The organism is Bacillus sp. S14(2024), from assembly GCF_050473785.1.
Taxonomy (GTDB): domain Bacteria; phylum Bacillota; class Bacilli; order Bacillales; family Bacillaceae_G; genus Bacillus_A; species Bacillus_A yunxiaonensis.
In genome coordinates this window covers 2,517,835-2,979,207 of record NZ_JBFLUP010000006.1, presented here as the reverse complement: position 1 = coordinate 2,979,207, position 461,373 = coordinate 2,517,835, and the positions used below count along the sequence as shown (strand labels likewise).

The 461,373-nt window shown below is 34.9% G+C and carries 439 protein-coding genes, 13 pseudogenes, 1 riboswitch and 3 other annotated features (1 of these 456 only partly in view); of the genes and pseudogenes, 342 read left to right on the top strand and 110 right to left on the bottom strand.

The annotated features are described in order from the left end of the window. Nucleotides 1-222 precede the first annotated feature (222 nt). Nucleotides 223-765 (top strand): DUF1003 domain-containing protein, encoded by a 543-nt coding sequence (locus tag AB1279_RS15315; RefSeq protein WP_336484284.1) that lies wholly within the window; start codon nt 223-225, stop codon nt 763-765. 181 nt (nt 766-946) lie between these two features. After that, on the top strand, nt 947-1,585 hold the full coding sequence (locus AB1279_RS15310; protein WP_429759698.1) for a hypothetical protein: 639 nt from the start codon (nt 947-949) through the stop codon (nt 1,583-1,585). Nucleotides 1,586-1,826: 241 nt separating this feature from the next. On the opposite strand, the gene AB1279_RS15305 is transcribed toward AB1279_RS15310, so the two are convergent. After that, nucleotides 1,827-3,194, bottom strand: a complete 1,368-nt coding sequence (locus AB1279_RS15305; protein ID WP_429759696.1) for an Nramp family divalent metal transporter — start codon at nt 3,192-3,194, stop codon at nt 1,827-1,829. Between the two features lie 650 nt (nt 3,195-3,844). Then, nucleotides 3,845-4,010: riboswitch (M-box (ykoK) riboswitch) on the top strand. A 369-nt stretch (nt 4,011-4,379) separates the two neighbouring features. On the opposite strand from AB1279_RS15305, the gene mgtA reads away from it, so the two are divergent. Next, complete coding sequence (gene mgtA / locus AB1279_RS15300; protein ID WP_429761432.1) at nt 4,380-7,079, top strand: magnesium-translocating P-type ATPase; 2,700 nt, start codon at nt 4,380-4,382, stop codon at nt 7,077-7,079. 68 nt (nt 7,080-7,147) lie between these two features. Beyond that, complete coding sequence (locus AB1279_RS15295; protein WP_429759694.1) at nt 7,148-7,546, top strand: hypothetical protein; 399 nt, start codon at nt 7,148-7,150, stop codon at nt 7,544-7,546. 327 nt (nt 7,547-7,873) lie between these two features. Here the strand turns inward: AB1279_RS15295 and AB1279_RS15290 are convergent, their stop codons facing one another. Then, nucleotides 7,874-8,671, bottom strand: a complete 798-nt coding sequence (locus AB1279_RS15290) for a hypothetical protein (RefSeq protein ID WP_429759693.1) — start codon at nt 8,669-8,671, stop codon at nt 7,874-7,876. A 401-nt stretch (nt 8,672-9,072) separates the two neighbouring features. Here AB1279_RS15290 and AB1279_RS15285 point away from each other — a divergent pair, with 401 nt between their 5' ends. From AB1279_RS15285 to AB1279_RS15265, 5 genes are all read left to right on the top strand, one after another. Further along, the gene (locus tag AB1279_RS15285; protein WP_429750554.1) at nt 9,073-9,648 is read left to right on the top strand and encodes an RNA polymerase sigma factor; all 576 of its coding nucleotides are present in this window, start codon (nt 9,073-9,075) and stop codon (nt 9,646-9,648) included. Then, complete coding sequence (locus tag AB1279_RS15280) at nt 9,633-10,661, top strand: DUF4179 domain-containing protein (RefSeq protein WP_429759691.1); 1,029 nt, start codon at nt 9,633-9,635, stop codon at nt 10,659-10,661. The genes AB1279_RS15285 and AB1279_RS15280 overlap by 16 nt, the downstream gene beginning before the upstream one ends. Nucleotides 10,662-11,525: 864 nt before the next feature. Continuing rightward, nucleotides 11,526-12,554: an ABC transporter ATP-binding protein gene (locus AB1279_RS15275; protein ID WP_429759689.1), complete on the top strand. Its 1,029-nt coding sequence runs from the start codon at nt 11,526-11,528 to the stop codon at nt 12,552-12,554. After that, on the top strand, nt 12,547-13,317 hold the full coding sequence (locus AB1279_RS15270) for an ABC transporter permease (protein WP_429759687.1): 771 nt from the start codon (nt 12,547-12,549) through the stop codon (nt 13,315-13,317). The genes AB1279_RS15275 and AB1279_RS15270 overlap by 8 nt, the downstream gene beginning before the upstream one ends. A gap of 5 nt (nt 13,318-13,322) precedes the next feature. Beyond that, complete coding sequence (locus AB1279_RS15265; protein ID WP_429759685.1) at nt 13,323-14,123, top strand: ABC transporter permease; 801 nt, start codon at nt 13,323-13,325, stop codon at nt 14,121-14,123. A gap of 466 nt (nt 14,124-14,589) precedes the next feature. Here AB1279_RS15265 and AB1279_RS15260 read toward each other — a convergent pair whose 3' ends face one another. The 5 genes from AB1279_RS15260 to AB1279_RS15240 form a co-directional block, all read right to left on the bottom strand. After that, nucleotides 14,590-15,525, bottom strand: a complete 936-nt coding sequence (locus tag AB1279_RS15260; RefSeq protein ID WP_429759683.1) for a metal ABC transporter substrate-binding protein — start codon at nt 15,523-15,525, stop codon at nt 14,590-14,592. Nucleotides 15,526-15,690: 165 nt separating this feature from the next. Next, a complete protein-coding gene (locus tag AB1279_RS15255) occupies nt 15,691-16,695 on the bottom strand; it encodes a CobW family GTP-binding protein (RefSeq protein WP_429759681.1) in 1,005 nt (334 codons plus the stop codon). Nucleotides 16,696-17,137: 442 nt separating this feature from the next. Next, nucleotides 17,138-18,034 carry a TIGR03943 family putative permease subunit gene (locus AB1279_RS15250; RefSeq protein WP_429759679.1) on the bottom strand — a complete coding sequence of 299 codons (897 nt, stop codon included), beginning with the start codon at nt 18,032-18,034 and terminating at the stop codon, nt 17,138-17,140. Between the two features lie 16 nt (nt 18,035-18,050). Further along, nucleotides 18,051-19,040, bottom strand: coding sequence for a permease (locus AB1279_RS15245; RefSeq protein WP_429761430.1), 990 nt, complete (start codon nt 19,038-19,040; stop codon nt 18,051-18,053). Between the two features lie 59 nt (nt 19,041-19,099). Further along, nucleotides 19,100-19,210 carry a GTP-binding protein gene (locus AB1279_RS15240; protein ID WP_429759677.1) on the bottom strand — a complete coding sequence of 37 codons (111 nt, stop codon included), beginning with the start codon at nt 19,208-19,210 and terminating at the stop codon, nt 19,100-19,102. Nucleotides 19,211-19,851: 641 nt separating this feature from the next. Here AB1279_RS15240 and AB1279_RS15235 point away from each other — a divergent pair. Continuing rightward, the gene (locus AB1279_RS15235; protein WP_429759675.1) at nt 19,852-19,980 is read left to right on the top strand and encodes a hypothetical protein; all 129 of its coding nucleotides are present in this window, start codon (nt 19,852-19,854) and stop codon (nt 19,978-19,980) included. 213 nt (nt 19,981-20,193) lie between these two features. Here AB1279_RS15235 and AB1279_RS15230 read toward each other — a convergent pair whose 3' ends face one another. Continuing rightward, entirely contained in the window at nt 20,194-20,736 is a 543-nt protein-coding gene (locus AB1279_RS15230; RefSeq protein WP_429759673.1) for a hypothetical protein, read from the bottom strand. 839 nt (nt 20,737-21,575) lie between these two features. Between AB1279_RS15230 and AB1279_RS15225 the strand changes: the two genes are divergently transcribed. Further along, nucleotides 21,576-22,088, top strand: a complete 513-nt coding sequence (locus AB1279_RS15225) for a GNAT family N-acetyltransferase (protein WP_429761428.1) — start codon at nt 21,576-21,578, stop codon at nt 22,086-22,088. A 142-nt stretch (nt 22,089-22,230) separates the two neighbouring features. Here the strand turns inward: AB1279_RS15225 and AB1279_RS15220 are convergent, their stop codons facing one another. Then, nucleotides 22,231-22,704, bottom strand: coding sequence for a hypothetical protein (locus AB1279_RS15220; protein ID WP_429759671.1), 474 nt, complete (start codon nt 22,702-22,704; stop codon nt 22,231-22,233). Between the two features lie 799 nt (nt 22,705-23,503). On the opposite strand from AB1279_RS15220, the gene AB1279_RS15215 reads away from it, so the two are divergent. Then, nucleotides 23,504-23,701, top strand: a complete 198-nt coding sequence (locus AB1279_RS15215) for a tautomerase family protein (RefSeq protein ID WP_377884189.1) — start codon at nt 23,504-23,506, stop codon at nt 23,699-23,701. Between the two features lie 1,172 nt (nt 23,702-24,873). Here AB1279_RS15215 and AB1279_RS15210 read toward each other — a convergent pair. After that, complete coding sequence (locus AB1279_RS15210) at nt 24,874-26,697, bottom strand: APC family permease (protein WP_429759669.1); 1,824 nt, start codon at nt 26,695-26,697, stop codon at nt 24,874-24,876. 445 nt (nt 26,698-27,142) lie between these two features. On the opposite strand from AB1279_RS15210, the gene AB1279_RS15205 reads away from it, so the two are divergent. Beyond that, a complete protein-coding gene (locus AB1279_RS15205) occupies nt 27,143-27,937 on the top strand; it encodes a polyphosphate kinase 2 family protein (RefSeq protein ID WP_429759667.1) in 795 nt (264 codons plus the stop codon). A 645-nt stretch (nt 27,938-28,582) separates the two neighbouring features. Then, a complete protein-coding gene (hflX, locus tag AB1279_RS15200; RefSeq protein ID WP_429759665.1) occupies nt 28,583-29,845 on the top strand; it encodes a GTPase HflX in 1,263 nt (420 codons plus the stop codon). Nucleotides 29,846-29,900: 55 nt separating this feature from the next. Here the strand turns inward: hflX and AB1279_RS15195 are convergent, their stop codons facing one another. After that, the gene (locus AB1279_RS15195) at nt 29,901-30,461 is read right to left on the bottom strand and encodes a GNAT family N-acetyltransferase (protein WP_429759663.1); all 561 of its coding nucleotides are present in this window, start codon (nt 30,459-30,461) and stop codon (nt 29,901-29,903) included. 265 nt (nt 30,462-30,726) lie between these two features. Between AB1279_RS15195 and AB1279_RS15190 the strand changes: the two genes are divergently transcribed. Both AB1279_RS15190 and cysK read left to right on the top strand, forming a co-directional pair. Next, a complete protein-coding gene (locus AB1279_RS15190) occupies nt 30,727-31,935 on the top strand; it encodes an MFS transporter (RefSeq protein ID WP_429759661.1) in 1,209 nt (402 codons plus the stop codon). Between the two features lie 26 nt (nt 31,936-31,961). After that, a complete protein-coding gene (gene cysK / locus AB1279_RS15185) occupies nt 31,962-32,879 on the top strand; it encodes a cysteine synthase A (protein ID WP_429759659.1) in 918 nt (305 codons plus the stop codon). A gap of 85 nt (nt 32,880-32,964) precedes the next feature. On the opposite strand, the gene AB1279_RS15180 is transcribed toward cysK, so the two are convergent. Together AB1279_RS15180 and AB1279_RS15175 are read right to left on the bottom strand one after the other, a co-directional pair. After that, entirely contained in the window at nt 32,965-33,858 is an 894-nt protein-coding gene (locus AB1279_RS15180) for a pentapeptide repeat-containing protein (protein ID WP_429761426.1), read from the bottom strand. A gap of 346 nt (nt 33,859-34,204) precedes the next feature. Continuing rightward, nucleotides 34,205-35,839: a putative polysaccharide biosynthesis protein gene (locus AB1279_RS15175; RefSeq protein WP_429759657.1), complete on the bottom strand. Its 1,635-nt coding sequence runs from the start codon at nt 35,837-35,839 to the stop codon at nt 34,205-34,207. Between the two features lie 481 nt (nt 35,840-36,320). Between AB1279_RS15175 and AB1279_RS15170 the strand changes: the two genes are divergently transcribed. The 3 genes from AB1279_RS15170 to speB all read left to right on the top strand — a co-directional run bounded on the left by AB1279_RS15170 (nt 36,321) and on the right by speB (nt 38,521). After that, nucleotides 36,321-36,584 carry a CD3324 family protein gene (locus AB1279_RS15170; RefSeq protein ID WP_336484305.1) on the top strand — a complete coding sequence of 88 codons (264 nt, stop codon included), beginning with the start codon at nt 36,321-36,323 and terminating at the stop codon, nt 36,582-36,584. A gap of 144 nt (nt 36,585-36,728) precedes the next feature. Continuing rightward, nucleotides 36,729-37,367, top strand: coding sequence for a FusB/FusC family EF-G-binding protein (locus AB1279_RS15165; protein WP_429759655.1), 639 nt, complete (start codon nt 36,729-36,731; stop codon nt 37,365-37,367). 212 nt (nt 37,368-37,579) lie between these two features. Next, nucleotides 37,580-38,521 carry an agmatinase gene (gene speB / locus AB1279_RS15160; RefSeq protein WP_336484307.1) on the top strand — a complete coding sequence of 314 codons (942 nt, stop codon included), beginning with the start codon at nt 37,580-37,582 and terminating at the stop codon, nt 38,519-38,521. 75 nt (nt 38,522-38,596) lie between these two features. Here speB and msrA read toward each other — a convergent pair whose 3' ends face one another. Next, entirely contained in the window at nt 38,597-39,133 is a 537-nt protein-coding gene (gene msrA / locus AB1279_RS15155; RefSeq protein ID WP_429759653.1) for a peptide-methionine (S)-S-oxide reductase MsrA, read from the bottom strand. A 175-nt stretch (nt 39,134-39,308) separates the two neighbouring features. Here msrA and AB1279_RS15150 point away from each other — a divergent pair, with 175 nt between their 5' ends. Both AB1279_RS15150 and AB1279_RS15145 read left to right on the top strand, forming a co-directional pair. Then, a complete protein-coding gene (locus tag AB1279_RS15150; protein ID WP_429759651.1) occupies nt 39,309-40,496 on the top strand; it encodes an FAD-dependent oxidoreductase in 1,188 nt (395 codons plus the stop codon). Nucleotides 40,497-40,524: 28 nt separating this feature from the next. Continuing rightward, nucleotides 40,525-41,715 (top strand): GTP-binding protein, encoded by a 1,191-nt coding sequence (locus AB1279_RS15145; RefSeq protein ID WP_377884204.1) that lies wholly within the window; start codon nt 40,525-40,527, stop codon nt 41,713-41,715. A gap of 256 nt (nt 41,716-41,971) precedes the next feature. On the opposite strand, the gene AB1279_RS15140 is transcribed toward AB1279_RS15145, so the two are convergent. Beyond that, on the bottom strand, nt 41,972-43,105 hold the full coding sequence (locus tag AB1279_RS15140) for a CapA family protein (RefSeq protein ID WP_429759650.1): 1,134 nt from the start codon (nt 43,103-43,105) through the stop codon (nt 41,972-41,974). 198 nt (nt 43,106-43,303) lie between these two features. Between AB1279_RS15140 and AB1279_RS15135 the strand changes: the two genes are divergently transcribed. Then, nucleotides 43,304-44,017, top strand: a complete 714-nt coding sequence (locus tag AB1279_RS15135; protein WP_429759648.1) for a DUF554 domain-containing protein — start codon at nt 43,304-43,306, stop codon at nt 44,015-44,017. Nucleotides 44,018-44,078: 61 nt separating this feature from the next. Next, the gene (locus AB1279_RS15130; protein WP_429759646.1) at nt 44,079-44,981 is read left to right on the top strand and encodes a GNAT family N-acetyltransferase; all 903 of its coding nucleotides are present in this window, start codon (nt 44,079-44,081) and stop codon (nt 44,979-44,981) included. A 127-nt stretch (nt 44,982-45,108) separates the two neighbouring features. On the opposite strand, the gene AB1279_RS15125 is transcribed toward AB1279_RS15130, so the two are convergent. Next, nucleotides 45,109-45,870, bottom strand: a complete 762-nt coding sequence (locus tag AB1279_RS15125) for a DODA-type extradiol aromatic ring-opening family dioxygenase (RefSeq protein WP_429759645.1) — start codon at nt 45,868-45,870, stop codon at nt 45,109-45,111. 221 nt (nt 45,871-46,091) lie between these two features. Here AB1279_RS15125 and AB1279_RS15120 point away from each other — a divergent pair, with 221 nt between their 5' ends. The 7 genes from AB1279_RS15120 to AB1279_RS15090 all read left to right on the top strand — a co-directional run bounded on the left by AB1279_RS15120 (nt 46,092) and on the right by AB1279_RS15090 (nt 52,352). Further along, nucleotides 46,092-47,015, top strand: coding sequence for an alpha/beta fold hydrolase (locus AB1279_RS15120; protein ID WP_429750472.1), 924 nt, complete (start codon nt 46,092-46,094; stop codon nt 47,013-47,015). 255 nt (nt 47,016-47,270) lie between these two features. Beyond that, nucleotides 47,271-47,750 (top strand): DUF2975 domain-containing protein, encoded by a 480-nt coding sequence (locus AB1279_RS15115; RefSeq protein ID WP_028399940.1) that lies wholly within the window; start codon nt 47,271-47,273, stop codon nt 47,748-47,750. A 10-nt stretch (nt 47,751-47,760) separates the two neighbouring features. Next, nucleotides 47,761-47,979, top strand: a complete 219-nt coding sequence (locus AB1279_RS15110; RefSeq protein ID WP_176524649.1) for a helix-turn-helix domain-containing protein — start codon at nt 47,761-47,763, stop codon at nt 47,977-47,979. Between the two features lie 333 nt (nt 47,980-48,312). Further along, nucleotides 48,313-48,759 (top strand): GNAT family N-acetyltransferase, encoded by a 447-nt coding sequence (locus AB1279_RS15105; RefSeq protein ID WP_429759643.1) that lies wholly within the window; start codon nt 48,313-48,315, stop codon nt 48,757-48,759. Between the two features lie 70 nt (nt 48,760-48,829). Next, nucleotides 48,830-49,162 (top strand): YunG family protein, encoded by a 333-nt coding sequence (locus AB1279_RS15100; RefSeq protein ID WP_429761424.1) that lies wholly within the window; start codon nt 48,830-48,832, stop codon nt 49,160-49,162. A 101-nt stretch (nt 49,163-49,263) separates the two neighbouring features. Next, nucleotides 49,264-50,571, top strand: coding sequence for a bifunctional S-methyl-5'-thioadenosine deaminase/S-adenosylhomocysteine deaminase (locus AB1279_RS15095; RefSeq protein ID WP_429759642.1), 1,308 nt, complete (start codon nt 49,264-49,266; stop codon nt 50,569-50,571). A 152-nt stretch (nt 50,572-50,723) separates the two neighbouring features. Next, the gene (locus tag AB1279_RS15090) at nt 50,724-52,352 is read left to right on the top strand and encodes a peptide ABC transporter substrate-binding protein (protein WP_429759640.1); all 1,629 of its coding nucleotides are present in this window, start codon (nt 50,724-50,726) and stop codon (nt 52,350-52,352) included. Nucleotides 52,353-52,486: 134 nt separating this feature from the next. Here the strand turns inward: AB1279_RS15090 and AB1279_RS15085 are convergent, their stop codons facing one another. Beyond that, complete coding sequence (locus AB1279_RS15085) at nt 52,487-53,782, bottom strand: Nramp family divalent metal transporter (protein WP_429759639.1); 1,296 nt, start codon at nt 53,780-53,782, stop codon at nt 52,487-52,489. Between the two features lie 451 nt (nt 53,783-54,233). Between AB1279_RS15085 and AB1279_RS15080 the strand changes: the two genes are divergently transcribed. After that, entirely contained in the window at nt 54,234-54,836 is a 603-nt protein-coding gene (locus AB1279_RS15080) for a DedA family protein (RefSeq protein WP_429761422.1), read from the top strand. 266 nt (nt 54,837-55,102) lie between these two features. Further along, nucleotides 55,103-55,963, top strand: a complete 861-nt coding sequence (gene phaZ / locus AB1279_RS15075; RefSeq protein ID WP_429759637.1) for an intracellular short-chain-length polyhydroxyalkanoate depolymerase — start codon at nt 55,103-55,105, stop codon at nt 55,961-55,963. A gap of 246 nt (nt 55,964-56,209) precedes the next feature. Here the strand turns inward: phaZ and AB1279_RS15070 are convergent, their stop codons facing one another. From AB1279_RS15070 to AB1279_RS15055, 4 genes are all read right to left on the bottom strand, one after another. After that, complete coding sequence (locus tag AB1279_RS15070) at nt 56,210-56,869, bottom strand: PspA/IM30 family protein (protein ID WP_429759635.1); 660 nt, start codon at nt 56,867-56,869, stop codon at nt 56,210-56,212. Nucleotides 56,870-56,872: 3 nt separating this feature from the next. Continuing rightward, on the bottom strand, nt 56,873-57,424 hold the full coding sequence (locus AB1279_RS15065; RefSeq protein ID WP_429759633.1) for a hypothetical protein: 552 nt from the start codon (nt 57,422-57,424) through the stop codon (nt 56,873-56,875). Nucleotides 57,425-57,679: 255 nt separating this feature from the next. Continuing rightward, nucleotides 57,680-59,047 (bottom strand): HAMP domain-containing sensor histidine kinase, encoded by a 1,368-nt coding sequence (locus tag AB1279_RS15060; RefSeq protein ID WP_429759631.1) that lies wholly within the window; start codon nt 59,045-59,047, stop codon nt 57,680-57,682. A gap of 31 nt (nt 59,048-59,078) precedes the next feature. Continuing rightward, nucleotides 59,079-59,762 (bottom strand): response regulator transcription factor, encoded by a 684-nt coding sequence (locus tag AB1279_RS15055; RefSeq protein ID WP_429759629.1) that lies wholly within the window; start codon nt 59,760-59,762, stop codon nt 59,079-59,081. Nucleotides 59,763-59,925: 163 nt separating this feature from the next. On the opposite strand from AB1279_RS15055, the gene AB1279_RS15050 reads away from it, so the two are divergent. Further along, nucleotides 59,926-61,581, top strand: coding sequence for a multicopper oxidase domain-containing protein (locus AB1279_RS15050; protein ID WP_429759628.1), 1,656 nt, complete (start codon nt 59,926-59,928; stop codon nt 61,579-61,581). Between the two features lie 167 nt (nt 61,582-61,748). On the opposite strand, the gene AB1279_RS15045 is transcribed toward AB1279_RS15050, so the two are convergent. Next, complete coding sequence (locus AB1279_RS15045) at nt 61,749-62,291, bottom strand: hypothetical protein (RefSeq protein ID WP_429754327.1); 543 nt, start codon at nt 62,289-62,291, stop codon at nt 61,749-61,751. 261 nt (nt 62,292-62,552) lie between these two features. On the opposite strand from AB1279_RS15045, the gene AB1279_RS15040 reads away from it, so the two are divergent. From AB1279_RS15040 to AB1279_RS14995, 10 genes are all read left to right on the top strand, one after another. Next, entirely contained in the window at nt 62,553-62,864 is a 312-nt protein-coding gene (locus AB1279_RS15040) for a metal-sensing transcriptional repressor (protein WP_429759627.1), read from the top strand. Between the two features lie 12 nt (nt 62,865-62,876). Next, nucleotides 62,877-65,273 carry a heavy metal translocating P-type ATPase gene (locus AB1279_RS15035; RefSeq protein ID WP_429759626.1) on the top strand — a complete coding sequence of 799 codons (2,397 nt, stop codon included), beginning with the start codon at nt 62,877-62,879 and terminating at the stop codon, nt 65,271-65,273. A 24-nt stretch (nt 65,274-65,297) separates the two neighbouring features. Next, nucleotides 65,298-65,501, top strand: coding sequence for a copper chaperone CopZ (gene copZ, locus AB1279_RS15030; protein WP_429750448.1), 204 nt, complete (start codon nt 65,298-65,300; stop codon nt 65,499-65,501). Nucleotides 65,502-65,762: 261 nt separating this feature from the next. Then, on the top strand, nt 65,763-66,686 hold the full coding sequence (locus AB1279_RS15025; protein WP_429759625.1) for a CobW family GTP-binding protein: 924 nt from the start codon (nt 65,763-65,765) through the stop codon (nt 66,684-66,686). A gap of 280 nt (nt 66,687-66,966) precedes the next feature. After that, nucleotides 66,967-68,190, top strand: coding sequence for a substrate-binding domain-containing protein (locus tag AB1279_RS15020; RefSeq protein WP_429761421.1), 1,224 nt, complete (start codon nt 66,967-66,969; stop codon nt 68,188-68,190). Nucleotides 68,191-68,372: 182 nt separating this feature from the next. Next, entirely contained in the window at nt 68,373-69,146 is a 774-nt protein-coding gene (locus tag AB1279_RS15015) for an ABC transporter ATP-binding protein (RefSeq protein ID WP_429759623.1), read from the top strand. Then, nucleotides 69,124-69,828, top strand: coding sequence for an ABC transporter ATP-binding protein (locus AB1279_RS15010; protein WP_429759622.1), 705 nt, complete (start codon nt 69,124-69,126; stop codon nt 69,826-69,828). Before AB1279_RS15015 ends, AB1279_RS15010 begins: the two co-directional genes overlap by 23 nt. 25 nt (nt 69,829-69,853) lie before the next feature. Further along, a complete protein-coding gene (locus tag AB1279_RS15005; RefSeq protein WP_429759620.1) occupies nt 69,854-70,714 on the top strand; it encodes a branched-chain amino acid ABC transporter permease in 861 nt (286 codons plus the stop codon). Nucleotides 70,715-70,721: 7 nt separating this feature from the next. Continuing rightward, nucleotides 70,722-71,723, top strand: coding sequence for a branched-chain amino acid ABC transporter permease (locus tag AB1279_RS15000; protein WP_429759618.1), 1,002 nt, complete (start codon nt 70,722-70,724; stop codon nt 71,721-71,723). 144 nt (nt 71,724-71,867) lie between these two features. After that, complete coding sequence (locus AB1279_RS14995; protein ID WP_429759617.1) at nt 71,868-72,587, top strand: 3-ketoacyl-ACP reductase; 720 nt, start codon at nt 71,868-71,870, stop codon at nt 72,585-72,587. 126 nt (nt 72,588-72,713) lie between these two features. Here AB1279_RS14995 and AB1279_RS14990 read toward each other — a convergent pair whose 3' ends face one another. Further along, the gene (locus AB1279_RS14990) at nt 72,714-73,358 is read right to left on the bottom strand and encodes a nitroreductase family protein (protein ID WP_429759616.1); all 645 of its coding nucleotides are present in this window, start codon (nt 73,356-73,358) and stop codon (nt 72,714-72,716) included. A 546-nt stretch (nt 73,359-73,904) separates the two neighbouring features. On the opposite strand from AB1279_RS14990, the gene AB1279_RS14985 reads away from it, so the two are divergent. The 9 genes from AB1279_RS14985 to AB1279_RS14945 all read left to right on the top strand — a co-directional run bounded on the left by AB1279_RS14985 (nt 73,905) and on the right by AB1279_RS14945 (nt 85,319). Then, the gene (locus AB1279_RS14985) at nt 73,905-74,852 is read left to right on the top strand and encodes a sugar-binding transcriptional regulator (RefSeq protein ID WP_429759615.1); all 948 of its coding nucleotides are present in this window, start codon (nt 73,905-73,907) and stop codon (nt 74,850-74,852) included. Nucleotides 74,853-75,170: 318 nt separating this feature from the next. After that, nucleotides 75,171-75,842 (top strand): deoxyribose-phosphate aldolase, encoded by a 672-nt coding sequence (gene deoC / locus AB1279_RS14980; RefSeq protein ID WP_429759614.1) that lies wholly within the window; start codon nt 75,171-75,173, stop codon nt 75,840-75,842. Nucleotides 75,843-75,954: 112 nt separating this feature from the next. Then, nucleotides 75,955-77,136, top strand: coding sequence for a NupC/NupG family nucleoside CNT transporter (locus tag AB1279_RS14975; RefSeq protein WP_429759613.1), 1,182 nt, complete (start codon nt 75,955-75,957; stop codon nt 77,134-77,136). Nucleotides 77,137-77,190: 54 nt separating this feature from the next. Then, nucleotides 77,191-78,492, top strand: a complete 1,302-nt coding sequence (locus AB1279_RS14970) for a pyrimidine-nucleoside phosphorylase (RefSeq protein ID WP_429759611.1) — start codon at nt 77,191-77,193, stop codon at nt 78,490-78,492. A 39-nt stretch (nt 78,493-78,531) separates the two neighbouring features. Beyond that, nucleotides 78,532-78,927 (top strand): cytidine deaminase, encoded by a 396-nt coding sequence (locus tag AB1279_RS14965; RefSeq protein WP_429759610.1) that lies wholly within the window; start codon nt 78,532-78,534, stop codon nt 78,925-78,927. Nucleotides 78,928-79,709: 782 nt separating this feature from the next. Beyond that, nucleotides 79,710-80,870, top strand: coding sequence for an HBL/NHE enterotoxin family protein (locus tag AB1279_RS14960; RefSeq protein ID WP_429750422.1), 1,161 nt, complete (start codon nt 79,710-79,712; stop codon nt 80,868-80,870). A gap of 54 nt (nt 80,871-80,924) precedes the next feature. Continuing rightward, the gene (locus tag AB1279_RS14955) at nt 80,925-82,127 is read left to right on the top strand and encodes an HBL/NHE enterotoxin family protein (RefSeq protein ID WP_429759608.1); all 1,203 of its coding nucleotides are present in this window, start codon (nt 80,925-80,927) and stop codon (nt 82,125-82,127) included. Between the two features lie 288 nt (nt 82,128-82,415). Continuing rightward, nucleotides 82,416-83,516: an HBL/NHE enterotoxin family protein gene (locus tag AB1279_RS14950; protein ID WP_429759607.1), complete on the top strand. Its 1,101-nt coding sequence runs from the start codon at nt 82,416-82,418 to the stop codon at nt 83,514-83,516. A gap of 330 nt (nt 83,517-83,846) precedes the next feature. Then, nucleotides 83,847-85,319, top strand: coding sequence for a protein adenylyltransferase SelO (locus AB1279_RS14945; protein ID WP_429759606.1), 1,473 nt, complete (start codon nt 83,847-83,849; stop codon nt 85,317-85,319). A gap of 395 nt (nt 85,320-85,714) precedes the next feature. Here the strand turns inward: AB1279_RS14945 and AB1279_RS14940 are convergent, their stop codons facing one another. From AB1279_RS14940 to AB1279_RS14930, 3 genes are read right to left on the bottom strand one after another with little or no spacing between them, the layout of a single operon-like run. After that, entirely contained in the window at nt 85,715-86,242 is a 528-nt protein-coding gene (locus AB1279_RS14940) for a permease (protein WP_429759605.1), read from the bottom strand. Continuing rightward, entirely contained in the window at nt 86,239-86,721 is a 483-nt protein-coding gene (locus AB1279_RS14935) for a hypothetical protein (protein WP_429759604.1), read from the bottom strand. The genes AB1279_RS14940 and AB1279_RS14935 overlap by 4 nt, the downstream gene beginning before the upstream one ends. Further along, nucleotides 86,714-87,055, bottom strand: a complete 342-nt coding sequence (locus tag AB1279_RS14930; protein ID WP_429759603.1) for a PadR family transcriptional regulator — start codon at nt 87,053-87,055, stop codon at nt 86,714-86,716. The genes AB1279_RS14935 and AB1279_RS14930 overlap by 8 nt, the downstream gene beginning before the upstream one ends. A gap of 526 nt (nt 87,056-87,581) precedes the next feature. Between AB1279_RS14930 and topB the strand changes: the two genes are divergently transcribed. From topB to AB1279_RS14900, 6 genes are all read left to right on the top strand, one after another. Continuing rightward, the gene (topB, locus tag AB1279_RS14925; RefSeq protein WP_429759601.1) at nt 87,582-89,726 is read left to right on the top strand and encodes a DNA topoisomerase III; all 2,145 of its coding nucleotides are present in this window, start codon (nt 87,582-87,584) and stop codon (nt 89,724-89,726) included. Between the two features lie 343 nt (nt 89,727-90,069). Beyond that, nucleotides 90,070-90,819 (top strand): sugar phosphate nucleotidyltransferase, encoded by a 750-nt coding sequence (locus tag AB1279_RS14920; RefSeq protein ID WP_429759599.1) that lies wholly within the window; start codon nt 90,070-90,072, stop codon nt 90,817-90,819. A gap of 19 nt (nt 90,820-90,838) precedes the next feature. Continuing rightward, nucleotides 90,839-92,941 (top strand): glycosyl transferase, encoded by a 2,103-nt coding sequence (locus AB1279_RS14915; protein ID WP_429759598.1) that lies wholly within the window; start codon nt 90,839-90,841, stop codon nt 92,939-92,941. 94 nt (nt 92,942-93,035) lie between these two features. Further along, nucleotides 93,036-93,995 (top strand): NAD-dependent epimerase/dehydratase family protein, encoded by a 960-nt coding sequence (locus tag AB1279_RS14910; protein ID WP_429761419.1) that lies wholly within the window; start codon nt 93,036-93,038, stop codon nt 93,993-93,995. A gap of 30 nt (nt 93,996-94,025) precedes the next feature. Next, a complete protein-coding gene (gene rfbG, locus AB1279_RS14905) occupies nt 94,026-95,105 on the top strand; it encodes a CDP-glucose 4,6-dehydratase (protein WP_429759597.1) in 1,080 nt (359 codons plus the stop codon). Between the two features lie 262 nt (nt 95,106-95,367). Continuing rightward, nucleotides 95,368-95,496, top strand: coding sequence for a hypothetical protein (locus AB1279_RS14900; RefSeq protein ID WP_302850598.1), 129 nt, complete (start codon nt 95,368-95,370; stop codon nt 95,494-95,496). Between the two features lie 47 nt (nt 95,497-95,543). On the opposite strand, the gene AB1279_RS14895 is transcribed toward AB1279_RS14900, so the two are convergent. Then, a complete protein-coding gene (locus tag AB1279_RS14895) occupies nt 95,544-96,395 on the bottom strand; it encodes a LysR family transcriptional regulator (RefSeq protein WP_429759596.1) in 852 nt (283 codons plus the stop codon). A gap of 99 nt (nt 96,396-96,494) precedes the next feature. Between AB1279_RS14895 and AB1279_RS14890 the strand changes: the two genes are divergently transcribed. Continuing rightward, nucleotides 96,495-97,628 (top strand): MFS transporter, encoded by a 1,134-nt coding sequence (locus AB1279_RS14890; RefSeq protein ID WP_429759594.1) that lies wholly within the window; start codon nt 96,495-96,497, stop codon nt 97,626-97,628. Nucleotides 97,629-98,021: 393 nt separating this feature from the next. After that, the gene (locus tag AB1279_RS14885; protein ID WP_429759593.1) at nt 98,022-99,833 is read left to right on the top strand and encodes an acyltransferase family protein; all 1,812 of its coding nucleotides are present in this window, start codon (nt 98,022-98,024) and stop codon (nt 99,831-99,833) included. Between the two features lie 313 nt (nt 99,834-100,146). Here the strand turns inward: AB1279_RS14885 and AB1279_RS14880 are convergent, their stop codons facing one another. Further along, nucleotides 100,147-100,923: an alpha/beta fold hydrolase gene (locus AB1279_RS14880; protein ID WP_429759592.1), complete on the bottom strand. Its 777-nt coding sequence runs from the start codon at nt 100,921-100,923 to the stop codon at nt 100,147-100,149. 1,147 nt (nt 100,924-102,070) lie between these two features. Between AB1279_RS14880 and AB1279_RS14875 the strand changes: the two genes are divergently transcribed. The 4 genes from AB1279_RS14875 (at nt 102,071) to AB1279_RS14860 (ending at nt 106,672) form a co-directional block, all read left to right on the top strand. Beyond that, entirely contained in the window at nt 102,071-102,967 is an 897-nt protein-coding gene (locus AB1279_RS14875; RefSeq protein ID WP_429759590.1) for a LysR family transcriptional regulator, read from the top strand. A 58-nt stretch (nt 102,968-103,025) separates the two neighbouring features. Next, nucleotides 103,026-103,859 carry a YitT family protein gene (locus AB1279_RS14870; RefSeq protein WP_429759589.1) on the top strand — a complete coding sequence of 278 codons (834 nt, stop codon included), beginning with the start codon at nt 103,026-103,028 and terminating at the stop codon, nt 103,857-103,859. Nucleotides 103,860-104,286: 427 nt separating this feature from the next. Beyond that, entirely contained in the window at nt 104,287-105,291 is a 1,005-nt protein-coding gene (locus AB1279_RS14865; RefSeq protein ID WP_429759588.1) for an LCP family protein, read from the top strand. Nucleotides 105,292-105,994: 703 nt separating this feature from the next. After that, nucleotides 105,995-106,672, top strand: a complete 678-nt coding sequence (locus tag AB1279_RS14860; protein ID WP_429759586.1) for an MgtC/SapB family protein — start codon at nt 105,995-105,997, stop codon at nt 106,670-106,672. A 160-nt stretch (nt 106,673-106,832) separates the two neighbouring features. Here AB1279_RS14860 and AB1279_RS14855 read toward each other — a convergent pair whose 3' ends face one another. Together AB1279_RS14855 and AB1279_RS14850 are read right to left on the bottom strand one after the other, a co-directional pair. Next, a complete protein-coding gene (locus AB1279_RS14855) occupies nt 106,833-107,801 on the bottom strand; it encodes a DMT family transporter (RefSeq protein WP_429759584.1) in 969 nt (322 codons plus the stop codon). Nucleotides 107,802-107,880: 79 nt separating this feature from the next. Beyond that, complete coding sequence (locus AB1279_RS14850) at nt 107,881-108,495, bottom strand: LysE/ArgO family amino acid transporter (protein ID WP_429759582.1); 615 nt, start codon at nt 108,493-108,495, stop codon at nt 107,881-107,883. A gap of 278 nt (nt 108,496-108,773) precedes the next feature. Here AB1279_RS14850 and AB1279_RS14845 point away from each other — a divergent pair, with 278 nt between their 5' ends. Beyond that, complete coding sequence (locus tag AB1279_RS14845; protein ID WP_429759580.1) at nt 108,774-110,225, top strand: PLP-dependent aminotransferase family protein; 1,452 nt, start codon at nt 108,774-108,776, stop codon at nt 110,223-110,225. A 32-nt stretch (nt 110,226-110,257) separates the two neighbouring features. Further along, complete coding sequence (locus tag AB1279_RS14840; RefSeq protein WP_429759578.1) at nt 110,258-110,425, top strand: DUF3933 family protein; 168 nt, start codon at nt 110,258-110,260, stop codon at nt 110,423-110,425. A gap of 199 nt (nt 110,426-110,624) precedes the next feature. On the opposite strand, the gene AB1279_RS14835 is transcribed toward AB1279_RS14840, so the two are convergent. Further along, nucleotides 110,625-111,593, bottom strand: coding sequence for a patatin-like phospholipase family protein (locus AB1279_RS14835; RefSeq protein WP_429759577.1), 969 nt, complete (start codon nt 111,591-111,593; stop codon nt 110,625-110,627). Nucleotides 111,594-111,695: 102 nt separating this feature from the next. Continuing rightward, complete coding sequence (gene yjcZ / locus AB1279_RS14830; protein ID WP_429759575.1) at nt 111,696-111,845, bottom strand: sporulation protein YjcZ; 150 nt, start codon at nt 111,843-111,845, stop codon at nt 111,696-111,698. Between the two features lie 248 nt (nt 111,846-112,093). On the opposite strand from yjcZ, the gene AB1279_RS14825 reads away from it, so the two are divergent. The 3 genes from AB1279_RS14825 (at nt 112,094) to AB1279_RS14815 (ending at nt 115,794) form a co-directional block, all read left to right on the top strand. Next, a complete protein-coding gene (locus AB1279_RS14825) occupies nt 112,094-112,867 on the top strand; it encodes a YwqG family protein (RefSeq protein WP_429759574.1) in 774 nt (257 codons plus the stop codon). Nucleotides 112,868-113,132: 265 nt separating this feature from the next. After that, nucleotides 113,133-114,299, top strand: a complete 1,167-nt coding sequence (locus AB1279_RS14820; RefSeq protein WP_429759572.1) for a transglutaminase domain-containing protein — start codon at nt 113,133-113,135, stop codon at nt 114,297-114,299. A gap of 415 nt (nt 114,300-114,714) precedes the next feature. Next, a complete protein-coding gene (locus tag AB1279_RS14815) occupies nt 114,715-115,794 on the top strand; it encodes an NlpC/P60 family protein (protein ID WP_429759571.1) in 1,080 nt (359 codons plus the stop codon). Nucleotides 115,795-115,884: 90 nt separating this feature from the next. Here AB1279_RS14815 and AB1279_RS14810 read toward each other — a convergent pair whose 3' ends face one another. The 3 genes from AB1279_RS14810 to AB1279_RS14800 form a co-directional block, all read right to left on the bottom strand. Continuing rightward, nucleotides 115,885-116,184 carry an ArsR/SmtB family transcription factor gene (locus AB1279_RS14810; RefSeq protein WP_429761417.1) on the bottom strand — a complete coding sequence of 100 codons (300 nt, stop codon included), beginning with the start codon at nt 116,182-116,184 and terminating at the stop codon, nt 115,885-115,887. A gap of 38 nt (nt 116,185-116,222) precedes the next feature. Further along, on the bottom strand, nt 116,223-116,447 hold the full coding sequence (locus AB1279_RS14805) for a hypothetical protein (protein WP_336484368.1): 225 nt from the start codon (nt 116,445-116,447) through the stop codon (nt 116,223-116,225). Between the two features lie 84 nt (nt 116,448-116,531). After that, entirely contained in the window at nt 116,532-116,879 is a 348-nt protein-coding gene (locus tag AB1279_RS14800; protein WP_336484369.1) for a DUF4257 domain-containing protein, read from the bottom strand. A gap of 311 nt (nt 116,880-117,190) precedes the next feature. On the opposite strand from AB1279_RS14800, the gene rsgA reads away from it, so the two are divergent. The 6 genes and pseudogenes from rsgA to AB1279_RS14770 all read left to right on the top strand — a co-directional run bounded on the left by rsgA (nt 117,191) and on the right by AB1279_RS14770 (nt 123,772). Next, nucleotides 117,191-118,243, top strand: coding sequence for a ribosome small subunit-dependent GTPase A (rsgA, locus tag AB1279_RS14795; RefSeq protein WP_429759569.1), 1,053 nt, complete (start codon nt 117,191-117,193; stop codon nt 118,241-118,243). A 336-nt stretch (nt 118,244-118,579) separates the two neighbouring features. Further along, nucleotides 118,580-119,623 (top strand): annotated as a pseudogene (locus AB1279_RS14790) (HAMP domain-containing protein); the annotation flags it as partial. Continuing rightward, complete coding sequence (locus AB1279_RS14785; RefSeq protein ID WP_429761415.1) at nt 119,615-120,562, top strand: methyl-accepting chemotaxis protein; 948 nt, start codon at nt 119,615-119,617, stop codon at nt 120,560-120,562. The pseudogene AB1279_RS14790 and the gene AB1279_RS14785, both read left to right, overlap by 9 nt. 228 nt (nt 120,563-120,790) lie before the next feature. Next, nucleotides 120,791-121,162 (top strand): DUF3979 family protein, encoded by a 372-nt coding sequence (locus tag AB1279_RS14780; protein WP_429759567.1) that lies wholly within the window; start codon nt 120,791-120,793, stop codon nt 121,160-121,162. A gap of 627 nt (nt 121,163-121,789) precedes the next feature. Further along, a pseudogene (locus AB1279_RS14775) lies at nt 121,790-122,833 on the top strand (HAMP domain-containing protein); the annotation flags it as partial. Continuing rightward, on the top strand, nt 122,825-123,772 hold the full coding sequence (locus AB1279_RS14770; protein WP_429761414.1) for a methyl-accepting chemotaxis protein: 948 nt from the start codon (nt 122,825-122,827) through the stop codon (nt 123,770-123,772). The pseudogene AB1279_RS14775 and the gene AB1279_RS14770, both read left to right, overlap by 9 nt. 48 nt (nt 123,773-123,820) lie before the next feature. Here AB1279_RS14770 and AB1279_RS14765 read toward each other — a convergent pair whose 3' ends face one another. Then, nucleotides 123,821-124,861 (bottom strand): YkvI family membrane protein, encoded by a 1,041-nt coding sequence (locus AB1279_RS14765; RefSeq protein WP_429750342.1) that lies wholly within the window; start codon nt 124,859-124,861, stop codon nt 123,821-123,823. A gap of 385 nt (nt 124,862-125,246) precedes the next feature. Here AB1279_RS14765 and AB1279_RS14760 point away from each other — a divergent pair, with 385 nt between their 5' ends. Next, nucleotides 125,247-125,705 carry a DUF3939 domain-containing protein gene (locus AB1279_RS14760; protein WP_429750341.1) on the top strand — a complete coding sequence of 153 codons (459 nt, stop codon included), beginning with the start codon at nt 125,247-125,249 and terminating at the stop codon, nt 125,703-125,705. 73 nt (nt 125,706-125,778) lie between these two features. After that, nucleotides 125,779-127,044: an MDR family MFS transporter gene (locus AB1279_RS14755; RefSeq protein ID WP_429750339.1), complete on the top strand. Its 1,266-nt coding sequence runs from the start codon at nt 125,779-125,781 to the stop codon at nt 127,042-127,044. Between the two features lie 147 nt (nt 127,045-127,191). Here AB1279_RS14755 and AB1279_RS14750 read toward each other — a convergent pair whose 3' ends face one another. Both AB1279_RS14750 and AB1279_RS14745 read right to left on the bottom strand, forming a co-directional pair. Beyond that, nucleotides 127,192-128,193: an LLM class flavin-dependent oxidoreductase gene (locus AB1279_RS14750; RefSeq protein ID WP_429759566.1), complete on the bottom strand. Its 1,002-nt coding sequence runs from the start codon at nt 128,191-128,193 to the stop codon at nt 127,192-127,194. Nucleotides 128,194-128,268: 75 nt separating this feature from the next. Continuing rightward, a complete protein-coding gene (locus AB1279_RS14745; RefSeq protein WP_429759565.1) occupies nt 128,269-128,679 on the bottom strand; it encodes a DUF1259 domain-containing protein in 411 nt (136 codons plus the stop codon). Between the two features lie 110 nt (nt 128,680-128,789). Here AB1279_RS14745 and AB1279_RS14740 point away from each other — a divergent pair. Then, nucleotides 128,790-129,066 (top strand): annotated as a pseudogene (locus AB1279_RS14740) (insertion element protein); the annotation flags it as partial. A gap of 302 nt (nt 129,067-129,368) precedes the next feature. Further along, nucleotides 129,369-130,421 carry an FUSC family protein gene (locus AB1279_RS14735; protein ID WP_429759564.1) on the top strand — a complete coding sequence of 351 codons (1,053 nt, stop codon included), beginning with the start codon at nt 129,369-129,371 and terminating at the stop codon, nt 130,419-130,421. Nucleotides 130,422-130,554: 133 nt separating this feature from the next. Here the strand turns inward: AB1279_RS14735 and AB1279_RS14730 are convergent, their stop codons facing one another. After that, nucleotides 130,555-130,752 carry a DUF3896 family protein gene (locus AB1279_RS14730; RefSeq protein ID WP_429759562.1) on the bottom strand — a complete coding sequence of 66 codons (198 nt, stop codon included), beginning with the start codon at nt 130,750-130,752 and terminating at the stop codon, nt 130,555-130,557. A gap of 180 nt (nt 130,753-130,932) precedes the next feature. Here AB1279_RS14730 and AB1279_RS14725 point away from each other — a divergent pair, with 180 nt between their 5' ends. Further along, a complete protein-coding gene (locus AB1279_RS14725) occupies nt 130,933-132,405 on the top strand; it encodes a flavin monoamine oxidase family protein (protein WP_429754323.1) in 1,473 nt (490 codons plus the stop codon). Nucleotides 132,406-132,444: 39 nt separating this feature from the next. Here AB1279_RS14725 and AB1279_RS14720 read toward each other — a convergent pair whose 3' ends face one another. Continuing rightward, a complete protein-coding gene (locus AB1279_RS14720) occupies nt 132,445-133,347 on the bottom strand; it encodes an aldo/keto reductase (protein ID WP_429759560.1) in 903 nt (300 codons plus the stop codon). 180 nt (nt 133,348-133,527) lie between these two features. Between AB1279_RS14720 and AB1279_RS14715 the strand changes: the two genes are divergently transcribed. After that, nucleotides 133,528-134,478, top strand: coding sequence for a CobW family GTP-binding protein (locus tag AB1279_RS14715; RefSeq protein WP_429759558.1), 951 nt, complete (start codon nt 133,528-133,530; stop codon nt 134,476-134,478). Nucleotides 134,479-134,843: 365 nt separating this feature from the next. On the opposite strand, the gene AB1279_RS14710 is transcribed toward AB1279_RS14715, so the two are convergent. After that, nucleotides 134,844-135,782: a metal ABC transporter substrate-binding protein gene (locus AB1279_RS14710; RefSeq protein WP_429759557.1), complete on the bottom strand. Its 939-nt coding sequence runs from the start codon at nt 135,780-135,782 to the stop codon at nt 134,844-134,846. A gap of 272 nt (nt 135,783-136,054) precedes the next feature. Here AB1279_RS14710 and AB1279_RS14705 point away from each other — a divergent pair, with 272 nt between their 5' ends. Then, entirely contained in the window at nt 136,055-136,198 is a 144-nt protein-coding gene (locus AB1279_RS14705) for a hypothetical protein (protein ID WP_429754455.1), read from the top strand. 77 nt (nt 136,199-136,275) lie between these two features. Beyond that, nucleotides 136,276-136,935, top strand: a complete 660-nt coding sequence (locus tag AB1279_RS14700) for an oxidoreductase (RefSeq protein ID WP_429759555.1) — start codon at nt 136,276-136,278, stop codon at nt 136,933-136,935. Between the two features lie 30 nt (nt 136,936-136,965). Here the strand turns inward: AB1279_RS14700 and namA are convergent, their stop codons facing one another. After that, entirely contained in the window at nt 136,966-138,006 is a 1,041-nt protein-coding gene (gene namA, locus AB1279_RS14695) for an NADPH dehydrogenase NamA (RefSeq protein ID WP_429759553.1), read from the bottom strand. 252 nt (nt 138,007-138,258) lie between these two features. On the opposite strand from namA, the gene AB1279_RS14690 reads away from it, so the two are divergent. The 6 genes from AB1279_RS14690 (at nt 138,259) to AB1279_RS14665 (ending at nt 143,259) form a co-directional block, all read left to right on the top strand. Next, nucleotides 138,259-138,711 carry a methylated-DNA--[protein]-cysteine S-methyltransferase gene (locus AB1279_RS14690; RefSeq protein WP_429759552.1) on the top strand — a complete coding sequence of 151 codons (453 nt, stop codon included), beginning with the start codon at nt 138,259-138,261 and terminating at the stop codon, nt 138,709-138,711. Between the two features lie 238 nt (nt 138,712-138,949). Then, nucleotides 138,950-140,602, top strand: a complete 1,653-nt coding sequence (locus AB1279_RS14685) for a peptide ABC transporter substrate-binding protein (protein ID WP_429759551.1) — start codon at nt 138,950-138,952, stop codon at nt 140,600-140,602. 319 nt (nt 140,603-140,921) lie between these two features. Further along, nucleotides 140,922-141,338 carry a FosB/FosD family fosfomycin resistance bacillithiol transferase gene (gene fosB, locus AB1279_RS14680; RefSeq protein ID WP_429759549.1) on the top strand — a complete coding sequence of 139 codons (417 nt, stop codon included), beginning with the start codon at nt 140,922-140,924 and terminating at the stop codon, nt 141,336-141,338. 23 nt (nt 141,339-141,361) lie between these two features. Beyond that, entirely contained in the window at nt 141,362-141,907 is a 546-nt protein-coding gene (locus tag AB1279_RS14675; protein ID WP_429759548.1) for a short-chain dehydrogenase, read from the top strand. Between the two features lie 14 nt (nt 141,908-141,921). After that, complete coding sequence (locus AB1279_RS14670) at nt 141,922-142,539, top strand: phosphoserine phosphatase 1 (RefSeq protein ID WP_429759546.1); 618 nt, start codon at nt 141,922-141,924, stop codon at nt 142,537-142,539. Nucleotides 142,540-142,737: 198 nt separating this feature from the next. Beyond that, nucleotides 142,738-143,259: a hypothetical protein gene (locus AB1279_RS14665; protein ID WP_429761554.1), complete on the top strand. Its 522-nt coding sequence runs from the start codon at nt 142,738-142,740 to the stop codon at nt 143,257-143,259. 17 nt (nt 143,260-143,276) lie between these two features. Here AB1279_RS14665 and AB1279_RS14660 read toward each other — a convergent pair. Continuing rightward, nucleotides 143,277-143,345, bottom strand: a pseudogene (locus AB1279_RS14660) (CotG/ExsB N-terminal domain-containing protein); the annotation flags it as partial. Nucleotides 143,346-143,611: 266 nt separating this feature from the next. Here AB1279_RS14660 and AB1279_RS14655 point away from each other — a divergent pair. Together AB1279_RS14655 and AB1279_RS14650 are read left to right on the top strand one after the other, a co-directional pair. Then, complete coding sequence (locus tag AB1279_RS14655) at nt 143,612-144,685, top strand: CotH kinase family protein (protein WP_429759544.1); 1,074 nt, start codon at nt 143,612-143,614, stop codon at nt 144,683-144,685. An 81-nt stretch (nt 144,686-144,766) separates the two neighbouring features. Beyond that, complete coding sequence (locus AB1279_RS14650; RefSeq protein ID WP_429761413.1) at nt 144,767-145,384, top strand: NUDIX hydrolase; 618 nt, start codon at nt 144,767-144,769, stop codon at nt 145,382-145,384. Nucleotides 145,385-145,422: 38 nt separating this feature from the next. Here the strand turns inward: AB1279_RS14650 and AB1279_RS14645 are convergent, their stop codons facing one another. Then, a complete protein-coding gene (locus AB1279_RS14645) occupies nt 145,423-145,806 on the bottom strand; it encodes a GNAT family N-acetyltransferase (RefSeq protein WP_429759542.1) in 384 nt (127 codons plus the stop codon). A 209-nt stretch (nt 145,807-146,015) separates the two neighbouring features. On the opposite strand from AB1279_RS14645, the gene AB1279_RS14640 reads away from it, so the two are divergent. From AB1279_RS14640 to AB1279_RS14620, 5 genes are all read left to right on the top strand, one after another. Further along, nucleotides 146,016-146,618, top strand: coding sequence for a DedA family protein (locus tag AB1279_RS14640; protein ID WP_429750313.1), 603 nt, complete (start codon nt 146,016-146,018; stop codon nt 146,616-146,618). A 347-nt stretch (nt 146,619-146,965) separates the two neighbouring features. After that, nucleotides 146,966-148,345 (top strand): putative polysaccharide biosynthesis protein, encoded by a 1,380-nt coding sequence (locus AB1279_RS14635; protein ID WP_429759540.1) that lies wholly within the window; start codon nt 146,966-146,968, stop codon nt 148,343-148,345. A 187-nt stretch (nt 148,346-148,532) separates the two neighbouring features. After that, nucleotides 148,533-149,474, top strand: coding sequence for a magnesium transporter CorA family protein (locus AB1279_RS14630; RefSeq protein WP_098310478.1), 942 nt, complete (start codon nt 148,533-148,535; stop codon nt 149,472-149,474). A gap of 211 nt (nt 149,475-149,685) precedes the next feature. Beyond that, nucleotides 149,686-150,582: a permease gene (locus AB1279_RS14625; protein ID WP_336480309.1), complete on the top strand. Its 897-nt coding sequence runs from the start codon at nt 149,686-149,688 to the stop codon at nt 150,580-150,582. Between the two features lie 3 nt (nt 150,583-150,585). Further along, on the top strand, nt 150,586-151,452 hold the full coding sequence (locus AB1279_RS14620) for a TIGR03943 family putative permease subunit (protein ID WP_336480310.1): 867 nt from the start codon (nt 150,586-150,588) through the stop codon (nt 151,450-151,452). Between the two features lie 236 nt (nt 151,453-151,688). Here AB1279_RS14620 and AB1279_RS14615 read toward each other — a convergent pair whose 3' ends face one another. Next, the gene (locus AB1279_RS14615; RefSeq protein WP_098310481.1) at nt 151,689-151,778 is read right to left on the bottom strand and encodes a YjcZ family sporulation protein; all 90 of its coding nucleotides are present in this window, start codon (nt 151,776-151,778) and stop codon (nt 151,689-151,691) included. A 159-nt stretch (nt 151,779-151,937) separates the two neighbouring features. Between AB1279_RS14615 and cls the strand changes: the two genes are divergently transcribed. Next, the gene (gene cls, locus AB1279_RS14610) at nt 151,938-153,125 is read left to right on the top strand and encodes a cardiolipin synthase (RefSeq protein WP_429759537.1); all 1,188 of its coding nucleotides are present in this window, start codon (nt 151,938-151,940) and stop codon (nt 153,123-153,125) included. A gap of 32 nt (nt 153,126-153,157) precedes the next feature. Further along, complete coding sequence (locus AB1279_RS14605) at nt 153,158-153,616, top strand: spore coat protein (RefSeq protein ID WP_336480312.1); 459 nt, start codon at nt 153,158-153,160, stop codon at nt 153,614-153,616. A gap of 80 nt (nt 153,617-153,696) precedes the next feature. On the opposite strand, the gene AB1279_RS14600 is transcribed toward AB1279_RS14605, so the two are convergent. Continuing rightward, nucleotides 153,697-154,482: an SDR family oxidoreductase gene (locus AB1279_RS14600; protein WP_429759534.1), complete on the bottom strand. Its 786-nt coding sequence runs from the start codon at nt 154,480-154,482 to the stop codon at nt 153,697-153,699. A 187-nt stretch (nt 154,483-154,669) separates the two neighbouring features. On the opposite strand from AB1279_RS14600, the gene AB1279_RS14595 reads away from it, so the two are divergent. Together AB1279_RS14595 and AB1279_RS14590 are read left to right on the top strand one after the other, a co-directional pair. Further along, nucleotides 154,670-154,867: a hypothetical protein gene (locus tag AB1279_RS14595; RefSeq protein ID WP_429759532.1), complete on the top strand. Its 198-nt coding sequence runs from the start codon at nt 154,670-154,672 to the stop codon at nt 154,865-154,867. Nucleotides 154,868-154,972: 105 nt separating this feature from the next. Next, a complete protein-coding gene (locus AB1279_RS14590) occupies nt 154,973-155,593 on the top strand; it encodes an NAD(P)-dependent oxidoreductase (RefSeq protein ID WP_429759530.1) in 621 nt (206 codons plus the stop codon). A gap of 25 nt (nt 155,594-155,618) precedes the next feature. Here AB1279_RS14590 and AB1279_RS14585 read toward each other — a convergent pair whose 3' ends face one another. From AB1279_RS14585 to AB1279_RS14575, 3 genes are all read right to left on the bottom strand, one after another. Continuing rightward, nucleotides 155,619-156,101 (bottom strand): DUF456 domain-containing protein, encoded by a 483-nt coding sequence (locus AB1279_RS14585; RefSeq protein ID WP_429759528.1) that lies wholly within the window; start codon nt 156,099-156,101, stop codon nt 155,619-155,621. Continuing rightward, nucleotides 156,098-157,411 (bottom strand): hemolysin family protein, encoded by a 1,314-nt coding sequence (locus AB1279_RS14580; RefSeq protein WP_429759526.1) that lies wholly within the window; start codon nt 157,409-157,411, stop codon nt 156,098-156,100. The genes AB1279_RS14585 and AB1279_RS14580 overlap by 4 nt, the downstream gene beginning before the upstream one ends. Nucleotides 157,412-157,744: 333 nt before the next feature. Then, a complete protein-coding gene (locus AB1279_RS14575) occupies nt 157,745-158,632 on the bottom strand; it encodes a hypothetical protein (protein ID WP_429759524.1) in 888 nt (295 codons plus the stop codon). A 265-nt stretch (nt 158,633-158,897) separates the two neighbouring features. Between AB1279_RS14575 and cbpA the strand changes: the two genes are divergently transcribed. Further along, a complete protein-coding gene (gene cbpA, locus AB1279_RS14570) occupies nt 158,898-159,545 on the top strand; it encodes a cyclic di-AMP binding protein CbpA (RefSeq protein ID WP_429750293.1) in 648 nt (215 codons plus the stop codon). Nucleotides 159,546-159,697: 152 nt separating this feature from the next. Continuing rightward, a complete protein-coding gene (gene csaA / locus AB1279_RS14565; protein ID WP_429759522.1) occupies nt 159,698-160,027 on the top strand; it encodes a chaperone CsaA in 330 nt (109 codons plus the stop codon). A gap of 153 nt (nt 160,028-160,180) precedes the next feature. On the opposite strand, the gene AB1279_RS14560 is transcribed toward csaA, so the two are convergent. Then, the gene (locus AB1279_RS14560) at nt 160,181-160,471 is read right to left on the bottom strand and encodes a hypothetical protein (RefSeq protein ID WP_429750290.1); all 291 of its coding nucleotides are present in this window, start codon (nt 160,469-160,471) and stop codon (nt 160,181-160,183) included. An 89-nt stretch (nt 160,472-160,560) separates the two neighbouring features. Here AB1279_RS14560 and spoIIP (AB1279_RS14555) point away from each other — a divergent pair, with 89 nt between their 5' ends. From spoIIP (AB1279_RS14555) to spoIIP (AB1279_RS14535), 5 genes are all read left to right on the top strand, one after another. Continuing rightward, the gene (gene spoIIP, locus AB1279_RS14555; RefSeq protein WP_429759520.1) at nt 160,561-161,715 is read left to right on the top strand and encodes a stage II sporulation protein P; all 1,155 of its coding nucleotides are present in this window, start codon (nt 160,561-160,563) and stop codon (nt 161,713-161,715) included. Between the two features lie 346 nt (nt 161,716-162,061). Then, nucleotides 162,062-162,802 (top strand): M15 family metallopeptidase, encoded by a 741-nt coding sequence (locus AB1279_RS14550; protein WP_429759518.1) that lies wholly within the window; start codon nt 162,062-162,064, stop codon nt 162,800-162,802. 725 nt (nt 162,803-163,527) lie between these two features. Continuing rightward, nucleotides 163,528-163,959: an NfeD family protein gene (locus tag AB1279_RS14545; protein ID WP_429759516.1), complete on the top strand. Its 432-nt coding sequence runs from the start codon at nt 163,528-163,530 to the stop codon at nt 163,957-163,959. After that, nucleotides 163,959-164,918: an SPFH domain-containing protein gene (locus AB1279_RS14540; RefSeq protein WP_429759514.1), complete on the top strand. Its 960-nt coding sequence runs from the start codon at nt 163,959-163,961 to the stop codon at nt 164,916-164,918. Before AB1279_RS14545 ends, AB1279_RS14540 begins: the two co-directional genes overlap by 1 nt. A gap of 209 nt (nt 164,919-165,127) precedes the next feature. Then, the gene (spoIIP, locus tag AB1279_RS14535) at nt 165,128-166,273 is read left to right on the top strand and encodes a stage II sporulation protein P (RefSeq protein ID WP_429759512.1); all 1,146 of its coding nucleotides are present in this window, start codon (nt 165,128-165,130) and stop codon (nt 166,271-166,273) included. A 138-nt stretch (nt 166,274-166,411) separates the two neighbouring features. Here the strand turns inward: spoIIP (AB1279_RS14535) and AB1279_RS14530 are convergent. Beyond that, nucleotides 166,412-166,871, bottom strand: a pseudogene (locus tag AB1279_RS14530) (DinB family protein). A gap of 166 nt (nt 166,872-167,037) precedes the next feature. Between AB1279_RS14530 and alr the strand changes: the two are divergent. From alr to AB1279_RS14495, 7 genes are all read left to right on the top strand, one after another. Then, a complete protein-coding gene (alr, locus tag AB1279_RS14525) occupies nt 167,038-168,213 on the top strand; it encodes an alanine racemase (protein ID WP_429759511.1) in 1,176 nt (391 codons plus the stop codon). Between the two features lie 316 nt (nt 168,214-168,529). Continuing rightward, nucleotides 168,530-168,733 carry a helix-turn-helix domain-containing protein gene (locus AB1279_RS14520; protein ID WP_429759510.1) on the top strand — a complete coding sequence of 68 codons (204 nt, stop codon included), beginning with the start codon at nt 168,530-168,532 and terminating at the stop codon, nt 168,731-168,733. Between the two features lie 254 nt (nt 168,734-168,987). Continuing rightward, entirely contained in the window at nt 168,988-170,304 is a 1,317-nt protein-coding gene (locus AB1279_RS14515; RefSeq protein ID WP_429759509.1) for an NAD(P)/FAD-dependent oxidoreductase, read from the top strand. Between the two features lie 13 nt (nt 170,305-170,317). Next, entirely contained in the window at nt 170,318-171,790 is a 1,473-nt protein-coding gene (locus AB1279_RS14510; RefSeq protein WP_429759507.1) for an aldehyde dehydrogenase family protein, read from the top strand. A 45-nt stretch (nt 171,791-171,835) separates the two neighbouring features. Further along, nucleotides 171,836-173,242, top strand: coding sequence for an MATE family efflux transporter (locus tag AB1279_RS14505; RefSeq protein WP_429759506.1), 1,407 nt, complete (start codon nt 171,836-171,838; stop codon nt 173,240-173,242). Between the two features lie 57 nt (nt 173,243-173,299). After that, a complete protein-coding gene (locus AB1279_RS14500) occupies nt 173,300-173,581 on the top strand; it encodes a cupin domain-containing protein (RefSeq protein WP_429759504.1) in 282 nt (93 codons plus the stop codon). A 153-nt stretch (nt 173,582-173,734) separates the two neighbouring features. Beyond that, on the top strand, nt 173,735-173,920 hold the full coding sequence (locus tag AB1279_RS14495) for a hypothetical protein (RefSeq protein ID WP_429759502.1): 186 nt from the start codon (nt 173,735-173,737) through the stop codon (nt 173,918-173,920). An 11-nt stretch (nt 173,921-173,931) separates the two neighbouring features. Here the strand turns inward: AB1279_RS14495 and AB1279_RS14490 are convergent, their stop codons facing one another. From AB1279_RS14490 to AB1279_RS14475, 4 genes and pseudogenes are all read right to left on the bottom strand, one after another. Next, nucleotides 173,932-174,486, bottom strand: coding sequence for a TetR/AcrR family transcriptional regulator (locus AB1279_RS14490; RefSeq protein ID WP_429750260.1), 555 nt, complete (start codon nt 174,484-174,486; stop codon nt 173,932-173,934). Between the two features lie 572 nt (nt 174,487-175,058). After that, complete coding sequence (locus AB1279_RS14485; RefSeq protein WP_429759501.1) at nt 175,059-175,931, bottom strand: GNAT family N-acetyltransferase; 873 nt, start codon at nt 175,929-175,931, stop codon at nt 175,059-175,061. Between the two features lie 16 nt (nt 175,932-175,947). Further along, nucleotides 175,948-176,370 (bottom strand): GNAT family N-acetyltransferase, encoded by a 423-nt coding sequence (locus tag AB1279_RS14480; RefSeq protein WP_429759499.1) that lies wholly within the window; start codon nt 176,368-176,370, stop codon nt 175,948-175,950. A 36-nt stretch (nt 176,371-176,406) separates the two neighbouring features. Continuing rightward, nucleotides 176,407-177,283: pseudogene (locus AB1279_RS14475) on the bottom strand (phosphotransferase). Between the two features lie 292 nt (nt 177,284-177,575). On the opposite strand from AB1279_RS14475, the gene AB1279_RS14470 reads away from it, so the two are divergent. From AB1279_RS14470 to AB1279_RS14460, 3 genes are all read left to right on the top strand, one after another. Next, on the top strand, nt 177,576-177,944 hold the full coding sequence (locus tag AB1279_RS14470; RefSeq protein WP_429759497.1) for an ArsR/SmtB family transcription factor: 369 nt from the start codon (nt 177,576-177,578) through the stop codon (nt 177,942-177,944). Then, the gene (locus tag AB1279_RS14465; RefSeq protein ID WP_429759495.1) at nt 177,941-178,381 is read left to right on the top strand and encodes a DNA mismatch repair protein; all 441 of its coding nucleotides are present in this window, start codon (nt 177,941-177,943) and stop codon (nt 178,379-178,381) included. Before AB1279_RS14470 ends, AB1279_RS14465 begins: the two co-directional genes overlap by 4 nt. A gap of 69 nt (nt 178,382-178,450) precedes the next feature. Beyond that, on the top strand, nt 178,451-180,193 hold the full coding sequence (locus AB1279_RS14460) for a SulP family inorganic anion transporter (protein ID WP_429759493.1): 1,743 nt from the start codon (nt 178,451-178,453) through the stop codon (nt 180,191-180,193). A gap of 90 nt (nt 180,194-180,283) precedes the next feature. Here the strand turns inward: AB1279_RS14460 and AB1279_RS14455 are convergent, their stop codons facing one another. Continuing rightward, a complete protein-coding gene (locus AB1279_RS14455; RefSeq protein ID WP_429759492.1) occupies nt 180,284-181,678 on the bottom strand; it encodes a PLP-dependent aminotransferase family protein in 1,395 nt (464 codons plus the stop codon). A 129-nt stretch (nt 181,679-181,807) separates the two neighbouring features. Here AB1279_RS14455 and AB1279_RS14450 point away from each other — a divergent pair, with 129 nt between their 5' ends. Then, nucleotides 181,808-182,239 (top strand): GNAT family N-acetyltransferase, encoded by a 432-nt coding sequence (locus AB1279_RS14450; protein WP_429759490.1) that lies wholly within the window; start codon nt 181,808-181,810, stop codon nt 182,237-182,239. A 21-nt stretch (nt 182,240-182,260) separates the two neighbouring features. Here the strand turns inward: AB1279_RS14450 and AB1279_RS14445 are convergent, their stop codons facing one another. Continuing rightward, nucleotides 182,261-182,410, bottom strand: coding sequence for a hypothetical protein (locus AB1279_RS14445; RefSeq protein WP_429759489.1), 150 nt, complete (start codon nt 182,408-182,410; stop codon nt 182,261-182,263). Between the two features lie 84 nt (nt 182,411-182,494). After that, entirely contained in the window at nt 182,495-182,689 is a 195-nt protein-coding gene (locus tag AB1279_RS14440) for a hypothetical protein (RefSeq protein ID WP_429759488.1), read from the bottom strand. A 319-nt stretch (nt 182,690-183,008) separates the two neighbouring features. Here AB1279_RS14440 and AB1279_RS14435 point away from each other — a divergent pair, with 319 nt between their 5' ends. From AB1279_RS14435 to AB1279_RS14410, 6 genes are all read left to right on the top strand, one after another. Further along, nucleotides 183,009-183,575 (top strand): GNAT family N-acetyltransferase, encoded by a 567-nt coding sequence (locus AB1279_RS14435; RefSeq protein WP_429750245.1) that lies wholly within the window; start codon nt 183,009-183,011, stop codon nt 183,573-183,575. After that, nucleotides 183,545-184,132 (top strand): 2'-5' RNA ligase family protein, encoded by a 588-nt coding sequence (locus tag AB1279_RS14430; protein WP_429759486.1) that lies wholly within the window; start codon nt 183,545-183,547, stop codon nt 184,130-184,132. Before AB1279_RS14435 ends, AB1279_RS14430 begins: the two co-directional genes overlap by 31 nt. Beyond that, nucleotides 184,129-184,614 (top strand): N-acetyltransferase family protein, encoded by a 486-nt coding sequence (locus AB1279_RS14425; RefSeq protein ID WP_429759484.1) that lies wholly within the window; start codon nt 184,129-184,131, stop codon nt 184,612-184,614. The genes AB1279_RS14430 and AB1279_RS14425 overlap by 4 nt, the downstream gene beginning before the upstream one ends. Nucleotides 184,615-184,630: 16 nt before the next feature. After that, nucleotides 184,631-185,074, top strand: a complete 444-nt coding sequence (locus AB1279_RS14420) for a GNAT family N-acetyltransferase (protein ID WP_429759482.1) — start codon at nt 184,631-184,633, stop codon at nt 185,072-185,074. A gap of 99 nt (nt 185,075-185,173) precedes the next feature. Further along, entirely contained in the window at nt 185,174-185,722 is a 549-nt protein-coding gene (locus AB1279_RS14415) for a GNAT family N-acetyltransferase (protein ID WP_429750238.1), read from the top strand. Nucleotides 185,723-185,786: 64 nt separating this feature from the next. Then, nucleotides 185,787-186,080: an antibiotic biosynthesis monooxygenase family protein gene (locus AB1279_RS14410; RefSeq protein WP_377884343.1), complete on the top strand. Its 294-nt coding sequence runs from the start codon at nt 185,787-185,789 to the stop codon at nt 186,078-186,080. Nucleotides 186,081-186,160: 80 nt separating this feature from the next. Here AB1279_RS14410 and AB1279_RS14405 read toward each other — a convergent pair whose 3' ends face one another. Next, nucleotides 186,161-186,946, bottom strand: coding sequence for a GNAT family N-acetyltransferase (locus tag AB1279_RS14405; RefSeq protein WP_429759480.1), 786 nt, complete (start codon nt 186,944-186,946; stop codon nt 186,161-186,163). Between the two features lie 134 nt (nt 186,947-187,080). On the opposite strand from AB1279_RS14405, the gene ytfJ reads away from it, so the two are divergent. The 4 genes from ytfJ to AB1279_RS14385 all read left to right on the top strand — a co-directional run bounded on the left by ytfJ (nt 187,081) and on the right by AB1279_RS14385 (nt 189,100). Continuing rightward, nucleotides 187,081-187,506 (top strand): GerW family sporulation protein, encoded by a 426-nt coding sequence (gene ytfJ / locus AB1279_RS14400; protein ID WP_429750234.1) that lies wholly within the window; start codon nt 187,081-187,083, stop codon nt 187,504-187,506. A 161-nt stretch (nt 187,507-187,667) separates the two neighbouring features. After that, complete coding sequence (locus AB1279_RS14395; RefSeq protein ID WP_336480362.1) at nt 187,668-188,444, top strand: oxalate:formate antiporter; 777 nt, start codon at nt 187,668-187,670, stop codon at nt 188,442-188,444. Nucleotides 188,445-188,496: 52 nt separating this feature from the next. Further along, complete coding sequence (locus tag AB1279_RS14390) at nt 188,497-188,817, top strand: hypothetical protein (protein ID WP_429759478.1); 321 nt, start codon at nt 188,497-188,499, stop codon at nt 188,815-188,817. Between the two features lie 73 nt (nt 188,818-188,890). Continuing rightward, complete coding sequence (locus AB1279_RS14385) at nt 188,891-189,100, top strand: hypothetical protein (protein ID WP_336480364.1); 210 nt, start codon at nt 188,891-188,893, stop codon at nt 189,098-189,100. Nucleotides 189,101-189,234: 134 nt separating this feature from the next. On the opposite strand, the gene AB1279_RS14380 is transcribed toward AB1279_RS14385, so the two are convergent. Beyond that, entirely contained in the window at nt 189,235-189,744 is a 510-nt protein-coding gene (locus tag AB1279_RS14380) for a hypothetical protein (RefSeq protein ID WP_429759476.1), read from the bottom strand. 360 nt (nt 189,745-190,104) lie between these two features. Then, nucleotides 190,105-190,443: a permease gene (locus AB1279_RS14375; protein WP_336480366.1), complete on the bottom strand. Its 339-nt coding sequence runs from the start codon at nt 190,441-190,443 to the stop codon at nt 190,105-190,107. 210 nt (nt 190,444-190,653) lie between these two features. Here AB1279_RS14375 and AB1279_RS14370 point away from each other — a divergent pair, with 210 nt between their 5' ends. From AB1279_RS14370 to AB1279_RS14355, 4 genes are all read left to right on the top strand, one after another. Continuing rightward, nucleotides 190,654-191,334 carry a class I SAM-dependent methyltransferase gene (locus AB1279_RS14370; protein WP_429759474.1) on the top strand — a complete coding sequence of 227 codons (681 nt, stop codon included), beginning with the start codon at nt 190,654-190,656 and terminating at the stop codon, nt 191,332-191,334. Nucleotides 191,335-191,415: 81 nt separating this feature from the next. Further along, nucleotides 191,416-193,104: a formate--tetrahydrofolate ligase gene (locus AB1279_RS14365; protein ID WP_429761411.1), complete on the top strand. Its 1,689-nt coding sequence runs from the start codon at nt 191,416-191,418 to the stop codon at nt 193,102-193,104. A gap of 90 nt (nt 193,105-193,194) precedes the next feature. Then, nucleotides 193,195-193,722 carry a hypothetical protein gene (locus tag AB1279_RS14360; protein WP_429759472.1) on the top strand — a complete coding sequence of 176 codons (528 nt, stop codon included), beginning with the start codon at nt 193,195-193,197 and terminating at the stop codon, nt 193,720-193,722. A 19-nt stretch (nt 193,723-193,741) separates the two neighbouring features. After that, entirely contained in the window at nt 193,742-194,911 is a 1,170-nt protein-coding gene (locus AB1279_RS14355) for a DEAD/DEAH box helicase (RefSeq protein ID WP_429759470.1), read from the top strand. 48 nt (nt 194,912-194,959) lie between these two features. Here AB1279_RS14355 and AB1279_RS14350 read toward each other — a convergent pair whose 3' ends face one another. Further along, nucleotides 194,960-195,580 carry a hydrolase gene (locus AB1279_RS14350; RefSeq protein WP_429759468.1) on the bottom strand — a complete coding sequence of 207 codons (621 nt, stop codon included), beginning with the start codon at nt 195,578-195,580 and terminating at the stop codon, nt 194,960-194,962. Between the two features lie 23 nt (nt 195,581-195,603). Continuing rightward, complete coding sequence (locus tag AB1279_RS14345) at nt 195,604-196,590, bottom strand: quinone oxidoreductase family protein (protein WP_429759466.1); 987 nt, start codon at nt 196,588-196,590, stop codon at nt 195,604-195,606. Nucleotides 196,591-196,802: 212 nt separating this feature from the next. On the opposite strand from AB1279_RS14345, the gene AB1279_RS14340 reads away from it, so the two are divergent. Further along, nucleotides 196,803-197,378 carry a sigma-70 family RNA polymerase sigma factor gene (locus tag AB1279_RS14340; RefSeq protein WP_429750217.1) on the top strand — a complete coding sequence of 192 codons (576 nt, stop codon included), beginning with the start codon at nt 196,803-196,805 and terminating at the stop codon, nt 197,376-197,378. Next, the gene (locus tag AB1279_RS14335) at nt 197,378-198,061 is read left to right on the top strand and encodes a DUF3600 domain-containing protein (RefSeq protein WP_429759464.1); all 684 of its coding nucleotides are present in this window, start codon (nt 197,378-197,380) and stop codon (nt 198,059-198,061) included. Before AB1279_RS14340 ends, AB1279_RS14335 begins: the two co-directional genes overlap by 1 nt. A gap of 193 nt (nt 198,062-198,254) precedes the next feature. On the opposite strand, the gene AB1279_RS14330 is transcribed toward AB1279_RS14335, so the two are convergent. Both AB1279_RS14330 and AB1279_RS14325 read right to left on the bottom strand, forming a co-directional pair. Further along, complete coding sequence (locus tag AB1279_RS14330; protein ID WP_429759462.1) at nt 198,255-199,226, bottom strand: MBL fold metallo-hydrolase; 972 nt, start codon at nt 199,224-199,226, stop codon at nt 198,255-198,257. An 88-nt stretch (nt 199,227-199,314) separates the two neighbouring features. Continuing rightward, nucleotides 199,315-199,524, bottom strand: a complete 210-nt coding sequence (locus AB1279_RS14325; protein ID WP_336480375.1) for a DUF3925 family protein — start codon at nt 199,522-199,524, stop codon at nt 199,315-199,317. 224 nt (nt 199,525-199,748) lie between these two features. Here AB1279_RS14325 and AB1279_RS14320 point away from each other — a divergent pair, with 224 nt between their 5' ends. The 3 genes from AB1279_RS14320 to AB1279_RS14310 all read left to right on the top strand — a co-directional run bounded on the left by AB1279_RS14320 (nt 199,749) and on the right by AB1279_RS14310 (nt 203,135). Beyond that, complete coding sequence (locus AB1279_RS14320; protein WP_429759460.1) at nt 199,749-200,225, top strand: glutathione peroxidase; 477 nt, start codon at nt 199,749-199,751, stop codon at nt 200,223-200,225. A gap of 123 nt (nt 200,226-200,348) precedes the next feature. Next, nucleotides 200,349-200,894, top strand: a complete 546-nt coding sequence (locus AB1279_RS14315; protein WP_429759458.1) for a hypothetical protein — start codon at nt 200,349-200,351, stop codon at nt 200,892-200,894. A 312-nt stretch (nt 200,895-201,206) separates the two neighbouring features. Continuing rightward, nucleotides 201,207-203,135, top strand: coding sequence for an LTA synthase family protein (locus AB1279_RS14310; protein ID WP_429759456.1), 1,929 nt, complete (start codon nt 201,207-201,209; stop codon nt 203,133-203,135). Between the two features lie 507 nt (nt 203,136-203,642). Here AB1279_RS14310 and AB1279_RS14305 read toward each other — a convergent pair. Beyond that, nucleotides 203,643-204,107 (bottom strand): hypothetical protein, encoded by a 465-nt coding sequence (locus AB1279_RS14305; protein ID WP_429759455.1) that lies wholly within the window; start codon nt 204,105-204,107, stop codon nt 203,643-203,645. A 109-nt stretch (nt 204,108-204,216) separates the two neighbouring features. On the opposite strand from AB1279_RS14305, the gene AB1279_RS14300 reads away from it, so the two are divergent. The 13 genes from AB1279_RS14300 to AB1279_RS14240 all read left to right on the top strand — a co-directional run bounded on the left by AB1279_RS14300 (nt 204,217) and on the right by AB1279_RS14240 (nt 223,467). Next, nucleotides 204,217-204,864, top strand: a complete 648-nt coding sequence (locus AB1279_RS14300) for an HD domain-containing protein (RefSeq protein WP_429759453.1) — start codon at nt 204,217-204,219, stop codon at nt 204,862-204,864. Beyond that, nucleotides 204,861-206,753 carry an ABC-F family ATP-binding cassette domain-containing protein gene (locus tag AB1279_RS14295; protein WP_429759451.1) on the top strand — a complete coding sequence of 631 codons (1,893 nt, stop codon included), beginning with the start codon at nt 204,861-204,863 and terminating at the stop codon, nt 206,751-206,753. Before AB1279_RS14300 ends, AB1279_RS14295 begins: the two co-directional genes overlap by 4 nt. Nucleotides 206,754-206,828: 75 nt before the next feature. Beyond that, entirely contained in the window at nt 206,829-207,560 is a 732-nt protein-coding gene (locus AB1279_RS14290; RefSeq protein ID WP_429750199.1) for a Bax inhibitor-1/YccA family protein, read from the top strand. Between the two features lie 466 nt (nt 207,561-208,026). Next, on the top strand, nt 208,027-209,385 hold the full coding sequence (locus tag AB1279_RS14285) for a tyrosine-type recombinase/integrase (protein ID WP_429759450.1): 1,359 nt from the start codon (nt 208,027-208,029) through the stop codon (nt 209,383-209,385). Next, the gene (locus AB1279_RS14280) at nt 209,378-211,780 is read left to right on the top strand and encodes a hypothetical protein (RefSeq protein WP_429759448.1); all 2,403 of its coding nucleotides are present in this window, start codon (nt 209,378-209,380) and stop codon (nt 211,778-211,780) included. Before AB1279_RS14285 ends, AB1279_RS14280 begins: the two co-directional genes overlap by 8 nt. Then, nucleotides 211,777-213,669 carry a tyrosine-type recombinase/integrase gene (locus AB1279_RS14275; RefSeq protein WP_429759446.1) on the top strand — a complete coding sequence of 631 codons (1,893 nt, stop codon included), beginning with the start codon at nt 211,777-211,779 and terminating at the stop codon, nt 213,667-213,669. Before AB1279_RS14280 ends, AB1279_RS14275 begins: the two co-directional genes overlap by 4 nt. After that, nucleotides 213,636-214,193 carry a hypothetical protein gene (locus AB1279_RS14270; protein ID WP_429759445.1) on the top strand — a complete coding sequence of 186 codons (558 nt, stop codon included), beginning with the start codon at nt 213,636-213,638 and terminating at the stop codon, nt 214,191-214,193. The genes AB1279_RS14275 and AB1279_RS14270 overlap by 34 nt, the downstream gene beginning before the upstream one ends. A 316-nt stretch (nt 214,194-214,509) precedes the next feature. Next, nucleotides 214,510-216,276: an ATP-dependent nuclease gene (locus AB1279_RS14265; protein WP_429759443.1), complete on the top strand. Its 1,767-nt coding sequence runs from the start codon at nt 214,510-214,512 to the stop codon at nt 216,274-216,276. Then, on the top strand, nt 216,273-217,634 hold the full coding sequence (locus AB1279_RS14260) for a UvrD-helicase domain-containing protein (protein ID WP_429759441.1): 1,362 nt from the start codon (nt 216,273-216,275) through the stop codon (nt 217,632-217,634). Before AB1279_RS14265 ends, AB1279_RS14260 begins: the two co-directional genes overlap by 4 nt. Nucleotides 217,635-217,952: 318 nt before the next feature. Continuing rightward, nucleotides 217,953-219,047, top strand: coding sequence for a YecA family protein (locus tag AB1279_RS14255; protein WP_429759439.1), 1,095 nt, complete (start codon nt 217,953-217,955; stop codon nt 219,045-219,047). A 524-nt stretch (nt 219,048-219,571) separates the two neighbouring features. Next, entirely contained in the window at nt 219,572-220,672 is a 1,101-nt protein-coding gene (locus tag AB1279_RS14250; protein WP_429759438.1) for an HNH endonuclease, read from the top strand. Nucleotides 220,673-220,854: 182 nt separating this feature from the next. Next, complete coding sequence (locus AB1279_RS14245; protein ID WP_429759437.1) at nt 220,855-222,657, top strand: tetratricopeptide repeat protein; 1,803 nt, start codon at nt 220,855-220,857, stop codon at nt 222,655-222,657. Between the two features lie 459 nt (nt 222,658-223,116). Further along, nucleotides 223,117-223,467, top strand: coding sequence for a hypothetical protein (locus AB1279_RS14240; RefSeq protein WP_429759436.1), 351 nt, complete (start codon nt 223,117-223,119; stop codon nt 223,465-223,467). Between the two features lie 128 nt (nt 223,468-223,595). Here the strand turns inward: AB1279_RS14240 and AB1279_RS14235 are convergent, their stop codons facing one another. Then, nucleotides 223,596-223,799 (bottom strand): hypothetical protein, encoded by a 204-nt coding sequence (locus tag AB1279_RS14235; RefSeq protein ID WP_429759435.1) that lies wholly within the window; start codon nt 223,797-223,799, stop codon nt 223,596-223,598. A gap of 228 nt (nt 223,800-224,027) precedes the next feature. After that, nucleotides 224,028-224,531 carry a GNAT family N-acetyltransferase gene (locus AB1279_RS14230; protein WP_429759434.1) on the bottom strand — a complete coding sequence of 168 codons (504 nt, stop codon included), beginning with the start codon at nt 224,529-224,531 and terminating at the stop codon, nt 224,028-224,030. 413 nt (nt 224,532-224,944) lie between these two features. Between AB1279_RS14230 and AB1279_RS14225 the strand changes: the two genes are divergently transcribed. From AB1279_RS14225 to argS, 13 genes and pseudogenes are all read left to right on the top strand, one after another. Further along, nucleotides 224,945-226,012, top strand: a complete 1,068-nt coding sequence (locus AB1279_RS14225; protein WP_429759433.1) for a Wadjet anti-phage system protein JetD domain-containing protein — start codon at nt 224,945-224,947, stop codon at nt 226,010-226,012. Between the two features lie 3 nt (nt 226,013-226,015). Continuing rightward, nucleotides 226,016-227,521 carry a hypothetical protein gene (locus tag AB1279_RS14220; protein WP_429759432.1) on the top strand — a complete coding sequence of 502 codons (1,506 nt, stop codon included), beginning with the start codon at nt 226,016-226,018 and terminating at the stop codon, nt 227,519-227,521. Then, nucleotides 227,514-228,254 (top strand): DUF6063 family protein, encoded by a 741-nt coding sequence (locus AB1279_RS14215; RefSeq protein ID WP_429759431.1) that lies wholly within the window; start codon nt 227,514-227,516, stop codon nt 228,252-228,254. Before AB1279_RS14220 ends, AB1279_RS14215 begins: the two co-directional genes overlap by 8 nt. A gap of 3 nt (nt 228,255-228,257) precedes the next feature. Further along, nucleotides 228,258-232,814: a hypothetical protein gene (locus tag AB1279_RS14210; RefSeq protein WP_429759430.1), complete on the top strand. Its 4,557-nt coding sequence runs from the start codon at nt 228,258-228,260 to the stop codon at nt 232,812-232,814. A gap of 471 nt (nt 232,815-233,285) precedes the next feature. After that, nucleotides 233,286-234,212, top strand: coding sequence for an HNH endonuclease (locus tag AB1279_RS14205; RefSeq protein ID WP_429759428.1), 927 nt, complete (start codon nt 233,286-233,288; stop codon nt 234,210-234,212). Between the two features lie 131 nt (nt 234,213-234,343). After that, the gene (locus AB1279_RS14200) at nt 234,344-235,540 is read left to right on the top strand and encodes a PD-(D/E)XK nuclease family protein (RefSeq protein WP_429759426.1); all 1,197 of its coding nucleotides are present in this window, start codon (nt 234,344-234,346) and stop codon (nt 235,538-235,540) included. Nucleotides 235,541-236,166: 626 nt separating this feature from the next. Beyond that, the gene (locus tag AB1279_RS14195) at nt 236,167-236,409 is read left to right on the top strand and encodes a hypothetical protein (protein ID WP_429759424.1); all 243 of its coding nucleotides are present in this window, start codon (nt 236,167-236,169) and stop codon (nt 236,407-236,409) included. Between the two features lie 300 nt (nt 236,410-236,709). Next, nucleotides 236,710-237,027 (top strand): annotated as a pseudogene (locus AB1279_RS14190) (single-stranded DNA-binding protein); the annotation flags it as partial. A gap of 63 nt (nt 237,028-237,090) precedes the next feature. Next, nucleotides 237,091-238,218: a conserved virulence factor C family protein gene (locus AB1279_RS14185; RefSeq protein WP_429759422.1), complete on the top strand. Its 1,128-nt coding sequence runs from the start codon at nt 237,091-237,093 to the stop codon at nt 238,216-238,218. Between the two features lie 5 nt (nt 238,219-238,223). Next, nucleotides 238,224-238,607: a thiol-disulfide oxidoreductase DCC family protein gene (locus tag AB1279_RS14180; protein WP_429750197.1), complete on the top strand. Its 384-nt coding sequence runs from the start codon at nt 238,224-238,226 to the stop codon at nt 238,605-238,607. A gap of 84 nt (nt 238,608-238,691) precedes the next feature. Continuing rightward, nucleotides 238,692-239,126 (top strand): BrxA/BrxB family bacilliredoxin, encoded by a 435-nt coding sequence (locus tag AB1279_RS14175; RefSeq protein WP_336480385.1) that lies wholly within the window; start codon nt 238,692-238,694, stop codon nt 239,124-239,126. 45 nt (nt 239,127-239,171) lie between these two features. After that, nucleotides 239,172-239,948 (top strand): class I SAM-dependent methyltransferase, encoded by a 777-nt coding sequence (locus AB1279_RS14170; protein WP_429759421.1) that lies wholly within the window; start codon nt 239,172-239,174, stop codon nt 239,946-239,948. A gap of 40 nt (nt 239,949-239,988) precedes the next feature. Next, nucleotides 239,989-240,206, top strand: a binding site (T-box leader). A gap of 48 nt (nt 240,207-240,254) precedes the next feature. Then, complete coding sequence (gene argS / locus AB1279_RS14165; protein WP_429759420.1) at nt 240,255-241,943, top strand: arginine--tRNA ligase; 1,689 nt, start codon at nt 240,255-240,257, stop codon at nt 241,941-241,943. 163 nt (nt 241,944-242,106) lie between these two features. Here argS and AB1279_RS14160 read toward each other — a convergent pair whose 3' ends face one another. Continuing rightward, nucleotides 242,107-242,796: a YjjG family noncanonical pyrimidine nucleotidase gene (locus AB1279_RS14160; RefSeq protein WP_336480414.1), complete on the bottom strand. Its 690-nt coding sequence runs from the start codon at nt 242,794-242,796 to the stop codon at nt 242,107-242,109. A 357-nt stretch (nt 242,797-243,153) separates the two neighbouring features. Here AB1279_RS14160 and AB1279_RS14155 point away from each other — a divergent pair, with 357 nt between their 5' ends. From AB1279_RS14155 to AB1279_RS14135, 5 genes and pseudogenes are all read left to right on the top strand, one after another. After that, entirely contained in the window at nt 243,154-244,743 is a 1,590-nt protein-coding gene (locus AB1279_RS14155; protein WP_429759419.1) for a PucR family transcriptional regulator, read from the top strand. Between the two features lie 339 nt (nt 244,744-245,082). Next, nucleotides 245,083-245,469, top strand: a pseudogene (locus AB1279_RS14150) (aldehyde dehydrogenase family protein); the annotation flags it as partial. After that, nucleotides 245,456-246,796, top strand: a complete 1,341-nt coding sequence (locus AB1279_RS14145; protein ID WP_429759418.1) for an aspartate aminotransferase family protein — start codon at nt 245,456-245,458, stop codon at nt 246,794-246,796. The pseudogene AB1279_RS14150 and the gene AB1279_RS14145, both read left to right, overlap by 14 nt. Before the next feature lie 206 nt (nt 246,797-247,002). Continuing rightward, nucleotides 247,003-248,619 (top strand): amidohydrolase, encoded by a 1,617-nt coding sequence (locus AB1279_RS14140; RefSeq protein ID WP_429759417.1) that lies wholly within the window; start codon nt 247,003-247,005, stop codon nt 248,617-248,619. Nucleotides 248,620-249,014: 395 nt separating this feature from the next. After that, nucleotides 249,015-249,872: a nucleoside-diphosphate kinase gene (locus AB1279_RS14135; RefSeq protein WP_429759415.1), complete on the top strand. Its 858-nt coding sequence runs from the start codon at nt 249,015-249,017 to the stop codon at nt 249,870-249,872. A 269-nt stretch (nt 249,873-250,141) separates the two neighbouring features. On the opposite strand, the gene AB1279_RS14130 is transcribed toward AB1279_RS14135, so the two are convergent. The 3 genes from AB1279_RS14130 to AB1279_RS14120 all read right to left on the bottom strand — a co-directional run bounded on the left by AB1279_RS14130 (nt 250,142) and on the right by AB1279_RS14120 (nt 252,746). Continuing rightward, entirely contained in the window at nt 250,142-250,786 is a 645-nt protein-coding gene (locus AB1279_RS14130; protein ID WP_429759413.1) for an ArsR/SmtB family transcription factor, read from the bottom strand. Nucleotides 250,787-250,860: 74 nt separating this feature from the next. Beyond that, on the bottom strand, nt 250,861-252,102 hold the full coding sequence (locus AB1279_RS14125; protein WP_429759412.1) for an MFS transporter: 1,242 nt from the start codon (nt 252,100-252,102) through the stop codon (nt 250,861-250,863). 407 nt (nt 252,103-252,509) lie between these two features. After that, on the bottom strand, nt 252,510-252,746 hold the full coding sequence (locus tag AB1279_RS14120; protein WP_429759411.1) for a hypothetical protein: 237 nt from the start codon (nt 252,744-252,746) through the stop codon (nt 252,510-252,512). A 263-nt stretch (nt 252,747-253,009) separates the two neighbouring features. Continuing rightward, nucleotides 253,010-253,252, top strand: a binding site (T-box leader). A gap of 54 nt (nt 253,253-253,306) precedes the next feature. Here AB1279_RS14120 and ileS point away from each other — a divergent pair. Both ileS and aspS read left to right on the top strand, forming a co-directional pair. Then, on the top strand, nt 253,307-256,408 hold the full coding sequence (gene ileS / locus AB1279_RS14115) for an isoleucine--tRNA ligase (RefSeq protein WP_429759410.1): 3,102 nt from the start codon (nt 253,307-253,309) through the stop codon (nt 256,406-256,408). Nucleotides 256,409-256,469: 61 nt separating this feature from the next. Beyond that, nucleotides 256,470-256,682: a binding site (T-box leader), on the top strand. A 109-nt stretch (nt 256,683-256,791) separates the two neighbouring features. After that, on the top strand, nt 256,792-258,084 hold the full coding sequence (aspS, locus tag AB1279_RS14110) for an aspartate--tRNA(Asn) ligase (protein WP_429759408.1): 1,293 nt from the start codon (nt 256,792-256,794) through the stop codon (nt 258,082-258,084). 52 nt (nt 258,085-258,136) lie between these two features. Here aspS and AB1279_RS14105 read toward each other — a convergent pair whose 3' ends face one another. Next, nucleotides 258,137-258,691, bottom strand: coding sequence for a MerR family transcriptional regulator (locus tag AB1279_RS14105; protein WP_429761409.1), 555 nt, complete (start codon nt 258,689-258,691; stop codon nt 258,137-258,139). An 88-nt stretch (nt 258,692-258,779) separates the two neighbouring features. Then, nucleotides 258,780-259,577: a lipid II flippase family protein gene (locus AB1279_RS14100; protein ID WP_429759406.1), complete on the bottom strand. Its 798-nt coding sequence runs from the start codon at nt 259,575-259,577 to the stop codon at nt 258,780-258,782. Nucleotides 259,578-259,762: 185 nt separating this feature from the next. Here AB1279_RS14100 and AB1279_RS14095 point away from each other — a divergent pair, with 185 nt between their 5' ends. The 6 genes from AB1279_RS14095 to AB1279_RS14070 all read left to right on the top strand — a co-directional run bounded on the left by AB1279_RS14095 (nt 259,763) and on the right by AB1279_RS14070 (nt 265,031). Further along, nucleotides 259,763-260,404 carry a class I SAM-dependent methyltransferase gene (locus AB1279_RS14095; RefSeq protein WP_429759405.1) on the top strand — a complete coding sequence of 214 codons (642 nt, stop codon included), beginning with the start codon at nt 259,763-259,765 and terminating at the stop codon, nt 260,402-260,404. Nucleotides 260,405-260,418: 14 nt separating this feature from the next. Next, nucleotides 260,419-261,084, top strand: a complete 666-nt coding sequence (locus tag AB1279_RS14090; protein ID WP_429759404.1) for an HAD family hydrolase — start codon at nt 260,419-260,421, stop codon at nt 261,082-261,084. Between the two features lie 187 nt (nt 261,085-261,271). Then, a complete protein-coding gene (locus AB1279_RS14085) occupies nt 261,272-262,468 on the top strand; it encodes an iron-containing alcohol dehydrogenase (RefSeq protein ID WP_429759403.1) in 1,197 nt (398 codons plus the stop codon). Between the two features lie 76 nt (nt 262,469-262,544). Then, nucleotides 262,545-263,984 carry a GntP family permease gene (locus AB1279_RS14080; protein WP_429759402.1) on the top strand — a complete coding sequence of 480 codons (1,440 nt, stop codon included), beginning with the start codon at nt 262,545-262,547 and terminating at the stop codon, nt 263,982-263,984. Between the two features lie 136 nt (nt 263,985-264,120). Next, entirely contained in the window at nt 264,121-264,594 is a 474-nt protein-coding gene (gene tsaA / locus AB1279_RS14075) for a tRNA (N6-threonylcarbamoyladenosine(37)-N6)-methyltransferase TrmO (RefSeq protein WP_429759400.1), read from the top strand. Continuing rightward, nucleotides 264,591-265,031 (top strand): N-acetyltransferase family protein, encoded by a 441-nt coding sequence (locus AB1279_RS14070; protein ID WP_429750167.1) that lies wholly within the window; start codon nt 264,591-264,593, stop codon nt 265,029-265,031. Before tsaA ends, AB1279_RS14070 begins: the two co-directional genes overlap by 4 nt. A gap of 178 nt (nt 265,032-265,209) precedes the next feature. On the opposite strand, the gene AB1279_RS14065 is transcribed toward AB1279_RS14070, so the two are convergent. Beyond that, nucleotides 265,210-265,755, bottom strand: a complete 546-nt coding sequence (locus tag AB1279_RS14065; protein WP_429759398.1) for an HAD-IIIA family hydrolase — start codon at nt 265,753-265,755, stop codon at nt 265,210-265,212. 230 nt (nt 265,756-265,985) lie between these two features. On the opposite strand from AB1279_RS14065, the gene AB1279_RS14060 reads away from it, so the two are divergent. From AB1279_RS14060 to AB1279_RS14005, 12 genes are all read left to right on the top strand, one after another. Next, complete coding sequence (locus AB1279_RS14060; protein WP_429759397.1) at nt 265,986-266,696, top strand: ABC transporter ATP-binding protein; 711 nt, start codon at nt 265,986-265,988, stop codon at nt 266,694-266,696. Next, nucleotides 266,689-267,951 (top strand): ABC transporter permease, encoded by a 1,263-nt coding sequence (locus AB1279_RS14055; RefSeq protein ID WP_429759395.1) that lies wholly within the window; start codon nt 266,689-266,691, stop codon nt 267,949-267,951. Before AB1279_RS14060 ends, AB1279_RS14055 begins: the two co-directional genes overlap by 8 nt. Before the next feature lie 378 nt (nt 267,952-268,329). Further along, nucleotides 268,330-268,905, top strand: a complete 576-nt coding sequence (locus AB1279_RS14050; protein ID WP_429759394.1) for a YpjP family protein — start codon at nt 268,330-268,332, stop codon at nt 268,903-268,905. 134 nt (nt 268,906-269,039) lie between these two features. Beyond that, nucleotides 269,040-269,669 carry an HAD-IB family phosphatase gene (locus AB1279_RS14045; RefSeq protein WP_429750157.1) on the top strand — a complete coding sequence of 210 codons (630 nt, stop codon included), beginning with the start codon at nt 269,040-269,042 and terminating at the stop codon, nt 269,667-269,669. Nucleotides 269,670-269,698: 29 nt separating this feature from the next. After that, nucleotides 269,699-270,091, top strand: coding sequence for a VOC family protein (locus tag AB1279_RS14040; protein WP_429759393.1), 393 nt, complete (start codon nt 269,699-269,701; stop codon nt 270,089-270,091). 124 nt (nt 270,092-270,215) lie between these two features. Beyond that, the gene (locus tag AB1279_RS14035) at nt 270,216-270,779 is read left to right on the top strand and encodes a DUF6241 domain-containing protein (RefSeq protein ID WP_429759392.1); all 564 of its coding nucleotides are present in this window, start codon (nt 270,216-270,218) and stop codon (nt 270,777-270,779) included. 166 nt (nt 270,780-270,945) lie between these two features. Further along, nucleotides 270,946-271,326 (top strand): VOC family protein, encoded by a 381-nt coding sequence (locus tag AB1279_RS14030; RefSeq protein ID WP_429759390.1) that lies wholly within the window; start codon nt 270,946-270,948, stop codon nt 271,324-271,326. Nucleotides 271,327-271,742: 416 nt separating this feature from the next. Then, nucleotides 271,743-272,336, top strand: coding sequence for a stage II sporulation protein M (locus tag AB1279_RS14025; RefSeq protein ID WP_429759389.1), 594 nt, complete (start codon nt 271,743-271,745; stop codon nt 272,334-272,336). Between the two features lie 317 nt (nt 272,337-272,653). Beyond that, entirely contained in the window at nt 272,654-273,151 is a 498-nt protein-coding gene (locus AB1279_RS14020) for an AAA family ATPase (protein ID WP_270709576.1), read from the top strand. Between the two features lie 425 nt (nt 273,152-273,576). Beyond that, entirely contained in the window at nt 273,577-273,777 is a 201-nt protein-coding gene (locus AB1279_RS14015) for a helix-turn-helix transcriptional regulator (RefSeq protein ID WP_377883003.1), read from the top strand. Between the two features lie 2 nt (nt 273,778-273,779). Continuing rightward, nucleotides 273,780-274,169 (top strand): hypothetical protein, encoded by a 390-nt coding sequence (locus AB1279_RS14010; RefSeq protein ID WP_429759387.1) that lies wholly within the window; start codon nt 273,780-273,782, stop codon nt 274,167-274,169. A 439-nt stretch (nt 274,170-274,608) separates the two neighbouring features. After that, entirely contained in the window at nt 274,609-274,770 is a 162-nt protein-coding gene (locus AB1279_RS14005) for a hypothetical protein (protein WP_429759386.1), read from the top strand. Between the two features lie 419 nt (nt 274,771-275,189). Here the strand turns inward: AB1279_RS14005 and AB1279_RS14000 are convergent, their stop codons facing one another. Both AB1279_RS14000 and AB1279_RS13995 read right to left on the bottom strand, forming a co-directional pair. Continuing rightward, nucleotides 275,190-275,711: a hypothetical protein gene (locus AB1279_RS14000; protein WP_429759385.1), complete on the bottom strand. Its 522-nt coding sequence runs from the start codon at nt 275,709-275,711 to the stop codon at nt 275,190-275,192. A 525-nt stretch (nt 275,712-276,236) separates the two neighbouring features. Beyond that, nucleotides 276,237-277,694, bottom strand: coding sequence for a serine hydrolase (locus AB1279_RS13995; protein ID WP_429759384.1), 1,458 nt, complete (start codon nt 277,692-277,694; stop codon nt 276,237-276,239). A gap of 269 nt (nt 277,695-277,963) precedes the next feature. Between AB1279_RS13995 and AB1279_RS13990 the strand changes: the two genes are divergently transcribed. The 5 genes from AB1279_RS13990 (at nt 277,964) to AB1279_RS13970 (ending at nt 283,478) form a co-directional block, all read left to right on the top strand. Then, on the top strand, nt 277,964-278,920 hold the full coding sequence (locus AB1279_RS13990) for a thymidylate synthase (RefSeq protein ID WP_429759383.1): 957 nt from the start codon (nt 277,964-277,966) through the stop codon (nt 278,918-278,920). Nucleotides 278,921-278,940: 20 nt separating this feature from the next. Beyond that, entirely contained in the window at nt 278,941-279,429 is a 489-nt protein-coding gene (locus AB1279_RS13985; protein ID WP_429759382.1) for a dihydrofolate reductase, read from the top strand. Nucleotides 279,430-279,684: 255 nt separating this feature from the next. Next, the gene (locus AB1279_RS13980) at nt 279,685-281,679 is read left to right on the top strand and encodes a penicillin-binding transpeptidase domain-containing protein (RefSeq protein ID WP_429759380.1); all 1,995 of its coding nucleotides are present in this window, start codon (nt 279,685-279,687) and stop codon (nt 281,677-281,679) included. 330 nt (nt 281,680-282,009) lie between these two features. Beyond that, nucleotides 282,010-282,645 carry an FMN-dependent NADH-azoreductase gene (locus AB1279_RS13975; protein ID WP_429750123.1) on the top strand — a complete coding sequence of 212 codons (636 nt, stop codon included), beginning with the start codon at nt 282,010-282,012 and terminating at the stop codon, nt 282,643-282,645. A gap of 113 nt (nt 282,646-282,758) precedes the next feature. Then, nucleotides 282,759-283,478, top strand: coding sequence for a lysophospholipid acyltransferase family protein (locus AB1279_RS13970; protein ID WP_429759379.1), 720 nt, complete (start codon nt 282,759-282,761; stop codon nt 283,476-283,478). A 30-nt stretch (nt 283,479-283,508) separates the two neighbouring features. On the opposite strand, the gene trhA is transcribed toward AB1279_RS13970, so the two are convergent. Beyond that, nucleotides 283,509-284,165: a PAQR family membrane homeostasis protein TrhA gene (gene trhA / locus AB1279_RS13965; RefSeq protein WP_429759377.1), complete on the bottom strand. Its 657-nt coding sequence runs from the start codon at nt 284,163-284,165 to the stop codon at nt 283,509-283,511. Nucleotides 284,166-284,380: 215 nt separating this feature from the next. Between trhA and AB1279_RS13960 the strand changes: the two genes are divergently transcribed. The 4 genes from AB1279_RS13960 to AB1279_RS13945 all read left to right on the top strand — a co-directional run bounded on the left by AB1279_RS13960 (nt 284,381) and on the right by AB1279_RS13945 (nt 286,784). Beyond that, nucleotides 284,381-284,557 (top strand): twin-arginine translocase TatA/TatE family subunit, encoded by a 177-nt coding sequence (locus tag AB1279_RS13960; protein WP_429759376.1) that lies wholly within the window; start codon nt 284,381-284,383, stop codon nt 284,555-284,557. An 82-nt stretch (nt 284,558-284,639) separates the two neighbouring features. After that, nucleotides 284,640-285,383, top strand: coding sequence for a twin-arginine translocase subunit TatC (gene tatC, locus AB1279_RS13955; protein ID WP_429759375.1), 744 nt, complete (start codon nt 284,640-284,642; stop codon nt 285,381-285,383). Nucleotides 285,384-285,537: 154 nt separating this feature from the next. Further along, the gene (locus AB1279_RS13950) at nt 285,538-285,789 is read left to right on the top strand and encodes a DUF2535 family protein (RefSeq protein WP_429750115.1); all 252 of its coding nucleotides are present in this window, start codon (nt 285,538-285,540) and stop codon (nt 285,787-285,789) included. Nucleotides 285,790-285,941: 152 nt separating this feature from the next. Next, complete coding sequence (locus AB1279_RS13945; RefSeq protein ID WP_429759373.1) at nt 285,942-286,784, top strand: DegV family protein; 843 nt, start codon at nt 285,942-285,944, stop codon at nt 286,782-286,784. Nucleotides 286,785-286,889: 105 nt separating this feature from the next. On the opposite strand, the gene AB1279_RS13940 is transcribed toward AB1279_RS13945, so the two are convergent. Then, on the bottom strand, nt 286,890-287,870 hold the full coding sequence (locus tag AB1279_RS13940) for an MBL fold metallo-hydrolase (RefSeq protein WP_429759372.1): 981 nt from the start codon (nt 287,868-287,870) through the stop codon (nt 286,890-286,892). A gap of 134 nt (nt 287,871-288,004) precedes the next feature. On the opposite strand from AB1279_RS13940, the gene AB1279_RS13935 reads away from it, so the two are divergent. Both AB1279_RS13935 and AB1279_RS13930 read left to right on the top strand, forming a co-directional pair. Next, nucleotides 288,005-288,463 carry a helix-turn-helix transcriptional regulator gene (locus AB1279_RS13935; RefSeq protein ID WP_429750110.1) on the top strand — a complete coding sequence of 153 codons (459 nt, stop codon included), beginning with the start codon at nt 288,005-288,007 and terminating at the stop codon, nt 288,461-288,463. Nucleotides 288,464-288,626: 163 nt separating this feature from the next. After that, entirely contained in the window at nt 288,627-289,214 is a 588-nt protein-coding gene (locus AB1279_RS13930) for an SCO family protein (RefSeq protein WP_429750108.1), read from the top strand. Between the two features lie 26 nt (nt 289,215-289,240). On the opposite strand, the gene AB1279_RS13925 is transcribed toward AB1279_RS13930, so the two are convergent. Continuing rightward, on the bottom strand, nt 289,241-289,699 hold the full coding sequence (locus AB1279_RS13925) for an Hsp20/alpha crystallin family protein (protein WP_429750106.1): 459 nt from the start codon (nt 289,697-289,699) through the stop codon (nt 289,241-289,243). A gap of 224 nt (nt 289,700-289,923) precedes the next feature. On the opposite strand from AB1279_RS13925, the gene asnB reads away from it, so the two are divergent. The 9 genes from asnB (at nt 289,924) to AB1279_RS13880 (ending at nt 298,447) form a co-directional block, all read left to right on the top strand. Continuing rightward, a complete protein-coding gene (gene asnB, locus AB1279_RS13920) occupies nt 289,924-291,825 on the top strand; it encodes an asparagine synthase (glutamine-hydrolyzing) (protein ID WP_429750105.1) in 1,902 nt (633 codons plus the stop codon). A gap of 97 nt (nt 291,826-291,922) precedes the next feature. Further along, the gene (locus AB1279_RS13915) at nt 291,923-292,282 is read left to right on the top strand and encodes a GNAT family N-acetyltransferase (protein WP_429759370.1); all 360 of its coding nucleotides are present in this window, start codon (nt 291,923-291,925) and stop codon (nt 292,280-292,282) included. A 16-nt stretch (nt 292,283-292,298) separates the two neighbouring features. Further along, nucleotides 292,299-292,787, top strand: coding sequence for an N-acetyltransferase family protein (locus tag AB1279_RS13910; protein ID WP_429759368.1), 489 nt, complete (start codon nt 292,299-292,301; stop codon nt 292,785-292,787). An 18-nt stretch (nt 292,788-292,805) separates the two neighbouring features. Next, on the top strand, nt 292,806-293,135 hold the full coding sequence (locus AB1279_RS13905) for a hypothetical protein (RefSeq protein WP_429761407.1): 330 nt from the start codon (nt 292,806-292,808) through the stop codon (nt 293,133-293,135). 210 nt (nt 293,136-293,345) lie between these two features. Then, on the top strand, nt 293,346-294,338 hold the full coding sequence (locus AB1279_RS13900) for an N-acetylmuramoyl-L-alanine amidase (RefSeq protein ID WP_429759367.1): 993 nt from the start codon (nt 293,346-293,348) through the stop codon (nt 294,336-294,338). A 954-nt stretch (nt 294,339-295,292) separates the two neighbouring features. Then, nucleotides 295,293-296,162, top strand: a complete 870-nt coding sequence (dat, locus tag AB1279_RS13895) for a D-amino-acid transaminase (RefSeq protein ID WP_429759366.1) — start codon at nt 295,293-295,295, stop codon at nt 296,160-296,162. A 188-nt stretch (nt 296,163-296,350) separates the two neighbouring features. Next, nucleotides 296,351-296,998: a nitroreductase family protein gene (locus AB1279_RS13890; RefSeq protein ID WP_429759365.1), complete on the top strand. Its 648-nt coding sequence runs from the start codon at nt 296,351-296,353 to the stop codon at nt 296,996-296,998. Nucleotides 296,999-297,279: 281 nt separating this feature from the next. Next, the gene (locus tag AB1279_RS13885) at nt 297,280-297,768 is read left to right on the top strand and encodes a hypothetical protein (protein WP_429750092.1); all 489 of its coding nucleotides are present in this window, start codon (nt 297,280-297,282) and stop codon (nt 297,766-297,768) included. A 130-nt stretch (nt 297,769-297,898) separates the two neighbouring features. Then, nucleotides 297,899-298,447, top strand: a complete 549-nt coding sequence (locus AB1279_RS13880; protein ID WP_336480456.1) for a cysteine hydrolase family protein — start codon at nt 297,899-297,901, stop codon at nt 298,445-298,447. Between the two features lie 41 nt (nt 298,448-298,488). Here AB1279_RS13880 and AB1279_RS13875 read toward each other — a convergent pair whose 3' ends face one another. Next, on the bottom strand, nt 298,489-299,079 hold the full coding sequence (locus tag AB1279_RS13875; RefSeq protein ID WP_429761405.1) for a class I SAM-dependent methyltransferase: 591 nt from the start codon (nt 299,077-299,079) through the stop codon (nt 298,489-298,491). A 1,228-nt stretch (nt 299,080-300,307) separates the two neighbouring features. Here AB1279_RS13875 and AB1279_RS13870 point away from each other — a divergent pair. The 17 genes from AB1279_RS13870 (at nt 300,308) to hcp (ending at nt 322,013) form a co-directional block, all read left to right on the top strand. Continuing rightward, nucleotides 300,308-300,892 (top strand): GrpB family protein, encoded by a 585-nt coding sequence (locus AB1279_RS13870; RefSeq protein ID WP_429759363.1) that lies wholly within the window; start codon nt 300,308-300,310, stop codon nt 300,890-300,892. Between the two features lie 483 nt (nt 300,893-301,375). Further along, on the top strand, nt 301,376-302,080 hold the full coding sequence (locus tag AB1279_RS13865) for an alpha/beta hydrolase (RefSeq protein ID WP_429759362.1): 705 nt from the start codon (nt 301,376-301,378) through the stop codon (nt 302,078-302,080). A gap of 792 nt (nt 302,081-302,872) precedes the next feature. Further along, nucleotides 302,873-303,970 (top strand): L-dopachrome tautomerase-related protein, encoded by a 1,098-nt coding sequence (locus tag AB1279_RS13860; RefSeq protein WP_335361056.1) that lies wholly within the window; start codon nt 302,873-302,875, stop codon nt 303,968-303,970. A 420-nt stretch (nt 303,971-304,390) separates the two neighbouring features. Then, nucleotides 304,391-305,509 (top strand): histidine kinase, encoded by a 1,119-nt coding sequence (locus AB1279_RS13855; protein ID WP_429759361.1) that lies wholly within the window; start codon nt 304,391-304,393, stop codon nt 305,507-305,509. 13 nt (nt 305,510-305,522) lie between these two features. Next, nucleotides 305,523-306,158 carry a response regulator gene (locus AB1279_RS13850; RefSeq protein ID WP_429750085.1) on the top strand — a complete coding sequence of 212 codons (636 nt, stop codon included), beginning with the start codon at nt 305,523-305,525 and terminating at the stop codon, nt 306,156-306,158. Nucleotides 306,159-306,321: 163 nt separating this feature from the next. After that, nucleotides 306,322-306,858 (top strand): NADPH-dependent FMN reductase, encoded by a 537-nt coding sequence (locus tag AB1279_RS13845; RefSeq protein ID WP_429759359.1) that lies wholly within the window; start codon nt 306,322-306,324, stop codon nt 306,856-306,858. Between the two features lies 1 nt (nt 306,859). Continuing rightward, entirely contained in the window at nt 306,860-308,089 is a 1,230-nt protein-coding gene (locus tag AB1279_RS13840; protein WP_429759358.1) for an MFS transporter, read from the top strand. Between the two features lie 438 nt (nt 308,090-308,527). After that, nucleotides 308,528-310,237, top strand: a complete 1,710-nt coding sequence (locus AB1279_RS13835; protein ID WP_429759357.1) for an alpha-keto acid decarboxylase family protein — start codon at nt 308,528-308,530, stop codon at nt 310,235-310,237. A gap of 356 nt (nt 310,238-310,593) precedes the next feature. After that, nucleotides 310,594-311,151 carry a YdcF family protein gene (locus AB1279_RS13830; RefSeq protein WP_429759356.1) on the top strand — a complete coding sequence of 186 codons (558 nt, stop codon included), beginning with the start codon at nt 310,594-310,596 and terminating at the stop codon, nt 311,149-311,151. A 103-nt stretch (nt 311,152-311,254) separates the two neighbouring features. Further along, nucleotides 311,255-312,244, top strand: coding sequence for an ABC transporter ATP-binding protein (locus AB1279_RS13825; protein ID WP_429759355.1), 990 nt, complete (start codon nt 311,255-311,257; stop codon nt 312,242-312,244). After that, nucleotides 312,231-313,721: an ABC transporter permease/substrate-binding protein gene (locus tag AB1279_RS13820; protein WP_429761403.1), complete on the top strand. Its 1,491-nt coding sequence runs from the start codon at nt 312,231-312,233 to the stop codon at nt 313,719-313,721. Before AB1279_RS13825 ends, AB1279_RS13820 begins: the two co-directional genes overlap by 14 nt. A gap of 240 nt (nt 313,722-313,961) precedes the next feature. Beyond that, on the top strand, nt 313,962-315,389 hold the full coding sequence (gene arcD, locus AB1279_RS13815; RefSeq protein ID WP_336481327.1) for an arginine-ornithine antiporter: 1,428 nt from the start codon (nt 313,962-313,964) through the stop codon (nt 315,387-315,389). 191 nt (nt 315,390-315,580) lie between these two features. After that, on the top strand, nt 315,581-315,841 hold the full coding sequence (locus tag AB1279_RS13810; RefSeq protein WP_429759354.1) for a LemA domain protein: 261 nt from the start codon (nt 315,581-315,583) through the stop codon (nt 315,839-315,841). Nucleotides 315,842-315,924: 83 nt separating this feature from the next. Next, on the top strand, nt 315,925-317,739 hold the full coding sequence (locus AB1279_RS13805; RefSeq protein ID WP_429759353.1) for an AAA family ATPase: 1,815 nt from the start codon (nt 315,925-315,927) through the stop codon (nt 317,737-317,739). Then, nucleotides 317,729-319,579 carry a hypothetical protein gene (locus AB1279_RS13800; protein ID WP_429759352.1) on the top strand — a complete coding sequence of 617 codons (1,851 nt, stop codon included), beginning with the start codon at nt 317,729-317,731 and terminating at the stop codon, nt 319,577-319,579. The genes AB1279_RS13805 and AB1279_RS13800 overlap by 11 nt, the downstream gene beginning before the upstream one ends. A gap of 444 nt (nt 319,580-320,023) precedes the next feature. After that, the gene (locus AB1279_RS13795) at nt 320,024-320,620 is read left to right on the top strand and encodes a hypothetical protein (RefSeq protein WP_429750069.1); all 597 of its coding nucleotides are present in this window, start codon (nt 320,024-320,026) and stop codon (nt 320,618-320,620) included. Between the two features lie 106 nt (nt 320,621-320,726). Further along, the gene (gene hcp / locus AB1279_RS13790) at nt 320,727-322,013 is read left to right on the top strand and encodes a hydroxylamine reductase (protein WP_429750067.1); all 1,287 of its coding nucleotides are present in this window, start codon (nt 320,727-320,729) and stop codon (nt 322,011-322,013) included. Nucleotides 322,014-322,064: 51 nt separating this feature from the next. Here hcp and AB1279_RS13785 read toward each other — a convergent pair whose 3' ends face one another. Beyond that, nucleotides 322,065-322,556: a chromosome segregation protein gene (locus tag AB1279_RS13785; RefSeq protein WP_429750065.1), complete on the bottom strand. Its 492-nt coding sequence runs from the start codon at nt 322,554-322,556 to the stop codon at nt 322,065-322,067. Between the two features lie 358 nt (nt 322,557-322,914). Between AB1279_RS13785 and AB1279_RS13780 the strand changes: the two genes are divergently transcribed. Continuing rightward, a complete protein-coding gene (locus AB1279_RS13780; protein ID WP_429759350.1) occupies nt 322,915-324,270 on the top strand; it encodes a hemolysin family protein in 1,356 nt (451 codons plus the stop codon). A 173-nt stretch (nt 324,271-324,443) separates the two neighbouring features. Here the strand turns inward: AB1279_RS13780 and AB1279_RS13775 are convergent, their stop codons facing one another. Further along, nucleotides 324,444-324,836, bottom strand: a complete 393-nt coding sequence (locus AB1279_RS13775; RefSeq protein WP_429759348.1) for a YueI family protein — start codon at nt 324,834-324,836, stop codon at nt 324,444-324,446. Nucleotides 324,837-325,012: 176 nt separating this feature from the next. Between AB1279_RS13775 and AB1279_RS13770 the strand changes: the two genes are divergently transcribed. Next, nucleotides 325,013-326,152 carry a BA2291 family sporulation histidine kinase gene (locus AB1279_RS13770; protein ID WP_429759346.1) on the top strand — a complete coding sequence of 380 codons (1,140 nt, stop codon included), beginning with the start codon at nt 325,013-325,015 and terminating at the stop codon, nt 326,150-326,152. Nucleotides 326,153-326,749: 597 nt separating this feature from the next. Here AB1279_RS13770 and AB1279_RS13765 read toward each other — a convergent pair. Then, a complete protein-coding gene (locus AB1279_RS13765; RefSeq protein ID WP_429759345.1) occupies nt 326,750-327,514 on the bottom strand; it encodes a DUF4397 domain-containing protein in 765 nt (254 codons plus the stop codon). A 560-nt stretch (nt 327,515-328,074) separates the two neighbouring features. Here AB1279_RS13765 and AB1279_RS13760 point away from each other — a divergent pair. The 12 genes from AB1279_RS13760 (at nt 328,075) to AB1279_RS13705 (ending at nt 340,385) form a co-directional block, all read left to right on the top strand. Next, entirely contained in the window at nt 328,075-328,227 is a 153-nt protein-coding gene (locus AB1279_RS13760) for a YjcZ family sporulation protein (RefSeq protein WP_429750055.1), read from the top strand. Nucleotides 328,228-328,448: 221 nt separating this feature from the next. Further along, entirely contained in the window at nt 328,449-329,921 is a 1,473-nt protein-coding gene (locus AB1279_RS13755) for an NAD(P)/FAD-dependent oxidoreductase (protein ID WP_429759343.1), read from the top strand. Nucleotides 329,922-330,727: 806 nt separating this feature from the next. Continuing rightward, the gene (locus AB1279_RS13750) at nt 330,728-332,038 is read left to right on the top strand and encodes an aspartate aminotransferase family protein (protein ID WP_429759342.1); all 1,311 of its coding nucleotides are present in this window, start codon (nt 330,728-330,730) and stop codon (nt 332,036-332,038) included. Continuing rightward, the gene (locus AB1279_RS13745; RefSeq protein WP_429750050.1) at nt 332,035-332,733 is read left to right on the top strand and encodes a 3-oxoacid CoA-transferase subunit A; all 699 of its coding nucleotides are present in this window, start codon (nt 332,035-332,037) and stop codon (nt 332,731-332,733) included. Before AB1279_RS13750 ends, AB1279_RS13745 begins: the two co-directional genes overlap by 4 nt. Next, nucleotides 332,718-333,380: a CoA transferase subunit B gene (locus tag AB1279_RS13740; RefSeq protein ID WP_429754314.1), complete on the top strand. Its 663-nt coding sequence runs from the start codon at nt 332,718-332,720 to the stop codon at nt 333,378-333,380. The genes AB1279_RS13745 and AB1279_RS13740 overlap by 16 nt, the downstream gene beginning before the upstream one ends. 15 nt (nt 333,381-333,395) lie before the next feature. Next, entirely contained in the window at nt 333,396-334,664 is a 1,269-nt protein-coding gene (locus AB1279_RS13735; protein ID WP_429750048.1) for a peptidase, read from the top strand. Continuing rightward, nucleotides 334,661-335,527: a putative beta-lysine N-acetyltransferase gene (gene ablB, locus AB1279_RS13730; protein ID WP_429759341.1), complete on the top strand. Its 867-nt coding sequence runs from the start codon at nt 334,661-334,663 to the stop codon at nt 335,525-335,527. The genes AB1279_RS13735 and ablB overlap by 4 nt, the downstream gene beginning before the upstream one ends. A gap of 343 nt (nt 335,528-335,870) precedes the next feature. After that, a complete protein-coding gene (locus tag AB1279_RS13725) occupies nt 335,871-337,250 on the top strand; it encodes a sigma-54 interaction domain-containing protein (RefSeq protein WP_429759340.1) in 1,380 nt (459 codons plus the stop codon). A 248-nt stretch (nt 337,251-337,498) separates the two neighbouring features. Further along, nucleotides 337,499-338,917, top strand: a complete 1,419-nt coding sequence (gene ablA / locus AB1279_RS13720) for a lysine 2,3-aminomutase (RefSeq protein ID WP_429750043.1) — start codon at nt 337,499-337,501, stop codon at nt 338,915-338,917. Beyond that, complete coding sequence (locus AB1279_RS13715) at nt 338,914-339,186, top strand: YokU family protein (protein ID WP_429750041.1); 273 nt, start codon at nt 338,914-338,916, stop codon at nt 339,184-339,186. Before ablA ends, AB1279_RS13715 begins: the two co-directional genes overlap by 4 nt. 74 nt (nt 339,187-339,260) lie before the next feature. After that, on the top strand, nt 339,261-339,476 hold the full coding sequence (locus tag AB1279_RS13710) for a YozE family protein (protein WP_429759338.1): 216 nt from the start codon (nt 339,261-339,263) through the stop codon (nt 339,474-339,476). Nucleotides 339,477-339,722: 246 nt separating this feature from the next. Further along, complete coding sequence (locus tag AB1279_RS13705; RefSeq protein ID WP_429750037.1) at nt 339,723-340,385, top strand: hypothetical protein; 663 nt, start codon at nt 339,723-339,725, stop codon at nt 340,383-340,385. Nucleotide 340,386: 1 nt separating this feature from the next. Here the strand turns inward: AB1279_RS13705 and AB1279_RS13700 are convergent, their stop codons facing one another. Further along, nucleotides 340,387-340,542 carry a DUF3930 family protein gene (locus tag AB1279_RS13700; protein WP_336480493.1) on the bottom strand — a complete coding sequence of 52 codons (156 nt, stop codon included), beginning with the start codon at nt 340,540-340,542 and terminating at the stop codon, nt 340,387-340,389. 154 nt (nt 340,543-340,696) lie between these two features. Here AB1279_RS13700 and AB1279_RS13695 point away from each other — a divergent pair, with 154 nt between their 5' ends. From AB1279_RS13695 to AB1279_RS13675, 5 genes are all read left to right on the top strand, one after another. After that, nucleotides 340,697-340,876, top strand: a complete 180-nt coding sequence (locus AB1279_RS13695; protein WP_098307290.1) for a YozD family protein — start codon at nt 340,697-340,699, stop codon at nt 340,874-340,876. A gap of 283 nt (nt 340,877-341,159) precedes the next feature. Beyond that, nucleotides 341,160-341,351 carry a hypothetical protein gene (locus AB1279_RS13690; RefSeq protein ID WP_429750033.1) on the top strand — a complete coding sequence of 64 codons (192 nt, stop codon included), beginning with the start codon at nt 341,160-341,162 and terminating at the stop codon, nt 341,349-341,351. Continuing rightward, nucleotides 341,351-342,169, top strand: a complete 819-nt coding sequence (locus AB1279_RS13685; RefSeq protein WP_429759336.1) for a serine/threonine protein kinase — start codon at nt 341,351-341,353, stop codon at nt 342,167-342,169. The genes AB1279_RS13690 and AB1279_RS13685 overlap by 1 nt, the downstream gene beginning before the upstream one ends. After that, the gene (locus AB1279_RS13680) at nt 342,151-342,909 is read left to right on the top strand and encodes a sporulation protein (RefSeq protein ID WP_429759334.1); all 759 of its coding nucleotides are present in this window, start codon (nt 342,151-342,153) and stop codon (nt 342,907-342,909) included. Before AB1279_RS13685 ends, AB1279_RS13680 begins: the two co-directional genes overlap by 19 nt. A 72-nt stretch (nt 342,910-342,981) precedes the next feature. Continuing rightward, the gene (locus AB1279_RS13675; protein ID WP_429750027.1) at nt 342,982-343,635 is read left to right on the top strand and encodes a phosphatase PAP2 family protein; all 654 of its coding nucleotides are present in this window, start codon (nt 342,982-342,984) and stop codon (nt 343,633-343,635) included. A gap of 51 nt (nt 343,636-343,686) precedes the next feature. Here the strand turns inward: AB1279_RS13675 and AB1279_RS13670 are convergent, their stop codons facing one another. Beyond that, on the bottom strand, nt 343,687-344,568 hold the full coding sequence (locus AB1279_RS13670) for a cation diffusion facilitator family transporter (RefSeq protein WP_429759333.1): 882 nt from the start codon (nt 344,566-344,568) through the stop codon (nt 343,687-343,689). A gap of 314 nt (nt 344,569-344,882) precedes the next feature. On the opposite strand from AB1279_RS13670, the gene AB1279_RS13665 reads away from it, so the two are divergent. The 3 genes from AB1279_RS13665 (at nt 344,883) to AB1279_RS13655 (ending at nt 346,499) form a co-directional block, all read left to right on the top strand. Further along, complete coding sequence (locus tag AB1279_RS13665) at nt 344,883-345,203, top strand: ArsR/SmtB family transcription factor (protein WP_429750023.1); 321 nt, start codon at nt 344,883-344,885, stop codon at nt 345,201-345,203. Between the two features lie 110 nt (nt 345,204-345,313). Continuing rightward, nucleotides 345,314-346,213 carry a DMT family transporter gene (locus AB1279_RS13660; RefSeq protein ID WP_429761401.1) on the top strand — a complete coding sequence of 300 codons (900 nt, stop codon included), beginning with the start codon at nt 345,314-345,316 and terminating at the stop codon, nt 346,211-346,213. 172 nt (nt 346,214-346,385) lie between these two features. Beyond that, the gene (locus AB1279_RS13655) at nt 346,386-346,499 is read left to right on the top strand and encodes a hypothetical protein (RefSeq protein ID WP_429750021.1); all 114 of its coding nucleotides are present in this window, start codon (nt 346,386-346,388) and stop codon (nt 346,497-346,499) included. Between the two features lie 122 nt (nt 346,500-346,621). Here the strand turns inward: AB1279_RS13655 and AB1279_RS13650 are convergent, their stop codons facing one another. The 3 genes from AB1279_RS13650 to AB1279_RS13640 form a co-directional block, all read right to left on the bottom strand. Next, nucleotides 346,622-346,936: a thioredoxin family protein gene (locus tag AB1279_RS13650; RefSeq protein ID WP_098307302.1), complete on the bottom strand. Its 315-nt coding sequence runs from the start codon at nt 346,934-346,936 to the stop codon at nt 346,622-346,624. A gap of 72 nt (nt 346,937-347,008) precedes the next feature. Next, a complete protein-coding gene (locus AB1279_RS13645; protein WP_429759332.1) occupies nt 347,009-347,248 on the bottom strand; it encodes a tyrosine-type recombinase/integrase in 240 nt (79 codons plus the stop codon). 216 nt (nt 347,249-347,464) lie between these two features. Continuing rightward, nucleotides 347,465-347,755, bottom strand: a complete 291-nt coding sequence (locus AB1279_RS13640) for a DUF308 domain-containing protein (protein ID WP_429759330.1) — start codon at nt 347,753-347,755, stop codon at nt 347,465-347,467. A 241-nt stretch (nt 347,756-347,996) separates the two neighbouring features. On the opposite strand from AB1279_RS13640, the gene AB1279_RS13635 reads away from it, so the two are divergent. Next, entirely contained in the window at nt 347,997-348,194 is a 198-nt protein-coding gene (locus tag AB1279_RS13635; RefSeq protein WP_336480502.1) for a hypothetical protein, read from the top strand. Nucleotides 348,195-348,411: 217 nt separating this feature from the next. Beyond that, nucleotides 348,412-348,657 carry a DUF3947 family protein gene (locus AB1279_RS13630; RefSeq protein ID WP_429759329.1) on the top strand — a complete coding sequence of 82 codons (246 nt, stop codon included), beginning with the start codon at nt 348,412-348,414 and terminating at the stop codon, nt 348,655-348,657. Nucleotides 348,658-348,893: 236 nt separating this feature from the next. Here AB1279_RS13630 and AB1279_RS13625 read toward each other — a convergent pair whose 3' ends face one another. Next, nucleotides 348,894-349,109 (bottom strand): spore germination protein, encoded by a 216-nt coding sequence (locus AB1279_RS13625; RefSeq protein WP_035434858.1) that lies wholly within the window; start codon nt 349,107-349,109, stop codon nt 348,894-348,896. A 176-nt stretch (nt 349,110-349,285) separates the two neighbouring features. Then, complete coding sequence (locus tag AB1279_RS13620; RefSeq protein WP_429759328.1) at nt 349,286-349,435, bottom strand: YjcZ family sporulation protein; 150 nt, start codon at nt 349,433-349,435, stop codon at nt 349,286-349,288. Nucleotides 349,436-349,858: 423 nt separating this feature from the next. On the opposite strand from AB1279_RS13620, the gene AB1279_RS13615 reads away from it, so the two are divergent. Next, a complete protein-coding gene (locus tag AB1279_RS13615; protein WP_230575800.1) occupies nt 349,859-350,038 on the top strand; it encodes a hypothetical protein in 180 nt (59 codons plus the stop codon). A 451-nt stretch (nt 350,039-350,489) separates the two neighbouring features. After that, a complete protein-coding gene (locus tag AB1279_RS13610; RefSeq protein WP_429759326.1) occupies nt 350,490-351,314 on the top strand; it encodes a GH25 family lysozyme in 825 nt (274 codons plus the stop codon). 148 nt (nt 351,315-351,462) lie between these two features. Here the strand turns inward: AB1279_RS13610 and AB1279_RS13605 are convergent, their stop codons facing one another. Then, nucleotides 351,463-352,104 (bottom strand): cupin domain-containing protein, encoded by a 642-nt coding sequence (locus tag AB1279_RS13605; RefSeq protein WP_429759324.1) that lies wholly within the window; start codon nt 352,102-352,104, stop codon nt 351,463-351,465. A gap of 407 nt (nt 352,105-352,511) precedes the next feature. Between AB1279_RS13605 and AB1279_RS13600 the strand changes: the two genes are divergently transcribed. From AB1279_RS13600 to AB1279_RS13560, 9 genes are all read left to right on the top strand, one after another. Beyond that, on the top strand, nt 352,512-353,828 hold the full coding sequence (locus tag AB1279_RS13600; RefSeq protein WP_429759322.1) for an MFS transporter: 1,317 nt from the start codon (nt 352,512-352,514) through the stop codon (nt 353,826-353,828). A 119-nt stretch (nt 353,829-353,947) separates the two neighbouring features. Beyond that, the gene (locus tag AB1279_RS13595) at nt 353,948-354,256 is read left to right on the top strand and encodes a DUF4870 domain-containing protein (protein ID WP_429750006.1); all 309 of its coding nucleotides are present in this window, start codon (nt 353,948-353,950) and stop codon (nt 354,254-354,256) included. 847 nt (nt 354,257-355,103) lie between these two features. Then, nucleotides 355,104-356,222 carry a citrate synthase gene (gene mmgD, locus AB1279_RS13590; RefSeq protein ID WP_429750004.1) on the top strand — a complete coding sequence of 373 codons (1,119 nt, stop codon included), beginning with the start codon at nt 355,104-355,106 and terminating at the stop codon, nt 356,220-356,222. 98 nt (nt 356,223-356,320) lie between these two features. Further along, complete coding sequence (gene prpD, locus AB1279_RS13585; protein ID WP_336480510.1) at nt 356,321-357,757, top strand: 2-methylcitrate dehydratase; 1,437 nt, start codon at nt 356,321-356,323, stop codon at nt 357,755-357,757. 17 nt (nt 357,758-357,774) lie between these two features. After that, entirely contained in the window at nt 357,775-358,683 is a 909-nt protein-coding gene (gene prpB / locus AB1279_RS13580) for a methylisocitrate lyase (RefSeq protein ID WP_336480511.1), read from the top strand. 406 nt (nt 358,684-359,089) lie between these two features. Continuing rightward, nucleotides 359,090-360,850, top strand: coding sequence for a sigma 54-interacting transcriptional regulator (locus AB1279_RS13575; RefSeq protein ID WP_429759321.1), 1,761 nt, complete (start codon nt 359,090-359,092; stop codon nt 360,848-360,850). 139 nt (nt 360,851-360,989) lie between these two features. Further along, nucleotides 360,990-362,699: an acyl-CoA dehydrogenase family protein gene (locus AB1279_RS13570; RefSeq protein WP_429759319.1), complete on the top strand. Its 1,710-nt coding sequence runs from the start codon at nt 360,990-360,992 to the stop codon at nt 362,697-362,699. Nucleotides 362,700-362,715: 16 nt separating this feature from the next. Further along, the gene (locus AB1279_RS13565) at nt 362,716-363,606 is read left to right on the top strand and encodes an NAD(P)-dependent oxidoreductase (RefSeq protein ID WP_429759318.1); all 891 of its coding nucleotides are present in this window, start codon (nt 362,716-362,718) and stop codon (nt 363,604-363,606) included. 44 nt (nt 363,607-363,650) lie between these two features. After that, nucleotides 363,651-365,111, top strand: coding sequence for a CoA-acylating methylmalonate-semialdehyde dehydrogenase (locus AB1279_RS13560; RefSeq protein ID WP_429759317.1), 1,461 nt, complete (start codon nt 363,651-363,653; stop codon nt 365,109-365,111). Between the two features lie 69 nt (nt 365,112-365,180). On the opposite strand, the gene AB1279_RS13555 is transcribed toward AB1279_RS13560, so the two are convergent. Both AB1279_RS13555 and AB1279_RS13550 read right to left on the bottom strand, forming a co-directional pair. Continuing rightward, a complete protein-coding gene (locus AB1279_RS13555) occupies nt 365,181-366,233 on the bottom strand; it encodes an enoyl-CoA hydratase/isomerase family protein (protein ID WP_429749991.1) in 1,053 nt (350 codons plus the stop codon). A 14-nt stretch (nt 366,234-366,247) separates the two neighbouring features. Beyond that, nucleotides 366,248-367,033, bottom strand: a complete 786-nt coding sequence (locus AB1279_RS13550; protein ID WP_429759316.1) for an enoyl-CoA hydratase-related protein — start codon at nt 367,031-367,033, stop codon at nt 366,248-366,250. Nucleotides 367,034-367,822: 789 nt separating this feature from the next. On the opposite strand from AB1279_RS13550, the gene AB1279_RS13545 reads away from it, so the two are divergent. From AB1279_RS13545 to AB1279_RS13500, 10 genes are all read left to right on the top strand, one after another. Beyond that, nucleotides 367,823-368,083 (top strand): hypothetical protein, encoded by a 261-nt coding sequence (locus AB1279_RS13545; protein WP_429749988.1) that lies wholly within the window; start codon nt 367,823-367,825, stop codon nt 368,081-368,083. A 416-nt stretch (nt 368,084-368,499) separates the two neighbouring features. Beyond that, nucleotides 368,500-368,739, top strand: a complete 240-nt coding sequence (locus AB1279_RS13540) for a DUF2584 family protein (RefSeq protein WP_429759314.1) — start codon at nt 368,500-368,502, stop codon at nt 368,737-368,739. A 21-nt stretch (nt 368,740-368,760) separates the two neighbouring features. Continuing rightward, nucleotides 368,761-369,918, top strand: a complete 1,158-nt coding sequence (locus tag AB1279_RS13535) for an exonuclease SbcCD subunit D (protein WP_429759313.1) — start codon at nt 368,761-368,763, stop codon at nt 369,916-369,918. Then, nucleotides 369,915-373,004 carry an AAA family ATPase gene (locus AB1279_RS13530; RefSeq protein ID WP_429759312.1) on the top strand — a complete coding sequence of 1,030 codons (3,090 nt, stop codon included), beginning with the start codon at nt 369,915-369,917 and terminating at the stop codon, nt 373,002-373,004. Before AB1279_RS13535 ends, AB1279_RS13530 begins: the two co-directional genes overlap by 4 nt. Before the next feature lie 499 nt (nt 373,005-373,503). After that, nucleotides 373,504-374,139 carry a TetR/AcrR family transcriptional regulator gene (locus AB1279_RS13525; RefSeq protein ID WP_429759311.1) on the top strand — a complete coding sequence of 212 codons (636 nt, stop codon included), beginning with the start codon at nt 373,504-373,506 and terminating at the stop codon, nt 374,137-374,139. A gap of 68 nt (nt 374,140-374,207) precedes the next feature. After that, nucleotides 374,208-375,455, top strand: a complete 1,248-nt coding sequence (locus AB1279_RS13520; protein ID WP_429759309.1) for an MFS transporter — start codon at nt 374,208-374,210, stop codon at nt 375,453-375,455. Nucleotides 375,456-375,551: 96 nt separating this feature from the next. Beyond that, on the top strand, nt 375,552-376,088 hold the full coding sequence (locus AB1279_RS13515; protein WP_429759308.1) for a DinB family protein: 537 nt from the start codon (nt 375,552-375,554) through the stop codon (nt 376,086-376,088). Between the two features lie 248 nt (nt 376,089-376,336). Then, nucleotides 376,337-377,407: a metallophosphoesterase gene (locus AB1279_RS13510; protein ID WP_429761399.1), complete on the top strand. Its 1,071-nt coding sequence runs from the start codon at nt 376,337-376,339 to the stop codon at nt 377,405-377,407. A 185-nt stretch (nt 377,408-377,592) separates the two neighbouring features. Further along, on the top strand, nt 377,593-378,225 hold the full coding sequence (locus AB1279_RS13505) for a YdbC family protein (protein ID WP_429759307.1): 633 nt from the start codon (nt 377,593-377,595) through the stop codon (nt 378,223-378,225). A gap of 101 nt (nt 378,226-378,326) precedes the next feature. Continuing rightward, complete coding sequence (locus tag AB1279_RS13500; RefSeq protein WP_336480527.1) at nt 378,327-378,734, top strand: NUDIX hydrolase; 408 nt, start codon at nt 378,327-378,329, stop codon at nt 378,732-378,734. 81 nt (nt 378,735-378,815) lie between these two features. Here AB1279_RS13500 and AB1279_RS13495 read toward each other — a convergent pair whose 3' ends face one another. The 4 genes from AB1279_RS13495 to AB1279_RS13480 all read right to left on the bottom strand — a co-directional run bounded on the left by AB1279_RS13495 (nt 378,816) and on the right by AB1279_RS13480 (nt 382,593). Continuing rightward, entirely contained in the window at nt 378,816-380,516 is a 1,701-nt protein-coding gene (locus AB1279_RS13495; RefSeq protein ID WP_429759306.1) for a pyruvate oxidase, read from the bottom strand. Between the two features lie 574 nt (nt 380,517-381,090). Then, on the bottom strand, nt 381,091-381,276 hold the full coding sequence (locus AB1279_RS13490) for a cold-shock protein (RefSeq protein ID WP_020061359.1): 186 nt from the start codon (nt 381,274-381,276) through the stop codon (nt 381,091-381,093). Nucleotides 381,277-381,363: 87 nt separating this feature from the next. After that, nucleotides 381,364-381,567: a cold-shock protein CspD gene (cspD, locus tag AB1279_RS13485; protein ID WP_090911503.1), complete on the bottom strand. Its 204-nt coding sequence runs from the start codon at nt 381,565-381,567 to the stop codon at nt 381,364-381,366. 273 nt (nt 381,568-381,840) lie between these two features. Beyond that, nucleotides 381,841-382,593: a class I SAM-dependent methyltransferase gene (locus AB1279_RS13480; protein WP_429759305.1), complete on the bottom strand. Its 753-nt coding sequence runs from the start codon at nt 382,591-382,593 to the stop codon at nt 381,841-381,843. Nucleotides 382,594-383,076: 483 nt separating this feature from the next. Between AB1279_RS13480 and AB1279_RS13475 the strand changes: the two genes are divergently transcribed. After that, nucleotides 383,077-383,961, top strand: a complete 885-nt coding sequence (locus tag AB1279_RS13475) for a GNAT family N-acetyltransferase (RefSeq protein ID WP_429749972.1) — start codon at nt 383,077-383,079, stop codon at nt 383,959-383,961. Between the two features lie 96 nt (nt 383,962-384,057). Beyond that, nucleotides 384,058-384,252: pseudogene (locus AB1279_RS13470) on the top strand (chloramphenicol acetyltransferase); the annotation flags it as partial. A 204-nt stretch (nt 384,253-384,456) separates the two neighbouring features. Here the strand turns inward: AB1279_RS13470 and zwf are convergent. Continuing rightward, nucleotides 384,457-385,971, bottom strand: a complete 1,515-nt coding sequence (gene zwf, locus AB1279_RS13465) for a glucose-6-phosphate dehydrogenase (protein ID WP_429759303.1) — start codon at nt 385,969-385,971, stop codon at nt 384,457-384,459. A 182-nt stretch (nt 385,972-386,153) separates the two neighbouring features. On the opposite strand from zwf, the gene AB1279_RS13460 reads away from it, so the two are divergent. Both AB1279_RS13460 and AB1279_RS13455 read left to right on the top strand, forming a co-directional pair. Then, a complete protein-coding gene (locus tag AB1279_RS13460; RefSeq protein ID WP_429749968.1) occupies nt 386,154-386,627 on the top strand; it encodes a GNAT family N-acetyltransferase in 474 nt (157 codons plus the stop codon). A 254-nt stretch (nt 386,628-386,881) separates the two neighbouring features. Beyond that, nucleotides 386,882-387,700: a DUF6414 family protein gene (locus AB1279_RS13455; protein ID WP_429749966.1), complete on the top strand. Its 819-nt coding sequence runs from the start codon at nt 386,882-386,884 to the stop codon at nt 387,698-387,700. Between the two features lie 211 nt (nt 387,701-387,911). Here AB1279_RS13455 and AB1279_RS13450 read toward each other — a convergent pair whose 3' ends face one another. Beyond that, nucleotides 387,912-388,238 (bottom strand): luciferase family protein, encoded by a 327-nt coding sequence (locus AB1279_RS13450; RefSeq protein ID WP_429749964.1) that lies wholly within the window; start codon nt 388,236-388,238, stop codon nt 387,912-387,914. 224 nt (nt 388,239-388,462) lie between these two features. On the opposite strand from AB1279_RS13450, the gene AB1279_RS13445 reads away from it, so the two are divergent. After that, nucleotides 388,463-388,822 carry a hypothetical protein gene (locus AB1279_RS13445; RefSeq protein ID WP_429759302.1) on the top strand — a complete coding sequence of 120 codons (360 nt, stop codon included), beginning with the start codon at nt 388,463-388,465 and terminating at the stop codon, nt 388,820-388,822. Between the two features lie 194 nt (nt 388,823-389,016). Here AB1279_RS13445 and AB1279_RS13440 read toward each other — a convergent pair whose 3' ends face one another. Both AB1279_RS13440 and AB1279_RS13435 read right to left on the bottom strand, forming a co-directional pair. Then, nucleotides 389,017-389,493 carry an excalibur calcium-binding domain-containing protein gene (locus AB1279_RS13440; RefSeq protein WP_429759301.1) on the bottom strand — a complete coding sequence of 159 codons (477 nt, stop codon included), beginning with the start codon at nt 389,491-389,493 and terminating at the stop codon, nt 389,017-389,019. Nucleotides 389,494-389,748: 255 nt separating this feature from the next. Then, nucleotides 389,749-389,925: a hypothetical protein gene (locus AB1279_RS13435; RefSeq protein ID WP_429759300.1), complete on the bottom strand. Its 177-nt coding sequence runs from the start codon at nt 389,923-389,925 to the stop codon at nt 389,749-389,751. Between the two features lie 210 nt (nt 389,926-390,135). Between AB1279_RS13435 and AB1279_RS13430 the strand changes: the two genes are divergently transcribed. The 11 genes from AB1279_RS13430 to AB1279_RS13380 all read left to right on the top strand — a co-directional run bounded on the left by AB1279_RS13430 (nt 390,136) and on the right by AB1279_RS13380 (nt 402,712). After that, a complete protein-coding gene (locus tag AB1279_RS13430) occupies nt 390,136-390,723 on the top strand; it encodes an O-methyltransferase (RefSeq protein WP_429749958.1) in 588 nt (195 codons plus the stop codon). A gap of 206 nt (nt 390,724-390,929) precedes the next feature. Further along, nucleotides 390,930-392,036, top strand: coding sequence for a toxic anion resistance protein (locus AB1279_RS13425; protein WP_429759298.1), 1,107 nt, complete (start codon nt 390,930-390,932; stop codon nt 392,034-392,036). A gap of 23 nt (nt 392,037-392,059) precedes the next feature. Further along, nucleotides 392,060-392,890 carry a DUF3974 domain-containing protein gene (locus AB1279_RS13420; RefSeq protein WP_429759297.1) on the top strand — a complete coding sequence of 277 codons (831 nt, stop codon included), beginning with the start codon at nt 392,060-392,062 and terminating at the stop codon, nt 392,888-392,890. Nucleotides 392,891-393,205: 315 nt separating this feature from the next. Then, nucleotides 393,206-393,919 (top strand): class I SAM-dependent methyltransferase, encoded by a 714-nt coding sequence (locus AB1279_RS13415; protein ID WP_429759296.1) that lies wholly within the window; start codon nt 393,206-393,208, stop codon nt 393,917-393,919. A 5-nt stretch (nt 393,920-393,924) separates the two neighbouring features. Continuing rightward, entirely contained in the window at nt 393,925-394,437 is a 513-nt protein-coding gene (locus tag AB1279_RS13410; protein ID WP_429759294.1) for a 2'-5' RNA ligase family protein, read from the top strand. Nucleotides 394,438-395,018: 581 nt separating this feature from the next. Continuing rightward, nucleotides 395,019-396,914, top strand: a complete 1,896-nt coding sequence (locus AB1279_RS13405) for an endonuclease MutS2 (protein ID WP_429759292.1) — start codon at nt 395,019-395,021, stop codon at nt 396,912-396,914. Nucleotides 396,915-397,112: 198 nt separating this feature from the next. After that, complete coding sequence (locus AB1279_RS13400) at nt 397,113-398,435, top strand: DEAD/DEAH box helicase (protein WP_429759290.1); 1,323 nt, start codon at nt 397,113-397,115, stop codon at nt 398,433-398,435. Nucleotides 398,436-398,704: 269 nt separating this feature from the next. Then, nucleotides 398,705-399,445 carry a 2,3-diphosphoglycerate-dependent phosphoglycerate mutase gene (gene gpmA, locus AB1279_RS13395; RefSeq protein WP_429759288.1) on the top strand — a complete coding sequence of 247 codons (741 nt, stop codon included), beginning with the start codon at nt 398,705-398,707 and terminating at the stop codon, nt 399,443-399,445. Between the two features lie 356 nt (nt 399,446-399,801). Beyond that, nucleotides 399,802-401,268, top strand: coding sequence for an aminoacyl-histidine dipeptidase (locus AB1279_RS13390; RefSeq protein WP_429759287.1), 1,467 nt, complete (start codon nt 399,802-399,804; stop codon nt 401,266-401,268). 196 nt (nt 401,269-401,464) lie between these two features. Next, nucleotides 401,465-402,172, top strand: coding sequence for an SDR family oxidoreductase (locus tag AB1279_RS13385; RefSeq protein WP_429759285.1), 708 nt, complete (start codon nt 401,465-401,467; stop codon nt 402,170-402,172). Nucleotides 402,173-402,247: 75 nt separating this feature from the next. Beyond that, nucleotides 402,248-402,712, top strand: coding sequence for a putative iron-sulfur cluster-binding metallochaperone (locus AB1279_RS13380; protein ID WP_429759284.1), 465 nt, complete (start codon nt 402,248-402,250; stop codon nt 402,710-402,712). Nucleotides 402,713-402,853: 141 nt separating this feature from the next. Here the strand turns inward: AB1279_RS13380 and AB1279_RS13375 are convergent, their stop codons facing one another. Together AB1279_RS13375 and AB1279_RS13370 are read right to left on the bottom strand one after the other, a co-directional pair. Continuing rightward, the gene (locus AB1279_RS13375; RefSeq protein WP_429759282.1) at nt 402,854-403,018 is read right to left on the bottom strand and encodes a hypothetical protein; all 165 of its coding nucleotides are present in this window, start codon (nt 403,016-403,018) and stop codon (nt 402,854-402,856) included. Between the two features lie 119 nt (nt 403,019-403,137). Beyond that, the gene (locus AB1279_RS13370; RefSeq protein WP_429759281.1) at nt 403,138-403,656 is read right to left on the bottom strand and encodes a DinB family protein; all 519 of its coding nucleotides are present in this window, start codon (nt 403,654-403,656) and stop codon (nt 403,138-403,140) included. Nucleotides 403,657-403,844: 188 nt separating this feature from the next. On the opposite strand from AB1279_RS13370, the gene AB1279_RS13365 reads away from it, so the two are divergent. Beyond that, nucleotides 403,845-403,979 (top strand): YuzL family protein, encoded by a 135-nt coding sequence (locus AB1279_RS13365; protein ID WP_098307419.1) that lies wholly within the window; start codon nt 403,845-403,847, stop codon nt 403,977-403,979. Between the two features lie 236 nt (nt 403,980-404,215). Here the strand turns inward: AB1279_RS13365 and AB1279_RS13360 are convergent, their stop codons facing one another. Together AB1279_RS13360 and AB1279_RS13355 are read right to left on the bottom strand one after the other, a co-directional pair. Next, complete coding sequence (locus AB1279_RS13360) at nt 404,216-404,653, bottom strand: ABA4-like family protein (protein WP_429759279.1); 438 nt, start codon at nt 404,651-404,653, stop codon at nt 404,216-404,218. Between the two features lie 33 nt (nt 404,654-404,686). Further along, nucleotides 404,687-405,580, bottom strand: coding sequence for a hypothetical protein (locus AB1279_RS13355; RefSeq protein WP_429759278.1), 894 nt, complete (start codon nt 405,578-405,580; stop codon nt 404,687-404,689). A 208-nt stretch (nt 405,581-405,788) separates the two neighbouring features. On the opposite strand from AB1279_RS13355, the pseudogene AB1279_RS13350 reads away from it, so the two are divergent. Then, nucleotides 405,789-406,397, top strand: a pseudogene (locus tag AB1279_RS13350) (SDR family oxidoreductase); the annotation flags it as partial. Between the two features lie 204 nt (nt 406,398-406,601). Here the strand turns inward: AB1279_RS13350 and AB1279_RS13345 are convergent. Further along, nucleotides 406,602-407,246 (bottom strand): formylglycine-generating enzyme family protein, encoded by a 645-nt coding sequence (locus AB1279_RS13345; protein WP_429761398.1) that lies wholly within the window; start codon nt 407,244-407,246, stop codon nt 406,602-406,604. Between the two features lie 133 nt (nt 407,247-407,379). On the opposite strand from AB1279_RS13345, the gene AB1279_RS13340 reads away from it, so the two are divergent. From AB1279_RS13340 to AB1279_RS13265, 16 genes and pseudogenes are all read left to right on the top strand, one after another. Next, on the top strand, nt 407,380-407,769 hold the full coding sequence (locus AB1279_RS13340; protein ID WP_429761396.1) for an SDR family NAD(P)-dependent oxidoreductase: 390 nt from the start codon (nt 407,380-407,382) through the stop codon (nt 407,767-407,769). A gap of 226 nt (nt 407,770-407,995) precedes the next feature. Next, nucleotides 407,996-408,724 (top strand): ABC transporter ATP-binding protein, encoded by a 729-nt coding sequence (locus AB1279_RS13335; RefSeq protein WP_429749938.1) that lies wholly within the window; start codon nt 407,996-407,998, stop codon nt 408,722-408,724. Next, complete coding sequence (locus AB1279_RS13330) at nt 408,724-409,743, top strand: ABC transporter permease (protein ID WP_429759277.1); 1,020 nt, start codon at nt 408,724-408,726, stop codon at nt 409,741-409,743. The genes AB1279_RS13335 and AB1279_RS13330 overlap by 1 nt, the downstream gene beginning before the upstream one ends. A 23-nt stretch (nt 409,744-409,766) precedes the next feature. Further along, nucleotides 409,767-410,420 carry a TetR/AcrR family transcriptional regulator gene (locus AB1279_RS13325; protein ID WP_429759276.1) on the top strand — a complete coding sequence of 218 codons (654 nt, stop codon included), beginning with the start codon at nt 409,767-409,769 and terminating at the stop codon, nt 410,418-410,420. Between the two features lie 4 nt (nt 410,421-410,424). Then, nucleotides 410,425-411,393 carry a YbgA family protein gene (locus tag AB1279_RS13320; RefSeq protein WP_429759275.1) on the top strand — a complete coding sequence of 323 codons (969 nt, stop codon included), beginning with the start codon at nt 410,425-410,427 and terminating at the stop codon, nt 411,391-411,393. A gap of 213 nt (nt 411,394-411,606) precedes the next feature. Next, entirely contained in the window at nt 411,607-412,752 is a 1,146-nt protein-coding gene (locus AB1279_RS13315; RefSeq protein ID WP_429759273.1) for an acyl-CoA dehydrogenase, read from the top strand. A 14-nt stretch (nt 412,753-412,766) separates the two neighbouring features. Continuing rightward, a complete protein-coding gene (locus tag AB1279_RS13310) occupies nt 412,767-414,104 on the top strand; it encodes an acetyl-CoA carboxylase biotin carboxylase subunit (protein WP_429749930.1) in 1,338 nt (445 codons plus the stop codon). Between the two features lie 27 nt (nt 414,105-414,131). Then, complete coding sequence (locus tag AB1279_RS13305; protein ID WP_429749929.1) at nt 414,132-414,347, top strand: acetyl-CoA carboxylase biotin carboxyl carrier protein subunit; 216 nt, start codon at nt 414,132-414,134, stop codon at nt 414,345-414,347. A 21-nt stretch (nt 414,348-414,368) separates the two neighbouring features. Further along, nucleotides 414,369-415,280 (top strand): hydroxymethylglutaryl-CoA lyase, encoded by a 912-nt coding sequence (locus AB1279_RS13300; protein WP_429759272.1) that lies wholly within the window; start codon nt 414,369-414,371, stop codon nt 415,278-415,280. A 4-nt stretch (nt 415,281-415,284) separates the two neighbouring features. Further along, a complete protein-coding gene (locus AB1279_RS13295; RefSeq protein ID WP_429759270.1) occupies nt 415,285-416,073 on the top strand; it encodes an enoyl-CoA hydratase in 789 nt (262 codons plus the stop codon). A 2-nt stretch (nt 416,074-416,075) separates the two neighbouring features. Then, a complete protein-coding gene (locus tag AB1279_RS13290) occupies nt 416,076-417,617 on the top strand; it encodes an acyl-CoA carboxylase subunit beta (protein ID WP_429759268.1) in 1,542 nt (513 codons plus the stop codon). Nucleotides 417,618-417,773: 156 nt separating this feature from the next. After that, nucleotides 417,774-419,717: an AMP-binding protein gene (locus tag AB1279_RS13285; RefSeq protein ID WP_429759266.1), complete on the top strand. Its 1,944-nt coding sequence runs from the start codon at nt 417,774-417,776 to the stop codon at nt 419,715-419,717. Between the two features lie 305 nt (nt 419,718-420,022). Beyond that, entirely contained in the window at nt 420,023-420,202 is a 180-nt protein-coding gene (locus tag AB1279_RS13280; RefSeq protein WP_429759264.1) for a small acid-soluble spore protein H, read from the top strand. A gap of 719 nt (nt 420,203-420,921) precedes the next feature. After that, nucleotides 420,922-421,017: pseudogene (locus AB1279_RS13275) on the top strand (histidine phosphatase family protein); the annotation flags it as partial. Between the two features lie 253 nt (nt 421,018-421,270). Beyond that, a complete protein-coding gene (gene iscB, locus AB1279_RS13270; RefSeq protein WP_429759262.1) occupies nt 421,271-422,518 on the top strand; it encodes an RNA-guided endonuclease IscB in 1,248 nt (415 codons plus the stop codon). A gap of 76 nt (nt 422,519-422,594) precedes the next feature. After that, nucleotides 422,595-423,048 (top strand): annotated as a pseudogene (locus tag AB1279_RS13265) (histidine phosphatase family protein); the annotation flags it as partial. A 333-nt stretch (nt 423,049-423,381) separates the two neighbouring features. Here the strand turns inward: AB1279_RS13265 and AB1279_RS13260 are convergent. Continuing rightward, nucleotides 423,382-425,793 (bottom strand): PAS domain S-box protein, encoded by a 2,412-nt coding sequence (locus AB1279_RS13260; RefSeq protein ID WP_429759261.1) that lies wholly within the window; start codon nt 425,791-425,793, stop codon nt 423,382-423,384. A gap of 304 nt (nt 425,794-426,097) precedes the next feature. On the opposite strand from AB1279_RS13260, the gene AB1279_RS13255 reads away from it, so the two are divergent. From AB1279_RS13255 to AB1279_RS13110, 30 genes and pseudogenes are all read left to right on the top strand, one after another. Further along, the gene (locus tag AB1279_RS13255) at nt 426,098-426,889 is read left to right on the top strand and encodes a phosphotransferase family protein (protein WP_429759260.1); all 792 of its coding nucleotides are present in this window, start codon (nt 426,098-426,100) and stop codon (nt 426,887-426,889) included. Nucleotides 426,890-426,964: 75 nt separating this feature from the next. Then, complete coding sequence (locus tag AB1279_RS13250) at nt 426,965-427,630, top strand: nucleoside deaminase (protein WP_429759258.1); 666 nt, start codon at nt 426,965-426,967, stop codon at nt 427,628-427,630. 2 nt (nt 427,631-427,632) lie between these two features. After that, the gene (locus AB1279_RS13245; RefSeq protein WP_429749910.1) at nt 427,633-427,773 is read left to right on the top strand and encodes a hypothetical protein; all 141 of its coding nucleotides are present in this window, start codon (nt 427,633-427,635) and stop codon (nt 427,771-427,773) included. A gap of 212 nt (nt 427,774-427,985) precedes the next feature. Beyond that, the gene (locus AB1279_RS13240) at nt 427,986-429,479 is read left to right on the top strand and encodes a M1 family metallopeptidase (RefSeq protein ID WP_429759256.1); all 1,494 of its coding nucleotides are present in this window, start codon (nt 427,986-427,988) and stop codon (nt 429,477-429,479) included. A 178-nt stretch (nt 429,480-429,657) separates the two neighbouring features. Beyond that, on the top strand, nt 429,658-430,494 hold the full coding sequence (locus tag AB1279_RS13235; protein WP_429759255.1) for a methyltransferase domain-containing protein: 837 nt from the start codon (nt 429,658-429,660) through the stop codon (nt 430,492-430,494). A gap of 84 nt (nt 430,495-430,578) precedes the next feature. Further along, the gene (locus AB1279_RS13230; RefSeq protein WP_429759254.1) at nt 430,579-431,076 is read left to right on the top strand and encodes an 8-oxo-dGTP diphosphatase; all 498 of its coding nucleotides are present in this window, start codon (nt 430,579-430,581) and stop codon (nt 431,074-431,076) included. Nucleotides 431,077-431,357: 281 nt separating this feature from the next. Next, nucleotides 431,358-431,921, top strand: coding sequence for an N-acetyltransferase family protein (locus AB1279_RS13225; RefSeq protein WP_429759252.1), 564 nt, complete (start codon nt 431,358-431,360; stop codon nt 431,919-431,921). A gap of 643 nt (nt 431,922-432,564) precedes the next feature. After that, entirely contained in the window at nt 432,565-433,269 is a 705-nt protein-coding gene (gene mtnN / locus AB1279_RS13220) for a 5'-methylthioadenosine/S-adenosylhomocysteine nucleosidase (protein WP_429759251.1), read from the top strand. Nucleotides 433,270-433,715: 446 nt separating this feature from the next. Then, entirely contained in the window at nt 433,716-433,997 is a 282-nt protein-coding gene (locus AB1279_RS13215) for a hypothetical protein (protein WP_429759249.1), read from the top strand. Continuing rightward, nucleotides 433,996-434,139: pseudogene (locus AB1279_RS13210) on the top strand (sporulation membrane protein YtaF); the annotation flags it as partial. The gene AB1279_RS13215 and the pseudogene AB1279_RS13210, both read left to right, overlap by 2 nt. A 381-nt stretch (nt 434,140-434,520) precedes the next feature. Then, a complete protein-coding gene (locus AB1279_RS13205; protein WP_265960221.1) occupies nt 434,521-435,177 on the top strand; it encodes a TetR/AcrR family transcriptional regulator in 657 nt (218 codons plus the stop codon). Further along, nucleotides 435,170-435,901: an ABC transporter ATP-binding protein gene (locus AB1279_RS13200; protein ID WP_429759248.1), complete on the top strand. Its 732-nt coding sequence runs from the start codon at nt 435,170-435,172 to the stop codon at nt 435,899-435,901. The genes AB1279_RS13205 and AB1279_RS13200 overlap by 8 nt, the downstream gene beginning before the upstream one ends. Further along, a complete protein-coding gene (locus tag AB1279_RS13195; protein WP_429759247.1) occupies nt 435,894-436,592 on the top strand; it encodes an ABC transporter permease in 699 nt (232 codons plus the stop codon). Before AB1279_RS13200 ends, AB1279_RS13195 begins: the two co-directional genes overlap by 8 nt. Before the next feature lie 16 nt (nt 436,593-436,608). Continuing rightward, nucleotides 436,609-437,286: a hypothetical protein gene (locus AB1279_RS13190; protein WP_429749881.1), complete on the top strand. Its 678-nt coding sequence runs from the start codon at nt 436,609-436,611 to the stop codon at nt 437,284-437,286. Between the two features lie 366 nt (nt 437,287-437,652). Beyond that, nucleotides 437,653-438,747, top strand: coding sequence for a hypothetical protein (locus tag AB1279_RS13185; RefSeq protein ID WP_429759246.1), 1,095 nt, complete (start codon nt 437,653-437,655; stop codon nt 438,745-438,747). Continuing rightward, nucleotides 438,747-438,875: a Phr family secreted Rap phosphatase inhibitor gene (locus tag AB1279_RS13180; protein WP_429759245.1), complete on the top strand. Its 129-nt coding sequence runs from the start codon at nt 438,747-438,749 to the stop codon at nt 438,873-438,875. The genes AB1279_RS13185 and AB1279_RS13180 overlap by 1 nt, the downstream gene beginning before the upstream one ends. Before the next feature lie 295 nt (nt 438,876-439,170). Then, the gene (gene murB / locus AB1279_RS13175; RefSeq protein ID WP_429759243.1) at nt 439,171-440,091 is read left to right on the top strand and encodes a UDP-N-acetylmuramate dehydrogenase; all 921 of its coding nucleotides are present in this window, start codon (nt 439,171-439,173) and stop codon (nt 440,089-440,091) included. A gap of 129 nt (nt 440,092-440,220) precedes the next feature. Next, entirely contained in the window at nt 440,221-440,469 is a 249-nt protein-coding gene (locus tag AB1279_RS13170) for a hypothetical protein (protein WP_336480577.1), read from the top strand. Nucleotides 440,470-440,484: 15 nt separating this feature from the next. Next, complete coding sequence (locus AB1279_RS13165; RefSeq protein ID WP_429759241.1) at nt 440,485-442,176, top strand: M3 family oligoendopeptidase; 1,692 nt, start codon at nt 440,485-440,487, stop codon at nt 442,174-442,176. A gap of 114 nt (nt 442,177-442,290) precedes the next feature. After that, complete coding sequence (locus AB1279_RS13160; protein WP_429759240.1) at nt 442,291-442,596, top strand: MazG nucleotide pyrophosphohydrolase domain-containing protein; 306 nt, start codon at nt 442,291-442,293, stop codon at nt 442,594-442,596. A gap of 325 nt (nt 442,597-442,921) precedes the next feature. Further along, complete coding sequence (locus tag AB1279_RS13155) at nt 442,922-443,755, top strand: alpha/beta fold hydrolase (RefSeq protein ID WP_429761394.1); 834 nt, start codon at nt 442,922-442,924, stop codon at nt 443,753-443,755. Between the two features lie 166 nt (nt 443,756-443,921). Next, complete coding sequence (locus AB1279_RS13150; RefSeq protein ID WP_336480581.1) at nt 443,922-444,299, top strand: FAS1-like dehydratase domain-containing protein; 378 nt, start codon at nt 443,922-443,924, stop codon at nt 444,297-444,299. A gap of 189 nt (nt 444,300-444,488) precedes the next feature. Continuing rightward, on the top strand, nt 444,489-445,082 hold the full coding sequence (locus AB1279_RS13145; protein WP_429759239.1) for a MarR family winged helix-turn-helix transcriptional regulator: 594 nt from the start codon (nt 444,489-444,491) through the stop codon (nt 445,080-445,082). Nucleotides 445,083-445,213: 131 nt separating this feature from the next. Then, nucleotides 445,214-445,714 carry a hypothetical protein gene (locus AB1279_RS13140; protein WP_429759237.1) on the top strand — a complete coding sequence of 167 codons (501 nt, stop codon included), beginning with the start codon at nt 445,214-445,216 and terminating at the stop codon, nt 445,712-445,714. Beyond that, nucleotides 445,711-446,577, top strand: a complete 867-nt coding sequence (locus AB1279_RS13135) for an SDR family oxidoreductase (RefSeq protein ID WP_429759235.1) — start codon at nt 445,711-445,713, stop codon at nt 446,575-446,577. The genes AB1279_RS13140 and AB1279_RS13135 overlap by 4 nt, the downstream gene beginning before the upstream one ends. Nucleotides 446,578-447,307: 730 nt before the next feature. Continuing rightward, on the top strand, nt 447,308-448,822 hold the full coding sequence (locus AB1279_RS13130) for a long-chain-fatty-acid--CoA ligase (RefSeq protein WP_429759233.1): 1,515 nt from the start codon (nt 447,308-447,310) through the stop codon (nt 448,820-448,822). Between the two features lie 37 nt (nt 448,823-448,859). Further along, a complete protein-coding gene (locus AB1279_RS13125; RefSeq protein ID WP_429759232.1) occupies nt 448,860-449,915 on the top strand; it encodes a TauD/TfdA family dioxygenase in 1,056 nt (351 codons plus the stop codon). A 135-nt stretch (nt 449,916-450,050) separates the two neighbouring features. Then, a complete protein-coding gene (locus AB1279_RS13120) occupies nt 450,051-451,340 on the top strand; it encodes an MFS transporter (protein WP_429759230.1) in 1,290 nt (429 codons plus the stop codon). Nucleotides 451,341-451,762: 422 nt separating this feature from the next. Next, on the top strand, nt 451,763-452,761 hold the full coding sequence (locus tag AB1279_RS13115) for a TauD/TfdA family dioxygenase (protein ID WP_429759228.1): 999 nt from the start codon (nt 451,763-451,765) through the stop codon (nt 452,759-452,761). Nucleotides 452,762-452,954: 193 nt separating this feature from the next. Further along, nucleotides 452,955-453,896: an alpha/beta hydrolase gene (locus tag AB1279_RS13110; RefSeq protein ID WP_429759226.1), complete on the top strand. Its 942-nt coding sequence runs from the start codon at nt 452,955-452,957 to the stop codon at nt 453,894-453,896. Between the two features lie 111 nt (nt 453,897-454,007). On the opposite strand, the gene AB1279_RS13105 is transcribed toward AB1279_RS13110, so the two are convergent. Beyond that, complete coding sequence (locus tag AB1279_RS13105; RefSeq protein WP_429759225.1) at nt 454,008-454,781, bottom strand: SDR family NAD(P)-dependent oxidoreductase; 774 nt, start codon at nt 454,779-454,781, stop codon at nt 454,008-454,010. Between the two features lie 1,115 nt (nt 454,782-455,896). Here AB1279_RS13105 and AB1279_RS13100 point away from each other — a divergent pair. The 6 genes from AB1279_RS13100 to AB1279_RS13075 all read left to right on the top strand — a co-directional run bounded on the left by AB1279_RS13100 (nt 455,897) and on the right by AB1279_RS13075 (nt 459,867). Further along, a complete protein-coding gene (locus AB1279_RS13100) occupies nt 455,897-456,256 on the top strand; it encodes a hypothetical protein (protein ID WP_429759223.1) in 360 nt (119 codons plus the stop codon). Between the two features lie 13 nt (nt 456,257-456,269). Continuing rightward, complete coding sequence (locus AB1279_RS13095; protein ID WP_429759221.1) at nt 456,270-456,398, top strand: hypothetical protein; 129 nt, start codon at nt 456,270-456,272, stop codon at nt 456,396-456,398. A gap of 166 nt (nt 456,399-456,564) precedes the next feature. After that, the gene (locus AB1279_RS13090) at nt 456,565-457,854 is read left to right on the top strand and encodes an MFS transporter (RefSeq protein ID WP_429759220.1); all 1,290 of its coding nucleotides are present in this window, start codon (nt 456,565-456,567) and stop codon (nt 457,852-457,854) included. Nucleotides 457,855-457,918: 64 nt separating this feature from the next. Next, the gene (locus tag AB1279_RS13085; RefSeq protein WP_429759219.1) at nt 457,919-458,140 is read left to right on the top strand and encodes a hypothetical protein; all 222 of its coding nucleotides are present in this window, start codon (nt 457,919-457,921) and stop codon (nt 458,138-458,140) included. 287 nt (nt 458,141-458,427) lie between these two features. Next, on the top strand, nt 458,428-459,216 hold the full coding sequence (locus AB1279_RS13080) for an SDR family NAD(P)-dependent oxidoreductase (protein WP_429759217.1): 789 nt from the start codon (nt 458,428-458,430) through the stop codon (nt 459,214-459,216). Between the two features lie 174 nt (nt 459,217-459,390). Continuing rightward, nucleotides 459,391-459,867, top strand: a complete 477-nt coding sequence (locus AB1279_RS13075; protein ID WP_429749852.1) for a 2,4'-dihydroxyacetophenone dioxygenase family protein — start codon at nt 459,391-459,393, stop codon at nt 459,865-459,867. Between the two features lie 69 nt (nt 459,868-459,936). On the opposite strand, the gene AB1279_RS13070 is transcribed toward AB1279_RS13075, so the two are convergent. Continuing rightward, entirely contained in the window at nt 459,937-460,842 is a 906-nt protein-coding gene (locus tag AB1279_RS13070; RefSeq protein ID WP_429759215.1) for a LysR family transcriptional regulator, read from the bottom strand. Nucleotides 460,843-461,077: 235 nt separating this feature from the next. Between AB1279_RS13070 and AB1279_RS13065 the strand changes: the two genes are divergently transcribed. Both AB1279_RS13065 and AB1279_RS13060 read left to right on the top strand, forming a co-directional pair. Next, on the top strand, nt 461,078-461,263 hold the full coding sequence (locus AB1279_RS13065; protein ID WP_429759214.1) for an SDR family NAD(P)-dependent oxidoreductase: 186 nt from the start codon (nt 461,078-461,080) through the stop codon (nt 461,261-461,263). A gap of 18 nt (nt 461,264-461,281) precedes the next feature. Continuing rightward, a protein-coding gene (locus AB1279_RS13060; protein ID WP_429759213.1) for an SDR family NAD(P)-dependent oxidoreductase crosses the window boundary here: on the top strand, nt 461,282-461,373 show its start. It continues 691 nt past the right edge of the window; 92 of the gene's 783 nt are visible here — the first part of the coding sequence; the start codon lies at nt 461,282-461,284; its stop codon lies beyond the right edge, outside the window.

Sequence of the window (461,373 nt, the reverse complement as noted above, 5' to 3'; positions counted from 1 at the left end):
TAGTCAGAAGAGACGAGATAGCATATAATGAGAAAGGATTTTAAAAAAAGGTGAGGTGGAACTGTTTTATGAGTAATCCTAGCATAGGAGAGCCAGATATAAGATCGACATCAGAGGCAGTCATACAACTGAATATCCGAAGCGGATTACTGCGTAAGAATAGTTTCTGCTTCATGTGAATTTCAGAAAGATGACTCCTCAATAAGTGAGGAGGTTTGTACAATGGTACAAAAAATCTGGAATCAAATTAAAGGACAAAAAGAAGAAGCTTCGAAAATCCAAGGTTTTGATATTGACTTAAACCAAGAAAGCTTAACACGTATTGACCGACTTGTAGATCGATATGAATCAGAAATCCTTCATCAACTTGATAGTGCATATACACAACGAACAAAGTGGGCAGACCGACTAGCTGATAAAATTGCACAGTTTGGAGGTAGCTGGCGATTCATTATCTGGTTTGCATGTTTTCTTGGTGTCTGGATTATTTGGAATAGCTTGTCTATCACAAAAGGAGCACACTTCGATGCTCCGCCATTCATTTTGTTGAACTTATGTTTATCGTTTATAGCAGCATTTCAAGCCCCTGTTATTATGATGAGCCAAAACCGTCAAGCTGCACGTGACAAACATGAATCTGTTATTGACTTTGCGATTAATTATAAAGCAGAGCAAGAAATTGATGATATGCAAAGTCATCTTCACCGTATAGAAGGTGAATTAAATGAAATTAAAGATTTATTGAAACAATTAAAGACAAAATAAATATATTGCTTTTATAAATCAAAAGCTAATCATCTATTTACAGAATATAAATAGATGATTAGCTTTTTTTATATTATTTGATGGAAGGTTCACTTTATATTGTTTAGTATACAATGCATATGTTACGCTATAACAAACATTTTAGGGAGATTACATATTGACTTGGAAAGGGGATATCAAAATGACAAAGAAAGTGTTTTGGGACAATCCTTATCTGACTGAGTTACAAACTCGAATTACGAGTGTAGACGGGGCTGATTTAACTGTTGAACAAACTATATTCTATGCCTTTTCAGGAGGACAAGAAAGTGATACAGGAACAATTGGAGCATATCATGTCTTACAAGCAAGAAAGCAAGATAAGGATATCATTTACACAGTAGAAGAGGGACATGCGGTGTGTGTGAACGATATCATTACAATGAAAATAGATTGGGATAGAAGATACAGATTGATGCGACTACATTTTGCAGCAGAAATCATTTTAGAACTCGTATATAAACGGATTGGAGACGTATATAAGATTGGTGCACATATTGCACAGGATAAATCACGCATCGACTTTGAAATGGATGAAAATATATCTACATACTTTCCACTTTTACAAAAAGAAGCAAATAGGTTGGTGCAAGCAAACTATGATATCATTAGTAGCTTTAGCGATGAAGAAAATGAGCGTCGGACATGGGAAATCAGTGGATTTGCCAAAGTTGCCTGCGGCGGAACTCATTTAAAGAAAACGGGAGAAATTGGAGAGATCACCTTAAAAAGAAAAAATATTGGAAAAGGAAAAGAACGAATTGAAATTTATGTTGCTTAGTCTTTTGTAAATGAATATAAGTCCCGATATAGTATGTAGTGATGAACCTACTATATCGGGACTTATGTAACCAAGGTGTTTCTGGTATTGTAAAAAAGTTGTTATAAAACCTTCTGGTCAAACAGGAAGTTTTTAATTATGGTAGTTGGTTTTTCGTTTCATTTTAATAAAGAAGATTGAAAATAGAAGAAGTCCCTTATTTTCGAAGGGACTTCTTCTATTTCAGTAGTGTAGATTACTCTTATCCTGAAAATGTAGTATAGAGTAGATAAGCATTTAAAACAGCGATAATAATGGCAATGAACCAAGCGATCACTTTGGTCCAAAGTGAGTTTGTAAATTCACCCATTTTCTTTTTGTCACTAGTAAACATAACAAGTGGAATAACGGCAAATGAAAGTTGAAGAGATAGGATAACCTGGCTTAATACTAAAAGATCCGTGGTTCCTTTTTCTCCATATATCAAGGTCACAATTACCGCAGGTATAATTGCAATTAAACGCGTAATTAAGCGGCGAATCCATGGTCGTAAACGAATATTTAAAAAACCTTCCATTACAATTTGCCCAGCTAAAGTTCCTGTTAACGTAGAATTTTGTCCTGAGGCTAATAAAGCAACTGCAAATAATACGCTCGCAATCCCGCTTCCAAGAATCGGATTTAACAATTGATAAGCATCTTGGATTTCTGCTACTTCGGTATGTCCTGTTTTATGAAAAGCAGACGCTGCTAATATTAAAATTGATGCATTAACAAATAAAGCCAACATTAATGCGATAGTAGAGTCAATCACTGAAAACTTAATCGCTTCTCGTTTTCCTTTAGGCGTTTCTTCATAATTTCTCGTTTGTACGATAGAAGAATGTAAATACAAATTATGTGGCATAACCGTAGCTCCTAAAATTCCAAGTGCAATAAACAGCATTTGTGGATTTTGAATAATCTCTTTACTTGGAACAAAGCCTTTTGCAATCTCACTCATTTGTGGTTGCGACATAAAAAGTTCCACACCAAAACAAACGGAAATTGTTACAATTAAACTAATGACAATAACTTCAATATAGCGAAATCCTTTATTTTGCAATAATAGTACAAGTAAGATATCAAATGAAGTAATGCATACACCCCATACAAGAGGAATGTGAAATAAAAGATTTAATGCGATAGCGGAACCTATTACTTCCGCTAAATCACAAGCTGCAATAGCCAATTCACATAACACCCATAAAGCAAACGATACAGGCTTACTATAATGATCCCGACATGCTTGCGCTAAGTCCCTTCCTGTTACAATCCCCAACTTTGCAGATAGTGCCTGCAAAATAATAGCCATAAAGTTAGAAATTAAAATGACAGATAATAACGTATAGTTATAAGCAGATCCTCCAGCTATCGATGTAGCCCAGTTTCCAGGATCCATGTACCCTACTGCAACAAGATAACCTGGCCCCATAAATGCAAGGAGCTTTCGAAGGGCATTCCCTTTCTTCGGTATCCTCATACTTTTGTGCACTTCTCGTAAACTAGGATCGCTGTTTTGTTGGCGCCACCCTTCCTGGTGCGACACAGCAACCGCATTTTGCACTTTGACTGTTTCTAATTCATCCATAACATATCCTCCCCCTTTTAACTTGTTTTAGTTTGTGAAATACAATATGGTATTTTTTTATTTGAAAACCTAAAATATGGTTTGATTGTTTCCTGTAGTCAAAAAAAATGGTGTTCTACTTTCAATTTTTACCTAGACCAACTTTTTTAGTCTAGTGTAAAATATGATATGTGATTCAATTTTATGCAAAAGGGAGAAGATAGGTGAATATAAATATGTTTACTTTTGTTATGAAACATATGTACTTATTAACAGACAACATAGGAAGTTTGAGAGGGGCTCAATTAGTATATGCTGTTGAGGTATATCTATCTCGTATGACTCAAAAGTTGAAACACGAATTCTCCTTGATTTGATGAGGAGGTGGTAGTACATCCATCCCTGTTAAATTAAGAGACAAATACAAAAAACGGGTTCCTAATGGGAACCCATTTAATGAATTTCCTTTTAATAATCACAATCCATTTAAAATAACGAGAATTGTGCTTTCCTCATGACCGATAATACAAAACTTCTATATAAGTTAAAATTGAGTGAAAAATTCATTCCTTCAATTCGTGATAGGTGACTGAAATATATATCAAATTTAAATTTTGCGAAAAGTATTGATTCTTATTTTTAGAAGGCGTATGATTGTAAATGGAAATTGAATATGTCTCTGTTAGGTGAGGCTCCTGTATAGAGAGACGCTACTGCCCAAAAATGTCGAGAGACGCCAATGGGTCAACAGGAAAGGTCGGAATGAAGGTCTTTTTTAATGTAGCTGGTTTGAACCTATGCTATACAGTGCTAAAGCTCAACGAGGGAGAGGTACGATTATGACTGATAAAAACTGCTTAAAATAAGTAGTTTTATTAGGCTGTGTTTAATGATGTATTGAAACCTTTACTCGTTGAGGAGTAAAGGTTTTTTTATTGTAATGATGCACCTTTCTTTTACACTTTACATAGTATATTCAAGATAATTGATTCGGATAAGGAGGTGGGGAACGATGTCATTTGGAGACCCAAGCCCGATACCCATATGTTTTACATTTATATTTCATCATGTAGGTAGGAAACGACTTGTTCCTCCCTCTCTAAAAAAGTAGATAGTCGAGAAACAACGAATTTCCTCCTACACATATAAAGGAGGAAACTACCAATGTTACGTGCAAAAAAACAAATTGAAGATGTCAAAGTGGACATGCATCAAACAAATAAAGGTACATCAAAACGAAACAAACAAACTTCTCATAATCAAGAAGTGATGAAGCAAAACAATGAAATATTAGTGGAAGTCGCTGCAAGAGATGTTCAATCAGCATTAGCTTTTTTAGACACAACTCCAAACGGAATTTCTGAAAAAGAAGCTGAAAGACGCATTGATACACACGGAAGAAATGAAGTGGTACATGAAAAGCCACCAGCATGGTATGTTCAATTACTTCTTTCGTTTAAAAACCCATTTATTTTCGTATTATTGGCTTTAGGAGTCTTATCCTTCTTGACTGATGATATGAAGGGGACAATTGTTGTAACTGTAATGGTTATCTTAAGTGCTACGATCCGTTTTTTACAAGAATTCCGTTCTCAGCAGGCAGCAGAAAAATTAAAAGCGATGGTGCGTACGACGGCTACGGTTTCGAGAACAAAAGAATTCACAAATAACACGGATAAAGAAGTTGATATAAATAACAACCAAACACTGGAGCTTCCTATTGAAGATCTTGTACCTGGTGACATTATCAAACTTTCTGCTGGTGATATTGTTCCAGCTGATGTTCGCATTCTTTCTGCTAAAGATTTGTTTGTAAACCAATCTGCTCTAACTGGGGAAGCCTTGCCTGTTGAAAAACATGAAAATTATCAAAATTCCAACATTAATACCAAAAGAAATGGTGACCCACTTGAAATGGAAAATTTATGTTTTATGGGAACAAATATCGTAAGTGGTACTGCAACTGCTGTGGTTGTATCAACAGGTGCAAATAGTTACTTTGGTTCATTAGCAAAGAGTGTAGTTGGAAAGCGTCCAGAAACAAGCTTTGATAAGGGAGTTAATAAAGTAAGTTGGCTTTTAATTAAATTTATGCTTATCATGACTCCTATTGTGTTTTTCATTAACGGGATTTCAAAAGGTAATTGGAATGAAGCGTTCTTCTTTGCAATTGCAGTTGCTGTAGGACTGACACCAGAAATGCTTCCGATGATTGTAACGGCAAACTTAGCTAGAGGTGCCGTGAAGATGTCTAAAAAGAAAGTAATTGTGAAACAGTTAAATTCGATTCAAAATCTTGGAGCAATGGATGTTCTTTGTACAGACAAAACAGGAACATTGACTGAAGATAAAGTCGTATTAGTCCGTCATCTTGATCCAACAGGAAACCAATGTAAAAGTGTATTACAACTTGCCTATCTAAATAGTTTTTATCAAACAGGATTAAAGAACCTTATCGATAAGGCAGTTATTAACCATACAGAAGAAAAATATCAATTAGATACAACAGAATTTCATAAAGTAGATGAGATTCCATTTGATTTTGCTCGACGTCGTATGTCTGTCGTTGTTAAAGATGCAAGCAATATGAACTTAATGGTTTGTAAGGGGGCAGTAGAAGAAATTTTATCTATTTGTACACAAACAGATATTAATGATGAAATACTTCCTCTTACGAAAGAAGCAATGAGCAAAATTAAGTATTTGAGTGAACAATTAAATGAAGACGGCATGCGCGTAATTGCAGTGGCTTATAAGTTTGAAGCACCTAATAACGAGAAAGCTTATTCTATTCAGGATGAATCAGATATGATTCTTGCAGGATATATTGGATTTTTAGATCCTCCAAAACCATCCGCAGCATCTGCAATTCAAACATTACAAAAACAAGGTGTACAAGTTAAGATTTTAACTGGTGACAATGAAATTGTAACGCGTAAAGTATGTAAAGAAGTAGGATTGGATATAGGAGAGCCTGTACTTGGTTATGAGATTGATGATTTACCTGAAAAGGCATTAGCACAATTAGCAGAAAGAACAACTGTATTTGCGAAATTAAATCCAATGCAAAAGTCGCGTGTCATTAAAGCATTACAAGCAAATGGTCATACTGTAGGTTACATGGGTGACGGTATTAATGATGCGGTTGCACTGCGCGATGCCGATGTAGGTATATCTGTTGATACAGCAACAGATATTGCGAAAGAATCATCGGATATTATCTTACTTGAAAAAAGCTTAGATGTACTGGAAAAAGGGATTATTGAAGGGCGTACAACATTCGGGAATATTTTAAAATATATTAAAATGACAGCAAGTTCTAACTTTGGAAATGTATTTAGCGTGTTAGTAGCGAGTGCGTTTATTCCATTTCTTCCGATGTTGGCTATTCACTTATTAATTCAAAACTTGTTATATGACTTATCTCAACTTTCTATTCCATGGGATAAGATGGACAAGGAATTCTTAGAGAAGCCTAGAAAATGGGACACTTCAAATTTGCGTAATTTTATTATCTGTATTGGTCCTATTAGTTCAATCTTTGATATTACAACATTTATTGTGATGTGGAATGTGTTTGGTGCCAATACAATTGCAAAACAATCCTTGTTCCAATCCGGTTGGTTTGTAGTAGGACTACTTACGCAAACATTGATTGTGCATATGATTCGTACACAAAAGATTCCGTTCATTCAAAGTACGGCTTCAATTCCAGTTCTATTATTAACAGTACTCATTATGGGGATTGGTATTTACGTTCCATTTTCTCCGCTGGGAGCTGCTGTAGGTTTACAACCACTTCCACTTAGCTATTTCCCATGGCTGGTAGGAATTTTAGCAGGATATGCCGTATTGACTCAATTTCTTAAGCAGTTATATATCAAGAAATTTCATAGTTGGTTATAACATCTTCTTTTCTGAACATGTAAATCTGATTGATTTAACGTGAATTTATCAGAAAGAAGGTGAGAAATATGCACTTTGAACATGCCCTCTTATTGCATATTTGTATCATTAATGGCGAAACGAAGCTCCCATTATCAAAGAAAGAACTCTTTACTTACCTCAATCAAAAAGGTCAAATAAAGAGAGAGCATTTTGATTATGCATGTGAATTATACGAGAAATATAAACGTTTTTCATCTGAATTAAAGCGAAAAGTAGCCCAAAATATAAAAGAATTTGAAGCAAATGCATATTGGATTCAGACTCGAAAAGAACCAGAAGAAGACAAAACAAAACGTTTTTTCATTAACGCAAAAAGATATGAAGAAGTAATGAATGAAATATTTGAAGAAACGACCTATCTTTCTAACAATATATCTCTAATCTTGTTAGAAATAAAAACATGGTTACAACAAAAAAATAAATAATAATCATTCTTGTAAAATAATACTTGTTACAAAGTTCATATGAGATAAAAGGAGGAGGCTTACTTCTATAATCCTCCTTTCCCTATGCATGGAAATTGGAGGTGGAAAATATGATTGCTGAATTACAAGTACGATAAGAAAAAAAGAAGGAGCAGCTTAGCTGTTCCTTCTTTTTTTGCTTGCAGCAAGATAAGAAGACGATAGCAAAGATATAATAAGTTTTCTAATGTGGTAAATATTTTGTGATTACTACACACATCTCGAGAGCGATGTGATGTGTAGTGTTTGCGAAGAAAAGGGGATTTAATATAAAAAAGAAGCTTAAAACTATTGAAAGGATCCTGTCGAAATTTTGTACGCTAATCGACTTTTTACATAGGAAAAGTCTTTTTTCTTTTCTTCAAGTCTAGCAGTTAATTCGTTAAAATTTTGAACCACATCTGGCATCGATAATTGCTTTGCTAATGAACGCCCTTTTTGAATGGATTTAGAGGCTTCTTCCAATACATTTGCTTTTATTTGAGCATCCGCAAGACAATACCAATAAAACCAGGCATCCATTTCTGAAATTTTATCGTTATAAAATTTTTCAATGGCCGGGTAGTATTGGGAATATAATTCTTCATTATAAGCCAAATTTTTACCGTTCCATTTTAATACATCTACAAGGTAGCTATCAGCAATATACCACTGCCAAACTACTAAACCTATCTGTTGATTTCCGTACAAAATATCCATCTTATGATAAGGAACATCTGCAATCTTTTTGAATGAGTTATTATTCCATTGGAAAACTTCAAGTTTATTTCCTGCTGCTGCACCAATCGTAACACCAAATAAATATTCTTTTATACCATCACCAGTAATATCAGCTAAGCCTGAAAACTCCAAACCCACACCTTGAGTTTTTGTATCCCAAATTTTTTGCCAATTATTATTTTCTCTCTTCAAAATCATTACTCCAAACTGAGAAGGTTGTTCTTTTGCTTTAATTTGAAAAGTAACGATTATTTCTTTCTGCCCATCCTGGTTGAAGTCGTAGAGTTGAATTGGCTTTGCAGAAAAAGGATTTTCAGGGCTTACAAGTAGCGAATTTGACGGTATAAACTCCGTAACAATTTTCATTAGATTTTCCTTCTGATTCTCGTTAGCGAAAACAAGTGTAGAAGAATTTAAAAATCCTAATGAGAGTAAGATTATTAGCGGTATTTTCATTTCAAAATATCCTCTTTAGAATGTTGTCAAAGATTATTATTCCCTAACATTGATTTGGGTATTATGGATGAATCTAGAAATCAATTATTCAACTAACTTGGCTCAGTCGTTAAAGAATAAGGGCAATTTCATTCTTTAACATAGCCTTAGTAAGAAATACGTAAATTTATCTTTTTCTCATAATACTTATAAAGTGACGTGTGATAGAGCGAGCAACGGAAGAAAAAATATGTAAATATTCGTAAGAAAGTGAACTTTTTTCAGATTTGATGGTAATAAGTATATAGAATGAAAAATAAGGAGGGGAGACTTTGGATGAGCAACAGTTAATTCAACAAGTAAAACAAGGAGATAATGAGGCATTTAATCAATTGTTGCAGCCCTATATACAAAGAGCATATCAAACATCTTATCTCATATTAGATGATAAGGGGTTAGCGGAGGATGCAGTACAAGAATCGCTGATACAAACATATAAATCTATTCATCGTTTTAATGAAGAGGTTGCCTCGTTTAAAACGTGGTTTCATCAAGTTTTAATTCATACAACATTAAAACAAAAACGGAAAAAACGTTTTTCTCTTTTACAACCTGAAACATGGTTTCGTATAAAAGATGGCAAAACACCAGAACATAATTGTCTCATAAAAGAAGAATCACAGATGATTCTAGATGCTGTGCAACAATTGTCTATTAAACATCAAATCGTTATTATTCTTTTTTATTATCAAGATTTATCCATCTTGGAAATTTCGGAAGTATTGGATGTGAAAGAAGGAACGATAAAATCTCGTCTTTATAAAGCAAAAGAAAAGCTGAAAGATCATTTAGCTCATAACATTTTTTTAGACCGTGATACGGAGGTGAGTGTATGGATCGAGAAATAAAGAAGGCATTTCGTGAAAAAGTAAATGGAACTTCATTTCCTCAATATGTGAATATCGAGAATCTTTTACATAGTAAGAAGAAAAAAATGAAAAAATGGAAACAAAATGTAGCAATAGCCTCCATCATAGTTGGTTTAATAGCTACAACGCTTGGATTAACGTTCCCAGCTTCTGCTGGAAGTATTCCTGTAATAGGAGATATCTTTAGATTTTTGGATAAGGGAGGAACTGAACTTCATGATGAAGTTAAAACGAATAAGGAGGAAGGAACTGGGGTTCATCGAGATTATAAGCAATACTCGAATGAAATCAATCTTATTCAAGAAAGTAATGGGGTCAAATTCACGATACATGATGCAATTTATGATGGAAAGACAGTATCTCTAACCTATTCTATTGAAAGTAATCAAGATTTAGGTGAAAACCCGTTTACTTCTGATTCTCTAAAAATAAAAGGGGGCACAGCCTTAGGCGGAACCAATGGAATTAAGAAAGTAGACGAACATAAATATGTAGGGTTATTAACTGCTAGTAACCTGGAAGCGAATGAAGAAGATATTGTAAACATAAAATGGGAAATAAACAGTATTAAGATTCCAGATAAGCAAAAAGAAATAAAAGGGAATTGGAACTTTGAAATTACTCAAAAGGCAACAGAAAGCAAATCGAAATTGATTCATAGTAGTGTAGAAAAAGATGGAGTAAAAGTGTCTATTGAGAAATTATCTATATCACCAATGTCATTTACTATTTATTACAACCACGAAATTTCCGAGAAAGTAAGAAATACATGGGATGAAGTATACGTTGATTTAACAATTAAAGATGACTTAGGGAATAGTTATTCAGGTGCAGGAAATGGAGGAAAAGGGGAAGGGGCTTATATGAGTTTGAGTAAAACGTTTCAAAAAATTAATCAGAATGCCACAAAACTCATTATAACTCCGCGTGTTATTTTAAGAGGTGAAGAGAATATGGTATTAAAAGACATTATTATTGAATTAGAGAAGTAACATAATCATTTGAAAGGACTGCCTTTTGTACAGAGGCAGTCCCTTGTGTTTTAGCAACAATTAGCCAATTCTACTTATTTAATTTCCTGTACATTTGTACCTATAGGAATAGAATCACTAGTTAATCTCTGACCGAATATCAATTTCCATTGATTTGATTCCTTAAACATAGGAATCGTTTCTGAAATCTTATAGTTACCAAAGTCTTGTTCTAGTTTAACTAAAGCTAAACTCTTTCCAACAACTGTTAACTGCTTAAGCTCTGTTTTTAACTAATCTCTAAGCTAGTTTGAGGAAAGGGATATAACTTTATGTATCATATAGGAATTTACACATAGCTATTTGTAATCAGTGTTATTGATATGCAAAGTTAAAATCTCTTGTCTTATAAAATATACACTTATTTGCCTGTACATTTTTGTTTCTACATAAGTATGTAAGAATAATTACCTGTCTCGTTGGACCAGTTTTGCAAATGGTTGCATATAAAATCTTTTCAATTGAAACGTTTAACCACAATACCTCTTTAATTTCTCACACAAGTACTGTTTGTAGACTTTCTTCAAATTTTATTTTATTTTTAGCACATCTCCGAGTTCCAGTGCCAACTTCATCATTATTAGCTCGTTGTGTAATGAATACCTTGCTTAATTTTATTGATAATATTTAAATGCTCCTGTAAAATTATACTAGTTTCCATTTATGCAAACGTTTTCGTAAAAAGAGGATGTTAGTTTATAATCTACAATAAATCTTTATTTTATAGGAGGCAGGTGTAGTAGGATGAAGGAATTTATTTGATTGCTATAATACTTTAGCTGTATAACGGCTGATATTTGTAAAAGGGGAAGTGGGGATTTATAAATGATTGAAGTAAAGAATGTTACGAAGAGCTATAAGATTTTAGAGCGAAAGCCAGGTTTAATGGGTGCAATAAAAGCTTTAATAAAACGTAAATATTATGATAAGCAAGCCGTAAAACCAATTTCTTTTTCTGTTGAAAAAGGAGAAATGGTCGGATATATCGGATTCAATGGTGCTGGGAAGTCAACTACTATTAAGATGTTGTGTGGAATCTTAACTCCAGATACTGGCGAAATTAAGGTGAATGGAATTATTCCATACAAAAACCGACAGGAAAATGCCAAAAATATTGGAGCCGTTTTTGGCCAACGTACACAACTTGCTTGGGATATACCGGTGCGAGAGTCTTTTGAACTATTAAAACATGTTTATGAGATTCCAGAAACAAAATATCAGGAAATGATGCATTTATTTGAGGATGTATTGGATTTAGGGACTTTAATGCCATTACCTGTTCGACAGTTATCACTCGGACAAAAAATGCGTTGTGAGTTGGCTGCTGCCTTTCTTCATCAACCTTCTGTTGTGTTCCTAGATGAACCTACAATTGGTCTAGATATTGATGTAAAGGTGAAAATACGTAGTTTTATTAAGGAAATGAATAAGAAACTGGGTGCAACAGTTGTATTAACTACACATGATATGCAGGATATAGAAGAGCTTTGCCAGCGGATTATTATTATTGATAAAGGGTCTATTATGTATGATGGGGACTTACAAGATCTTAAAGATCGTTTTTCTTATAACCGCATCCTATCTTTAGAATTAGAAGAGCACACAATGTTTGAAATTCCTGTATCATTACAAAATGATATCGTGATACATAAGAGTGAAGCAGAAAATTCATCTCACGTAGAGCTAAGTTTTCACACAAAGACTGTTTCATCTGAGTTTGTGCTTTCAGAACTCGCAAGACACAATAAAATATCAGACTTGACTATTTCAAATCCTAAATTAGAGACGATTATTAAAGATCTTTATCAGCATGGAGGTGAGGAATCCCTTGAGGAAATATTGGGAAATGCTTAAAGTGCAGATAAAGCTAGATACTTCTTATGCAGCATGGTATTGGGCAGGTACATTTGCGATTATTGTTAAATTATGTACGTTGTATTATTTTTGGACTGCTGTTTACGAGAATAAACAGACTGTTGGAGCACTTTCACTAACTAATATGCTAACTTATATGGTGATTGCTTTATTATTGGAACAATATGTATCAGGGGTTGGAGACAATTTAGCTAGAATGATTAAACAAGGTGACATAGCACTGGAACTTATGAAGCCGTACCATTTGTTAGACAAACTGGTAGCTATGGATATAGGACAAAAAGTTTCTAATTCTATTCGGACAACGTTTCCCATGTTACTGTTTTCCATTTGGTTTATAGGGATAGAACTACCACAATCATTAGAGTCTTTTGGATTATTTATCATCAGTGTAATATTAGGTGTTTTAATCGGGACGCAATTAGACCTTATTATTGGTATATTAGCATTCTGGACCGTTAACGTATGGGGGCTGCGCCTTCTGCGAGACTCTATTATTCAGTTCTGTTCTGGTGCACTCGTCCCATTATCGCTTTATCCACACTGGTTTCAAGAGATTAGTATATTCTTACCATTTCAGTCTATGGTCTATATACCAGTTTCTATTTATACAGGTGCTATTTCAGGTTCTGCGGCTTACATAGCCATTGCGACACAATTTATATGGTTCATTCTCATTGCAGTTCTTGCCCGATTCTTATGGGCTCTCGCAATTCGGAAAATCACAATATTTGGGGGGTGAGTAACGTGTTACACACTTTTAAACGGTACGCATTTTTGTACACTGTCTATTTTAAACAGCATTTAAAAGTTATGATGGAGTATAAAGTAGACTTTCTTATAGGGATTTCGTCTGTTTTCATTCAACAATTTGCATCTATTTTTTTCATAAAAGTGGTATTTGATCATATTGAAACTTTAAAGGGGTGGAATTTCTATCAAATCCTTTTAATCTATGGCATTGCCTTTGCGGGAAGGGCAATTCATCATATTTTCTTTGATAACTTGTGGACGATTGGATGGCAATACATTCGGACAGGAAATTTAGACCGTTTGCTTATTCGTCCTATTAACCCACTGTTCCAAATTGTAGCAGAGCGCGTTCAACAGGATGGATTTGGCCAACTTATAATAGGGGGAGTTGTTCTTTATTATTCCATTAGTCATCTAGATATCGCTATGACAGTAGGAAATGTATTAATGCTGCTTGTCATGATTATATCCAGTGGGTTTATTTTTGTTGCATTAAATCTGTTTTTTATTACGTTTTCCTTTTGGATGACAGATAGTATTCCTGTTGTATCAGCAGTATTCAGTTTAAGTGATTTTTCGCGGTATCCGATTACGATTTATAATAAAGTTATAGCATTTATTTTAACATTTATTATTCCTTACAGTTTTACATCTTTTTATCCAGCTGCATTTTTCTTTGATAAGGGGTATAAATGGATTTCTGTGTGCACACCATTCGTTGCCATAATACTATGTTTCATTGCATATCGTTTCTGGAAATATGGATTAAGTGTATTTACGAGTACAGGAAGTTAATTTTAATAGAATTTGAATGTGTTAGAAGAGAGAATATAAATTTATATGAAATAGATAATGCAGTATTTGAAATGAAAGGACCAAATGATATTTACTATAGTGCAGAAGAAATTTACTGGCTAACTTGCATGAGGAATTTGCTGCCATTCTTACGAGGAAAGAGATGCTGGCAGTTATGGAAATAGGTCTTTTAAAATAAATTCTTATAGGGGTGTATTACATTGTTATCATATTAATAATATGATGTGTAGTGTTTGCAAACATATGATTATAAAAAAACATAGGATATTTTGCTTATTTTAAATTTTATTCTTTGGATAAGTTTCTTCTATTTTATGTACAAGTTATTAGTTCTTCAGAAAAAGCGTTACATATCATTGATAGGTAGTTGACGAAATACACCTTTTTTCTTTAGGTACAAGTACAAAAAGTGCGTTTTACATGATTGTAAAACGCACTACCATTGCTATTGCATAACAGATTGTTTTAGTGCATCCAAATTCTTTTTCATATAGCTAATATAGTCAATTCCCTTGTCTTGTTCTTCTTTCGTAATTCCTTCAATTGGGCTTAATACAACTGTTTTTGCCCCTGTTTCATCCGCAAGGGTTTTTGCTATTTTTGGAGAAGCAATTTCCTCAAAATAAATGACCTTAATATTGTTGTCCTTCACATACTTTTGAAGTTCCGCCAACTTCGCTGGACTTGGTTCTTGGTCAGGAGCAAGTCCAGCAATTGGAATTTGAGTAAGACCGTATTCTTTTGCTAAGTATCCAAATGCCGCATGTTGCGTCACGAATTCTTTACGTTTTGCATTACCAAGAGTTGTTCTAAATTCATTATCTAAATCTTTTAGCTTTGCAGTAAATTGATCTGTATTTTTTTCATAGTCTTGTTTATGAGTTTGATCTGCTTCTATAACTGCTTGCTTAATATTTTCTACTTCTTTTTGGGCTAACACTGGATCTAACCATACATGAGGATCCATCGGGTGTTTTTGTTCCGTATCTTCTTCAGCAGTTCCTTCCATAAGTGAAATACCCTTACTTGCATCTACTACTTTTATGTTTTTATTATCAAGGCTTTTTAGTACTTTAGGTACCCATGTTTCCATGGAGTCACTGTTGTATACAAACACATCGGCACTTTCAATTTTAGCAATATCTTTTGGAGTGGGTTCAAAATCGTGTGGTTCTGTCCCCGCAGGAATTAACACATCTACTGTTCCATTGGAGCCAACCACATTTTTAGTAAAGTCGTACATAGGGTAAAATGTTGTTACGACCTTAAGAGACTTGTCTTGTTTTGTATTGCTTTTTGCCTCATTTTGTTTAGAACAGCCTGCAATAGCGGTCGAAAGGGCCAAAGCGGTTATTAATGCACCATATTTCCATTTTTTCATGATGTACTCATTCTCCTTTTGAAATTTAATATAAATAATAACTATTACGATTTATAAAAAGGGTAATATCACCTTTTATTCTTCAATTATCCATACTCATATGATTCTTTCCAATCAAAGGGTAGGGGAGCGCTTTTTTCATTTTCTATCAATCTCAAAATTCACTTATTGTAAAGAAAATTGAGACGTATAGGTGTTTTGAACGTCAGTAATATCTACATCTCGTCCAATTAAAACTATGCAAGGTTTCATAGTTTGCTCTTGAGGGAATTTACTAATGTACAATTGGTTGGAACTATATTGAAATGGATAAACACCTTCTCTTTCTTTTAATGCTATATATCCTTTGCCTCTCACTATACCTGCTGGTAAAGAAGTGAACCATTTTTTAAATTGCCCTTTAGATATTGGAGGTACATCCTGGATTGTAATAGTTTTAATTCCATTGTGATGTTCATTATGATGTGTATGATCATGGTCACAGGTGTGATAATCTTGCTCAGGATGATTGTGACTACATGTAGAAAGATGCGATGAATATACAATAGTATTTGCTCGCTTTTGTAATAATTCTTCTACATCTACACTTCCATAAGAAGCTTCCATCACCTGTGTATTTGCATCTATAACCTTCGCAAGTTTCATTTGAACTTTCTGTAATTGCTTTTGATTTACTAAGTCTACTTTATTTAGCACGACCACAGTGGCGCCTGTAATCTGATTCTTAAGTAACTCACGAATAGATTTAAATGAAAAAATACTTTGCTCATCTAAATAACTACTTGCATTAACAACACTAATAATAGATTGAACATCAAACAAATGAACAAGAGGTGGGCTAGCTATAGCTTCTACAATTTCTAATGGATTAGCAACACCTGTTCCCTCAATGAATAGAACATCTATAGGGCTTTTAACATGTGAATCTAAAAGGGAAGTCAATGTTGTCTTTAAGTCTTCTTGAATCGTACAACAAATACATCCATTTAATAGCTCGAATACGTGACTATCTCCAAATAAATGTGTCTCAACGTTAACTTTCCCTAGTTCGTTTAGTACAATGGCAGGTTTCATGTTCTTGGTTTTACAGTACTCTAGAATATGAGTTAATAGTGTTGTTTTTCCGCTTCCCAAAAAACCTGAGATGATATAAACGGGTATATTTTTCATATTTCTCCTCCTAATATCGGGGTTAAAACGTAATGATTACGATTTAAAGTATAACAAATATATAGCCATAAATATATACTATATACTGACAATATTTTATGAAAACATGGTACTACTTGTAAGAAAGAATTCTCGTATTATAGGGAATAGCTTATCTAGTAAGAAAAGTGAGTGTCTTTGAAATATATAAGTGTTCATAAGGTGGTTTCCTATTTATAGGAATAAGAAATCCCTTCAGCTCTCATGTCTGAAGGGATTTCTTCTATTCCAAATTGTTAACTTGATAGCGATGTGGTGTGACCACAACATCAAAAGGAACTTATCTACAAACGGTTCGAGTTAGATTTTTCCTCCTCGAATGCGAAAGAAACGAATGGCCCTGTGTTTCTAATAAATATTTTGCACTAGAGCCTTATTTTCAATCTTGATAACATAGCTTAACTTAAAACTTTTGATACACATATTGTGTTTTCGGAGGAGTAATTTTTTTTATTGCACTAATTTTTATAAGGGGTGATGAAGTATCCTTCTCGGTTGTTTGATCTAAAACACCTGTGGCCGTAACCCATTCTCCATTCTTTAGAGAGGATACTTCTTTACCTGTTGCTAACATCCCCCATACTGTGGCATCTGCCACGCAGCAGGTGATTTCATATCTTGCAATAAAAATTTCATTTTGACTATAATCTTTTCCTCTGAAAACAAATCCAGTAAGCGTAATGTTCTTTCCTTTAAAACCTGCGACATTTCCCAAAATTAGTTGCATTACGGGCAGATAATTATCATCATCTATCTGAATTGTATTCGTGCTCATCAACTTTTTTTGTAATGTATTATAATACTCTCCCGGAGATTGCTCTCCTCCGTCTGTGGACGATTGTGTTGTAGTGGAATCACCTGAATCCTGCCCTAATTGCTCTCCTGTATTTTGTCCTGATTGTCCATTTGAATCCAGTTTTGGTTGTCCCTGTGCTAAATTCACTCCGCGTTTCGCAGCGATGCTTGCATCAATTGTATGATCTGAAAACAGGAACGCTGTAATAATTGGAGTAAGAAAGAGAGAATAGAACAACAGGGCTCCTTTTTTAGTACGAGGGAGAGAATGATCATGATCACAGCACCCACACCCAGATTTATCCTTTTGACCACTTCTCCAGATTTGGACAATACCTAACAATGTCACAACAGAGAATGTAAAATAAATAAACTTTACCATTTTAGGAGCAATAAAGTTCTCAATGTTTCCCGTTATAAGTAACTTAAGCAGCAGCAATCCAAAACCGATTAAAATAATTCCACGAACGTACATATGAAACGATTGTGTTTCTCTGTGGCCCATACTTTTCTCTCCTCTCTCACTGTATTCCTATGAAAAGAATAGGAACATACAAAACGGCAATATATACAACTGCTGCAACAATACATATAAATTCTATAACAAACCCTTTTTTAAAATAAGCAAATAACATAAGGGTGTTTTTGAAATCAATCATTGGTCCAAACACTAAAAATGCCAGCAAAGAAGAGGTTGAAAATGTATGACTTAAAGAGGCGGCTATGAAAGCATCAGCCTCTGAACAAACAGAAAGTACGAATCCAAACCCCATCATGACAAGAGGGGACAGATGTATATTTGAAGCAAGTCCCATCAGAAAACTACGATCAAAAAACGTTTGAAAGAGACTAGCGGCAAAAGCACCTATAAGAAGAAACTTTCCTGTATCAAAAAATTCATCGCTGGCATGATACAATGTTTCTTGCCAACGGCTTCTATGAACATGATGAGTTCCATGATGATGTTTTTCTGGTTTCTTGCTTTCGCGTAATACATCTCTGTTTCCGTATAGAAAATAAACGATAAGTCCAATAATTACGGATACAAAACCTGCAAGTCCCAAACGATAATAAGTCATGTTGGGAAATGTTGAGAATGCATAGTACGTTGAGGCAAATACAATAGGATTAATAATAGGTGTACTTACTAAGACGACCATCCCAACATGAAGAGGCATTCCCTTCTTAATAAGCCTTCTTACAATAGGTACAATGGCGCACTCGCAAACGGGAAAAATAAGTCCTATGAATGCTGCAGGAATAATGGCAAGAAGATAATTCTTAGGAAGCACTTTTTTTAATGTATCCTCTGAAATAAATGTTTGGATAAAAGCTGAAATAAACACACCGATTAACACAAACGGAATGGCTTCAAAAAAAATACTTAAAAAAATCGTATTTACATTTAACCAACTTGTCGGAATGACGCTTTTTAAATAAGCAAGATTTGTATAATCAATAAAGAAAAAAAGAAATATAAAAAGTGCTATCAATAAAATTCCAATTATCATCTTATAATTTTTTAATAAAGGCAATGTAATTCCTCCTTGTTGTACTATCCAATTGTAAACTAAACCACGTTTAATACTCTTAGCTCTAAAAGGGAAGTTAATGTTGTTCTTAAATCTTTTTGGATTGTACAACAAACACACCCATTTAACAGTTCAAAAAACGTAATCATTTCGATTTGAATTATAGCAAGGATATAGTTATAGATACATACTCTATACTGACACTGTCTTCTGAAAATATTGTACTAATTGTAAGAATGGATTCTTGTACTACTAGGAAACAGCTTATCTAATGAGACAAATAGAGTGAACTGACTAATGGATAAATGAAATATCTTTTGTGTCAGTTTTTATAGTGTATTAGACACACTAAATTTCAATAATGAGATGTGTAGAATATACAGTTTATCTCGCATTAACGGGCAGTAAGACCCTCACCTCAAAATTGAGAGAAAAGCGAAGAAGATAGGTGAGTATAAAAATGTTCACTTTTTAATAGATAACACAGGGAGCGTGAGAGGGTCTCAATTGGTATATGTCTTTGAGGCTACTTTTAGTTGTATTTTGGTTGAATCGCAAGAATGTATTTCAAAATAAGGTGTGAAATTTTTTTATAATGTTTCGGATACAATGTGGTAAGGGATAGAAGAACAGAATTGATGGGTGAGCAAGGCTTACGAACAGATATCATTTATTACATACAAAATTTAAAAAGATTGAGATTAAAAATAAAAGGAAATTCAATGAAATATGTAAATGTAGAGTAGTCCATCAAACTTTTCTGCATATGGTGGGGATGAGGTGATGTCTCGTGACAAAAAAAGTATCCCCACTTAAACTTGGAAATGAACCATACGGCACAATAAAAGTTGAAGAAGCGTTTCTTCGAGCTTTAGAAGTGTATTTTATAAAGAAGAAAGATAGTAAATCTCCTAGTTGAGCAGGAGATCTTTTTTGGGGAATTTATGCCTTTTTTCGACAGGTAGCTATTTTTTTGTTATCAAATTTCAAATGTGATGTGTAGGGATTGCAAAAAAAAAGGTGAAAATCAGAGGGGATTTTTATAGGTTTCTAGATAGATTGATTTCTGATAGCGGGACTTACGTTAATTAAACAAACAAAGAGGTCTTAATAAACCTCTTTATTTTATTCATCACTCAATCGTATTTGCAATTTGGACTAAGACTTTTGATGAAGCTTTATCTAACCCTCTACTATCAATAATCAGCATATATTGCCAACCATTCCTTTCAAATGTAAGAGTATCAAGATTTGAACTTTCCCTTATACGAAATAATATTGCTTTCGATTTATCTTTCAGTGTATATACACCCTTAGTCAGTTCTTGTTTAATTGGAATTTTATACTTTAAAGGGCGGACTCTTATCATATAATGTTTCTTGCCCGTATGCTCATTTATATACTCAATTTCAAAACTGTCATTTACATTATATTCACTGTTATTACAACGTCCAAATTGATGAGTAAATTCTACTGATGGCACCATTGTCGGCAATGTAATACCTCGTTGAAATAATTTTTCGCATTCAGTTATTGCTTCTCCGATAGATTTATAACCAATCTTATACCAAAACTTTTCAAAAGACTGCTGTTCTTGAGCCCTAGCAGGAGTATTAATAACACTAATAATTAAAGCAAAAAGTATTGATATCAATATTTTATGTCTTTTACTCATTAATGGGTTCTCCTTAAAAATATTTGCAATATACTGTATTGTTTATCATGCCCTTTAATCTCAATATTATTTTTCACTTCCGATAACACTGATTATGTGAAAAAAAAGTAGTCTGTAATGTTTTCTTATATATAGTAGGGGTGAGGTAGTGTTTATGGGGAAAAAACATCCCATGTAAACTTTGAAGCGAAACATGGGGAATACCTAAAATTAAAGAAATGTTCCTACAAACTTTAGAATTGTATGTTATAAGATTGGCAGCCTTCTGAATTAATTAAGAGGATTTTTAGGCGTGGATCAAAACTATACATATAACTTACATCAATAAAAAATAATTGTTAATATAAAATTCCTAATATTTACGCTATGTCTATCTAAAAGGTGGGACAGCAGATGGATTATTTAATAACAAGGTTCTGTTAAAGTATGTTGTTGGTTTTCTTATTGAACCAAAGAAGCAGGTTAGTTAAATAAAAGATTCGTTTCTTTTTTATTTGCTAAATTACCAACATTATTCTTTAACAGAGCCAATAGCTAAAAGGCTTGTCCGTAATCATATTAGCAATGTGTAGTGTCGCAAAGAAAAGAAGAGAAAAGTGATTTGCACCCTAATAGTTAGACCAAAAATCTAACGATCGGGGTGTTTATTTTGGTTAAATATGATTTTGAATTAAAATTGCGTATTGTGAAGAATATCTTGAATGAGTTAGACAATGGATTAACCTATATAAAAAGTTTGGTGCTGAGGGACTAAAAAGAAAAATTCCTCTTACTCTATTCGATTTATTCTGAATGTTATAAACTGGAATAAAAAATGATATAGGAGAAAGATGATGACAATAAAATTAGTGAAACCAACACACCAGCATAGGAAACAAATTATGGCTTATCGGCAGGCATTTCTAAATTCAAGAGAACAGCTGCATGGTAGTTGTTCCTTACAACATTTTGATTCCATTGACGAATGGATTGAAAAAGTCAAAATTCAAGAAAAAGGAGAAAAATTACCGCTAAATCGAGTTCCATCCACTCAGTTTTTGAGTATTGAAAATGGGGAATTAGTCGGTTTAATCAATATCCGCCATCGATTAACGCCAGAACTACTGATGGAGAGCGGACATATCGGTTATAGCGTGCACCCCGCCGAACGTCGAAAGGGTTACGCCACTGAGCAACTTCGGCTTTCCTTATTTGAAGCGAAAAAATTAGGATTGGAGAAAGTGTTGATAACTTGTGACAAAGCAAATATTGGCTCTGCCAAAACCATTCAAAAAGTTGGAGGTCTCTTAGAAAATGAAGTAATTTCCCCTAATACTGGCGAAATTGTTCAGCGTTACTGGATAGAACTATGATTTAGTAAATTTTCAAAAAGCATACTTGAAATGGTATCGAAACTGGATAATAACGAAAAGAAAAATCGGAGTGAGGAATCACTCCAAAAAAAGTCCAACTTTTGGGGTTCAGTACACTTTATTAAGGAGAGCTTTTTATCATTTACTTTTGATCGAACACAAATATTTCTTTATATTTTCTTGCTTGTATCGTTTTACCATTAGACAATGTCTTAGGTAGCTCTTCCTGCCATGTAATGATAACAGTAATACCCCTTGCTTTTACTGACACAGGAAAGTTAGAAAAATGGCACTCATTATTTGGAACTGTTCTCTCAGTTTCTGGTGCGTCCATGTTTGCCCGCAAAATTTTAGAATCGTTAAAATTACTGTATATATCTACATCTAAATTATAAGCATTTTTTCCGAGATTCTTCACATCTAGACTATATGTATTAACTGTGCCTGATTTTGGTTTTGAAAGCCTTGGCTCATTGTCAGCTTTATTAACTTTTATATACCAACGGTCAGAGGACTTTGATATAGGAAGATTACTAAACGAGGAAGCTTTCGCTAATATATTGCTACCGAATATAAAACATATCATACCCAAAAGAACAACTGTTATCTTTCGCATATTCCAACCTCCAAAGTACAGGATTTTATCTTATTTACTATTTCCTGAAATAAAAGGTGATATGTACTAAATGATTAGCGAAAAAGTATGGGGGAATTGATATCTGATTCTGATAACACTGATTATGTGAAAGGAGAGTAGTCCGTAATGCTTTCTTGCATATAGTAGGGAGAAGATGAATTATTTAATAATAAGAAGGCTTGTCCGTAACTATATTAACAATGTGATGTGTAGTATTTGCAAAGAAAAGAAGTGCGTTTCGCGCTTCTTTTTGAGGTCTCGCCAACAAAACGTGGATTTTATACGCTAAGGATATGCAGGATTTCATGCAGGCTACGAGAACGGTTTGAACTGCCAAATGCTGTTGTGACAGGGATGTATGAAATCTTGCATACAGCGGAAGGAACGGAAGGCTGACAAACTATTGGTATGAATGGCTTTCTAGGATTTGGTTACTGCTGATAATGATGTGTTATGTAAACTTCACATGAATACGGTATGCATTGTTTCTTGTTCAACTAACGGGGCAGAATAGTTGAACAACTTCGCCGTTTATTAAAAGGAACTGCACTACATTAAACAATTACCATATAAAAGAGGTTTATAGCCCAACAAGGATAGATCTGTCTCATTACCTCATACGCACTAATATTGCTCAACTAAAGGAATTTGTTGTGGAATGATGCCATTGGTCCTTTCTTACGTGTTTATAGGAAGTGTGAAGAAATTCAATTAGAAGGAAAGAGATATGTATTAGTGGAAATAGCATTTATCAATGTAAATAATTGGAGGGGTAAATATGCCATATATTAATCTTCAAATAACGAAGGGTGCAACTCGTGAACAAAAAGCCCAAATAGTAAAAGAATTTACAACGACTCTTGTTAACGTACTCGGTAAAAAGCCAGAACATACTCATATCGTTATCCAAGAAATTGAGGATGAAAACTGGGGGTTTTCTGGAATATTGACGGATGATTTTCGAAAGATGTCGTAAATATTTTGCTATAGGGTCTCGAATGTTCAATAAGGCATTACAATGCTTTTCAACAATCGGGCGCCATTCTGTAGCAAGAATTGTGTTCGTTCTTTATGTATTGGGCCAGATAATTGAACTGGACGTAGATATTTATTTTAATAAATAAGGTTGTGAAGAAATGTACTTAAAGTAACGGGTGCTTTAAGTGAGCAAGAAACTAAAAACTTTTAACTTCTGAGAACGATAATTATGTAAATAAGCTGTCCATATGGGCAGCTTATTGTATTTTTTTGCTTAGCGTGTTTTTTTTCCAAAATGCTGGCGGTACCCTGTTAAGGAATTCACTAAAGGTCAAGATCGACTACAAGAGATTTTTAAATATAATCGTTATGCTGATGAAAGAGGGGATTAATGTGGCATTGATAGTTCCGAAATGCATCTACTGTAAGGAAGATATTAAAAAGGACGAACAAGCATTAGTAATCGTACCCTATCCTAAGAGAAAAGGATTTACAGAAATTAAAGCCTATTTAAATTTAGAGGGGAAATTTATTTGCGAGAACTGTAAAGACAAACTTAATATATAATCAAGGCTGTTTTTAATGATTTTCTTATTTCATTTCGGGACACTATCCCTAAATGAAATAAAAGATATACGGAAGAGTCAAAAGGGAAAATATCTCATATTATAAATACGGGAGAGGGTTTTGAAACCAGGAGATCCGTACTGGTAAAAATCACACTCTCGCAGGGGTTTTAGGAGTCAAAATGGGCATATCTCTAGATGATTAGGAAAGTAGAAGTTTACAAATCTGAATAATCCAGTATACAACTTGCGCGCCTGTCAGCAACAACGCAGCAATTGTTTGTGGATTGCTTTGTTTCTTCTTAGGAGGCGTCTGTTTTGTCTCTTTTTTTGATTAAGAGATTCGTTTCTTTTTTATTTGCTAAATTATCAACATTATTCTTTAACAGAGCCAATAGCAAAAAGGCTTGTCCGTAATCATATTAACAATGTGATGTGAAAACTAAGAGATAAGAGATGCATGTTCAAAAATTTCTCCGCATGCAAAATAGATACAGTGGGAAGAAGTATTAAAGACTGACTAGCAAAAACAAGAACCCTAACTTATTTATAGTTAGGGTTTTTGTTTTTGTAAAAGTATATAAAAAATTTAATAGTTTACTAGCTATTTCTTAAATCGAAACGGAACAGTTGAAACGATAACATTCTTTTTATATAAAAGGTATATTCTTAATAAAACACTTGATTGGTTGTGTAAGATGTTATGCCAACTTTTTTTGGTTATAAATTGCGGAATGAGCACAGTAACTGATTGATGATCTTCCTGTGCTTTATCTTGAATCATAGCTACTAATTTTGTAATAGGTCTCATTAAGCTTCTGTAAGAAGAAACCACTGTAATAAGACGAACATCTGGTTTCCATTCTTTCCATTTTTGTTGCATTTTTATTTCACTTTCTTTGTCGAAGGCTACATATACTGCGATGACAGTATCACCAATAGCTTCGGCATAATTAATGGATTGTTCGACTACTTTTGTGATTCCTGCAACGGGTACGATGACAATATTTCCTTCAAATTTGTGAGAAACTGCATTTGGATCGATACGTAGTTGTTCTCCAACAGCATCGTAATGTTTATAAATACGATGACAGGTGTACACAATAATTGGCAGGAATATAACGACAGACCATACTTGTGTAAACTTTGTGATAAAGAAAATCAATAATACAGATAGTGAAATAAGCGCCCCTACTAAATTTGTTAGTAATTTAGGTAACCATCCTTGTGGTTTTTCGCGTAACCATTTTACAATCATTCCTGTTTGCGACAAGGTGAAAGGAAGGAATACACCAACTGCGTATAGCGGGATTAGTTGTTCTGTTTTTCCTTGAAACGCAATTATTAAAATAATAGAAGCGATTCCTAGTGTCATAATTCCATTTGAGTATCCTAAGCGATCACCGCGCATTAAAAACATGCGAGGCATGTATTTATCTGATGCTAGGTTGTAAGCTAATAATGGGAATGCAGAGAATCCCGTATTAGCAGCTAATACTAAAATAAGTGCTGTTGTTCCTTGTATAAAGTAGTAAACATAACTTCTTCCGAATACATCTGATGCAATTTGAGATACAACAGTTTCAGTAGGCTTCGGAGCAATACCGTACCAAAATGCCAAAACCGTGATTCCAGTAAATAAGACTGCTAGAATTGTTCCCATCAAAACTAATGTTTTGGCCGCATTTTTAGCAGCGGGTTCTTTAAAATTAGGAATAGCATTTGAAATAGCCTCTACACCTGTTAATGCAGAACATCCAGATGAGAATGCTTTTAATAAAAAGAATAATGTAACTCCCGGTACTATAGTACCAATAGGTGTATGTAAGGTTGCTGGCGCTTGTCCAGTTACGATTTTAAACACTCCAACAGTAATTAATAAAATGAGTGCTAATACGAAGAGATAGACAGGATAAGCTAGAATAGAAGCGGATTCTGTTACTCCTCTAAGATTCAGGATTGTAATGAAAATAACAAGTATGACCGCGATTGGAACGGTATATTGATGTAAAACCGGAAACGCAGATGTAATCGCATCTGTTCCCGCTGATACACTTACAGCTACGGTAAGGATATAATCTACCAGTAAGGAGCCGCCAGCAACGAGTCCGGCATTTATACCTAAATTTGTCTTAGAAACAACGTAAGCTCCTCCCCCATGCGGATAGGCAAAAATAATCTGTCTGTACGATAAAATCAGTGCGGTTAATAAAATAAGAACCCCAATTGCAATTGGAATAGAGTACCAAAAGGCAATCGATCCAAGTGCTGCAAGAACAATTAAAATCTGTTCCGTTCCATAAGCAACAGAAGAAAGAGCATCAGATGAAAGAATAGCTAATGCCTTTAGCTTATTTAATTTTTGTTCGCCTAAGGCATTTGATTTAAGGGGTCTACCAATTAAAAACCTTTTGAACGATGAAAACATGGATGCACCACCAATATATAAATTTTCCAATGAACAGAATATCACAATTGATAGCGAGTGAATAGATATTTTTATTATGAATTCTTTATCATTTAATAATAAATTGACAAAACAGTGACAGAATAACCTCTTTACTACATAAAAAGAATGGATATAGAGGAGATAGAAGGGGAGAGATTAAGTCACTTTTCTTTGTATTGGGAAGCCGATGAATGATTGTATATATAGTAATTAGAAATAAAGTTCAACAAAACTCCTTTTCTATCATTTCGTATCATTCATTCTTGCATTGTATTATAAATAAGCAAAGTATCAAAGGTATACTACCTAAAGTAAATGGTATAGCTTGTGATACGTGTTGGTATTCTTTAGTGGGATATGTATACACAAAATACTGAAAATTATGTTAAAATAATGTTAATTGTTTAAAAAGGGGGATTCTATTATGAAAAAAGATCGTCTTGCAAAAGTAGATTTAACCAAAAAAATTGAATCGAAACAAAAATATAATAAGAAGCTTGAAAAGTATCAAATGCGTTTACTAGCGTTGCAGCAGATTTTACGAGAAGAAAAAATAGCCGTTATTTTGGCTATGGAAGGTTGGGATGCTGCTGGAAAGGGGGGAGCAATTAAACGAATTACCGAGCACCTTGATCCGCGCGGCTTGCAAGTAAATCCAATTGGTGCGCCTGCTCCTCATGAAAAACGTTATCATTATTTGCAACGATTCTGGCGCAAAATCCCGCAATATGGCCAAATCACTATTTTCGATCGCTCTTGGTACGGTCGTGTATTGGTTGAACGTGTAGAGGGTTTTGCTACAAAGGAAGAGTGGACTAGAGCATACGATGAAATCAATGATTTTGAAAAACTATTAACAGATGATCATTACATAGTAGCGAAATTTTTCTATCATATTAGCAAAGATGAACAGTTAGCGCGATTTAAAGAGCGAGAGCAAAATCCTCTTAAGAAATGGAAAATTACAGATGAAGATTGGCGCAATCGTGAAAAGTGGGATGAATATGTCGAGGCAATGGAAGAGATGTTTGAAAAAACAGATAAACCGAATGCAAGGTGGAATATTATACCTGGCAATGATAAATTGTATGCACGTGTAAAAACATTGAAAGTGATAATTTCATTAATTGAGGACTATTTCTTAGAACATGGTATAGAACTGCCATCATACTATCATGAAATGAAAGAAGCAAAGCAAGAGGAAACTGAACAAGCTTAAGATATAAGTTGCTAAATTTGTACGGAGTGAATCTTGTTAACTGATTATAGTGTTACCTTTATGTGTTAATATATATAGTGGGGCTAAGTGCTCATCGTATCTAAGTCGTTCTCTTTCGTTTGTTTTAGGAGTACTCATAATACGACGCATGCGCAAAAAATGATGAATAAAATAGAAAAATAACGATTTTCTTTGTGGAAGTAAATGGAGTTTATTCTTGTGTCAGCTATATAACTGTGCTAAAATTTATGTAACTTTTAATGAACGGAGGGGTCTCCTTTGATCTTAATCAGATTACGTCTCAATACTTTGTGCCAATAATTGAATAGCGCTCAAAGGCTCTGTCTGTGTGCAGAGTGAACGGGATTGGTCTGTCTCTTTAAAGGAACCCCATTAAACTTATATGTGAAAAGAGGGAGGGACGAATACGCCCTCTTTTTGTTTTGCCTTTAAAAACAGAATGATACGATGCATGTATACAAACAATTTTTAGAATTGGTGTATTATGCTGGGTTTGACGACCATTGAACAAGCTAGAGGCGATGTTTTTATGCTTATTTGTCGTACTCTCATCCGTTTATGAAAAACACAGGCAGTAGCTTGTGTTTTTTATTTTGCGCGTAATCGAAATGGAGGAATAAATATATGGAAAAATTAGTACAAAAAGCAATATTAGTCGGAGTGAATTTAAATAGTCAAAGTGATTTCGAATATTCGATGGAGGAGTTAGCGAATTTAGCGGAAGCGTGTGATGTGGAAGTGATAGGGCAAGTTACACAAAATTTACATCGTGTGAATCCATCCCATTATATTGGAACGGGTAAAATTGAAGAAGTGTCAGCGTTTGTGAAAGAAGTAGATGGAAATTTGGTAATTTTCAACGATGAGTTATCTCCTTCACAAATCCGAAATTTGGAAGCGGATATAGATTGTAAAGTGATTGATCGTACAATTTTAATTTTAGATATTTTTGCGCAGCGTGCCAAAACGAAAGAGGCGCAATTACAGGTTGAAGTTGCACATTTACAATATATGATGCCTCGTTTAATTGGCCTTCGTGAATCACTTGGAAGACAAAGCGGCGGTGTTGGTACGAGAAACAAAGGTGTCGGGGAAAAGAAACTAGAGCTTGATCGCCGTAAGATTGAAGAGCAAATTGCAGCGCTAAATAAAGAGTTAGAAGCACTTACCCTGCATCGTCAAACGCAGCGTAAACAGCGTAAGAAAAATGAAGTACCTGTTGTTTCGTTAGTAGGATATACAAACGCTGGTAAATCAACAACGATGAATGCGATGCTTGAAATGTTTAATGGATCTGCAGAGAAACAAGTATTTGAGAAAGATATGTTATTTGCGACGCTCGAAACAGCTGTGCGAAATATTCAATTGCCAGATAACAAATCATTTTTATTAACGGATACAGTTGGGTTCGTTAGTAAATTGCCGCATCATCTTGTGAAAGCATTCCGTTCGACGTTAGAAGAAGTGGCAGAGGCAGATTTACTCATTCATGTTGTGGATTATACAAATCCAAACTATGAGCATCTCATCGATATTACTAATCAAACGTTAAAACAAATCGGTGTTGAAAATATCCCAACGATTTATGCTTATAATAAAGCGGATGTTATGGATATTGAAATTCCAAAGGTTCAAGATAATCGTGTGTATTTGTCGGCTAAACAAAAAGTAGGTATGGATGAACTAGTACAAATGATTTGTACGCAAATTTATCAAGATTATACAAAGTGTGAAATGTTAATTCCTTATGATCAAGGACAATTAATTTCTTATTTTAACGAACATGCTAATGTTTTATCGACGGACTACGAAAATGAAGGTACGAAAATTACCGTGGAATGTAAAACGAGTGATTTTGAAAAATATAAAAAGTATGTAATATGTTAAAGAATTCGTATGAAATATGAAGAGAAGAGTTGCTGTATTGCAACTCTTTTTTTCGTTATTTTTTCTTTGCATATACACATGTATCTCGTAATTCAGCACCATCTACAGATACATTGTTATTCTCTAAAATCCCCTCCAACTTAAAACCTAACTTTTCTGGTATAGCACGGCTTTTTACATTTCTTGAGTCACAGCGAATTTCTACTCGATTAGCACTTAATTCTTTAAAGGCAAAATCTACAATTCCTGTAACGGCTTCTGTCATGTATCCTTGTCCGCTAAAACGGGAATGAATCCAATAACCAATCTCAAATTTCGGAATATCCCAGTTAATACGATGTAATCCTGAAGAGGCAACAAATTCACCTGTTTCTTTCAGAAAAACGAGTAAACGTAAATCTTCGCGTGCCAAGAATTTTACATGAGAATCTCTAATGTTTGCTTCTACTTCTTGTTCCGTTTGTTCTTTTTGAGCAAAAGGCATCCAAGGTTTTAATTCTTCAATAGACTCATTGATCGCTTCATATACTTCTTTTCCGTCTCCAGGTCTTGGTATTCGTATGAGAAGTCTCTCGGTATAAAATTCAGAAGGAAAGTTTAATAATAATGGATTCATATTAGATACTCCTTACTTGTTCTTTTATATTATGATACTTGAATGGATGTATATGGTAAATGACTTTCTGAATTTTAAAAACTAATAAAAAGGGTATTTACTAAATTTCAACTTTTATGTGTTTTTCATACGACAGTAAGCAGAGAAGTGGAAAAAGGTGAAAAAGAGGTATAAAATAGGTTTTGTTTAAAAAGTCAGAAAAATAAGCGGTGTATGAAATATATGCACAGGCTATTTTCAGCACAGAAGGAGAGGAGCGTGTAACATGCAGATAGCACAAAAGCCGAATGCGAGGACTGCACCAACGATTTACCGTATTTTATTTGCGATTAGCTTCGGTCATTTTCTTAATGACTCGATGCAGGCAGTTGTGCCAGCGCTATTTCCAATTTTGGAAAAGTCGATGAATTTATCTTATATGCAGGTCGGGTGGATTGCCTTTGCTTTGAATATGACATCATCCATTATGCAGCCGATGTTTGGAATGTATTCAGATAAGAAGCCTTCCCCGTATTTATTGCCACTTGGAATGCTCTCAAGCATGCTTGGGATGATTGGACTTGCGTTTGCACCGAACTTTTTTATTGTTATTTTATCCGTTTTATTTATTGGGCTTGGCTCAGCTGTGTTTCATCCAGAAGGTGCTCGAGTTGCTTATATGGCAGCAGGAGCAAAGCGTGGTTTAGCACAATCAATTTATCAAGTAGGGGGAAATACCGGGAATTCACTTGCGCCAATTTTTACGGCACTCGTGTTTGTTCCACTTGGTCAAATCGGTACTGTTTGGTTTACGGGCTTTGCGGTAGTTGGCATTGTTTTATTATACTTTGTTTCTACATGGTATAAAGGGGAGTTAGCAAGCGGGGCTGTAAGAAGGAAGAAACGAGCTGCACTAGAAGCTGAAAATCTAGTAATAAGCAGCCGTGTTAAGTTTGTTATTGTTTTACTTGTATTTTTAACGTTTGTTCGTTCGTGGTATGGAGCAGGGATAGGAAACTTTTATCAATTTTATTTAATTGAGCATTACGGACTATCTATTAAAAATGCACAGTTTTATGTATTTGCTTTCATGATTGCCGGCGTACTTGGAACGTTTTTTGGAGGACCGTTAGCTGATCGCTTTGGAAAGCGAAATATTATTGTCTTTTCCATGCTCGGTTCAGCGCCTCTAGCACTGTTATTGCCACATGTTTCGCTTGTTTGGGTTGTCCCGTTATTTCTTTGTATTGGATTTATTAGTTCTAGTAGTTTCAGTGTTATTGTTGTGTACGCGCAGGAGCTTGTTCCTGGAAAAGTTGGCATGGTATCTGGTTTAATTGTCGGACTCGCATTTGGACTTGGAGCACTAGGAGCAGTTGTACTTGGGAAATTGGCAGATATATATAGCCTTAACTTCATTATGTTGCTATGTAGCATGTTGCCGTTAATTGGTTTATCATCATGGTTACTGCCAAATGATCGTAAAACGATGTAGAAATGGATGGAATAGGAGCCTCGAATATGAAAATATATCATAACGTTACAGAGTTAATTGGAAATACACCTGTTGTGCGTTTATCGCGTATTGTTCCGGAAGATGCGGCTGATATATATGTGAAATTAGAGATGTTTAACCCGTCACGTAGTGTGAAGGACCGTGCGGCTTATAATTTAATTCATATGGCAGAAGAGAATGGATTTATACGACCTGGAGATACAATTATTGAACCGACAAGTGGTAATACAGGAATAGGGTTGGCAATGAATGCGGCTGCGAAAGGATATAAAGCAATTCTTATTATGCCAGACAATATGTCTAAAGAGCGCATTAACTTGCTGAAGGCATACGGAGCTGAGGTAGTACTGACACCAGCTGCTGAACGGATGCCGGGGGCAATTGCAAAAGCATTGGAATTGCAGCAGCAAATTCCAGGCAGCTTTATTCCACAGCAGTTTGAGAACAAAGCAAATCCTGATATTCATCGCACTACAACAGCAGTTGAAATTTATAAACAAATGAACGGTGAATTAGATGCATTTGTTGCAACTGCTGGAACAGGTGGAACCATTACGGGGACAGGAGAAACATTACGAGAAAGGCTTCCTGATTTATATATTGCAGTTGTGGAACCGAAAGGATCTCCCGTTTTATCAGGTGGTACTCCGGGCCCGCATAAATTAGTGGGAACAAGTCCAGGATTTATTCCAAAAAACTTGAATACAGAGATTTATAATGAAATTATTCAAATTGCTGATGAAGATGCAATTGAGACAATGAGAAAGCTTGCGAAAGAAGAGGGGATTTTAGTAGGACCATCATCAGGAGCTTCTGTGTTTGCAGCGATTATACTAGCGAAAAGACTAGGTGTTGGGAAAAAGGTATTATGTATTGCGCCAGATACAGGAGAACGGTATTTGAGTATGGGGCTATTTGAATGATTGCTATGAAGGAGGATGTATGTGAAACATACATCCTCTTTTTCTGTTTGTTACATATTTTCAGTATGTAACATCTTGGATTTTTTTAATTTGTCTTATTTGTTTTTTTACTCAGCACAGACCAGTGTGTTGGACGAGAAAGTAAGTGAGGCAATTTTGTGTGTGAATCGCCCTTCGCTGAGTTAATCTGAACTTGGGTGAGAAAGATACTCTCTGTGAGATTTGCTCCGCTAAGGTCGGCGTCTCGTAAATCAGCACCGATAAGGTCAGCCGCTCTCAAATCGGCGCCTCGGAGGTCGGCAGCAATAAGGTATGCTCCTCTTAAATTTGCTCCTCTGAGATCTGCTCCTTTAAGTTTTGCACCCATGAGATCTGCTCCCCAATGGTTAATTCTCTTGCTTTTTTTTGAATTCTTATGTTGGCGACATGCCTCCGTCCATACTAGTTCGCTTGTCTTTAAAAGCAGAGCGTTGACATTTGCTCGGTGTAATGGAACGTCTAGCTCTATGAGTGAATCGGGACTTAGTTGTGAAAGTCGTTCTGTCTCATCAAAAGCGAGGCTAAGCTCTCGGTGAATCGGACGAGTTACTTTCAATGTTAAGGCTTCAGTTAAATACCAGAGCATTTCATGGAGTTGTTGCATAATTGGAAACACATTGTACATTTTCTGCGCCTTTTTTGGATCTTTAAGCCAGTCTACTCCTTCGAAAGTGACTTGGGAAACCTTTTGTCCTGCGCCGAAGCATTCAAAAACGGTACATCCTTTAAACCCTTGCTGTCTGAGATCTTTATGAATACCGCAGCGAAAGTCCGATTGCAGATTAGGGCAAGGTTTGCCACCATCTTTATTAATTGCAAAATCTGCCGAAGCTGCGAAAGGTAGTGCAACACAACATAAGCCGAAACAGTTTTCACAGTCAGCGCGCAAATCGTTATGATTCAAGTCGTGTTTTGGATAATTATGATTCTCGATCAATATGTGGACCTCCTTAGTTTCCGTATTAATTTTATAAATTAATAGATAAGATTAATAGTTTGGTTGTTGCTTCATTTATGTTAAAAAGCGCCTTCCATTTTAAATGCTATTACTCAATAATTTCACAGTCAATTATTGGTTACATTTAGAGAGAGTTTTAGAAAAGATGTCTTTTAGATAAGTATTTACTATAACCAATCTACTACGTTAGTGCGATGTGAAAAAAATAAGTTGTTCAACTGTATTTTAAATAAATATTGTACATATTATATCACCTTCTAAAATGGTAGTTACTTTATTTTGATAAAAAAAGGTGTAACTTCAAATGTAAGTTACACCTTTTTAATGCTTATCGTTTTAATTTCTTCAGCAACGGCAGGCGATTGATACGATCACCAAGAATGTCAGAAGCAAGCCCGCTTGTAAATACAAAAGCGAAATAAACAAGTCCGCCAAGGGCACCGCATACGACTACAATTATTAAAGACTCTATATATGTTTGTCCTGGAATTAACCATTTCAATAACGTTTTTGCCCCAACTACTACAGCAGACATTGCTGCAGAGTATATTGTAATAAGTAATACGGTTTTACCAGTCTCTATAATGTTAAACTTTGTATATTTCACAATGCAGTATAACATGATTACATCAGAAACGAGGTAACCAAGTATAGTTCCTAATACAGCACCGTGTCCACCTAGTGCATATAGAAGTGGTGTATTGACAAGAACTTTTACAATGATCCCTGCAGTGAAAGCAATCATCGTTTTACGCTGATAATCAATACCCTGTAAGATAGCTGCTGATACGGTGAAAATGGCGCTCATTACAGCAGATGGTGCAAATGAGATCAAATATTGTGATCCGTCTAATGCTGTATTGTGATCAAAATAAACCATGCGAAATGCATCGTAAGCGATGCTAGCAAGTCCAAATGATGCTGGAATTGTGAAAAATAATAATATTGTAAATATCTTTTCAATTTGATTTTGCAATTCATCTAATTTTCCACCCGTAAATGACTGTGTAATTGCCGGGATGATTGAGAGCGAAAATCCTGTTGCCAGTGATGCTGGTATCATAATAAGTTTTTGAGCATAGTTCGTAATGTAAGCAAAAACAGCATTTGCTTTAGTTAGTGGTGTGCCTATTGCTTGCAGTGCATCGGCAACCGTATATTGATCCACTAATGTATAAAGTGGAATGGCAATACCGACAAAAACAATTGGAATCGCATAGCGAAGTAGTTCCATATACATCTTTGTTAAGGGAATCGAAGAAGAGCGCACTTTTCGTTCACCTTCTGGCGCGCGTAGTCCATTGTACTTTTTCCAATACATAACGAGCATGGAAACACTGGCAATTGCTCCAATAACAGCGCCAAATGTTGCGACTGCTACAGAAGATGCAACCGATCCGCCTAATAGTTTAGAAACAACAAAGCTTCCAACTAAAATAAATATAACGCGAGCAATTTGTTCTACAACTTGTGAAACAGCACTTGGTTTCATATGCTGAAAACCTTGGAAATAACCGCGTGTCACGCTCATTGCTGGCACGATAATAAGTGCAAAACTTAGCGCCCGCATTGTTAGTGTTACATCCGCAACGAATCCAGGATCTGGTGTTTTAGAGCGAATAATTAATTCGGATACATAAGGTGCCCCGAAAAATAAAATTAAGAAACCAAGGAATCCCATAACCAGCATTACTTTTAAGCTTGAATTATATAATTTTTTACTTGTGTTGTAATCTCCTAAAGCGTTATATTTGGCAACAAATTTTGAAACGGCGATAGGGATACCTGCTGTTGAAAAGCTTAATAAAATTCCATACCAGGAGTATGCATAAGAATATAAAGCAACTCCATCACTCCCAACTAAAGCTTGAAATGGGAAGAAATAAATAAAACCTAAAATACGTGAAATCATTGTGGCGCCGCTTAGTAAGGCAGTGCCTTTTAATACTTTTGAAGTAGACAAAATACTTCCTCCTACTCATGTTGCTTAAGAATCATCTTTTTCTACTATAAACTTGTCTTGGTATTTTATAAAGTAAAATACTAAAATAATTATTACAGTATTTTTACAAAGTGTGTTTGTTTGTGGGATTTTAGTAGGAAGTTCCAATTTTATAAAAAGTAGGATCATCTTTTTTGATTGTGGCTTAAACGCTTCTTAATAATACAATTTTTAAAAAAGCATGAAGATGCAAGTAGGGAGAATTTGTCATATAATAGGATTGAATCGAAAGGAATATTAGGAGGTGTTGATATGGCGATTACAATAAAATTGCCAGATACTGCAGCGTCTCATGCAAAGCCAATTATGGAAAAGGCGATACTTTGCATGAGGTAGACAAATAATCTAACATACAATCGCCTAAATGGAATTGTATCATTTCTCCTATAGTTGGCTTTGCACCTTATTTAGATGAAACATAAAAAATAAGGGGCGAGCGGAAATGAAATATGTAAAAGCAGCGACTGTTTTACCTGAAAAGTTGATTATAGAAATTCAAAAGTATGTGCAAGGAGAAACAATTTATATTCCAAAACTAGAAAATGCTCATCATAAGTGGGGCACGCGCTCTGGCGGAAGAAAGCAACTTGATGATCGAAATCAGGCAATTAAACATGCTTTTAAAGATGGAGTATCCATTCATCAATTAGCAGAAGAATATTTTCTTGCTGTTGAAACGATAAAAAAAATAGTGTATTCAAAATAGAAATTGTAAGCACTAATTATTGTATAAATAATAATTAGTGCTTTTTTGTGTAAAGTTTGTTTCTAAATTATACAATGCATTTTATAAAGAACATGCATTGTATAAAATATAAAATAGATAAACAATTTGTATGGAGTGATAAAAATGGAAGCTTTTATTAGAAGTGATCAATATAATTTTATAAAATCACAAGCTCATATTCTAGTGAATGGACATGCAACAGCAAACGATAGAGGCGTTATTGCCGCTCTAAAGTCTCTTGCGATAGAAAAAGTGTTAGATGTTTTTGAAAATCTTACTGATGACCAAAAAGAATTAATTGATATGATTTTGACGGTTAGAAATAGGGAGGACGCAGAAGCGTTTTTATTCAAGTTAAATCCGTATGTCATTCCGTTTCAGGAAGTTACGCCGCAAACGTTAAAAAAATTATTTCCTAAAGCTAAAAAATTGAAGCTTCCTGAAATGGAAGGAATAAATATGAAAGAGATGTCTTATCTAGGTTGGATTGATAAAGGCACAAGTAGAAAGTTTATTATAGCAAAGAATAATAATAAGTTTGTTGGTTTACAAGGCACATTCCAAAGTATAAACAAAAAAGGTATTTGTGCATTGTGCCATGGCCATGAAGAAGTAGGTATGTTTCTAGTTGAAATAAAAGGGGATGTACCAGGTACTTTTGTTCAAAAAGGAAACTATATTTGCCAAGATAGCGTAGTGTGTAATCAGAATATGACTTCACTAGATAAATTATATGATTTTATTGAGAGATTGAGAAAATAACTTATAGTAAAAAAATAAGTACAGAAAAGGGTGATCTTTTATCATCCTTTTCATGCTATATGGCATAATTTATTCAATTTTGCATAGATGAAAAAAGGTGGACAGTGGGGAAAGGATCATTTTTTGCATGGCATGATTTTTGCATTTTAATAAAAAAGATTCAGGAAAGTTTTTTGAATGTGAAAATTATGTTGATAAAGGGGAAATGACGTATGAAATATCCACTAACGCCAGATGTAAAACCAGAGTTTTGTACGACAGGTTCATTTATGAGATTACCATCAAGTAATGAACAAGCAAAGATTGCAATTCTAGGAATGCCGTTTGATACGGCTGCTTCTTTTCGCGTTGGTGCGCGTTTTGCCCCGCAAGCAATTCGTCAAGCGTCTATGACTTTGTTCCCATATCATCCGATTCACCATGTTTATCCGTTTGATGATACAAATGCAATTGATATTGGTGATGTGTCTGTAATCCCGCACAATATTCATCGTAGCTATGATGTAATTGAAGAAACTGTTTTTGGATTAATGCAACAAGGAATTATTCCGATAGGTCTTGGAGGGGATCATTCAGTTACATTAGCAAGTCTTCGTGCAGCAGCGAAAGTTCATGGACCTGTCGCAATGATTCATTTCGACTCCCACACAGACACATGGGATACATACTATGAAGAGAAATATTGGCACGGTTCCCCATTTATTCGTGCACATGAAGAAGGGTTACTACAACCTGAAAAAGTATTCCAAATTGGTATCCGTGGAACATTAAATCATCCTGGTGATATAGAAGCTAGTAATGATTTAGGGTATAACGTCATTACAACAGCTGAATTATGTGATCGTGGTTTTGAAAGCGTTCTTGAGCAAATGCGAGCAACGATTGGTGATACACCATGTTTCTTAACATTTGATATTGATTTTGTAGATCCATCTTGTGCACCTGGTACAGGTACGTTAGAAGTGGGGGGATTTAACAGTCGCGAGACTTTAAACATGGTGCGTTCATTAAGTGGATTTAATTATATCGGTTTCGACTTAGTTGAAGTATTGCCGCCATATGATCAAGCTCAAATTACTTCTCTTTTAGCAGCAACACTTGTGCATGATTTTGCTAGCTTAATTGCTTTACAGCTGAAAAATGAAGATAAGTAAGAGGATAATTATTACATTGAAATATAAAAAGACTGATGAAACAACTTTTCATCAGTCTTAAAAAATGTCCATTAATTATTTTTTCTGCCAATTTTCCTTGATAAAGTCTTCACGACCAGACTCTTTTCGTTCCAGGGCATATTTCTCTGGATTCTTTTTATAAAAATGTTGATGGTATTCTTCTGCTTCGTAAAATGGAACAGCTGGGCGAATTTCTGTTACAATGGGATCTTTAAACATACCGCTTTCTGTTAATGCTTGTTTTGATTTTTCAGCAAGCTCTTTTTGTGTTTCGGTGTGATAAAAAATTGCTGTACGATAAGATGGACCACGGTCAAAAAACTGTCCGCCATCATCAGTTGGATCAATTTGCGGCCAATATAAATCTAATAACTTTTGATAAGGAAATATAGTAGGATCAAATGTAATTTGAACAACTTCTAAATGTCCAGATTCCCCAGATTTTACATCTTCATATGTTGGATTTTCAACATGTCCTCCTGCATAACCTGAAATAACTTTATGTATACCGGGCAGTTCATCAAATGGCTTTACCATACACCAAAAGCAACCACCAGCAAAAGTTGCAAGTTCATATTGTTTTTCTTCCATCGCGTGTAATCCCCCTAAATTGATATGTTTTATATAGTATCGTATATGTTGTTTATCATAGCAAGAGAAAAGTCTAGAAGAAAAGCAAAAAATTCATTGACTTTTATATTATGTTCCTATTATCATTTCTTAAATAGGAATGATTACGATTTATAGTAGAGAGGAGAAAAACTTCTTGTTAGATTGGATTATTATTGGTGGCGGTATACAAGGTTGTACAGTAGCCACTTTCTTATTGAAAAGCAATAAGACAACAAAAAAACAGATATGTATTATTGATCCGCATTTTAAACCACTCCATAATTGGAGTTGTATGACAAATAGAATTGGAATGGAATTTCTTCGTTCACCATCTGTACATCATATTGATCCTGAACCGTTTCATTTACAAAAATTTGTCGGAAGTCGTGGGGAGTATAATCATTTTTATGGATCATATAAACGACCTTCTTTACAATTATTTAACGCGCATTGTCAAAGTATATTCAATGAAATTGAATTGAATGATTGTTGGAATCAAGGAAGAGTAAATCATATTATGAAAACAAGTAATGGATGGACTGTAACAACAGAAGATGGGACTGCTAGAACTGCAAAGCATGTAGTCATTGCAATTGGTGTCAATGAACAGCCATTTCTGCCAGAATGGGCAAAGCATATTCAAGATGTTTATCCAAATCATGCAGCTCATATTTATGATAAAAATTCACAAGAGTTGGATTTATTCGAACCACCATTTCTTATCATCGGTGGAGGAATAACTGCTGCTCATTTATCAATTACATTAAGTAGGCGTTTTCCTGGGAAGGTAATCTTATTAAAGAGGCATCCTTTTCGTATCTATGATTTCGATAGTGATCCTGGTTGGTTAGGACCTAAAAATATAAACGCTTTTCATAAGATAGAAGACTTTAACAAACGCAGGAAAGAAATTCAGCAAGCTCGTCATAAAGGATCTATACCAAACAATCTGTATCAGACGTTACGACAGCTTCAAAAAAAGGAAAAGCTCTGCATTATGGATGGTGAGGTAGATTCATTTTCCATAAATTTAAATGAAAATCACATATGTTTAGATTTAAAACAATCAGACGACAAATTGAATGTAAAAAGTATACTACTTGCAACTGGATTTCAAAATACTTTACCAGGTCAAGAGTGGCTATCTTCTTTAATTGAGCAAGAAGATTTAAGTTGTGCTGCATGTGGATATCCAATTATCACGAAATCTTTAGAATGGGCACCAGGTTTATATGTTGCAGGAGCTTTAGCAGAATTAGAAGTTGGGCCTGTGTCGAGAAATATTGCCGGTGCTAGAAAAGCTGCAGAAAAAATTATTAGTAGTATAAAGAATAAATCGTAATGATTACTATTATTGAAGAGGTGCTTATATGAACAAAAAGATACCAGTAACTGTACTTAGTGGCTATTTAGGAGCAGGTAAAACAACGATTTTAAATCATATATTGCAAAATAAAGAAGGTTTAAGAGTTGCTGTCATAGTAAATGACATGAGTGAGATTAATATTGATGCAGAGTTAGTACAACAAAGCGGCGGATTATCAAGGGTAGAAGAAAAGCTCGTTGAAATGTCTAATGGATGTATATGCTGTACGCTACGTGAAGATTTATTATGGGAAGTAGAAAGAATTTCAAAGGAAGGGAATATTGATTATATTGTGATTGAATCTACTGGTATTAGTGAACCAATTCCAGTAGCACAAACGTTTTCTTATATAGATGAAGAATTAGGGATAGATTTAACACGTTTTTGTCAATTGGATACGATGGTAACAGTTGTTGATGCAAATCGATTTTGGCAGGATTTTCATTCAGGAGAAAGCTTATTAGATCGGAAAGAAGCAGTAAGTGACCTAGATACAAGGGAGATAGCAGATTTATTAATTGATCAAATTGAATTTTGTGATGTGTTAATACTAAATAAGTGTGATTTAGTAGCAGAAGAAGAGTTAGACAAGTTAGAAAGGGTTCTTAAAAAACTACAACCAGATGCAAAATTGATTCGCACAATAAAAGGGAATTTTAATCCTAAGGAAGTGTTACATACAAATTTATTTGATTTTGAAAAGGCACAAGCTTCAGCAGGATGGATTAAAGAACTCACATCCGGACACCAGCATCATACACCTGAAACAGAAGAATATAATATTTCTTCTTTTGTATATAAAAGAAAGTTGCCATTTCATTCAGAACGCTTCTATCGATGGATACATGCAATGCCAAACCATATTGTACGAGCAAAAGGAATTGCATGGTGTGCAACAAGAAATAATATGGCCTTGCTTATGTCACAAGCTGGACCGTCTGTTTCAATTGAACCCGTATCATACTGGGTAGCCTCTTTACCTGAAATACAGAGGAAACAAATTTTAATAGAAAACCCGCACTTATTAGATGAGTGGGATGTTGAATATGGAGACCGGATTACAAAACTTGTTTTTATTGGAACAGATTTAAACCCACAGCAAATTACAGCGGAATTAGATAAATGTTTATTAACAATAGAAGAATTTGAATCTGATTGGAGTACCTTAACAGATCCATTTCAATGGGAGATGTAAATTGAAAAAATGGTAATGGAATAAGCGTATGAAAATCTTCGTTTTGTTGAAGGTATGGTACGATTTGTTGCAGCTGATTTCTCCCGGGCAGTATGACTCCCATCTCAAGATTCAGAGGAAAGCGAAGAAGATAGGTGGGGGATAAAGAAAACCCCCACTGATTATCAAATAATCTTTTTATAAATGTTTATATGCAAAATAAAGAGGAAGCCTTAAAAGGTTTCCTCTTTATTTTGTAGCATGTTATTCTGCCCTATTATTGTGTCTGTTTATTAATAATGTTTCCATCTTTATCGATTTGTACATTATTGGAAATAGACTGTAAATATTGCAGCATGTTTTGTTTTTCGGTATCTTGAAGCGGTGTAATTTGGTTATTACGAATCATATAAGGATTAAATGACATTTGTACGTTTTTTCCATTAAACTTAATTGTTAGTACACCAGTTTCTGCACTATGTCCTGTTACATAATCAGGGAAGAGGAAGTTTCCAAGTGAGTATGCAACAGGAACTTTGTTGTAATATTCAAAGCCTTGTAACCAGTGCGGATGGCTTCCGACAATTGCATTTGCACCTGCTTCTACCATTTTTTGTACATATTCTTTTTGATAGTCAGCTGGACGATTTGTTTTTTCGACACCCCAATGCATATACACAATCATATAATCGGCATCTTTCTTTTGTTCTTGAATTGTTTTTGTGACTAGGTTTAAATCGTAACCATTTGCAATACCAGGTTTATCATTTGTAGCTACCCATGCAGAATCAGGCATAAAACGAACAAATGAGATAAACTTGAATTTTTTACCTTTAATTGTAACTTCCCTTGCTGTATACGCATCTGATGCATTTTTGCCTGCACCGATATAGGGAAGGCCTATTTTTTCTACATGGGAAATTGTATCCAATAAGCCGTCTTGGTAATAATCGAGTGTATGGTTATTTCCGATATTAACAATATCATAGCCTGTATTTTTAATAGCTTGTAATGTGGAGGGATCACTTTTAATCCAAAATAGTTGGCCAGGATATTTTTTCTCGCGAGTTGTAAACGCAGATTCTAGATTTACAAATGAGTAGTCTGCTTTTTCTATTTCCGGTTTTACATGCTGAAATGGATAATCAGCACCTTTACTTTGAATAACAGGGCGTAGTTGCCAATCAAACATTGTATCACCCGAGAATGTAAGGGTAATTTCAGGATCTTCTTTCGGTTTTTTTGTTGGTTCTTTTCCTTTTGCTTTTTCTGTTTGCTTATTTTTTACTTTTGTGTTTTGTTCATTTTTCGTTTCTGAATTTAGCGCATAGTTGATCAATAAGATTATAGGGGTAAAAAGTATGGCTAACAGTAAGGTGCGTTTTAGTAATGTTCTTTGTCGGATTTTCATAAAAAACCTTCCTTATAGGTTAATAAAATAAATATATATCAGAATTATATTCTTATATATATTTATAATGATTTTCAATAATAAGGTAACATGAGTAGATTGATTAGGACAACGTGCAAAATGAAAATATTAAATTTTCGAAAAATAGTCTATAATTTTACTTATAATTTTATATATGGAAAGAATGGGTGGGAGAGAATGGTTTTACTTGGCGCTTTAGTAAATGGACTATGTATTATCGTAGGGACATTATTAGGTAGAATTTTTAGTGGTATTTCGGAAAATGTGAAGTCGACTGTTATGCATGCAATTGGTTTAGCAGTAACTGTGCTTGGTTTGCAAATGGGGTTAAAAAGTGAAAACTTTTTAATTGTCATTTTAAGTCTTGTCGTTGGAGCGGTAATCGGAGAATTGCTTATGTTAGAAGAAAAATTAAAAAATTTAGGAGATTGGCTAGAGAAAAAGGTAGGTTCAGGTGGAAAAGGGAGTATATCGCTTGGATTTGTAACTGCAACGTTAATATTTGTAATGGGAGCAATGGGAATTATTGGTTCTTTAGATAGTGGTATTCGTGGAAATCACAATGTTTTATATACGAAAGCAATTATAGATGGTTTTATTTCACTTATTTTAACGACTACGTTAGGAATAGGGGTATTATTTTCGGCTGTTCCCGTTATTTTATATGAAGGATTGATTGCTATTTTTGCTACGCAAATTGATCGTTTTGTACCAGAAACTTTAATGAATAATTTTATTGTAGAAATGACGGCAACAGGTGGAATCATGATTTTTGCTATTGGATTAAACTTACTTGAGATTATTAAAATTAAGGTAGCAAATTTATTGCCTGGTATACTTGTAACGGCTGTTCTTGTTTCTATCATGTATGGGTATACACATTATTTTTAATAAAAAGCAGGAAGATGCCTTGGTGTGGTAATAGTTATTTAAGGAAGGGAGTTGGGATGAAATGTATGAAATAAAATCGTTAGGCACATTATCATTCGAAGAAGCTACAAATTTGTGGAACGCTGGGTTCGAAGGGTATTTTATCGAAATTAAAATGACAATGGATGCTTTTTTAGCAAGAATGGCGCAGGAGGAATTGTCACCATCTTTTTCACTTGTAGCGTATTATAACAGTGAGCCGGTTGGCATTATCTTAAATGGAATTAGAATGATGCATGGTAAAAAAATTGCGTGGAATGGTGGAACAGGAGTTGTTTCTCAATTTCGTAATCGAGGAGTAGGCAAAGAATTAGTAAGAGCTTCCCTAGAGCTGTATAAAAAAGAGGAAGTAGATATCGCGACGCTGGAGGCAATTAGTAAAAATGATGCGGCTATTCATCTTTATAAAAAGATGGGGTATGAAGTAGTTGATCAACTTTTGATGTTACAGCATACAGAAAAACTTGAAGATGATGCTTTTCAGTCGCAACAGAGTAATACATACCATGTGAAAAGAGGTACAGCACAGGATATACATACTGTTCAAGTATCAAATAAAGAAATAAAACCTTGGCAGACGGAATGGATGAGTGTTAGAAAAGATGGGGAATTATTAACTGTGTATGATAATAAAAATGAGGAATTAGCGTATTTCCTTTATAAAAAAGTACTTGATCAGACAGGAAAACAACAGGCCACTGTATTGTATCAAAGCTATGTAGATACAAAGCGTCTAGATCAAGCGGAAATTGTTCGATTCGGATTAAGTGAAATATTTTCCCCTTTACAAGATCAAATAAAAAGAATGACAATGAATTTACCTGCTTCCAATGAGATGGTTGTTCGTATTTTAAAAGAAGCGGGATTCACAGTTGCAAATGAGCAAGTGTTTATGGTTCAATATTTATCCCGCATTAACGAGTGATAAATAGATGTGAAAATAGCTTCAATGAAAGTATAGAGTAAGTTTGTTTTGATAAAGGGGAACAAAGAAAAGTCCAGCGTTGAATTACTGGACTTTTTCCCCATTAATATCTCTATAATGTTAAGAATTAAAATTGTAAACAAAGATAGCTTAAAGTTCCATATTCATAGCTACGATGAACTACTTTTGGTTCTGCAGTGCCGCTTCCCATTGCAATGAAAAGAGGAACAAAGTGTTCTGCTCTCGGAACAGCTAAACGTGCATGAGGAGCTTCAGTTTCCCAGTTGAATAGGGCGTCGATATTGTTATTCTGAATTTGATCAATGAGCCATTCGTCAAATTCAACAGCCCATGGTTCAGGCGTAGTTTGTTCCCATTTCAACATTCGTAAATTGTGCACTGTAACACCACTGCCAATGACTAAAATATCTTCTTTTCCAAGTTCCTGAATGGCTTTTCCGATTTCATATTGCTCTTTTGCAGGAAGGAAAGGATTTACTGAAATTTGAACGACAGGTACATCAGCTTGCGGATACATACGGTGTAGAAGTGTCCAAGAGCCATGATCTAATCCGCGCGTTGTATCTTTTTGAACGGCAATACCTCGGTTTTTAAATTTCTCTTCTAGCATTGTTGCAAGGACGGATGACCCTTTTGCAGTATATTTTATTTCGTATAATTCAGGAGGAAAGCCACCAAAATCATAAATCGTTTCATATGCATTGTCTGAAGAAGAAATAGTTAAAATTTCACTTTCCCAATGAGCTGTAAAAATGACAATTGCTTTTGGTTTATATGTGTTACCAAGTGTTTTTAAAAATTTTGTATAGTCGGTATCTTCAATGGCTAACATAGGAGAACCATGTGCTAAAAATAATGATGGCATCATAATTATTTTACCTCCAATAATTAAATTACTTTATGTAAGTAACTATACAACTTTAAATTAATTTCGTCAAGAATGAAGTGGCAGGAATTAAAATATCATAATTTGTAAAAAGGAAAGCTTTTACATATAATTTATAGTAAGAAAAATGAATAGTGGTTCATTTTATAGGGGTATAGATTCATATTGCTGTGAAATAGATTATAGGGTTGGGGGAGTCAAATATGAATAGACAAGAAGGCTTCGTTATGACGTCGGATGGGTCGGAAATTTATTTACGTCAATGGTTACCAGAAAGTGAGCCTCGTGGGATTGTTCAAATTGCGCATGGTATGGCGGAACATGTTGGTGCATACACAGAATGTATTGAAGCGTTATTGGAAGCTGGATACGGGGTATATGCTCATGATCATCGCGGGCATGGAAAAACAGTAAAGCAGGAAGAAGATTATGGTCATTTTGAGCCGAATATAGGCTGGAATCAAGCTATCTCTGACGTAATCTTCGTTTCAGAGCTTATTCGTAAGGAACACATCTGTCCACTTTTCTTATTAGGGCATAGTATGGGATCTTTCATATCAAGACGTGCTGTGCAGCTCCGCGGTGAGTTATATAATGGATTTCTTATTTCAGGAACAGGTGGGAATCCAGGATTATTAGGAGTGGTTGGTCATAAAGTCGCAACAATTGAAATGAAACTTCGCGGTGCAAAAAAGAAAAGTCCAATGCTGAACTTCTTGTCATTTGGTAATTTTAACTCACACTTTAAGCCAAACCGTACGAAGTTTGATTGGCTGTCTTCGGATACGAATCAAGTTGATAGATACATAGAAGATTCACAATGTGGATTTATTTGTACAACGAGCTTTTATCGTGAATTATTTAACGGTGTACTGTTGGTAAATAAACTTGAAGAATATAAGAAAACACCAAAAGAGCTTCCCATTTATATTTTTTCTGGAGACCGTGACCCGGTTGGAAACATGGGAAAGGGTGTACAAGAAGTATATGATATGTATAAAAAATGCGGTGTTAAAGATGTAACAATTCGTTTATATGAGAATGGAAGGCATGAAATGTTCCACGAAGTGAACAGACAGGAAGTATTTCAAGATGTGATTTCATGGTTAAACGAGTATATTGTGTAAGGTGAAAGCCTCTCTTTTTATATAGACGTATCTTTAAAATAAAGTTTAACCGGTTTGAATTTATCAATAGCAACTAAATTTAACATTTTAAAGTAAGAGCATTTCTTTGTAATGAGAAATGCTTTTTATTTTTGTCAAAATTAAAAGGTTATTTCAATAACAATAATAACATAACGAAAAACAATACGAATTTATTGTAAAACGATAAATCGTATGCTAAAATCATGTTGTTATTAAATAAGTGAGGTGTTTATTTTGAGAGAAGTCACAACATTGTTTTTAAAAATAGCTGTTTTTATTATAGGACTACCGGTTCTTGCTTTATGTATATTTTTAGTGCCCCATATGGCGAATTTCGCAGCAAAATTGTATCCAAATATTGCCCCAATGAAATATCTCGTTTTCATCGTGATGTATGGAGCGGCTGTGCCTTTTTACTTTGCTCTCTATCAGGCTTTCAATCTTTTACGGTACATTGACGAGAACACAGCGTTCTCGGAATTATCTGTAAAGGCGTTAAAGAACATAAAGTGCTGTGCGATTACAATCAGTGGTTTGTATGTATTAGGTTTGCCACTCTTTCATTTTATAGCGAAGAAAGTTGACCCTCCTATTGCATTAATGGGACTCATCATCATTTTTGCTTCGTTGGTTATCGCCGTTTTTGCTGCTATCCTCCAACGGCTTCTACAAGAAGCGATTAACATAAAATCAGAAAATGATTTGACGGTCTGAGGTGGAGGATATGACAATTATTATTAATATTGATGTGATGTTAGCAAAACGAAAAATGAGCGTAACGGAGCTTTCGGAGAGGGTTGGAATTACTATGGCGAATCTTTCCATTCTGAAAAATGGGAAAGCAAAAGCGGTTCGTTTTTCAACATTAGAAGCGATATGTAAGACTTTGAATTGTCAGCCGGGTGATATTTTGGAGTACAAAAGCGACGAAGATACTCTATAAAAACAGACAACAAAACTACCGGGAGTCGACAGAGAAATTAAGGGATAGCTTAATGGCTATCCCTTCTTTGCGTTTATTGATGTTATTTACTCAGAGAATTCCATTGAGAATTGCATTGATATTAGTGACAAAAAATGTGATGTGATTTGCAATGCTTACACCTCAAAAGGGAACCCGTTAGCTTCATTTGCAGTATCTCCTTTTAAATATCCGCCATTTCATAATAAGATGAGGTTTCTTTTTTCAGGATAAAAAACAATTGTTATAATAAATATTCAGAAATAAAAGAATTTTATATTCTGTGTGCATAAAAGAGAAAAGGGAGAAAAATTAATGATTGTTAGAGAAGCGTTATTAAAAGAAGCAAACGAGCTAAGTAACCTCGCATTATCCTCAAAAGCAACTTGGAATTATAGCGAAGAATTTGTATTAGCGTGTAAGGAAGACTTAACAATTACGGAACAATATATTAAGAATAACTATGTTTATATTTTAGAAGAAAAACAAGAAACTGTCGGCTTTTTTTCTTTCCAAAGAAAAGAAATAGACAGTCTTGATTTTCTATACTTACACCCAAATTACAAAGGGAAAGGCTATGGCAGAATTCTTTGGGAAAGTGTTGTTCAGAAAGCATTGGAATTAGAAATTAAGAGTTTTACGATTGATAGTGATCCGAACGCAAAAGGGTATTACGTAAAAATGGGGGCGAAACAAATAGGGGAAATACCTTCTACTGTTTTTAAAAATCGCATGCTGCCGCTTTTACGGTATGATTTGTAAATGAATTCTCATTGGATATTTTGAATTTAGTTAGGAGATGCTAAATACGGTGTATACGAAAATAGAAAAAATGAGAGATATTTTATTTCAATCTTGGTCAATAGAGACGAGTTCAAAATGGACCTCGGATAATCCAGCGAAAGGGCAATGTGGTGTAACAGCATTAGTAATCCATGATTTATTTGAAGGGGAAATCATGAAGACGAAAGTTTCAGAAGGTTGGCACTTTTATAACATTATTAATGGTAAAAGATATGATTTCACAGCATCGCAATTTTTAGAAGAGATAATATATATGGACGTTCCTTCTAATAGAGAGGAAGCATTTGCAGATACAAATAAGACACAATATAATGCTTTAAAACAAAATGTTTATATCCATATAAAGGAAGTTATTTCGTAATAATTATCTTTTGACTCTTGTTGACCAATAAGTTACTATAGTCGTAGTAACTTATTGAGAAGGAATGTTTATATCAAAAAGAGTCGAGAGGGGAAATATTTTTGAAAACAGCATATGTAAGCGCCACAATCGTGACTTTAAATGAAAAGAATGAAGTATTGAAAAACGGATATATCATTGTAGAAGATGGTCAAATTATAGAAGTGCAATCAGGAGAATTACCTAGTGAGAAACAAGTGGATGAAGTTATTGATCTTCATGGAAAGTGGGTCTTACCTGGTCTGGTGAATACGCATACGCATGTCTTAATGAGTATTTTACGTGGAATTGGTGACGATATGCTCCTAAAGCCATGGCTTGAAACGAGAATTTGGCCACTTGAAAGCCAATTTACGCCAGATCTTGCTGTTGCGAGTACAGAGCTTGGTTTGTTAGAAATGGTGAAAAGTGGAACTACATCATTTTCTGATATGTTTAATCCAATCGGAGTAGATCAGGATTCTATTATGGAAGCTGTTCGTAAAAGCGGAATGCGTGCTGCTGTTTCGCGAACATTATTTAGCTTCGGAACGAAAGAAGATGAAAAGAAAGCAATTCATGAAGCGGAGAAGTATGTGAAACGTTATTACAATGAAGATGGTATGTTAACGACGATGGTCGCTCCACATAGTCCATATGCATGTTCTACGGAAATGTTAGAAGAGTGTGCACGAATTGCAGTGGAAAATAAGACGATGGTTCATATTCATCTTTCCGAAACAGATCGTGAAGTTCAGGATATTGAAGCGCAATATGGAAAACGTCCGGTAGAGTATGTAGCAGATTGTGGGTTGTTCAAGAGACCGACTGTAATTGCTCACGGTGTTGTGCTGAATGATAATGAGCGCGCTTTTTTAGCGGAAAACGATGTTCGCGTTGCTCATAATCCGATTAGTAATTTAAAATTAGGATCGGGTATAGCAGATATTCGAGCAATGTTAGAGAGCGGCATAAAAGTCGGAATTGCAACAGATAGTGTTGCTTCTAATAACAATTTAGATATGTTTGAAGAAATGCGTATTGCCACTTTATTACAAAAAGGTGTTCATAAAGACGCAACAACATTACCTGTTGAAACACTTCTCACATTAGCAACAAAAGTAGGTGCAGAGGTAATTGGGATGAACCAAACAGGTTCATTAGAAGTAGGAAAGTGTGCTGACTTTATTACAATTGATCCATCTAAAAAGCCGCATTTACAACCGGCAGAAGAAGTATTGTCACACCTTGTATACGCAGCGAGCGGAAAAGACGTTTCAGATGTTGTTATTAATGGAAAACAAATTGTTTGGAACGGTGAGTGTAAAACGTTAGATGAAGAACGTATTATTTTTGAAGCAAGCCGTTATAAACAAGGATTGAATATGTAAGTAATAAGAAAACGCTATCCTTTCATCAAATGAAAGGATAGCGTTTTTGTTTATATTTGAAAGAATAAAAATTCAGTGAAATGTAACACTTTTGAGATAATTATTCTGTTATAATATATAACGTTTTGTAATTTAATTAAAGGAGCCGATTTATGAAAGAAAAACTAATGATGGGAGTTATACTTGCCGCCTCTTTATTGATTTCAGCTTGTAGTAATAACTCGAGTAAACCGAAGGAAGTAAGTGAAAAACAAGTATTACATGTAACGATATCAGAAGAAATTCCGTCCTTAGATACTGCAAAATCCATGAACGGTACATCATCGCATGTAATGCAAAATATATTTGAAGGATTATATGTACTTGATGAGAAAGATAATCCAGTGCCTGGTGTTGCAAAATCTTTTGAAAAAAGTACAGATGGAAAAACATATATCTTTCATTTACGTAAAGATGCAAAATGGTCGAATGGGGATGCTGTAACAGCAAATGATTTTGTTTATTCATGGCAGCGTACAGTGAACCCGCAAACAGCATCGCAATATGCATACATGTTATTTTATATAAAAAATGCAGAAGCAATAAATAAAGGAGCATTAGCTGTAGATCAACTAGGTGTAAAAGCCATTGACGATGTTACATTAGAGGTACAGTTAGAGACACCGATTCCTTACTTCCTAAATTTACTGACACTTCCTATTTATTTACCACAGCACAAATCGTTTGTTGAGGAAAAAGGAAGTAAGTATGGATTAGAACCAGAAGACATGATTTATAATGGTCCATTTGTATTATCGGAATGGAAACATGAACAAGAATTTAAGTTGAAGAGAAATGATACATATTGGGATAAAAATACCGTGAAATTAGAAGAAATTAATTTTCATATTGTAAAAGATACAGCAACAGCTGTTAATTTATATGGAACTGGTAGTATCGATCGTACTCCAATTAATTCTTCGTTTGTTGATAAATATAAAGGGAAAAGTGATTTTTATACAACGAAAGATCCTGCTATAGCTATGTTACGTTTTAATCAAAAGAATTCTGCACTAGCAAATACAAAATTACGACAATCAATTTCTATGGCTTTAAATAAAGAAGCAGTAGTAAATCATTTTCTAAACAACGGTGCAACAGCAGCTCAAGGATTAATACCAGAAGGATACAAAAATGAAAAAGATGGAAAAGATTTCAGAAAAGAGAACGGTGACCTTGCCGTATATAATGTTGAAAAGGCAAAGAATTTTTGGGAAGATGCGAAGAAAGAGCTTGGTGTAGAACAGATAACACTTGAATTTTTAACGTACGAACAGGATCAAGCGAAGCAGACAGCGGAATATATAAAAGGAGAACTTGAAAAGAATTTACAAGGATTAACAATAAAAATAAAACCACAACCATTTAAACAAAAATTACAACTTGAACAAACAGGACAGTATGATATATCGATGGTTGTATGGGGACCGGATTACAAAGATCCGATTAGTTATTTAGAATTATTTACGACAGATAATCCAAATAATAAAATGAACTATTCTAATCAGCATTATGATGAACTGATAAATAGTGCGAAAAATGATCTTGTATTGGAAGAGCAAAAACGTTGGAAAGCTATGCAAGAAGCAGAGAGAATATTATTAGAAGACGCTGCTGTTGTACCGCTTTATCATACTGGTTCAGCATACCTTCAAAAGGAATATGTAAAAGGAATTGAAAAGCATGAATTTGGTGGTGTTTATACGTATAAACATGCTTATATAAGTCGAAAAGAGAAATAGGTAGGATATAAAAGGGCTAAGAGCTTTTGGGAAATCTTAGCTCTTTTTTAGTTTATTTCACAAATAGCGAAATAAAAAGAGAATGTCTTACAAATCCAACGCATTCAGATTTGTAGAAGACATCCTCTTTTCTATTAACCAACAAATGTTTGATACAACAAAAATATATTTAAAGCGATAATTAATACGGCAATCAACCATGCAAGTGTTGTTGTAACACGATGATTGACAAGACCACCCATAATGCTCTTTTTACTTGTGAAAACAATGAGCGGAACTAATGCAAATGCAATCCCAAATGATAAAATGACTTGACTCATTACGAGGGCGTGAGTTGGATTCACACCTAATGCAATAATAACAAGCGGCGGAACCATTGTAATAAATCGTCGCAAATATAAAGGGATATGCATACGGACGAATCCTTGCATAATAATATCACCGGACAGGGTACCCACGGAAGAACTAGATAAGCCGGCAGCTAGTAAACCAACCCCGAAAAGAGTTGCTGATGCAGATCCGACTAAGTGTTCAAATCCGTGAAAGGCAACATCTAAGTCTTCAATATGCATGCCATGTTTGAAGAACAGAGCAGCTGCTACAATTAACATACTTGCATTAATTACTCCGGCAATGACCATCGCAATTACAATATCGATAAATTCAAAGCGGAAAATCTTTTTTCGTTGTTCATCTGTCGTTCCTACAACGCGGCGCTGTGTTAAAGCAGAATGTAAATAAATCGCGTGTGGCATAACCGTTGCCCCTAAAATTCCTGCGGCAAGTAAAATACTATCTACACCTTGAAATTTAGGAACGAAAAGTCCCGATAGAAGAGGACTTAATTCTGGCTTTGCATAAAATACTTGTACGCCAAAAGCAATAACGACAATAAAGACCATACCAGTAATGACTGCTTCTAACGGACGAACCCCTCTGCGTTGAAACTCTAGAATAATGAATGAACCTACTGCCGTAATTAATGCTGAGGGCAATAGTGGAATGCCAAATAGTAAATTTAATCCTAAGGCAGCACCGATAAATTCAGCGAGATCAGTCGCCATAATTACTAATTCACCTTGTATCCATAAACCAATAGAAACAGGCTTTGGAAAATGCTCCCGAGCAACTTCCGGAAGGTTTTTTCCAGTTGCAATTCCTAATTTAGCTGACAAGGATTGGATTAATACAGCCATTAAATTTGAAACAAGGATGACCCAAAGTAGTAAATAACCGTACTGAGATCCAGCTGCAATATTTGTAGCGAAGTTACCTGGATCAATATAAGCTACAGATGCAATAAAAGCGGGTCCCAAAAATGGTAATAATCGTTTCAGTCCTTTTGTTTCACCGCTTAAAGCTAATTGTGCTGATTGCATCGTCTTATTTTCTGGTGGAAGGTGTTCGCGTTCTTTTATGTTTTCTGTCATGTTTTGTTTCCCCTTTTGTTATCTAGGTGCAATTTGTTTTATTTATGCTAGTTATTTATTTTATTAAATCAAAATACATAAATTATATTTCTTTTATTTGAACATAAATTTTTCCTTTGTGCAAATTATATTACATTAGGAAACAATTGTGCTAGTTTATTTATACATACAGTGGATTTGTAAGTTAAGTATTTATCCCGCTATTCGCGGTCAGTAAGCCTCTATTGATGGGGATTTCACTTTATGAAACATTAAATAAATAGGGTGTTTTGAAATGAGTATTTGTGTATAGTAAAAATGACAACTTTGATAAGAAGAGTTAGATAGAAAAGTGTATATTTTGAAAATGTAAAATACTTTACATTTCTAATGTGATTTTAATCTTGTTTTCATCTAGTATTTAGTTTTCATTGTTAGAATGTCCAAAGGCAGTAATTTTTTGGAGGTTTTGATAATGCACGCAGCAATTCATGCAATTTCTTTGTTTTTGGCTAAGCTTGGTTATGGTGGTGTCATGCTAGCGCTTATGATTGAGGTGATTCCGAGTGAAGTTGTTCTATCGTACGCAGGATTTCTTGTATCACAAGGACAGATGACATTTTGGGGGGCTGTTCTTGCGGGAACGATTGGAGGCACAATCGCTCAATTATTCCTATACTGGTTAGGATATTATGCTGGCCGGCCTTTTTTATTAAAATACGGAAAATATTTGTTAATTCGTCCTAAGCATTTAGAAATGGCTGAAAGATGGTTCCAACAATATGGATCAGGTGTGATTTTTTCTGCAAGATTCGTTCCAGTAGTAAGACATGCTATTTCTATTCCAGCAGGAATCGCAAAAATGTCTGCAACAAAGTTCACGCTTTACACAGTGGTTGCAATTGTTCCGTGGAGTATGCTTTTTATTTATTTAGGTAATGTATTAGGAAGCCGATGGGAACAAGCTAATCAAGTGTCTGGTCCGTATGTGAAGTATATTATGATCGGCGCGATTGTCATACTAGCCGTCTATATAATTAGAAAGGTTATGAAGAAGAACGTGTCAAAAGCATAATCGTACTTTTATGATATAAAGGGGCTGTCCCATAAGTTAGTTACACTGACTTATGGGACAGCCCTTTTTAATAGGTACACAAAAAAATCGACCCTCACTATAGTTGTAAGTAACCACACAAACTATTGATTTAAAACAGAGATGAACTATTTATAAAAAAGATAAACCGGAATTATCTAAAATTCAGTTCTCTTATTGAACTATCGCAGCAGGTTAGTTGTAGAAAAAGTAGAATATATTAAAGGGAAAATAGGGGAGTGAATAATATGGAGATTACATTGAGTAATGGAGAGACACTTTTTTATAGAAAAAGGGATGGCGGAGAAAATACTCTTCTTTTACTTCATGGAAATTTAGCATCTTCAGATCAGTGGGATTTACTAATGGAGCACTTACCTCTTAATTATACAATATATGCACCTGATTTACGTGGTTACGGAAAATCTACTTATAATAAACCTATAAAAACTTTTAATGATTTTGCCATGGATATAAAGTTGTTCTGTGATAAATTAAATTTAAAAACGTTTCATTTAATAGGTTGGTCAAATGGCGGTGGAGTGGCAATGCAATTTGCAGCTAGTTTCCCTTCCAAAGTAAAAAAACTAATTTTACTGGCTTCTATGTCAACACGCGGGTATCCGGCTTATAATTCTAATGGTGAAAGACTTCATTCTAGAGCAGAAATTGCTTCCGATCCTATTATTAATAGCATGTTAAATGCACAAATTAATGGGGAAAAAACATTCTTTAAAGAAGCTATGAATCAACTAGTATATTCTGTTAATAAACCAGAAAAAGCAAGATTTGAGAAATATTTAGAGGGGGCACTACGTCAACAAAATATAATTGATGTAGCTGATGCAGCCAATAGATTTAATATTAGTTCGGTTTCAAATGGGATTATTGAAGGTACAGGAGAAGTAAATCATATTATTGCCCCAGTACTTGTATTATGGGGAAAAAGTGATCTTATGACATCAGAATCGATGACATTAGAAATTATTAATGACATGAAGGAACATGACATTGATTTGACTTATAAAGTCCTAAATACGGGCCATTCTCCTTTAGTAGATGACATACAGAGGATAGTGTTAGATATAGATGACTTTTTATTAAATTAATACACTTTTTATCATATCTGGCGATTTATCCCCACGTCAAGCGTGAAGCGATAGTTGGGGGATAACTGCCCGTAAAAGCCCGATTGGTTCAACTGTACTTCAATGCTACACAAACAAAAAATAGGAGACGTTTTTTTATGAGTTACAATTCAGCTACTTTCATTTGTTTATGAGAAATTTTACATATAAAAAAGCCCATTTCATAAGGGCTTTTTTATATTACATAATAGTTAATTGAAAAAGAAACTATTTATTTTCTTTTAATTTTGCTAATGCTTGTTGTACTTCTTCTTGTAGATTTTGGTCTAAAATTTGTGCTTGATTAGGAGCATTTAGCTGATAAAAATAGTTACTTGCAGCTGCTTCTGCTTCTAGTTTCTGCACGTAAGTTTCGACACGTGCAAAGCCTTTCACTGCATTTTCTGTATGGAAAGAAGCAAGTGCTGTGTTACTATTTTTTATGGCTTGTGCAGCATTTAATCGAGAAACAAGAACAAGTTCTTTATATTCTAATTCTTGATATTTCTCTTGCAGTTTGTCAATTTGGTCATATAATGCAGCGGTTTGTTGCTTTGTTATTTCGTACTGTTCACGATATAATGCAGCTTTCTTTTCATTTGTGATTTTATCTTGTAAAGCTAGCTGTGCCATGTTATCTTCCTCGCGAGATACCGCAAGTTCAGCTTGACGAGTTCTTTTTGCGATAAGAGCATCAGCTTCCAAAATTAATGCTTCATATTTCTTTTCTAAATATAATTGGTGAGCCAGTGCTTTTTGCGCTTTTGTAATTTGTTCTTCTGTCTCTCTCAAGTATTGTTTCAGCATGCTAATAGGGCTTTCTAGCTTATCCAACGTTTGGTGTACATCTGCCATTACAATATTTTTAATGCGTTTTAGGATACCCATTGTTTAGTTCTCCTCCTTACGAATATTACGTTCCCATTGATCTAAAATGTCTATTTGTTTTTGCATTGTTGAAAAATTATATGTGTGAATATCGATCTGCTCACTTGCCATCGTTCTTTTCTGTTTGATTTTTCTATATGCCCAAGTAATAGCTGCGGCAAGCGCAAGTATTGGAATGAGCGGGAATAAACCGATAAAAAGAAGTAGCACTCCTGTCCACTTTTTAGCCATATTTCCTTCAGATTTGCGAAGAATTAACCAACCGAAAAGAACAAAGCCAAGTTCTAATAGGAATGGTGCAAAGAATACATCACCAAACTCTTTTTCATGATGAGTATGTCTTTCAGAGTCAGCAAAGCGCCCTTTCTCCGTAAAGAAAGCTTGTCCTTCTTTATGGGAGGCAACGGCATATTCAGCTTTTCTATGCTTCTCATGATCCCATCTTTCGTGCTTCATACTATGTAGTCCGAAGAATAGTAAAGTAAGAAGCAGTGGAAGGATTAAAATCCATTTTAGCCAGCGCAACTTTTTGCATTTGTTCTTTTTCTTTTTCATGTGTTCACCTCCATCTATGATTCATGATGTTTCAAGAAAAAATGAATCTAGAACTACTTTTGATAGAGTCAAAATCTGAATGTTTTTGTTTGAATATATCACCTCGTTATATCTTTAGTGATTCCCAGTGTAAACCCTAGATGTGAGAAGGGAATGAAAGGGGAATGATGAAAATATGAGAAATATATAAGAAAATTCTCATTATAATTAAAAACTCGCCAAATAATTGACGAGTTACTTTTTAAATAACATATTTCATTTTTTTAGATAGATAGTAAAAATAGTTCCATAACCTAATTCACTCTCTACAGAAATATTGCCTCCGTGTAATTCAATAATTTCTTTTACAATTGCAAGACCTAAACCGCTTCCGCCTGTTGCGCGAGTTCGGGATTTATCGACTCTATAAAACCGCTCGAAAATATGAGATAGATCTTGTTCAGGGATGCCTTCTCCTTCATCTTTTACTCTAATCTTAACGATTTCCTTGTTCTCTGTAACTGTAACAAATACTTTAGAATTTATGTCAGAGTGAGAATATGCATTGTTTAACAGATTGAGAATAACTTGTTCAAAACGCTGTTCGTCGAGTAGAAGAACAACGTCTTCTGGACACGAGGAAATAATACGAATATTTTTATCGGTATAAGCTGGTTGGATTTTTGTTAATATGTTTTTTAATAAATCATATAGATTAGTTTGCTTTGTATGAATAATAAAATTGTGTTTTTCCATTTTAGCTAATTCAAATAAATCTTGAACAAGCCGTGTTACATGATCAGCTTCTTCTTTAATAATAGATAAATAATGATTCTGGTCTTGTACAGAAATCTGATTTTTAATAAGAATATCAGCGTATCCTCTAACATATGTTAATGGTGTTCGAAGTTCGTGTGCAACGCTAGCTAGAAATTCTCCTCGTTCTTTTTTCAAATAATTTAAATCATCTGCAAGTTTTTGGATAGACTGCGCTAGTTCTCCTACTTCATCATTTCTATTAATATTTAAAGATACGGATAAATCTCCTTTACTCATTTTTTCTGTTGCTTTTTTCATTTTAATTAAAGGATTAGTGAGAAGTTTTGATAATAAGAACATGGTAATAACAGTAAGGATAAAGGTAATGGCACCAATAACTATGAATTGGTATGTTAAACGCTGAATCATTTGTTTAATAGAGTCAGTACCTAGAAACATGTATACATATCCTTTCGTATCACTGCCAACTTGAATGGGACTAATTGTACAAATATAATTAGATGTTTTCCAATGATCTTCCACCACTGTGCCATTTTTATTAACAGGGGACATTTTTGTATGTAAATGTTTTTCCATAGAATGATCTACATTACTTGATTTTGCAAGAATTTCTCCATTTTTCGAAGTAATGACAACTTTAGTTTCTGCTTCCGATTCCATGAGAGCCACGTGAGATATAGTTTGATCATCGAAGTATTTCTCCAGTACATCACGATGATTATTTCCTCTAGTAAGGAGAGATTTTACTTCTTCCTGAACTCTCGTATTGACCAAGCTGTAATACAGTAGAAGAAACAATATACTTTCAATTAGAAAAGTACAAATAAAAAAATAAAATCCAAATTTTACTGAGATACGTTTCATAAACCTTCACGATCCTTGTTGTTTAGTAATATCATATATCTTTCTCTTCACTTGCCCAGCGATATCCGATTCCATATATCGTCTTAAGGTGATCATGAATTGGAAATGAAGATTTTCGTAATTTTTCGCGCAAGTTACGAATATGCGAATCTACAGTTCGATCCTCTGTTTCTGATGTATGTCCCCAAATACGTTCAATAAGTTGCTCACGACTAAATACGTAATTTACATTATTTAAAAATAAACCGAGTAGCGAAAATTCAATTGGAGTTAATAACAGTTCATTTCCATGCACAGAAGCAGTATGTTTTGCTTCATCCCACACCAATCCTTTATATTCTATTTTATGATGCTGCTTTGTTCTGCGTAGCACGGCCTCTATGCGAGCTAATAATTCTTCTTCATGAAACGGTTTCGTAATATAATCGTCAGCTCCTTTTTTTAATCCTTGTACAACATCTTGTGTATCATCACGAGCAGTTAGCATGATAACTGGTACACTATTGAACTCACGAATTCTCATGCAAGTTTCCCAACCATCCATTTCGGGCATCATAATGTCTAGTAAAATTAATCGAAATTCTTTTTCTTCTAATAAAGAAATCGCTTCTTTACCAGAAGTTGCTTTTGTACAGCGATACCCCCTAGGGGCTAAATATAATGAAAGTAAATCTAGCATACGTGGTTCATCATCTACTAATAGAATGTTAATCATATAGGCCCCCCTTAATTAAATGATACCTAAATATAAGATATTTTACTAAAAGATATTGAAGAAATTGTGCAGGCCGTTATGTGTTTTCTTGTCTTTGTCTCTCCATAATTTCTTGATAATTGTTCTATATAATAATTACGAACAAACTGGGGAGGGATTTTTTATGAAGAGAACGGTATTAACAGGGATTTCAATCGTAGCAATTTCTTTAATTGCTGGATGTTCTGCAACTACAAATACAGCAAGTGATCATAAAAATATGAACGAAAAAAAGACCACACAGACTGAAACAGCAACAAAACCATTACAAGTGATAAAGGGTCCTGAAGTTACGCTAGTGGCGAAAGAAGGGAAGCAAAGGCTAAGTAACGGTGTTGTTGTTCCAGTATGGACATTTAATGGTTCTTCTCCTGGACCAGAAATTCGTGTAAAAAAAGGTGAAAAGGTTAAGGTCACACTAAAAAATGAACTATCTGCACCGGTATCGATCCACTGGCACGGATATCCTGTTCCAAATAATATGGATGGAATTCCAGGCGTTACGCAAGATGCGATTGAGCCAGGGAAAAGTTTTACGTATGAATTTGAAGCAAATGTACCGGGAACATATTGGTATCATTCGCATCAAGACTCCGTTAATCAACTAGATCGAGGACTGTATGGTGCTCTTGTTGTAGAAGATACAAATGAAAAATATGATAAAGATTACACGTTAATGTTAGACGAATGGGTAACTGATAAAAAAGAAATTGACAAACAAATTAAGGAAATGACAAAAAAGAAAACCGAAAAATCAGATGGGGATAAGTCTAGTATGAATCATGGAAATATGGAAAAGCATGATGATATGAACGGTATGGATCATTCTAGTATGGATATGGGAAGTAATAAAAAAGAATCAGGTAATATGGAAGGAATGGATCATGGAAATATGAATATGGAAGGTCATAATATGAGTATGTATGATCTATTCACAATCAATGGGAAAAGCGGGGATTTAATAGAGCCGTTGAAAGTAAAAAAAGGAGATAAAGTTCGACTCCGATTTATCAATGCTGGTTACTTATCACACAACATCCATGTTCATGGTCATGATATAAAAATAATTGCAACAGATGGACAGCCAATAAATGATCCAAAGGTTGTAAAAGACGAAGTGATTTCAATTGCACCGGGGGAACGTTATGATGTTGAGTTTACGGCGAATAACCCTGGGAAATGGTATGTTGAGGACCATGGAGAAGGAAAGGGTGTAAAAGGAATGAAAGCTGTTATTGAGTATGATGGCAGCAAAGATATGAAAGATAAAGCGAATGAAAAAGAAAAACTTCCAAAATTAGATATGACGAAATATGGTTCTAAGAAATTAGGAAGCTTCACATTAGATCAGCAATATAATGCCACATATACAATGGATTTGAACACAGAAATGAATGGCAATGGAATGGTATATACAATTAACGGGAAAACATTCCCTAATATTGATCCAATTCAAGTGAAAAAAGGCGATCTAGTAAAAGTAAAATTAGTAAATCGTTCTAAAATGGATGATCATCCGATGCATTTGCACGGGCACTTCTTCCAAGTATTAAGTAAAAATGGAAAACCAATAGAAGGTTCTCCGATTGTAAAGGATACATTAAACTTGAAACCAGGAGAAGAATACGAGGTAGCATTTGTAGCGAATAATCCAGGTGAATGGATGTTCCATTGCCATGATTTGCATCATGCATCTGCAGGGATGGTAACAGAAGTGAAATATAAAGATTATAAATCTGATTATGTTCCAAATCCTAATATTCCTAATATGCCAGAGTGATGTAAAATTTGTGTAATTTATTATAGATAATATAAAGCAGCTTTCCAATTGGAGAGCTGCTTTATTGATATGTTGTATGAAGTGTTTAATCGATCCAGCATAAACAGGTAGTAAGCCCCCACTGATGGAAGTTTCACTTTATACTATTTTTTGAAATCTTGATTCAGTTAATGTATGTGTTGATTGTGTTGAGAAGAAGGTGAATTATGATCTGGAAATGTTATAAAAACAGTGAGAAGAATTATAATGCTAACTGAAAGTAAAAATAGAAACCAGCGGTGAATGTAAGAAGAGAAAATTTTTGACAAGAATTGAATGATACATGACGTAGTAATGGCAATTGTGAACAAAATACTAATAAGAAGTATACTGTGTGCTTGCTGAGCATTCAACATTTCCGTCACCATAGCTCCCATCATACCTGCCATCAATCCAGAAAACATACCTTCTAAAGCAGAGTAGAGATGAAAGGATAGCCCAACTAAAAGTCCAACTATGCCACTAATCAACATAGAAAGTAAAGTAGAATGCAACAAGTCTCCTTTCAAAATAATACCAAGATAGAATCCTATGCTTAATCCGGTGCTCATACTAAAAGACATAATAAATACCATATACTCCATTAGGGTACCTTTAGATTTAGTAATAAATGCTGTAACAATAACTAAGATAAAACAAAGCGTTAGGGTAGTTAACGTATAAGTGGATATAGTGATACCTCCCTGTCCTTTTGTTCATTTCATCATATGTGCAAATGTAGAGCACTTATGCCTATGTATGTCTGCAAAATATCTGCATAATTTAAGGGAGAGAATGAAAATAGTTGTTCTGATAAAATACATACAAGTGTGCTTGTATGTATTTTCTTTGAAAAAATTTCAAAAAATAGGTATATAAACAGTTGTAATTTATACCCCCTACCCGTATAATGTATATAAAGATTGGTAATTACAATACATGAGGTGATATAAATGGATCATTGTAAAGATAATGAAATAAATCAAAAAATGGTTCCTCGAACAGAAGAGGAAATTCAAAGTGTTATAAAACGTTTAAAGCGTATTGAAGGGCAAGTACGTGGTGTTCAAAAGATGGTAGAAGATAACCGTTACTGTGTTGATATTTTAATTCAAATTTCAGCGATTAATGCAGCCTTAAATAAAGTAGGTTTTTCTTTATTGGAGCGTCATACAAAGCATTGCGTTGCAAAGGCGATTCATGAGGGAAACGGGGACGAATCGATTCAAGAATTGATGAACGTAATTAAGCAATTTTCAAAATAGGAGGGGTATAAGATGGAGAAACAAAAACATGTTACGCTTGGAGTTACAGGAATGACATGTGCAGCCTGTGCCAACCGGATTGAAAAAGTGCTAAATAAAATGGATGGGGTAGAAGCTAACGTAAACTTAGCAATGGAAAAAGCAAGTATCAAATATGATTCTTCTCAGCAAGAAATTTCAAATATAAAAGAGAAAATTGAGAAGTTAGGGTATGGCGTATCAGCAGAAAAAGTTACTTTTGATATTGAAGGAATGACATGTGCAGCTTGTGCAAACCGAATTGAAAAAGTACTAAATAAAATGGAAGGCGTTTCACATGCAACTGTTAATTTAGCTACAAATAGCGCCGTTGTAGAGTACAATGAAGATTTAGTTTCTACAGAAAATATTTTAGAAAAAATAAAGAAAATTGGATATAAGGGGCAAATCCGTAACGAAAATGCAGAGCGTTCGGAAAGAAAAGAAGAGGTTATTAAGGAGAAAAAGCGTCAACTTATTATTTCGATTATTTTGTCCTTACCTTTACTTTATACAATGCTTGGACATATGCCATTTGATACAGGAGTACCAGTACCGCATATTCTTATGAAGCCGTGGTTTCAGCTTTTATTGGCAACACCAGTTCAGTTTTATATTGGAGGACACTTCTATGTAGGTGCTTATCGGGCTCTTCGAAATAAAAGTGCGAATATGGATGTTTTAGTTGTCTTAGGAACATCAGCAGCTTATTTTTATAGTTTATATGAAACTTTGAAAACGTTAGGAAATCCTGCATACACTCCTGATTTATATTTTGAAACAAGCGCGGTTTTAATTACGTTAATTTTGGTCGGAAAGTACTTTGAAACAATGGCAAAAGGACGTACAACAGAAGCAATTTCTAAATTATTAAGTTTACAGGCGAAAGATGCACTTGTTGTTCGTAATGATCAAGAGGTACGAGTGCCGTTAGAAGAAGTTGTGATTGGAGATATCATGATTGTAAAACCCGGTGAAAAAATACCGGTGGATGGTATCGTGATTTCAGGGGCATCTTCTGTTGATGAATCTATGATTACTGGAGAATCTATTCCGGTGGATAAAAAAGAAGGAGATTCTGTTATTGGTGCAACGATTAATGCAAATGGGATGCTGACCATTCAAGCTGAAAAAGTTGGAAAAGACACAGCATTAGCAGGCATTATTAAAATTGTTGAAGAAGCGCAAGGATCTAAAGCACCGATTCAGAGATTAGCAGATATCATTTCGGGTATTTTTGTTCCTATTGTTGTAGCGGTTGCTTTAGTTGCCTTTATTGTATGGTATTTCTTTATAACACCAGGGGATTTACCAAAAGCATTGGAAGTAGGAATTGCGATTCTTGTCATTGCATGTCCATGTGCACTAGGTCTGGCTACACCAACTTCGATTATGGTTGGTACGGGAAAAGGAGCAGAAAAGGGTATTCTCTTTAAAGGAGGTGAATATCTAGAGGGGACGCATAAAATCAATGCAGTGTTGCTAGATAAAACAGGAACCGTAACAAAAGGGAAACCAGAAGTTACCGATGTATTAGAATTTCAGGAAGGTATGCTGGATTATGCGATTTCAGCGGAAAGTGCTTCTGAACATCCGTTAGCCCATGCGATTGTTGAATATGGAAAACGGCATGAGATAAAATTGAAAGAGTTACAGCACTTTGCAGCAATTCCAGGTCATGGTCTTGAAGTGGATATTGAAAACAAAAAGGTTCTTGTTGGAACGCGTAAATTAATGAATGAGCAATCTGTAGAAATTTCACAGCATGAAGAGGTTATGAAAGAACTAGAGTATCAAGGTAAAACAGCGATGCTTGTCGCAATTGATGGGAAACTTGCTGGAATAATGGCTGTTGCTGATACTGTAAAGGAAAGTTCGAAGGATGCAATTCAAACACTCAAGCAAATGGAAATTGAAATATACATGGTAACGGGTGATAATAAACGTACAGCTGAGGCGATTGCAAAGCAAGTTCATATTGACCATGTATTTGCAGAAGTATTGCCAGAGGATAAAGCTAAGATTGTAGAGGATTTACAAAAACAAGGAAAGAGAGTCGCAATGGTAGGTGATGGTATTAATGATGCACCAGCTCTTGCGAAATCTGATATTGGTATGGCGATTGGAACAGGTGCAGATGTAGCAATTGAAACTGCAGATGTTACGTTAGTTGGCGGTGACTTATCACATATACCAAAAGCGATTGAGTTAAGTCGTAAGACGATGAAAAATATTCGTCAAAACTTGTTTTGGGCTTTATTTTATAACGCAATCGGTATTCCCGTGGCGGCATTTGGATTATTAGAGCCTTGGGTAGCCGGAGCGGCGATGGCATTTAGCTCTGTATCTGTTGTGACTAACGCACTTCGTTTGAAACGCGTTAAAATATAAATGAATAAAATGGAGGAATATATGATGACTATCACATTAAACGTACAAGGAATGACGTGTAATCATTGCAAAATGGCAGTAACAAATGCACTTACAGAGTTAGCGGGAGTACAAAATGTAGAAGTTAACCTGCAAGAGGGAACTGTAAATGTCAAATATGATGAAGCAAAAGTAGATGTAGAAAAAATGAAAGAAGTTATTGAAGATCAAGGATACGATGTGCAGTAAATAGGGAAATTCAATAATTCTTAGTAAAAAGGCCGTTTGATTAAAAGCGGCCTATCACATTTAATGATAAATAATTTGTATCGTTAAATGTGATAGGCTTCGAATGGGCATAATCTGTTACCCAAATAATCGTGTTTTGTTTACAAATAAAATTGAATTTACTAGAATAATGAATATAAATCGTAATAATTACGTTTTATAACAGCGCTGTAAAAGTAGCTGCAAGTGTAGTCAGAAACAAAGAAATGGATGGTTGATAATATGAACAAAGTAGAAATTCATATTTTAGGTGGTTTTTTAGGGAGCGGGAAATCAACGCTGCTTCAAAATTTATTATTAGCTGAAAAGAAGAAAAATCGAAAAGTTGCAGTGCTAATGAATGAAATAGGCGAATACTCAGTAGATACAGATATTGTAGGACGAGAAAATATTTTAAGAGAACTTTTAAAAGGCTGTATTTGCTGTACGATGAAAGATGAATTAGAAATTCAGCTACATTCCTTATATCAGGAGGAGAGACCTGATGTAGTTTATATAGAAACGACGGGAGTTGCGCATCCGATTGAAGTATTAGACGCTTGTCTCTCACCTATTTTAGCTCCTTATATTGAAGTGAAGTCCATTATTGTTGTATTAGATGCAATCAGGTGGCTAAATCGGGAAACATTAAGTAAAAGTGTGCAACAGCTTTTAAACGAACAAATGAAGTATGGAAGTCATATCCTTATCAATAAATCAGATTTGCTGAGAGACGAAGAAAAGAAACAGGTTATTGAGGAAGTGGCGTTAATAAATAGACATGCAAAATTATACGAAACACAGTATTGTAATATATCTTTAGAGGATTTCGAAGAGGTAACGCTAGCGAATAATCAAAATCATGAAAAATTACATGTGAAACAGCATTTACATATTCAAACTATGACCTATCCATTTACAAAATCAATTGATCAGGGCAATTTGTACGAGTGGCTTTCTAATTTACCTGAGGGAATTTATCGTGTAAAAGGGTTTGTGAAATTCCATGGTGATAAATACCCAACGTTGCTGCAATACTCATTTGGTGTGCCATCTTTATTAGAGCAGGATTTTGGGTTCCCTACAAACCTTGTAATTATTGGAGATAATTTAGATAAAGCGAAACTGAAGAAGGAGCTAGAGAGTTTGGAACAAGTTGAGTTGTAAGGTTTGTGTACGGTTGTTTTCAGATGAATATATTAATTTTATTAGAGAAGGAAGGACTAGTTTTTTAGTCATTCCTTTTTTTAGTTAAGAAACGAACATGTTATTAGTAAATATTTACAAATAAACTGGAAGGGATTTGGGAAAAGTTAGAGAAATTAGAGGTACTTCAAGAAATTTTATATCATAGTAGCGATTGATATTGAGAAATGTCATTATTACGGATAGTTCACCTCAGTGTATTCGATTCTCTAAGAAGGTAAATGATAGGGGAGGAATCATGATGTCAGTGAAAAAACGTAAGTGGCTAAAAATGGTGTGCACCAGTTGTATACTTGGTTCATTGTTCGTATCAGTTGGGTGCTCTGGAAAAAAAGCAAGTACAGGTAATGAGGAAACAAAAACAGTTAAGGTAGGTGTTCTTGCTTCGTTAACTGGACCACTTGAATCGTATGGAAAACAAACAGTAAATGGATTTGAGCTCGGTCTGGATTATGCAACAGGTGGAACAGGAAAAGTGGAAGGGAAAAAGATTAAGTTTGTTGTAGAAGATACGGAAACAAAAGCGGATGTAGCCGTTAAAAAAGCTACGAAACTATTAGAAGAAGATAAAGTAGACTTTTTGGTTGGTTCATCTAGTTCAAGTGATACGTTAGCAATTTTACCATTGGCTGAAGAGTATGAAAAAATAATGGTTGTTGAGCCAGCTGTAGCAGATAGTATTACGGGGAAGAACTGGAATAAATATATTTTTAGAACAGGGCGGAATTCATCTCAAGATGCAATTGCTGGTGCAGCATCAATTGCTAAGAAAGATGTGAAGATTGCTACACTAGCTCAAGACAATGCATTCGGAAGAGAAGGGATTGCGGCATTTAAAGATGCAGCAAAGAAGTTAGGTGCAAACATTGTAAATGAGCAATATGCTGATGCGAATTCTACTGATTTTACGGCAAATATACAAAATATTATAAGCTCAAAACCAGATTATTTATTTATTGTTTGGGCAGGTGCAAATTCGCCATGGAAGCAATTAAAAGATATGAATGTGGAGCAGCAAGGTATTAAAATTTCAACGGGTGCACCTGATATTCCAGCATTAAAAACAATGGATGCGTTAGTTGGCATGCAAGGATTTTCAGTGTATTATCATACGCTTCCAAAAAATAAAGTGAATGATTGGTTAGTAGAACAGCATAAAAAGCGATTTAACGGTGCTGTTCCAGACTTGTTTACAGCTGGAGGGATGTCAGCTGCTATTTCAATCGTCGAGGCCTTAAAGAAAACGAAAGGCGATACTGATGCTGATACGCTCATTAAAAAGATGGAAGGAATGGAGTTTGAAACACCAAAAGGAACAATGAAATTCCGTGCGGAAGATCATCAAGCTTTGCAAACGCTTTATTCAATTACATTGAAAAAACAAGATGGAATTGATTATCCTGTTCCAGTTTTAGAGAGGGAATTAAAAATGACAGAGACAGAACCGCCAATTCGCAATAAATAATCTGAATAATAAAAAAATAAGTCTTATTGTAACGAACAGTGAAAGTTTTCCATTCCTATCATAAAGGGATGGAAAACTTTTCACTTTAAAACTCCGCCTCAGGGTTCAGAGAAAACGAAGAAGATAGGTGGAGACTAGTAATCAGTAGGGAATTAAGGAATCCTTTGAGAGGAGGACATAGTGTGGGGAAATTGTTAGAGACTCGCGAACTTTCTGTCTCATTTGGGGAACATCATGTTATTAAAGATGTAAATTTGATGATACCGAAAGGAAAACTTATTTCCATTATTGGACCGAACGGAGCAGGAAAAACCACCCTTTTTAATTTGTTAAGCGGTCAACTTTCTCCGACAAAAGGGGAGATTTATTTTAAGGAACGTGACATTACAAAGTTATCGATTCCAGATCGAACGCGTCTTGGTATGGGACGTTCTTTTCAGCTTACAAACATTTTTCCAGAATTAACGGTTCTTGAAAATGTTCGGCTTGGTGTACAGTCTTATGCGAAAGATTATTATAGCTTCTTCCCGCGCCCGTCTCAGTATAAGCAGCAACAAGAAGAAGCACGCCATTTACTCGAGGTTGTGTTGCTGAATGAAAAGGAAGAAGTACTTGCAAAAGATTTAGCTCATGGAGAAAAGCGAAAATTGGAACTTGCAATGCTTTTAGCACTTCAAACAGATATGTTGTTGTTAGATGAACCGACAGCGGGTATTTCTCTTGAAGAAGTTCCTGCTATTTTACAAGTAATTGAAAATATAAAAAATAATCGTGAAAATACGATTGTACTAATTGAGCACAAAATGGATATGGTCCTTCATTTATCTGATCATCTTATTGTGTTATTTCAGGGTGAGTTATTAGCTGAAGGGTTACCAGAGGAGATCATGAAGGATGAGCGTGTGCAAACTGCATATTTAGGAGGATTATACAGTGACACTATTAAAAGTGGATAATATAGAAACGTATTTAGATCAGTTTCATATTTTGCAAGGTGTTTCTTTTGGGGTGGAGGAAGGAACCATTACAGTCTTATTTGGAAGAAACGGAGCAGGGAAAACGACAACGCTGCGTTCTATTATGGGGTTTCATACCATTTCTAACGGAGCAGTTTATTTTGGAGACGAGAAAGTAAATGGGCTATCAACACATATGATTTCTCGAAAAGGTATAGGGTATGTGCCAGAAAATCAAGGGATATTTTACGACTTAACGGTTGAAGAAACGTTTGCACTTGCTCAAACGAAAAAGAATGAAGAAACAGATGAAAAAGTAGAGTGGATGCTGAATCTCTTTCCAGACTTAAAACAATTTTGGTATAAAAAGAGTGGCTTATTAAGTGGAGGCCAAAAGCAAATGCTCGCTATCTCAAGAGCTTATATTAACAGTGAAGGCCTGCTGCTTATTGATGAGCCTAGTAAAGGATTGTCACCAATCATGATTGAGAAGTTGATGATCTCAATTTTAAAAATGAAGGAGAAAACAACTGTTTTACTTGTCGAACAAAATTTTATGATGGCCAGTCAAATTGGCGATTACTTTTACATTATGGATAATGGGAAAATTGTGCATAATGGTCCGATGAGTGAACTGAAGGAAGATAAGGAAACATGTCATAAATATTTAGGGATTTCTTAACCTTGATATGGATGAGGTGAAAAACGTGGATGTGTTGATTAATTTATTTGTAAATGGTGTTTCGACAGGTGTGCTTATTTTCTTATTAGCATCTGGCCTAACACTCATTTTCGGTTTAATGAGTGTTCTTAATTTTGCTCATGGTGGACTATTTGCATGGGGTGCTTTCACTGGGGTGTGGTTGTTTCATGTAACAGGCAGTTATATGTTTGCATTATTTGGTGCTATTGTGATGGGGATGTTTCTTGGTTGGATATTAGAAAGATTCCTCATCCGTCCTGTTTATGGAAATCATGTTCGTCAGCTTCTGGTTACACTTGGTGGTATGCTCGTGCTTAGTGAATGTATCAAAGTATTTTGGGGGCCGAATCCGATAGGAGCTAAGTTACCGAATTGGTTACAAGGAAGTTTTACATTTGATGGAATCATATTAATCAAGTATCGCTTATTTGTTATTTTAATCGGTTTATTCGTTTACATCGGATTTGTATTGTTACTTCGAAAAACGAAAATTGGGCTTATGATTCGTGCTGGTGTAATGGATAAAGAGATGGTTCAAGCGCTTGGGATTAATGTGAAAGCTATCTTTTCTTTCGTATTTTTATTAGGAGCTGGGATGGCGGCGTTAGGTGGCTTTCTCCTCGCGCCTTATTCGGGTATTATTTTTGCTGAAATGGGGATGCAGTATGCTATTTTAGCTTTTATCGTTGTAATAATTGGTGGATTAGGCAGTGTACAAGGTTCTGTAATTGCATCCTTAATTGTTGGTTTGGCAGGAGCTTTTACAGCATACTATATTCCAGATTTATCGCTTGCGATAAACATGTTGATGCTGTTATTCGTCTTATTAGTTAAGCCAACAGGACTTGTTGGTGAAAAGGGGTGAGATTGTTATGGCTACATCATCTAATCGGGCTAGCTTATATTTTTGGGGTGTAATTCTTTTTTGTTTCATCATATTTCCTTTTATAAACGATTCAAGGAGCATGTTAATCTTGTTTACACAAATTTTCATTTTCGCAATCTTTGCAATGAGCTTTGATATTCTATTAGGTTATACGGGAATTGTGTCGTTTGGGCATTGTATGTTCTTTGGAATCGGTGCTTATTGCGTTGCACTCCTATTAGACCGACAAGAGACAACGATATCGAGTTTTTTTATTGGGATTCTATTAGCAGTCACTTTATCAGCGGTCATTAGCTATATAGTCGGTATGCTTTCCTTACGATTAAAAAGTCATTTTTATGCGATGCTAACACTAGCTATTTCTCAATTATTCTTTGTGCTAGCTGAAAAATGGCGAACTGTCACGCATGGGGGAGATGGTTTTACGTTTCGTGTACCTGATATATTTCGAGATCGTTTCACATTTTACTATATTACATTAATAAGTCTAGTAATCATTTTTTTATTACTACAACTGTTTACGAAATCTTCAATCGGAAACGTATTAAAAGCGATTTCGCAAAATGAACAACGTGTAGAAGCACTTGGTTATAAAATTCTTCACTATAAAGTAATTGCGAGTGTTGTAGCTGGAGTTGTAGCATCTATGAGCGGTGGATTATTTGTTATTACACTTCGCTTTGTAAATACGACTGTTTTTTCAATTGACATGACGCTGAATGCTTTATTAATGACGACAATCGGTGGCATTGGGACATTAGTAGGGGCGATAATAGGAGCAGGAATGATTGAATCTTTGAAATACTATTTGTCAGAGCTTGCTGCGCAGTATCCAATTTTTGAACGATGGACAATTTTTCTTGGTTTATTGTATATCATCGTCTTATTAGGTCTTCCAACAGGTATGTTAGGAACAGTTAGGAAGTTGGTGAGCTGGAAACGACATAAGAGAAAAGGGAAGAGGGAGCAAATTGAGCATAGTGCTTAATACACTAGAAAATAGCTTTTACCTTATAGTTACTTATAGGTAACCTACGCACATTAAAGTGCAGTATTGTATTTTAAATAATATATAGATAAAATTTATGCTATGAAAAAATTAGCAATTTAGAATGAATAAGGAGTGTTAGATTTGGCAGAATTATTACAAGGAAAAAATGCATTAATTACAGGAGCTGGCAGAGGGATTGGCCGTGCTGTCGCAATCGCTTTAGCAAAAGAAGGCGTGAATGTAGGACTTTTAGCACGTTCAGAAGAAAATTTAAAGGCTGTTGCAAAAGAGGTAGAGGCAGAAGGTGTGAAAGCTGTAATTGCTATTGCTGATGTATCTTCATATGAAGAAGTAAGTGAAGCAATTGAAACATTGAAAAATGGTTTAGGTTCTATTGACATTTTAATTAACAATGCCGGAATTTCTAAATTTGGCAATTTCCTAGAACTAGAAGTTGCAGAATGGGAAAAAATCATTCAAGTGAACTTAATGGGCGTCTATTATGTAACTCGTGCTGCGTTACCAGGAATGATTGAACAGCAGTCCGGTGATATTATTAATATTTCATCGACAGCTGGACAAAAGGGAGCACCAGTAACAAGCGCGTACAGTGCTTCTAAATTTGGTGTTCTTGGTTTAACTGAATCGTTAGCAATGGAAGTACGTAAACATAATATTCGTGTTACAGCATTAACACCAAGTACAGTTGCAACAGATATGGCAGTAGAATTAGGTTTGACAGATGGTAATCCAGATAGAGTTATGCAAGCTGAAGATATTGCCGAATTTATTGTAGCACAGCTGAAATTAAATAAACGTACATTCATTAAATCTGCTGGATTATGGTCTACAAATCCGTAAGAGAATAGATGATTAGAATTATTAAACCGGATAGCTGTTCTTTTTAGGACAGCTATCCGGTTTTGTATAAAGTGTAATTATCCTTGTCTTGTAGTTTTTTAATTACTTGATAAAGGCAGGTTCACTTTATTGCATTTCATTCCAAAATGTCACGTCACCAACAGACAAACGTGTTGTTGGATGCCCAGGTATTGCCGCTTTACCCACGGCAATTAACATAACAGGTACGTATTGTTTTGGAATTTCAAAAGCTTCTTGGAATTTCTCTTCATCATAACCGCCCATTGGTACTGTATCATACCCTCTTGCTTTTGCAACAAGCATAAGCTGCATGGATACAAGCCCTGCATCGACTAATAAAATCTCTTTAATCAGTTGTGCTTCTCGGTTTGAATACCTGTTTGTAATATTATTCACAAGTGTTTGTTTTACTTCGTTCGTCATATAGCCAGCGTCAACTGCTGATTGATAAATTTTCTCTGTTTGCTTATAGCCTTCCATATCTCCAAGAACAGCAATAACGGCAGATGCATCTACAATCTGTTGTTGATTAAATGCGATAGGAAGCAGCTTTTCTTTCAAATTTTGGTCGTCAATCACAAGGAAACGCCACGGCTGGAGATTGGAGCTAGATGGTGCCAAGATTGCTTCTCCCAACATTTCTTTTAATTCCTTCCGTGAAATCTTCACTGTTGGATCATAATGACGTACTGAATGACGTTCTTTTATTGTAGTAAAAAAATCAGATGTAGTTTTTGATCCTTTTTGCACATTTCATCGCCCCTTATACTTTGAATGTTCTATAAACTCAGATTATTATAACGTACATTTTATTTCACCGGCAATTTTATTGCTTTACAAGTGTCTCATATGTTGTTGAATTAGATGTAAAAGAGTATTTGCAATCTCAGCTAAACTATTATCCTTAGATTGAACAGGCCATAGAGAAAGTGGTGACTAAGCCCAATTATCATCTTTTATAGGAAGAATTTTAAGGTCATTCAAAAATTCGGTAAAATCATTCAAAATTGAAAACTGCGGTGCAATCGTAATTGCTAAATTATTTGTTAGAAATAAAGTCTTTTGCTGTTTGTCTGTTTTCATTTTCATGTTGTGAACATAATTAAAAATGTAATCATCTTGATAGAGTGCAAGGAGATGTTTCATGATCGTTTTGTAATTTATTTCATCTCTTAAAATTTAATTTGTGAAATGAAATACGTTTATCTCCAATTTACATAGTCGAATTTTACAACATGAAATGTTATGATGCCATTAAGATACAATAAGTTTGGAAGGGGTATAGAAATAACGAATATGGATAAAGAAAAACAACAATTGAGCGTTGAAGTTGCAAGGTTATATTACCAATCTGATTATAGTCAACAAGAGATTGCAAATAAATTGAATATCTCAAGGCCGACTATCTCGAGATTGTTGAAATATGCAAAAGAAAAAGGGTTTGTTCAAATTAAAATAGCTGATCCATTTGCTGATTTAGATAATGTAGGAAACCTACTTAAAGAAAAATATAATTTATTAGAGGTACATGTCGTATTTGCTTCAGTACCAGAGTATACAGTCATTACGGAGTATATTAGCAAGTATGCTGCTGAATATATGGAGAAGACTGTTACAAATGGTGATATTGTTGGTGTGAGCTGGGGAACGACGATGTATGAAATCGCTAGAAAAATTGTCCCGCAGCATGTAAAAGGGGTAGAAGTTGTCCAATTAAAAGGAGGAATTAGTCATTCAAGTGTAAATACATACGCGAGTGAAACGATCGCCTTGTTTGCGGATGCTTTTCAAACAACACCACGAAATTTACCGCTTCCAGTTATATTTGATAATGCAGTTACAAAAGAATTAGTAGAGCAGGATAGGCATATTCATCATATTGTTGAGATGGGAAAACAAGCTAATATTGCCATTTTCACAGTTGGAACGGTTAGAGATGAGGCTTTATTATTTCGATTAGGTTATTTGAATGAACAAGAAATGAACCTATTGAAAGAACAAGCTGTTGGGGACATTTGTTCACGTTTCTTCGATGGAGACGGTAATATTTGCAGTGAGGAAATTAATCAGCGAACAATTGGTATTGATTTAGAAGAGTTGCGCTTAAAGAAGCGATCTGTTCTTGTTGCAGGAGGCTCTAGAAAAGTAAAAGCAATTGATGGGGCGTTAAGAGGCGGATATGCGAATGTGTTGATTATCGATCAGCATACTGCAAAAGAGTTGTTACATTACGAAAAAGGTTGAAAAAGAAGGTTTCTCAAAAATAAAAATTTGAGAAACCTTCTTTTAGCATGTGGCTGTGCAACATATGTGTTTTTCGATAAAAATTTCATGATGAAGTAATGGTTTGCATAAGAAATTTGTGAAATAGATTTTTTTATGAATGAATAAATGGTGTGTTTTATGAGGGAGCTGTTAATGTGGCAGCGCCCTTTTTGTGTCAATTTTAAAAACTTATTTCACTATCTCAAAAAAGTGTTGAACAAAATTTCAAAAGTATGTTTACATTTGTTCAAGGTGGAGTTAGAATGAAGTTGTTAAAAGATGTGAGGAGTGAAGAAAATGAACATTGCAAAGTTAATTGATCATACAGTTTTGAAACCGGATACTACAAAAGCAGACGTTATGAAAGTTTTAGAAGAGGCAAAGAAATATAATTTCGCTTCTGTTTGTATTAATCCTACATGGGTAAAATTAGCTGCTGAAGAATTAGCAGGACATGATGTGGATGTTTGTACAGTAATCGGATTCCCTTTAGGTGCAAATACAACTGAGACAAAAGTATTTGAAACAAAAGATGTAATTGCAAAGGGCGCAACTGAAGTAGACATGGTAATCAATGTTGGTGCTTTAAAAGATGGGGATCATGAATTCGTTGAAAACGATATTCGTGAAGTTGTACAAGCTGCGAAAGGAAAAGCACTTGTAAAAGTTATCATTGAAACTTGTTTATTAACAGATGAAGAAAAAGTTCGTGCTTGTGAATTGTCTGTAAAAGCTGGTGCTGATTTTGTAAAAACTTCAACTGGATTCTCAACTGGTGGTGCAACTGTGGAAGATATCGCATTAATGCGCAAAACTGTTGGGGAAAACGTTGGTGTGAAAGCGTCTGGCGGCGTTCGTACACGTGAAGATGCAGAGAAAATGATTGAAGCTGGTGCTTCTAGAATCGGTGCAAGTGCTAGTGTTGCAATTGTATTAAATGATACAAACGACGCTTCAGATAACTATTAATTCATAAAAAGTTGTAAGCAATAGATATACGAATTGTTGTAAAAGCATGGTGTATCTATTGCTTTAACATTTTAAAAATATGTAAGCGGATACGGAAAAGAAGGGGATTTTTATGAAATATGTAATCGGTATCATAGGCTTGATAATTGTGCTAGGTATCGCATGGCTTGCAAGTAATAATAGAAGAAAAGTGAAATGTCGCCCTATTATAACGATGATTGTACTTCAGTTTATTTTAGGTTTCTTACTATTAAATACAAGTATCGGGAACGTACTAATTACTGGAATCGCAGATGGCTTTGGACAATTGTTAAAGTATGCTGGTGATGGTGTTAATTTTGTATTTGGTGGTTTGTTAAACCAAAAAGAATTTTCATTCTTTTTAGGAGTATTAATGCCAATTGTGTTTATATCAGCTTTAATTGGTATTTTGCAGCACATTAAGGTATTACCGTTCATTGTGAGATATATTGGTTTAGCTTTAAGCAAAGTGAATGGAATGGGAAAACTTGAATCATATAACGCTGTAGCTTCAGCGATTTTAGGACAATCAGAAGTATTTATTTCTGTTAAGAAACAATTAGGTTTATTAAGTGAAAAAAGATTATATACACTGTGTGCTTCTGCAATGTCAACGGTTTCTATGTCTATAGTGGGATCCTATATGGTGTTATTAAAACCGCAATATGTTGTAACCGCTTTAGTGCTGAACTTGTTTGGCGGGTTTATTATTGCTTCTATTATTAATCCTTATGAGGTTACGGAAGAAGAAGATATTTTAGAAGTACAAGAGGAAGAGAAAAAGACCTTTTTTGAAGTATTAGGAGAATATATAGTAGATGGCTTTAAAGTTGCTATTACAGTAGCTGCTATGCTAATTGGATTTGTTGCTTTAATTGCTTTTATTAATGCCATTTTTAAAGGAATAATTGGTATCTCATTCCAAGAGATTCTTGGTTATGTATTTGCACCATTTGCATTTATTATGGGGGTTCCTTGGCATGAAGCTGTTAATGCCGGTAATATTATGGCGACGAAACTTGTATCAAATGAGTTTGTAGCTATGACAAATTTAGCACAAGGGAACTTTAATTTTTCAGGAAGAACGACTGCTATCATTTCAGTGTTCCTTGTTTCATTCGCAAATTTCTCTTCAATCGGAATTATCGCTGGTGCTGTTAAGAGTTTGAACGAAAAACAAGGGAATGTGGTAGCGAGATTTGGTTTAAAACTGCTTTTCGGAGCAACTTTAGTAAGCTTTTTATCCGCAACAATAGTTGGATTAATATATTGAGAGTTTACTAAGTTGACCTTTTACAAATTAAAATAAAAAGGATCGGTGATTAAGATGAGAATGGTAGATATAATTGCGAAAAAACGTGATGGTAAAGAATTAACAACAGAGGAGATTCAATTTTTTATTAAAGGATATACAGATGGATCAATTCCTGATTATCAAGTAAGTGCACTAGCAATGGCTATCTTTTTCCAAGACATGTCTGATCGTGAACGTGCTGATTTAACAATGGCTATGGTGAATTCTGGAGAGACAATTGATTTATCAGAGATTGAAGGGGTTAAAGTAGATAAACATTCAACTGGCGGTGTTGGTGATACAACAACATTAGTTTTAGGACCATTAGTAGCTGCTTTAGATGTACCAGTTGCAAAAATGTCTGGACGTGGTCTAGGGCATACAGGTGGTACGATTGATAAATTAGAAGCAGTTGAAGGATTCCATGTTGAAATTACGAAAGAGCAATTTATTGATTTAGTGAATCGTGATAAGGTTGCAGTTATTGGACAAACAGGTAATTTAACACCTGCCGATAAAAAGATATATGCACTACGTGATGTTACGGGAACTGTGAATTCGATCCCATTAATCGCAAGTTCGATTATGAGTAAAAAAATTGCAGCTGGAGCTGATGCAATTGTTCTTGATGTTAAAACAGGAGCAGGAGCGTTTATGAAAACAGAAGAGGATGCGAAAAAATTAGCACATGCAATGGTACGAATTGGAAATAATGTTGGTCGTCAAACAATGGCTGTTATTTCCGATATGTCACAGCCACTTGGCTTTGCGATTGGTAACGCTCTTGAAGTGAAGGAAGCAATTGATACGCTAAAAGGAGAAGGGCCAGAAGACTTAACGGAATTAGTGCTTGTATTAGGAAGTCAAATGGTTGTACTTGGTAAAAAAGCAAATACATTAGAAGAAGCACGTGAAATGTTGAAAGAAGTTATGAAGAATGGAAAAGCGATTGAGAAATTCAAAGAATTCTTACGTAATCAGGGCGGCGATAGCTCGGTTGTAGATCATCCAGAAAAGTTACCACAAGCGAAATATGTAATTGATGTACCAGCTAAAACTTCAGGTGTTGTGTCTCACATTGTTGCAGACGAAATCGGTATTGCTGCGATGCTTCTAGGGGCAGGCCGTGCGACAAAAGAGGATGAAATTGATTTAGCGGTTGGTTTAATGTTACGCAAAAAAGTTGGCGAAGCTGTAAAAGAAGGCGAATCGTTAGTTACAATCTATGCAAATCGCGAAGATGTTGAAGATGTAAAAGCTAAAATTCATGAAAATATTTCTATATCAGAAAAGGCCGAAGCTCCAACATTAATTCATACTATTATTACTGATTAATGGTTAGTAGAATTGAATGTACTTTAAGGAGGAAATAATATGGATAAACAAAAATATATTGAGGAAGCAACAAAGATGTTGTCGAAAGCTTATATTCCGTATTCGAAATTCCCTGTTGGAGCAGCACTCGTTACGAAAGATGGTAAAATCTATACAGGCTGTAACATAGAAAATGCATCTTACGGTTTATGTAATTGTGCTGAAAGAACAGCGATATTTAAAGCAGTGTCAGAAGGAGAACGCGATTTCAGCTATTTAGTAGTAACAGGTAATACGGATGGTCCTATTTCACCATGCGGAGCTTGTCGACAAGTAATTGCAGAATTTTGTGATCCACAAATGCCAGTATTATTGACAAATCAAAAAGGCGATGAAAAAGAAGTAACAGTTGAACAATTGCTGCCAGGTGCATTTACGATAGATGATTTAATCTAACAGAAGGTAAGCATTGTATGATTTGAAAACGATAAATAAAAATAAAGAAGCTATTCTAATTGAACTATACCCGAATTGTGAACACTTAAAAAAGTGCATGATTCGGGCTTTTTGTGTATTTTTATACTTACTCTCACGTTACTGGGTTTATATATTTATTTCTTTCAAAATAATAATATAAAAAGTTATTTTGCGAAAAAAATGTTAAAAATAAGATCTTGTTACAACGTAATTTGCTCTCATTCTTTATGTAATTTTACATATCCAAATATAGGGAGGTAGTATATAAAATAGTATTTTATTATATCGAAAACATTTCCTTGGAAATAAATACCTATATAAATTATATTTTACATAGAAATATCAAATTTAAATTAATATATTACATAAAAATAGGTTTACTAATTTTTTATTAATATAATTATTTTTCCATCTTATAATTTGAATATATGGTAATTGATGTATGGTTAACGGAATTTTGTGATTTACTTAGTAAAAACATAATGTTTTAATAGGGGCATAAGCTCGTTAGTTACATTTTATGAGATACAAAATCAAGTTTATCTTCGTGCGTGTCTTTTATGTAACCGCTTAGGGAATAGGTTTATAGTAGGGCATTATGTACAAATATTTATAATCTATAATCAGATTCTCAAAATTAGAATCATTAAAACGTTCTATAAGGATAAACAGTTATAGGGCTAGTTTTCCTAGAAATATAAACATTTAAAATTTAGTCTAACTGTTTAATCAAGAAATACTAATTAATAGGAGGAATTAACATGAAAAAAACGTTAGTCGCAGGGTTATTAGTTACAGCGGTATCTACAAGTTGCTTCGTACCTGTAAATGCTTTTGCAGAAAGTAAGCAACCTCAATTACAACAAGCAAATATTCAAAATGCATTTATTATGAATACGCTATCAAATTCGATTAGAACATTAGGATCACAAACTCCTTTAATTCAAGGATACGGGTTAGTTATATTAAAACAGCCAGACATTAAAGTAAATGCTATGAGTAGTTTGACAACTGATCAACGCATTGCAAGAGAACATGTTAAAGAATGGATGGATGAATATAATCCGAAATTATTCGATTTAAATCAAGAGATGAAGGGATTTAATACAAGATTTACAAACTATTATGATCGATTAGTTGAATTAGCTGGAAAAATGAATGAAGATCCGCAAGCAAAAGCCGACTTTATAAGTGCTTTTAATAGATTGCAAAATCAAGTGCAAACGGTTCAGACGAATATGGAAAGAACTTCAGTAGACTTAAATGGGTATAAAGATCAATTGATTGAAGATAGTGATAGCCTTTCTAAGAGAGTTAACACAGCGGTTCAAACTTTAAATGGCGCAAACGGAGATGTTGTAAAACTTAGAGCAGAAATTAAACAAACTCAAGAAGAAATTCAAAATGAATTTACAAAAATTTTAAATCGATCGAAAGAAATTCTTAATGGTTCTATAAAGGTTGGAAAGCAGAGTGTTGATATCGCTAAAACAGGGGCGGAAACGAAAACGATAGATTTTACTTCTATTCAAGAACTTGGTAACGGTATTTTAGATGCTGCTGATAGTGAAACACAACAAGCTAATAATACGATTAAGCAGAAACGACAACAATTAATCCTATTGTTGCAAAAATTATCGCAATATGAAATTCAAACGACTCAAATGACTCTTATTGACGATCAAGTAGGTAGCTTTACAAACTTAATTAAGAAACAACTTAAGGCTTATGATGGTTTAGTAAACGATTGGAAAGCATTAAATGAAACAATGGTTCAAATGAAGACAGGTCTTGATACTGATACGAATATAGATTCTAAGGCACTACAAACACAATTAACTCAACTTAAAACGTTTACAGATGAAATGAATAAACAAATAAAACAATATGAAGATTTTGCTACAAAAATAGAAGTAAACTAAGGCTAATTATTGAATGAAAAATAACAATTTTAAATCATATAAGGAGAGAGGAAAATGACAAAAAAACCTTATAAAGTAATGGCTTTATCTACATTAATAGCCACAATGGCAGCAGGGAGTATCATGCCATCATATGCATCTGCAGCGGAAAATATAACAAAACCAGCTCCTATTTATGCTAAAGATGTAGCAGATAAATATGCTGAGTATTCATTAGGACCAGAAGGGCTTAAAGATGCAGTAGCAAAAACAGGATCAAATGTTTTAGCAATGGATCTGTATGCTTTAACAATTCTTAAGCAAGCAAATGCTAATTTTAATGATATAACTGCAGTTAAAGATGATTTGAAATCAAGGATTATACAACATCAAGGTGTTGCTAGAGGAAATGCGAACCACTGGTTAGATGATCTGAAACCGCAACTGATTGGTATGAACCAAAATATTATTAATTATAATGCGAAATTTCAAAATTATTATGATAGTTTAGTAGCGGCTGTAGATAATAAAGACAAAGTGACATTAGCAAATGGACTTACAAGATTAAGTAATAGTATTTCAGTGAATAAAGCAGAAGTGGACAAGCTAGTGAAAGATTTGAAAGATTTTCGTGCTAAATTAACATCTGATACGCAAGGCTTTAAAACAGATGCCAACGAAATTACGTCTATTCTAGCGAGCCAAGATTCAGGAATCCCTCTTCTAGAAAAACAAATCTCAACAAACCTAGAGAGCATTAATAAAAATAACGCAATTCTTATTAGCGCATCTGTTGCAACAGCCTTAGGCCCAATTGCTATTATAGGTGGTGCAGCTTTAGTTGCTACCGGTGCAGCAGCTGGAGTTGGTACTACACTTATTATAGTCGGTGTAGGTGGACTAGCAGCGGGTATAACAGGAGTTGTTTTAGCAAAGCAAGAAATTGATAGAGCACAGGGAGAGATTCAAAAGTTAACAGGAGAAATTTCAAGTGCAAAAGCACAAGTCGTCGGATTAACAAATCTTAAAAAGCAAACTGAAAGTTTAACAGAAACAGTTGATCTAGCTATTAATGCACTGCAAAATATTTCAAATAAATGGGAGACGATGGGAGCGAAATATAAGAATCTACTTAGAGATGTTAATAATGTTACTCCAGAAGATCTTGCTTTTGTAAAAGAAGACCTCAAGACAGCTAAAGATAGCTGGAGCGATGTTAAAAAGTATGCTGAAGATTTTCAAGCCAGTGAAATTAAAGTAGTAGAGGACAAAATGTAATATAGCTCTAGAAATTGTCAACAAGATGGAAAGAATAGACTGATTTTCTTCTTATAAAGGGCCTATAATGAGAATCTCCTGCTCAAGTTTGAGTAGGAGATTTCCTATATAGTTATTAAGTTAGATAAGGATTATAGAATTGAGAGAGTATTATAGCCCTCTATTTATATGTATATAAGTTTTAAATGGTGTTTCATTTACAACGCTCGAAAGGCATTTGAAGTAAGGTATTGAAGTTTATGAATATCATAAAATATGTAATGTATCTGAAAGAATAGGTGAAAGAAGATGAATAAGAAATTGTATAAGAAAATTATTTTGTCAACGCTCATTACCGGAATGGCAGCGAGTAATGTAGTGCCACTTCATACTTTTGCGGCAGAACAAACTGTGCAAAGAAGCATTTCTCAACAGCAAGAAAGTAATAAGAACTATTCTCTTGGTCCTGATGAATTTAAAGAAGTAATGGAGAAAATGGGAGCAAGCATCCTTACAATGGATTCATATGCCCAAACAATCCGTAATCAACAGCAGACAGATTTAAGTAAAATAAGTTCTATAAATAGTAATTTACAAGCAAACATGATTAAGCATCAAAAGGATGCGCAAACGAATGCAACATATTGGTTAGATGATCTAAAGCCTCATATTATGAAAACGAATCAGAATAGCGTGAGTTATAATGATACGTTTCAAGCGAGTTATAATCAATTACTAACTGCTTTAGATCAAAAAGATACAGGGAAATTTAAAAATGAACTGGAGAAATTATATAATAGTATTTTGAAAAATAGTCAAGAAGTGGATGGGCTACTAGAAAAGTTGAAAACATTCCGAAATAAAATGGCTGAAGATACAAGAAGTTTTAAAGAAGATGCTAATCAATTGAAGTCTATTTTAGAAAGTACGAACGCCGGTATTCCGCTTCTACAACAACAAATAAACAATTGTAATAATACAATTAAACAAAACTATGACAGGCGTGGTGGCTATATAGCTTTAGCTGTATTTATACCTCCGGTTGGTATACCATTGATTGTCACTGCTGACAAGAATATCGCATCTGCACAACAAGAAATAGAACAATTAAAGTCCAGAATCTCTGGAGCAGAGGCAGAATTAGTTATTTTGACAGATGCCAAAAATAAAACTGAACATATGACTGAAACAATTGATACAGCTATTACTGCTCTTCAAAATATATCGAATCAGTGGCATACAATAGGATCAAAATATGATTCTTTACTAAAAAATGTTGAATCAATTAGTCCAGATCAGCTTGCGTTTGTAAAAGAAGATCTTAAGACAGCGAAAGATAGTTGGCAAGATCTTAAAAATTATGCAGATAAATTATATGAAGGTGCTAAGATTGTACAAAAAGGACTGTAATGTTTGTAAATACATATAAATAATAGATAAGAAACATATAACCTTGTTTTTGCTGGTATGGTTGTATGTTTTTTTGTATTGGGATTTACTTATACATAAAACCTTGTTTGTTTATAAATACACAAATGTATTTTAATTTTTCACATATAAGGTACATTTATGCAGAATAAAACATGATTTGCTTTCTCCTTCTTTTGATAGAAAGGGTATAATAAAATGGCAGAAGTAGACATTAAAAGGGATTACTTTGTATTGGTGTAGAAATACATAATTACCATCCCATTTAAATTTTGTCTGATATATAAAAGATAAGTGACGGTGATAAGTAAGATGACGAAAAAAGAAAGAATAGAAACAGGATGGAACTTTGATAATAGTTATGCCCGTCTACCGAATTTATTTTTCACCAGCATCAATCCAACTCCTGTTCGCTCACCGAAATTGATCATTCTCAATGATTCGTTGGCAACATCTCTAGGATTGAACATCCAGGAACTAGAAAGTGACGATGGGGTAGCGGAGCTTGCAGGAAATCGGATTCCCGAAGGCGCTTTTCCTCTTGCTCAAGCTTACGGGGGGCATCAATTCGGACATTTTAACCGGTTAGGAGACGGCCGAGCTCTGCTACTTGGCGAGCAAATCACTCCCTTAGGTGAGAGGGTTGATATTCACCTGAAAGGTTCTGGTAGAACACCATACTCTCGCCGGGGGGATGGTCGAGCGGCACTTGGACCGATGTTACGCGAATATATCATCAGCGAAGCAATGTATGCGCTTGGTATTCCTACTACTCGTAGCCTAGCGGTGGTAACAACCGGTGAATCAATCATTCGTGAAACCGAGCAGCCTGGTGCAATTCTAACTCGTTTGGCTGCAAGTCATTTGCGCGTTGGCACCTTTCAGTACGTTTCTAAATGGGGGACTGTTGAAGAGCTCCAAAGCCTAGCTGACTATACATTACAGCGACATTATTCAGACGGTGATACTGCTGAAAATCGCTATCTTTTCCTACTTGAGGAAGTGATTAAGCGTCAAGCTTCGTTGATTGCAAAATGGCAACTTGTTGGTTTTATTCACGGGGTGATGAACACTGACAATATGACCATTAGTGGAGAGACCATTGATTATGGTCCTTGCGCCTTCATGGATACTTATGATCCGGAAACAGTATTCAGTTCCATTGATATTCAAGGTCGCTATGCTTATGGCAATCAGCCATATATTGGTGGATGGAATCTTGCAAGGTTTGCTGAAACTTTATTACCACTGCTGCATAGTGATTATGCAAAGTCTATGGAAATGGCTCAAGATGCAATTTTGAATTATAACGAGGTATATCATACTAACTGGCTTGCGGGAATGAGAGCTAAATTGGGGATATTTAACGAAGAAGTGCAGGATAAATCCCTTATTGAAGACCTCCTTACTATCATGGAGAAGAATCGTGCAGACTATACGAATACCTTCCGTGCTTTAACTTTTAATAAGATAGAGGATATGGATTTGTTTGAAACTCCAGAATTTGATCAGTGGCATGAGCGGTGGCAGGAAAGACTAGGTAGACAGGAAGAATCAAAAGATTCTTCACATTTATTGATGCGGAAAAACAATCCTGCGATAATCCCTCGGAATCACAGGGTAGAAGAAGCGCTAGAAGCTGCTGTAGAACATGGGGATTACAGCGTGATGGAGCGTCTTCTAAAAGTCCTTTCAAACCCTTACGCGCATTCCCCTGAACAAGATGAGTACGCGACACTACCTGCGCCATCATCATGTCCTTACCGAACTTTTTGCGGTACGTGATATAGAAAAAGGGATGGTTCTTTTCGTTTTTCTACAATCATGTTGACGTTTTATTATGACTTAAGGTTCGTATAAGATAATGCTACTTCTTTATTTGAGGTAGCATTATCTTAGTTTATCATTTCTTCCTTTTTAGTAGGAATCACACCTCATGTCAAGCAAGTTAATATTTTGAAATACCCAATGTCTAGCTTGTTTACTAGGCCATAGCGATTATAAAAAATGACTAATATCCTTACATTCAAGTAGTTAGTCATGATGGATTTACAGGTTTCCGTCAAGGAATTTCAAATGTTAACTTTTCTTTTCCCTTTATAAAATGTGTAACGCTATTTAAAATCTACAGCTACAAAAGAATTTGGGATTGAGGGGCTCCAAGGCTTATTTATCTAAATCTAAACTTCTTTCGTTATATCATACTTTAGCAATTGTCGTTGGTCATAAAACTTCTCATAAACAATACCCATTACATAGAAAAAGAATAGACCGAAACAAATGTGAATGAGTGTAAATTTAGCTCCAAATGAAGCAAATTCATACACCATAACCGGTAATTTTGCAGTTGTCCAAACTCCTAGAAAAAATACAACGTATCGTATGCTCGCTCCTTTTTTTAATAAAAGTGCCGCGATTGGAAAAGCAACATAGAGGGGACCAGCTGCAATTCCTCCTAATAATAGGGAGAACAAGATGCCATAGATGCCAGATTTTTTTCCCATATATTTAATTAATGTTTCTTTCTTCATCCACTGGTCAAGCAATCCTACGAATAGTAAGACAGGGGGAAGTAGAAACAGCATATCTAAAATACTTTTTCCTGTTAATTGAAATGCGTTCCATCCCAACGATTGGTTTATAAAAGTCAATATAATGAGTCCCAATAGTAAAATGAAAAAGAAACGATATCTTCTTAATTCATTCATACCATCACCACCCAAATAATATACGAGAATATGAGAGACATTAACAATGCAGATGCATTACGAGAATAAGCAAAACTTCTCCCGAATATCTTTTGTTCCATCGGTAAAGTTGTGATTCCTACTGACATTAATGTAGACATTAATGCCGCAACTTGAGGGAGGCCCGCACCATTTTGGACTAATGTATTTCCAAGAGGAAACACAACAAAGCTTGGAATGAGTGCAACAGAGCCAATTATTGCTGAATAAACAATACCGATGAATCCAGATTTTGCCCCAATGATGGAAGAAATGAAGGAAGGCGTTAATATAGACAGTGATAGTCCGACGAACAGCATAATTGATAGCATGGAAGGTATAAGATTACGAAACATTTTCCATGACTTTGATAGAGCATCTTTTGTTTTATTCCGATTCTTTATAAAAGAAATACTGGTAAGAATAATGGCTATAGCGTAAAGGATAGCACCATTAATCATGATTAGACTCCTTCCATTTGTTATATTTGTTTAAAAAAAATGATAAATTCTTAATTTTTTCTTCAATATCTATTTGAAAATCTTCTAATTGTCTTTTTCCAGCTGTAGTAATTTTGTACATCTTTATCGGCTTATCTTGATCAGATGTATCCAAATAAGACTCAACAGCACCTTCTTTCTCTAATTTTTTTAGTGTGCGATATATGATGGCACTGTCAATTGGATTGATGGGAAGCTCCTCTTCACATTTCTGTAGAAGTTTCCCTCCATAGCTATCCCCCTCTGTTAAAAACAGCAAAAGAAATGCACCTGTATGTCTTCCTGTATGTTTCATGAAATATATAACCTCCTAATTTAAATGTAAAAAATTTTTTTCGTTAACATAACATTAAAATTAACACTGTTAATAACATTATACTGTCATTAACAGTAATATGTTACTGACAGTATAAATTTAATATAACGTCGCGTCAACTCTAAAAAATACAATATGTTTTTTATCTTTGTGATAACATGAATTCGATTGCAAATATTACCGAAGAATTGATAAATTCAACATCTATGAATGCAATGTCATCCATAGATGTTGTCGAGGAGAAAAAATGTCAAGAAAAGCAAGAGTGTTTTTAAAGTGAAGCAGTTGAAAATGACAGATATTTTTTAACAAATAATAAAAAATGATTTAACTTTTTATAAAAAATGAATACCCAATCACTATTGTGGAGGTATTTCGATTAAGCGTATAATATTAGAAGTCTATAACATATAAAATGGAATTTGAACTATCGTGGGTTATACTCATCTGAAAAGTAAATAGATATAATTGAAGTGATACAGCAATTTAGATAGGGAGTTATAAAATGAAATTAATTATTGCCGAGAAACCAGATCAAGGTTTAGCGCTTGTTTCTCAATTTAAATATCGACGAAAAGACGGTTATTTGGAAGTGGAAGCAAATGAGTTGTTTCCGAACGGTGCTTATTGTACGTGGGCCATTGGTCATTTGACGCAATTATGTAATCCAGAACATTATCATGCAGAGTGGAAAAAATGGTCATTAGATACGTTGCCAATGATTCCAGAGCGTTTTCAATTTGAAGTAACAAAGTCAAAGTATAAGCAATTTAATGTTGTGAAACAGTTGTTACATAATCCGCAAGTAACAGAAATTATTCATGCGGGAGATGCCGGGCGAGAAGGGGAATTAATTGTACGGAATATCGTTAATCTTTGTAATGTACAAAAACCAATGAAACGTCTTTGGATTTCTTCTTTAACGAAGCAAGCAATCTATCAAGGATTTAAAAACTTACTTGATGAAGCAGATACGGTGAATACATATTATGAAGCATATACACGATCATGTGCGGATTGGGTCGTGGGGATGAATGCTTCCCGTGTTTTTAGTATTTTACTAAAGAAAAAAGGAATGAATGATGTTTTTTCAGCGGGACGCGTACAAACACCAACACTTGCATTAATTGTGAAACGTGAGAAAGAGATTGAAAACTTTAAATCAGAGCCTTTTTGGGAAGTATTTGCAACCTTTAATATAGAAGGAAAGAAATATGAAGGTAAGTGGGAACAAGATAATGAATCTCGCTTAAAAGATCCGAATATGGCAAATAAAATCGCTGCATTTTGTCAAAATAAACCGGCTGAAGTGAAAGAAATGAAAACAGAGAGAAAAGAGTTTCAGCCACCATTTTTATTTAACTTATCATCGTTACAAGCAACGGCGAATAAAGCATTTAAATTTTCACCGAAAAAGACACTTGATATCACACAAGCGTTATATCAAAAAGGCATTGTATCGTACCCGCGTTCGGATTCTAACTACGTAACAGAAGGAGAAGCTGCAACGTTTCCTGATATTTTGCAGAAATTAAGCCAGTTTGAAGAATATAAAGATGTATTGCCAGCGCCAATTCATTCTATTATGAATAATAAGCGTTATGTGAATGAAAAAAAGGTTACAGATCACTATGCCATTATTCCAACAGAACAAGTAACAAATCCAAGTAGATTATCTGGTGATGAAAGAAAAATTTACGATATGATTGTGAGAAGATTGATTGCAGCGCATTATGAAGCTGCGATTTTTGACTATACTACAATTACAACGCTCGTTGATGGACGTGCTGAATTTATCTCAAAAGGAAAACAGCAAATTCAGGAAGGTTGGCGTAAAGTCATTTTCCAAGACGAGAAGGATGAAGAAACAATTCTTCCTATTGTACAAGAGGGCGAACAAGGAAAAGTTGTAAAAGTGAAAGTCAAAGAAGGTAAGACACAGCCTCCGAAGCGTTATACAGAAGGTCAGCTTATTACGTTAATGAAAACAGCTGGGAAGTATTTAGAGAACGAAGAACTGGAAAAGGTGTTAAAAAAGACAGAAGGCTTAGGAACTGAAGCGACGCGCGCTGGTATTATTACGATGCTAAAAGACCGTAAGTACATTGATGTGAAGAAGAACCAAGTGTATGCGACGGATAAAGGAAAAGTATTAATTACTGCAATTGGCGATAAAATATTAGCTTCTCCAGAAATGACAGCAAAGTGGGAGCAGCGCCTTGCTGAAATAGGAGAAGGTACAGCTTCACCAGCAACGTTTATGGAACAAACGAAAAAGCTGTCAGCGAAAATTATTGAAGATGCAATTGAAATGTCTGAGAAATGGGATTTTACGGGATTACATGTAGAATCTATTGAGCGATCCAATTCTAAATTTACAGTCGGTAAAAAGGTCGGACAATGTAAAAAGTGTGATGGAGATGTCATTGATAAATCTACTTTTTATGGGTGTTCGAACTATAATACAACGAAATGTGATTTCACAATCTCTAAAAAGATATTAGGAAAAACAATTTCGCAAAAGAATATGAAAAAGCTATTAAAAGGTGAACAGACGGAACTAATGAAAGGTTTCAAGAAGAACGATAAAACGTTTGATGCGAAATTAGAGTGGAAAGATAATAAGATTAATTTTGTGTTTGAGAAGTGAGATAGAATAAAAAGACTTTTATTTAAGATAGCTTTTAAGTGGAATTTTGCCGCTTGTTAGTAAAGAACCTGTTTATGTAACGACAGGGACTATTTAGAACTTAGGAACAAAGCATGAAAAACCAGTATTCATGCTTTGTTCTTTTTTTATTTGAAATGAAAATATAAGAAGGATAAGGAGATTAAATAAACTAAAGATGGAATACTTCAGATGAAAAGAAGACTAAGGATTTAAAGCGGCTTTTGTAGAAATTTGTCCTTTTAGTTCATAAGTGTATACAGTTCATACTCTGTCCGCATATCTTAAATTAGTTATATAATCCAATCTTGTCAGGAGAGATAGTATGAAAGTTATAATTTTTTGTGGGGGGAAAGGACTAAGGATGCAGGGGATTCTAGAAGATGTTCCTAAACCATTAGTCAGGGTACAGGGAAAACCTCTCATTTGGCATATTATGAACTGGTATAGTAAATTTGGACATCAAGAATTTATATTGCCATTAGGATATAAAGGGGAAAAAATCAAAGAATATTTCGTGGATTATAACTGGAAAGAGTATGATTTTATGTTAGATCTCCAAAAAAATCAGTATCACTTGCTTGAGGAACCGAAATCGTGGAATATAAAATTTATTGATACAGGAATAGAAACAATGACTGGAGCAAGATTGAAAAAGCTTGAAAATCATCTGCAGGATGACCTATTTTTAGTAACTTATGGTGATGGGTTAGCACACGTAGATATTAATGAGCTTATAAAATTTCATAAAGAAAAAGGAAAAATTGCAACACTGACTGGAATTAGGAAGAATAGTCAGTATGGTTTATTACAGGTTGAAAACGGAATTGCTACAGGATTTAAGGAAAAACCCCTAATTGATACTTTAATAAATGGAGGTTTTTTTGTATTTAATAAAGCGATATTTAGTTACTTAAGTGATGAAGATACGTGTATCCTCGAGGAAGAACCATTGCGTAATTTAATAAAAAATAAGGAACTAGCGGTTTTTGAATATGATGGTTTTTGGATTGGTGTTGATACACCGAAAGATCTGAAAGATGCAAATGAAAATTGGGATCCTAATAAAGGATAGTTAAAAGGAGTGAAAAATATTGAACTCTAACAATAGAAAAGAGAATTTGCCTCGCCCATATATTCCCTCTAAAGAAAAAATAAATTTTCAACTATCGCAAAATCATTTTGTCAAAAATCGTTCCACACATTCTATAGTCAATAAGAATTCTCAATTAGAATATGATAAGAACTTTAGACACGAGAATCATCTTTGCGTCATAGCAGGAACAGAATATGTCATAAAAGTAATTGCATTACAGCACTCTTTAATGCAAAACACAAAAGAGTGCACGTTATGGATTTGTTGTATAGATTCATTTGCTTATTATATATTGAAGGAAATGAATTTGAATCAAGTAATGCTTATACGAGTAGAAGAGATGGAGGATGAACAATTAAAAAGTATTAAGAAAAATAGAAAAGTTAATGAATATTGTTGGACGTTGAAACCTGTTTTCATAGAATATTTGCTTGTAAACTATAAATTACCATCCGTACTTTATTGTGATGGAGATCTATGTTTTTTCTCTAACCCCGCTGTTATATTTGATGAATGGGGAGAGAATTCTGTTTTTCTTTGTCCTCAGAGGGACCGTGATTGGGTAGAAAAAACATATGGTAAATATCAAGCAGGATTAATCGGCTTTAAAAATGATTCATATGGATTAAAAAGTGTTGGATGGTGGAAAGATAAGTGTTTGGATTGGTGTGGTTCTAATCCTGATATTGGAAGGTTTGGAGATCAAAAATATTTGGACTATTTTCCTATGTATTTTCCGATGGTTAAGATATCAAAAAATCTAGGAGTAAACGCAGCACCATGGAATTGTATTTATAATAATAATTTTAATATATCAAAAAATCTAAATGAGGTGTATATTGAGACGGATAAATTAGTTGTCTATCATTTTGCATGTATTACAATTTTTAGTGAAGATCAATTTGATCTTTGGTCTTTAGGAGAAATTGAAATACCTAATAATATACTAGAATGTATTTACACTCCATATTTAAGTCGAATTCAATTCATTCTTAGAGAATTAAAATTAAAAATTGGTAAAGTGACAAATAAACTCTTAAGTAGTAAAGATATTAAAGAAGCAACAACGCCATATAAGGATTCAAAATTAAGAAGAAAAATGAATCAGTGGAATAGTTTCTTAAACTTCTCATTAATTATAAGTCAAAAATATATTATTCAAGGGCTAACCTGTTATTATTCACTAGCAAATCAGGGAGAAAACTTTAATGTATGGATTTGTTGTATGGATGATTTTACCTATCAAACTTTAATAAAATTGCAGTTGAAACATGCTATACTCATTCACGTTAAAGAAGTCGAAAATCAAGAACTCCTAAATGTAAAGAATAAAAGAAGCTTGAAGGAGTATTGCTGGACATTAAAAGCTCCATTATGTCTTCATATATTGAAACATTATCCCGAAGTTGATCATATTATATACTGCGATGCAGATATGTACTTTTTTTCTGATCCTAACATAATTTTAAGTGAATGGTGGAAATATTCTATTTTTCTTTGCACGCAAAGAGGTACAACAGAACTTGAAAACATACATGGTATGTATCAAGCTGGATTAATTGGATTTAAAAATGATAAAAATAGTATAGGAATTTTAGAATGGTGGAGAGATAAGTGTCTCGAGTACTGTGAAGATAAGTATGATATTGAATATAATAGATGGGGAGATCAAAAATATTTAAACCATATTCCTAATTTATTTTCTAATATTAAAATTATAAATCAAAAAGGGATTAATGCTGCACCGTGGAATTTAATTTTAAATAATCAAGATACTATAAGAATTGAAAACAAAAAGATTTTTGTGAATAACGATGAATTAGTTTCTTTTCATTTTGGCAGTATGCAAATTTTTAATATGAATGAGTTTGATTTATGGAAACATGAAACTCTTAACATTGACCAACTCATTTTAAAGGGAATTTATGTTCCTTACATCGAAAGTATAAGAAAGACATGCCATATCCTCTATAGGAGCCTTATGAAGCAGCTCACCCCTTTATATGTAGAAACATCGAATAAATCTTCAGCCAAAAACTATTTTCAGTATTCTTCCCTACCAAATTTAAACTCCAATTTAGATTTTCATTTAAAAATGTGACTTTTATATTTTTGTGAAAATTATACAAATGCAACAATTATTTTACACTTTTGCTTATATAAAAAACTATAAAAAGGGATGTAAGAAAATAATAATGAATAGCCTTTTTAAAGATTGCAGAGTACTTGTTACTGGTGGATATGGATTTATTGGTTCCCATTTCATACAGAGGTTATTAAAACTTCAAGCAAAAGTAGGTATTTTGACAAGAGAATCATCAAATTCATGGCGGCTTAATAATGTATTAAGTAGTATTGAAGTGTATGAAGCAGATATACGAAATAAAACTCAAGTTCAAAATACAGTAAAAAAATTTCATCCGGATTATATTTGTCATTTTGCTGCATATGGTGTGAATCCAACTCATAAAGACTATATGAGTGCTGTTGAAACGAATGTTATAGGAACTATAAATATTATTCAAGCTGCAAGGTTAGTAGATTGTAAAAAAATTATTAATCTGGGAAGTAGTTCGGAATATGGAAATAAGACTGAATTGATTGATGAAAATATGGTATTAAATCCTGTAGATATATACGGAAGCAGCAAAGCGGCGGCTACAATAATAGCTCATCAAATCGCTCGTGAAAACAATATTAACATAATAACCCTCAGACCCTTTGGCGTATTTGGCGAAATGGAAGCACCACATAAACTTTTTGCTCACATCATTTTACAAACATTGCAAAGTAGGAACGTGGATTTAACTTTATGTAATCAATTGAGAGATTATTGTTATATAGATAATATTGTGGACGCTTGTATTTTAGCGATTGAGAATGATTCTGTACAGAATGATATTTTTAATATTGGAAGTGGTGAGGTGCATCAATTAAAGTATTATGTAGAGTTACTCTTTGGACATTTACAGACAGATAAAAAACCAAATTATGGTGCGCTTCCATATAGAGAAAATGAGAGATGGGTCCCTAAGCCGAATATTAATAAAGTTAAAAAGATGCTTGCCTGGGAACCGAAAATAGATGTTGAAGAAGGCATAGTAAGAACAATTAATTGGTATAAACATAATAAACATTTGTATCCAAATTTATAAGGAATTTTATCATTTAAAGGTGTGAATCACTTGTTAAATCATAACTTTAATAATGTATTTCAAGGAAAAAGGGTTCTTATTACAGGACATACAGGCTTCAAGGGTTCTTGGTTATCGATATGGTTGAGGGAACTGGGTGCGACCGTTATAGGATATTCTTTGGACCCTAAAAATAAAAAGGACAATTTTGTTGTAACAAATCTCCAAAGTGACATAATTGATCTACGAGGAGATATTAGAGACTTTAATAAATTAAATAATGTTTTTAGTAAATATAAACCCGAAATTGTATTTCATATGGCTGCACAATCACTTGTTAACTATTCATATCATCATCCAAAATATACGTACGACGTAAATGTTATGGGAACGCTAAATATATTAGAAGCAGTTAGATCACATGAATCGGTTAAAGTATGTATTATAGTTACTAGTGATAAATGCTATGAAAATAAAGAATGGGTTTGGGGATATCGAGAAAATGATTCTATGGGTGGGCATGATCCCTATAGTTCTAGTAAAGGGTGCTGTGAACTTTTAATTTCTTCTTATCGAAATTCTTACTTCCCAGAGAAAAAATATGAGCATCATCAGAAAGTTATTGCTAGTGTTAGAGCTGGCAATGTAATTGGTGGAGGCGATTGGTCTGTAGATAGGATCATTCCTGATTGTATACGTGCATTGGAAACGAATCAAAAAATTATAATTAGAAACCCTCATGCAGTGCGCCCTTGGCAACATGTTTTGGAACCGTTAAGTGGTTATTTACTTTTAACGGAAAAAATTTTAACAGAAGGAGTTCGTTTTTCGGGAGCATGGAACTTTGGGCCAACTCCAAGTAGCATTGTCCCAGTAGAAGAAGTAGTTACTCGTATAGTAAAGAGTTGGGGATCGGGGAGTTGGGGGATATTAGATGTACAGAGAGAATTTCACGAAGCAACATTATTGAATCTCGATATTAGTAAAGCAAAATTCAAACTTAATTGGAGCCCAAAGTGGTCTCTTCAACAGGCATTAGACAGTACGGTTGAATGGTATAAAAATTATAATATGAATACCAGCATGAGAGGAATATGTATAAAGCAAATTCAACAATATTGTCAATCATAAGTAAAGTCAATAGCAACTTTCATATGTTAGAAAGTTAATGATAAGGACGTCAACGAAAATAAACCTCGAATTACGTAAGCTTGTAAAGAGTCGATAATTCGAGGTTTTGTTTATTTTTAGTGAATTGAAGTATACTTCTGCTGTTTGAGAGCATTCATTTTAGGGAATAGATAAGGAACATACTATTTATTTTACATGTAGGCGGAAACTTATCATATTTGCTGAAAATGAGTATAATTCATAAATTAAAAGGACGTGCAGCATGAACAAAGAGAAAAAATACACTGTTGTTGGCACTGATATTGAAGAAGTGAAAGAGCTGAATAAGAAATCTGGTTTAACATATAACGAGGTAAAACAATTATTAGTGAAACGAATGAAACAAAAATGAGTATACATGAAGCCACAAACAATACGTTTGTGGCTTCATGTATACTGTTATAATTGATTACATACTAGAAAAGCATGTATGATAGGAGTTTTTTCTTTAAAAGCAAGGCTAATTTGACGATATTTTTTTTGTTTTAATTTCTTTATTTCAATATTTTTATGAGATTTAAAAAATAGTTCAGGGCCCATGCTAATCCCGATATTTTGTGAAACCATATTAACAATCGTTTCGCAATTCAATACTTCTAAAATAATGTTTGGGCGTACATTATGAGCAGATAAATTTTCTAAGACTAATGATTGATAGGGACCTTTTGGCATAATAAAGTCCATATTAGAAATTGTCTTTATATCAATTGTTTTTTCATTAACCAGTGGATGATCTTTCGGTAATCCTAAGACAATTTCATCTTTTGTAATAGGTACTGATTGAAACTGTTTTTTTATATCTTCTTCTATAATGAATCCTATATCTACAGTGCCGTTATTAATCCACTCTACAATCTCTATATAAGTACCTTCAAATAGTATTACTTTAATTTCTGAATAGTTCTTTTTAAACTGCGATAGCATTTTTGGCAATATTTGAGCTGCAGCACTTGTAAATGCACCTATTTTTAAAGTGCCCTCTAGTTGATTGTTTTGAAGAGATATTTCTTGTTTAATAATAGCTTCACTGTTTAAAATTTGTCGGATATGCGGGAGAATTCGATCTGCAAACGAAGTTTTACTAATCTTTGCTTGCTTATTACGATGTAGTAAGGGATAGCCAAACTCTTTTTCAAGACTAGAAATAGCATGACTTACTGCTGATTGTGTCATGTTAAGTTGTTCAGCTGCTCTTGTGAAATTCCCTAGTTCAACCACTTTTTGGAATACTTCATATCTTGCTATTGTCATGAGTTAAATTCATACCTCCTATGCTAAATATTAATTTCACTAATTTCATTATACCCTTTATGATAAAAAATGGAATAATTAACAAAAGGGTGATGAACATTGAACAAGATCTTCTTATTAGCGATAGGTATGTTTGCGTTAGGTGTAGACGCTTATGTAATGGCAGGGATTTTACCTAGTATTGCAGATGAGTTTCGTGTATCTATAGGTAAAGCGGGACAGACAGTAAGTATATTTACTTTGTGCTATGCAATTGCAGCACCTTTGTTTGCTGCAATTATGAGTAAAACGAATGCAAAAAATACATTATTAATAGCATTATCCATTTTCGTATCAGCCAATGTAGTAAGTGCAGTTACGAACAATTTTATCATTTTATTACTTTCTAGAGGAATAGCAGGTATAGGAGCTGGTCTGTATTCACCATTCGCTTCATCGGCAGCTGTTACATTTGTTCATGAAAACAAAAGAGGTAGAGCGTTAGGAATGATATTACTTGGAATGAGTGCAGGAACTGTAATAGGTGTTCCTTTCGGTATATATATTTCCGATATGTATGGGTGGCGAATGACAATGTTGTTTATTGTCGTAATCGGTGTACTGGGAATATTGTCCCTATTGTTTAGGTTCCCTTTGATAAAATCTACTCATTTACCAACACTAAAAGAACGACTAACGATGTTCCAAAATAAAGGTATTTCACTTGTAATGATCATAACGATGATATTGAGTTTTTGTAGTTTAGGTTTATACACATACTTAGATCTCATAATAGCTTCCTATGGATTTGAAAAATCCGTAATCTTTATATGGATGTGGGGAATAGGTGGCATAGGAGGAAGCTTTATAATAGGATATATTATCGATTTCTATAAGAAACCTAAAATCATATTAATATATTTAATGGTTATCATGTTTTCATCTTTAATATTTATGGGGATTTCTCATCAAATAGCGATTTTGGTAGCTATCTGTTTAATTCTTTGGGGAGCTACTGGCTGGGCAGCGTTAGCAACACAACAAAAAACATTAGTCGAAATGAGCCCAGAACATGCTGCTATTTCGATTGCCTTGCTTAGTTCTATTAATTATCTTGCTGGTTCCATGGGAACACTGGCAAATGGTATATTTTTAGAAAAAGGAATAAATCCTTTCGATTTGCCATACTTTACAGCTGGTATATTAGTAGTTGCAATTGGAATGCAATTTATTTTAATAATAAGAAAGCAGTAGAGTGAAATGAATTGGTAAATTTTAGTTTACAAAATATATAAAAATAGTCTAAGTCAAAATATATAATATGACTTAGACTATTTTTATATATTGGGGACTATTTAAAGGATTTAATAAAATCATCTGTTTATTGTAATGTATCCTTATTGGGAAATCGAAATGTTGTAATGAATTTTATTTGTATTAACAGTTTTATAATAACGGATGACATGATAGAATTTTATGTACTGTGTACATTACTATAAAAAACAAGTATGTTTGTTAATGTATTTTGTACTATTTTTGTAAACCTTTTATTTTTTATTTAGTTTATACTGGTTAAGTATAAATTGATAGAATTTCATAGTGTAATTATTTACACAGTTTTTAGAAAAAGATGGGGGGTGACTGTAAATGCCCACACCATTAAAGAAAAATAGTCGTTATATGGTTGGATTAGACAGTCTAAGAGGCCTAGCCATACTAGGTGTTATTTTGTATCATCTCAATTTTAAGTGGATGCCTGGAGGATTCCTAGGCGTTACTGTATTTTTTGTACTTTCTGGTTATTTAATTACGGATCTTCTTGTTATTGAATGGAAGGAAAATAAGAGGATTGATTTGAAGAATTTCTGGTTACGTAGGGCAAGGAGATTGCTTCCAGGAATGCTTATCATGCTTGTTATAATCTTAGCATGGATTACAATTTTTCATAGTTCTTTACTTGGAAAAATGTGGGGAGATTCGTTAGCAGCATTATTCTATGTTAGTAACTGGTGGTATATATTTCACAAATTGTCATATTTCGATAGTTTTGGCCAACTTTCTCCACTGAATCATTTTTGGTCATTAGCTGTGGAGGAACAGTTCTATGTAGTTTGGCCGCTCATAATTAGTTTAGGATTTTCCTATATAAAAAAACAGTCACGTATGACTCTATTTATTTTTCTCGGAGCAATTGCTTCAGCTGTTGCAATGGCAATGATATATGTACCAGGCGCTGATCCAAGTAGGGTTTATTATGGTACCGATACAAGAGCGTTTTCCTTACTGATTGGTGCAGCACTCGCTTTCATTTGGCCGAGCAGTAGGCTTGCTAATAACATTATCCCGTCAGCTCGTCTTGTTCTTGATGTAATTGGAGGAATTGCTCTTATTGTGATTCTCGTTATGTTTTGGAAGACGAATCAATATGATCCATTCCTATACCGGGGAGGAATGTTCCTGTTCTCGGTTGTTACGGCATTATTAGTAGCGAATCTTGCTCATCCAACTAGCCGAATTAGTGCATTTTTAAGGTTTAGACCTTTACGATGGCTTGGTGTCCGATCCTATGGGATATATCTTTGGCATTATCCGATTATCACATTGACAAGTCCACAAGTAAGTACTGGAGGATTTCAGTTTACGAGGGCTATTTTTCAATTTTTTCTTATTCTGTTTATGGCACAGCTTTCGTGGAAATTTATCGAAAATCCAATTCGTCAAGGTGCATTGAAGAATATTCATTTACATAACTTAAAAATAAGAAAATTGGCGTTAGGTAGTAAGCTAGCTTTAACATTTGCATTATTGGTTTCTGTGACAGCTGGTTTCGGTTTAGTAACAGGAAGCCAAGCAAAAGCGAATTCTAAAAAAGCTAGTATAGAAGCAGTACAAACAGAACAAAAAGAGCAAAAAGTACAAACGGAACAAACAGAACAGGCTGATAAACCAGCTCAAAATAAAGAAGAAAAAGGAACTGTTTCTAATAAGCCTAAAGAACCTCCAACAGTTACAGCCATTGGAGATTCCATTATGATTGACATATCTCCATATTTGAAAAACGCCTTTCCTAATATTAAGATCGACGCGAAGATTGGAAGACAAATGTCAGAAGCAACCGTCACGGTGGATAAAATGAAAAAAGAGGGTAGTTTAGGAGATTACGTTATTATTGGATTAGGTACAAATGGAGCATTTACTACTGAGCAAATAACATCATTGATTCAATCAATAGGTAATGAACGTAAAATTATATTGATTAATACAAGAGTACCGCGTCCATGGGAATCATTAGTTAATGAAAGATTAAAAGAAGCCGCGAAGAATTTCTCAAATATCACACTAGTTGATTGGCATTCAGCAAGCGTTGGAAAGCAAGCATATTTTGAACCAGATGGGGTCCATTTGACGAAGACGGGGGCAGAGGCATATGCTTCTCTTGTAGTGAAGCACATTAAATAAGTAGGAATACAATATGAGATCAGGTTGGAAATCTTTCCACGTGAGCTCACTTAGACATGATGAATCCCATCCTTTTAATTTGATAGTATCAGTATGTTTAAGTTTAAAAGGTTTTTTACTTAAAATCGTTTAAAAAGGTACACTTTTTGAAGTGCTTCTAAAAAAGCTAGTTTCGTATTAGACTAGTAGGGAGAAAGATTTTTAGGGATATATAGAAAAACCGAGATTGCATTTAAAATATGTCTTGTATATGAGAAGAGAGTCGCAATGGAATGCGACTCTCTTTATTTAATAAAAATAATTGACTTTAGGATCATGTTTCTTGTAAAAATTGAGAGTAAAGATCATAAAAATAATTTGGTCGAAATATATTTGCAGCATGACCAGCTAATGGGATTTCTTTATATGAAACATTTGGAAGAATGGATTTTAAATCAAATAAACAAGATTTATAGAGATGATCATGTTCTCCCATTACCCATAAAATTGGTTGTGTAAGTTCTCGTAATCGGGATTTTAAATCGAATTCTAGACGATGGCGTAGTGATTCTCGAATAATAGATTTGTGTAATTGTAATCCAAATCGATAGTAAATATTTTTAGAAACGATCGCAAATGGATTTGCTTTTAGAATGCCACTTGGAAATATAGTACTTGCATACTGATGAAGCCAAGAAGAGTACTCATTATTTCGTTTGTCCCAAAACTTTTGAAAGACATTAAATAACTTAGAGGGGTTATTGTAATGACCTCCAATATGGCAAAGACTTAATACTTTTTCTGGGTACTGATGAGCAAATATAGTAGCAATATAACATCCATAGCTCAGGGCACAAATATGAGCTTGCTGGATTCCTTCTTTTTCATAAAGATCTGCTAATTGCTGTACTAATTGATCTAAAGAAAAATCAATTGCTTCTCCTTTATCCTCACCATGACCGAGTAAATCATACGTTATGATGTTGTAAGATGAGGAAAATAGTTTGCATTCTTTTTTAAATGCACGACGATTCCCAACTAATCCATGGATAAATATGATAGTTTTTTTACTAAGATCCTGTTGTGTTTGCAAAAAGTATGCCCCTTTCAAATCTATGTTGGAAAAAAGAAAATACGTTCTACTAGAATGTCATCATTATCAATGAACTGAGGTAATTTATGTGGTGTTAATTACCATTTTTGTAATATCAAGTTTAGCAATGCAGTGTGTATAAAATATATTGTAAATCAGTATATAGGCACTACTTTGCTATTCATAATGATAGAAAACATGAAATAAGAATTGCTCATCTGCGTTGAGGATATATACGAGAACGATTTTTAATATAATGAAAAATAAAATTTATTTATGAATTTAAAATAAGTTTTGGTAAGTTAATTTGTTTTCATTTTGAATGTTTAATAGATTGAGTATTGGTGTTTGTTATTATTTTTAAGTACTAGGTAATAATACTAGATGGTTATATAGTTTGTAAAGATAACTTGTCGATATGGTCTTAGTAGTGATAAGTGGGCTTTAATTTATCCCGCTATCCGTGGGCGTCCTGCGATTCTGGGCGAGCCGCTTCCGCTTTTCTACAGAAGATAGGTGGGGGATGAAGAAAATCCCTACCGATGGAAGTTTCACTTTATAATTTGGAGAGTATTTTTTAGAAAATTGTATAATATATAATGTAGAGAAGCATGCCAATTTAATGGCATGTTTTATATTTTAATTAATCTATCATTTTTTTAAATGATTTCTATTAAAATAATTCATTTTATTTATTCTCATTCTAAATATATAATAGCGATTAGGTGAGTGTGAAGAGGAAATGTTATGTAGTTTCTTTATATGCTGTATACATCATTTGAGTATGGACATTTATATAAACTAGCAGCTTAAGTTTGGAATCAATCGTTTTCGATTCGAGTATACATGGTTAAAAGTATATAAGGTTGTCCATGAAGCTAACTATTTCTAAGAAAATAGTTAGCTTCATGGGTGTTTCGGGATAAATTTTACTGTATGTATTTTACATATAACAGAGAAAAGTCATTTATAAAAATTCACATGAATACAACACATGTTTATTCTTGGTATTGTATATCTTGTAACACCAATTTTTGTTCTTATGGAAATATAGGAATAACAATAATTTGATGTTAGAAAAGTATATGTAACCTTTCTATATAATGTAAACCGTAATTTATGCTATTAAAGATGAAATAACGATTGTACAACAGGAGGTGGCATTATGGAGTTACGTCATTTAAAAACTTTTATTATTGTAGCGGAAAGCGGTGGATTTACACGGGCTGGAGAATGGCTCGGATATACACAATCAACAATCACTAATCATATTCAATCCTTAGAAGAAGAAATTGGAAGCCCCTTGTTTGATCGGCTTGGTAAAAAGGTGATTTTAACTGAAGTAGGAGAGCATATGCTTTCTTATGCGCAAAAAATATTAGAATTATCAAATGAGGCGCTGGAGTCATCTCAAATGAACGGTAAACCATCGGGGACGATACGTATTGGGGCAAACGAGTCTTTAATGATATATCGATTGCCTGTGATATTATATGAATTTAAAAAGAAATATCCGCAAGTTCATATCATTTTACAGCCATCAGAGAGTCAAGAGTTACATAATGAGTTAAAGTCAGGTAAATTTGATTTTGCTTTATTTACAAATCCGGAAAAGCTTGGTTTAGATATTGTCACTCATTCCCTTGTTCGAGAAACAGTTGTGCTTGTTGCTCCGCCAGGGCATCCGCTAACAAAACAAAAAATCGTTACTCCTGCTGATTTAGAAGGAGAAATGTTATTGCTTACAGAGCCGGGAAGTTATCGAGACTTATTAGAAAAGTGGATAAAAAAGGAAGGTGTTAATTGCTCAAGTATTCACTTTTGGAGTATTGAGGCAATTAAACAAACCGTCATGTGTGGACTAGGATTATCGTATTTACCGCTTATTACGGTTAAGGAGGAAATTGAGCGTGGCAAGTTAATCGCGCTTCCATGGATATACAGTGAGGATTTTGTTACAACGGAACTGGCATACCATAAAAATAAATGGTTGACTCCGGCGATGAAAAAATTAATTGAAATGATAGAGAAACATGCAGAGAAATGGAGAGAGACAACTTAGTTTCCTAAGATGTTGAATTATAACATACATGTAAAGGCATAGATGGGAGGAAAATGTAATGAATGAACGTACGAAAGAGATTTTACTTGTTATAGTTGGATCATTGTTATTTGCGATTGGGATTAACTTTTTTGCTATTCCAAATCGATTATCCGAAGGGGGAATTATTGGTCTTACTGTTATTACTTACTATTTATTTGATTGGTCTCCTGGTGTTGTAAACTTTATAATGAATGCCATTTTACTTGCAATCGGTTATAAATTTTTTGATAAAAAAACCATGGTGTATACAGTTCTGGGGATACTATCTACATCTTTCTTTTTATATATCACAGAAGGCGTTGCAACTCCAGTAAATAATGATACATTATTAGCAGCTCTTTTTGCAGGGAGTTTTGTAGGGGTTGGTTTAGGATTTATGTTTCGAGCAGGTGGCACATCAGGTGGTTCAGCTATCATAGCTAGGTTAGCAAATCAATATTTAGGCTGGAGTGTCGGGAAAGGCGTATTAATTATTGATATTGTTGTTATTGCTGGTTCAGTGTTTATTATCGGACAGGAGAAAGCGATGTATACACTTGTAGCGGTCTTTATTGGCGCGAAGGTCATTGATTTTATTGTAGAAGGAATGGATACAAGAACAGCTGTGACAATTATTTCAAACTATCCAGATGTTATTCGAGAGTCCATTATGAAGCACATGACGCGCGGTGTAACAGTGTTAGAAGGACGAGGCGGTTATACAGGAAATAATAAGGAAGTACTATATGTTGTTATTAATAAGCAAGAGCTCGTTCAATTAAAACAAGTCGTGAGTAGAAAAGATGAAAATGCATTTGTTGTTATTCATGATGTACGTGATGTATTAGGCGGTGGCTTTAAAGCGAGTTAAAAAATCTGGCCTTCAAATGTTTGAGGGTCAGATTTTTTTATAAATATTAAAAATATAATAATATTTAAACTTAATAATATGGAAGTGGAGATAGTTCGAAGGTTTATAATTATGTAAAAGATGCAGTTTTTTCTATATTGTGTATAAGAAATTGCTGTAGTTCTAAGATTGAAATGATTCTATAAAGATTGTTGGAAATAGTGCAAAATAAGAAAAAAATATTTGAAAATCCCCAAAAATATTCGTTTTTAGATTAAATTCTTATTAGGTTATAACAAGTGGATGTTACTTTTTATGTTGTAAAGAGGTATTATTAGTGCTTAAAAATCCTTACAAAAATGTAAGGATAATGAAATGTAATTCGATACAAAGAATGTTACATTTCAATTAAACTAGTAAGGGAGAGTGTTTTGAAAGGAGATTCGAAATGACAGAAGATATAGAAGCACCGAGTAGAAGTGAAAAGAAAAACATGCGCTCCAAAAAAAGAAGCTTTTTATGGTTTCTGATAATTCCCTTTGTACTTCTTATTATTGGCGGGATAAGTTACAGTTCATTTATATATAGTAAGGCGAAAGCGGTTGTAAGTAATTCTTATGCAGAAATAAATAAGTCTAGTAAACGTGATAAAGAAGTGGCACCTTTAAAAGATAATATTTCTATTTTAATTATGGGAGTAGATGAAAGCGAACAAAGAAAAAGCCAATACGGTAAAGCTGTTCGCACTGATGCTTTGTTATTGGCAACCATTAACAAAGATAATAAATCAGTAAAATTAGTAAGTATCCCTCGCGATTCGCGTGTATATATTCCATCACGAAAAAAATTAGATAAAATTACACATGCGCACGTATTTGGTGGGGTGGAAAGTACACGTGATACGGTTGAACGTTTTTTAAATGTACCTGTTGATTATTATGTGAAATTTAATTTTGAATCTTTTATTAAAATAGTAGATTCACTTGGCGGGATTGATATTGATGTGCCAGTTACTTTTACTGAACAAGACAGCAAAGACCAAGCTGGTGCAATCCATCTTGAAAAAGGTTATCAACATTTAAATGGAGAACAAGCGCTTGCGTTAGCGAGAACACGTAAAATCGATAGCGATGCAATGCGTGGTCAAAGACAGCAACTTGTAATCGAAGCAATTGCAAAAAAAGCATTATCAGTTAAATCAATCACAAAGCTGAGCTCATTATTAGATGCAGTTGATAAAAACTTAAAAACAAACTTAACATTTGATGACATGCTAGCGATTGCGAAAAATATGGCAGGGACAGACTTAAACATTGAAAAAATGCAAGTACAGGGCACAGACAAACGTATTAATGGAATTTATTATTATCAACCAAATGAACAGAATGTAAAGGAAATATCAAAACAATTGAATGAACATCTTGGTATTACAGAGAAATCAGTATCTAAATAAATAGAGAAAAGGTTGGCGAAAAGCCAACCTTTTTCTATTTGAATCAGCCACCTTTTAAAGTTCGATATATTTATTTTTGAAAAAATGGATAAGGATATTTTAATGAAACGTTTGCTTGATAGTTAACTATAAAATGGGAGGAAGTAGCGGAGTCTACGAATAAAATTGAGGAATAATTTAAAAAGGAAAAGAAAGGACTAATATTGAAAGTATAAAACAGTTATAGTTACTATTTCACCATGAATACTCCCCTACTTAACTTCGTTTGAAGTAGGGGTTTCTAACGTATCAAACACTGCGGAACGCTTAACGTTAGTGGAGTTGACACAATGGTGTGCTATAGACACCCAACCCCTCTATCCCATCAGTCTAGCTTTTGGGACTGCTTATGAGCCTACTGCAAGATTCCTAAGAATCATCAATGCGTCTTCGGCTACTTCTTAGGCTTGAACATTTTACATAGCAGAGCCAATAAGTACCTGCTACAACCTCATACGTTCAGTTTTCAAAGTACAACTTGTACATGGAAAATTATAACATATGAGTATATGTTTTGCTACGCAAAAAAGCCAATTCATCTCCCACCTATTTGTTGGTGCTACGCACCTTCACACAAATTGAGGAAGGAGTCTTCTTGGCTAAAATGATAAAAAAGAGTTTAAAACAGTAAAATTTCATACTAAGTGAATAAGGAGAAATGAATATGACATTTGAATTTTTACTCAAACTAGGTCTGGCACTCTTTCTTGGACTGTTAATTGGAATTGATAGACAGCTGAAGAATAAACCGCTTGGTGTGAAAACGAGTATGGTGATTTCGGTAGCAAGTTGTTTAATTACGATTGTGTCTATTGAATCAGTAAATGTATATTCATCACCAGGGCATACGAATATGGATCCTATGCGCCTTGCAGCACAAATTGTTAGTGGAGTTGGTTTCCTCGGTGCAGGTGTTATTTTACGGAGAAATAATGATGTGATTTCTGGATTAACAACTGCTTCTATGGTTTGGGCGGCATCAGGCTTAGGGATTGCGATTGGCGCAGGTTTTTATTTAGAAGCAGCTGTGGCAATGGTCTTAATTATTTTGGCAATTAATGTATTTCCATATCTTATTAAATTAGCAGGACCTTATTCTTTAAGGCAAAGGGATTTATCAGTAAAAATAGTTGTTAATAAGCATCAAGAGCTAAATCAAATTTTTACACAAATTAAGCATTTAAATTTGCAAGTGAAACGTGTGAAAATTAAAGATATAGATAGCGGTTATCAACAATTAGAAATGATGGTATCAGCTCCTGAAAAGGTATATACAACTGATTTATATACCTCTTTAAAAGAGATGGAACAAAGCGTTTCAGTGGAGGTCGAAAGTAGATAAGTTTGTAGTAATATGAAATCTCAAGAATTTGGACATCAAATTCTGTATAAACAACAGATGTATATAAGTAATTTGGAACATTTTTAAAATGAAAAATAAAGCCATGACAACATCCGATGAGGTAATGTTATCATGGCCTTTTACATGGAGATTGTAAGTTTTAAGCGCTAATTTCCTGATTATGAGTAACTTTTCTTTTTTGTGAAATATAGCTGTGTAAAATCATACCAAGCATGATAAGAAACATACTAAACCATGATAAGGCAGAAGGGAATGGAGATGCTAATAAAACTAATTCTCCAACTACTGTAAATAATACCTCCATAGACTGCGTTGCTTCGACAGCAGCTAATTTTTGCATATTGCCTCTAACCAGATCAGTTGCATGGAAGAATAGTACAGTTGCGATTACTCCAGAGCAAATGGCAACCAAACTAGATTGAATCGTCTGTTCTTTGCTGGGTATACCAACAGTAATGAAACCATATATTGATAGCAAAATCCAAAATGGTAAACTAGCTAATGTCATACCTAATACACGTTGATATGCATCTAGACGCCCTGTACATACTTCCATCATTTTACGATTGCCAAGTGGATAAGCAAATGAAGCAACGAGTACAGGAAGTACACCTAATAATACATGTTTTAAAGAAATGTGATTAGCTTGTTCTAATAGCATAAGAGTAATACCAAAAAGAATAATGAGTGACATTGCGAGACCTTTAAATGGTATGGTACCTCTAACTTTTATTGGACCATCTGCCGTTTCAATCGTTTCTGAAAATAATGGCGCGAGTAATGAACCTGAAATAATTGTAATTTGCCATGTCCCAGCAGTTAGCCAACCTGGTGCATATGTTGCTGCGAAGCAAAGAGGGGCATAAAATAATCCAAATCCTACAATGCTCCATAATATCCATGTTTTTGGTTGTTCTTTCATAACTTTTAGAAGAGGACGTAAATTTTTTCTACTCATAACAATAAGCAAAAGCAACGGAACCATAAAGAAATATCGAAGTGACGCACTCCAAATCCAACTTCCGCCGGATAATTCCATAGCGCGGTTTAGAACAAATGTAAAAGCAAAAAAGAATGCTGCACAAACACCTAAAAAAATGGGACGCAATCCGTTCACCTCAATTCATCTGAGAATCCAGTAATTCTTCTATAATAAACTGATTTTTCTGATGATACAAGTGGCTGTTTTACTTTATGACAAGCTTTGCTAACATATAAAACGCAACTCCCCAAATAATAACACCGGAAATTTTATTTAATAGTTTGATTTTATTTCCGGATGAGTCTACTTTTCCTAGCATTCGTCCAGCAATGGCTAATCCTATAAACCATATCCAAGAAACAAAAATTGTTGCTAAGGAAAATGCCCATTTTTCAGCACCTATGTATTGAATAGAATTTGTTCCAATTACTCCAATCGTATCTAAGATGGCATGTGGATTTAATAAAGAGACAGAAGCTGCGAATACAATTTGTTTTTGGATTGTCATCGTTTGTACTTCATTTTGGGAAACAGTAGGTTCACTTTTCCATATCACCCAGCCCATGTAAAGAAGAAAGAAAAACCCTATTATATAGAGTGTAGTTGTTAACCATGAAAATGTTAACAGCATAAGAGATACGCCCTGCACAGCAATTAAGATTAAAATAGTGTCGCAGATTGCCGCTGTTATAACAACTGGGACAGCTTTCAATAAGGTAGATTGACTAGCACCTTGATTAAAAACAAATACATTTTGCACCCCTAAAGGTATAATAAGTCCAAATGCAAGAACAATTCCGTGAAGTATGGCTTCGCCCATTTTATCTCCTCCTATGTAGAATTATAATTTTATCCTGCTATTTGCGGGCAGTAAGACCCCCACCTCAAGAGTGAGAGAGAGGCGAAGAAGATAGGTGGGGGATAACTGCTGGCATGTGCCCGATTGGTTTAACTAGCCATCAGTGAAAAAATCGCTCACTGATGGAAGTTTTGTTTTATTATATAAATGAAAATATCAATTGTATCCATCCATATGGTTGGATGATGAACCAACCAAAGTATATACTACAAGTATAAAAAGTTAGTTGGAGTGATTTAATGGAATGGTTTGAGTGGAAACCAGATGTATCTTCTTCTATTCCTTTATATAAGCAAATTGAAGGGTATATAAAAATGAAAATTGTCAATGGGGAGTGGACAATAGGAACGAAATTACCGTCTCAGCGAGTGTTTGCTGATGCATTTAGAGTAAATCGAAGTACAATTGTAACAGCATTGGATGAGTTAGCTGCTCAAGGATTAATTGAAGGAAATGGGAGACGAGGAACGAGAGTTATAAGTAATACATGGGACTTGCTAGTTTCTTCATCGCTGCCTGATTGGAATTCGTATGTTGAGACAGGGCTTCATTATCCTAATTTACCAACGATTCAAGAGATTAACCGAGCAGAATTTGATTCAAACATGATTCGATTAGGAACAGGTGAACTTTCATTAGAACTTTTGCCACAAGAGAAAACACAACGTATTATGAGTACACTTTCACAACAAAGTATCCCTTTAGGCTATGAAGAACCGAAAGGAGATATTTTACTGCGTGAACAACTAGCAAAGTATTTAAAAACGTTAGGCATACAGACATCTTCTTCATCTATTTTAGTTGTATCAGGTGGCATACAGGCTTTGCAGTTAATTTCTATGGGATTATTACAGAAAGGGGCAACGATTCTAGTAGAAAAGCCTTCTTATTTATTTTCTCTTAATATTTTTCAGTCTGCAGGGATGCGGTTAATTGGGGTTCCAATGGATCAAAACGGAGTACAACCAACGCTTGTTTCAAAATATAAAAAACAATTCCATGGTTCGCTTCTTTATACGATTCCTTCTTTTCATAATCCAACTGGTATTTTAATGAATGAAGCGCGAAGACAAGTTCTTATGGAAACTTGCAATGAGATTGGGTTGCCTATAATAGAAGATGGGGTGTATCAAGATTTGTGGATGGACTCTATGACTTCGAAACCATTAAAAGCATATGATCGACATGGGAACGTTCTTTATGTAGGAAGTATGTCTAAAACAATTAGTCCTGGGCTGAGAATTGGCTGGATTGTAGGACCAGAGCCGGTGATTGGACGATTAGCAGATATAAAAATGCAGACAGATTATGGATCTAGTTCTTTGTCACAACAAGTTGCTGCCCATTGGTTTTTAAGTGGATTGTATGAAGAACATTTAGGCTATATTCGAAAAGAGTTGCAAACACGCAGAGACGTTGCGTTACAAGCGTTGGAAAGGCATTTTGCACATATTGCGACGTGGGATATACCAAAAGGAGGCTTTTACATATGGCTGCATATAATCCCCGCATTTTCTATCCAGGAGTTGTTTCATAAAGCTTTAAAAGCAGGGATTTTGCTTAATCCAGGAAATTTGTATGATCGAAATTCTAATCAGTATTTACGAATTTCATACTCATATGCATCCTTATACGATATTGAAAGAGGAATTGAGAAACTTGCACGAATTATACAAGAAATAAAACAATGAATACGAAAGAATAATCTAGAAGGAGAATGAAGATGGAACGTTATGTAATTTGCCAAGTGATAAATGGAATAAAATATTTAGCTGCTTATGCAGAAACGAAACAAGAGGCAATTGAGAAAGCAGAACTGTTAGGATTAAGGACTGGAGAACGCTATATCGTTATTACAGAGGAAGAAGCAGAGGGATTGCAGTATCCGTAAAAAGATGGTAGCTGAGATGGTTACCATCTTTTTACACTTACACAATAAATTATTTAGTTGTTGTGCAAGTAACAAGACCGCTATTTCAACATTTGTAGAGAATAAAAAAGATAGGTGGGGGATAACTACCCGTAAGAGCCCGATTGGAGAGAGCTTTTCATCAGTGGAGGATGAAAAAAACACTGATGGAAGTTTCACTTTATTGTTTGTCGATAGTATTGGTTCGGCTACTTGTAGTACTAGATGGAGATCCAGTACGATATTGGTTTATATATTGTTTAAAGTTCCAAGAGTGTAGAAATTTTTCAGCTGCTTGATAACCGGAGCGATAAAGCCAGTCTTTCTCTTCATCACTTAAATGGAAGTTGGTACTAGTAATATTTCCAGTAGGGATTTTAATAGTACGTGCTCTTGCTTCTGTATTGAGATGGCGTAAATCATGGGCTTGCATCATTGTTTTAAATAGCCCTTTAAACATCGAAATAGGTTCTTCGTAATGAACAGGTTCAGCTTGAATTTCGTCTTTTACAAAATGAAATCCAAAGGTAGGCCAGCGTGGAATATTTGGCGAGTCGAAAATCCATATCGGATAATTACTGAGAATGCCTCCGTCGACTATATAGCAAGGCTGCTTCCATTTAGGAGTTTTCCATTTAACAGGCTGAAAAAAGAAAGGGATTGTAGCGCTCATTCTCACTGCTTTTGCAATAGAAAATTTTTTATTAGGAAATCCATAATGTAGTAAGTCGTCGGGAAAAACAACCATTTTACCATTACTAATATCGGAAGCAATAATTTTTAAGCCTTCAGGGTTAGGTAAGTCACTAAAACAATGCACACTTTTTTTTGATAATAAATCTTCTAACCATTGTTCTATAAAATCATTTTTATATATCCCCATTTTAACCCATACATTTATTCCTTTTCCGATAATAGGGATTTTATCTATACATGTTTTTGTAATGAAATTTGTATAATCAGCACCATTTATAAGTGTTTTTAATTCTTTTCCTGTATATCCACAGGCAAGAAGTGCTGCGATAATAGCACCAGCTGATGTACCAGCGACTCGCTCCCATTCATAATTATGCTCTTCTAATGCACAGATTGCTCCGACATGTGCAATTCCTCGAACTCCGCCTCCTTCAAAGACACCATCTATTTTCATGAAAATAATTCCTTTCGATTCATTATTTATTTTTGTATATGAAATAAACAGCAAAAAAGCACGGCAAGTGCGTGCTTTTTTACAATAGTTGTTAAAGTTTACTTAGCAGACAAAGCCGCCAAAGCAGCTAGCTCCAATGATGATGAGAAGGATAAATAAAACGATTAATAAAGCAAAACCGCCGAATCCGCATCCTCCGCCACCGTATCCGAATCCTCCGCAACCGGGGCCATATCCATATCCGTAACCCATATTTATTTCCTCCTTAATATGAAAAATTTTGGGGTGAACAAAGTGAAGTTTATGAGGGTGTATTACAAGGGATGATGAGATTGCATGTTTGTAGGAACACTGTATATTATGTAATAAAGAAGCGTTTCGATTATGACGAACAAGCCTTTTTTCATAATGGGTATAGATATGAATAAAGAAAAACGCGAAAGAAACACGATTACATTTTGTGATATGATGTAGGAAATCATGTTGAATAAGGAGTTTTTATGACGAAACATATTGAAGAATTAATTGAAAAATATCAATTGACTCATATAAAAGATGAGTTGTTGGCTACAGCATTTGAATGTATAAAAGTAGTACCAAAACAAGAAGAGGTATTACCAGTAGGATGTTCAAAAATGGGAGGATATCCCGATTTACCAACAACGTTAGACTATCCTACATATAAAGGACATCCTCTTCATTTTGTTGCACAGTTTAATTTAGCTGAACTTCAAGCTGTAGGTATGAAGAATGATTTGCCTCAAAGTGGCATGTTATATTTTTTCTATTTTGCTGATGATAAACAGGAAGCCTTTTGCGAAGTATATGGAAATTTGAATGTAAAAGAAGGCTGGCGTGTTTTATATTATGAAGGAGAAATAGATGATGTACAAAAAACGAATCAAGTGAATGAACAATATACTCAATGTAGGGTTACATTTGAGATAGCACAAAAACTTCCAGATTTGTTTATTGAGGATGAAGATGATTCGGATCGTTTCTTACAATTGTTAGAGGAATTAATACCTGATTACTATGACAATCATCAAATTTTCGGTACACCATTTTCAGTTCAAACAGAAGTGTTTGAAGAAGTACAGGAATATTTAGGTGTACATCATAGCGAGATAACATTATTATTTCAAGTAGATTCAGATGAGGAACATTTGAACATGATGTGGGGTGATATGGGAATGTTATATTTCTGTATTGCAGATGAAGATGTAAAACAGCGACGTTTTGAGAAAGCTTGTTGTATTTTGCAAAGTTTATAAAGTAAAAAGAAGCAGTTTCACGTGTATAACGGAAGCTGCTTTTATAATTGAATTGAGTTATTCGGGCATTATTCATTTGGATAAGAATGAATAGATAGCTAATTCATCGTCGTCTGAATTACGTTATGTGTAAGTCATTTTTTTAACTTTAATGCGATTTGTAATTGTAAAAAATCGGATTTTCTTTTTTGTGAAAATTCGTATATAGTTGAAATATGTAAGAAAGCTAGTTTAAGATTATTTTATGTTACGAGGATGTGATGAAATGAAAAAATCTATAAAATATGTATCTACTGTGGCACTTTGTTCAGCTATTATAACTGGAGCGCTTCATATTCCTTCAGTCTCATATGCTGCTACAAAACAAGTAGGAGAGACGGCTAATTCTGTAAATGATTCGAAATTGATTACAGAATTTCAACAAGATTTACAAAAACATCTAAATAATCATGAAACAAATATTACAATTAAATATAAGACGAAGCATACTAATGCACAAGAGGTTTTGGATACATTGGTGCAGGCTTATAATCAAACGTTAGAAAAAGATGAATATTTAAAATACAATGTAAGCAACGCTAAGTTTTCGCTTCGTGGTTTACCAGGGAATTACTCATTTACACTAAATATTTCATATCGCGAAACGAAAGAGCAATCACAGTATGTAATGAAACAAGCGAAATCAATTGTAAATTCAATTATTACAACTGGAATGGATGAGAATGAAAAAGTAAAAGCCATTCATGACTATGTAGTGAAGCATGTTTCATATGACACATCGCTTCGTTCTTACACCGCATATGACGCATTAGTCAATCGTTCGGCGGTTTGTCAAGGGTATGCATTATTAACTTATCAGCTATTAAAAGAAGCAGGAATTCAATCTCATATTGTAATAGGAACTGGAAATGGTCAGTCTCATGCATGGAATCTTGTAAGTATTGATGGTAAATGGTACCATCTCGATACGACATTTGATGATCCAGTTCCAGATAAACAGGGACGTGTTATGTATTCTTACTTTAATTTGTCTGATGAGCAAATGAGTAAAGATCATCAATGGGATCGTAGTAAATATCCAGTTGCAAATACAAACTATTATAATGAGTTAACGACTAAAATTAAAGCAGGTAGTAAGAAGTCCTCTAGTTATCAACAAATATTAACAGATACAAATCTAGTTTATTTAGCACCGGAATTTGGAGCTGAAGATTACAACCAGTTAAAGCAAAAATTACAGAAAAAATTTACATCTAAACAAGAAAAGGTAGAACTTCGTTATCATCAAACAGTGGATCACACCATGCAAGATGTTAAGAAGGTATTGAATGAAATTTCTTGGCCAAAAGGAGCAAAGAGAGTATCATACCAGGTAGCTCCTTATCAAGGGCAAGATGGATATTCATTATTAACAATTACATTTGCTTATTAAATTGTGTGGAAGGGCATCTAATTAAAGATGCTCTTCTTTTTTGTGCAAATATATTTTGAATGTTGGAGTGTTATTGACTGCTATAAAAGTGATAACTTGTTAAAGATTTAGTAGAGGAAGTGAGAATTAGTGTTCGTAAAAATGATTATCATTATATAATGATAATCATTTTTTTTGATAGATTAAGTGAATTTCATCATTATTCGTCATATGAAATGTCAGTTTTTCTTGGAATATGACGTAATTATTGGTAATATTGTTAATGTTATTATATATTTTTGCTGAAAATTTTTTACTTTAAAATATATCACTTTACATATTTTTATATAATAGATTATAAATTTGGAAGAGGGAAATGGTATCGATGAATTTAAAAAAAATAAAAAATACATTTTTAGCTGTGGGTGTTCTATGTATGAGCGCACCACTAACAGCGTTTGCTAATGGTGAAGACAAACTGCAACCGGTAAAAGAGGCTGCAAATCAATTAGGGTGGGTTCAACTAGAGAATGGGGCTTGGGTCTATTATATAGACAATAATCAGGGGCGCGTAATGGATGCTTGGAAATATATTGATGGTGGATGGTATCAATTTGATGGAAACGGTTATTTAGTCAATAAAACAGGTTGGGAAAAGTTGAACGGACAATGGATATATTATGAAGGACAAAAAGGTATTGTAACGAATAATTGGAAAAATGTTGACGGAAGATGGTATCAATTTGATGGAAACGGTTATTTAGTCAATAAAACAGGTTGGGAAAAATTGAACGGACAATGGATGTATTATGAAGGAACTAATGGAGTTATAACAAATGCTTGGAAATATATTGATGGTGGATGGTATCAATTTGATGGGAATGGTTATTTAGTCAATAAAACAGGCTGGGAAAAGTTAAACGGACAATGGGTTTATTATCAAGGCGATAAGGGCATTGTTGTGAATAGTTGGAAAAAAATTGATGGAAGATGGTATCAATTTGATGAGAATGGATATTTAGAAGTACAAGAAGGTTGGCAAAAGTTGAATGGAAAATGGGTATATTATGTTCCAGGAAATTACGGACTAGCCACAAATGAAAAACTTACAATTGAAGGTGTATCTTATTCATTTGATGGAAATGGTTATTGGGTGAACACTGCCAATGGTATTGTAGAACTTGCGAAGCGGCAACTTGGCACTCCATATCAATGGGGAGGATCTGCTCCTGGAGGATTTGATTGCAGTGGATTTATTTATTATGTATTTAGTCGAAATGGCTATTCAATAAGTAGAATGGATGTTGCTTCATATTGGGATAGAGCTAGGGAAGTGAGTACACCACAACCTGGAGATTTAGTATTCTTACAAAATACATATAAAGCAGGTCCTTCCCATATGGGAATTTACATAGGAAATGGAAAATATATTCATGCTGATAATGATGGGGTTAGAACTGCTAGTGTAAATGATTCGTATACGAGTAATCACTTTTTAGGGTATGGAAGATTTTAAAATAATATATTCATATAATTATATGAATTTATGTGATTATATGAATTGAGAGCCTGTTAGTAATATGAACTAATAGGCTTTTTTGTGTTATTAATAAGGTTCTGTCGCTTGTGAAATAGTGTCTAATAATCCAGGAAATCTCTTGTTTAAATCTTCTGTCCTAATAGAGATGAAACGTTGTGTCCCTTCGATTCTTGTATACATAACACCAGACTCTCGTAATACTTTAAAGTGATGAGATAGTGTGGATTTAGCAATCGGAATGTTTACAGCTAGCTTGTATGTATTTTCGCTATTTACATTTAAAAGAAGCGGGAATATAAGAAGCATAGAATCTGAAACAAAGCAAAAAGTAGTTTCAGATTCTATAATAAACAATAAAAATGTTATGTAAACTTAAATATTAAAGCACTGTTTTCATGTATATACTAAAACAGTGCTTTTCGTTTTGATTGAATTGTTGCAGCATTTTCATCTTTCATACCAGCTTCTTTAATAATGCGTTGTTTTGCTTTATCTAACAAATTGTTTACTGCTTCACCAAAATAGTTTGCTTCTTGTTTTGTGCGGGCTTCTCGTAAACATTTGTAGTTTTCTATCAGCTCCTCTTTTTCAGGGTCTGTTAAGAAATCTTCTATCTTTTTGTTTGTCATACGAAACACCCTCTCTTCTGACAGACACTTCAATTCAGAATTTTATTTTTCATTATATCAATAATTCCTTAGTTATAGTACATATTAACGTTTTAATAATTTGTCAATTTCTTGAATTTTTTCATTTGCTTTATTCATTTGCATATTCTTTGCTTGTTCTCCTCCAAGTGCTTGATGGAGTAAAAATGTTTGACCAGAAATTGCAGTAACGATTGCAACTTTAATAATTTCTTTCATTGTTGTCGCATCAAATAAAACAAGACCTAATAGTGCAGCTAGACTACCAGTAATAATATCAGCAAAAAAACCAAGATGGAAAAAGGTTTTTAATCGGCGTGGAAGCAACAATTTGCCTTGATGATTGATAAGATGGGCAACAAAACCGGTAATTCCACCAACGAGAAGAGCCGTTAGCCACGAATACATATCCATCAAATCCACTCCTTTTAGTAAATACAATTCTGTTTATATTACAGATACTCCTTTTAGAACTTGATATACCATATATTGAGAAAATTAGTTTAGGGTGGGTACCTTTATTATACTGAAAATTCTGCCATAAATGGTAGATATTTAAATTGAAATTTCATATAATAAAATTAAATCTAACGAGAACGGAGTGATGTATTATGACGATTGTTTATATGATTCATACGATGAGTGCAAATACGGAAGGAATGGGCGGAGCTTTGTAAAGAATCGCTATATCCTTCCGCAGTATACATTTTAGGGAGGATACGAATTTGAATCGTAATCATTTAGTAGCATTTGGATGGGATCTATATTTTGAAGACCAATTATTGGAGCAATATGAAGTAGGTCGTGTTTTATTAGAACATAAACATATGTATCGGGTTATATGTGAAGATGGTGAATATGTAGCCGAGCTAGCAGGGAAATTTCGATATGAAGTAATTGAGAAAGGTGATTACCCTGCAGTGGGTGATTGGGTAAGTATAACAAAACTGCCACAAGAAAAGAAAGCGATTATTCATGGTGTGCTTACAAGAAAAAGTTCTTTTTCAAGAAAAGTAGCTGGGGAGAAAACGGAGGAACAAATTGTCGCAGCAAATGTGGATTATCTTTTTTTAGTTAATGCTTTAAATGCTGATTTTAATGTGAGACGAATTGAACGTTATTTACTGTTAGCATACGAGAGCGGAGCAACACCTGTTGTTATTTTGACAAAGAGTGATTTATGTGCAGATGTACAGCAAAAGGTGATGGAAACAGAGGCTGTTGCAATTGGTGCATCTATTTTTGCGGTTGATAGCCTGCATCAAACAGGAATAGAGACGTTACAACGGTTTTTACAACCAGGAAAAACGATTGCGCTTATTGGTTCTTCTGGAGCAGGGAAGTCTACGTTATTGAATGCTTTAATGGGAAATGAAGTGGCAAAAACAGGTGAAATTCGTGAGAGTGATAGTAAAGGAAAGCATACGACAACGCACCGAGAATTGTTCCAATTACCAACTGGTGCACTTGTTATTGATACACCAGGAATGAGGGAATTGCAGCTTTGGGAAGGAAGCGGAGCGATGCACGCAACCTTTTCTGACATTGAAGAAGCTGCAAAAAAATGTCGTTTTCGTGATTGCCAACATGAAAATGAACCAGGTTGTGCAATTCGTATTGCACTTGATGAGGGCACATTAGAAGAAGCACGATTTTTCAATTATAAAAAATTGCAAAAAGAAATTGCTTACGCGATGAGAAAACAAGATGCACTTTTGGCTCGTACAGAGCGTGAAAAGTGGAAAAAGATTGCGAAGCAAATGAAACAGAAAAAATAAAAAGAAAACTCCAAAAGGCATGTGCTTTTGGAGTTTTCTTTTTATCCCGCATTAACGGACAGTAGGGCGCCTCTCTTAAGATTTTAAGGAGTCAAAGAAGATAAGCGTGAAATCATCGTTGAAGATTGTACTATATACAACGTTTTATTTTAATGTATTTATATTTTAAATTAATATTATCTTTATATATGGACAAAACGAAATTAATTATATAAAATTTACAAATAATGAATCGGAAAATGTCGTATAGTTTATTGATTCGTATTATATTTTCTGTTTTTTCATTTTATATAATTTTAAATTATCACCTTGGATAGAACGTAAAGGGGGAGCTGTATGTCAAAGTTGTTTAAACCATTTCAGAATATGGGTGTAGGAAAAAAACTTCTACTTTCATTTTTGGTCATTTTGATTTCGACTGTTTCTATAATTGGTAGTATGTCATATGAAAGTGCAAAGAAGAATTTTGAAAATCAAATTATGAGTAGTGCCAGTGACAATGTTAAAATATTAGATAATTTAATTAATCAAATGATTGACGCAGAATCTAATGATGTTACGCATTTTTCCAAAGTAATTCAGCGTAATATGCATGAAACAGAAAATGGAGAGAGCATTAGGAAAATGCTTGCCCAGTATGTAAGCTTACATCCTCAGATAATACAACTTTATGTAGGAACTGATAGCGGAGCATTTATCCAAGAACCAAATGTACAAATGCCTGCGGGTTATAATCCGAAAGAGCGTCCTTGGTATATAGATGCAATGGAAAAAAATGGTGGTATTGTTGTAACACAGCCTTATAAAGATAAAACGACTGGAAATATAGTTGTTACAATTGCTAAAAAATTGGATGATGGCAGCGGTGTTATCGGTATTGATTTGAAACTTGAAAATTTATTAAACACAGCAAAAATGATTAATATCGGTAAAAAGGGATATGCATTTATTCTAGATCAAAGTCAAAATGTTATTGCCCACCCAGAAGAGAAGCCGGGTACAAAAGCACCTGATGCTTGGGCGAAACCAATGTATAAAACAAATCATGGAACGTTCACATATTCATATGGGGATAAAGAAAAGAAAATGGTATTTGCAACAAATGCGAAAACCGGATGGAAAATCGGTGGTACGATGTATACAGATGAAGTTATTAAAGCTGCAGAACCTATTTTTTATAATACGTTACTAATTGCGGCAATTTCCCTCATATTAGGAGGAGCGATTATTTACTTCATCACACGTTCTATTACGAAGCCTTTAAAACAATTAGTGATTTCTTCTCATAGGATTAGTGAAGGTGATTTAACAGAAACGATTGAAGTGCGCTCGAATGATGAAATTGGACAGCTTGGAAAAGGCTTCAATGAAATGGCTCAGTCGTTACGTGATTTGATTTCAAGAATTAATTCTTCAGCAGGACATGTAGCTGCTGCTTCCGAAGAATTAACGGCAAGTGTGAGACAAGCGAATGAAGCGACTGAACAAATTACAGCGGCAATGGACCAAGTTTCAAGTAGCGCAGCAACACAAACAAAAGGTGTTGAACAGGGAGCGATATTGCTTCAAGAAGTAACAGAAGGAATTCAGCTTGTTGCGGATAATTCCTCTGCTATTTCCAATTCCTCTGCCTATACACGTGAAAAAGCAGAAGCTGGGGACAAACTTGTTGAACAAACAGTAAATCAAATGCAATCCATTCGTGAGTCAGTTTCAGAATCTGATGCAGTCATTCAATTGTTAGCTGATAAATCGAAACAAATTGGTGATATATTAGAAGTGATTCAAAATATTGCTGATCAAACGAATTTATTGGCATTGAATGCCGCAATTGAAGCAGCACGAGCAGGAGAACATGGAAGAGGTTTTGCGATTGTTGCGGACGAAGTTCGTAAATTGGCAGAACAATCTAGCACATCTTCAAACGAGATTGGAAAATTAATTACAGAAATTCAAGAAGATATGAGCAAGACAGTTAGCTCTATGAATCATGTAAATACAGAAGTGCAGTCTGGTATTCTCATCGCGAATGAAACAAAGAAAAGTTTCACAGAGATTCTACAGTCTACAAATGAAATTGCAAAACAAATTGGTAGTATGGTTGAGGTAGCACAAAAAATGTCCAAAGGGGCAGATGAAGTGTCAGTGTCAGTCGGCGAAATTGCGGTAACAGCACAAAATAATGCATCTAGTACACAAAGTGTAGCGGCATCGGCTGAAGAGCAATTAGCGTCTATCGAAGAGATTAGTTCAGCAGCTGGAACATTATCACAAATGGCTGAAGAGTTACAAGTGTTAATTGAACGATTTAAAGTGTAATGAAAAAGTGCGTGGAAAAAGTAATCCACGCACTTTTCGTTTTAGTTATGATGAAAATAGCTTATTAATGAGTGAACAAGATGATGTATGTCATCTTTTTTATTTTATGAGTATTAATACTATATAGTTTCGGACGGGAAAATACAGCTGTTACAGTCATTTGTGGTACAATAAATGTACTATATAGAATAGGGTATAATGAGTAAGAGGTATGAGAGGGGTTATGTTATGCTACATGAGAAGATTGCATCATTTTTTCAAGTTCTTCCGCAAGAAGTTGGAAATAATCGAGGCTGGAAATATTACATTCAAGAGGAAAATGGTGCGTATTCTATAACAGAAGAAATATTATCGAAAGGTACAATTATAGAATTATTTTTTAATGAAGATAATGAGATTCGTCTCGTTTTATATAAAGATGGTCAGCCGATTACAACGATTCAACGTATTACTGTCCAAAAGGTGGATATTATAAAAGAAGAGGAAACCCTTCAATTTGTATTAGATCGTATGCCAAGCCGTATGATTCGACTACAGTTAAAACCATTTCTTGCAATTGAAATGGGATTGTACTGGGAAGTATGTGAAGATTGTGAGTAAAAAAACATCCGTTACTAATTAATTTAACGGGTTCGGTTATTGAGGGGAAAACAATAAATAACAACTTAATTAGGGACAACAATTTACATATGAATTGTTGTCCCTGTTTTTGTTGTTATATCAATGTTTTAGTCAATTTAGCATAATAATTAGCACATCAATATGCATACAAATTGAAACTACCACATAAATTTATGTGGTGTTGTTAAAACTAGTGCTAAAACTGTTTTGAATATAAATCAAACGGAGTAAAGGATAGTAAAATATTTCGTCAAAAAACGCTTAGAAATTTGAGCGTTTTTTGCTTGTTATTAGTATTTTTCTCCCCAAGATTTTTAAAAATTGATAGAAGATAGGTAAGGATAACTTCTGGCATGCGACTGATTCGTTCAACTATGTATAAGTGTGGGAAAGAAAATAGTACGGGGGGAAGTTTTGTTAGAAGTAAATCTCTATATTTTATATTTTAAATTAATATATACCTATATATAGACAAAAGGAAATTAATTATATAGAATTTACAAAGTATGAGTCGAAAAATGTCATATATTCCACTCATTCATATTTTTTCTTCATTTCATATACTTTTAAATTATCATCTTGGAGAGAACATAAAGGGGGATCTGTATGTCAAAGCTGTTTCAACCATTTCAGAATATGAATGTAGGAAAAAAACTCCTACTTTCATTTTTTGTCATTTTAATTTCTACTGTTTCTATAATTGGTACCATGTCTTATCAAAGTGCAAAGAAGAATTTTGAAAATCAAATTACGAGTAGTGCTAATGATAATATTAAAATATTAGATCATATAATTAATGACATGATTGACGCAAGATATAATGATGTTACACAGTTTTCTAAAATAATTCAGCGTAATATGTATGAAACGGAAAATGGAGAAAATATTAGGAAACTATTTGCCCAGTATGTAAATTTACACCCTGAAGTAATGCAAATTTATGTAGGAACTGATAATGGGGTGTTTATAGAAGAGCCTTATGTGCAAATGCCTGCAGGGTATAATCCGAAAGAGCGCCCTTGGTACATAGATGCAATGAAAAAAAATGGAGGTATTATTCTAACACAACCTTACAAAGCTAAATCAAACGGGCAGATTGTTGTTACAATCGCCAAAAAATTAGATGATGGCAGTGGCGTTATCGGTATTGATTTGAAGCTTGAAAATTTATTAAAAACAACAAAAACGATTAACATTGGTAAAAAGGGATATGCATTTATTTTAGATCAAAGCCAAAATGTTATCGCCCACCCAGAAGAGAAGCCGGCTACAAAAGCACCTGATGCTTGGGCGAAACCAATGTATAAAACAAATCATGGAACGTTTTCATATTCATATGGGGATAAAGAAAAGAAAATGGTATATGCAACAAATATAAAAACCGGTTGGAAAATCGGTGGTACGATGTATACAGATGAAGTTATTAAAGCGGCAGAACCTATTTTTTATAATACGTTACTAATTGCGGCAATTTCTCTTATATTAGGAGGAGCCATTATTTACTTCATCACACGTTCTATTACGAAGCCTTTAAAACAATTGGTGATTTCTTCTCATAGGATTAGTGAAGGTGATTTAACAGAAACGATTGAAGTGCGCTCGAATGATGAAATTGGACAGCTTGGAAAAGGCTTCAATGAAATGGCTCAGTCGTTACGGGAGTTGATTTCAAGAATTAATTCTTCAGCAGGACATGTAGCTGCTGCTTCCGAAGAATTAACGGCAAGCGTGAGACAAGCGAGTGAAGCGACTGAGCAAATTACAGCGGCAATGGACCAAGTTTCAAGCAGCGCAGCAACACAAACAAAAGGTGTTGAACAAGGAGCAATGCTGCTTCAAGAAGTAACAGAAGGGATTCAGCTTGTTGCGGATAATTCCTCTGCTATTTCCAATTCCTCTGCCTATACACGTGAAAAAGCAGAAGCTGGGGACAAACTTGTTGAACAAACAGTAAATCAAATGCAATCCATTCGTGAGTCAGTTTCAGAATCTGATGCAGTCATTCAATTGTTAGCTGATAAATCGAAACAAATTGGTGATATATTAGAAGTGATTCAAAATATTGCTGATCAAACGAATTTATTAGCATTGAATGCCGCAATTGAAGCAGCACGAGCAGGAGAACATGGAAGAGGTTTTGCGATTGTTGCGGACGAAGTTCGTAAATTAGCAGAACAATCTAGTACATCTTCAAATGAGATTGGAAAGTTAATTACAGAAATTCAAGAAGATATGAGCAAGACAGTTAGCTCTATGAATCATGTAAATACAGAAGTACAGTCTGGTATTCTCATTGCGAATGAAACAAAGAAAAGTTTTACAGAGATTCTACAGTCTACAAATGAAATTGCAAAACAAATCGGTAGTATGGTTGAGGTAGCACAAAAAATGTCCAAAGGGGCAGATGAAGTGTCAGTGTCAGTCGGTGAAATTGCGGTAACAGCACAAAATAATGCATCTAGTACACAAAGTGTAGCGGCATCGGCTGAAGAGCAATTAGCGTCTATCGAAGAGATTAGTTCAGCAGCTGGAACATTATCACAAATGGCTGAAGAGTTACAAGTGTTAATTGAACGATTTAAAGTGTAATGAAATAGTGCGTGAATAAAAAAACATCCGTTACTAACGGATGTTTTTTTATGTTTTTTGCTGTTGTTTGAAAGCGATAATTGGAAGAAGGATTAAGCTAATCCAGCCAATTACAGGATATAGCATATGAAGTAATTCGCTATAACCGATATAACTAAAGCAATAACTAATTAGTAAGATGAAATAAATAATGATGTTACTTTTCCAACCAGTGATAGACTGAAGCTGTTTTGTCATACCAAATACATTACCAACAAGTGTTGTAAATACTTCCCCAAAAATAATTAACACAAAAAAGAAATGAAAAGTAGCATTGAAGCGGCGTACAACTTCAGCCATTGGAATATTGTATTGATAAAATTGTTCAACAGATAAAATAGCAAAGTGACTACATAACAAAATTAAACAAAGACCCGCTCCCCCCAATATCCCCCCCCATTTAATAGCTTGCTGATCTTTCACTTCACTTGCTAATGGTACAAGTACACTTTGGGAGAGAGAGAGATTGAGTGCAACATATGTGACTGGACTTGTAATCCATTTGACATTCCAATTTTCAGAAGGTGTTATGTTGAAAAGAGAAGTTGCATCATGAAAGAAGGTTGTAATAGATAGTCCTACAATAAAAATCATCATAATTGGTACGACGAGCGAGTTGACTTCAAAAACCCCTTGTAATCCTCTGCTACCAATTACAATACAAGCAAGTATCGTTATAAAGATACCAAGCTGTCTTGGTAGGCGAAGTTGTTCTTCAAACACCGCTCCAGCTCCGGAAAGCATGACGCTTGTTACACCAAATAATACGAGAAGCAATAAAATATTTACAACGTTACCAAAGATATCTCCAAATAAATATTTGTTAAATTCTTGAGTAGAAAATGCTCCGATTTGTGAAGAAAGCATCATCATTTTTGTACCTAACCAAATGAAGAAAACACCGCTTACTAAAATACCAATTGTTCCGTATGTACCATGGATTGTAAAGAACTCAACGATTTCTCTTCCTGTTGCAAATCCAGCTCCAACAACAGTACCTATATAAGTAGCAGCAATTTTCTTTGCTACTTTCCATTGTTGATTATCCATTTAATCCCTCTTTCTTGTATGATGCGTTTGATTTATCTTGCACCCTCACCCTAACATTCAGAGTAAATAGGGATAAAGTGAAGCTTCCATCAGTAAAAATTTCCTTCATTTCTACTGATGGAAAGCACGACTAATTGGATTCTTATGGGCAGTTATTCCCTACCTGTCTTCTTTATTTTTTCTGAATCTCGAGGTGAGGGTCCATCCACAAGGGTTGGTTCAACTAATGAGCAATGAGGGGGAAAGCCCATACTGCTGAAATATTCACTTTATTACATACATATGAAGGAGTTTGGACAAACATACGATAAAATGTGATTTTTTGTATTATTCATATTTATCTTGTAATTTATGGTATAATGAAGCAAAAAAGGGGGCAAAGAAGATGTTTCGCTTTTTTAAAAAAGGAAAGGAAGAAAGGGAAATTACACAAGATGAGCTAGAACTTGCTATGGCAAAATTTCTTGAAACGAATGCGAACGTGGTATATACGGTATTAGTAAATGATGATTATACGGTTAATTATGATTTATTAAAACCATATTTACCGGCTTTTCCTATAAATGCGTTTATTATTACGAAGGAAACACTTGAAGTATTTGAGAATACACAAGAAAATCTTGCTCTTGTTAAAGAAATTGATGATGTACAGCGTGCTGTCGATCAATATGTAACAGAAAAAGAATCCTTTCCAATCGTTGAAGGCAATGCGAATCGGCTTATATGTTCGATAAAATTAGGACCATACTTAAAAAGGACGCTAGAACGTGACTTATATATATCAGAGAAACATTATTTAGTGACAAGCAAGCCTGATAAAATGAATAAAAGTATTGTACAATAAAGAAACAACAATGAAGAATTGTTGTCTTTTTTTGTAAATATTATGCGCAAGGGTATAGAGATGAGGGGACATCATGATTTTGAGAGAATGGGATTTAAATTTAAAGATTCGTCTAGTAGGAGAATGGCTCTTTGGATTGTTTTTTTGGATGCTTCTTCCGTTTATGGCGATATATTTTGCGGAAGAACTAGGAAAAACGATGGCTGGAATATTACTTGTGTTATCGCAAGTTTTATCTGTTTTTGCTAATTTAGTAGGTGGCTATTTAGCAGATACATATGGTCGTAAGCGTATGATGGTATTTGCTGCATTTGTACAAAGTGCTGCATTTGTACTATTTGCCTTTGCCAATTCGCCGTGGTTACAATCGCCTATCTTAACATTTATAGCTTTTTCTATTATTGGCATTATGGGTTCTTTATATTATCCAGCAAGTGCAGCAATGGTTGCTGATTTAGTATCCGAAGAACAGCAAAGTAAAGTATTTGCTGTTTTTTATACAATGATTAATATTAATGTTGTGCTGGGGCCGATTTTAGGAGCGTATTTCTTTTTTTCTCATCGCTTTGAATTGTTAATAGCAAGTATTGTAATTAATTTTATAGTTGCATTTGTATTACTTAAGTTTATAAAAGAGACGTTACCAGAGAAGAGGGAAGAAGTAGAAAAGCAAACAGGATGGCTTACTGTTGTGAATGAGCAGATTAAGAATTATCGAATTATTTTTCAAGATCGTGTCTTTCTATTATTCATTATTGCAGGTATTCTTGTTGCTCAAACTTTCACTCAGCTTGACTTATTGTTAGCCGTATACATAAAAGAAAATGTTCCTACACAAGAGTTTTTTCATTTAATTTTAAATGGAGAAACATTGTTTAGCTGGATTATTGCAGAAAATGGATTTTTGGTTGCTCTATTTACTGTATATGTAACAAGGCTAGCAAATTATTTTTCTGAGCGGACTATCTTTCTTTTATCTTCTTTTGCATATGGGATAGCAATGATTATTTTTCCTCACACTATATCAGTCTGGGGTCTTATTATTGCTATGCTCATTTTCACGTTTGGAGAGCTATTCGTTGTTGGAATCCAAAATAGTTTCGTTTCTAAGCTGGCGCCTGAACATATGCGAGGACAATATTTTGCGGCAGCAACACTTCGTTGGTCTGTCGGCCGAACAATTGCACCAATTGCGATCCCCTTAACAGCATGGATAGGTTATCAATACACATTTTACATCATTGCAGTACTTGCGTTTTTGAGTGCATTTTTATATTCTGTGATGTTCGGTTTGTTACAAGAACGAAAAATTCAGGTGAAAAAGGTGCTGAATGAATAAGTAAAATAAAACGCTCTCTTTTTGAAAGGGCGTTTTATTTTATACATAGATTTTATTTTTCGTTCTAGTATTAGTTTCATTTCGAATTTTATAAGTGCAGTGTCTGTAATACTTTAATGTACGAACAAAATGAATGGAGGCCTCACTTTACAATTGAAAAGTCTCTGCTAATAAACGGTAGGAGTTTAATTTATCTTCAAAATCATGCGTGATTGTTACAATCATGAATTCATCTGTATTATAAGCCGTGCTTAAAATAGAGATTTGTTTTTTTACTTGATTTGGATTGCCAACAATCATTCGTTTTCGATTTTCTTTTATACGTAAATAATCAAATGCGCTATATGGATAATTCAGGGCTTTTTCGATAGATGGTGTGCCGGTCGAACGTACACCTTGTTCAATTAATAAAAGGGCTAGATCTAAGCTAGATGCAATTTTTTGTGCTTTTTCTTCAGTTTCAGCACAAATGACAAAAATAGCTACGATAGATTGCGGTTGTTCCCCTAAGAAAGAAGGTTGGAATTGATTTTGGTAATTTTTTATGATTTCTGGACCGCCATAACTATTAATAAATTGTGCAAATGTAAAAGCTGTACCTTGTTTAGCGGCAATCATCGCACTTTCTCCGCTAGAACCAAGTAACCAAAGATTTGGTGCAGTTGGAATAGTTGGAGAAGCATGTAAATGTGCAAAGCGATGATTATCTGGTAAACGGTCGTGTAAATACAGGGATAAATCTTGAATTTGTTCAGGGTATTGATCGATTGAAACCATTTTACCTTCTTGGAGAGCCCGTGTGGCAATAGGCATTCCGCCTGGAGCCCGTCCAACTCCAAGGTCAATACGATTTGGGTATAGTGCTTCTAACACGCGGAAATTTTCGGCTACTTTATAAGGGCTATAGTGAGGGAGCATAACACCACCGGAACCTACTCGAATATGATTCGTTTTAGCAGCTATGTGAGAAATTAAGATTTCTGGACTTGAACCTGCTAAGCTAGTAGAGTCATGATGTTCTGATACCCAAAAACGAGTATAGCCAAGTTGTTCAACTTCTTGTGCAAGTCGAACTGTATTTGAGAACGCTTCTATTGCCGTACTTCCTTCTGCAATAGGAGATTGGTCAAGAACGCTTAATTTTATCATATATAATACCTCTCATTTATTATTTACGTGGTATTATATATCTACTTACTAAAAATGTATAATAAAATGCTTACTTTATCTATCAGCAACGGGATAGCTACTTAAGACTGAAAAAGAATTTGCCATTTTTTTTGCAAAGTTTAATGGTGGCTCTACTGATTGGACATGAATATACATGATTACTGGATTCGTATATAACCAATGATTATGTAGAGCACTAACAATAATTCCCTGTTGTACAATGGATTGCATAAATGAAGGGATTTCTTCTTGCAAAATAGCAATTTCCCCTAAATTCAACGCATTACCATTTTGATCCAAAGATTCAAAGCCAACTCCTGCGGGTATTACAGACATACTTGGTTTCCCTTGAACAAGCACCCTAAAATTGCGATGGAAAGATACCGAACAAGCACCTTGATCTATTTTGCTTTTTCCTTTAAGGATTGTAGCAAATTGTTCGCAAAGAAAATTAAAGTTGTTCATAAATTTAATCCCCCTTTATTACACAAAATGATGTATGTAGAGATTTAATATAAAAAAGGATTTAGTTCAAATTCCATTTATAAATTGGCTTATTTAAGTTCGGCAAACTAATTGAGCATCCTTTACCATCAAAAGATAAAGGTGATTTTCTTGTAGATTGTAAAATAGATTTAAGCATCATATGATGCTGAGTATATTGCAGATATGGTTTTATAAGTAAGCGATAGAACAACAAACAACTTTATGCAACAAATGAAAAGAAAGTTATCAATATTAGAAAGACCGCTTGTTACAGCCAGAGGCGATAGCAAGAGTTCCATTTATACAAACTTCAATCCAAAATATGCTCAAATGGCTGTAACTATTCTAAGAACTTTTAACAATTTTTAACAACTTTTGTACTAAAAAATAGTGTATTATTTTACGTTTTACACCTCACAAGTAACCTTATCAAGAAAATCTGAAGGGGTTTTATTTTTACATAATCAGTGTTATCGGAAGTTCGACTGTTGGAAAAGATATAGCTATATGGTTAATGAGGGGATAAAAAGTATAGAACAGGGCAGGGGAAATAATTATATCCATGAGATATCCGTTTTTGTAACCATTTTTACAGTAAATGTAGGAATGCAAGAGCTGTAACATATCAAAAATGTATGTAAGATTATTCTTTGAACAAGGGAGTTTTTATGCAAAAAAAAACGGGTAAACAAAAAACTGGACTACGAAAAGGATTAATACTGATAACAAAAATAGCTTTAGCTTCTGGTCTATCATGGGAATTAGCAAAAATGTTAGGATCAAAACACCCTTATTTGGCACCATTAACTGTTATTCTTTCTATGCAAGAAACTGTCCAGCATTCTGCCACGTATGCTTTTTACAGAATTATCGGCACTATTTTTGGAATTTCTATTACTGTTTTTATTATCAGCCATTTAGAAGTGAATGGATGGACGATAGGATTATTACTGTTAGGAGGGATGTTGATTCCAGTTATATTGAGGCTACATAAAACCATCATACATCAAATGGCTTTAACCATTTTATTAGTCTTTGTCTTTGTGCATAAAACGAGCTATTATGTCTCCGATCGAATTAGAGATACTATCGTAGGAGCGCTTATCGCCATTATTGTTCATATGCTGATTTTTCCACCCAATTATGTGAAAGAAGCTCGTTGGACGTTAAATCAATTTGGATGCCATCTTGTACAGCTGTTTGAAAAGACAGCCCATTGGGTAAATACTAACTGCGATCCTGTTAAAGGACAAGATTTAAGAAAGAATATAACAAATCTACTTCAGGAACTACATCAAGTACAAGAAGATTTTAAGTTGGCAGAAAAAAGTTTGAAATTAAATCCATTTATTAAGAATAAAAAACAAATATTAAAACAAAACGAACAATTTCTCTTGCAGTTAAAGACAGGGTATAACTATATTTCCAATATTCTAAACACATTCAATGACTGGTCCAAAACAGATGTTATTTCAAAAGTTGATCAACAACAATGGGCTATTCAATTACAAATGTTGGGGAGATACATAGAAAAGCAACTTAACGTAAGTCCAGAAAAACATCAAAACTCTAAGAGTTTTAAATTTACCTTAGACTTACTGGATTTATCTTCGATTTCTGTACAAATCAATATCTCACCAGAATTAGAGCCCTATAGATATCAATTAAGCTTGTATAATGATACGCTCAAACTAATTCAGGAGTTAAGAAAAGAACAATAATAACTACTGGCTTTTCCTCTAATCTATGGTGCCGTTTGTATTGAACAAAAAATAAGAGGTAAGTATATATTAAACATAACTAATATATACTTACCTCTTATTTTTAATTTTTAAGTCTGTATAATTTGCATATCTATTTTTTATGAGAAATTCCTCTTTCAAAATGATTCATTTCAACTAAAGTAAGAATATATTCGTAATTATCAATCGTTCTCTTGATTTCATTGCGCTCACTTTCTGTTAATTTTACATCTGTTAATCGTTTACATAGTTGAGATTTTTGATTTTCTAATTGTTTCTTAATTTCATGATAGTTGTAAGAGCGTTTCATGTTTCCATCCCCTTCCTTACATTTCCTATCTACATTTTCATTATACGGTTAAATAAAAGAAATGGGTGCATAACCTTTTAAAATTTTATGAAAATTCAAAAGACTAAGAATAGTACATTCCTTCCGTGAATACAATGCATTGAACTATGATTTTGTACTGATGAGTAGGGGTGTGGGATGATGCAAATAAATATGCAATCCCGTCTTACAACAAACGAGATGCTTTTTATTATTGACAATGGATTACCGAAAACGACAGTACCGAAGAACATTATTATTATTGGAGCAGGCATGGCAGGGTTAGTAGCTGGATCGTTATTGAAGGCCGCCGGTCATCGCGTGAAAATATTAGAGGCAAATGATCGAATTGGCGGGCGCATTTATACAGTTAGGATGCCGGAAACAGGCTTATATCTAGATGTTGGGGCAATGCGGATTCCTTATACACATGAACTAACACTTGCATACAATAAGAAGTTTGGATTAAAGTTAAACCCATTTATTAATCGAAATGACACGGATATTATATATGCAAATGGTCGCAAGACAACATTGAAACAATATGAGAAAAATCCGAGTATTTTACGTTATCCAGTTGCAGTGAATGAAGAAGGAAAATCATCGGAAGAGTTGTTGATGTTAGCAATACAACCCATTCTTGATTTCATTAAAAGAGACCCAGAAAAAAATTGGAGTATAGTAGAGAAAGATTTTGGTAGGTATTCTACAGCAGAGTTTTTAAAAGATTATCCTCACCAATATAAAGTATCTTTTTCACCAGCTGCAGTAGAAATGATAGGGGTACTTCTTGATTTAGAAGGATTTTTAGAAAGAGCATTTGTAGAAACATTGCGCTTTATTTATATTTTACAGCAATCTACAGGGTTTTATGAAATTGAAGGTGGCAACGACGCATTGCCCAAAGCTTTTTTACCGCAATTACAAGATGATATTGTCTTTCAGCAAAAATTAATGAAACTAGCGCAGCACGAAAAAGGAATTACAGCATATTTGCGTAATGAAAAAACGTTTGAATACAGCAGTATTACAGGTGATGTTGTCATTGTTACCATTCCGTTTACAACAATGAGATTTGTTGAAATTGATCCGTATGATTCTGTTTCTCATGGAAAATGGAGAGCCATTCGAGAACTACATTATATGGCTGCTACGAAAATAGGAATTCAGTTTAAAAGTCGCTTTTGGGAAGAACAGGGTCAACTTGGTGGCCGCATTATTACTGATTTGCCTATTCGTTATGCATATTATCCAAGTCATGGTATTGGTACAAAAGGTCCTGGAATGGTACTTGGAAGTTATACATGGTCGTATGATGCATTGTTGTGGGATGGCTTATCTGAAAGTGATCGTATTTATTATACTTTGCAAAATTTAGGGACAATACTTGGACATCAAGTGTATGATGAATTTATTTCTGGGATATCGAAAAGTTGGACATTAGACCCGTACGCATTAGGAGGGTTTGCAGTCTTTCAGGCAAATCAACAATCAGAATTACAGGATGATATTGTGAAACCAGAAGGAAGAATATATTTTGCAGGTGATCATACTACGTTATATCATGGCTGGATACAAGGCGCAATTGAATCAGGAATTCGTAGCGCAGCAGCAATAAATCAATTACAGATGTAAAAAGAACACGAGAATAAATCTCCTGTTCTTTTTGTGTACTTATGGAACTGGATGACCGTTTGAACTTTCAAAGATTGTAAACCATTGCTGACGGTCTAATGTTAGTTTTGTTGCTTCAACAGCTGTTTTGACACGTTCTAGTTTACCAGAGCCAACAATCGGCAGCATATTGGCTGGATGAGCAAGTAGCCATGCATACATGATAGAATCGATTCCAGTAATGCCAAAATCAGTGGAAATTTTCTCCAATGTACGGCGTAAGCGAATTGCACGTTCACTTTCCCCTTTGAAAATTTCACCGCCAGCAAGAGGAGACCAAATCATAGGAGAAATTCTGTTTTCTTGGCAATGTTCAATTGTACCTTTTTCAAAATGTTCAAGTTGCATAGCAGATACTTCAATTTGATTTGTAACAAGCGGGAAATCTAAATATGAACTTAACATGTTGAACTGAGAAGGAAGAAAGTTGGATACACCAAAGTGTCGTACTTTTCCATCTTGTTTTAAACGAGAAAAAGCTTCTGCAACTTCTGCTGGATTCATGAATGGATCCGGACGATGAATAAGTAATACATCGATATAGTCTGTATTCAGATTTCGAAGTGATTGCTCTGCGCTTTTTATAATATGCTCAGTACTTGTATTATAGTGAACGACATAGCGTTCTGGAAATTTAGGTGATGTGAGAGCGATTCCGCATTTTGTAACAATTTGCATATTGTCACGTAAACTTGGTTTTAATTGAAGCGCTTTGCCGAATAAAGCTTCGCATGTATAGTCGCCGTAAATATCGGCATGGTCAAACGTAGTAATGCCCATCTCCATACAAGATTCAATGAAGGAAAGTAATTCTTGATCTGTCATATTCCATTCTGCTAAGCGCCAAAACCCTTGGATAATTCGAGAAAATTCTAGGTTTTGAGCCATTTGAATACGTTCCATTTATGAATGTCCCCCTTGCTGATATGTATGAACCTAATCAATATGAAAAGGTTTTCTTATTTACCATTATTATATATTCGTGTAGACATGCTTACAACTAATATGTTTTGTATTTAGAAAATAAGAAGACAACCTATGATATAATACGTAATCATATATGTAACAAGGAGATGTAGAACAGTGATTCCAGTAACGATATTAACCGGGTTTCTCGGATCAGGGAAAACAACTTTATTAAATCGTATTTTATCTGAAGAGCATGGAAAAAAACTTGCGGTTATTGTAAATGAAATCGGACAAATTGGTATCGATAATCAATTAATAATGAATGTAGAAGAAGAAATTATGGAAATGACAAATGGCTGTCTATGTTGTACTGTACGTGAAGATTTGCTTGTCGCACTAAAGCATTTACTAGAAGTAAAAGCGACAGGTCAAATGGATTTTGAAGGTTTAGTGATTGAGACAACAGGGCTTGCAAATCCGGGCCCAATTATTCAAACATTCTTTTTAGACCCTATTATTCAGTCTGCATACCAAATTAATGGTGTAGTAACTGTAGTAGATAGCTATCATATACATAAACACTTTGAAAAAGGTTTAGAAGCAAAAGAACAGATTGCTTTTGCTGATATGGTTTTAGTAAATAAATTGGATCTAATAGAACCAGTAGAAAAAGAAAATTTGCTTATTGAAATACAAGGGATTAATCCAACTGCAAAATTAATCCCAACAACAAATTGTGAAGTAGATATTCCCTCATTACTAGATATACAAACATTTAAAACGTGTGATAAGTTAGAAATTTATCCGCATAAAGAACAACATCATTTAGAAGGTGTAAAGTCATTTGTGCTAAGGGAAGAGCGTCCTCTTGATTTACAAAAGATAAATGAATGGATGTCAGCTGTTGTACAAGAATTAGGAGAGTATTTATACCGTTATAAAGGAATATTATCTGTTGAAGGGGTAAATCGCCGCATAGTTTTCCAAGGTGTACACACGTTATTCGCTGCTTCATATGACAGGGAGTGGCAAGAAGGAGAAGAACGTGTCAGTGAGATTGTTTTCATTGGTAAAGACTTAAATAAAGAATGGTTTCAAGAGCATTTTCAGGAATGTATAAAATAAGCCTGCGTTTTGAACTGCAGGCTTGTTTTTAGTGTGCAATTAATCTTTTCCAGCTTCAACTAGCTTTTTTGAACCAATAACTGTTTTAACATGAATTTTGGTTATTTAAATTTTATCTCGTTATTCGCGGGCAGTAAAAGCCCGATTGGTAAGAGATTTCCATCAGTGGGGGATGAAAAAAACATTGATGGAAGTTTCATTTTATTTTTTGAAGAAATTGGTTACTATTTTAGAATTTTCGGTGCTTATTATTAAACCTCGAACGTAGTTTTGATCTGTACTTTCTGCTATTGTATTTAAGTCAAACTGTAGCCTATGAAAAAGACAGCTGAAAAAATTTCAGCTGTCTGAAAGGGAAGGTGCATTTAGTTTGTAGCTTCTTTTAAAGTGTTGATGTTTTCTTCCATCAATGTAAAGTAATCTTTATTTTTTTTCGCATCATCCTCGGAAATGGTTGCAAGGTGATTTAAACGTAAGATTTTTGTTCCTGTTTCTTGTTGAATGACTTCTGCTACTTTTGGTGTAGAGAATGTTTCAAATAAAATATATTTTAATCCATGCTCTTTGGCTGTTGCTGCGATAGAAGCTAAGTCTTTTTGGGAGGGTTCATCAGAAGCAGAAATACCTGCAATTGGAATTTGTTTTAAACCATAACGTTGCTCCCAATATCCATATGCAGCATGAGAAACTAAAATTTCTTTTGTTTTTGCATGATCAACGACATCTTTAAATTGACTATCTAAATTTGTGAATTTTGTTTGCAATGCAGCGAAATTTTTCTCAAATACTTCTTTATGTTCAGGTTGTAATTCAACAAGAGCATTTTTAATTGTTTCAGCTTGTTTCATGGCAAGTGTTGGGTCTAACCAAACATGAGGGTCTTTATCATGATGATGTTCTTCTTTATGGCCTTCTTCATGTTCCTCTTCAGTTGAAGAGCGCAGTTCTATACCTTTTGATGCATTTACAATTTTGACATTTTCATTTTTTAATGTTTTTTCCATTTTTTCAGCAAATGGTTCTAATCCAGCTCCGTTATATACAAATAAATCTGCTTTTGCAACTTGTACAGTTTGTTTTTGAGTTGGTTCATACGTATGAGAGTCTGCACCTGGTGGATAAATGGCTGTTACGTCTACATAATCACCACCGATTTTTTTAGCAAAGTCAGCTAAGGGGAAAATAGTTGTATAAATGGAAAGTTTGCCGTCTTTTTTATTTGATGTGTTATTTTGTTTCGAACATCCAGCAAATATAAGGGTAAATATTAGTACGAATGAAAATATAAGTGATTTTTTCTTCATTTTATGCTCCTCATCTCTTTACTTTCTAGCATTCATTTTCTCTAACAAAAAGAAAGAATATCTTTCTTTTAAATAAAACGGAATAATTACGTTTTGATTCACCGATTTAGTATAATACATCTTTGGAAATGTTGCAATAAATAATAATGATTACGATTTATAATTTGTTCTAAATTTGTCACAATGCTATGGTTTATTTTTTATGTTTTTGCATATATCTTTTCATTTCTTTCATATAGTGTGATAGAGGGTGCAGAAAAGGGGATGAGTGAGTGGAATATGGGATCGAAGCGATTTTATTGATATTGGCTGTTGTGTGTCCGTTATCATGTGTGCTTCTTTTTTTAAAAGCACTTATTCGGAATTTAGGAGATCCAAATACAATTACTGAGATGCCAAAAAGAGAAAAAGAATAAACAAAGCGCTTGCATATTGTATTACGCTGTGCTTATGATAGAGAAAGATATTAGAAAATAAAGAGGTATAGAAACGGATGAAAACAAGAACCGCATTAGTACTTGGAGCTAGTGGCCTAGTCGGGCAAGAAGTTACACAGTTACTGATTGATTCGGACTATTACGATTCAGTTACGATTTTTGTAAGAAAACCGCTGGAATGGGAACATGAAAAATTGCAGCAAAAGCAAGTGGATTTTTCGATTTTAGAACAATATAAAGAATTTTTTGCTGTAGATGATGTGTTTAATTGCCTTGGTACGACAATTAAAAAAGCAAAAACGAAAGAAAACTTTAAAAAAGTTGATTATGATTATACAATACGTGCTGCTCGTTTAGCAGAAGAACAAGGAGTACAAAATTTTCTTGTTATTTCTTCTATGGGTGCGAATCCGAGGTCACTATTTTTTTATTCACAGGTAAAAGGACAGATGGAGGAAGATATTAAGAAGCTAGTCATAGGAGGCATTCATATTTTCAGACCATCTCTTTTACTTGGAGAACGAGAAGAGTTTCGTTTTGGAGAAAGACTGGGAGAAAAGATTTCAGGTATTATGCCGTTTTTATTTAAAGGGTCTTTTACAAAATATAGGCCGATTTCAGCAGAGCAAGTGGCAAGAGGAATGTATGTAACAGCGCTGCGTGAAAAGTCAGGGGTTCATATACATGAATCTTCGGAAATTGCTAAGATGAAATAAAAGGAGAGAGAAGGTGCCTTCTCTCTCCTTTTATTTGGTAGTGTTTTTAATTTTTCCCGGAGCCCGGCTATACTGAAACGGCTCAGTTAATTCAAAACCAAGTTCATTCGCGGCTGTTCTAGGAAAATATGGGTTTCGTAATAACTCCCGGCCGATAAAAATTAAGTCAGCAGAACCTTGTTGTAAAATTTCTTCTGCCTGTATGCCACTTGTAATAAGTCCAACAGCCCCTGTAGCGATAGAAGCATGTTCCTTTATATGTTTTGCATAGGATACTTGATAACCAGGATATACATCAATATGTGCTGGTACAACAGCCCCGGAACTACAATCAATAAGGTCAACGCCTTGCTCTTTCATCCACTTCGCAAATGTTACATAGTCTTTTATAGTTAAACCTTCTGGATGATAATCATGAGCGGAGATACGAACGAATAACGGACCATTCCATACTTTTTTCATTTCATCAATAATTTCCCGTAAAAAACGATAGCGGTTTTCATGGGATCCCCCATATTCATCTGTACGGTGATTTGTTAATGGAGATAAGAATTCATTAATTAAATAACCGTGTGCTCCATGTAACTCGATGATATCAAATCCAGCTTCTTTTGCGCGCGCCGCCCCATTTCGAAAGGCTGTGATCGTTTCGTGTATTTGTTCTTTGCTCATCTGTACAGGAATTTTCATAGAAGAATCAAAAGGAATAGCTGATGGCGCAATAGGATCTGTATGGAGAACAGCTTTTCTACCTGCATGTGCAATTTGGATAGCTGCTTTTGCTCCATATTCATGAGTTATATCGACAATTTGACGTAGACCCGTTATGTGTTCATTATCCCAAATTCCTAAATCTTTGTGGGAAATGCGTCCTTCAGGTGTTACTGCTGTAGCTTCTAACATAACAAGCCCTACTTGACCAGCTGCACGCGATGCATAGTGAACAAGATGGAAGTTTGTTGCTTTTCCATCTTCGTTGTTAGAGGAGTACATACACATAGGTGACATAACAATTCGATTTTTTAGTGTAACATCTTTAATTGTATATGGTGAAAATAACTGGCTGTTCACAATAATGATCCTCCTTTATTCCGTCTAAATGGGAATGATTCAATCTTAATTTGTTTATAAATCCAGAATGGTTGAATGAATCGTTTTGATAATATTGTAGCACTGCGTTCTTTTTTTCCATAACGAAATGCTTAAAGAAATCTTATGTTATGATTAGTCTACGTTTAGTGAATCACTATAATTTCATTGTTTTAGAATGGAAGATTTAAGTCATGATACAATAGCAAATAAATGAAGAACTAGGAGGTTTTTATGTATCAAGCATATTATAAAAGTGAACTTGGATGGATTGAAGTAAAAGGGGATGAGAACGGGATTTCTTCAGTATTATTTGTAGAACAAAAACAAGAAGATGTTCTTCATCCGATCGTTGAGCAGTGTGTAATGGAGCTAGATGAATATTTTCATAAGAAACGAACAGTATTTACTGTACCGCTCCAAGCAACAGGAACTCCATTCCAGAAGCAAGTATGGAATGCGCTTTGCAGTGTTACGTATGGGAAAAGTGCCTCTTACCTTGATATTGCTGATAAAATTGGAAATCCAAAAGCTGTACGTGCTATTGGCGGAGCAAACAGTAGAAATCCGATTTCTATTATTGTGCCTTGTCACCGGATTATTGGGAAGAACGGGAAATTAGTAGGTTATGAAGGTGGACTTTGGCGAAAAGAATGGTTATTAAAGCATGAAGGGTTTTTAAGATAATAGAACAAATCTTTCAATTGTTAAGATTTGTTTTCATGAGATGATAAGAGTATTTTACAAAGTAAAACTGATACTAACAGAATTATATTTTCGTTAATTGTGAGATAAAAGTGACATGTGTCACTTTTTCTTTTTTTACAGATAGTATTTGAAATTATCAGAAAATTATGTATAATACTATTCAAGAGTACTTGGTCTTATTTTTAATTGTTATATACAGAAAGAGGGGAAAAGGTTTATGAAGAAGAAAGCATCACTTATTACAGCAATTGCACTCTCTACAAGTGTGTTAGTTGCCGGATGTGGAAATGGAGAAAAAGCATCAACAACAGAAAAGAGCGGCAATGAAGCGCTTGCTGATAAACAAGTGCTAAATTTACTCGAAACAGCAGAAATTCCTTCTATGGATACATCGAAATCGACTGATACTGTATCGTTTCGTGTATTTGTAAACGCAATGGAAGGATTATATCGGTTGGATAAAGATAATAAGCCAACGCCTGGTATGGCTAAAGATGTAAAAATTAGCGCTGATAAGAAAACGTATACATTTCATTTACGTGATGCAAAATGGTCAAACGGAGAGCCTGTAAAAGCACAAGATTTTGTATTTGCTTGGCGTCGTGCTGTTGATAAAGCAACAGCATCAGAATACGCTTTTATTTTGTTTGATGTAAAAAATGCCGAGAAAATTAATAAGGGGGAACTCCCGCTTGAACAGCTCGGTGTAAAAGCAGAAGATGATAAAACATTAGTGGTGGAATTAGAGAAACCTACACCTTATTTCTTAGAGCTTACGACGTTCCCAACATTTTTCCCGCTAAATGAAAAGTATGTGAAAGAACAAGGTGACAAATACGCATTAGAGGCAGATAAGTTATTGTATAATGGACCATTTGTGATGAATCAGTGGAAGCATGAACAAAGTTATCAATTAAAGAAAAATCCAAACTATTGGGATAAAGATAATGTGAAATTAGAGGAAATTAATGTAAGTGTTGTAAAGGAAACATCAACAGCTGTAAATTTATATGACACTAACGAAGTAGATCGAGTAATTTTAAGTTCAGAATTTGTTGATAAGTATAGAAACAGCAAAGAATTTAAATCAGAGTTAGACCCACGTATGTATTTTATTCGTTTTAATGAGAAGAATCCGATTTTTGCGAATAAAAAAGTGCGTGAAGCTATTGACCTAGCGTATGATAAAAAAGGAATTGCAAATACGATCTTAAACGATGGCTCGTTACCTGCATATTACTTAGTACCACAAAAATTTACAAAAGGACCGGATGGAAAAGACTTCCGTGAAACAAATAAAAACTTCCATGATGGTAAAGATAATGCAGCAAAAGCGAAAAAGCTATGGGAAGAAGCGAAAAAAGAGTTAGGTCAAGATACGATTACAGTTGAAATGTTAAACTATGATAAAGATAATTTGAAAAAAGTAGGAGAATACATTAAATCAGAACTGGAGAAAAACTTACCTGGTTTAAAAGTTAATATTAAACAGCAGCCATTTAAACAAAAGTTAGATTTAGAGAAGAAGTTACAATATGATTTCTCCTTATCAGCGTGGAGCCCGGATTATCCAGATCCAATGACATATATTGATATGTTTACTTCAGATAGCGCATTTAATGAAATGGCATATGCTAACCCAAAATATGATGAACTAGTTGCAAAATCAAAAGGCGAGTTGCTAACAGATGAGAAAGCAAGATGGAAGGCACTTTCTGAAGCGGAAAAAATCTTATTTGATGATGCTGCAATTTCTCCAGTTTACCAGCAGAGCGTTGCTTTCCTTGAAAAATCTAAGGTAAAAGGAACTGTTAAGCATACATTTGGCGGAGATTTTAGCTATAAATGGACATATATTACAAAAAAATAGTACGATAAAGATGCGCGAATATTGCGCATCTTTTTTTTGTCCCGCACTAACGGGCAGTAAACCCCCAACTTGAGATTTAGGGAAGAACGTTGTCTAGCTCTAGCGGCTAGAATCTCCGGTCGTTTCACCCCCTCGGATGAGGCAAAAAGCGTCTTTCTACCTTGGGTGCGGGCGTCCTGCGATTCTGGGCGATTTTCTACAGAAGATAGGTGAGGGATAACTGCTGGCATGCGCCCGATTGGTGAGAGCTAATCATCAGTGGGGGATGAGGAACCCTCCACTGATGGAGGCTTCACTTTATTGAGAGGAGATAACGACAGTGATAAAAGGAATGAATCATCTTTGCTTCTCTGTGTCTAATTTAGAGAAATCAATCCAGTTTTATGAACACGTGTTGGAAGGAAAGTTACTTGTAAAAGGTAGAAAGCTCGCTTATTTTGACGTATGTGGAATATGGTTTGCGTTAAATGAAGAAAAGGATATTCCAAGAAATGAAATTAATCAGTCGTATACACATATTGCTTTTTCGGTAGAAAAAGAGGATTTCGCAGCCTTATTACATCGTCTTGAATCTAATAAGGTACATATTTTACAAGGACGAGAACGTGATGTGCGAGATTGCGATTCTATTTATTTTACTGATCCAGATGGTCATAAATTTGAATTTCATACAGGGACACTTCAAGAGAGAGTGCAATATTACAAAGAAGCAAAACCACATATGGTATTTTACTAAATATCGGAGGGAGAGGAGAAGGCATGCATGTGCTTGTCGTTGGTGGAACGGGAATGTTACAGGAAGTGTCAAAGTGGTTTGTTGAACAAGGTTTTCATACCTCTGTAATCGGTCGGAATGTAAAGCGTTTAGAGGAAATAAAAAAAATATGTAAGGCTTCTGAAAGAGTTACGTGTTTAGCTGTTGATTATCATGATAGTGATGAATTGCGTGCTAAAATTAAAAACTCAATAAAAAACAATGGCCCAATTACTCTTGTTGTTGCTTGGATTCATTCCACAGCTGTAGATGCATTGCAAATGATTAGTGAGGAGATTGAAGTGTTTTCGAAAAAATGGGAGTTATTTCATATACTTGGAAGCAATGCTTATAAATCTGATAAAAAAGTAAGATACTCTTCTTTATGCAGTTATTATCGAATTATATTAGGTTTTGTGGTAGAAGAAAAAAGTTCTAGATGGCTAACACATAGTGAAATTGCAAGCGGTGTTATAGTAGGATTACAAAATAAACAACAGGAATGGATTGTGGGAACATTAGAACCGTGGGATGTTAGACCGAGTTTGTAAAGGAGAAAATCATTATGAAAACGATGTTATACATTACGCGTCACGGGGAAACAGAATGGAATGTAGAAAAAAGAATGCAAGGCAGAAAAAATTCTAATTTAACCGAAACTGGAATGCTGCAAGCGAAACAATTAGGAAACCGCATGAAAAATATGCCGCTTGATATTATTTACAGTAGTCCAAGCGGACGAACGATGCACACAGCTCAGTTAATTAGGGGTGATAGAGATATTCCGATTGTAGCAGATGAACATTTATATGAGATTGATATGGGAGTTTGGGAAGGATATACACAAGTTGAATTGCAAGAAAAATACCCGAAAGAGTTTGATTTATTTTGGAATGCACCGCATCAATATGAATCAAATTTAGGGGAGAATTTTTATGACGCAAAAGCGCGTGTATTAAAGGGGCTTGAATACATACTTAAAAAGCATGAGGGAGAGAGTGTTTTAATTGTTTCTCATGCTGTTACATCATTGCTTATGATGGGACACTTTGATCAACGCTCTATCGAAAAAACATGGGACGGTCCTTTCATGCATAGTGCAAGTTTAAGTATGATTGAAGTTGAAGAAGGACAAGGTACAATTCACATGTTTGCTGATATTGCACATTTTGAAGAGGTATAAAGAGTTTATAGTTTTATAAAATTAATAGACAAATAGACCGCTTAAAGCGGTCTATTTGTGTTTTAAAAAAAGTGAAGGCCACTTTGGATTTTTTAGAGTAATGAAAGAATTCGTATATGTTTTGAGCATATATGATATTAGCTACGAGAGCGACAAGAACGAGAGCGGCAAGAACGAGAGCGTCCAGAACGAGAACGTTTGGAACGAGAACGGCAAGAGCGAGAACGTTTGGAACGAGAACGGCAAGAGCGAGTACGTTTGGAACGGGAACGGCAAGAGCGAGAACGTTTGGAACGAGAGCGGCAAGAGCGAGAACGTTTGGAGCGAGAGCGGGAACGGCAAGAGCGAGAACGTTTGGAGCGAGAGCGAGTACGTTTGGAACGAGAACGAGAACGGGAGCGAGAACGGGAGCGAGAATGGGAACGGGAACGGGAACGAGAACGGGAACGAGAGCGAGAACGGCAAGAGCGAGAACGTTTGGAACGGGAACGAGAACGAGAACGAGAGCGGGAACGGCAAGAGCGAGAACGGGAGCGAGAACGGGAGCGAGAACGGGAACGACAAGAGCGAGAACGTTTGGAACGGGAACGACAAGAGCGAGAACGGGAACGACAAGAGCGAGAACGTTTAGAACGAGAACGGCAAGAGCGAGAACGTTCGGAGCGGGAACGGCAAGAACGAGAACGTTTAGAACGGCAAGAACGAGAACGTTTAGAGTAGGACTCAGGCTCTTGGCTCAAGAAGTCCTCCATGCCAGCGCTCTTCACTTCTTCGACTGCTTTTTGAATATCATCTTTGTTATACATCTATCAAAATCCCCCTTAGAAAGAAATAAGATTTCCATCTATTTTTAAATAATGTGTTTTCTGTTAATAAAGTATGTTAAGCGGATGGATTGTGTTTGTTTTTTTTTTGAAAATGGTGGTTTATCCTAAGGGATAGTCTGCGGTAGGTAGTCTACTCTGTTTAGTGAAAAAACGCTAAAATGTAATAAAAAACATATAGCGGATGTGGCAAGAGGAAAAGGAAAAGCATACATTGATTGTAGATGAAAGAGAAGGGAAGGGAGAATATGTTACCTTCTTATGAATTTTATATTCATCCAATGAATATTGTAGCGCTGCGAAAAGATGTTTGGTCTGATGATCCTGTTCCAGCTAAGTTAACATATGGAAAAAGAAAGTATGATATTGATATCGTATATCGCGGCTCTCACATTCGAGAATTTGAGAAAAAATCATATCATGTGATGTTTTACAAGCCAAAATTTTTTCAAGGTGTACATGAAATGCATTTGAATTCCGAATTTAATGATTCGTCTTTAATTAGAAATAAGTTATCACTGGATTTTTTTTCTGACATAGGTACGTTATCTCCAAAGTCGCAATATGTTCTTGTGAAGATTAATAATCGATTTGAGGGCGTTTATTTACAGTTAGAATCTGTAGATGAAAATTTTTTACGCAATCGTAATTTGCCAAGTGGCTCAATTTATTATGCAGTCGATGATGATGCCAATTTTTCTTTAATGAGTGAACTAGATAAGTGTATAAAAACGAGATTATCAGCCGGGTATGAGCTCAAATGTAGAGATGAACATAGTGAAGAATATATAAGTGAATTTGTCTATCAGTTAAATACAATTTCGCGAGCGGCGTATGAGAAAGAGATTGTAAAATATATTGATGTTGATAAATATTTACGATGGTTAGCGGGTGTTGTATTCACACAAAACTATGATGGATTTGTTCACAATTATGCACTCTACCGTAATGAAGAAACAAAGTTGTTTGAAATGATTCCATGGGATTATGATGCAACGTGGGGGCGAGATGTACGAGGTCGAAAGATGAGATATGATTACTCTCGCATTCAAGGATTTAATACATTAAGTGCTAGATTACTTGATGTTGATGTATTTAGGAAGCGGTATCGAAAAATTTTGGAGGAAATTCTCTCAAACCAATTTACAGTAGATTATATAAAATCGAAAGTAGAAGGAATGCATGGAGAAATTCGGCCATATGTTTTGCAAGATCCGTACATGAAAAAGAAAATAGATGTATTTGATGATGAACCAAATTTGATTTTTCAATATGTTGAAAAGCGTCGTGGATTTATAATAGAACATTTAGATGAATTATGAAGGCGAACAAAAAAGAGATTGAGAGACCAATCTCTTTTTTGTTATACAATAAATGTAATCTAAGTGGAGGAAGGTGAAATGATGGAGATAAAGTGGATCGAATGGGTAAAACAAATACAAGCAATTGCGCAGGCAGGATTAGCATATTCCAAAGATGTGTATGATATAGAACGTTTTCAAGAGCTTCGGAAATTATCAATTGAAATGATGTCGCATTATACAAAAATGGATTGGGAAGTGGTTGAGCATTTATTTGCAAATGAAACAGGCTATCAAACTCCAAAAGTAGACATACGAGCGGTCGTATTTCAAGAAGGGAAGTTACTTTTTGTAAAAGAAAAAAGTGATGGGAAATGGGCAGTTCCAGGTGGATGGGCTGATATTGGTTATACACCTACGGAAGTTGCACAAAAAGAAGTGTTAGAAGAAACAGGTTACAAAGTAGAAAATTTCCGATTACTATCTATCTTTGATAAGCAGAAACATCAATCATCACCTTCTGCAATTGATGTATACAAAATATTTATTAGCTGTGAAATAGTAGGTGGTGAAAGACAAATCGGTATTGAAACAGAAGATGTTCAGTTTTTTGGAGAAGACGAATTGCCGGAGTTATCGATAGGAAGAAATACGGAATGGCAAATCCGGCAAATGTTTGCTTATATGAAAAATCCGAATAAAGAAAGATTAATAGATTGAAAAAATAACAAAGATTATATGTAAAGTTACTTTGATAACTACAATGTTTTTTCTAATATGATTTTTGTTTCACCTTTTTCATCGGTATATGTACCGATAATATTAAATTCATGTTTAATATTTAACATAAGCATGTTTCTCCATTTATTTTTTGTTTTTGTTTGGATTGTCTTATAGCAATTCTCTTTGCACCACTTATGCTGCATACGCATCAGTTTTGAAGAAATGCCCTGTTTTCTATAGTTTGGATGTACACCGCCAATCCAACTATAGAAATGCTTTTCTTTTCTTTCATAGCCAATTTTAAAGCCAATTACAGTTTCATGATCGAATGCAAGTATTAAAAGTAAATGTTTCTTTTCATTTATTTCTCTTAGTAGATTTGTATTGGAGACTTGAAAAATTTCTTCGTATAAGGTCAATAAATCTTTTATTATTTTCCTATTTTTGGAATAGTTTCTAGTAATTTATATTCCATCGAGCACTTTCTCCCTTCTGATTCGAAATATTTTAGTATATACTTTTAATTATTACATAGTTTTATACGAATAGGTAACGACATATTGGCAAGGACATGGTTTTATGAAATAATAGGAAAGTATGTGAAGTAAAAAAAGGAGATAAGTGAAAAATGCTAGCAAATTTGATTGATCAGTTACTACAATTTTTTATAAGCCTAGGGTATTTTGGGATTGCGCTAGGACTCATGATTGAAATCATTCCAAGTGAAATTGTACTGTCTTATGCGGGCTTTTTAGTTGCAAAGGGAGAACTTAATTTCGTTGGGGCAGTCATTGCCGGAACGATTGGTGGAACTTTAGCACAAATTTTCCTTTATTGGCTTGGATATTATGGTGGGCGCCCAGTTGTTGAAAAATATGGTAAATATATATTGATTAAAAAGAAACATTTAGATGTGGCAGAAGCATGGTTTAATCGATATGGTGTAGGTGTTATTTTCTCTGCGCGTTTTATTCCAGTTGTACGTCATGCGATATCGATTCCAGCAGGGTTAGCTAAAATGTCATTACAACGATTTACAATATATACGGTACTAGCAATTATTCCGTGGTCTATTTTGTTTATTTATTTCGGTGAACAACTTGGTGGAAATTGGCGTCATATTAAAGAATACGCTGCTGACTATACGCATTATTTCGCAATAGCTGCCATTCTTTTTATTGTTGTATACATAGGCATGAAAATATTAAAAAAAAGAAAAACAGGTCGTTAAAGTCAATGGATTTTCATTGGCTTTTTCTTTATTTATCGCTACTATTAGCGAGTAGTAAGATCCCCACCTCAAGATTCAGAGAAAAGCATTGTCCAGCTCTAGCGGCTAGAATCTCCGGTCGTTTCGCACCTTCGGACGATGCAAAAAGCGCCTCTCTGCCTTGAACGCGGGCGTCCTACGATTCTGAGCAAGCCGCTTCCGTTTTTCTTAAGAAGATAGGTGGGGGATAACTGCTGACATGCGCCCGATTGGTGGGAGCTTAGTTTATCAAAGTTTCACTTTGTATAAGTTCTAAAAGTAGAAAGTTGTCCATATGGTGTAGTAAAACAGTATAGCGGAGGAATTTCATGAAAGGATCACCGTTTTTACGCGGAACATTCTTTTTAACAATGGCAACGATGATTTCGAAAATGCTTGGGTTTATATACGTTATTCCTTTTACTGCGATGGTTGGAACGGGTGGATATGTATTGTATACATATGCTTATCGTCCTTATACAATTATGCTTAGTATTGCAACAATGGGTCTTCCATTAGCAGTGTCAAAAATGGTGTCTAAATATAATGAATTAGACGATTATTACACGGTGAAGCGAGTATTGAAAAGCGGGCTTATTTTTATGATTTTTATGGGAGTTATATCATTTTTATTATTATATAGTTTAGCTCCTCAGTTGGCGAAAATTGTTATTGATACCGGAGATCAAACGGGCAATAGTGTGACGGCTGTTACATATAATATTCGAATCGTGAGTTTTGCTTTATTAATTGTACCATCGATGAGCTTATTACGTGGATTTTTTCAAGGGTTTCAATCGATGGGGCCATCTGCTTCAAGCGTTGTGGTCGAGCAATTTTTTCGAGTGCTAACAATTTTAATCGGAAGTTTTGCGGTGCTCCATATATATAAAGGATCAACAGCGTTGGCGGTTGGAGTTGCTACGTTTGGTGCTTTTGTAGGGGCAGTAGCAGGGCTGGGAATCTTAATTGGATATTACATAAAGAGAAGAAGACATTTAAAGAAAAAAGAAAGTATGAGTGTTCCGCAAACGACAAAGTCATTTTTTACACTTTATAAAGAATTATTTGCATACTCCATTCCATTTGTTGTTGTAGGTCTTGCAATTCCTTTGTACCAAACAATTGATACATTTACAATTAATAAGTTATTAATGCAGATGGGATATTTACAGCGGGAAGCAGAAAAAATGAATGCAGTTATTGGGCTTGTACAAATGATTGTATTAATTCCAGTTTCTGTTGCTACAGCTTTTAGCATGTCGCTCGTTCCTGAAATGACAAAGGCGTATGTAGCAAGAAATGAACAGTTATTATATAAACATTTTACAAGGACAAATTTGCTTGTGGTATTTATTACGATTCCAGCATCGTTAGGAATGATGCTTTTAGCTGAACCGGTATATACATTACTATTTGGGACGGGGAATGATCCAGCAATAGGAAGTGTGATTTTACGCTATTACGCCCCGGCTTGTATACTCTTTTCACTTTTTTCTGTAACAGCGGCCATGCTACAAGGAATTAATCAACAGCGAAAAACGGTGCTTGGTTTGCTTATAGGAGTAGGTGTAAAAATTGTGCTAAATATTGTATTACTTCAGCAATTTGACTATATTAGTTTTATTATTGCAACGTATGCTGGTTATACTGTTTCAGTTTCATTTAACTTGTGGATACTTTCCAAATATGTTATAAAGGCATCATAATGTAAATAAAAGACAGAGAGTGCTCTGTCTTTTTCTATTTTAATAATTTGTGAGGGGAAGCGTTTTCAAAGGAATTTTCTATTGAAATCTTCTCGTTTGTTTCATATGCTGAAAATGGCGGTTTAAAATAGACTGTTATTTCAAAGTGAGGTTGATTCCTACATGTAAAAAGAATCGGGGTGATAGTATGTTAAATATTTATTTAACAGACCGAAACGGAAAACTACAAGAAATCGAGGAAATTCAAAAAGGCTGTTGGATTAATGTGCTTCATCCAACAGAGGAAGAAATTCAATTTTTAGTTCAAACATTAAACGTAGAATTGGACTTCATTAAAGACCCTTTGGATGATGAAGAACGTTCACGTATTGAAAAAGAAGATGATAATGCTTTAATTATCGTCGATATTCCAACAGTTAGACATGACGAAGAAGGAAATTCAATGTATGATACGATTCCGATTGGTATGATTGTCATGCCGGAATGTTTTGTTACAATTTGTTTGGAAGAAAATCCGATTTTTGAACGTTTTATTAATCAACGTATTAAAGAATTTTATACTTTTAAAAAGACACGTTTTGCACTGCAGCTCTTATATACGATTTCTACTTATTATTTACGTTATTTAAAACAGATTAATCGAAAAACAACGGATTTAGAGCATGAGCTCAATAAATCGATGAAAAATAAAGAGATTTTTACTTTATTAGGACTTGAAAAAAGCTTAGTGTACTTTACGACATCTTTAAAGGCAAATAAGATTGTGATTCAAAAATTGATGCGAAATAATACATTTTTGAAAATGTATGAAGATGATCAAGATTTACTTGAAGATGTATTAATTGAAAATAAGCAGGCAATTGAGATGGCCGAAATATATAGCCATATTTTAAGTGGTATGATGAATACATTTAGTTCTGTCATTTCCAATAATTTGAACAGTGTTATGAAGTTTTTAACTTCTATGACAATCATATTATCAGTGCCAACAATGGTTTCCAGTTTTTTTGGAATGAACGTTCCGGTTCCTTTAAGTGGAAACCCTCATGGTTTTTTAATGGCTATGATTATATCTGCAATATTATCTTGCGTAATGGCCTTTGTTTTTTGGAAGAAACGTTATTTTTAATATGAAACTCAGCTGTTTTGGAACATTTCCAAAACAGTTTTTTTGCTATAAAGTATTGAGAAATTAGCATTTTTGCACACTGCTGTTCATTAATCTACGAAATGAAATATGTATAATATGCCATTTAGGTTAATTTTTATAACTACTTGTTCAATTTATGGATTCCAGTTACAATTACTTATTGTTACTGAAAAGATGGGGGATATGCATCATGGAAATGTTTCATTTACCAAAAGCGTTCCTGCAAATGAATACGATTTTTATTTCAATTTTAATTGAAGCATTGCCATTTGTATTAATTGGTGTATTCATTTCAGGATTCATTCAAATGTTTGTGACAGAAGATATGGTAGCAAAATGGATGCCGAAAAATCGTTTTCTGGCTGTATTATTAGCTGTTTTTCTAGGGATGATGTTCCCTGGTTGTGAATGTGGAATAGTTCCAATCGTTCGACGCCTAATCGGAAAGGGAGTACCGCCCTACGCTGGTATTGCCTTCATGCTGACTGGACCGATTATAAATCCTGTCGTTTTATTTGCGACATATGTAGCGTTCGGTAGCAGTATGCATATGGTTTGGTATCGTGCTATTGTAGCTATTATTGTAGCTGTTATTGTTGGTCTTGTATTATCGTTTATGTTTAAAGATCATCAACTACGAAATACTAATTTTCCAGTGGTAGATCATAATCGTCCATTTCGTCAAAAATTTTGGGACGTATGTACACATGCGGTGGAAGAGTTTTTCTCAATGGGAAAATTTTTAATTATCGGTGCACTGATTGCGGCAAGCGTACAAACTTTTGTGAAGACTTCTACGCTGCTTGCAATTGGACAAGGACCGTATTCTTCACCAATTGTTATGATGGGACTTGCTTTTATTTTGTCGCTATGTTCAGAAGCTGATGCGTTTATTGCATCTTCATTCCAAAGTACATTTGCAACACCGGCTCTAGTCGCCTTTCTTGTATATGGACCGATGGTAGATATTAAAAATATGATTATGATGCTTGCGAATTTTAAAACACGTTTTGTTATTGTAGTTATTGTTTTAATTACAGTTGTTGTTTATGCAAGCTCACTACTCATTTATGCGATGGGGTGGTAATCGATGTTTCGAGCTTATATTTTACTTGGATTTACAATTTTGTTAGCACAACTTCATATTTCGGGTGATATCACGAAATATATCAATATGAAATATGCGTATTTATCAAAAACAGCAGCGATTATTTTAGGTTTTTTAACTGTGATTCAAATGATTATCGCATTTCAAAAAGAGCATGGTAAACATGACCATGATCATGATTGCAATACAAGTCATTGTGGTCATGATCATTCAAAAGACGAAAACACACGGTGGAAACGTATTGTCACGTATACAATATTTTGTTTTCCAATTATTACGGGGCTCTTTTTCCCAATTGCAACATTAGATTCTGATATCGTAAAAGCAAAAGGGTTTCATTTCCCTGTTGCGGAGCCAGGAAATACAGACCCGTTTATGAATCGACAGTTTTTAAAACCTGACACGAGCATTTACTATGGACAAGAAGGTTATCGGGAACTTATGGAAAAAGAGAAGAAGCAATTCGTAACAAAAGATAAAATTGCTTTAAACGATACAGACTTTTTGAAAGGGATGGAAGTAGTATATAACTATCCTGGCCAATTCACGGGTAAAACCATTTCTTTTAAGGGGTTTGTATTCCGTGATGATTCTTCTAAAAAAGAACAATACTTTGTATTCCGCTTTGGAATTATTCACTGTGTTGCTGATTCAGGTGTGTATGGGATGCTGGTCAAGAAACCAGAAGATGCTCAGTGGAAGAATGATGATTGGATTCAAGTTGAAGGAACAATTTCAACAGAGTTTTATCAACCGTTTCACGCAAATATACCTGTATTAGAAGTTACAAAATGGAGTACAGTAGAATCTCCAAAAGATCCATATGTATACCGAGGAGCCGATTCATAAAATCGGCTTCTTTTTTATAAATGAAAACTTTATAAAATTTTCCCCGCTATTCGTGAACAGTAATATCCTTACCTCAAGGTTATGCTAAAAGCAAAGATTAGGTGGGGGATACAGAAAAATTCCACTGATGAAAGGTTCATATTATCATTATAAACAGAAAAAGAACATCTAATCACTAGATGTTCTTTTTCATAGTTTTTTGGTCTACATAAAAGTTGTATGAAGTGGATAGCTAGTTAGCAAAAACAAGCAGCACCCACAATAATTAAGAGGATAAATAATACAACAACTAACGCAAACCCGCCGCCGTGAACTCCAAAGCCCATTGTTCTTTTCCTCCTTTTGTTTTAGGTTACAGAATACAATATGCACTTTCGGAATGATTTGACAGGGATATATGCCATGTAAATGATGTTTTTTATTGAATAGGGATATAGTGAGGGGGAAACCTATAAAAATGATGATTTGAAAGGAAAGGATTTTTGATGAGACAACTTCTGGTCCTCCTTTTATGTATAGGAATTTTGGTGATATGGATGAACGTAGATGTAGAAATAGGCAGAAACAGTTTAAAAGAAAATCAGATATCACAGATTCGTTATGGTGATTTTAAGCTTTATGTAGATGGAAATGATTTATATCGAGATCTTTTTGCTGATATTGATCAGGCGAAACAGTATATTTATATTCATTTTTATATTGTAGGTAAAGATAAGGTAAGTAAAAATTTTTTACAATTATTAAAGCAAAAAGCAGCTTCAGGTGTTGATGTGGAATTGTCTGTGGATCGGGTTGGAGGATATAAAATAAATAAAAAAACGATACAAGAATTAGAGCAGAGTGGTGTGCAATTTACGTTTAGTAAAAAGCCTCGTTTCAAAAATTTCTTTTATACACTTCATAATCGTAATCATCGCCGCATTGCGGTAGTAGATGGGAATATATCATATGTAGGGGGATTCAATATAGGGAATGAATACCTTGGGGAGGATCTTCGTTTTGGAAAATGGCGTGATTATCATGTTCGTATTACTGGTTCAGGTGCACAGGATATGAAAATCCAGTTTGCAAAAGACTGGGAATTGGATACTGGGAAAGAGTTATCCCCACATGAGATAACGCCTATACAAGGAAGTAACAAGTATCGATATGTATTTACAGATGGAAAAGGTTTATGGACGACATATTACAAAGAGATGATACAAAGTGCGAAAACATCAATTGTTATTGCAACTCCTTACTTTGTGCCCAGTAAAGAAATGATGACGGGATTACAAAATGCATTGCAGAGGGGAGTAAGATTACAAATTCTTGTCCCTTTCAAAAGTGATGCTTTGCTATTAAAGCAGGCAGCTTACTCTTATCTGGAAAAATTACTGCGTTCTGGAGCAGAAATATATCAATATCGAAACGGTTTCTTTCATGGGAAAGTGACTCTTATTGATGATAAGTTTGCAGATATCGGAACTGCGAATTTTGATAATCGTAGTTTTTATATAAATGCAGAATCAGATTGTTTTATTTATGAAGGAAAAATCATTGGTGAAATACAACGTAGTTTGCAAAGGGATTTCCAGGAAGCAAAACAATTTTCAGAGAAAGACTTTGAAAAAATGAATATGTGGGATAAGTTTCTTGCAAGAGTATCAAAAGTTCTGTCGTTCTATTTATAGCATACATATCAGTAGAGAGGAGGAAATATTGAATGGATTATATTGACGAACTCATGAGTTATAGCTATGAAGTAATATGTGTAATTGGTGAGTATATGAAAGAAGTATGTGATAATGAATTAAAAGAATTGTTACAGCAACATTTACCATACTTATTACAAGCGTATAATGAACAGATTAACTTTCAAGAAGGTGAAAATGTACAGCATGTTATTGGTAAGTATCCAGTTTCATCCTCAATTGAAACGGTGCATAAGAACTATAGTGGACAAAAAGATGATATAGAAATTGCCTTTTCGTATATTTCACATTTGAAGCGATTGGCACTTGGGTATGCACAGGTGGCGATCCAAGTGGCAAATCCAGAATTTCGTTCTTTTTTAGAAAGTTGTTTTTTGAAAATGAATCGAAACGCATACAGCGTGTGGCAATATGTTATGAAAAAAGAGTATAGCATACAAGCAATGATGGATGAAGAAAAATATGGATGAAAAAGACAGCGATACCGCTGTCTTTTTGTTATTTTCCACTCAATGTGTAACAAAAAGTAAATTTTTGATATTCAAATTCGTTATAATCCTTTTACCATGCCACCATCTACTAAAAAGGATTGACCCGTCATATAGGTGTTTGCATCGGATACAAGGAATGTGGCAAATGTCGCAAACTCGGAAGGTTGCCCGTACCTTCCGAGTGGAATAGTTGCTTTAGATTCTTTTTGCACTTCCTCTACTGAAATACTACGTTTCTGAGCAGCCATATTATCAAGAGAGGCAACGCGTTCAGTAGCAATTCGTCCTGGTGCAATCGTATTAATTAAAATGTTATACGGTGCAAATTCAGAAGCGAGCGTTTTTGTTAAGCCTGTAATACCTACACGAAATGTGTTAGATAGAAGTAGACCAGGAATTGGCTCTTTGATAGAAGAAGAAGCGATATTAATAATTTTCCCGCCGTTCTTTTTCATGTGTGGAAGTACTTCTCGAATCATCCGAACGTAGCTTAATAAATTTAATTCAAATGAATGATACCAATTTTCGTCTGATAATTGTTCAAAAGTACCTGGTGTTGGGCCTCCGGCATTGTTTATTAAGATATCAATTGTTCCGTATGTTTGGATGGTTTGTTCTACGGCTTGTTTAATATCTTCAGTATTTGTTATGTCACATACAGTATAAGCAACGTTTCCAGTATTTAATTGAGTGAGTTCTTTTTGAATTTTTTGTAATTTCTCTTCATTACGACTCAACAACATTACATTTGCGCCTTCTGTAACAAGTTGAGTAGCAATTGCTTTTCCTAGTCCTTGACTCGATGCGACAACAAGCGCTGTTCTTCCTTGTAATCCAAGTTCCATTTCAATCAGCCTTTCTTCCTGAATTTTTTTTAGTATAAACGAAATGAGGAAGAAATTAAAATAGATCACCCTAAATTTTCGAAAAATTTACACTTTTTAACCAATCCTTTACTAATCTCTAATATTTCCTTTAAAAAAGAAAAGTAATATAACAATGTACATATTCTATCAAAAGGGGGATAAGCAAATGAATAAATGGATTAAATCGTTAACTGCCGTTGCACTTGCTAGCTCTTTATTTATGGTAGGTTGTAGTAAAGATAAGGAGAAGAAAGAGGAAGAGACGACGCAACAAGAAGGAACGAGCAAGGATAAAGAAACGAGCGGAGAAGTAAAAGATAAAGATTCAAAAGATAGTTCCTCTAGCTCTAGTGAAAAGAAATAAGTGTTATATGATGATAGAAGCTTTCTCAATCAATGAGAAAGCTTTTTTGTTGCGTATTTTTGCTTTTTCAGAAACAATAGAGAGAGTGAAAGGGTGTGAGTTAGTATGAATATATGTTTATTTGGAGCAACAGGTCGAGTTGGATTCAAAATTTTAAAATTTGCATTACAGGATAATCATAAGGTGACAGCGCTTGTGAGAAATAAAGAGAGGCTACAAATACAACATGAGAATTTTCGTGTAATAGAAGGAAATGTATGGAATGAAGAAGATGTGAAAGAGTGTGTAAAGGGAGCAGATGTTGTAATTAGTGCACTTGGTACCGATGGAAACGGAACGTTATCAAAAAGTTTGCCAAATATTATAGACGCTATGAACGAGGAAGGGATTATAAGAGTTATAACAATTGGAACGGCTGGGATTTTACAGGCACGTGTGAATCCACAATTATATCGCTTTCAATCCAGTGAATCACGTCGAAAGACAACGGCAGCAGCAGAAGACCATGTAGCAGCTTATTTGGCTTTAGAGAATAGCAAATTACAATGGACGATTGTCTGTCCAACACACTTAATAGATGGAGAAGAAACAGCTATTTATCGAACTGAAGAAGATGTGTTACCGCTAGATGGAATGAGGATCACAGTTGGAGACACAGCCCATTTTGCTTATCAATTACTTTACCATGATATTCATTATAAAAAACGCGTTGGCATTGCCTATTAAAAAGCCATCCTTATCATAAGGATGGCTAAAAAATAATATAGCATACAAATATAATAATCATAATGATTTGTAAAATCGCTTTAGCTATTGTGCTGCTTAAAAATCCGATAACTGTTGCAACCCCAACCATAAGGGCTTCTTGTGGTGCTTTTTTATGCATTAATTCTGTTACGAAAACGGAAAGGAATGGGATAATAATTAGCCCAAATGGCGGGAAAAAGAACGATCCAACAATAATAGAAACCATGCCGATACGTTCGCTCCATTTTGTACTTCCGTACTTTTTTAAGAAATAGCTATTCGTAATAAAATCAGTAGTGAAAATAATAATTGTAAATACAATTTGAATAAACCAAAATGAGCTTGTTAATTCTAAGTCGTTAATACCAAATTGATAAATACAAAATCCAGCCCATAAAGCAAGTATACCTGGAATAATCGGATAAATAAACGCTATGAACGATATAATGAAACAAGCGATAATACATATAGTTAATAAGACGTTCACAGTGTAGCTCCTTTTTGTGTATCTATTTTACTAACGGCAATTTTTTTTATTTGATGGCCATCTAATTCTAATGCTTTAAACTGATAATTTTCATATTGAATAATATGGCCTGGCTCAATATTTACGTCAATTGTTTGTGACAAGAACCAGCCTCCGATTGTATCTAAATCCCTATCATCGATATGAAGGCCAAACATATCGTTTACATCAGAAATAAGTACTTTTCCGTCAAGTAATGTTAATGTTGGATTCCGTTTCTCGATCATTGGTGTTTCATCTATATCAAATTCATCTTGAATTTCACCAATAATTTCTTCAATAATATCTTCCATTGTAAGAAGACCTGCAGTTCCACCATATTCATCCATAATAATTGCTAGTTGGACACGATTTTTTTGTAGATGAATGAGTGCCTTTTTAATTGGTACAGTTTCGAATACAGTTAAAACGGGATGTATGTATGACTCTAGCGGCTTACTGGCCCCTCTTGTTTGATCATGAAAGATTTCTTTTGTATTAATCATTCCGACAACATCATCTTTATCTTTTCCGATAATGGGATAACGTGTATATTTTTCGGTAGCGATAATTTCCATATTTTCCGCTAATGAATTTTCAGTTGATAAACAGATCATTTCAGTACGTGGAACCATAATCTCTTTTGCAATTCGATCATCAAATTCAAAAATATTATTTACATATTTATATTCAGATTGATTAATTTCCCCGCTCTTATAGCTTTCACTTAAAATAAGGCGTAACTCTTCTTCAGAGTGAGAAAGTTCATTTTCTTTTACCGGTTGTAATCCAAATAGTTTTGTGAAAAAGAGTGCTGTGCTATTTAATAACCAGATAAAAGGATACATTATTTTATCGAATAGAATTAAAGGTCTTGCGAACTTCAATGTAATTTGTTCGGCCTTTTGAATAGCAAATGATTTTGGAACGAGTTCACCTAGTACCACATGAAAGAATGTAATTATGCTAAAAGCTATAATAAATGATAACGTATGTTTCATCGAACCTGTTATATTCATTTTTTCAAAAAGCGGTTCCAATAAGTGCTCCACAGTAGGTTCACCAAGCCAACCGAGTCCTAATGAAGTAATGGTAATACCGAGCTGACAAGCAGATAAGTATACATCTAAATTGGAAATAACTTTTCTTGCTAGGATTGCTTGTTTACTACCTTCATTGGCAAGTTGGTCAATCCGACTTTTGCGTACTTTCACAACAGCAAACTCTGATGCAACGAAAAAGCCGGAAATAAGAATGAGTAAAGCGATGAGAAAAAGTTTTAGTATGTCCAAGGATATTCTTTATTCTAAACTTAGAATAAAGATGTCACCTCCTGAATAAAAGTTTTACTTTAATAATATATGGAAAAGGAAAGAATAGTCAAAGAAAGGAGGGAGAAATGTGAAATTTTACAAAAAGATGGTCGTAAGAATATGATTAGTGGGGGATGAAAACCCCTCCACTGATGGAAGTTCCACTTTATCCCGCTATTCGCCGGCAGTAAGCCCCCCACCTCAAGATTCAAAGACAAGCGAAGAAGAGAGGTAGGGGATAACTGCCCCTAAAAGCCCGATTGGTAAGAGCTTTCCATCAGAGGAGGATAAAGCCCCCCTCTGATGGAAGTTTCACTTTATTGTTGTGCGTGATAGTGCATGAATATGCGCAATATGGCGATTTCTTTTCCATAATATTTGTAAGAGAGAAATCAGCATGTATGGGATATACAGCAATAAAAGCCCTATTGTAACAAGTATTGGTGAGCTAACGCAATACTGTACAATCAATTGAAATAATCCATTTACATGAAAAATGCATTCCATATATATAAAGGAAATCAATATGGAACTAACGATAGATTTATGGCTTGCAAGCAGCGAAGTAAAAAGTGTATTACTAAAAAAAGCTGAATCATGCACATGAGTTGTTTCTTGTACTGTATATAAGAAAGGAATCCATGTTTTGATGGCTTGTATAATAATAATCATGGACGTACTACAAATGATTAAAAGGGAAGAAAAGTATGGAAAAGATATGTACGATGCTGTGAATAGAAAAAGCGTCATGATGATACATTGTAGTAGGACAGTACCAAATGAAAATGGAATCCAGCGTAAAAATGAAAAACGTTTTCTATTTTTAGGAGATAATTTAATAAAAAATCGACCAATTTTAAGGCTGATGAGAAAACCGATAGTAAGTGAAAGTAAGAATCGCATCATAGATAAAAAATATAATTTCCATATGTACGGGAACAACGGGGGTGAATTTTCATGTAAATTAAATGATTTTGATATATCATGTGGTTGATAAGAAGAAAAAAAGAATGATTCATGAATCCAATCTGTCATCGGAATAGAGATAGAACGAAAATGTACCAAATGATTGATGATGGTATATAGTACTTCAAAATAGGATTGTTTGTTGTTTAGAAGAACAGCAGGAATTGGACTAATAAGAATAATAGCTATAAAGCCCAAAAGAAAACGATACACATAAGAGATAATAGAAGACACTATATATTTCACCTACTTTTATAAAATTCAGAAAATTATTACTATTATTTTAACGTTTCTTTTTGGAAGATACAATCTCTTTTCGATAGGAAAGAAAATTTCCATATAATATTTCCTTCCATATTTGTTGAAAAAATGAAATATTTATGAAGAAATGGTGACAGATAATAAATGAAGTCAGAAAAGTTAAATAAATTATTTATTTTTTTCTGAAAATATTATATATTTATGACACAGAATATATTTTAACATAAGGGGGATTTTTATGAGGGTAAAGGGAAACTATGTTTTAAAAAAAGAAGTGTTATTTTGTAAGGATACATATACGTTACAAGAAGCGCTAGATCATTTAAATAGAACAGGATATCGCTGTGTTCCAGTTCTAGATAAAAATGAAGAAACATTCTTAGGGAATATTTATAAAGTAGATATTTTAGAATATAAAGGTTCTTTAAATGATAATGTGAAAGAGTTATTGCGCAATAAAGATGGATATGTCAAAGAAGATTCTTCATTCTTTAAAGTGTTCTTTACAATTAAAGAGTTACCATATATTGCTGTTGTAAATGATAGCGGATTTTTTCTTGGTATTTTAACACATAAAAAAGTATTTGAGTTATTAGAAGATGCATGGGGCCTTCACTCTAGTGTGTATTCAGTTATGATCGGGACGCAAGATTATAATGGTGCTATTCAAAAGCTATCAACTGTACTGAAAAAGTATAGTGGAATTCAAAGTCTAATGACATTTGATAACAACGCACTATATGTACGTAGAATTATGTTTACATTAGGAGAAGGATTTGCGGCAGAAGAATTACAACCACTTTTAAAAGATTTAGAAGATCACGGGTTCCGTGTTATACATGTGGAAGAAATGAAAAATTCACGAGAAGTGGAAATTGTAGAGTAAGAGGGAAATCCATCTCTGGAAATAGGAGATGGATTTTTTTATCTAGTTTGAAAGAATTGTAGGGAGTAAAAAAGAAAGGTGCATAGGCATCTTTCTTTTTGAAGGGAAATAAAAGTAACTGTCTAATATAAATGGTAAGGAGGAGTATTGAAATGGCTACTTTTGAAGATTTTTTGAAATTAGATATTCGTATTGGAACGATTTATCGAGCAGAAGTATTTCCTGAAGCTCGAGTACCCGCTATTAAGTTGGAGATTGATTTTGGTGAACTTGGAATGAAACAGTCAAGTGCGCAAATCACGCGACGATATACACCGGAAGAACTCATTGGAAAGCAAATTGTTGCGGTTGTTAATTTTCCGCCAAAACGAGTGGCTGGATTCAAATCTGAAGTACTTGTGCTTGGTGGTGTTCCTGAAAAAGGCGACGTTATTTTATTGGAACCAGGTATGGAAGTGCCGAATGGGACAGCGATTAGCTAAAAAGTCGGAGGGGACATAGAAAAACATATTTAAAGTGTGCAGCAGAAAATTTTCAAGTAGTGAAAAAGCAACTGTAAGGAGATCACGTTTACGATAAATACATTTTCTACATTATATATTAGCATATGAACGTTTTCATCAAATCACCTTCCCTTAATTTCTTACGTTTGAAATGAGTTTATGCAGTATCAAATATAAAACGTATATACCGATATACGCACCAGTAAGCAGAAACAGGGGATTTAAAAATATACGATGTATTGTTGTCATAAAAACAGTATGTTGAAGTAATACATCGTATACAACTAATGAAACAATAATGCCAAATCCATATAAACAAACGTATGCAAATAGATCTAACAAAATGCGAATGCGTGGATGTACCGCAAGTAAGACAAAAAAACAAGATAATATAATAGGAAATAATCCAATTATCAGCTTCAATTCTTTTCACCTCATTGCCAATATTGCCAAAATTTCTTTGGTCTATTCTCTATAGCTTGTACATATGTTCATAGAGAGAGGGTGATCTAATGAATCGAAGCTATTTTTATGTAAAACGGACAAGTCTTCCAAAATTTATTTTTCTATTTTTAATAGGACTGATGGCTGCTTTTTTGTTTGTTAGTATGATTGTAACATCATTAAAAGAAACAAAGTCAACGTATTTATATAAATGGTTAAATGACCTTTCTATGAATGGATATATGTATGTGCTTGGTTCAGAAAATCGTTACTTTACACAAGAATATCGTCATTTAAACGCAGATTTTTCTATCTCTTCGTTTCTTTTATCTGCAACGACAAATATCCGCTTTGATGACGTCCGTAGTTTAATTGGGACAGAACTCCCAGGGTTTTCGAAATATGATACGGAAATTGTGATTGCTGGAGAAGGAACAAATTATACGAATTTGCCAATTGAATCGAGTGTACCTCTAGAAGAGCTTGTAAAAGAGCGGACAGGAGAGAAAGGGCAACCTCAAAATACAGAATCGAATAAAGAGAAACCGAAGCCAGCACAAACGACAGGAAATAGGCAAGTCGTATTTATTTATCATACACATAGCTGGGAGTCATATTTGCCATTATTAAATTTAACGAATAACCCGGATCCTAATAAAGCAACGAGTTCAACAACAAATATTTCTTTGTTTGGAAACAGATTTCGTGAACAGCTTGAAAGTCACGGAATTGGAGCAGTAAATGATACAACGGATGTAGGTAGGAAATTAATTAGTAAAGGATTAAACAGTAATAGCTCTTATAAAATGTCTCGTGAGATTGTGCAAGAAGCAATGGCGAGCAATAGACAGCTTCAATATTTTATTGATATGCATAGAGACAGTGCAAGGAAAGATGTAACGACGAAACAGATTGGTGATAAATCATATGCAAAATTGGCATTTGTTATAGGGAAGGGAAACAAAAATTATGCAAAAAACTTGCAATTGGCAACAGCGCTGCATGAGTCAATAAAGGAAAAGTATCCTGGGTTGAGCCGAGGAGTAGTTCAAAAAGATTTTAGTTCAGGAAATGGGGTCTACAATCAAGATTTATCTGGTCAAGCGATTTTAATTGAAGTAGGCGGTGTTGATAATACAGAAGAGGAACTTAATCGTAGTATAGACATACTTGCGGAAGCATTTAGTGAGTACTATTGGCAAGCGGAGAAAGTGAATGGTTAAGCGTAAGCAAATGTTGCTTACGCTATTTGTTTTGCATCGAAATTTGTCTCTTTATCTTATGGAAAAGGGAAAGGAATTAGAAAAAAAGTAGCGAATGTTCATTTATAAAGTGATTCTTGCAAATAATTTTATTATGTAAACAACGTAATCGTAATGAATAGGTAAATCGCAGTATAAGAAGCAAAAGTATACTTGAAATTTGGAAATAAGTTGAAGCGAATTGTTTAAAAGGATGAGAGAATGGGAAAAAATATGTGGTATGTGATGTTTAGAATTAACTGTTATGGAGCGTAACAGAAATTGATGAGTATTGTGTGGAAAAATTATTAGAATAAAAGGATGTTATATGAAGAAAAAATGGATGTTGTTTAGTATAGCGATTGTCATTGGAACGATTACGATTGCAATGCTGCAATATAAAGAGTATAAGGAAAAACAAGCGATAGAAGCGCAAGGAAACGTTGTTTTTCCGAAGGTACAAGAAACAATTGCAAAAGTAGAGGGAGGACTTGCGGTTGTTAACAATCCAGACTCAACTCTTGTCCTAGTGAATAAGAAAAGGCGTTTACCAGATTTGTATGAACCGCACGATTTAGTTATACCAAAAGTACGTTTTTTATATGAAGGCGATAATGAAAAAAAGAAAATGCGTAAAGAAGCTGCTGCAGAATTAGAGCGCATGTTTCAACAAGCAAATAGTGAAAAAATCTTTTTATATGCTGTTTCCGCATTTCGTTCATTTGAACGGCAAAAAGCATTAAATACGATGTATAAAAAACAAGATGGGGAAGCAAAAACAGCGATGTCTAGTGCAGTTCCCGGTACAAGTGAACATCAAACAGGATTAGCAATCGACATTACATCACAATCTGCAAATTTTCAATTAGAGCCTTTATTTGGAGATACGAAGGAAGGAAAGTGGCTTGCTGAAAATGCTCATAAATTTGGTTTTATTATCCGTTATGAGAAAGAAAAAGAAGCCATAACAGGATATACGTATGAGCCGTGGCATGTTCGTTATGTTGGGAATCCATATGCGACGTATTTATATGAGAATCAGTTCACTTTAGAAGAAGTTATAAAGTGAAACTTCCATCAGTGGGGAGCCTCATCCCCCACTGATGGTTAGTTGAACCAATCGGGCTTTTACGGGCAGTTATCCCCAACTTATCTTCTTCGCTTTTCTCTAAGGGATCTTACTGCCCGTTAATGCGGGATAAAGTGAAACTTCCATCAGTGGGGGCTCCATCTTCTCCTCTTTGTTTCCCCTAAATTTTGAGGGGGAAATGGCGGAATGACGATGTTTTATAAAAGAAAAGTATATACGTAAACAAGAAAGCGATATTTCTATTTAAGAGATATCGCTTTTTGGCTGTTAAGTATCGATAAGTGATAAACAGTATAGTGTAAACAACAGTAAGACGTATATATGATCGAATTAGCTGATATGTAGGAAATGTACATTTAAATAATGTAATTTTGTCTTATCTAGGTTATTTATTTTATGGTTTCATTTTTGAAAAAATATTTTTTTGTCATTTTTTGAAAGGATTTATCATGCGCAATAAAGAATATATTAATATAACATTTTAATGTGTTCTTCATCTATTAATCGATGGGATACGGTATGCTTTTTAATAATAGTAAAATTCTATTATTTGTGGATGGATACCTTAGCTTTTTAGCGGTTATTTAATACGACGTGATAAAGTGAAACTTCCATCAGTGGGGGGCTTACTGTCCGTTCATGCGGGATAAAGTTTTCTTTCTCTCATATACATATAAAAAATAGAATGGAAGCGAGGGTTGCACATGGCAGGATGGGTGATTTGGTTTGTCATTGCCGGGCTTTTATTTATCGCAGAGATGTTGACTGTTACGTTTTACTTATTATGGATTGGAATAGGTGCAGTGGTCGGAGGTCTAATTGCACTATTTGTACCAAATTCTTTGCTTCTTCAAGTGGTTATAGCATCTATTGTCAGTCTTATTTTGACAATCTTTACAAAACGTATTTCCAAGAATTTTCGGGAGGCAAAAGGGTATACAGATGCAGTTGATCAACTTGTTGGTAAAAAAGGTATAATAGTGCAAACGATTACAAATGAAGCAAATGGCATTGTGAAAATAGATGGAGATATGTGGACTGCTGTTTCAGATGAACCAATTTTAGATGGAGAAAGCGTTATTGTTGTAAAAAGGAGCAGTACAGTTGTACATGTGAAAAGGGAGTGTGAACAATAATGATTGGTTTAACATTATCGATTATTTTAGCATTAATTGTCATTGTATTTATTGTGTTAACAATTAAAATTATTCCGCAGCAAAAAGTAGGTGTTATAGAGCGTCTAGGTAAATTTCAGCGCATTATGCATCCAGGTTTAAATATGATAATCCCAGTTATTGATCGCGTACGTATTTATCATGATTTGCGCGTTCAACAAACGAATGTACCACCGCAAAAAGTAATTACAAAAGATAATGTACAAGTTGAGATTGATACGATTATTTTCTTCCAAATTGTTGATCCAGAGCTTGCGACATATGGAATTTCAAATTATGAATTTGGGGTTCGCAATATTACATCTGCAACAATGCGACAAATCATCGGGAAAATGGAGCTTGATGAAACGTTATCTGGTCGTGAGAAAATTTCAACAGAAATTCGTTTAGCGCTTGATGAAGCAACAGAAAAATGGGGCGTTCGTATTGAACGCGTTGAAGTTGTTGATATTAATCCTCCAAAAGACATACAAGTAGCGATGGAAAAACAAATGAAAGCAGAACGTAATAAACGTGCAATTATCCTTGAAGCAGAAGCTGCAAAACAAGATAAAGTACTTCGTGCGGAAGGGGAAAAACAAAGTAAAATTTTAATGGCTGAAGGTGACAAAGAAGCGCGCATTCGGGAGGCAGAAGGCTTACGACAAGCGAAAGAATTAGAAGCACAAGGGGAAGCAAAAGCAATTGAAGAAATTGCGAAAGCTGAACAAAACCGTATTCAAATGCTGCGTCAAGCAGGACTGGATGAGCGTGTTCTTGCGTACAAGTCGTTTGAATCACTAACTGAAATTGCAAAAGGACCAGCAAACAAAGTATTCCTTCCATCAAATGCCGTTGAAACATTAGGAAGCTTAGGAGCAATTGGAGAGCTGTTTAAAGAGAAAAAGCAACCTTCTATAGATACGACAACAGAACAATAGAAACGAAGAAGAGAAATGGTTGCCATTTCTCTTCTTTTTTTGGAGTAGATGTTTGTAATTCCTTATTTCTCGATAAGATCAAGCTGAAAATATATATATGAATTAGATAGTATATATTTAAATTTCAAAACGTGCAGGACATAGTAGTGTAAATCAGAATGTATATCGCATAAAGCTTGTACATACCCATGTATAGAAAGGGTGGTACGATGAAAAAGTATTCTATACATTCTCAAACACATAGTAAGAAGATAATAATTTTATTGTGTTCTTATGCATTTTTCATTTTAGTGGCTGCATCGTTAGTTACAACGATGTTACATACAATGAAATCATATTATGTGAATCAATGGTTTGGAAAAATTTCCTCACAAGGATTTATGCAAATGATTGAAATGGAAAATCATTATTTTTCTTTTGAATATTTTCAAACAAAGAAACGAGAATCAGTAGGAGCTTTATTGTTTTCATTAACAACAGATATGCGTTTGCAAGATATTCGAACATTTATGGGGAAAGAAATACCAGGAATGGCAAACTATTATTCTGACATTCTTGTAGCTGGAGAAGGAACGGATTATACAAATATACCAAATGAATCGAGTGTACCGATAGAAGAAATTACGAAAGAGCGTGAAGTGGCTAAAGAAAAAGTTAAGGATGCAGAAAAGAATAATCCTATTCAAAAGAAAGGAAATGCTATAGAGGGAAAAAATGCAGTATTTATTTATCATACGCATAGTTGGGAATCGTTTTTACCGTTATTACCTGGAGCAAAAATTCCAGATGAAGCATCGAGTCCGGATGTAAATGTTTCACTCCTTGGTACGAGATTAAAACAGCAATTAGAAGGACAAGGAATTCCAGCTTTACATGATAAGACAAACATGGGAGATTTATTAGCGCAGAAAAAGATGAAATGGTATCAGGCTTATAAAGCATCGCATGGATATGTAAAAGAAGCGCTAGCTCAAAATAAGCAAATCGTATTTCCCATTGATATTCACCGAGATGATCAGCGTAAGAATGTTACAACAAAAGTGATTAATGGAAAGTCATACGCAAGACTTTATTTCATTATTGGGATGGAAAATGAAGGGCGAGAAGAAAATATGAGAATTGCAAACGCAATTAACTCATATTTAGATAACCATTATTATGGACTCAGCCGAGGCATTTTTAAAAAAGACAAAAATAAGGGGGATGGTACATATAATCAAGATTTATCTCCCAACGCTCTACTTGTAGAAGTTGGTGGTGTTGATAATACGCTAGAAGAATTGTATAGCTCTATTGATGTACTAGCAGAAGCATTTAGCAAGTATTATTGGGATGCGGAGAAAGTGAGCTATTAATGAAAAATAAGAGAAATAGAAAGGGACGGAAAACCAAAAAGCGGCGTGGAAAAATACTAATTCAACAAAAAAATAACAGCCACTTGTATGAATAGGAGTGGCTGTTGTTTTTTGTTGAAATGCATATGCAGTTTATTTTCATTCGAATAAAGGGATTAATGGTTCTTTCACATGTTCTGTCAATAAAGTATGTAGCTGTCCGCGATGATGATAAAAATGAGCAACAATTTCAAGTAACCATTCAAAACGAGAATAAGAAACGCCCCAGTAGGAATGTGTGATTTCTTCAAGCTCTGCTAAGGAGTATGCTTGAAATGTTTTAGCAAGAAGATGGTAACCCTTTCATTGTCTGCTGAACTTCTGCAAGCGTATAGGGCACATGTTGTGAGTAAAATGTATGTAGTTCTTTTTTTGATGCCCCGTTTAAAATAAGAAGATCGGCATAACAAATAAGAGATAAGTGTGTATAAATTTCAAAGAGGGATCGCTTGTTTGTGATAGGGAGATGTTGTAATTCATCGTAAGTAACGTGTTCTAACATCTGTATTGTAGAATCGATTCCGAATGTTAATTGGTGCAGTGCGGCTTGAACAAACATTGAATTTCTCCTCACATCCGTTTATAATATTATCTTAAGAGTATTATATCATACTAAAAATTTCGAAAATTCGTGTAGTTTGACGAAAAAAATGAAAAGTATTATATTGTTAAATGTCCTATTGAATGATAAATAGAATGGAATTATTGAGTTAGGAGTTAGAATAATGATTTCAAGATACGGAAGAAATACAATTATTGAAATAAATTTAGATGCTGTAAAACATAATGTAAGAGAATTTAAAAAACGTGTAAGCGATGAAAACATTGCAATGATGGCAGCAGTAAAAGCGAATGGATATGGTCATGGGGCTATTGAAATTGCAAAAGCAGCGATTAAAGCTGGAATAAGTCATCTTGCTGTTGCTTTTATAGATGAAGGAATTGAACTGCGTGAAGCAGGAATTACTGTACCAATTTTAATTTTAGGCTATACGCCAGAAGAAGCTGTAGAAGATGCAATTGAATACGATATTATGATGACGGTATATCGGACTGAGGATTTAAGAAATATTGACCGCATAGCGGAACGTCTGCAAAAGAAGGCGCGTATTCAAATTAAAATTGATACAGGTATGAGTAGAATTGGCTTACAAGAAGAAGAAGTGACACCGTTTCTTCAAGAATTGAAAGAAATGAAACATGTAGAAGTAGAAGGAATGTTTACACATTACTCAACTGCTGATGAAGTAGATAAAGCATATACTTTTATGCAAAAAGGTTTATTTGAGAAGGCTGTAAATACTGCGAAAGATATGGGGATTCATTTGCCGCTCATTCATAGCTCCAATAGTGCAGGAACAATGGAGCTAGATAACGAATTTCAAAACATGGTTCGAGTTGGAATAGGGGTATATGGAATGTATCCATCAAAAGAAGTGGACCATAAAACAGTTTCACTTCAACCAGCTTTAACATTAAAGTCAAAAGTAGCTCATGTGAAACATGCGAAAAAGGGGCGTGGTGTAAGTTATGGTAATACTTACGTTGCGACAGGTGATGAATGGATTGCTACAATTCCAATTGGATATGCAGATGGATTTAGCCGTCAATTATCAAATAAAGGATATGCGCTAGTTAATGGTGTAAAAGTACCTATTATTGGGCGGGTTTGTATGGATCAACTCATGCTTGATGTGACGAAAGCTATGCCTTTACATGTTGGAGCTGAGGTTGTCTTTTATGGTCAGCAAGGTAATGAAGAGATTACAGTAGAAGAGATTGCTGATACGTTAGGGACAATTAACTATGAGATAACGTGTATGTTAGACCGAAGAATTCCACGTGTATACAAAGAAGATGGTAAAATCGTTGAAGTTGTAAATCCATTAAGAAGAAAGTAAAAAGAACAATTACTCTGTAAAATTTATAACATAAAATAGATAATTATTATTATAGAATCAAGACAATTTATATAATGTTACACATTATATAAATATGGGTACACCACTTAAAGAAAGTGGTGTACTTTTTTTATCATATCTGGTGAGAAGACCTCCACCTCAAGCGCAAAGCGGTAGGTGGGGGTAGTTCAATTTACAGACCTATGCATAACCTCATTTACAACAACATCCCGAACGAAAAGTCTATTTATAGCAACAATTACTTTAGCTATAACGATCATGTATTCTGTATTTCTAATCTATTTAGGGTGATTAGATGAAAGTATATACAGTGAAAGAATGGGCATCTACTTTAGGAAAACTCGAAGAGACCATAAAGAGATGGTTACATTCTGGAAAATTTTCTACAGCATTCCGTAATAGCGATAAAGAAGGTTGGAGAATTCCAGAGAGCGACCTATATGAAACTATCAAAGAAATACCTTGTACTGCAATTACTTTTAGTAGAGAAATATATTGAAAAAAACAATCTTTTCCATACTGGTCATGTCCCTTTTTTAGAGTCATAGTATCAGTATGAAAAAGATTTATAGATTACTTGAACCATACTTAAAAAGTTGTTGAATAATTCTTTATTTTCAGTATAATTAACAAGTAACTATAATAACATTTTTAGTTACAAGGGTTATACCGCTTGTTTTTAATAGAAGATTCCCCGTAAATCAAGTAGTAGAAAAAATTTGTACACCTTTGCATTCGGTATCCCTCGCTAAAATGTTTCTTTCAAATAAACAGGAAGAAGGAAGTGATAAGATGAATCAAATGAATACACTCTCTCTATGGAAAGCGACTGCAAATAGCTATGAGAAAGGAACAACTCTAGAGGGAAATGAAGAGGCTGATGTTGTCATTATTGGAGCTGGTTTCACAGGTCTTTCCTCTGCTTATCATTTGCAAAAGTTAGGAAAGAATGTCATTGTCTTAGAGCAAGAAACGATTGGATACGGCGCCAGCGGTCGTAACGGTGGGATGGTATTGCCAGGCTATAAGCCAACGATGCAGCAGCTTGCCAAAAAGTATGGTCCCGACGAGGCTAGACAGCTAAACGATCTCTCCTTGTTTGGCATTGAACTGGTAAAAAAAATTATTGACGAACATCAAATCAACTGCGACTTTAGAAAGACGGGTCACATTGTAGTGGCTTACAAAGCCAAGCATTTTGAAGAATTGAAACTTGAAAGTGCATACTTAAACAAAAATTTCGGGTACGAATCAAGAGTGCTTGATCGAGGTCAATTGCATCAAGAGATCGATTCTCCAGTTTATCATGGTTGCTTAGTCGACGACGCGAGTTACTCGTTCCAGCCACTGAATTATGCAATTGGTTTGGGAGAAGCAGCTAAATCGATTGGTGCAAGAATCTTTGAGCATTCTAAAGCAATATCCATCGAGTACGGTCAACATAGTGTGAAAGTTGAAACAGAAAAAGGTTCTGTTATTGCGAAAGACATTATTGTGGCGACGGATGGTTACTCTGGAAAAATCATAAATGAACTGAACAAAGGCGTACTGCCAATTTCGGCACGTATTATTGCCACTGAACCGCTTCCGGAGTCATTGTTGAATATTGTCATTCCTAAAGATCGTATGGTTTTTGATACGAGTAGTTTCCTTTACTATTTCCGTCGTACACCAGATAATCGAATCGTATTTGGCGGTGGCGATATCCGTCCAAACTTAGATGATGGCGTGTATCAAAAAGTTTACGATGCGATGGTAAACTTGATGCCGAAACTGGCAGGAAGCAAAATTGAATACCGTTGGGGTGGATTTATCGGGGTTACAATTGATACATTCCCGGTTATCGGCAGGTCCAAAGAAGGCGCATATTTCGCAACAGGTTATACGGGCCACGGCGCTTCTCTCTCGACATTGTTTGGTAAGTTATTGGCCCAATGGATTGTTACGGGGAGTGCAGGCGGATATCGATTTGAAAAGGAACGCCTAAAAGCATTCCCGTTCCATAATCAGAAAACTATGCTTGTAAATCTAGCGCATATTGGTTTCAAACTGCATGATATTTTTGCGTAAAGGAGAGGTAATTGTGAAAATTAACATGTTCATTGATGGGAAATGGGTAAAAGCGTTATCCGGTGCTAGAAGAAACGTTATGAATCCTGCAACTGGAGAGGTGATCGCAACGTCTGCTGATGGATCAGAAGATGATGCAAAGGTGGCAATCAAGGCGGCCCGCAAAGCGTTTGATAGCGGGATTTGGTCGGATTTATCGGCTGATGAAAGAGCTGAATATCTTTATAAGATTGCAGACCGTCTTGAAGAGAAGGCGGCTGAAATTGCACGTTTGGAAACTGCAAATAACGGTAAGGTGATACGTGCAACAACTTATGTGGATATTCCGGTGTCGATTCAATGCTTCCGCTATTATGCTGACTTAATCAAAGGCATGAAAAAAGAATCTTACACGCGTGCTGATTCTTCGGAAACAATTATTATTCATGAGCCGATTGGTGTTTGTGGGCTTATTGTCCCTTGGAACTTCCCGCTTATGTTAGCTGTTTGGCAAATTGCTCCTGCACTCGCTGCTGGAAATACAATTGTAATTAAGCCTGCGGAGGTCACTCCTGTAAGCGTATTCAAATTATTTGAAATTATTGAGGAAGTCGGGCTTCCGGCCGGAGTGGCAAACTTGGTATTGGGACCTGGATCAAAAGTTGGGAATGAGCTTGCCGAGAGCCATGATGTTGATAAGATTGCCTTTACTGGCGGAACAAAAACAGGCCAAAGCATTATGCGCGCAGCTGCGGGAAATATGAAAAAAATTACACTTGAACTGGGAGGTAAATCTCCACTTATTGTGTTCGACGATGTGGATTTTGAAACTGCAGTCGAGAATGCGATGTTCGGTATTTTTCACAATGCTGGGCAAGTTTGTTCAGCTGCATCCCGTCTGCTTGTACAAGAGACAATTTACGATAAGTTTGTTGAAAGATTGGCCGAGCGTGCAAGCAAAATTGTAGTTGGAAACGGAGAAAGCGAGAACATTGAAATGGGAGCGCTTACAAATGAGGCTCATATGAATGACGTTTTACATTACATCAAGAATGGAATCGAAGAAGGTGCAAAATTAGTTTGTGGTGGTAAGCGCTTAACAGAAAATGGGCTTGATCGAGGTTTTTTTATTGCACCAACGATCTTTGCTGATGTAAACACGAATATGCGTATTGTTAAGGAAGAGATTTTTGGCCCAGTCCTTGTTGTACAGAAATTTAAAGATGAGGAAGATGCAATTCAAAAAGCGAATGATTCCATTTATGGATTAGCTGGTGCTGTATTTACTGAAGACATGGATCGAGCGAAACGTGTCATTAGTAAATTGCGCGCTGGCATCACTTGGATTAATAGTTATCACCTTGCTTATGTTGAAGGGCCTTGGGGGGGATATAAGCAAAGTGGAATCGGCAGAGCGTTAGGTGCTGTTGGGCTGGAGCATTTTATGGAAATGAAGCAAATCAATATCCACCAACATGCTAAGCCTGTAGGGTGGTATGCGAATTAATTTGGCTTAACTTGCTGTATAAACTATTTTTAGGAGGGCATGAGCATGGAAATAGCAGGAAACCGTCCCTCACCGAAGAAAGAAACAGCAGAAATTATAAATAAGTCAGTAAATGCTTCAGCACTGGGAACCAAAAGTATTCCTTTACTATATTTACGGTTTGCTTTGGCAGGAATTATGGCGAATGCGATTCTTGGAGTGGTATCGATTGTCGATGGCTATTTCGTCAGCGGCTTTCAGGAGCTGGAAGTGGAAGGAATCGGAATTGGATTTACAATCATGGTTATTACCCGTATGCTTGGCGTTCTTTTTGGTATAGGAGCCGGAGCGGTCATTTCGCTTCGGCTTGGAAAAGGGAAAATCGAAGAAGCTAGGAGTATTATGGGACAAACTTTATGGTTTACTCTTTTCATCTCCACTTTGCTAGCTGTACTTGGATTGGTCTTTGAAAATCAAATCATGACTTTATTCGGAGCAAGTCAGGATGCACTTCCATATGCGGTGAAATATAGCCGACTATTGTGGATTTCGTTGCCAATAACGATATTGGCGGTTGTACTAAGTATTTTTACCAATATCGATGAAAAACCTGTATTATCAATGAACAGTTGGTTAGTTGCAGCGGTTGTTGCCGGAATTACAGAATGGATTATGGTAGTGAAATATGACATGGGCATGATGGGTTCCTCGTGGGCGAATACAATTTCACAATCAATCCCTGCTTTACTAATCTTTTATTTTTGGTTCGGTAAAACAAAGCTTAAGCCAAAAATAAAAGATATGATGATTGATTTCAAGACAATTGGTGAGGTGGCTTGGACAGGATTTGCATCTTTTTCGAGTCAGCTCATGATGTTTTTTTCCATTATTTTCTTTAATAATTTACTGCAAAGCTACGGTGGTGGGTTGCACGTTGCCGCTTTCACAGTTCAAAATGGTTACATTACAAATTTGCTCGCCTTAGCAGCGCTCGGTGGGATGACGGGACTTCAACCGATCATTAGTTATAATTACGGTGCGGGCAATCTTGATCGTGTTAAACAAGCAATTAAGATTGGACTCATGTTTACGGTTGCCTTCTTTTTGGTTGCAACAGCTTTACTAATTATTTTTGCAGATCCAATTATGTCATTTTTCTCTGGAGGTAATCCGGATTTACAGAAACTAGGAATCTGGACGACAGTTGTATTTAATTGCATGTTTACATTAAATGCCGTTAGCTTGCTTATCGCCGGTTATTTCGAATCACAAGAGAAAAACTGGTCCGCAACGTTTATTAATGTTAGCAAAATGTTGTTTTTTTCATTCCCGTTCATGTTTATTTTCCCAAAATACTGGGGAGTTGATGGTATTTGGTATTCCGCTCCAGCTGCTGAAATTCCAGGTGTTTTGATTGCGATTTATTTCCTTCAAAAAGAGTTGAAACGTTTAAAGAAAACAAAAGTAACGTAAGCATACTGATATCAATTAATCTTTCAAAATTATTTACAAGAAAGAGGGACGATGATAATGTTTTTTGCAAAAAAACTTACAGCTGAAGAAGCACAAAGGTTAAGTGTGGACACTTGGGAGCCATGGATAGGCGAACCTAATAAAGGAACTTGGCACGTAGAAGAGCAGGAAGTTTTTTATGTGACAGACGGTGAGGTGTTTATTACTGTTGATGGTGAGAAGTATCATATTACAAAGGGCTGGGTTGTTTCTTTGGCTAAAGATCTTGTTTGTGAATGGGATTGCCGAGAATTTTTGAAAAAGAATTTTAAAATGAACCATGAGATCAATTTGAAATAATGTGAAATTAGGAGCGCATCTGATTATCACAGCCGTATACTTTGCCTGGTTTATGATAAATAGCGCCGTATCTAATCTTGCATCATATGCGATTGTAGCTTACTTTACGCGGATAAAGTTCAGAATATTAGAACAATTATAAGGTGTTTTCTAATGAATATAAATCAAAAGCCGACATTGTTATCCCGAGTAATGCTGTTTTTTACAGGCATTGCATATAAGCTCATCCCAGCTTATATCGCTATTACAAGAAAAAGAATGGTAAGCGAGACGCAAGAAGACCACTTTATAAAGAAAAAACGAAAAAAAGAACAAACGTTCTTTTTTTTCGTTTTTTAATTAGTCCACTATTATGATTTATTTTTGACTAAGCCGAACAATAATACGTCTACGATAGATGAGAGGGCTTCTGGTAAGGTAATATTATTTTCCATATAAAAATTTCGATCAAAGACAGAATTTGTAGCATCTATGATCAGCTTCACAGCGAGTGTTGGATTGATGTCAATGAGTTCACCCTGCTGTATACCTTCTTCGAGTAACAAGCGCAGGGCTTCCCACTCGCTCAAAGCGTCATTCACTTTTGTCCATTGCTCCGGGTAATAGCGCTTCATTTGTTCCAACACTTTGAAGTCGTAAAACTCAAAATTGGGCAACACAGTACAAATTTGTCTGATTTTTTCAATGAGGCTTAAAGATGTATTATTCATAATTTGTTCTGTTTTTTCATCGAATTCCGATAACGATTGATCAATGATTAATTCTAAAATTTCAACTTTCGAAGAAAAATGTTGATAAAGGTATCGTTTGTTTACACCAATGCGTTTCGCTAAATCATCCATTGTGAACTTCATGCCTTTATCATGAATCTCTTCAATAAAAGCTTTTATAATGCGTTCTCTCATTCCCGGTACTCCTTAAATTAGAAATTTGCTGAAAAGGTTATCTAAACTAAGTTACTCAACTTTCGTACCTTGAAAATTATTTTTAGCCCTTGTCTGTGTCGGTGCCATATTCTCTGTTGGGACATTTCCCTTATTGACACATAACACCTTTCTTTTTAGCAGGGGGGAAGGAAACAAACTCCCAATTAAAAACGGAAAGGTACATATCTTCCATGATACAGCACAACTCCCTGTCCGAAAAGGCACTAAACCTGACTATTTCAAGTATTTTCAATCTATAACACAGCCTATATGCTCTGCATTTTTAAAGAGTTTCATTGTATTATATTTTTCACAACTTTATTATTCGCGAACATCAATAAAAATGTTGTAGGAAATGAAAATATTTGTGGTACAAAAAAAGGATAGAATATACAGAATTTTTCTGCTTGTATCTATCCTCTTTTTTCTTTATATAATGTGTAACATTATTATATATTTATGGTGAAACAAAGATAGATTCAAATTTTTTGAATCTAAATAAAAGTTATGCATTCTTCTTTTTTATGTAACTGAAAATAGTTACTTCTGAACTATTTGTTAATCAAATCATAGTAATGATAGCTTGCAGTAATTTCAAAACCACAGTGCTTATAGAGTTGCAAAGCATTCTCATTTTTTGTTTCTACTTCTAGTGTAATGTTTCTTTTTCCTTCTTCTAATAATCGCTGTACAGTAGTTTGTAACATGTTTGTTCCAATTCCTCTACCTTGATAAGAAGGATCTACAGCAAAGCCGGAGATAGATGTGACCTCTTCTTTATGAGAAACGGTTATCGTTCCTACTACTTCCTGATTGAAAAGAGCCATATAAAGTTGACGGTTAGGTGCTGATATTGTCTTATGTAACCATGTTATATTATCTTGCAAGGAATCGTTAAAAGCTTTACTTGCAATTTTAGCAATATTCGGCAATTCCTCAGTAGTAGCTGGTACAAGGTGAATTGTATTTTTTCTATTTATAAAAGAAGTTGAATTTCTTTTGAATTGCATAGAGTATTCACTAAACAAAATTTGTAATCCAAAAGATTTAGCAAAGGCGTTTCCACTTGTAGAAACGGCATTTACTATGAATAATAGGTCATTGATGTTGCGATTTTTTATTTCGTCAAAAGCTGCATTTAGAAGGTTACTACATACTTTTTGCCTTCGAAATGAAGGATGGACCATTCCTATTAATTCAAGTTTAGTAGGTCTTTCAAATTCATACATACTTATAAAACCAACTAATTTGTCGTCTTGGTAATAAAGAAAATCATTCACCTGATTTTTATTTCTTGTTTGGAGTACATCTACATATAAAGAGGGCTTATACTCCAGCCCATCGTTACGTTCACAGTATGTTGCTAAATCAATGATTTGTTGTATGTCTTCTGAGGTTAATATACTCTTTTTTTTAATCGTCAAAGAATCACTCTCCATTTCATACTATTAATCTTTTCTGTAAGTAATAGTGTGTATGTCCTTTTGGGAAGTCTTCTACAACACCATATACTTCATAGCCATGTTTTTTGTAAAATGCCGGTGCTTGAAAGCTAAATGTATCAAGTTTAATAAGGTTACAATGGTTTTCTTTCGCTGTTCGTTCAGCTTCTAATAGAAGTTTACTACCATACCCTTTATGGCGCAGACTATCACTGACCCATAAAATATTGACGTGTAAGCATTGCCAAAATATATTCCCTATTAAACCAGCTACTATTTCTTCATTATCATTTTTTACTGTTAAACAGACATCTTTAACAAGTGATTTCTCACTACCTGAAACTTGTGAATGATTGAATGCGATTAATTGTTTTCTAATATAATCGCTGTCTTCTTGACTCCATTTGTTTTGAATTTGCATAAAGTATTCTCCTCCTTATATTGTGTTATTTAATAATTAAAAGAAAGATGGGTGTTCCATCCACTCGTCTAGGTCCACATTTCCTTGAACAGAAAGTAAACGATATAAATATCGATATGGTTCTCTGCATTGTGTCAGGCTTGGAAGAGGGGAGATAGTCTCATAGCCTTTTCGAAATGCTGCAGCTTCTGTTTTTGTAAATAAATATTCTAATCCAATCAAATCAAATTCTCGCGGTCCAATAGCGTAAGCTTCTGTATCTACAAGTCCGGTAACTTTTTGCCCATCTGTTAAAAATTGTGTTGGATCCATATCGATAAGAATGAATGATGCTTCTTCTGGGGTAGGAAGAGACGCAGTTTGAGAAATAAATTTTTTTAACCTGTTACGAATTTTTTGATTATGTGAGTGAAATCGCTCTATAAGTTCTGTGCCAGTTTGTATCATATGTTGATGAAAGCTATGTAATGGAATTTGATGTGTTCTAGATGGATTACCGACATAGTTTGTTTTGTATTGATGAATTTCAGCTAATTCTTTTCCAAAGTTATATAGTAAAGAGTCAGGCTGATTGAAGAAGGATTGCAGCATTTGTCCTTCTAGTTTTTCAACGACAATGTACTCACGATCTAGTACATACTTGCGTAACACTTTAGGAATAGGAAGAGCTGTATATTGCCCGAGTGTATGATTGACAATTTCTAGATTATGAACAGATCGTGGGTCAATTCCGAATAATTGTTTACATCCCCACCAAAAATCATTATTTGGTTCTTTTTCTAATTTAGAAGAACGAACGATGACTTCTTCATCTTTTGTTTTTTACAAGCCATACATCGCTTGCATGGTCTTCGTAGCCAGGATGTAATTCTTCTATATATAAAATAGGGGAAGAAAACATCGTTTGTAGCATCATATCGTATATAGACTCCTTTTTCGGAAAATTCATTCAAAGTTATTATATAATATTTTTAGGGAAAATAGGGATATTTTAGGTGAATGAGTGATGGGTCAGAATCAAAAAGGTGTTGTAAACAGATGGAATATATCGTTTACAGCACTTTTTTTGATTTTTTATTAACGTTTCAAGATTTGTATTGAAAATTGTAAACTCTAGAAGTATCATATACATATTCAAACATTTGAAGATGTATATGATACTTCTAGGGTATGTAAAATTAATAATAAGTAATGGAGGTGTTTGAATGGGTGGGGAAATGCAACAATTTAAGGCTGATTTTTTTAAAGCCTTATCACATCCCTTGCGAATTCGTATTCTCGAATTGCTGTCAGAGGGGGAAAAAAGTGTAAATGAAATTCAAAGTATTCTTAACAAGGAAGGTTCCGCGGTTTCTCAACAGTTAAGTGTATTACGTGCAAAAAATATTGTTGTTGGTACCAAAGATGGAAAACGAGTTTTATATTCTCTTCGTGATCCAATGATTATGAATTTATTAGAAGTTGCAAGGAAAATTTTTAATAACCATTTGATTGATACGATTTCAATGTTAGAAGAACTGGATGAAACTGACGGTGAAACGATAGACAAGGATAGACAAGGAGACACAGGTTGAGTATTGAGGTTAAGAAAGAAGTTGTTATCCAACACGGAATTGAAATATTTCGTTCAATAGGAGCTCATCACGTTTGTGATGTTTGTATTAAAAGTGGGAATTCTTGTTGTTTTTCGTGCCAACATTTACAAGATGGGGTTGGATGTCAAAAAAGGAATACAGCCTGTACAGCTTGGTTATGCGGATTTCAAAGTTTTTTATTTGATCAAATAGGATTACTGGATGAATGGAATCGTTTTTGGAGCGAAATTCCAGGGCAGATGTTTCGTAGAGATATGACGCCAGAGAAGGTATCGATTACAGCACTTATAAATACACAGAAGCTAGATAGCCGAGATGGAGAACTTCTAGCAGAAAGGTTGAAAATCTACGTGCAAGAAGGCGGAGATATAGGTAAGTTAGAACGTCATTTGAACAGAACGTATAGTAAATATTAAGTTGATGTTCTCTAAAAAAAGATAAAGTTTGCAATTCAAATTTATTAAAAATAGAAAAGAAGGGTTTGTATGAAAGGGTTATTTACGGGAAGATTTGAAGGATACTCATTGGGACATTTCCAAAAGGATCTTCTTTCAGGAACGATTGTCGGGGTTGTTGCGATTCCACTTGCTATGTCTTTTGCTATCGCTTCTGGGGTGAAACCAGAGTATGGGATTTATACAACATGTATTGCTGGGATTCTCACTTCGCTATTTGGTGGTTCGAAGTATCAAATTGGAGGACCGACAGGTGCTTTTGTTCCGATTCTATTAGGCATTGTAATTACTTATGGGTATGAAAATTTACTACTGGCGGGTTTATTAGCTGGAATACTCTTATGCCTTATGGGGATTTTTAAACTAGGATCTTTAATTAAGTTTATTCCACGTCCTGTAACAGTTGGTTTTACATCAGGTATTGCTGTTACTATTTTTACGGGACAAATTGCTGGCTTTTTGGGGCTGACAGGTATAAAAAAGCATGAGGCATTTATAGCAAATTTGAAGGAAATCTTTATCCATATTGATACCATCAATTTTTATAGTATTATAACTGCTTTGATTTGCCTTTTTGTGATATTGATAACACCAAAAATTTTGCCCAAAGTTCCTGGCTCATTAGTAGGTATTGTTATTTCAACTGTAATTGCAACGGTATTTTTCTCGGGTCATGTACCTACGATCGGTACAGCATATGGTGCGATTCCGAATACACTTCCTCAGTTCCATATTCCAGAAATTACATTGGATCGTATAAAACAGTTAATTGGTCCTGCATTTGTTATTGCAATGTTGGGTAGTATTGAATCTCTTTTATCTGCTGTCGTGGCAGATGGTATGACAAATAGTAAGCATAACAGCAACAAAGAGCTTATCGGTCAAGGAATTGCTAATATTGTTACACCGTTATTTGGAGGAATTCCGGCAACTGGAGCGATTGCCCGAACAGCAACTAACATTAGAAGTGGGGCTACTTCTCCTATGTCAGGTATTATTCATGGGGTACTTGTTTTACTAACGCTTTTACTGTTAGCTCCATCTGCTTCACATATTCCACTGGCTAGTATGGCGCCCATTTTAATGGTAGTAGCTTGGAATATGAGTGAACAAAAACATTTTGCTCACATCCTTAAAATGAAAACAGGAGATTCTCTTGTACTACTTGTAACATTTTTGTTTACTGTGTTTACAAGTTTGACAACAGCTGTAGAAATCGGTCTTATTTTAGCTATTATTTTATTTACAAAACGTATGAGTAACATGCTTGTTATATCTAAAGTGCTTCCTGATCATACAAGAAAGAACGAAAAGTTGCTGCCACATGTGGTGAATAAAACGCATGACTGCCCGCAAATTAGTATTTATACAATAGAAGGTCCGTTATTCTTTGGAGCTGCTCAAACGTTTGAACAAAACATTTTAGCAACTATTCATTATAAACCAAAAGTATTAATTTTACGTATGGGAAAGGTTCCTTTTATTGATACAACAGGAGAATCCTATTTTAGGAATATTGTTCATCATTTTAAAAAACAAGGTGGAGTACTTCTTGTTTCGGGAATTAAATCTGAGTTAAAAGCAACTTTAGATAAAAACGGATTGTATGCTGAAATTGGAGAAAAGAACTTTTTTGAACATACAGGGGAAGCTATTACTTATGCTTTAGAACAGTTGGATACAAAAAAATGTATAGGTTGTAAACATTTTGCTTTTCATGAATGTGCTCAACTTTCTCATCAATCTCAGCCAGTCAGTGTGTTAGATTATTAAAAAGTAAACATTTATTTTAAAATAATAAGAAATAAAAAAGTGCTGTAAACAGGAAAATATATTGTTTACAGCACTTTTTGTATATGTTACCTAAAACCAAGCTTTCTTCAATAATTGGATGGCAAAGGTAATATCGTTTGTTGATAATCCACCAAATCCCATCAATACGTAAGATTCCTTCTGTAAATCATTTACTGCATCATATAGAGAAAGAGGATATACTTTGACGCCTTTTTCAGCTGCCATATCAATAAGCTCATGTTCATTCATTCCGTTATGAACATGTAATACAATATGAAGTCCCGACTGGGAACCTATGATATCGACGAGAGGGCTCATTTCTTGTTGAATTGTATGTACTAATAATTGATGTTTTTTTTTATATACAGTGCGAATTCGGTTCAAGTGTCGATTCCAATAACCTTCTCTCATAAATGTTGCAAACGTGAGTTGTTGTATTTTTGAGACAGTTTGTTTGAAGATGGTGCCATGGTGTTGATAAGCTTTTAGCAAAGATTGTGGAAGGACCATATAACTCATTCGGAGTGAAGGCAAAAATGACTTCGAAAATGTTCCCATGTAAATGACACGTCCATTTGTATCTAATCCTTGTAAGGAAGGGATAGGTTTTCCTGTGTAACGAAATTCACCGTCATAATCATCTTCTATAATATAGCTATTAGTTTCACTAGCCCATTTTAGCAGCTCCATTCGACGGGAAAGTGGCATAATCATTCCGTATGGAAATTGATGAGAAGGTGTTACATATACAACATCAGCACCACTTTTAGATAAAGAGGAAATATGAATGCCTTTTTCATCTAAAGAAATGGGCTGTATATGTAATCCGCAGCTTTGCATGACAGCTCTTACTCTGTGAAAACCTGGATTTTCCATTGCATATGTGTACTCGCTCCCAAGCAATTGCAAAAGTAACCAAAGAAGAGATTGTGTACCTGCTCCAATGATAATTTGTTCTGGAGTAGAATGCACACCACGGGCTTGATAGAGATAACGAGAGATTTCAGAGCGAAGCTGCCATTCACCTTGAGGATCTTCTTTTGTAAATAAATCATTCTCATATTCTAGGAGGCAATTACTAGTTATCTTTTTCCAAGTTGACGATGGAAAAGAGGGTATATCAATGCTTCCATGACTGAAATCATAACGTAAATTCTCTTGAACAGGGTGCTCTTCATATGTAATATTTTTATTGTTTGTTGTTTGGATCATATCGTAATCTGCGTCAGCAACAAATAAACCTCGTTTTTGTTTGCTTTCTACATACCCTTCAGCTATTAATTGCTGATATGCATATTCCACTGTATTACGGCTTACACCAAGCTGCAAAGATAAATTACGGTGAGATGGAAGACGACTACCAATCTCAATATTTCCTTGTAAGATTTTTTGTTTGATATGGTTATAAATTTGTATGTAAAGCGGTATTTTATTTTCTGAATCTAATGGGATGATCAATTCCATTGGCATCTTCCTTTCAAACTGCCCCTGTAAAAAAGAATAAAACTGTCACTTACAAAAGGGGCATGAGCTTTTTATAATAACAATCATAAAACATTTTGAATTTTTTATAAATAATTGGAGGGAAAGAATATGAATACACGTGTACAAGAGGTAAAAACAGAACAAGAATTTTGTGAGGTGTTACCGGTATTACAGCAGTTGAGGCTCACACTTTCTCAAGAAGAAGCATTTTCTCTTTTAGGAAGAATGAGAGAAGAAAATTATCGTTTATTTGCTTTATATAATAGTGAGGGAGAAGTAGTGAGTTTAGCAGGAACGGCAATTTGTACAAATTTTTATAATAACAAACATGTCTTTGTATATGATCTTGTTACAGCGGAAGCACATCGTTCAAAAGGACATGGAGAAAAAATACTATCGTATATTGAGGAGTGGGGGAAAGAGAATGATTGTACTTGTGTCGTATTAACTTCAGCATTTCCAAGAATAGATGCGCACCGTTTTTATGAAAGAGAAGGATATGAAAAGGTGAGTTATGTATTTCATAAGGAAATAAAATAAGGCAGAGGATAATCTTCTGCTTTATTTTATACAAAGAGTATGTTTTACTTTAAAGTCTTCTTTTTTCATTTGTACTACATAAGCATCACCAGTTGTTGCTATATGACGGAATCCAAAATTTTGTAAAACTTGTTGGCCAGAAATGTTGTTTTTTGCAATAAGATCTATCATAATCTCTCCGTTAAACTCTTTAAAGTAATATTCTAAAAATAAACACATTCCTTCTTTTGCATACCTAATTCCACGATGTTTGTACTAAATTTTGATATTAAATTCTGCAGTTTTTGTATTTAAATCATATCTACCAAAGCTAACTTTTCCTATAGGGACATCAATATTTGTGTAGATTAAAGTGTAAAGGTGTTTTCTATCAGTCGGTTCAACATTTTTCTCAAACCAACTTTGGTGGCGGTGGTCTTCTAAAAAATGAGTTCCGCCAACAGCTTCCATTGTTTTCTCATCCAGCTAGAGCTTTTTAATATATATATTTGGGCTATTTCGTTTGAACATGAAATTTCCCCCTCACAATTTTCCTTAACATAGAAAACCTCCAAAAAATATTTTTACAATATTATACAAAAATATATCTATTTGTTTTGATTTTTCAGAAAAAATATTATAATAGATAGAACTAGTAAAGAAATATAGTATCTTTTTAGTTCCTTTCATGATAGACAAGGGTGTCTCGTACTATCTTTGATAGTTCAGATTACACAGTATATTGCTACATGGTAATTGAAGGATGAGAAAGCAAGCATAGGAGGCAGTTATGAAACAATTTTATGTAAAAGGGGAAAAAATAGCTATTAGAATGATAGAAGAAGAGGATTTATTTCCGCTTTGGCAAGAAATATATAAAGAGGAAAAACCAGAATGGAAAAGGTGGGACGCACCGTATTTTCCTTTTGTAAGACAAGAATTTTCGGTATTTCAGGAAAGAATACATTCTAAGCTTGAGAAAGACCCGTATTCACAGCTCATCATCGAAAAAGATAGTGAAATCATAGGGATCGTAACGTATTACTGGGAGCATGAGCCTTCACGTTGGTTAGAAATGGGCATTACTATTTATAATCCAACATATTGGAATGGAGGTTATGGTACAGAAGCTTTACGTATGTACATTGACTTGCTATTCCAACATATGACGATTGGAAGAATAGGTTTGACAACATGGTCAGGAAATAGCCGCATGATGAAAGTTGCTGAGAAGCTTGGCATGCAATTAGAAGGAAGAATGAGAAAATGCCGTTATTATAATGGAGAGTATTACGATTCGATTCGGATGGGGATGATCCGTGAGGAATGGGAAGAAATGAAAGCAACGAGGAGATGAGCAGTTTGTACGCAGTTATTGTAACGTTTGATGAAATATTTACAACACATATATATAAGAAGTGGAGTGAATTAAGTGATTTGTCACCTTATATAAACAATATTGAAGGAATGGAACCGCATATTACATTAGCAGATTATAAGCAGCTTGATGTTCAGACATTTAAGCAAGAGCTGCATCACTTTTCAAAGCGTATGAAAGCTATTGAAATTGAATTTTCTCATATAGGGAGTTTCCCGGCAAATGGAACGGTGTTTTATGCACCGACGACGACAACAAACCTGAAACAGTTTCATACAAACTATCATGAATATTTTAGTTGTTTTCAAGATAATACAGATTCCTATTATATACCAGATAAATGGGTTCCGCATTGTACAGTAGCAAGTAGACTAACGGAAATACAATTAGGAAAAGCTTTTCAACATGTATGCGAGAACTTTGAAGCGATGAGAGCGGTAGTAGAGTGTATTAAATTAATTCAAGTCGTATATGAAGACGGAATGTGTGTGAAGTGTAACATATTAGCAGAGTATAGATTGGGGGAGTCTTTATGAATTTTGTCATTCGTGAAATGAAAGAAGAAGATATTCCATCTGTACAACATGTGGCCAAGACTTCTTGGAATGATACATATAAAGACATTATTCCGGTACCGGTGCAAGAAAAGTTTTTACAGCATGCTTATTCTCATGATATGATGAGCCACCGTTTACAACATTCACACTTATTTGTAGGAGAAGTGGACGGGAAAGTTGTTGGATTTGCAAATTTTTCACCGATAAAGCATCAATATGAAACGGAGTTAGGGGCAATTTATTTATTGCCTGAATATCAAGGTAGTGGTATGGGAACAGCGTTGTTGCGTAAAGGAATTACAACATTAGAAGGTATTAAGAAGATATATATTAACGTAGAAACAGAGAATAAAAAAGGGAAAGCATTTTATAATGCAAAGGGGTTTGCAGTGGTAGATGCGTTCGTGGAAGACTTTGATGGTTATATGTTAAAAACACTCAGAATGGTATTGCATGTTTAACAGGGGAGAGATTCATATGATCCAAAGAGCAACTGAAAGCGATACGGAAAAAATTTTAGTTCATGCGGCGGAGTCTTTATATGAAGGGACTATGAAGACGAGTAAATGTAGCCAAGAGAAAGTACTAGAAATTACGGTACCGCTTTTAGAAAACGGAGCATTTTATCTTGTTATAAAACAAGATGATATTTTGAATGGATGGATATTGATTGGAAGTAATAAGGACTATTTTTCTGGAGAAGTAATAGGTTTCATTTATGAATTGTATGTGTTGCCTTCTTATCGTGGACAAGGTCTTTCCCGCCGGCTTATGAGAGTAGCAGTTGATGAACTTTATAAACTAGGATACTCAGAAATTCGTTTGAACGTGTTTGCAGGGAATTTTGCAAAAGAATTGTATAAAGAGATGGGATTTGTTGAGCGGCAAATTGTTATGAGCTTGAAACGTGAGGGGATGTAATTTTGATAGAAACATGAAATCAAACTTTTAAATCTAAAAATAATGATAAGAAAGCATTTGAATGGGGATAAAGGATTATATTTGAGGAGGATATATGTATTGAAGGGTAATTTAGTAGAATTACGAGCTATTACAAAAGAAAACATGAACTCTCTTTATAAATGGCGCAATGATGATGAAGTGAGTTACTGGGCGACAGGAAATTCACCATTTTTTACAAATGTTTCAATGGAACATTTAGACCATTTTTTTGAACAAGTATCGAATTTAAATAAAAAAGATGAATGTGTGTTTGCTGTTTACACGTTAGAGGGGAAATATATCGGAATAGCAGACTATAGAGATGTAGATGCGGTGACACATAAGGCGGTAATTGGCTTGACGATAGGGGATAAAGAATATTGGGGAAAAGGGTTTGGAACAGACGCCATACAAACACTTGTAAAACATTTATTTTTAAACTTAAATATGAGAAAAATTCAGCTTGATACATGGAGCGGGAATAAAAGGGCAATTCGTTCCTATGAAAAGTGCGGATTTCAAGTGGAGGGTGTTCTTCGTGAAGATGTGTATGTAAATGGAGAATACTACGATACTGTGATAATGGGTTTATTCCGAAAAGAATGGAATCGAGATGTAATAAAGTGAAACTTCCATCAGTGAGGGTTTTACTGCCCACGAATAGCAAGATATAAAGTTAGGAGATGAGATGATGATATTAGAAGCAGCGATGCTCCAAGTGAAGCGCGGGTTGGAAAATGAATTTGAAAATGCTTTTCAAGAGGCGTCTAGCATTATTTCTTCTATGAAAGGTTACCGAGGTCATACGCTTCATAAATGTATAGAAACGACAGGGAAATATCTTTTATTAGTGAACTGGGAGACGTTAGAAGATCATACGGAAGGGTTTCGGAAATCGAGTGAATATGAAGAATGGAAAAAGAGATTGCATCATTTTTATGAGCCGTTTCCAGTTGTTGAGCATTTTCAACATGTGGAGTCGTGAGAGAAGAAAGTATAATTGTAATAAAATGAAGCTGCCATCAGTGGGAAATGAAGATATTTTACGCTGATGGCAGTTTCACTTTAGCGATACATTGTCCAAGTTCCAATATCCTTAAAGCCTAATCGTTTATAAATCCGTCCAGCGGCAGGGTTACTGTAAAATAAACAAAGTGTTCTTCCTTCGGCGATAAAATCTTGAATCATTTTACTTATGATTTGAGAAGCATATCCTTTTCCGCGATGATTTGAGTGTGTACATACACCTACAACCATCGCAGATAATGAATTTTCAGCAGATGTGGACGCGCACGCGATAATTTCTCCGTTTTCTTCTATGTAATATGTCCGTCCAGTGTTTGTTTCAATTGCTTGGCGAAGGAGTTTACCTGCATTGTTTGCCATCTTAAATTCAGCAATTTGTTTTCGTAAATGCATAATACGATCTACGTCTGCAACAGTTGCTATTTTTATGTCTTCTTTATTTATATCTGTTACTAACTGTTTATCGGTTGTACATTCACAAAAGTATGAATGAAGTTTTTTACCAAGGTTTAGATTATCAAGATTTTCAAACTGTTCTACAACCTCTGATTTTCCAGATAGTTTAATGTAGTCATGGTTAGTAAATTGATCAATGAAAGATTCTGGCTGAAATGAAGTTTCCGCATAGGCAATAAAGGAATCGTGGAATCTCAATAGAACAGCTTGTAATTTATTTTCTATCGTAAACTGCCCCCATAATTCTTGGAAATCTTGATCATATCCAAACGCCTCAATATCACCAATTAAGAATAAATTGAATGCTGCTTCTTTCTTTAAAAAAGAAAGTACTTGTTGGTGCTCCTGTTTTGTTAATTTTCGAATCATATTTGCCGCAATCTCCTTTTGTTTGTATTTTCTAAATATTAGTACGTATTATTTTAAAAATCAACGAAAAATTTATGTTTAGTTCACAATGTTTAGGAAAAACTAGGAAAGATATGAAAAAGGAGGTTAGAACGATGGATCATCCAATTCAAGGGCTAATGAAAGCTGCTATGGAAAATTTAAAAGAAATGGTTGATGTAAATACAATTGTTGGTGAACCTGTTCAAACAGCAGATGGCGGTGTTGTTTTAACTGTTTCAAAAGTAGCATTTGGTTTTGGGGCAGGTGGGTCAGATTTTTCCACAAATGACGTGCAAAAGGCACAAAGTCATCCTGCATTTGGTGGTGGTAGTGCAGGGGGAGTTTCTATTACACCGGTGGCCTTTCTCGTTGTGAATAAGGATGGTGTAAATATTCTTCATTTGCAAAATGCAACGCACTTGGCAGAGAAAGTAATTGAACTTGCACCGCAAACAATTGATAAGATTCAGTCGATCTTTCAAAATAATAAAAAACAGGATAGTTCGCATTATCCACAAAATCCAGATGAAATTGCATGAAAAATGCCTGTTTATAAGCAGGCATTTTTTCTTGTAATGGTGATGTAATAAAACTCATAAAAATGTAAATAGTTTTTATAGTTTTTTCTATGTTTCTAAAAATTTTCGTGATAAAATATCCTATAGTATTGAAACATATAAAACGAAGGTGGCTAGGTGCTTTGTCTGGAGGATCTGACCAAATCAAAAATATGATTTATATTAATGGTAATCGTCGCAATCATTGTTTTATCACATCTGGAATTACTTTTGAGGAGTTTGCAAGCAATATTCCTTCACCGCTTCATCAAGTCCTGCTTTTAAAGCATAGTTTTGAATGGACTGATTTAAATTATCACACCTTATTTGAATATGCAGAAGAAGAGAACATACATAAATTAATTGCAGCAGATGTTGAAGAGTTTGAAGAATTTTGCTGGGTTGATTTTGATGATGTAAATGACTTGGATGAATTAGAGCCAAAAGAAATTGCAGAATTGCTATATTTGGCGCACAAAAAGGAACCGCTTGGGAAGGCTTTTTTTCCACTTTTGAAAAATAGGTTCGTTTATCTTTCTCATGATGATGGCTGGTATAATAAAGTATATTATCGAAGAATGCAAGACTTTGTTGGAATGCTTACTAAGGTAATTCCTTATAAAATTGGCTCATTTGGAAAAAAACGATTCGCATTCTTTCAAAAATCGAAAATCTATCCAGCAATTTCAAAAGAGGTTATTCTCGAACTTCTGCCATTTATGGAAGATGGTTTATACTTGGACTTAGCAGGAAAAATAGAATCAAGACGTGGTTTAGAGATTCCTGTTTATGTCATCGGCTCGTATGAAAGTACAAATGAAGTTCTAGATGGTTTAGAAGATTTGAAAAGTGAAGCTTCTAAAACGGGATGGCTTATCTTTGATAAGAAAGAACAAGAGTGGCAGTGGATAATGAATTAAGGGAACTTGGCGATATACGTCAAGTTTTCTTTCTTTTGGGAAAGGAGACAAAATGGAGAAGACTTTCACAATAGTAGGTATTAGTAGTATTATATTTGTAGCAATTTTATTATTAACTTGTCCGAAAGAAGTGGATTTTCAAAAACATTTAGAAGATGAATATTCAATTGTATGTAATGAAGTGAGTTTTAATTGTACACAGAAAAAAGATAATAAAGAAGAGAAACTGGAGTTTGTTAGTAGTGATGTTCAAAACCGAGTATTCTTTATGAAAATAGAACAAACCTTTCAAACAGAAACAGGAAAAAAGAAGGCGTATAGTGCCATTGGAATATTGGGAATGTTCCTCTTTTCCTCTGAAAAGACTTTCTAATGTTTAGAAGGTCTTTTTTTTATACTCTTCTTCATATAGTTATGGTAAGACAGGCTTTGGGGAGGAGATTATTTTGCAAAAGACTTGTATGGTTTGTGGAGGAGAAGATTTTTTTTCGTCCACTTTATATGCCCGTACAAAACAAGATTGGGCATATGCTCCGAATATGTATCGCTTTGAAAAAGTATTTATTGAACAGCGAGATGAGGAGAACTATCCTGTGTTTCAAGAAATTACCGCTTATCATTGCAGTGGTTGCGGTTATGTGATGTTATTTCGTTAATAAGCAAAGGGATACAACAAATGCATCCATCTGTTGTATCCCCATACGTAAAAGGTAGTAAGCTTTCATCTCAGTCTTCTAAGTGAAGAAGATAGGTGAAGGCTTTTTATCAGTGAGAATGAGTATATTATTCTTTAAGAAATGAAAAGTTTAGGTCCACCATAAGAAGGTTGTTGTTTTGAGTTGAAACCTTTGGAAGATGCTTCTATTTGGCCACTATTCATTCCTTTGTTTAATCCTATAGTATCTTTTGAGTCACCAACTGAAAATTGTTGTTTCGTATTGGAATTTTCAATTGCCGAATTTGTACCACCGCCGCTTGCTACTTGAGTAGCGGATGAATTAGAATCGTTCTCTCCTGCACAATTAATCTGATTATTAAGAATGATGATGATTTCTTCTTCTTCACAGCATGTTTTATGGTTTTCATGTGGTTCGTACTGGGTGCCTTCCATGCCTTCATTTTTGGCGTTTCCTTCAGCACTGCTTCGACCTGCGCCACTTGCTAGTTGTGTAGTATTTGATGTATTAGTGAACTGGTTGTTAATAACAATTACAACTTTTAGCTTCTCATGTATAGACTGTTCAACGATCGTTTTCTGTCCGTCTTGCTTAACAGAGGCATCTACTTGTTTATTTTCCAAACTGCTATAACAACTCCTTTTTAATAAATTATATGTAACCTGATGGCATCTGAAATGGACAATCCTCTAAGTTTAGAATGAATAATTTACTCAATTATAAAACGCAATAATAAAGGTGATAGATTTGCAAGCTAAAAAAGAAGTGAAGGTTCACTCCTTTTTTAGCTTGCAAATATTTTTTGTTTTAGTTCTTTATCCCGCTATTCGTGGGCAGTAAGATTCCTCACCTCAAGATTGAAAGAAGCAAAGAAGATAGGTGGGGAATAACTGCTGGCATGTGCCCGATTGGTGAGAGCTTTCTATCAGTGGGGGATGAAGCCCCCCCACTGATAAAAGTTTCACTTTATAAGAAAGCGCCTTTTAAAAGGCTGATAAGAAGAGAGGATATAATAAACTGAAAAGCAGAGAAAATCCTCCAAAGCCAATAGCTGTATATCCAAGTGTTTTTGCTTCATAACGAACAGCGAGAAGTCCAATTAAGATGGAAAGAGATCCAAATGTAATAGGATAGAAAGCAATTGAAAATAAAGAGAGAAATAATGCAATGTACCCAACAATTGTACCAACGTCCGTTCTGTCTTCTTCTTTATGGATTTCTTTACGACGACGTCTAATTGGAAGGCGCTGAGGGGTAATTTCTACCGCATATTCTTCCTGTTTTTCTCCGCTTTTTAAATGATGCGTTCGTTTCTTTTGCAATGAATAGCCCTCTCTTTCGATTTAGGGTATGTTTAGTATTTTTTATAAAGAAAAAAACATGCTTGTTATTTATATCCAAACAAATAAAAAAATCGAGAAAGTAATTGTCCGTTGCTATGTTATCCATCTCTCCTTAAGAATAAACAGGAATAATGTAAAATGATGTAGAATGACTTTTAAGTAGAGGTAAAATGTAAAGGTGGGACAATAATGACAAAATTTAATTGGCATGAAGCAGCACAGCAGAAATGGGATAATAATGCTGATTTTTGGAATCAAAATAGTCAAGAAATGTGGGATAGTGGTAGCCGTAGTGCAATTATTCCATTTTTTCAAAAATACATACGAAACGGGGCAACTGTTCTTGATGTAGGGTGTGGAGATGGATATGGTACATACAAACTAAATAAAGCTGGTTACAAGGCTTGTGGTATTGATTTATCAGAGCAAATGATTGAAAAAGGAAAAGAACGCGGTGAAGGTCCTAATTTATCGTTTGTAGTAGGAGATCTTGCTGCATTACCATTTCAAGATGAGGAGTTTGCATCAGTTTTAGCAGTAAATTCATTAGAATGGGCGGAAGCACCTCTTCGAGCATTGCAAGAAATAAAACGGGTATTAGCACCAGAAGGTTTTGCATGTATTGCCATTTTAGGACCAACAGCAAAGCCGCGTGAAAATAGCTATCCACGTCTATATGGAAAAGATGTCATTTGTAATACGATGATGCCGTGGGAATTTCAAAAACTTGCACAGGAGCAAGGATTGCAAATGATAGATGGAATAGGGGTATATAAGCGAGGGGTAGATGAAAAGATGGTTGGACAACTTCCGCTTGAATTGCAGCAAGCTTTAACATTTATGTGGGTATTTATGTTTCAAAAGAAGTAACTTATAGGAGGATTATAAGTGCAGAAAATACAAAAAACTGATACAATATTTTCAGAATCAATTAAAGGGGGACTAGGGAATATGACAGCAACTACTACAGTAAAATCTGATATTGAAATTGCACAAGAAGCAAGCATGAAGAGAATCCAAGAGATTGCATCAGAATTAAACATTTTAGAAGAAGAATTAGAGCCGTACGGTCATTATAAAGGGAAGTTATCTCTTGAAATTTTTAAGCGCTTACAAGGAAAAGAAGATGGGAAAATTGTTTTAGTTACAGCGATTAACCCTACTCCAGCAGGGGAAGGGAAATCAACTGTAACAGTTGGTTTAGGGCAAGCTTTTAATAAAATTGGTAAAAAGGCAGTTATTGCACTTCGTGAACCATCTCTTGGACCAACTATGGGATTAAAAGGCGGTGCAGCGGGCGGTGGCTATTCGCAAGTCGTACCGATGGAAGACATTAATCTTCACTTTACAGGCGATATTCATGCGATTACAACTGCAAATAATGCACTTGCAGCATTTATCGATAACCATATTCAACAAGGAAATGATCTTCGCATCGATACACGTAAAATTGTATGGAAGCGCTGTGTAGATTTAAATGACCGTGCGCTTCGCAATGTTGTAATAGGTCTAGGTGGACCAGTACAAGGTGTACCACGTGAAGATGGTTTTGATATTACGGTTGCATCTGAAATTATGGCTGTATTTTGCCTAGCGACAGATGTACAAGATTTAAAAGTCCGTCTAGCTCGTATTGTAGTAGCTTACAATATGGATAATGAGCCTGTAACAGTAAAAGATTTAGGAGTAGAAGGTGCATTAACACTTCTTTTAAAAGATGCGTTAAAACCAAACTTAGTACAAACGTTAGAAAATACACCAGCAATTATTCATGGTGGACCATTTGCCAACATTGCACACGGTTGTAACAGTGTAATCGCAACAACAATGGCAGCTAAACTTGGTGATTATGTGATTACGGAATCTGGTTTTGGTGCAGATTTAGGTGCTGAAAAATTCTTAGATATTAAGGCGCGAGCAGCAGGTATTAAGCCGGAAGCTGTTGTCATTGTTGCGACAATTCGTGCTCTTAAAATGCATGGCGGCGTAGCGAAAGATGGGTTAAAAGAAGAAAATGTTGATGCGTTAGCAAAAGGTATGGAAAATTTACAAAAACACGTTGAAACGATTCAAGAATTTGGTGTTCCATTTGTTATTGCGATTAACAAATTTATTACAGATACAGATGCTGAAGTAGAGTACTTACAAACTTGGTGCGGTGAGCGCGGTTACGAAGTATCATTAACAGAAGTATGGGAAAAAGGTGGTCAAGGCGGTGTTGACCTAGCAGAGAAAGTATTAAAAGTAATTGAAAATGGTGAAAATAAATACGCACCTTTATATGATTTAGAACTTTCATTAGAAGAAAAAATTCGTACAATTGCTCAAAAAGTATATGGTGCAAAAGATATTGAATTTGCACCAAAAGCTCGCAAGCAATTAACGCAATTTTCGGGAGAAGGATGGGGCAACCTGCCAATTTGTATGGCGAAAACACAGTATTCTCTTTCTGATGATGCAACAAAATTAGGGCGCCCAACTGACTTTGTTGTAACAATTCGTGAGTTAAAACCATCAATTGGTGCTGGATTTATTGTAGCATTAACAGGAACAATGTTAACAATGCCGGGTCTTCCGAAGAAACCAGCAGCTCTTCAAATGGACGTAAATGAAGATGGAAAAGCAGTAGGTTTATTCTAAAAGGTTGTATTTCTTCTCTTTTATCGGTAAACTATACGTACATCACGCAGCGCCTTTCGATGGAAAGGCGCTTGTTTTTTGGAGGAATATATGTTTGATCCAACTGCTTTTGAAAATTTAAAAGTTGTCGTTGAAGGAGCAGTATATGATTTTGATTTGCATGCTGACATCATTGTAACTGACAGAAAAGATATAATGGATCTCGCATCGCTTAGTCGTACATATACCATTTCGTTTCAATTGAGAGAATATATAGGGTCATTAGTAGAAGCGACATTTTTATTATCAGTCGATGCAGAAAACTTATCAGGTGAGATATTAGAGGTGCAAAATTTTGTGCCAGGCTGTGAAATGAAGCTGTTCTTTACATTTTCTTTAAAGCACCCAGAAAAAGATTGTCAAGAAATCGAAGCGTTGCTACAATCCATATGGGGAAAAGAACGAATGATTACGCAGCAAATTTCATACGAATATAATAAGCAAGCGATTTCATATCATAACAAGGTAGGAATCTTATTTCAAAAAGCGATTACAGAAGACCATGTTGATGACTTAATAGCTGTTATTTCTCATATGATAGAAACGATGCGAACAATACAACAATTTCTTCAAAAATAGAGATAAAGGAGAAAAAGAAATGATAAAAGAGATGCAACCATTTTTGCTACAAGCTTGGGAGAAGGCTGGTTTTAAAGAGTTTACTGAAATCCAAAAGCAAGCTATTCCAACTATTCTAGAAGGACAAGATGTTATTGCGGAATCTCCAACTGGGACAGGTAAAACATTAGCGTATTTATTGCCACTTTTACATAAAATTAATCCTGAAGTGAAACAACCTCAAGTTGTAATTTTAGCACCGACGCGTGAACTTGTAATGCAAATTCATGAAGAAGTGCAAAAGTTTACCGCAGGTACTGAAATTTCGGGTGCTTCTTTAATAGGTGGTGCGGATATTAAGCGTCAAGTAGAGAAGTTAAAGAAACATCCGCGAGTAATCGTTGGATCACCTGGACGTATTTTAGAACTAATCCGCATGAAGAAATTGAAAATGCATGAAGTGCAAACAATTGTATTTGATGAGTTTGATCAAATCGTAAAACAAAAGATGATAGATGCTGTGTCTGATGTAATTAAATCGACAATGCGCGATCGTCAAGTAGTATTCTTCTCTGCAACAATGACAAAAGATGCAGAAGAAGTAGCGCGTGATTTTGCCGTTGAACCTCAAATGATTCGCGTAAAACGCACGGAAACAAAGAGCCTTGTTGAGCATATGTATATCATTTGTGAACGTCGTGAAAAGAATGAGTATATTAGAAGAATTATGCATACTGGCGATGTGAAAGCAGTTGCCTTTTTAAATGATCCATTCCGTTTAGATGAAATTGCGGAAAAACTGAAATTCCGTAAGATGAAAGCAGCAGCTCTTCATGCAGAAGCAAACAAACAAGAACGTGAAGCAACGATGCGCGCATTCCGTCAAGGAAAAGTAGAAATTTTATTAGCGACAGATATTGCAGCACGCGGATTAGATATTGATGATTTAACACATGTAATTCATTTAGAATTACCAGATACACTCGATCAATATATTCATCGTTCAGGACGTACAGGACGTATGGGTAAAGAAGGCACAGTCGTTTCGCTTGTAACACCGCAAGAAGAGAAGAAGTTACTTCAATTTGCGAAGAAGTTAGGTATTCAGTTCAATAAGCAAGAAATGTTTAAAGGATCGTTTGTTGAATCGAAACCGAAAACTCCAAAGAAAAAGAAACCTGCATTTAATGGGAAGAAGAAACCTAGATAAATTGAAAAGCCGTGACTACGAATATTATGTAGTCACGGCTTTTCTTTATCAGGTCATACACAGTTGTTCTAAACAGAAAACACTTTTATGAAGAGAAGTTTCTATGTAACCAATGATTTGATTCAATGTAAATACTTGTAGAGGTTCATATAAATCTTGTTGTGGGTACAACATATCCTCGAAAACTAATGCTTTAAAAGAATGAATGTTTTCTTCGGGTACTTCTTCGATACCTACCAAATTCGCGTTCATACTTAAGATATGAAATAAACTCTTATCTTTATCATAAGAATGTAGCAACTTTCCGTTTAAAAGCTTAAAGTCATGATGATAGAGAGAAAGGAGGTTAGGGTCATAATCTATTCGACTTTTAAGCCATGGAAGATAAAAACCTTGTAGCCACATATCATCGGCAATGAGATGTGTATAGTACCCTAATATAAAAGGGGAATCTTTATATGCTTTATATTTATGAAGAAATGCTTCGTAATCAATCCTTCTTGTGTAGTTCTTTACTGTACCAGTATAAAAGTGCGATATTTCTTTTTCATTTCTAGAATGAACTGCATCAGCAGCAACTCCTCCGAGTAGGAAGGAAGTTTTGTCCTGAATAGCCAATTTCTCTGCAATACAATTCGCGATAATTACATGCATAATTCTTGAGCCCATATAAGACACCTCTAACGAAGATTTTATGGTGTTCTCTGAACATTTAATATAACTTTCCCAGTACTTTGTCTACTTTCAACCCATTCATGTGCTTTTCCTGCATCTTGAAGAAAAAAATGTTTTCCTACTTTTATTTGTAAGTTACCGTTACTTAAATGACGAAATACTTGCTTGGCAGTATGCTGAAGTAAATGGGGGTGTTTTTTTCGAGTTGTTCCAAAGCTAAAGCCGAGAATAGATCGACAGCTTGCATGTAAATCTTTTGTTTGAAATGTTCCGATATCACCGCTTGCGTTTCCGAAATGGACAAGGCGGCCATAGAACGCAAGACATTGTAAGCTTCTCTCTGATACAGTACCAGAAATAGAATCCAATATAACGTCTGCACCTACTCCATTTGTGAGTTCGTTTACTTTATGTACAAAATCTTCTTCCTTATAACAAATCACATGATCTGCCCCAGCTTCTAAAGCAATTTTCTTTTTTGCTTCATTTCCAACCATTCCAATGACTTTTCCAGCACCCAAAATTTTAGCGAGTTGGATGGCAGTTGTACCAACTCCTCCTGCAGCGGCATGGATAAGAACTGTTTCACCTTGTTGTAGTCTTGCGACATCTGCTAGAAGCTTATAGCTTGTAAAGGAAACAATCGGACAGGCTGCAGCAGTTTCAAAATCAATTTCATCTGGTAATGCAAAAGTAAGCTCTTCATCTGCTGCAACATATTCAGCATAAGATCCGTTAAGTGGAAAAGCAATAACGCGTTGTCCCACTTTAATATTCGTTACTTTAGAACCAACTTGTTCTATGATTCCAGCAGCATCTATGCCAGGTATAAAAGGCAGATTTCCTGTTCCTTTCTTTCCGTATCGAGATTTTATATCAGCAAAGTTAACACTTGTTGCGACAACACGAATTAGAACTTGATTGGCGTTGATAGACGGTATAGCTATGTCTGTATACCTCATTACTTCAGGACCTCCAAATGCAGTTACAACAATGGCTTTCATGAATTACCCTCCTAAAATAAATTCTATAATTTATTTTAAACGGCCATTATAAATTGGAAAATTATATAATAATTATCAAGAATTATAAGAATGCATTATGAAACAGGTGCTATTAATAAATTTCCTATTAAAAATTTGTTTCAAAAAAATCGAACGAAATTTTCTTTTCTTGCCAATATATAGTGTAAGACATAAGGAAGGAGGCGTTGAGAATGGAGAAAGAAGCTGAATATGTTTATCTTATCAAGCAGACTTTATCAGGAAATCAAGAAGCGTACAGTGAACTATACGATAAAACGATTGAAGATGTGTATAAGACAGCTCATTTTTTAATAGAAGAAAAATCGGATATAGATGATGTCGTCCAAGAAATATATATGCAATTATATCAATCACTTAGTCAATTTGATCGGGAACGGCCTTTTCGCCCATGGTTAATAGGTCTTGCTGTAAGACAAATTCATTCTTATAGGAGAAAGAGATGGATGCGTCTACGTATTGTGAAAAAAGCGGAAGAGCAGAAAAAACCAATTGAATTTGATTTTTCTAATGAAATCGTCAATAAGCTGTCAAATCAAGAACTTGTTACATTGATACATAAGTTACCTTATAAACTGAAACAAGTTATTATACTTCGGTATTTACATGATTATTCTCAAGAAGAAGTAGCAAGTATTTTACATTTACCAATTGGAACGGTTAAATCTAGAATCCATGCAGCCTTAAAGAAATTACGGCAAAAAGAGCGAGAGGGAAATATCTCATTAAAAGAAGTGGGGGAACTATAATGAATCTCGATCACCGAGTAAGAGCGTCTTTGCAAGAAGAAGCAAAAGGAATTGTACCAGCACTTGAATTGAAAGAGAAAGTGATGAGTCAAATCAAAGTAAAGCGGGGAGGAAAAACAATGAAAAAGCGTCTTATGACAGGTGTGTTAGCAGCGGCTTTACTTATTCCAACGAGCGCTTTTGCGTATCAATCTCTTTTGGCAGATGGTATTTATGGATCATTTGATAATGTAAAGAAACACTTTGCAAGTGCAACACTACAAGGTTATATGCGTCTAGATGCTAAGTTATCCCAAGCAAAGGGTGAAATCGGAGAAAAAGAGTATAAAGAGTTTACAACATTATTAAAAGTAATAACGAATGCAAAAATCGAATATGGAGACAAGAACGGTAATATTGATTACGATCAACTTTCTCAAGAGAAACAAGAGGAAATGACGAAGACTTTAATGGAAATTCAGCCGTATTTTGATAAGTTAAATGGAGAGAAATCGAGTAAAGAAGTGTTAACATCTGATGAGTATAAACAATATATACATGCACTGATGACATATGAGAAAATATTAGTGAAGAGTAAATCATCAGGCTCAGAAAAGATACAACAAGTTCCAGAGGAATATAAAGCGGAATTTCAACGAGCACAAAGTTTCATGGATTATGTAAATGAAAAAGTACAAAAATAAAATAAGAATATTTCTATCGAATTATTTCCTATAAAAAAAGAGTCCATGTAAAGAAATGGACTCTTTTGTCCTATTACGACAAATACCTTCTTGTGAGCAGTAAGATTGTTTCTTCAAGGTAGTAAAATCTAAAAGAATCAAACCGGTTGTAACGATTAGGTCAGTGGGAGATGAAAAAACGTTGGTGGAAGTTTCATTTTATAGTCATCTTTGTTTGTTCAAGCTTTGTAAAATAATCAATAATTCCCAACGCACTAATTTCCATATCAAGTTTCAACAAATCATAAATAGAATGTGTTGTTGGAACACCTTTTTTCGTAAGGTGCGATGACACTTTTTCTAACAGTAGAGTAGACAGTTGATAGCTTGCTTTTTCAAAGTTTTGTTCTTTTTTAAATACTTGCCTGCCGGTTTCAACAAATATATGGAGCCAATGTTCTAGCTCTGTGCAGACGTCAGAGACATGAGAAGAAGCACCATAATGACCGAAATAAATGTAATCGACATTCATATTTTGGATGAGGTCTTTTGAAGCTAACATAGCTTCAGGTTGAAACTGCGTAGGGGATGTTGTTGGTAAATAAAGTTCAACACCTAGCTCAGCTAATTGACGGTAGTAAATACCAATCGTATCGCCTGTAAATATACCATTTGTTAAGGAATCGTGAATACTAATATGATGTTTCGCATGGCCAGGTGTATCATAGAAGGTAAGTGTTCGATTTTCTGCGATTTGCAGTGTTTCACCATCTTGTACGATATGAACGCGTTCTTCTGGGATAGGCAAAATCGGATGAAAGAGTTTTTCAAATGAATCTCTGTACACAGCTTTTGCGCCTTGAATGAGTTTTGTCGGATTAACCATGTGACGAGCGCCTCGAGAGTGAACGAATAGCGTTGCATTAGGACATTTTTCTATCATAATGCCAGCAGCACCAGCATGGTCAAGATGAACGTGCGTGACAATAATATTTTTAACATCGACAAGCTGTATATTTAATTGTTGTAATCCATCTAATAGATAAGGAAGAGAAGGTGCAGCGCACGTTTCAATTACAGTGATTTCATCACCGAGTAAGACGTATGTACCTGTACGTTGTTCATGTTGTAAGTCGTGATCGTCGATGATATATAACTGTGAAGATATTTTCTCTACTTTGTTCAAACTTATCACTCCTTGTAATTTACTATTCTTTTATTATAAAAGAATAGGCAGAAAACGAAACATCGTTTTCTGCCTTTATGTAATGCGTTTAGTTATTTTGTTGTTTGCTAAGAGACATAATAAAGTAGCCAACAAGACCACCAATTGCTGGAACAGTGATCATTCCCGCTAGTCTAAAGTATTTGCTTAAGAAAATACCATTAACATCCATAAACCATCCTACGACAAGTAACATCATCATGTATAGTACGAAATAAAATTCGCGATTAGAAAGTTTTTCACGTTGTGCAGTTTTCATTGTCAACACCATCCCTATTTTTAATAATAGAATTGAAAATATCACAATTTAGAAGATAAACCGTCACATTTTGTTCACATTTTTATTGTAAAACTTTCCAAGTAAAATGTCTAGTGAATTGTGACGACTTTTTGAACGAAAGTAAAGCGTTCTCATTAGACAATATGTATATTGCATTTTATGATAGACATAAGCGGTTGTATGAGATTAAGGAGGTAATACATATGACAATTTATGACTTTTCTACTAAAACAATAACAGGAGAAGAGAAATCGTTACGTGAGTATGAAGGAAAAGTAGTATTAATTGTGAATGTTGCCAGCAAATGCGGTTTTACACCGCAATATAAAGGATTGCAAGCTTTATATGAAAAATATAAAGAACAAGGTTTTGAAATACTGGGATTCCCATGTAATCAATTTGGAGGCCAAGAGCCAGGAACAGCAGAAGAAATTACGAGTTTTTGTGAACTAAATTATGGTGTGACGTTCCCGATGTTTGCAAAGATAGATGTAAAAGGGGATAACATGCACCCGTTATTTCACTATTTAACGGAGCAGGCGCCAGGACTATTAGGAATGAAAGCGGTAAAGTGGAATTTCACAAAATTTTTAGTGGGACGTGATGGCAAGGTAAGGAAGCGTTTTGCACCGAAGACGAAACCAGAACAGCTAGAAAAGGAGATCGAAAAGGAAGTATAGAGAAAAGAGGCCGATATTGAAGGGCCTCTTTTTTGTTAGCTACCTACCTCCTTATTAAAATATAGATAACAGAAGAGAGTTTTTATTGATAGGTGCATTCAAAAATAATATAGTAGTATAAGGATGCGGGAGGAGAATAGCTTGAGAAAATTTATTTTTACTATAGGATGTTTATTTATTATGTTAGCAGGTTGCAGCACCAGTAATTATGATGCACATGTTGATGCGGGCATGAAAGCATTAAAAGATGAGAAGTATAGTGATGCAATTATGTGGTTTGAAAAAGCGAATCAAGAAAAGTCTACGGATGAAACGAAAAATTATATGAAGGTTGCAAAATGGATGGAATCCGGAGCTTCTGCATTAAAAGATGGCGATTATAAACAAACAATTGAAAAGGTAAATCAGGTAATAGATATGAAAAAAGATGCGTCACTTGAAAAAGCTGTAGAGTCAAATGCTGAAGAAATGTTGCAGAAGGCGAAAGAAATAGAGAAAAAAGAAGAAGTAAGAGATGAAAAGAGAAAGAAAATAGAGGAGGATGGTATTGATAAAGCAATTAAAGTGGTAGATAGTGTTGACAAAGTAAGAGAAAAACAGAAGGAGATTGGAGAATCTTTAGATAAAGCTGAAAAAGCAAAGGAAAAAATAGAAGAAAAGAAAAACTGATATGTAGAAACATTGAAGACGCAAGAAACAAAGAATAAACCAAATGATTAATCATTCGTTTTATATGTTCATTGCGATTTTCCATAAGGACGCTAACAGTTAGAAAGAAAAATTGAAGGAATTGTAGTGAAATAAAGGCTCAAATAGAAGAACTCCTATTATGCATATTAATTTTATAAAAAAAAAGAAAAAGTTCACACGAAATACAAAAGTATTCGATACAATGACTCGGTGAGAAAGAAGCCATAAATACATGAAAAAATATTCTATGTGTTCATTCAACAAATGTTCTAGTCAGAAAGGGAGAGAGAGATGAAGGAAGCGTTAAAAAATCAGTTTCAAAATATGCGTTTTATTTTGTTAACCGCTATTTTGATATGGTTGAAAACATATATTGTTACGCGATTTAGTTTTGATTTGAAATTGGAATCTACGACGCAGGAATGGATTCTTTTTATTAGTCCGTTAGCATCTTCTTTAGTGTTAATTGGGCTTGCATTATTTGCGAAGGGACCAAAAAGAAATTATATAGCTATCATTATTAACCTTATTATGACCATTATCCTCATTGGTAATGTAATGTTTTATGGTTTTTATAATGATTTTGTTACCCTTCCAGTGTTAACGCAAACGTCGAATATGGACGGATTAGGAACTAGTGTAAAAGCTTTGTTCAGCATTAAGTTTTTATTAATGTTTGCGGATATTATCATTTTATTTTACCTTGCTAAAAAGAAGCCTAATTTTGCAAAAACAGAGCGTATTTCTGGCTCTATGAAGGCACTATACTTTTTAATCAGTATAGCTATTTTCATGGTAAACCTTGGTTTTGCAGAAAAGGAACGTCCTGAATTATTAACTCGTTCATTTGACCGCGTTATGCTTGTGAAAAATCTTGGATTATATGTTCATCAGTTTTACGATTTGGGATTGCAAGCAAAGTCAAGCTCACAAAAAGTATTTGCTGATGGAAGTAAAATTCAAGAAGCAGAGAATTATATGAAAACAGTGGAGACAAAACCTGATCCAAATATGTTTGGTATGGCAAAAGGAAAGAACGTTATTGTTGTTTCTTTAGAATCAACGCAGTCCTTTTTAATTGATTCGAAAGTAAATGGACAAGAAGTTACACCTTTCTTAAACCAATTTAAAAAAGAAAGTTATTATTTCGAAAACTTTTATCATCAGACAGGACAAGGGAAAACATCGGATGCAGAGTTTATGATTGATAACTCATTATATCCGTTAGATCGCGGTTCTGTATTCTTTACGAATGCTGGAAATGAGTATATGGCAACTCCGGAAATTTTACATGAACAAGGCTACTATACATCTGTATTCCATGCGAATAATGCTACGTTCTGGAATCGTAATATGATGTATCCGTCCTTAGGATATGATCGTTTCTATAATGAATTGGATTATAAAATTACACCAGAGAATAAAATAGGATGGGGATTGAAAGATAAAGACTTCTTTGATCAATCTGTGGATAAGTTACAACAAATTAAACAGCCGTTCTATAGTCGTTTTATCACGTTAACGAACCATTTTCCATTTACGTATGATAACAGTATAAAAATGATTGAACCATTTAATTCAGGTGACGAAACATTAGATAATTATTTTGTCACAGCGCGCTATGAAGATGAAGCTTTAAAAGAATTTATTCAACGTTTAAAAGACACTGGCTTATATGATAACTCAGTTATCGTCTTTTACGGTGACCATTATGGTATTTCAGACGCCCATAATCGTGCGATGGCACAATACCTAGGGAAAAATGAAATTACTTCATATGATCACATGCAGTTACAACGTACACCATTATTTATTCATGTTCCAGGTCAAACAGAAGGAAAAACAATGACTGCTCCTGCTGGTGAAGTAGACGTGAAACCAACGATTCTTCACTTATTAGGAGTTGATACTTCTAATGATATTGAGTTTGGTCATGATTTATTTTCACCAGATCGAAAACCGTTCGTTGTAGAACGTGATGGAAGCTTTATTACAGACAAATATATTTATTACAATAACACATTCTACGATCGTCTAAATGGTCAAGTCGTTCAAGTGCCACAACAAGAGGCGAAATCACTTATTGATCGAGCACAGTCAGAATTGAAAATGTCCGATAATATTATTCAAGGTGACTTGTTACGTTTCTCAGATGCGGCGACTAAAGTGAAATCAGGAACAATCAAAACAGCGATTAAAGATGATCAGAATAAAAAATAATGAAAAACCCGATGTCTGAAAGAGACATCGGGTTTTTTCTATATCTGATACGAAATGAACAAGCTTAAAATAGTGCATTCTTTTCCCGTGAGTGAATGAGATGTTTTTAATGGTTCAATAATAAAGGTTGAAATACTGATGCTTCGATGGATGATTTAGTCTTCAGAGAATTTACTGCCAATCGTTGCTCGTTTTAGCTTATGCCTTTGTAATACATACACATTTGATTGTAAACTTAAGATTGTTGTTTCTTGTAATCAAAATAAGACATTCGATTAAATCGAGGTCTTAGATAGTTATGGACGCTTTTTCGTATGGTGATATAATCTTCGTCTCAATTTCTAAGCTCAAACAATAACCAAAATAAACGTACAAATAATTGTTACTTGTGAGTGAAAAAATAATATTTTAATAAAATAAAACCAAAAACTATAAAAACGCCAAATCCCTTTATTTATCAAGGTTTTTGGCGTTTTATAGTTTTTAGGACTTACAAAATGAATTATTTTAAAACTGCTCATTCTTTTCCCAAGATTCTACAATATGATGAGCAACTGTCGGGTTCATACCGCGACCGATTAAGTATGTGATGGCAGCCACTTCAGTCATCGCATGTGGTACGGAAGTATATTTTGCTTCCTTTACACCGTAGTCTACCCAAGGTTTTACGAGGTTTAATACAGGTTGTTTTAAGTGGTGATATTGTAAAGCATATTGTTGGATTTGTTGTTGTGTTGGTTCTGTTGGCATTGTAGGATCGGATTGAGGGACACGTGGATCATAGTAATACGGTTGATATGGTTGTTGCTCATAGTTTGATGGATAGTATGGTTGTTGTGTTGGTTCTGTTGGCATTGTAGGGGCGGATTGAGGGGTACGTGGATCGTAGTAATACGGTTGATATGGCTGTTGTTCATAGTTTGGTTGATAGGATGGTTGCTGTGGATAGGGCTGTTGCGAGTTATAAAACATTTTTTTTCCTCCTTCATGATACTAAGTACAACATATACTATGGGCGGACAAGAAAATATGTGATGAAAAAATGAGGGCGTGTTACAATAATGAATTGGGTGAAGATATTATGAAAAAACAAGAACAAATTGAAAAAACGATTACATTTGTAAAAGGCATATTAGAAAAAGATGCAAGCGGACACGACTGGTATCATATTGAACGTGTACATAAATTAGCGATTGCATTGTTTGAAAAGGAAGGCGGAAATCGCTTTGTTATTGAAATGGCAGCTTTGCTTCATGACGTCGCAGACGAGAAGCTAAATGAAAGCGAAGAAGCTGGTATGAAAAAAGTAACAGATTGGCTTGAACAATTAGAGATTCTACAAGAGGATGTAGATCATATTGTTCATATTATCACCAACATGTCTTATAAAGGTGGACATGGTGGAACGGTAGCGACGTTAGAAGGGAAGATTGTTCAAGATGCAGACCGTCTTGATGCACTTGGAGCAATTGGGATTGCCCGGACATTTGCTTATGGAGGGGCAAAGGGGCGTTTAATGTATGATCCAAAAGTTCCGCCGCGTGAAGCGATGACGAAGGAAGAATATCGAAAAAGTGATGAACCATCGTTAAATCATTTTTATGAAAAACTACTAAAGTTAAAAGATTTAATGAATACAGCTGCAGCGAAAGAAGAAGCAGAAGAGCGTCATCGCTATATGGAGCAATTTATTAATCAATTTATGAAAGAGTGGAATACGCAAATATGAGAATGTTAACAGTCGAAAATGTATCGAAATCATATGGAGATAAACCATTATTTAATGGTCTATCTTTTAGTATTGCAGAGGGGCAGCGCGCTGGTATTATCGGTGTAAATGGAACTGGTAAATCAACGTTATTAAAGATTATTGCAGGTGTAGAAATTCCAGATACAGGAGAAATGACACATACGCGTGGTTATACGATTAGCTATTTATCACAGCAACCAGATTTTAAAGAAAATTTAACTGTACTTGAGCAAGTGTTCCATGGCGATACACCGTTAATTCGTCTCCTTCGTGAGTATGAACAGACATTATTGAATTTAGAAAAAAATCCAACAAACGAAAAAGCGCAAGAAGCATTATTTGCAGTGCAGCAGCGTATGGATGCAATGAATGCTTGGGAAGCAAATGCAAATGCAAAATCGTTGTTAACGAAGCTTGGTATTACTGATTTTTCTGCGGCAGTAGGAAATTTATCAGGCGGACAGAAAAAACGTGTTGCGATGGCGCAATGTTTTATTCAAACACCAGATTTATTAATTTTAGATGAGCCGACGAATCATCTCGATCATGAAACAGTAGAATGGCTAGAAGAATATTTATCACGATATACAGGTTCTGTTTTACTTGTTACACACGATCGTTATTTCTTAGATCGTGTAACGAACCGTATTTTTGAATTAGATAATGGTAAGTTGTATAGCTATGAAGGAAATTACGGTGCCTTTTTAGAAGCGAAAGCACTTCGAGAAGAACAAGAAATGGCACAGGAAGCAAAGCGTCAAAACTTATATCGTCGTGAACTTGCATGGATTCGCCGCGGTGCGAAGGCGCGATCTACGAAGCAAAAGGCACGTATTCAGCGCTTTGATGAATTGCAAAAGCAAGAAGGGCCAACAGCAAAACAAAACGTTGATATTGCGCTTGGAGGCAGCCGATTAGGAAAGAAAGTACTTGAATTAAAAGATGTGACAAAAACATTTGGAGATAAAACGGTCCTTCATAATTTCCAATATATTGTGAAACCAGGGGATCGTATCGGTATTATTGGTGCAAATGGCAGCGGTAAATCTTCTCTATTAAACATGCTAGCTGGTAAAATCACACCAGACAGCGGTGAGATTGAAGTTGGACAAACGGTAAAAATTGCATATTATACGCAAGGAAATGAAGATATGAACTTAAACCAGCGTATGATAGAGTATATTAAGGAAGCAGCTGAAGTCGTTCATACGACTGATGGAAAAACAATTAGTGCTTCGCAAATGCTAGAACGTTTCTTATTTGAGCCGCATACACATGGTACACCGCTTAATAAATTATCAGGCGGTGAAAGAAGAAGGTTGTATTTATTACGCATTTTAATGGGAGAACCAAACGTTTTACTTCTAGATGAGCCGACAAACGATTTAGATACGCAAACGTTAACAGTGCTTGAAGATTATTTAGAAGAGTTTCCTGGCGTTGTGATTACTGTATCGCATGATCGATACTTCCTTGATAAAATCGCAGAAGAACTGTTTGTTTTTGAAGGTAACGGTCATGTTCGCGTCTTCTTTGGTAGTTATAGCGATTATTTAGATGAGAAAAAAGAACAAGAAGCACTGTTAAAAGCAGAAGTACAGAAAGAGAAGAAGGTAGAAGAGGCTCCAAAACAGCAAAGAAAACGTAAACTTTCCTATAATGAACAGCGCGAATGGGAAACGATTGAAGATAAGATTGCAGAACTAGAAGCGAAAATTGAAAGTATTGCAGAAGAATTAGAGAAAGTTGGTGCTGATTATACGAAAGCACAGCAGCTTTCTGAAGAGCAGCAACAAACAGAAGAAGAATTAGAACAAACAATGGAGCGTTGGAGTGAACTATCGGACATTGTAGAAGGTTTAAAATAAGAACAAGCTGCATATCTTGAAATATAAAGGGAAAATATTTACACTATTGGTAGAACCTATTTTAGGAGGGAAATCATGCGAACATCCAATCCAATGTTAAAGAAAGAGGCGTTTCGAAAAGAGGGTGTAAGTACTTCAGCGATGACCATCGGTGGCACAATTGGTAAAACGTTTATTATGCTCATATTATTATTAGGAACGTCCGTGTACGCATATATGCAGATGATAGAAAATAAGATGCAATTACCAGTATTAATTGGTGCTTTAATTATAGCGGCAATTGTAGCGTTTGCTTCGGCATTTGTACCGCGTATTTCACCAATTACAGCACCGATTTATGCAGCGGTGGAAGGAATTGTATTAGGAAGTATTTCTGCTGTATATACAATGCGCTTTGGTGATTATATTATTTTACACGCTGTGTTATTAACTATTTCTATTTTACTAGCAATGTTAGTGTTATATGCAACACGTGTTGTGAAAGTGACAGATAAGTTCCGTACAGGTGTTATGGCAGCAACGTTTGGGATTGCGATTATGTATTTAATTGTTTTAGTGCTACAACTATTTGGTGTGCCAGTGCCATTCTTACATCAAGGTGGAACAATTGGCATAATTGTTAGTGCAGTTGTAATCGTCGTTGCTGCATTAAACTTAATGTTAGACTTTGATTTCATTGAAGGTGGTGCGCGCGGCGGTGCCCCGAAGTATATGGAGTGGTACGGCGCATTAGGATTAATGATGACATTAGTTTGGTTATACCTAGAAATTTTACGCTTCGTTTCTTACTTTGTAAAAAATGATTAAAATGTGAAATCCTGCATGTTTGTATCATGCAGGATTTCTTTTTGTTTTTTTATAGAGACAAAAATGAGTTTTTTATAAAAAAAAATATCTTTTTACGTTTTTTACGGTACTCTTCTTTTTTTCTACAATAAAGAAAAAAAGAAGAGGTGAAATGAATCGTATGATGAATCGAGTTGTATTAATCGGTTATGAGAAGCTAATAACTTGTACATAGATACAGGAAAGTATTGTTAATTTTTTTCTATAATATATACTTATGATAAGTCGAAGAACTGGCTAACATTCTAAAGCTACATAATGATAATAGTAGGGTTTTAAACAAAATATTGGTTAGAGATAAAAACTGGATATTCAAGAAATATAAGGTTAATAGTATTAATGCTTTTAGAGGGGGATGTAGTCCCGTAGCGGGTAGCGGTATCCGCAGAACAATAGTTCGAGGACCTTTAACTTAGGAGGGATCTATATGGGTGTTATTAGGGAAAAACAAACATCATTAGGAACTGTGTATGAACGTTATGATAGCAATAATGAACTGATTCAGAGGTTTGGAGCAATTGGTTTTATAAAGGAATCCACAGAAAGAAAAATGACATATTTTATTGTTACTGACATTAATGGGAACTTAATAGTGGATGCAAATAAATATTTAAACAAAGAGATTGGTGATGCAAAGTATAAAAAAAGAGAAAGAGCTTTCTCTGCTTTAAAGGTTTTTTTCTCCTTTCTGGAACTGGTACATATTAATAATCCTACAGATTTAACAAACGATGATATCAAAGACCTTCGATTGTTTTTGGAAGGGGGAAAAAAAGAAGGTCAAACATGGGGTATGGACTTTCAAGTTAGACGAGATAATCAAACATTTAACCACTATTTAAATGTGTACAGGGATTTTTTATCTAAAATGTATGGTTTCTCAAACACAACGCTATTTGACACTATAAAAACAGGAGTATCAATTGGTAAAGGTTTTTTTGCACACGCAAAGAAAGAGACAAGCGAACGGTACACGGCAAATAAAAATATAGGTGACCCAGCAAAATCTGTCCCTAGATATATAAAACCTAACGAGTACAAAAAAATTATGGAAATCGTTGAGGAAAATTACGGTTTGCGTGAAAAGGTTATTATCAACTTGATGTATGATTATGGACTGCGTTTAGGAGAGGTTTTAGGGGCTACTTTTGAAGATATTGAGCCAACCAATAGTGGAAGTCATTATAGGCTTATCATTCGAAATAGAGTCTCTGACGAGCCTACAAAGAGGGCTAAGGGAGTAATGGTTCCTAAAACCGTAGATGATTATAAAAGTCGCAGCTATAATACCGAAGGTAATGGTCTTGGATACCAAGTAGTTTTTATTTATGAAGATATGGCGGAACTTATCCAAGAATATATTGATGAATCGAGAGATGACATCGTATTAAGCCGAAGTTCTAAAAAAAGGGAAAACTTAAATAGGAAGGCAATTGCGGATAGGGTTGGCACCACCCCCCTTTTGAATGAGGAGAATCAATATATTTTTTTAAACTATCAACACTATACCCCATTATCTCAGGCAGGATGGAATTATATTCTTCGGAAAATTTTCGATGAAGCTGGGATTTCAATGGATAAAAACAAAAAAGAAACTAATTTAAGCCATAGATTCCGCCACGCTTTTGCCATGAAACTTGCAAAACAGGGTGCACATGAATACGAACTTCAAAAAGCACTTCGTCATAAAAGTCCAGAAAGCTGTAAAGCATATTATAATCCAGATGACGATGATAAGGTGGAACTATTAATGAAAAACAAAGAAAGGTCTTATTATAATGATTAGTACAAACAACTTTTATGATGAAAAAGAAATTAAGATTATTACAGGGTATATAGAGAAATATCAATTTGAAAATATACTAAAAATTCTTTTGTGGGAATGGCTACAAACAAGTGGAATGCAGAACATCCTGCTAGAAAGACCTTCTATAATGCATCCATCAAACAAAAAGGAAAATATAAAAGTTGCGATTATAAAGCGTTTTATAGAAATTTTGGGGAAGTTCATCCTTAAACAAGAGGACTTTACTTGGGGAAATTACTGTAGGATTATGCATGAAATACCACTTGGGAAAAGAAAAGGATTTCATTCACCTTCTAGGCAAATGACATGTAGTTTTTATCTACATGCACTTGCTTCTGATACAATCACAAATCCACAAGTTAAATCTTTTATTTCAAGGAATAGTAACCTTCTTTTAACTGAAGAATTTAAAAGAGTTAAGGGCAAACAAAATTACACTCCTTATATAAACAATTGTATTCGTACTAATTTTCCAATTGATTCTACTGCAGAACAAATTATTCAAGTGGAATATGTTCATAATGATGGTAGTGTACACCTTGCAAATTTTTATTTACCAACCCGTAGTCAATTCTTACTAAATACCATAAAAACCTTCCTGGATCTTTTATCAAAAAGGAAACTAAATAAAGTCGATAATAGAATGATGGTTACTTTGTTTGAGAAAAGTTTAGGTGGTCAAAAAGTTAATAGATTCGAAGACTTTAATGAACAAACGTTTAAGCAACAATTACTTTATTTTAATTCGTTCGTGGAATCCAATCATGTTCCTGTGCATGTATATTCCCATCAATTTTTGGTCAAATTTTACAGATATATTGACGACATTTATTTAGAAGAAAATGGAGTAAAGTTATTCAATTCATTCTCATTCAATAGAGACCTTATTATTCATAAGCATTACTTAACCAGTATAGAGCAGGATTATAAAATTGTTAATCTTAATTCACTGGGGACCTATCCAAAATCGGATAAATGGTTTGTTGTTGCAGATGCGAATAAGCATGGTACTCATGTTGCAAACTCAAAAAATTCTCTAATGAATTTTGAATTAGTTCATAATATTGAGTTTAGAAATGTTTTAAAAGATTATATTTGGAAATCGGATTTGTCTTATATTAATACGTCTAGTCATTTTGGTATAATGGTAGATTTTCTGAACGAAGCTGACACTTACTATCAACAGGAGCTACAAGTTCTACAATTAAATAATGCATTATCAACTGATTTGAAGCCATTTTCAAGTAGATTTTTAATTTTCTACCATGCAAGTCTCGTGTCGAATAAGGAATATACAGGCTTTACCATTAATCATAATATCAAGGCTATTAGAAGCTTTATGAGGCATATTCAACAGCGATATAGTATTCCTAATATTACTATAAATCAATTTTCTACAATTGATGTGGATGATAAAGGTGGAACTCCAATTCCTCTTGAAGATTTCAAAGAAATAAAAAAGGAATTTGAGAGGAAATTTAATAATGAAAATGAAATAATGTTAATTATTTTACAGTTGGCTATAGAAACAAAACTTCGTCCTGGTGAAATTTTCGCACTAGAAAGAGATTGTATTCTTTCGGTTGATAATGGTAGGAAATTTGGAACTATTGAATACTACGCAAAGACATCAGGCAGAAAAAAGACAAGAGAAGTTCTTATGATGGAACATATTAGATTATTACAAAAAGCTATAAAAATAACTCAACCATTAAATGAAAGGGCAGAAAACTCTTTAAAGAGATATATTTTTCTTTGTAAACACTATCGCTATAAAAAACAAATAATAGCAGCAATACACTCATTTAATAAAGCATTCACAACAATATCCAAGAACCTTTTTGACCAAGGAAAAATTAAATTGAAATATACACCTTATAATTTGAGACACACTTATATTGAAAAGGCTTGGCAAATGGTAGAGGATGGTCTTGTATCAACGTTAGAGGTTGGAGTTATTACAGGAAACTCAGCAGCTGTTGCTGCAAAGCATTATCGAAATAGGGAAAACACTAAACGATATGTAGAAGCACTTTATGGGATTTCTATTTTGGATGATGAATTACCAGGATCTATCGTTGATAGCGAAACTGTTGAAAACCTCTCTCCTGTTCAAAGTGGTGCTGGTAACTGTGCAAGTGAATCATGTGTAAAGATTGATACAGACGAGGACAGCTTTTATAAATGCTTGACCTGTAAAAAGTTCGTAACAACAGTAGAACGAAATTCTATTTTTGAGCAACGAATGAAGATATACACGAACAAGAAAGAGAATTCTTCATCTGCTGCTGAAAGAAATTTTTATACTGGATTAATTGAGCTATATGGTAGCTACCTTGCTGAAATGTATGCCATTATGGAGGAAAAAGTATGACTATAACCACACCTACTGTAAAAAAAGAGATTGATTGGAACATCAATAATGCGAGTTTGTTAGTAGGAGAAGAATACTATCTAAAAGGTGATTATATTGATGAGTCTCCTCTCTTTATTACAACAAGTATAAGATTCTCTGATAACAAATGGGATTTTTCCGATGAGGAACATAGAAATGTGGTAATAAATTTCTCATCTATTAAGTCAAAAATTTTCCGAGTGTTATCAAAAAAAGTCGCCCTTAGACAAATGTTCTTTGTAGGTAATAGGAGCATTACAGTCAGTCGAAAATGCTTACAAATAAATAGCTTTATTCGGTTTCTAGAGGAAGAAAAATATATATATGATTTAAGATATTTAACACCTGAAATTATTAAGGAGTATATTGAAGGTTTTGAGAAAAAAGGTAGAACGAAGTTCACTTTGTTAAATAAACTGTCTCCAATAGGAGAGTTTCTTAAAGAGGTCGAAATAGCAGGGTATGGTATAGAATTATCGCAATATCAAAATATTATTCGTAGCATTCCCTGGGAAGAAATAAAGGCTGAAATAGTTGCAAATAAAACACCAAACATTCCTATGAGAATTTTTAAGAAAGTTGTGCAGACTGCCCTAAAGGATATGGATGATGATAGCCTTACAATTGAAGACAGAATGATGGCTTGCTTGATTGTGATTTTATCCCATACAGGAATGAGAAAAGGAGAACTTCAGTTATTAGAAGTAAACAAATTACAAGATATTAGAGTATTGAATAAAAAGGAAAAAGCCTATATTCTTGAATTTTTCACTTACAAAACAACTGGTAAGAAAAAAGGTCGTTGGACTAAAACGATTGCTTTTCCTAATACAATAAAAGCTTATCAAACTCTTGAAGAATTATCGGAAGAAAGAAGAATAAAAGGAAAAAACAATTACTTATTTCTTACTAAGAAGGGGAAAAAGTATAGTGATGTAACCTTTGAATATATGTTTGATTTCTTTTTTTATAGACATCAAGAATTATTCAATGGTTTAACGGATTTTGAACGAACCCAAGTTCATTGTCAGAAAGTAAGCTTATACTTAATGGGCTACATAGAAAGAAGAAGACTTCCAAACAGCATAGGTGAAAATTTTTTCACTTTGAATTCTCATCAATTTCGGGTCGCGATTGCAAATATTTTAAAGGACAAAGTGAGTTTACAATGGATACGGGAACACATGAATCACCTTGATGAAGAAATGACTAAACACTATTTTCGAGATGATGAAATTGTAAAAGAAACATTATATAAGCGGGCATCATCTGATGGAAACTCGTTAGAGTTGGATTCTGATAGTCAAAATAATTTTATAAAAAATGAACTATCGGAACCAGAATTAATAAAAGCATATGAGGAAATAAATAAATTTCTTAAAAAGAAAAAATTCAACATTTTTAAGGATATTGATCAAATTATAAACACCTTAAAATATAATCCATTGCGAGAAAATATTGTTGGTGTTTGCACAAAACATTTGGGGATATTATGTGAGCGTCAATACCGTCTTGCGATCTTTGAAAAATGGTATTACCTTAGCCCGACTATTCCTAATATTGAATCCTTTGATTTTACCTATAAACGGTTTTTAGACAAAGCTAAAATAGTTCAACATAATAAACAGTTAGTTCAACAAGATTCAAAATATCAAAGAGATTATGAAAATGAATATATTGCTTTAAATAAATTTTATCAGAACCGTCTTTTACCTGAATATGAGTTAGTCCTTTTTAAGTTGAAAGATGAAGGGAAAGAATCCCTCCTATCTGCTTTTCCACAATTAGAAGGCATTATTTCCAATATAGATGAAATTGGTAAGGAGATTTCAAAATGGACATTGGCATTAACATTAAAGAATGTGTAAACGAAAACACTATTAAATTTGGGATTGGTAAATTAGAGGGAATTGGAAGTTTAATAATTCAAAGACAGTTAGTTCAGATAGAAGAATTTCTACAAGACTTCTGTATGAATCAAAAGCGGTTGAACGAACAGATAAAACAATTCAGCAAACTCTCTATACTATCAGTTTCAGCAGGAGCAAAGGTTCCGAGAAGCCAGATAAATTTAAATACCAATACTTTAAAGTTATACATAGAGAACCGGATTATGGAAATTGAAAAGGAAGATATCTTCAACATAAAAAAACATGCAAGGCTTAAAAATGAAAAGCGTGAAATTGGAATACATTTAGATGGTTTACAACAACAAATAGTGGATTCTTTTGAATTGAAGTTACGCATTGAAATGTTAGAGGCTGTAAATAAACGACTTATTCTTCAAGTGGAATCAAGGCAACAGGATGTTCAGAAACTTGAAGAAGAAAACTGCAAGCTACGCAAGGCTTTAAACGAACAGAACCAGAAAAAAATTGTGCCATTTAATTAAATAAATTAAAAAAGATTTGGAGTGTGATTTTAGATTACTAGTAGGTCGTCGATTCCCTTTATTTAAGAATCTGATTATTTCTATAGTCACTGAGGTAGATATGAATGAAAAGTTTAATATGAATCAGTGTAAGAATAGGTTTTCCCAGAACGGTATGATTTTTTACAATTAATACAGATCAAAAAGGTGAAAATCATATACGTATCCGTATCATAGAAATATAATAGGAGAACGATTAGAAATAGAGCAGTGAATTGAATGAGTTATTTTATTGGCAACATTGTATTTGTAATTATAATGAAATGGGGTAATTTAATTGATAATATCAAGAGCACGAGTTTATGGTTATCGAAATTTAAAAGATATAGAAATTGAGTTAAATAGACTAGTTATTTTTATCGGTGAAAATAATAGTGGTAAAAGTAATTTATTAAGAGCAATTACATTACCCTTCCTAAATGATGAAATGGGTAGTGTGAGTAAAATTTTAGGATGGCATGATATAAATAATGATTTGAAGAAAGAATACTTTGAATTTATAATAGAGAACTTTGAAAGGATAAAGGAATCAGGAGTAGAAGTTGAAGAATTTAAAAATTTTATACCATTCGTAACGGTAAATGTTACATTTAAACCAAATGGAGCCGATGAATACTATGTTCGTAAGTGGAATAATTCTATTGATGAGGAAGAGCCTCAATATCAAATTGAATACAGATATTATGTAGAAAATCCTAATCAATTATTAGAGCATGTGATGAAGATTCTATCGGATAAAAGTAAAGATGCTATAGAAAATATTAAAATGAATTTATTACCCATAGAAATGTACAAATACTCAGTTGTTATTCCATCAACAAATGAACAAGTAACATTTAATGATTTAATAAGTTTTAAATATAATTCTTTGGCTGCTGAAAGGGATGATTTTTCAAACAAAAATACACAATTAGGTTCTAAAGCATTAGTTAACTTACTTCATAATAAATTAGATGATGAACAAAAAGTTAGAGTTGAAGAATCCTATGGAACATTTTTTAAGGATTTAAAAGAAATTAGTAATGTAGAAGGTGTATTCAATTGGCAAGAGACATCGTATCTGGAAAATGCTAAAGATTTTTTTAATAAAATAACATTATTACCTAATATGCCTAGTATTAGTTCTTTGTTAAATAATGTTCGTTTAGGTATAGGAGAAGAGTATCTTCATAGCCAAGGATTAGGATATAGGAATCTAGTATACCTACTTGTTATGATGAATTCAATAGAAATTAATCAAGACATAGCATTGAATATCTTGACGATTGAAGAACCAGAAGCACATCTTTGTGTAAGCAATGAAATACTACTTGCGAGCTTTATTAATGCAAGTATAAGCTCGAGCAAAAAAACGCAACTATTTATTTCGACACATAGTTCGGAATTTCTAAATAAGCTGGAATTGAAGAATGTCACAGTTGTGACAGAAGGAAAAGCTTTTGCATTAAAATCTGTTACAGAATCTAAGGATTTAGATTATTTGGCTAAAAAACCAAACCTAGACTTCTTAAAATTTTTATTCTCTAGAAGATGTATTTTGGTTGAAGGTCCTAGTGAAGAGATGCTTATCAAGTCTTATTTAAGCATACAGAAGAATACACTAAATGACATTGAGGTTATTTCATTACATAAAGGATTTGCGACTATGTTAGATATTTGGTTAAAAGTAAATGATGGAACATCACATAGAATAGGTATTATAAGGGACTTTGATAATCAGCCCAATGCCCAGCGAAACCATGAAACATATAATCTATATGATAATATTCTTGTTACAACTACCTCAGAATATACTTTGGAACCGGAGTTTGTTAAAACAGATCAAAATTACGAGAAGTTAAAAAATTATTTTAAAGAAGAACATGGATGGGACGATGAGGATATAAATACATCAGAGGCTCTAGCTGATAAATGGAGAAATGCTAAAGCTGATACGATGCTGAAGTTTTGCCAAGACTTCGGTTCGGACTATCTTGAAGATGTAGCTTTGCCAAAACATATTGAAAAAGTATTGAAATTTTTACAGAGCGGTGTCAAGGAATGAAGATAATTGTGGCTGGTGCTGGAGCAGGAAAGACTACTTCAATGGCAGAAGAAGTTCTTGCAAGATATAGAGAAATAGAAGGTAGAAAAATAATATATGTCATAACCTATACTAATGCTGCTAGAGATCACATAAGAAATAAAATTCTTGAGATACAAGGGAATATTCCAAAACAAATCAAAGTAGAAACATCACATGTATTTTTATTGCAGGAAACTATCCTACCATTTTATCATTTACTTTATGAACAACAATATACTTCGGTTTCAGCAATAACTTTACCAGATAATTATGGTTTTAGAGCAAAAAAACTAAAAGAATTAAAAATGGAAAATATGGTACATATTCAAGAAGTAACGAATATTGCAAAACATGTGATATATGGTAAAAGTAATGATAAAAAGTTAGTGAAAGAAAAAAGAAAGAAGATAATAGCTATTATTAAGAAGTACTTAGATTCTATTTTTATTGATGAAGCTCAAGATATAGATGAACATTTATCGAAAATTATTGAAGTATTTCATAGTAATGAATTTAATTTACATCTAGTTGGAGATCCTAAGCAAGATTTAAGAGGCAGAAATGAATTAAGAAAATTAATTGAGAAGTACCCTCAGAATATACATTATAAAAGGGAAAACTACAGATGCCCTATTTCACATGTGAATTTTTCTAATCTTTATGTCCTAGAAGAGGAAAAACAAGAATATCAAACAAAAGAGGTTGGCGGTTTAAGTTATATTTATGAAAAGGACATTAATATTATAGATTATTTAAATGGAACATCTTGGAGTTATATCTATATCTATCAGAAGAATGAGAGATTTATTACTAATCCTAAGGATTTAAATTCTCCAAAAGATACGTTAAGTTATGAATTAAAAGTTCTAGTAAAAAAAGCAAAGGTTGAAGAAAATAAAATTGATCAAGTAGTTTTTGTTTTACATAAATTGGTAATTAGTAGTATAGAAACTAAAAATAATTGGGGAATTGTAAATAAGGTTGGCGAATTATTGGCTGTAGAATTAACAAAACAAGATAAGGCGAGATTGTATGAAGCATTGGATTTAAATAGAAATAATAACCAAACTGAAGGTATATTGGTTAACTCGATTGATAAAGTAAAGGGACTAGAAGGGGATAATTGCTTGTTTATTTTAACAACTGAGTTGTCTGACTATCTTTTTTTAAATAAAAATGAACAAAACAAAATGCTTAATTATTTGTATGTTGCTTTAACTAGAGCAAAACAAGAATTAGTGATTTTAGTAACTAAGGAAGTAGAAGACAAGTATAGCCGTGAATGGATTAATGATAGGTTTAAGCAGCTATTGAAAACAGACTTAGTTTTAAAATAAAGAATGATTATATAAAAAGTGATACTTAGAGATGTAGTATTTGAATAAAAAGGATATTTATAGAAAATCATACTACTCAAGAAATATATCGAGCGTTCCCCATATTTAATTTCGATGAAGAATATGTTGGAAATTATAATCACTTTATTCATTTAAATCAATATTTCCTGGAAGAGGCGGGAGCTAGATTTATTATTAGTTGATCTAGCCGCTGAAAGCGGAGGACTTTCCTAAAGTCAGATGTAGATGCTAGAATTTTGTTATAGTGTCTAAAAAGCTAAAAGCATTAGAAATTTATACAGAGAGGATTTAATAGAGATGACGGAATTAAAAATCGGAAGAAATGATCCTTGTCCCTGCAAATCGGGTAAAAAGTACAAGAAGTGTCACGGATCCATGGAAGAAAAAATCGATAATACAGATCCAAATATACCCGTACAGTCAATAATTGAGCGTAGAGTAAATGCAGGTCATATAAAACAGTGCATACATCCTGATCAATCTACATGTTCTGGAAATATTATTAAAGCACATTCCATTCAAAATAATAGAATCTTAAATAAAATAGGGCGCAATGGCGAAGTTTACATGGTTAAATCTGCTATGACCAGGCATTCCTTTCGAATGAGATTTAAGCTTATCGGGCGAAAAGTCGCGACTACTTTTACTGGATTTTGTGGATTTCACGATAAGATGTTGTTTCAGCCGGTCGAAGATACAGACTATGTAGGTAGTGAACAACAAAACTTCTTATTTGCATATCGTGTTTTTTCTTTTGAATATCACAAAAAGATGGAAGCTCAGAATATCTCTAAAAAGAGGCTGGATGATAAACCGAGCTTGGTAAAAAATGAACGGTACATGGCTCATTTAGAGGGCTATGACCTTGCCATGAGGGATAACATTCGCCATAAAAAAATATTTGATCAAGCTCTTCTTAATCAAGATTACAGCATAGTTGAAACCGTTTCGTTTAATCTCGAGGGTGCTGCTAGATTTGCTGTTTGCTCAGGTTTCTTTCTAGAATACAATCTTAAAGGGAAAAGAGTAAACCAGTTAGCTGACCCAGAAAATGGAATGAAGCTTTTGATGGTTAATGTTTTTCCCCAGAACGATCGAACAATCGTATTATTTAGCTGGTTGAAAGAGGATTCAGATACTTATAGCGAATTCCGAGAACAGTTGTTAAGCTTAAATTCTGAAGAGAAAATCCAGTTATTGAACAACCTTATTCCTGCGTATTGCGAGAATGTAGCTTATAACCCAGACTATATTGATAGCTGGAATGAACATGAAAAGAAAAGCTATCTCCAAGTATTCCAACAATCCACCCACAACCCTGTAGAAAAGAGTAAGAGAAACCTTTTAGGGCCAACACCCTATAATTTATTCCGACCTATTACCAATGACTAAAATAAGCTCTGCTAGTAGTTGTTCCGGATTTTCATGCTGTTATGTGGGTGAACATAATTGAATATTATTTGGTGAGAACATATTTTAATAATAAATAAAGTGTCGTGAATATCACGCGCTTTTTTATTATTAGCAAAATATAATTTCACATACCTTAATAATAGAGATAAATAACATTTTTATTAATTATTGACACTCTATTCCTAAGAATGCTAACATTTTTAATAGTGAAAGAAATAAGAGATTTATTGTTTTGGTGCGATGTCTTTAATGGTAAAAGGTATTTGAGTACGCTTAAAGGAAGAGAATCCCTTTTCTTCTGTAGGTGATATAATTTAAAATGTGAATAATCAGATGTTGAGAAAGATATATTTAGGGAGGAAAAACGGTGAAGAAAAAAATTTACGCCCGTTGTTGCTTCTGTTTTAAGGGTAGTTCTGTTAGGTTGATGGGTATGTGACGGTAACTCTATAAGGATATGTCCCAAAATAGACTTTTACTAGATTAGTGGGGAGAGCTTATTAATGAATTGCTATGTTTGTGACGTAGAACTTATAAATGAAAATGAAACAGAAGAACATATTATTTTAAATGCAATTGGTGGAAAGTTAAAATCAAAAAAATTAATATGTAAAGTCTGTAATTCGAACTTTGGTGGTAGAATTGATGATTCACTTGCTAAGCAATTAAACCTCATAGCAAATCTATTGAATATAAAAAGAGAAAGAGGAAAACCACAAAACGAAACAGTAAAATATGGCGAGAGAGAGATTTCGCTTATGCCAGGTGGAAAGTTAAAACTTTTAAAACCTGAGATTAGTGAAGGCGAGAGTTTTATCCATATTGAAGCTTCCTCTGAGAAACAACTAAGACAAGCACTTAAGGGACAAAAACGGAAGTACGCGAGTATTAATGTAGAGCGAGAAATTAATACAGCAAAAATGATTAAAAGTTATTTACCCTCAATGACAATTGAGATGAAATTTGGAGGAGAAGATACAAAACGAGCGTTGTGTAAAATGGCCATAAATTACTATGTATATAACGGGGGAATGACAGAGGATGTTAAGCATCTTCTTCCATATATACAAGGTGATGAAAAGGAAGCAGAATTCTATTTCATGTATCCTAAATCAGAGCTGTTTTATAAAGGTAAAGATGACGTGTTGCACACATTAATATTAATTGGGGATCCGAAAACAAAACAGCTTTATGTTTACATTGAACTTTTCAATGAGTTTAAAGCGGTAGTTTATATAAACAAGGAATATAATGGAGAGGAAATATATGAGAGTTATCATTACAATGTAGTTACTAATCAAGTAATTACTTATGAAGAGAAAGTAAAAATTCCACCTCAACAATTAAAACGTTATACATCCAAAAATATTGATTTAAAAAGGTTTCATGAAAGAATGAAATATCTTGTTCAGCGAATAGATAATATTGTAGTTGATAGACGAATAAGCGAAATTATTTCTGATGGAATTAAAGCGATGCAGGAAAAGTACCCTCAAGAAGAATATCCAATATTTACTGAAGAAATGATAAATTTCTTAGCAAATAAAATTGGTAAAGAGTTTGTATTAGCATTTCAAAATAGATGGTTAAAACAAGAAGTTTAATATATTTATACAAAAGGGCTTTATCAAAATATTGGTTGAGTCTTTTTGGTATGCGAATTTTATAACGAAAGAAAATTTAATAGAAATTAGAGCAATATTAAATATAGTATGAAGTTTTGGTTATACATAGTAAAGTATATTCTATAAATAAAAGGTTAAGGAAAAGGAAAGGGGGAGCTAATTTGTGTAATTGTTGCGTTTGTGAGGAAAAAAATAAAGAATTCCACTGTAATATAACAGGTGATGCTGTCTGTAAAACCTGTTGCAATAACTTTCAGTTAAAAAAACTTAGAGGTAACTGGAGCAACTTTGTGAATATAGGTAATGATGAGATGAAATTTTATTATATTAGTGAATCATGCCTAAAATGTGAGGGATTAATAAGAAATCAAAAGGTTGAATTAATTGGGCCTGGTGCAATAATGAATTATGGGTACAACGGTAAATATGTTTTTAATGGTTTTAGTGATTCCTATGCATTCAATTTTTTTCATAAGAAAAAAATCGTATTACTAGAGTCCATGAATTCACTGGATATTCAGAGAGTATATGATTTAGCGGAAGCATATTACATCTCAGGAGAATATGAAAAAGCGAGAAAATTGTTAGAAGCTTCGGAAGATAAGGATGCTTATAGTGAAGTGTTGTTACTTCTAGGGAAGATATATTTTCACACAGATAACTTAGAAGCTGCTAAGGAGTGTTTATTAAAGTCTTTAAAAATAAATGAGGATCATGCGGAAACTTATCGTATATTGGGAGAAGTACATCAAGCTGACAATAATCTTATAAATAGCGCATATTACTTTAATCAAGCCATTGAGCATTTTGGTATAGATGAATATGGTGAACCAAATGATAATTTTCTACAATATTCATATCTTGAATTAGCAATAGTATATTCTAAGTTAAATCAGCATGATGAAGTAATAAAATCAGCAGAAAAGTTTTTAGAATTTCAATATAGTTGGGATGATTTGGTAGAAATGGTCCGTGAGCAAAGAGCGGGTGAAAAAAACTATATAGGTTTTGATAGTTTTTTTGCATGCGCTACTATATATGAATTAATGGCATTAAGTTTCTTAGAAAAGGAAAATTTAATGTTAGCTGAATTATATATTGATAGGGCTCAAGAATTGGATCTTAAAAGTACAAGTATTGCAATGACTAAAGGGATAATTATTGGTAGAAAACAAAATGAGGGGAAAGTAAGTGAGTATAAGGAGAAAATTAGCTTATTAAAGCAGAGTGTAGAGCTGAGAGCTAGTAGTATTAACAAGCTTAAAACGCTAAGACCAGAAGAACAAGTCAAACTGTATACTGAAAATGAAGAAGAAAGTGTATGGGGTTTCCTGGTAGGAAAGATATTTGATATTTTGAAGATAATTGAGAATTTATCACCAATTGTTACGCCATCTGAGAATAAAGCTGCTGAAGAAGATAGATATACCGATTTATTTAAATCACATATGGATTCCAATCTAGTAGATACCTTTGGTTGGATTACTCATACTCAAAGCAGAGGAGGTTACACACGTGAAAAGATGGGAGATAGAGGAGGAATAGGAGAAAGGGATATAGTTATTCGCTCTCATCAAAATAAAGACTTATTAATGGGTGAAGCTCTAGTATTGAGAGGAAAAGATACTGCGAGCATAGAAACTCATACGCAGAAAATTTTTGGGTATGATACAGGAAATTGTAACTTCCACTTAATTATTAATTGGGGTTTTAGTGAAAAGCCTGATTCAGTATGGAATGAGTATAAAAAACTTGTAATTTCTCGGCAAGATGGTATTTATGCAGTAATTGAACATGGAGAAACAGAGAATTTATATCCAGGGATTAATAAACAAGGAATAAGAACATTTTACACTAAACATTCTACAGATGTTGAGCAAGAGGTGGCTACTGCGATTCATGTGTACGTTGATGTATTAAAACAAATGAAGCGAGAAGGTGCTGAATTAGCAAGAAATAATTAGAGCGATGTTTAATCTAATAAAAGCTAAATTTTGGTGTTACACATTCATTAATATCTGCTTTTTATGCCTATTTAAGTTTTCATATCAATTCGCCATAATTAATAAAGTTAATTATCATGGATTATGATATATATTTAATGCTGGATGAATCTTAGTAAATAAAAAAGAGTCTTATAAATGAACTGCGCCCCAATTGTTAGACACAGCCAACAATTGGAGGTGCATTTTTTTATGACGAAATACTCTTTAGAAGTAAGCGTCAAATATTCCCCCTTTTACCGAAAGTTTAAATGTCATAATTTCCTTTATGCAATAACAAAAGGACAAACCTTATATATCATATGGTCTCGTCTCACTTTTTATAAAAAATTACTCGGTATTAAGCTAGTAATGGTATAAAAAAGAAAGAAATTTGTGATAGCATGAAAATATAAAAATAATGAAAAAGGTGATATGGCTATGGATTATTTTGAAAAAAACGGAAAGAGAGTATACGTTACAAAAGAAAACAGACAAGCCATTCAAGATGAATTGAATAAATGTGTAGGAGGAATGTCCATCACACTAGAAGGGTGCAAGCCTCCTGAGGGAACATTCGGAAATCAGGAAGATCGACAAGAGACCAAAAAAGAAAAATCATATGTGTTTATCGGTGGTGAAAAAGTTTATTTTTCTGGCTCGGATAATAGGGATGAACAAGAAGAATATACATTTAATGGATATACGTATCCTAGTAAACAAGCACGAGATGATGCGGAAGAAGAATATTGGGAAGAAAAAAAGAAAAAAGACGAAGAATACTATGGATAAAAAAGAGATTCGACTAACGAATCTCTTTTTTATTTTTTCGATATGCTTATATTTATGATTTGTCTTAATACAAGCAAAATTCAATATTTTTTAGGGAAACTAAAAAGTCTGTTTTTTGCGAATTAATTTTACTCCATTGATTTATTATCTAATCTATAAAAAATAATTTTGTCATCAAAAGATAACCAAAATTCCATGGATATACCTCTTTTTTTATCTACATAACCAATAATATTAGTTCCTTGTTCCGTACGAAAATAATAGTTATTTCCATAAGCTTGTATAATCTCTTTCTTTTTATCACCAATTTTTATTCCTTTTGCCGTTTTCAATTAAAACGCCCAATTGTTGAAAATCGTCGTTTAAATCTTATTCAAGATAAGCCCCCGATTAGTGCAATAATATTTTTTGTTACTGCTTCAGCTGGAGTAAATGCTTCGGTTATAGTTTGTCACTATTTGGGTTATAAATCAGTCCTTTTATCTTTATCTTTATCTGGATTCTCCCCTAAATTAATGACCTTTTCTCCTTTTCCATAGTTTCGAATTAGGTCGGGATCTCTAAAGATCGCGTACGTTCCAAACAATCTCACCGCGCTCGTCCCACGTACTGTGATGCCGCTCAAATCCTATCTTTTCTAGCACCCGGAAGGACGCAACATTCCAAGCGCGTACAGTCGACCAAAGTCTGTGGCGCCCGGTAGCAATCGCAGCGTCCAGCACAACGGATGCTGCCTCAGTCGCATAGCCTTTACGATGAACACTGCGGAACAACTCGTATGCGATCTCCGGCTCTTCAAGTGTGGAACGACCGATAATCAAGCCACAGTATCCGATGAAATCGCCTTCGTCTCGTCGGCGAATAGTGAGAAGGGAGATGCCATTTTCGACTGCTCTCTTGCGCATCTCGATAAGCTGGCTACGAACGGCGTCAAGGGTTGGCATGTCCACACCACGTTCGCCAATTAATTTTCTCATCCAGACTGAATCGGATTCCTCCCACATACTCAGGTCAAGTCGTTCAGTTTTCAGCTGGAACGCCATAGCTTTAAATAAAGCTGTCATAGTGGAAACCTCCTAGTTATGTCACTGCACTCATAATAGCTTCGCACCTCATCACCTACATCAGGTTGGAAACCCGGTTGATTTGTGAATCTATTTTCCAACTCTCGCGAGAGTTTATAGCAACAGTATACAAAAAATTAGTGTTATTTTATGCATAAGCAATTACCCTACAAAATAGACTTTTTTATCAAACTTTTTTACTAATTATCAATCTTTATTATAAATTATCAAACTTTATTTTAAATCTACACCTGCTTTACATTACAAAGGTTTCTTTAATGAGGTACCTTAAGTGTAAAATTACTCTTAACAGGTATCCAAATCCATTAGAGACTAAATAGTAAGGAAAAAGGATGGGTTATATCTCCTATATGATGGGAAACCTATCGACAATACTAGTGTAGGAGGATGTCATGTATTCGAGATTGCTGGGAATTATTGTCGAGATAGCAAAGAAAAAAGAGAACAAAACAAAGTGTTCTGCAAAGGATGTAGAAAAGGCGTTACAGAATTGTTTTTATAATCGACAAGAATATATAAATGCCGGGGGATACAATGCTTTTTGTCAAGCCATGATGAAACTTGAAGAAGAAGGCTGGCTTCAACCTATTAAAGCTTCTCCTATGAATCACTTGGTTCCTCCCTTGTATGAATATTATTGGATAGCGGGCACAAAAGAAAAGGAAAGTTATTTTTGGGAAGACTCCATCATCTTGATGTTGAAGGATGAATTGGATATACATCATTATCTGTCTCTTCCACACCTTCAAACAAAAGAAAATTTGGAAAAAGTAATGGCAGTTTATCGTTTCATGAAAACAAAAGATGAACATAACTGGCTAAAAAGGGAAGAGCGTTCCTTAATGTTGTTTGGGGATGAAAAGTTTCTTGGTTCTAATAATGGAAAGTCCTTCTTGAGTCGGTTGAATCTTAATCCACATGATTTGAAGATTGAGCCCAAAAAAGAGAAATTCAGGTATGCGATGAGGGCGGATTTTGCTATGAAATCTAATGTTAATGTGTTGATTATTGAAGGAGAAGCTACATTTGAAACCTTTGAGCATCTTCTAAATGTTAATCCTTCTAAATGGTTTTTTGGTACATGCCCGGACTTATTAATTTATGGTCAAGGGAGTGGGATACTTTCTAGATTTTCATTCATTAAAAGCTTTATTTCCGATAAAATAGCAACCATTCGGTACTCTGGGGACATTGATCCGTCTGGATTGAACATCTTCTATACATTGGTCACCCGATTTCCACAATACGAGATCCAATTGGCAGAAGAGCTATATGACTTTATGTTGTCGCAAGAGAAAACGTATCCTATAAGAACCCAACAAGTCATAAGCGAATCGACACAATTGCACTTTCAATCCTATTTCCCATGTCTATATAAGAGGATTGAAACTTTGTTTGTTAATAAACAACGAATACCGCAAGAAATTGTGAATTTTGACACTATTGCTTTGGGAGGTTGAATGATGATGGATTACCATGACATCGGAAGCCGTGTGAAACGGCTCAATCCTATATGGGCATTGGGGACAGGAATGGATGTCGGGGAATTATCCCCCTACATTCGGACCGTTTGTTTAAATATCTTGCTGGAAATCTTTCAACGTGAAGTAAGAGATGATACCAGAAGGACCATTTCGGACATGGAATCTATTACGGATGCGGTCATTCGAAATTTGAAACTCAAAACCACCAAAGAACGAAACGAACGAATTGTTGAAGGACTCATATGGAGTGGTGACCCTCGGTATCTCAGCTCCTTTAAAGCTCCTTTCTTCAATGAAGAGACGGGACAATGGGAAGAACACATTTTTCGGTATCTCGAAGAGGAAGAAGGAAGTTCTATCCCGGAAGAACAAATCTATGTCTATAAATTAACCGAAGATTCCTATGAAATGATTTTTATGAGCCATGAGATTTTGGATGAGTTGGATATCGACATTCAATCCTGGGTTGCTTTGCAGCTCATCAAAAGCGGTAACTACCGTGATGCTCTTGATAGGTTACAGAGACTGATTATCCGAGTTCGAAAGCTTACGAAAAAAGAAGAAAGACTAGGGATTGAGATTAAAAGAAATCCAAAAAATATCAATAAATATAATCAAATTATCGGAAAAGATCATAGAAGGAACGTGGATAACCAGTTTGCTGAGGAGAAAGAGCGATACATGGAGATGGAGAAAATTTTGAGTAAGATTATCGATGCCCCTGAGCTGGAGGATGAAATTTCAACACTTCTTGATAGAATCAATGAAACTAGAGAATTGCATGATACGCTTGCTCAATTGGTTATTGAAAATGTAAAAACCATCATCGTTATCCGAAAGAATTACTATCATCATTTATGGAAAAAACCTCGAACTTCCTTTAAAGAAAGCATATGGGAGGATTTAATTCTACAAAAAGGATTTGTGAACCCGGATGATATGTTTCAAGTGCTTATAAAATTATTCTCTCCTAAAAAGCCTCTAATTTATCCATTAGATTGGTCATTGGAGCAAGTGGTGACGAAACCCATGGTGGATATAGATGCAGAGGATGACAGAAACGATGGTAGCGAAGAACTGTTGACGATTCCTTCTATTGATTGGAAGCCAACAGCGGAATTGTGGAGGCCGGTCTTTCTGCAACTTTTGAATGAAGGGATGGTGAATGCGGAGTCGATTTTTTCGGATGAGGAAACAAGATTGCAATGGCTACAAAACAAACATGCGGTTGAATTGTGGAATCAATTTGTCAATAGCACTTTGCTCGTATCGAAACAGGATTTATTGAATTCAAGCGACCAAAGGATACGGTTGCTTAAAGAGTTGATTCATATAGATAAACGATTTGAAGAATTGCTGAATATCCCAATTTTCACGGAATTCATAGAAGGGGACTATGTTCAATTTAAATTAAAGGATACAAGAGGATTGATAATGACTAATTATCGTATCCTCTTAAAGGGAGGAGTGCCGAATCATGCTTGATATGGATAGTGTTGAATCTGCAAACAGAATTTACCGGGCTTTACTGGAAAAACGAGCACTTAAAGATGAAGATACCTTGGTAGCAATGTACAAAAACGATGAATCCACTCGTCAAATGCTAAAGAATCGTTGCAAAGTTGAAGGTACCGAGATTTTACTGGGGAAAATGTACCTTCATTTAGTTGTAAAAGGTAATTCTTTGTATTCTTCCAATTTTTCTCAGTTTAGAGAAAAATATTACGTTTTGGAGAACCGCCGTTACTTATATTTGGTTGGATTGTTGCATTTGTTGTTTTTTTCAGAAGCGAACACTGATGCTCCAAATCCAGAATGGCTTCAAAATGGGATTTCTTATTACAAATTGATCGATGAAGCAGATAAGGTATTTAGCCAATTGTATGAGCGTCAATTATCGAGTAAGGGTGAATTCTCGAAAAAATTCTCCATTGCGATTGATGATGTTTACCAATTGTGGAAGAATCTTAACATTGATTATCCTAATCGGCAGAGGGTTACTTCAAATAAAAAAACTAAATTTGGTCTGGTTCATACGGCAATGAAGATTTTAGAAGAAGAAGGGCTCGTATTCATCAAGATTGTTAAGAGCAGTGCAGAAGCTGTACCTACCTGGATTCTATTAGAACGATTGGATCTGCAATATGGTACTAATGTGAAATTTCAGGAAATTAAGAATCTCATCAATAACATTAAGGACGACAGGAAGGAGGAATAAGGCATGGATACTTTAATCAGACGAGGAAGAATCGTTGGTTTGAAATATGCCAAAATGAAAAAACAATATCGGAACACGGTGTTTCCTTTTCATCAGGAGGGAATCCCGGTTCATGTTTTAATTACGTTAGTCAATATGGGAGGGAAAGGGGTTTTGTTGCAAGCTTTTTTTCAATTGATTGAACCCTTGATAAGGTGGGGGAAGGAAGAAAAGATGGTGGACAGCTTCTTCTTTAAAGAAAAGAAGATGTTTTCTCCCTATACCTTTCACGTCCTCATTGAATGGGCAGTAGGAAAGGAACCTCATACAAAAATCACCACCGGCATTGCAATCACAGCCAATCCAAAAAGAAGCCATAAAGTAGGCAGTGAATCTCCCATTGACCCAGAGTATCTCCTATATATAGTAGAACAGACGGAAGATGCCCCGTTTGACATTGCTAGTATTCCATTGTGGAATGAAGAGACACAAACTTCCCTTTCTATGGAGGATTTAAAAAAATACTTAAAGCGACACGAAGCTTATGTTTCAACTTATACAAAAAACCAAAGAAGAGAGTATTTTAACGAACTGAAGAAGTACGGTATCGATCCTCATGAATGGCGGGTATTAAAAAGTATCAATAAAGATGAAGGAGATGTCTCTGCTTATTTTGGAAGGGCAGATGATAACCACACACTGTCCTCCAAAGTCATCATACCAGGTCTAGATAAACAAATCGAACCGGAATACAAGAAAAGTTACCGAGAATCGAAGAGCCTGTCAGAAACCTTTAAAGAAGTTGCCATTACCAATCAGGAGATGCCCAATCTTATAGAAAGGGAGTATACCTACAAAATTTTGATAGATGAATTGAGTCCAGTGATTACATTCTTAAAGAATTGTGCTGTGTTGGAACAAGAACTCTTAGAGCATCGTAAAAAAGGATACATCATAAAAGAATACATGAAAGCCAAGCTGAATAGTAAGATTGTAGAGGACAAAGATATAACTAAGAAATTAGCGGATATTGTCCAAAAACTTGAGCGTTTGAAATGGGAGTCAAGCAATCTACAATACGCAAAAGCCTTTCGTAATGTGACGGGTTTAAATGACCAGATTGATTCATTGAGGGAGAAACAATCTACCTTTAAGGAGATGCTTGAGAAAGAAGTGAAATTGGCAAAAGTAAATCGTGTTAATCTAAGGCTTGTAGAACGAGCTAAGCTTAGGAATGAATCGGAGCAAAAAATAAAGCAATACAATAGGTTGAAGGAAATGTTGAAACTGGATGACTTGGAAGGCGAAATGAAAAAGCTCAAAGAAAAATTAAAGAACGTGTGGGATGAAATATATGTCAGTTGGAAGGGGATACGCAAGCAACATTCTCTGTTCATTGGTCAATGTGAAAAGAACCTTTCTATTAATCGTGAAAAGTTGTGCGAACACAATGAAATTATTGCTCAAATAGGAGATAACATTATTGGTCTTAGAATTCGTTTATCTATACACCAAACACAAAAAGCAAAACTTCAGGCGGCATATGGAGAAATAATAACAGATGATCCCGAGAATTTTAATAATATTTACGAGTTTAAGTTGAAGTCAATTGAAGAAGAAGCGAAAAAAATTAAAGAAGAACAGCTTCAAATAAGGAAAGAGCAAGAAAGTCTATTGACCCAAAAAGTAGAAAAACTTTCTCAAATCTGTTCCTTTGAAGAGAAAAAGGCAGAAATAAAAGAAAAACTAGATATTAGGTTATGTGAAGAGTCGAAAATGATGGATAAGATTTCAAATACCATTAAAGAGAGAATCGATACTTATTCAAAAGAGGCTATTTTATCAGCGATTAAAAAGTTGGAAAAGGAATTTTCTTTAATACAGATTTCCATTGATTCTAAAATAAAAGAGCGTTGGATACTTGAATCTCAATACGACATATTGAAAAACTCAAATTATTGGATTCCGAATAAAGATGTCCTAGAAGTTAAAAATGAGATTGCTTCACAAGGAATTGCTTGTGAGCTGGGTATGGAAATTCTCTATCAAATGATAGAAAATGTCGGTGAAGATGTTGCGAGGAAAGAGATAGAGAAAAGCCCTTTGTTTCCTTACGGAGTCGTTGTATCCTCAGAGGATGTAGAGGACATTGATCTATCATTTTTGGAAAGAAAATTTCAACAGTCGCCTGTACCAATCTTTATTCGTGAACATATGCAAAAAAGCCACACTTCTAAACAAGATAATGAACGTCTTTATCCTACGCAAAATGGTATGTTTATCACTATAGATGCTTGGCTTCACCAGGCTTTAGATTTATATGCATTTGAACAGAAAAAGAAAGAAATGGATAGGAAGGGAGACGACTTTGAATTTCTAATTGACCAAGAAAAGGGTCATCTTCAAAAAATACAGAAACTGCTTCATTTCTGCGAATCCTTCGTGGAAGAACCCGATTCCTCAGCACTTTGTCATAAAAAAGCTGAGATTGAGAAGGATTTACATACATTTCATGAGTTGATGTCGGCCATTGAAGAACAACTCTCAGTCATAGCTATTCAATCAAAGGTATACGAAGATCGTTTATCCGAAATTGACCTTGAAACGCATGAGTACAAGAGAAAGATTGAAGAGGTCAAACAGTGGATGTCGGAGGAGGAGGAGCACAAGCGGATATCTCTTGAGTTAGAAGGATTTATTAAGGACCGCGATAAAGAAATAGAGAAAAAAGAAGTGCTGGAACGCATTATTAAGAATAAAGAAAAGGAGCTAAAATCTTATCGTGAAACGTACCAAGATTGGAAGCGAGATGCAAAAGAACAGTATAAAAGGCTGACGACCATTTTTGATTGGGTGAGAGATCCTTTGGAGCAACCACTGCAATATTCACAAGTATCGGACAAGGTAGAGGCACCTGTTTACTCTGCAGAAGGAATTGATCAGCTTAAGAACTATCTCTTTGAACACAGTAGCCAGAAAAATTCGATTGAGGTCAAAAATTTAGAATTGACAAAGCTCTCTTTTGAAATAGATTCTCTATCAGAAAAGATTACAGACGTTCAAACCGAATTATTTGAATTGAATCCGAATTGGGAGTCTCTTCAGGTTCCGAGTAGTTCTAAGAATATCATTGTTCAGTATATCCAGACTCATGAGGATAACGCAGAAGATTACCAAAAGAAAATCAACATTTTGAACGAGGAGACATTAAGACTTAGTGGTTCCCTAGATAGGGATAAAGTGATGCTAGAAGCTGAAAAGAAACGAGTAGAGAAACTGGAACTCGGAGAGCCTGATTCATGGATGAATGTGGATTTAGTAGAAAAAGAGAAGGAAATTAAAAGGAATCGCCAACAATTGAATGCCCAAAAACAGGAAGTGGATTTACATCATGAAAAAATTTTAAATGTCATTCAGTCCCTGACTAACAACATTGCACAATTAGATAGTTCGGACATATTGGAGACAAAATTTGGAGATTTTGCCGATATTGACTGGCTTCAGGGTATCAAGGGGAATTTTGAACAAAAGACAGCTTCGTGGACAGGAGAATACTTCTCATATATGAACAAACTGAAGGAATCGGGTGCTCATTTTAAGGCCCTTTACGAGGGATATCGAAGCTCTGTTGGGAAATCAAAGGATCTCGATAAGGATGTTGTGGCAAGTGTAGAAGCTTACTTTGAGGATATTATTACCCAAGAATATAGTCTCATGTATGAAGGAGTCCGAAGTGTTCTTGTTTCTTTCGAAGAGGAACTTCAGAGAATCAGCGAAGACAAGATTCAGGGATTAAAAGTTATAAAACAATGGACAGACCGAGCTACCTACAGGGTAAATCTCATTGTAAAAAAGATGAAGCAGATGGTCTCAAGGATGAAGATTAAGAACCACAATGACTACATATTCCCGCTAGTAAAGTATGCCAACAATTATCAGTTCAATGAAAACCTCGATTATTACAATACTGTCTTGACCGAGTTTTTTATCAAGATTCTTGCGCAATTAAAACAAGAAGAGAAAGACATTCAAGATATCCCACTTTATGAAATCGACAAGATGATTGATATCAGCATCTTAGTATTGAAAGTATTAGGTAATCAGTATCCTACGCTTGAGATATATAATCCCGGAGGTGATAACCATCTCCTTTACGGAAAACCAAACGATTCTCTTTATTCAGATTGGGAGACCATCATGAAAGGGGATTATGCGGAAGCTTCGGGTAGTGGGGGACAAAAACTGATGACCCAAATGATAATTATGGCGATGCTTATGAAGAGCAATAAAAAAGGATGGTCGGTCTTAATTTCGGATAATCCATTTAGTAAGATGGTCTCAGAGCACGTCATTGCACCTATATTTGCTCTTTGTGAACTGTTAAAGATACAATGGGTGGTCGTCTCCCCTCCAGAATTGACATCAACAGTAGAATTGACGAAGAGATTCCCAATTATTCATCGTCTCTCTTTCACAAAGGAGAAGGGAAAAGACATTATAGACCATGCTATCCAAATGAACTCTCGTATTTACATCGATAAGGAGAATATCCTAAATGAACAGAAAGTATCTTCTGAATAACATAGAAGTTAGAATTTTTGAAATTGATTAAAGAAGGGAGGGGGAAAGGAAACATTCTAATTCGTTGTTTTTATATTATCAGTATCTATAAAAAAAATTAATAAAAAACAGTGCTATTTAAAATTAGCACTGTTTTTTATAAGATATATCCTATTGTTTCTAATGAATATTACTATAGTGAATATTGCACGTTAAATAATATTGCTACATTATTAAAAATTAAAGTAGCGTGTTTATTTTGAAACATGTGATTTGATACATATATCATTAAAAATGTACTTTGTTTTTTGTATCTTTTTTGCTTTTGTAATTAATTTGTTGGTTTGAAGAACGGCTACATATAGCTGGTAACTTTTTTTATTAATCGTTAGGGTATCGTAGGGAAAGGGTAACTTTTGCCTTCGATAGATAATTTAATTACAGCATAGTATAATTTAAATATATACAATGTATGATATGGAGGATACTAGAATGTTAGTACCTAACGAAAATCAATACGATGCTCTTAAATTTGCTGCTGTTCTTTTAGAGACACAATTAGAAAACAATGAAATTAAGTTAGGAAACTTTGTATTAACTGGAAAGAAAGGAATTAAGAGTACAGTTCAATATAATAAACAAGATTTCCAGATATTAAGGAGAAGTCACGAATATACATTTCCTTTATTAGATGGAGAACTAGAGTTATCATTGCAACTTTATGAGAATACGAGTTCTCATTATAGATTATTTTGTTACAGCAAGTGTAATAATATTTCGGGTATGCTTTTTTCAATTAATTTAACTACAGAAAAGGACGCTAAAGGTTCTATATTCTTAACACAAAAAATTAAATTCTCAGATCGGCTATCAGGAAATGAAGAATATAAAAAACAGTTCCGACGAATGAAGCAAAGGGTATTTGTTAACATGTTACGTAAATTAAACTTCGAAGTAACCGATACGAACGATTTATTGCTTGGTATTTTTGATACAAAGCGTTGTTGTTTTTTGAATACTACAAGTGCTAAATTCTTAGAGGACTTTATATTGGTATCAATGTTAAAGGGGCATTTCATGGGGAATAAGGGGTATGAATTAGAAATTATGCCTTCTTATAATAATGTTACTGACATGTTTAACTCATACGATAAAAAGATAGAGGTTAATCTTCTTCCTCATAAAGTCAGTGCAGCACAAAAAAGTCGCAATATTAGCTTAAGTTTAAGATATAAAGTGTTGGACAGGGATAATGGCAAGTGTAAATTATGTGGTAGAACTCCTAGTGATGGAGTGAAATTACATGTTGACCATATCATTCCATATTCTTTAGGAGGACTGACGATTTTAGATAACTTACAAACTTTATGTGATGACTGCAATATTGGGAAAAGTAATAAATCTACTAAAAAATTTTAAACTTATTGGGGTCCCGACTCGCGCCCAGCAAGCTAAGCTTATATTAGTTTAATTTCACGTGAGATTTTTTCATTTCCCTAAAGAACTATTGTAATTCATAAACTAATTTAATAATATGTAGGTGAAAAAAGATGACCGAACAAAAAGAGGAATTAGAGCGATTTTTAATGGACATTGAAGTATTGGATCAATTAGAGTCTAGATTCAATAAATTTAATGTTTTTGAAATGTTAGGCATTGTAAATACAGAAATTCGTCACAGTAATGTATTAGCATGGCTTTTAAATCCAAATGAAACGCATGGATTAGGTGATGTATATATAAAAAAGTTTATACAATCTATATTTCATACATATAAAGAGGCATTGCTACATTTAAACATTTCATTAATAGATATATCTTTGATGGATTATCATGATTTTGTAGTACGTCGTGAGTGGCGGAATATTGATGTATTGGCAGTTTCATCCCTTCATAACTTTGTCTTGGTAATTGAAAACAAAATTTGGAGTAAGGAATCGAAACATCAGCTCAATAAGTATTTGGAAATCGTCAACGAAGAATATCCTAATCACGAAAAGTTACTTTTATTTTTAACTCCAAATGGTGATACGCCTAGTGATGAATTGAATTGGTTAAGTATAAGTTATGAGATAGTTCTCAATACCTTAGAAAAGTCAGTTAGTTTAAAAAATGATGTTTTATCGGTTGAAACTAAACACTTTTTACAACAATATAAAGAAATATTACGGAGGTATATTGTGGGGGATAAAGAATTAGAAAAAATATGTAGAGAAATCTATTTTAAGCATCAGAAAGCGTTAGATTTAATTTTTGAGTACAAACCGGACATATATTCCGATTTATCGGAGTATATCCAAGAAATCTTAATGAATCATGCTGATGTAATAATGGATGTATCAAGTAAGCAGTATATACGTTTCACAACTAAAGGTTTGGATCATGTAATTCCTATTGAAGGAAATGGTTGGACAAACACAAAAAGAATTTTATTATTTGAATTTCAATTAAAAAACGATAAGTTAGTACTTAAATTGATTATTGGTCCAGGAGAACAGGAAATTAGACGAGCAATTTTTGAGGCTTGTAATCAAAAAAAAGAGATTTTTAAGAAGCAGCTGAATAACTTAACAGGACAGTATACCCAAGTATATGTTAAAGAAATTCTTCCTAAAAGTTTTACTGAAGATCAAGATTTAGATGATATCAAGAACAAAATTCAAACTCAAGTAAATAAATTCTTGAATGGAGATTTAACTGAAATAGAAAAACATATAAAGAGCACTTTAAAATTACAGCTAAATTAGGGATTATAAATATAAAAAATTTCTCTAGTATACTTCTTTGTTGGTATGTATATTTAATTTGGAAAAACCATTCATGCGGCAGAAACCAAGAATGGTTTTTTCATTATACTAGAAATAGGAATTAAGACTACTCCTAAATAGACCTTAAATAAAATTACAAAAGATATTAAATCTCCTTAAGTACATAAATACTTGGAGGAGATTATCTCATCATTAATTGAATATTAAAATGTGGGGACAATTTGACGCTTACCTTTATATTGTTAATAATGAACCAGTATTGCTAATTTTTATTTCTTAATATACAATTAAACCATAATTATTAGTTTATTGTTTACCTTGTTTCCTGTTTTATTTTCCCTTCTAGGAAGTCACTAATACTTCAAATCTAGAATAAATAAAACAGTTGAGTGTTGAGATGATGAAATAAGAGATATATTCGTTATATCCCATTCATCAACTGTAAAAAAGGGCTTTTCCTGAGCCGAACATCAAAAAGAGATATTTTCTATCCTTTTTTGAATGCTTCGACTTGAGAAAAGCCCTTTTTGTGTTGTCTCAAGGTTCGTGAACTATGTAAATAAGAAGCTAATAATATCCAATATTATTAGAAAGAGGGATTTGAAATGAAGATTAAAACAAGAGGAAATTCACAAAACACAAAACGTGATTTTACTGAACGAAGAGAAAGATTGGTAAAGAAAGCAAAAATGGATTGTACTAAGAATCCAAATACGGATTCTTCTAAAAATCTTATTTTTGACCAGGAACATACAACAATTGCATCTATTCCTGTTGTAAATGGTTTAACCAAAGAAGTTCATTTGTCTAATACCGTGATACTATCCAGCGTCATTAAAGCAATTTGAATATTTTTCTTAGGGAGTGAGTAAGGCTATTCCTTATCTCTTTCTTCTTAAACTAAAGGGTAGCTTTACTTCAATAAGAGCCGTCGAAAGACGTTTTTTTATTTTAGCTTTGACTTAACCTTTCAGTTTAAGAATGTCCAAAATTTTATCAAAAGCCATGAATTTTCTCCCTTTTTACTTGATGAAATAGTCTGAGGTTAATTTGTTTTTTGTCCAATTATAAAAAAGCGGAATTCACTTTACAAAAGGCTATTTATCAGGATTTGATAGAATCTATACAAAAATGCCGCTTACCATAAGGTTGGTAGATTAACAAAAGATCCAGAATTATATTATACAAAGCAAGGGATTGCTTATGCGCGTCTTTGTGTGGCAGTAAATAGAGGGTTTCGTAACAGTTTAGGAGAGCAGCAAGCGGATTTCATTAACTGCATGATTTGGCGGAAATCGGCGGAAAATGTAACGATATACTGCAAAAAAGGAGCACTTGTTGGTATAACCGGACATATTCATACGAGTCAATATAATAATGAGAGCGGAAAAAGAATATATAAGACAGAAGTTGTTATTGAAAGAATTACTTTTTTAGAGAAGAAAAAAGAGCAAGCACCTCAGTAGGAGTCTTATTTCAGAACATGTTACAATACAGCTAAGAACAGTAATAAAGGAGAGACAATATTCGTGAAGATTAAAGGGATTGAACCGACACCAAGTCCAAATACAATGAAAGTTATTTTAAATGAAGTGTTACCATCAGGAACACGTAATAACTATACACGTACTAATATGGGAGAAGCTCCGGAAAGAGTGCAGCAAATTTTACAAATTGAAGGTATTAAAGGTGTGTATCATGTTGCGGACTTTTTAGCGATAGAGCGTAATGCAAAATATGATTGGAAACACATTTTACAGCAAGTACGTGCCGTATTTGGGGAAGAAGTAGCAACAGAAAGTGAAAAAGAAGCCAATGCGCATTTCGGGGAAGTAAAAGTATTTATTCAAATGTTCTTTACTATTCCTATGCAAGTGAAGTTAACAGATGGTACAACAGAGGAACGAGTTGGATTGCCAGATCGCTTTAAAGAAGCAATTATGAAAGTACAGATGTCTGCGCCAAATGTTGTGAAAGAACGTAAGTGGGTTGAGCAAAGTACACGCTACGGTGACTTTGAAGACATCGGGAAAGAAGTTGTGGAAGAGATTGTTGCGGCATATCCAGCTGATCGTGTAGATGCGATTGTACAAGAATTATTACAGCAAGCAGGAGCGAAAGAAGTAACGATTACAAAACGTCAGCCATATAAAGTAACAGAGGAAATGATGAATGATTCTGATTGGACAAAACGTTATGCGGCACTTGAACAAATGGATCCAACAGAAGAAGATATTCCTGTACTGAAGAAAGCGTTAGAAGATGAAAAAGTATCGATTCGCCGCTTAGCAACTGCTTATTTAGGAATGGTAAAAGGTGATGCCGTATTACCTTTACTGTATAAGGCATTATTAGATAGGTCAGTAAGTGTACGCCGTACAGCGGGTGACTGCTTATCAGATATTGGTGATCCTGCTGCTATGTTCGTCATGATCAAAGCATTAAAAGATCCAAGTAAACTTGTACGCTGGCGCGCGGCAATGTTTTTATTTGAAATTGGTGATGAAAGCGCAGTTCCGGCACTTCGTATAGCGGAGGAAGATCCAGAATTTGAGGTAGCGATGCAAGCTCGCTTAGCTCTTGAACGTATTGAAGGCGGAGAAGAAGCGAAAGGTTCTGTTTGGAAGCAAATGACGGAGTATCGAAAAGGGGAATAATAGCCATGCTTGTTTTTTATGATAGCTGGTGCCCGATGTGTACAAAGGTTGCAAATCGAACGAAAGAACTAGATAAAAAGGGGAAAATCAAATTTGTCTCTTTTCGCGAAGAAGAAATTGCTCAGAAATATTGCTTATCAGAAGAGATGCAGCAAAATATGGAGAAACAGCTATATATTTATAAAGATAGTCGTTGGTATAAAGGCATTAAAAGTGTAGATGTTTTAGCGAAAGCAATTCCTGCATACTGGGCAATTGTCCCTTTTATTAAATTATCGATTCTGTTTGGATTTGGTCATTTTTTATATGATTATATTGCAACAAAAAGAAAAATTGTCCCCGTTGGACATTGTAAAAATGGGGTTTGCGAACTTCCGAAGGAAAAATAAGAAAGTCATTATGTTTCTTTTGCGTCTATTATTAGAGCGTGATATGATAAATCTGGAATGAAAGTTGAAGGAGAGATAAGTAACATGACAAATGCATACGAAGAATACATGCGTCAAATGGTAATTCCAATGCGCCAAGAGTTAGTACGCGCGGGATTTAAAGAATTAGCAACAGCAGAAGAAGTACAAGAATACATGGAAAATACAGAAGGGACAACATTAGTTGTTGTAAACTCTGTTTGTGGTTGTGCGGCAGGTTTAGCACGCCCATCAGCTGGTCAAGCGGTTGTACGTTCTGAAAAGCAACCTGACAATCTTGTAACTGTATTTGCAGGTCAAGATAAAGAAGCAACAGCAATGATGCGCTCTTACTTTGATGATATCCCGCCATCTTCACCATCTATGGCACTATTAAAAGGTAAAGAAGTCGTTCATTTTATTCACCGTCATGAAATTGAAGGTGCAACAATGGAAGAGATTATTAATAACTTAGAACAAGCTTTTGAAAAGCATTGCTAAAAAGGGAGAGATTTTCTCCCTTTTTCTTTATAATGAGGTGACAGAATGATTGTAACGACAGCAGGGCGAACAAGTAAAGAGATGACAGCATATGCTGAAAAAATAGCGGCAGATTTACAATGTTCTTTTTTTATGAGAAATGACCGTCCTATTTATGAATTACATGAGCAATATAAACAAGATGTACTTGTTGTTGGGAAAAATCGATTAGCGATTTACCCGCAAGGAACGGAAGAATCGTTCTTTTTTCATCCAAATTCGGCAATGTTTCGTGTGAAGCGATTAATGCGCGGTGAACATGATCCATTTCTACAAGCCGCGAAGCTAGAAGAAGGGATGATGGTATTAGATTGCACACTTGGTATGGCATCTGATAGCATTGTGGCAAGTTATGCTGTAGGAGAAGCGGGACAAGTCACTGGATTAGAAGGCAACCGCTATATGGCATATTTGATTGGAAAAGGTCTTGAGCAATGGGATGCAGGTGTAACAGAAATTAACGAAGCAATGCAGCGAATTACAGTAAAGCATACGGAGCATTTATCTTTTTTGCAACAATGTGCAGATCATAGCTACGATGTAGTATATTTAGATCCGATGTTTGAAGAAACAGTATTAGAATCAGACGGTATTCGTGGTTTAAAACATTTTGCATTGTACAACGATATTACGGATGAGACAATTAAAGAGGCTAAGCGTGTAGCGCGAAAGCGGGTTGTGTTAAAAGACCATTTTCGTAGTACGCGTTTTGAAGAACATAACTTCTTTGTATATAAACGAAAAAGCTCTAAATTTCATTTTGGTGTAATTGAAACTTGCTAATTGTCAGATAATATGTATAATGGACTATAATCAATTGTATAGAAAATCTTGGATGAAGAGAGTAATTATTTTCAGAAGCGATAGCGAGCTAGGGATGGTGAAAGCCTAGTGCAGAGAAAATAATGAAGCGCACTTCGGAGATGCTGCTTGAACGGTGTAGTATAGAGTAAGCCGGGGCTCCCTAACCTCGTTATAAACGGGAAAGTGGTTCATGATGAACAACAAGGGTGGTACCACGGGTGTAAACTCGTCTCTTTTTTAGAAAAGAGGCGAGTTTTTTTATTGATAAAAAGGAGGAAGATACTGATGGAATATAAAATGAAGTTTGCACAGCATGTATTCGATGTATTAGAACCAATTTTATCATTACAACAAATTGCCGCTTTAATTGAAACACCAAAGCAAGATGAATTTGGAGATGCAGCCTTTCCTTGTTTCACATTGGCAAAACAATATAAACAAGCACCAGCAGTTATTGCGCAGGAACTAGCAGATAAATTATCTCACCCATTTTTTACAAAAGTAGAAGCGGTTGGACCATATGTAAATGTGTTCTTCGATCGCCAAACTGTAAGTAATGAAGTGTTAAATGCAATACTAGACGAAAAAGAAGAATATGGGCAGCTGCACTTTGGGCAAGAAAAAACAGTTGTAATTGATTATTCATCTCCTAATATAGCTAAGCCATTTTCGATGGGGCATTTACGTTCTACAATGATTGGAAATGCATTAAAACATATATGTGAAAAGTGTGGTTACGAAGTCGTTGGCATTAACTACGTCGGTGATTGGGGAACGCAGTTTGGGAAACTTATTACCGCTTATAAAAAATGGGGCGATGAAGAACTTGTCAAAGAAGATCCGATTCGTGAGCTATTTAAGTTATACGTACGTTTTCATGAAGAAGTAAAAGAATATCCAGAGTTAGAAGAAGAAGGACGTGCTTGGTTTAAAAAATTAGAAGATGAAAACCAAGAAGCGGTATATTTATGGAACTGGTTTCGTCATGAATCTTTAAAAGAGTTCTCTCGTATTTACGAACTGCTTGGCGTAGAATTCTCGAATTTTCAAGGCGAGGCATTTTATAATGATAAGATGGATGATCTCGTTTCGCTTCTAGAAGAACACCGTTTATTAGAAGAATCAGACGGAGCACAAGTGGTCAATTTAGAAGCAGAAGGAATGCCGCCATGTTTAATTAAAAAGTCAGATGGTGCTACTATTTATGCAACGCGTGATTTAACAGCTGCATTATATCGTCAAAACACGTATGCATTTGATAAAGCACTGTATGTCGTTGGAGAAGAACAAAGCTTGCATTTTTCACAATTTTTCACTGTATTAAAGAAATTAGGATTTGAGTGGGTAGAAGGTATGTCGCACGTTCCATTCGGACTTATTTTAAAAGATGGTAAGAAAATGTCTACTCGTAAAGGAAGAGTTGTTTTATTAGAAGAAGTGCTAGAAGAAGCAATTATGCTAGCGAAACAAAATATTGAAGAGAAAAATCCTAACTTAAAGAAGAAAGATGAAGTAGCAAAGCAAGTCGGTGTTGGCGCAATTATTTTCCACGATTTGAAAAACGAACGCATGCATAACATCGAATTTTCACTTGAAAATATGTTGAAATTTGAAGGAGAAACAGGACCATACGTACAATACACACATGCCCGTACTTGTTCGCTATTGAAAAAAAGCGATATAGATATTGAGAAACAAGAATTACAGTTAACAGATGATATAAGCTGGACAGTGATAAAATTGTTAAATCGCTTTCCGCAAGTCATTGAAACAGCTTTTGTAAAATACGAGCCATCTCAGATTGCAAAATATTTACTAGACGTGGCGCAGGCGTTTAATAAATATTATGGTAACATTCGTATTTTAGAAGAAAATGCAGAGAAAGAAAGTCGACTTGCACTCGTATATGCGGTTGAAATTGTATTAAAAGAAGGTTTACGTTTGCTTGGGATGGAAGCGCCTGAGGAGATGTAGAGGATGTGAAAGAGAAGGGAATTGAGTGTTTATCAATTTCTTTCTCTTTTTTATTTATAACATTTCAGCTAATTAGTAAACCTAGATTAATTTGATAAAATGAAAAAGGTTGTACTCAAAACGAGTTTTCAATCATTTTGAGACAACCGCTGTCTTAATAAATCTATTTTTTTAGTATATTTTTAAGCTCCATCAAATTTGAAATCTCATAAGTAGGTTTGAGTTCTAATGTATTTACAATTTTATTAGGGTTAAACCAACACGTATCTATACCAAAATTGATCCCGCCTTGTATATCAGAAGTTAAGCTATCTCCTACCATCAATACCTTGCTCTTGTCAGTATGCTGTATATTGTTTAAAGCGTGTTCAAATATTTTAGGGTCTGGCTTTGATGCCTCAACATCCTCAGAAACTACGATATCTTCAAAGTATTTTGCTATAATAGATTTTCTTATTCTATGATCTTGAACATCTTTAAGACCATTGGTAATTATAATAAGTCTATAATCTTTATGCAGACTTTCTACAAGGTCTATACTCTCATCGTATAAGAAAGATGCATAAGATAAATGTTTCATATATAATTGTGCAAATTCAACTTCATCAAATTCAGCATTTAATTTATTTGATAACCGTTTAAATCTTTCAACACTTAATTTTTTCTGAGTAATAAGTCCATCCTCAAGCTCTTTCCATATAGCTGTATTTATATCCTTGTATACTTTTAAATGATGATTTTCATCATATTCTATATTAAACGCAAGCATAGTATTTTTAAGAGCATCTTTTTCAGATTTTTTAAAATCAAATAGAGTCTCATCTGCATCAAATATTATAATCTCGTACTTCATACTAATCCTCCAAATATAGTTCGTTTTTCTAGTTATCACATACAAACTTTTTTATAAAAAAGTCTTGTCAACGTACTTATATGATGTCCTATAGCATTTTGTTACAAAATGTCATAACAAGTATAATACCAATCTAGTTTTATATAAAATACTTATTATGCTATACAACACTTTATAAATTACAATATTTATAAAGTGTTGTATATGACATATGTCATATTAGACAGGGGTTATGAGAAAACTTGAGCACGGGAAAATTACCTGTATTTAGTTTTTTGTACTTTGTGTAATTTTGAATTTTCAAATAAAATATTATTAGAATTAATGTTTCTAAACTCTAAAGAGGTGTACGATAAAATGAATACAGGGGTTAATTTATCAGTAAAGGAAATCTTAAAGCATAGGCATTTTCAAAATGCGAAAGTGATAGCAGGGAAAGCCGGCCTTTGCCGAACGGTAAAGTGGTTACATATTATGGAAATACCTCGAATTGGAAATCTCTTAAACGGAAATGAACTTATCCTTTCTACAGGAGTTGGATGGAACGGAGATAAAGAAGTTTTTCTTTCATTAATTAAAGAATTTATTGATGCGAATGCTGCGGGACTTTGTATTGAATTAGGAATGTATATGACTGACGTGCCACAAGAAATTATAGAATTAGCCGATTGTCACGATTTCCCATTAATCGTTTTCTATCATGAAGTACGGTTTGTTGATATTACACAAGATGTACATACTCTTTTATTGAAAAAACACTATCAAATGATTTCAGATTTAGAAGACTATTCCCATCAGTTAAATCGGCTGCTCCTTACATCTAACTCACAATCAAAAATCTTGCAGCTGTTACATGATTATTTAAAAATGACAGTATTGTACCGTTCAAAAGAAGGTGAAATCCAAATTATTTCTGAAAAAACGCCTGATGAACAAGAGAAAATCATTAAATTTTTAAGAGAAGATAATGTGCAAAAGGATGTAACTATTTTTTGTCAATCCATACAAGCTTTAGATCAAAAATTTGGAGACCTCTTCCTCGTTTCAGAATCTGAAATAAATGGATTTGAATCACTTATAGTAGACCGAAGTGCCATAGCATTGGCGCAAAACCTATTACGTGAGTTATATGTTGAAGAACGAAGGAAGGCTGATGAAACGGAATGGATTCAAAGATGGCTCGATGGGGCGCATAGTGAAGAGCGAATTCATAGATACATTACTGAGCTTGAGCCTAATCTCAAAGTAAACGGTTGTATTGTGTTACTCTGTAAAATCGATGACTATGACCAAAAAAGCTCGGGTTTCACTTATTTAAAAATACTCTTTCGTTCTATATTTGAACAGCAGGGTTTCCTTCTTTTAGCTACTGTAAGGAAGAATCAAATGATTTTCATATTGCTGAACAAGCGGAAAATGAGTGATTGGAAACGTAGAATCGAAGCGGGAATCGGCCATTTGCAAAAAACAGAATTAATGGAAAAATACAAGGTGGGTCAAATCCAATTTGGTGTCGGAAAATTTATAGATAAATTAAGCCATGTAAAAAAGAGCTATCACACGGCACAAGAATCATTAATCATTCAGGAGAACATGCCAAAAGGACATATGAGCTGTTTTTATGACGATTTACATATCTTTCGTTTAGTGTCGATAGTTAACGAACAAGGAGATCTGGATGATTTTATCTCCGATTATTTAGGCCCTGTACTCATTTATGACCAGCAAAATAACGGAAAACTAATGGAAACATTAAAAACTTACCTTAAGTGCAATGGCTCTAAGCAAGAAACAGCAACAAATTTATATATCGTTCGGCAGACTCTTTACCAACGACTTCAAAAATTAAATGAGCTCTTAGGTGAAGATTTTATGGATTTCCATAAACGACAAGCGATAGAATTTGCCATCACTGCCTATGAATATGTATCTACTTCTAAGTCGTAATAAAGTATGTTGAGCACTTTACGCTATGTTTTCTTTCTTTGGACTAGTTGTAAATAAATAGATTGGATATCACCAAAATGTAGTGATTATTTTATAAATAAGTTTACATACTGTCTACTGAAAGCGCTTTCCAGTTCGGATATAATAAATGTACAGAATTGTTATTTCAGAACAGGAGGTTTTCCCTATGGTAGTAACTAACAGCGTACAAACATTAAAAAACTACATTGGCGGAATAACGGCGTTTAACTTTCCGATGATGGTTCCATGATGGATGTTTCCACTCGCGATTGCATGCGGAAAAACGTTTATATTAAAACCATCTGAAAGAACATCATTGTTGGCCCTACGATCTTTGATAACGTCCAACCTGAAATGAAAATTTGGCAAGATGAAATTTTTGCTCCTGTGTTATCGATTGTTCGAGTAAAAACTTTAGAGGAAGCAATTGAACTTACAAATAAGTCTGAGTTTGCAAATGGCGCATGTTTGTATACTGACAGTGCGAGTGCGATCCGTGAATTTCGTGAAGAAATTGATTCCGGAATGCTTGGTATCAATCTAGGAGTTCCTGCTCCAATGGCGTTCTTTCCATTTTCAGGCTATAAAAATTCTTTCTATGGTGACCTGCACGCAAATGGAAAAGATGGTGTTGAATTTTACACAAGAAAAAAAATGTTAACGGCTCAGTATGAAAGGAAGGGGAATAACTATGCAAAAAGTTGATCAACGACAAGATTTCGTAAAAAAAGATGAGCAATACGTTTGGCATGCAATGCGTCGTTATAATGCAGCTGCTTCTTCAATGATTGTTACAGATGCAAAAGGGTCGAAAATAACTGATATTGAAGGGAATTGTTATTTAGATGGCATGTCTGGTTTGTGGAGTGTGAATGTTGGATATGGCCGCAAAGAGCTTGCGGAAGCAGCTTATCAACAGCTTTTAGATGTTCCATATTTTCCATTATCCCAAAGTCACTTACCAGCTATTCAATTAGCAGAGAAGTTAAATGAATGGCTTGGTGATGAATACGTCATTTTCTTTTCCAATAGTGGTTCTGAAGCAAATGAAACAGCTTTTAAAATTGCTCGCCAGTATCATCAGCAGTCCGGTGAACACAATCGCTATAAATTTATTTCACGTTATCGCGCTTACCACGGTAATTCAATGGGAGCTCTTGCTGCAACGGGACAAGCACAGCGTAAGTATAAATATGAACCGTTAGGACAAGGTTTTTTACATGTCACGCCACCTGATTCTTATCGTCATACGAAAGAAGAAAACCTTAAGTTTGCTGAAGAAATCGATCGTGTCATTACGTGGGAATTAAAAGAAACAATTGCTGGAGTCATTATGGAGCCGATTATTAGCGGCGGCGGTGTACTTATGCCACCTGAAGACTATATGAAGAAGGTAAAAACAATTTGTGAAAAGCATGGTGTACTTCTTATTGTGGATGAAGTAATTTGCGGCTTTGGTAGAACAGGAGAAAAATTTGGATTTATGCATTATGGTGTGAAACCAGACATTGTGACAATGGCAAAAGGACTAACAAGTTCTTATCTTCCATTATCAGCAACCGCTGTAAGAAAAGACATTTATGAAGCGTTTAAAGGGACGGAAGAATATGATCACCTTCGTCATGTCAATACATTTGGCGGACACCCGGCGAGCTGTGCAGTTGCGCTCAAAAATCTTGAGATAATGGAACGAGAAGGACTCATTGAAAATGCAAGAGTTTTAGGTGAACGTTTCCTTGAAGAATTATCAGAATTAACAAACTATCCATATGTCGGTGATGTACGGGGCAAAGGTTTTTTAATAGGAATTGAGCTCGTCGAAGATAAAGAAACGAAACAGCCTGCAGATATAAAGAAAGTTAATACTGTGATTGAAGCTTGCAAAAAGCAAGGATTGATCATTGGTAAAAACGGTGATACGGTTGCAGGATATAACAATGTACTCATGCTCGCTCCACCGTTAAATATTACAGAAGAAGACTTTGAATTTATCGTCAAAACAATAAAAAAAGCAGTAGCGGAACTTGAATAGGTTTAACCTAAATTAATAAGACAATAAAAATTTCGAAATGCTACAATGTAAACAAGTACATTTATCAAAAATGCACTTGTTCACATTTTTTATTCTGAATTTTCTTAATTAAAAATTAAATTTGTTGTGGTATCAATCTTGAAGACGGTCATCAATCGATTGTTCAGAAAGAAGAGACAAAAACAACGGTTTAAGGAGGATTTAAAATGGCGGATAGTGTGTTTTTAAACGGTGAAGTAATTACAGTTGATGAGAAAAACAGAATTTTGGAAGCGGTCGCAGTTAAAGGGAACAGAATTATTGCAGTTGGTACAAACGAGGAAATAAAGAATTACATTCATGACAACACGCATGTCATAAATTTGGAAGGAAAGAGTTTACTGCCTGGGTTCATTGATTCCCATTTGCATATGGCGATTATTGGAACGAATAAGCTCGGTATTGATTTCAAGGAGATGCATTTGCCATCCTTACGTGATCTTCTGGAGAAGGGGAAAGCAGCGGCGAATCAGGCGCCTAAAGGAGAGTGGATTCGGGCATGGGGATTTAACGAGAATTTAATTGAAGAAAAGCGTTTTCCCACGAGATGGGAGCTTGACGAGATTTCCAAGGATCATCCAGTTATCGTTGGACGTACTTGCGGTCATATTTCCGTAGTAAACAGCAAAGCACTTGAATTGGCTGGTTTGTCCAAAAATACCCCCGATCCGGAGGGAGGGATCATCGGACGGGATAAAAACGGTGATCTTAACGGATTGTTATATGAAACCGCTCATATGAGTATGTATGCACTCGCGCAATTTTCCGAAGAGGAACTGATTAAGGGGCTTGTTCTAGCAAGTAATGAGTTTGTTAAATTAGGAATAACGAGTATTCATGATGCCGGTTCATACGGTGCTTCCGTTTTTAGAGCAATGCAGAAAGCGGTTGCTTCTGGGGCTGTGAAGACACGGATTTATGCCATGATTTGTGAACTGAACCACCCTGAAAATTACATTAAGAAAATGATAGATGCCGGTATTTTGTCTGGCTTGGGTAACGAGTGGTTTCGAATCGGTCCTGCAAAGGTATTTACGGACGGTGCCAGCACCGGTCCGACAATTGCAACGAGGGAACCATATACAAGTAATCCAAATGATTGCGGAATTCTCTACTATAGTCAGGAGCAATTGGATGAGATATTGGGAGAAGCACACGAAAAAGGATTTCAAATTACGGCACATGCACAGGGAGATCGAGCGATTGATATGTTGCTTACTTGCATGGAACGTGCGCTGGAAAAACATCCACGGTCAAATCATCGGCATCGGATTGAACATGCGGGGGTGACGATGCCGGATTTACTTATCCGCATGAAAAAGCTTGGAGTGGTTCCTATTCCTAATCCTGGGTTCTTCTATGAATTTGGGGACGGATATATAAAAGACTATGGTGAAAGGGTAAATCATATGTATCCCCTTCGTGATTATATTGATGCTGATATCATTGCTGCAGCTGCTTCCGATAGCCCGGTTATCATGCCAAATCCACTTCTTGGTATTCATGTCGCTGTTAACCGCTTGAGTTCATCGGGACAAGAGGTTGGAGCCAATCAGCGTGTAAGCGTTTTGGAAGCAATCAAACTCTTTACTTGGAATGGCGCGTACGCAAGTTTTGAGGAAAAGATGAAAGGCAGCATTGAAGTAGGAAAACTTGCAGACTTAGTTGTTTTGGACAAACCGATTTTAAACGTTCCTCACGAACAGATTAAGGACATACAGGTTGAACTCACAATGCTAGACGGTGAAATTGTATTTCAGCATTCAACTTCCTTAATCGGATAGCGCATAACTTTATCATAAAAGAATGAGTATCACCTTTAACAGGTGGTACTTTTTTAATTTAAGTGATTGAGAGAAGATTAGTTAAATAGGATTCACAAATATTATACAATTACTTATCAAAGAATCTTAAAGCATATTTTATCCTTTTTTCAATAGCAGTTGTTTCGTATCCTACTAATTCCTCAAAGGTAATTAATGTTTTTTACATTTTCTGGTTTGCGATAGCTGTCTAAATCAATATTCAAAAAGATTTTAAATGCATCAACATTAACGCTCATTTCAATAATATTGAAAGTTCGAATTGGATGTATGAACATAGTCATTATTATGTTCGCATAAGCAACTTTCCGTTTCTGCCATATAGTATTACATAGGGTGGAAGGGGGATATAGATATTGAATTGGGACAAATTAGGGTTCGTAATATGCAAACCAGACGCAGTATACTTAAATTTAGAACGAGAAATTCTGTCATTTTTAGAGAGAAAAGGGTTTCAAATTCTTGCCTACAAATATGTCACGATTACACCACATTTATGCCGGCGTTTATATTGGGATGAAAATAAGGATTATGCTGAGTGGTGGTGGGAATTAGAATCCGAATTCTTGAACTTAGGAGAAAGCTTATGTGTGTTGGTTCAAGGGACACCACAACCGCCGTATAAATCAGTTTCCGAGCTGATTGAAAAAAAGTGGAAGGGAAACTTCAAGCCTGAAAAAGCGAAGAAAGGAACGATACGATGTACGTTTGGGGCATTGAATGGGATATTTAATTTATTTCACTCTGCAGATTGTACAAACGCAGTGAAACGGGAAGCGTCATTGTTTTTTACAGCGGAAGAGATAGAACAATTAGCATGTGAAAATGCTTCATGCGTACTTAAGCAAAAAGAATTGGGAAATCTTGATGTTATAGATATATACTTTCGTATCAAACGGCAATGTATACAAGTTTCATCCATGCATACGAAAGTAAAGAAAAGATATATAAGTTATCTTGATAAGAAACAACGTCAGGCCATGAGGGTAAACAGGTCAATGAAGCAGCTTTGGTTATATAACACTTTGCAGGAGGAATATCGGATGTTTTACATGTACATTGGCAAAGACAAATTACTAGAGTGTATAACTAACAACAAAAATTTTAAAAGAATAAACTTCAATATACTATTTCAAGCGTTCGATAAAGCCGGTTTAAAACTTACAAAATGGGAAACCTGTTTGTTTAAAACGACAATGTTAAGTTTTACATAAAAACCTTCAGTATACTGAAGGTTTTTATGCTAGTGAGTAACCATAGCAAAAAAGATTCCAATTCTTCGGAAGCCTTTTTGTATGGTAAAGCATCCATAAAAGTGTAGGATGTTTAGGTCTTTAAGAACATGAAAATCCCTAGTTTTATCTTGCATTAATGGGCAGTCAGACCTGTACTGATGGAAGTTTCACTTTATAAAATGTTTTTTCGGATGAACTTTCGATAACACTGATTATGTAAAAAAAGCCGGCTTTTAAAGTCAGCTTTTTTATTCATTCTCACCCTCATTAGATTCTATTAAATCAAGCATTTCTGCATCTTCGATTTTATAGGTAATCAGGATATATTGATATGTCCCTTCTTTATCGTCATCTTCAGATGGTAGAATTTCAGGCCACGGTTCGTCATTTTTTTCTGTTCCCATTGCTTTCATTATAGGTTCAATAGATTTTCGCCACTCTCGTGTAGTCATTCGTTCTGACGTACTGTTAATTGAAACGTTATAAGGGAGATAATGGAATGTTTTTCCGGATTGTTTATCTTCTTGTACTTTTTCTAATGATCTTTGATATAGCTTCAACCCAGGGTTTAAGCGGCGATGGACAGAAGCGAGAGTAAGTTCTAAGTGCTCTGCTTGTTCTTCGATATTTCCTTGATAGACAACATCTGTAAAATTAACAGATTGGTAGTATTTTTCGATAAAATTATTTTGCTGCCGCGTTTCGACTACTTCTAGCAGCTCTGCTTTTACGAGTTTTTTAACGTGGTAATAAAGGCGTAATGGGTCTTCTCCCATTTGTTCAGCAAGATATTTCACTGTTACAGGTTCACTAGCTGCAAGGTGAAGAATTTGATTTCTTCTAGGATCAGAGAGCAGTTTCATCAGCTCTATCGTTTGCTTTTTCCATTTCACAATAATACCCCCAGATAACAGATCTTGTTTTTTTTAGAATAACATATTTACAGTTTATAGGGATATAGGAGATATTAATCTACTTTCCACACAATTCTTACCTTCCATAATACAATCCAGACGAATAGAGTTAATACAATGCAGGACACTAACATAATAAACGAGATTGAAATACCGAATGACAATAATACAGAAACAATGGCGAAAGAAAGAGGTGTAAATCCCATAGATGCAGTGGACATTAAGCTTTGTACTCTTCCCATCATACTTGGTTCTACAAGTTCTTGTGTTAAAGAAGGGCTAATGATATTGCTAATAGACAGGCATATCCCCAAAATAGAAATGATGATAATGCCATACCATAATGTGGTCATTTGACTGAGTAAGGCACTGCCAATCCCGAGAATACTGACTAATGACAAACTAATGACTGCGCGTTTTTTTCTAAATCCGATTATTCCAGTTAAAATAGCTCCTGCCGTCATGCCAATTGCTAAAGAGCTTTCCAAATAGCTTAAATCAAGTACATCGCCTTTTAAAGAATTTTTTACAAGAAGAGGAAGGCCTATATTCATGGGTCCCACAAGAAAGAAATTTACAAAAATAGAAGTGAACATGACAGTTAAAAGATAAGGAAATCCTTTTACATACGTAATACCTTCCTTTAAATCTTGAGTAAAAGAACGTTGTTTTTTAGAGTGTTCCACTGGTTTTTCTTTTACTAACTTAGCTAAAATTCCACTTATAATGAGTAATCCTGCTGCTGTAGCAAATGAGGCTGTAAATGATCCGAACTTCATAATAAGTGCTGCCAATGCAGGACCCATCATAAGTGAAATTTGATTTGTGGTTTGTATCATAGAGTTTGCACGAGTGATTTGTTGTTTGGCTACGATGTTGGGGATTAACGAATTGCTGGATGGCCAAAAAAATGCGTCTAATATACCGAAGAAAAAAGCAAATCCAATTAGCCATGAAATGTTAAGTTGATGATTCCATAAGAGAAGGACGAGGACGAGAATGATGCCTCCGCGTATCATATTTAAAGTAAAGAGAATAAGAGAGCGTTTGAATCGATCTGCCATAACACCTCCAAATGCCATAAGCAAAACCCTTGGAATTGTAGTCATCATCATTACAATCCCAAGCAATGATGCACGGTCTAACTGTTGTACTACATACCAAGATTCAGTAATGAGGTAGATGGAAAACGCCAATCCTGTAAAGGTGGAAGCTGCCCAAAGGAATAAAAATTTAGGGTTTGTCATCACCGATTTCTGCGTGACAATCTTGTGTAATGCTACGTTTTGTTCCATAAAAATTCCTCCTGTTATATTAATTGTAATTAATTTCACCATTGTAATTAATTACAACGATTAAATTAATTTTAATGTAAATGGTGATAATTGTAAATGTTTATTTGAAAATTCAATCTTTTTGAAAGAGGTTATAATTTTTCGGGAGAATAACTATGTTATGGGGATAAGATGATATTCTCTAGTAGACTACAAAGGAGCGATAGAAACAAAATGGAAGAGGGGTTGGTTGTCGATCCCTCTTCCATTTTTATTTATACATAAAAAGAGATTTGTGAGAATTTGCTTGAATAAAGGGGTGAACGCAAGAAAATTTGTTTCAGTCGTCGAATTCTGACTTGTTGAACTAACGAGTCCCTATAGAAATATGTTTGGAAATGGTATTCAAAAGTACATACATCGTCCAATTATGTATGAAAGAATCCTAAAGCATATTTTACCCCTTCTTGAATATCATTAGTTTCGTATCCTGCTAATTCCTCAAAGGTAACTTTCATTTTGACATTTTCTAATTCGTAACCACTGTCTAAGTCAATATTTAAAAGAACTTCATATCCATCAGCAGTAACACTGGTTTGAATAATGTTGAAAGTTTGAATTGCCGTTCCTGTTTCATACTCGACTGGTTCTAAAAAATCTGACATAAAATACCCCACCTTTTCTTTTTCAAACCCAATACTTTAGATATAATTGGCTTAATAGCTTCCCATACTATAAAACATCTGTGGGCCTTTCAATAGCTTAACCATGCCAGCTTCTGATATTCATGAAGCATTCTAATATATATTTAGAATAAAAAGGTGTAGTAAAGGTAAACATAAAATGCATAATTACAATTTAGGTATTTTTTCTGAATTCATTGACAATTAGAGTTGCGTTGGAATACAATAACTGTTAATAAAAGTATACAAATCTGATGACGAGAACGAGTAAAATATATCACTGTTCCCCAGAGAGCCGGTACTTTGCTGAAAGCCAGTGTTCGGTGTATATTTGAAAATCATCTCCGAGGAGTCGAACTGAACATAGTAAGTTCGAACGGTTGTCTACCGTTACAAGGAACGCGTATGATTGTACGTTGCTGAGTGCTATTGATTGAACGGTTAATCAATAGAAGTAGGGTGGTAGCGCGGGTAAACCCGTCCCTAAAGATAGGGACGGGTTTTTTGTGTACTTTTAATTATTTCATAAGGAGTGATTGTAGATGAAGAAGGTAGATGTGAAAGAATTAGCTGTAAGGAGAGAAGCGCGAATTCGTAAGCAATGGAATGAACAGGATACCTTTATGCAATCGATTCGAAATCGTGAAGGTGCACAATCTTTCGTTTTTTATGAAGGACCGCCGACTGCGAATGGTCTTCCGCATGTCGGTCATGCGCTAGGACGGACAATTAAGGACTTAGTCGCAAGGTATAAAACGATGACGGGATATAAAGTGCTCCGTAAGGCTGGTTGGGATACACATGGATTACCAGTAGAACTAGGAGTTGAAAAACAACTTGGTATTTCTGGTAAACATGATATTGAAAAGTACGGTGTAGAAGCCTTTCTTGCAAAATGTAAAGAGAGTGTATTTACGTATGAAAAGCAGTGGCGTGAATTTACAGAGAGTATCGGTTATTGGGTTGACATGGATGCGCCGTACATCACATTAGATAATTCCTATATTGAAAGCGTTTGGCATATTCTTGGAACAATTCATGAAAAAGGGTTGCTATATAAAGGGCACCGTGTTTCTCCTTATTGCCCAAGTTGTCAAACATCATTAAGCTCACATGAAGTCGCACAAGGATATAAAACAGTGAAGGATTTAAGTGCAACAGTTAAATTTCAGCTTGTAGATCGGAAAAACGAGTACGTTCTCGGATGGACAACAACTCCGTGGACACTTCCGGCTAATGTAGCGTTAGCGGTTCATCCAAAGATGGAATATGTTCGGGCACAGCAGGGAGAAAACGTTTATATTGTTGCGAAAGAGTTAGCGAAAGAGGTACTGCTGCAAGAATATAAAGTGTTATCTGTTCACAAGGGAAGCGAATTAACAGGACTTTCTTATGTACCACCATTTCAGTTTACAGAGGTGACAAATGGTCATTGTATTGTAAGTGCTGATTTTGTCACCACACATAGTGGTACAGGAATTGTGCATATCGCGCCTGCTTACGGGGAAGATGATTATAAAGTTGTCCAAGAACATGGTTTATCATTTGTAAATGTTGTGAATGAGAAAGGAGAATATACATCTGATGTTCCTTTTTTACAAGGGAAATTTGTAAAAGAGTGTGACGTTGATATTGTTCGGTATTTAGCTGAACATGGTCTTCTTTTTCATAAGGAGAAGTATGAGCATAGTTATCCGCATTGTTGGCGCTGTGATTCACCGCTATTGTATTACGCAAATGAGAGTTGGTTTATTCGGACAACGGCTTTAAAAGAGCAGTTTTTACAAAATAATAATGAAGTTGCATGGCATCCAGAGCATATTCAACATGGACGGTTCGGGAACTTTTTAGAAAATATGGTTGATTGGAATATCAGTCGAAAACGATATTGGGGTACGCCGCTTAATGTATGGGAGTGCGAAGGGTGTAATCATCAATTTTCACCGAAAAGCATTGAGGAGTTAAGAAATTATGCAACTAGTGCTGTAGATGGAAATATTGAACTGCATAAGCCATATGTAGATGAAGTAAAAGTAAAATGTTCGAAATGCGGCGAAATGATGAAACGTACGCCAGAAGTTATTGACGTTTGGTTTGATAGCGGCTCAATGCCGTTCGCACAGTATCACTATCCTTTTGAAAATAAGGAGTTATTTGAAGAACAGTTTCCAGCGGATGTCATTGCTGAAGGAATTGATCAGACGCGCGGTTGGTTTTATAGCTTACTTGCGGTGTCTACGCTGTACACTGGCAGAGCACCATATAAGCGTGTATTATCACTTGGACATGTATTAGATGAAAATGGTCAAAAGATGTCAAAAAGTAAAGGAAATGCGTTAGACCCAGTAGATTTAGTAGAGAAATTTGGAGCAGATGCGTTGCGGTGGGCACTTCTTGTAGATAGTGCGCCGTGGAATCCGAAACGATTTTCAGAACGAACTGTACAGGAAGCAAAGTCGAAGCTAGTAGATACATTGTTAAACGTATATGGCTTTTATGTACTGTACGCAGAGTTAGATGAATACAATCCAAAACAGAAGTATAGCATAAAGAAGACAAAGCTGGATGAATGGGTAGTATCAAGATTGCATAGTACGATTCAGAAAGTAAGATGTTCTTTAGAAGAATATCAATTTACAACGGTTGCTCGTGAAATAGCATCATTAGTTGAAGAGGTAAGTAACTGGTATGTAAGACGTTCACGTAGTCGTTTTTGGGCATCTGGTATGGATGCTGAAAAAGCAGCGGCATATGATACGCTTCATGAAGTACTTGTTACAACCAGTAAGTTGGTTGCACCGTTTACGCCGTTTTTAGCAGAGGATATTCATTTGAATTTGGAAGGAAGCAGTGTCCATTTAGCAGATTATCCAGCATTTGAAGAAACGCTTATCAATACGCAGCTTGAAAAAGAGATGGCAGCTATTTTGCAAGTAGTGGAGCTCGGACGCAGTATTCGCAATCAACATACATTAAAAGTAAAACAGCCATTAGCAAAACTTGTTGTATTTGAGCATGAGAAGCAAGAAATGGATTGGGATTCTTATAAAGAGATTGTAATGGATGAACTAAATGTGAAAGAAGTTACCGTCGAACATAGCGAAGCCGGTTATATGTCATATCAGTTAAAACTAAACTTCAAACAAGCAGGACCGAAATTCGGAAAGCAAATCAATACGATAAATAATTGGCTGCAAAACTTATCTAGTGAAGAAGTAACTGCGTTTATAAACAGTGAACAAGCAACATGTCAATTGCTGTCTGGAGAATCTGTCACTGTAACATTAGATGATGTGTTTGTTGAAAGAGTACCGAAAGCAGGATTTGCAGTTGCTACGAACGGATTATATACCGTGATGTTGGACACAAATGTAACAGATGAATTGCTCCGGGAAGGAATGGCGAGAGAATTTATTCGCGCTGTGCAGGAATATCGAAAACAACTGGATTTACCTGTGAACTTGCGTGTAAATATTGAAGTTCAGGTTGATGATGAACTTCAATGTGTAGTAACAGAGTATAAAGTGTTGTTGCAAGAAAATTTACTCATGAAACAACTGATATTTAATGAATTATTACAAAATGCAGAGCAAATTCAAGTAGGAAATAAGAAAGTGTTAATCAAGCTTAGTTCAGCGAGTTGAAAAAATATTCAAAAAACAACTTGCGTTTTGTAAGTTAAAAGGATAGAATATTCCGTAAATAAAAAAAGCGATGAGCAGGAAAAGTACATCGTGACCTGATCTACAGAGAGCAATCGAGAGCTGAGACGATTGCGGTGCAGCGTGATGGAAAGACACCTGTGAGCGTTATTTTGAACGTGAACAACTAGTAAAAGTAAACGGCACCTACCGTTATCAGGCGAAAAGTGGTCAATGTGACAATTTGGGTGGTACCGCGGTGAAATCCGTCCCTTATATAGGGGCGGATTTTTGTATTCTTTGAAGGAGGTGAGCGGCTGTGGACGACGATGACAACGATAATAATAAACATACAATCATACAATTTAAAATAGGAGGCGGAATATATGAGTCAACAAACGAAGCGGTCGCTTATCAGCGAATGTACAGCGCATGAAACAGTTGTGTTAAAAGGATGGGTAAAGAAAATTCGTCATCTAGGAAATATAAGTTTTTTATTACTCCGTGATCGAACAGGTGTCATGCAATGTGTCCTTGAAAAAGAATGGGCTGGATATAAGGTAGAAGTAGAAAGTGTTGTGCAAGTTACAGGAAAAGTGATTGCAACAGATAAAACGGAACTTGGAGTAGAACTATTAGTTGAGGATGTAAAGCTTTTAAACAGTGCAGAGCAGGTTCCATTTGAAGTGAATAAAAAGAAACTGCAAGTTGGTTTAGATCAAATGTTACATTCTCGAACGCTATCACTTCGGCATGAACGAGTGCAAGCGATTTTTACAATTAAATCAATGCTTGCCCATGCCTTTAGTGAATATTTACTTCAAAACGATTTTACAAGAATTTTCACGCCGAAAATTGTCTCACAAGGGGCGGAAGGCGGAGCTAACGTATTTCAGCTTCGTTATTTTGAGAAAGATGCATATTTAGCACAATCACCGCAGTTTTATAAGCAAATGATGGTTGCAGGTGGATTAGAACGTGTTTTTGAAGTGGCACCGGTGTACCGAGCTGAACATCACAATTCATCTCGTCATTTAAATGAATACATTTCCTTAGACGTAGAGCTTGCATTTATCGAAGATTTTTATGAAGTGATGCAGCTTGAAACAGATGTACTTCGGTATATGTTTGAAAAAGTGCAGCAATGTTGCGCTAAGGAGTTACAGTTGCTTCAAATTGAAATGCCAGTTATTACAGATATTCCAAAATTAACAGTTACGGAAGCGCAAAACGTTTTACAAAAAGAGTATCGAAAAGAATCACCAATAGGCGATTTAGATTCAGAAGGAGAAAAACTGCTTGGGAAGTATGTAAAAGAAACATACAATAGTGATTTCGTCTTTATTACTCATTATCCGAAAGAAACACGTCCCATGTATACGATGCCAAATCAAGAGAACCCTTCTGTCACAGACTCTTTTGATTTATTGTATAAAGGATTAGAAATCACATCAGGTGCGCAGCGCATTCATAACTATACTATGTTAGTTCGTTCTTTTAAAGAAAAGGGATTAAATGTAGAAAATTTCCAATCGTATGTCGATACATTTCGCTATGGATGTCCGCCGCATGGAGGGTTTGCTATTGGATTAGAACGGCTTGTATATAAATTTTTAAACTTATCGAATGTTCGTGAAGCAAGTGCATTTCCAAGAGACTGTACGCGGTTAGTACCGTAATATAAGTTTTGATTAGTAATGAAAAAGGGGTAAGTCGATGCTTACCTCTTTTTTAAGTGTTCATTTCTTGGTAAAAGTTTATATATTTCATCAGCTCTGCGATTCCTTTAAATTGAAACAATAGTTGATCATTTAGATTTTCCAAAGCCAGTTGAAAGGAACGTTCGATTTTATTATAGTTTTGTGTGTTTAATTCATTTAAAAGCTGCTTCATATTTTCAATATAATAAACGGTTTTTCTCAAACTGCTGATGACCAGTATTTTACGTAGTTCTGTTATCGTAAACATTCTATAGCCGTTTTCTTTATTTCTTTCCGAATGGACTAACCCTTCATATTCCCAATGGCGAATAGCCGAAGCATTTACGCCTGCTATTTCTGCAGCCTCCCCAATACTCATAAATTCCTTTAGTTTTCCATTTTTATATTTCGTAAAATTAGCATTTTGAATCATTGCCAGTATTTCTTCCACCCTTTGTTTTTCCAGCTGTATATGAAATGGTTGTTCATTTACTAACCAAAGAGCTTTTTCAAAGCTTTCGTTTTTAATCATTCTCATGACTTCATAGACAATGGGTATCTCATACCCTTTTAATAAAGTCCTAATTGTAGTAAATGCTTAAAAATAAAAGGTTAAAAATAGCGTGATAAAAAAGGTTCTCATAAATAATAAGAACTTTTTTACCACGCTATTTTCAATTCGTAATTGAAATAATCCACAGTATCCAATGAGCTCCTGGTACAAAAAGCACTTGGGCAAGTAATGTTCCTAAAAATCTAGAAATCATTAACCATCCATACATTTTCCCCATTGTTTCCGCACCGTTTTCTTTTTGGAGAGCTTGTTCGGTTAGTAAGGCAATTCGTGGGTCTAGCAATACTGTAAGTAGAATGGTAGCAAATCCATTAATAAGGCCAGATGCAGTAGTTGCAGTAGTAGCATAAGTTGGATTTAATACGGAAGCATACAAGGCAGCAAGTACGCCAGCGGTATAAATTGCTGTTGCAACCATATTAATGAGCATAATACGTTTTGGAATACCGCCAATTCGCAAACGATGAATCATTTCTAGTTTTGGAAATCTAATATATTTTTTTGTATAGCGCAGTTTTTGCACATTATTTGTTTTCATCATCCGGATGAATGATCCTTCTATTTCAAATTGCTGAATGATATATCCAAATAATTTTGTAAGCGTTGGATACAAAAATAGTGCAAGTAATGTGCCTATGGAAGCTGCTAATAATATAAGGCGTATTGTAGCTTCCATATCGATATCACCATGTATTCGAGCTCTGTCTACAATTCTACCAAGCATAACCGCTTGCAGAAGGTTCGATGTTCTGGAAACAAGTAATACAATTCCTATGATTGCTAGTGCTACCGTAATCTTTTTTAATCGAACTCCAGCTAAGCGAATGCTATAGGAGCTCGTTTCCACAGCATGGATAATCATTGTAAAAAGCATAATGAAAATTAATTTTGTCGTCATATGTATTCACCATCTATTACAAATTGGAAAATAAATCTAATCATACATGATAAGAAAAATTTTGTACATATTGATTTTTTTGTTAGATGGTAACTTGTGGTTTGTTTATTATCGGAATATTTACATTTGAATGATTGTTTTGTAAAATGGTAAAGGTTGTGGCTGGAATGATAAGGGGGATGGCAATGAAAACATATTACAGTAATCGAGCGAGAATTTATGAAGAGGTATATTTTCGAGAAGACCCTATTAGACAGGCAGAATTAATAGAAATAAAAGATGTTTTGAAAGAAAAGCTTGCTGGGAAGAATGTACTCGAGGTTGCTTGTGGTACAGGATATTGGACGCAATATGTTGCTGAAACGGCTCAGCACATTACTGCGATTGATTACTCAGAAGAAGTACTTACTATAGCGAAAGAAAAACAACTTTTGTCATCTAAAGTTTCCTTTGTACAGGGGAATGCATATAAATTGAATCAATTAACAAAAACATTCGATGGGGCTTATGCAAACTTTTGGTTTTCCCATATACCGAAAGAAAATATTTTCTCTTTTTTAGAAAAATTTCATGTAGTTTTAGAAAAAGGATCTATTGTATGTATGGCAGATAATATGTATAACGAAGAAATTGGCGGAACACTTATTTCTAAGATTAATGATGAAAATACATATAAAATCCGTTCATTAGCAGATGGCCAGCAATATGAAATTATAAAAAATTATTATTCGAAGGAAGAACTTACAGCTATTTTCGAACCATTTGCAACTGATTTAGAGATTCATATGAATACATGTTTTTGGTTCATATCATATAAAGTAAAGTGAGCGGAGGGGAATAAATGTATACAACTTTTTTATTCGATTTAGATGGCACATTAACAGATCCGAAAGAAGGGATTGTAAATTCGGTCATATATGCCCTGAGAAAAATGGGGATTGATGAACAAGATGATAAAAAATTATTATCTTTTATCGGTCCGCCGATTCAACATTCATTTGCTAGTATATATAGAATGGATGAAAAACAAGTAACCGAAGCAGTAACATATTATCGTGAATATTTTCAAGATAAGGGGATGTTTGAGAATCACGTATACGAACAGATTCCTAATGTTTTACAAGATTTAAAGAATGCAGGTAAACGCTTATTTGTGGCAACATCTAAACCGACTATATTTGCAAAACAAATTTTGGAACACTTCCATCTTGCGCATTATTTTGAAGAGATTGTCGGTAGTAATTTAGATGGGACACGTATTGCAAAAACGGACATTATTCAGCATATTTTACATACATATCACGATTTAGAGAAAGGTCATGTGGTTATGGTAGGCGATCGAGAGCATGATATAATTGGAGCGCAGCAAGTTGGAATTGATTCTATTGGAGTAATGTATGGATATGGTAGTAAAGAAGAACTAGTGGCAGCGGGAGCTACTCATATTATTGAAGAAGTAGAACATATAAAGAAGTGTGTTTATGTATTAGAAAAAATAGATCGATAAAATTTGTTTGGAAAGACAAGGTGGTCACCTTGTCTTTTTTTGTATACAGATGTTATAAAAAATGACTATATTTGGTATTTAAAAGAGGGATTTTAGTTGCGAAGTGGAATTGTAAAAGTAGCTTGTTATGTAAACTGTTATTTCTAGCGTAGCTAGTATACGGATGAAAAAAGAAGGAGGGGTATATTTGCAAGGAATTTCAGAATTTAGAGTACCTGAGACAGTCTTATATGGAACAAATGCGTTAGAAAAACTAGGAGAAAAGGCAATTCAGTATGGCAAGAAAGCATTGATAATAAGCGATTCTATTATGAATGAGCTTGGCTATGTAGACAGGTGTAGGAAAATGTTAACGGCTAGAAAAATAGAAGTTGTGACTTTTGTTGATGTGAATACTGAACCGACAGATGAGCACGTATTACGAGCATTAGCTGCTTGTTATGAGAAAGAATGTGATCTTGTTATAGGACTTGGTGGAGGAAGTTGTATTGATGTTGCAAAGGCCGTTGCTGTTATCGCAACAAACGGAGGGAATATTGGAGAATACGTTGGTAATCAATATCCGATAACAAAGGTACCTCTATCTCTTATTGTTATTCCAACGACTGCCGGAACAGGATCTGAAGTTACGAGTGCGACTGTTATTACAAATACAAGCACAGATGTAAAAATGATGATTAAGCACCCAAGTTTTATACCTCAAGTAGCTATTGTGGATCCACTATTAACAGTGTCTACTCCACCTCATGTAACAGCTGCAACAGGAATAGATGCGTTATGTCATGCGATAGAGGCATATATTTCTCGCTTGTCACAACCTCTGACCGATATATTTGCACTTTCAGCAATTGAAAAGATTATGAAATTCCTTCGTATTGCTTATGAAGATGGACAAAATATAGAAGCTCGGGAGCAAATGATGCTTGCGTCAATGCAAGCTGGAATTGCTTTTACAAATGCCTCTGTAACGTTAGTTCATGGAATGTCTCGTCCTATTGGAGCAATGTTTCATGTTCCTCATGGTCTATCAAATGCGATGCTCCTTCCGGCAGTATTAGAGTTTACGAATGATTATACAGTGAAACGTCTCTCGGATATTGGGCGTACAATCAGACCCGATTTGAAAGCGTTATCAAACGAAGAGTTTGCACATCTTACTATTAATGAAATAAAGCATCTTTGCACAGATTTACGTATTCCAAATATGAGAGAATATGGGATAGATAAAGATAAGTTTGAAATGGTTATAGCAAAGATGGCGAAAGATGCACTTGCAAGTGGGAGTCCAAGTAACAATCCTCGCATTCCTTCGTATGGGGAAGTGATAGAATTATATCGAACTTGTTATGATTATAACTTTATAGATTGCGAAGAAATTGTGTGAAAATATAAAACCAATCCAAGATGAATAAACTGAAAATTCTCTAAATATTTCCTTGGAAATTACAAAGGAGGAACATATGGAATTAGTAATCATTTTATTAGCACTTAGTATGCTAATGTTTGTGGCATATCGTGGATTTTCTGTCATTTTATTCGCACCGATTTGTGCACTGTTTGCAGTTTTGTTAACAGAACCGACTTACGTTTTACCTTTTTTCTCAAATATTTTTATGGAGAAAATGGTTGGCTTTATTAAATTATATTTCCCTGTATTTTTACTGGGAGCGATTTTCGGAAAAGTAGTTGAAATGTCAGGAATCGCAGAATCTATCGCAAAGACAATTATCCAAATTGTTGGTGTGAAACGAACGATACTTGCAATTGTATTAATGGGAGCTATTTTAACATACAGTGGTGTCAGTGTATTTGTTGTAGCATTTGCTATATTTCCGTTTGCAGCTAATTTGTTTCGCGAGGCAAATATTCCTAAACGTCTCATTCCTGGTACAATTGCACTTGGAGTGCTTACTTTTACAATGGATGCACTTCCAGGAACACCGCAAATTCAAAATGTTATTCCGACAACCTTTTTCAAGACAGATATTTATGCCGGTCCTTTTTTAGGAATTACAGGAGCTATTTTTGTTTTCATAGTCGGTATGGTGTATTTGGAAAGGCGCCGTCGCAAAGCAGAAGCGCAAGGCGAGGGATATTATGGATTTAAAGATGGAAATGCTGAAATGGCAGCAGCCATCGAAGCAGAGCAAAGTGTAAAACCGTCAATTCAAACGGTTGATATTACACCGCTTCGTCAAGTGCTTGCCTTTGTTCCACTTATTTTAGTAGGTGTGATGAATAAACTTTTTACAATTGCTATTCCAAAATGGTATCCAAATGGTTTTGATTTTGCATCCATTGGTTTAAAAAGTTTTGGGAAAGTAGAACTGTCTGGAGTACTTGGGGTGTGGTCAGTAGAATTAGCACTTGTAATTGGTATCGTAACAACAATTCTTTTAAATTGGAAGCGGGTATTTGTAGATTTTCAAACTGGGTTAAATGCAAGTATTGGCGGAGCATTACTAGCGGCAATGAATACAGGTGCAGAATATGGATTTGGCGGCGTAATTGCATCTCTTCCAGGATTTGGGGTAATTCGTGATAGTATTTCAACAACTTTTACGAATCCGCTTGTTAATGGGGCGGTTACGACAAATGTACTTGCAGGTATAACAGGATCGGCTTCTGGAGGAATGGGAATTGCATTAAGTGCAATGTCTGATAAATATATTGCAGCTGCAGAGCAATTTCATATTCCATTAGAAGTTATGCACCGTATTATTGCAATGGCATCAGGTGGTATGGACACATTACCGCATAATGGGGCCGTTATTACACTACTTGCAGTAACGGGATTAACCCATAAACAATCGTATCGTGACATTTTTGCGATTACAATCATTAAAACCGTAGCGGTATTTGTTGTAATTGGCACGTATAGTTTAACAGGTCTAATATAATATTTAGAAAGAAGAGAAAGTTATGTTCTTTCTCTTCTTTCTTTACATAATATTATTATGTAAACTTAAGTATTATTCCTGGAAAGTATTCAGAAAATATATTATAATGTAAGGGGTTACAAAAAGGGGGGATACGATGTTTTCGTTACAACCGATCGCTTTTGTACATAATGAACGAATTGCTGTGGAAGATGATTTGTGGGGAGAAATCGAGTCTGTTATTGAATTGACGGATTCATATAAAGAAGAGAGTTTACAAGAGATTGAACAATTTTCACATATCGAAGTTATTTTTTATTTTCATAGAGTAACAGATGACAAAATTCAGTACACGGCAAGACATCCTCGAAATAATGAAGAGTATCCGAAAGTTGGTATTTTTGCACAGCGAGGGAAAAATCGTCCGAATAAATTAGGTGCTACGATTGTAAAAGTAGTACGTAGAGAAGGAAAGAAATTAGTTGTGCAAGGGTTAGATGCGATTGATGGTACCCCTATTTTAGATATGAAGCCAGTTATGAAAGAGTTTTTGCCAAGAGAAGAAATCAAGCAGCCAGATTGGGCAACGGATTTAATGAAGAACTATTGGAAAGGAAGCGAAGAGAAATGAGAATATATCAAGCATCTATGGAAGACTTACAAGGAGTAGCAACATTATTTAATGAGTATCGTATGTTTTATAGACAAGATTCTAATAAAGAAGAAGCAGAACAATTTTTACGTGAACGTTTAGAGCGAAAAGAATCAATTATTTTTGTGGCAGTAGAAGATGGGAAGTATGTAGGGTTTACACAGTTATATCCTTCTTTTTCGTCCATTTCTATGAAAGAGTTGTGGATTTTAAATGATTTATTTGTGCAAAAAGATGTGAGAGGATCTGGGGTAGGGAAACAATTACTAAAAGCAGCGGAGCAATTTGCATTGGAGACGGGAGCAAAAGGGCTAAAACTTCAAACTGAGGTTGATAATGTAACAGCGCAGCGTTTATATGCAGAAAACGGTTATATAAGAGATAGTCGTTATTTTCATTATGAATTAAATTTGTAAAAATCCATATATAACTAGTGATACATAACCAAGCATATAATGATTCAGTCTCATAACATATGAATATGTACGGACAAGCTTTTCATAGAGAAATAGTTTTAGTATTTTTATCGTTGAGGTATGCAAGGGCGAATAGAGTAATTAAACAGCAATGCCGTTTTAAATGGCATTGCTGTTTTTATTTTGATATAGGATGTGTAAAGAGCCAAGAAATAGCGTCCTCTAAATTTTCTGCAATATAATTAGCTTCCATGTTCGCCCATTTATGACGATATGTATGCAGAGCGTCATATCCAGCACCTGTTTGTACTAAAATCGTTGTTGCACCAACTTTTATACCTGCAACGATATCACTCCAGCGATCACCGATTACAACACATTTTGTTAAATCGAGATTATGTTTTTTCGCTGCTTGAAGAAGCATTCCTGTTTCCGGTTTACGACATGTACAGCCATCACTTTGCCGGTGCGGGCAAAGATATATGTCGTCAAAACCGAATGCTTCTAATTCCTCAATAAAATCTTCTTTTGTTGCTTTGCCATCAGCAATACCAGGTTGGTTTGTAAAAGAAAATAGTTGTATATTTTGTTCTTTTAGCTTATCTAGAACTATCTTAGTAAATGAAAATAACTGAAATTCCCCAGGATAATGAATCGTTGTATCGCCGCCGATTGTACCGTCACGGTCGATGAAAATAGCTTCGATGCTTCGTTTATTTATCATAGTATTGTCCTTTCACGTCGTTTGCTAGAAATGTTTTATAAAAAGGTGTGCATGGAATAACAATAAATTTTTTGAACTCAGAATATAAAGGATTCTACTATTAACATTGTTTTCCTGCATATGAATTATATCTTTGCTGTGTTTTAGATTGAAAAGTATTTTTATAGAAAAATATGTTATTATTTTCATAGGTATTTATTGTAATTTTATGTAGAGAGAGAGGGGTACATGTGCTGCAAGTTAACATAAAATCGGCTGGATACGAAGCTGGAGAACAAACGATTCATAATATTGCTTTTTCAATTGAACAAGGTGAACTAGTTGCTTTAATTGGTGCAAACGGAGCAGGAAAGAGTACAACAATAAAATCAATTCTTGGGTTATTGGCGCATATGGAAGGGGAAGTTTCGTTTGGAGATAAAAAGAATCCGTATGCATATGTACCTGAACATCCGACGTATTATGATTACTTAACATTATGGGAACATATTGAACTATTAATGGCTGCCAGGGATGTTAAATCAGGAAGCTGGGAAATACAAGCGGAAGAGTTGTTACGTACATTTCGGATGGACAAGCATAAGCATGAATATTTATCGAAGTTTTCAAAAGGAATGAAACAAAAATCGATGCTTATTTTAGCTTTTTTAACAGAACCCGACTTTTATATTATTGACGAACCATTTATTGGATTAGATCCGACAGCGACTCGTGATTTTCTTAACTTTTTATATAAGGAAAAGGAACGCGGTGCTGGTATTTTACTGTGCACGCATGTGCTAGATACAGCAGAAAGAATATGTGAGCGTTTCTTATTAATTTCAGAAGGAACATTATTTGCAAATGGAGATCTACATAACATTCAAACACTTGCTAATATACCAGAAGGCACATTATTAGATTGCTTTGACGTAATTGTAAGGCGGGAACAACATGATTAGAAAACTATTTTATAAAAGGTTGATTCATGAGGTAAAACGAAAGTGGAAGGCAGTGCGATCCGTTGTCGATTGGACGATTGCATTATACTTAATTGTTCCAGCACTTGTCTTTAGCTGGATCTATTATGTTTCACTTTGGAAGCATGGACTGACATCTGAAGATGTATTATATTGCTCTGCCGGATTTCTTATATTTTATGTAGCGACATTTTCCAGAAGTGTACGCTCGTTTTTAGAACAAGCAGATAGTTTGTTTTTCATTCAATTTCCAAATCATATTAAACAAATGATAAAATATGGGATGGTCTATTCTTTTTGTCGTATTTGTTTCACAAGTGCACTTATAACAATTCTATGTTTACCAATCTTTTTGAAAAGTTTGAATGGAACTGGTGTGCAAGCTTTTTTCTGTTTTGTGTTTTTGACTTGTTTTCGTTTCACATTTGCCTTGTTGCAACGCTATATTGATGTTCGATTCCATAAACAGTGGCAAGTAATAATTATAAAAAATGCTCTCTTTTTTGTAGGGATTGTATATGTAGGTATAACATTTAGATGTATACTACAACAGTCTTTTTATACGGTTTTTTTCTTTTTATTTCTCTTTTTCATAAGTTTTTTCTTAGTAAAAGAAAAAATGCATTACCATCGCTTCTTCTTTAAAGAAATTGAAAAAGAAAAAGGAGAAGAAATGAGATGGACAACACAAATTATGGCATTTGGAGGTCAGGTACAAAAACCTACAAATGCAGCGAAGCCGTGGCTATTTCCGCGTTCTAAACGTATATTGATAGGAAATAGCAATGATTCTAGAATCATTGAAGCATTTTTAAAGGAATATTTTCGTTCGGGTGATGCAGGTGGTTTTTACATTCGCATTGTCTTTGTTAGTGCAAATGCGATTTGGATTGCACCATGGTGGATTGCTGCAATTGTTATTTTGTTTGCTTCATTTGCAATATTTCGTTATTCAAGTGACATATGGAAAGTTTTTTCTGGAAAACTATTTTTACAGTTATATTGTTCAGAAGGAAAGAAACTATGGCTTTCACAGAAGGCGAAGGGATATTTGTTTATACCAGCTTTATTTGTATACGGTATTGTTGTACTAGCGCAATTTTATGCCATGGCTGCTGGAATTTGTGCGGGAGTTGCAATCTTAATAACAGTGTGGGTTTTATTTGTCCCGAACAAACGGGCGGTAAGACTCTCTCATCAAGATACTGAAAAAGCAAAAAAAGTAGGCGGAATATAAATGTATGTAAGAGCCCGATTGGTTGGGTTTTCCATCAATGGAGAATGAAGAAAAATCTTTGCTAATAGTTAGTTGAACTTTATACTTAACAAAAAAAGAGCTGTATAGCTCTTTTTTTTAATCTGTAATGGATACATACATAAAATAGATGAGAACAACAATGCTTACACCTGAAAAGAGAAGATCGAGATTCAAAAGAAAAACCTCCTAGTAAAATCAAAGAATAATACATATTGTATGAAATCTTACTATTTCATATTCAAATTTTTATAAATAATGTTAACGTTAATAAATTTGTAAAGTGCAAAAATTGGCATCATTTTGTATAATGGAAGAAACAGTTATAAAAACATAAGCAAAGAAAGGGAGGTATGCAAAATGCCAAATTGGATGAAAAAGACGCTCGTCACGTTAATTACTATATTTACATTTGGATTAGTAACACCTCCTTCTGCGCTACTTGATAATGCAAAAGCGGACAAGCCTACAAAACAGCAAAATCTAGAGCGAACGCCGTATACATTGGATGGAAAGCAAAACGAGATAAGTTCAGAGGTATTTCTCTCTTATGCGATGCAAGAAGCAGAACGGCAATCAATGGAGAAATTCGGATCGAAAATTGGCCCAGTTATTGGTGATGAGTTTAAAGATGTGATATTGCCGAAAATAGAGGTGGCAATAGCAGAACTTTCAAAGACTACACCAGAAGATTCATTACAGTCTTTAGCTATTTCGCAAAAGCCAGCGGGTGGAAGCCATGAAAAAATTTTTCATGTTTATGATACAAAAACCGGAGATGACATACTGCGTTTTCACGTGAGACGAGATCATCCGCCGCAAGACGGCTATTATTTTAATTTTCATTATCATCGTTATGAAGATGATTTTACAGCACACCATGAGCTTGGGGATATTTATTGGAATACAAATACACCGCCGCAATGGCTTTCATAGGAAAAGGAGAACAAGGATATATGCCTTGTTCTTTTTTTGATATGAAGAAAAAGTAAATAAAAGGTAATGTCAATTTGAAAGAGAATTCATAAGTATAAAGAATATAAAAGTAATGATAACAAGGAGCATTCGTAATGAATAAATATATTATTTTTGATTTTGATGGTACGTTAGTAGATTCTAAAGATATCTTTATTCCTATTTTCAATGAAATAGCAGAGAAATACCGTTTTAAACAGGTAAGAGAAGAGGATGTTGAAGCATTGCGGAAGTTATCAATTCCTGAGAGGTGTAAATTGCTTCACGTGCCTCTGTATAAAATCCCTATGATAGCATTAGAGTTTTATAAATTATATCAACCATCGATCTCAACTCTTACTTTGTTCGATGGAATAAGAGATGTTTTGCAGACGTTGAAAGAGAGCGGCTATGAAATTGTTATTGTATCCTCGAATGCTGAGGAGCACATTCGAGAGTTTTTACGTCATAATGAAATTGATTTTATTCATGATGTTTTTTGCTCTAATAATATTTTTGGAAAAGACAAAGTGATAAAGAAATTTTTAAAAGCAAATAAACTAAAAAATTCCGATGTGATTTATGTAGGAGATGAACTTCGAGATATTGTATCTTGTAAAAAAATTGGTGTAGAAGTAATTTGGGTAAGCTGGGGCTATGATGTGATAGAAACGGTACGGGATGAATCTCCGAATTACATTGTGAATATACCGAAAGAAATTGTAAGTGTTGTGAATTCAAAATAATGTGAAATGGGAAAGGGAGCAAGGGGAGTATGTCGGAAAAAACGTATGAGCCTGGTATTCACCATATTGAATTTTGGGTAGCGAACTTAGAGGAATCTATGAAATTTTATCGGGAATTATTTTTTATTATTGGCTGGAAACAACTCAATGAAACAGCTTTTAGTACAGGGAAAACAGAAATATATTTTAAAGAGATTGGTGTAGAACTTGTACGAACGTTAGGCCCAAGGCATATTTGTTATCAAGCAATGAATCGTTCTGTAGTTGATGAGGTAGCACATTTTTTACATAACGTTCGTGCCACAATCATTCGTGGACCGATAGAAGTGAAAGAGTATTCAGAAGGATATTATACAGTCGATTTTTATGACCCAAACGGCTACATATTAGAAGTTGTGTATGCGCCGAATATGGAGATGTAAATAAAAGATGACCTCTGACAGAGGTCATGTCCATTTTGTTTCAATCATTCTTTCAATCATCTGCTGGATAATCGTCCACATGAATTGCGAACTACTAGTCTAAAAACTGGAGGAAATTATACCAATGGCAAACGCTAAGAAAATCTTAAAATGGACTTCTATCACTCTTGTTCTTTCTGCCACGGTGACTTTTGGAATAGTCTCGTATGTCAACAATTTGGATGCAAAACCTAAACAAGCTTCTTCTAAACCTAAGGAAGAAAAAGTTGAGAAAGTTGAAGCAAAACCTGTTTCTCAATCATCTAATCAATCTCAAGAATATCAGATGGCTCCAAATAAAAGTGCTAAAGAACAAAACTACCAATACGCAACAGACACGGATATTGAAAGTCGTTTCCATGAAATGACTCACCAAAAAGTTATTGCTGATGAACGTTGGGGATACATTCCGATGACTCCTGAAAACATTGAAGCTGTAATAAAGTTAGTTGAGTCAAACAAAGATCAACTTCATCATTACGATTTTTATATTCAAGTATTGAACAAGTGGAAGTCCGGAGATTTTTCTAATTGCGTTGACGTCCATAATCAAGTATGGGAATGGCAAGGTGGACAACTTGGAAAAGCTACTAGACTTGCAACAGCTCAAGAAGAACAAGATTATATCAATAAGAAAACTGTTAAGTAGGGGTAGCGCCACATATCCATCAAGTTAAGAAAGTTGCTTACCCCCAAGTGTAAAAAACGAACAATTCTTTTGGATTAGAAATTTAAATTTCCACTCATGGCATTTTTTGATTTCCTTCTTTATATAAGAAAATCAAAATCAAACTTTGAATTGAAAGGTGAAGATAATGAAGATTGAACATATAGCTATTTGGGTAAATGATTTAGAATTAATGCGCACATTTTATACTAAATATTTCAAAGGTAAAGCTAATAATTTATACCGTAATGAAACAAAACAATTTGAATCTTATTTTATTACATTTGAAACGGGGACACGTATAGAAATTATGCGAAAGAAAGGAGTAAAGAATAAACCTAAAAATGAAGTTACTGGATATGCTCATTTAGCTTTTTCTGTCGGAAGCAAAAATAATGTAAATCAATTAACGAAAACATTAAGAGAAGTTGGCTATCTTATATTAAGTGAACCTCGTCTTACTGGCGATGGGTACTATGAAAGTGTAGTAAGTGATCCAGAAGGAAATCAAATTGAAATAACAATCTAAGGTTCACAACATGCTCATCAACTTAGAATTTCACAAAACATGAGATAAATTTTTATAAATGGAGTATCGCCAACATTTTTGAAAAAAACACGCTAAACAGTTTTTGACATAAAAATAAGTAATTTTAATAACGCTAAGAGTATACAGGATTTTATACAGTTTTTCAGCCAATCCAGTAACAAACGGGAACCCGAAAAACCGTACCATCACGGCAATGTATAAAATCTTGCATATTTTATAATATCGGAGAATGAGAGAATCCATTGGTATAAAAGGATTACTAACGATATCCAACTTTTTATAATGTTACGTTATGTTAACTGAACGTGAATAGAATATACAAGAAAAATTTCTTTACTACCGTATTATTTGGATGGTAAAATTTAGAAAAAGAGGTGAGAGTTATTTCGAATGTAATGAATAAGATTGTATTTAAAAGAGCTATTAACTTTTTCATATTAGGGGTAGCACTAACAGTTATTGCAACCATAATAACTTTTATAATCAATCCAGATTTTAAAGAAACACTCGAAGGGGTAGGAAATAGAATACCAGATCAAGTAGAAAAATTAACAGGTATAAAAAAGGTATGGGCATATATTGTTCATAATGGTTTTATTGTACCTTTAAAAATGTTTATATTAGCCTTGATTCCAATACAATTTTTATATGTTATAAATATAATTTTAACTGTTTCACTTCCTGGGATTCTTTTTGGAATTGTGTTACAATCTGATTTTAAAAAAGGTTTTGGGATAATAATTTCTACCATCCCTCATTATCTTTTTGAAGTTTTCGCTTATTGTTTATTTGCGGCCATTCTTTTTGAATTAAATAAATTTATTAGAATCAAATTAAAAATGATGTTCAAAAAGGATAAAGAAAGAGTATCTCTTAGTAAAAAGATTTTAGAAGTAATAAAAATTTATATTGTTTTAACTTTACCTATAATTATCGTTGCTGCATTCTTAGAAACTTACATAGCCAATATCATACTTGATTTATTTTAGAAACTTTATATGCTTGATGAAGATTGAGATTTACCTAGACATAATACCAACTGTACTTATAACTTCCAATAACGAAAATTATGTGAACACAAAAGTCCTCCAGTTAAACGATCTGGAGGACTTTTAATAGTCTCTTAAATACATTGAATCCCGATAATGTTGCGTTATGTTAACCAATCATGTATACGATATACATCTGAAAATCCTGACAAACCGTTACTTTGAAATGGTACAATTTAAAAAAAGGAGAAGTGGTTAAACTTAGGTAGTTCGGTTTATAGGTAGAAAAATAAAATAAACATGAGGAGTTAAAAAATATGAAACAATTGGGGACGCTATACTTTTTTTGTGGAAAAATGGGTGCAGGAAAATCAACTAAATCAAAACAATGGGCGATAGATAAAAATGCGGTACTGTTGTCTGAGGATGAATGGCTGTCATCTCTTTATCCCAATCAGTTGGCATCATTTGAGGACTATCTAAAATTCTCAGCACAGCTCAAACCGTTGGTGAAAAAACATGTCCAAAACATATTAAGTGTCGGTACAGATGTAGTGATGGATTTTCCAGCTAACACTCAAAAACTGCGAAAATGGTTTTTGGATATGGCATCAGAAGTCAATGCAAGCCATCAACTCATTTTCCTTAATCTAAATAACGAGCAATGCCTACGTCAAATTGCACAAAGGCGTAACGAACAACCCGAAAGGGAAGCTTTTGACACGGAAGCGGTGTTTATTCATGTTACTAGTTTTTTTGAATCACCAAAAGAATCTGAGGGTTTAAATATTTTAGAGTTTAGCGGAAAAGAATAATAAGAAGTTTAACACAGCGTTATAGAACCATAAGAATTGAGTCTCCTTCCAGGAGTAAGCAAACCTATCTCCAAAATAACTTCCGCTTTCAACAATTATGTCAATAAGCTGTCCATATGGACAGCTTATTTTATTTTTTGCTTAGCGTGGTTTTTGGTGGTACCCCATGCCCATCAACTTAAGAAAACAGAGCAATCCCAAAAAGAAAAGGTAAGATGAATCCCTATACTGTAGAAAAACAAAATTTTTGTGTAGGCCTATTTAAAGATAGTAACTTGATGGAGACGTATGGTGAACCCTATTTGGATAGAAGTAAAATTTTCCAGAAGATGTGTAAAAAGTATTTGACAATTTGATTGGCTTTTTTTACAATTTTTAGTATGTAAAAGGTTTTTTACACACTTTGCAATAAAGGTGGAAATCCAATGCGTAATCGAATTAAGGAGTATAGAGAAATTAAAAAAATTTCTCAGGGAAAATTGGCGGATTTATGTAATGTAAGTAGACAAACAATTAATGCCATTGAAAATAATAAATATGATCCTAGTTTACAATTAGCTTTCGATATTGCAAAAACATTAGAAATTAGAGTTGATATTTTATTTATAAACGAAGGGAATGTATAGTAATGAGGACTCGAAAAATTGGTTCTATCATATTTGGGATAAGTATTTTGATTGTAATGGGTTTTACAATTTATAAGATTATAGTAGGGAAAGATGTTGGTTTCAATGAAGTCATTACTATTGGTTGTTTAGTAATGATGTTTTTCTCATCTATTACTTGGGGAACAAAAGAAGAAAAAGATGGAATATTACAAGAGGAAGAACTGGGACAAAGAATTACAGAAAAAAGCTCAAAAGTAAGTTATTTCATTCTTACTTTTTTTATTTTAGGGGCTGTAGTTGCTGATAAATTTATAAATGGGACAACAAACATTTTTTTATTGTTATTATTAGGATTATCAATGATAACCTTGCCTTTTATTGAATTTTTGGTTGCCAAAAGGTATCAGTAGTATAAGAGATACTACCCTATCGCTATTAAGCTAAGAAAAGCAAATACACCAAAACAAGAAAATTGAAACTTCCAGGTGAAAATGTACAATTTTTTGTTTTGGGGCGTTATAAAATTCTTAAGTTGATGGGCATGTATGGTGACCCCTACTAAGAAACGTTTCGCCTCTTTATGCCTCTCCTGAATTATTTGCACCAGAACCGTATTTTCAGTAACTAACGAATGGATGATTAGGATTAACCCATAGTAGACAAAGCCAGGTTTTTCATTGTAAATAAACTTTATTTGGAATAAAATAAAGTTATCAATAAATGTCATAGATAAATATGGTAAAATATACATAGAGTAACAGCTCAAAAAGTAAAATGGTGATTCAAGTTAAAAAAGTACTCATGTGGGTGCTTTTTTTGCTGTCTTACAAATACAGAGGGGATTTCATCATGAATATTATCGACTTAGAACTAGTACGAAAGAGAAAGAGCAAGGAAAATAAAATGATTACAATACCCATTATCGAACGGGTTTTTGAAGTAAATGGAGAAATTCAGTTTAAAGTAGCTGGCGAAAAAGAAGTTCCCATTTATTGGCTAGAAAAGGAATAGATATTCTTAAAAAGAAGAGAAATTCAGTTATAATATCAGCTCTTAAATATGTATATTTGTTTATAACAAGTTGTACCATATATAATTATAACTATTTCTGTAAAGAATCCTTATATTACAAGGATTCTTTTTTTGTTGATCCACAATTGTTGGTTTAAAATAGAAGCCTTGCATAAAGAAATTAATTCAGTTAAGTCATAGCCATTCACCACAACTAGAGCGTCTCATCCAATTTCTGAATCTTTGAGTGGGAAATTAAATATACATTGCCTAAAAGGCCTCACCATATCAAAAAAAGAAAATTGTACGTTTAGACATATTTTAGACACAAATTAACCGACTCCCTGTACGTTAAGGAACCCGTTATTTATTTTACTGCTTTTTTTATGAAGTTTTTATCTCGTAATGATCTTAAATGATTAAAAATTATTATTTGTTGATTTATCATTATCTCTTTTTTTTACAACTTTGTAAGCAATCCAAATAAATAAATTACAAATTATCAGTCCGATAAAAGCTGGTAAAACGATTGATACTCCTGAACCATCACCTGCATATAAACTCCATAGAACTTTCAATATAGCAATTAAGTTAATGACAAATATTCCATACTTCCAAGAGTGTTTCCAAAACGCATATGCTAAAGCAAACATTGTCACCGGAACCAGTGAAGACAACGTAATTTTAATAAAGTTCCACTTACCAAACAAATAATCCAGTTCCATTTCCAAAAAAGCTTCCACTTTTGGATTCACTGTTGTAGGTTTTGGAAACCAAAACATACTCGTAGCTAATGCAACTAAAGTGATTATTATCCCTTTGATACTTCTTCTATAGGAAAAATAGCAAAACGGCAATAAAAATAGTGGACGAATGTACCAACTTAGGATATTTTGATGCCTTTCAAACGCCCAAGTAAAAAAATCATTAAGAAAATCCACAGATAATCACCTCCTAGGGATAGCACCAATGTTCATCAAACTAATATTTTGAAGTCCTCAAAACGAAAACTTTATCTTGCTACAATTATTTATAACAATTCAACTCATTTTTTTCGTTTTGGGGAATACCTTATTTCTTAAGTTGATGGGCATGGGGTAGCACCAACAAAACGCGAATTTCGTACGCTAAGGAATTCTTCAGTTAAAAATCTTGATTTTGTCGTACGTTAAGAATGTTCCATAAACGTTATTTGGTGCTTATTAAGGTTCTTTGTTTTTGGTAATGAGTTTTGGAACTGGTCTTTAAGTGTATTTTAGTCAGTTTCACTAGAAATAAATTGAGTTCCATAAATGACTGTTTTGGGTTCTTTTTACGGGAATGAAACTGGATATATTATATGTTAATGTAGAGAAGGGATTATGAAGAAATGTACTTAAGCTAACAGGTATATATTTAAAGAAGAAAACCTTTTAATAAAAAACGCAGGGTTTTGAAGTCCCTGCGTTTTTTGACTAATGAAAATTCTATTTTTCTATTTTGGTGAACAGCAGTGGCTTGGTACTTAACGTTACTGGTAGGTGCAGTTTAAGCTCGTTTAGTACACCTGCTGTATTCATCTCATAAGAAACTAATATGTTCATTTCCATTTGGAAAACATTCCATTTTGTACTGAACATATCATAGTGATGATGGTTCAGTACAATATCAAATGAGGCAAATTTTAAGTATAAAGTTTCATTTCGTTTGTGTATTTCTATTGTTCCGTATGCAGGGTGTTCAAACGTTCCGATATAATCTTTTAATGGATGTGAAAGAACAGTTTCCTTTACTTGTGGTAGCGGTTTGTTCATTTCTTTCATTATTTCTTTAAGCTTTGCTGTATCTTCTACAGCACGTTTATGCCAATCAATTGGTTCTAATCCAAGCAATTCATCATAAATTTGATGCGCAAGGTAAGAAGGAAGTAACGTTTTACCGGAATTCGTTAACACGACAAGCCCAATATTATGTTCTGGCATAAAAGAAACGAGAGATGTGAATCCGTCGATATTCCCGCCGTGATGGATTTCTTTATGTCCGCGATAGGCACTAATAAACCAGCCGAGACCGTAGCTGTTTAATGGGCATTCCGGCAGAGCGAACATTGGCTCATCTGGAATTGGGATATGCGGTGTATACATTTGTTGGAGCAGATCTTGTGCAAGTAGTTCATGTTCACCAACTTTTCCTTTATTTAAATGAAGTAATACCCATTTTGCCATATCTTCTATATTTGAGTTCATACATCCAGCAGCGCCAATGGTATCAAGGTTGCAGAAAGGTACTTCTGTTATGTTCCCATCTTTCTCGCTATAGGGAAGTGCGTGGTCATCTGATTTTTGTGAAGTATTAACTGAAAAATTTGTGCGTTCCATATGGAGAGGTTCTAAAATATGTTCTGTTACATATTGTTCCCATGTTTGATTTGCAATGTTTTCAGTAATATAACTAATCGTGGCATACATTAAATTGTTATATAAAAATGCCGAGCGGAACGGTGCATCTAGTTCTAAGTGGCGAATTTTTTCAGCAATTTCTTGTCTAGTTAAAGACGAGACATACCATAATGTATCATGACGACTGACGCCGGTCCTGTGAGATGCTAGGTCACGAGCTGTTGTTTGTGCGCTTGCTAGCAGATCGTGAAGTGAAAAAGTTGGAATGTAAGTTTGTACAGGTGTATCCCAATTAAATTTTTGCTGCTGTGCGAGTAAGCTTAAAGATAGTGTACCAAATGCTTTTGTCGACGAACCAATGGCAAATAACGTTTTTGGAGTAACGGGTTTTTTATTTTTTGTATCACGGAACCCATAACCTTCTGAGAATACTACTTCTCCGTCTTTTACGATAGCAACTGCAGCTCCAGGGACGTTTAAATCTTTCATCATGTTTTGGATTTTCGTATGTAATTTACTTGTAAGAGGCATTTCAATTTTTTGCATAGTAAAACCTCCACTCATATATTATTTACTTCCGCACTATAGTTTCTTGAAGGGGATAGGAAAACCCTTTTTCTTTTTGTGGGGAATGTTGACAAAAGTATGTCAGATTTTGAAGATGAAAAAATTTTTAATACCGAGTTTTTGCGCGTGTATACTATATGAAAGAGTTTTTTACTAAAAAGGTCGTGTGAAATTCAAAGGCATATATGATAAACTCCATATAGGAAAAAATAATGTTACATAAAGCAATTGTGAAAGAAGGTTACTTGATGAAACACGCAGAGTATGAATATTTAAATATGTGCCGTCACGTTATGGAAAACGGTACGAGAAAAGAAGATCGCACTGGTACAGGAACAGTATCTGTATTTGGGTATCAAATGCGCTTTGATTTAAGTCAAGGTTTTCCGTTACTTACGACAAAACGTGTGCCGTTTCGTTTAGTAGCGAGCGAACTTCTTTGGTTTATGAAAGGTGACACAAACATTCGTTACTTGCTGCAGCATAATAATAATATTTGGAACGAGTGGGCGTTTAAAAATTGGATAGAGAGCGATACGTATACAGGGCCAGATATGACAGACTTTGGACTGCGTTCTCAGCAAGATGAAGACTTTAATAAGCAATACGAAGAGCAAATGGAATTGTTTAAAACAAAGGTATTAGAAGATGATGAATTTGCGAAGCGGTACGGTAATTTAGGAGAAGTATACGGGAAACAGTGGCGTGCATGGAAAACGACTGCTGGAGAAACGCTTGATCAATTGCAAGATGTAATTGATATGATCAAGAAAAATCCAGATTCCCGGCGTTTAATCGTGTCTGCATGGAATCCAGAAGATGTACCAAGTATGGCACTGCCACCTTGTCATACACTATTCCAATTTTATGTGGCAGATGGGAAGCTATCTTGTCAACTATATCAACGCAGCGGTGATATTTTTCTCGGTATTCCGTTTAATATAGCTAGTTATTCGTTATTAACACATTTAATTGCGCATGAGTGTGGTTTAGAGGTGGGTGAGTTTGTTCATACAATTGGTGATGCACATATTTACACAAACCATTTTGAACAAGTGGAAAAACAATTAGCACGTGAACCGCGTCCGTTCCCAACGTTAAAGCTAAATCCAGATGTGAAATCTATCTTTGATTTTGAAATGAATGATCTTATGTTAGAAGGATACGATCCGCATCCAGCAATTAAAGCACCGGTAGCTGTGTAAACGAAGATAGGGGGATATATATGATTTCATTACTTGTAGCAATGGATAAAAATCGTCTAATCGGTAAGGACAACCAATTACCTTGGCATCTTCCGGCAGATTTGGCATATTTTAAAAAAGTAACAATGGGACATCCAATGATTATGGGAAGAAAAACGTTTGAATCTATTGGAAGACCTTTACCTGGGAGAACAAACATTATTTTAACCCGTAACAAAAATTATGAAAGGGAAGGCTGTGAAGTCATCCATTCTATTGATGATGTGCAGAAAATGGACGAGCAACTGAATGAAGAAATTTTTGTGATTGGCGGTGCAGAGATTTTTAAAGAAGTTCTTCCGTTTGCGGATCGCTTGTATATTACGAAAATTGAAGAAGTATTTGAAGGCGACACATTCTTCCCGGAAATTAATTATGATGAGTGGGAAAAAATATCTGTAGAACAAGGCGTTACAGATGAGAAAAATCCATATACATATGCTTATCATGTGTATGGTAAACGAAAATAAAGATAAAGAAGCTTGGTATGTGACACATACTAAGCTTCTTTATCTTTAGGTAAATAGTGAATCGTATCTTTTCTAAACGAAATAATGATATAACTTCTTCTATTTGTTCACAATCTTATTAAAAGCAGAAAATAAGATTTATAGAAGGAATAATACAAAGAGCGATGCATATTGCATCGCTCTTTGTATTGGGATATTTTTGTAAAATTGGAGTTTTATATTATAATAACATCGAGACGTAAAGGAGGAGAAGAAGTGAAAAAACTATGTGGAATACTTTTTATTTTTTCAATGCTATTTATAGTAGGCTGTGGGAAAGAAGAGAAGCCAGAGCAAGCGATGGATACATATGCAAAAGCATGGAATGAACAAAAGTTTGATAAAATGTATGAACAGTTATCGAAAGAGGCAAAGCAGTCGATTACAAAAGAAGATTTTGTAAAGAAATATGAAAATGTTTATACAGGAATTGCGGTGAAAAATTTAAAGGTAGAAGCAGTAACGAAAAAAGAAGAAAAAAAAGATGAGAAAAATAATGCGAATGTACCTTTTAAAGTAAGCATGGATACAATCGGCGGGAAGATTACGTTTGAAAATGATGCAAAACTTGTGAAAGAAAAGGATGGAGATAAGGACATCTGGAAAGTTGATTGGAATCCATCATTTATTTTTCCAACTATGAAACAAGATGATAAAGTACTTGTTCAATCATTTTCGCCAAAGCGCGGTGAAATTTATGACAGGAATGGAAGCGGATTAGCAACGAATGGGAAAGCTTCAGAAGTTGGAGTTGTGCCTGGGAAATTAGGTGAATCAGCTCAACAAACAAAAGAAACATTAGCAAAATTATTAAATATGTCGGTTGAAGATATCGAAAAGAAATTAACAGCGAAATGGGTACAACCAGGCTACTATGTTCCGCTTTCTATTTTGCCAGAAGGTGCAAATGAAAATGATTACATATCTATGCCCGGTGTAGCGACGCGTACAGTAAATGTTCGGACATATCCTTTAGGAGAAGCTGCGGCACATTTAACTGGCTATATGGGGAAGGTGAATGCAGAAGATTTAAAGAAATTAGCGGACAAAGGATATAAAGCTGATGATCCTATTGGAAGAACAGGTCTGGAAAGTGTTTTTGAATATAAACTCCGCGGTGAAAAAGGCGGACGTGTTTATATTGCCGATGCAAAAGGAAAAGAATTAAAAGAACTTTCTAAAAAGGAAGCGAAGGATGGCGAAAATATTACACTTACGATTGATGGGAACTTGCAACAAAAAATTTATGCAGAAATGAAGGGCGAAGCGGGTTCAAGTGCAGCAATGCATCCACAAACAGGAGAAACATTAGCGCTTGTAAGTAGTCCATCATACAATCCAAACGCTATGATAAGAGAGTCAGCAAAAGCAGAGCGAGATGCTTGGAATAATGATCCGAAAAAGCCGATGACAAATCGGTTTACCCAAGTATACGCACCTGGCTCCGTCTTTAAGTCAATTACAGGTGCAATTGGTTTAGAAACAAAAGTACTAAATCCAAAAGAATCTCTTAAAATTGATGGTGTAAAATGGGCAAAAGATTCTTCTTGGGGTAACTATTATGTAACGCGTGTCAAAGATGTCAATCCAGTTGATTTTGAAAAAGCAATGATGTATTCTGATAACATTTATTTTGCGCAGGAAGCATTAAAAATTGGTAAAGATAAGTTTATAGAAGAAGCGAAGAAATTTGGATTTGGTGAAAAGTTACCGATTGAATATGGATTTGCAACTTCGCAAATTGCAAAAGATGGTATAAAAAATGATATTCAACTTGCTGATACAGGGTATGGTCAAGGTGAAGTTTTAATGTCATCTCTTCACGTTGCATTATCTTATGCGCCAATTGTAAATGAGGGGAATATTCCATCTCCACACCTTTTAAAAGATGAAAAGCAGGTAAAGGCGTGGAAAGAAAATGTGGTATCAAAAGAGAACAGTGCTATTTTGAAAGACGCTTTAATAAAAGTTGTGAATGACCCAGAAGGAACAGGTAAGATTGCAAAATTAGATGGTATTACGCTTGCTGGAAAAACAGGAACAGCGGAATTAAAAGAATCAAAAGAAGCGGATGGTAAAGAGTTAGGGTGGTTTGTTGCATTTGATGCAAATTCTCCAAATATGGTTGTGGCAATGATGATTGAAGATGTAAAAGGTAGAGGTGGAAGTAGTATTCCGGCTGAGAAAGTTAAACATGTGTTTCAAAAGTGATGGACAATAAGCTATCTCATTCAAAAGTGAGATAGCTCATTTTTTTGATATTCCTACTTGAAGATGATGAGAAACCAAAGAAGAGCGGGAAATAACTGCCGATATGCTTCTAATTGTTGATAACTTTCCGTAACTTGGTTATGGATTTCTTTCACCGATGAAAGTTTTGCGCAATGTAGTTATTTACTTACGAAAAAAAAGCAACTATTTTTATTGACAGATAAACGTTAATTATATATTATTACTTATGTAAGGTAAGTAATTTACTTTTCAATAATAAAATCTTGAATTGAAGATATTAATGAAGAGAAAAAAGGGAGAGAAATCAATATGACAAAAGTACTATTTATTACAGCAAATCCAAATCCAGCAGAAGTATCATTTGGCATGGCAGTAGGAGAAGCATTTATTGATGCTTACAAACAAGCGAATCCACAAGATGACGTTATAACAATTGATTTATTCCATACAAACGTACCCGCAATTGATGGTGAAGTGCTTGCTGCTTGGGGGAAACTTGGGGCAGGAGAAGGCTTTGAAACATTAAGTGAAAGCCAACAACAAAAAATTGCAGCTATGAGTGGGAACTTAGAAACATTTATGCATGCAGATAAATACGTATTTGTAACACCAATGTGGAACTTGAGCTATCCACCAGTTGTAAAAGCATACTTAGATAACTTATCAATTGCAGGTAAAACATTTAAATATACTGAAAATGGTCCAGTTGGTTTATTAGAAGGCAAAAAAGCGCTCCATATCCAAGCAACAGGCGGCGTTTACTCTGAAGGACCATACGCAGGAGTGGACTTTGGCCGTAACCACTTAAAAGCGATGTTAAATTTCATGGGTGTAACGGAAGTAGAATATATTGCAGTAGAAGGTATGAGTGCAAATCCTGCACAGGCACCTGAAATTAAAGAACAAGCAATTGAAAAAGCACGTGAATTAGCAAAACAATTCTAATCTATCATATTATAAAAAATGTCCAAACGCTTGTCGTTTGGACATTTTTTCTTCTTTTTCCTTCGTTTGTCTAGTATAATGAAGTACGGAATTACAATATGTGGGGGTTCTATATGATTCAAACGGTTTTTAAGATTTTTTACTTAATTTTAATAGTAATTGGTATTACGCCAAGAATGTGGCGTATAAAACGAAAGTTACATACACTATCGCCGCAAGAAAAAGATCGTCTGGTGTTTAAAACAACAAATTGGTTTGGTAAGAAGATGATTCATGTAGCTGGATCAACAGTACAAGTGAATGGACTTGAAAATGTACCACAGGATAAGCCAGTGCTAGTAGTAAGTAATCATCAAAGTGATATGGATATTCCTGTTTTAATGGGCTATTTAAATAAGCCAATTGGATTTGTTTCGAAAGTAGAAATTAAAAGGTTTCCACTTGTATCCACATGGATGGAATTGATGAACTGTGTATTTATGGATCGTAAGGATCGTCGTCAATCTTTACAAGCTATTAAAGATGGAATTGAGCTGTTAAAGCAAGGACATTCTATCATTATTTTTCCAGAAGGAACTCGTAGTAAGGGTGCTGGAATGGGAGAATTTAAAGCTGGTAGTTTCCATCTTGCTGTCAAATCAGGTGTAGCGATTTTACCAGTAACAGTGGACGGGACTTATAAAATGTTTGAAGCAAACGGTAATCGAATGAAACCGGCGCATGCAACAGTCACAATTTCGAAACCAATTACAGCAGAACAATATCAAAATATGGACATTAAAGAATTAACGAAATATACGCAAGATATTATTGCGGGTCAGCTAAATAAGTAAAAAAGTCTCAGCTATAAAGCTGAGACTTTTTTACGCTACAGGCAATACATAAAATAAAACGCAGAAAAACATCATCGCACTTCCACCTAATACAAATACGTGCCAAATTGCATGATTGAATGGGAGCTTTTCCCATAAAAAGAAGATGGCACCGACAGAGTATAAAATTCCACCGATTAATAATAAGGAGAAGCCATGCCCTGTTAAGTTTTCATATAACGGCTGAATAGCAACAATGATGAGCCAGCCCATAATGACGTAAAACAAAGTTGATAATTTAATAAAACGACGTACAAAAAAGATTTTAAAGACGATTCCGGCAATTGCTAATGTCCAAATGATTGCGAGTAATGTCCAGCCCAGTGGCCCGCGCAGTGTAACGAGTAAAAATGGTGTATATGTGCCGGCAATTAATAAATAAATGGCAGAATGATCTAAAATAGTGAATAACTTCTCTACCTTTGGATGATGAATGCTATGTAATAGCGTTGAACATACATATAGTAAAAACATGCTCACACCATATACAGTAAATCCAACAATTGCTGATGCAGTTCCGTGCTTTGATGCGTGAATAATTAAAATAATTAACGCAGGAATACTTAAAATGGCACCGATGCCATGTGTAATTGCATTTGCGATTTCTTCTTTAACAAACTGAGTCATTCGAGTCATCTTTTGAGCCATGTTTCGACTCCTTTCTCATATAGTAAAATGAGGAGTATAGTTTCTTTCACCATATCATATACAAAAGGAATAGGAAATGAAAAATGTATAAAAATTATATTTTCAAATTTTTTTGACAAAAGCCAGCGGATACATTGACGTTTACAAACTTTTTTGACAAAATGAAATTAAGGGATAGTAGAACCATTCAATCTACTTATAAGGGGGATGGAAATATGCTTTCAAATATTGGTTTTCCAGGTTTAATTTTAATTTTAGTAGCCGTACTTATTTTATTTGGTCCCAAAAAATTACCTGAAGTTGGACGAGCTTTAGGAGAAACTTTAAAAGAATTTAAGAAATCAACAAAAGAATTAACAGATGATGCTTTTCAAGATAAAGAACGTAAATAATATATGTATAATTTAGAAAAGATGTAAGGCGGGAATCTCTCTTGCATCTTTTTTATCTGATGAAAAAAGAGTGGTGAAAAAAATGGATGATCGAGAAATGAGTGTTATAGAGCATATTAGTGAATTGCGAAAGCGTTTAATTATTACCGTCCTATCATTTGTTTTTTTCTTAATTATAGGATTTGTATACGCAAAAGATATTTATTTTTTTCTGGTGAAAGATTTAACAATGAAATTGACAGTTTTAGGTCCAAGTGATGTATTATGGATTTTCTTTTCCATTGCTTCGCTCTTTGCAATTGTTTGTACAATACCAATAGCTGCAGTTCAATTATGGTTATTTGTAAAGCCGGGTTTGCATCCGAAGGAACAAAAAATGACTTTAATGTACATTCCTGTGTTATTTATATTATTTATTGCAGGCCTATGTTTCGGATATTTTATTGTGATGCCGTTTTTATTTCACTTTTTAACGCAGCTTGGAAATGAGATGTTTAATACGATGTTTACAACTGAGAAATATTTTTATTTTGTATTAAATTTAACGGTACCATTCGCAGTTATATTTGAATTACCTATTGTTGTTATGTTCTTAACAAGTATAGGTTTTTTAACACCATACTTGCTGCAACGTATAAGGAGATATGCATATGTTATGTTAATTATTATAGCATCATGTATATCGCCACCTGATTTTTTATCTCATAGTTTGGTAGCGGTACCTCTTATATGTATATATGAGATTAGTATCACTCTGTCGAAAATTGTGTATAAACGTAAACAAAGTCGTGAAAATGATTTTGGATCAAAAAGTGCCTCTTTATGACAGGCGCTTTTTTTATTTCTTTGTTATACTATTCATGTAAGCGTATACAATATAAAGAAGAAAAAAGTTATTGCTTCTCCAAAATTTAGACAAACTTTTTGTCTTTGTCGGTTTATACTATCATTATAAATCCAAAAAAAAGAGGATTGATATCGTGATTATGAAGAGTTTTTATTTTACTCATCCAACAGGAAAATGCGTAAAGGTGGTTGAAATTCCTGTGCTACAAACACAGCATCCATTAGCGTTTCAGATTCAGTCGCGTCTTCAGCTCTTTATTTCCAAAATTCAAAAACAAAAACAACCAAGGTTTTCGTACTCATTTCGGGAATATTTGCGAAATTGTTTAAAATGGAATGATTATTCAAATGTATATGAAACAAATACGTTAGAAAAAAATGCATAGAAAAAATTTGAGGCAGAGCAAAAGTGCTCTGCCTTACATTTTTAGCCACAAAAAGCGAGAATTTTGTCGGAAAATTACCTTAAACTGTTGAAAGCAGTGGGAATACTAGTATAATAACAGGGAGAGCGTAGTGGAAAGGGAAGAAGTAAAACATGCCAAAAATTAAAATTGTTACAGACTCAACGGCGGATTTATCACAAGATGTGATTGAGAAATATGATATTCACGTTATCCCATTATCAATTTCTGTGAACGGACAAACTTATTTAGATCGTGTAGATTTACAACCAGATGAGTTTATTGAAGAAATGGAAAAATCGGAAGAGTTACCAAAAACATCTCAACCAGCAGTTGGTTCATTTGTAGAATTGTATGATCGTTTAGGCGAGGACGGCAGCGAAGTTCTTTCGATTCATTTAACAAATGGACTAAGTGGATCAGTTGCGACAGCAAGCAGTGCGGCAACAATGACAAATACAAAAGTAACGGTAGTAGATTCTTTATTGATTACTCATGCTTTAGGATATCAAGTAATTGAGGCAGCGAAAATGGCGCAAGAAGGACGTTCTTTAGAAGATATTTTAAAACGTGTTGAAGAAGTTAGAAAAAACACACGCCTATTTGTTGTCGTTGATACATTAGAAAACCTTGTAAAAGGTGGCCGTATTGGTAAAGGAAAAGCAATGATTGGATCTTTATTAAATATTAAGCCGATTGCTAGTGTTGAAGACGGGGTCCTCAATCCGATTACTAAGGTACGTAGTCAAGGACAAGTCGTAAAAGCATTAGCGAAAATATTTGAAGAAGATATAGCTGGTAAAACAGTAAAAGCAGTTGCGATTCCACATGCAAAAGCATTACCGTTAGCGCAGAAGATGAAAGAGGCAGTTGAAAAGATTAGTGGATTTACACAATCAGAAATTTTCTTTACAACACCTGTTATTAGTACACATACAGGTGTTGGGGCGATTGGATTCTCTTATTTTGCAGAATAGAAAAAAGCTACTTGATTATATTCAAGTAGCTTTTTTCGTGCCGTACAAAATAAATAATGTGTACCGTATAAATGCTGATACTAATCATGTATTGAGTTTGTAATATTATATATGCATACTTTCTCTTTTTACTTTTTCTTCTTGTATGGAGGGAAGAGTAGCTATATATGTTTGCCCAAGAAATAAAACATGCAATTGTTCCCATGGAAGCATTCGTAAATTCCAATTGTTGCGAAGTCTAGTAATTGCCTCCTTTGGTGTTTCATCTGCGAGCGAAAATGTACCGTAATGCATGGGGATAAAATGTTTTGCTTTTATATCTAAAAACGCTTGCACTGCTTCTTCTGGAGAAATATGTGATATCTTCATAAACCATTCGGGTTCATAGGCTCCAATTGGCATGAGGGCGATATCAATAGTAAAACGTTCTCCGATTTCTTTAAACCCCCGAAAATATCCGCTATCACCGCAAAAATAAATCGTTTCTTCGGTTGTTTTGTTGTCAATGATCCATCCTCCCCAATGAGAGGAGTTCATATCAAATAATGATCTTCTCGTCCAATGCTGAGCTGGAACAAAGTGCAAATGTACATTATCAATTACTGTATGTTCCCACCAGTTATATTCTTCAACATGGAAAAATTTCTTTCGTAAAAATAACTTTTTTAAACCGCTTGGCACTAAATATAGTACATCCGATTTTAGTTGACGAAGCGTTGGAAAATCAAGGTGATCGTAGTGACCGTGAGAAATAAGTACCACATCAATGGGCGGTAGTTCTTCAAGAATCAGTCCAGGATCTGTAAGTCGTGGTACAACTTTAACCTTTTTAGACCATACAGGATCAGTTAAAATATTGAGTCCATTTGTTTGAATAAGGAATGTCGAGTGGCCAATCCATGTAACGGTTGTTTTATATTTATTTGCACGTAAAAATGCAGCTTGTTTTACAGGCGATTGTTCTATAACGAAAGAAAAGTCTTTCTTCTTTTGGTTGCGTTCTTTTCTCCACCGTAAAAATTCTCTTATCGGTTTTTTTGTACTAATATTATCCATGTTCTCATAACGCTTTCCACACATGAACATCACCCCACATGAAATCTATTAGTACTATTGTATTGAAGTGTTGTTAAGGAAAGAAGTCAATGAAATTGACTAATTATTAAAAAAGTGTAAAATTACAACGAGGTAATCTTTACAAAGCAAGAAGAGGTGTTCATATGAATAAAGACCAAGTGATATTGAAAGTCGCGAAAAGAATGAAGCTGATTCGAACAGAACATAATTATACACAAGAAGAAATGGCAGAGATTTTAGGTCTTTCCAAAAAGACGATTGTTCAAATTGAAAAAGAACGCATTTCACCTTCGTGGACGACTGTTGTTGCGGTATGTGCGTTGTTTCAAGACAGCGAAGTGTTACAAACTGCGTTTGGGGGATCTGCAATTGAAGTTGTCCAAACAATTTCTCATCAGCATATTGAATATAAAAAAGAAAAAACGATGGGTGGACATGTATGGTGGAAGGAAATTGAGAAAAAGGGACCTTTTTGCTTACAGCAAAATATTGTCAGTCAACATTATCGTATTTTAGATGACGAAGATTATAGATGGTTTAGCACATTTCATAAAGAAGAAGCTATTGAAAAATTAGTACGATTTAGTGAACAAGTGAAGTAAACACTTCTCCTGTAGTGTTTACTTTTGTTACAATAAAGTGAAATTTTCATTAGTAGGATTGTCCTTCTGTTGATGGAAATATCTTGCGATTTGGACTCTTACTGTTCGTTAGCATAGGAATAGAAGAAATGTTATATTTTGAAAGAGAGAAGGGTGTTCTAGAATGAAGAAATATCAAAAATGGATTGGTATTTTTACTGCTCTTTGCTTACTAGTCTTAGCTGGATGCAGTTCAGGATCAAAACTTCGAGATCCATTAAATTGGGATGTTGAAAGTTTTCAATACATAAATCAAAATGGTGAAAAGTTTGGCACGAAAGATTTAAAAGGAAAAGTGTGGGTAGCGGATTTCGTATTTACACACTGTCAAACAGTATGCCCGCCACTGACGGCTAATATGGCGAAATTACAAAAGTTAGCAAAAGAAAAAAAACTAGATGTTCAGTTTGTATCGTTCAGTGTTGATCCGGAGGTAGATAAGCCCGAAAATTTAAAAGCGTTCGCACAAAAGTTCACAGATGATACGAAGAACTGGAATTTGTTAACTGGATATACGCAAGATGACATTGAAAAGTTTGCAAAGAAAAATTTCCAAATGCTTGTTGACAAACCTGAAAATACAGATCAAGTTGTTCATGGGACATCATTTTATTTAGTAGATCAAAATGGGAAAGTTTTGAAGAAATATAGCGGTATTACGAATACACCGTATGATGATATACTTCGTGATATTAAGCGTTTAACACAGTAAAAAAGGATGCGAATGAGCATCCTTTTTTATTCAATCGATAAAATATCATGTTGCTGCGGAAGTTTTGGTGCACGAATCTCTAAAATTCCATCTTGATAAGAAGCTTTCGCTTGTTTTTTATTAATCGTATAAGGTAGTTTAATCATGCGGGAAGCTTCTGACACTGCGCGTTCGCGGCGATAATAATTATGTGATTCTTTTATTTCTTCTTCTAAAACATCTTCTTTTACGGAAATTTTTAAGTATTCACCCTGTATTTCAATTTGAATCTGTTGTTTTTGAACACCAGGAAGTTCAGCTTTTATAACAAGGTCTTCTCCTGCTTCAAATAAATCAACAGGAAATGTTAATAAACGATTTCCTTTTTGGAAAAAGTGATTCATATCTGCAATAACATCACGAAGCGGAGATTGTTCGAAAAAGTCATCAATTTGCTTTAAGTAACTTCGAAATGGCGGACGTGAAGGTTTTTGTTCATCACTCATAATTTCTCCTCCTAAAGATAAATCTGAAATATCATATGACCAAAATGCCTAAATGTGAGTGTGTTTTTTTTCAGTTGTGTAAGAAATTGAAAGTTGATAAAGGATAAGATAAGAATAGGAGCGGTTTTTTTGTACTTTTTGTCGCCATATTGTTATGATTATGCTAGTATAAATAGGGTTAGTAGTATAGAAAAAGAATGAAAACCGAAAGAGGGTAAGAAAGTATGTGTGGTTTTGTAGGATGTTTATGTGAAAACCCTAGAGAGTTTTCGGCAGAAGAAAAACATCAATTTGAAAATATGAATACGATTATCTTTCACCGTGGTCCAGACGATGAAGGATACTTCCGTGATGAACATGTACAATTTGGCTTCCGCCGTTTAAGTATTATTGACTTAGAGGCAGGACATCAGCCGTTAACCTATGAAAATGATCGTTATGTAATTATTTTTAATGGTGAAATTTATAACTATGTAGAGCTTCGTGAAATGCTTCTTGAAAAAGGTGCAACATTTGCGACGCAATCTGATACAGAAGTAATCATTGCATTGTATGCTCATATGAAAGAAAAATGTGTAGATTACCTTCGTGGTATGTTTGCATTTATGATTTGGGATCGCGAAGAGAAAAAACTTTTCGGTGCGCGTGATCATTTCGGTATTAAGCCACTTTACGTTGCACAGCATGGAGATACAACGTTCTTTGCATCTGAAAAGAAAAGTATCTTACATGTGATGGAAGATAAAGGGGTAAACCCAGCTTCTCTACAACATTACTTTACGTATCAATATGCTCCGGAGCCTGAAACATTAACAGTGGATATTAACAAAATTGAGCCGGGTCATTACTTTGTAAAAGAGCTTGGTAAAGAGATGGAAATTCGCCGTTATTGGCAACCATATTTCAATGCATCTGATGCAACGAAAGAAGAGCATATTCAAGCAATTCGTGACGTATTATACGATTCTGTAAAAATGCATATGCGTAGTGATGTACCAGTAGGTTCATTCTTATCTGGTGGTATTGATTCATCGATTATCGCATCTATTGCGAAAGAAATGAATCCAAATCTGTTGACATTCTCTGTTGGTTTTGAGCGCCGTGGCTTTAGTGAAGTTGATGTAGCGAAAGAGACAGCAGAAAAATTAGGTGTGAAAAATTATAGTGTATTCGTAACACCGCAAGAATTTATGAATGAATTTCCAAAAATCATGTGGCATATGGATGATCCGTTAGCGGACCCAGCAGCTGTACCGTTGTATTTCGTTGCGAAAGAAGCGCGTAAGCATGTGACGGTTGTTCTTTCTGGTGAAGGATCAGACGAGCTGTTTGGTGGATATAATATTTATCGTGAGCCAAACTCTTTAAAAATGTTCTCTTACATTCCTAGTCCAGGAAAGCGTGTGCTAAAAGCGTTAAGTGGTGCGTTAAAAGAAGGATTCAAAGGAAAGAGCTTCTTAGAGCGTGGATGCACACCAATTGAAGAACGTTACTATGGAAATGCGAAAATATTCCGTGAAGAAGAGAAAGCGGCGCTTATGAAGCACTACAATGAGAGTGTAAATTACATGGATATTACGAAGCCATTGTATGATGACATTAAGAATTACGATGATGTAAGCAAAATGCAATACATTGACATGTTCACATGGCTGCGCGGTGACATTTTATTAAAAGCTGATAAAATGACAATGGCACATTCATTAGAACTTCGTGTACCATTTTTAGATAAAGAAGTGTTTGATGTTGCATCTAAAATTCCAACAGAATTAAAGATTGCAAACGGTACAACAAAAGCAATTTTACGTGAAGCTGTACGCGGTATTGTACCGGATCACGTATTAGATCGTAAGAAACTAGGATTCCCAGTACCAATTCGTCACTGGTTAAAAGATGAAATGCATGATTGGGCTGTAAATATCATTAAAGAAAGCAAAACAGAGCATTTAATCGACAAGCAGTACGTATTAAACTTGTTAGAAGCACATTGTGCAGATAAAGGTGATTACAGCCGTAAAATTTGGACAGTACTTGCATTTATGGTATGGCATCAAATTTTTGTTGAGCATAAATATGATACAAATGTGTTCCATGAAGAAACAAAGCGTGCTTATAGCTTAGTATAAATAGAAAACCTTAAGATAACATTGTTATCTTAAGGTTTTTTTCATAAATACTTGTCCTATTTGATACAATAATAATAAGAATGAAGGTGAAATAGTTATGTTAAAGTTTGAAAAAGTTACCAATGAGACAAGTTTAGTAATAGAAGAAATGTTTTCTTCTCATGATCTACCAGCTCAAGATGTAGCGTATTGTATAAAAGCAGACGATACATACGTAGGTATTATTGATTACACTGTGCAACAAAGTAAAGCGATTTTATCGTATCTTCTCATTCATCATGATTATGAAGGATACGGTTATGGAACAAATGCTTATTACACGTTTGAAGAAATCATCAAAAGAGACCACGTGAAAGAGATTGAAATCACACTTATAGATAAGAATGAAAGAGTGATAGCGTTTTTTGAACAAGTTGGTTTTCAACAACATAATCATGTTTATATAAAGCAATTGTAATGGGGGAGACGAAGAAATGGAAATTCGGAGCGCATATAGAGATGATGTAAGAGCTATTTTACATATTTATAATGATGCAATTGTACATACAACCGCTACATTTGATTTGCAAGAGAAATCATTAACAGAAATGAATGTGTGGTTTGATGCACATAATGAAATGTACCCAGTCATCGTTGCTGAAGAAGATAGTATCGTACTTGGGTATTGCTCTTTATCACCATTTCGGGAAAAAGAGGCATATAAGCAGACGGTAGAAATTTCAGTTTATGTGGGAAAGCAAGCGCGTGGGAAAGGTATTGCGAAGAAATTGCTAGGTCGCATACTTCAATTGGCTGAAGAAGCAGGGCATCACACTATTATTGCTGGGATTACAAAAGGGAATGACATAAGTGTGAAGTTGCATGAACAGATGGGATTTACATATGTAGGATGTTTTCGAGAGGTTGGCTATAAGTTTAATGAGTGGCAAGATGTGTTATTTTATCAGTACATTATAAAATAAGGTGGGAAGTGTATGGGAATGACACTAGCGCTTATTATAGTTCTAAGCTGTTTTTTATTTGCAGAGTTATTTCAATTACTTATGAAAAATATATTGAACAAGAAGCGTACACCATATGAGTGGCGATATTTCCCTTTGTTTTCAACATTGTTTCTTGCATTATATACTTTGCAAAAAGTCACTCTTTTCCCACCATCAATTGCAATTTTTTTGAAATTAGGATTACTGTATAGCGGTATTGGTATGGGAATTCTATTCTGTCTATTTTGTATGAGATATATCCACTATCAAACTTATATTTTTATTTTAAATTGGTTGAAACGAGATGATGGGAACCGTCTTTCATAAGGCGGTTTTTGTTTATCCCGCTATTTGCGGGCAGTAAGCCCCCCACCTCAAGATTGAGAGAGAAGCGAAGAAGATAGGTGGGGGATGAAGAAAAGTCCTACTGATGGAAGTTCCACTTTATCATTGTCACATTCTATCAATTTTATGAATAAAATAAGACAAGCACAATAATATGTGTTTTTAATGAAGAGAAAAGAAAGGGAATGATTGATGAAACTTGTCATTGATGCAGGACATGGTGGATATGATTCCGGTGCTGTTGGAAATGGCTTAGTAGAAAAAACCCTTACGTTACAAATTGCACAGCGTGTTTGTGATATTTTACTAGCGAACTATTATGTGGACATTGAAATGACACGTGAAAGTGATGTATACGTAGCATTATCACAACGAGCAAATATCGCTAATTCATATAATGCGGATTTTTTCATTTCATTTCATATTAATAGCGGTGGGGGGACAGGCTATGAAGACTATATTTTTAACGGTCTTCCAAGCGGTAGTTCTGCAGCAGGAAAACAAGCGGAAATGCATGAAGCAGTACGCCCCGTTTTAAATCAGTATGGATTAAAGGACCGCGGTGCTAAAATGGCGAATTATGCAGTATTAAGAGAAACAAGGATGGACGCTCTCTTAACAGAAACTGCATTTATTGACACAACATTTGATGCAAATTTACTAAAGAATCAACAATTTATTGAAGATATATGTCAAGCCTACACACGTGGTATTGTGAATATTATGGGGTTGCCTGCAAAAGAGAATCCGAATCCTCCAACGCCAGAACCAAATCCACAAACAATTGGTGTAGCAAATATTCTTGGGAAGAATGTAAATTTGCGAACAGGACCTTCAACGAGTTACTCGGTTATTCGGAAGTTAAATGCACCAGAATCGTATGTTGTTTATCAAGAGAATAATGGTTGGTTAGGTCTTGGAGCAAATGAATGGATTTATTATGACCCGTCTTATATTCAGTATATGAGGTATAGAAATCAAGATGGGAGCCCAATTGGTGTAGCTAAAACTCGCGGAACAAACATCAATTTACGAACAGGGCCATCAACGAGTGATTCGATTATTCGGAAGTTAAATGCACCTGAATCATATGTAGTATACCAATACCAAAATGGCTGGCTTGATCTTGGAGCAAGTCAGTGGATTTATTACGATCCATCTTATATTGAATACACTCCATATTAAGTTAGTTAGAAGGAAAGAATCCATGCCTTATGGATTCTTTTTTTATCCCGCTATTCGTGGGCAGTAAGACCCCCGTCTCAAGATTCAAAGTGAAACATTGTCCAGCTTTAGCAGCTAGAATCTCTGGTCGTTTCGGCTCCTCGGACGAGGCAAAAAGCGCCTCTCTGTCGGGTGCTCCAACGTCCTACGATTCTGAGCGAGCCGCTTCCGCTTTTCTTAAGAAGATAGGTGGGGGATGAAAAAAACACTGATGGAAGTTTCACTTTATCTTAATTCTGTCAAATAAATCTTTAAAATGGGATGTATACTAAAAAACTAGGGTTCCATGTATTTTACAGGGATCCCTAGTTTTTGTGAGTAGAAAACTATACTTTTTCAATGTATAAAGAGGCTTTCCGTTATGATAATTGTTTGAGATAATAACGTCTTCTTTTATTCATTCGTAGCTTTTGGCGCTGTTTCCTGTGAAATCGCTGCTTCCAATTCTGACTATAAGAATGAATAGAACGTACAATTAAAGGCGAAAATGCCCCACTGAAACTATTATATCCTTCGAGAAATCCCAAGCTAATCCCCCCTTTTTAGGAGATAAAAAACTGTGAGAATTAGATACCTTAAACGGTTCGCGTCTAATATTTTATGTATATATATGTGTGATGAGCAAGTCCTCCTGTAGATTATCTTAGCGTTTAAGGGAGGAGTAGTTCAAGTTACTGTAATTTTATCCCGTTATTCGCGGGCAGATAACTGCTGGTGTGCGCCTGATTGGTGAAAGCTTTCCATCAATGGGAGGTGACACTGATGAAAGTTTCAATTTACTCCATAAATCCCCTAAGAATAACAGTATATGTAGAGAATATTTTATTTTGCATTCAAATCGTTTGAAAATTGCTTCTTTTCAAACGATTTAGGTTGTACAATAGAAGTATCTGTATCAAGAGGAGGAAAAATGGTATGGAAAGTAATCATAAAGATTGGATTTTATTTAATGGAAGCATTGTGAATACGAAAGAGAAAGAACCAATGATTTCATTAGAAGAGAGAGGGTTACAGTTTGGGGATGGGGTATATGAAGTATTTCGTTTATATGATGGGAAGCCTCATTTATTAGATCTCCATTTAGATCGTTTCTTCCGATCTATGGAGGAAATTGAATTAGAATCGCCGTTTACAAAAGAAGAACTTATTTCTCAACTGCAACAATTGATTGAAAAGAATCAATTTAAAGAAGATGGAAATGTATATATTCAAATTTCGAGAGGTGTGCAACCTAGAAATCATTTGTTCGAGCCCAATCTCCAACCTACATACTATGCAAATATCGTACCATTTCCGAGGCCAACTTCTCTTATAGAAAATGGAATTAAAGCGACAGCAGCTGAAGATATACGTTGGCATCGTTGTCATATTAAATCTCTTAATTTACTTCCTAATATCATGATTAAAAATAAAATTGCAAAAGAAGGCTATTATGAAGCAATTTTAGTTCGTAATGGCATTGTAACAGAGGGGTGTCATTCTAATTTCTTTATCGTGAAAAATGGAACCCTTATTACACATCCTGCGAATCAATTTATTTTGTATGGAATTACACGTCATCACGTAATTTCCTTAGCAAAGCAGTTGAATATTCCTGTAGAAGAACGCCAATTTTCCCTTCAAGAAGTATATGAAGCGGAGGAGTGTTTTTTTACAGCTACGCCTATTGAAATTGTACCAGTAACGCAAATTGGGGAAGATTGGTACCAAACTGAAGAACAGCGAGTTATAAGAAAGTTACAGGCAGCGTATAAAGAAAGTGTTTATACTGCTAACATAAAGTGAAACTCCACTGATGGAAAGCCCGCCTAATCGGGCTTTTACTGCCCGTGAATAGCGGGATAAAATAAAAATGATTTTTAAAAGTAAATAAAAACTTAAAAGGCTGGAACATGTCCAGCTTTTTTTTGTTATATGATATAATCAGACTGGTATGGATTTTGAAAACGTTATAAAAGGGGATTTTGAATTATATGGATTATCAAGCATTCAAAGAGGTTATTCATGGACGCCGTAGCGTTCGTAAATTTACAGAGCAAGACGTTTCTGTGGAAGATATCGAAGAAATTATTGATTGTGCGAGATATGCACCGAGTGATACAAATTCACAAACGTGGGAATTTGTCGTTATTATGAATCGTGACAAAATCAAAGACATAGAAGAAATGACATGGAAGGCATTACATAAACGAGCAGAAGAGGCAATAGAAAAAGGGGAAGAAAAAGCAGGGAAGTTATTGACTCGTTCTTTTGGACCATACGCAACAGCTTTTTCAGATGCGCCTGTTTTAATCATTTGTTTAGCAACGCCATATCAGTCTAAGTTTCGTGAAAAGATTTTTGATCCGATTGAATTTGTTCCAGAGTCTATTTGGGAAGAAGAAGGAATTAAAAGCAGCTGTTTAGCTGCACAAAACTTAATGCTCGCAGCCCATGCTCGTGGTCTTGGTACATGTCCAATGACAGGACCGGTGTTATTAGCACAGGAGGAGCTAAGAAGCTATTTACAAATTGAATCTGATAAACAAATTAATATGGTTATCTCATTAGGCCATCCAAAGGATCAGCCGAAAAAGTTAGCTCGAAAAGAGGTAGCGGAAATTACAAAATTTATTAAATAAAGTAAGACTTCTATTAATAGAGATAAACGTTGAAATAATCTTAGTTGTATGGACTAAGATTATTTTTCATGTAGAAATGAAGGAAATATATAATTAAGAGGCTGTAAAGGATTTACTAAAAATTTCTTGGGAAAATAATGATGATAATAGAGGGAGAAGTATGGTACAGTAAGTTGTGTAAAGTAACATGCTTTGTTTTTGAAAGTGTTTTAAATAGATGCATATATCCAAAAGTTATTTTTGTATAATAAATTGACATTATGATACAGGGGGAATGGATTTTGAAAAAATTCATAATCACTGGATTATCTGTTATGTTGTTAGTGGGTTGCGGAGTAACAAAAGAAAAGAAAGTAAAGGAAGAAACGCGGCAAGAACAAACTGTTCATGCACAGCAAGAAAGTAAATCTTCATTCCCAGAAGGGATCACTTCAGTTGGTGAAGGAAAAGTGAAAGTTACTACGCCAGATGGTACATCAGAAAATGGGAATGTGCCTGCAGTATTTATCAAAAAAGATACGATTATTCAACAAGTAGAAATCGAACTTGCAAATTTCCAACAGGATAAAGAAGTGTTTGTATATGTTGATAAACAATTTGAAGAAACGCATCAAGTAATCGAACTAACACAAACGATAATTGCATTAAAAGAAAAGACATTACAACCAGGTATTCATACCGTAACAGCAATCCAGTATGAAAATAATGATCCAAATGGAAAAGTAATTAACTTTGCCCAGGCGAAGTTTGAAAATAAACCAGCACAGTAAAAGAAATCTGCTCTAGGAGCAGGTTTCTTTTGTTTTCATAGGGATTGTTATAACATATGTCGAATCTGTAATAAGTCGTCGTTATAACACGTTTTCTATTGTTTAATGTGAAACGAAAGGAAGAGAAAAGATGAAACGAGCACTTATTAATATTGATTATACATATGATTTTGTAGCAGAAGATGGGGCGCTAACATGTGGAAAACCAGCGCAAGTTATAGAAGAGTATATTGTAGAAATAACGAAGCAGCATATTGAAACTGGAGATTATGTTGTGTTTGCCGTTGATAAACATGTAGAAAATGATTCTTATCATCCAGAGACTAGATTATTTCCACCGCATAATATAGCAGAAACAAGAGGAAGAGATTTATACGGTGAATTGCAAAATGTATACGAAAAATACAAAAATAATGAAAATGTATACTACATGGATAAAACACGGTACAGCGCTTTTGCTGGAACGGACTTAGAAATTAAGCTTCGAGAAAGAGGGATACAAGAAGTGCATCTTGTTGGTGTTTGCACAGATATTTGTGTGTTACATACAGCAGTAGATGCTTATAACAAGGGATTTCGTATTGCCGTATACGAAAAGGCAGTTGCGTCATTTAATGACCAAGGGCATAAATTTGCATTACAGCACTTAAAGTCTTGTTTACAAGCTGAAGTAAAGTAAAAGGAAAAAACGCCAGAAAAATAAGGATTCTGGCGTTTTTTCTATTTTCTTGCAACTATACAAATCGATCCCCTATATTCATGAAATATCACGTTGTTATATCCAGTTTCTTTTAGTAATTTTTCTACATCTTCTTTTGTTTTAAATTTTGTCATATGATACTTTATTTTATAGAGCTCAGCCACAATGATAAAATAGCCATTTGGTTTTAACACACGAAATATTTCTTTTATATCATTCTCTAAATCTGGCCAAAAATAATGTGTTTGAAATGCAGTAATCATATCAAAAAAGTGATTTGAAAAAGGAATAGAAGATACACTTGCTTGTTTTATAAGAACTTTTCCTGAATCCACATCTTTTTTATTTGTTTTGATAGAGTTTTCTACTGCCTGTTCGGAATAATCTATACCGTATATTTTTCCGTGAGGATTCATTTTCGAGAGAGTATGTACTGTTTTTCCCCCGCCGCAACCAATATCGAGCACGTTCGCATGTTCAATAATTTCAATGTTGCTTAAAGCCCATTTGGTCATACTGGTATGAGCCACATTCATGATGCATAGCATAGATGATCCGACAAAACCTTTTGGATTTTTAGCTTGTTCAATTAATTTGTTCAATACACTCAAATTACTCATACCTTTCTTCTCTTGTTTTAATGTTGAAAAAATTTAGGAGGTATAAATTCCCTTTTCTATTTTTCTCTATAATTTTTTGAATTCCTTTATTTCCGTAGTCTTTTCAGAATAAATTAGTTAAAAATAAAAGACTACATACTATACGCGAAAGAGTATAAAACAGAGGAACGATATAAGGGGTTAACTGGTTTTGGAGGAGGACATAGCCCATAGCGGGAGGCGTATCCGCAGATGTGAAACATCGAGGACCTTAAAAATAAGAATAATTAACTATCTAGAAAACTATTAGACGATAAAATACAATATGAAATATAATGATAATGCCAGTGCATCTTTTTCTATAATGTGGGTACGCTTTTGAGCAGTAACTCTTTCCTTTATTTTGGAGCATTGGCGTACATAGAAAAAAGACTCAAGCTTGCCGGGGATTCAACATCTGACGATGTTGAATTAATTGAAACAGATGTTGATTTAAAATAAAGTCCGATAATTTATAAAAAAGATTGATAACTTAAAATAAAGTTTGATAAAAACTGTTAGTTTGAAATAAAGTTTGATTAAAAACACTTGAAAAACCCGTATTTTACAATAAGTATAAAAAATTCATTTTGAAAAAAGATTGTTCAAAATGGGTTCCTTTCTTTTTAAATAAGCATTCTGTTTTATAAAAATGTTTGATTAAACGTAATCATACAGAGGTAAGTTAAAAAGGGGGTAGAGAAAGTAAATGAGTGTGTTTGGTACAGGAAACGATAGAAACAGACAATGGTCGCAAATTGTTTTAGGGGTATTTTGTTGTATTGGTTTGTTAGTTAGGATACACAACCAGGGTTATATACTTAAAGAAAACTGGGTTGAGTATCTTTTATTTTTGTTATTTTTAGTGGTGTCAGTGTCAACCATTAGTGATATACGGAAGGAGAAGAAAGGTATTAAGTGAAAACGAGAGTTACGATTAAACGTAATTAAATAGATGTAGTTTTAAAATCTCATAAAAGGGGTAGTGTAAAATGGCAAAACAATCTATTTATTATCACTTAACAGATTCTTAATCCACAAGAAAAGCCGCAATCCCCTCTTTGAAGAGACAGGAAATTCCGGTGCATCTTTTTTATAAACGGTTCAACTTTTTTCAAAACGGTGCGACTTTTTTATAAACAGTTCAACTTTATTACAAAGTCACAAAAACGGCTTACTAAGTAAAATGGAGGAATATATTGTGGATAAGAGTTTATCAGAAATGTCACTTGAGGAATTGTGGGAACTGTTTCCGATTATACTGAAAGAACATAATCCAATATGGAAAGATTGGTATTTACAAGAAGAAAAACTACTTAACAATATAATCGATAATCAATATATTGAACGAATCAATCACATAGGAAGTACTTCTGTTAACGGGTTATTAGCAAAGCCAACGATAGATATATTGCTTGAAATAACAGAAGACTGCGATTTGAAGTTTTTAGTGAGTATATTAGAGAAAAACGGATATATTTTAGAAATTCAAGTACAAAAGCCAGCACCTCATATGATGTTTATGAAAGGTTATACAGAAAAAGGATTTGCTGAAAAAGTATTTCATCTTCATATTAGGTATTTAGGAGATTGGAATGAATTGTATTTTAGAGATTTTTTACGACTACATAAAGATATTGCCCAAGAATATAGTAACTTAAAAATGAGCTTAATAAACAAATATGAACAGGACAGAGATGGATATACGGAAGCAAAAACAGAGTTTGTTAACAAATACACTAAAATTGCAAAAACTGAATTTGAGAACAAATACACTCCAAACTAATGAGCATTTTATTTCCAATCAAACTTTTTTATAAAACAACTATCCAATTTAACATGGAAAGAGCTTGTTTGGATCGAACTTTCTTCAAAACAAGCTCTTTTCTTTAGTTGATTTATCAATATTAATAGTATTATTTCAATCAAATTTTATTTCGAAGCAACATTAATGTGCAGAGATAATAAAGTTGTTTAATTTACAATAAAGTCATTTGAAAAATAATATAATTGTTTAAAAATCCTTCTTCCACTAACGGAGTAGATTAGCTCAATAAGGAATCAAAATAAGAACTTGTAGCTTTTGAAGAAATGGAAAAAAAGAAAGATTTTAAATACAAAGTAGACTCTGTTATACAGAGGTAGAGAGATATTATAATTCATTTGTGATAAATTAGGAATAGTTTGATTTGTTTAAAACTGAGTAGAGGATTATAAAGTGTGTGCGGTTTTTTGCCAAGTCCTATATGTCTTATTCTATGGAGGAAATATGCTTAAAGATAATTTTAAAATTAGTAATATTCCTGCGGTTTTATGGGGAGATAAGAGTGAAAAAATTTTTATTGCAGTACATGGAAATATGTCAAATAAGGAAGATACAGTTATTCAAATATTAGCTGAAGAAGCTAATCAAAAAGGTTATCAAGTATTAAGCTTTGATTTACCTGAGCATGGAGAAAGAAAAAATGATAATACTCCTTGCAAAGTACAGTTTTGTGTTAGTGAATTATCTATAATTATGAATTACGCAAAAGAACATTGGAAAGAAGTAAGCGTGTTTGCATGTAGTATGGGAGCTTATTTTAGCCTTTTAGCCTATCAAAATGATGTGCTAGAAAAGGCATTATTTTTATCACCAGTAGTTAATATGGAACGAATTATCGAAAATATGATGAAATGGTTTAATGTAACACCAGAGCTTTTGCAAAAAGAAATGACTATAGAGACACCTATTGGTCAAAAGTTATATTGGGATTATTTATGCTATGTAAAAGAACATCCTATTAATACATGGAATACAGATACATATATTATGTATGGAGCCAAGGATGAACTGTGCGAATTTGAAACTATTAACTATTTTACAAAAAAACATCGTTGTGAATTAGAAGTCATGGAAACAGGTGAACATTACTTTCATACTGAAGAACAGTTAAAGATATTTGAACAGTGGTTACACAAACATATCGATTAACAAATTACAATTTATCTTGAACCTGTTAGAGAAGAATGGTGAATATATAAACTGATATTATATTTGAGAGACATTATAAATGTGAATGTATTCACTTAAACAAACAGGTGCTTTAGTTCAATAAGAATTAAACAACTTTATTAATGATTTTTGAGTACAAATACCTTTAAATGTATAGAAATTAAACAACTTTAAAGAGCCTTACCACACACTAGATTAAATAGACTAAACTAATAAGAGGATATTATGTTCAATATATGAGCATATATCCTCTTTTCTTATACATATTAGATTAGTTATACAGATATCGAAAATATAGTTTAATATATATAATATCCAGAAAAGTATGTACACTTTAGGTGGAGGACGTAGCCCATAGCGGGGGGCGTAGTGAGGTCTTTAGACCGAGCGCTAATATGACTTTAGGGGGTGAGTGCTATGAAAGTACAAGAGGTTCTCATAGAGAATAACATTATCCTCTTCTTATTCAACTAACGGCAGTTTAGCTTAAGTACATTTTTTCACAAATTTAAAGGGGAAAATTTCCCCATTTTTTATACCAGCTTAACGTTGATTCGGGAATATTGAACTTCGCTACCTGCTAATTGAATTCTACTTCATCTGGAGACCTTTAAATTAAAATGTTTCCTTTCTTCTGACAGACTTATTAAATTTCGAAAACAATCAATTCAATCATCTTTTCGTATAGAAAAACTTATTAAGAAACATGCACTAGAAAAAATATAAATCATATATAGGAGATATCCCGTTTGAATGCTTGAGGAGGATATTATGAAACCTATGTTACCTAGTGAAAAATATTTCGGTAATTTAGAACTAGTTTATGCATTTTATGGGGCTATGCCTACAGGTGTTACTGTTTCAGAAACCGGTCGTATTTTCATTTGCTTTCCGAAATGGGGAGACGATGTTAAATTTACGGTGGCGGAAATTTTTGAGGATAAATTGCAGCCTTATCCTAATTTACAAACCAATTTGGTTAACCCCGAGAATATCCCAATGACTTTCATCAGTGTCCAAAGTGTAGTTGCTGATGGAAGGGGAACGCTTTGGATATTAGATACAGCGGCACCCAATTTTTCTGAACCTATTAAAGGGGGGGCAAAATTAGTCGCTGTTGATTTAGAAACCAATACAATAAGAAAAGTATATACCTTTACAGAAGGTGTTGTCCTGCCTACAACTTATCTGAATGATGTCCGTTTTGATTTTCGTGTTGGAAAAGCAGGTTATGCCTATATAACGGATTCTTCTTCAAGAGGACCAGGAGCTATTATCGTCGTAGATTTATCAAATGGAAACGCGTTTAGACGGTTAAATGGAGCAAATTCAACTTCACCAGATCCCTATTTTTTACCGAAAGTAGAAGGTCAAATTTTAATGAATCGAAACAAAGACGGTTCAACTTCTCCATTTAGATTGGCGTCTGATAGTCTTGCGATTTCTCCCGATGGAAAGATATTATTTTTTGCTCCACTAACCAGTCGGCATTTGTTCTCGATCTCAACAGAAGCCCTGAGAGACAGAACGATACCGGACATGAATTTACCTTATCATGTGGAGTATTGGGGAGAAAAAGGTGCGTCTGATGGAATGATCACCGATGCAAAGGGAACTGTTTATGCTGGAGATTATGAAAACAACAGTATCCGTAAGATATTGCCAAATGGCATAATGGAAACTATCGCACATGATCCGAGAATTTTGTGGCCGGATACTTTTTCAATTGGTCCGGATCAATATTTGTATGTCATTGTGAACCAATTACATCGACAGCCTAGATTTCATTATGGAAAAGACTTACGACAGAAACCTTATAGTTTACTTCGTATCAAAATTGATGAATTTCCTGCTCCGACCTTTTCATAATAAAAATAGTCAATTAATTGTTTTCATTATTGTGAACATTTTCACTTAAACTAACGGGTGCTTTAGTTGATTAAGAAAGGACATAACATATTAGTCATATAAAATATGTTATGTCCTTTAATTTATTTATCTTTTTTTAATTTAGGTCTTGATAATATGATTTGTAGCAAGGCTCTTATATTTTCATAATAAAATTAAACAACTATATTATCGACTTACAATTAAGACTTAAAAATTACTAATTTCCTGTAAGTGTTTTAAAAGATAAAAAACACCTGTTTTCGGAACAAAAATAGTGCTATTTCCAAGAGGGATTTTTTATTTCCCTCTTGGATAACACTACACTACATTATAGAAGTTTTTGTTTATTTGTAGTATTTGAAATTTTCTTGATGTTATAATAAGAAATGGTGATGGAACATGAATGAAAATAAAAAACAAATGCATCGATTACAAGCGTTAAAAGAAATTGCCGAGTTATTAAATGAAGCGACTGATTTGCAGAAAATGTTAGAAAAAGTACTACATACGCTATTGCAAGTTATGAATTTGCAAACAGGATGGATTTTTTTTATTGATGAAAAAGGAACACATCGAATGCTTGTGGATACAAATTTGCCACCAGCACTTATATGGGAAGAAAAGAAACCAATGTGTGAAGGAGATTGTTGGTGTATTGATCGATTTGTTGCTGGACGTTTGCAAAAAGCAACAAATATTATTGAATGTAAGCGAATTGAAGATGCGGTTGAATTTGAATGGGGAGAAACAGAGAGTATTACTCATCATGCGACGATTCCGCTTCAAGCAGGAGAGGAAAAGTTTGGATTATTAAATGTCGCTTCTCCTCATAAAACGCATTTTTCAGAAGAAGAATTAGCTTTGTTAGAAGCGATTGCTCTTCAAATTGGGACAACGATTCAACGTATTAGGTTGGTTGAGAAAGAACAAAAGTACGTAGTAGTGGCAGAAAGAAATCGACTAGCACGTGATTTACATGATTCTGTCAAACAGCTTCTCTTTTCAATTATGTTAACGGCTAGAGGAACGATTGATATGACGAAGGATAAAGAACTACAAGAGATGTTGAGGTACATAGGACAGTTATCACAAGAGGCACTGCAAGAGATGACATTATTAATTTGGCAATTACGACCTGAGGGGTTAGAAAAAGGTCTTGCTGAAGCAATTCAGAATTATGGGAATTTACTTGGTATCCATGTAACGATGCGAATTGATGGAGTTATTTCGATAAGCGATGAAATGGAAGAAATGCTATGGCGTGTTAGCCAAGAAGCGCTCCATAATTGTAAAAAACACGCATCTTGCGAAAAAGTATTTGTACATTTAAAAATTGAAAACAATATGTTGAAGTTTCAAATCGAGGATAACGGAGTAGGATTTATGAAAGAAAAAGTAAGAGATTCTGCGCTTGGTTTGAAAAATATGCAAGAGCGTATTGAGTTAATGAAAGGGAAGTTTCATATTCAAACGAAACCGGGAGAAGGAACGAAAATTGGGATTCAATTACCCATTTGAAAGGGGAATTTCATTGAAAATTAGACTGTTACTTGTAGAGGATCATCACATTGTACGAAGAGGTCTTGTTTTCTTTTTAAAGACAAAAGAAGAGTTTGACATTATTGGTGAAGTGGGAGATGGAGAAGAGGCATTGCAATTTATTCAACAAAAACGACCTGATGTCGTATTAATGGATGTGTCGATGCCGAAAATGGATGGAATCGAAGCAACGAAGCGCATGAAACAATATGATCCATCTATTAAAATACTTATGTTAAGCAGTTTTTCAGAACAAGATTATGTTCTTCCAGCACTCGAAGCAGGTGCAGATGGATATCAATTAAAAGAAGTACAACCGGATCAACTTGTAGCTTCCATTATTGCAGTTTATCAAGGGAATGCTAATTTCCATCCGAAAGTAACGCCTGCTTTATTAGGACGCCAAGCAACAGTTGAGATAAAACAAGATAGTTTATCTATGCTAACGAAGCGGGAAAAAGAAGTGCTGCGTGAAATCGCTAAAGGAAGAAGTAATAAGGAAATTGCTGCAGAATTACATATTACAGAACAAACTGTAAAAACACATGTTTCAAATGTTCTTGCTAAATTAAATGTAGATGATCGAACGCAAGCAGCCCTGTATGCGGTAAAACATGGTGTTGTATAAGAAGGGGTAATTGAAATAAAACAGAAACTCATACGAAAGTATGAGTTTCTGTTTTATTTTTTCATACTATTTTCTCAATCGCTTTCCGTCTTTTTTACGGTTTATAAGAGGGAATTTTCTGATAAGATAAATATAGAAATTCAAATAAGGGAGAGAAATAATCATGAAACTAGTTGTAATTAACGGTACACCACGTAAATCTGGTAAAACTCGTGTCATTGCAAAGCATATTGCACAGACTTATAATGGAGAATTATATGATTTAGCTGTTGAGGCACTCCCATTATATAACGGAGAAAATTCTCAATATGAATTACAAGCAGTAACAAAGTTAAAACAGCTTGTCAAAGAAGCGGATGGTGTTGTACTATGCTCACCTGAGTATCATAATGCAATGAGCGGTGCTTTGAAAAATGCATTTGATTTTCTTGGAAGTAGCGAGTTTATGCATAAACCGGTTGGACTTCTTGCAGTTGCAGGCGGCGGTAAAGGCGGTATAAATGCATTAAATAGTATGCGCATTGTTGCAAGAGGTGTATATGCAAATGTCATTCCGAAACAAGTTGTCATTGATAGTCTTCATGTACAGAACGAAGAACTAGGTGAAGATGCAAAACCACTTATTGCGGATTTATTAAAAGAATTGAGAGGATATATGAGCATCTTTCCAGAACTGAAAAAACAGTTAGGAGCTGATTAATATGTCATCTCTTTACCGTGATTCTCGGTTGTACTATATTCTTGGAGCCAATAGCTTATCGGCCATTGGCTCCGGCATTACGATGATTACGATTTCATGGCTACTTGTAACATCACCAGGTGGAAATACAATGTTTGGCTATATTTCAATTATATCTACACTTGTCATGTTTTTGTGTACACCGTTTATTGGACATTGTATTGATCGTTTTTCTCGTAAAACGCTACTCTTAGTGAATGAAGCCATTGGAGCAATTGCTGTCGGTATTATGGTATGTTGGGGATTTACAGGTCATTCCTATGAAACAATACATTACATTGTGCTGTATATAACAGGTTCATTTTATTATTTAGTATTTTATCCGAACATTTTCGCCTTTAATCAAGAAGTATTTGCACCGGAGCATTATAAATCATTAAGTGGAACGATGGAAATACAGGGACAATTGACACAAGTTATCGCTGGTGCAGTTGCAAGTTTTATGATTACAATTGTTGCTGTAAAATGGATTTTATTCATCAACATGTTAGCATATGTAGGCGCGTTTATATTATTGTCATTTATTCCTTATACAAGACAGAGTACAGAAAGCGGAAAACAACCATTCACAAAGCAAATTTTTGAAGGCGTTCATTTTATGAAGAAAAGAAAGAAATTATTTTGGTTTCTATTTGCGACATATATGCCGTTTATCGGTGTTATGATGACAAATTATTTAATGCCTGTGTACATTTCGGATGTATTAAAGGAAAGTGGATCCGTATATGGTACGGAAGGAATGATGTACGGTATCGGTGCAATGCTTGCAGGAATTGGTATTCCCATTCTTATGAAATATGTAAAAACAGAAGTGTCAATTGTAGTAACGATGTTCATTTATACAATTTCAATTACCGTAATGATTATAAAACCATCAGTCTTTTTATTATATAGCCTTGCTATTTTTATGGCGATTGGAAACGCTGGTACACGTGTTGCACGCAATGTGCTCATGATGGAACAAGTTCCAAATGAAGTAATCGGACGTGTTGATAGTCTATTTCGGTTTGTTGGTACAGGTGTACGTGTCATTCTTCTTCTTGTTTTTACAACATTTGTGTCCCAAATTGGTGTTATGGTTCCGTTTTATGCACTGAGCATATTATTAATTGGCGCGGCGAGTATGGGATTTTTGTATGTGAAAGTGCAGCGACAAGAACGAGTTGATATTACCAATAAAACGGTTGTATAGTAGCGAATCTAATACACATCATATAGATGTAACATTCTAAAAAAGGTGTGAAATGATATGGGAAAAACAAAAGCATTAGGTTCTGCTAAGCATAAAGGAAATCAAACGCAAGATCATACTTCTTCAAAGAAAGCACGCAATGCCCAAAATGCAGGGCAGCGTCAAGGCTAGAAAAATAGCGAGGATTTAATTTAAAGACATATAAATATTAACAGTAAAGATAGTAAGGATTGATCATCCCTACTATCTTTTTTTATAATATCATTTCGTCAACGCCTTACTTTTGCCATTACTTGAACAAAATAATGAAAGGATATAACGCACAGAAGATCGCTCATCGCTCCGTATGCCGGATAACCTGTTCAATGAAAGGGAACTATTAAAAGGGTGCTTATTACACAGAACAAGCCCAAGAAATGGATAAGGAGTGAGTGAGAGATGGATAACATGATGGGCTCTGGCTCGACAAGCGGAACGGCTCAAAAAACAGTTGGCCAGTATTTGTTCGATTGCTTGAAGATGGAGGGCATTACCGAAATTTTCGGCGTCGCAGGGGACTATAATTTTACACTGCTTGATGCTCTGGAGCGGTATAATGGCATCCGGTTTATAAATGGAAGGAACGAACTAAACTCAGGTTATGCTGCGGATGGCTACGCAAGAATCAAAGGCATGTCCGCTCTTATTACGACCTTCGGGGTCGGGGAGCTCAGCGCCTGCAATGCGATAGCGGGAGCCAACAGCGAGCATGTGCCAATCATTCACATTGTGGGTGCGCCTCCTGAGAAGGATCAAAAGGAGCACAAGCTGATGCACCACACCCTAATGGATGGGAATTTTGATGTTTTCCGCAAGGTGTATGAGCAGATTACGGTTTATACCGCGGTGCTTACGCCGGAAAACGCCAAGATTGAAATTCCGGCTGCGATTCGCATTGCTAAGGAAAAGAAAAAGCCGGTATACCTGGTTGTGGCTGATGATATAGTGACCAAGCCGATCAATGCCCGGAAAGAGCCGATGCCGCCGCGTCCAACGTCCAACCTAAAAGCCCTTCAGGCTGCGGCGAATCACGTCCGTCGGATGCTAGAGCGTGCTCACAGGCCGGTTATTCTGGTGGATGCCAAAACAATGCGCTTTGGCCTTCAGACAGCAGTTCGACGGCTGGCCGACGCTATGAATGTGCCTGTTGTGACGATGATGTTTGGAAAGGGGGCATTCGACGAAACCCATCCAAATTATATCGGAATGTACCTAGGTTCTTTCGGAAGTTCTCAAGTCCAAAGTACGGTGGAAAATGCAGACTGTATCATTGCGGTCGGCATGTTATGGGCGGACACCAACACTGCGAATTTTACCGCAAAGCTGAACCCGCTGGTGACTGTCAATATTCAACCGGACATGGTCAAGGTCGCTGAGGCGGAATATCCGAATGTTTTTGCAGCCGACATGCTGCTTGCAGTGCAGAAGGTGGGTTACATAGGTCAAGGTTTGGCAGGAAATTTGTTATTCCCTTACGATCAAGTCACAGCTAGTGCCGAAGAGCCTCTAATGGCGGCCGGCTATTATCCTCTTTTTCAGCGCATGCTGAAAGAAGGCGATATTGTGATTGCCGAGACAGGGACGTTCTACAATGGAATGGCTGAGGTGAGACTGCCGAGCAATGTAACATATATTGGGCAAGGAGGATGGGGATCCATCGGTTACGCAACCCCCTCAGCGTTCGGTGCCATTATCGCCGCACCGGAACGTCGAGTGTTGCTGTTTACAGGTGACGGCTCCTTGCAACTAACAGCCCAGGAGATCAGTTCCATGCTCTATTACGGCTGCAAGCCCATAATCTTTGTCTTGAACAACGATGGTTATACAATCGAGAAATATTTGAATGTCAAAACAGAGAATCAAAAGTACAACCAAATCCCTCGATGGTCTTACACCAAGCTGGCTGAAGTCTTTGGAGGCAACGCGTTTACCGTTACGGTCCGGACCTATGGAGAGCTTGATCAAGCTATAACCCAAGCTGAAAAGGAGCGTGCCGAAAGACTTTGTATCATTGAAATGATCGCCGGGAACCCGATGGACGCACCTGAATATATGCGACAGATGCGCAGTTATATGGAGATGCAGGAGATGCAGCGCAGCCAGAAATAGTCCTGAATAACACGAATGTTCCTGAAAGATGGATCTGATCTTTAAGGGGATACCCTTGAAAAATGGTTATGGAGAAAAATTAGCATTTTTAAGCCACTCCCTTCTATTAGCTACCTAAACTTTGCTAAGCAATTCTTTCTGTTACTCCCAGTTGGACAAAAATATCATTATTTTGGTGGTGTTTTTTAACTCATGTGAACATTGTGGAATATCTAAAAAAATGGCGTTCCATGTGGGTAAGAGTTAATAGGAAGAACGTGGGAATTTTTTTGAAATCAAGTGCGAACCACAAGATAAAGTACTTCTGCATAATCCCTTTCTTTTATATAATAAAAGGAAAGGGAGAGAACTGCTATATGAATAAATGGTTTTTATTATTACTGTTGTTATTGCCGCCATTATATGTTGTTTATATAACATATCGCATTAAGAAAATTGCCAATGAAAAAGTAAGCCATACGGCACCGTACGTTTTAATTTTAGGTGCAAAATTATTTGGAGATAAACCATCATTATCACTACAATATCGCTTAGATGCAGCACTAGGTTATTTACAGATACATCCAAAAGTAAAAGTAGTTGTATCTGGTGGGCAAGGAGACGACGAGGATATTCCAGAAGCACATAGTATGTGCCGTTATTTAATGGAAAACGGTATTGAAGAAGAACGAATTTTACTCGAAGATCGTTCTACAAGTACATATGAAAATATAAAGTTTTCTATTGATTTATATGATGTGAAGCATGCTGTTGTAGTAAGCAACACTTATCATTTATACCGAACAAAAATTATTGCAAATCGTTTAGGGATGAGGATGGAATCACTTGCTGCACCAACGCCAAAGCGCTCAAAGAAAAAAGCATATATACGTGAATATGCAGCTATTATGAAAACAATTTTAGTGGATCATTAGAGCTCAATATAGAGCTCTTTTTTTATTTTTAAAAAACAAATCATTTGAAAAGAGCTCGAATTTCCGTGAAAATGGAAGAGAGAATGAAAAAGGAGTTGTGTATGTGATTCAATTTGAACGCGTTTCAAAAACATTTGATGATGGAACGAAGGCAGTAGACTCTCTACAGTTAGAGATTCGTAAAGGGGAATTTTTTGTTTTGATTGGCCCGAGTGGATGCGGGAAAACAACGACAATGAAAATGATTAATCGATTAATTGAAACAACAGAAGGCGACATTTTTATTGATGGAAAGAACATTCGGGATTATAACATTCATGAATTACGATGGGATATTGGCTATGTATTACAACAAATTGCGTTATTTCCGCATATGACAATTTCAGAAAATATTGCGGTTGTACCAGAAATGCGTAAATGGAGTAAAGCGAAAATTCAAAAGCGTGTTGATGAATTATTAGAAATGGTTGGCTTAGATCCTAATATATATAGGGGACGTATGCCAGATGAATTATCTGGCGGTCAAAAGCAGCGTGTTGGTGTTGTGCGGGCACTTGCTGCTAATCCGAAAATTGTTTTAATGGATGAGCCATTTAGTGCACTGGACCCTTTAAGTCGTGAGCAGTTGCAACGTGATTTAGTAGCCTTACAAAGAAAGATTCAAAAAACAATTGTCTTCGTAACACATGATATGCAAGAAGCGTTATCGCTTGGTGATCGCATTTGTATAATGAAAGATGGAAAAGTTGTCCAACTTGATACGCCAGAAGTCATTTTACAAAATCCCGCAAATGCATTTGTAGAAGAATTTATTGGGAAGCCAAGATTATCAACTTGGTATGATAATAGAAAAGTAGACGATAAAGTATCCGTATTGGTACAAGAAGGGAAACGAGTTGATGGTACCCCACTATCGACTGAAGTTACCTTGCAAGATGCTTTACTTCGTTTAAAACATGAAAAAGAAATACCAATCGAACAAAATGGTACATATATTGGTACATTAACAAGTCAACATATCGTTCATAGTCAATCAAATGAAAGAAAGGGGATAGACAGTGTCAGCATTATTACAAACGATGCAAGAGCGTAAACAGGAACTGTTAAGTGCTCTTTTGGAACATTTGCAAATTTCGTTGATTGCTTTATTCTTCGCAGTTCTTATCGCGGTTCCACTTGGAATTTTGTTAACAAGACGAGAACGCATTGCCGAATGGGTTATTGGTACTTCTGCTGTCATGCAAACCATTCCTTCCTTAGCGCTTCTTGGGTTATTAATTCCATTAGTTGGTATCGGAAAGGTTCCAGCTATAATCGCTCTTGTTACTTATGCATTGCTTCCTATTTTAAGAAATACATATACAGGTATTCGCAAACTAGATCCATCGCTTATTGAGGCGGCAAGAGCGATGGGTATGAACGGCTGGAGACGATTATGGAAAGTAGAAATACCACTTGCCTGGCCCTTTATTATGGCAGGGATTCGGACAGCAATGGTACTAATTGTTGGTACAGCGACATTAGCCGCTTTAATTGGAGGCGGGGGATTAGGAAGGCTTATCTTGCTTGGAATTGATCGAAATGATCACGCTCTTATTTTGTTAGGTGCTATTCCAGCTGCACTATTAGCATTGTTCTTTGATGGAGTGCTACGCATGATTGAGCGTGCAGGATATTCATCAAGGCGAATAGTTGTTGCAACAGTTGCTGTAGTTGTAATTATAATCGCACCTTTTCTTTGGAGTACACAGAAGAAAGATATCATAATTGCTGGTAAGCTTGGTTCAGAACCGGAAATTTTAATTCAGATGTATAAACAATTAATTGAACAGGATACCGATTTAAAAGTAGAAACAAAACCAGGTTTTGGAAAAACATCTTTTGTATTTGAAGCATTAAAATCTGGAGAAATTGATATTTATCCGGAATTTTCAGGAACAGCATTATCAACTTTCGTAAAAGAAGAACCAAAAAGTACAGATCGTCAAGAAGTATATGAGCAGGCGCGAAATGGCATGGAGCAGAAATATAATATGAAGCTGTTAAAACCAATGAAATATAACAATACATACGCATTAGCAGTGCCAAAACAAATCGCGGAGCAGTATAACATAAAAACTATTTCTGATTTGAAAAACGTCTCTTCTCATATGAAAGCTGGATTTACACTTGAATTTGCAGATAGAGAAGACGGATATAAAGGAATACAAAAGCTATATAATATACAGTTTCCGAATTTAAAAACAATGGAACCAAAATTGCGTTATAGTGCGGTTCAATCTGGTGATGTAAATGTCATTGATGCCTATTCAACAGACAGTGAATTACAGCAATATGGTCTACAAGTACTAGAAGATGATAGAGGATTATTTCCGCCATATCAAGGAGCACCATTATTACGCGAAGAAACTTTAAAGAAATATCCAGAGATTGAAAAATCACTAAACAAACTTGCTGGAAAAATTACTGATGAAGAAATGCGCAAAATGAATTATGAAGTGAATGTAGAAGGGAAAGCAGCAGAGAACGTAGCACATGAATTTTTACAAAAAGAAGGACTGTTGAAATAGACATAATTTACAAATATAACCTTTGAAAAGTCGTTTATACAAAAATAAACGACTTTTTTTATGCATACTTATACTTTTTTTCGAAAAAGTATTCCATTTTTGTTCGTTTTCTTTTAGAATAAGTAATGTTTTTCTGAAAGAATATAAAATGAAACAGTTCGTCATTTTCAGGGTACGTATTGGATATATAAATGACTCATAATATGAATGCCTGTTAGAACGGAAAGAACACATCAAGAAATTGCAGATGGGGTGATACCAATAGAAAAGAAATTAGGATTTTTTCCATTAATCGCACTTGTAGTAGGAACAATGGTTGGAGGCGGGGCATTTAGTTTACCGCACGATTTAGCAACAGGGGCCAACAGCGGTTCTATTTTAATTGGTTGGTGTATTACAGGGCTAGGAATGATTCCGCTTACCCTTGTATATCAATCGTTGGCATATCGAAAGCCTGAACTTGAGGGTGGTATTTATAGCTACGCACGCGCTGGATTTGGGGAATATATTGGATTTAACAGCGCATGGGGATATTGGATTGCTGGAATTTTAGGCAACGTTGCAACAATTATGATGTTATTTAACACATTAGCATATTTTTTCCCAATTTTTAAAGGCGGTAATAATGTCCCGGCTATCATCGGTGCATCACTCGTATTGTGGACGCTTCATTTTCTTATTTTACTTGGAATTCGTGAAGCCTCTATTTTGAATTTTATTGCGACAATTGGTAAACTTGTTCCAATTGTGCTATTTATTGTAATTATGATTACGGCGTTTCGTTGGGATACATTTACGCATGACTTTTGGGGAAAAGGCACTGTCTCATTATCTTCTGTATTTGGACAAGTGAAGAACACGATGCTCGTTACGCTTTGGGTATTTATTGGTGTAGAAGGAGCGGTCGTTTTATCAGGACGAGCAAAACGTAGTCGTGATGTTGGAAAAGCAACTGTATTTGGTTTACTGCTAGTAATGAGTATTTATATTCTTATTTCTGTTTTATCGCTAGGGGCGATGTCACGAGAGGAACTAGCAGCACTTGAAACGCCGTCAATGGGACATGTACTTGAACATGTCGTTGGTCCATGGGGAGCATTGGTTATTAACTTAGGATTAATCGTTTCTCTTATCGGTACATTAATCGGCTGGTTTTTACTTGTTTCGGAAATTTCTCACGTGGCCGGAAAAGACGGTGTATTTCCAAAGGTATTTACAAAAACGAATAAAAATCATACACCGCATATGGCATTATGGATTTCAAACTGTGTTGCCCAAACAATATTTATTATTGTGTTATTTTCAGCATCCACATATCAAATCATGTATTTTATTGCATCAACATCAATTTTACTTCCATATGTATTTTCAGCACTATATCAGTTGAAATTAGTAATTACAAAGGCATATGAAGGAAACAGATTGAAAGATGGGATACTTGCTATTATGGCATCAGTATATGGTTTCTGGCTTGTGTATGCAGCTGGATTGAAAAACCTATTACTTGTTTCTTTAGTATATGGTATTGGACTTATCGTGTATGTCGCTGCAAGAAAAGAACAAGGAAATCGTTGTTTTACCCGTGCTGAACAATATGTGATGATTGTCATTTTACTCGCAGCATGTGCGTCTATTTACATGTTAGCTACTGGAAAGATTGGAATGTAAATATATCAATCCAAAAAAGGATTTATGCTAAAGTGAGAGCATAAATCCTTTTTTATTGGTGAATTTGGTTTATCTAAAAGGAAATCATTTCTTCTGCGTGATTTCTTATGTATCAACTTTAAAAGAAATAGCAGGGATTTATTCCAATTTACAGAATATTTAGTTTATAAGGTGTGTAGGAGGGGATTGTTATGGAAGAGAAGGAAAAATTGTTGCGTATTGTAGAGTTAGCAAAAGGCGTTCAGAAATTATTAGTGCAAGAATCGTTCTTTAATCGCCATCCCGAACTGCGCGGAGCGGTAGAGAATTTAGCGTGTTCTGTAGAAGTTTTAGCCAATATGCATATACAAGGAGACGAGAATGCAGAAGATACATTACGTTATGTATTAGCAAAAATGAAGATTGCCCACAATGCAATTTTTCAAGAAAAACAAGGTTCTCATTTAACCTGACGATAAGCGTCAGGTTTTTTGTTTCTAGTTTGCTTTTATTGTTCATACAATGATAAAAGCATCGAAAAAAGAAGGTGAGCGAGATGAAACTAGAGAAAGCTCTTCATCCAAGCTTTGTAAAAAGATTACAGCATATGCGTTTTGTTGGGAAATTTGTAGAAGAGCAGAAGGAGAAGAAAGGCTCGTTTTTTGTTGTTTGTCTTTCACCGATTCCAAACATTATTGAAGCTGCTTTTGGAGAACGTTCTTATATATTTGAGGGTTTATATAAAAATAAACAAAATGAAAAATTTTTTGCAACTATAAAAGAAGGAAAACGAGAAAAACAATTGTTGTTATTTCGTCTTTCTTATACAGGAGGCGCTTTATATGTGGAATTAATACGTGCAGAAGAACGTGAAATAGCAAATTCCTATAAAATGATTCCTTCTCCTAAACTATCAGCTCCAAAAGCGAGAGAAGCATTGGAAAGAAAACTTGGAAAAGGATATGTTTCATTTTTGATACCAAAATTCCCGCATGATTTCGGTACGCCAGAGTTGTTATGGTATGAAGGACGGATATATGGGAATATATTTTTGAAGCCTTCGTATAGTGCCATTATGTATCGGGAGCAGAGGAGGGATGTTCGTTACCTTGATGTAGACGATTGGATGCAATATGCCGAGATGAATGTCGAGAATAGTTTGTTTTTTGTTCGAACAGAAGTGTATGAACAGTTAGAAAAACAAGTAAAAGAGAGTGGAAAACAAGTTGAAATTATCGATATAGGTAAACAAGAGAAAGAAAATGAATGGAATGAACGTGAACATTTATTTTTACAGTATGTAAAGCAAATTATCGCAGAAAAAGAATTATATATTGATGAGAGCGATATTTACAATTTTCATATTTGTGTAAAGACAAATCTATTAACAATAGTAGGGGGTATGCCTGGTATTGGAAAGTCACAATTTGTGCAAACCTATGCGGAAGCACTCGGATTAACATTTGGAAAAAATCTTATTTGGATTCCGGTGTCACCATCCTATCAAGAACCTCATGATGTACTCGGTTATCTACATTCAAATGGAACGTATATGGAAAGTGAAACAAAACTTGTACGAACACTTTTAGATGCCGCTGAAAATCCAAATCAATTATATATGATTGTATTTGATGAAATGAATATGTCGTATATTGAGCATTGGTTTACTCCTTTTTTATCTCTCCTGCAGTTAGATCGGAAAAATCGTATTTTATCTTTGTATGCAGCTTGTAATGAAACAGAACAGGATATACCATCACAAATTGAAATTAGTGATAATATCATTTTTATTGGTACAGTTAATTTTGATGAAACAACAAAGGAGCTATCTGACCGTTTATTAGATCGTGTAAACGTTGTATTACTTCAAAAAATTCCATTTTGTGAGATGACCATGGTGGAGCGAAAAACGTTACATCTCCCGTTTACATTTTCTGTTTCCGCATCAGAATTTCGAATGAACTGGGTTCATCGTAAGGCAATGCTCGATGTATTTACAGATGAAGAGTTGGAGTTATTAGATAAAATGCATCAACTGTTATTTCTTCACGATACTTCAAAAGGAATTTCATTTCGCGTTGCGTCAGCAATTGCATCTTATTTAAAAAATATTCCATGTGATGAAGGCCAATCTTTGTTAATAAGTCGTGAAGAAGCATTTGACCTTCAAATAAAACAACGTATTTTAACGAAGTTACGTGGTACAGAAGCAACAATTGGTGCATTGCTTCGTGAAGAGGGAAAAAAAGAGATGTCTCTTGTACAATTGCTGCAATCAGCACTTGCAAATCGTGTATCAACTTTTGAACATTCTCTAATGTATATGAAGCAAAAACGGCGGGAATTGGAGCTGTACGGATATGTTAAATGAGAGTGCGTATGAAACAGAAATTATAGAGACAGGAGAGAGGCTTCCTTTTGTACTGAAAATAATAGTAGGTGCAGAAGAGAAGGGGGAGCATGTTGTATTGAATCAACTTTGTGCTTCGCCAATTTCAATTTCTTCGTGTGTGTACAAAATTCAAGAATTAAAACCGCTACGGTTACATATACAATCACAAAATTCAATAAAGGTTACGTTTATTTGGAATAAAGTATATGAAGGACAAAAGCAACATATGGAATGGAAATATGAACTCCATGGACGGCAACGTACTGCTTTACTGTATGAGCATGGTAAAACAGACTATTTATATCCATGGCGCTGTGGTGTATATCATTTTGAAGTGCAGGTTGGAGAAGAACTATTTTATGGAGCATTTCAAATTGTTCCGAAAAACTTTTTTGATGATCAGCTAGAGTTAATTCAACAATATGTAAAGTCTGTGCTAGGTGGAATTATTTTAGATCGTGGGTATTATAAAAAGACGTTTGTTACGTTTACAGATATTGAAGATTATTCATATATGCGCATGCTCCGTACGCTGCCGCAAAAAATGAAAAAAGTAAAGCAGTTATATTATGAAGTTCAGCAAAAAACAAATTTCGAACAAGAGTATATATGGGAGATGAGAGAGAGAAAGCCGACAAGAAAAAGCATCATTACACGTGAGAAAAAGCCGTATGCAAAATGGTATAATCGCTGCTTTAGGGAGCAAAAGCATTGTAAAGAAAATGGCTATGTAAAATATAAAACGAAGCAATTTTATAACAAGCTATTAGAAATTGATTCATTTTTACGCGAAACGATTCAGAAACTAGAGAGTGAACAACAAACGCGGAGAGAAGAGAAAAAAGCAGTGCATACCATTTTACAAACAATTGAACGAAATGGATCTGTGACCGAACGAGACAAACAAAAATATCGCAACATTCATTTGTTAAAAGACACTGACCTACGTAAAATGGCAATGAAAATTCAAGAGTATAAAGTGCTCTATACAATTTTGCAAAGTACACTCACATATTTTTCATATCTTCTATACACACCGTTTTGGAGAGGGGTTCGGGAAGAAGCCACGCTTACAACGCATTCGCTACCTCCTGTATATCATCAATTATTACATCAGCTTGAATTTTCACCGCATCGCAATGAATTAGAACCATCGTTTTTATTTGTTTATAAGCCGACATTTTTAATCTATGAGTACTATGCGTATTTTACTGTTATTGCAATTCTTCAAGAAATTGGTTTTATTGATTACTTGTCAATCGCAGAGCAAATTCAATCTTATTTTTATTTAGACGGTTTACAAGATGGAACAACAATTGTGTTAGACAATAAAGATTTGCAGTTGCATGTGGCATTTAATGATTTAATTGAAACACATCCGCTTATTGCGCTCAGTAAAAACAGTCATTTTTATAATGGAGAAGACACAAAAAAGCCGGATATCCGTATTGATTGTTATAAAAGAGGAGAAACCGCATACGAATATCAATCATCTATAATTATTGAAGTGAAATATAGTCCGATGTATAACATTTTTCAACCAGTTGGAAATACGAAAGCAACCGAACAGATGTACAAATATTGGTCAATTAAATATGTAGAAGAGCAGAATGGAAAACGATTATTTCATCGCCGTGCGATTTATGAAGTCATATGTGTATATCCAGGGAGCAATATGCATGCGAAAAAAATTGAAGCAGGTTGTGGTGTGTTTTTACAATTGTATCCGTATAAAACGAAAAAGGGAGAAGAGAGGCTGGCAGGGAAAAAAGAACTAGTAAATATTTTTCAGCGTTGGTTAGCGGAGATAAGGAAATAAAGTGAAACTTTTATCCCGCCATTCGCGGGCGTCCTGCGATTCTGGGTGAGCCGCTTCCGCTTTTCTACAGAAGATAGGTAAGGGATAGCTGGTGGCATGCGCCCGATTGGTGAGAGTTTTCTATCAGGGGAGGATGAAACCCCTCCCACTGATGGAAGTTTCATTTTATTAGTGGGGGACTTTATCTTCACTTATTTTTTGCTTCCTCTGAACCTTAAGGTGAGTATATGATTCCCTATATGTAACATGTTTCCTTTTTGTGGATGTTGTCATATTTTTTGTAAATCTTTTATATAAATATAAAAGCAATACAGGAATCATGATTCATATATGGAAACTATAAATAAAGAAATAGTTTTTCTTGCATAGCATGTTTCCTTTTTATATGATAGATGGTGAAAGCGCTAACAAAAAAGTAAAGGGTGATGAGAAAGGCGGTGGAGTATGTTCCAACGTGTTCAAACAAAGGAAGACCATTTTTGGTTCGAACAATTATGGGGAGATTTTTGTGAAGAACGAAACTTAATGTTTGTAGAACGAAATTTAACACCTTCAAGATTTTTATTAGTAGAAGAAAATCATTATATCGGAACTGTCGAATGTATAAGTTATACAACACCTGAGCAATCAAATTCCGAGTTTTTTTACCCGTTTTCTGAAAATGAATATATACAAGGTTTAAAAAACGTGTACGAAATTGGAAAATTAAGTATTGCAAAAACATCTCGCGGTCGTGGACAATTTAAACAACTTGCGACGATTTTATTTATACATGCTTTAGAAGTAAAAGCAGAGTGGTATATTGCGGTTGTAACAAAGCGTATGTATATGTACTTACGTTCATTAGGGTTTCCAATTGAACCAATTGATGATTCGTTCGCTATTAATGATAAACTGCAAGGTGTACCGGTTCGCATTCATGTTATGAAAGGATTAACTCATATGTATTCTTTAAAAGAGTTTCGTGATGTGATTCAAGGAAATGCACATGCACAAGCTTTGATTCAAGAGAACAGTAAAAAAATTATGTTAACAAGATGAATAGTGTCACAAAATTGCATCATTCTATGTGATTATCATCACACCTTCCAATAGCGACTTGTATTACGCTTACATTGTAAAGATTGCTAGAGAGGGGATGGGAATGATGTTTTGTCATCAATGTGAACAAACGCCTACCGGCGGATGTAAAGTAATTGGAGTTTGTGGTAAAGACGAAACAATTGCAAGCTTACAAGATATTATTGTGTTTGCTTTAAAAGGAATTGCTGCATATCGCACCCATGCAGCGCAACTAGGGTACACAGATCCGTTTGTAGATGCAGTAACACATGAAGCTCTATATATGACGTTAACAAATTCAAACTTTAATGAACAAGAACATTTAGATATGGCAATGAAAGTTGGAAAAGCTGCTATTCGCGTGATGGAACTACTTGATAAGGCACATACTGAACATTTTGGAGTGCCGGAACCAGTACAAATTACACAAAATCGTGCCTCTGGAAAAGCGATTATTGTTACAGGGCATAATTTATATGCTCTAGAAGAGTTACTAAAGCAAACAGAAGGAAAAAATATCAATATTTATACACATTCTGAAATGCTGCCAGCACACGGTTATCCGCAGTTGAAAAAATATGCACATTTAAAAGGGAACATCGGAAAGGCTTGGTACGATCAGCGTCGTTTATTCGAAAAATTCCCAGGAGCAATATTAGCAACGACAAATTGTGTTATGCCAATTAAAGGCACATATGCAGATCGCTTCTTTTCCTATGACGTTGCAGGATTAGAAGGGGTACGTAAAATTGAAAATGATGATTTTACACCGCTTATTGAAACGGCATTGAAACTTCCAGATGCACAAATGGAATCAGAAGAACAATTAATAACAGGATTTCATCATGAGACGGTATTATCGCTGGCACCAGAAATTATTGATGCTGTGAACGCTGGTAAAATTCAACGTTTCTTTGTAATTGCTGGCTGTGATGCGCCGGGAAAAGGTGGAGAATATTACCGTGAATTAGCAACATCATTACCAGCAGAAACAGTTATTTTAACGACATCTTGCGGGAAATTTCGTTTTAATGATGTAGATTATGGTGTTGTACCAGAAACGAATATACCGCGTTATATTGATTTGGGGCAATGTAATAATTCGATTTCAACAGTAAAAATTGCAGTAGCTTTAGCAGAAGCGTTCCAATGTGAAATGAATGAGCTGCCAGTCAGTATTGTGCTGTCTTGGTTTGAGCAAAAGGCTGTAGCGATATTACTTGGGTTATTTAGCCTCGGTATTCAAGATATTCGCATTGGTCCAAAAGCGCCGGAATTTATATCACCGGGTGTACTGCAAGTGTTGCAAGATGCATTTCGCTTAAAACTAATTACAACAGCAGAAGAAGATATGAAAGCTATGCTATCATAATAAACAAAGACGATGTTCATGAAGAACATCGTCTTTGTTTATTATGATATATTAAAATCCAAAAATACTTAAAAGCATTTTACGACGCTTAGGTTTTTCCTCCTGTTTTGCTGCTGCTACTTCTGGTGCAATATAAATTGATTCTTTTCGTTTAAGTGCCATTTCCAATTGCTCAATTTTTGCGTGCATTTCTTCCATTTCATTACGGTGTTGTAACAATTGATAATTCACAACATCATCTGCTTTTTCTTGTAATTTTTCTTCTAGTCGATCCAAGCGTAAGGAAATGTCTTTTAATTGTGTTATAAATTGCTGCATTTCATTGGATGGTGCTGCTTGAGCAGCATGATAAGAAGATGATTCATGCTCTTGGTTCGATACAGAGCGTTGAAATTCAAGCATTTGTTGTAAATCTTGTTCATAAAAAACATAGTGTCCAAATTTATTCTTTTTTAATTCTAATCCAATTTGCTGTGCAAGACGGATGACAGCTTTTGGACTTGTACCTAGTTTTTTGGCGATCATCGGCGTTTTATATTCCACAATAACCCCTCCCATACCTTGTTGTTAGAAGGTTTCGTGATAGCTTGTTCGTTCCCTGCATGCTTGACAAAAGAAGTGGGAAATCGGCAAAGAAAGTGCTTATTCACAAAAAAAATTTGTAAGAAAGGAAACATCTCGAAAATGAACAAAAGTTGTCTAATTTCAGCTGTTTATCTTATTTGACGGAGAGTATAAGTTTCGTTATCATAAACGTAAATATCTTTTTTATGTATGCATATAATGTATAAAAGGTGATTGCTAGTGTAGAAACTTGTAAGATTGTTAGAGAAGTCCTTTCTTTAGAATAAAACCATTAGGAGGTGGCTTCCTTACTTACAAAGTGAGTAAGGAAATGTATTTGGACATATTTAGTATAAGTATGGTCATTGTTTTAATTGCCTTAACTGCTTTCTTCGTTGCGTCTGAATATGCAATTGTCAAAGTTAGGAGCTCACGCATCGATTATTTAATTGCAGAAGGAAATAAACGTGCAACGGCTACGAAAACAGTGATTACAAACTTAGACGAGTATTTATCAGCGTGTCAGTTAGGAATTACAGTGACAGCACTCAGCCTTGGATGGTTAGGAGAGCCGGCAGTTACACGTGTGCTTGATCCGATTTTTGCAAGATTGGAAGTGCCTCCCTCGTTGGGATCCGTCTTATCTGTTTCTCTAGCTTTAATGTTTATTACTTTTTTTCACGTCGTAGTAGGTGAGTTAGCTCCAAAAACATTGGCAATTCAAAAGGCAGAAGGAATTAGTTTAGCAGTTGCAAGGCCGCTTATCCTTTTCTATCGACTAGCGTATCCATTTATTTGGACATTAAATGGTTCGGCACGTATTGTTACAAGAATGTTTGGGTTAAAACCAATGCATAAGCATGAGGTAGCACACTCAGAAGAAGAGTTACGTATGCTCGTATCAGAGAGTTATAAAAATGGTGAAATTAATCAATCGGAATATAAATATGTAAATAAGATTTTCGAATTTGATGATCGACTTGCGAAAGAAATTATGGTTCCACGTACAGAGATGGTAATTTTAGAAAAAGAGCAATCTGTTACGGAAGCAATGAAATTGATGTCAAATGAGAAGTATACAAGGTATCCTATCATTGACGGCGATAAAGATCATGTTATTGGTTTTGTGAATTTTAAGGATATTTTTACAGATTTTGTGAAACATGATGGTGCAAATAAAGAAACTGTTGCACAGTATGCTCGTCCGATTATCCAAATTATTGAATCAATTGCTATTCATGATTTGTTTGTGAAAATGCAGCGTGAACGCACACATATGGCAATTTTAGTGGATGAATACGGCGGAACATCTGGGCTTGTAACAGTTGAAGATATATTAGAAGAAATCGTTGGTGACATACAAGATGAATTTGATACGGATGAAAAGCCGGAGATTCAGCGCATTAGCGAAACGAAAATAATTTTAGAAGGAAAAGTACTTGTTAGTGAAGTCAATGCATTATTAGGGCTTTCAATTAACGATGAAGACGTTGATACAATTGGTGGTTGGATTTTAACAGAACATCTTGAAATTGAACAAGGTGATATTGTGGACATTGAAAATTATAAGTTTCGTATTGTTGAGTTAGATGGTCATTACATTAAACAAATCGAAGTGACGAAGCAGATTGCACCGCAGCCTGTAAAAGTAACAGAACAACATGTGTCTCTTCAAGAACAAGTAAGCTCATAACCTTGCCCATATGGTAAGGTTTTTTATTTATCGGAAAATGGGCAAGAAAACCCCATCTTCAAAATGCGCGGGGCATAGCTCAGTTTAAGGTGGGGATGAATTGCCGTCTCATTCGTAAAAGCCTGATTGGTTCAACTAACCTTCTGGGAAAAAAACGTTCCCAGAAGGAAGTTTCACTTTATCTCTTGCTTATAAATCTCATCTTCTACATAAATATGCTCTTTCTCAACCGCTGTATCATGCGCGAGTACAAGGCCGATTGGTGTGTTTGTATCTTTATTTTGTACAATTGTAAACGTTACTTGTTTTTCGTTTGCTAATTTAATGTATTTAGATAAATGTGGGTAAGCGATGCTACCGTTCACATACAATGTTAACCCTTGAGAAGAACCCATACTTTCTTTTACTGCTGTATATACGTTTGTTTGCATCACTTGCCCAATTGTTAATGCGATTTCTACGCGCTCACGCAATGTGCTTAAAAACATATTTCGTTCTTCAGGTTTGTTTTGTTTTTGTCCATGAATGCCTTCTTGAAGATAATCTTCCACATTTTTATTTCCCATTTTTTTCACACCTTTCCTATTTCTATTGTACGAAAGAAATGAAAAGGATGCAAAAATATAATTTCACGTACTATATTTTAAAATTTTATCAACATTAAATAACAAAATGTGACATTACTCTCTTAACGAAATTCGTTTTTTGTGTTAATATTCAAAATATATAGGGTATTTTTCGTATGGAGATGGAGGGAATGGGGGTTTTTCCAATCGATAAGGATATTAGTAAAATGTTTTGTATGTACTTAAAAAAGAATAGTCAACAATTCGTAGAGAACTGGAAAAACAAAATTATTATTTCAGAAAACGATCCGTTTAAAGACGAAATTATTGAAAACGGGGAAAATTTACTAGCATTAATGATGGAACTCATTATGAAAGAGAAAGAAGTTGAACATATTAGGACGTTATGTGAGAAAATCGCCATTGAGCGCGCGGGGGCAGATGCAAATATTGGAGACTTTGTCTATAATGCGAATATAGGGCGAAATGAATTGTTTGAGGCAATGTGTGAATTAGATGTGAGTGCTCGTGAATTGAAACCAATCATGGCAAAAATACATACTTGTTTTGACCGCCTAATCTATTATACAGTTTTGAAATACTCAGAAATTATCTCGAAAAATTTAGAAGAAAAGCAACAATTTATTAACGAAACACATAAAGAGAGATTGACAATTTTGGGACAAATGTCAGCAAGTTTCGTTCATGAGTTTCGCAATCCGCTAACTTCTATTATGGGATTTGTAAAACTGTTACAATCAGATCAACCCCATCTTCCGTACTTAGATATTATTTCGCATGAGCTTGACCAATTAAATTTTAGAATTTCTCAATTTTTACTTGTTTCTAAAAAAGAAATTTGGAATGAAGCAGAGCGGTTTTGGCTGAATGATTTATTTCATGATATTATCCAGTTCTTATATCCGAGCTTAGTGAATGCAAATGTTTCTATTGAGAAAAATCTGCCGTATCCAATACCATTTATCGGGTATCGAAGTGAAGTTAGGCAAGTGTTTTTAAATATTTTAATGAACTCTATTGACGCTCTTGAAGGAGTGGTAGAAAGTAAGAGAATTGTTATTGATGTGTGTGAAGATGAAGAACTAATACATATTTTTATTAAAAATAATGGCCCGATGATTCCGCCAAAAAATATTGAAACAATATTTGAACCATTTGTAACGACAAAAAAGTTAGGAACTGGAATTGGCTTATTTGTTTGTAAGCAAATTGTGGAAAAACATAAAGGATCTATTACATGTAAGTCAACAGAAGAATGGACAGAATTTCATATTTCTTTTGAAAAATCGATATAAAATAAAGTGAAATGTATTATAGTAGAGCTGTGGATAATTGTACCGTTTATTTGTTTCAAGAAATGCAATAGTGCGTTAGTTTGTTAAAGTTAAAAACACACCGTTCAAATAAGAACGGTGTGTTTTTGTTAAAAGGAATGTTGTCATATCAAAATGTGGAGTGTACAAAATGAGTTGATATTTTTTTATGTCAGCTTTATCCCGTTATTCATGGGCAGTAAGACCTTCACCTCAAGATTCAGAGAGAAGCAAGGAAGGTTGGTGGGGGCAACTGCTCGTAAAAGCCCGATTGGTTCAGCTAGCCATCAGTGAGAGGTGAAGAAACTTTCCACTGATGGAAGTTTCACTTTATTTAAGTTTGTCCTTCTTGAATATTGATCCCCATTTGTATAACTAATTGTGCGTGCTTTTTTAAATTTTCTTCAAAATGAGTCATGAGTAACCTACTGGAAATATATGGATTGCTATAAAATTATAAATTAAATTGAATATTTTTTCTATTGTGTTTCCAATATTTGTGAAATGATAAAATAAACAGATTGTACATACTAGAAGTTGCTTTATAAAATTAGAAATGATTATATGTTTTTGAAAAATTTAATTTGTCAAAAACAAACTCTCCAATTTTGGTGATTTATTTGCATAACCAAGTGCAACAATTGTATAAATTTTATTTGCCTCAATTTTCACTTCGGGAATTGTTAATACAACGTTTTTAGTTCCCGTAACTGATACTTCTATATCTGCTACACCGGGACTTACTTGCAAGTAATCTGTTGCCTGTTTAAATGCAACCTTTTCGAACAGTTTTTCTCCATCTTTTAAAGCTACATCTACTTCGGGAGTATCAGGAGATAAATGGACGAATCGTATTTTTGCTTGACCGTATGGTAAAGGTGTATTGTCAATGAGAGGTAACAGTTGAAGTTTATCAACAGTACCAGCTGCCGCAAGAGTATATACATGGTTCCCCATTATGGGAATGAGAGCTGAAAAGATTGGAGTTTCATCACCGGTAGGTATGATATCAATACGGTATTGTCCTTGTATAAGTGAAAGGTATGGACTATGTTGCTTAAACGAAATGTTTTTCACCACTTTTTGTCCATTTATGACAATATCAACAGTGGATGCGTCAGGAGAAGCGTGCAAGATTCGAACATGAGATGGTAACGATTGTTCGCTTGAATGTGGTAGTGATATCCTGCTTTGCTCATAAGCCTGTACAAATTGTTTCATAGCTTTATAGTGTTTCAAATATAATTCCATATATTTTTGTGGATTTATATATTTGTAATAACAGGCAAGTTGCTCATACATTGCAGCTTGCTGCGCATGCTTTTCTACTTCAGACGGATTCATTTATTTTCCCTCCTCTAGTATCATTATTACAACTATATGCATGTACAAATGTCATAAGTACTTGATAACTATTGATGATAAAAAAGTTCTGTTACAATTGATTTTTTATGGTAAATGATAACGAATATTTTTGTACAAAATTAGCATTTGTAACATCAAGTTTTTAGAAATAAATGATTTATGAAAGCTTTAACTGAGATTTTTCTTTTACCGTTATAAATTTTGTCTCTGTATTATCCGGCTATTCTTGGGTAGTAAGGATCCACCTCAAGATTGAGAGAGAGGCGAAGAAGATAGGTGGAGAGATGAGAAAAAACCCACTGATGGAAGTTTCACTTTATCTTTACCAGTAATTTTACATTCTTAAATTAATATATATGTATTATTAGAACAGAAAAATTCAACCATAGTCCTGTAAATATTCATCTTGCAGGAGATGAAACCTCTAGCTAAGCTGGAGATTTTTTTTATTTCTAGGCAAACACACATACAAAATGAGGTTTGTCCTACATATTTTGTCAATGTAAACTATTTTAAATAGATGTAAGGAGTGAAAAACTATGTGGGGTTATGGTGGAGGTTATGGCTGTGGCTACGGCGGTGGATTTGGCTACGGCGGTTATGGCTGTGGAGGCTGTGGTTATGGCTTTGCAATCGTTGTTGTGTTATTTATTTTACTAATTATCATTGGAGCTACTTGCGTGCGCTTCTAGTTATTTAGAAAGAGCGTCATGGTGAACCGATTAATTACATATTAATCGGTTCTTTCTTTTGTAATATCCTTATTTAACCAAAATTCAAAGAGAAAACATCATTTTCACGAACATTAAAGTTAATTTATCTATAAATAATTCGTTAAATTCGTTGACATTCCAAATAGAACATGGTACTTTTAGTAAGGATTTTCTAAGGAATGCAATGGGGGAATGAATACATGAATACGAACTATGATGTAATTGTTGTAGGTGCAGGTCCTGCTGGCATTTTTACTTGCTATGAAACAATTGTTAAAATGCCAGATGCAAAAGTGCTGTTAATTGATAAAGGACATGATATTTATCGTCGTAATTGTCCGATTCTTCAGAAGAAAATAACGAAGTGTCCACCTGCTGCTGGAAAGAAAGATCATGCAGGATGTTTACCAGCATGCTCAATCACAAATGGTTTTGGCGGTGCAGGAGCATATTCAGATGGGAAATTTAACATTACAAGTGAATTCGGTGGTTGGATGACAGATTATTTATCTGCATCGACTGTAATGGATTTAATCCAATATGTGGATGAAATTAACTTAGCACACGGTGCAACTACTTCAATTACAGATCCATTAACAGATGAAGTTCGTGATATCGAAAAACGCGCTTACGCAGCTGGATTAAAACTATTGCGTGCACAAGTTCGCCACTTAGGTACTGAACAAAACTTAGAGATTTTAAAAAGCATTTTCGAATATTTAAAAGAGAAAATCGATATGAAATTTAAAATAGAAGTAGACGACATTGTAACTGAAAAAGTAGAGAATGAACATGTTGTACGCGGCATTGTTTTAAAAGACGGAACAATGCTATCTGCGAAAAAAGTAGTAATTGTACCAGGGCGTGATGGATCTGTTTGGTTAACAAAAATTATGAAAAAGCGCCGTTTAAAAATGATCACGAACCAAGTTGATATTGGTGTTCGCGTTGAAACTTCAAACATTGTGATGGAGGAAATCAACAAGCATCTCTATGAAGGGAAATTCGTATTCAATACATCTGTCGGAACGCGAGTACGTACATTTTGTAGTAACCCGTCTGGTCACGTTGTTGTTGAAAACCACTCTGGAATTATGACAGCGAATGGTCATGCATACAAAGATCCTGCGCTTGGCAGTAATAACACGAACTTTGCGCTTTTAGTATCACATCAATTTTCAGAGCCATTCGATCAGCCGAACGAATACGCACATGAAGTATCACGTCTAGCAAACCGTATTTCAATGGGCGGAGTTACGGTACAAAAGTACGGAGACATTTTAAAAGGTCGTCGTTCTACACCGAAGCGTATTCAAGAAGGTTTCCTTGAGCCGACATTAAAAGAAGCAGTACCAGGTGACTTAGGTCTTGTGTTACCATACAATACAATGAAAAGTTTAATTGAAATGACAGAAGCATTGAATCACGTCACACCAGGTATTGCATCTGAACATACATTATTTTACGGCGTAGAAGCGAAATTTTACTCCGCAAGACCGAAACTAACCGAGCATTTTGAATCTGAAATTTCCGGCTTATACTTAGGCGGAGACGGTGCTGGCGTAACACGCGGACTAGCGCAAGCAAGCGCATGCGGCGTTCACATCGCTCGTCATATTGTAGAACATTTAACGAATAAAACAGAAAAAAGAGAAGAAGTTGTAGTGGGGTAATATATATAATAGAAGAAAAACGATCTTATTGTATAGAATAAGATCGTTTTTTTTTAGGAGTAATTCATCAACTGAATGAAATGACATGTCTATTAAAAATATAATATACGATGGAAATCACTGATAGTTAGCTATTTATAAGAGTTAGAACATAGTATGTAATTTAGCACTTATAGGCGTTGGAAAGGTAGAAGAAATAAATTTATCCCGTTATTCGTCCCACCTTAAGATTGAGAGACAAGTGAAGAAATCCCTCACCATCGAAGTTTCACTTCTCAAGTTAGGGAATTAAATTTGATTGTTATACTAACCTGTTGTTCTTTGCTATAGGGCTCTCTTTCGTTTTGTACTAAGAAGCAATACGGTTTCTATTTTAAGAATGAAAGAAGTGAGAGGAGCTGATTGGTAAATAGAAAATTTTCCCTTGTTGAATTTTGTCTAAATTTATTTGAAAGTATACGAGATAAAGTGACGAAGAAGGAAGGAGATTTACTAGAGGGTTGTCGAAGTTTACACATTAACAACATGTTTTTACTTCGAAGGTTATTTTAGAAGAGAGGAGTAAGAGGGATTTTTTAGTTGCTGGTTGTGTTTGTGTAAGGAGGGGGATGTAGAGAGAATATTGTTGACTTCCGCTCAGTTGTTTCTGAAATTTCTTTCTATTTCATTTTTATGCACTTATTTTTATATTCTATAATAATGGCTTTTTAATAGATTCACTGCATAGGCAGAGAGTTCTTTTTTTATGAGAGAAAAGTCAATTTTCTTCATATTTACATATGAGTCGAAGAAACGGGGGAAGCGTCATGCGCGATTACTTAATTAAACCACTTGTTGGTCAACCTTATCCGATGATTTCACATGGGGAAGGTGTATATTTATATGATCAAAACGGCAATAAATATTTTGATGGTTCGTCAGGGGCAATTACGGCAAGTATCGGACATGGCGTAAAAGAGATTGCTGAAGTTATTAAGCAACAAGCAGAGGAGATTGCATTTGTATATCGTTCACAGTTCACGAGTGAGCCGGCAGAGAAGCTTGCGAAGAAGCTGAGCGATTTAAATATGGGGGATTTAAATTGGAGCTTTTTCGTTAATAGCGGTACAGAGGCAAATGAAACGGCAATGAAGATTGCGATTCAACATTTTCAAGAGCGCGGTATTCAAGGGAAAAATAAAATTTTGTCACGCTGGATGAGTTATCACGGAATTACGATGGGAGCATTATCATTGTCTGGACATCCGCTGCGTAGGCAACGCTTTGTTTCCATTTTGGAAGATTATCCGACATTGCCAGCACCATATTGTTTCCGCTGTCCAGTACAAAAGGTGTATCCGACATGTCAACTTGCATGTGCAACAGAGTTAGAGAGAGCAATTGAACGTATTGGGGCGGAGCATATTGCGGCATTTATTGCTGAGCCAATTATCGGTGCAGCTGGGGGAGCAATTGTACCACCGAAGGATTATTATAAGGTGATTAAGGACATTTGTGAGCATTATGATATTTTATTTATTGCTGATGAAGTCATGACAGGGCTTGGCCGAACTGGTGCATGGTTTGCGATGGAACATTGGGGTGTTCAGCCGGATATTATGACGCTAGGAAAAGGATTAGGAGCTGGTTATACACCGATGGCAGCAACTATGGTAAGTGATCGCGTGATGGAACCAATTTTGCGCGGTTCTCGTTCTGTAATGAGTGGGCATACATTAAGTGCAAATCCACTTTCCGCTGCGACAGCTTTAGCGGTGATTGAATATACGGAGAAGCATCGTTTACCAGAAGCTGCTGCTGAAAAAGGCGAGTATTTAATCAACGGCCTGCAAAAAGTGCAGCAAGAATCGACAATTATTGCTGATGTACGCGGGAAAGGTTTGCTGATTGGAGTAGAATTGCAACCGTTTACAAAAGCATCTGAACTTATTTCGGTTGCGGCGAAAAATGGACTTTTATTATACCAAGCTGTATCAGGACAAGCAGGTAAGGAAGATAGCGCATTGTTAGTTGCGCCGCCGCTTACTACTACATATGAAGAGCTTGATGAATTACTTCATATTTTTGCGAAAAGTGTAGAGGAAATGGCTCAAAAAGGAGGGCATAGTGTCGTATGACAACTATTACAAATACATTTGGGAAATTAAAAACAATACAAGATGTTATGCCATATTTTCATGATGAGATGACGCTTATGTTTGGAGGGTTTGGAGGTATTGGATCTCCTCCCTCTTTAATTCAAGCGATTTTAGATAAAGGAATTACAGATTTACATCTAATCGGTAATGATACTGGTTTTCCTGATGTGGGAATTGGCCGCCTTGTGACAAATGAGCGTGTAAAGTCGTTAATTACGTCGCATATCGGTTCAAATCCAAATGCAGGACGGCAATTAAATGAAGGAAGATTGCATATTGAGTTTTCTCCTCAAGGTACATTAGCAGAACGAATTCGAGCTGGCGGTGTCGGGCTTGGTGGTGTTCTTGTTGATGTTGGGATGGATACGATTGTAGAAGAAGGGAAACGAACTGTTGAAATAAATGGGAAGACATATTTAATTGAGACAGCATTAACGGCAGAAGTGTCCATTGTGTTTGCGAAACAAGCAGATCCTTTTGGTAATCTTGTGTTTGATAAAAGCGCACGCAATATGAATCCACACGTTGCAATGGCTGGGGATATTACAATTGTAGAGGCTGAAGAAATTGTTCCGCTTGGGGAACTGGATCCAGAAGAGATTATAACGCCTGGTGTATTTGTTGATTATATTGTTCCATCGGGAGGAGTGAATTGGAAATGGGCATGGGAGTAGAGGTTCGCAATAAAATTGCAAAGCGCGCTGCAAAGGAAATTCAAAATGGAATGATTGTTAATTTAGGGATTGGTATTCCGTCTCTTGTTCCGAACCATTTGCCAGACGATATGCATGTTATGTTTCATGCGGAAAATGGCATTGTTGGTATGGGGCCGACACCAGTAAAGGGCGAAGAGGATGAAAATTTATGTAATGCGGCCGGATTACCAACATCGATTATTGCCGGGGCTAGTTATTTTGATAGCAGCATGGCATTTGGGATGATTCGAAAAGGGTTGCTTGATATTACAATTCTTGGGTCATTGCAAGTAAGTGAAAACGGAGATTTAGCAAACTGGATTGTACCAGGTAAGCGTGTACCAGGTATTGGCGGGGCGATGGATTTAGCACAAAAGGCAAAGCGTGTTGTCGTTGTGATGAATCACATTGATAAATATGGGAATGCGAAAATTGTTTCAGAGTGTACACTTCCGCTCACCTCAAAACGATGTGTTGATGTAATTATTACAGACATGGCAGTAATGGAAGTAACACCGGACGGCTTAGTGCTGCAAGAATTGATGAGTCCATACACAGTAGAAGATGTAAAAAAATGCACAGAAGCTGCTTTTCATGTGAGTCCATCTTTACTAGTAATTGAATGAAAGGAGATGTAACAATTGGAGCAATATAAAAAACAAGTGTGTGAATATATTGAAATTAATGAAAATATGAGTGTGAAATTATTAAAGCGTTTAATCCAAGAGAAAAGTACGAGCGGGGATGAAAGTGGCGCGCAGGCGGTTGTGATTGAAAAGTTGCGTGAACTTGGTTTAGATTTGGATATTTGGGAGCCTTCATTTACGAAAATGAAAGATCATCCATATTTCGTTTCACCGCGTACAAACTTTACTGATAGTCCGAATATTGTGGCGACATTAAAGGGAAGCGGCGGCGGAAAGTCAATGATTTTAAATGGGCATATCGATGTTGTGCCTGAAGGAGATTTAAACCAGTGGGATCATCATCCATATGCAGGAGAAAAAGTTGGGAATCGTATATATGGGCGTGGCACAACAGATATGAAAGGCGGTAATGTTGCGCTCATGCTGGCGATGGAAGCCATTATAGAAACGGGAATCCGTTTAAAAGGAGATGTATATTTTCAAAGTGTAATAGAAGAAGAAAGCGGCGGCGCAGGTACGCTTGCGGCAATTTTACGAGGTTACGAGGCGGATGGTGTAATTATCCCAGAGCCGACAAACATGAAATTTTTTCCGAAACAACAAGGTTCAATGTGGTTTCGTTTATTCGTAAAAGGGAAAGCTGCTCATGGTGGTACGCGTTATGAAGGTGTGAGTGCCATTGAGAAAAGTATGCTTGTTGTAGAGCATATGAGAAAGCTAGAAGAAAAACGAAATGAAAGAATTACAGATCCGTTATATAAAGGAATTCCAATTCCAATTCCGATTAATATCGGGAAAATTGAAGGTGGCAGTTGGCCGAGTTCTGTGCCCGATTTTATTACTTTAGAAGGCAGATATGGTGTTGCGCCGAATGAAAGTATGGAGGAAGCAAAAATAGAATTTGAAAATTGGGTAGGACAATTAAGTAAGGTAGATCCATGGTTTATAGAACACCCAGTAGAAATAGAATGGTTTGGCGCACGTTGGGTTCCGGGCGAATTAGAGGAAAAGCATCCACTTATTACAACGCTGAAGGACAATTTTATGCATATTGAAGACACAGAACCGATTGTTGAGGCATCGCCATGGGGAACAGATGGTGGTTTATTTACACAAATTGCTAATATTCCAACTATCGTGTTTGGTCCAGGTGAAACGAAAGTTGCCCATTATCCAAATGAATATATTGAAATTGACAAAATGATTGCGGCGGCAAAGATTATCGCATGTACATTACTAGACTGGTGCGAGGTGGACGAATGAAATATTATGAAGAATTTGTAGAACAGACGAAGTACTATACATTAGAATGCTCGTTAGATTATTTTAATAAACGTATTCGTGTTGATCATTATAAAGGAAATGTCGAGCAAGTAATGCGTAAAGTGGAAGAACTCGCAAACTCTCATTCTTTCACTAAATTAATTATAAAAGGAAAAAGAGAGCACGTTCCTGCGTGGCTCTCTCTTGGCTTTATGCTTGAAGCTAGTATTCCTCAATACTTCCAAGGGCATGATGCATTTTTTATGGTGAAATATCGGGATGATGAACGCCGTAATAGTGTGCAGTGGGTGAAGGAAGATGAAATTATAAGTGGTGTAATTGCAAAAAAAGTAATAGAAAAGGAAATACCAGCACAGTTTGTTTTGCGAAAAGCGACAGAACAAGATGCACAGCAGCTTGCGGACGTATTTGGAAAAGTATTTGAGATTTACCCAACACCTTTGAACGAAGCAGACTATATCGTGAAAACGATGAAGGAAGATACGATTTATTATGTGTATGAAATGGAAGGAATGATTATTAGCACAGCTTCAGCAGAAATGAATGTAAAAGAAGGAAACGCGGAGTTGACGAATTGCGCAACATTACCAGAGTATCGAAAGCATGGATTCATGAAAAGCTTACTTATGAAGTTAGAAGAAGAGCTGCGAGATAGATCTATTTTTTGTTCGTATACAATTGCACGGTCGCTTTCTTTTGGTATGAATGCAGCGTTTTATCAGCTTGGATATACGTATACAGGCAGATTGGCGAATAACTGTTATATTTTCGATAAATTAGAGGATATGAACGTTTGGGTAAAAGATCTATCCCACAGTAACGGGCAACAAGCCCCTTACTGAGGGAGGTTTTACTTTATCCCGCATTAACGGGCAGTAAGATCCCCACCTCAAGATTCAAAGAAAAACGAGGAAGAAAGGTGGGGGATAACTGCCCGTAAAAGCCCGATTGGTTCAACTAACCCTCAGTGGGGGATGAAAAAGCCCCCCCACTGAGGGAAGTTTCACTTTATCCCGTATTTAATAGACATTACAGAATAAAAATAAAGGTTCGTAAAGAATCAATTTATTCAACTTCCATAAGTTGGGGATGAACAGCCCTTGCTGATGGGAGTTTCATTTTACCGTTAGGTGCTAAAAATTCGGCACGATAATTGCTGATTTTTTAGCGAAGGAGGGAAATGCGTTGCTGGCGATTTCAACACAAGAAGTGATTGAAGCAATTTTAAGTAGTATTGATGAAGCGATTCATGCAGTGGATGAAAATGGAGTTACGATTTTTTATAACACAGTAGCAGCAAAACATGACGGATCAAATGTAGAAGATGTACTTGGTAAGCATTTATTAGAAGCGTTTCCTTCGCTAACGCCAGAAACGAGTACATTGCTAAAGGTACTGCAAATAAAAAAGCCAATCCAGCATCAAGTGCAGCGATATCAAAATCAAAGTGGGAAAGATGTTTATACGGTAAATACAACGCTTCCTATTTTTATAGAAGGGCGCATTGCTGGAGCTGTTGAGATTGCAAAAGATTATTCTACTATTCAAAAGCTGACGGAAAGTATTGCTGATTTGCAGTCGAAAATGAGGCGATCACCAGCGAAAAAAACACAGCAGAGGCATGTAGCATTTGATACGATTATAACGAATGATAAGCGCTTTTTGCAGATGAAACAGCTTGCACATAAGGTTGCTACCACTAATGCGAACGTACTCATTTACGGTGAAACGGGAACGGGAAAAGAGTTATTTGTACAAGCGATACATGAAGCTTCGAAAAGAAGAAATAATCCATTTATCGCTCAAAACTGTGCTGCTTTGCCGGAATCATTACTTGAAAGTTTACTGTTTGGAACAACAAAAGGTAGTTATACAGGTGCCATAGAACGTGCGGGTTTATTTGAGCTAGCGGATGGTGGTACGTTATTTTTAGATGAATTAAATTCGATGCCTTTAGATTTACAAGCAAAAATGCTGCGAGTATTGGAAGATGGTGTCATTCGCCGCATCGGTGATAACAAAACAAGAAAGGTTGATGTACGTGTTATTACAGCAATGAATCAACCACCAGATGAGTGCCTTCGGGAAAATAAAATTCGTACGGATTTATATTATCGATTAAATGTGTTTTCTTTATTTATTCCACCGCTTCGCGAGCGAAAAGAAGATCTTTTATTGTTAGTCCCGCACTTTTTGAAGGCTTATAACGAGGAATATAAAAAGCATGTGATTGATATGGATGAAGATGTGAAAAAGCAATTGCTTCAGTATCATTGGCCAGGCAATGTGCGTGAATTAAAGCATATGATAGAACATGCGGTCATTGTTGCAGAAGGGAAAACATTAACGTTATCTTGTTTACCGCGTTCGTTTCGACAAGTGTCTCACCCGCAGATAAAGCCGATATTACCGCTGCGGGAAGCACTTCATGAAACGGAAAAAGAATTAATTGAACAAGCAATGTTAGAAACGAAAGGAAATGTTCTACAAGCTGCAAAGTTGTTAGGCATTCCAAGACAAACTTTGCAGTATAAATTAAATAAAAATGCGAAAGCTGCCGAATAATTGGCAGCTTTTGTGCATTTGCACCAATAAAAAAGCAATTACATATATAGAAAGTAAAAGAAAATTCATTTTTTTCTGTTAATTTTTTTGTTTAGTTTCTGTATAAAACGATATTTTTATAGTAAAGAAACGTGTAATAGCAAAGGTTGTACTAGTAGAGATAAATAGAAACTTAGATCTAATAGTTATAGTTGGCATGATAATTGCTTTAATAAATAGCGAGCGTTTGAAAAAAAGGGGGAATTGCAATGTTACACGACGTATATAAACCAAATCGTCATTGGAAAGAGATTGAATTATGGAAAGATGTTACAGAGGAGCAATGGAACGATTGGATTTGGCAATTAACAAATACAATTAAAACATTGGATGATTTAAAGAAAGTAATCAATTTAACACCGGAAGAAGAAGAAGGTGTTAAAATTTCAACAAAAACAATCCCATTAAACATTACACCATACTATGCATCCCTTATGAATCCAGATGATCCGCGTTGTCCGATTCGTATGCAATCTGTACCGATTTCAGAGGAGTTATATAAAACGAAGTATGACTTAGAAGATCCGCTTCATGAAGATGAAGATTCACCAGTACCAGGATTAACACATCGTTATCCAGACCGTGTTCTTTTCTTAGTAACAAACCAATGTTCTATGTATTGTCGCTATTGTACACGCCGTCGTTTTAGTGGACAAATTGGAATGGGTGTTCCGAAGAAACAATTAGACGATGCAATTGCATATATTCGCGAAACGCCGCAAGTTCGCGACGTCTTAATTTCTGGCGGTGATGGTCTTCTTATTAACGATAATATTTTAGAGTACATTTTAAAGAACTTACGTGAAATTCCGCATGTGGAAATTATCCGTATTGGAACGAGAGCTCCTGTTGTGTTTCCGCAGCGTATTACAGAAAATCTTTGCAATATTCTTAAGAAATATCATCCAGTTTGGTTAAATACACACTTTAATACTTCTATTGAGATCACGGAAGAATCAAAACTTGCTTGTGAAATGCTTGCAAATGCAGGTGTACCACTTGGTAACCAAGCGGTTATTTTAGCGGGTATTAACGATAGCGTACCGATTATGAAAAAATTGATGCATGATTTAGTAAAAATTCGCGTACGTCCTTACTATATTTATCAATGTGACTTATCTGAAGGAATTGGCCATTTCCGTGCACCAGTTTCTAAAGGTCTTGAAATTATTGAAGGATTACGTGGACATACGTCTGGTTATGCAGTTCCAACATTTGTTGTAGATGCGCCGGGCGGCGGTGGTAAAATTGCTGTTCAGCCAAACTACATTATTTCACAAAGCGCTGATAAAGTTGTTCTTCGTAACTTTGAAGGTGTAATTACAACGTATCCAGAGCCAGAGAATTATGTGGCAGGGAGAGCGGAAGGGTACTTTAAAGAAATTTATCCAACTTACGAAGAAAAGCGTTCTGATGTAGGAATCGCAGGACTGATGAGCGATAAGAAGTTTAATCTTGTACCAGAAGGCTTGCAGCGTATGAATCGCCGTAAAGATTACGAAACAAATACAGAACATGCTTCATTAAAAGATAAACGTGACAAGCGTGACCAGTTGAAGGATAAAAAATATCAATCGCAAATGGCAAAACTAAATGAGAGCACAAAAACTGAGGGAGATGCAGTATGAGGTGTATGTGGTGTGAAGGTGAGGAAGCAACTGAGAGTGTAAACACTGTGTACTGGGAATTACCAGATGGAACACAAACAGTTACAATTCAAGAAACACCTTGTATCGCATGTCCAAATTGTGGAATGCAGTATCAATCAGAGGATATCGTGAAAGAAATTGAAGATCAGCTCTTTTTGATTTATACGAAAGATTTGCCAAAACAATTCACATATACAGAGCTTATGGAGCGTCCACGTTTATTAAAGCGAAATTATTTTGATTTTTAACCAGCATTTTTATGCTGGTTTTTTTCTTATTTGCCTTGTATAATGTAGCCAAGTTAGAAAGGCAGGGAATATTGTTGAAAAAGTCATTTTATCACTATATGATGAAGCATCGTGCTTCTTTACTGAAAGATGAACTATCAGACTTGGCAGAAACAATGTATGAAGATCATAGTTTTCCAAAACAGTCGGAGGATTACGATGAGATTAGTTCATATTTAGAGCTGAGCGGTTCATTGGAAAGTATGACCATTTTTGATTATGCATGGGAATTATATATGCAAGAACGATAGAGTGAAGTGTCTATTCGTAGGCCATTTTATCACTAATCATTTTCAAGTTGTGTTATGTACACTCCAATAGCGGAGTGTATTTTTTTATCCCCTATTAACGGGCAGTAAGACCCCCACTGATAGAAGTTTCACTTTATAAAAAAATATTCAATTATACAAACTCATGTGATAAGCGTTTTCGTAGTGAGCCGCATATACTGTTAGCGTCACATACTTAAAATCACGACTTAAAAAGGAGAGAGAGAAATGATGAGAAAAAAGCAGCCCAAATATAATATAGGAGATATAGTCGTGATTACGTTATATGGTACGGTCGGTAAAGTTACAAATATAAAAATGCTAGACGGTGTTTATGTATATGAAGTAAACAATCACGATGGTTTTTATGTTGAACATACATTGCAGCTTGTGACAGAACAAGAGATGAAAGATGGCGAATCAGAATGGATTGAACTGCGCTATAAATTTACATTTGGCGATCTTGTTCAAGTAACAGGCTATGAAAAAGATGTATTTCGCGTTGTCGGATACCGGACGGAAGTATGGCGTTACAAAAATGATGCTTGGGAAGACACAATTTATGAATTATCACGTATTACTGATGGCGAGTGGCTAGAAGCAGATGAATCAGATTTGACGCTTATTGCGAATGCACAAACAGCAAATGCAATTTTAAAGAAGATAAAACAAGATAAGGCGGGAATGAATAAGCTTGATCTAGGTAAATTAAAGTCTATTAATAACTCGAAAAAAGTAAGTATCAAAACGAATCGAAAAGAAATTATCGACGGTTTATTAGATATTTTTAATGATTACAGAACATTATATGAAACATTTCAAGATGAAGAATATAAGATCGTGATGGAAGTTGTACGTAACTATTTAATCAAATTATCTGAGAAAAAATAATCTAGAAAGAGAGAAGGAATTGAAAGAAAATATAAGCTGTATATGGTATGCCTACAATTGTTAAAAAGATAATAAATATAGAAATAAGCTTGTCCACCCATTCGTCCTCATGTATGAACTCTCCTTTTGCATGCATCATTTCTTCTTCATATTTCATTGTGTTTTCCTCCTTTATATAGCTTGTACTACATCCTATGCAAAAGTTTCTCTGCATATAACCTACATATCTAGTATAAAAAGAAAAATGTTTTTCTATTCTTATACATAATTTCTATTTTTCTTCATAAAACAGAATTAAAGGGGTGATGCTCATGAAGGAAATAGAAGTCGTGATTGATACGGAAGAAATTGCGGAATTTTTTTATGAGCAATTAATTGTGAGAGGGTATGTACCAAAGCGTGAAGAAATTGAAGATCTTGCGGATATTGCATTCGATTATTTGTTAGAGAAATGTATGATTGATGAAATATTTGATGAAGATGATGAATGAAAGTAACGACGGGATAGACTCGTCGTTTTTTATATCGTACATGGCTTGTCCATGTTTATCCCGCTATTCGTGAGCAGTAAAATCCCCACCTTAAGATTCTGAGAGAAGTGAAGAAGATAGGTGGAGGATAACTGCCCGTAAAAGCTTGATTAGTTCAACTAACCATTAGTAGGGGGATGAAGAAAATCCCCTACTGATGGAAGTTTCACTTTTAAGACAGCAATAACTATATCGTGTTGTATTTGGTATAATAAAAGTGAAAACTTTCTAAAGAGGTGAAGAAATGTTTAAAAAAATTATTGATTCTTTGCTAGGAAATAAGCAAAAGTATCGCTCTTACTCCAGTAGTGATTATCGTCATAGACATCGTTCTTATTCTAGCAGCGATTATCATAAGCGTCGTCCATCTCATGAATATGGGCATCACCATTACAAAAGAAAACATAAAAGCCGCAGTTTTTTCTCTAGTAGCTGATGATTTTTCGTAAAATATTGACATGGTTTGATCGACCACTGCCCATTAATACCGTCGTTGCACAGCGGTATCAAATTAAGAGTATTCTCGGTATGGGAAGTTATGGTTTTACATATCTTGTTACTGACATGCTGTCTAGTGAGAAAAAAGTATTAAAACAGCTTCGGAAAAGTAAGCAGAGGTATGCATCAGGAAGGGAATCGTTCACATATGAGCAAACCATTTTACAGCAATTAGAGCACCATGCAATTCCTCGTTTCTTTCATAGTTTTATATGGAGAAAAGAACCATTTTTTGTGATGGAGGAAATGTGTGGGAAAACATTTGAGGATTTTATTTTTCGAGATGGAGAAGTATATACGGAGAAAGAAACTTTTCTTATTTTGTATAAGGTGCTTCATGTGGTTTCATATTTTCATAGTCAAGGTATCGTTCATCGTGATTTACGAATTCCTAACATTTTAATGAGAGATGATGATATATCTATCATTGATTTTGGATTAGCTCGATTTATTGGTGAAAGTGATGAGCGCGCTCATTATTATAAAGGTGAACAAGCATATATGCGTGAAATTCAGTATCGTAGTGATTTTTATGCCTTAGGTCATTTTGTTTTGTTTTTGTTGTATTCTAGTTATGAATCCTCAAAAGAAGAACAGCCTTGGTATAAAGAATTAACATTATCAGTAAATAGTTGTGATGTAATCATGCGGATGCTGCAAATGAAAGAGCCGTATTATGAAAATGTACAAGAGCTAATAGAAGATGTGCGTTGTATATTAGAAAGGATGGGGAATACATGTTCCAGAAGTTTTTAGCAAGCGTTGGCATTGGTAGTGCAAAAGTTGATACTGTATTAACACAAGAGGAATGGCTCATTGGGGAAGAAATTACAGGTGTTGTACATATTACTGGTGGATCGGTAGAACAAGAAATTGATAGTATTTATTTAACATTATCTACGACATATATTCGTGAAGTGGATGATAAAAAAATGAGTTCAACATATGATTTAAAGAAAGTTCGTTTAACAACCCCAATTACAATTAGAATAAATGAAAAACGAGAAATCCCATTTTCTTTTCCAATGCCGATTGAAGTACCATTAACATTTGGTATGAAAACCGTTTGGGTGCATACTGGTTTGGATATTAAACGCAGCATTGATCCGAGTGACCGTGATTATATTCAAGTACTCCCCAATATATTGTTAAAAAGTGTATTAGATGCAGTCCAAAATCTTGGATTTCGTCTTCGCCAAGCGGAATGTGAAGAACTTCCATATCGTTTGCGTGATCATGTACCATTTGCACAAGAGTTTGAATTTGTTCCTGTATCCGGACAATATTACGGAAAGCTTGATGAATTAGAGCTCCTTATCATACCGCGCTCGTACGATAGTCTAGAAATTATGATGGAAGTAGACCGTAAAGCACGAGGCTTTGCTGGATTATTGGCTGAAGCTTTAGATATGGACGAAAAAGTTTTACGTTTCACAGTGAAACGTGAAGATATTCCAGTAATGCAGCAAAAAATTAACAATTATATTTCTCGATAATGCATGCATAAAAAAGAAATGGGGAGGGAAAATAAAATATCCCCTCCATTTCTATATAGTGAGGTTATGCAGATGAAGAGATATCGACATTTATATACGTTACTATTTGTTTTGCTCATTTGCTTTATCGTGTTGTCTTTTTCTTATCAAACACCTTTCATTGATCAGATTGATCATGCAGTGAGTAATTATATACAAGGCTTTCGTAATGAATATCTTACTTCTTACTTTATATGGATGTCCTATATTGGATCAAAAAAGGTATATTTTCCTGTATTGTTTATTCTGCTTATGTATTTCTTGATTCGAAGACGATACATGACAGCGATCTTGTTAATGATAAACTTTTACGGTTCACGCCATATGAACTATATGTTAAAACTATGGTATGAAAGACCACGGCCTGATATATCACAACTTGTTACTGCGACAGGTTACAGTTTTCCGAGTGGACATTCGATGAATGCTGTTGCATTTCTTGGGTTTATTGCATACATTACGATTACTGAACATCGTATACAATTGCATCAAAAAATATTAATTATTTTTATTACTTGTTTTCTTATTTTTTCAATTTCTATCAGTCGTATATATCTAGGTGTACATTATCCGTCTGATATTTTAGCAGGTTGGGCTGCTGGAGGAAGTTGGCTTATTTTGTGTATTATGTTTCATCAAACATTTATCCCGCATTCAGTGGATAGTAAATCTTCTGTATCGAGATAGTAAGTAATTGCAGAAGGTAATGATGGAAGCTTCACTTTATGCAAAAAGAACCTATGTGAGCATAGGTTCTTTTTGCATTGGTTCCACATGAATATGTGTGTACCAAATATTGTGATTGTGTTGCAACTTTTCTTCAATTTCATCGGTAATACGATGACTTTCACTTACATCCATGTGTGCATTTACTTCAATTGTGATGTCAACATAAGTTTGATTTCCATACATTCGTGCTCGAATATCCACAATGTGTTCAACGCCTGCAACTGTTTTTACCGTTTCAACGTATTTTTCCATTTTGTCTGGATCAATACCATCTGTTAGCATATGTGATGCTTCTTTAAAAATATCCCATGCAGTTTTACAAATAATGATACCAACGATAAGTGCCGCAATTGGATCAAGAAGTGGCATCTGAAACTGTGAACCAAAAATACCAACAACTGCCCCAAGACTTACGAGAACATCAGATAAATTATCTTTCGCTGCAGCTTCCAGAGATTTACTTTTTGTTTGTTTTGCAATGTTACGATTATATATGTATACGCTATACATGACAGCAGCGCAAAATAAATCAACCCAAGCTGCAAGTAAACTAGGTGTCGTTTGTCCTTCTTTGAAAAAAGATTGAACAGCATTCACAATAACTTCTAACCCGACAGTCATCATGATAAATGACGCGACGAGTGAAGCGATTTGTTCAGCCCGTGAATGACCATATGGGTGATCGAGATCGCGAGGCTTTCGGGAAATTTTTAATCCAATTAAAACAGCTAGTGATGCTCCAATATCGGTTAAATTATTTAGACCATCTGCACGTAATGCGCTAGAAACAGCTATGTAGCTTATTGTAATTTTAATAGTTGACAAAAAAATATATGCAACAATGCTGAGCATTGCTCCTCTATCAGCAGCTTTGTTAGAAAGTGACTCCATGCCTTTCACTCACCTTTCTTTCAAGGAATCTCTACGTATAAGCGTATCAAATGAAAGCCGTGTGGGTCTATACAAACATTGTTGTGTACTTTTAGCTTTTTAAGGAAGAGAGAACATTGTTTCGTGAAGGCAAAAAAATTTCGCTCATTTCACTTTAGCTGAAAAAGTCATATACAATTTACATTTTTTGAATGAATAGAAAAAAGTATTTACAAATTATTTCTTTTGGAATAAAATTCAAATTGTGATAGCACGTAATTAAGATAAGATGGTGGTACGCATTTAAATATATTATTACTTTAAGGATGTAGATTATGGAACTTTACGAATGCAAGAATAGGGAAGTTATATTAGAAAAATTCAGATTAGCAACTCCTATATTTCAAGCTTTGGGAGATATTAATCGTCAACAAGTTGTTATGATTTTACTTGAAAAAGGTAGTCTCAATGTAAATCAGTTAACAGAAAAAATGAATATTTCACGACCAGCTGTATCTCATCACTTAAAAATATTAAAACAGGCAGGTTTAATTATTTCTAGTAAGAATGGTAAAGAAACTTTTTATTCTTTAAGTACAGCTGAGTTTGTGAAACATATTAAAGAATTAATTTTAACAATTGAAGGTGGTGACTAATTTTTTTGACCATCATGTTTATAAGTTTAAACTTGTGAACATGATGGTCGAAAAGTGAAAAATAAATTGGGGAGGATTAATAGGTGGAGAGTAAAAATAAATCAAACAGTATGTATTGGTTAATGTTACTAGTACCTTTATTTTGGGGTGGGTCGTTTTCTACAGCTGAGCATGTAGTTACAGAAATACCAGCACTTGTTGCGGCGACGCTTCGATTTGCAATTGCAGGAGTCGTTTTAATGATTTATGTTACGATTAAATCTGAATGGGATATAAAGGCTTTAAAAAAACGATGGAAAGGTTTATTACTTGTATCATTGACTGGTATCTTTGGATATAATGCGTTTTTCTTTTTAGGGCTTAATTATACTTCTGCAATTAATGGTTCTTTAATTATTGCAACGATGCCAGTATTTGTTACACTAGGAGCAATTTTATTTTTAAACGAAACATGGAATAGTAAAGTGGGCATTAGTTTAGTTTTATCATTAGTAGGAGTTGTTTTTGTTATTACAAAAGGATCATTAGATACGTTTCTTTCTTTATCATTCAATATAGGAGATTTATTATTTATTGCGGCATTAACATGTGGAGTTCTTTATGGTTTAGTTGGAAAATTGGTGATGAAAGATGTATCTCCATTATTCGCAACTACAATTATGACAGTAATGGGTTCTGTTTTCCTTGCGATTAGTTCTCTGTTTGAAGGGGGATGGGGAAAGGTTTTAAATTTTTCAATGCAAGGATGGGTCGAGATATTTTACATGATTATATGCGGTACACTTGTTGGATACATTATTTTTAATAAAGGTGTCGAACAAATTGGAGCTAGTAAAGCAAGTATTTATTTAAATCTTACTCCAATTGTTACAACATTAATTTCTGTTTTATTATATGGTTCTACAATAACTTGGAAACAAATAATAGGAATGGTTATGGTATTGATAGGTGTTTATATCGCTACAATTAAAACTACAAGTAAAAGTAAGGGTTTATCTTTAAATGATTAAAGGAATAGGGGGCTATAACTGAAATAGAGAGATGGAAAAAGAAAAATTTATCCCGCATTAAAGGGAAGTAAGACTCCTATCTCAAGATTGAGAGAGAAGTGAAGAAAATAGGTAGGGGATAAAGAAAACCCCCCACTGATGGAAGTTTCACTTTATCTAAACAGATATTGGAATGGAGATAGGTATACCAAACTCAACTTATTTCATAGCATTTTTTAAAAAGAAAACAGGTTTAACACCAACTGATTATCGAAAGAAACAATTCATGAAGAAATTAGTAACTTAAGAAAATCAAAATATAAGAAAACAGCCTACTGCATATATACAGTAGGCTGTTTAAATTTAGACTTATTCAGTCCGGTATTAATTCCAAACTTGTTGAGCTTCTTGTGTGTTATTCATATTATTTTAATATACTTCTAAAAACTCAGTAACTTGTTCTTCTGTCTTTGCATTCGCACTATGTAAATGACCAAGTTTTTCACCATTTTGATACACTAATAAACTTGGGATTCCCATTACTTGATATTCTTCAGCAATGCTTGGGAACTCATCTTTATTAATAGAATACCATTCAAATTTATTGAACTCTTCCATTACGTCATCGATAAAGTTATCCATACGTACACAATCTGGGCACCATGTTGTAAAGAACTTTACTACTACTGGGTTTTCCTTTGCGATAAGATCGCGAAACTCTTGTTCAGATTTGATTTCTTTCATGTTTTTGACTCCTTTTTCATAATTATAATTTGTTGTTTTTTAGGTGGTAATTTCGTCGGAAAGTCAAAACTTCTAACGAACTGTTTTATTTCCGAATAATTCGTTTGCAGATTGGTCCACCGCGGTTTCTTGAAGTCCTGGAACTACATGAGAATAAGTATCCATTGTAATACCCATTCTTTTGTTTCCTAATCGCTCGCTTACAGTCTTCAAATGAATACCTTGTTTTACCATTAAAGTCGCATGAGTATGCCGAAGATCGTGGCAGCGGATATTAGGGACTTCACTTTTCTTTATAAGCTTTTTCTCCAAATGTGTCAAACTTTTGAAATGGTAGGGATTCCTGTAAAAGATAAGACGCACTAAATCAAAGTATAATGTTTCTTTTCCTCTTGTATTTTTTCACAAAGTGCTTTCGGGGCTTGTAATGTTATTTCATGAGTAGAAATTAATCGTTTATTAATGAATGGAATATTGAAATTTATTCAGGAGGAAGGTGATGATTGTAAAAATAATTAAAAATTAGGCTCAAATAAAAAATATCATTATTGTAGTAAATCCAGATAAAGCTGAAAAGATAGAAAATATGATTTTAAGCTTCTGGCGCTCTTTTTCATCTTTTGTAGAAGTAGAGATATATTTTCTAATTCCAAATGCTAATATCCAAATTCCACATATTAATACAAATGTACTATAGAAAAAATGAGGATTAGGAAATGTAGTGGCATTAATAGCTGACAGAAGTAATATTTTAATTGAAAAATAACAGTGGATTGTGAAGAGGAAAGAGTAGATAAGAGCGATTATCCATTTATTCATTTTCGTTAGCTCCTTTCTTTTTAACTTAATAGTAACTTTATTCCAATTTAAAACGTTATATCATCAAACGAATTTTGTTTCGAGTATATTTAAAACTTAACAAAATAACACTTTTGTACACCATGGGTCAAATATGATGCAAAGAGAGTAAGAAAACGCGTTCGTTGATTGGAAATCTTTTGTAGGATATTCTAAATATATAAATGCAGGTGGAATACTTTTTAAAGGAGAGGATTACTTTATGTTAGGAAAATGGATGAATAAAGTAAGAGAACCTAAATGTATACACAAATATAAATTCATTAAAACTCAAGATAGTGAAAATTTTAAAACAGGGCAGATAGGGACAGCTAGTTTTTATAAGTGTGAAAAGTGTGGAAAAGAAAAGATTGAATATAAATATAACAGTGATATAAATAGTGACCTTTGGAATATATAAAATAACTTGTTTAAAGAAACGGAGATTTACTAATGGGAAAGATTAAGCCCTCGTTGTTAAATGAAAGTGCGGATAAAAAATTAGTGAAACTTTTATAACAAAAGCGTTATTTGGTAGGGAGGAAACGAATTAGATGATTCGTTTTACTTAACACTTTCCGAAATTAATCTTCATAACATATTTTGTAGTAACTTATACGAAAGTGAGTTGAATAATAATGTTTTATTCTTATCTTAACAACCAAATGAGAACTCCTGCTGGGTATGGTGCTAGTGTAACGTCTAGTGGAGCGCAAAGTACAATTCAAGCTGTTCAACAAGCAATACAAGCACAGCAACAGGCGCAACAAATGCAACAAAGTATGCAACCTTACTATCCGGTGCAATATTATTACCCAATGCATGTTACACAATATGGAATATCTTTTTCAACGATTCCGTATGGAACTGAATACAATTTATAGTAAATAATAATAAAAAATAATAGCTGTTTAATGGAAACTTATTCATGTCAGTAAAATTTGATCCGTTTGAGGATTATCGTAATGAAGGAAAACGAAAGTGGTACAAGTTCAATAAAAAGAGCAGCTAGCAAAAGATAACTGCTCTACAAAAAAATATGGTGTCGCTTCGCTAAAATTAGCTGTAGTATAAACGGGATTTGAAATATTATACAGTGGAGAGAAAAGGATAAATAATTTTAGACTGTTCCAATTTGATTTTGATCAGCTACATCTGAATCAAATGTATTCGTACCGCTTACACCGTTAAAGGTATTAAGAACAAAAGCAACGTTAGATGAACCGGATCCATTATAAGCTTTCGTATTTTCTTTCGGAGATACATTATAGAAGTCTCCTAAGTTAAAAGAACCGTTACTATTTTGAACGACTAAGTTCCCAACAACAGATGGCATATTTTCACCTACTTTATCAGGGATTGCTTAAATCACTATATGATTCATTCTCTGAAAGGGTTCGACTGCATATTTATGGAATTGAAAAGGGATTAAAATAAAAATTTCATTTTGTAGTGAAGTGAGTGGAAAGTACTGGACAAATAAATAAAGACACTCGAATTGAGTGCCTTCTCTTAGCAGCATCCGTATCCGTATCCGCCACCATATCCGCCACCATATCCGCCGCCCCAACAAGCGCAACCGATTATGATTAATAAGATAAATAACACAATTAGTAAGGCGAATCCGCCAAAGAAGCCTCTATGACCACCATCAAAACCCATACTATATTCCTCCTTTTGATGAGGAAACAAACAATGAGAGCAAAAGTTGTAAATTTCACGGCGAATTTACATTACATTATGTGGTATGGAGTTAAAAAGTGCGTGTCTATTGTCAATGAAAAAGTTGTCTTTTTTAAACAAAATAATCCTTTTAATACAAAGTTAGTTTGAACGGAGGGGAAGATTCCCTTACTTGAATTATTGAAGTTAATTAAAACAAATTAAGACATATTCCAGTGCGGCGAGTGTGATAATAATCGTATTCGTCATACTGTTTTGCATCTTATTGAGCATAGTTACACTAATGTTATGTTTAAAAAATGTAAAACCACTATCTTGGAAATGACTTGCAACATTTCCATTCGTTCTGATGAATTCAACATTTGCAAAATGTAAATTAAATTGGTGAAAGGAGCGGGATGGATGATTAAACAACAAGGTTATGATGAGTTAGAACTTCATGAAGGAGAAACGTTGACTCAAGCTTTGTTAAAATTGAATGAGAATACTCGTCGTGAGTCTGAAGCACAATACGTTGAGATTCATCAAGTTGTACCTCATGGCAATCAGCGTTTTACAGTAATACTTAATGTATATAAGTGATGGAATTAAAAAGGCATCTATAAAACGGGTTATAGCCATCAAGTTAAGGAAATGAATAAAATTTAACGAAATGGGTCATCCTTCCATGCATACTGCATGGAAGGATGACCCATTTTATGCCTAAGCTTACTAATGTTACACAAGAAGAATTATGTTTACTAGGTGAAGAATTTAAAAGAAAATGCAATATTGTTTCACCAAATTATAGCATAGTGTTTTATATATATGAAGAAATGTAATTGAAGTAGAAAAGTAGTGTGAGGGGAGGAGATATATATTGAATGGAACAGCTTATAAAGTATGATGTGTCCTAATGAAAAAAGAAGAACAAAATTAAGTGGGATGTACTGAGATAATGATAAAACAAGAAGGATTTGTTGTTGTTCTAAGCGTTTATACAGATCATGAGACAAGCTATCGAATACAATAATCCACAAGGAGAAAATAAATCATGGGATATATCATAGATATTTCAAAATGGAATGAAAATATAAATTGGGATATAGCTGCTCAGCACATTGACTTAGCAATCTGCCGTGTGCAGTATGGTTCCAAAAAAGTAGACGAGATATATACAGACCATGTGGAACATTTAGAAGCACGAGGTATTCCCCATGCAGCTTATGCTTACGGATGCTATGTAACCGCGGCAGATGCTATTGTAGAGGCGAAAGACTTTATGAACCGTGTAAGCCCTAATGCTGAATTTCTAGTCCTAGATGTCGAGGAAGACACTTTAACGAATTGTGGAGCTGCTAATCTAGCAGAAGCGTCACAAACCTTTATTGATACATGTAAGGAGGCTGGATGGAAAGTAGGTTTATATGTATCGAACTATATGTATGGATCTTACGGATTGCAAAATGTGAATGCAGATTTCATATGGTTACCTCGTTATGGAACAAATGACGGAACACCACAGGTAAAACCTGATTATGCGAGTGACTTGTGGCAATACAGTGATAATGGTTATGTTGAAGGGATTGGGAAAGTTGATGTGAACCTATTAACAGGGGACAAGCCGTTAGAATGGTTTATAGGCAGGGAGTCCTATCGTATTTATGTAGGGGATTTTGATTCTATTAAGTGGACTGCAGATGTAGTGAAAAAAATTAAAGAAGTATTACCTGGTTATGGTGTTTGGGTACAGTGTCTAGATGATGGGAATCATCGCATTGCAGTTGGTGATTTTAATTCAAAGACATGGTGTGATGAGACATTTGCGAAGTTGCAAGCAATGTATCCGAGGTATGGAATGTGGATTTCACATATATAATGAGAAAAGCTGGCTCATGAGAGGCAGCTTTTCTTACTGACATTATTGTCCTTATATAAAGTATAAAGAAATTGGAAAACTAACAGTTAAGTATGGAGTGTTTGTAAATATCTATATTATTAATGGATTTTAAAAATAGTTTTCTATATTAATACCCCCAATATGGATGAAATGGAATTTGTTGTTGGTAATAATAAGATGGATGTTGTGTATGTGTTTGATTTTGATTGGGTATATGCTGTATTGTATTTCGATTTTGATTACAGTCTTTTGGAGGGCCAATTACAGTAGTAGATTGAATAGGAGCTACTGCCTGTTTCCATTGCTGTTCATTGAGACAATAAGTATGAGCCATTACGTTGGATGGAGTTAATCTTAAAATATCTGATCCAAAAATAACTTCTGGAGTAGGAGCATTAAAAATGGCTAATAAGTGTGTATTGTCTACAGTGGCAATTTCATAATGCCACCAACCTTGCGGTACATTAGTAACTTGACCCGGCTTTATAGGGAAATTAAGAATTTGATTCGTAAATGGGTTAAGTAAGGAAACGACAGCTGCACCAGAAATACAATAAACGAGTTCAGCGGCATTTTGGTGTACATGAGGCTCTATAACATTATCCGTGCTTAAAAAAATGTCTAGTAAAGATGTATTATCTAATGTATTTAATTGTTGAATCCCTAACACGTTTATATAATTTTGCGCATCCTTTGTGAAAAAATTACTTTTACTTACATCTTGAGCGAATTGGATAGAAGGGGAGGTGTAATCTATATAAGAGGTCATTGTTTTCCCACCTTTCTGCTTCGGAATATGTCTAGGTATATGGAGTATGATATGAGTCTATTTATTTCATTGTGCAGCAGTCTGTGTATCTTTACATTTAAAACAAGGAACAAAATTGGAGCGTTTTTTAAAATGTTAAATGTAAAGGAGACACAAAATAGCTGAAAAATTGATTAAAGTGAAATGAATATTAGTGGGTAGTGAAGTAATATGATAAATTGTTATTATCAGAACTTTTTGTTTAGTGAATAAGTGTAAATAATGAGAGGTTAGGAGAATTAATTTGAGAGAATTTAGCTTGTGTTCTGAAAATGAGAGATTCGTATTGAGATCTTATCGGAAAGAAGACTTTAACAATTGGTTTATACAATATGCAAAGTCAGTTCCTATGAAAGGTGGACTGAGTGATGTTACAAAAAGTTGATGATTCAAAAGCTTTAGAAAACCAACCGGCTTGGTTACAAAGTTACATTGATTCTCCAGAAAAACAGCGACAGTTATATCGAAGGACGTTGATCATCGTTATTATTTCACAAATTTTCGGTGGTGCGGGACTTGCAGCAGGTGTAACCGTCGGAGCACTTCTTGCACAAGACATGCTAGGTACAGATAGTTTTGCAGGGGTTCCGTCTGCGTTGTTCACTTTAGGTTCTGCTGGGGCAGCACTACTTGTAGGGCGACTCTCTCAGCGTTTTGGACGACGTTTAGGACTCGCGGCAGGATTTTTGGCTGGCGGTATCGGCGCAATCGGAGTAGTGATTTCAGCATTAACTAATAATCTTGTACTTCTTTTTTCTTCATTACTCATCTATGGTGCTGGAACTGCTACAAATTTACAAGCTCGCTATGCAGGTACAGATTTAGCAAATTCTACACAGCGAGCAACAGCAATCAGTATTGCAATGGTATCAACCACCTTAGGTGCCGTCGCAGGGCCAAATTTAGTTGATGTAATGGGTCGATTTGCAATAATGATTAAAGTCCCTGCACTAGCCGGTCCGTTCATTTTGGCAGCTGCAGCTTATATCCTTGCTGGTTTGGTCCTTCTAGCTCTACTTCGCCCAGACCCTCTCGTTGTTGCGAAAGCAATTGCAGATGTGCAGGGAACGAACGAGAGTACTCATTTAGATGAGAGTTCTAGTAAACTAGCAATAAAAAAGCGAGAAATTGTTGTTGGTGCCACAATCATGGTCTTAACTCAGATTGTCATGGTTTCAATTATGACAATGACACCTGTACATATGGGGCATCATGGACATGGCTTGAAAGAGGTAGGGCTGGTAATTGGTTTTCATATCGGTGCAATGTACCTACCATCTCTTTTGACTGGTATCCTCGTAGATAAGATTGGACGTACTGCGATGGCAATCGCTTCTGGTATCACTCTACTTGCTGCTGGTGTTCTTGCCGCTGTTGCACCTACTGATTCTATGTTAGTACTCATCATCGCTCTCGCTTTGCTTGGGCTTGGTTGGAACTTTGGTTTGATTAGCGGTACTGCGCTCATTGTGGATGCAACTACTCCAACCGTTCGCGCAAAGACGCAAGGATCTGTTGATGTATTAATCGCTTTGGCGGGGGCATCTGGGGGGGCGCTATCAGGCATGGTCGTCGCTCATTCTAGTTACACAACCCTTTCATTTGCCGGAGCTATCCTTTCACTACTGCTTATCCCAGTCATTGTCTGGTCTCGTAGCAATCAAAATAGTGCTAATAAAAGCTAATAAAATTATCCAACTTTTGAATGAATATAAATCAGTCTTAAGATTCATTCACATCCAATAGGATATACTATAAAATATTACATAATAAGGAAAAATAAATGAGAAGGAGTAATTTTTAAATGGAGCATAAAGGACTGAAAATATTCATTCATGCTAGTACTTGGTTTGCACCTGTATTAGTTCCGTTTATTATATTTCTTGTTAGTTCCGATCGAGAAATTAAAAGTTTATCATTACAGGCAGTTATATTTCATTTTGTAATAGGTGTATTAATTGCTATTTCAGTATTTTTTTCTTGGATATTAATTGGAATTCCGTTCTTAATTATTTTTGGATTAATGGCCTTAATTACTCCAATCATCGGTATCATTCGTGCGATAAAAGATCGACCTTTTCAATATCCGATTGTCGGGTCATGGTTGAAGTAGAATTTACAAGTATAAAGTGAAACTTCCATCAGTGGGGGACATCCGCCACTGATGGAAGTCCCGTCCAGTCGGGCTTTATTGGTAGTTATCTTCCACCTACCTTCTTTGGGTTGCTCCAACTTTGAGGTAGGTGTCTTACTGCCCGTTAGTACGATATAAATATGTAAAAAGGATAGCGTGTAGCTATCTTTTTTTATTGAAAATCATGATATGAAAGGAGGTATCTATCCATTGACGAAAGCTGCAATTCATTATTAGAAAGCCAGAAGTTAAATGAAAATGAAAAATATATTAATAAAACAAATTGATAAAATATCAGAAAATTAATAATATAAAATAAATTGTAATTGTTCAAAAAGTCTGATATATTTGAGTGGAAAATGAAAGAGATATAAAACGGGTAGAGATACAATGGTTGTTCTAGCTTTTTAAAAGGGGAGTTAGGCTGTCCAGTAGCTGTATTTGTTAGGCCCTTGCCCGTTTTAGTACACATCATAGCCTATGTGGATAGGAGGTGTTAAGTGCGAAGGTAGAAACTGTATTTTTTAGTATCTCTTCGTATAGTAACAGCTTCTTGGGAAGTTGCTTTTTTATTTTCGAAATTGATTAATAAGTATGGAGCTATAGGAAGTTCTTTGTTTGGAACATGTGCCAGATTTCTCAACTCTTTCAAAACTATTATTATGAACGATCTAAACATAGAAAAACCTTGTACGCTGCTTACCGCGTATTCTTTATTAGTGGATGAAATAGCTAGAGGAGAATATTGTGGGAAATATATTTGTGCAATCTTGGAAAGGCTTACAGAAATGTAAACGAAGATCTATTTGGATGGGAGGAAGGTAAAATGGGAGCTGAAAATAATTATTTTCCAGGACTTGATGGGGTAGTTGCAGCAGAGACAAAGATTTCTTTTCTTGATACAAAAAAAGGAGAAATCGTTATTCAAGGGTATGACTTGATTGAGTTATCTAAAACAAAAAGTTATTTAGATATTGTTCATCTTTTATTAGAGGAGAAACTTCCTAATTCGGATGAAAAAGCGGCATTAGAAGAAACGCTAAAGCATGAATATGAAGTTCCTACTGGTGTTTTTGATGTTTTAAAAGCATTGCCAAAACAAACGCACCCGATGGACGGGTTACGCACGGGAATTTCTGCGCTCTCTGGCTATGACAATGAAATTGATGATCGCTCATTGGATGTTAATAAAAAACGTGCTTATAAATTGTTAAGTAAAGTGCCGAATATAGTAGCTAACAGTTATCGAATTTTGAATAATGAAGAACCAATTGAACCAATGCAAGAGTTATCTTATAGTGCGAACTTCTTCCATATGCTTACGGGTAAGAAACCTTCTGCATTAGAAGAAAAAATATTTGATAAATCACTTGTTCTGTATAGTGAACACGAGATGCCTAATTCTACTTTTACGGCTAGAGTAATTGCGTCTACACAATCAGATTTATACGGTGCTTTAACCGGAGCGGTTGCTTCTTTAAAAGGTAATTTACATGGAGGTGCCAATGAGGCAGTAATGTACATGCTGCTTGAAGCGGGTACTGTTGAGAAATTTGAAGAATTACTGCAAAAGAAACTGTATAACAAAGAAAAAATTATGGGATTTGGACATCGCGTCTACATGAAGAAGATAGATCCAAGAGCACTCATGATGAAGGAAGCATTAAAACAGTTATGTGATGTGAAAGGCGATTATACATTATATGAAATGTGTGAAGCTGGAGAAAAGATTATGGAGAAGGAAAAAGGAATCTATCCAAACTTAGATTATTATGCTGCTCCAGTCTATTGGATGTTAGGTATTCCAATTCAACTGTACACACCAATCTTTTTCAGTTCAAGAACGGTAGGCTTATGTGCGCATGTGATTGAGCAACATACAAATAATCGATTGTTCCGCCCACGTGTAAATTATATTGGCGAGCGACATGTGCTTAGCAAATAAAAACAACTGGGGAGTTGTTAAGGCCGCCCGCCAGGTGGGTGTTTGACCGACACCCATTCTTAATAATAACGAATTGTCGACAGAAAGGGAAGGATAGCGTGATTAAAACAAATGAAATTAAACAAAAAGATGCAATTTTAGAAGAAATTACGGATTATGTACTAAATAAAGAGGTGACAAGCTCAGAAGCATTCAGTACGGCACGCTATGTGTTACTTGATACGCTTGGATGTGGAATTCTAGCACTGCAATATCCAGAGTGTACGAAATTACTAGGACCAGTTGTACCAGGAACAATTGTGCCAAATGGTACACGTGTACCGGGAACATCATTTGTACTTGATCCAGTACGCGGTGCCTTTAATATCGGATGTATGATTCGTTGGTTAGATTATAACGATACATGGCTTGCAGCAGAATGGGGACATCCGTCTGATAATTTAGGTGGTATTTTAGCTGTTGCAGATTATGTGAGCCGCGTTCGTATTTCAGAAGGAAAAGAACCATTAAAAGTACGAGATGTACTTGAAATGATGATTAAAGCACATGAAATTCAAGGTGTACTTGCGTTAGAAAATAGTTTAAACCGTGTTGGTCTTGACCATGTGTTATACGTAAAAGTAGCGACAACAGCAGTTGTTACTAAAATGCTTGGTGGCACGCGTGAAGAAATCTTTAATGCATTGTCTCATGCATGGATTGATAACTCTAGTCTTCGTACATATCGTCATGCTCCAAATACAGGTTCACGTAAGTCATGGGCAGCTGGGGATGCAACAAGCCGTGGTGTTCATCTTGCACTTACTGCATTAAAAGGTGAAATGGGTTACCCAACAGCATTATCTGCTCCAGGATGGGGATTCCAAGATGTATTGTTTAACAAGCAAGAACTAAAATTAGCAAGACCTTTAGATTCTTATGTAATGGAAAATGTATTGTTTAAAGTATCATATCCAGCAGAATTCCATGCTCAAACAGCTGCAGAATGTGCAGTGAAATTACATCCAGAAGTGAAAGAACGATTAGATGAAATTGACCGTATTACAATTACGACACATGAATCAGCAGTTCGTATTATTGATAAAGAGGGTCCATTAAATAACCCAGCTGACCGCGATCATTGCTTGCAATACATTACTGCAATCGGTTTATTAAAAGGCGACATTGTTGCAGATGATTATGAGGATGAAGTAGCTTTTGACCCTCGCGTAGATGAATTACGAAATAAGATGGTTGTTGTTGAAAATAAACAATACAGTTTAGATTACCTTGATCCGAACAAGCGCTCAATCGCCAACGCTGTTCAAATTCATTTTAAAGATGGTACAGTAACAGAAAACGTAGAATGCGAATATCCATTAGGTCACCGTTTCCGTAGAGACGAAGCGATTCCAAAGGTAGTTCAAAAGTTCTCTGCAAATATGGCTGTTCATTATTCTAATAAACAACAAGAAAAAATTCATGAAGCTTGTTTGAATGAAGAAAAATTAGAAAATATGAATGTGAATGAATTTGTAGATCTTTTCTTAATTTAAGTATAGGGGGAATAAGAATGGCTTGGGTTGTAAATAAACAGTCAACACAAGAAGAACTTGCCAATCGATTCCGTGCTTTAGTAGAGGCGCCTGAAATCTTGCAAATTCCTGGTGCACATGATGCGATGGCTGCTCTTGTTGCAAAAAATGCTGGATTTTCAGCTCTTTATTTATCAGGAGCTGCTTATACAGCAAGTAAGGGTTTACCAGATTTAGGTATTGTAACATCTACTGAAGTAGCTGAAAGAGCAAGAGATCTTGTTAGAGCAACGGATTTACCTCTTCTTGTCGATATTGATACAGGATTTGGTGGAGTGTTAAATGTAGCGAGAACTGCTGTAGAGATGGTGGAAGCAAATGTAGCCGCTGTTCAAATTGAAGATCAGCAACTTCCTAAAAAGTGTGGACATCTCAATGGGAAAAAACTTGTTTCCATTGAAGAAATGCAACAAAAAATTAAAGTAATAAAAGAAGTAGCACCATCAATGGTTGTTGTAGCTCGTACGGATGCTCGTGCAGTTGAAGGTTTAGATGCATCGATTGAGAGAGCAATTGCATACATTGAAGCAGGTGCAGATGCTATTTTCCCAGAAGCTTTGCAGTCAGAAGAAGAGTTTCGTTTATTTACGAAGAAAGTAACAGTACCTTTACTCGCTAATATGACCGAATTTGGAAAAACACCGTATTATACTGCTGAAGAGTTTGCTAATATCGGTTATCAAATGGTCATATATCCAGTGACGTCTCTTCGCGTAGCAGCAAAAGCTTATGAGCGTATTTTTCATCTTATAAAAGAAGAAGGATCGCAAAAAGAAGGGCTTTCTGATATGCAAACAAGAAGTGAATTATATGAAACGATTTCGTATCATGATTTTGAAGAATTAGATAAAGGAATTGCAAAAACAATCTTATCTGAGGGGCAATAGATAAAGTGAAACTTCTAGCAGTAGAGGGGCATCTCCCTCATTGCTGGATATGTTAAAGCAATCGGGCGCATGCCAGCAGTTGTCGCCCATCTATCTTCCTCGCTCTTCTTTGAATCGTGGAGGATGGGAGTCTTACTGCCCCAAAATAGCGGGATAAAATAAGAAAGCGATGATACACATTTTTAGCAAAAATACCTGCTTGATGTGAAATAAATCATCGCTTTTTTGTCATATTAACGGATAGTAAAAATGAGATTGATAAAAGTTTTTGAACGAAGAAGAAACAAAATCTTTATTTATGTAGTTCCACTTTATCATAATATTAGTTCCTTTCTAAAAAGAAACTAGCGTGTGTACAGATAGTAAAAGAGAGGAATAGACATTCTAAAGGAGGGGAAATCAAGTTATGATGGCTGCAAAATATGACTCTGTTCGAAACTGGATGAAGCAGGATCCGTATATTTTGAGGAAAGATAATACGATTCGAGAAGCATTACGACTACTAGCTGAATCAGAGAGTACAGAACTCCCTGTTTTAGAAAATAATCATGTGATTGGAGTTGTGAAACTCATTGATTGTGTAGAGTGGTTAGAGAATCACTCAGAGTGGGATGAACCAATTGTTACTATACTCAGGCATTCTTTCTATAAGGTACGGGAAGAGTTTTCTTTAAGCAAGTTGGAGAATATCCCACTTTATGTTACTTGTGAGGAAAACAGAGAGCTCAAAGGAGTGGTCAGTAACAAGGAATTATTAGCGTTTCACAAAGGTTTGGTTCAAGAAATCGAATGTGCACATCAAACGATAGAGTGGTTTAAACTTTGCTTTGATACTGCATATGAAGGAATCGCGATTGTAGATGAAAATGGAGTTATCCAAATGTTTAATGAAACGTACAGTCGCTTTGTTGGTGTAACAAAAGAAGAAGCAATTGGACAGCACGCTGAAAATGTAATTGAGAATACGCGGCTTCCAGTTGTATTAAAAACAGGAGTACCAGAAAGAAATCAAGTACACCGTCTGCAAGGACAGAATCTAGTTGTGCACCGGATGCCAATTTGGAAGCAGGGAAGAGTGATAGGTGCTGTAGGGATGCTTATTCATGAAGGGATTTCAGATATTTATAAAATACTAGAACGATTTGATCAAAAGGATAGGACAATCAAACCAACGTTTTCTAAACCGAAAAAGAAGCAGATTCGATTTGAAGATATTCTTGGAGAAAGCCAAACAATTTCTGAAACGAAAAAAATGGCTCGAAAAGCAGCTGGATCAAAAGCATCCGTATTAATTACTGGGGAAAGCGGTGTTGGTAAAGAGCAATTTGCACGTGCTATACATGATACCGGTATAACAAAAAACGGTCCGTTTATTAGTGTGAACTGTGCTGCTATTCCTGATAATTTACTAGAATCTGAATTGTTTGGTTATGCAGAAGGTGCTTTTACAGGTGCGAAAAAGAATGGGAAGGCAGGGAAGTTTGAACTTGCAAATCATGGAACATTATTTTTAGACGAGATTGGCGATATGTCTCTATTAACGCAAGTGAAAATTTTACGTGTTTTACAAGAAAGGGAAATAGAAAGAATAGGTGGTACACATCCAATTCCTGTTGATTTCAGACTAATCGCAGCGACAAATAAAGATTTAAAACAAATGGTTAGAGAAGGAACCTTTAGGGAGGATTTATATCATCGTCTTCATGTTATTCCGATTCATATTCCACCGCTTCGCTTTCGAAAACAAGATATACCACTCATTGTCGAAGAACATTTACAAAAGTTATGTCAAATGTATGGTGCCGAAGAAAAGACACTTGATAAAGAGGTATTACGCCTTATGTTCCATTATAATTGGCCGGGTAATGTCAGGGAATTAATCAATGTGTTAGAAAGGCTATTTGCACTATCAGATGATGCACATATACGGGCTAAGGATTTACCAGAAGAATTTTATTATCGGGATATGGAGCAAAAGAAATTAGTACCTATGATTCAGTCTTTACCAGCAAAACAAGAAGCGATGAAAGTGGTGCGTGAAGAGGAAGAAAGAGGATTAATTGAACGCGTTTTAAAAGAAGCAAAAGGAAATAAGTCAAAAGCAGCGGCATTGTTAGGGATTTCTAGGGCGACCCTTTATAATAAATTGTCAAGATTCAAAATCTAAACAATTGTTATATCAAGTGTAAAACTGTCTAGACAGTTTTACGTTTTCTTTTCATTTTGCCCTTGTTCTATCAAGTTTTTAGATTGGCATAGATTTTGCTTATAAATAAAATGAAGACCGAAATGATAGGGGGATACAGATGGAGAAAACAAAGTTGCAATGGGACGAATTTTTTTCGATGAATCAGGAGCTTAATACAACCTTTTTTACACCTGAGGATTTTTCAAGTGATGAAGATTTAATCGCAAAAACAACAGAACAATTTGTGAAACAGGAAATTGTTCCTCAAATTGAAAATATCGAGCAGCACAATTATCAAGTTTCCCGCAGGTTGTTTGAAAAGGCTGGAGAACTTGGATTGTTGAGTATAGAGGTTCCAGAAGAGTATGGTGGATTTGAATTAGGGAAAGCAGTTTCTGGACTTGTGGCGGAAAAGATGGGATATGCAGGAGCCTTTAGTGTTTCTTTTAATATTCATGCTGGAGTAGGAACGCTGCCATATATATATTACGGAACAAAAGAGCAGAAGGAAAAATACTTACCTAAAATTGCATCAGGTGAATGGATTGGAGCTTATGCTTTAACAGAACCTAATGCTGGATCTGATGCATTAAGTGCAAAAACAAGTGCTGTCTTAAATGAAGAAGGAACAGCTTGGACATTAAATGGTGAAAAACAATGGATTACAAATGCTCATATGGCTGACGTATATGTTGTTTTTGCAAAGACAAATAAAGGAATGACAGCATTTATTGTCGAAAGAACATGTGAAGGCGTTTCGATTGGCCTAGAAGAAAAGAAAATGGGTATTAAAGGTTCTTCAACTGCGACATTGATTTTAGAGGATGTCGTCATTCCTGCTGAAAATGTACTAGGGGAAGTAGGAAAGGGACATCACGTAGCTCTTAATATTCTCAATTTTGCTAGATTGAAACTTGCTTTCGGAAATATTGGAACAGCAAAGCAAGCGATTGGCCTATCTGTTCAATACGGAAAAGAACGAAAACAGTTTCAAACAGAATTAGTTGATTTCACGATGATTCAAGAGAAAATTGCAAATATGATTATCGCTACATACAGTGCAGAGAGCGCAGCTTATCGAACAGCAGGCGTAATTGATGAAGCAATTCATGAGAGTGATGAAGGTATTATGCAGAAAATGTCTCAATTTGCAATGGAGTGTGCGATCAACAAAGTGAATGCTTCAGAAACACTTGGAAATATTGTGGATGAAGCGGTACAAATTCATGGTGGTTATGGTTATATGCAAGAATATGAAGTAGAACGATTATATCGTGATGCTAGAATTAGCCGTATATTTGAAGGAACGAATGAAATTAACCGCTTAACAGTTGCAAAAATGTTAATGAAACAAACGAAACAATTAGGGGACCAAGTAGATGAAGACACATTTGAAAATGTAGAACGAAATCATCGTTATATTTTATTATCGAAACAATTATTGAAGCAATCTTTGAAAACGCTATCTCGAACTCCTGAATTAAAAATCGAACAAGAACAAGAATATTCACGCGTGTTAGCAGACATGTTGAAAGATGTATATGTAATGGAATCGGCATTTTTACGTACAAAGAAAGCGATAAGTAAAAATGGTGAAGAAAAAGAACGTACAAAACAGTTTATAACGGATGTGCTTTGTGAAGAAGGATATCGAAAAGTAGAATCAGCAGCAATTGTTCTTCTTTCTGCAGCGGTGCAAGAAGAGCAAACTAGAAACGCCATTCTAGATGAAATTCGTCAACTGTCAGTACCTCTATACACGAACTTGTTTACGAAAAAGAGAGAAATTGCAAAAACGATTATAAATCGCGGGAAATATATTGTTTAAATAGGAGGAGAGCAGTATGAGAAAGATTGGTTTTATCGGTTTAGGTAATATGGGTCTTCCAATGTCTAAAAATTTAGTCAAATCAAATTATACGGTATATGGAGTCGATTTAAATAAAGATGCTGAAGCTTCCTTCGAGAAAGAAGGGGGAATCATCGGTTTATCAATTGGAAAATTAGCAGAAACATGCGATTTGATTTTTACAAGTTTACCGTCACCGCGAGCTGTTGAAGCTGTTTATTTTGGAGAAGAAGGTTTAATTGAGAATAGTCATTCGAATGTTGTTTTAATTGATACAAGCACAGTAGCTCCGCAACTAAATAAAAAGCTTGCAGATGCTGCGAAGGATAAAAAAGTCGATTTCTTAGCAGCGCCGGTTAGTGGTGGAGTGATTGGAGCGGAAAACCGCACATTAACTTTTATGGTTGGTGGACCAAAAGAAGTATATGAAAAAGGTTTACCAGTGATGGAAGTATTGGGAGCAAATATATTTCATGTGAGTGAGCAAATTGATAGTGGTACGACTGTAAAATTGATTAATAACTTATTAATTGGTTTTTATACAGCGGGTGTTAGTGAAGCTCTGACATTAGCAAAGAAGAACAATATGGATTTAGATAAAATGTTTGATATTTTAAATGTGAGTTATGGACAAAGTAGAATTTATGAGCGCAATTATAAAAGCTTTATTGCGCCAGAAAACTATGAACCAGGATTTACTGTAAATCTACTAAAGAAAGACTTAGGATTTGCAGTTGATTTAGCAAAAGAAGGTGAGCTTCACTTACCAGTGAGTGAAATGCTTTTGAATTTGTATGATGAAGCTGGTAAAGCGGGATATGGTGAAAAAGATATGGCTGCTTTATATCAAAAGGTAAGTGAACAATTAATCTCTAGTCATAAATAACAATGAATACTAGCAAATATAAAAAATAAAAAGGAGCGAATACAATGATTACAACAGAAATTAAACGCGTGAAAAATCATATTAATGGTGAATGGGTAGAATCTACTGGCACAGAAGTGGAAGCTGTTCCGAATCCTGCGACTGGGAAAATAATTGCTTATGTTCCACTTTCTCCAAAAGAAGATGTGGATCGTGCTGTTGAAGCTGCAAAAGTAGCATATGAAACATGGTCTAAAGTACCAGTTCCAAATCGCTCAAGACAGCTATATAAATATTTACAACTTTTACAAGAAAACAAAGATGAGCTTGCAAAAATCATTACATTAGAAAATGGTAAAACATTAAAAGATGCAACTGGCGAAGTGCAGCGAGGGATTGAAGCTGTAGAGCTGGCAACATCAACACCAAATTTAATGATGGGGCAAGCACTTCCAAATATTGCAGGTGGAATTGATGGTTCAATTTGGAGGTACCCAATTGGAGTTGTTGCTGGTATTACACCGTTCAACTTCCCGATGATGATTCCACTATGGATGTTCCCATTAGCAATCGCTTGCGGTAATACATTTGTATTAAAAACATCTGAAAGAACGCCGCTTTTAGCAGAAAGACTAGTAGAATTATTCTATGAAGCGGGCTTCCCGAAAGGGGTTTTAAACTTAGTACAAGGTGGAAAAGATGTTGTAAATAGCATTTTAGAAAATAAAGATATTCAAGCTGTTTCATTTGTTGGATCTGAGCCAGTTGCACGCTATGTATACGAAACAGGAACAAAATATGGCAAACGAGTACAAGCACTTGCAGGAGCGAAAAATCATGCAATTGTTATGCCGGACTGCGATATTGAAAAGACAGTACAAGGTGTCATTGGTTCTGCATTTGCGAGCAGTGGAGAACGCTGCATGGCATGCTCTGTTGTAGCGGTAGTGGATGAGATTGCTGATGAATTCATTGATGTACTTGTATCAGAAACGCGTAAATTAAAAGTCGGTGATGGTTTCCATGAAGAAAATTATGTAGGTCCATTAATTCGTGAATCTCATAAAGAGCGTGTACTAGGCTATATTAATAGCGGTGTAGCAGATGGAGCTACTTTATTAGTAGATGGCCGTAAAATTAATGAAGAAGTTGGGGAAGGTTATTTCGTTGGAGCAACAATCTTTGATGGTGTGAATCAAGATATGAAAATTTGGCAAGATGAAATTTTTGCTCCAGTATTAAGCATTGTGAGAGTAAAGGATTTAGAAGAAGGAATTAAGCTTACAAACCAATCAAAATTTGCAAATGGTGCAGTCATTTATACGTCTAGTGGTAAACACGCACAAACATTCCGTGATAATATCGATGCAGGGATGATTGGTGTAAACGTAAACGTTCCAGCTCCAATGGCATTTTTCGCATTTGCAGGAAATAAAGCTTCTTTCTACGGTGACTTAGGTACAAATGGAAAAGATGGTGTACAATTTTATACACGTAAAAAAGTAGTAACAGAACGCTGGTTTTAAGAAAAATGTAAAAAAAGTGTCCATGATATTGGACACTTTTTTTAATAACATAAGCTTTATTTTGTATAATTAGCTTCTTAGAAGATTGAAGAAGTTATTTACAATCTCTTCTGAAACATCTTCTAAATGTTTATATTTATATTGCGGATTTTGGTCCTTATCTATAACAACCGAGCGTATTCCCTCGAAAAAGTCTTCATGTCTCAGAAAGTTTTTAGCGAGCACAAGATCAGTAGCAAAGCATTCTTCTAATGTCTTCTCTTCTCCATCAATAAATTGTTTTAAGGTTATTTTTAAGGAGAATGGGGATTTTGACAACATTATTTCTTTTGTTTGAGTTGCAAAATGGGTCCCATCTTTTTCTAAAGAATGAATAATCTCTTCAACAGTATGATAAGAAAAGTGCTTATTAATCTCTGTTTGGAATGATGACAGTTCACTTTCATTAGCAGGAAGCTCAGAATAGTCATCGATTAGCTGTGTTAATGCTGTATGTATGTCTTTTGCATGCCAATCAATTTGTTCGATATGATTAAGAAAAGTATTCAAATTATCACTTGTCATGTAAAAGTCTGCAGCATTTATATATAGTACATCAGGAGCTTTAATGACAGAAGCTGTTAATGCTAAATAACCCCCTGTATGCCCTGGCGCTTTATTTAAGAAATAAGCAGATCCGACATCAGGGAAAAAACCAATATTCATTTCTGGCATAGCCCATTTTGTTCGCTCAGTAACAATTCTATGACTAGCTCCGTAAGTGAGTCCAACGCCTCCGCCCATAACAAAGCCATCTAAACATGCGACAATCGGTTTAGAAAACTTATAAACAAGCATATCTAATTGGAATTCATCTTCAAAAAATTGTTCTGCTTTTTGCATGGCAGATTCATGTAAACGAGCTTCGTAAAGAGTTTTAATGTCACCTCCAGCACAAAGTCCTTTCGTACCTGCGCCTTTTATAATGACAAGATGAATTTGATCATCAGATTCCCATTCTTTTAGTTTTTGTGTAATAGGTCCTATCATTTCATATGAGATTGAATTTAATGCTTTTGGGCGGTTTAATGTAATAGTAGCTACGCCATTTGCGTGAATCGAAAATAGAACTTGATCAGTCATAATATGTCCTCCTTTTATGAATGTCTAAAATTAGGTTTTCGCTTCTCTACGAAAGCTTGAATGCCCTCTTTAGCATCATCAGTTACAAATAACTCAGAGAATTTTTCGCGCTCTCTTTTCAAGCCTTCAACCATATTTTCGTTATATCCTTGTGTAATACATTCTATCGCACGAGTGATGCTAGTCATGCTTTTTCCATCTAAGTATGATTGAGCAATTAGGAGAGCGGTTGGTAACAGTTCCTCTTGGGAAACGACTAATTGAACGAGACCGAGCTCGGCCGCTTCTTTTCCGCTTACTTGTTTACTCGTTAAAATTAAGTCTAAAGCTGTTGCCATATTTGTTATTCTGCTAAGGCGTTGCGTACCGCCAAAGGTTGGGAGTAATCCAAGTTTTAATTCTGGTAAACCAAGGATAGCATTATCTGATGTAATTCTAAAATGACATCCCATAGCTAGCTCTAATCCACCGCCAAGAGCAGGACCGTTTATGGCAGCAATAACCGGCTTCTTCATGGCTTCTATTTCGTCACAAAGTGCCTGTCCTGCTGTTGCCATTGCTAATCCTTTCTCTTGGTCTCCCAGTGCCGAAACAAATTCTTTAATATCGGCACCTGCTACGAAAAAACGTCCAGCACCAGTTAGAATAATAGCTCTTGTTTCGTCATCTTCAGCAAGCATTGAAAAGATAGATCGTAATTCAGCTATGCACGCAGATGATAAGGCATTTGCCGGGGCATTATTTACCTCTACTATGGTAATAAAGTTTTGTTTTTTTACATTTGCAAATTTAGTTTCCATTATCTACATCCTCCTTTTTGATCATCTATTTTTTTGCAAGAATTGTGCCAATTCAAATGTTATACGTTAACAAGGAGGAATTGAACACAAAGTGTTTAAACGTCTAAACAAATAGACATTTTGTAAGGAAACAGAGTGAGCATATTATGTAATGATTATACAAGGAAAATCGATGTCTAAGGGTGTAAAAAGAGCTCGGCTTTTGTATATAAATTTCTTGTTTTATTTCTTGAATCCTGCTATTTTATATGTCTTTTTTTGTTTTAAAATGAAGAGCAAATGAGTATACTGTAGAAAGTAAAAGAGATGTTCAATAGTAATACGTTCTTTCGGGTTTTGTATATCATCCTGCTAAAGTTTTTAGACTGAAAGAATATATCTTTTAAAATAAAAAAGTGACAAACAATCAAAAGTATGCAAGGAAGGAAAGTATGAGAATTTATCCCGCATTTATGGGCAGTAAGACCCCCACTGATGAAAGTTTCACTTTATGAAACGAAAACCTGGCATATTTTGACGAGTTATTTTTGAAGGATTTTCATTAAAGAAAAAGGAATATACAACTTCTAACGATAAATTAATATTGTTTTGAAAAATTGTTATTAAATATATAATTTGTAATTTTTTAGAATAAAGGTTTTAATAAATATGTATAGTATATTTTCTATATTTAGGTTTTTTATTTTGTTGTTATTATGTCCTATGTACTAGGTTCACTTATAAGTTTTATTTATCATAAGTATAGAATGTCTAATGTGCCCAAAGAAAGGAAAGAAAGGGGAGATCGGAATGTCAGGGCCTTTGTTAGTATCGGTCATTATTTTATCTTCTCTTATGATTGGTTTAACTTTCTATTTTCACCAAGAAGATACACAGCATGATACTATACAAGATAAAGTACGATTTGTATTCCCGGTCTTTATCTTAACAATTGCGATTAGTTTTGCAGTAAATCAAAATGATTACATTGCGATTCTTTCTTGGCTTTTGACAACAGTATTATTATTTGTTGTTTTATACTTTGTAATGAAGGATTATTTACAAAAATAAAAGTGCCGTGAACGGCATTTTTATTTTTAACAAATAATTAATTTCACATACCGTATTAGAAATCAAAATTTTAACAAAATTATCAACAACATTATTTGCGTCTATCATGCTATTCGTAGATGTAAATGGGTTCCTATAACGTATTGGAAAAAGCAGTTTCAAAGGTGTCTGCCAAAGATGGTATATAGAAAAACTCTCACTAGAAGATTCGAATGGGATAAGTGGCGGGAGTTTTCATATTCTTTTCTTACTTTTCTCATACTACAAATGAAAAGTTGGAGATATATTGCAGTTATTATGTTGTTAGTGGAGGAGATTTTTATTAGGGAAGTCATACCTTTCTTACTGATTCTCTTGTCAATCAGTAATGCCCGCTATACTATTAAAATAGAGACATAAAAAAGGGGTGTTTTTGCATGAAACTTGAGATGCATACAAAGATTATTGTAAACGAAACAGAGAAGCGATTACATATGGAAGATAATATCTTTCAGTTAATGTTAGATGGATATCATTTATTTATAGTTGATGAAATATTGCCAGTGTATAAAGCAGGACAAGAACTTATTGGAAGTGCAGTTGTGAAGAAAGTGGAATGGGAAGAAGGAAAGACAACCCTTTTATATCAGCTTATTTCACTTCATTCGGTGAATTAATAAAAAGAAAGGAAGGAAAAAATGAAATTTTTTCATACAGCCGATTGGCATTTAGGAAAGCTTGTTCACGGTGTTTATATGACAGAAGATCAGCGTTATGTATTAGAACAATTCGTACAAGCTGTTGAAGAAGAAAAACCAGATGCCGTGATTATTGCAGGAGATCTATACGATCGTGCAATTCCGCCAACAGAAGCGGTAGATTTATTAAATGAAGTATTACAAAAAATTGTGATTGAATTACAGACACCAGTACTTGCGATAGCCGGGAATCATGATAGTCCAGATCGTATTCATTTTGGGAGTGGCTTAATGAAGAAGCAAGGGCTGCATATAATTGGACAATTTCAATATCCATATGAGCCTGTTGTAATGAATGATCAATACGGAGAAGTGCATTTTCATTTAGTTCCATATGTGGATCCGAGCATTGTCCGTCATGTGATGAAAAATGATGATATTCGTAGTCATGATGATGCAATGCGTATTTTTATGAATGAGTTATCGGAAAGTATGGATAAAGAGGCGCGTCATGTTTTTATCGGACATGCTTTCGTAACATCGTCCGGGGAAGCGGAAGAAAATACAAGTGATGCTGAGAGACCATTATCAATTGGCGGAGCAGAATATGTAAACAGTCATTATTTTGATGATTTTCATTATACAGCGCTTGGTCATTTACACCAAGCGCATTATGTACGTAATGAAACAATTCGTTATGCAGGTTCACCGCTCGCGTATTCGATTTCGGAAGAGCATCACAAAAAAGGATATTACATTGTTGAATTAAATGAAGCAGGAGAAATAACAATTGAGAAACGGTTATTAACGCCGCAACGTAGAATGAGAACAGTTGAAGCGAAAATTGATGAATTGATGCAGCATCCTGTTTGTGAAGACTACGTATTTGTGAAATTATTAGATGAAAACCCTGTACTGCAGCCGATGGAAAAGATTCGTTCGGTTTATCCAAATGCGATGCATGTAGAGCGTGTTATTCAAAGAAAAGAGTCAGCCAATGAAAATGCTACAGTCGTTTCGCGTCATAAAATGGATGACCTTTCTCTTGTGAAAGCTTTTTATAAAGAAATGAAAGGGACTGAGTTATCAGTAGAAAAAGAACGTCTCTTCTTAGAAGTATTAAAGACAGTTCATGAGCGAGAGGGTGAGAGAGCATGAGACCTATCAAACTTATTATGACAGCATTTGGTCCATATAAGCAGCAGGAAACGATTGATTTTGAAGAATTAGGTGAACATCGAATCTTTGCGATTTCTGGAAATACAGGTGCAGGAAAAACAACGATTTTTGATGCAATTTGTTATGCGTTGTACGGAGAAGCGAGTGGAGAAGAACGAAATGATACGAGTATGCTTCGTAGTCAATTTGCTGATGATAACGTATATACAAGCGTTGAATTACTATTTCAATTAAAGGCAAAAACGTATTGTATAAAAAGGCAACTTGGTCATAAAAAGCAAGGTAACAAAACGATTACAGGTCATGCGATTGAATTTTATGAAGTCGTTAATGACGAGCAAATCCCTTGTGTAGATCGTTTCCATGTGACAGATGTAAACAAAAAAGTGGAAGATTTAATTGGTCTGAGTAAGCATCAATTTAGTCAAATTGTGATGCTTCCACAAGGTGAATTTCGTAAACTATTAACATCTGAAACAGAAAATAAAGAAGAAATTTTACGCCGTATTTTTAAAACGGATCGATATAAATTAATGCGAGAGTTATTAGATCAAAAGCGTAAAGAATGGAAAGATGTGCTGCAAGAAAAGCAAAAAGAACGAGAATTGTATTTTCGCAACGTTTTCAAACTTCCGGTGCGGGAAGGTGCGCTGCTTGAAATATTAGCAAATCAAGAACATGTGAATACACATCAAGTAGTAGAAGCGCTTCAACAAGAAATCGCTTTTTATGAAAAACAAGAAAAGCAATTAGAAAAACAAGAATCCATACAGATAAAGCAATTAAAAGAAGCGGAAACAGGATATCATGAAGCGAAGGCTTTAAATGATAGGTTGCAAGATTTGCAAACAAAACAAAATCGTTACGACTCATTGCAACAGGAACGTTCTTCTATTGAAGGAAAAGAGAAGCAATTTAAACAAGCCGAGCAAGCAAGCCGATTATTGCCGTTTGAGCAGTGGTATAACGAAGCGGTTCAAAGTGCTCAGCAAGCCCAGCACTATATGAAACAAATCGCTGTAAAACAAGAACAACTTGTATTAGCCTATGAGCGTGCGGAGCAGCAGTACGAACAAGAAAAAAACAATGAAGAAGTTCGCGAAGAAGCGAAGCGAACTGTACAAAGATTAGAAGAATTAAAAGAGGTTATCGCCACATTTGCGGATAAAAAAATAAAATTAGCTGCCTCAGAAAAACAAATGGAGCAGTTTAAGGTTGAGAAAAGTAAATTAGAGAAGCAGCAAGAATTCAGCAGCACACAAAAGCAGCAGCTTTCAAGTAAGTTAAAACAGATCGAACAAGCGCTTGAGCAATATATAGCAAAAGTAGAGCAGTTAAGTCGCATGCGTGAAGATGCAAAAGTATTAAAAGATGCATATCAAGTATGGCAAGAAGTACAAAAGTATGAGAGGGAAAGAAAAGGTGCTTTAGAACATATGAATGCTGCTCAGCAAGCATATGAAACACTGGAGAAATCATGGTTAAGCGAACAAGCAGGTCAGTTAGCAATTCATTTACATGATGGCAAGCCATGTCCTGTTTGTGGTAGTACTTCTCACCCAAACAAAGCGACTGAACAAGAATTGTCTATTGATGAAGAACAGTTAAATATTCTTCGTGAACAAAAAGCACAAGCTGAAAAGCAGCACGTTCAAATAGAAGAAAAATATAATTTTTATAAAGCTCAATATGAAGAATTATGTAAAGAAGTACAAGCTCGTGGGTACTCTGTATCAGAGTTAGCAGATGCATATCAAACGTTAATTCAACAAGGAAAACAGCTAGCTGCAGAAGTAAATGAATTAAAAGCAAGTGAAGAAGAACGTAAACAATTATTACCGCAGCTTCAGAAGCTAGAAGAACAATTAGATATATTGCAAGCAACTAAACGTGATGTAGAAGAAAAATTGCATCGCTCTGAAATGGAATCGATTCAACTTCGAACATCATATGAAAATGACAAAGAAAAGATTCCAGCAGAGATGCAGACATTAGAAGCGTGGCAACAAGCGTATGAAGAAAAAGCTTCTTTACTTCGTCGTTTGCACGAAACATGGCAAAGAGCACAAGAGGAATTTCAGCGTTGCATGAGTGAAAAAATTCGTGTTGAAGAAGCGTATAAAGCAGCGCAGCAACAATATACACAAGGAAATGAGAACAAAGAAGAAAAGTATGCACGTTTTATGACAGAACTTGAAGCAAGTGGTTTTGTGAGTCAGCAAGCATACACAGAGGCTAAATTGTCAGAAGTAGAGCGAAAGGACTTGCAACACCATATTCAATCGTATTACGGGACGCTCGAAGTATTAACAAAACAAATTGAAGAATTAACAGAGCAATTACAAGGAAAAGAATGGACAGAGTTAACGCAACTAGAAGAACAGTTGAAGGAACTAGAAATTCAGCTTGATATTATAAAAGAGCAACGTCAGCGTACAAAAAGTGCTAATGAATATATTTCTGATCTTCATGAAAATATTCGCCGCATTGATGAACAAATTCATGAAGAAGAAGCGGCATTCCAAGAGCTCGTTGATTTATATGAAGTCATGAAAGGTGACAATGAAAGTCGCATTTCGTTTGAGCGTTACATTTTAATAGAATATTTGGAGCAAATTGTTCAAGTAGCCAATGAACGACTTCGTAAACTATCAAACGGACAGTTTTATTTAAAACGAAGTGAACGCGTAGAAAAACGAAATCGTCAAAGCGGTTTAGGCTTAGACGTGTATGATGCATACACAGGACAAACGCGTGATGTAAAAACATTGTCCGGCGGCGAAAAATTTAATGCATCACTATGCTTGGCGCTCGGTATGGCTGATATCATCCAATCATACGAAGGCGGTATTTCAATTGAAACGATGTTCATTGATGAAGGCTTTGGTTCATTAGATGAAGAATCGTTAACAAAAGCGGTAGATGCATTGATAGACTTACAAAAATCAGGACGTTTTATCGGGGTTATTTCACATGTTCAAGAATTGAAGAACGCAATGCCAGCAGTGCTGGAAGTAAGGAAGCAGAAAGATGGATGTAGTAAGACTAGGTTTGTTGTGAAATAGATAGAGTGCCTGATTTTAATCAGCGGTCACAATTTTGGTCACGTATTTCGATACGTTATCTAATTTTTCAGAGACGGTACGTGTTTTATTTTCTTAGTAATACTCGTTCCGTTTTTGGTTTTTAATCAGATTAAATAGGTTTATACTTTTCAACTTTGGACTCTGCAAAATTGCAGAGTCTTTTTTATGTTCTTGATGGCTTTGCTATTCACTAAGAACAAGGGAATCGAGCTGTACATACGAGAACCCTTCTATAAAAATCATACATGAAAAAGGAATTTGGATGATTTTTCCGAATTTATTTATCTATGTAAACAACACTTGCACATTCAAATCAACCATAGGGTTATGGAATGACCAGTCAAAGAATTGAAAAAGGAAGGGTAATCGACTGTTTGTGATGTGCAATAAATTTTATAGCTAAGAATGAAACTTTTTTATAGAAGACACATATATTTATATTAGACCGACAGTCGGTCTAGATGAAAGGAGTTTCTTTATGAGGATTGTAAAGGAATATGAAGATCGTAGAAATGAAATTCTAGATACTGCAGAAAGGCTGTTCGTTTCTAAAGGATATATGAAAACCACCGTGAATGACATTTTACGAGAAATTGGTATTGCAAAAGGAACATTGTATCATTATTTCAAATCAAAGGAGGAAGTGATGGATGCTATTATTTTGAGAATTGTAAATACGGATGTAGCATCAGCAAAAAAGATTGCTTCAAATCCAAATATCCCTGTAATTGATAAGTTGTTTCAAATTTTAATGGCTCAAATGCCAAAAGCGGGTGAGAATAAAGAAAAAATGATTGAACAATTCCATCAACCAAATAATGCAGAGATGCACCAAAAAAGTTTAGTGCAAGCTATTGTGCATTTAACACCTGTTTTAACAGAGGTAATTGAACAGGGGATCAAGGAAGGGGTTTTTGTGACTGTATATCCCAGAGAAACAATAGAATTTTTAATTGCGTCTGCACAAATCATATTTGATGAAGGATTGTTTCAATGGCAGCCTCACGAAGCGATGCAAAGGGCAAAGGCGTTCATCAACATGATGGAGACCACTCTTGGAGCTGAAAAAGGTACCTTTGATTACATGTTAGCTATTTTGCTGGGACAGTCATAGCATAAATTGTTTTATAAATTTATTAGACCGACAGTCGGTCTAGCGTTCTATTGAAAGGTGTGTATACGATGGAAAACAGTGCGAGCATAAAGTCTTCCGCTAAAGATTTTAACCTTATGGTAATCGGACAAATTGTATCTATCTTAGGTTCCACCCTTTTACGCTTTGCTTTATCGCTTTATGTCTTGGATATAACAGGTCGTGCAGATATTTATGCTACTTTATATGCTATATCCAGTGTGCCTCTTTTGTTATCTCCTCTTGGTGGTGCTATCGCTGATCGGTTTAATCGACGCAATTTAATGGTCATATATGATATGTTAAGTAGTATTATTATTTTCGGCTTTCTTTTGTTACTGTCCATCGGCAATACTTCTGTGATATTGATTGGTATTGTCATGATTTTGTTAGCGATTATTAGTGCGATGTATTCTCCAGTTGTTATGGCGAGTATTCCGCTGCTCGTTGCGGAAAAAAGGTTAGAACAGGCCAATGGAATTGTAAATGGTGTTCAAGCATTGTCAAGTGTGGCAGCTCCTGTTTTAGGAGGAGTTCTATATAGTATGGTGGGGTTAAAAACTCTTGTTTTCATGAGCTGTATTGCTTTCTTTTTATCAGCAATATTAGAAATGTTTATTAAAATCCCATTTACGAAAAGAGATATCGACGCACATATTGTACCAACAATTATAAAAGACATGAAAGTTGGGTTTATTTTTGCTATTAGAGCGCCTTATATATTGAAATCTATGATTCTGGCAGCAATTCTTAACTTAATTCTTACACCACTTTTTGTCGTAGGTGGTCCCATCATTTTGCGGGTAACGATGCAAAGCGGCGATACATTGTATGGTATCGGGATGGGACTTATAGAGTTTGCTACAATTTTAGGGGCTTTATCTATTGGTTTCTTTGCAAAAAAGATGAAAATGAACACAATATACCAGTGGTTACTTATTATTGCTTTATTGATTATACCGATGGCTGTCTCCGTTATGCCCCTTGTTCTTAGATTTGGATACTACTCGTCATTTATTCTCTTTATCTTGTGTGCAATCCTTATTGCAATAGTAATGACCATTATTTCTATCTTTGTCATTACAGTTGTGCAAAAGAAAACACCTGATGAAAATTTAGGAAAAGTTATGGCAATTATTACAGCGGTTGCGCAATGTATGGCACCTATAGGGCAGGTCATATATGGATTTATTTTTGAAACCTTCAGTATAAAAATTTACTTACCTATATTATTTGTAAGTTTCATAATGATAGTAATAGCGATTGTAACAAAGAGAATATTAAGAAAAGAAGGATAGGGATCTTTTGTTTTAGAATTTAAATTTTTCGGATTAATATGATAATATTTTATGATAAGGTGTATGTATAAAGATAAAATAAAAAGGATGGTAAAAATGCAAAAGAGACCAGAAGCAAATGAATATAACCCATATTATGCAACATACATAAACTTATTACCTGAGGGAGATATCCTACATATTTTAGAAGGGCAAATGAAAGAGACGAACCTTTTATTGAAGGATATTTCTGAAAGTGAAGGACATTTTCGATACGCTCCTAATAAATGGAGTATAAAAGAAGTAATCGGTCATATTGCGGATACTGAACGTATTATGGGTTATCGACTGCTTTCTATAGCGAGAGGCGAGACAGCGGAGCTTCCTGGATATAATGATGATATGTATGTTCTTAGAGCTGCATTTGATAAGCAATCTATGCAAGATCTTCTTGAGAATCTAACAGTTGTTCGTCAATCTACTGTGCATTTGCTTAAAAGTTTAGATAAAGAAGCTTGGTTACAAAGGGGAATTGCGAACAATTCTGAAGTCACGGTTCGTGCATTGGCAAACATTATTGCTGGTCATGAGCTTCATCATCGTCAAATTATAAAAGAACGTTATTTGAGTTCGGATGCTTATCCATCCAGATAAAATATGAAATTGTAAATGAAAATAAAAAAGAGATTGATTCGTAAAACATTTTGAATTAGTCTCTTTTTTATTTTGCTGCGTATCAGTGGAATTATAAAAGTTTTTATGTCAAAATAAAATTCTCATTACATATAACTGTTAATTCAATATAGTATGTAAGGATTCGTAAATGAACGGTTATAATGAAACATATAGAAGAGGGGGATACTTTGAAAACGGGAAATGTATTAAATATTTTCATTTTATTTATGCTATATACGCTGTTAATGATTTACATTGGGTGGAATGGCTGGGTTTGGGTTCATACGACTTTTCACGTTCAATCTTGGGGATATTATGCGATTATAGTTGGATTATTTTCATATGCGTATATTCTAGATCGATTGATTAAATTTGATTCACCTCTTAGAACAATCGGTTCTTATTGGTTTGCAGTCATACAATATGCAGTCATACTATTACCAATAGCGGATGTAACAGTATTCATTTTAGATTGGTTCTCTATTCCGAAAGAACAATCTATATTTTGGACTGGAATAATCGTTCTTCTTATTTTTGTTCTTATTTTTGCCTATGGAACATTTAATGCGTATAGTCCAATCGTTCGAAAATACGAGATTCACGTACCTAAAAAAGTTAATAATCGTAAGACACTTCGAATTGCGATGGCTTCAGATATGCACTTCGGTAAACTGTCCGGCTTGTCGCACCTTCAAAGATTGGTTGATCATGTAAACGATATGAAACCGGATATCATACTTTTGCCGGGAGATATTATTGACGATCATCCAGAATATTTTATAAAAAAGAATATGGGACAAGTGATGAAACAAATGCATGCTCCGCTTGGCATCTATGGGGTGCTAGGAAATCACGAATATTACGGCGGTGCTATTCCAGAGTTTCTGCAAGAAATGGATAAGATTGATGTAAATATATTATTAGATGAAGTTGTTAAAATTGAAGATTCTTTTTATATTGTAGGAAGAAGAGATAAGACGGATCGAAATCGTAAAAGTTTTGAGGAGTTAATGAGCACTGTAGATAAGAGTTTTCCAATCATTGCAATGGATCATCAGCCATTTGAATTAAAGCAAGCTGAAGCATCAGGTGTTGATGTATTATTGTCTGGACACACTCATAGAGGACAAATGGCACCGAATCATATCATTACAAGAAGAATGTACGAATTAGATTGGGGATATGTACAAAAAAACTTATTTCATGCGATTGTTTCCTCGGGATTTGGATTTTGGGGACCGCCTTTAAGACTTGGGAGTCGATCAGAAATTATTCAAATAGAACTTACATTTGATTAAGCAGAAAAAACAAGGGGATTTTGACCCTTGTTTTTTTATATAATGTATTGTTTTTTGTGATTTTATTTTTCTTATAATTTTGATTTTTTTATCTAATTTATTTAAAATAAAAATATAAGATTTTAGTGATGTCAATGAAGAGAGAGCTGTATGAAAGTTTTGGAGAAAATAAGGGGGATACGAGTATGTTAATTAAGTCTATTAATTGTAAAGTTGACGAAGAAAAAAAGGAACGATTTTCAACTGCTCAAGAGCAATGGGGCGAGTTGAAAGAATTAGAGGGGTTTCATGGACAAATCGGGGGATGGAATGAATCGGAGGCGTATATTGTAGGATGCTGGGAAAATATGCGAGCGTATCAAAGGTTTATGAATGAAACACATGATACTATTTTTTATGATAGCAATCAAAAAGATACATATACATTATGTGAAACAGAACTGTATCAATCTTTATTTGATATAACGGATACTTCATTTGTAGAAGCACTGGCGCATAGTTCCTTCTTACGAGTAGCAATATGTGATGTGAAGCAAGGACATGAAAAGCAATTTTTACATATGCAAGAAACTGTTTGGAATCCAGGTATGCTAAGCACAGAAGGAATGATGGGAGGCGTTGTTGGAAGATCCCTTTCTGCGAATCGTTATATTGTTCTGTCTTTATGGAAAGATGCAGCAGCTCACCAACATTATGTGAAAGAAATATTCCCTCAATTACACCATACAGCAAACCCATCTGAACAATTGTTACATATAGAGGGGAAACAAATTACACTTGTCAATTCTTGGTCTGTATTGCCTATTCACTGTGTATAAAATTCATTAATTTATCCCGCTATTCGCGGGATTACTGATTGGTTCAACTTCCATCACTGGTCAGTGATGGAAGTTGAACTTTATACAAAGGAGGGGGATGTATGCCATATCCGAAACATATTGTAACGGCTGCAACGGTCGTGTTAAATGATAAAAAAGAAATTTTACTTTTAAAAAGTCCAAAGCGAGGCTGGGAAATCCCTGGTGGTCAAGTGGAAGAAGGAGAAGCAATTCCAATAGGTGCTATTAGAGAAGCGAAAGAAGAGACTGGAATCGACATTGAGATTATAAAATATTGCGGAGTATATCAAAATGTTTCACAATGTATTTGTAACCATTTGTTCTTAGGAAAGCCAGTCGGGGGACAATTTTCAACAAGTAGTGAAAGCTTAGATGTAGGGTATTTTCCTATTGAAGAAGCATTACAAATGGTAACATGGACAAATTTCAAAGAGCGTATTTTACATTGTTTAGATGAAAAGAAACAACCATTTTTGGTGACTTTTTAATGAGATAACAGGATAGATATCGATATTTTTATATAAAACAGCGGTTATTGAAAAATAAACCGCTGTTTTATATTTGTATTTTTACAGAGGAGGTAAATCAATTTTTCCTTCTTCAAATAATTCTTTTAGCATGTGCTTTGTATAGCCAGCTGCCTGTGCGAATGTAATTTTTGCCGGCATAGGGGCTTCATTGACATCAACGATAATGTCAATAATACATGGTTTATTTTGCTTTACAGCTTTTTCAAAAGCAGGCATTAATTCCTCGAGTTTTTCCACCCGGTAACCGATTCCACCACATGCTTCAGCATATTTCGCGAAGTTTGGATTTGTAAGTTCTGTACCAAATTCAATATTTCCCATTACTTCTTGTTCAAATTTAATCATGGCGATTTTATGGTTGTTTAATACGACTACAATGATTGGAAGGTTGTATTTCACAGCTGTTACAAAGTCGTTCATCGTCATACCAAATCCACCATCTCCGCAAATTGCGAAAACTTGTTTATTTGGATACGCAATCTGCCCAGCAATTGCACCGGGAAGACCACAGCCAAGTGTTGCTAACCAGCTCGACAAAATAAAGCGTTGATTTGTCATACGGAAATGGCGCGCTGTCCAAACTGTTACATTGCCTACATCTACTGATAAAATAGCATCATCGTGTGCGACTTGCTGCACAGCATGCATTACTCTTTGTGGTTTAATTGGAATAGAAGTGTCGTTTTCTTGATTGTGCAGTTTTTCTTCCCATTTCTTCATCAGTTCTTGGTGATGTTCTAAGAAAGAGCGATCAGTATGTTTTTTAATATTTTGTGTGAGCCATTTTAAGGTTTTATCAGCATTACCAGCAAGACCAATATCAGTTGGATAACGCTTTCCGATTTGTGCGGGATCTGTGTCGATATGAATTGTTTTTGCTTTGTCTGGTAAAAATCCTGTGAATGGGTAAGAAGTACCGACCATAATGAGTGTATCAGCATTTTTCATTGCTTCATATGAAGGTTTCGTTCCAATTAAACCTAAACCACCAATACAGAGCGGATGCTCATCTGGAATAATTCCCTTAGCTGGAAGTGTTAACACAATAGGAGCTCCAATATGTTCCGCAAAAGCAAGCAAAGATTCCCTTGCATCTTTTGCGCCTTTTCCTGCTAGAATAACGGGCTTTTCTGCTTTATTTAATGCAGCCGTTGCTTTTTCTAAATCATGCTTTTGCGGAAATAATTCTGGCATCGTAAAAGAAGAAGTAGTAATCCGTGCTTTTGCATCTACCTCAAATTTTTGAATGTCATCCGGAATTGTAAGAACTGACACGCCTTTTTTTGTATAAGCCATGCGAATTGCTTGATTTACAACAGCAGGCAATTGTTCAGCTGACATAATTCGCTGGTTATAAACTGCGACATCATCAAACATTCTTTCTAAATTTACTTCTTGGAAAAAACCAGTTCCAATTAAATCAGACTCAATTTGACCGGTGATAGCGAGGACAGGTGCTTGATCTAATTTGGCATCATACAATCCATTTAGTAAATGAATTGCACCTGGTCCTGCGATTGCCATACATACGCCGAGTTTTCCAGTTAATTTTGCATAAGAAGCAGCTGCTAAAGCACCGGCTTCTTCGTGACGGACTTGAATGAACTTAATTTTATCTTGTGCTTTACGAAGGGGCTCGATAATAGAATTAATAGAATCACCCGGCATGCCATATACGTGATCAACACCCCATTCGATTAGTAAATCGACTAGTACTTCACCGGCTGTTTTTCGAAACAATATGCTCACTCCTTTATTCTAAAACTAAATTTATCCCGCATTAACGGGCAGTAAGACCCCCCACCTGGAGATTCAGATAAAGCGAAGAAGCTAGGTGGGGGATAACTGCTGGCATGCGCCCGATTGCTTCAACTAACCATCAGTGGGATGAAGAACCCCCCACTGATGGAAGTTTCACTTTATTTTTTGATAAAATAGGTAAAATATACAAATGAATAGAAGGTATGGAGAAGTGAGCTTATTCAAGTACAATAATCCGCAATGATACGATATAGAAGGGGGATGGAAGTACTGTGTAGGAAAAAGACTCACATAAAGGTAAGCGCAACAAAAAAGCAAAGCAGTTTATTTACTGCTTTGCTTTTTTGTTGTAATGAAGTATAAGGGGAAAATAGAAAATACTCGATGATTCATATAGTTAGAAATGTTATGTATTTATGCTGGTGTTAATAAGGGAGGAAAAGAGCTCAATAGTTGTTAGCAATTATGTATGCCTGGAAATCATTTGAATCATCATTAGGGGAGATGGAAGAAAAAGCCTTGCAGAGAACATCCTGCAAGGGCAACCAATGGTTTATCCCAATCGAGGCAATAAACGTTCTCCGCTTTTCATTTCACTTCCACATAAAGGACATTTCGGATGTTCTTCAAATGCGAAATTCTTTCGCATCCATCCTAAGCACTCTTCTGACTCACATTCCCAAACTGGGATTTCTTCTGGTGCTACTTCTGCAACGTCATTCTTTTTGTTACGATACATGAGATCACTCCTTTTATGTGAAATATTTGTTTATATAAGTAAAAAGGTTGTTAACCGTTCGTGTTAACAACCTTTTTATTGTCTAAATTATAGCTTTACAACGTTTTTAGCTTGAGGTCCGCGGTTACCTTCTTCAACTTCGAAGCTAACTTCTTGACCTTCGTCAAGAGTTTTGAAGCCATCGCCAGTGATAGCTGAGAAGTGAACGAATACGTCGTTTCCGTCTGCAACTTCGATGAATCCGAAACCTTTTTCGCTGTTAAACCATTTTACTTTACCTGTTAATGTCATGGTAAATGCCTCCTAAAAATGAAAAAATAAATGTAATATGATCCGTCTTATTTCTAAGAAAATAAAAATTCACATATTATCAAAAACCCATAAGGAACGCATATCATCCCTATTGATGCTTGATAATATGTGAAGTGGATTTGCTTGCGTATTGTATTCTACAGTTTCATTTTACAACGAAATGAGAAATATTGCAAGTGATGGTAACATTTTTAGCTGTCTTAACAAATGGCCTCCCCATGCAGGATTAACTTGCTTAGGGAGGTGGATGCATTATAAGGAAGCTACGATATAGAATCGATGTGCTTTTACTTCAATATACCCATTTTGTTGAATGGAGTTATGAGTCCAAAGTAAGCGATCTTCATATTTTGATACTGAAAAATTAGGGATCTGCCATGGAACTGCTTTTAAATAATACACAATGCTTCCGATGTCGTAAAAGCGTTGATACGGGAATGCTTCTTGTTGCTTAAGAATTTGAAAGCCCGCTTGTTTTAGTTGTGAAGAGGCGTACTGCATGTTCCAATAACTATATTCACTTTCGGTATTTGCATGAAGCAGGTGATTTAATTCTAAATTATCTAATCCACCCACCTGTTGTGTGATAAAAATGCCGTTTGGCTTTAAAATTCTTTTTATTTCTGTCTCAGAATATGATTCATGTTTATTAATAATTAAATCAAATTGGTTATCTGAGAAAGGTAAACATGTATCATCTTCGACAGGATAAACAGAGACACCTAAAGGCTCTAATTTTGCTTTTGCTAAAGCTATATTTGGTGGGTAGCCTTCTGTTGCTACAGTTCTAGCCGGAAGAGGGGTTAACAAAGATAAAAACTCACCGCCGCCAGTCCCCATATCTAGCATGTTATCTACTTTTGGTATATAGTGTAATACATTTGCTGCATAACTCCACGGCAGAGGCTCTGCACTTAGTCTTCCAGTATCTGCTAAAAACGAGAAGTTCCATCCATGAAAAGGTTTAGCAGCCTGTTTAATGAAATTGTAAAAAGTGTCCTTCATTGTAATTCCTCCTGAGTTATATATTAATAGCTGTAATATATAAGAGGAGGTCCACGACATGAAGTGAAGTTACTAAATGTCTGTTACATAGTGATACATATATGTACATTTCCTTTCTAATAGAATATCAATGAAATATCTTAAGGGTTATTGTGAAATTTTAACAAAGATTAGTGAATATGAAAATCAGAAAAATTTGTTTTTTTGTTTTTTATTAATTAAGAAGAATAGTATGAAGGGCCTGTATTAAATATGGAAGTAAGAATTTGTTAGAAATGATAACCTAAAAGCTAAATATAAATATATAGAAATATCCTTTTATTCCACTTTTCATATAGCAATTATATTTTTGTGAACATAAACTTTTTTTAAAAATTTATGATAATATAATGTAAGATAAAATTTAATCTTTATGTCACTTCTTACATTTTATGTTAAAAAATAAGGGAAATATAAGTAGTGATTTGTAAGTGGAGGAACAACATGGATAATCTTACAATTTGTGTTAATTATGCGTTTGAAAATGAACGAAGAGAACAATTATATGGGTTGTTCGAACGAGTATTTCACATTCCAGTACATACATTACAAGATTTTTATAAAAAGGGGTTTTGGGATGAAACATACTCTCCGTTTACTTTATTTGAAGAAGATAAAGCAATTGCAAATGTATCTATGTTTTCAATGCCAATGATGGTTGGGGGAGAGCGTATAAAAGCAGCTGGTATTCAGTCTGTCATGACACATCCTGATTATCGTAATAAAGGATTGATGAAGCAATTGTTTTGTGAAGCATTGAAAAGCATCGATGAAGAGTATACATATTCATTCTTATTTACAGAAACACCAGAACTGTATACATCATTTGGTTTTCAAATAGTGAAAGAATACATATCAACTATGCAGTATGAAAAGAATGAACTACAGTTATCAGCAATTCGAAAATTAGATTTTTTTGATGCAGAAGATTTGCAGCTTATAAAAGATGTATTTGAAAACAAAGAATGTCTTTCGCGAGCTTTTGCACCGCTGCACTATCAATCTTCTTTTTATTTACATATGTACGATCAAAAGTGGAACGATAAGCTTTACTTTTCGGAAGAAATTAAAGCTATACTTATATACGAAGTTGTAGATGGTGTGTTGAAGTTATACGGAGTAATAAGTGAATTTATGCCTGTTTTAGATGAATTATGTGCAGTAATTCCGGAAGCATTTCATACGATAGATTTTTATTTTTCTCCAGATCAATTAGGAGTCGAAGATTTCAAATTAAAATTATATGAATCAAATAAGTATTTTATGGTAAGAGGCGAAATTCCTATTGAAATTAATGAGTGTAAGTTTCCAATCTTAGCAGAATTTTAATTTTTTTGTTTAGAATAGTTGGAAAATACCGACTTTGTTGCTGCGTTTACAATAATAATACATATATAATGATTCAAAGTATGGTAGGTGAAAACGATGCCGATTCTATGTTTAGAAGGTGCTAGTGCCGTCGGAAAAACAACGATTTGTAGAGAGTTGGAAAAACGATACGGTGCATACATTGTTCCTGAAATAAACTTACTTTTTAAACGTCCTGCTGATGAGCAGAAGAATTGGTATTTGGATCGGCAAGTTGAGCGCTGGAAAATTGCATTAGAGCAGTCAAGTAAAAAACACTCATCGAATTATAATTGATGAGTGTTTTTTGTTGTAACGATTTTTGCTTCTATCCAATTTACAAGGTTTCTAACTCGGCTTTTGTAATTCTATATTCAACTGCTGTTAAATCGAAACTTTAGGTTAATCTCAAAATTTCGGCTGTTTTTCAGGTTTGTTTTTGTAAACTGTCATCCTTTCTAAAATAGGCGCTTTATACTATACGCTTTCATAATCGTCCCCTTCTTTGAAGCGAGTTGTTATAGTTGGCCACCAATGGAAACCATCTTTTTCTAATAAAGCATCAGATTCCTTAGGACCCATGGATCCAGATTCATAGCTAGGGAATTCTTCAGCTTTTTTATTTTCCCAAACATTTGAGATAACATCAACAAATTTCCAAGAAAGAGCCACTTCCTCCCAATGTGCAAAATTGGTTGAGTCACCGCGCATACAATCATATAGGAGAACTTCATATGCCTCGGGTGTGTTCATTTTATCTGCACAGTTATTGCAATAGCTTAATCTAATTGGTGTTGATATAACACTGTTATTTGTTTGTTGGGCATTTAAATGCAGTGTAATTCCTTCATCGGGTTGGATATGAATAATTAGTAAGTTAGGGTGAGTCTTTTTTTCTTTATTAAAATATAGGTTCATTGGTAAGTCCTTAAATTGTATGACAATTTCAGTCGACTTCTCTTGCATACGTTTACCTGTTCGAATATAAATAGGAATCCCTGACCATCTAAAGTTTTCAATCATTAGCTTAGCAGAGACAAATGTTTCTGTATTTGATGCTGGATCTACTGCATTTTCTTCTCTGTAGCTAATCACATTTTCTTCATTTACGATACCGGGTCCGTACTGTCCGCGAACAAAATATTGTTCGACTTCGTCTTCAGAAAGAGGTTTTAAAGCACGAAAAATTTTTATTTTCTCGCTTCGAATCTCATCTGCTGTTAATTTAATGGGCGGCTCCATTGCAAGAAGTGCAACCATTTGCAGCATATGATTTTGTACCATATCACGGAGAGCGCCCGAAGACTCGTAATAACGTCCACGATCCTCAACTCCTAATGTTTCACTTGAAGTAATTTGAACGTTAGCGATATATTGATTGTTCCAAAGTGGTTCGAAAATAGCATTAGCGAAGCGGATGACTTTAATATTTTGAATCATTTCTTTTCCTAAATAATGGTCAATTCGATAAATCTGTTCTTCTGTAAATGCTTGGCGAAGCTGATTGTTTAGTTCTTCGGCTGATTCGTAGTCATGGCCAAACGGCTTTTCAATAACTAGACGAATCCATCCTTCAGTAGAAGTTAATCCTTCTGATTTTAAATTTGTAGCAATTGTACCGAAAAAATCAGGTGCCATTGCTAAATAAAAAATGCGGTTTCCACTCGTATTATAATTTTCATCCAGAGTGCTTAACAAACTTTTAAGCTCTTGATAAGAAGATATGTTTGTTACATCAAAAGGATGGTAATAGAAATGGGAAGCAAATGTATCCCGACTTCCATCATCATCTGGAAAGTGGTTAACAGATTGTCTGACATTTTCACGAAATGTTTCATTAGACCAGGGTCTTCTTGCAACACCAACAACAGCGAAGTCTTCGGAAATATTCCCGTTACGATACAATCTATAAATAGAAGGAAACAATTTACGCTTTGCTAAATCGCCTGTTGCGCCAAAAATAACAATAATAGCTTTAGGAGTTTTCATCATGTAATGGGCCTCACTTTATTCTAAATAAATTTATACTTAGTATGCGGTTTATTTGGTAATACATGTAATATACAGGATAAATAATTTACTGTAGCTTACTGAGTGATGAGATGCACATATATAAGAAGGAGAATTTTAAGAAGTAGAGAAATATAGAATTAAATTAAAGATGGGGGAATAAGATGAAAGTGCAATTGGGAGCAGTGACGAGAGAGAATTGGCAAGAGGCTCTAAAATTAAAAGTAAAAGATGTTCAAAATCATTTTGTTCCTACTGTAGCAGTATCACTGGCTAAGGTGTATATTAAACCAGATGGTGATAATGTAAATTATCTGCCCTTTGCAATTTATGAAGAAGAGCGGGGAATGATAGGTTTTGTGATGCATGCTTATGTAGAGAATACTAATGATATGTATTGGATCAATGGCTTTATCATTGATGAAAAGCATCAAGGTAAAGGTTACGGTCGAGCTGCGCTACGAGAGATGGTGAATTGGATCATAAAGCAATATACGCAGTGCAAAGAAATTCGCTTAACAGTTCATAAAGAAAACTATGCTGCTCGTCAATTATATAAAAGTTTTGGTTTTGTTGAAGCAGGGGGATTTGATCAAGAAGAAGACTTATTGCGCTTTATAATTAGCGAGGAAGAATAGACGATAGGTAGATATCAAGGTATATTAGTTAGAGCTAATATACCTTTTACAATTTTACGATGTTTTTCGCTTTACATTAGTATGAGAATTTTAAAAAGGTACTTTTGTTGACGAATATATTGATACCTGTAAATGATAGCATCCGTAAGACTTGTTGTTAAAACATAGTAATTTTAATTCATAATTTTATATCTATGCGTACGAAAAAAATACTATAATAATCTAATAAATAAATATTTTGGGAGGAACTATTTTTGAAAGAGTTGATATATTTAGATAAGGACTTTATATATTCTTTTATTACACAAATAAATAATGAATCAACAGGTACTAAAAGTACAGAGGTTCAAGAACAAAGAATGGAGGCAAAAGAAAATACGCTAGGGCAGCAATATAGTGCTCTGAATCAATTTGAACATTACCTTCTTAAAAAGTCTTCTTTAGTTAATTTTAATGAAAAGAAGGACAGCGAGGAAGTGACTCTAGGTTCTTATATTAAATTCACATCAAGCTTTCAACCAATAAATTTTGATGTTGTTCAAAAAATGATAAATGATAAATTTATTAAGTTTCTTTTTAATAAACTAGAAGAAGCAAAAAATGTAGAAGTACAAAATATCCTTGAACAAACATTAACACTAGAGCAAAGGGCTGTTTTTTTGAATGAACTAGAAAAAACTTACGACAATATGGTGGGTGTTCAAAAGAATAAAATTCATTCAATTAAAGATATGTTGGTATACATTAAAGAGGCTATACCATTTAGCTCGTTTATAAAGATGAATAATTGTTTAATACCAGTTAAGGACAGTTATTTAAGAGAAAGCATAGGAGAACTGGCTTTTAAATACGGATCAGGAGACACATCAGTCGAAATTACCCTTATTGGAAAAATAACAAAAAAAATTAATAAGAAAGAAATGAATGCCCTTGACTATTCGAATTTGGTAGATAAGCAGCCAAACGAAATTTTAAATGAATTTTTAGGATTTCCTACAAATTTGCTAGGGGGATTTGGATTGGTAACAGCAAATAATTATATCATTTCACCGGTTGCTATGTATTTCGAATAAGGCTGCATCGTTGATTTTTTCTCCCGCACTAACAGGGTAGTAAGAGCGCGATTGGTTTAACTAACCCTCAGTGGAAGATGAAGAAAAAATCACTGAGGGAAGTTTCACTTTATCTAATACTTTTGCTTCTGTAATGTTAAGTCTTTTTTGGTATGTTTTACGATTTTTAGTAACTGGAAATGAAAAATACTTTTTAGGCCTATAAACAAAATTACATTTGGTTGTTATCTAATTTTTTTACGATTCTGTCGTACTGTAAACGGAAGAGGTGAATGAGTAAAGGAAGGTCATCTTCGCTTTTCATGTAATAACTAACCCATCCAGAATTGGGCAAAATATGATGAGGCTGAGCTAATCCTTGTTTTAAAATCTCATCTCTTATTGATTTTGGAAATGGCAAATCAGCTAATGTGTCTCCGTGAACATGACCTAATTCTTTATTTTTATAATTAAATTCAACCCCACCGTATCGATGCGGCTTCTCAGTTACACCGTTCCAACTAAGAAGCTCTTTTTTAATCATTTCGCTAAGTGACATAATAGTTCACTCCTTATAAATCGTAGATTTTAATAGTATCATATGTTTTTTCTTTGCTGTTTATATCGTTCAAAAGTACGAATGTATATACGAAAATGGTTTCATATACGAAGTTTAGAGTATCGATTTAAATTTAGATTCTGATAGTATCTTTGAACATTCTCGGAATGGACATGGTATAATTTGGGTGGTGGATACAGCATGAAAAAGCTAGGAGGGAGAACATGGGAAGAGAAGTACACTTTGATGATGAAGGTGTAGTTTTGAAGTTGAATGGAGTAACTGGTTTTTTTGCGTTTAAACTATCCTTAAAAATGCCATTTTATACTATTAAAAGTGTATATGTTGATTATTTTGATGCTCCGCAATGGATGCTTCGGATGCCTGGAACATCTGTTTCTTCTCTTAATATCTTTGAAGGAAGTTTTAAATATGCTGATGTATGGTACTTTCTTTCCTATGAAAATAAAGTACCTCTCGTAATGATTGAATTAGAGGGTCACGAAAAATATAAGTATGTTGTTTTTGAAATTGATGATCCTACTAAAGTAGCATCGGATATTAGGAAACGCATGAGGGATTAATATGAGTGTTGGATAAAGGAAAAGAGAAAATAAATTCATTTCCAGAAGTATTTAATAAATAATTAAACCAATATTAGAAACATTGTACTATCTGGCAAGCATTGACCTATTTGCTACTTTAATAAGCAGATTATAACAGTTACAAAAATTGATGAAAATGCCGACTCCGTAAAGAAGCCGGCATTTTTAGTTAATTATTTATCACAAGCAATTCCATCACCGTCTCGATCAAGTTTAGGTGAGTACGCTGGGTCGCCCTTTTTAATATTTGAGAAACCAGCTGCTTTGGCTTCTTTACAACTTTTAAAGTTGTAGTTAGTTTGAGTGTTTTGTTCTGATTGAGCTTGTGTTTGTTGTGAAGCTTGTTCTTCTTGCTTTTTAGCCTCTTCTTGTTTTTTGATTTCTTCTTGTCGTTTTGCTTCTTCTTTCTTACGTTGTTCTTCCTCTAGTTTCTTTTGTTCTGCTTCCTGTTGCTTTTTCAATTCATCTTGTTTACGTGTTTCTTCTTTAGTAGTTGTTGTTTCTTTTACTTTTTCTTTGCTATCATCCTTGGAACCATTGGAGCAAGAACCTATTAAAATTATTAATAGAATAATAATACCAAGGCATCCAAAACAGCCGCAGCCGAAACGCTTTTTCTTTTCTTGTTTATTTCTTTCTTTTGTTGCCATAATTAGCCTCCTATGTATGGAAATTACGATATATAGTATAACAGATTTCGGATGTTAATTTTACATAAAATTATATTTGGTGAGTCATTAAGTAAGATTTTTGTGTATTTACGTTTTAGAATGATAAAACCCAGCTCCTTTTTTGGGCTGGGTAATTTTTGTATACCAAGTAATTGTTTCTTTTTTTTGCTCAACTAGTGCTTTTAGTTGCTCAAAATTTATAATCTTATGCAGGTTTAACTATATGAAAAAAGGTTATTCCTTATGCAATGCTTTATGAATTGCCATCTGTGCTTTAGAAGTATTAGCAAAATTCAACCATTTTTCTTCAAGCTGAATATTATGAAAATCAATAATTATTTCAACAATATCTAAATGTGAAAGAGTTATCATAATTGACGTTTCAATGCCATTCATTTTTGCTGAAGACATATATATTGCCATTCCTATGTTTACCGCAAATGCAAAATCGATAATCGTTGCTCCTTCACAAATTCACCTTCATTTGTCTATTTTTTACTTAATGAAATAATAGTTCGCCTTTGTACAGGAAAAAGCCTTTCTAATGGTATATAATTGTAAATAGATCTACATATCATTTTCAGTATCATCCATATGCAGCGTATATAAGGGGGATTATGCATGAGAATAGAAGTAGAAAAGTTACTGCAAAACCTTGAAGCATTCGGATTAGAACATGATTGCACAAAAGAAACGAGAGAAGAAAGATTGCGCAACGTGTCCAAAGAAATGGGGCAATTTTTATCTATTTTGGTGAAAATGTGCGAAGCAAAACACATATTAGAAATTGGAACATCGAATGGATTTTCTACGTTATGGCTTGCCAATGCTGCAGAGGAAACAAAGGGAACTGTTACAACAGTTGAACTCTCATCGAAACGAGTTGCACAAGCAATTGAAAACTTCCAGAAAGCAAACCTCACAAACTATATTCATATCCATAACCAAGAAGCTGGTGCATTTTTATCAGAACAGCTAGACAAGTCATATGATTTTATTTTTTTAGATGCAGAACGAACGCAATATATGTGGTGGTGGGAAGATCTAAAACGTATTTTAATCCCTAAAGGAATCATCGTCATTGACAATGCAACTTCGCATGCGGAAGAATTACAGAATTTTTTTGATTTAGTTGAAGAGGAGGGAAACTTTGAAACAGTGTTACTACCTTTTAAGATGGGTGCTTATGTAATGAGGAAAAATAGTTGAAAAGAGCATACAAGGAGAATTATTAGCTTGTAAACTTAAGAATCCGACTTAAGAATGGATGTTTCTCAGTCTTAAGTCTGAGGACAATCAAAAATACTGTAGGTATACTTATAATATAAAATGGGGAATGAATGCAATATAGACCGTTTAAAGATATGGTACCCTAACCATAATTATAAGTGTATGCATATAAAGGAGCGATTTTGTTGACGGAATTGCAAAAGAAGGAAACCTTATCAGTAGAAGACAATATAGAAGTAGTCGTTGATACAGTCATTAAAGAGGATGAATTAGTTGAACTAAATAAAGAAGCAGATTTGTATGTACAAAAGTTGAATAGTGAGCATAATGCAGACCTTTCAAAAGTATTGGCACAACTTGCTGATTTAGGAGATAAAGAACAACGTGATGCAGGACAAACATTAACGGCATTAAAACGTCCAGTAACAGCGATGATGAATGGGAAAAATGAAGATATTCCTAAAACATTGCTTGATTTACGTAAAGTTGTTTCAGAATTAGATCCGAATTCATTAAATGCAACTGGTATGAAACGAATTATGTACAAAGTATTTAAGAAAAATCCGATGGAAACGTATGTTCATAAATATCAATCCATTGATAAACAAATCGAAGAGATTATTAAGTCACTATTAGTTGGACGTGATAATTTACGAGAAGACAGCGTCGGCTTAGAAATGTTAAAAGAACAATCCGAGCAAAAGATTCATGCGCTTGATAAACAAGTATATTTAGGTAAGAAGCTTGCGGACATGTTGGAAGTAGAGAAACAAAATCCAGAGCGGCAAAAAGATGTACCGTTAATTAACGATGCGTTAGAAAAAATTCTTGTACGTACACGTAACATGCAACAAGCAAAGAGTGTCTTACTGCAATCCATTGCCTCTGTTGATATTATTAAAAAAAATAATGAGAAATTAACAGAAGCAATTCGAAATGCAATCACAATGACACAAAATGTTGTAACCGTATCTGCGGCTATTCAACTGGCATTAACGAACCAAAGGAAAACAATTGACGCAGTAAATGCGACAAACGAAGCAATTGAATCTATGATATTAAGTAACTCACAAGCGTTAAAACAAAATACAGAAGAAACAACTAAGTTGTTAGAAAATCCAGCAATCGGCATGGAGAAACTTCGTGAATCATTCCAAAACGTCTTTGCAGCGATTGAAGCGTCTGAAAAATCAACAGAGCGAATTATCGAATCCAGTAAAATGTTTGTAAAAGAACTAGACTCGTTCAACGATGAAATGAAAAAGAAGCTCATTCAACGTCCAACTAAATAAGCTGCAATAGAGGAGGTGAAATCGTGGATTTCTTTCAATTTGTTTTGATACTGATAGGTATTGTTCTTTTGTTAGGACTTACCGCAGTAATTTTACTTGCTTACTTTGGACGAAAGCTTTATATATCATGGACAAAACCGTATAAACGAGCGACAGAATCAATGGAGCGCTTATCACACAGCACAGTACCATTTTTACAAGAATTTACACAACATCCGTTGTTTTACCGCTGGATCCGTACGGAAGGAAGCAGTAGTCAAAAAGCATTTACAGTTCTTTTTTGCACAGCTAATCAGCGCACAAAGGAACAGGTTTTTTCAATGTTGCCAAAGGAAAAACAGAAAAAACTACATTACAATGTAAAAACAACAAAGCAAGTTACAAGTGAAGATATGGAAATGACAACGATGAAGGTAAAAGAATTCTTGAAACAGGAATCTCAGCAACCATCAAAGCCGAAAGATTTCTCGTTTTACAAACTATACTTTTATGATCGTTATCCAGATGCATTAAAAGGTATAGAAATGTACAAACGTTCAGTAAATCCGTCGTTGCAAAAAAGTATTAATGATGTGACAATTTCTGTTTTACATGCGATTCCGTATTATCAAGAAAATCGTATGTTTGAACAGCAACATAAACTTGAGACTTTTTTAATGAAAGACTTGGTAGATATGTTGTCACTCATTGCACAAATTCCAATAGCGCAGCGTTCTGAGAAAGAAGAAGAACTTGCTGTCTATCTAAAAGGATTTCAAAAAGAAATGGAAGCGGTAGAACATAATATTCGTAACGCTGTCGATTATGACTTACAAGTGAAGATGCGTGCAGCGAAAGAGAAATTTAAAAATTAAAGAAGCGAGCATTGATATATCAATGCTCGCTTCTTTAATTTGGGATTAAAAATGAAAAATTTCATATACCGTAATAATAACTGTAATTACAGGAATAGATATAAAGAAATATCTTGTTATGGTATGCAGAGAAAGCTCGGCTCCACTGATGGAAGTTTCATTTTATATTTCTAAACAATTTGTTAATGTTTATTCTCACAGTTGTGTAACTTTTTGTTCGTAATATTAAAACTATTTAAAAAGTAGAAAAGAATTACAGTTAATATTTGGTATAATTATATTGTAACTATAATTTATAAGAGGAGAAATTCACTAATGAAAAATGAAACTTTACATAGTATGGATGATGTACTTATCATGTTAGACTCCCTATTAAGGTCTCCGGAACCATTTTGGAATCATTTCTATTCTGATCGGGATAAAGAAGTACCTTTCTTTGCTAATGTGCCGGATGAAAATTTAGTTTCTTATTTTGATAGAAATATTATTCAGAAAGGAAACGTGTTAGAGCTGGGTTGTGGTCCAGGGCGTAATGCTTTGTATTTAGCAAAAATAGGCTGTGAAGTAGAAGCAGTTGATTTATCAGAAGAAGGGATTAAATGGGGAGAAGAAAGAGCGGCTGAACAAGGCGTGCCAGTTCATTTTATCTGTAAGTCTATCTTTGATTTGCAGGCCGAGAACCAATATGATTTCGTATATGATTCTGGCTGTTTACATCATATCCCGCCTCACCGAAGAATACATTATATTGAGTTAGTCAAGCAAGCCTTAAAGCAAAACGGGTATTTCGGTTTAACATGCTTTGCTGCGGGAGAACTAGATGAAAAAAATGGTTCGGAAATATCAGATTGGGATGTATATCGAGGCTGGAGCTTGCAGGGAGGAATTGCGTATTCAGAAGAAAAACTGCGTGATATTTTTCGAGATTTTGAAGTAATTGAACTGCGCAAAATGAAAGAAATTAAGCAACCAAATGAAGTGTTTGGTGAATCATTTCTTTGGACGGCTCTTTTTCGAAAGAAAGTGTAATTACGATGGAGAGAACCATTTTACTTTTCTTGAGTAATAATAATTTAGAAGAAATTGAAGCGATAAGAAGAAAACATGATCCTTTATTTGGCTTGATTTCACCTCATATTACGCTAGTATTTCCTTTTGTGAGTGAAGTGCCAAGCGAGTATCTAAAAAAACATATAGAAATAATTATAAGTAGCATGAGTTCTTTTCAAATAATGTTAAATCCAGTTGTGACAAATTCAGAGGAGTATTTATTTCTACTTATAGAGGAAGGAAAAGAAAGTATAATTGAATTGCATAATAAGTTATATACAGATTTTCTTCAAGTGTTTCTCCGTAAAGAAATTCCCTACATTCCTCATGTTACAGTAGGAAGGAAAGGTGATAAAGAACAGGCTTTCCGTATTATAAAAAATCTTCATCCACTTCGAGATACTATGCGATTCACTATTGATAAAATTACAGTAGAAAGAATAGGTGAAAACGAGGAATCTATTATAGAGTTTGAAGTACAACTTACAACAAAATAAGAAAAACGTTTTTCGAAATGAGAATCTTCATCGAAGTAAATTTGCCCTACAGGGAATTTTATGTACCTTTACTTGATTTTGTACATATAGTATAATAATTCCATAATTTAGATTTCAATAAGAATAAAAAAATAAATTAGACGAGGTGCTTTTTGTGAGTGGAGTAGTATCTAAATAGGCAAAAAATTTAATTAAGTAAATCCAATGATGAAGGGTATTTTTTAGAAATATATACCCCTTATTTGTTTATGGATTTATTTAAGTTACCTATGAAGATACCTACAACAATTTATAAAGCATGTAGCAGTATTTATTATTCAACACATAAGCCTTTATTTTAAAAAGGTTTGTTTAATAATAGATATTTGTTTCTACACTTGTCTTGTAAATGTCTGTAAAGCTGCGGTATCTCCGCAGCTTTTTTTATTTTTATCTTACGACTTTTGGATAGGAAGAGTTCTTCAATATGGATGGGAAGCGATCCTCTCTGAGAGAAGTTTTATTTATAGACTTATTGAAATCTTATTATTAGGTATCTTCATACATGATTCAGTTATTAAATCATAGTGAGGAGAACAGAAATGAATATCATGACATTTGAAAAATTGCAGTATAACGAATTAAAGGAAATTGTAAAATCATATTGTGTAAGTGGATTAGGAAAACAATTATTAGATAAATTGCAGCCAAGTTCAAATATGAAAGTAGTGAAGAATCGATTAAATGAAACGACTGAAGCAAAAGCAATATTAAATACAGAAAGTCATGTTCCATTAGTAGGAATTTCCAATATAGAGAACATAATTGGTAAGCTTGAAAAAGGAATGATTTTGGAACCAACAGAATTAGTTAGTGTAGCAGATTTTTTAAGAGGATGTAGAAAAACTAAGGGATTCATGTTAAGTAAAGCATTTTTTGCGCCTGTTTTAAGTTCTTACGCATACTCTATGTCAGAGTTTACAAATATTGAGGAAGAGATTCATTTTTCTATTAAAGGGAATCGAGTTGATTCTGCTGCAAGTAAAGAATTAAAGCGAATTCGAAATCATATCGAAACAACCGAAGGAAAGATTGGAGATCGATTAAATAAATTTTTAAAAAGCAGTGCAAATAAAGAGTATATTCAAGAATTTTTTATTAGTAAAAAAGATGATCGATATACTGTTCCTATTAAAGCTTCTTATAAAAATCAAGTTGCAGGAACAATTGTAGAGGTTTCTTCTAAAGGTTCTACAGTATTTATGGAACCTGCTGTTATTTCAAAATTAAGCGGTGAGTTAGCGAGTTTAAAAGCGGAAGAGGCGATAGAGGAGTATCAAATATTAGCGACTTTATCAGGAATGATTTTTGAGAATGTTAGTGATATAAAAATTAATATTGAGCTTATAAGTCAATATGATATGATTTTCGCGAAAGCTAAATTTAGTAAGAGTATTGACGGTATAGCACCGAAATTAAATAGTCATGGATATATAAAACTAGTTGAATGTAAACATCCTCTTTTACAAGGTAAGATTGTTCCATTAAACTTTGAGATTGGAAAAGAATATCGTAGTTTAGTCATTACAGGACCAAATGCTGGAGGAAAAACAATTGTCTTGAAAACAATTGGATTATTATCGTTAGCAACAATGTCAGGGTTTCATATTCATGGTGATGAAGAGACTGAAATTGCCCTTTTTGATTCTATTTTTGTAGATATAGGTGATAATCAAAGTATTGAAAATGCTTTAAGTACTTTTTCTTCACATATGAAAAATATTTCAGAAATTATGAGAATATCTAACAATAATACGTTGTTATTATTTGATGAAATTGGCAGTGGTACAGAACCGAATGAAGGTGCTGCACTTGCAATTGCCATTTTAGAAGAGTTTTATCATATGGGGTGTATAACAGTTGCTACGACTCATTATGGTGAAATTAAACGATTCTCAGAAATTCACAGTGATTTCATGAATGCGGCTATGGAATTTAATCATGAAACATTAGAGCCGATGTATAAGTTGATGATTGGGGAATCTGGAGATAGTAACGCACTTTGGATTTCTAGAAAGATGAATTTACGGGAACATGTTTTGGAGCGAGCACAGTGTTATATGGAAAATAAAGATTATAGCTTAGAGCTAGTAAAAGAAAATAAAATAAAGAAGCCTGAAATGAATGTCGTGAAAACGAAAGAAACTTATGAGTATGAGATTGGAGACAAAGTAAAGTTATTAGATCACAATGATTTTGGTATTGTATATAAGAAAAAAGATAGTTTCAATAATATTGTAGTACTATACAAAGAAGAGTTTATTGAAGTGAATTATAAACGCGTTATTCTGGAATTGAAAGCAGCAGAGTTGTATCCAGAAGGCTATGATTTAAATACGTTGTTTGTAAGTTATAAAGAGAGAAAGCTACAACATGATATAGATCGAGGTTCTAAAAAAGCATTAAGAAAAATACAAAAAGAAATGAGAAAAAAGTAAACGGAAATATAATTCAATTACCAGCAATCCCTCACTTAAACGTTAACACGTTTTGAAGAGAGGGATTGTTTTACATACTAAAAATAGAGTAAATGTAATCTTATTTTGAATAAATACAATAACATCACGTTTTTGTTTTTCATATTTAGCTAAATAAATGGTACAATCAATATTTGATATGAAAAATAGTGAAAAGAAGTGATCGATTTGAAAAGTTTTTTAGAATTAGGAATTAGCACTACGTTAAATGATACATTAAGAGAAAATGGAATTGCGGAATCGACGCCAATTCAAGAAAAAGCAATCCCAGTAGTTCTAGCAGGAGAAGATATTATTGGACAAGCGAAAACAGGAACTGGAAAAACATTAGCATTTATTTTGCCGATACTAGAAAAAATAAATCCACAGTCTAGTCATGTACAGGCGTTAATTGTAGCGCCAACGCGAGAATTAGCGCTGCAAATCACAAACGAAATTGAAAAAATGACTGTGCATGTAAAGGATATTCATGTGCTTGCTGTTTATGGCGGGCAAGATGTTTCACAGCAAATGAAGAAGTTACAAGGTAATACACATATTGTTGTGGCGACACCTGGCCGATTATTAGACCATTTACGCCGCGGGACAATGGAATTATCACATGTATCTATGCTTGTTTTAGATGAAGCAGATCAAATGTTGCATTTTGGTTTTTTACCAGAGGTAGAAGAAATTATTGAACAAACACCTGTAGAGAGACAAACGATGTTGTTTTCTGCAACGATGGCCAAGCAAATTCAATCGCTTGCAAAGCGTTATATGAGAAAACCTGAAATTATAAAAATTCAAAGTGCAGAGGTTACAGTAAATAATATTAAACAGCGCGTCGTTGAAACGACGGACCGAGCAAAACAAGATACACTGCGTCAACTTATGGAACGAGACCAACCGTTTTTAGCAGTTATTTTCTGCCGTACGAAACGCAGAGTTACAAAATTGTATGAAGCACTGAAAGGATACGGCTATAACTGTGATGAACTTCACGGTGATTTATCACAAGCAAAACGCGAGCGTGTTATGAAGCGTTTTCGTGATGCTGAAAGCCAATATTTAATCGCAACAGACGTAGCAGCAAGAGGACTTGATGTAGAAGGTGTTACACATGTATTTAATTACGACATCCCAGAAGATGTAGAAAGTTACATTCACCGCATCGGACGAACGGGGCGTGCTGGCGGAAGTGGCCTTGCGATTACATTAGTTGCGCCAAAAGATAAAATGTATTTACAGCAAATTGAAAAAGGAATTAACGCATCTTTGCAACGACAAGCAGTAGAACTACCTAACAAACAAGAGCCTGAGAAAAAGGAACAAAGATCGCAAAAGCCAAAAGAACAGAAACAGTTTAAAGAGAAGAAGCAATCTGGTCAATTTGGGCGTCGTGATAGAAAAGAAGGACCGAAAACAGAGAAACCTCGTTTTGGTCAACCAAGCAAGAAGAAGCGCAGCGCAAAGCCGGGACAGAAAAATCGCGGAAGATAAGTTGAAAATATAGCAATTATCTAACATGAGTATTCTTTAAATAGAGGACTCATGTTTTTTTTATGTGCGTAAAAAAATGACAGATATACTAACAAGTGTGGGGATTTAATGAAGAATTATCTAAATCGAAACCGGGATAACATTTACATGATTTATACAACATAAATAGAACAAATCGTGTAATAGCACATCATAGGAGTAATGAATAGAAACAGCATGATTACAATTGTAAGGTTAAAAATTTTTATTATTTAGGAGGATAATTCGTCATGATTAAAATTGTACTTCTTCGTCACGGTCAAAGTGTATGGAATTTGGAAAATAGGTTTACTGGATGGACGGATGTTGATATGTCTGATAAAGGATTACAGGAAGCAAGAGAGGCAGGACAAATTTTAAAGGCGAATGGTTATACGTTTGACGTAGCATACACTTCTGTGTTAAAACGAGCAATTCGAACGTTATGGATTATTCTTCATGAGATGGATCTCGCCTGGGTACCTGTTTATAAAACATGGCATTTAAATGAAAGGCATTATGGTGCACTGCAAGGCTTAAATAAGGATGAAACGATTAAAAAATATGGGGAAGAACAAGTACATATATGGCGCAGAAGTACAAATGTCAGACCGCCAGCACTTACGAAAGACGATCCGCGTTATGAAGTTTCAGATCCCAGATATAAATATCTCAAAGAAGGTGAATTTCCTCTTACAGAGTGTCTAGAAGATACAGGAAAACGAGTGCTTACGTATTGGCACAAAGAAATTGTACCAGTATTGAAAAAGGGCGAAAAAGTAATCATTTCATCACATGGTAATACAATTCGCTCACTTGTAAAGTATTTCGATAATCTATCTGATGATGGCGTTGTGACATTAAATATCCCTACGAGCATTCCGCTTGTGTATGAATTAGATGATAATTTAAAACCGATTAGACATTATTATTTGAGCATGGATGGAGAAGTACCAGAAGGTGAAATTCCGAAGCATATAACACTTTTATAAAAATGAATAGAAAATTTCATGTTATTAAAATGGATGTGTCATAAGGTGCATCCATTTTTGTTTTTTTAGATGAGTTATATTGTGAGTGTTTTTAGTAGTATGTTGAATAAAGTAATTTTTGAGGCTCTTGTTGATGGAATAGAGGGATTGTGTTGCTAGGAAGTGTATAAATATTAAAAGTGTATGAATTTTAAGCGTTAATTGACGAAATTATGATCTATGTAAGAGGTACAAACAGGCTATATATCATTTGAAAATGATACAATACTTATATAAACCTACACCTTGTTACATAGTAACAAGGTGTAGGGAAAATCAAAACTTAATTTTATTTTAATGGAAAAGAGGAGAAGCATATGTATACGAATTTAGAGGAATTAGTTACGCATCCTGTATTTCATCATTTTGCAGAAATTTCAAAGATTCCAAGAGGATCTGGTAATGAGAAAGAGATTAGTGATTATTTAGTAAAGTTTGCACAAGATAGAAATTTAGAAGTTGTGCAGGATCATGCATTAAATGTCATTATAAAGAAGCCAGCAACAGCTGGATATGAGAATGTGCCAACGATTATTATTCAAGGTCACATGGACATGGTGTGTGAGAAGAATCAATCGACCATCCATGATTTTGAAAAAGATCCAATTCAATTACGAATTGTCGAGGATATGCTGTATGCAAATCATACAACGTTAGGTGCGGATAATGGGATTGCAGTTGCATATGCATTATCCTTATTAGATGCAACTGATATTCCACATCCTGCTCTTGAAGTGGTTATTACGACAGAAGAAGAGACAACGATGGGCGGCGCTTTTGCAGTAGACCCTAGCCATTTTAGCGGTAAAATCTTTATAAACCTTGATTCAGAAGAAGATCATAAATTGTTAGTAAGTAGTGCTGGAGGCGCGAAAGCAGTTGAAACAATTCCTATTGTTTGGGAAGAAACACCAGTTAACGTATTACCTTATCGCCTTTTTGTTGGGGGATTAAAAGGTGGACATTCTGGCATGGAAATTGATAAAGAAAGAGGAAATGCCAATAAAATTTTAGGTAGAATCCTTCATGATTTATCGAATGAGATTTCATTTTTTATCAATGAAGTTTATGGCGGATTAAAAACAAATGCAATCCCGCGTGAAAGTGCAGCAACGATTTTACTTTCTGCAAGCGATGTGCAAAAGGTAGAAGAGAAAATAGAAGAGTGGACAGGCATTTTGCAAGAAGAACTACGTGCTGTGGACCCAGATATATATGTTTCACTTACGAAATTAGAAGAAACAGTTGAAAATGTATTTGCAAATGAAACACAAAAACAACTTATTTCTTCATTATTCTTAATCCCTAATGGTATTCAAAGTATGAGCATGGAGATAAAAGGATTAGTGGAAAGCTCTACAAACTTAGGTGTTGTAGAAACGTTACATAATGAAATCAAGTTAAGAAACGAAGTAAGAAGTTCTGTGAAAAGCTTAAAACAACATATTGTAAATGAAATTCAGCATATCGCAGAAGTATTGGGAGCACAGTTTGAAAAAGAATCTGAGTACCCAGAATGGCCATACAATCCAAACTCTTCAATTCGCAGTTTATTTGAAAAAGTGCATAAGGAAAAGTATGGCACAGACGCAGAGGTTTTTGCAGTACATGCGGGAATTGAGTGCGGGGTATTTATGGAGAAAATTCCAGGACTAGATGCGATTTCACTTGGACCAGATATGTTTCATGTTCATACACCAGATGAGCATGTAAGCATTCCTTCTGTTGTGAATAACTGGGAGTATTTTATTGAAGTATTGCGTGAGACTAAATCTTTGGTTTAAATATGTTTGAGATGAAAAGAGATGCTTATATTTTTAGAGCATCTCTTTTTGCTTAGTTTATTAAGTCAGTTGAAGACAATATTTAAATTACTACTAAAGTTGGAGAAAATTTAGTTAATATGTAGCAAGTATCTATAATTGAAAAAATATAAAATGAATTTAAGAATCAAAATGTTAGAGGGGAGAGAGAAACCAATTGGATAGAGAAAATAATAAAAAACTTGTGGTAATCACTGGAGTAACGCAAGGTTTAGGTCGGTCATTAATTGACCGTTTTTCTGAACTAGGTTGGTTGATTGTTGGATGTGGCCGTTCTCAAAGCAAGATAGAACAAATTAGGAGTCAATTTGACGACAAACATGATTTTCAATCCGTTGATGTTTCAGACGATAGGGCTGTTAGAGCTTGGGGAGAATATATTCTTCAGCGATACGGTGCACCAGATTTACTTATTAATAATGCTTCTATCGTTAATAAAAATGCAACGCTTTGGACTATTTCTTCGGAAGAATTTGCAAATGTTATGAATATCAACGTGAATGGTGTAGTCAATGTGATACGGTCATTTGTTCCAGCCATGATTCATAATAAACGAGGTGTCATTATCAACATTAGCTCAAGTTGGGGAAGGTCTGGCGAAGCTAAACTTGCACCGTATTGTGCTTCCAAGTTTGCTATTGAGGGTTTGACTCAATCAATGGCATTAGAATTACCAAAAGAAATGGCAGTAGTTTCAATTGATCCAGGTGGTAGCATCAATACTCCGATGCTGCATTCGTGTGCACCAGAATATATATCAAATTCCCCAACACCTGAAGCTTGGTCATATGTCGCTGTACCATACATGCTTAGTATCACATCCAAAGACAATGGAAAATCAATTACTTGTCCAAAGGTTTCTTAAAGTATCATATCTGATAGATACGAATATACACTTTGGTTTGGTGGTGAAATTTTGTAAAAGGGGGTTCTATGTAAAATGGGAGACTGCTGCGGTGCTTCGAAAAATGCAACTAACGATGTTGTTTGCCCTTTATCCAAAACGAAAGGAAAACAAGTTAAATTGATTACCTTAAAAAGTTTGCTGGATGCTAATGCCTTGGCTCGATTGGAGTCAGATAAAACATACTATTTTTGTTCAGAGCAAGAATGTAATGTGGTGTACTTTAATGAAGAACAGCAAGTATTTATTAAAAATGATCTTAAGGTTCCTGTTTTTCAAAAAGATATACAGGAAGACGTGCCTGCTTGTTACTGTTTTAATTGGACACGATCACGTATTCATGAAGAAATAAAACAAACCGGAAAGAGCCAAGTGGTACAAGAGATATCAATGCATATTAAAGCAGACCGTTGTGGATGCGAGGTAAATAATCCTCAAGGTTCTTGTTGTTTAGGAAACGTATCTGCGTTTATAAAGCAAATTGAAAAATCATATTATTAACTTCTGCTAACATCAATCATGTGAACGAAGCAAAAAATAGCTAGAGCTCGTAGCAGTTATCTACCTCAACTCTAGCTATTTTTGTTTATCATATCTGGCGAGAAGACTTCCACCTCAAGCGCGAAGTGGTAGGTGGGGAGTTCAATCAGAATCAATAAGGTTAACAGCCCTAACTTTCATGTCGGGTTGTTGAGCTAATATTTGTTGTTTTGCTTCTTCTATATTACGCGCTTGTACTTTTCTGTAATACACAACTCCTTTAGGACATTGATATTCAACATTATAGTCTTTCTGTTTAGAGTCCATTTTTATTCCTCCTTCACATGATGTGAATTTTTAAGGGAGTATCTCTTTTGAGATTTTAGATATATTCGTTAAAAATTCCTCTTATAATATTTTTACTTGTGAAAAGGTCAAAATAAACATTATTTCTTTGATCCACTCATTGCATACAAATAAAAAATATAATCAGTTGAAGTCCCTGAAAAACCTAACTGTCTTAACATAGCTGTTATATTTCCGCGATGATATGTTCCATGATTCACAACATGCTGTATCAATTCAAAAACAGTCGTTTCTAGCCGTCCAAAGTGAGGGTGTTCAGGAGAAACGGCTGCATCTAAGTTTTCTTGACGAGCGAAAAATGTTTGATAGTCTTCGGAAGAATTCAGAAATAACTGTTCCATTTCTTCCATGCTTGTTCCTTTTATTTTTTCTGAAAGCTGTATTGCTGATGTCTTCACTTCATCAAAAGGTTTACCTAATAAAGTACCTAACCAAATTGTATCAGTAATATACATATGTACAAATGTTTGTGAAATAGAGGGAAATACACTTTGTACTTCTGTTGACCAAATATCTGTTGGCAATGTTTTTAAGTGTGCAAATATTCTGCTGTTTGCCCATACATGATAATCATACGCTTGTAATGCTGGATGTTTCATTAAAAATTCCTCCGATTTCATTTGATTTCACGTTATAAAGGGATTGCTTACTTTAAATATACAACCGGTGTTCATGATTTTCCTGTTAGAAACTATGAAAAAGCAGTTTATTAAAGGAAGGGGGTTTTTTACTTTGTCCTGCATAGTTTCTAACATCTAAGCAAAAAGTAACGTTGGAGGTGAGCAAAGTGGGTCGAAAAACTAAACAGGATCCTTCCAGAGCGGGTCTTGGTTCTTCACAAGTCGAAGGTCAAGGAACTACCACGCAAGAAACAGGTTCCATGAAAGTACCTTCATCAAATAAGAGACAAAAACGTAGTTAATCATAATTTTTCATGAATTTACTGTGAAACGTAGTAAAGTGAAAAAGCCATTGGAATTATGCTTATTAATTCCAATGGCTTTTTTAGATGTTGAAAAATTTTCCTATGTTCTCTTAATATGACCACTACTACCTGAACCTTGATATGTAGAAGTGAATTTATCCGGAATCTGAAAATGTGTAGAATCCAATACACGAATACGAAAAAACGTTATACTTTCGATAGCTTGCTTAGTTTTATAAAGTTATCTTGTTCCGTTTCCTTACCCGCCGCAGCACAAGATAACATAACAACCCAAGCGGACCGAACATCAGGATAAGGAATAAGAGTATAGATTGCAACGGTATAGATACATACCGATGCTCCATGTTATCCCTATAAACGTAATGGCCGATCGCCTGATCGAAGCAAAGCAAATGAAGCCAGACGAGTAAGGCAAAGTCCGATTTGGACAACAGTCGGATGACACCCTCCGCCGACCCGAAATCTTGAACGAATCCAAAGCCTGAACCTACGATAACCATGATGATCCCAATAGCATAAAGTACAGCGAGATACATAGGAAAAATGGCTATGCCCGCGAGAAACCTTGTGACTCGCCACGTCGGCAACAGTATCAAAAGAAGCCAGAGCAGTATAGCTATGCCCGCAAGAGAAAACAGCTTTTCATACATCGTTACAATTCCCCTCTCCAGGAAAATATTGCTTTAATTTCTATGCGATGATGGATTGGCAGACACCGGCTTCGGTCTCAGCAGTTCAATTGCAGCGGCAACGAATGTGGCAAGCCAAATGAGCAGCATGGCGCCGGAAAGGAGCGGCAACACTGTCAGTTCAAAAATGGAACGTCCGAGGGCGGTTTGTAAACCAATCAGCACGATGGAAAGCGTCCAGGCGAAACTCCCACAATGAATTCGCCGCAGGGCATGCTTCCTACATGTATATGCCCGCTCCGATAACCATCCTAGCAACGTTAGTGCCTGCAAAGCATGAAAGCCGAGCCCATGAAGGACAATTAAGTTTCCTGCCTCGCCCGTATATCGGCCTTGCAGCGCGATCATCCATATTCCTGAGGCAAAGGCAATAATGGTTGAGAAAAGCGCATAGCGGATGCCCAATACTAAAAGTGGACGTTCATTCGTCTGTCTTTTGCGATAAAACGGGATGGCAAGCAGTACAGTCACGATGATGATCAACAGTGAATCAAGCCCGAACAAAGCGCCGGCAATCGAATCGATGGCAGAGCCGGCACGCGTAAACCGCGGATTAATCCCGCGAAAATGCTGGATCGTTTCGATTGCATAGGCATATAGAGTTGTCAGTGTGAAAGCCCAACGAATAGCTGCCCGTTTGCGGGAACTCAGCCCCGCTATCGGTAAAATGGCTGCTATGGACAAAATAAACAATGCGATTGCGGCATTGAAAGAAAATGCTCGCTCCAAGTCGCCTTCTGGAAAAATGATTGCCCCGTATAGTCCAATATATACCGCAATACCAACTGCAAGCACAAAACCAAGCATGCTAATAATTACGAGCAGCTTTTCTCCATCAAAGAGCTTCATCCCCGGCATTTTGTCGACCTTTTGATTGCCTGCCTTCATCAATTGATCATTCCTTTCTCATGATTTCTTTTAATGGAAATGACTTTCATATTCTATTTATTAACAAATAAATAAAATATGAATAAAAAAGGCAGCACTGTTACTGCTTGGGCTGTCTGTTGCCGTATCACTAATTTGAACTGTTATTTCGTTTTATCCTTTTATTTTTGTCTATCCAACACCAGTTTGTCCGGGGATGATGATTACTACAATTGCAAGAATAAAAGAACAGGGAGGAGAAGTATTTTTCATACAAACAGGTGTAAGACTAGAAACAGATATTGTACGATTAATGAAAGTAGCTAATCAAACATATGGTTAGATAGATATTTTAATTAATAATGCGGGAAAAACGTTATTCAAGTCTCCTTACGATATATCGATAGAAGAATGGAACGACGTAATATATACAAACTTAAGAAGTGTTTTCTTGGGATCACGTTAAGCAGCAAAATATATGCGGCTTAACAAGGAAGGTGGATCTATTGTGAATATTGCCTCCACAAGGGCCATCATGTCTGAGCCGAATTCAGAATCTTATGCTGCCACAAAAGGTGGGATTGTTGCAATTACTCATGCACTTGCAGCTTCATTTGGTGAAGATAGGATCACTGTTAATGCCATTTCCCCAGGTTGGATTGAAACAGGGGACTATGAAAAATTAAGTGCAATTGATCATGAACAGCATCTATCAAAGCGTGTAGGAAAACCAGATGATATTGCACGAGCTTGTCTTTATTTAACAGCTAAAGAAAATGATTTTGTTACAGGTATTAATCTTGTCATAGACGGTGGAATGATGAGGAATAGGAGGTAAGCAATATATTAACTTCCTTGGTGAATATAAATTTAGGTAATCAACCATCTTAGAATCACTACGCATACTCCAAAATTAAAAAATAGAAAGCCGATTTTCTCATGTTAAGGGAAAGTGGCTTTCTATTTAGAAAATAATGCTTTATCACGGATTTTATTTAATTTTGGAACTCCGTTAGTTGAACTGTAAAACCTCGAAAAGGGGTTAAAAAGACTGGGCAAGACGGAATCCAAGGTCGTCTATACAAAATGTTGGATGGCTACGACGACGACACGAAGCCCCACAACCTCTGGACTCTTCAGCCCAGCTACCTCCTCGAAAAATTCGGTAGGAGCCGTACACTTGTTCATCATATAAATCCCAACACCACTCCCAAACATTACCTAACATATCATACAGACCCCATGCATTCGGTTCCTTTTTTCCTACTTCATGGATGGTGCCGCCTGAATTTTCATTATACCAGGCAATATTATCAAGCTCTCCGTATCTATAACCAGTGGTCCCTGCTTTACATGCATATTGCCACTCTGCTTCTGAAGGAAGTCGATAGCCGTCTGATTCCCAATCACAAATTATGTTTTCACCATCATTACTTATAGAATAACACTCTTTCAATCCAGCTTTCTGTGAAAGTAGATTACAAAATGAAATTGCATCATTCCAAGAAATATTCACAACCGGTTTTAAATCTCCGTCAAAAGAATTAGGTGATTTATTTGTAATAGCATAGTATAGATCCATAGTTACAGGATACCGGGCAAGACGAAACGGTCTTATTTCAGCTTTCCATTTACTTTTTATTCTATCGTCTCTTAATTCTATTTCTCCCCCTGGAATTTTTACCATTTGATAGTCAAGGTAACTCTTTATTTCATTTGACACTATACCTTCCTCCTAATGATCTTTATTTTACAAATTTTACCTTGTGCAGGACCGTTAAATCAATATAAAAATTACGTTGTTTTTAACCTAGGTAGACATCGTCATCAAATTAAGGTATGGCGAATTCTATGACATGTCGATTGGAGAGTGGAAAGAAATCATGGATATTAATTTGTGGGGAGCCATTTACGGAACTCAAGTTGGATATAATCTTATGAAAGAGCAAGGTTTTGGTCACATTGTTAATACAGCATCAGCAGTTAATATTGATAAATCAGTTATTACGAAACAGTTGAAAAAGCAAAAAATGATGCCCCCGCAGCAACTCGCAAAAATTACATTAGCTGGCATCCATAAAAATAAACCAATCATTTGTCCAATGCCAATGCGAAGAACAATGGATATTATTTTTACGTTGTTTCCATCGGTTCATAGAAAATTGATGAGATTTGTATGTACAGTAAGTAGAAAAGCTCGTTTGAATTAATAAAAAAACGATATCCTAAAAAGAAACACGCTATTCTTTTTGTGAAAATACTGGAAAAGATGGTGTGTTTTTTATATCTTTAAATGCTTCTTAACATGTCAATAATGAATAATTAAGAGGAAAACACGTATTACACCAACAACTAAAAGAAACATTTGACATATATTAGTATCAGTTTAAAATAAAAGTGAGTACTCACTCATAAATATGAAGAGGAGGAAAGTATATGTCTCCAACAAATGAGGCAGTATTGCTTAAAGGCGTTTCCAAGTACTTTGGAAAGAAACAAGTGATTCAAGATATTTCATTTTCTGTCGGAGAAGCTGAAATTTTTGGTTTAGTCGGCCCTTCTGGTTCGGGGAAGACGACACTTATTAAAATGATTGCTGGTATTAGCGAAGCAACAGCAGGAGAAGTAACTGCACTGCAAACGGTTATGCCAAATTTGGATGGAATGAAACAAATTGGGTATATGGCACAAGCTGATGCATTGTATGATGAACTATCTGCTTATGAAAATGCTGATTTTATTGCGACAATGTACGGATTAAAAGGAAAGCAAAAGAAGGAGCGCATTTCTGAAGTTTTTGAGCTTGTTCAGTTATCTGAGGATGCAAAAAAGCAAGTACAGCATTTTTCAGGTGGAATGAAGAAACGTTTATCACTTGCTATGTCACTGTTGCATGAACCTAAGCTTCTTATTTTAGATGAACCGACTGTTGGGATTGATCCTGTTCTTCGAAAATCAATTTGGGATAAGTTTTATGAGCTGAAAAAACAAGGAACGACAATTATTGTTACAACGCACATTATGGATGAAGCAGAATTTTGTGAACGCCTTGGTTTAATTCGTGAAGGAAAGTTAATCGCAATGGGTTCCCCAGTTGAATTAAAAGAGCGAACAACATCTGGACGTATTGAGGATGTCTTTTTACTGGAAGGAGCGGTGGAGTGATGAGAGTATTTGGAGTTGTTATCCGCATTATTCGTCAGTTTTTCCGAGATAAAAGGTCGCTTGCGCTTATGTTTGGAGCACCGATGCTGCTTCTTTGGCTTCTTTCACTTGTATTCACACAAAAAGATTACAAGCCTCATATTGCTTTAGTTGATGTACCAGCACCAATTGTAGAATCAATGAAAAAGCAAGATGCTTCTTTTTATGAGTATGATAAGGAAAAAGCACGTAGTGAATTAGAACATCAAGCAATTGATGCGATAGTTACTGTAGATTATGGCAAGATGAAAATAACGTTAGAAGGTAGCGATTCATCGAAAAATCGTGCTGTCATGCAAGTTTTGCAAAAAAGTATGGAGAAAAAAGAACCGACGACTATGAAGCCTGATGTTTCTTATTTACATGGATCAGCTGATTTTACAATGTTTGATGGATTAGGTCCGGTATTAATTGGTTTCTTTACATTTTTCTTTGTCTTTATTTTATCAGGGGTTTCATTCGTTCGAGAACGTTTAAGCGGGACTTTGGAACGATTATTATCGACCCCAATTCGACGCTGGGAAATTGTTGCGGGTTATATCATTGGATTCGGTATCTTTGCGTTTTTACAATCCGTACTCATTGTTAGTTTCTCTGTGTATATTCTTGATTTATATGTTGCAGGTTCACCTTGGCTCACGTTACTTATTACATGTATGCTTTCATTAACAGCACTAACACTTGGAACATTTTTATCAGCGTATGCAAACAATGAATTTCAAATGATTCAATTTATTCCATTGGTCATTGTGCCGCAAATTTTCTTTTCGGGTTTATTTCCGATTGAGTCTATGAATAAGTGGTTACAACTTCTTGGAAAGCTATTTCCATTAACATACGGTGCAGATGCGATGCGGCAAGTTATGATTCGAAATCAAGGGTTTAGCGAAATTGCTGCCGATCTTGGAGTCTTATTATTATTTGCGCTTGTGTTTACAGTAGGTAACGTATTTGCTTTGAAGAAGCATAGAAGAATATAATGGAAATAAAAAAGGAGCTTATCATGAAAGAGGATTGGTTAGAGGAATTAATTGCCGCCACTGGGACGGATAAGCGCAATGAACGGCAAATGCGCATTTTAGAAGCGGCAGTGGATATGTTTAGTGAAAAGGGATATTCGGCAACTTCAACGAGTGAAATTGCGAAGCGTGCAGGTGTAGCGGAAGGAACGATCTTCCGCTACTATAAAACGAAAAAAGATTTATTGTTTGCCGTTGTGATGCCGACTTTGACGAAATTTGCTGCACCGTTTTTTGTGCAAACTTTTGCGAAAGAAATATTTGAAAATACGTATGATTCATATGAGAATTTTTTACGTACTGTCATTCGGAATCGTTTTGAATTTGCAAGAAAACACTTTCCAATGCTGAAAATTCTAATTCAAGAAGTACCGTTTCACCCTGAATTGAAAGATGAAATTCAGCAGTTATTAGCAAAAGAAATTTACTCTCGTTTCGAAAAAATAGTTCATCATTTTCAGGAGCAAGGACAAATCATTGAACTTCCAACACCAGCAGTATTACGGTTTACCTTATCACCTGTTATTGGTTTGATTTTAACTCGCTTTTTATTACTACCAGAAGAAAGGTGGGATGATGAGGCTGAGATTGAATCTACGGTTCAATTCATTTTATACGGGCTAACACCTCGGAGGTAAGCATATGAGGCAATTCGCAAAACCAACAGTTGTCGTAAGTAAATGTTTAGAATTTGAAGCATGTCGTTATAACGGTGACAAGATTTCTGATACAACAGTACAGAATTTACAACCATATGTAGAATTCATTCCCATTTGTCCAGAGGTAGAAATTGGCCTCGGTGTTCCAAGGGAAACCATTCGTATTGTCGAACAAGATGGGACGCAAAAATTAGTTCAGCCATCAACAGGTGCCGATTTAACGGATAAAATGCAGCAGTTTTCAGATGTATTTTTATCTTCTCTACCGGATATAGATGGTTTTATTTTGAAAAATAGGTCTCCAAGTTGCGGAACTCGTGATGTGAAAATATATGCTGGGGTAGGAAAAGCACCAACAAAAGGAAAGGGTGCGGGTTTATTTGGCAGTGCAGTATTAGCTACCTTTTCACATTTAGCAATTGAGGAAGAAGGAAGATTGTCGAATTTCATCATTCGTGAACATTTCTTTACGCAATTATTTACGATTGCTCATTTTAAAACATTAAAAAAGAAGAAAAGCATGAAGGCCTTAGTTGAATTTCAATCCGATTATAAATACTTATTCATGGCGTACAATCAAACGAAGCAAAAAGAATTAGGGCGTATCATTGCTAATCAGGCAAAATGTCCGATTGATGAAGTATTTGCAAATTATGAAAAAACATTGTATGAGTTGTTAAAGCGTACACCGCGTTATACATCAAATATAAACGTATGTCAGCATATTTTTGGCTATTTTAAAAATAAATTGAAGAAAGAAGAGAAGGATCATTTTCTTTCTTTACTTAGTAAGTATGCAGAAAAGAAAATACCATTAAGTAGTATTCTCACTATTTTAAAATCGTGGGCACTTCGGTTTGAAGAAACATATTTACTAAAACAAACATATTTTGAACCATATCCGGAAGTTTTAGTTGATATCACAGATTCTGGAAAAGGTAGAGATTATTAAACAAAAAACTACATAATTCGACCTTTTAATTCCTATGTTGTTGTAGAACAATGTAGGAATTTTTTTGTGCATTAGTACAGATTCTGTTTTACAATTGAATTATGACAGAATTATAGCAATTATCTCACTACTGTTTATTCTTTTTTCGATGCAACATTTGTACTATATATGCGCACGCTGTCGAAATAGCGAATTCGATTAGGGGTGTGACAAATGGAATTTACTCTTACTAGAGAAAAACAAATGATTAAAGAAATGGTACGCGACTTTGCTGAAAAGGAAATTGCTCCAAAAGCGGTGTATTACGACAAAACGGCAGAATTCCCATATGAAACGTTTCAAAAGATGGGCGAACTTGGTTTGTTAGGAATCCCATTCCCTGAAGAATACGGTGGTTCTGGCGGCGATACGTTATCGTATGCATTAGCAGTTGAAGAAATTGGCCGTGCTTGCGGTGGTACAGGATTAAGTTATGCTGCAACAATCTCACTGGGCGCATCTCCAATTTATTATTTTGGTACAGAAGAACAAAAACAAAAATATTTAGTTCCAATGGCATCTGGTAAAACACTTGGTGCATTTGGATTAACAGAGCCAAACGCTGGATCTGATGCTGGTGGTACACAAACGAAAGCGGTATTAGATGGTGAGGAATATGTAATTAGCGGCGAGAAGTGCTGGATTACAAATGCTGAGTATGCAAATACGATTATTGTAACCGCTGTCAACGGCGTTGAGGAAAGCGGTAAGAAACGTATTTCTGCTTTTATCGTACCGACAAATAGCGAAGGATTAACAATTTCTAGTCCGTACGACAAAATGGGCGTTCGTGCTTCAAATACATGTGAAATTGTTTTAGATGGCGTTCGTGTACCAAAGGAAAATATCCTTGGGGATGTAAATAAAGGCTTTAAACAATTTTTATATACGTTAGATGGCGGCCGTATTTCTATCGCTTCATTAGCAGTAGGGATTGCTCAATCTGCATTTGAGCGTGCATTGCAATACGCAAAGGAGCGTAAGCAATTTGGTCGTTCTCTATCAAACTTCCAAGCAATTCAATTTAAATTGGCAGATATGGCAACAGAAATTGAATTAGCACGCAATATGGTACATAAAGCTGCTTGGTTAAAAGATAATGATAAGCCATTTGGAAAAGAAGCTGCGATGGCAAAGCTTTTTGCATCTGAAACAGCAAGTCGTGTATCAAATCAAGCAGTTCAAATTCATGGTGGTTATGGATACATGCGTGAGTATGAAGTAGAGCGTCATATTCGTGATGCAAAGTTACTAGAAATTGGTGAAGGTACTTCTGAAATTCAACGTCTCGTTATTTCAAGACATTTAGGATGTCGTTAATAGGAGGGTTCACTATGTTTCAAAAAATATTAATTGCTAACCGTGGTGAAATTGCTGTTCGTATTATAAAAACGTGTCAAAAACTTGGGATTCGTACAGTTGCGATATATTCAGAAGCTGATGAGTTTGCACTTCATGTGAAAATGGCAAATGAAGCATACCTTGTTGGTGGTCCACGCGTCCAAGAAAGTTATTTAAATCTCGAAAAGATCATTGAAATTGCAAAAGAAACAAATGTGGAGGCAATTCATCCAGGTTATGGATTGCTATCAGAAAATCCAACATTTGCAGCACGCTGCGAAGAAGAAGGAATTGTCTTTATTGGTCCTTCTAAAGATGTTATTGCGAAGATGGGAAGTAAAATCGAGTCCCGTAAAGCAATGCTAGAAGCTGAAGTTCCAATTGTACCTGGTATTTCAACTAGCATTCCAACAGTTGAAGAAGCGAAAGAAATTGCAAGTCAAATTGGTTATCCACTTATGTTAAAAGCATCCGCTGGCGGCGGAGGCATTGGTATGCAAGTGATTGAAACTGAACAAGCGCTCACTCAAGCATTTGAAAGTAATCAAACGCGTGCAAAAAATTTCTTCGGAAACGGAGAAATGTATATGGAACGATTGATTACAAATGCGCATCATATTGAGATTCAAGTACTTGCTGATAAACAGGGGAATACAGTGTATTTGTGGGAACGTGAATGCTCTGTGCAGCGCCGTAATCAAAAAGTAATCGAAGAAGCGCCATCTCCATTTTTAGATGAAGAAACGCGCAAGGCGATGGGAGAAGTTGCGGTAAAAGCTGCTAAAGCACTTGGATATGCGAATGCAGGGACAATTGAATTTCTTGTTGATGATGAGAAAAATTTCTATTTCTTAGAAATGAATACGAGATTACAAGTAGAGCATCCAGTAACAGAAGAAATTACAGGTCTTGATTTAGTCGAGCAACAACTTCGCATTGCATCAGGCGAAACGCTTTCGTTTACGCAGGACGAAGTAAAGCGTAGTGGTCATGCCATTGAAGCTCGTATTTATGCGGAAGATCCAAAAACATTTTTCCCATCACCGGGGAAAATCAAGTCTCTTTCTCTTCCGACATCAGTTCGCGTCGATCATTTCTTAGAAGATGGTGTAACAATTACACCGTTTTATGATCCGATGATTGCAAAAATAATTGCACATGGTGAAACGCGTGAAGATGCAATTCAAAAACTGCAAGTAGCATTAGAAGAATTGAAAGTGGAAGGCATTAAAACAAATACGCCAATGCTTCTGCAAGTGTTAGAAGATGAAGTATTTCAAAGTGGTATTTACACAACAAGCTTTGTCACGAAACAGCTTGTGAAAAAATAAAGGTTACGAAATTTAAAGGAGGAAATAATGATGACAAAAGTGTATGCATCGATGGCAGGAAACGTTTGGAAAATTGTAGTGGGTGTAGGAGATACAGTAGAGGAAGATCAAGATGTCGTCATTTTAGAATCTATGAAAATGGAAATTCCAATCGCTGCAGAAGAATCTGGAACAGTTATGAAGATTCTTGTGCAAGAAGGCGATTTTGTTAATGAGGGAGATGTATTAGTAGAAATTGAATAATTAGAAACGGGGTGTAATCGATTGAAACTACCTTCTTTTGCTTCTATTAAAGAAGTTGGACCGCGTGATGGTTTGCAAAATGAAAAGAAAATTGTTGGCTCAAAAGATAAAGTGAAATGGATTCATATGTTGGCAGACGCAGGTCTTTCTTATATTGAAGTTTCATCTTTCGTTCACCCTAAATGGATTCCGGCTTTAGCAGATGCACAAGATGTGTTTACAATGCTTGAGCGGAAACCACATGTTACATATGCAGCTCTCGTTCCAAATCAAAATGGTTTGGAACGGGCGCTTTTGCAAGATGTAGATGAGGTGAACGTTTTTTTATCTGCCAGTGAAACGCATAATAAGAAAAATATTAATAAATCAATTGATGAAGCACTTTCTGTTATTGAAGATATAACGAAACAATCGCTATTTGCTGGGAAAACGGTACGTGGTTACGTATCTACTGTGTTTGGTTGTCCGTATGAGGGTGAAATAAGCGTTCATGCCGTTGATGAACTTTGTAACAAATTGTTTTCGTACGGTATTTATGAAGTATCGCTTGGAGATACGATTGGGGTGGCAAATCCAGCACAAGTGGAACGTGTGCTAGAGCATTTGCTCAAAAAATATGATTCTTCTAAATTTGCAATGCACTTTCATAATACGTACGGCATGGCACTTGCCAATGTTGTAAAGTCATTAGAATGTGGTATCACAACTTTTGACAGCTCATGCGGTGGTCTTGGCGGATGTCCGTATGCACCAGGTGCGTCTGGAAATGTCGCAACAAATGATTTAGTTCACATGCTTCATAAAATGGGCGTGCAGACAAATGTAAATGAAGAAAAGTTATTACAGGCAACGAATTTTATTCAAAGCAAACTCGATATGCAGATTCCAAGCCATGTATACCGTGCTTTGCAACATAAAACAGTGAGTAGGTGATCCCATGTTACAGCTGCAAAATATTTCAGTTGAATACGTAACGCCTCATATTGTGAAAGTAACACTAAATCGTGAACGACAAGCAAATGCTTTATCACTTGCTCTTTTAGAAGAATTACAAGAGACACTTAGTCGTATTAACGAAGAAAATGATGTCCGTGTCGTAATGATTACGGGTGCAGGTGCAAAAGCATTTTGTGCAGGAGCAGATTTAAAAGAACGCGCGAATATGAACGAAGAACAAGTGCGGCATGCAGTTGGGATGATTCGTTCAACAATGGATATGGTTGAACAATTATCACAACCTGTTATTGCAGTCATAAATGGGATTGCGCTTGGCGGTGGTACAGAATTAAGTCTTGCTTGTGATATTCGCATCGCTTCTGAAACAGCAAGTCTTGGTTTAACAGAAACCTCGCTCGCGATTATTCCAGGAGCCGGTGGTACGCAGCGTCTTCCGCGTTTAATTGGAATTGGACGTGCAAAAGAATTAATTTATACAGCAAGACGTATTTCCTCTGCAGAAGCAAAGGAATATGGACTTGTGGAACATGTTGTTCCTGCTAAAGAACTAGAAGAAAAAGCGATTGAAATTGCAAAACAAATTGCAAAGAATGGTCCAATTGCTGTTCGCCTTGCGAAAGAAGCGATTACAAATGGTATGCAGGTAGATTTGCAGACCGGTTTACAAATGGAAAGACAAGCGTATGAAGGAGTTATTCATACGAAAGATCGCTTAGAAGGATTACAAGCATTTCGCGAAAAACGGAAGCCGATTTATAAGGGGGAATAAACATGCTAGATCAAAAACAACAATCTCGTACATTAGAAGAACGCGTAGAAACGATAAAGCAAGGTGGCGCACCGAAATATCATGAGCAAAATACAGCAAAAGGGAAGCTATTTGTTCGTGATCGTTTGGCGCTTTTGTTTGATAACGGTGAGTATGTAGAAGATGCATTATTTGCAAACTGCGAACAAGAAGGCTTACCTGCTGATGGAGTTGTTACTGCAACTGGTAAAGTAAATGGGCGCACTGTTTGTGTAATGGCAAATGATTCTACCGTAAAAGCAGGATCGTGGGGATCTCGTACAGTAGAAAAGATTTTACGTATTCAAGAAACAGCTGAAAAATTACGTGTACCGCTTTTTTATCTTGTTGACTCTGCTGGTGCACGTATTACTGACCAAGTTGAAATGTTCCCAGGAAGACGCGGCGCAGGGCGCATTTTCTATAACCAAGTAAAATTATCCGGAAAAGTACCGCAAATTTGTTTACTATTTGGTCCATCGGCTGCTGGTGGTGCATATATTCCTGCTTTCTGTGACGTTGTTATGATGGTTGAAGGAAATGCCTCCATGTATCTTGGTTCACCTCGTATGGCGGAGATGGTAATCGGTGAAAAAGTAACATTAGAAGAAATGGGCGGCGCACGTATGCATTGCTCTGTATCCGGTTGCGGAGATGTACTATGCAAAACAGAAGAAGATGCAATTTCAAAAGCGCGTCAATATATTTCTTACTTTCCAAGTAACTACTTAGAAAAAGCTCCAATGACAGCACCTCAAGAACCGAAAGAATTTGAAAAAACATTAGAACAAATTATCCCAGAAAATCAAAATGCACCTTTTAATATGCTTGATTTAATTAAACGTATTATTGATGAAGACTCTTTCTTTGAAGTGAAAAAATTATTTGCACAAGAACTTATCACTGGCCTTGCACGTATTAACGGTATGCCAGTTGGAATTATTGCGAATCAGCCTCGTATGAAAGGCGGCGTATTATTCCACGATTCCGCTGATAAAGCAGCAAAATTTATTACATTATGCGATGCGTACCACATTCCGCTTTTATTCTTAGCTGATGTACCAGGCTTTATGATTGGTACAAAAGTAGAGCGTGCGGGTATTATCCGTCACGGCGCAAAAATGATTTCTGCTATGAGCGAAGCAACTGTACCGAAAATTTCTATCGTTGTACGAAAAGCATACGGTGCTGGTTTATATGCGATGGCAGGTCCAGCATTTGAACCTGATTGCTGCCTTGCACTTCCGACAGCTTCAATTGCAGTAATGGGTCCAGAAGCAGCGGTAAACGCAGTATATGCAAATAAAATTGCAGCACTTCCAGAAGAAGAGCGTCCAAACTTTATTGCTCAAAAACGTGAAGAGTACAAGCAAGATATTGATATTTATCGTCTTGCATCAGAAATGGTGATCGATGGTATTGTTCATCCGAATCAATTACGCGCGGAATTGAAGCAACGTTTTGAAATGTATATGAGTAAATATCAAGTATTTACGGATCGAAAACATCCAGTTTACCCAGTATAAAGTGAAAATTCCATCAGTGGAAGCCTCTTATCATCCATTGCTGGTAAATAGAATGAATCAAGTTCGTAATAGGCAATGCTTTGTTTGTCTATGTGAGCAAGATAAATAGCCCTTTTGAAGGGCTTTCTTTTTCAAAAAATAAGGAGGGGAAAAATAGTGAAGCAAGCAGTTTGGTTTCCAACAGACGAATATAAAGCAAAAACACGCTTATATCAGTGGATGCAATCACTGGGCTATGATGATTATGAAACATTTTATAAAAAGTCTATCGAAGATACAGCATGGTTTTGGGGAGAAGCAGAGCGAGCGGTAGGCTACCAATGGATGCGTCCGTATACTGAAGTGTTAGATTTGGCAAACGGTATTCCATTTGCGCAGTGGTATGTGGATGGAACTTGTAATGTCGTAGAATCTGCACTGTCTCGCTGGATTGCAGAAGATGATACGAAAACACAAAAGGCTCTCATTTGGGAAGGAGAAAATGGAACATCAAAATCTTTTACATATGAAGAGTTAGATCATTGGGTAAGCCGCGTTGCAAATGGTCTAAAGCATTTAGGAATTGAAAAAGGGGATCGTGTAACAATTTACATGCCGATGATACCAGAAACAGTGGTTGCAATGTTAGCTGTGATGAAAATTGGTGCAATTATTTCTCCTATTTTTTCTGGGTTTGCTTCAGATGCGGTTATGACGCGTGTACAAGCAGCAGGATCAAAAATGATTATTACGGCAGACGGATTTGCACGCCGTGGTAAAACAGTTTCTTTAAAAGATGAAGTGGATAAAGCATGTGAGCATTGCCCAAGTGTTGAAAAAGTAGTGATTGTCCGTCATGCGGGGAACGAATTTGCACCGCATGATTATGATATTTCATGGAATGTTCTTGAAAAAGACAAGCCATTTACGCATGCAGAAGAGATGAAAAGCGATGACCCGCTTATGCTTATTTATACATCTGGTACAACAGGTAAGCCGAAAGGAACAGTGCATACGCATGCAGGATTTCCATTAAAAGCAGCATTTGATGCTAGTTTTGGTATGAATGTGAAGCAAGGTGATCGTGTACTATGGATTACTGATATGGGATGGATGATGGGGCCGTTTCTACTATTTGGTTCTCTTATTAACGGAGCAACAATGGTTATGTATGAAGGTGTGCCTGATTATCCAGAAGCAGATCGTCTATGGGAAATGGTTGATCGTTATAAAGTAACACACCTTGGTATTTCACCAACATTAATTCGTTCATTAATGGCAAAAGGTGATTCATGGGTAGAGGAGCATTCACTGCAAAGTTTAGAAGTAATTGGATCCACGGGAGAACCATGGAATCCAGATCCATGGATGTGGCTCTTTGAAACAGTTTGTAAGGGGAAAGTACCAATTTGTAACTATTCTGGTGGTACTGAAATTTCTGGCGGTATTTTTGGAAACGTCCTTATTAAACCGATTGCACCAATTAGTTTTAATGCATCGCTGCCAGGAATGGCCGCTGTTGTATTAGATGAAAATGGTGCACCAGTTCAAAATGAGGTAGGAGAATTATGTCTAGAAAAGCCGTGGGTTGGTATGACGAAAAGCTTCTGGGAAGAAGATGATCGTTATGTAAGCACATACTGGTCCCGTTTTGAAAACAAATGGGTACATGGTGACTGGGTATTATATGATGGAGAACAATACATCATTACAGGTCGTTCCGACGATACGTTAAATATTGCAGGAAAACGTATTGGACCTGCGGAGTATGAATCGATTCTTGTAAAACATCATGATGTCGTGGAAGCTGGAGCAATTGGAGTTCCAGATGAAGTGAAAGGTGAAGTATGCCATTGCTTTGTTGTGTTACGCGAGGGCACTTCGTTTACACCAGAACTGAAAAAAGAATTAATGAGTCTAGTAAACTCTCATATCGGGAAAGCATTGTGTCCGAAAGATATTCATGTTGTTGAAGATTTACCGAAAACACGTAACGCTAAAGTGATGCGCCGCGTTATTAAAGCAGCGTATTTAGGAAAAGAACTTGGAGATTTATCTTCACTTGTGAATCCTGAGGTTGTAACTTATATTCAAAAATTACAGTCTCAACAACAACTATAATTTTTAAAAAGCAAACTCTTTAATATAGGGAGTTTGCTTTTTAATTTGTGTTTATGAGTATTAAATTAGGAACGGAAAATAATGTATTATAAAAAAATAAAAAAGTTGATTATATATAGAATATTAAATAAAAAAGTTCTGTAATGCGTTACATGTACCTCTATTTTTTAACAATCTCTCCCGTTAGTTGAACAACTCTACTTTTAAAATTATCTCCCTGTTTTACTTAATTATGAAATAACAAGAATATTTGAGGGAGTTGAAGTCAATATTATAATTGTTAAAAGAAAAAGGAGGTTATAATTATGAATAAACAACGTGCACAAGAAATTGCTACTTCACCAGTTATGGCTAATGTAACCTATAACGGAGTGCAAATCTACATTCAAAATGTAGATGAAAATAATGAAACAGCTAGAATTTATCCTCTCAATCAACCACAGAATGAACAAGAGGTTTCAGTATCCAACTTAATAGAGCATTAATTGCACACATGTTTTATAAAAAAGAGTGAAATCTTGTATTGATAATGCAGGATTTCACTCTTTTTATTGTTAAAAGGTTGGACTTAGTATAGCTATATGGGTACAACTTAGTTCAATCATTACAATGGAAGTGTCTGAATGATAATGCTTGTAGCAATGTTGGTTTGAAACAAAGCCATACCGTTTTGAAAAAATGTTAAACCGTTTATGCAAAAGGTGAACCGTAATTTATTAATTTTATAGAGAAGGGATTTCGGTTTTTCTTATTGCACTAAAGAGGCATTTAAATTGAACAAGCAACAGTAATATTGCTAAAGTTGAATTGTATTATCATAGGGTGAAAGCTTTAATTTAAATTTGATGGAGGTGGAGATTAATGATTTTAGATTTAAAATGATTAATCTTTTTTCTAAACGTGTTCTTAAAGTTTATCAATGTACTAACTGTTGCTAATACATATTTGATCAAGGTTTATTTTGAAGTAACAATCGAGTCATCTTATTCCCTTTAAAAGAGGAAGTAATATATACGCAATAATAAGTTAAGTCTAGTCCTATTTCAATACATTCAGGGGTGATATAATTCTAAGTGAATGCATAATAGCATTGATTATAAAACTCCTCAAGCAATAGAGGATTTGACAGCTTGGCTTTACTTTTTTATGTTCATTAAATCCAGTAATTAAAACAGATAGATAATATTTTAAAGGGGAGAAATAAATGAATAAGATGGAAAAAGACAGTCATATATTAGATGGAAATAAGGATAATATAGTTACGTTATATATTACTAGACACGGTAAAACAATGGTCAACTACCCACCACTTCAACACTAACACGTTTTGAAGTGGAGGCTTGAAAAAAGCCCTGGTTGTCTAGCCTCGGTCTTTCGTGGACTCCGTTCGTAGGTTGCATACCCAAGAATGATTCCCTAGTTCTTGGCTCTATGGTGGCTCTGTAACAGTTCTGATTGGGAAGGAACGGTCAACCACATGCCTTCTTGCACGAGAAGTTGCCAACACCTACAAACATTGGCGAAGGGAAACAAACTCTTAGGAGGGACAAAACATGCGTGTATTTGTCAAGAATGTAAGAGGAGAACCGCTCATGCCTTGCAGTCCTCGTAAGGCACGGCTTCTTCTCAAACAAGGAAAAGCAACGATTATTGGATACACTCCGTTTACAATTCAATTACAATATGCCACAGGTGAAGCGGTGCAACCCGTCACAATCGGTGTTGATAGCGGTGCAAAGCATATTGGCATTGCGATTACCACTGAAGACAAAGTGCTCGCAAAAGGAACCACCCAGTTACGTCAAGATGTCAAAGAAAATCTTACGCTAAGAGCTACATTACGCAGAGGTAGAAGACAACGAAAAACAAGATATCGCAAAGCACGTTTTCTCAATCGGAAAAAGAAAAAAGGATGGTTGCCACCATCGATTCAAAGCAGAGTGGATAACCAAATTCATTGGATTGAAATATTTCGCTCGTTATTACCATCTCCAAAAGTGATTGTCGAAGTAGGAAAATTTGATGCACAAAAGCTAAAAAATCCCGACATACAAGGAATAGAATACCAACGGGGGGATACCTTTGGCTTTTGGAATACGAGATATTATGTATTCGCAAGAGACAATTATACCTGTCAAATTTGTAAGAAAAAAGGTGGTATTTTGCATACACATCATATCATTGAACGATGCAGTGGCGGTTCAGATATGGCAGATAATCTTGTAACAGTGCACGATGAATGCCATCAACAATTTCATCAAGGGAAAATCAAACACAGTTTCAAAAAACCAAAACAATATAAAGAGACTGCTTTTATGAATATACTGCGTTTGCAAATCATGAAACGCCTAGATTGTGACATTACGTACGGTAGTTACACCACACCGAAGCGAAAAGAGTTGCGTTTACCAAAAACACATGTACATGACGCGATTGCGATTACAAATCCAAAACGGTTACAAGAATATGATCAAAGCGGTGAGTTTCGCATTAAGCAATTTAGAAAGAAAAAACGCTCCCTGCATGAAGCAACCGCAAGAAAAGGAAGGAAAACAAAGAATACAAGTGCAAAACGGAACAAGAAAAATACACCACATATAGATGGAATCTATTTGGGTGATAAAGTAAAGGTATTTGGACAAGTAGGATTTGTGACAGGATTTACAGGGAAAATGGTATACGTACAAGATATACATGGACAATATATACAAAATCCTTCTAAATCCTATAAGCAAGTGAAGATGTCAGATATGGAACGTATACACCATACGAACAATTGGCAGTTCTTACAAATCAGTTAGGCTATGTCTAACCCACCCTACCGCTGGGCTTTTGTCCGTCACGCGCTTGAAGATGGGGACTTCTTTCGGAAATACGTTAAAATATAGCGGGCAATCAAAGTTAAAATTTGAACAAAGAAAAGACATACGGGAATTGAATTTTGGGATTTTTGAAGGCGAGAAGAATGAAATTATGTGGAAAGTTATTGGAGATGCTGCTGGAGTTATCTATTGAGAAAATTGTTAATTTCATTGCAGCAGCAGACCATACGAAGCAAGCTGAAGATTGGAAAACCTTTTCAATTCGTATAAAAAAAGAAATTGATAAAATTAGTGAAGAGACTGCCAAAAATGGTGGAGGTAACGTTTTAGTTATATCTCATGGAATTGCGATCATGACATTAGTAGACATGCTTGATAGCAGTAAAACAAAACTCGGATTAGAAAATGCAAGTGTAACTAAAATTCTCTATAAGGATGGAGAATATAAAGTCGAATCTGTTGGCGATATGAGTTATGCTGAAAACGGAAAAGATAGTGTAAAAGTATAAAAGGATGTAAAATGTAATAGAATGAGAAAAAGGCGGACTTCTTATGAAAATAAGGAGCCGCCTTTTTTCTTGCTATTGAGAAGTGGGATAGTGTTAACAAACGTTAATTATCTTAATCTCAAAATGTTGGCAGGATCTTATTGCCATCAAGTTAAGAATTCATTGTTCCCCAAAACGAAAAAATGAGCTTAATTCTCACAGACAACTATGGAGAGATAAAATTTTCGTTTTGGGGACACTTCAATATGTTGGATTGATGAGCAGGGGGGAGAACAACATGCCTATCAATCTAAGATAATTTTGTATCCATTTTAAAATGTAACAACATTTGTTTTATAATTTACAGATAGGGAGAGTAACATCTATCGTTGTTCCTTTATTCACTTCACTTTCAATCCATATCTTTCCTTGATGCATTTCAATAATTTTGTAACAAATCATTAATCCTAAGCCAATCCCTTCTTCTTTAATGCTATAAAAAGGTTCACCAAGGTATGGTATACGATCTTGCGGGATCCCACATCCTTGATCAGTAAATCGAATATTGATTTGATTATTATCAGCTCTATCAATTTGAATGACAATTTCGCCTCCCGCTGGCATCGATTCAATGGCGTTTTTTAAGATATTAATGAATACTTGTTTTAATTGATTACCTTCACAATGTATCATTGGAATAGTAGACATAACTTCTGTCTTCATTTGTACATTATTCATGAGTGCTTGGGGCTCTAGTAGCATGACAACTTGATTCATTAACATACTTATATCATTAGGCTGAATTTTCACTGCCTGAGGTTTGGCGATTGCCATAAATTCATTCGTAATGCTTTCAATTCGATCGATTTCTGATGATACTATATCTATATAGAGATGATTCGTTTTATTTTCCCCTGTTTTTAATAATTGCATAAATCCTTTCATTGCAGTTAATGGATTTTTAATTTCATGAGCGATTGCTGTAGCTAATTGACCTACAACAGCAAGTTTTTCCGATTTTCTTAATAATTCTTCCGTCTTGATTCGTTCGGTAATATCTCGAGAAATACTTAAGAAAACTTCTTTTCCATTCAACTTGAATACACGAATACTAAATTCAGTCGTTATTTTCTTTCCTGTAGGAAAAACATATTCATCTTGCAAAGTAAAAGAATCTTCTCCTTTTTTAATTTTTTCTATTAATCTTTTTATAAGGGGAAAATCCGTAGAAACAAGATCAGAAAATGGCGTACTAACAATTTCATCTCTACTTAAATTAAACCTTTCACACCCAATCGCGTTTACCTCAATGAATTGAGTGGGAGTTCGATTTTTATCCAATTCTACTACGTATACGGCATCTGCTGCCTGTTCAAATAGGACACGATATTTCAATTCGCTTTCTTGCAATTGTTGATATAATTGCTGTCGTTCTTTTTCTGCTTGTTTTCTTTCGGAAATGTCCCTACATATTGCAGAGAGAGCCATTATATTCCCTCTTACATCTAGAATAGGTGAAATCGTTATACTTACATCAATTAAATCCCCATTTTTTCGTTGTTTAATGGTCTCTAATCTAGTCATTGTAGATTTTCCAGACAGAATATTTCGAATGATTTCTATCGATTCATCCATTAAGAAATCGGGTACACAAGGAAGTTTTTTACCGATTACTTCTTGTAATGACCAGCCAAATATCGTTTCAAAAGCTTTATTAACTTGTAAAATATGTCCTTCTCGATCAGAGATGATAATCGCATCTATGTTGTTATTTACAAATGACTCCAGTAATTCTTTGGTCGTTTTTAATTCGCACTCCACTTTTTTTCTTTCTGTAATATCAATTGCAGAACCAACAACTTCAGTTACTTTCCCATTTCGTTTAATGGGCCTAAGTGCGATTAGAGCGATGGTTTCATTATCTGGCCAGGGAATTTCAAATATAACTTCATTCCCTTCCCATGCTTGTACATAATACTTCAGTAATTGAGGAACGAGATGGGGAGGGATAATGGAAGAATCTATAGTACGTAAACTTTTTCCTACCACTTGTTCGGAATAAAATCCATTTTGATAATAAAATTGTCCGTCACACATCGTATGTATAAAGTGCGTATCTACTTTAATAAATTTAAAAATCCCTCCTTGAAGTTCATGAACAGTATCTTTCAGCTCTTGCTTGGATTTTTCTAATTTTTGATTCATTCTAAATAATTCTTGTGTTAACGAATATAATTTTTGATACGCTTCCATCAGAAAAAGTCCGATTAAAAGACCTAAACTTATAAATAGTAAGCTTTGAATGTAAAGAATATTAGATATTACAGCAGGAATGAAGAATTCGCCTACCAATCGAATCATAGCTATATAACAAGTTAGATAAAGAAAGCTAGCTTTAAATGGATGTAAGTTTTTCAAATATGTTTTAAAAATAGTAAATATAATACCTGTTCCTAATAATGCAACGATATACGGTCCATAATATCCATCCATATAAATAATACGCATTACAAAAATGCTAAGTAACGTAATCCAACCGGCAGTACGACCAAAGTAAACAAATGAAAAAATGAGAGGGACAACTCGAAGATCATAGTAAAACCCCATGTATTTAAAAGAAAAGGCCATTAAAATAACAGCAATGATTGCCCCATAAATTTTTTCAAAGAACTGATTGGATTTAATTACAAACACTTGGATGAATATAGTTGAACTAACTAGGAAAGAAAAAATAAAAAGATTAATAAAAAAGTCTTTAATAAACATATAGTGTCCCTCCTTATATCAAACAAATTCGACAGAAAAGGAGAAAATCCTACAAAATTTATTTCAAATCAGTAATTTAGATAAAAGAAAACACTTTTCAAACTGAACAAAAATCCGCTATTAATTTAAACAGAATTTTTCTTTTTTCTCTTGTTGAAATTGGAAAACTCCAATCGTGTTACTTCATTTTGTAGCAACAATCATTATGTATGAAGAGAATTTTGTCGAATAAAGAAGGGAAAATAGTCTATGGAAAGGAAATAAATAGAAGAAGTTAGAAAAATAATGAAAGTAGGAAGAATCGGTGAAGGGAAAAATAGGTGAAGGAATTACAGCAGAGATTTATTTATGGAACGAAAAAGAAATTATAAAACTATTTCATGACAGTATTCATGAATCCCTTATTGAAAAAGAGTTTCTTGTAAGCCAAGAAATTCAAAATCTTGGACTACCAGCTCCTAAAGTGGGGAATAAGGTATTTGATCAAAATAGAACGGGTATTATTTATGAAAAAATTGATGGTGTAACTTTAACCGAACAACTAGCTAAAGACCCTATGAATGTAGAGAAAGAAGCAAAAAGATTTGCTGAATTGCATTTTCAAATTCATAGCGTGAAATCTAGTGCAATTTCAGATATACGTGAAGTTTTAATTTCACATGTAGATTGTTGTAATCGATTTACACTTGAACAAAAAGAGAAGATTGCATCGTATATAGAGGCATTACCAACGAAACAAGCAGTGTGTCATATGGATTTTCATCCTGATAATATTTTAATCTCAGAGCAGGGGCCGATTGTTATCGATTGGATGACGGCAGGTTATGGTAATCCATTTGCCGATGTAGCACGTACGGTCATTATATTAAAACATGCTCATCTACCAGCAAGTATACCAGAACCAGTGAAGCAAGGTATTATGACGTTGCGCCATGTATTTTGTGAGGAGTATGTAAAAGAGTATTTAACTTTATCAAAAGGTACATGGAAAGACATAGAATCGTGGTTCCTACCAATTATGGCAGCAAGATTAATAGAAGGAATACCTGAAGGTGAGAAAGATGATTTATATAAACAAGTGCTTTCTCTTATTTGAGATGAAATAATATAAATTTCATTAAAGTTTAAAGCAAACATACCAAAAATTTATAAAGAAAGAGTGAAGCATAATATGTGGAATTCATTATCTAAACCATGGAAAGAGTGTTTCAATCAAGCGTGGTTATCGTATTGTAACGGTTCATTTCCAATTGGTGCCGTTATTGTAGATGGTAGTGAAAATATTATTTCAAAAGGGAGAAATACAGTTTACGAGACGGAAGCAATGCCGAATGAAATATGTAATAACAAAATTGCTCACGCGGAAATTAACGCGATATTAAAAATAAACAATTTAGAAACAAACGCAATGCGAAAGGAATATGAATTGTATTCTACGATGGAACCATGTCCGTTATGTTTTGGTGCTATTGTCATGTCTGGGATTAGAAATATTCACTTTGCTGCAAGAGATAGGTTGGTCGGAGCAACCGATTTAAAAGATGGAAATGCTTATTTACAAGGGAAAAATATGAATGTTGCAGGCCCACATAAAGAACTTGAAATCGTACAATTTGTTCTGAAGACAGATTTTGTATTACGGAGAGGTCATTCTGTAGAAAGATTATTACAAACGTGGGAGCAAGATTGTCCTATAGGCATTGCTATCGGTCGAAAATGGTATGAGACAAATAAACTAATACAGGCGAAGCAGGAAAAGAAAGATATTTCAACTATTGTAGATGAAATAATAGCTGAATTAGAAGCTTTAAAAGAAAGCGGTGGAATAAAAAAATAGATGTGAATTTTGAAGATAGAAAATATGCTTTTGATGACATTGTCGAAGAATACGAAAATATAAGACCAACATATCCAAAGAATGGGGGATATGTTGGTGATATAAGTTATGGTGAAAAAGGCAAAGAAATTATTAGAGTATAAAAGATGTACAAAGTAATAGAATGAGCAAAAGGCGGATTTCTTACGAAAGTAAGAGACCGCCTTTTTTCTCTGAATCTTAAACACTTTAAAGATTTTAAAAGTGCTAAAAATTCCCTCGATAACTTTCTCTAGTGATTTTAAATAAAAATTGAAGGGATTTTCACTATTTATAGCGAATTTGTGTGGTGAAAAATGGAAATGGAGGGATTTTTATGAATTTTTTTGTAAAACAGACTGCAAAATGGGTAACAGCTTCGACACTTGTAGCTGGGATATTATGTCCTTCTGGATTTACTGTAAGTGCTGCAGAAACGGATTATTCTGTAAAAGGAGCCTACCATCCGGCAGTTACATCTCCTGTTCAACTGAAGACACCATTTCAGTCACAATTCATGAATAAGCAAGGACAAGATATATTCGGTCCAACCAATCCAAACTATAAAATGAACGTTTACTATGATTCTACCAATCACACTATTAAAGGGGAAATGACTGTCACTTTTACGAACAATACTCGTACGCAGTTGAACGAACTTTATTTTAACTTATGGGGAAACGCAGATACATCTAAAGAAAATGGCGGAAATATGTCTGTTTCTAATGTGAAAGTAAATGGGAAAACAGCAAAATTTACTGTGGATAGTACTGCAGTACATATTTCATCTGTTCAAGTTCCAAATGATCAAAAATCTACTGTATCGATGGATTTTGTCGTTCAAGTTCCGGAACAACAAGATCGTTTTGGATGGAATAAAAACACGGTTTCACTTGGAAACTGGTTTCCCATTCTGGCAGTATACGATAAAGAGGGCTGGAATGTAGATGCTTATTTTCCATATGGAGAATCTTTTTATTCTTTAACTGGAGATTTTGATGTAACACTTACGACTGATAAAGCCCAGGTCATTGCAACGACAGGGACGGAAGCGGGTCAACCAGTTATTTCAGGAAATTTAGCAACGCATCATTATAAAGCTAAACAAGTTCGCGATTTTGCAATAGAAATGGATCCAACTTACAAAGTAAAACAAACGAAAGTAAAAAATGTAAAAATTAATGTGTATTATACAGATGAACAAGCAAAATATGCTGATTCTATGGTTGAGGCAGGGGTTGAGAGCATCAAGCTGTTCAGTGACCGCTTTGGAGAATATCCATGGCCAGAATTAGATATCGTTGGCATGGAAGGCTGGTTTGGCGGAATGGAATATCCGCAATTAACGATGATTAGTATCGCTGGCAATCGTTCTCAAGAATGGGTCAAGTATGTTACTGCACATGAAATTGGGCATCAATGGTTTTACGGCATTATTGGAAATAACGAGCACGATGAACCATGGCTAGACGAATCATTTGCTAGCTTTGCAGCTGCGCTCTATAGCAATGAACTTGATCAACTAAAAGCGGAACCTGTCGGAGACTATCATCTTTCATATCCTGTTTCAACATTTGCTGAACGTGCTGCAGAAGGCGGAATTGGAGCATATTATAGTATGATTTATGGTTACGGTTCAAGAACAGTTAATGATCTTCGTCTTGAACTTGGAGATGAAGCCTTTTACAAAGCGATGAAAGATTACTTTAAAGAAAAGAAATTTGGTGTGAGTACAACAAAAGATTTTATTCAAATTATGGAGAAATCAACCGGAAGAGATTTGACAAATTTCTTTGCGTCTCATAGGGTATTTGTTTCTGACCAAGAATAAATAGAAAAACCTGCCACGAATCGAATTCGGCAGGTTTTTCTATTTAACGATAAATATTCCACTGATAAGTTGCTACTTTCATCATATACACTATTTTGTAGAAAATATTATTATAATATGAGAGGATGAAAGTAACGAATTTTCACTCTAATATTGGTATAATTGCAGATGATTTTATATGGAAAATGGAATTGTTCAAGGTAAAAAAGTAATGGGGGATGAAGAGATGAATCACCATTTAGAAGAAAGAAAATACACCTTTGATGATATTGTCTACGAATATGAAAAAATACGGCCGACATATCCAGGAGAACTATTTGTTGATATTATTAATTATTCGAAAATTAAAAAAGACTCTCCTGTTCTTGAAGTTGGCTGCGGTACAGGAAAAGGGACGGCAGGGTTTGTTCAATTAGGATATAGATGTATTGATTGTGTTGAGCTTGGAGAGAAATTAGCTCAATTTACAGCTGATAAATTCAAATATGAAAAAGACGTTCAAGTGTATCAAGGTGCTTTTGAAGAATGGACTCCCCAGCATAATGAATATTCGCTTGCATTCTCCGCAACTGCATTTCATTTTATTAATCCTGAAATTGGTTATCCGAAAGTGGCGAGTTTGTTACGAAATCATGGGACGATGGCATTTTTTTGGACATATCACATACAACCCAATACAGATGTTTTTCGAGAGATTGGAGCTTGCTATGAAAAATATGCCCCGCATTTACACCCTAACAAGTTACCAACGCCAGAGGAGCTAATTGAAGAACGAAAAAGTCTTACAATGAAACATAATTTGTTCCAAGATTTAATTGTGAAAACATATACGTGGACTGATACGTATACAAGTGATGATTATATTGCATTAATACATACACAGTCAGTACATCGTCTGCTTCAAAAAGATATAAAAGAAAAATTGTTTCATAGTATTCATAACGTAATCGAAAAACATGGTGGCATCATTGAAAAACCACAGTTTGTTGCGTTGTATTTAGCGCGAAAAAAATAATAAAGGATATCCTTAATAAAAATTTAGGTAAGAAACAAAAAGTATTCTCTAGCAACGAATCTACATAAGAGAAGGAGTTTTTTGATGAATGATTTCGAATGTAAAATGTTAACGATGTGCATGGTGCAAGATGGAGACAAAGTTTTGTTAATTAATCGTCCAGATCGTTTGGGGTTTCCAGGGTACATTGCTCCAGGTGGAAAAGTTGACTTTCCAGAAAGTATTGTAGACGGAGCAATTCGAGAAGTACGTGAAGAAACAGGTTTAATTGTAAAAGATATTATTTTTAAAGGGATAGTTGAGTTCTGTGAGCCAAATACGAAGTTACGATATATGGTGTTTAATTATTTGGCAACATCTTTTGAAGGAAAGCTGCTTGAAGATCCACCTGAAGGAGAATTAGTATGGATGGATATAAAAGATGCGCTAACTTTACCAATGCAAGATTGGTTTAGAAAAAGGTTTCCGTTATTTTTTGAACCAGGAACATTTGAATGGCATTCGGTATGGGATAAAGAACGTGATATTACCTTATATAGAGTAGAAAAACATTATAAAGAATCACAGCTTCATGAAGTGTGATTCTTTATGAAAATTCCTCATCTTAACGCTTAAGATGAGGAATTTTTGTTAGAGGAGCTCATATTAATAAATATTGGAAATTGGTTTTTTATATGATTGACTGAATGATTCAATCAAAAATAAAGGAGGTTGCAACATGTCATTTTCTCAATCAACAATTTCCCTTAATTTCCTCATTACGTTACATGTAAAATTTCACGTAGCGTAATGAGAAGGATTATTTTTTATTTCGAAGAATAAAGATTGCAAATAAAACTTTAGAAAACTAGGAGTGATTTCCGGTGTGTAATGTTGAGATAAGGAGACCACGAATTGAGGACATTGAAGAACTATACCAATTTTTTAGTACAACCATTAAAGATACATTTGCTAGAGAAGGTTTATCGGAGTTGGTTGATGATATAGAAAGAGAGATTGAAAGTAAGAAACAATACTTGAAATGTGACTTTGATAGCAATGGGAGAAATCGATATTTTTTGATAGCTGTGGATACAAATTGTAATAAAGTTATCGGTACAATTGAATATGGTCCAGCTAGTGAATTGATTAACATTTGCACAGATAGAGCATTGAAAGAGTTATATGAGGTAGGAACTGTATTTGTACTTCCAGAATATCAAAGGCGTGGTATAGGAACATTACTTTTAAATGTAATGTTTCTCACCCTGTTGAATAGAGATATTAAAGAATTTTGTTTAGATAGTGGATATACAAATGCACAGAAGATATGGAAGAAGAAATTTGGAGAGCCTGATTATTTGCTGAAGGATTATTGGGGTGAGGGATGTGATCATATGATTTGGAAGATACGCACTGATGATATGTCTATAATATTTAGTAAATGAGTAAAGTACGCTTTGGCTTAATCAAACACTAAAATTACTAAATTTTGTACAAAGTATTTACTTTTTCATTGGACAAATCCTCTTTCCAAAGATAACTTTTTCGCAGTTTATATTTACGAAAGCTGCTTTACCATACATGGATAATATTAATTGTTATTATTCAAATTGGGTATTTTTTTCACACCCTTGGATGACTCACTCCTATCATAGTGTCATTCAAGGCTTTTTTTATTTCTTCCATAAGAAAGTTGTACTATGTTGAACTGATTTACTATGTGAAACAGTTGAATTTACTAAATACAAAAAATAATGAAGTTTGCCTTTTCTTTGCAAATGCGTTCAAAATAAAAATGTAATGTTTACTAATTTTACGATAACTCTCCTACCTGCAAATTGACATTTATGAATAAGCCGTAACGAAAAAAGAAGGGGATTAGTTACAAAGAGCGAAGTAAATGATTGTGTATATATTACAAATCTTTTAAACGATATTATTAAAATAAAAATCTGCAATACAATACTAATTCGTATTGTATTATAAAAACAGAATACATAATCATATTATTGTCAACTAAACTTAGTTTGCTTATGCTGAGATATGTACTACATATAAGAAAAAAATATAAGGAAAGGAATTCTATCTATGAAGCGAATTGCAATTGTTGCAGCATGGGAACCAGAGCTTACGTATTTACATAAATATTATCCAAGCTATCGTAAAGAAAAACGCGCGGCTTGGGAATTTCATTTTCATAATATGAACGGGATTGAATTGATTTCTGTCATAACCGGAGTTGGTAAAGTCCAATGTGCAAGTTGTGTTCAGCTTCTTATTAGTGAATTTCAACCAGAACAGCTATTTATGACAGGGATTTGTGGAAGTTTATCAAATAAAGTGAAAAATGGTGATATTGTTGTTGCCACTAAAGTTATGCAACATGATGTAACAGGGGCGGGAACTGGAACGGATCCGTTTGATTTATATACAGGAAGAACAGCGTGTATTCAACCTCCAAGCCAGTTGATAAAAGAAATGAAAAAGTTACAACTAGTTTATACCTCTCATTATGGTACATTCATTTCAGGTGATCAACGTATTCGTAGTTCAGAAATGAGGGAATTGCTTCAAACTGTTTACGGAGCACTTGCAGTAGATCAAGAAATTGCTGCATTTTCCTACGTTTGTCATGTGAATGGAAAGCCATTTCTTTGTTTAAAAGCTGCTTCAGATCAAGCGAATGATAAAACAATAGAAGAACAAAAAGTATTTAAGATGTTAGCTTGTGAGAAAGCATGCGAATATATGGTTGCATTTTTACTGCATTCTTTAAAAGAAATAAACGTGTAAAAATTTCACTTATGGTATTTTAACTATTTGGTAATGAATGTTTTAGAAACGGTATCTATACTACGAATCTGAGAAATGGAGTTCAGTATATAATGTACATTAATATCCCAAGTGTGGATGAAAAGAAATTTGTTCTTGATAATAAGAAGCTGCCTGCTGTACATATGCTTGATTAGAATATATTGAGTTATACACTCCATCTTAAAATTAAAAAAAGCGGTTACGAAACCGCTTTTTTTGCTGGGGATATAAATGCTAATTAAAGGATCTAATGTCTTGTTCAATACTAAACTCTATTATCTTTGAGCATGCTTCAGCGTTCGTTAATTCAATCATCATATGCCATGTTTTCAAAAAGATCTGTAGAAACAATACTAGATCGTTGTAAATTTTACCAAGAAAATGGATGTGTGTATCCACTAAATGATGAACAAAAGAGTAGAATCATGCAAAGAAATACGGAGTTTGGAAATAGTGCTCTACGCGTATTAGCCTTAGCGTATCGCCCTATTAATTGGGATGCTGACAAACTAGAAGAGCAGGAATTAATCTTTGGTGGGTTAGTAGGAAAGATTGATCCACCAAAACCAGAGGTAGAAAAGAGTATTCTTGAAGTCTATAGATTAGGTGTGAAGCCTGCAATGATTACTGGGGACCATCTCAATACAGCTATTTCAATTGCGAAACAAATTGGAATTAAGACTATGACAAATAAAGTGTTAAGTTAGTTTTATAACTGTGTGGACGGGAGTTATATTAGGTGAAAAAGTAGCTAATGTGAAGATTGGAAAATTTACACTTGGACAATTTGGAACACTCATTAGTGGTGTTTTACTAGTTGTTATTGCTTTTACTGCTTTCTTAGATTAATTAAAAATGATCTAATAACACCATTTCGGGAAAATTGTACGTTTGGACATAATTTAGACACAAATCAATCGGTTCCCTCTACCCTAAGGAACCGATATTTTTCATTTTACTGTTTCTTTAAGGGGTAGCACCACATACTCATCAAGCTAAGATTTTGAAGTATCCCCAAAACGAAAATTTTATCTCTTCATAGTTGACTATGGAATCCAGTTCATTTGTTGTCTTAGGAAATAATGAATTTCTTAACTTGATGGTGTTAGGGCGAGACCTTGTGTTGAAAAATTTAGACTATTCGTTAATATATCATATTGACATACAAATATTGTAATGTTAATCTAAACATACCGATGTCCGGTATTTATAATGAAAGAGGGTTTTTAAATGAGAAGTAAAGATTCAAAGCAAACAATTGAAAAAATCCTAACAGTAGCCACAACACTGTTTAGTGAAAAAGGTTTTGATAAAACGAGCATACAAGATATTGTTGATTCTCTTGGAATGTCAAGAGGAGCTATTTTTCATCATTTTAAATCGAAAGAAGATATATTAGAAGCAGTCATGGAACGGCAGTTTAATTATACTTACGAGATGTTGGAGCAATTAGTTAATAGTATTGATTCAGTAAATAGTAGGGATAAGTTAACAAAAATTTTAGAAAGAATTGCATCAGATAAAAACATTCACTCTATTGATGATATTTTGAATTACCAAATAAAAAATCCACAGTTTATTGTGCAAGGAATAAAAGCAAGTGTAAATAAAGAAGCGTTAATATTTACAGAAATCATGAAACAAGGGATAGCAGATGGTTCCATTACAACGGAATATCCCAATGAATGTGCAGAAGTTTTTATGCTTTTGATGGATGTTTGGACGAACCCAATCCTATTTAATCGTAAAAAATCAGAAACGATTAATCGGATAAAGTTTTTGCAACATATGATGAGACAGTTAGGGGTTGATATTGTAAGTGATCAATTAATAAAAGAACTTATGAATCATTATCCAAATATAGAACTGGGTGGTATTAATGAATAATGTTGCCGTAAAAACACACAACTTGGTAAAAGTATTTGATGGTTCAGAGGTCATTAAAGGAAGTACGATGACGGTAACAGCTAATACTGTTTATGGATTTTTAGGTGCCAATGGTGCAGGTAAAACGACAGTATTTAAAATTTTATCAGGCTTATTGCTTCCTACATCTGGGAAGGTTGAAATTTTTGGAATGGACGTAACGAAAAAGCGCGATTTGATACTAAAAAGTATAGGAACTTTAATTGAAGTTCCTGTATTTTATGAGCATTTATCAGCAACTGAGAATTTGAAATTTCATTTGGCTTATATGAATGCTGAAGGATTGGAGATTTCTAAAGTATTAAAAATGGTAGGCCTTGTTCAAACAGGTGATCAACCAGTTTCTAAATTTTCATTAGGAATGCGACAAAGATTAGCCATAGCACGTGCATTCATTCATAAACCTAAACTTTTAATTCTGGATGAACCAGTAAATGGATTAGACCCACTTGGGATTCAAGAAATGAGGGTGTTATTTAAAGATCTATCTGAAAATTATGGGATGACCATTCTTATTTCAAGTCATATCCTTAGTGAACTGGAACACATTGTAGATTCAATTGGAGTCATTGTAAATGGGATAGTGGTAGAGGAAGCACTTCTGGAAGAAGTAAAGAAAAAATCTCCGAAGGGGTTAGAAGCATATTTCTTCAAAATTATGTCAGGAGGAAAAGTACATGCTTAATTTAATCCAACTTGAAATTGGAAAAAATAAAATAAATACGTTTATTTTAGCAAGTGTTATTTCGAGTATTGGTTTGCTTGCGTTTATCTATTTTGTTGCATTTGTTGCACAACAAACAAATGAGATTCAATTTCAGAATTATGCTAATATCCACAAATTTACTATCTTAATGGGGATGATTGTATTTTCAACTATATCATCTGTAATGTATACTCGCTTTATTATTGAAGAATATAAAGGAAAACAAATGACATTGTTATTTTCTTATCCTGTCAATCGGAAGAAAGTTTTACTTGTAAAATTACTTATTGTAAGTGGTTTTACTACGGTGGCTATGATTATTTGCAGTGCCATACCTATCATTATTTTTAGTTTAACAGAAAAAGTTTCTCCTATTGTTCCAGACACTCTTTCACAGGAAGATATTTTTTCTACATTGTTAATGATAGTAATTACTGCTTTTATAACAAGTATGGTAGCCCTCATTGCTATGAGAATAGGTTTTATTAAAAAATCAGTTCCTATTACAATTATTTCTTCTTTCGGCTTAATTGCACTTTTAGGGAATACTGTGGCATCTGGTTATGATAATCCTATGTTAAGTGTCATTATATTAGTAATAATTGCTGCTATTGGAATCTTAGTTTCTCTTGAATTGATGCAGAGAGTGAATCGGATGGAAATAGATTAATTTAGGAGGGAGATCAATGAGTAACTATCAGGAAACAGTTGAGCTAAATGAAAGAACTAAAATAGAAATTCAAATTAAAGGAGGAATTGTTTTTTGTCATGCAATAAAAGGAACAAAATTAGTTATTAATGGATCATTAGGACGACATTGTAAGGGGATAGAGATAGAACAACTAGCGAATCGACTAATTTTAAAACAAGAAGTTCGCATTACTCCAATTCTTATGATTGGATTTCCAAAATCAGTTTATTTAGATATAGGTATTCCAGAAGAGATGATGGAATACCTAGCTATTAATCAAGATCTTGGTGAACTGACTCTTGAGGGCCTTCAAGGTAAAAAAATACAAGTTAACACGAAGACTGCAAAGTTGGTTGTAAATGATGTCTTATGTGATTCTTTAGATTTAAAGATTGGGAGTCGTCCTGCAGATATACGTTTATTAAGAAAAATTCAGCATACTAATGTTAAGTCTATTTCAGGGAAGATTAATTTGGAAATGAATGAGATAGGTGGAGATTTGAACTGTTCATGTGGTGCAGCTGGCGCTTATATTAAGATTCCACCAAAGGCTAATGTCCAAATAAACAAACGCGGGGTTAGAAAGTGTGCAATAGATGCTGTATTATCAGGAGAACAACTTTATAAATTTAATTTAACAGCTAATTTAGGAGAGATAAGAGTTATGAACTAGTAAAGAATAAAGGCCTTTTGAAAGATAGAGGAAGAACTTTTAAAAGTAGCAGGATGAAGTGAAGGGATAGAGTATGGGGTTCCGCCACACCGCTATCAAGCTAATAAAACAAACTTTCATCAAATGAAAAAAAACGCTATTCTTTCTGTAGAATCATAGGAAAGAATAGCGTTTTTGGTATGAACTTATCAATTTTAAAAAGAAAATCCTCGAAATATGGAATTATTGAAATTGCTGTTCTAAGAACTAATATTCACCTCTATTAAATATTGAATATTCAGATAAATTTTTATAAAATTAGATTACCATCTTATTTTGTTATTTTTCTGATAATATGAATATACAAAAGAAGAAAAGGGGGATATTATGAATATCAAGCTTATAGGAAATGAGAAGCTTACAAACTTATTAAATACCTGGTATCAAGAAATTCGTGCTCAACATACCCAAAAAGCACAACAATTAAAAATAGAAATTGATGAATTGATGAAGGATCTTAAAGAAGATACAAATTTATTATTTTATTACTCTCTTCTTGATTTCCGCTTCAAAGTATTAGTTGATAGTATGAGTATTACTCCAGCAAGCTTTGAACGAATCGACTCATTATATAACCAAACAGATAACTTCCTATCCTATTATTATCATTTCTTTAAAGCTATTCACGCAACAATTCTAACAAATAATAATGAAGCTAGAGATTATTATGAAAAAGCTGAAGCTTTACTAAAACATGTACTAGATGAGCTTGAGAAGGCTGAATTTAATTATCGTATCGCTAATTTTTATCTTCATACTTATCAACCATTAGAAGCAATTAAACATGTAATGAAAGCTAGAGAAATCTTTTCTAAACAGGCTGGTTATGAAAATAATACAGCAGCTTGTGATAACATTTTTGGTGCAGCGTGTGTTGATATAAAACAGTTCCCACAAGCAGAAGAAAGCTTTAATTCAGCAATAAATATCTTACGCAAACAAAATGAAGATTTATTGGTTTTAAGAGTACGTAGTAATTTAGGATTTTTATATGCCAGTCAAAATTTATCTACATTGGCTATTCGCCATTTATCCGAAGTTACTCATAAGATTCCTAATCACTTTAAAGCTATTTTTCTCGAAGCAAGAGAACACTTTAAGCTAGGAGAATTAAACATTGCTGAAGAACTAATTAAAAGAGGACTAACAATTTGTAGACAAATAGAAAACCAAGAGTATCAATATCATTTTTCAATTTTAGAACTAATGAATAAAGGTGTAACAGCTGAAATTCTTGAGGAAACCATCCTTAAAGTGATTCCGTATTTTGATAAAGAAAAGTTATTCAACTATACCCAAGAATACACTGAAAAATTAGCAATTAAGTTTTATGAGGAAGATAATCATTATAAGGCAAGTGAATACTTTTATCTTAGTCACCAAGCTAAAGAAAAAACTTTTGAAAAAGGAGCGTTAAAATAATGAAAAGACTTACAGGAATTATAATGGGACTATCTCTTTTTGCAATTATATCTTTCGGATTAACATTCCCTTCACAATCAGAACAAGCAACTCAAATTATTCAATATAGCCATGCTGATACTTGGTAAGTTATAAATCCCCAAAAACAAATCCGTCAAGTGAATTTTTAACAATCTTGTTGTAAATTTAAATGATTTTTCAGGATAAAACATGGTGTTTTATTCAAAAATAAGTAACTTTTGACCAGCGAAAACCAAAATTTAGAGAAGTAAAGTTTATAGAAAAAGTCGTTTATTTGTTGACAAATGACTTTTTCAACAAAGTGAAAACTATCTATTTTATAAATAGGTAGTTTTTATTATTGTGTTTTTTTGAAACTAAATACATTATAATGGACTAGGAAAGATTCTTAGTAAAGAGGTTATGAAAATGGATAAAGTATACAACGATTTATTGAACATATTAGATGATAATAAAGTTAAAAAAGATGAACCGTTAAAACGATACACTTTCACTAAAACGGGTGGAAATGCGGATTATTTTGTTTTACCTACTACGTATCAAGAGGTACAAGATGTAATAAAATATGCAAATCAAAATAATATTGATTTTACTATTTTAGGTAATGGTTCAAACTTAATTATTAAAGATGGCGGTATTAGAGGGATTGTTCTGAATTTAACTAAATTAACTAATATCGCATTGAAAGATAATAAGATAATTGTTCAAAGCGGAGCAACTATTATTGATACTTCTAGATTTGCATTGAAAAATCATCTAACTGGATTAGAGTTTGCTTGTGGCATTCCAGGAACAGTTGGCGGAGCAGTATATATGAATGCGGGAGCATATGGTGGCGAAGTATCACATGTTATTGAAAGTGTATTAGTTTTAACTAGAGATGGTGAAATTCTTAATTTAAATCAAAATGATTTAGAATTAGAATACAGAAGCAGTGCCATTTCTAGAAAAGGATATCTTGTGTTAGAAGCGACATTTGATTTACAAGAAGGTGAATACAATAAAATCAAAGAAAAAATGGATGAATTGACATTTTTGCGTGAATCAAAACAACCATTAGAATATCCTTCTTGTGGCAGTGTTTTTAAACGTCCTCCAGGTATGTTTGCTGGGAAGTTAATTCAAGATAGTGGCTTACAAGGAAAACAAATAGGAGGTGCCCAAGTATCTACTAAGCATGCTGGATTTATGGTGAATATAGACGAAGCTACAGCGAGTGATTATGTAAAACTTATCCGATATGTACAGGAAACGGTCAAATCTAAATTTAACGTAGAATTAGAAACAGAAGTAAAAATTATTGGAGAAGATTTAGTATCTTAATAGTAAACACCTCTCGAAATGAGAGGTGTTTTTTTATTTGGGACAATTAGCGGTTGTAAAACATCTATTTATTTTTGTATCTTCCAATATCCTTTTATTGTAAAATACTTATAGATGGGAGGATTGTACATGAATTTTGAAGATAACAGAGTACTAGGAATTCAGTTGGGTGCTTTGCTAGTGACAGAAAATCATAGATATTTAGTGATTAAGAAAAATGACCATTATTCTTTGCTTAATATTGAAACAATGGAATGCAGTATATTAGAAGTAGCCTTGGAACATATTGAAGAAGTGATGGCAGAGGATTTACAGGAAACAGTGAAACAAATTATTCCTGCCGAGCATTTGAAACTTGTTGCGAAGAATATTGTATGAAAGGGCGTCTTGTACATGGATAATACTGAATATTTTGTTATTAGTGATTTGAAAGTGTTACAATCGCAATTTGAAGAGTTGCTACAAGCACAAATTCAAAGTAGCAAGGAACTTGAGGATTGGTTGCGGCATCAGTCTAGATTGTTAGATGAAGTGGATGAACAACTAAAACAACATTATATTCAATTTCAATGCAATACTTATAACCAACAAGTGAAAGAAGCATATGATTTTGATCAAAAACATGTGCAGCCATTAGTGAAACACTACAAAAGCTTAATAGACAATAAATACTATGAATCTCCATTTCGTTTGCAACTAGATCCTGAATATTTCGGTTTACTGAATAAAAAAATAGAAAATGCGATTAGTTTGTTCAATGAGAAAAATATAGCTTTAGAAATTGAAGAGGATGAGTTAGTAACAAAGTATTTCGAGATTACAGGTAACTTAACAGTAATGTGGGAAGGAGAAGAAAAGCCGTTAAGCGACATGCAGGTGTATCTTCAAGATTCTGAGCGTACTGTTAGAAAAAATGCGATGACTCTTATTCAAGAAAGCGTATTATCGGTAGAAGAGGATCTGCAACTCATTATGGATAAGTTAATTGCGTTGCGACATCAAAAAGCTCGAAATGTAGGTTTACAAAATTATCGTGACTACATGTTTAAAAAATATGAACGCTTTGATTATACAGCAGCAGACTGTTTTGAATTAGCAGAAGCAATGCGTCAGTATGTTATCCCGTTACAGAAGAAATTTCAAGAAAAACAACAAAAAACTTTGGGAGTAAATACTTTTAGACCTTGGGATGTAAGAGCTGTTCCGACAAATGAGAAACCGTTACAGCCGGTACAAAGTGTAGACGAGCTAGTAAAAGAAAGTTTTCATATTTTAGAAAATGTTGATCCGCGTTTTTCAGCATTACTGCAGGAGATGAATGAGAATAATCTCTTAGATTTAGAGAGCCGTAAAGGGAAAGCTCCAGGTGGTTTTTGTGAATACTTACCTACTTCTAAACAATCATTTATTTTTATGAATTGTTGCAACACCCAAGATGATGTAGTGGTGCTTTTACATGAAATGGGTCATTGCATTCATAATGAGCTTATAAAAGATATTGAAATTCAACAATATCGAAATGTACCGATGGAATCAGCAGAATTGGCGAGTACAACAATGGAACTCCTGACAATGGAGTATTGGGATACATTCTATACAAATAAAGCTGATTTTAACAGGGCAAAGCGTGAGCAGCTTAGGTTAATGGTAGAGTATTTACCTATTATTATCGTAGTTGATCAATTTCAGCATTGGATGTATGAAAATCCAAATCATACGCATGTGGAAAGAAAGGAAAAGTTTCAAGAACTTGCAAGAACATATGACTCTAACTTTGTGAGCTGGGAAGGTTATGAAAACTGGTTAGCGACAAAATGGCTGTCTATTTTACATATTTTTGAAGTTCCTTTTTACTATATTGAGTACGCAATTGCACAAATAGGTGCCTTACAGATGTATAAACAATATAAAGAGAATCGAAAACAAGCTTTAATTAATTATAAAAAGGCGCTATCTTTAGGAAGTACAAGATCAGTAAAAGAAGTGTATGAAGCAGCAGGCATTCGTTTTGATTTTTCGTCGCAAACGATTAAAGAGTTAATGGAGTTTGTGGAGAAAGAGTTGAAGTTATTTGAAGAAGAGTAATAAGATGTTGAGGTTTCAATTTACAATAAATGTTCTATTATTAGCTAGTACAAGAAGAACAGTTAAATTCCAAAACAGATTTTGAATAGTTTCAAAATAGGGAGGGTTGGCAAAGTGAAAATATCTGCATTACAAAGAGAGGTTAGAGAGTTTAGTAAAAATAAAGGTTTTGAGAACTCAACGATTGAAGAAAGAACCTTATTTTTGGTTACAGAAATTGGAGAGGTCGCTCAAGAAGTCTTAAAAATCTCTTCCAAGCCGGATTCTGATAATATTAATGAACTAAAGGAACAGTTAGGTTTTGAAATATACGATGTGGTGTGGAATCTTTTTGATCTTGCTAACAAACTCGATATTGACTTAGAAGATATATTTAGAAAAAAGAGTGAGGTAAATAAATATAGACATTGGGATGTATAAAAACAGTTCGTTTCTATATTTTCATTCACTTTATTATGGGCACTTTGAAAATTATGATCACAAATATAGCACGAAAGCTAATTGTATGTATGAGGTGTCTAGTCAAGGATGTTCTATAGAAGAAATAAAACAGCTTTTAGAAACGTTTTTGCAAGTAGTTAATAAGAAACGTATACTATATAAATACATTATGCAAACTACATGCGAGATGTAAAGAGATAAAAATGTTCTTTAACTAATAATAAGAAGTATGAGCCTAATATTTTGAAAGTTAGAACTTTTATTCTATTATAGTATTAAAAATACTGAAAATTCGGAGTGGATTATTATGGAATGCGTAATAGGGGATGTAAAAGTTCATTATGAGATGTATGGTTCCGGAAAACCAATTATCATGCTTCATGGTTTTTCTCCTGATCATAGACTAATGTTAGGATGCATGGAACCTGTTTTTGTACAAAGAAAAGGTTGGAAACGAATTTATATTGATTTACCAGGAATGGGACAAACGAAGGGGAACGAATCTATTCAAAACTCAGATGGAATGTTAGATCTTGTTTTAAAATTCATCGATACGATTATTCCAAACGAGTCTTTCTTAATTGCAGGTGAATCATATGGTGGATACATAACAAAAGGAGTTATATCCAAAAGAAAAGAAAAAATAGATGGCGCAGCATTTATTTGTCCTATGATTATTCCGGATATAAACAAGAGACAGCTTCCTCTGCATACTGTTATTTACCGAGATGAAAAGTTTTTATCTCAGTTAAGTACGGAGGAGCGTGAGAATTTCAGCTTGAATTTTGTAGAGCTTAACGAAAATAATTGGCAACGTTATCTTGAAGAGATTATATCAGGAATTAAAATAGCAGATGAGACGTTTTTAACAAAAATACAGAAGCAATATGCTTTTTCATTTGATGTAGATAGTCAGTTATCTCTGTATGAAAAACCAAGTCTCTTTTTATTGGGCAAACAGGATTCAGTGACAGGATACAAGGATGCTTGGGAGATTCTTGATAAATTCCCCCGAGCTACTTTTGCTGTTTTAGATAAGGCAGGACATAACTTGCAAATTGAGCAGGATGTCTTATTTCAATCATTAATAAACGAATGGTTAAATAGAGTAGAAGAAAATATTGTGGCTTTTGAATAACGATTAATAATTCGTAAAAGAAATGATTAAAAATCCTGTTTCATGCAGGATTTTTTCTTATTAAATTAATGTATGCAATGTAGTAAAACTATTAAAAACGAATGGTCATTCATTCATTTTTGTGCTAAAATAAAAATACAGAATATTCAAAAATAAGGAGGGGAATATGATTATTAAAACAGGTGACGTTTTTACATGGGAAAGAACTTTTACTAAAGAAGATGTTTTACAGTTCGGAAGTTTTTCAGGCGACCAAGGTAGGCATCATATTGAGTATGATGAAAAAGGTCGTTTAATGGTACAAGGTTTATTAACTGCAAGTATAGGAACGAAAATTGGTGGTGATGTAAATTACATCGCAAGAGAAATGGTAACTGAATTTATTCGACCTGTTTTTACTGGAGATACCATTACATGCGAAATAACTCTTACAAATGTTGAACAAATGGAAGGTTTTAAAAGGGTAGAAATAAAGTCAGTATATCGCAATCAAAATGGGAAAGAAGTAATGCTAGGATCAAGTCATGGAATCATTCGTGACTGAACATTTTAAAATTGAAAATATGTTAATAAAATTTGTTGACATAAAAAATGATTAGGTGCCATACTATATATATGGTTATAATGCGGGCTAGTAAAGCTAGCCCATTTTCATCACCATATAATTAGCCTACTAATTATATGTACTGAAAGTAACTGCTTAATGATTTAAAAGAAGAAAGAAGGTACATACATGAGCAATATGAAAGATTCGGAAAAAACGGAAGATGTTTATATTGATCCGCCTGCTGGTTCCGATACTAAAGTAATAAATTACAATGATGCGGTTCCTACACTTATACAATCTAAGCGTCAAATTGATCGTTATAATTTAGATATTGACGCCCAAGCTGTTCTCGTTGCGGTTAGGCTAATGGCAGCAGGAACTAAGCTTGGACATGCTACGGAGATTCATTTCTCCAGATTTGGTTTATCAACAGGACGCTATCGTTTACTGGCAGACCTTGAAGATAACGAAGGAGAAGCGTTACCTTCGCAATTAGCTGAACATTTAGGTGTGACACGTGCTACAGTAACAGGTCTAATTGATACCCTTGAGCGAGATGGCCTCGTATCCCGTCGCCCTAGTTCAAAAGATGGGCGTCAAAAATCGGTCATTTTAACGGAACAAGGAGCAAAGAAGCTTCGTGAAATGGCTCCAGAGCATTTCGCAAGGCTAGAAGCTATGGTCGGCTTACTTAGTATCGAGGAGCGCAGTTTATTTCTTGACCTGCTTGGCCGAGTGACAGAAGGCATCTCAGCACTTACGGATGAACTAGATGAATAGAAGAAACTTATGAATAACAGCTAGAAAGGGCTAGTAAAGCTAGCCTATTTTCATATCATATGGTTAGGTCCCTAATTATATGATATGAATAGATTGCTAAATGATTTCAAAAAAAGAAAGGAGGTGAATATATGAGAAACATGAAATATCCGGATAAAACAGAAGGTATATATGCTATTACGAATGTGGGTTCCAATGTAAAGCCTTTTGTATTGTGGCGTGAAGTGTTGATGGCTTATGTTGCCCCTGCCATCATGGCAGGGGTTGGGGGATTGATCACTGCCGACAAGGGTCTACAGATTGGGGCACTGACAACGATTGGAGGGACATCAGCCATAGTAGCCTGGATGCTTGGCCTGTGGTTACGAAGCCGATGGATTCATAATCGCTGGATCATCGGTGCAAATCACTTAGTTGTTGTGGGGATTTTTGCTTTAATAGGGACTATGTTTGGACTGTTCGCTGCATGGTCGGCATCCTGTTTACTAGAGCGGTTTAATCACTTTATTTGGTTCGATCGGGTATGGATTGATTTTCCGATATCTGCAATGATTGCGAGCACAATTATAACATGGCGATGGCGTCTTAATGTTAAAAAAATTTTTGCATTCAAAGGAGAGGATAGAAAATGATTGTCATTATTGGGGCATCGGGTACAATTGGTAGAGCTCTTTTGAAACGTTTAGTTAATTTTGGTGTTCCTGTTCGAGCGCTGAGCAGGGATCCTGAGAAGGTATTTATGCAGATTGGCGATTTAGACCAGTCACTTATTGAAATCGCATCGGCTGATGCAACTGATCCTGAATCGCTGCGCCGTGCGTTTACAGGAGCAAGCCAGCTCTTCCTTGCGATGTCCAACAGTCCAAGACAAATTGAATTAGAGACTTCTATTATTCATATTGCCACGGAAGTCGGAATAGAGCACATCGTAAAGATATCCAGTCCAGTTTTTGACCAAAATGCTCCAGTGGCAGTAGCAGGTTGGCATCATGAAATTGAGAGAATTTTGTTTAAATCGGGTATTAAGCATACGGTGTTACGCCCGTATGCGTTTATGCAAAACTTACTGCGCTTTGCACCGACGATTATAGCCCAAGATGTTTTCTATGGTTCCATGGATGATATCGCATGTAACTTCATTGATTGCCGAGATATTGCAGATGTTGCTGCCGAAGCTTTGACTAACAGTAAGGTAACTGGCAAAGTATACACACTTACCGGTTCTAAGGTATTTAGCTATCCACAGATTGCAAGTAAACTATCCGTTCTGCTAGGGAGGTCAATTCGCTATGTTAACATGGATTCTCAAGTATTACGACGCAATCTAATCGAACATGAACATATGCCTCCTTGGCTCGCAAATCATATTGTGGAAATTCAGGCTATGTCGGTGGCGCTGCCGGAAAAGCCTATTGACACTGTGAAGCATTTGCTTGGTAGAGAGCCCCGCACACTAGACGATTTTCTGTGTGAATATGTAGATAACTTCCGGTAGTGGCGGAGTTTACCGAACCACATAAAGAATTTTTTCTGAAAAGTTGTCGACGGTATTTAGCCTTTTGGAATAATGAAAACATAACACTGGTTATAACAGTATTATAGTCGAAATAATCTTTTAAACCTGCATTTTGTCAATACTTGATATTCCTTGCGATTAAAATCTGTAAAATTGTAAAAAAGCCAATGCATGGAGAGAATATGAAATTGTTAAATGAAAAAAGAGTGTTATATCTTCTTAGTCTCATAACAACTATCATTTTTTCTTTCATTCTTAAAATCGGGATTCGAATTGAAGGGTCCCATTTTTTATTTGGCTTTCCAGCTCAGTGGTTCGGATATTACGGAGAAATACGATTTAGTTTTGGAATATTAGGTTTATTACTTGATTTTTGGTTTTCTAGTTTGCTTTTTGGGCATTAAACAAACTTCGAAAAATGTTATTTAAGAGTCAAAAATAGTTCTTATATCAACTAATAACGTTTTTAATCTTCATATGCCCTTCAGTATATACAGGATGATCTCTTAATTTTTCCCACACATGCTGAAGGACTCCCAACATCATGGCTGCATTCCTTTTCGAACATTAGTAATACTTACTTACAAATTAAAATCTTTAATTTTATTTAATTATTATTTATGAGTATACTTATTGTAATAATATTTTGAATATTCACAATAGCGGTTATTCTGATACTTCTACGCGAGTAAAAGGGGGGAATCATTTAATGAGTTATAATTTAGACGAAAATTTAAAAAGAAGTGCAAGTAGTTTCCCAGATAGTATCGCTTATATCTATAGGGATAAAAGTGCTACTTATACAGAACTAAATCAGCAAGTGGATCGATTAGCTTCTGGTTTGTCTGCCCGAGGAATCGGGAAGGGAGATGGAGTGGCCCTTTTATTAGGAAATAGTCCTGAATTTCTCATTACGTACTATGGCATTTTACGACTAGGTGCATTTGTTGTTCCGATGAATCCTATGTATACCAAAGAAGAAATCAATTACATTTTAGAGGATAGTCAAGTTAAAGCGGTTATTGCTCACGTATCTGTAGAACCGAAGTTATCAGAAGTAAAGGGACAATTGAAAAATCTAAAGCTAGTCATTTATACAGATGTCGAGGATCGGGAATGGGCATGGGAGCAACTGATGGAAACAAGCGATGATGTTTGCCTAAGTCCTTTTATTGATCAGGAAGATCCTGCAGTCATTCTATACACATCAGGAACAACAGGGAAACCAAAGGGTGCTATGTTATCGCATCGGAATTTAGCTTCGAATGCAGATGCCATTTCAGAATTAATTGAGCTCCATGATAAAGATTGTGTAGTATCTGTTCTACCAATGTTTCATGTTTTTTGTATGACTATTTGCCTGAATGCGCCAATTGCTTGCGGGGCAACTGTCCTGATCATACCTAAATTCAGCCCTCTTGATGTGGTCCGTACCATTCGAGAAAACAAGGCAACAGTGTTTGCTGGAGTTCCTACGATGTACAACTTTATCTTTCAAATTCCTGAATCCACTGCGGAAGATTTCTCATCCATTCGCTTGTGTATTTCTGGAGGTGCTTCGATTCCAGTCGAGCTGCTACAAAAATTTGAAAACAAGTATAACGTTTTTATCTTGGAAGGGTATGGGCTTTCGGAAACTTCTCCTCTTGTTGCTATTAATCCTTTAAATGGAACTCGCAAGCCAGGATCTATCGGTCTAGATATACCAGGAGTCAAGAGTAAAATTGTCAATGAGGAAGGAAAAGAATTGCCGAGAGGAGAAGTCGGAGAATTAGTAGTTCAAGGGCCAAATGTAATGATTGGATATTTGGGGATGCCGAAAGCTACATCAGCTGCCTTTATAGATGGATGGTTTTACACTGGTGATCTAGCAACAATGGATGAAGAAGGATACATCTACATCGTTGATCGAAAGAAGGATATGATTATTGTTGGTGGATACAATGTATATCCTCGTGAAGTGGAGGAAGTTCTGTATCAACATCCAGCTGTTGTAGAGGCAGCCGTAATCGGAGTTTCCAATGGAGAATACGGAGAAAACGTAAAAGCCTATGTCGTAGTTAAGGATGAACAAATCACTATGAATGACATTATTCAATTCTGTCAGGATAAGCTGGTGAAGTACAAGCTTCCTAGACAAGTGGAATTTTCTAAAGAGTTACCTAAAAATGCAACAGGGAAAATCTTGCGCAGAGAGTTAAGACAATTGATTGAAGTTAAGTAAGAAACTAACTAACTATATTATTGAAGGAGGATTATGTATGTCGTCCATTTTAAAGGAAAAAGTTCAAGGACCAGTAGCGTGGAAAGGTATTGATCTAGCTAAAGATGATTCATGGGTTTATTATTTGTCTGCGAAAACGATCGTATCTCTTGAAAATGCTTTATTTTATGTTAAACAAAAGGGTTTACAAGCACCTAATTTTAACAAGGAGGACTTCCCAATTTCTGATCTTTCTGATGAAATCGCTTACTTTGTTGAAGAGCTAGAGAATGGGAGGGGGTTCTTATTAATTCGTGGATTACCAATGGAAAGGTATACGGATGAAGAAGCGAGCATCATTTACTGGGGCCTCGGACTTCACATGGGTATTCCAGTATCGCAAAACGCAAATGGTGACCTCTTAGGGCACGTCATTGATCAGGGTCTTAGCTTAGAGAATTCAAATGTACGCGGTTACCAAACGAAACTCCATCTTCCTTTTCACGCAGATGGATCTGATGTCGTCGGATTATTAAGCCTTCGAAAAGGGAAATCTGGGGGGTTTAGTAGTATCGTAAGTTCAATGGCTGTTTATAATGAAATTCTTGAGAAGTATCCAGAGTATCTTGGAATTCTCTGTCGTCCATTCATCTTTGATCGTCGTGGTGAGGAAGCACCAGGTGAATCTCCAGTATTTACATCACCAATTTTTAGTTATTATGATTGTAAATTGAGCTGCAGATATGTCCGTACATTTATAGAATCAGCACAAGCGAAAACAGGTATCCATTTGTCAAAAGTTGAAATTGAAGCGTTAGACATACTGGATTCGCTCCTTCATGATGAAAACATGCATTTTAATATGATGTTGGAGCCAGGTGATATGCAATTCGTCAATAATTATACTGTCCTTCACTCCCGTACTCAATACGAAGACTATGAAGAGCCGGAACGCAAACGTCATTTATTAAGATTGTGGCTCACGATGCCAAATGGCCGAGAAATTGCAACTGATTTCGCGATGTTTATTGATGAGAAAACAGGTAAAGCGGGTCGCGGCGGTATTCCCGTCCGTGGAAAAACATCTGGCGGTATTATAGAAAACTTGAAGTAATTGGGTTTAAATCCGCAAGACTTACCTTTATAAACCGTTTCATAAGAACACCAATTGATTAATATGATAGGGACACCTTTTCAGATGTCAGGAAAAGGTTTTCCCTTGATGGTAAAAATAAGGGGGATTTATACGTTGAGCACTCCAAAATATTCTTGGATTATATTATTATTTCTAGTTGCTTCAGGTATGATTAACCAAGTTGATAAAATTGTTATTGGTTTGGTTTCCGTTCCCCTAATGAAAGAGTTACATTTAAGTCCTTCACAATGGGGATTGGTGGGAAGCTCATTCTTTTGGTTCTTCACCTTTTCCTCTATTATTCTTGGTGGTATGGCCGATTCCAAAAACACGAAAAAAATGTTAACTTGGATGTCACTTACATGGTTGATTGTTCAATTTCTCACACCTTTTGTTTCTAGTCTGTCCCTGCTAGTGTTTACAAGAATGATCTTGGGAGCAGGCGAAGGTCCAGCTCCAGCTCTATCAACGGCTATCATGGGAAAATGGTTCCCGAAACACAGACATGGTATAGGCTTTGGCGCTGTTCTGTTAGGAACAACAGGCGGATCGGCGATTGCTTCGCCATTATTAATCTCTATGATTGATCAATATGGATGGCGATCTGCTTTTATAGCCATGGGGATTGTTGGACTTATTGTACTAGTTTTATGGGTCATTTTCGGTAAAGAAAGTCCAAAAGAAATCGGGTTGCCTTCATTTCATCAAGAGGAGCAACATTCATCAACTCTCTCTAAAGTTTCTTGGCGTCAGTTTCTTCCGCATCTGTTGTCTAAAAATTTTGTTTTTACCGTTTTATGCGGAGGTTGTGCTTATTGGTTATTGTCCGTTCAAGCGATATGGTTTCCAGCATACTTTACTAAAGTTCAGCATTTTAATGGTCAAACATTAAAACTAGCCGTGTCGTTACCATTTTTTTTCGCTGCTATTAGTCAAATTGGCTTTTCTATGCTATCAGATCGGATTTATCGCAAAACTGAGGATATTCGTAAAGCACGAATAAATCTTGCCGGTTCCATGATGGTGCTATCTGCTTTTTGTGTATATTTGGCAAATGCCGTGAATTCAAGTGCTATATCCATCCTGTTCTTCACCCTAGCTCCAGGTTTTGCCTATGTCATTCTTTCACTCGCACCCGCAATATTGATAGATTTTTTTTCTCCCAAAAACATCGGAAAAGCACAAGGGACGTTCATTGCTCTTTCAAGTTCAACAAGTATTATTGCCCCACTCGTATTCGGGTATTTCATCCAATATGCAGCGACTGAGGCAATCGGATATCATTATGGGTTTCAAGTAACTGCTTTGGGTATGTTCGTTATCGGATTATTATTTTGGATCGTTGTTCGCCCCGCAAAGCAAAGCAACACAACAATAAAAGCAGAGGAACAAGTGAGTATTTAAAAATATACAGCAAATCAGGGTGCAGTTATAACTTCAACGAAGGATCTTCTTAGTTAGTGAATTTACCAAATTGAGGTAGGATGACCATAACCATGTTAATTGATTATTTGGTCAATGTATCTATTACTTAGTTTTTTGAAAGGGCTAGTTTGTGAGATTGAATGACGGTATATATTAATAAAACTTAATTATAAATTAAAAATAACAATTTTATTTCATTTATAATTATAAGTATACTAAAGAAAATAAAATTCAAAATATTCAGTCATAACATTTATGTAAACGCTATTAATGTTTTGGGAGGTAGCGAGAGGTCCGGGTCCAAGAGCGATTAAGATGTTTCGCTTTTCTTCATTCTTAACGCTAAAAAATTCGGTCATATCAAGTAAGAAAATAACCAAATGAATAAAGGAGGAAGATTTATGTCAGTTATTATAAAGCAAAAAATTCAAGGGCGTTCAGCATGGAAAGGCATTGAACTAGCTAAAGATGATTCATGGATTTATTATTTGTCCGAAAAAACGATTGCTGCTCTTGATAAGGCATTATTACATGTTCAACAAAAGGGATTAAAAGCACCAGATTTTAAAAAGGAGGATTTCCCGATTCCTGATCTCGCTGACGAAATCAAATACTTTGTCGACGAACTGGAGAATGGGAGAGGGTTTCTATTGATTCGCGGATTGCCAATGGAACGGTATACTGACGAAGAAGCAAGCATCATTTACTGGGGGATCGGACTTCACTTGGGATTGCCAATCATCCAAAGCAAAAATGGGGACTTCTTAGGGCATATCAAAAACATAGGTAAAGACTTTAATGATAATACAAAAGTAAGAGGTTACCAAACAAATGTGCATCTTGACTATCACACAGATCTTGCTGATGTGGTCGGATTACTATGTCTTCGCAAAGCGAAATCTGGTGGTTTAAGCAGTATCGCTAGTGCAATGTCTATCTATAATGAAATTCTGGAGAAGCACCCAGAGTACCTTGAAATTCTTTTTCGTCCATTCGCCCATGATCTGCGTGGGGAAGAAGCACTAGGTCAATCTCCGGTAGTTCAATCACCAATTTTTAGCTATTACGATGGTAAATTGAGCTGCAGATATATGCGCCAATATGTCGAATCAGCACAAGTGAAAACAGGTATCTCTTTGTCGAAAGAGGAAATCGAAGCATTTGATTTTATAGATTCCCTTACTCATGATAAAAACTTTCATATTGATATGATGATGGAACCAGGTGATATGCAATTTGTTAATAATTATGCGGTTTTTCATTCACGTACATTATTTGAAGATTATGAAGAAGATGACCGTAAACGTCATTTATTAAGATTGTGGCTCATGATGCCGAATGGCCGAAAAATTGCTCCAGATTTCGAGTTTTATATCGGAGGAGCACCTGTAATTAGATAAATGGCGGCAATTTTAATCACTAATATCTCTTATATCAAGTTGTATGGTGATTTTATTCATCGAAATAAGGTGAATAAAATCACCATTGTATGTTTTTTATGATGAAGTGAATGTGAGCGTTTTGGGATCGGAATCAAGGTTTAGGAAATATCCGAGTTAATTTTAAAATAAATGGAAGTGAGGATGATGTTTCATGACAAATTTAGATCCGCGAGCAGAAAAATATTTACAAGTATTTAATCAGATGCCGCCTATTCATAAAATGGACCCTAAGACAGTAAGAGAGCTGCTTTCGAAGGCACCGCGCCCTACTGTAAAATTAGATCCGGTTTCAACGGTAGAGAACTTGATGATACCGGTAAGCAAAGACGAAGAAATCAAATGTAGGGTATACATACCGGAGGGGCAAGGGCCTTTCCCGATATTTATATACTACCATGGTGGAGGATGGGTTCTAGGAGACATTGAAGTGATGGATGCAAGTTGCCGAATGATAGCAAATAGAACGGCTAGTATTGTTGTCTCTGTAAACTATCGTCTTGCTCCAGAGTATAAGTTCCCAACTCCAGTCGAAGACGCATATGCGGCATTGGAATGGGCTTATGAAAAAGGGACTTCCTTTAACGGAGATGTTACGAGATTGGCAGTGGGAGGGGATAGCTCAGGTGGAAATCTAGCGACAGTAGTAACTATGATGGCGAGAGACAGAAAAGGTCCCGACATCGCTGCACAGGTCTTAATCTGCCCTGCGACAAATCTTGAGTTTAATACGGAATCCCATCAAACATTTGCAAAAGGATTTGGTCTGGATCGCGAACAGCTGATTTGGTTCCGTGATCATTATTTAAGGAATGATGAGGACAGGTATAATGAATACGCTGCTCCTTTAGTTGCTGAAGATTTAAGCGGTCTCCCGCCAGCACTCGTAATCACAGCAGAAAATGATGTGCTTCGGGATGAAGGAATGGCTTATGCCGAACGATTGAAAAAATTTGGTGTGCAAGTTGAATATGCATGTGAATTCGGTATGGTCCACGGCTTTTTTTCACACATGGCTATTTTTTCTAAGAACATTGAATCAACTGTTTCTAAGATTGACAAGTTTTTGAATACCGCTAAATATACAATTGGGTAGATGTAGATTAAAAAGTTATAAAAAACGAGCCTCAGCTTTTAGCGAGGCTCGTTTTTTAAATACACTATTATTGGTAATCTAAGATACAGTTACAATATCAATCCTAGCTTTTTAGTAAAAAACGGTTTCTCCAATTCCGCCGGTTACTGAAATGACATCACCAGTAATCGATGCCGCCAAAGGTGAAGCTAGGAAGGTAATGACATTAGCAATTTCTTCTACTGTAATTAAGCGGCCGAGTGCATTGAGTCCTGCCATCTGACGCACAGCATCTTCGTTAGTGACGCGGTTTCTAAACATTTCCGTATCGACAATCCCTGGATAAACAGCATTGACGTTAATTCCATGCTTTCCTAATTCCAATGATGCTGATTTTGTTAAATGGACAACAGATGCATTACGGGGACCGGAACTAAAATAATTGCCGCCAATTCTAGCAGCCAGACCACTTATATTTATAATACGACCCCAATTATTTTCTATCATATAAGGAGCTACAGCTCGCATACAACGAAAATAGCCCATATATTTTTCTTCAAAATCTTTCAAAATAAGTTCATCTTTAATACTATTAAAATCCTCTGGCTCAAAGCCGCCAACACGGGCTCCACTGTTGATTAAAATATCAATGCTTCCCATTGCTGCTGCTGATTTTTCAACTAAATTTAGAATAGAATCAGGATCAGTGGTATCTGCCACAATTGGATAAATATCTCTGTTTGTTTCTTGAGCTAATTCCTCTGCAGCGATTTTGAGTGAGGATTCGTTTCTTGAACAAATCGTACAATCTACACCTTCTAGAGCCAATTGGCGAGCAGTAGCTTTACCAATCCCGCGGCTTCCTCCAACAATCAGTGCTTTTTTTCCGGATAATTTTAAGTCCATAGTTCAACCTCCTGTTTCGATTTAACCGTAAAAGACCAAACTCGAAAGTGATTTTTTGGAATATTAACTCATTTATACTTTTAATTCTACTAATAAATTATAATTAAATAAAATTAAAGATTTTAATTTGTAATTAAGTACTACTAATATAAAATAGAAAAAACTACTTTGTAAATAAAATAGAACCTTAGTAAAATGTATCAGTTTTTTATTTTTCTTGTATAATCGAATAGGTTCCTCAAGAGAGCGACTCACTCCTATGCTCGTTTATCGATAGAAGGAGAAGAGATACATGACAATTGCAAATTGACATAGATAATCATGTCTAAAGGAGACTATAGCTTATCATCAATTCGGGAGAAGAAGCTATCTTTGGTTCCACTACTTTCGTGGAATTGAACAAGTTGGCTGTGTCTTTTGTTTCCTCAGGCTTTCTTAGTACCTCAAAGGCAAGTATTAGAATGATTCTACCTTCATCGGTTGCTAGAGCACCGTGTCCCTGTGAGTGATTAAAAAACTTTAGTCTTAATTTCTTTTCTAAGCTGGCAATGGGCTGGCTGATCGTGAATGGAGCCAACTGAAGATTCCATGCTATTGTAGCCAGAGAACTATGTTTTGTAAATTTAATAATATGTTGTAATCCTTTTTGAATATTAATAATACTTACTTACACATTAAAATCTTTAATTTTATTTAACTGAAAATTATGAATATAATGAATTAAATAACAATTAATGTAATCACAGTAGTTGTTATTCAAAGTACTTCCATGTAAGTAAAAAGGGGGGACATCATTTAATTATGTAATAACTTATTTAACAAAGAAATTGGGAAGGGAGGTGGAATCGCTCTTTTACTAGGAAACAAACTATCCTGTTTATGAAGGGATTTTCACTCTTAGGAGGACTTGCAGTAATTCTATACACATAGGGAATAACCAATAAATAAAAGTTTGCGATATTACCTCATCAAAACTTGGTCATAAATGACTGCTTCTATCATGATAAGCTGGTAAAATACAAGCTTCCTAGACAAGTGGAATTTTTAAAAGAGTTACCCAAGAAAACAATAGGGAAAATTTAAAAATTGCATTAGAAAACGAAAGAGGCGTATCTATGTCGTTCATTTTAAAGGAAAAAATTAAAGGACCAGTAGCATGGAAAGGTATTGATCTAGCTAAAGATGATTTATGGGTTTATTACTTGTCCGAGAAAACGATCGCATTTCTTGAAAGCGCTTTATATTATGTTAAACAAAAGGATTTACAAGCACCTCATTTAAATAAGGAGGACTTCCCGATTCCGGATCTTTCTGAAGAAATTACTTATTTTATTGAAGAGCTAGGGAATGGAAAGGAGTTCCTATTAATTCGTGGATTACTATTGGAAAGATATACAGACGAAGAAGCGAGCATCATTTACTGGGGTCTCGGACTTCATCTAGGTATTCCGGTAACGCAAACGTCATTTAATTAGATTATGGCTCACGATGCCAAATGGTCGAGAAATCGCACCTGATTTTGCGATGTTTATTGATGAGAAAACAGGTAAAACGGGTCGCGGCGGTATTCCCGTACGTGGAAAAACAGCTGGTGGTATTGTAAAAAACATTAGATAACGAATTTAATAAATATCAGGAGTATAGCTACGGGCTCAAACCTTGGGGATTTATCTTTATAAATCGTTTCATAAGAGAAACAATTCGTTCATGTGATGGGGAGTACCTTTCAGAATACAAATAATGGTTTTCCTTAAATAGTAAAAAGTAAGGGGAGATTTTTATATTGAATACCCCAAAATATTCTTGGATTATATTATTATTTCTAGTTGCTTCTGGTATGATCAACCAAGTTGATAAAATTGTTATTGGTTTGGCTTCCGTTTCCGTAATGAAAGAATTGCATTTAAGTCCTTCACAATGGGGATTGGTGGGAAGCTCCTTCTTTTGGTTCTTTACCTTTTCTTCTATTATTCTTGGCGGCATGGCTGATTCTAAAAACACCAAAAAAATGTTAACTTGGATGTCGGTGGTATGGTTGACTGTTCAATTTGCTACACCTTTTGTTTCTAGTCTGTCTTTGCTAGTGTTTACAAGAATGATCTTAGGAGCAGGCGAAGGTCCAGCTCCAGCTCTATCAACAGCAATAATAGGAAAATGGTTCCCAAAACATAGACATGGAGTAGGCTTTGGTGCTGTTCTCTTTGGAGCAACAATCGGGCCTGCAATTGCTTCTCCATTATTAATCTCGTTGATTGACCGATATGGATGGAGATCTGCTTTTATAGCCATGGGGATTGTTGGATTTATTGTACTCGTTTTATGGGTTATTTTCGGTAAAGAAAGTCCAGAAGAAATTGGGGTGCCTTCACTTCATCAAGAGGAGAAGCATTCATCAACCCTCTCTAAAGTTTCTTGGCGTCAGTTTCTTCCGCATCTTCTGTCTAAAAATTTTGTTTTTATCGTTTTGTGTGGAGGTTGCGCCTATTGGCTATTGTCCGTTCAAGCGATATGGTTTCCGGTATACTTTACGAAAATTCAACATTTTAATGATCAAACATTAAAACTAGCCGTATCTTTACCTTTTCTTTTCGCTGCCATTAGCCAAATTGGATTTTCTATGCTATCAGATTGGCTTTATCGCAAAACTGGAGATATTCGTAAAGCTCGAATAAACCTTGCTGGTTTCATGATGGTGCTATCCGCTCTTTGTGTATATCTAGCGAATACTGTAAATTCAACTGCTATATCCATCCTGCTCTTCACCCTTGCACCAGGTTTCGCCTATGTCATTCTTTCACTCGCACCTGCAATATTGATGGACTTTTTTTCTCCCAAAAACATCGGAAAAGCACAAGGGACTTACGTTGCTCTTGCAAGCTCAACAAGTATTATCGCTCCACTCGTATTCGGGTATTTTATCCAATATGCAGCCACTGAAGCAATGGGATATCGTTATGGGTTCCAAGTAACCTCTTTGGGTATGTTCGTTATCGGATTATTGTTTTGGATCGCTGTACGTCCCACAAAGCAAAGTCACACAATAATAAAAGCAGAGGAGCAATTGAGTATTTAAAAATCATTGTTGAGTGGATTGATGAAGGAAAGAAATAAGTAAATATAAAAAGGGGGTTGCATAAATGGATCGTTGTGTAAATTGTCATGAAGAACTAGCCATTATGGAGCGAAATCGCAGTGAGTGCTGGAATTGTCAAGAGAGGGTGTCCGAGACTTACTCTGATGATCATATTGAAGTAGAAAATGAAGTAAATAGTTTATATAACAAAATCGAGAGATTCGCGGATAGTAAAAAATCAAAGAATTCTCTGATTGAATCAACCTATATATTTAAGAGTTTATGAATCACTAAATCAAACGGAATAATATTACCATTGATGATAGGAGGATAATTTTTCATTAAGAATTAGGAGCAAATGTAATAGCTAAATTTTCAATAATCACTTGCAGAACTCCATCCATATTAATAGTAATTGTTCAATGTCCATGACTGTAACCATTTTTGAATATTAGTAATACTTACTTACACATTAAAATCTTTAATTTTATTTAATTATAACTTATAAATATAATAAATAACATAATGTATTTTAAAAATTAGGAATATTTTTAAAAATTGGAGGAAGCTATAATGTCATCTAAACAATTGTTTGATTTAACAGGACAGACAGCAATGGTTACGGGAGGCGGTAGCGGGTTAGGGCGTGTAATGGCACTGGCGTTGGCTGAGGCTGGTGCAAACGTCGTAGTTTGTTCACGTCGTATGGAGGTTTGCGAAGAAGTTGTGAAAGAAATCGAAGCATTAGGGAGACAAGCGCTTGCGATTTCATTGGATGTAACAGTTCCTGAATCTGTCGCTCAAGCTGTGGAGAAAGCGGTCTCCCATTTTGGGAAAATCGAAATTTTAGTTAACAGTAGCGGAACGGTTTTTGAAACACCCGCTACGGACATGCCTTTAAAACAATGGCAAGCTATGCTCGATACAAATGTAACAGGTACATTTTTGATGTGCCAGGCTGTAGGAAAACATATGATAGACAACGAATATGGAAAAATTATTAACATTTCTTCTTCAATCGGCTTTAAAGGTACTGACCCAGAAGCTGTAGATTCTGTAGGATATACGACAAGTAAGGGGGCAGTTATGACTTTAACAAAGGATCTTGCAGTTAAGTGGGGACGCCATGGAGTGCATGTGAATTCTATTGCTCCTGGAGTTTTCACAACTGGAATGAATAACCCAGAAATACCGGGAACACTTGTACACAAGGCTGGCCCAATCATCGCCTCCCAAGTTCCAGTAAGGAGGTTAGGTAGAGATAATGATTTAGTGGGAGCAGTTCTTTATTTTGCTTCAGCAGCTTCTGATTATTGTACAGGACAAATATTGACTCTTGATGGGGGACTTGGCGCTAAGTAACCGTCAAGTTGATGGCGTAGATTAATAATACTTAATTAAATATTAAAAATAATAATTTTACTTAATTGGAAATTATAAATATACTGAAAATAACAAATTCGCAATATTCAATTAATTTATTGTTGCAAACGTTATCAATATGCGGATTTCAAAAAAATGAAAGAGGGGATATAAGTGAGTAACGTAAAAAGTGTAAAAGAGGTAACGGCATTCCATGCCAATAATATTTGTCCGGACGATTTGCCTTGGATTCCTTATTTTGGAGATGCGAAATTTAAATTGCTTAAAGCCAATCCAGTGACAGGACAGACGGTTACATTATTAAAAGTTCCTGCGGCTATGCAACTTCCCGCTCATTTTCATCCTGGTACGGTCATTGTTTATACCGTCCAAGGTACTTGGAGATATCTTGAGGATCCTTGGGTCTCCAAAGCTGGTGATGTCGTTTATGAGCCGGCTGGATCCTCACATACACCTCAGGCTGTAGGGGATGAAGAAGTTATTACATTGAATATTGTTGAAGGAACATTAGATTATTTAGGTGAGAATGGAGAAATTATTGCCAGAGATAATTGGGAGTCATTCCTGAAAAAATACCATGACCACTGCGCGGCTGAAGGAATTGAGCCTGTAGATGTGACCAAATTTTAAAAGATAGATTCGTAAAAAAAGAGAAGCCCGACGTTCACATGTGACGAAGATGCTTCTCTTTTTTCGTTCTTAACTCTTAACAATTATAGATTTTAGATAATGAATATATTTGTTGGCAAAAGTGGATAAATGTTTATTCTCTGATCGAACCAACCCTAAAGAAATATTTACAGTTCTATGATTTATCAAATCAATCGGAATGATATCACCATTGATGACAGGGGGATAATTTTTCATTACGAAATCAGGAGCAAATGTAATAGCTAAACTTTCAATGATGGCTTGGAGAACTCCGTCCATATTATTTGACGTAAATAGGATTTTTAAGGGCTTATATTTGTTAAAGAAATCTTGAACAAAATATTGCATAAATTCACCGTTATATGTAACGAGAGTTTGATCAAGTATATCATGCGGAGCTATTGTACCAAGAAACGCTAAGGGAGAATGCTTAGAAACATATACTTTTTGTTTCCCTTCAAATAGGGTTTCAAAAGCAATTCCTTCCATGTTTATGTTCAAATCGGTTGAATATGTAATTAGTCCGATGTCGGTCTTATGCTGTCGAATATCTTCAATCACAGCAGATCCACTTTTTTCGGACACCTCCACATTCACATGTGGATATTCTTGTCTAAAAGCGGCTATAGCTTTTACCAGAAACGTCGTCAATCCGGGTAAAGAGGATAATCTTAGTTCTCCCACATCCAAGGAATTAAATGAGTTGGCTGTCTCTTTAATTTCTTCAATTTTTTTCAGTACTTCGTAGGCAAGTTTTAGAATGATTCTACCTTCATCTGTTGGTACAGCACCGTGTCCACGGGAGCGATTAAGAATTTTAATTCCTAACTCCTTTTCTAAGCTGGTAATGGATTGACTAATCGTGGATTGGGTCACATGAAGATTCTGTGCGGCTATAGTCAGAGAACTATGCTTTGAGACCTCAATAATATATAGCAATTGTTCAATGTTCATGGCCGTCCCCCTTTTTTAATATTAATATTACTTACTTACACATTAAAATCTTTAATTTTATTTAATTATAATTTATGAGTATAATCAAAAACAATACGAATATTTATAAATTTTAGAATATTCTAAATAAACAAAGGGTAGCTAGAATGTTATCTAAACAATTGTTTGATTTAACAGGACAGACAGCAATGGGTTGTAGCGGGTTAGAGCGTTAGAGCGTGTAATGGTGGCGCTAGTGTTGGCTGAGGCTGATGCAAACGTCGTGGTTTGTTCACGTCGTGTAGAGGTTTTCGAAGAAGTTGTGAAAGAAATTGAAGCATTAGGGAGAAAAGTACTTGTCCTAGCGTGGGATGTAACAGATTTTGAATCTGACGTTCAAGGTGTGGATAAAGCAATTTCTCTTTTTCGACTGGATAAATAATGCATGAGGAGGAGACGGATGCCAACAAAAACTGTTTTGATTACAGGTGCTACAAAAGGAATCGGTTTGGAATTCGCTAAAGTTTTCGCAAGCCATTGTTATAACTTGGT

What these genes read in the sequence shown, in the direction of transcription:
- AB1279_RS15315 (WP_336484284.1), top strand. Translation starts at nt 223, where the DNA reads ATGGTACAAAAAATCTGGAATCAAATTAAAGGACAAAAAGAAGAAGCT.
- AB1279_RS15310 (WP_429759698.1), top strand. Translation starts at nt 947, where the DNA reads ATGACAAAGAAAGTGTTTTGGGACAATCCTTATCTGACTGAGTTACAA.
- AB1279_RS15305 (WP_429759696.1), bottom strand. Translation starts at nt 3,194, where the DNA reads ATGGATGAATTAGAAACAGTCAAAGTGCAAAATGCGGTTGCTGTGTCG.
- mgtA (WP_429761432.1), top strand. Translation starts at nt 4,380, where the DNA reads ATGCATCAAACAAATAAAGGTACATCAAAACGAAACAAACAAACTTCT.
- AB1279_RS15295 (WP_429759694.1), top strand. Translation starts at nt 7,148, where the DNA reads ATGCACTTTGAACATGCCCTCTTATTGCATATTTGTATCATTAATGGC.
- AB1279_RS15290 (WP_429759693.1), bottom strand. Translation starts at nt 8,671, where the DNA reads ATGAAAATTGTTACGGAGTTTATACCGTCAAATTCGCTACTTGTAAGC.
- AB1279_RS15280 (WP_429759691.1), top strand. Translation starts at nt 9,633, where the DNA reads ATGGATCGAGAAATAAAGAAGGCATTTCGTGAAAAAGTAAATGGAACT.
- AB1279_RS15275 (WP_429759689.1), top strand. Translation starts at nt 11,526, where the DNA reads ATGATTGAAGTAAAGAATGTTACGAAGAGCTATAAGATTTTAGAGCGA.
- AB1279_RS15270 (WP_429759687.1), top strand. Translation starts at nt 12,547, where the DNA reads ATGCTTAAAGTGCAGATAAAGCTAGATACTTCTTATGCAGCATGGTAT.
- AB1279_RS15260 (WP_429759683.1), bottom strand. Translation starts at nt 15,525, where the DNA reads ATGAAAAAATGGAAATATGGTGCATTAATAACCGCTTTGGCCCTTTCG.
- AB1279_RS15255 (WP_429759681.1), bottom strand. Translation starts at nt 16,695, where the DNA reads ATGAAAAATATACCCGTTTATATCATCTCAGGTTTTTTGGGAAGCGGA.
- AB1279_RS15250 (WP_429759679.1), bottom strand. Translation starts at nt 18,034, where the DNA reads ATGGGCCACAGAGAAACACAATCGTTTCATATGTACGTTCGTGGAATT.
- AB1279_RS15245 (WP_429761430.1), bottom strand. Translation starts at nt 19,040, where the DNA reads ATGATAATTGGAATTTTATTGATAGCACTTTTTATATTTCTTTTTTTC.
- AB1279_RS15240 (WP_429759677.1), bottom strand. Translation starts at nt 19,210, where the DNA reads ATGATTACGTTTTTTGAACTGTTAAATGGGTGTGTTTGTTGTACAATC.
- AB1279_RS15230 (WP_429759673.1), bottom strand. Translation starts at nt 20,736, where the DNA reads ATGAGTAAAAGACATAAAATATTGATATCAATACTTTTTGCTTTAATT.
- AB1279_RS15220 (WP_429759671.1), bottom strand. Translation starts at nt 22,704, where the DNA reads ATGCGAAAGATAACAGTTGTTCTTTTGGGTATGATATGTTTTATATTC.
- AB1279_RS15215 (WP_377884189.1), top strand. Translation starts at nt 23,504, where the DNA reads ATGCCATATATTAATCTTCAAATAACGAAGGGTGCAACTCGTGAACAA.
- AB1279_RS15210 (WP_429759669.1), bottom strand. Translation starts at nt 26,697, where the DNA reads ATGTTTTCATCGTTCAAAAGGTTTTTAATTGGTAGACCCCTTAAATCA.
- AB1279_RS15205 (WP_429759667.1), top strand. Translation starts at nt 27,143, where the DNA reads ATGAAAAAAGATCGTCTTGCAAAAGTAGATTTAACCAAAAAAATTGAA.
- hflX (WP_429759665.1), top strand. Translation starts at nt 28,583, where the DNA reads ATGGAAAAATTAGTACAAAAAGCAATATTAGTCGGAGTGAATTTAAAT.
- AB1279_RS15195 (WP_429759663.1), bottom strand. Translation starts at nt 30,461, where the DNA reads ATGAATCCATTATTATTAAACTTTCCTTCTGAATTTTATACCGAGAGA.
- AB1279_RS15190 (WP_429759661.1), top strand. Translation starts at nt 30,727, where the DNA reads ATGCAGATAGCACAAAAGCCGAATGCGAGGACTGCACCAACGATTTAC.
- cysK (WP_429759659.1), top strand. Translation starts at nt 31,962, where the DNA reads ATGAAAATATATCATAACGTTACAGAGTTAATTGGAAATACACCTGTT.
- AB1279_RS15170 (WP_336484305.1), top strand. Translation starts at nt 36,321, where the DNA reads ATGAAATATGTAAAAGCAGCGACTGTTTTACCTGAAAAGTTGATTATA.
- AB1279_RS15165 (WP_429759655.1), top strand. Translation starts at nt 36,729, where the DNA reads ATGGAAGCTTTTATTAGAAGTGATCAATATAATTTTATAAAATCACAA.
- speB (WP_336484307.1), top strand. Translation starts at nt 37,580, where the DNA reads ATGAAATATCCACTAACGCCAGATGTAAAACCAGAGTTTTGTACGACA.
- msrA (WP_429759653.1), bottom strand. Translation starts at nt 39,133, where the DNA reads ATGGAAGAAAAACAATATGAACTTGCAACTTTTGCTGGTGGTTGCTTT.
- AB1279_RS15145 (WP_377884204.1), top strand. Translation starts at nt 40,525, where the DNA reads ATGAACAAAAAGATACCAGTAACTGTACTTAGTGGCTATTTAGGAGCA.
- AB1279_RS15140 (WP_429759650.1), bottom strand. Translation starts at nt 43,105, where the DNA reads ATGAAAATCCGACAAAGAACATTACTAAAACGCACCTTACTGTTAGCC.
- AB1279_RS15135 (WP_429759648.1), top strand. Translation starts at nt 43,304, where the DNA reads ATGGTTTTACTTGGCGCTTTAGTAAATGGACTATGTATTATCGTAGGG.
- AB1279_RS15130 (WP_429759646.1), top strand. Translation starts at nt 44,079, where the DNA reads ATGTATGAAATAAAATCGTTAGGCACATTATCATTCGAAGAAGCTACA.
- AB1279_RS15125 (WP_429759645.1), bottom strand. Translation starts at nt 45,870, where the DNA reads ATGATGCCATCATTATTTTTAGCACATGGTTCTCCTATGTTAGCCATT.
- AB1279_RS15120 (WP_429750472.1), top strand. Translation starts at nt 46,092, where the DNA reads ATGAATAGACAAGAAGGCTTCGTTATGACGTCGGATGGGTCGGAAATT.
- AB1279_RS15110 (WP_176524649.1), top strand. Translation starts at nt 47,761, where the DNA reads ATGACAATTATTATTAATATTGATGTGATGTTAGCAAAACGAAAAATG.
- AB1279_RS15105 (WP_429759643.1), top strand. Translation starts at nt 48,313, where the DNA reads ATGATTGTTAGAGAAGCGTTATTAAAAGAAGCAAACGAGCTAAGTAAC.
- AB1279_RS15100 (WP_429761424.1), top strand. Translation starts at nt 48,830, where the DNA reads ATGAGAGATATTTTATTTCAATCTTGGTCAATAGAGACGAGTTCAAAA.
- AB1279_RS15090 (WP_429759640.1), top strand. Translation starts at nt 50,724, where the DNA reads ATGAAAGAAAAACTAATGATGGGAGTTATACTTGCCGCCTCTTTATTG.
- AB1279_RS15085 (WP_429759639.1), bottom strand. Translation starts at nt 53,782, where the DNA reads ATGACAGAAAACATAAAAGAACGCGAACACCTTCCACCAGAAAATAAG.
- phaZ (WP_429759637.1), top strand. Translation starts at nt 55,103, where the DNA reads ATGGAGATTACATTGAGTAATGGAGAGACACTTTTTTATAGAAAAAGG.
- AB1279_RS15070 (WP_429759635.1), bottom strand. Translation starts at nt 56,869, where the DNA reads ATGGGTATCCTAAAACGCATTAAAAATATTGTAATGGCAGATGTACAC.
- AB1279_RS15065 (WP_429759633.1), bottom strand. Translation starts at nt 57,424, where the DNA reads ATGAAAAAGAAAAAGAACAAATGCAAAAAGTTGCGCTGGCTAAAATGG.
- AB1279_RS15060 (WP_429759631.1), bottom strand. Translation starts at nt 59,047, where the DNA reads ATGAAACGTATCTCAGTAAAATTTGGATTTTATTTTTTTATTTGTACT.
- AB1279_RS15055 (WP_429759629.1), bottom strand. Translation starts at nt 59,762, where the DNA reads ATGATTAACATTCTATTAGTAGATGATGAACCACGTATGCTAGATTTA.
- AB1279_RS15050 (WP_429759628.1), top strand. Translation starts at nt 59,926, where the DNA reads ATGAAGAGAACGGTATTAACAGGGATTTCAATCGTAGCAATTTCTTTA.
- AB1279_RS15040 (WP_429759627.1), top strand. Translation starts at nt 62,553, where the DNA reads ATGGATCATTGTAAAGATAATGAAATAAATCAAAAAATGGTTCCTCGA.
- AB1279_RS15035 (WP_429759626.1), top strand. Translation starts at nt 62,877, where the DNA reads ATGGAGAAACAAAAACATGTTACGCTTGGAGTTACAGGAATGACATGT.
- copZ (WP_429750448.1), top strand. Translation starts at nt 65,298, where the DNA reads ATGACTATCACATTAAACGTACAAGGAATGACGTGTAATCATTGCAAA.
- AB1279_RS15025 (WP_429759625.1), top strand. Translation starts at nt 65,763, where the DNA reads ATGAACAAAGTAGAAATTCATATTTTAGGTGGTTTTTTAGGGAGCGGG.
- AB1279_RS15020 (WP_429761421.1), top strand. Translation starts at nt 66,967, where the DNA reads ATGTCAGTGAAAAAACGTAAGTGGCTAAAAATGGTGTGCACCAGTTGT.
- AB1279_RS15000 (WP_429759618.1), top strand. Translation starts at nt 70,722, where the DNA reads ATGGCTACATCATCTAATCGGGCTAGCTTATATTTTTGGGGTGTAATT.
- AB1279_RS14985 (WP_429759615.1), top strand. Translation starts at nt 73,905, where the DNA reads ATGGATAAAGAAAAACAACAATTGAGCGTTGAAGTTGCAAGGTTATAT.
- deoC (WP_429759614.1), top strand. Translation starts at nt 75,171, where the DNA reads ATGAACATTGCAAAGTTAATTGATCATACAGTTTTGAAACCGGATACT.
- AB1279_RS14975 (WP_429759613.1), top strand. Translation starts at nt 75,955, where the DNA reads ATGAAATATGTAATCGGTATCATAGGCTTGATAATTGTGCTAGGTATC.
- AB1279_RS14970 (WP_429759611.1), top strand. Translation starts at nt 77,191, where the DNA reads ATGAGAATGGTAGATATAATTGCGAAAAAACGTGATGGTAAAGAATTA.
- AB1279_RS14965 (WP_429759610.1), top strand. Translation starts at nt 78,532, where the DNA reads ATGGATAAACAAAAATATATTGAGGAAGCAACAAAGATGTTGTCGAAA.
- AB1279_RS14960 (WP_429750422.1), top strand. Translation starts at nt 79,710, where the DNA reads ATGAAAAAAACGTTAGTCGCAGGGTTATTAGTTACAGCGGTATCTACA.
- AB1279_RS14955 (WP_429759608.1), top strand. Translation starts at nt 80,925, where the DNA reads ATGACAAAAAAACCTTATAAAGTAATGGCTTTATCTACATTAATAGCC.
- AB1279_RS14950 (WP_429759607.1), top strand. Translation starts at nt 82,416, where the DNA reads ATGAATAAGAAATTGTATAAGAAAATTATTTTGTCAACGCTCATTACC.
- AB1279_RS14945 (WP_429759606.1), top strand. Translation starts at nt 83,847, where the DNA reads ATGACGAAAAAAGAAAGAATAGAAACAGGATGGAACTTTGATAATAGT.
- AB1279_RS14940 (WP_429759605.1), bottom strand. Translation starts at nt 86,242, where the DNA reads ATGAATGAATTAAGAAGATATCGTTTCTTTTTCATTTTACTATTGGGA.
- AB1279_RS14935 (WP_429759604.1), bottom strand. Translation starts at nt 86,721, where the DNA reads ATGATTAATGGTGCTATCCTTTACGCTATAGCCATTATTCTTACCAGT.
- AB1279_RS14930 (WP_429759603.1), bottom strand. Translation starts at nt 87,055, where the DNA reads ATGAAACATACAGGAAGACATACAGGTGCATTTCTTTTGCTGTTTTTA.
- topB (WP_429759601.1), top strand. Translation starts at nt 87,582, where the DNA reads ATGAAATTAATTATTGCCGAGAAACCAGATCAAGGTTTAGCGCTTGTT.
- AB1279_RS14920 (WP_429759599.1), top strand. Translation starts at nt 90,070, where the DNA reads ATGAAAGTTATAATTTTTTGTGGGGGGAAAGGACTAAGGATGCAGGGG.
- AB1279_RS14910 (WP_429761419.1), top strand. Translation starts at nt 93,036, where the DNA reads ATGAATAGCCTTTTTAAAGATTGCAGAGTACTTGTTACTGGTGGATAT.
- AB1279_RS14900 (WP_302850598.1), top strand. Translation starts at nt 95,368, where the DNA reads ATGAACAAAGAGAAAAAATACACTGTTGTTGGCACTGATATTGAAGAA.
- AB1279_RS14895 (WP_429759596.1), bottom strand. Translation starts at nt 96,395, where the DNA reads ATGACAATAGCAAGATATGAAGTATTCCAAAAAGTGGTTGAACTAGGG.
- AB1279_RS14885 (WP_429759593.1), top strand. Translation starts at nt 98,022, where the DNA reads ATGCCCACACCATTAAAGAAAAATAGTCGTTATATGGTTGGATTAGAC.
- AB1279_RS14875 (WP_429759590.1), top strand. Translation starts at nt 102,071, where the DNA reads ATGGAGTTACGTCATTTAAAAACTTTTATTATTGTAGCGGAAAGCGGT.
- AB1279_RS14870 (WP_429759589.1), top strand. Translation starts at nt 103,026, where the DNA reads ATGAATGAACGTACGAAAGAGATTTTACTTGTTATAGTTGGATCATTG.
- AB1279_RS14865 (WP_429759588.1), top strand. Translation starts at nt 104,287, where the DNA reads ATGACAGAAGATATAGAAGCACCGAGTAGAAGTGAAAAGAAAAACATG.
- AB1279_RS14860 (WP_429759586.1), top strand. Translation starts at nt 105,995, where the DNA reads ATGACATTTGAATTTTTACTCAAACTAGGTCTGGCACTCTTTCTTGGA.
- AB1279_RS14850 (WP_429759582.1), bottom strand. Translation starts at nt 108,495, where the DNA reads ATGGGCGAAGCCATACTTCACGGAATTGTTCTTGCATTTGGACTTATT.
- AB1279_RS14845 (WP_429759580.1), top strand. Translation starts at nt 108,774, where the DNA reads ATGGAATGGTTTGAGTGGAAACCAGATGTATCTTCTTCTATTCCTTTA.
- AB1279_RS14840 (WP_429759578.1), top strand. Translation starts at nt 110,258, where the DNA reads ATGGAACGTTATGTAATTTGCCAAGTGATAAATGGAATAAAATATTTA.
- AB1279_RS14835 (WP_429759577.1), bottom strand. Translation starts at nt 111,593, where the DNA reads ATGAAAATAGATGGTGTCTTTGAAGGAGGCGGAGTTCGAGGAATTGCA.
- yjcZ (WP_429759575.1), bottom strand. Translation starts at nt 111,845, where the DNA reads ATGGGTTACGGATATGGATATGGCCCCGGTTGCGGAGGATTCGGATAC.
- AB1279_RS14825 (WP_429759574.1), top strand. Translation starts at nt 112,094, where the DNA reads ATGACGAAACATATTGAAGAATTAATTGAAAAATATCAATTGACTCAT.
- AB1279_RS14820 (WP_429759572.1), top strand. Translation starts at nt 113,133, where the DNA reads ATGAAAAAATCTATAAAATATGTATCTACTGTGGCACTTTGTTCAGCT.
- AB1279_RS14815 (WP_429759571.1), top strand. Translation starts at nt 114,715, where the DNA reads ATGAGCGCACCACTAACAGCGTTTGCTAATGGTGAAGACAAACTGCAA.
- AB1279_RS14805 (WP_336484368.1), bottom strand. Translation starts at nt 116,447, where the DNA reads ATGACAAACAAAAAGATAGAAGATTTCTTAACAGACCCTGAAAAAGAG.
- AB1279_RS14800 (WP_336484369.1), bottom strand. Translation starts at nt 116,879, where the DNA reads ATGGATATGTATTCGTGGCTAACGGCTCTTCTCGTTGGTGGAATTACC.
- AB1279_RS14785 (WP_429761415.1), top strand. Translation starts at nt 119,615, where the DNA reads ATGGCTCAGTCGTTACGTGATTTGATTTCAAGAATTAATTCTTCAGCA.
- AB1279_RS14780 (WP_429759567.1), top strand. Translation starts at nt 120,791, where the DNA reads ATGCTACATGAGAAGATTGCATCATTTTTTCAAGTTCTTCCGCAAGAA.
- AB1279_RS14770 (WP_429761414.1), top strand. Translation starts at nt 122,825, where the DNA reads ATGGCTCAGTCGTTACGGGAGTTGATTTCAAGAATTAATTCTTCAGCA.
- AB1279_RS14765 (WP_429750342.1), bottom strand. Translation starts at nt 124,861, where the DNA reads ATGGATAATCAACAATGGAAAGTAGCAAAGAAAATTGCTGCTACTTAT.
- AB1279_RS14760 (WP_429750341.1), top strand. Translation starts at nt 125,247, where the DNA reads ATGTTTCGCTTTTTTAAAAAAGGAAAGGAAGAAAGGGAAATTACACAA.
- AB1279_RS14755 (WP_429750339.1), top strand. Translation starts at nt 125,779, where the DNA reads ATGATTTTGAGAGAATGGGATTTAAATTTAAAGATTCGTCTAGTAGGA.
- AB1279_RS14750 (WP_429759566.1), bottom strand. Translation starts at nt 128,193, where the DNA reads ATGATAAAATTAAGCGTTCTTGACCAATCTCCTATTGCAGAAGGAAGT.
- AB1279_RS14745 (WP_429759565.1), bottom strand. Translation starts at nt 128,679, where the DNA reads ATGAACAACTTTAATTTTCTTTGCGAACAATTTGCTACAATCCTTAAA.
- AB1279_RS14735 (WP_429759564.1), top strand. Translation starts at nt 129,369, where the DNA reads ATGCAAAAAAAAACGGGTAAACAAAAAACTGGACTACGAAAAGGATTA.
- AB1279_RS14730 (WP_429759562.1), bottom strand. Translation starts at nt 130,752, where the DNA reads ATGAAACGCTCTTACAACTATCATGAAATTAAGAAACAATTAGAAAAT.
- AB1279_RS14725 (WP_429754323.1), top strand. Translation starts at nt 130,933, where the DNA reads ATGCAAATAAATATGCAATCCCGTCTTACAACAAACGAGATGCTTTTT.
- AB1279_RS14720 (WP_429759560.1), bottom strand. Translation starts at nt 133,347, where the DNA reads ATGGAACGTATTCAAATGGCTCAAAACCTAGAATTTTCTCGAATTATC.
- AB1279_RS14710 (WP_429759557.1), bottom strand. Translation starts at nt 135,782, where the DNA reads ATGAAGAAAAAATCACTTATATTTTCATTCGTACTAATATTTACCCTT.
- AB1279_RS14700 (WP_429759555.1), top strand. Translation starts at nt 136,276, where the DNA reads ATGAAAACAAGAACCGCATTAGTACTTGGAGCTAGTGGCCTAGTCGGG.
- AB1279_RS14690 (WP_429759552.1), top strand. Translation starts at nt 138,259, where the DNA reads ATGTATCAAGCATATTATAAAAGTGAACTTGGATGGATTGAAGTAAAA.
- AB1279_RS14685 (WP_429759551.1), top strand. Translation starts at nt 138,950, where the DNA reads ATGAAGAAGAAAGCATCACTTATTACAGCAATTGCACTCTCTACAAGT.
- AB1279_RS14675 (WP_429759548.1), top strand. Translation starts at nt 141,362, where the DNA reads ATGCATGTGCTTGTCGTTGGTGGAACGGGAATGTTACAGGAAGTGTCA.
- AB1279_RS14670 (WP_429759546.1), top strand. Translation starts at nt 141,922, where the DNA reads ATGAAAACGATGTTATACATTACGCGTCACGGGGAAACAGAATGGAAT.
- AB1279_RS14655 (WP_429759544.1), top strand. Translation starts at nt 143,612, where the DNA reads ATGTTACCTTCTTATGAATTTTATATTCATCCAATGAATATTGTAGCG.
- AB1279_RS14650 (WP_429761413.1), top strand. Translation starts at nt 144,767, where the DNA reads ATGGAGATAAAGTGGATCGAATGGGTAAAACAAATACAAGCAATTGCG.
- AB1279_RS14640 (WP_429750313.1), top strand. Translation starts at nt 146,016, where the DNA reads ATGCTAGCAAATTTGATTGATCAGTTACTACAATTTTTTATAAGCCTA.
- AB1279_RS14635 (WP_429759540.1), top strand. Translation starts at nt 146,966, where the DNA reads ATGAAAGGATCACCGTTTTTACGCGGAACATTCTTTTTAACAATGGCA.
- AB1279_RS14630 (WP_098310478.1), top strand. Translation starts at nt 148,533, where the DNA reads ATGTTAAATATTTATTTAACAGACCGAAACGGAAAACTACAAGAAATC.
- AB1279_RS14625 (WP_336480309.1), top strand. Translation starts at nt 149,686, where the DNA reads ATGGAAATGTTTCATTTACCAAAAGCGTTCCTGCAAATGAATACGATT.
- AB1279_RS14620 (WP_336480310.1), top strand. Translation starts at nt 150,586, where the DNA reads ATGTTTCGAGCTTATATTTTACTTGGATTTACAATTTTGTTAGCACAA.
- AB1279_RS14615 (WP_098310481.1), bottom strand. Translation starts at nt 151,778, where the DNA reads ATGGGCTTTGGAGTTCACGGCGGCGGGTTTGCGTTAGTTGTTGTATTA.
- cls (WP_429759537.1), top strand. Translation starts at nt 151,938, where the DNA reads ATGAGACAACTTCTGGTCCTCCTTTTATGTATAGGAATTTTGGTGATA.
- AB1279_RS14605 (WP_336480312.1), top strand. Translation starts at nt 153,158, where the DNA reads ATGGATTATATTGACGAACTCATGAGTTATAGCTATGAAGTAATATGT.
- AB1279_RS14600 (WP_429759534.1), bottom strand. Translation starts at nt 154,482, where the DNA reads ATGGAACTTGGATTACAAGGAAGAACAGCGCTTGTTGTCGCATCGAGT.
- AB1279_RS14595 (WP_429759532.1), top strand. Translation starts at nt 154,670, where the DNA reads ATGAATAAATGGATTAAATCGTTAACTGCCGTTGCACTTGCTAGCTCT.
- AB1279_RS14590 (WP_429759530.1), top strand. Translation starts at nt 154,973, where the DNA reads ATGAATATATGTTTATTTGGAGCAACAGGTCGAGTTGGATTCAAAATT.
- cbpA (WP_429750293.1), top strand. Translation starts at nt 158,898, where the DNA reads ATGAGGGTAAAGGGAAACTATGTTTTAAAAAAAGAAGTGTTATTTTGT.
- csaA (WP_429759522.1), top strand. Translation starts at nt 159,698, where the DNA reads ATGGCTACTTTTGAAGATTTTTTGAAATTAGATATTCGTATTGGAACG.
- spoIIP (WP_429759520.1), top strand. Translation starts at nt 160,561, where the DNA reads ATGAATCGAAGCTATTTTTATGTAAAACGGACAAGTCTTCCAAAATTT.
- AB1279_RS14550 (WP_429759518.1), top strand. Translation starts at nt 162,062, where the DNA reads ATGAAGAAAAAATGGATGTTGTTTAGTATAGCGATTGTCATTGGAACG.
- AB1279_RS14545 (WP_429759516.1), top strand. Translation starts at nt 163,528, where the DNA reads ATGGCAGGATGGGTGATTTGGTTTGTCATTGCCGGGCTTTTATTTATC.
- AB1279_RS14540 (WP_429759514.1), top strand. Translation starts at nt 163,959, where the DNA reads ATGATTGGTTTAACATTATCGATTATTTTAGCATTAATTGTCATTGTA.
- spoIIP (WP_429759512.1), top strand. Translation starts at nt 165,128, where the DNA reads ATGAAAAAGTATTCTATACATTCTCAAACACATAGTAAGAAGATAATA.
- alr (WP_429759511.1), top strand. Translation starts at nt 167,038, where the DNA reads ATGATTTCAAGATACGGAAGAAATACAATTATTGAAATAAATTTAGAT.
- AB1279_RS14520 (WP_429759510.1), top strand. Translation starts at nt 168,530, where the DNA reads ATGAAAGTATATACAGTGAAAGAATGGGCATCTACTTTAGGAAAACTC.
- AB1279_RS14515 (WP_429759509.1), top strand. Translation starts at nt 168,988, where the DNA reads ATGTTTCTTTCAAATAAACAGGAAGAAGGAAGTGATAAGATGAATCAA.
- AB1279_RS14505 (WP_429759506.1), top strand. Translation starts at nt 171,836, where the DNA reads ATGGAAATAGCAGGAAACCGTCCCTCACCGAAGAAAGAAACAGCAGAA.
- AB1279_RS14500 (WP_429759504.1), top strand. Translation starts at nt 173,300, where the DNA reads ATGTTTTTTGCAAAAAAACTTACAGCTGAAGAAGCACAAAGGTTAAGT.
- AB1279_RS14495 (WP_429759502.1), top strand. Translation starts at nt 173,735, where the DNA reads ATGAATATAAATCAAAAGCCGACATTGTTATCCCGAGTAATGCTGTTT.
- AB1279_RS14490 (WP_429750260.1), bottom strand. Translation starts at nt 174,486, where the DNA reads ATGAGAGAACGCATTATAAAAGCTTTTATTGAAGAGATTCATGATAAA.
- AB1279_RS14480 (WP_429759499.1), bottom strand. Translation starts at nt 176,370, where the DNA reads ATGCAAATTCAAAACAAATGGAGTCAAGAAGACAGCGATTATATTAGA.
- AB1279_RS14470 (WP_429759497.1), top strand. Translation starts at nt 177,576, where the DNA reads ATGGGTGGGGAAATGCAACAATTTAAGGCTGATTTTTTTAAAGCCTTA.
- AB1279_RS14460 (WP_429759493.1), top strand. Translation starts at nt 178,451, where the DNA reads ATGAAAGGGTTATTTACGGGAAGATTTGAAGGATACTCATTGGGACAT.
- AB1279_RS14455 (WP_429759492.1), bottom strand. Translation starts at nt 181,678, where the DNA reads ATGGAATTGATCATCCCATTAGATTCAGAAAATAAAATACCGCTTTAC.
- AB1279_RS14450 (WP_429759490.1), top strand. Translation starts at nt 181,808, where the DNA reads ATGAATACACGTGTACAAGAGGTAAAAACAGAACAAGAATTTTGTGAG.
- AB1279_RS14445 (WP_429759489.1), bottom strand. Translation starts at nt 182,410, where the DNA reads ATGATAGATCTTATTGCAAAAAACAACATTTCTGGCCAACAAGTTTTA.
- AB1279_RS14440 (WP_429759488.1), bottom strand. Translation starts at nt 182,689, where the DNA reads ATGGAAGCTGTTGGCGGAACTCATTTTTTAGAAGACCACCGCCACCAA.
- AB1279_RS14435 (WP_429750245.1), top strand. Translation starts at nt 183,009, where the DNA reads ATGAAACAATTTTATGTAAAAGGGGAAAAAATAGCTATTAGAATGATA.
- AB1279_RS14430 (WP_429759486.1), top strand. Translation starts at nt 183,545, where the DNA reads ATGGGAAGAAATGAAAGCAACGAGGAGATGAGCAGTTTGTACGCAGTT.
- AB1279_RS14425 (WP_429759484.1), top strand. Translation starts at nt 184,129, where the DNA reads ATGAATTTTGTCATTCGTGAAATGAAAGAAGAAGATATTCCATCTGTA.
- AB1279_RS14420 (WP_429759482.1), top strand. Translation starts at nt 184,631, where the DNA reads ATGATCCAAAGAGCAACTGAAAGCGATACGGAAAAAATTTTAGTTCAT.
- AB1279_RS14410 (WP_377884343.1), top strand. Translation starts at nt 185,787, where the DNA reads ATGATATTAGAAGCAGCGATGCTCCAAGTGAAGCGCGGGTTGGAAAAT.
- AB1279_RS14405 (WP_429759480.1), bottom strand. Translation starts at nt 186,946, where the DNA reads ATGATTCGAAAATTAACAAAACAGGAGCACCAACAAGTACTTTCTTTT.
- ytfJ (WP_429750234.1), top strand. Translation starts at nt 187,081, where the DNA reads ATGGATCATCCAATTCAAGGGCTAATGAAAGCTGCTATGGAAAATTTA.
- AB1279_RS14390 (WP_429759478.1), top strand. Translation starts at nt 188,497, where the DNA reads ATGGAGAAGACTTTCACAATAGTAGGTATTAGTAGTATTATATTTGTA.
- AB1279_RS14370 (WP_429759474.1), top strand. Translation starts at nt 190,654, where the DNA reads ATGACAAAATTTAATTGGCATGAAGCAGCACAGCAGAAATGGGATAAT.
- AB1279_RS14365 (WP_429761411.1), top strand. Translation starts at nt 191,416, where the DNA reads ATGACAGCAACTACTACAGTAAAATCTGATATTGAAATTGCACAAGAA.
- AB1279_RS14360 (WP_429759472.1), top strand. Translation starts at nt 193,195, where the DNA reads ATGTTTGATCCAACTGCTTTTGAAAATTTAAAAGTTGTCGTTGAAGGA.
- AB1279_RS14355 (WP_429759470.1), top strand. Translation starts at nt 193,742, where the DNA reads ATGATAAAAGAGATGCAACCATTTTTGCTACAAGCTTGGGAGAAGGCT.
- AB1279_RS14350 (WP_429759468.1), bottom strand. Translation starts at nt 195,580, where the DNA reads ATGGGCTCAAGAATTATGCATGTAATTATCGCGAATTGTATTGCAGAG.
- AB1279_RS14345 (WP_429759466.1), bottom strand. Translation starts at nt 196,590, where the DNA reads ATGAAAGCCATTGTTGTAACTGCATTTGGAGGTCCTGAAGTAATGAGG.
- AB1279_RS14340 (WP_429750217.1), top strand. Translation starts at nt 196,803, where the DNA reads ATGGAGAAAGAAGCTGAATATGTTTATCTTATCAAGCAGACTTTATCA.
- AB1279_RS14335 (WP_429759464.1), top strand. Translation starts at nt 197,378, where the DNA reads ATGAATCTCGATCACCGAGTAAGAGCGTCTTTGCAAGAAGAAGCAAAA.
- AB1279_RS14325 (WP_336480375.1), bottom strand. Translation starts at nt 199,524, where the DNA reads ATGAAAACTGCACAACGTGAAAAACTTTCTAATCGCGAATTTTATTTC.
- AB1279_RS14320 (WP_429759460.1), top strand. Translation starts at nt 199,749, where the DNA reads ATGACAATTTATGACTTTTCTACTAAAACAATAACAGGAGAAGAGAAA.
- AB1279_RS14315 (WP_429759458.1), top strand. Translation starts at nt 200,349, where the DNA reads ATGCGGGAGGAGAATAGCTTGAGAAAATTTATTTTTACTATAGGATGT.
- AB1279_RS14310 (WP_429759456.1), top strand. Translation starts at nt 201,207, where the DNA reads ATGAAGGAAGCGTTAAAAAATCAGTTTCAAAATATGCGTTTTATTTTG.
- AB1279_RS14305 (WP_429759455.1), bottom strand. Translation starts at nt 204,107, where the DNA reads ATGTTTTATAACTCGCAACAGCCCTATCCACAGCAACCATCCTATCAA.
- AB1279_RS14300 (WP_429759453.1), top strand. Translation starts at nt 204,217, where the DNA reads ATGAAAAAACAAGAACAAATTGAAAAAACGATTACATTTGTAAAAGGC.
- AB1279_RS14295 (WP_429759451.1), top strand. Translation starts at nt 204,861, where the DNA reads ATGAGAATGTTAACAGTCGAAAATGTATCGAAATCATATGGAGATAAA.
- AB1279_RS14290 (WP_429750199.1), top strand. Translation starts at nt 206,829, where the DNA reads ATGCGAACATCCAATCCAATGTTAAAGAAAGAGGCGTTTCGAAAAGAG.
- AB1279_RS14285 (WP_429759450.1), top strand. Translation starts at nt 208,027, where the DNA reads ATGGGTGTTATTAGGGAAAAACAAACATCATTAGGAACTGTGTATGAA.
- AB1279_RS14280 (WP_429759448.1), top strand. Translation starts at nt 209,378, where the DNA reads ATGATTAGTACAAACAACTTTTATGATGAAAAAGAAATTAAGATTATT.
- AB1279_RS14275 (WP_429759446.1), top strand. Translation starts at nt 211,777, where the DNA reads ATGACTATAACCACACCTACTGTAAAAAAAGAGATTGATTGGAACATC.
- AB1279_RS14270 (WP_429759445.1), top strand. Translation starts at nt 213,636, where the DNA reads ATGGACATTGGCATTAACATTAAAGAATGTGTAAACGAAAACACTATT.
- AB1279_RS14260 (WP_429759441.1), top strand. Translation starts at nt 216,273, where the DNA reads ATGAAGATAATTGTGGCTGGTGCTGGAGCAGGAAAGACTACTTCAATG.
- AB1279_RS14255 (WP_429759439.1), top strand. Translation starts at nt 217,953, where the DNA reads ATGACGGAATTAAAAATCGGAAGAAATGATCCTTGTCCCTGCAAATCG.
- AB1279_RS14250 (WP_429759438.1), top strand. Translation starts at nt 219,572, where the DNA reads ATGAATTGCTATGTTTGTGACGTAGAACTTATAAATGAAAATGAAACA.
- AB1279_RS14240 (WP_429759436.1), top strand. Translation starts at nt 223,117, where the DNA reads ATGGATTATTTTGAAAAAAACGGAAAGAGAGTATACGTTACAAAAGAA.
- AB1279_RS14230 (WP_429759434.1), bottom strand. Translation starts at nt 224,531, where the DNA reads ATGACAGCTTTATTTAAAGCTATGGCGTTCCAGCTGAAAACTGAACGA.
- AB1279_RS14225 (WP_429759433.1), top strand. Translation starts at nt 224,945, where the DNA reads ATGTATTCGAGATTGCTGGGAATTATTGTCGAGATAGCAAAGAAAAAA.
- AB1279_RS14220 (WP_429759432.1), top strand. Translation starts at nt 226,016, where the DNA reads ATGATGGATTACCATGACATCGGAAGCCGTGTGAAACGGCTCAATCCT.
- AB1279_RS14215 (WP_429759431.1), top strand. Translation starts at nt 227,514, where the DNA reads ATGCTTGATATGGATAGTGTTGAATCTGCAAACAGAATTTACCGGGCT.
- AB1279_RS14210 (WP_429759430.1), top strand. Translation starts at nt 228,258, where the DNA reads ATGGATACTTTAATCAGACGAGGAAGAATCGTTGGTTTGAAATATGCC.
- AB1279_RS14205 (WP_429759428.1), top strand. Translation starts at nt 233,286, where the DNA reads ATGTTAGTACCTAACGAAAATCAATACGATGCTCTTAAATTTGCTGCT.
- AB1279_RS14200 (WP_429759426.1), top strand. Translation starts at nt 234,344, where the DNA reads ATGACCGAACAAAAAGAGGAATTAGAGCGATTTTTAATGGACATTGAA.
- AB1279_RS14195 (WP_429759424.1), top strand. Translation starts at nt 236,167, where the DNA reads ATGAAGATTAAAACAAGAGGAAATTCACAAAACACAAAACGTGATTTT.
- AB1279_RS14180 (WP_429750197.1), top strand. Translation starts at nt 238,224, where the DNA reads ATGCTTGTTTTTTATGATAGCTGGTGCCCGATGTGTACAAAGGTTGCA.
- AB1279_RS14175 (WP_336480385.1), top strand. Translation starts at nt 238,692, where the DNA reads ATGACAAATGCATACGAAGAATACATGCGTCAAATGGTAATTCCAATG.
- AB1279_RS14170 (WP_429759421.1), top strand. Translation starts at nt 239,172, where the DNA reads ATGATTGTAACGACAGCAGGGCGAACAAGTAAAGAGATGACAGCATAT.
- argS (WP_429759420.1), top strand. Translation starts at nt 240,255, where the DNA reads ATGGAATATAAAATGAAGTTTGCACAGCATGTATTCGATGTATTAGAA.
- AB1279_RS14160 (WP_336480414.1), bottom strand. Translation starts at nt 242,796, where the DNA reads ATGAAGTACGAGATTATAATATTTGATGCAGATGAGACTCTATTTGAT.
- AB1279_RS14155 (WP_429759419.1), top strand. Translation starts at nt 243,154, where the DNA reads ATGAATACAGGGGTTAATTTATCAGTAAAGGAAATCTTAAAGCATAGG.
- AB1279_RS14145 (WP_429759418.1), top strand. Translation starts at nt 245,456, where the DNA reads ATGCAAAAAGTTGATCAACGACAAGATTTCGTAAAAAAAGATGAGCAA.
- AB1279_RS14140 (WP_429759417.1), top strand. Translation starts at nt 247,003, where the DNA reads ATGGCGGATAGTGTGTTTTTAAACGGTGAAGTAATTACAGTTGATGAG.
- AB1279_RS14125 (WP_429759412.1), bottom strand. Translation starts at nt 252,102, where the DNA reads ATGGAACAAAACGTAGCATTACACAAGATTGTCACGCAGAAATCGGTG.
- AB1279_RS14120 (WP_429759411.1), bottom strand. Translation starts at nt 252,746, where the DNA reads ATGTCAGATTTTTTAGAACCAGTCGAGTATGAAACAGGAACGGCAATT.
- ileS (WP_429759410.1), top strand. Translation starts at nt 253,307, where the DNA reads ATGAAGAAGGTAGATGTGAAAGAATTAGCTGTAAGGAGAGAAGCGCGA.
- aspS (WP_429759408.1), top strand. Translation starts at nt 256,792, where the DNA reads ATGAGTCAACAAACGAAGCGGTCGCTTATCAGCGAATGTACAGCGCAT.
- AB1279_RS14100 (WP_429759406.1), bottom strand. Translation starts at nt 259,577, where the DNA reads ATGACGACAAAATTAATTTTCATTATGCTTTTTACAATGATTATCCAT.
- AB1279_RS14095 (WP_429759405.1), top strand. Translation starts at nt 259,763, where the DNA reads ATGAAAACATATTACAGTAATCGAGCGAGAATTTATGAAGAGGTATAT.
- AB1279_RS14090 (WP_429759404.1), top strand. Translation starts at nt 260,419, where the DNA reads ATGTATACAACTTTTTTATTCGATTTAGATGGCACATTAACAGATCCG.
- AB1279_RS14080 (WP_429759402.1), top strand. Translation starts at nt 262,545, where the DNA reads ATGGAATTAGTAATCATTTTATTAGCACTTAGTATGCTAATGTTTGTG.
- tsaA (WP_429759400.1), top strand. Translation starts at nt 264,121, where the DNA reads ATGTTTTCGTTACAACCGATCGCTTTTGTACATAATGAACGAATTGCT.
- AB1279_RS14070 (WP_429750167.1), top strand. Translation starts at nt 264,591, where the DNA reads ATGAGAATATATCAAGCATCTATGGAAGACTTACAAGGAGTAGCAACA.
- AB1279_RS14065 (WP_429759398.1), bottom strand. Translation starts at nt 265,755, where the DNA reads ATGATAAATAAACGAAGCATCGAAGCTATTTTCATCGACCGTGACGGT.
- AB1279_RS14055 (WP_429759395.1), top strand. Translation starts at nt 266,689, where the DNA reads ATGATTAGAAAACTATTTTATAAAAGGTTGATTCATGAGGTAAAACGA.
- AB1279_RS14050 (WP_429759394.1), top strand. Translation starts at nt 268,330, where the DNA reads ATGCCAAATTGGATGAAAAAGACGCTCGTCACGTTAATTACTATATTT.
- AB1279_RS14045 (WP_429750157.1), top strand. Translation starts at nt 269,040, where the DNA reads ATGAATAAATATATTATTTTTGATTTTGATGGTACGTTAGTAGATTCT.
- AB1279_RS14040 (WP_429759393.1), top strand. Translation starts at nt 269,699, where the DNA reads ATGTCGGAAAAAACGTATGAGCCTGGTATTCACCATATTGAATTTTGG.
- AB1279_RS14035 (WP_429759392.1), top strand. Translation starts at nt 270,216, where the DNA reads ATGGCAAACGCTAAGAAAATCTTAAAATGGACTTCTATCACTCTTGTT.
- AB1279_RS14030 (WP_429759390.1), top strand. Translation starts at nt 270,946, where the DNA reads ATGAAGATTGAACATATAGCTATTTGGGTAAATGATTTAGAATTAATG.
- AB1279_RS14025 (WP_429759389.1), top strand. Translation starts at nt 271,743, where the DNA reads ATGAATAAGATTGTATTTAAAAGAGCTATTAACTTTTTCATATTAGGG.
- AB1279_RS14020 (WP_270709576.1), top strand. Translation starts at nt 272,654, where the DNA reads ATGAAACAATTGGGGACGCTATACTTTTTTTGTGGAAAAATGGGTGCA.
- AB1279_RS14015 (WP_377883003.1), top strand. Translation starts at nt 273,577, where the DNA reads ATGCGTAATCGAATTAAGGAGTATAGAGAAATTAAAAAAATTTCTCAG.
- AB1279_RS14010 (WP_429759387.1), top strand. Translation starts at nt 273,780, where the DNA reads ATGAGGACTCGAAAAATTGGTTCTATCATATTTGGGATAAGTATTTTG.
- AB1279_RS14005 (WP_429759386.1), top strand. Translation starts at nt 274,609, where the DNA reads ATGAATATTATCGACTTAGAACTAGTACGAAAGAGAAAGAGCAAGGAA.
- AB1279_RS13995 (WP_429759384.1), bottom strand. Translation starts at nt 277,694, where the DNA reads ATGCAAAAAATTGAAATGCCTCTTACAAGTAAATTACATACGAAAATC.
- AB1279_RS13990 (WP_429759383.1), top strand. Translation starts at nt 277,964, where the DNA reads ATGAAACACGCAGAGTATGAATATTTAAATATGTGCCGTCACGTTATG.
- AB1279_RS13985 (WP_429759382.1), top strand. Translation starts at nt 278,941, where the DNA reads ATGATTTCATTACTTGTAGCAATGGATAAAAATCGTCTAATCGGTAAG.
- AB1279_RS13975 (WP_429750123.1), top strand. Translation starts at nt 282,010, where the DNA reads ATGACAAAAGTACTATTTATTACAGCAAATCCAAATCCAGCAGAAGTA.
- AB1279_RS13970 (WP_429759379.1), top strand. Translation starts at nt 282,759, where the DNA reads ATGATTCAAACGGTTTTTAAGATTTTTTACTTAATTTTAATAGTAATT.
- trhA (WP_429759377.1), bottom strand. Translation starts at nt 284,165, where the DNA reads ATGGCTCAAAAGATGACTCGAATGACTCAGTTTGTTAAAGAAGAAATC.
- AB1279_RS13960 (WP_429759376.1), top strand. Translation starts at nt 284,381, where the DNA reads ATGCTTTCAAATATTGGTTTTCCAGGTTTAATTTTAATTTTAGTAGCC.
- tatC (WP_429759375.1), top strand. Translation starts at nt 284,640, where the DNA reads ATGGATGATCGAGAAATGAGTGTTATAGAGCATATTAGTGAATTGCGA.
- AB1279_RS13945 (WP_429759373.1), top strand. Translation starts at nt 285,942, where the DNA reads ATGCCAAAAATTAAAATTGTTACAGACTCAACGGCGGATTTATCACAA.
- AB1279_RS13940 (WP_429759372.1), bottom strand. Translation starts at nt 287,870, where the DNA reads ATGTTCATGTGTGGAAAGCGTTATGAGAACATGGATAATATTAGTACA.
- AB1279_RS13935 (WP_429750110.1), top strand. Translation starts at nt 288,005, where the DNA reads ATGAATAAAGACCAAGTGATATTGAAAGTCGCGAAAAGAATGAAGCTG.
- AB1279_RS13930 (WP_429750108.1), top strand. Translation starts at nt 288,627, where the DNA reads ATGAAGAAATATCAAAAATGGATTGGTATTTTTACTGCTCTTTGCTTA.
- AB1279_RS13925 (WP_429750106.1), bottom strand. Translation starts at nt 289,699, where the DNA reads ATGAGTGATGAACAAAAACCTTCACGTCCGCCATTTCGAAGTTACTTA.
- asnB (WP_429750105.1), top strand. Translation starts at nt 289,924, where the DNA reads ATGTGTGGTTTTGTAGGATGTTTATGTGAAAACCCTAGAGAGTTTTCG.
- AB1279_RS13915 (WP_429759370.1), top strand. Translation starts at nt 291,923, where the DNA reads ATGTTAAAGTTTGAAAAAGTTACCAATGAGACAAGTTTAGTAATAGAA.
- AB1279_RS13910 (WP_429759368.1), top strand. Translation starts at nt 292,299, where the DNA reads ATGGAAATTCGGAGCGCATATAGAGATGATGTAAGAGCTATTTTACAT.
- AB1279_RS13905 (WP_429761407.1), top strand. Translation starts at nt 292,806, where the DNA reads ATGACACTAGCGCTTATTATAGTTCTAAGCTGTTTTTTATTTGCAGAG.
- AB1279_RS13900 (WP_429759367.1), top strand. Translation starts at nt 293,346, where the DNA reads ATGAAACTTGTCATTGATGCAGGACATGGTGGATATGATTCCGGTGCT.
- dat (WP_429759366.1), top strand. Translation starts at nt 295,293, where the DNA reads ATGGAAAGTAATCATAAAGATTGGATTTTATTTAATGGAAGCATTGTG.
- AB1279_RS13890 (WP_429759365.1), top strand. Translation starts at nt 296,351, where the DNA reads ATGGATTATCAAGCATTCAAAGAGGTTATTCATGGACGCCGTAGCGTT.
- AB1279_RS13880 (WP_336480456.1), top strand. Translation starts at nt 297,899, where the DNA reads ATGAAACGAGCACTTATTAATATTGATTATACATATGATTTTGTAGCA.
- AB1279_RS13865 (WP_429759362.1), top strand. Translation starts at nt 301,376, where the DNA reads ATGCTTAAAGATAATTTTAAAATTAGTAATATTCCTGCGGTTTTATGG.
- AB1279_RS13860 (WP_335361056.1), top strand. Translation starts at nt 302,873, where the DNA reads ATGAAACCTATGTTACCTAGTGAAAAATATTTCGGTAATTTAGAACTA.
- AB1279_RS13855 (WP_429759361.1), top strand. Translation starts at nt 304,391, where the DNA reads ATGAATGAAAATAAAAAACAAATGCATCGATTACAAGCGTTAAAAGAA.
- AB1279_RS13845 (WP_429759359.1), top strand. Translation starts at nt 306,322, where the DNA reads ATGAAACTAGTTGTAATTAACGGTACACCACGTAAATCTGGTAAAACT.
- AB1279_RS13840 (WP_429759358.1), top strand. Translation starts at nt 306,860, where the DNA reads ATGTCATCTCTTTACCGTGATTCTCGGTTGTACTATATTCTTGGAGCC.
- AB1279_RS13835 (WP_429759357.1), top strand. Translation starts at nt 308,528, where the DNA reads ATGGATAACATGATGGGCTCTGGCTCGACAAGCGGAACGGCTCAAAAA.
- AB1279_RS13830 (WP_429759356.1), top strand. Translation starts at nt 310,594, where the DNA reads ATGAATAAATGGTTTTTATTATTACTGTTGTTATTGCCGCCATTATAT.
- AB1279_RS13820 (WP_429761403.1), top strand. Translation starts at nt 312,231, where the DNA reads ATGCAAGAGCGTAAACAGGAACTGTTAAGTGCTCTTTTGGAACATTTG.
- AB1279_RS13810 (WP_429759354.1), top strand. Translation starts at nt 315,581, where the DNA reads ATGGAAGAGAAGGAAAAATTGTTGCGTATTGTAGAGTTAGCAAAAGGC.
- AB1279_RS13805 (WP_429759353.1), top strand. Translation starts at nt 315,925, where the DNA reads ATGAAACTAGAGAAAGCTCTTCATCCAAGCTTTGTAAAAAGATTACAG.
- AB1279_RS13800 (WP_429759352.1), top strand. Translation starts at nt 317,729, where the DNA reads ATGTTAAATGAGAGTGCGTATGAAACAGAAATTATAGAGACAGGAGAG.
- AB1279_RS13795 (WP_429750069.1), top strand. Translation starts at nt 320,024, where the DNA reads ATGTTCCAACGTGTTCAAACAAAGGAAGACCATTTTTGGTTCGAACAA.
- hcp (WP_429750067.1), top strand. Translation starts at nt 320,727, where the DNA reads ATGTTTTGTCATCAATGTGAACAAACGCCTACCGGCGGATGTAAAGTA.
- AB1279_RS13775 (WP_429759348.1), bottom strand. Translation starts at nt 324,836, where the DNA reads ATGGGAAATAAAAATGTGGAAGATTATCTTCAAGAAGGCATTCATGGA.
- AB1279_RS13770 (WP_429759346.1), top strand. Translation starts at nt 325,013, where the DNA reads ATGGAGATGGAGGGAATGGGGGTTTTTCCAATCGATAAGGATATTAGT.
- AB1279_RS13765 (WP_429759345.1), bottom strand. Translation starts at nt 327,514, where the DNA reads ATGAATCCGTCTGAAGTAGAAAAGCATGCGCAGCAAGCTGCAATGTAT.
- AB1279_RS13760 (WP_429750055.1), top strand. Translation starts at nt 328,075, where the DNA reads ATGTGGGGTTATGGTGGAGGTTATGGCTGTGGCTACGGCGGTGGATTT.
- AB1279_RS13755 (WP_429759343.1), top strand. Translation starts at nt 328,449, where the DNA reads ATGAATACGAACTATGATGTAATTGTTGTAGGTGCAGGTCCTGCTGGC.
- AB1279_RS13750 (WP_429759342.1), top strand. Translation starts at nt 330,728, where the DNA reads ATGCGCGATTACTTAATTAAACCACTTGTTGGTCAACCTTATCCGATG.
- AB1279_RS13745 (WP_429750050.1), top strand. Translation starts at nt 332,035, where the DNA reads ATGACAACTATTACAAATACATTTGGGAAATTAAAAACAATACAAGAT.
- AB1279_RS13740 (WP_429754314.1), top strand. Translation starts at nt 332,718, where the DNA reads ATGGGCATGGGAGTAGAGGTTCGCAATAAAATTGCAAAGCGCGCTGCA.
- ablB (WP_429759341.1), top strand. Translation starts at nt 334,661, where the DNA reads ATGAAATATTATGAAGAATTTGTAGAACAGACGAAGTACTATACATTA.
- ablA (WP_429750043.1), top strand. Translation starts at nt 337,499, where the DNA reads ATGTTACACGACGTATATAAACCAAATCGTCATTGGAAAGAGATTGAA.
- AB1279_RS13715 (WP_429750041.1), top strand. Translation starts at nt 338,914, where the DNA reads ATGAGGTGTATGTGGTGTGAAGGTGAGGAAGCAACTGAGAGTGTAAAC.
- AB1279_RS13705 (WP_429750037.1), top strand. Translation starts at nt 339,723, where the DNA reads ATGATGAGAAAAAAGCAGCCCAAATATAATATAGGAGATATAGTCGTG.
- AB1279_RS13700 (WP_336480493.1), bottom strand. Translation starts at nt 340,542, where the DNA reads ATGAAATATGAAGAAGAAATGATGCATGCAAAAGGAGAGTTCATACAT.
- AB1279_RS13695 (WP_098307290.1), top strand. Translation starts at nt 340,697, where the DNA reads ATGAAGGAAATAGAAGTCGTGATTGATACGGAAGAAATTGCGGAATTT.
- AB1279_RS13690 (WP_429750033.1), top strand. Translation starts at nt 341,160, where the DNA reads ATGTTTAAAAAAATTATTGATTCTTTGCTAGGAAATAAGCAAAAGTAT.
- AB1279_RS13685 (WP_429759336.1), top strand. Translation starts at nt 341,351, where the DNA reads ATGATTTTTCGTAAAATATTGACATGGTTTGATCGACCACTGCCCATT.
- AB1279_RS13680 (WP_429759334.1), top strand. Translation starts at nt 342,151, where the DNA reads ATGTTCCAGAAGTTTTTAGCAAGCGTTGGCATTGGTAGTGCAAAAGTT.
- AB1279_RS13675 (WP_429750027.1), top strand. Translation starts at nt 342,982, where the DNA reads ATGAAGAGATATCGACATTTATATACGTTACTATTTGTTTTGCTCATT.
- AB1279_RS13670 (WP_429759333.1), bottom strand. Translation starts at nt 344,568, where the DNA reads ATGGAGTCACTTTCTAACAAAGCTGCTGATAGAGGAGCAATGCTCAGC.
- AB1279_RS13665 (WP_429750023.1), top strand. Translation starts at nt 344,883, where the DNA reads ATGGAACTTTACGAATGCAAGAATAGGGAAGTTATATTAGAAAAATTC.
- AB1279_RS13660 (WP_429761401.1), top strand. Translation starts at nt 345,314, where the DNA reads ATGTATTGGTTAATGTTACTAGTACCTTTATTTTGGGGTGGGTCGTTT.
- AB1279_RS13655 (WP_429750021.1), top strand. Translation starts at nt 346,386, where the DNA reads ATGGAGATAGGTATACCAAACTCAACTTATTTCATAGCATTTTTTAAA.
- AB1279_RS13650 (WP_098307302.1), bottom strand. Translation starts at nt 346,936, where the DNA reads ATGAAAGAAATCAAATCTGAACAAGAGTTTCGCGATCTTATCGCAAAG.
- AB1279_RS13640 (WP_429759330.1), bottom strand. Translation starts at nt 347,755, where the DNA reads ATGAATAAATGGATAATCGCTCTTATCTACTCTTTCCTCTTCACAATC.
- AB1279_RS13635 (WP_336480502.1), top strand. Translation starts at nt 347,997, where the DNA reads ATGTTAGGAAAATGGATGAATAAAGTAAGAGAACCTAAATGTATACAC.
- AB1279_RS13630 (WP_429759329.1), top strand. Translation starts at nt 348,412, where the DNA reads ATGTTTTATTCTTATCTTAACAACCAAATGAGAACTCCTGCTGGGTAT.
- AB1279_RS13625 (WP_035434858.1), bottom strand. Translation starts at nt 349,109, where the DNA reads ATGCCATCTGTTGTTGGGAACTTAGTCGTTCAAAATAGTAACGGTTCT.
- AB1279_RS13620 (WP_429759328.1), bottom strand. Translation starts at nt 349,435, where the DNA reads ATGGGTTTTGATGGTGGTCATAGAGGCTTCTTTGGCGGATTCGCCTTA.
- AB1279_RS13615 (WP_230575800.1), top strand. Translation starts at nt 349,859, where the DNA reads ATGATTAAACAACAAGGTTATGATGAGTTAGAACTTCATGAAGGAGAA.
- AB1279_RS13610 (WP_429759326.1), top strand. Translation starts at nt 350,490, where the DNA reads ATGGGATATATCATAGATATTTCAAAATGGAATGAAAATATAAATTGG.
- AB1279_RS13605 (WP_429759324.1), bottom strand. Translation starts at nt 352,104, where the DNA reads ATGACCTCTTATATAGATTACACCTCCCCTTCTATCCAATTCGCTCAA.
- AB1279_RS13600 (WP_429759322.1), top strand. Translation starts at nt 352,512, where the DNA reads ATGTTACAAAAAGTTGATGATTCAAAAGCTTTAGAAAACCAACCGGCT.
- AB1279_RS13595 (WP_429750006.1), top strand. Translation starts at nt 353,948, where the DNA reads ATGGAGCATAAAGGACTGAAAATATTCATTCATGCTAGTACTTGGTTT.
- mmgD (WP_429750004.1), top strand. Translation starts at nt 355,104, where the DNA reads ATGGGAGCTGAAAATAATTATTTTCCAGGACTTGATGGGGTAGTTGCA.
- prpB (WP_336480511.1), top strand. Translation starts at nt 357,775, where the DNA reads ATGGCTTGGGTTGTAAATAAACAGTCAACACAAGAAGAACTTGCCAAT.
- AB1279_RS13575 (WP_429759321.1), top strand. Translation starts at nt 359,090, where the DNA reads ATGATGGCTGCAAAATATGACTCTGTTCGAAACTGGATGAAGCAGGAT.
- AB1279_RS13570 (WP_429759319.1), top strand. Translation starts at nt 360,990, where the DNA reads ATGGAGAAAACAAAGTTGCAATGGGACGAATTTTTTTCGATGAATCAG.
- AB1279_RS13565 (WP_429759318.1), top strand. Translation starts at nt 362,716, where the DNA reads ATGAGAAAGATTGGTTTTATCGGTTTAGGTAATATGGGTCTTCCAATG.
- AB1279_RS13560 (WP_429759317.1), top strand. Translation starts at nt 363,651, where the DNA reads ATGATTACAACAGAAATTAAACGCGTGAAAAATCATATTAATGGTGAA.
- AB1279_RS13555 (WP_429749991.1), bottom strand. Translation starts at nt 366,233, where the DNA reads ATGACTGATCAAGTTCTATTTTCGATTCACGCAAATGGCGTAGCTACT.
- AB1279_RS13550 (WP_429759316.1), bottom strand. Translation starts at nt 367,033, where the DNA reads ATGGAAACTAAATTTGCAAATGTAAAAAAACAAAACTTTATTACCATA.
- AB1279_RS13545 (WP_429749988.1), top strand. Translation starts at nt 367,823, where the DNA reads ATGTCAGGGCCTTTGTTAGTATCGGTCATTATTTTATCTTCTCTTATG.
- AB1279_RS13540 (WP_429759314.1), top strand. Translation starts at nt 368,500, where the DNA reads ATGAAACTTGAGATGCATACAAAGATTATTGTAAACGAAACAGAGAAG.
- AB1279_RS13535 (WP_429759313.1), top strand. Translation starts at nt 368,761, where the DNA reads ATGAAATTTTTTCATACAGCCGATTGGCATTTAGGAAAGCTTGTTCAC.
- AB1279_RS13530 (WP_429759312.1), top strand. Translation starts at nt 369,915, where the DNA reads ATGAGACCTATCAAACTTATTATGACAGCATTTGGTCCATATAAGCAG.
- AB1279_RS13525 (WP_429759311.1), top strand. Translation starts at nt 373,504, where the DNA reads ATGAGGATTGTAAAGGAATATGAAGATCGTAGAAATGAAATTCTAGAT.
- AB1279_RS13520 (WP_429759309.1), top strand. Translation starts at nt 374,208, where the DNA reads ATGGAAAACAGTGCGAGCATAAAGTCTTCCGCTAAAGATTTTAACCTT.
- AB1279_RS13515 (WP_429759308.1), top strand. Translation starts at nt 375,552, where the DNA reads ATGCAAAAGAGACCAGAAGCAAATGAATATAACCCATATTATGCAACA.
- AB1279_RS13510 (WP_429761399.1), top strand. Translation starts at nt 376,337, where the DNA reads ATGCTATATACGCTGTTAATGATTTACATTGGGTGGAATGGCTGGGTT.
- AB1279_RS13505 (WP_429759307.1), top strand. Translation starts at nt 377,593, where the DNA reads ATGTTAATTAAGTCTATTAATTGTAAAGTTGACGAAGAAAAAAAGGAA.
- AB1279_RS13500 (WP_336480527.1), top strand. Translation starts at nt 378,327, where the DNA reads ATGCCATATCCGAAACATATTGTAACGGCTGCAACGGTCGTGTTAAAT.
- AB1279_RS13490 (WP_020061359.1), bottom strand. Translation starts at nt 381,276, where the DNA reads ATGTATCGTAACAAAAAGAATGACGTTGCAGAAGTAGCACCAGAAGAA.
- cspD (WP_090911503.1), bottom strand. Translation starts at nt 381,567, where the DNA reads ATGACATTAACAGGTAAAGTAAAATGGTTTAACAGCGAAAAAGGTTTC.
- AB1279_RS13480 (WP_429759305.1), bottom strand. Translation starts at nt 382,593, where the DNA reads ATGAAGGACACTTTTTACAATTTCATTAAACAGGCTGCTAAACCTTTT.
- AB1279_RS13475 (WP_429749972.1), top strand. Translation starts at nt 383,077, where the DNA reads ATGGATAATCTTACAATTTGTGTTAATTATGCGTTTGAAAATGAACGA.
- zwf (WP_429759303.1), bottom strand. Translation starts at nt 385,971, where the DNA reads ATGATGAAAACTCCTAAAGCTATTATTGTTATTTTTGGCGCAACAGGC.
- AB1279_RS13460 (WP_429749968.1), top strand. Translation starts at nt 386,154, where the DNA reads ATGAAAGTGCAATTGGGAGCAGTGACGAGAGAGAATTGGCAAGAGGCT.
- AB1279_RS13450 (WP_429749964.1), bottom strand. Translation starts at nt 388,238, where the DNA reads ATGTCACTTAGCGAAATGATTAAAAAAGAGCTTCTTAGTTGGAACGGT.
- AB1279_RS13445 (WP_429759302.1), top strand. Translation starts at nt 388,463, where the DNA reads ATGGGAAGAGAAGTACACTTTGATGATGAAGGTGTAGTTTTGAAGTTG.
- AB1279_RS13440 (WP_429759301.1), bottom strand. Translation starts at nt 389,493, where the DNA reads ATGGCAACAAAAGAAAGAAATAAACAAGAAAAGAAAAAGCGTTTCGGC.
- AB1279_RS13435 (WP_429759300.1), bottom strand. Translation starts at nt 389,925, where the DNA reads ATGTCTTCAGCAAAAATGAATGGCATTGAAACGTCAATTATGATAACT.
- AB1279_RS13430 (WP_429749958.1), top strand. Translation starts at nt 390,136, where the DNA reads ATGAGAATAGAAGTAGAAAAGTTACTGCAAAACCTTGAAGCATTCGGA.
- AB1279_RS13415 (WP_429759296.1), top strand. Translation starts at nt 393,206, where the DNA reads ATGAAAAATGAAACTTTACATAGTATGGATGATGTACTTATCATGTTA.
- AB1279_RS13410 (WP_429759294.1), top strand. Translation starts at nt 393,925, where the DNA reads ATGGAGAGAACCATTTTACTTTTCTTGAGTAATAATAATTTAGAAGAA.
- AB1279_RS13405 (WP_429759292.1), top strand. Translation starts at nt 395,019, where the DNA reads ATGAATATCATGACATTTGAAAAATTGCAGTATAACGAATTAAAGGAA.
- gpmA (WP_429759288.1), top strand. Translation starts at nt 398,705, where the DNA reads ATGATTAAAATTGTACTTCTTCGTCACGGTCAAAGTGTATGGAATTTG.
- AB1279_RS13390 (WP_429759287.1), top strand. Translation starts at nt 399,802, where the DNA reads ATGTATACGAATTTAGAGGAATTAGTTACGCATCCTGTATTTCATCAT.
- AB1279_RS13380 (WP_429759284.1), top strand. Translation starts at nt 402,248, where the DNA reads ATGGGAGACTGCTGCGGTGCTTCGAAAAATGCAACTAACGATGTTGTT.
- AB1279_RS13375 (WP_429759282.1), bottom strand. Translation starts at nt 403,018, where the DNA reads ATGGACTCTAAACAGAAAGACTATAATGTTGAATATCAATGTCCTAAA.
- AB1279_RS13370 (WP_429759281.1), bottom strand. Translation starts at nt 403,656, where the DNA reads ATGAAACATCCAGCATTACAAGCGTATGATTATCATGTATGGGCAAAC.
- AB1279_RS13360 (WP_429759279.1), bottom strand. Translation starts at nt 404,653, where the DNA reads ATGTATGAAAAGCTGTTTTCTCTTGCGGGCATAGCTATACTGCTCTGG.
- AB1279_RS13355 (WP_429759278.1), bottom strand. Translation starts at nt 405,580, where the DNA reads ATGAAGGCAGGCAATCAAAAGGTCGACAAAATGCCGGGGATGAAGCTC.
- AB1279_RS13345 (WP_429761398.1), bottom strand. Translation starts at nt 407,246, where the DNA reads ATGGTAAAAATTCCAGGGGGAGAAATAGAATTAAGAGACGATAGAATA.
- AB1279_RS13335 (WP_429749938.1), top strand. Translation starts at nt 407,996, where the DNA reads ATGTCTCCAACAAATGAGGCAGTATTGCTTAAAGGCGTTTCCAAGTAC.
- AB1279_RS13330 (WP_429759277.1), top strand. Translation starts at nt 408,724, where the DNA reads ATGAGAGTATTTGGAGTTGTTATCCGCATTATTCGTCAGTTTTTCCGA.
- AB1279_RS13325 (WP_429759276.1), top strand. Translation starts at nt 409,767, where the DNA reads ATGAAAGAGGATTGGTTAGAGGAATTAATTGCCGCCACTGGGACGGAT.
- AB1279_RS13320 (WP_429759275.1), top strand. Translation starts at nt 410,425, where the DNA reads ATGAGGCAATTCGCAAAACCAACAGTTGTCGTAAGTAAATGTTTAGAA.
- AB1279_RS13315 (WP_429759273.1), top strand. Translation starts at nt 411,607, where the DNA reads ATGGAATTTACTCTTACTAGAGAAAAACAAATGATTAAAGAAATGGTA.
- AB1279_RS13310 (WP_429749930.1), top strand. Translation starts at nt 412,767, where the DNA reads ATGTTTCAAAAAATATTAATTGCTAACCGTGGTGAAATTGCTGTTCGT.
- AB1279_RS13305 (WP_429749929.1), top strand. Translation starts at nt 414,132, where the DNA reads ATGATGACAAAAGTGTATGCATCGATGGCAGGAAACGTTTGGAAAATT.
- AB1279_RS13295 (WP_429759270.1), top strand. Translation starts at nt 415,285, where the DNA reads ATGTTACAGCTGCAAAATATTTCAGTTGAATACGTAACGCCTCATATT.
- AB1279_RS13290 (WP_429759268.1), top strand. Translation starts at nt 416,076, where the DNA reads ATGCTAGATCAAAAACAACAATCTCGTACATTAGAAGAACGCGTAGAA.
- AB1279_RS13280 (WP_429759264.1), top strand. Translation starts at nt 420,023, where the DNA reads ATGAATAAACAACGTGCACAAGAAATTGCTACTTCACCAGTTATGGCT.
- iscB (WP_429759262.1), top strand. Translation starts at nt 421,271, where the DNA reads ATGCGTGTATTTGTCAAGAATGTAAGAGGAGAACCGCTCATGCCTTGC.
- AB1279_RS13260 (WP_429759261.1), bottom strand. Translation starts at nt 425,793, where the DNA reads ATGTTTATTAAAGACTTTTTTATTAATCTTTTTATTTTTTCTTTCCTA.
- AB1279_RS13250 (WP_429759258.1), top strand. Translation starts at nt 426,965, where the DNA reads ATGTGGAATTCATTATCTAAACCATGGAAAGAGTGTTTCAATCAAGCG.
- AB1279_RS13240 (WP_429759256.1), top strand. Translation starts at nt 427,986, where the DNA reads ATGAATTTTTTTGTAAAACAGACTGCAAAATGGGTAACAGCTTCGACA.
- AB1279_RS13235 (WP_429759255.1), top strand. Translation starts at nt 429,658, where the DNA reads ATGGAAAATGGAATTGTTCAAGGTAAAAAAGTAATGGGGGATGAAGAG.
- AB1279_RS13230 (WP_429759254.1), top strand. Translation starts at nt 430,579, where the DNA reads ATGAATGATTTCGAATGTAAAATGTTAACGATGTGCATGGTGCAAGAT.
- mtnN (WP_429759251.1), top strand. Translation starts at nt 432,565, where the DNA reads ATGAAGCGAATTGCAATTGTTGCAGCATGGGAACCAGAGCTTACGTAT.
- AB1279_RS13215 (WP_429759249.1), top strand. Translation starts at nt 433,716, where the DNA reads ATGCAAAGAAATACGGAGTTTGGAAATAGTGCTCTACGCGTATTAGCC.
- AB1279_RS13205 (WP_265960221.1), top strand. Translation starts at nt 434,521, where the DNA reads ATGAGAAGTAAAGATTCAAAGCAAACAATTGAAAAAATCCTAACAGTA.
- AB1279_RS13200 (WP_429759248.1), top strand. Translation starts at nt 435,170, where the DNA reads ATGAATAATGTTGCCGTAAAAACACACAACTTGGTAAAAGTATTTGAT.
- AB1279_RS13195 (WP_429759247.1), top strand. Translation starts at nt 435,894, where the DNA reads ATGCTTAATTTAATCCAACTTGAAATTGGAAAAAATAAAATAAATACG.
- AB1279_RS13190 (WP_429749881.1), top strand. Translation starts at nt 436,609, where the DNA reads ATGAGTAACTATCAGGAAACAGTTGAGCTAAATGAAAGAACTAAAATA.
- AB1279_RS13185 (WP_429759246.1), top strand. Translation starts at nt 437,653, where the DNA reads ATGAATATCAAGCTTATAGGAAATGAGAAGCTTACAAACTTATTAAAT.
- AB1279_RS13180 (WP_429759245.1), top strand. Translation starts at nt 438,747, where the DNA reads ATGAAAAGACTTACAGGAATTATAATGGGACTATCTCTTTTTGCAATT.
- murB (WP_429759243.1), top strand. Translation starts at nt 439,171, where the DNA reads ATGAAAATGGATAAAGTATACAACGATTTATTGAACATATTAGATGAT.
- AB1279_RS13170 (WP_336480577.1), top strand. Translation starts at nt 440,221, where the DNA reads ATGAATTTTGAAGATAACAGAGTACTAGGAATTCAGTTGGGTGCTTTG.
- AB1279_RS13165 (WP_429759241.1), top strand. Translation starts at nt 440,485, where the DNA reads ATGGATAATACTGAATATTTTGTTATTAGTGATTTGAAAGTGTTACAA.
- AB1279_RS13150 (WP_336480581.1), top strand. Translation starts at nt 443,922, where the DNA reads ATGATTATTAAAACAGGTGACGTTTTTACATGGGAAAGAACTTTTACT.
- AB1279_RS13145 (WP_429759239.1), top strand. Translation starts at nt 444,489, where the DNA reads ATGAGCAATATGAAAGATTCGGAAAAAACGGAAGATGTTTATATTGAT.
- AB1279_RS13140 (WP_429759237.1), top strand. Translation starts at nt 445,214, where the DNA reads ATGAGAAACATGAAATATCCGGATAAAACAGAAGGTATATATGCTATT.
- AB1279_RS13135 (WP_429759235.1), top strand. Translation starts at nt 445,711, where the DNA reads ATGATTGTCATTATTGGGGCATCGGGTACAATTGGTAGAGCTCTTTTG.
- AB1279_RS13130 (WP_429759233.1), top strand. Translation starts at nt 447,308, where the DNA reads ATGAGTTATAATTTAGACGAAAATTTAAAAAGAAGTGCAAGTAGTTTC.
- AB1279_RS13125 (WP_429759232.1), top strand. Translation starts at nt 448,860, where the DNA reads ATGTCGTCCATTTTAAAGGAAAAAGTTCAAGGACCAGTAGCGTGGAAA.
- AB1279_RS13115 (WP_429759228.1), top strand. Translation starts at nt 451,763, where the DNA reads ATGTCAGTTATTATAAAGCAAAAAATTCAAGGGCGTTCAGCATGGAAA.
- AB1279_RS13110 (WP_429759226.1), top strand. Translation starts at nt 452,955, where the DNA reads ATGACAAATTTAGATCCGCGAGCAGAAAAATATTTACAAGTATTTAAT.
- AB1279_RS13105 (WP_429759225.1), bottom strand. Translation starts at nt 454,781, where the DNA reads ATGGACTTAAAATTATCCGGAAAAAAAGCACTGATTGTTGGAGGAAGC.
- AB1279_RS13100 (WP_429759223.1), top strand. Translation starts at nt 455,897, where the DNA reads ATGTCGTTCATTTTAAAGGAAAAAATTAAAGGACCAGTAGCATGGAAA.
- AB1279_RS13095 (WP_429759221.1), top strand. Translation starts at nt 456,270, where the DNA reads ATGCCAAATGGTCGAGAAATCGCACCTGATTTTGCGATGTTTATTGAT.
- AB1279_RS13085 (WP_429759219.1), top strand. Translation starts at nt 457,919, where the DNA reads ATGGATCGTTGTGTAAATTGTCATGAAGAACTAGCCATTATGGAGCGA.
- AB1279_RS13080 (WP_429759217.1), top strand. Translation starts at nt 458,428, where the DNA reads ATGTCATCTAAACAATTGTTTGATTTAACAGGACAGACAGCAATGGTT.
- AB1279_RS13070 (WP_429759215.1), bottom strand. Translation starts at nt 460,842, where the DNA reads ATGAACATTGAACAATTGCTATATATTATTGAGGTCTCAAAGCATAGT.